Origin of the sequence: Leptolyngbya sp. ST-U4 (genome assembly GCF_039962215.1) — a bacterium.
Taxonomy (GTDB): Bacteria; Cyanobacteriota; Cyanobacteriia; order Elainellales; family Elainellaceae; genus Leptolyngbya_A.
The window spans coordinates 1-461,373 of the sequence record NZ_JAMPKZ010000001.1 but is presented as its reverse complement, the minus strand read 5'-3'; the positions used below and the strand labels follow the sequence as shown (position 1 = coordinate 461,373).

The 461,373-nt window shown below is 51.4% G+C and carries 384 protein-coding genes, 3 tRNA genes, 3 pseudogenes and 3 riboswitches; of the genes and pseudogenes, 194 read left to right on the top strand and 196 right to left on the bottom strand.

The features are described from left to right. Positions 1 to 102: 102 nt before the first annotated feature. The 3 genes from NDA02_RS01950 to NDA02_RS01940 form a co-directional block, all read right to left on the bottom strand. Positions 103 to 549: a response regulator gene (locus NDA02_RS01950; protein WP_190794361.1), complete on the bottom strand. Its 447-nt coding sequence runs from the start codon at positions 547 to 549 to the stop codon at positions 103 to 105. A gap of 77 nt (positions 550 to 626) precedes the next feature. Continuing rightward, positions 627 to 2,501, bottom strand: coding sequence for a response regulator (locus tag NDA02_RS01945; protein ID WP_190794362.1), 1,875 nt, complete (start codon positions 2,499 to 2,501; stop codon positions 627 to 629). Positions 2,502 to 3,613: 1,112 nt separating this feature from the next. Further along, positions 3,614 to 3,982, bottom strand: a complete 369-nt coding sequence (locus NDA02_RS01940) for a hypothetical protein (RefSeq protein WP_190793655.1) — start codon at positions 3,980 to 3,982, stop codon at positions 3,614 to 3,616. Between the two features lie 168 nt (positions 3,983 to 4,150). Here NDA02_RS01940 and NDA02_RS01935 point away from each other — a divergent pair, with 168 nt between their 5' ends. After that, positions 4,151 to 5,392, top strand: a complete 1,242-nt coding sequence (locus NDA02_RS01935; RefSeq protein ID WP_348245832.1) for a glycosyltransferase family 4 protein — start codon at positions 4,151 to 4,153, stop codon at positions 5,390 to 5,392. A 7-nt stretch (positions 5,393 to 5,399) separates the two neighbouring features. Here NDA02_RS01935 and NDA02_RS01930 read toward each other — a convergent pair whose 3' ends face one another. After that, positions 5,400 to 7,628 carry a SulP family inorganic anion transporter gene (locus NDA02_RS01930; RefSeq protein WP_348254321.1) on the bottom strand — a complete coding sequence of 743 codons (2,229 nt, stop codon included), beginning with the start codon at positions 7,626 to 7,628 and terminating at the stop codon, positions 5,400 to 5,402. 292 nt (positions 7,629 to 7,920) lie between these two features. Between NDA02_RS01930 and NDA02_RS01925 the strand changes: the two genes are divergently transcribed. From NDA02_RS01925 to NDA02_RS01900, 6 genes are all read left to right on the top strand, one after another. After that, positions 7,921 to 8,421 carry a chemotaxis protein CheW gene (locus NDA02_RS01925; protein WP_348245831.1) on the top strand — a complete coding sequence of 167 codons (501 nt, stop codon included), beginning with the start codon at positions 7,921 to 7,923 and terminating at the stop codon, positions 8,419 to 8,421. Beyond that, positions 8,402 to 9,856 carry a CheR family methyltransferase gene (locus tag NDA02_RS01920; RefSeq protein ID WP_348254320.1) on the top strand — a complete coding sequence of 485 codons (1,455 nt, stop codon included), beginning with the start codon at positions 8,402 to 8,404 and terminating at the stop codon, positions 9,854 to 9,856. Before NDA02_RS01925 ends, NDA02_RS01920 begins: the two co-directional genes overlap by 20 nt. 2 nt (positions 9,857 to 9,858) lie before the next feature. Next, complete coding sequence (locus NDA02_RS01915; RefSeq protein ID WP_190793650.1) at positions 9,859 to 11,469, top strand: methyl-accepting chemotaxis protein; 1,611 nt, start codon at positions 9,859 to 9,861, stop codon at positions 11,467 to 11,469. Positions 11,470 to 11,553: 84 nt separating this feature from the next. Continuing rightward, the gene (locus tag NDA02_RS01910; RefSeq protein ID WP_190793649.1) at positions 11,554 to 12,276 is read left to right on the top strand and encodes a chemotaxis protein CheW; all 723 of its coding nucleotides are present in this window, start codon (positions 11,554 to 11,556) and stop codon (positions 12,274 to 12,276) included. 60 nt (positions 12,277 to 12,336) lie between these two features. Further along, positions 12,337 to 15,336, top strand: coding sequence for a hybrid sensor histidine kinase/response regulator (locus tag NDA02_RS01905; RefSeq protein ID WP_348254317.1), 3,000 nt, complete (start codon positions 12,337 to 12,339; stop codon positions 15,334 to 15,336). 150 nt (positions 15,337 to 15,486) lie between these two features. Further along, positions 15,487 to 16,569: a chemotaxis response regulator protein-glutamate methylesterase gene (locus NDA02_RS01900; RefSeq protein ID WP_190793647.1), complete on the top strand. Its 1,083-nt coding sequence runs from the start codon at positions 15,487 to 15,489 to the stop codon at positions 16,567 to 16,569. Positions 16,570 to 16,604: 35 nt separating this feature from the next. On the opposite strand, the gene NDA02_RS01895 is transcribed toward NDA02_RS01900, so the two are convergent. Next, a complete protein-coding gene (locus NDA02_RS01895) occupies positions 16,605 to 17,006 on the bottom strand; it encodes a hypothetical protein (protein ID WP_348254316.1) in 402 nt (133 codons plus the stop codon). 475 nt (positions 17,007 to 17,481) lie between these two features. On the opposite strand from NDA02_RS01895, the gene NDA02_RS01890 reads away from it, so the two are divergent. Further along, entirely contained in the window at positions 17,482 to 18,741 is a 1,260-nt protein-coding gene (locus tag NDA02_RS01890) for a hybrid sensor histidine kinase/response regulator (RefSeq protein WP_190793646.1), read from the top strand. A gap of 207 nt (positions 18,742 to 18,948) precedes the next feature. On the opposite strand, the gene NDA02_RS01885 is transcribed toward NDA02_RS01890, so the two are convergent. Further along, on the bottom strand, positions 18,949 to 19,182 hold the full coding sequence (locus tag NDA02_RS01885) for an ammonium transporter (protein ID WP_199296741.1): 234 nt from the start codon (positions 19,180 to 19,182) through the stop codon (positions 18,949 to 18,951). Positions 19,183 to 19,859: 677 nt separating this feature from the next. Here NDA02_RS01885 and murD point away from each other — a divergent pair. Then, positions 19,860 to 21,203, top strand: coding sequence for a UDP-N-acetylmuramoyl-L-alanine--D-glutamate ligase (gene murD / locus NDA02_RS01880; protein ID WP_348254314.1), 1,344 nt, complete (start codon positions 19,860 to 19,862; stop codon positions 21,201 to 21,203). Positions 21,204 to 21,378: 175 nt separating this feature from the next. Continuing rightward, positions 21,379 to 21,681: an RNA-binding protein gene (locus NDA02_RS01875; RefSeq protein WP_190794184.1), complete on the top strand. Its 303-nt coding sequence runs from the start codon at positions 21,379 to 21,381 to the stop codon at positions 21,679 to 21,681. Positions 21,682 to 21,845: 164 nt separating this feature from the next. On the opposite strand, the gene infC is transcribed toward NDA02_RS01875, so the two are convergent. The 4 genes from infC to NDA02_RS01855 all read right to left on the bottom strand — a co-directional run bounded on the left by infC (position 21,846) and on the right by NDA02_RS01855 (position 25,232). Then, positions 21,846 to 22,313 (bottom strand): translation initiation factor IF-3, encoded by a 468-nt coding sequence (gene infC / locus NDA02_RS01870; protein WP_348245985.1) that lies wholly within the window; start codon positions 22,311 to 22,313, stop codon positions 21,846 to 21,848. A 381-nt stretch (positions 22,314 to 22,694) separates the two neighbouring features. Beyond that, positions 22,695 to 23,126: a hypothetical protein gene (locus NDA02_RS01865; RefSeq protein ID WP_190794185.1), complete on the bottom strand. Its 432-nt coding sequence runs from the start codon at positions 23,124 to 23,126 to the stop codon at positions 22,695 to 22,697. Positions 23,127 to 23,176: 50 nt separating this feature from the next. Continuing rightward, positions 23,177 to 24,070, bottom strand: coding sequence for a CoA-binding protein (locus NDA02_RS01860; RefSeq protein ID WP_190794186.1), 894 nt, complete (start codon positions 24,068 to 24,070; stop codon positions 23,177 to 23,179). A gap of 10 nt (positions 24,071 to 24,080) precedes the next feature. Continuing rightward, positions 24,081 to 25,232 carry a succinate--CoA ligase subunit beta gene (locus tag NDA02_RS01855; RefSeq protein WP_190794187.1) on the bottom strand — a complete coding sequence of 384 codons (1,152 nt, stop codon included), beginning with the start codon at positions 25,230 to 25,232 and terminating at the stop codon, positions 24,081 to 24,083. Between the two features lie 230 nt (positions 25,233 to 25,462). On the opposite strand from NDA02_RS01855, the gene ald reads away from it, so the two are divergent. Further along, a complete protein-coding gene (ald, locus tag NDA02_RS01850) occupies positions 25,463 to 26,551 on the top strand; it encodes an alanine dehydrogenase (protein WP_190794188.1) in 1,089 nt (362 codons plus the stop codon). Positions 26,552 to 26,565: 14 nt separating this feature from the next. Here the strand turns inward: ald and NDA02_RS01845 are convergent, their stop codons facing one another. After that, positions 26,566 to 27,243: a hypothetical protein gene (locus NDA02_RS01845; protein ID WP_190794189.1), complete on the bottom strand. Its 678-nt coding sequence runs from the start codon at positions 27,241 to 27,243 to the stop codon at positions 26,566 to 26,568. Positions 27,244 to 27,254: 11 nt separating this feature from the next. Further along, a complete protein-coding gene (leuS, locus tag NDA02_RS01840) occupies positions 27,255 to 29,825 on the bottom strand; it encodes a leucine--tRNA ligase (RefSeq protein ID WP_190791254.1) in 2,571 nt (856 codons plus the stop codon). 369 nt (positions 29,826 to 30,194) lie between these two features. Here leuS and NDA02_RS01835 point away from each other — a divergent pair, with 369 nt between their 5' ends. Then, positions 30,195 to 30,821: an L-threonylcarbamoyladenylate synthase gene (locus tag NDA02_RS01835; RefSeq protein ID WP_348245819.1), complete on the top strand. Its 627-nt coding sequence runs from the start codon at positions 30,195 to 30,197 to the stop codon at positions 30,819 to 30,821. A 170-nt stretch (positions 30,822 to 30,991) separates the two neighbouring features. After that, on the top strand, positions 30,992 to 31,762 hold the full coding sequence (locus NDA02_RS01830) for a hypothetical protein (RefSeq protein ID WP_347277883.1): 771 nt from the start codon (positions 30,992 to 30,994) through the stop codon (positions 31,760 to 31,762). Between the two features lie 166 nt (positions 31,763 to 31,928). Here NDA02_RS01830 and NDA02_RS01825 read toward each other — a convergent pair whose 3' ends face one another. The 6 genes from NDA02_RS01825 to NDA02_RS01800 all read right to left on the bottom strand — a co-directional run bounded on the left by NDA02_RS01825 (position 31,929) and on the right by NDA02_RS01800 (position 38,525). Next, the gene (locus NDA02_RS01825; protein WP_190792270.1) at positions 31,929 to 33,176 is read right to left on the bottom strand and encodes an S-layer homology domain-containing protein; all 1,248 of its coding nucleotides are present in this window, start codon (positions 33,174 to 33,176) and stop codon (positions 31,929 to 31,931) included. Between the two features lie 501 nt (positions 33,177 to 33,677). Next, positions 33,678 to 35,480, bottom strand: coding sequence for a M61 family metallopeptidase (locus tag NDA02_RS01820; protein WP_190792271.1), 1,803 nt, complete (start codon positions 35,478 to 35,480; stop codon positions 33,678 to 33,680). A gap of 87 nt (positions 35,481 to 35,567) precedes the next feature. After that, positions 35,568 to 36,254 (bottom strand): Crp/Fnr family transcriptional regulator, encoded by a 687-nt coding sequence (locus tag NDA02_RS01815; protein ID WP_190792272.1) that lies wholly within the window; start codon positions 36,252 to 36,254, stop codon positions 35,568 to 35,570. 164 nt (positions 36,255 to 36,418) lie between these two features. After that, positions 36,419 to 36,964, bottom strand: coding sequence for a DUF3122 domain-containing protein (locus tag NDA02_RS01810; RefSeq protein WP_190792273.1), 546 nt, complete (start codon positions 36,962 to 36,964; stop codon positions 36,419 to 36,421). A gap of 17 nt (positions 36,965 to 36,981) precedes the next feature. Beyond that, positions 36,982 to 37,530, bottom strand: a complete 549-nt coding sequence (locus NDA02_RS01805) for a peroxiredoxin (protein ID WP_190792274.1) — start codon at positions 37,528 to 37,530, stop codon at positions 36,982 to 36,984. A gap of 116 nt (positions 37,531 to 37,646) precedes the next feature. After that, positions 37,647 to 38,525 carry an NAD(P)-dependent oxidoreductase gene (locus tag NDA02_RS01800; protein ID WP_190792275.1) on the bottom strand — a complete coding sequence of 293 codons (879 nt, stop codon included), beginning with the start codon at positions 38,523 to 38,525 and terminating at the stop codon, positions 37,647 to 37,649. Positions 38,526 to 38,663: 138 nt separating this feature from the next. On the opposite strand from NDA02_RS01800, the gene NDA02_RS01795 reads away from it, so the two are divergent. Next, complete coding sequence (locus NDA02_RS01795; RefSeq protein ID WP_190792276.1) at positions 38,664 to 39,809, top strand: SH3 domain-containing protein; 1,146 nt, start codon at positions 38,664 to 38,666, stop codon at positions 39,807 to 39,809. A gap of 43 nt (positions 39,810 to 39,852) precedes the next feature. Here NDA02_RS01795 and NDA02_RS01790 read toward each other — a convergent pair whose 3' ends face one another. Beyond that, the gene (locus NDA02_RS01790) at positions 39,853 to 40,248 is read right to left on the bottom strand and encodes a hypothetical protein (RefSeq protein WP_190792277.1); all 396 of its coding nucleotides are present in this window, start codon (positions 40,246 to 40,248) and stop codon (positions 39,853 to 39,855) included. 18 nt (positions 40,249 to 40,266) lie between these two features. After that, positions 40,267 to 40,977 (bottom strand): hypothetical protein, encoded by a 711-nt coding sequence (locus NDA02_RS01785; protein WP_190792278.1) that lies wholly within the window; start codon positions 40,975 to 40,977, stop codon positions 40,267 to 40,269. 331 nt (positions 40,978 to 41,308) lie between these two features. Between NDA02_RS01785 and NDA02_RS01780 the strand changes: the two genes are divergently transcribed. Further along, on the top strand, positions 41,309 to 42,652 hold the full coding sequence (locus NDA02_RS01780; RefSeq protein ID WP_190790766.1) for an adenylosuccinate synthase: 1,344 nt from the start codon (positions 41,309 to 41,311) through the stop codon (positions 42,650 to 42,652). A 79-nt stretch (positions 42,653 to 42,731) separates the two neighbouring features. After that, positions 42,732 to 43,322, top strand: a complete 591-nt coding sequence (locus tag NDA02_RS01775) for a 50S ribosomal protein L25/general stress protein Ctc (protein ID WP_190790767.1) — start codon at positions 42,732 to 42,734, stop codon at positions 43,320 to 43,322. Positions 43,323 to 43,547: 225 nt separating this feature from the next. Here NDA02_RS01775 and NDA02_RS01770 read toward each other — a convergent pair whose 3' ends face one another. The 4 genes from NDA02_RS01770 to NDA02_RS01755 all read right to left on the bottom strand — a co-directional run bounded on the left by NDA02_RS01770 (position 43,548) and on the right by NDA02_RS01755 (position 46,900). Beyond that, on the bottom strand, positions 43,548 to 44,141 hold the full coding sequence (locus NDA02_RS01770) for a DUF192 domain-containing protein (protein WP_190790768.1): 594 nt from the start codon (positions 44,139 to 44,141) through the stop codon (positions 43,548 to 43,550). Positions 44,142 to 44,237: 96 nt separating this feature from the next. Further along, the gene (locus NDA02_RS01765) at positions 44,238 to 45,146 is read right to left on the bottom strand and encodes an amino acid ABC transporter substrate-binding protein (protein WP_348245812.1); all 909 of its coding nucleotides are present in this window, start codon (positions 45,144 to 45,146) and stop codon (positions 44,238 to 44,240) included. A gap of 82 nt (positions 45,147 to 45,228) precedes the next feature. Then, positions 45,229 to 45,924, bottom strand: a complete 696-nt coding sequence (gene nblR / locus NDA02_RS01760) for a response regulator transcription factor NblR (protein ID WP_190790770.1) — start codon at positions 45,922 to 45,924, stop codon at positions 45,229 to 45,231. 58 nt (positions 45,925 to 45,982) lie between these two features. Then, positions 45,983 to 46,900: an NAD(+) kinase gene (locus NDA02_RS01755; protein ID WP_190790771.1), complete on the bottom strand. Its 918-nt coding sequence runs from the start codon at positions 46,898 to 46,900 to the stop codon at positions 45,983 to 45,985. Positions 46,901 to 47,255: 355 nt separating this feature from the next. Here NDA02_RS01755 and NDA02_RS01750 point away from each other — a divergent pair, with 355 nt between their 5' ends. Beyond that, on the top strand, positions 47,256 to 48,059 hold the full coding sequence (locus tag NDA02_RS01750) for a DUF2993 domain-containing protein (protein ID WP_190790772.1): 804 nt from the start codon (positions 47,256 to 47,258) through the stop codon (positions 48,057 to 48,059). A 256-nt stretch (positions 48,060 to 48,315) separates the two neighbouring features. Here the strand turns inward: NDA02_RS01750 and NDA02_RS01745 are convergent, their stop codons facing one another. Beyond that, positions 48,316 to 49,215 carry a ferritin-like domain-containing protein gene (locus tag NDA02_RS01745; protein ID WP_190790773.1) on the bottom strand — a complete coding sequence of 300 codons (900 nt, stop codon included), beginning with the start codon at positions 49,213 to 49,215 and terminating at the stop codon, positions 48,316 to 48,318. 195 nt (positions 49,216 to 49,410) lie between these two features. After that, entirely contained in the window at positions 49,411 to 50,493 is a 1,083-nt protein-coding gene (locus NDA02_RS01740) for a class I SAM-dependent methyltransferase (protein ID WP_190790774.1), read from the bottom strand. Between the two features lie 738 nt (positions 50,494 to 51,231). On the opposite strand from NDA02_RS01740, the gene cax reads away from it, so the two are divergent. From cax to NDA02_RS01705, 7 genes are all read left to right on the top strand, one after another. Further along, positions 51,232 to 52,332, top strand: coding sequence for a calcium/proton exchanger (cax, locus tag NDA02_RS01735; RefSeq protein ID WP_190789714.1), 1,101 nt, complete (start codon positions 51,232 to 51,234; stop codon positions 52,330 to 52,332). A gap of 91 nt (positions 52,333 to 52,423) precedes the next feature. Continuing rightward, positions 52,424 to 53,104 carry a TrkA family potassium uptake protein gene (locus NDA02_RS01730; RefSeq protein ID WP_190789713.1) on the top strand — a complete coding sequence of 227 codons (681 nt, stop codon included), beginning with the start codon at positions 52,424 to 52,426 and terminating at the stop codon, positions 53,102 to 53,104. Between the two features lie 601 nt (positions 53,105 to 53,705). Beyond that, on the top strand, positions 53,706 to 54,935 hold the full coding sequence (locus NDA02_RS01725; RefSeq protein ID WP_348254311.1) for an ABC transporter substrate-binding protein: 1,230 nt from the start codon (positions 53,706 to 53,708) through the stop codon (positions 54,933 to 54,935). A gap of 396 nt (positions 54,936 to 55,331) precedes the next feature. Beyond that, positions 55,332 to 56,282: a branched-chain amino acid ABC transporter permease gene (locus NDA02_RS01720; RefSeq protein ID WP_190789711.1), complete on the top strand. Its 951-nt coding sequence runs from the start codon at positions 55,332 to 55,334 to the stop codon at positions 56,280 to 56,282. A 35-nt stretch (positions 56,283 to 56,317) separates the two neighbouring features. Further along, positions 56,318 to 57,274, top strand: coding sequence for a branched-chain amino acid ABC transporter permease (locus NDA02_RS01715; RefSeq protein ID WP_348245807.1), 957 nt, complete (start codon positions 56,318 to 56,320; stop codon positions 57,272 to 57,274). 309 nt (positions 57,275 to 57,583) lie between these two features. Beyond that, positions 57,584 to 58,357: an ABC transporter ATP-binding protein gene (locus NDA02_RS01710; RefSeq protein WP_190791005.1), complete on the top strand. Its 774-nt coding sequence runs from the start codon at positions 57,584 to 57,586 to the stop codon at positions 58,355 to 58,357. Between the two features lie 63 nt (positions 58,358 to 58,420). Continuing rightward, positions 58,421 to 59,122 (top strand): ATP-binding cassette domain-containing protein, encoded by a 702-nt coding sequence (locus tag NDA02_RS01705; RefSeq protein WP_190791007.1) that lies wholly within the window; start codon positions 58,421 to 58,423, stop codon positions 59,120 to 59,122. Positions 59,123 to 59,156: 34 nt separating this feature from the next. Here NDA02_RS01705 and NDA02_RS01700 read toward each other — a convergent pair whose 3' ends face one another. Together NDA02_RS01700 and NDA02_RS01695 are read right to left on the bottom strand one after the other, a co-directional pair. Next, positions 59,157 to 60,764, bottom strand: coding sequence for a sodium:proton antiporter (locus NDA02_RS01700; RefSeq protein WP_348254309.1), 1,608 nt, complete (start codon positions 60,762 to 60,764; stop codon positions 59,157 to 59,159). Between the two features lie 76 nt (positions 60,765 to 60,840). Further along, entirely contained in the window at positions 60,841 to 62,295 is a 1,455-nt protein-coding gene (locus NDA02_RS01695; RefSeq protein ID WP_190791233.1) for a cobyrinate a,c-diamide synthase, read from the bottom strand. Positions 62,296 to 62,459: 164 nt separating this feature from the next. On the opposite strand from NDA02_RS01695, the gene galE reads away from it, so the two are divergent. Continuing rightward, positions 62,460 to 63,464, top strand: a complete 1,005-nt coding sequence (gene galE / locus NDA02_RS01690) for a UDP-glucose 4-epimerase GalE (protein ID WP_190791234.1) — start codon at positions 62,460 to 62,462, stop codon at positions 63,462 to 63,464. Between the two features lie 114 nt (positions 63,465 to 63,578). Here galE and NDA02_RS01685 read toward each other — a convergent pair whose 3' ends face one another. The 3 genes from NDA02_RS01685 to NDA02_RS01675 form a co-directional block, all read right to left on the bottom strand. After that, positions 63,579 to 64,502, bottom strand: coding sequence for a DMT family transporter (locus NDA02_RS01685; protein ID WP_190791235.1), 924 nt, complete (start codon positions 64,500 to 64,502; stop codon positions 63,579 to 63,581). Next, positions 64,503 to 65,786, bottom strand: a complete 1,284-nt coding sequence (gene ftsZ / locus NDA02_RS01680; protein ID WP_190791236.1) for a cell division protein FtsZ — start codon at positions 65,784 to 65,786, stop codon at positions 64,503 to 64,505. Between the two features lie 447 nt (positions 65,787 to 66,233). After that, complete coding sequence (locus tag NDA02_RS01675) at positions 66,234 to 67,325, bottom strand: FtsQ-type POTRA domain-containing protein (RefSeq protein WP_348254307.1); 1,092 nt, start codon at positions 67,323 to 67,325, stop codon at positions 66,234 to 66,236. Between the two features lie 246 nt (positions 67,326 to 67,571). On the opposite strand from NDA02_RS01675, the gene NDA02_RS01670 reads away from it, so the two are divergent. Beyond that, positions 67,572 to 68,867, top strand: coding sequence for a glycosyl hydrolase family 8 (locus tag NDA02_RS01670; protein WP_190791183.1), 1,296 nt, complete (start codon positions 67,572 to 67,574; stop codon positions 68,865 to 68,867). A 47-nt stretch (positions 68,868 to 68,914) separates the two neighbouring features. On the opposite strand, the gene NDA02_RS01665 is transcribed toward NDA02_RS01670, so the two are convergent. Then, positions 68,915 to 69,463 (bottom strand): pre-peptidase C-terminal domain-containing protein, encoded by a 549-nt coding sequence (locus tag NDA02_RS01665; protein ID WP_190791182.1) that lies wholly within the window; start codon positions 69,461 to 69,463, stop codon positions 68,915 to 68,917. Between the two features lie 743 nt (positions 69,464 to 70,206). On the opposite strand from NDA02_RS01665, the gene NDA02_RS01660 reads away from it, so the two are divergent. Then, a complete protein-coding gene (locus NDA02_RS01660) occupies positions 70,207 to 71,523 on the top strand; it encodes a PAS domain-containing sensor histidine kinase (RefSeq protein WP_190791181.1) in 1,317 nt (438 codons plus the stop codon). 194 nt (positions 71,524 to 71,717) lie between these two features. Here NDA02_RS01660 and NDA02_RS01655 read toward each other — a convergent pair whose 3' ends face one another. Next, positions 71,718 to 72,035, bottom strand: a complete 318-nt coding sequence (locus NDA02_RS01655; protein ID WP_190791180.1) for a WGxxGxxG family protein — start codon at positions 72,033 to 72,035, stop codon at positions 71,718 to 71,720. A gap of 384 nt (positions 72,036 to 72,419) precedes the next feature. Between NDA02_RS01655 and NDA02_RS01650 the strand changes: the two genes are divergently transcribed. From NDA02_RS01650 to aspS, 10 genes are all read left to right on the top strand, one after another. Beyond that, positions 72,420 to 73,223, top strand: coding sequence for a YebC/PmpR family DNA-binding transcriptional regulator (locus NDA02_RS01650; RefSeq protein ID WP_348254305.1), 804 nt, complete (start codon positions 72,420 to 72,422; stop codon positions 73,221 to 73,223). Positions 73,224 to 73,471: 248 nt separating this feature from the next. Continuing rightward, positions 73,472 to 73,912 carry an ATP synthase subunit I gene (locus NDA02_RS01645; RefSeq protein WP_348245800.1) on the top strand — a complete coding sequence of 147 codons (441 nt, stop codon included), beginning with the start codon at positions 73,472 to 73,474 and terminating at the stop codon, positions 73,910 to 73,912. Between the two features lie 55 nt (positions 73,913 to 73,967). Then, positions 73,968 to 74,723 carry a F0F1 ATP synthase subunit A gene (gene atpB, locus NDA02_RS01640; protein WP_190794136.1) on the top strand — a complete coding sequence of 252 codons (756 nt, stop codon included), beginning with the start codon at positions 73,968 to 73,970 and terminating at the stop codon, positions 74,721 to 74,723. Positions 74,724 to 74,900: 177 nt separating this feature from the next. Continuing rightward, positions 74,901 to 75,146 (top strand): ATP synthase F0 subunit C, encoded by a 246-nt coding sequence (gene atpE, locus NDA02_RS01635; protein WP_088893994.1) that lies wholly within the window; start codon positions 74,901 to 74,903, stop codon positions 75,144 to 75,146. A gap of 127 nt (positions 75,147 to 75,273) precedes the next feature. Further along, positions 75,274 to 75,765 carry a F0F1 ATP synthase subunit B' gene (locus tag NDA02_RS01630; protein WP_190794132.1) on the top strand — a complete coding sequence of 164 codons (492 nt, stop codon included), beginning with the start codon at positions 75,274 to 75,276 and terminating at the stop codon, positions 75,763 to 75,765. Between the two features lie 28 nt (positions 75,766 to 75,793). Continuing rightward, complete coding sequence (locus tag NDA02_RS01625; RefSeq protein ID WP_190794131.1) at positions 75,794 to 76,324, top strand: F0F1 ATP synthase subunit B; 531 nt, start codon at positions 75,794 to 75,796, stop codon at positions 76,322 to 76,324. Further along, positions 76,321 to 76,878, top strand: coding sequence for an ATP synthase F1 subunit delta (gene atpH, locus NDA02_RS01620; RefSeq protein WP_190794130.1), 558 nt, complete (start codon positions 76,321 to 76,323; stop codon positions 76,876 to 76,878). Before NDA02_RS01625 ends, atpH begins: the two co-directional genes overlap by 4 nt. Before the next feature lie 99 nt (positions 76,879 to 76,977). Continuing rightward, positions 76,978 to 78,495: a F0F1 ATP synthase subunit alpha gene (gene atpA, locus NDA02_RS01615; RefSeq protein ID WP_190794129.1), complete on the top strand. Its 1,518-nt coding sequence runs from the start codon at positions 76,978 to 76,980 to the stop codon at positions 78,493 to 78,495. Positions 78,496 to 78,589: 94 nt separating this feature from the next. Further along, positions 78,590 to 79,540 (top strand): F0F1 ATP synthase subunit gamma, encoded by a 951-nt coding sequence (locus tag NDA02_RS01610; RefSeq protein ID WP_190794128.1) that lies wholly within the window; start codon positions 78,590 to 78,592, stop codon positions 79,538 to 79,540. 167 nt (positions 79,541 to 79,707) lie between these two features. Further along, entirely contained in the window at positions 79,708 to 81,495 is a 1,788-nt protein-coding gene (aspS, locus tag NDA02_RS01605; protein WP_190794127.1) for an aspartate--tRNA ligase, read from the top strand. A 225-nt stretch (positions 81,496 to 81,720) separates the two neighbouring features. Here aspS and NDA02_RS01600 read toward each other — a convergent pair whose 3' ends face one another. From NDA02_RS01600 to NDA02_RS01590, 3 genes are all read right to left on the bottom strand, one after another. After that, positions 81,721 to 83,088, bottom strand: coding sequence for a TIGR04283 family arsenosugar biosynthesis glycosyltransferase (locus tag NDA02_RS01600; protein WP_190794126.1), 1,368 nt, complete (start codon positions 83,086 to 83,088; stop codon positions 81,721 to 81,723). 224 nt (positions 83,089 to 83,312) lie between these two features. Further along, entirely contained in the window at positions 83,313 to 84,092 is a 780-nt protein-coding gene (locus tag NDA02_RS01595; RefSeq protein ID WP_347277917.1) for a 3'-5' exonuclease, read from the bottom strand. A 105-nt stretch (positions 84,093 to 84,197) separates the two neighbouring features. Beyond that, positions 84,198 to 85,073, bottom strand: coding sequence for a shikimate dehydrogenase (locus tag NDA02_RS01590; protein WP_242067552.1), 876 nt, complete (start codon positions 85,071 to 85,073; stop codon positions 84,198 to 84,200). A gap of 65 nt (positions 85,074 to 85,138) precedes the next feature. On the opposite strand from NDA02_RS01590, the gene NDA02_RS01585 reads away from it, so the two are divergent. Continuing rightward, positions 85,139 to 87,427, top strand: coding sequence for a CHASE2 domain-containing protein (locus NDA02_RS01585; RefSeq protein ID WP_190794124.1), 2,289 nt, complete (start codon positions 85,139 to 85,141; stop codon positions 87,425 to 87,427). A 181-nt stretch (positions 87,428 to 87,608) separates the two neighbouring features. On the opposite strand, the gene NDA02_RS01580 is transcribed toward NDA02_RS01585, so the two are convergent. Both NDA02_RS01580 and btpA read right to left on the bottom strand, forming a co-directional pair. Beyond that, on the bottom strand, positions 87,609 to 88,547 hold the full coding sequence (locus NDA02_RS01580) for a vitamin K epoxide reductase family protein (protein WP_190794123.1): 939 nt from the start codon (positions 88,545 to 88,547) through the stop codon (positions 87,609 to 87,611). Positions 88,548 to 88,652: 105 nt separating this feature from the next. Then, the gene (gene btpA / locus NDA02_RS01575) at positions 88,653 to 89,501 is read right to left on the bottom strand and encodes a photosystem I biogenesis protein BtpA (protein WP_190794122.1); all 849 of its coding nucleotides are present in this window, start codon (positions 89,499 to 89,501) and stop codon (positions 88,653 to 88,655) included. Between the two features lie 447 nt (positions 89,502 to 89,948). On the opposite strand from btpA, the gene rimO reads away from it, so the two are divergent. Then, positions 89,949 to 91,313 (top strand): 30S ribosomal protein S12 methylthiotransferase RimO, encoded by a 1,365-nt coding sequence (rimO, locus tag NDA02_RS01570; protein WP_190794121.1) that lies wholly within the window; start codon positions 89,949 to 89,951, stop codon positions 91,311 to 91,313. A 45-nt stretch (positions 91,314 to 91,358) separates the two neighbouring features. Continuing rightward, positions 91,359 to 92,807 (top strand): DEAD/DEAH box helicase, encoded by a 1,449-nt coding sequence (locus NDA02_RS01565; RefSeq protein ID WP_190794120.1) that lies wholly within the window; start codon positions 91,359 to 91,361, stop codon positions 92,805 to 92,807. 219 nt (positions 92,808 to 93,026) lie between these two features. On the opposite strand, the gene NDA02_RS01560 is transcribed toward NDA02_RS01565, so the two are convergent. Continuing rightward, positions 93,027 to 93,653 carry a hypothetical protein gene (locus tag NDA02_RS01560; protein ID WP_190794119.1) on the bottom strand — a complete coding sequence of 209 codons (627 nt, stop codon included), beginning with the start codon at positions 93,651 to 93,653 and terminating at the stop codon, positions 93,027 to 93,029. Positions 93,654 to 93,785: 132 nt separating this feature from the next. On the opposite strand from NDA02_RS01560, the gene NDA02_RS01555 reads away from it, so the two are divergent. The 3 genes from NDA02_RS01555 to NDA02_RS01545 all read left to right on the top strand — a co-directional run bounded on the left by NDA02_RS01555 (position 93,786) and on the right by NDA02_RS01545 (position 96,327). Beyond that, positions 93,786 to 94,262 (top strand): DUF4079 domain-containing protein, encoded by a 477-nt coding sequence (locus NDA02_RS01555; protein ID WP_190794118.1) that lies wholly within the window; start codon positions 93,786 to 93,788, stop codon positions 94,260 to 94,262. Positions 94,263 to 94,553: 291 nt separating this feature from the next. Then, on the top strand, positions 94,554 to 95,354 hold the full coding sequence (locus NDA02_RS01550; RefSeq protein WP_190794134.1) for a class I SAM-dependent methyltransferase: 801 nt from the start codon (positions 94,554 to 94,556) through the stop codon (positions 95,352 to 95,354). A 31-nt stretch (positions 95,355 to 95,385) separates the two neighbouring features. Beyond that, positions 95,386 to 96,327, top strand: coding sequence for a glycosyltransferase family 2 protein (locus NDA02_RS01545; RefSeq protein ID WP_190794117.1), 942 nt, complete (start codon positions 95,386 to 95,388; stop codon positions 96,325 to 96,327). A gap of 28 nt (positions 96,328 to 96,355) precedes the next feature. Here the strand turns inward: NDA02_RS01545 and ilvN are convergent, their stop codons facing one another. After that, positions 96,356 to 96,877 carry an acetolactate synthase small subunit gene (gene ilvN / locus NDA02_RS01540; RefSeq protein WP_190794116.1) on the bottom strand — a complete coding sequence of 174 codons (522 nt, stop codon included), beginning with the start codon at positions 96,875 to 96,877 and terminating at the stop codon, positions 96,356 to 96,358. Between the two features lie 238 nt (positions 96,878 to 97,115). On the opposite strand from ilvN, the gene NDA02_RS01535 reads away from it, so the two are divergent. Further along, positions 97,116 to 106,412, top strand: coding sequence for a cadherin domain-containing protein (locus tag NDA02_RS01535; protein ID WP_348254302.1), 9,297 nt, complete (start codon positions 97,116 to 97,118; stop codon positions 106,410 to 106,412). A 299-nt stretch (positions 106,413 to 106,711) separates the two neighbouring features. Here NDA02_RS01535 and NDA02_RS01530 read toward each other — a convergent pair whose 3' ends face one another. The 8 genes from NDA02_RS01530 to clpB form a co-directional block, all read right to left on the bottom strand. Beyond that, positions 106,712 to 107,512 carry an ABC-2 family transporter protein gene (locus NDA02_RS01530; protein ID WP_348245792.1) on the bottom strand — a complete coding sequence of 267 codons (801 nt, stop codon included), beginning with the start codon at positions 107,510 to 107,512 and terminating at the stop codon, positions 106,712 to 106,714. Then, complete coding sequence (locus NDA02_RS01525) at positions 107,509 to 108,600, bottom strand: ATP-binding cassette domain-containing protein (RefSeq protein WP_348254564.1); 1,092 nt, start codon at positions 108,598 to 108,600, stop codon at positions 107,509 to 107,511. The genes NDA02_RS01530 and NDA02_RS01525 overlap by 4 nt, the downstream gene beginning before the upstream one ends. Positions 108,601 to 109,015: 415 nt before the next feature. Beyond that, complete coding sequence (locus tag NDA02_RS01520) at positions 109,016 to 110,083, bottom strand: LOG family protein (protein WP_190789905.1); 1,068 nt, start codon at positions 110,081 to 110,083, stop codon at positions 109,016 to 109,018. Between the two features lie 355 nt (positions 110,084 to 110,438). Further along, complete coding sequence (gene trxA, locus NDA02_RS01515) at positions 110,439 to 110,759, bottom strand: thioredoxin (RefSeq protein WP_190789904.1); 321 nt, start codon at positions 110,757 to 110,759, stop codon at positions 110,439 to 110,441. 427 nt (positions 110,760 to 111,186) lie between these two features. After that, complete coding sequence (locus tag NDA02_RS01510) at positions 111,187 to 112,350, bottom strand: GuaB3 family IMP dehydrogenase-related protein (protein ID WP_190789903.1); 1,164 nt, start codon at positions 112,348 to 112,350, stop codon at positions 111,187 to 111,189. A 444-nt stretch (positions 112,351 to 112,794) separates the two neighbouring features. Then, on the bottom strand, positions 112,795 to 113,229 hold the full coding sequence (gene psbU, locus NDA02_RS01505; protein ID WP_190789786.1) for a photosystem II complex extrinsic protein PsbU: 435 nt from the start codon (positions 113,227 to 113,229) through the stop codon (positions 112,795 to 112,797). Positions 113,230 to 113,323: 94 nt separating this feature from the next. After that, positions 113,324 to 113,536, bottom strand: a complete 213-nt coding sequence (locus NDA02_RS01500) for an RNA-binding S4 domain-containing protein (RefSeq protein ID WP_190789787.1) — start codon at positions 113,534 to 113,536, stop codon at positions 113,324 to 113,326. A gap of 105 nt (positions 113,537 to 113,641) precedes the next feature. Further along, the gene (clpB, locus tag NDA02_RS01495; protein ID WP_190789788.1) at positions 113,642 to 116,338 is read right to left on the bottom strand and encodes an ATP-dependent chaperone ClpB; all 2,697 of its coding nucleotides are present in this window, start codon (positions 116,336 to 116,338) and stop codon (positions 113,642 to 113,644) included. 477 nt (positions 116,339 to 116,815) lie between these two features. Between clpB and clpS the strand changes: the two genes are divergently transcribed. Beyond that, entirely contained in the window at positions 116,816 to 117,142 is a 327-nt protein-coding gene (gene clpS / locus NDA02_RS01490; RefSeq protein ID WP_190789789.1) for an ATP-dependent Clp protease adapter ClpS, read from the top strand. 13 nt (positions 117,143 to 117,155) lie between these two features. Continuing rightward, a complete protein-coding gene (locus NDA02_RS01485; protein WP_348245790.1) occupies positions 117,156 to 117,449 on the top strand; it encodes a DUF2103 domain-containing protein in 294 nt (97 codons plus the stop codon). A 217-nt stretch (positions 117,450 to 117,666) separates the two neighbouring features. Here the strand turns inward: NDA02_RS01485 and NDA02_RS01480 are convergent, their stop codons facing one another. Next, positions 117,667 to 118,929 carry a methylglyoxal synthase gene (locus NDA02_RS01480; protein ID WP_190794325.1) on the bottom strand — a complete coding sequence of 421 codons (1,263 nt, stop codon included), beginning with the start codon at positions 118,927 to 118,929 and terminating at the stop codon, positions 117,667 to 117,669. A gap of 514 nt (positions 118,930 to 119,443) precedes the next feature. Here NDA02_RS01480 and NDA02_RS01475 point away from each other — a divergent pair. The 3 genes from NDA02_RS01475 (at position 119,444) to NDA02_RS01465 (ending at position 122,048) form a co-directional block, all read left to right on the top strand. Continuing rightward, the gene (locus NDA02_RS01475; RefSeq protein WP_347277927.1) at positions 119,444 to 120,721 is read left to right on the top strand and encodes an aspartate aminotransferase family protein; all 1,278 of its coding nucleotides are present in this window, start codon (positions 119,444 to 119,446) and stop codon (positions 120,719 to 120,721) included. A gap of 295 nt (positions 120,722 to 121,016) precedes the next feature. Continuing rightward, positions 121,017 to 121,667 (top strand): uracil phosphoribosyltransferase, encoded by a 651-nt coding sequence (gene upp / locus NDA02_RS01470; RefSeq protein WP_190794323.1) that lies wholly within the window; start codon positions 121,017 to 121,019, stop codon positions 121,665 to 121,667. Between the two features lie 39 nt (positions 121,668 to 121,706). Further along, entirely contained in the window at positions 121,707 to 122,048 is a 342-nt protein-coding gene (locus NDA02_RS01465; protein ID WP_190794322.1) for a hypothetical protein, read from the top strand. A gap of 91 nt (positions 122,049 to 122,139) precedes the next feature. Here the strand turns inward: NDA02_RS01465 and mscL are convergent, their stop codons facing one another. Beyond that, on the bottom strand, positions 122,140 to 122,574 hold the full coding sequence (mscL, locus tag NDA02_RS01460; protein WP_190794321.1) for a large conductance mechanosensitive channel protein MscL: 435 nt from the start codon (positions 122,572 to 122,574) through the stop codon (positions 122,140 to 122,142). 151 nt (positions 122,575 to 122,725) lie between these two features. Here mscL and NDA02_RS01455 point away from each other — a divergent pair, with 151 nt between their 5' ends. The 3 genes from NDA02_RS01455 to NDA02_RS01445 all read left to right on the top strand — a co-directional run bounded on the left by NDA02_RS01455 (position 122,726) and on the right by NDA02_RS01445 (position 125,532). Further along, the gene (locus tag NDA02_RS01455; protein WP_190794320.1) at positions 122,726 to 123,586 is read left to right on the top strand and encodes a M28 family peptidase; all 861 of its coding nucleotides are present in this window, start codon (positions 122,726 to 122,728) and stop codon (positions 123,584 to 123,586) included. Between the two features lie 92 nt (positions 123,587 to 123,678). Beyond that, positions 123,679 to 124,851, top strand: a complete 1,173-nt coding sequence (locus NDA02_RS01450) for an FtsW/RodA/SpoVE family cell cycle protein (protein WP_190794319.1) — start codon at positions 123,679 to 123,681, stop codon at positions 124,849 to 124,851. A gap of 189 nt (positions 124,852 to 125,040) precedes the next feature. Then, complete coding sequence (locus NDA02_RS01445; protein ID WP_348245789.1) at positions 125,041 to 125,532, top strand: universal stress protein; 492 nt, start codon at positions 125,041 to 125,043, stop codon at positions 125,530 to 125,532. 48 nt (positions 125,533 to 125,580) lie between these two features. Here the strand turns inward: NDA02_RS01445 and NDA02_RS01440 are convergent, their stop codons facing one another. The 3 genes from NDA02_RS01440 to NDA02_RS01430 all read right to left on the bottom strand — a co-directional run bounded on the left by NDA02_RS01440 (position 125,581) and on the right by NDA02_RS01430 (position 130,327). Further along, complete coding sequence (locus NDA02_RS01440) at positions 125,581 to 126,711, bottom strand: CO2 hydration protein (protein ID WP_190794317.1); 1,131 nt, start codon at positions 126,709 to 126,711, stop codon at positions 125,581 to 125,583. Between the two features lie 77 nt (positions 126,712 to 126,788). After that, positions 126,789 to 128,405, bottom strand: coding sequence for an NADH-quinone oxidoreductase subunit M (locus NDA02_RS01435; RefSeq protein WP_348254300.1), 1,617 nt, complete (start codon positions 128,403 to 128,405; stop codon positions 126,789 to 126,791). Between the two features lie 74 nt (positions 128,406 to 128,479). After that, the gene (locus tag NDA02_RS01430) at positions 128,480 to 130,327 is read right to left on the bottom strand and encodes an NAD(P)H-quinone oxidoreductase subunit F (protein WP_190794315.1); all 1,848 of its coding nucleotides are present in this window, start codon (positions 130,325 to 130,327) and stop codon (positions 128,480 to 128,482) included. 777 nt (positions 130,328 to 131,104) lie between these two features. Between NDA02_RS01430 and NDA02_RS01425 the strand changes: the two genes are divergently transcribed. The 7 genes from NDA02_RS01425 to NDA02_RS01395 all read left to right on the top strand — a co-directional run bounded on the left by NDA02_RS01425 (position 131,105) and on the right by NDA02_RS01395 (position 139,578). Then, positions 131,105 to 131,413 (top strand): BMC domain-containing protein, encoded by a 309-nt coding sequence (locus tag NDA02_RS01425; protein ID WP_190790180.1) that lies wholly within the window; start codon positions 131,105 to 131,107, stop codon positions 131,411 to 131,413. 119 nt (positions 131,414 to 131,532) lie between these two features. Next, positions 131,533 to 131,874, top strand: a complete 342-nt coding sequence (locus tag NDA02_RS01420) for a carbon dioxide-concentrating mechanism protein CcmK (RefSeq protein ID WP_106173690.1) — start codon at positions 131,533 to 131,535, stop codon at positions 131,872 to 131,874. 21 nt (positions 131,875 to 131,895) lie between these two features. Continuing rightward, positions 131,896 to 132,198 carry a EutN/CcmL family microcompartment protein gene (locus NDA02_RS01415; protein ID WP_190790179.1) on the top strand — a complete coding sequence of 101 codons (303 nt, stop codon included), beginning with the start codon at positions 131,896 to 131,898 and terminating at the stop codon, positions 132,196 to 132,198. 359 nt (positions 132,199 to 132,557) lie between these two features. Beyond that, positions 132,558 to 134,327 carry a ribulose bisphosphate carboxylase small subunit gene (locus NDA02_RS01410; protein ID WP_190790178.1) on the top strand — a complete coding sequence of 590 codons (1,770 nt, stop codon included), beginning with the start codon at positions 132,558 to 132,560 and terminating at the stop codon, positions 134,325 to 134,327. Between the two features lie 45 nt (positions 134,328 to 134,372). Then, complete coding sequence (locus NDA02_RS01405; protein WP_190790177.1) at positions 134,373 to 135,092, top strand: hypothetical protein; 720 nt, start codon at positions 134,373 to 134,375, stop codon at positions 135,090 to 135,092. Positions 135,093 to 135,174: 82 nt separating this feature from the next. Next, a complete protein-coding gene (locus tag NDA02_RS01400) occupies positions 135,175 to 135,930 on the top strand; it encodes a BMC domain-containing protein (RefSeq protein WP_199296341.1) in 756 nt (251 codons plus the stop codon). Positions 135,931 to 135,936: 6 nt separating this feature from the next. After that, positions 135,937 to 139,578, top strand: a complete 3,642-nt coding sequence (locus NDA02_RS01395; RefSeq protein WP_190790176.1) for a hydantoinase B/oxoprolinase family protein — start codon at positions 135,937 to 135,939, stop codon at positions 139,576 to 139,578. Between the two features lie 36 nt (positions 139,579 to 139,614). On the opposite strand, the gene NDA02_RS01390 is transcribed toward NDA02_RS01395, so the two are convergent. Continuing rightward, positions 139,615 to 140,952: a homoserine dehydrogenase gene (locus NDA02_RS01390; RefSeq protein ID WP_190790175.1), complete on the bottom strand. Its 1,338-nt coding sequence runs from the start codon at positions 140,950 to 140,952 to the stop codon at positions 139,615 to 139,617. Between the two features lie 462 nt (positions 140,953 to 141,414). Between NDA02_RS01390 and NDA02_RS01385 the strand changes: the two genes are divergently transcribed. Further along, positions 141,415 to 142,020 (top strand): hypothetical protein, encoded by a 606-nt coding sequence (locus NDA02_RS01385; protein WP_348254298.1) that lies wholly within the window; start codon positions 141,415 to 141,417, stop codon positions 142,018 to 142,020. Positions 142,021 to 142,103: 83 nt separating this feature from the next. Here NDA02_RS01385 and NDA02_RS01380 read toward each other — a convergent pair whose 3' ends face one another. After that, complete coding sequence (locus NDA02_RS01380) at positions 142,104 to 142,772, bottom strand: response regulator transcription factor (RefSeq protein WP_190790173.1); 669 nt, start codon at positions 142,770 to 142,772, stop codon at positions 142,104 to 142,106. Positions 142,773 to 143,013: 241 nt separating this feature from the next. Between NDA02_RS01380 and NDA02_RS01375 the strand changes: the two genes are divergently transcribed. From NDA02_RS01375 to NDA02_RS01330, 10 genes are all read left to right on the top strand, one after another. After that, positions 143,014 to 144,030, top strand: coding sequence for a glycosyltransferase family 2 protein (locus NDA02_RS01375; protein WP_190790172.1), 1,017 nt, complete (start codon positions 143,014 to 143,016; stop codon positions 144,028 to 144,030). Between the two features lie 165 nt (positions 144,031 to 144,195). Next, complete coding sequence (locus NDA02_RS01370; protein ID WP_199296339.1) at positions 144,196 to 144,750, top strand: DUF2808 domain-containing protein; 555 nt, start codon at positions 144,196 to 144,198, stop codon at positions 144,748 to 144,750. A gap of 82 nt (positions 144,751 to 144,832) precedes the next feature. Further along, positions 144,833 to 144,973 (top strand): 50S ribosomal protein L34, encoded by a 141-nt coding sequence (rpmH, locus tag NDA02_RS01365; protein ID WP_190790171.1) that lies wholly within the window; start codon positions 144,833 to 144,835, stop codon positions 144,971 to 144,973. A gap of 26 nt (positions 144,974 to 144,999) precedes the next feature. Beyond that, entirely contained in the window at positions 145,000 to 145,371 is a 372-nt protein-coding gene (rnpA, locus tag NDA02_RS01360; RefSeq protein ID WP_190790170.1) for a ribonuclease P protein component, read from the top strand. Beyond that, entirely contained in the window at positions 145,361 to 145,759 is a 399-nt protein-coding gene (locus NDA02_RS01355; RefSeq protein ID WP_190790169.1) for a PH domain-containing protein, read from the top strand. Before rnpA ends, NDA02_RS01355 begins: the two co-directional genes overlap by 11 nt. Positions 145,760 to 145,927: 168 nt before the next feature. Further along, positions 145,928 to 147,169: a membrane protein insertase YidC gene (gene yidC / locus NDA02_RS01350; RefSeq protein ID WP_190790168.1), complete on the top strand. Its 1,242-nt coding sequence runs from the start codon at positions 145,928 to 145,930 to the stop codon at positions 147,167 to 147,169. Positions 147,170 to 147,177: 8 nt separating this feature from the next. Next, positions 147,178 to 147,690: a R3H domain-containing nucleic acid-binding protein gene (locus NDA02_RS01345; protein ID WP_190790167.1), complete on the top strand. Its 513-nt coding sequence runs from the start codon at positions 147,178 to 147,180 to the stop codon at positions 147,688 to 147,690. A gap of 143 nt (positions 147,691 to 147,833) precedes the next feature. Further along, the gene (locus NDA02_RS01340) at positions 147,834 to 148,334 is read left to right on the top strand and encodes a YceD family protein (RefSeq protein ID WP_190790166.1); all 501 of its coding nucleotides are present in this window, start codon (positions 147,834 to 147,836) and stop codon (positions 148,332 to 148,334) included. Positions 148,335 to 148,493: 159 nt separating this feature from the next. Continuing rightward, entirely contained in the window at positions 148,494 to 150,011 is a 1,518-nt protein-coding gene (locus NDA02_RS01335) for an AAA family ATPase (RefSeq protein WP_190790165.1), read from the top strand. Positions 150,012 to 150,050: 39 nt separating this feature from the next. Then, the gene (locus tag NDA02_RS01330) at positions 150,051 to 150,497 is read left to right on the top strand and encodes an SH3 domain-containing protein (protein ID WP_190790164.1); all 447 of its coding nucleotides are present in this window, start codon (positions 150,051 to 150,053) and stop codon (positions 150,495 to 150,497) included. 260 nt (positions 150,498 to 150,757) lie between these two features. Here the strand turns inward: NDA02_RS01330 and NDA02_RS01325 are convergent, their stop codons facing one another. The 5 genes from NDA02_RS01325 to NDA02_RS01305 all read right to left on the bottom strand — a co-directional run bounded on the left by NDA02_RS01325 (position 150,758) and on the right by NDA02_RS01305 (position 156,297). Further along, positions 150,758 to 152,395 (bottom strand): hypothetical protein, encoded by a 1,638-nt coding sequence (locus NDA02_RS01325; protein WP_348254296.1) that lies wholly within the window; start codon positions 152,393 to 152,395, stop codon positions 150,758 to 150,760. A 150-nt stretch (positions 152,396 to 152,545) separates the two neighbouring features. Then, positions 152,546 to 153,907 carry a lysozyme gene (locus tag NDA02_RS01320; protein ID WP_348254294.1) on the bottom strand — a complete coding sequence of 454 codons (1,362 nt, stop codon included), beginning with the start codon at positions 153,905 to 153,907 and terminating at the stop codon, positions 152,546 to 152,548. Between the two features lie 136 nt (positions 153,908 to 154,043). Next, positions 154,044 to 155,348 carry a glycoside hydrolase family 10 protein gene (locus NDA02_RS01315; RefSeq protein ID WP_348254292.1) on the bottom strand — a complete coding sequence of 435 codons (1,305 nt, stop codon included), beginning with the start codon at positions 155,346 to 155,348 and terminating at the stop codon, positions 154,044 to 154,046. Between the two features lie 204 nt (positions 155,349 to 155,552). Then, entirely contained in the window at positions 155,553 to 155,807 is a 255-nt protein-coding gene (locus NDA02_RS01310; RefSeq protein WP_190790132.1) for a ChaB family protein, read from the bottom strand. 124 nt (positions 155,808 to 155,931) lie between these two features. Further along, positions 155,932 to 156,297 carry a hypothetical protein gene (locus tag NDA02_RS01305; protein ID WP_348245780.1) on the bottom strand — a complete coding sequence of 122 codons (366 nt, stop codon included), beginning with the start codon at positions 156,295 to 156,297 and terminating at the stop codon, positions 155,932 to 155,934. 521 nt (positions 156,298 to 156,818) lie between these two features. On the opposite strand from NDA02_RS01305, the gene NDA02_RS01300 reads away from it, so the two are divergent. The 3 genes from NDA02_RS01300 to NDA02_RS01290 all read left to right on the top strand — a co-directional run bounded on the left by NDA02_RS01300 (position 156,819) and on the right by NDA02_RS01290 (position 159,423). Further along, positions 156,819 to 157,211, top strand: a complete 393-nt coding sequence (locus tag NDA02_RS01300) for a tetratricopeptide repeat protein (protein ID WP_242067108.1) — start codon at positions 156,819 to 156,821, stop codon at positions 157,209 to 157,211. 165 nt (positions 157,212 to 157,376) lie between these two features. Next, positions 157,377 to 158,438, top strand: a complete 1,062-nt coding sequence (locus tag NDA02_RS01295; protein WP_190789876.1) for a D-alanine--D-alanine ligase — start codon at positions 157,377 to 157,379, stop codon at positions 158,436 to 158,438. Positions 158,439 to 158,730: 292 nt separating this feature from the next. Further along, a complete protein-coding gene (locus NDA02_RS01290; RefSeq protein WP_190789873.1) occupies positions 158,731 to 159,423 on the top strand; it encodes a hypothetical protein in 693 nt (230 codons plus the stop codon). 225 nt (positions 159,424 to 159,648) lie between these two features. On the opposite strand, the gene NDA02_RS01285 is transcribed toward NDA02_RS01290, so the two are convergent. Then, positions 159,649 to 159,945, bottom strand: a complete 297-nt coding sequence (locus tag NDA02_RS01285; RefSeq protein WP_190789872.1) for a DUF2973 domain-containing protein — start codon at positions 159,943 to 159,945, stop codon at positions 159,649 to 159,651. A 254-nt stretch (positions 159,946 to 160,199) separates the two neighbouring features. Continuing rightward, complete coding sequence (locus NDA02_RS01280) at positions 160,200 to 160,526, bottom strand: DUF2605 domain-containing protein (RefSeq protein WP_190789871.1); 327 nt, start codon at positions 160,524 to 160,526, stop codon at positions 160,200 to 160,202. A gap of 182 nt (positions 160,527 to 160,708) precedes the next feature. Here NDA02_RS01280 and thrS point away from each other — a divergent pair, with 182 nt between their 5' ends. Further along, positions 160,709 to 162,562, top strand: a complete 1,854-nt coding sequence (thrS, locus tag NDA02_RS01275; RefSeq protein WP_348254290.1) for a threonine--tRNA ligase — start codon at positions 160,709 to 160,711, stop codon at positions 162,560 to 162,562. Positions 162,563 to 163,202: 640 nt separating this feature from the next. Then, positions 163,203 to 165,104 (top strand): mechanosensitive ion channel family protein, encoded by a 1,902-nt coding sequence (locus NDA02_RS01270; RefSeq protein ID WP_190792206.1) that lies wholly within the window; start codon positions 163,203 to 163,205, stop codon positions 165,102 to 165,104. Here NDA02_RS01270 and NDA02_RS01265 read toward each other — a convergent pair. The 4 genes from NDA02_RS01265 to gntT form a co-directional block, all read right to left on the bottom strand. Next, entirely contained in the window at positions 165,064 to 165,369 is a 306-nt protein-coding gene (locus tag NDA02_RS01265; RefSeq protein ID WP_190792207.1) for a histidine kinase dimerization/phospho-acceptor domain-containing protein, read from the bottom strand. The two genes, NDA02_RS01270 and NDA02_RS01265, sit on opposite strands and share 41 nt — an antisense overlap. A 127-nt stretch (positions 165,370 to 165,496) precedes the next feature. Further along, positions 165,497 to 165,895 carry a glutamyl-tRNA amidotransferase gene (locus NDA02_RS01260; protein WP_190792208.1) on the bottom strand — a complete coding sequence of 133 codons (399 nt, stop codon included), beginning with the start codon at positions 165,893 to 165,895 and terminating at the stop codon, positions 165,497 to 165,499. 14 nt (positions 165,896 to 165,909) lie between these two features. After that, on the bottom strand, positions 165,910 to 167,079 hold the full coding sequence (locus tag NDA02_RS01255; protein ID WP_190792209.1) for an HlyD family efflux transporter periplasmic adaptor subunit: 1,170 nt from the start codon (positions 167,077 to 167,079) through the stop codon (positions 165,910 to 165,912). A gap of 309 nt (positions 167,080 to 167,388) precedes the next feature. After that, positions 167,389 to 168,705 (bottom strand): guanitoxin biosynthesis MATE family efflux transporter GntT, encoded by a 1,317-nt coding sequence (gntT, locus tag NDA02_RS01250; RefSeq protein ID WP_199296582.1) that lies wholly within the window; start codon positions 168,703 to 168,705, stop codon positions 167,389 to 167,391. A 382-nt stretch (positions 168,706 to 169,087) separates the two neighbouring features. On the opposite strand from gntT, the gene NDA02_RS01245 reads away from it, so the two are divergent. From NDA02_RS01245 to NDA02_RS01230, 4 genes are all read left to right on the top strand, one after another. Next, on the top strand, positions 169,088 to 170,200 hold the full coding sequence (locus NDA02_RS01245; protein ID WP_348254288.1) for an iron-containing redox enzyme family protein: 1,113 nt from the start codon (positions 169,088 to 169,090) through the stop codon (positions 170,198 to 170,200). 85 nt (positions 170,201 to 170,285) lie between these two features. Further along, the gene (locus NDA02_RS01240) at positions 170,286 to 171,161 is read left to right on the top strand and encodes an SAM-dependent methyltransferase (RefSeq protein WP_348245771.1); all 876 of its coding nucleotides are present in this window, start codon (positions 170,286 to 170,288) and stop codon (positions 171,159 to 171,161) included. A gap of 21 nt (positions 171,162 to 171,182) precedes the next feature. Beyond that, positions 171,183 to 171,923, top strand: coding sequence for a DUF2993 domain-containing protein (locus tag NDA02_RS01235; protein ID WP_190792211.1), 741 nt, complete (start codon positions 171,183 to 171,185; stop codon positions 171,921 to 171,923). A gap of 159 nt (positions 171,924 to 172,082) precedes the next feature. Next, entirely contained in the window at positions 172,083 to 172,580 is a 498-nt protein-coding gene (locus NDA02_RS01230) for a hypothetical protein (protein ID WP_190792212.1), read from the top strand. Positions 172,581 to 172,739: 159 nt separating this feature from the next. Here NDA02_RS01230 and NDA02_RS01225 read toward each other — a convergent pair whose 3' ends face one another. The 4 genes from NDA02_RS01225 to lgt all read right to left on the bottom strand — a co-directional run bounded on the left by NDA02_RS01225 (position 172,740) and on the right by lgt (position 175,424). Next, complete coding sequence (locus tag NDA02_RS01225; protein WP_190792213.1) at positions 172,740 to 173,153, bottom strand: hypothetical protein; 414 nt, start codon at positions 173,151 to 173,153, stop codon at positions 172,740 to 172,742. A 61-nt stretch (positions 173,154 to 173,214) separates the two neighbouring features. After that, positions 173,215 to 173,337: a hypothetical protein gene (locus tag NDA02_RS01220; protein ID WP_277879156.1), complete on the bottom strand. Its 123-nt coding sequence runs from the start codon at positions 173,335 to 173,337 to the stop codon at positions 173,215 to 173,217. 36 nt (positions 173,338 to 173,373) lie between these two features. After that, positions 173,374 to 174,231: a precorrin-4 C(11)-methyltransferase gene (gene cobM / locus NDA02_RS01215; protein WP_190792214.1), complete on the bottom strand. Its 858-nt coding sequence runs from the start codon at positions 174,229 to 174,231 to the stop codon at positions 173,374 to 173,376. A 296-nt stretch (positions 174,232 to 174,527) separates the two neighbouring features. Further along, a complete protein-coding gene (lgt, locus tag NDA02_RS01210; RefSeq protein WP_190792215.1) occupies positions 174,528 to 175,424 on the bottom strand; it encodes a prolipoprotein diacylglyceryl transferase in 897 nt (298 codons plus the stop codon). Between the two features lie 295 nt (positions 175,425 to 175,719). Continuing rightward, a riboswitch (cyclic di-AMP (ydaO/yuaA leader) is annotated at positions 175,720 to 175,907 on the top strand. A gap of 115 nt (positions 175,908 to 176,022) precedes the next feature. On the opposite strand from lgt, the gene NDA02_RS01205 reads away from it, so the two are divergent. Next, a complete protein-coding gene (locus NDA02_RS01205) occupies positions 176,023 to 177,360 on the top strand; it encodes an ArsB/NhaD family transporter (RefSeq protein ID WP_190792216.1) in 1,338 nt (445 codons plus the stop codon). Positions 177,361 to 177,467: 107 nt separating this feature from the next. On the opposite strand, the gene NDA02_RS01200 is transcribed toward NDA02_RS01205, so the two are convergent. Continuing rightward, positions 177,468 to 178,307, bottom strand: a complete 840-nt coding sequence (locus tag NDA02_RS01200) for a DUF2993 domain-containing protein (RefSeq protein ID WP_190792217.1) — start codon at positions 178,305 to 178,307, stop codon at positions 177,468 to 177,470. A gap of 591 nt (positions 178,308 to 178,898) precedes the next feature. Here NDA02_RS01200 and NDA02_RS01195 point away from each other — a divergent pair. Further along, on the top strand, positions 178,899 to 180,422 hold the full coding sequence (locus NDA02_RS01195; protein WP_190792218.1) for a DUF4912 domain-containing protein: 1,524 nt from the start codon (positions 178,899 to 178,901) through the stop codon (positions 180,420 to 180,422). Between the two features lie 131 nt (positions 180,423 to 180,553). Here the strand turns inward: NDA02_RS01195 and NDA02_RS01190 are convergent. The 4 genes and pseudogenes from NDA02_RS01190 to NDA02_RS01175 all read right to left on the bottom strand — a co-directional run bounded on the left by NDA02_RS01190 (position 180,554) and on the right by NDA02_RS01175 (position 184,550). Continuing rightward, positions 180,554 to 181,366, bottom strand: a pseudogene (locus NDA02_RS01190) (transposase). Between the two features lie 264 nt (positions 181,367 to 181,630). Next, positions 181,631 to 182,167: a GIY-YIG nuclease family protein gene (locus NDA02_RS01185; RefSeq protein ID WP_348245768.1), complete on the bottom strand. Its 537-nt coding sequence runs from the start codon at positions 182,165 to 182,167 to the stop codon at positions 181,631 to 181,633. Positions 182,168 to 182,212: 45 nt separating this feature from the next. Further along, positions 182,213 to 183,070, bottom strand: coding sequence for a 2-carboxy-1,4-naphthoquinone phytyltransferase (gene menA, locus NDA02_RS01180; protein WP_277879203.1), 858 nt, complete (start codon positions 183,068 to 183,070; stop codon positions 182,213 to 182,215). Between the two features lie 379 nt (positions 183,071 to 183,449). Further along, on the bottom strand, positions 183,450 to 184,550 hold the full coding sequence (locus NDA02_RS01175) for an alkene reductase (RefSeq protein ID WP_190792902.1): 1,101 nt from the start codon (positions 184,548 to 184,550) through the stop codon (positions 183,450 to 183,452). Positions 184,551 to 184,946: 396 nt separating this feature from the next. On the opposite strand from NDA02_RS01175, the gene NDA02_RS01170 reads away from it, so the two are divergent. The 4 genes from NDA02_RS01170 to NDA02_RS01155 all read left to right on the top strand — a co-directional run bounded on the left by NDA02_RS01170 (position 184,947) and on the right by NDA02_RS01155 (position 190,583). Beyond that, the gene (locus NDA02_RS01170; protein WP_190792901.1) at positions 184,947 to 185,264 is read left to right on the top strand and encodes a metalloregulator ArsR/SmtB family transcription factor; all 318 of its coding nucleotides are present in this window, start codon (positions 184,947 to 184,949) and stop codon (positions 185,262 to 185,264) included. A gap of 379 nt (positions 185,265 to 185,643) precedes the next feature. Continuing rightward, on the top strand, positions 185,644 to 186,690 hold the full coding sequence (gene hemF, locus NDA02_RS01165; RefSeq protein ID WP_190792900.1) for an oxygen-dependent coproporphyrinogen oxidase: 1,047 nt from the start codon (positions 185,644 to 185,646) through the stop codon (positions 186,688 to 186,690). 687 nt (positions 186,691 to 187,377) lie between these two features. Further along, a complete protein-coding gene (locus NDA02_RS01160) occupies positions 187,378 to 188,619 on the top strand; it encodes a circadian clock protein LdpA (protein WP_190792899.1) in 1,242 nt (413 codons plus the stop codon). Positions 188,620 to 188,684: 65 nt separating this feature from the next. Beyond that, positions 188,685 to 190,583, top strand: a complete 1,899-nt coding sequence (locus NDA02_RS01155; protein ID WP_190792898.1) for a R3H domain-containing nucleic acid-binding protein — start codon at positions 188,685 to 188,687, stop codon at positions 190,581 to 190,583. Positions 190,584 to 190,682: 99 nt separating this feature from the next. Here NDA02_RS01155 and glyA read toward each other — a convergent pair whose 3' ends face one another. The 6 genes from glyA to NDA02_RS01125 all read right to left on the bottom strand — a co-directional run bounded on the left by glyA (position 190,683) and on the right by NDA02_RS01125 (position 195,685). Next, positions 190,683 to 191,966: a serine hydroxymethyltransferase gene (gene glyA / locus NDA02_RS01150; RefSeq protein WP_190792897.1), complete on the bottom strand. Its 1,284-nt coding sequence runs from the start codon at positions 191,964 to 191,966 to the stop codon at positions 190,683 to 190,685. Positions 191,967 to 192,141: 175 nt separating this feature from the next. Beyond that, a complete protein-coding gene (gene larE / locus NDA02_RS01145) occupies positions 192,142 to 192,960 on the bottom strand; it encodes an ATP-dependent sacrificial sulfur transferase LarE (RefSeq protein WP_190792896.1) in 819 nt (272 codons plus the stop codon). 89 nt (positions 192,961 to 193,049) lie between these two features. Beyond that, entirely contained in the window at positions 193,050 to 193,523 is a 474-nt protein-coding gene (gene aroQ, locus NDA02_RS01140) for a type II 3-dehydroquinate dehydratase (protein ID WP_190792895.1), read from the bottom strand. Between the two features lie 437 nt (positions 193,524 to 193,960). Then, positions 193,961 to 194,101 (bottom strand): hypothetical protein, encoded by a 141-nt coding sequence (locus tag NDA02_RS01135; RefSeq protein ID WP_190792894.1) that lies wholly within the window; start codon positions 194,099 to 194,101, stop codon positions 193,961 to 193,963. 434 nt (positions 194,102 to 194,535) lie between these two features. Then, positions 194,536 to 194,751 (bottom strand): NAD(P)H-quinone oxidoreductase subunit O, encoded by a 216-nt coding sequence (locus NDA02_RS01130; protein ID WP_190792893.1) that lies wholly within the window; start codon positions 194,749 to 194,751, stop codon positions 194,536 to 194,538. Positions 194,752 to 194,884: 133 nt separating this feature from the next. Then, the gene (locus NDA02_RS01125; RefSeq protein WP_190792892.1) at positions 194,885 to 195,685 is read right to left on the bottom strand and encodes a hypothetical protein; all 801 of its coding nucleotides are present in this window, start codon (positions 195,683 to 195,685) and stop codon (positions 194,885 to 194,887) included. A 218-nt stretch (positions 195,686 to 195,903) separates the two neighbouring features. On the opposite strand from NDA02_RS01125, the gene NDA02_RS01120 reads away from it, so the two are divergent. After that, positions 195,904 to 197,436 carry a SagB/ThcOx family dehydrogenase gene (locus NDA02_RS01120; protein WP_190792891.1) on the top strand — a complete coding sequence of 511 codons (1,533 nt, stop codon included), beginning with the start codon at positions 195,904 to 195,906 and terminating at the stop codon, positions 197,434 to 197,436. 4 nt (positions 197,437 to 197,440) lie between these two features. Here the strand turns inward: NDA02_RS01120 and rlmD are convergent, their stop codons facing one another. Beyond that, complete coding sequence (gene rlmD / locus NDA02_RS01115) at positions 197,441 to 198,886, bottom strand: 23S rRNA (uracil(1939)-C(5))-methyltransferase RlmD (RefSeq protein ID WP_190792890.1); 1,446 nt, start codon at positions 198,884 to 198,886, stop codon at positions 197,441 to 197,443. 132 nt (positions 198,887 to 199,018) lie between these two features. On the opposite strand from rlmD, the gene NDA02_RS01110 reads away from it, so the two are divergent. After that, a complete protein-coding gene (locus tag NDA02_RS01110) occupies positions 199,019 to 199,972 on the top strand; it encodes a glycosyltransferase family 9 protein (RefSeq protein ID WP_190792889.1) in 954 nt (317 codons plus the stop codon). Here the strand turns inward: NDA02_RS01110 and NDA02_RS01105 are convergent. The 3 genes from NDA02_RS01105 to NDA02_RS01095 form a co-directional block, all read right to left on the bottom strand. Next, complete coding sequence (locus NDA02_RS01105; protein ID WP_348254285.1) at positions 199,969 to 200,586, bottom strand: hypothetical protein; 618 nt, start codon at positions 200,584 to 200,586, stop codon at positions 199,969 to 199,971. The genes NDA02_RS01110 and NDA02_RS01105 overlap by 4 nt on opposite strands. A gap of 127 nt (positions 200,587 to 200,713) precedes the next feature. After that, positions 200,714 to 202,258 carry a lysine--tRNA ligase gene (lysS, locus tag NDA02_RS01100; RefSeq protein ID WP_190792887.1) on the bottom strand — a complete coding sequence of 515 codons (1,545 nt, stop codon included), beginning with the start codon at positions 202,256 to 202,258 and terminating at the stop codon, positions 200,714 to 200,716. Positions 202,259 to 202,300: 42 nt separating this feature from the next. Beyond that, entirely contained in the window at positions 202,301 to 203,089 is a 789-nt protein-coding gene (locus tag NDA02_RS01095) for an ABC transporter permease (protein ID WP_190792907.1), read from the bottom strand. A gap of 88 nt (positions 203,090 to 203,177) precedes the next feature. On the opposite strand from NDA02_RS01095, the gene NDA02_RS01090 reads away from it, so the two are divergent. The 8 genes from NDA02_RS01090 to NDA02_RS01055 all read left to right on the top strand — a co-directional run bounded on the left by NDA02_RS01090 (position 203,178) and on the right by NDA02_RS01055 (position 210,724). After that, positions 203,178 to 203,303 carry a hypothetical protein gene (locus NDA02_RS01090; RefSeq protein ID WP_277879202.1) on the top strand — a complete coding sequence of 42 codons (126 nt, stop codon included), beginning with the start codon at positions 203,178 to 203,180 and terminating at the stop codon, positions 203,301 to 203,303. Between the two features lie 69 nt (positions 203,304 to 203,372). Beyond that, positions 203,373 to 203,987: a DUF3172 domain-containing protein gene (locus NDA02_RS01085; protein WP_199296657.1), complete on the top strand. Its 615-nt coding sequence runs from the start codon at positions 203,373 to 203,375 to the stop codon at positions 203,985 to 203,987. A gap of 486 nt (positions 203,988 to 204,473) precedes the next feature. Further along, positions 204,474 to 206,192 carry a signal recognition particle-docking protein FtsY gene (gene ftsY, locus NDA02_RS01080; RefSeq protein WP_190789841.1) on the top strand — a complete coding sequence of 573 codons (1,719 nt, stop codon included), beginning with the start codon at positions 204,474 to 204,476 and terminating at the stop codon, positions 206,190 to 206,192. A gap of 75 nt (positions 206,193 to 206,267) precedes the next feature. Beyond that, positions 206,268 to 206,642, top strand: a complete 375-nt coding sequence (locus NDA02_RS01075) for a hypothetical protein (protein WP_348254284.1) — start codon at positions 206,268 to 206,270, stop codon at positions 206,640 to 206,642. 81 nt (positions 206,643 to 206,723) lie between these two features. After that, complete coding sequence (locus NDA02_RS01070) at positions 206,724 to 207,335, top strand: chorismate lyase (protein WP_190789843.1); 612 nt, start codon at positions 206,724 to 206,726, stop codon at positions 207,333 to 207,335. A gap of 117 nt (positions 207,336 to 207,452) precedes the next feature. Further along, positions 207,453 to 208,298: a 5'/3'-nucleotidase SurE gene (gene surE / locus NDA02_RS01065; protein ID WP_190789844.1), complete on the top strand. Its 846-nt coding sequence runs from the start codon at positions 207,453 to 207,455 to the stop codon at positions 208,296 to 208,298. Between the two features lie 418 nt (positions 208,299 to 208,716). Further along, positions 208,717 to 209,631 carry an MBL fold metallo-hydrolase gene (locus tag NDA02_RS01060; protein WP_190789845.1) on the top strand — a complete coding sequence of 305 codons (915 nt, stop codon included), beginning with the start codon at positions 208,717 to 208,719 and terminating at the stop codon, positions 209,629 to 209,631. 100 nt (positions 209,632 to 209,731) lie between these two features. Then, the gene (locus tag NDA02_RS01055; RefSeq protein ID WP_190789846.1) at positions 209,732 to 210,724 is read left to right on the top strand and encodes a bifunctional riboflavin kinase/FAD synthetase; all 993 of its coding nucleotides are present in this window, start codon (positions 209,732 to 209,734) and stop codon (positions 210,722 to 210,724) included. Between the two features lie 34 nt (positions 210,725 to 210,758). Here the strand turns inward: NDA02_RS01055 and NDA02_RS01050 are convergent, their stop codons facing one another. From NDA02_RS01050 to NDA02_RS01035, 4 genes are all read right to left on the bottom strand, one after another. Further along, positions 210,759 to 211,151 (bottom strand): DUF4359 domain-containing protein, encoded by a 393-nt coding sequence (locus NDA02_RS01050; protein ID WP_348254282.1) that lies wholly within the window; start codon positions 211,149 to 211,151, stop codon positions 210,759 to 210,761. Between the two features lie 168 nt (positions 211,152 to 211,319). Continuing rightward, positions 211,320 to 212,561, bottom strand: a complete 1,242-nt coding sequence (gene argJ, locus NDA02_RS01045; RefSeq protein ID WP_190789848.1) for a bifunctional ornithine acetyltransferase/N-acetylglutamate synthase — start codon at positions 212,559 to 212,561, stop codon at positions 211,320 to 211,322. Positions 212,562 to 212,825: 264 nt separating this feature from the next. After that, positions 212,826 to 213,245, bottom strand: coding sequence for a peptidylprolyl isomerase (locus NDA02_RS01040; protein WP_348245754.1), 420 nt, complete (start codon positions 213,243 to 213,245; stop codon positions 212,826 to 212,828). A 275-nt stretch (positions 213,246 to 213,520) separates the two neighbouring features. Further along, positions 213,521 to 213,694: a hypothetical protein gene (locus NDA02_RS01035; protein ID WP_190794354.1), complete on the bottom strand. Its 174-nt coding sequence runs from the start codon at positions 213,692 to 213,694 to the stop codon at positions 213,521 to 213,523. 346 nt (positions 213,695 to 214,040) lie between these two features. Between NDA02_RS01035 and NDA02_RS01030 the strand changes: the two genes are divergently transcribed. The 4 genes from NDA02_RS01030 to NDA02_RS01015 all read left to right on the top strand — a co-directional run bounded on the left by NDA02_RS01030 (position 214,041) and on the right by NDA02_RS01015 (position 216,647). Further along, a complete protein-coding gene (locus NDA02_RS01030) occupies positions 214,041 to 214,895 on the top strand; it encodes an alpha/beta fold hydrolase (RefSeq protein WP_190794353.1) in 855 nt (284 codons plus the stop codon). 227 nt (positions 214,896 to 215,122) lie between these two features. Continuing rightward, positions 215,123 to 215,695: a pantetheine-phosphate adenylyltransferase gene (gene coaD / locus NDA02_RS01025; RefSeq protein WP_190794356.1), complete on the top strand. Its 573-nt coding sequence runs from the start codon at positions 215,123 to 215,125 to the stop codon at positions 215,693 to 215,695. Further along, positions 215,584 to 216,294: an ATP synthase F0 subunit B gene (locus NDA02_RS01020; RefSeq protein WP_199296832.1), complete on the top strand. Its 711-nt coding sequence runs from the start codon at positions 215,584 to 215,586 to the stop codon at positions 216,292 to 216,294. Before coaD ends, NDA02_RS01020 begins: the two co-directional genes overlap by 112 nt. 131 nt (positions 216,295 to 216,425) lie before the next feature. Then, positions 216,426 to 216,647 carry a hypothetical protein gene (locus NDA02_RS01015; protein WP_190794352.1) on the top strand — a complete coding sequence of 74 codons (222 nt, stop codon included), beginning with the start codon at positions 216,426 to 216,428 and terminating at the stop codon, positions 216,645 to 216,647. 11 nt (positions 216,648 to 216,658) lie between these two features. Here the strand turns inward: NDA02_RS01015 and NDA02_RS01010 are convergent, their stop codons facing one another. Further along, positions 216,659 to 217,165, bottom strand: a complete 507-nt coding sequence (locus tag NDA02_RS01010) for a response regulator (protein WP_190794351.1) — start codon at positions 217,163 to 217,165, stop codon at positions 216,659 to 216,661. A 334-nt stretch (positions 217,166 to 217,499) separates the two neighbouring features. Further along, positions 217,500 to 217,670, top strand: a riboswitch (cobalamin riboswitch). 17 nt (positions 217,671 to 217,687) lie between these two features. On the opposite strand from NDA02_RS01010, the gene NDA02_RS01005 reads away from it, so the two are divergent. From NDA02_RS01005 to cobW, 3 genes are all read left to right on the top strand, one after another. Beyond that, positions 217,688 to 217,876, top strand: a complete 189-nt coding sequence (locus tag NDA02_RS01005; RefSeq protein ID WP_190794350.1) for a CbtB-domain containing protein — start codon at positions 217,688 to 217,690, stop codon at positions 217,874 to 217,876. Positions 217,877 to 218,097: 221 nt separating this feature from the next. After that, the gene (locus NDA02_RS01000; protein ID WP_190794349.1) at positions 218,098 to 219,312 is read left to right on the top strand and encodes a hypothetical protein; all 1,215 of its coding nucleotides are present in this window, start codon (positions 218,098 to 218,100) and stop codon (positions 219,310 to 219,312) included. A gap of 210 nt (positions 219,313 to 219,522) precedes the next feature. Continuing rightward, entirely contained in the window at positions 219,523 to 220,605 is a 1,083-nt protein-coding gene (gene cobW / locus NDA02_RS00995) for a cobalamin biosynthesis protein CobW (RefSeq protein ID WP_190794348.1), read from the top strand. 13 nt (positions 220,606 to 220,618) lie between these two features. Here cobW and NDA02_RS00990 read toward each other — a convergent pair whose 3' ends face one another. Together NDA02_RS00990 and NDA02_RS00985 are read right to left on the bottom strand one after the other, a co-directional pair. Then, on the bottom strand, positions 220,619 to 222,907 hold the full coding sequence (locus NDA02_RS00990) for a tetratricopeptide repeat protein (RefSeq protein ID WP_190794347.1): 2,289 nt from the start codon (positions 222,905 to 222,907) through the stop codon (positions 220,619 to 220,621). A 283-nt stretch (positions 222,908 to 223,190) separates the two neighbouring features. Further along, positions 223,191 to 223,361, bottom strand: a complete 171-nt coding sequence (locus tag NDA02_RS00985) for a ssl1498 family light-harvesting-like protein (protein ID WP_190794346.1) — start codon at positions 223,359 to 223,361, stop codon at positions 223,191 to 223,193. Between the two features lie 220 nt (positions 223,362 to 223,581). Between NDA02_RS00985 and NDA02_RS00980 the strand changes: the two genes are divergently transcribed. Further along, on the top strand, positions 223,582 to 225,417 hold the full coding sequence (locus NDA02_RS00980; protein ID WP_190794345.1) for a M3 family metallopeptidase: 1,836 nt from the start codon (positions 223,582 to 223,584) through the stop codon (positions 225,415 to 225,417). A gap of 314 nt (positions 225,418 to 225,731) precedes the next feature. Here NDA02_RS00980 and ilvA read toward each other — a convergent pair whose 3' ends face one another. The 5 genes from ilvA to NDA02_RS00955 all read right to left on the bottom strand — a co-directional run bounded on the left by ilvA (position 225,732) and on the right by NDA02_RS00955 (position 230,591). After that, entirely contained in the window at positions 225,732 to 227,243 is a 1,512-nt protein-coding gene (ilvA, locus tag NDA02_RS00975; protein WP_190794344.1) for a threonine ammonia-lyase, biosynthetic, read from the bottom strand. 109 nt (positions 227,244 to 227,352) lie between these two features. Then, positions 227,353 to 228,243: a hypothetical protein gene (locus NDA02_RS00970; RefSeq protein WP_348254280.1), complete on the bottom strand. Its 891-nt coding sequence runs from the start codon at positions 228,241 to 228,243 to the stop codon at positions 227,353 to 227,355. Between the two features lie 52 nt (positions 228,244 to 228,295). After that, positions 228,296 to 229,045 (bottom strand): hypothetical protein, encoded by a 750-nt coding sequence (locus NDA02_RS00965; protein WP_190792092.1) that lies wholly within the window; start codon positions 229,043 to 229,045, stop codon positions 228,296 to 228,298. A gap of 36 nt (positions 229,046 to 229,081) precedes the next feature. Further along, positions 229,082 to 229,981: a hypothetical protein gene (locus NDA02_RS00960; protein ID WP_348254279.1), complete on the bottom strand. Its 900-nt coding sequence runs from the start codon at positions 229,979 to 229,981 to the stop codon at positions 229,082 to 229,084. A gap of 379 nt (positions 229,982 to 230,360) precedes the next feature. Continuing rightward, positions 230,361 to 230,591 carry a bromodomain-containing protein gene (locus NDA02_RS00955; RefSeq protein WP_190792090.1) on the bottom strand — a complete coding sequence of 77 codons (231 nt, stop codon included), beginning with the start codon at positions 230,589 to 230,591 and terminating at the stop codon, positions 230,361 to 230,363. A 606-nt stretch (positions 230,592 to 231,197) separates the two neighbouring features. Here NDA02_RS00955 and NDA02_RS00950 point away from each other — a divergent pair. The 4 genes from NDA02_RS00950 (at position 231,198) to NDA02_RS00935 (ending at position 236,013) form a co-directional block, all read left to right on the top strand. After that, a complete protein-coding gene (locus NDA02_RS00950; RefSeq protein ID WP_190792089.1) occupies positions 231,198 to 231,605 on the top strand; it encodes a DUF4174 domain-containing protein in 408 nt (135 codons plus the stop codon). 167 nt (positions 231,606 to 231,772) lie between these two features. After that, positions 231,773 to 233,137 carry an MATE family efflux transporter gene (locus NDA02_RS00945; RefSeq protein ID WP_190792088.1) on the top strand — a complete coding sequence of 455 codons (1,365 nt, stop codon included), beginning with the start codon at positions 231,773 to 231,775 and terminating at the stop codon, positions 233,135 to 233,137. A 360-nt stretch (positions 233,138 to 233,497) separates the two neighbouring features. After that, positions 233,498 to 234,610, top strand: a complete 1,113-nt coding sequence (locus NDA02_RS00940) for an aldo/keto reductase (protein ID WP_190792087.1) — start codon at positions 233,498 to 233,500, stop codon at positions 234,608 to 234,610. 356 nt (positions 234,611 to 234,966) lie between these two features. Further along, entirely contained in the window at positions 234,967 to 236,013 is a 1,047-nt protein-coding gene (locus NDA02_RS00935) for a hemerythrin domain-containing protein (RefSeq protein ID WP_190792086.1), read from the top strand. A gap of 249 nt (positions 236,014 to 236,262) precedes the next feature. Here NDA02_RS00935 and NDA02_RS00930 read toward each other — a convergent pair whose 3' ends face one another. Continuing rightward, complete coding sequence (locus NDA02_RS00930; RefSeq protein ID WP_190792085.1) at positions 236,263 to 238,158, bottom strand: S9 family peptidase; 1,896 nt, start codon at positions 238,156 to 238,158, stop codon at positions 236,263 to 236,265. A 109-nt stretch (positions 238,159 to 238,267) separates the two neighbouring features. Further along, positions 238,268 to 238,900: a TetR/AcrR family transcriptional regulator gene (locus NDA02_RS00925; protein ID WP_190792084.1), complete on the bottom strand. Its 633-nt coding sequence runs from the start codon at positions 238,898 to 238,900 to the stop codon at positions 238,268 to 238,270. Between the two features lie 99 nt (positions 238,901 to 238,999). Between NDA02_RS00925 and NDA02_RS00920 the strand changes: the two genes are divergently transcribed. Both NDA02_RS00920 and NDA02_RS00915 read left to right on the top strand, forming a co-directional pair. Then, the gene (locus NDA02_RS00920) at positions 239,000 to 239,704 is read left to right on the top strand and encodes a Coq4 family protein (protein WP_190792083.1); all 705 of its coding nucleotides are present in this window, start codon (positions 239,000 to 239,002) and stop codon (positions 239,702 to 239,704) included. Between the two features lie 2 nt (positions 239,705 to 239,706). After that, entirely contained in the window at positions 239,707 to 239,910 is a 204-nt protein-coding gene (locus tag NDA02_RS00915; RefSeq protein ID WP_190792082.1) for a hypothetical protein, read from the top strand. A gap of 8 nt (positions 239,911 to 239,918) precedes the next feature. On the opposite strand, the gene NDA02_RS00910 is transcribed toward NDA02_RS00915, so the two are convergent. Then, positions 239,919 to 241,142 (bottom strand): DUF4336 domain-containing protein, encoded by a 1,224-nt coding sequence (locus NDA02_RS00910; protein WP_190792081.1) that lies wholly within the window; start codon positions 241,140 to 241,142, stop codon positions 239,919 to 239,921. A gap of 403 nt (positions 241,143 to 241,545) precedes the next feature. Between NDA02_RS00910 and NDA02_RS00905 the strand changes: the two genes are divergently transcribed. After that, entirely contained in the window at positions 241,546 to 242,733 is a 1,188-nt protein-coding gene (locus NDA02_RS00905; RefSeq protein ID WP_190792080.1) for an EcsC family protein, read from the top strand. Here the strand turns inward: NDA02_RS00905 and NDA02_RS00900 are convergent. Together NDA02_RS00900 and NDA02_RS00895 are read right to left on the bottom strand one after the other, a co-directional pair. Beyond that, complete coding sequence (locus NDA02_RS00900) at positions 242,723 to 243,112, bottom strand: acyltransferase (RefSeq protein ID WP_277879143.1); 390 nt, start codon at positions 243,110 to 243,112, stop codon at positions 242,723 to 242,725. The genes NDA02_RS00905 and NDA02_RS00900 overlap by 11 nt on opposite strands. A 401-nt stretch (positions 243,113 to 243,513) precedes the next feature. Further along, the gene (locus NDA02_RS00895; protein WP_190792078.1) at positions 243,514 to 243,759 is read right to left on the bottom strand and encodes a hypothetical protein; all 246 of its coding nucleotides are present in this window, start codon (positions 243,757 to 243,759) and stop codon (positions 243,514 to 243,516) included. 679 nt (positions 243,760 to 244,438) lie between these two features. On the opposite strand from NDA02_RS00895, the gene NDA02_RS00890 reads away from it, so the two are divergent. Together NDA02_RS00890 and NDA02_RS00885 are read left to right on the top strand one after the other, a co-directional pair. Next, entirely contained in the window at positions 244,439 to 245,410 is a 972-nt protein-coding gene (locus NDA02_RS00890; RefSeq protein WP_348245738.1) for a GDSL-type esterase/lipase family protein, read from the top strand. A 332-nt stretch (positions 245,411 to 245,742) separates the two neighbouring features. After that, positions 245,743 to 246,375, top strand: a complete 633-nt coding sequence (locus tag NDA02_RS00885) for a DUF1361 domain-containing protein (RefSeq protein ID WP_190792095.1) — start codon at positions 245,743 to 245,745, stop codon at positions 246,373 to 246,375. 33 nt (positions 246,376 to 246,408) lie between these two features. On the opposite strand, the gene dusB is transcribed toward NDA02_RS00885, so the two are convergent. From dusB to NDA02_RS00870, 3 genes are all read right to left on the bottom strand, one after another. Next, complete coding sequence (dusB, locus tag NDA02_RS00880; RefSeq protein WP_190792076.1) at positions 246,409 to 247,479, bottom strand: tRNA dihydrouridine synthase DusB; 1,071 nt, start codon at positions 247,477 to 247,479, stop codon at positions 246,409 to 246,411. A 168-nt stretch (positions 247,480 to 247,647) separates the two neighbouring features. Beyond that, the gene (locus tag NDA02_RS00875) at positions 247,648 to 248,763 is read right to left on the bottom strand and encodes a hypothetical protein (RefSeq protein WP_242067341.1); all 1,116 of its coding nucleotides are present in this window, start codon (positions 248,761 to 248,763) and stop codon (positions 247,648 to 247,650) included. Between the two features lie 127 nt (positions 248,764 to 248,890). Next, entirely contained in the window at positions 248,891 to 249,379 is a 489-nt protein-coding gene (locus tag NDA02_RS00870; protein ID WP_190792075.1) for a DUF4112 domain-containing protein, read from the bottom strand. Between the two features lie 613 nt (positions 249,380 to 249,992). Here NDA02_RS00870 and pruA point away from each other — a divergent pair. Then, positions 249,993 to 252,977 (top strand): L-glutamate gamma-semialdehyde dehydrogenase, encoded by a 2,985-nt coding sequence (gene pruA, locus NDA02_RS00865; RefSeq protein WP_348254276.1) that lies wholly within the window; start codon positions 249,993 to 249,995, stop codon positions 252,975 to 252,977. Positions 252,978 to 253,117: 140 nt separating this feature from the next. On the opposite strand, the gene NDA02_RS00860 is transcribed toward pruA, so the two are convergent. The 3 genes from NDA02_RS00860 to NDA02_RS00850 form a co-directional block, all read right to left on the bottom strand. Then, the gene (locus tag NDA02_RS00860) at positions 253,118 to 254,110 is read right to left on the bottom strand and encodes a glycosyltransferase family 2 protein (RefSeq protein WP_348254275.1); all 993 of its coding nucleotides are present in this window, start codon (positions 254,108 to 254,110) and stop codon (positions 253,118 to 253,120) included. 72 nt (positions 254,111 to 254,182) lie between these two features. Then, positions 254,183 to 255,157: a PHB depolymerase family esterase gene (locus tag NDA02_RS00855; RefSeq protein ID WP_190790065.1), complete on the bottom strand. Its 975-nt coding sequence runs from the start codon at positions 255,155 to 255,157 to the stop codon at positions 254,183 to 254,185. 186 nt (positions 255,158 to 255,343) lie between these two features. Continuing rightward, on the bottom strand, positions 255,344 to 259,012 hold the full coding sequence (locus tag NDA02_RS00850; RefSeq protein WP_190790064.1) for an amino acid adenylation domain-containing protein: 3,669 nt from the start codon (positions 259,010 to 259,012) through the stop codon (positions 255,344 to 255,346). Positions 259,013 to 260,337: 1,325 nt separating this feature from the next. On the opposite strand from NDA02_RS00850, the gene NDA02_RS00845 reads away from it, so the two are divergent. The 3 genes from NDA02_RS00845 (at position 260,338) to NDA02_RS00835 (ending at position 262,297) form a co-directional block, all read left to right on the top strand. Next, positions 260,338 to 261,003, top strand: coding sequence for a hypothetical protein (locus NDA02_RS00845; protein WP_190791473.1), 666 nt, complete (start codon positions 260,338 to 260,340; stop codon positions 261,001 to 261,003). A 93-nt stretch (positions 261,004 to 261,096) separates the two neighbouring features. Continuing rightward, entirely contained in the window at positions 261,097 to 261,939 is an 843-nt protein-coding gene (locus NDA02_RS00840; RefSeq protein ID WP_190791472.1) for a prephenate dehydrogenase/arogenate dehydrogenase family protein, read from the top strand. A gap of 145 nt (positions 261,940 to 262,084) precedes the next feature. Then, complete coding sequence (locus NDA02_RS00835; RefSeq protein ID WP_190791471.1) at positions 262,085 to 262,297, top strand: hypothetical protein; 213 nt, start codon at positions 262,085 to 262,087, stop codon at positions 262,295 to 262,297. A 54-nt stretch (positions 262,298 to 262,351) separates the two neighbouring features. On the opposite strand, the gene NDA02_RS00830 is transcribed toward NDA02_RS00835, so the two are convergent. Continuing rightward, on the bottom strand, positions 262,352 to 262,747 hold the full coding sequence (locus NDA02_RS00830; protein ID WP_190791470.1) for a hypothetical protein: 396 nt from the start codon (positions 262,745 to 262,747) through the stop codon (positions 262,352 to 262,354). 246 nt (positions 262,748 to 262,993) lie between these two features. After that, positions 262,994 to 263,971, bottom strand: coding sequence for a hypothetical protein (locus tag NDA02_RS00825; RefSeq protein WP_190791469.1), 978 nt, complete (start codon positions 263,969 to 263,971; stop codon positions 262,994 to 262,996). Positions 263,972 to 264,721: 750 nt separating this feature from the next. Between NDA02_RS00825 and NDA02_RS00820 the strand changes: the two genes are divergently transcribed. The 4 genes from NDA02_RS00820 to NDA02_RS00805 all read left to right on the top strand — a co-directional run bounded on the left by NDA02_RS00820 (position 264,722) and on the right by NDA02_RS00805 (position 269,061). Next, entirely contained in the window at positions 264,722 to 265,654 is a 933-nt protein-coding gene (locus tag NDA02_RS00820; RefSeq protein WP_190791468.1) for an SDR family oxidoreductase, read from the top strand. 372 nt (positions 265,655 to 266,026) lie between these two features. After that, complete coding sequence (locus tag NDA02_RS00815) at positions 266,027 to 266,878, top strand: DUF1206 domain-containing protein (protein ID WP_190791467.1); 852 nt, start codon at positions 266,027 to 266,029, stop codon at positions 266,876 to 266,878. A 154-nt stretch (positions 266,879 to 267,032) separates the two neighbouring features. Beyond that, positions 267,033 to 268,472 (top strand): Rieske 2Fe-2S domain-containing protein, encoded by a 1,440-nt coding sequence (locus tag NDA02_RS00810; RefSeq protein WP_190791466.1) that lies wholly within the window; start codon positions 267,033 to 267,035, stop codon positions 268,470 to 268,472. Positions 268,473 to 268,500: 28 nt separating this feature from the next. After that, on the top strand, positions 268,501 to 269,061 hold the full coding sequence (locus tag NDA02_RS00805; RefSeq protein ID WP_190791465.1) for a hypothetical protein: 561 nt from the start codon (positions 268,501 to 268,503) through the stop codon (positions 269,059 to 269,061). Positions 269,062 to 269,203: 142 nt separating this feature from the next. Here the strand turns inward: NDA02_RS00805 and NDA02_RS00800 are convergent, their stop codons facing one another. Beyond that, entirely contained in the window at positions 269,204 to 270,277 is a 1,074-nt protein-coding gene (locus NDA02_RS00800) for a M48 family metalloprotease (RefSeq protein WP_348254272.1), read from the bottom strand. A 503-nt stretch (positions 270,278 to 270,780) separates the two neighbouring features. Here NDA02_RS00800 and NDA02_RS00795 point away from each other — a divergent pair. Beyond that, positions 270,781 to 271,575, top strand: a complete 795-nt coding sequence (locus NDA02_RS00795) for an SDR family NAD(P)-dependent oxidoreductase (protein WP_190791474.1) — start codon at positions 270,781 to 270,783, stop codon at positions 271,573 to 271,575. Between the two features lie 25 nt (positions 271,576 to 271,600). Here the strand turns inward: NDA02_RS00795 and NDA02_RS00790 are convergent, their stop codons facing one another. From NDA02_RS00790 to hppD, 6 genes are all read right to left on the bottom strand, one after another. Beyond that, a complete protein-coding gene (locus tag NDA02_RS00790) occupies positions 271,601 to 272,038 on the bottom strand; it encodes a hypothetical protein (protein ID WP_190791463.1) in 438 nt (145 codons plus the stop codon). A gap of 144 nt (positions 272,039 to 272,182) precedes the next feature. After that, positions 272,183 to 273,376 carry a thiolase family protein gene (locus tag NDA02_RS00785; RefSeq protein ID WP_190791462.1) on the bottom strand — a complete coding sequence of 398 codons (1,194 nt, stop codon included), beginning with the start codon at positions 273,374 to 273,376 and terminating at the stop codon, positions 272,183 to 272,185. Between the two features lie 31 nt (positions 273,377 to 273,407). Next, positions 273,408 to 275,498 (bottom strand): AMP-binding protein, encoded by a 2,091-nt coding sequence (locus NDA02_RS00780; RefSeq protein ID WP_190791461.1) that lies wholly within the window; start codon positions 275,496 to 275,498, stop codon positions 273,408 to 273,410. Further along, a complete protein-coding gene (locus NDA02_RS00775; RefSeq protein ID WP_190791460.1) occupies positions 275,495 to 276,445 on the bottom strand; it encodes a hypothetical protein in 951 nt (316 codons plus the stop codon). Before NDA02_RS00775 ends, NDA02_RS00780 begins: the two co-directional genes overlap by 4 nt. A 154-nt stretch (positions 276,446 to 276,599) precedes the next feature. Beyond that, positions 276,600 to 277,757 (bottom strand): homogentisate 1,2-dioxygenase, encoded by a 1,158-nt coding sequence (locus NDA02_RS00770; protein ID WP_190791459.1) that lies wholly within the window; start codon positions 277,755 to 277,757, stop codon positions 276,600 to 276,602. 63 nt (positions 277,758 to 277,820) lie between these two features. Continuing rightward, the gene (gene hppD, locus NDA02_RS00765; RefSeq protein WP_348254270.1) at positions 277,821 to 278,912 is read right to left on the bottom strand and encodes a 4-hydroxyphenylpyruvate dioxygenase; all 1,092 of its coding nucleotides are present in this window, start codon (positions 278,910 to 278,912) and stop codon (positions 277,821 to 277,823) included. Positions 278,913 to 279,636: 724 nt separating this feature from the next. On the opposite strand from hppD, the gene NDA02_RS00760 reads away from it, so the two are divergent. Then, entirely contained in the window at positions 279,637 to 280,560 is a 924-nt protein-coding gene (locus NDA02_RS00760) for a hypothetical protein (protein WP_190790147.1), read from the top strand. Positions 280,561 to 280,740: 180 nt separating this feature from the next. Beyond that, a complete protein-coding gene (gene fahA / locus NDA02_RS00755; RefSeq protein WP_190790146.1) occupies positions 280,741 to 282,075 on the top strand; it encodes a fumarylacetoacetase in 1,335 nt (444 codons plus the stop codon). On the opposite strand, the gene ada is transcribed toward fahA, so the two are convergent. Together ada and NDA02_RS00745 are read right to left on the bottom strand one after the other, a co-directional pair. Next, positions 282,060 to 283,187, bottom strand: coding sequence for a bifunctional DNA-binding transcriptional regulator/O6-methylguanine-DNA methyltransferase Ada (ada, locus tag NDA02_RS00750; protein WP_348254268.1), 1,128 nt, complete (start codon positions 283,185 to 283,187; stop codon positions 282,060 to 282,062). The two genes, fahA and ada, sit on opposite strands and share 16 nt — an antisense overlap. A 156-nt stretch (positions 283,188 to 283,343) precedes the next feature. Further along, entirely contained in the window at positions 283,344 to 284,249 is a 906-nt protein-coding gene (locus NDA02_RS00745) for a DMT family transporter (protein ID WP_348254266.1), read from the bottom strand. Positions 284,250 to 284,493: 244 nt separating this feature from the next. Here NDA02_RS00745 and NDA02_RS00740 point away from each other — a divergent pair, with 244 nt between their 5' ends. Then, positions 284,494 to 285,015, top strand: coding sequence for a peptidoglycan-binding protein (locus NDA02_RS00740; RefSeq protein WP_348254264.1), 522 nt, complete (start codon positions 284,494 to 284,496; stop codon positions 285,013 to 285,015). A gap of 258 nt (positions 285,016 to 285,273) precedes the next feature. Here NDA02_RS00740 and rarD read toward each other — a convergent pair whose 3' ends face one another. Both rarD and NDA02_RS00730 read right to left on the bottom strand, forming a co-directional pair. Continuing rightward, the gene (gene rarD, locus NDA02_RS00735) at positions 285,274 to 286,209 is read right to left on the bottom strand and encodes an EamA family transporter RarD (RefSeq protein WP_199296521.1); all 936 of its coding nucleotides are present in this window, start codon (positions 286,207 to 286,209) and stop codon (positions 285,274 to 285,276) included. A gap of 205 nt (positions 286,210 to 286,414) precedes the next feature. Continuing rightward, on the bottom strand, positions 286,415 to 287,539 hold the full coding sequence (locus NDA02_RS00730; protein ID WP_190791727.1) for a THUMP domain-containing protein: 1,125 nt from the start codon (positions 287,537 to 287,539) through the stop codon (positions 286,415 to 286,417). A gap of 328 nt (positions 287,540 to 287,867) precedes the next feature. On the opposite strand from NDA02_RS00730, the gene NDA02_RS00725 reads away from it, so the two are divergent. Continuing rightward, positions 287,868 to 288,185: a hypothetical protein gene (locus NDA02_RS00725; RefSeq protein WP_190791726.1), complete on the top strand. Its 318-nt coding sequence runs from the start codon at positions 287,868 to 287,870 to the stop codon at positions 288,183 to 288,185. A 103-nt stretch (positions 288,186 to 288,288) separates the two neighbouring features. Here the strand turns inward: NDA02_RS00725 and NDA02_RS00720 are convergent, their stop codons facing one another. Then, positions 288,289 to 288,801: a molybdenum cofactor biosynthesis protein MoaE gene (locus NDA02_RS00720; RefSeq protein ID WP_190791725.1), complete on the bottom strand. Its 513-nt coding sequence runs from the start codon at positions 288,799 to 288,801 to the stop codon at positions 288,289 to 288,291. A 1,503-nt stretch (positions 288,802 to 290,304) separates the two neighbouring features. Between NDA02_RS00720 and NDA02_RS00715 the strand changes: the two genes are divergently transcribed. Next, positions 290,305 to 292,581 (top strand): peptidoglycan DD-metalloendopeptidase family protein, encoded by a 2,277-nt coding sequence (locus tag NDA02_RS00715; protein WP_190791724.1) that lies wholly within the window; start codon positions 290,305 to 290,307, stop codon positions 292,579 to 292,581. Between the two features lie 632 nt (positions 292,582 to 293,213). On the opposite strand, the gene NDA02_RS00710 is transcribed toward NDA02_RS00715, so the two are convergent. From NDA02_RS00710 to NDA02_RS00695, 4 genes are all read right to left on the bottom strand, one after another. Continuing rightward, the gene (locus NDA02_RS00710) at positions 293,214 to 294,161 is read right to left on the bottom strand and encodes a DUF4432 family protein (RefSeq protein ID WP_190791723.1); all 948 of its coding nucleotides are present in this window, start codon (positions 294,159 to 294,161) and stop codon (positions 293,214 to 293,216) included. A 376-nt stretch (positions 294,162 to 294,537) separates the two neighbouring features. Further along, on the bottom strand, positions 294,538 to 296,733 hold the full coding sequence (locus NDA02_RS00705) for a choice-of-anchor Q domain-containing protein (protein ID WP_190791722.1): 2,196 nt from the start codon (positions 296,731 to 296,733) through the stop codon (positions 294,538 to 294,540). Positions 296,734 to 296,972: 239 nt separating this feature from the next. Then, positions 296,973 to 297,128 (bottom strand): hypothetical protein, encoded by a 156-nt coding sequence (locus tag NDA02_RS00700; RefSeq protein ID WP_190791721.1) that lies wholly within the window; start codon positions 297,126 to 297,128, stop codon positions 296,973 to 296,975. 89 nt (positions 297,129 to 297,217) lie between these two features. Continuing rightward, a complete protein-coding gene (locus NDA02_RS00695) occupies positions 297,218 to 298,651 on the bottom strand; it encodes an ATP-binding protein (protein WP_199296520.1) in 1,434 nt (477 codons plus the stop codon). A 114-nt stretch (positions 298,652 to 298,765) separates the two neighbouring features. On the opposite strand from NDA02_RS00695, the gene NDA02_RS00690 reads away from it, so the two are divergent. Continuing rightward, positions 298,766 to 299,452, top strand: a complete 687-nt coding sequence (locus NDA02_RS00690) for a response regulator transcription factor (protein ID WP_190791720.1) — start codon at positions 298,766 to 298,768, stop codon at positions 299,450 to 299,452. 168 nt (positions 299,453 to 299,620) lie between these two features. Here the strand turns inward: NDA02_RS00690 and fghA are convergent, their stop codons facing one another. The 3 genes from fghA to NDA02_RS00675 form a co-directional block, all read right to left on the bottom strand. Continuing rightward, positions 299,621 to 300,475, bottom strand: coding sequence for an S-formylglutathione hydrolase (gene fghA / locus NDA02_RS00685; protein ID WP_190791719.1), 855 nt, complete (start codon positions 300,473 to 300,475; stop codon positions 299,621 to 299,623). 253 nt (positions 300,476 to 300,728) lie between these two features. Beyond that, positions 300,729 to 301,739 (bottom strand): nucleoside hydrolase, encoded by a 1,011-nt coding sequence (locus NDA02_RS00680; protein ID WP_190791718.1) that lies wholly within the window; start codon positions 301,737 to 301,739, stop codon positions 300,729 to 300,731. A gap of 176 nt (positions 301,740 to 301,915) precedes the next feature. Further along, positions 301,916 to 302,317, bottom strand: a complete 402-nt coding sequence (locus NDA02_RS00675; protein ID WP_348254262.1) for a PAS domain S-box protein — start codon at positions 302,315 to 302,317, stop codon at positions 301,916 to 301,918. Positions 302,318 to 302,823: 506 nt separating this feature from the next. Between NDA02_RS00675 and NDA02_RS00670 the strand changes: the two genes are divergently transcribed. The 8 genes from NDA02_RS00670 (at position 302,824) to uvrB (ending at position 313,672) form a co-directional block, all read left to right on the top strand. Beyond that, complete coding sequence (locus tag NDA02_RS00670; protein WP_190792061.1) at positions 302,824 to 303,042, top strand: chlorophyll a/b-binding protein; 219 nt, start codon at positions 302,824 to 302,826, stop codon at positions 303,040 to 303,042. A 137-nt stretch (positions 303,043 to 303,179) separates the two neighbouring features. Continuing rightward, a complete protein-coding gene (locus NDA02_RS00665; protein WP_190792062.1) occupies positions 303,180 to 303,632 on the top strand; it encodes a DUF4383 domain-containing protein in 453 nt (150 codons plus the stop codon). Positions 303,633 to 303,960: 328 nt separating this feature from the next. After that, complete coding sequence (locus NDA02_RS00660) at positions 303,961 to 307,815, top strand: GAF domain-containing protein (protein WP_190792063.1); 3,855 nt, start codon at positions 303,961 to 303,963, stop codon at positions 307,813 to 307,815. 390 nt (positions 307,816 to 308,205) lie between these two features. Then, complete coding sequence (locus NDA02_RS00655; RefSeq protein WP_190792064.1) at positions 308,206 to 308,865, top strand: TIGR00266 family protein; 660 nt, start codon at positions 308,206 to 308,208, stop codon at positions 308,863 to 308,865. Between the two features lie 192 nt (positions 308,866 to 309,057). Further along, positions 309,058 to 309,735 (top strand): TIGR00266 family protein, encoded by a 678-nt coding sequence (locus NDA02_RS00650; RefSeq protein ID WP_190792065.1) that lies wholly within the window; start codon positions 309,058 to 309,060, stop codon positions 309,733 to 309,735. 50 nt (positions 309,736 to 309,785) lie between these two features. Then, the gene (locus NDA02_RS00645; protein WP_190792066.1) at positions 309,786 to 310,502 is read left to right on the top strand and encodes a TIGR00266 family protein; all 717 of its coding nucleotides are present in this window, start codon (positions 309,786 to 309,788) and stop codon (positions 310,500 to 310,502) included. 26 nt (positions 310,503 to 310,528) lie between these two features. Continuing rightward, positions 310,529 to 311,356: a M48 family metallopeptidase gene (locus tag NDA02_RS00640; protein WP_199296558.1), complete on the top strand. Its 828-nt coding sequence runs from the start codon at positions 310,529 to 310,531 to the stop codon at positions 311,354 to 311,356. A gap of 243 nt (positions 311,357 to 311,599) precedes the next feature. Further along, the gene (uvrB, locus tag NDA02_RS00635; RefSeq protein ID WP_348254259.1) at positions 311,600 to 313,672 is read left to right on the top strand and encodes an excinuclease ABC subunit UvrB; all 2,073 of its coding nucleotides are present in this window, start codon (positions 311,600 to 311,602) and stop codon (positions 313,670 to 313,672) included. A gap of 3 nt (positions 313,673 to 313,675) precedes the next feature. Here the strand turns inward: uvrB and NDA02_RS00630 are convergent, their stop codons facing one another. Continuing rightward, on the bottom strand, positions 313,676 to 314,281 hold the full coding sequence (locus NDA02_RS00630) for a hypothetical protein (RefSeq protein ID WP_190794312.1): 606 nt from the start codon (positions 314,279 to 314,281) through the stop codon (positions 313,676 to 313,678). Between the two features lie 379 nt (positions 314,282 to 314,660). Then, positions 314,661 to 314,804 carry a hypothetical protein gene (locus tag NDA02_RS00625; RefSeq protein ID WP_190794311.1) on the bottom strand — a complete coding sequence of 48 codons (144 nt, stop codon included), beginning with the start codon at positions 314,802 to 314,804 and terminating at the stop codon, positions 314,661 to 314,663. A 60-nt stretch (positions 314,805 to 314,864) separates the two neighbouring features. Between NDA02_RS00625 and NDA02_RS00620 the strand changes: the two genes are divergently transcribed. Further along, entirely contained in the window at positions 314,865 to 315,716 is an 852-nt protein-coding gene (locus NDA02_RS00620) for a hypothetical protein (protein WP_348254257.1), read from the top strand. 25 nt (positions 315,717 to 315,741) lie between these two features. Here NDA02_RS00620 and NDA02_RS00615 read toward each other — a convergent pair whose 3' ends face one another. Beyond that, positions 315,742 to 316,485 carry an ABC transporter ATP-binding protein gene (locus NDA02_RS00615; RefSeq protein WP_190794309.1) on the bottom strand — a complete coding sequence of 248 codons (744 nt, stop codon included), beginning with the start codon at positions 316,483 to 316,485 and terminating at the stop codon, positions 315,742 to 315,744. Between the two features lie 55 nt (positions 316,486 to 316,540). After that, a complete protein-coding gene (locus tag NDA02_RS00610) occupies positions 316,541 to 316,768 on the bottom strand; it encodes a ferredoxin family protein (protein WP_190794308.1) in 228 nt (75 codons plus the stop codon). A gap of 230 nt (positions 316,769 to 316,998) precedes the next feature. On the opposite strand from NDA02_RS00610, the gene NDA02_RS00605 reads away from it, so the two are divergent. Together NDA02_RS00605 and NDA02_RS00600 are read left to right on the top strand one after the other, a co-directional pair. Beyond that, positions 316,999 to 317,904 carry an alpha/beta fold hydrolase gene (locus tag NDA02_RS00605; RefSeq protein ID WP_348245700.1) on the top strand — a complete coding sequence of 302 codons (906 nt, stop codon included), beginning with the start codon at positions 316,999 to 317,001 and terminating at the stop codon, positions 317,902 to 317,904. Positions 317,905 to 317,920: 16 nt separating this feature from the next. Further along, positions 317,921 to 318,622, top strand: coding sequence for a lipase (locus tag NDA02_RS00600; RefSeq protein WP_190794307.1), 702 nt, complete (start codon positions 317,921 to 317,923; stop codon positions 318,620 to 318,622). A 56-nt stretch (positions 318,623 to 318,678) separates the two neighbouring features. Here NDA02_RS00600 and NDA02_RS00595 read toward each other — a convergent pair whose 3' ends face one another. The 4 genes from NDA02_RS00595 to sbcD form a co-directional block, all read right to left on the bottom strand. Then, entirely contained in the window at positions 318,679 to 319,659 is a 981-nt protein-coding gene (locus NDA02_RS00595) for a PhoH family protein (protein WP_190794306.1), read from the bottom strand. 72 nt (positions 319,660 to 319,731) lie between these two features. Continuing rightward, complete coding sequence (locus NDA02_RS00590) at positions 319,732 to 320,097, bottom strand: KH domain-containing protein (RefSeq protein WP_348254256.1); 366 nt, start codon at positions 320,095 to 320,097, stop codon at positions 319,732 to 319,734. A 352-nt stretch (positions 320,098 to 320,449) separates the two neighbouring features. Next, on the bottom strand, positions 320,450 to 320,701 hold the full coding sequence (gene rpsP, locus NDA02_RS00585) for a 30S ribosomal protein S16 (protein WP_190794304.1): 252 nt from the start codon (positions 320,699 to 320,701) through the stop codon (positions 320,450 to 320,452). A 169-nt stretch (positions 320,702 to 320,870) separates the two neighbouring features. After that, on the bottom strand, positions 320,871 to 322,205 hold the full coding sequence (sbcD, locus tag NDA02_RS00580) for an exonuclease subunit SbcD (RefSeq protein ID WP_190794303.1): 1,335 nt from the start codon (positions 322,203 to 322,205) through the stop codon (positions 320,871 to 320,873). Positions 322,206 to 322,407: 202 nt separating this feature from the next. Between sbcD and NDA02_RS00575 the strand changes: the two genes are divergently transcribed. Beyond that, a complete protein-coding gene (locus tag NDA02_RS00575) occupies positions 322,408 to 323,394 on the top strand; it encodes a DNA methyltransferase (protein WP_190794302.1) in 987 nt (328 codons plus the stop codon). Between the two features lie 58 nt (positions 323,395 to 323,452). Further along, positions 323,453 to 324,286: a 1,4-dihydroxy-2-naphthoyl-CoA synthase gene (menB, locus tag NDA02_RS00570; protein WP_190794301.1), complete on the top strand. Its 834-nt coding sequence runs from the start codon at positions 323,453 to 323,455 to the stop codon at positions 324,284 to 324,286. A gap of 7 nt (positions 324,287 to 324,293) precedes the next feature. Here the strand turns inward: menB and NDA02_RS00565 are convergent, their stop codons facing one another. Continuing rightward, a complete protein-coding gene (locus NDA02_RS00565) occupies positions 324,294 to 325,241 on the bottom strand; it encodes a methylenetetrahydrofolate reductase (RefSeq protein WP_190794300.1) in 948 nt (315 codons plus the stop codon). A gap of 526 nt (positions 325,242 to 325,767) precedes the next feature. Between NDA02_RS00565 and NDA02_RS00560 the strand changes: the two genes are divergently transcribed. From NDA02_RS00560 to NDA02_RS00550, 3 genes are all read left to right on the top strand, one after another. After that, on the top strand, positions 325,768 to 326,112 hold the full coding sequence (locus NDA02_RS00560) for a cupin domain-containing protein (RefSeq protein WP_190794299.1): 345 nt from the start codon (positions 325,768 to 325,770) through the stop codon (positions 326,110 to 326,112). Between the two features lie 197 nt (positions 326,113 to 326,309). Further along, entirely contained in the window at positions 326,310 to 327,839 is a 1,530-nt protein-coding gene (locus tag NDA02_RS00555) for an alpha-amylase family protein (protein ID WP_190794298.1), read from the top strand. A 369-nt stretch (positions 327,840 to 328,208) separates the two neighbouring features. After that, positions 328,209 to 330,161 (top strand): amino acid transporter, encoded by a 1,953-nt coding sequence (locus NDA02_RS00550; RefSeq protein ID WP_190794297.1) that lies wholly within the window; start codon positions 328,209 to 328,211, stop codon positions 330,159 to 330,161. A gap of 21 nt (positions 330,162 to 330,182) precedes the next feature. Here NDA02_RS00550 and NDA02_RS00545 read toward each other — a convergent pair whose 3' ends face one another. Continuing rightward, a complete protein-coding gene (locus NDA02_RS00545; protein ID WP_190794296.1) occupies positions 330,183 to 330,827 on the bottom strand; it encodes a VTT domain-containing protein in 645 nt (214 codons plus the stop codon). Positions 330,828 to 330,872: 45 nt separating this feature from the next. Beyond that, on the bottom strand, positions 330,873 to 332,702 hold the full coding sequence (locus NDA02_RS00540; protein WP_190794295.1) for an adenylate/guanylate cyclase domain-containing protein: 1,830 nt from the start codon (positions 332,700 to 332,702) through the stop codon (positions 330,873 to 330,875). 365 nt (positions 332,703 to 333,067) lie between these two features. Here NDA02_RS00540 and NDA02_RS00535 point away from each other — a divergent pair, with 365 nt between their 5' ends. Then, positions 333,068 to 336,754, top strand: a complete 3,687-nt coding sequence (locus NDA02_RS00535) for an NB-ARC domain-containing protein (RefSeq protein ID WP_190794105.1) — start codon at positions 333,068 to 333,070, stop codon at positions 336,752 to 336,754. A gap of 104 nt (positions 336,755 to 336,858) precedes the next feature. Here NDA02_RS00535 and NDA02_RS00530 read toward each other — a convergent pair whose 3' ends face one another. Beyond that, positions 336,859 to 338,664 (bottom strand): DUF4268 domain-containing protein, encoded by a 1,806-nt coding sequence (locus tag NDA02_RS00530; RefSeq protein WP_190794104.1) that lies wholly within the window; start codon positions 338,662 to 338,664, stop codon positions 336,859 to 336,861. Between the two features lie 939 nt (positions 338,665 to 339,603). On the opposite strand from NDA02_RS00530, the gene NDA02_RS00525 reads away from it, so the two are divergent. Further along, positions 339,604 to 340,848 (top strand): calcium-binding protein, encoded by a 1,245-nt coding sequence (locus tag NDA02_RS00525; protein WP_190794103.1) that lies wholly within the window; start codon positions 339,604 to 339,606, stop codon positions 340,846 to 340,848. 133 nt (positions 340,849 to 340,981) lie between these two features. On the opposite strand, the gene NDA02_RS00520 is transcribed toward NDA02_RS00525, so the two are convergent. Genes NDA02_RS00520 through NDA02_RS00510 form a run of 3 tightly spaced genes read right to left on the bottom strand, consistent with a single transcriptional unit; the run spans position 340,982 to position 343,469 of the window. Further along, on the bottom strand, positions 340,982 to 341,647 hold the full coding sequence (locus NDA02_RS00520) for a response regulator transcription factor (RefSeq protein WP_190794102.1): 666 nt from the start codon (positions 341,645 to 341,647) through the stop codon (positions 340,982 to 340,984). Beyond that, entirely contained in the window at positions 341,644 to 342,519 is an 876-nt protein-coding gene (locus NDA02_RS00515; protein WP_348254252.1) for a trypsin-like peptidase domain-containing protein, read from the bottom strand. Before NDA02_RS00515 ends, NDA02_RS00520 begins: the two co-directional genes overlap by 4 nt. Next, positions 342,519 to 343,469 (bottom strand): trypsin-like peptidase domain-containing protein, encoded by a 951-nt coding sequence (locus NDA02_RS00510; protein WP_190794100.1) that lies wholly within the window; start codon positions 343,467 to 343,469, stop codon positions 342,519 to 342,521. Before NDA02_RS00510 ends, NDA02_RS00515 begins: the two co-directional genes overlap by 1 nt. 245 nt (positions 343,470 to 343,714) lie before the next feature. On the opposite strand from NDA02_RS00510, the gene NDA02_RS00505 reads away from it, so the two are divergent. Next, positions 343,715 to 344,167 (top strand): hypothetical protein, encoded by a 453-nt coding sequence (locus NDA02_RS00505; protein ID WP_190794099.1) that lies wholly within the window; start codon positions 343,715 to 343,717, stop codon positions 344,165 to 344,167. 228 nt (positions 344,168 to 344,395) lie between these two features. On the opposite strand, the gene NDA02_RS00500 is transcribed toward NDA02_RS00505, so the two are convergent. The 10 genes and pseudogenes from NDA02_RS00500 to NDA02_RS00455 form a co-directional block, all read right to left on the bottom strand. Next, the gene (locus NDA02_RS00500) at positions 344,396 to 345,658 is read right to left on the bottom strand and encodes an alpha/beta hydrolase (RefSeq protein ID WP_190794098.1); all 1,263 of its coding nucleotides are present in this window, start codon (positions 345,656 to 345,658) and stop codon (positions 344,396 to 344,398) included. A 67-nt stretch (positions 345,659 to 345,725) separates the two neighbouring features. After that, positions 345,726 to 345,826, bottom strand: a pseudogene (locus NDA02_RS00495) (rubrerythrin); the annotation flags it as partial. A 182-nt stretch (positions 345,827 to 346,008) separates the two neighbouring features. Then, positions 346,009 to 347,256, bottom strand: a complete 1,248-nt coding sequence (locus NDA02_RS00490) for an inner-membrane translocator (protein WP_190794097.1) — start codon at positions 347,254 to 347,256, stop codon at positions 346,009 to 346,011. Between the two features lie 63 nt (positions 347,257 to 347,319). After that, entirely contained in the window at positions 347,320 to 348,147 is an 828-nt protein-coding gene (locus NDA02_RS00485) for an ATP-binding cassette domain-containing protein (RefSeq protein WP_190794096.1), read from the bottom strand. Positions 348,148 to 348,345: 198 nt separating this feature from the next. Then, on the bottom strand, positions 348,346 to 349,515 hold the full coding sequence (locus NDA02_RS00480; RefSeq protein WP_190794095.1) for a sugar ABC transporter substrate-binding protein: 1,170 nt from the start codon (positions 349,513 to 349,515) through the stop codon (positions 348,346 to 348,348). A gap of 954 nt (positions 349,516 to 350,469) precedes the next feature. Then, on the bottom strand, positions 350,470 to 350,901 hold the full coding sequence (locus NDA02_RS00475) for a DUF4112 domain-containing protein (protein ID WP_190794107.1): 432 nt from the start codon (positions 350,899 to 350,901) through the stop codon (positions 350,470 to 350,472). Between the two features lie 319 nt (positions 350,902 to 351,220). After that, a complete protein-coding gene (locus NDA02_RS00470) occupies positions 351,221 to 351,757 on the bottom strand; it encodes a vitamin K epoxide reductase family protein (RefSeq protein WP_190794094.1) in 537 nt (178 codons plus the stop codon). Positions 351,758 to 352,050: 293 nt separating this feature from the next. Further along, positions 352,051 to 352,572, bottom strand: a complete 522-nt coding sequence (locus tag NDA02_RS00465; RefSeq protein ID WP_190794093.1) for a DUF2231 domain-containing protein — start codon at positions 352,570 to 352,572, stop codon at positions 352,051 to 352,053. Positions 352,573 to 352,711: 139 nt separating this feature from the next. Beyond that, complete coding sequence (locus NDA02_RS00460) at positions 352,712 to 353,449, bottom strand: DUF2993 domain-containing protein (protein ID WP_190794092.1); 738 nt, start codon at positions 353,447 to 353,449, stop codon at positions 352,712 to 352,714. Between the two features lie 130 nt (positions 353,450 to 353,579). Next, complete coding sequence (locus tag NDA02_RS00455; protein ID WP_190794091.1) at positions 353,580 to 354,461, bottom strand: YihY/virulence factor BrkB family protein; 882 nt, start codon at positions 354,459 to 354,461, stop codon at positions 353,580 to 353,582. Between the two features lie 227 nt (positions 354,462 to 354,688). Between NDA02_RS00455 and NDA02_RS00450 the strand changes: the two genes are divergently transcribed. Further along, positions 354,689 to 355,162, top strand: a complete 474-nt coding sequence (locus NDA02_RS00450) for a hypothetical protein (protein ID WP_190794090.1) — start codon at positions 354,689 to 354,691, stop codon at positions 355,160 to 355,162. Positions 355,163 to 355,222: 60 nt separating this feature from the next. Next, on the top strand, positions 355,223 to 355,711 hold the full coding sequence (locus NDA02_RS00445; protein WP_190794089.1) for an MgtC/SapB family protein: 489 nt from the start codon (positions 355,223 to 355,225) through the stop codon (positions 355,709 to 355,711). A 135-nt stretch (positions 355,712 to 355,846) separates the two neighbouring features. Here NDA02_RS00445 and NDA02_RS00440 read toward each other — a convergent pair whose 3' ends face one another. From NDA02_RS00440 to NDA02_RS00395, 10 genes are all read right to left on the bottom strand, one after another. After that, positions 355,847 to 356,188, bottom strand: coding sequence for a cupin domain-containing protein (locus tag NDA02_RS00440; RefSeq protein ID WP_190794088.1), 342 nt, complete (start codon positions 356,186 to 356,188; stop codon positions 355,847 to 355,849). 135 nt (positions 356,189 to 356,323) lie between these two features. Then, positions 356,324 to 356,515 carry a hypothetical protein gene (locus NDA02_RS00435; protein ID WP_190794087.1) on the bottom strand — a complete coding sequence of 64 codons (192 nt, stop codon included), beginning with the start codon at positions 356,513 to 356,515 and terminating at the stop codon, positions 356,324 to 356,326. A 27-nt stretch (positions 356,516 to 356,542) separates the two neighbouring features. Then, on the bottom strand, positions 356,543 to 357,607 hold the full coding sequence (locus NDA02_RS00430; RefSeq protein ID WP_242067550.1) for a hypothetical protein: 1,065 nt from the start codon (positions 357,605 to 357,607) through the stop codon (positions 356,543 to 356,545). A 236-nt stretch (positions 357,608 to 357,843) separates the two neighbouring features. Then, positions 357,844 to 358,857: a TIGR03885 family FMN-dependent LLM class oxidoreductase gene (locus NDA02_RS00425; RefSeq protein WP_190794085.1), complete on the bottom strand. Its 1,014-nt coding sequence runs from the start codon at positions 358,855 to 358,857 to the stop codon at positions 357,844 to 357,846. A gap of 509 nt (positions 358,858 to 359,366) precedes the next feature. Then, positions 359,367 to 361,451: a magnesium chelatase ATPase subunit D gene (bchD, locus tag NDA02_RS00420; protein ID WP_190794084.1), complete on the bottom strand. Its 2,085-nt coding sequence runs from the start codon at positions 361,449 to 361,451 to the stop codon at positions 359,367 to 359,369. A 265-nt stretch (positions 361,452 to 361,716) separates the two neighbouring features. Beyond that, positions 361,717 to 362,670, bottom strand: coding sequence for an asparaginase (locus tag NDA02_RS00415; RefSeq protein ID WP_190794083.1), 954 nt, complete (start codon positions 362,668 to 362,670; stop codon positions 361,717 to 361,719). A 25-nt stretch (positions 362,671 to 362,695) separates the two neighbouring features. Beyond that, positions 362,696 to 363,190 (bottom strand): CGLD27 family protein, encoded by a 495-nt coding sequence (locus NDA02_RS00410; protein WP_190794082.1) that lies wholly within the window; start codon positions 363,188 to 363,190, stop codon positions 362,696 to 362,698. A gap of 57 nt (positions 363,191 to 363,247) precedes the next feature. Next, positions 363,248 to 363,703: a ribosome silencing factor gene (gene rsfS / locus NDA02_RS00405; RefSeq protein WP_190794081.1), complete on the bottom strand. Its 456-nt coding sequence runs from the start codon at positions 363,701 to 363,703 to the stop codon at positions 363,248 to 363,250. A 241-nt stretch (positions 363,704 to 363,944) separates the two neighbouring features. Beyond that, positions 363,945 to 364,559, bottom strand: a complete 615-nt coding sequence (gene yqeK / locus NDA02_RS00400) for a bis(5'-nucleosyl)-tetraphosphatase (symmetrical) YqeK (RefSeq protein ID WP_190794106.1) — start codon at positions 364,557 to 364,559, stop codon at positions 363,945 to 363,947. Positions 364,560 to 364,674: 115 nt separating this feature from the next. Continuing rightward, positions 364,675 to 366,012 carry a glycosyltransferase family 4 protein gene (locus tag NDA02_RS00395; protein ID WP_190794080.1) on the bottom strand — a complete coding sequence of 446 codons (1,338 nt, stop codon included), beginning with the start codon at positions 366,010 to 366,012 and terminating at the stop codon, positions 364,675 to 364,677. 840 nt (positions 366,013 to 366,852) lie between these two features. Between NDA02_RS00395 and NDA02_RS00390 the strand changes: the two genes are divergently transcribed. Beyond that, positions 366,853 to 367,302, top strand: a complete 450-nt coding sequence (locus NDA02_RS00390; protein WP_348254250.1) for a hypothetical protein — start codon at positions 366,853 to 366,855, stop codon at positions 367,300 to 367,302. Between the two features lie 218 nt (positions 367,303 to 367,520). Here NDA02_RS00390 and NDA02_RS00385 read toward each other — a convergent pair. After that, positions 367,521 to 367,601, bottom strand: a tRNA-Leu gene (locus tag NDA02_RS00385). 232 nt (positions 367,602 to 367,833) lie between these two features. Here NDA02_RS00385 and NDA02_RS00380 point away from each other — a divergent pair. From NDA02_RS00380 to opcA, 5 genes are all read left to right on the top strand, one after another. Continuing rightward, positions 367,834 to 368,448, top strand: a complete 615-nt coding sequence (locus tag NDA02_RS00380) for a type II secretion system protein (RefSeq protein ID WP_348249156.1) — start codon at positions 367,834 to 367,836, stop codon at positions 368,446 to 368,448. Positions 368,449 to 369,318: 870 nt separating this feature from the next. After that, positions 369,319 to 370,395: a class 1 fructose-bisphosphatase gene (gene fbp, locus NDA02_RS00375; protein WP_190794077.1), complete on the top strand. Its 1,077-nt coding sequence runs from the start codon at positions 369,319 to 369,321 to the stop codon at positions 370,393 to 370,395. A gap of 83 nt (positions 370,396 to 370,478) precedes the next feature. Continuing rightward, positions 370,479 to 371,627: a transaldolase gene (gene tal / locus NDA02_RS00370; protein ID WP_190794076.1), complete on the top strand. Its 1,149-nt coding sequence runs from the start codon at positions 370,479 to 370,481 to the stop codon at positions 371,625 to 371,627. A gap of 359 nt (positions 371,628 to 371,986) precedes the next feature. Beyond that, a complete protein-coding gene (gene zwf, locus NDA02_RS00365) occupies positions 371,987 to 373,516 on the top strand; it encodes a glucose-6-phosphate dehydrogenase (RefSeq protein ID WP_348254248.1) in 1,530 nt (509 codons plus the stop codon). A 67-nt stretch (positions 373,517 to 373,583) separates the two neighbouring features. Beyond that, entirely contained in the window at positions 373,584 to 374,936 is a 1,353-nt protein-coding gene (gene opcA, locus NDA02_RS00360) for a glucose-6-phosphate dehydrogenase assembly protein OpcA (RefSeq protein WP_190791505.1), read from the top strand. 103 nt (positions 374,937 to 375,039) lie between these two features. Here opcA and lpxD read toward each other — a convergent pair whose 3' ends face one another. The 4 genes from lpxD to murG all read right to left on the bottom strand — a co-directional run bounded on the left by lpxD (position 375,040) and on the right by murG (position 379,669). Further along, positions 375,040 to 376,086 carry a UDP-3-O-(3-hydroxymyristoyl)glucosamine N-acyltransferase gene (gene lpxD / locus NDA02_RS00355; protein ID WP_190791506.1) on the bottom strand — a complete coding sequence of 349 codons (1,047 nt, stop codon included), beginning with the start codon at positions 376,084 to 376,086 and terminating at the stop codon, positions 375,040 to 375,042. Between the two features lie 637 nt (positions 376,087 to 376,723). Beyond that, positions 376,724 to 377,953: a ferrochelatase gene (locus NDA02_RS00350; protein WP_190791507.1), complete on the bottom strand. Its 1,230-nt coding sequence runs from the start codon at positions 377,951 to 377,953 to the stop codon at positions 376,724 to 376,726. Between the two features lie 179 nt (positions 377,954 to 378,132). Next, a complete protein-coding gene (hpxZ, locus tag NDA02_RS00345) occupies positions 378,133 to 378,510 on the bottom strand; it encodes an oxalurate catabolism protein HpxZ (RefSeq protein ID WP_190791508.1) in 378 nt (125 codons plus the stop codon). Between the two features lie 52 nt (positions 378,511 to 378,562). Then, positions 378,563 to 379,669 carry an undecaprenyldiphospho-muramoylpentapeptide beta-N-acetylglucosaminyltransferase gene (gene murG, locus NDA02_RS00340; RefSeq protein ID WP_190791509.1) on the bottom strand — a complete coding sequence of 369 codons (1,107 nt, stop codon included), beginning with the start codon at positions 379,667 to 379,669 and terminating at the stop codon, positions 378,563 to 378,565. Between the two features lie 162 nt (positions 379,670 to 379,831). Here murG and NDA02_RS00335 point away from each other — a divergent pair, with 162 nt between their 5' ends. Next, a complete protein-coding gene (locus NDA02_RS00335) occupies positions 379,832 to 380,731 on the top strand; it encodes a nuclear transport factor 2 family protein (protein ID WP_348254247.1) in 900 nt (299 codons plus the stop codon). 27 nt (positions 380,732 to 380,758) lie between these two features. On the opposite strand, the gene lipA is transcribed toward NDA02_RS00335, so the two are convergent. Further along, the gene (lipA, locus tag NDA02_RS00330; protein WP_242067276.1) at positions 380,759 to 381,754 is read right to left on the bottom strand and encodes a lipoyl synthase; all 996 of its coding nucleotides are present in this window, start codon (positions 381,752 to 381,754) and stop codon (positions 380,759 to 380,761) included. 537 nt (positions 381,755 to 382,291) lie between these two features. Between lipA and NDA02_RS00325 the strand changes: the two genes are divergently transcribed. Continuing rightward, complete coding sequence (locus NDA02_RS00325; protein WP_190791511.1) at positions 382,292 to 382,855, top strand: response regulator; 564 nt, start codon at positions 382,292 to 382,294, stop codon at positions 382,853 to 382,855. 64 nt (positions 382,856 to 382,919) lie between these two features. On the opposite strand, the gene rsmH is transcribed toward NDA02_RS00325, so the two are convergent. Together rsmH and NDA02_RS00315 are read right to left on the bottom strand one after the other, a co-directional pair. After that, a complete protein-coding gene (rsmH, locus tag NDA02_RS00320) occupies positions 382,920 to 383,825 on the bottom strand; it encodes a 16S rRNA (cytosine(1402)-N(4))-methyltransferase RsmH (protein WP_190791527.1) in 906 nt (301 codons plus the stop codon). 63 nt (positions 383,826 to 383,888) lie between these two features. Further along, entirely contained in the window at positions 383,889 to 384,446 is a 558-nt protein-coding gene (locus NDA02_RS00315; protein ID WP_190791512.1) for a GNAT family N-acetyltransferase, read from the bottom strand. 422 nt (positions 384,447 to 384,868) lie between these two features. Between NDA02_RS00315 and NDA02_RS00310 the strand changes: the two genes are divergently transcribed. Then, on the top strand, positions 384,869 to 386,053 hold the full coding sequence (locus NDA02_RS00310; protein ID WP_190791528.1) for an NAD(P)H-quinone oxidoreductase subunit H: 1,185 nt from the start codon (positions 384,869 to 384,871) through the stop codon (positions 386,051 to 386,053). 288 nt (positions 386,054 to 386,341) lie between these two features. Here the strand turns inward: NDA02_RS00310 and NDA02_RS00305 are convergent, their stop codons facing one another. Beyond that, positions 386,342 to 388,936 carry a tetratricopeptide repeat protein gene (locus tag NDA02_RS00305; protein ID WP_190791513.1) on the bottom strand — a complete coding sequence of 865 codons (2,595 nt, stop codon included), beginning with the start codon at positions 388,934 to 388,936 and terminating at the stop codon, positions 386,342 to 386,344. A gap of 303 nt (positions 388,937 to 389,239) precedes the next feature. Between NDA02_RS00305 and hisG the strand changes: the two genes are divergently transcribed. Together hisG and NDA02_RS00295 are read left to right on the top strand one after the other, a co-directional pair. Further along, on the top strand, positions 389,240 to 389,884 hold the full coding sequence (gene hisG / locus NDA02_RS00300) for an ATP phosphoribosyltransferase (RefSeq protein WP_190791514.1): 645 nt from the start codon (positions 389,240 to 389,242) through the stop codon (positions 389,882 to 389,884). 357 nt (positions 389,885 to 390,241) lie between these two features. After that, the gene (locus tag NDA02_RS00295) at positions 390,242 to 390,388 is read left to right on the top strand and encodes a hypothetical protein (RefSeq protein WP_190791515.1); all 147 of its coding nucleotides are present in this window, start codon (positions 390,242 to 390,244) and stop codon (positions 390,386 to 390,388) included. 258 nt (positions 390,389 to 390,646) lie between these two features. Here the strand turns inward: NDA02_RS00295 and NDA02_RS00290 are convergent, their stop codons facing one another. After that, positions 390,647 to 391,651 (bottom strand): glycosyltransferase family 2 protein, encoded by a 1,005-nt coding sequence (locus tag NDA02_RS00290; RefSeq protein WP_190791516.1) that lies wholly within the window; start codon positions 391,649 to 391,651, stop codon positions 390,647 to 390,649. A gap of 607 nt (positions 391,652 to 392,258) precedes the next feature. On the opposite strand from NDA02_RS00290, the gene NDA02_RS00285 reads away from it, so the two are divergent. After that, positions 392,259 to 393,071, top strand: a complete 813-nt coding sequence (locus tag NDA02_RS00285) for a DUF4114 domain-containing protein (RefSeq protein WP_190791517.1) — start codon at positions 392,259 to 392,261, stop codon at positions 393,069 to 393,071. A 167-nt stretch (positions 393,072 to 393,238) separates the two neighbouring features. On the opposite strand, the gene NDA02_RS00280 is transcribed toward NDA02_RS00285, so the two are convergent. The 5 genes from NDA02_RS00280 to NDA02_RS00260 form a co-directional block, all read right to left on the bottom strand. Then, positions 393,239 to 394,519 (bottom strand): FGGY-family carbohydrate kinase, encoded by a 1,281-nt coding sequence (locus NDA02_RS00280; RefSeq protein ID WP_348254243.1) that lies wholly within the window; start codon positions 394,517 to 394,519, stop codon positions 393,239 to 393,241. Positions 394,520 to 394,567: 48 nt separating this feature from the next. Then, positions 394,568 to 395,977, bottom strand: a complete 1,410-nt coding sequence (locus tag NDA02_RS00275) for an amidase (protein ID WP_190791519.1) — start codon at positions 395,975 to 395,977, stop codon at positions 394,568 to 394,570. Positions 395,978 to 396,051: 74 nt separating this feature from the next. Beyond that, complete coding sequence (locus NDA02_RS00270; RefSeq protein WP_190791520.1) at positions 396,052 to 396,561, bottom strand: CU044_2847 family protein; 510 nt, start codon at positions 396,559 to 396,561, stop codon at positions 396,052 to 396,054. 129 nt (positions 396,562 to 396,690) lie between these two features. Further along, positions 396,691 to 399,918, bottom strand: coding sequence for a DUF4912 domain-containing protein (locus tag NDA02_RS00265; RefSeq protein WP_190791521.1), 3,228 nt, complete (start codon positions 399,916 to 399,918; stop codon positions 396,691 to 396,693). Positions 399,919 to 400,032: 114 nt separating this feature from the next. Further along, positions 400,033 to 400,677, bottom strand: a complete 645-nt coding sequence (locus NDA02_RS00260) for a hypothetical protein (protein ID WP_190791522.1) — start codon at positions 400,675 to 400,677, stop codon at positions 400,033 to 400,035. 588 nt (positions 400,678 to 401,265) lie between these two features. On the opposite strand from NDA02_RS00260, the gene NDA02_RS00255 reads away from it, so the two are divergent. The 4 genes from NDA02_RS00255 to NDA02_RS00240 all read left to right on the top strand — a co-directional run bounded on the left by NDA02_RS00255 (position 401,266) and on the right by NDA02_RS00240 (position 406,275). Further along, on the top strand, positions 401,266 to 401,682 hold the full coding sequence (locus NDA02_RS00255; protein ID WP_190791529.1) for a hypothetical protein: 417 nt from the start codon (positions 401,266 to 401,268) through the stop codon (positions 401,680 to 401,682). 169 nt (positions 401,683 to 401,851) lie between these two features. Next, a complete protein-coding gene (locus NDA02_RS00250; RefSeq protein ID WP_348248451.1) occupies positions 401,852 to 403,123 on the top strand; it encodes a glycoside hydrolase family 10 protein in 1,272 nt (423 codons plus the stop codon). Between the two features lie 44 nt (positions 403,124 to 403,167). Beyond that, a complete protein-coding gene (mutL, locus tag NDA02_RS00245) occupies positions 403,168 to 404,862 on the top strand; it encodes a DNA mismatch repair endonuclease MutL (protein WP_348254240.1) in 1,695 nt (564 codons plus the stop codon). A gap of 162 nt (positions 404,863 to 405,024) precedes the next feature. Continuing rightward, the gene (locus NDA02_RS00240) at positions 405,025 to 406,275 is read left to right on the top strand and encodes a DUF790 family protein (protein WP_348254239.1); all 1,251 of its coding nucleotides are present in this window, start codon (positions 405,025 to 405,027) and stop codon (positions 406,273 to 406,275) included. A 23-nt stretch (positions 406,276 to 406,298) separates the two neighbouring features. Here the strand turns inward: NDA02_RS00240 and NDA02_RS00235 are convergent, their stop codons facing one another. Continuing rightward, the gene (locus tag NDA02_RS00235; RefSeq protein WP_190791134.1) at positions 406,299 to 407,408 is read right to left on the bottom strand and encodes a zinc ABC transporter substrate-binding protein; all 1,110 of its coding nucleotides are present in this window, start codon (positions 407,406 to 407,408) and stop codon (positions 406,299 to 406,301) included. Positions 407,409 to 407,498: 90 nt separating this feature from the next. Between NDA02_RS00235 and NDA02_RS00230 the strand changes: the two genes are divergently transcribed. From NDA02_RS00230 to NDA02_RS00220, 3 genes are all read left to right on the top strand, one after another. Beyond that, positions 407,499 to 408,245, top strand: coding sequence for a metal ABC transporter ATP-binding protein (locus tag NDA02_RS00230; RefSeq protein WP_190791133.1), 747 nt, complete (start codon positions 407,499 to 407,501; stop codon positions 408,243 to 408,245). 147 nt (positions 408,246 to 408,392) lie between these two features. Further along, the gene (locus NDA02_RS00225; RefSeq protein ID WP_190791132.1) at positions 408,393 to 409,250 is read left to right on the top strand and encodes a metal ABC transporter permease; all 858 of its coding nucleotides are present in this window, start codon (positions 408,393 to 408,395) and stop codon (positions 409,248 to 409,250) included. Positions 409,251 to 409,330: 80 nt separating this feature from the next. Further along, positions 409,331 to 409,441: an NAD synthetase gene (locus NDA02_RS00220; protein WP_190791131.1), complete on the top strand. Its 111-nt coding sequence runs from the start codon at positions 409,331 to 409,333 to the stop codon at positions 409,439 to 409,441. A gap of 29 nt (positions 409,442 to 409,470) precedes the next feature. On the opposite strand, the gene NDA02_RS00215 is transcribed toward NDA02_RS00220, so the two are convergent. Then, entirely contained in the window at positions 409,471 to 411,801 is a 2,331-nt protein-coding gene (locus NDA02_RS00215; RefSeq protein WP_190791130.1) for an N-6 DNA methylase, read from the bottom strand. A 215-nt stretch (positions 411,802 to 412,016) separates the two neighbouring features. On the opposite strand from NDA02_RS00215, the gene NDA02_RS00210 reads away from it, so the two are divergent. Continuing rightward, entirely contained in the window at positions 412,017 to 412,721 is a 705-nt protein-coding gene (locus tag NDA02_RS00210) for an ROK family protein (protein ID WP_190791129.1), read from the top strand. Between the two features lie 185 nt (positions 412,722 to 412,906). Here the strand turns inward: NDA02_RS00210 and NDA02_RS00205 are convergent, their stop codons facing one another. Beyond that, positions 412,907 to 414,442, bottom strand: coding sequence for a trypsin-like peptidase domain-containing protein (locus NDA02_RS00205; RefSeq protein WP_190791128.1), 1,536 nt, complete (start codon positions 414,440 to 414,442; stop codon positions 412,907 to 412,909). A 372-nt stretch (positions 414,443 to 414,814) separates the two neighbouring features. On the opposite strand from NDA02_RS00205, the gene NDA02_RS00200 reads away from it, so the two are divergent. Beyond that, positions 414,815 to 415,819 carry a pentapeptide repeat-containing protein gene (locus tag NDA02_RS00200; RefSeq protein WP_190792449.1) on the top strand — a complete coding sequence of 335 codons (1,005 nt, stop codon included), beginning with the start codon at positions 414,815 to 414,817 and terminating at the stop codon, positions 415,817 to 415,819. A gap of 244 nt (positions 415,820 to 416,063) precedes the next feature. On the opposite strand, the gene NDA02_RS00195 is transcribed toward NDA02_RS00200, so the two are convergent. From NDA02_RS00195 to NDA02_RS00180, 4 genes are all read right to left on the bottom strand, one after another. Next, a complete protein-coding gene (locus tag NDA02_RS00195; RefSeq protein WP_190792450.1) occupies positions 416,064 to 416,453 on the bottom strand; it encodes a hypothetical protein in 390 nt (129 codons plus the stop codon). 137 nt (positions 416,454 to 416,590) lie between these two features. Further along, entirely contained in the window at positions 416,591 to 418,246 is a 1,656-nt protein-coding gene (locus NDA02_RS00190; RefSeq protein WP_242067391.1) for a DUF2079 domain-containing protein, read from the bottom strand. 120 nt (positions 418,247 to 418,366) lie between these two features. After that, the gene (locus tag NDA02_RS00185; protein ID WP_190792452.1) at positions 418,367 to 418,537 is read right to left on the bottom strand and encodes a hypothetical protein; all 171 of its coding nucleotides are present in this window, start codon (positions 418,535 to 418,537) and stop codon (positions 418,367 to 418,369) included. Between the two features lie 104 nt (positions 418,538 to 418,641). Next, positions 418,642 to 418,725: transfer RNA gene (locus tag NDA02_RS00180), tRNA-Leu, on the bottom strand. A 184-nt stretch (positions 418,726 to 418,909) separates the two neighbouring features. Between NDA02_RS00180 and NDA02_RS00175 the strand changes: the two genes are divergently transcribed. Further along, positions 418,910 to 419,680, top strand: coding sequence for an SDR family oxidoreductase (locus NDA02_RS00175; RefSeq protein WP_190792453.1), 771 nt, complete (start codon positions 418,910 to 418,912; stop codon positions 419,678 to 419,680). A 39-nt stretch (positions 419,681 to 419,719) separates the two neighbouring features. On the opposite strand, the gene NDA02_RS00170 is transcribed toward NDA02_RS00175, so the two are convergent. Further along, on the bottom strand, positions 419,720 to 420,253 hold the full coding sequence (locus NDA02_RS00170; RefSeq protein WP_190792460.1) for a hypothetical protein: 534 nt from the start codon (positions 420,251 to 420,253) through the stop codon (positions 419,720 to 419,722). A gap of 357 nt (positions 420,254 to 420,610) precedes the next feature. On the opposite strand from NDA02_RS00170, the gene NDA02_RS00165 reads away from it, so the two are divergent. The 3 genes from NDA02_RS00165 (at position 420,611) to NDA02_RS00155 (ending at position 423,173) form a co-directional block, all read left to right on the top strand. Then, complete coding sequence (locus tag NDA02_RS00165; RefSeq protein WP_348254237.1) at positions 420,611 to 421,237, top strand: hypothetical protein; 627 nt, start codon at positions 420,611 to 420,613, stop codon at positions 421,235 to 421,237. 234 nt (positions 421,238 to 421,471) lie between these two features. Further along, positions 421,472 to 422,287 (top strand): hypothetical protein, encoded by an 816-nt coding sequence (locus NDA02_RS00160; RefSeq protein WP_190792455.1) that lies wholly within the window; start codon positions 421,472 to 421,474, stop codon positions 422,285 to 422,287. A 217-nt stretch (positions 422,288 to 422,504) separates the two neighbouring features. Further along, a complete protein-coding gene (locus tag NDA02_RS00155; RefSeq protein ID WP_190792456.1) occupies positions 422,505 to 423,173 on the top strand; it encodes a DUF6391 domain-containing protein in 669 nt (222 codons plus the stop codon). A gap of 55 nt (positions 423,174 to 423,228) precedes the next feature. On the opposite strand, the gene NDA02_RS00150 is transcribed toward NDA02_RS00155, so the two are convergent. The 4 genes from NDA02_RS00150 to NDA02_RS00135 form a co-directional block, all read right to left on the bottom strand. After that, positions 423,229 to 423,966, bottom strand: coding sequence for a hypothetical protein (locus NDA02_RS00150; RefSeq protein WP_190792457.1), 738 nt, complete (start codon positions 423,964 to 423,966; stop codon positions 423,229 to 423,231). 186 nt (positions 423,967 to 424,152) lie between these two features. Beyond that, positions 424,153 to 425,430 carry a serine--tRNA ligase gene (serS, locus tag NDA02_RS00145; protein WP_190792458.1) on the bottom strand — a complete coding sequence of 426 codons (1,278 nt, stop codon included), beginning with the start codon at positions 425,428 to 425,430 and terminating at the stop codon, positions 424,153 to 424,155. Positions 425,431 to 425,497: 67 nt separating this feature from the next. Then, on the bottom strand, positions 425,498 to 426,589 hold the full coding sequence (ychF, locus tag NDA02_RS00140) for a redox-regulated ATPase YchF (RefSeq protein WP_348248463.1): 1,092 nt from the start codon (positions 426,587 to 426,589) through the stop codon (positions 425,498 to 425,500). Between the two features lie 86 nt (positions 426,590 to 426,675). After that, entirely contained in the window at positions 426,676 to 427,299 is a 624-nt protein-coding gene (locus NDA02_RS00135) for a MarC family protein (RefSeq protein ID WP_190791890.1), read from the bottom strand. Positions 427,300 to 427,560: 261 nt separating this feature from the next. Here NDA02_RS00135 and NDA02_RS00130 point away from each other — a divergent pair, with 261 nt between their 5' ends. The 4 genes from NDA02_RS00130 (at position 427,561) to NDA02_RS00115 (ending at position 430,363) form a co-directional block, all read left to right on the top strand. Continuing rightward, a complete protein-coding gene (locus tag NDA02_RS00130) occupies positions 427,561 to 427,830 on the top strand; it encodes a hypothetical protein (protein WP_190791887.1) in 270 nt (89 codons plus the stop codon). Between the two features lie 99 nt (positions 427,831 to 427,929). Next, positions 427,930 to 428,085, top strand: a riboswitch (cobalamin riboswitch). A gap of 38 nt (positions 428,086 to 428,123) precedes the next feature. After that, positions 428,124 to 429,182 (top strand): sirohydrochlorin chelatase, encoded by a 1,059-nt coding sequence (locus tag NDA02_RS00125; RefSeq protein WP_190791889.1) that lies wholly within the window; start codon positions 428,124 to 428,126, stop codon positions 429,180 to 429,182. A 42-nt stretch (positions 429,183 to 429,224) separates the two neighbouring features. Then, positions 429,225 to 429,467, top strand: coding sequence for a regulatory protein SipA (gene sipA, locus NDA02_RS00120; protein WP_190791886.1), 243 nt, complete (start codon positions 429,225 to 429,227; stop codon positions 429,465 to 429,467). Positions 429,468 to 429,814: 347 nt separating this feature from the next. Next, positions 429,815 to 430,363, top strand: a complete 549-nt coding sequence (locus NDA02_RS00115; protein WP_348254234.1) for a DoxX family protein — start codon at positions 429,815 to 429,817, stop codon at positions 430,361 to 430,363. Between the two features lie 49 nt (positions 430,364 to 430,412). Here NDA02_RS00115 and NDA02_RS00110 read toward each other — a convergent pair whose 3' ends face one another. Continuing rightward, on the bottom strand, positions 430,413 to 430,697 hold the full coding sequence (locus NDA02_RS00110) for a hypothetical protein (RefSeq protein WP_348248466.1): 285 nt from the start codon (positions 430,695 to 430,697) through the stop codon (positions 430,413 to 430,415). Positions 430,698 to 432,210: 1,513 nt separating this feature from the next. Between NDA02_RS00110 and NDA02_RS00105 the strand changes: the two genes are divergently transcribed. Next, positions 432,211 to 433,461 carry an NB-ARC domain-containing protein gene (locus tag NDA02_RS00105; protein WP_190791883.1) on the top strand — a complete coding sequence of 417 codons (1,251 nt, stop codon included), beginning with the start codon at positions 432,211 to 432,213 and terminating at the stop codon, positions 433,459 to 433,461. Between the two features lie 321 nt (positions 433,462 to 433,782). Beyond that, positions 433,783 to 434,553 carry a hypothetical protein gene (locus tag NDA02_RS00100; RefSeq protein ID WP_348254232.1) on the top strand — a complete coding sequence of 257 codons (771 nt, stop codon included), beginning with the start codon at positions 433,783 to 433,785 and terminating at the stop codon, positions 434,551 to 434,553. 54 nt (positions 434,554 to 434,607) lie between these two features. Here the strand turns inward: NDA02_RS00100 and NDA02_RS00095 are convergent, their stop codons facing one another. Further along, the gene (locus NDA02_RS00095; protein ID WP_190791999.1) at positions 434,608 to 437,091 is read right to left on the bottom strand and encodes a phosphoketolase family protein; all 2,484 of its coding nucleotides are present in this window, start codon (positions 437,089 to 437,091) and stop codon (positions 434,608 to 434,610) included. 842 nt (positions 437,092 to 437,933) lie between these two features. Here NDA02_RS00095 and NDA02_RS00090 point away from each other — a divergent pair. From NDA02_RS00090 to NDA02_RS00080, 3 genes are all read left to right on the top strand, one after another. After that, positions 437,934 to 439,094: a glycerol acyltransferase gene (locus NDA02_RS00090; RefSeq protein WP_242067338.1), complete on the top strand. Its 1,161-nt coding sequence runs from the start codon at positions 437,934 to 437,936 to the stop codon at positions 439,092 to 439,094. A gap of 65 nt (positions 439,095 to 439,159) precedes the next feature. After that, the gene (locus NDA02_RS00085; protein ID WP_190791998.1) at positions 439,160 to 441,088 is read left to right on the top strand and encodes a S9 family peptidase; all 1,929 of its coding nucleotides are present in this window, start codon (positions 439,160 to 439,162) and stop codon (positions 441,086 to 441,088) included. A 105-nt stretch (positions 441,089 to 441,193) separates the two neighbouring features. After that, the gene (locus NDA02_RS00080; protein WP_348254230.1) at positions 441,194 to 441,406 is read left to right on the top strand and encodes a hypothetical protein; all 213 of its coding nucleotides are present in this window, start codon (positions 441,194 to 441,196) and stop codon (positions 441,404 to 441,406) included. Positions 441,407 to 441,497: 91 nt separating this feature from the next. Here NDA02_RS00080 and NDA02_RS00075 read toward each other — a convergent pair. Further along, positions 441,498 to 441,579, bottom strand: a tRNA-Leu gene (locus NDA02_RS00075). A gap of 107 nt (positions 441,580 to 441,686) precedes the next feature. Here NDA02_RS00075 and ggt point away from each other — a divergent pair. Continuing rightward, the gene (gene ggt / locus NDA02_RS00070) at positions 441,687 to 443,378 is read left to right on the top strand and encodes a gamma-glutamyltransferase (RefSeq protein WP_190791996.1); all 1,692 of its coding nucleotides are present in this window, start codon (positions 441,687 to 441,689) and stop codon (positions 443,376 to 443,378) included. A 58-nt stretch (positions 443,379 to 443,436) separates the two neighbouring features. Beyond that, positions 443,437 to 446,610 (top strand): UPF0182 family protein, encoded by a 3,174-nt coding sequence (locus NDA02_RS00065; RefSeq protein WP_190791995.1) that lies wholly within the window; start codon positions 443,437 to 443,439, stop codon positions 446,608 to 446,610. A gap of 85 nt (positions 446,611 to 446,695) precedes the next feature. Here the strand turns inward: NDA02_RS00065 and NDA02_RS00060 are convergent, their stop codons facing one another. Beyond that, entirely contained in the window at positions 446,696 to 447,331 is a 636-nt protein-coding gene (locus NDA02_RS00060; RefSeq protein ID WP_348248474.1) for a late competence development ComFB family protein, read from the bottom strand. Between the two features lie 1,115 nt (positions 447,332 to 448,446). On the opposite strand from NDA02_RS00060, the gene NDA02_RS00055 reads away from it, so the two are divergent. From NDA02_RS00055 to NDA02_RS00010, 10 genes and pseudogenes are all read left to right on the top strand, one after another. After that, on the top strand, positions 448,447 to 449,745 hold the full coding sequence (locus tag NDA02_RS00055; RefSeq protein ID WP_190792408.1) for a glycosyltransferase family 1 protein: 1,299 nt from the start codon (positions 448,447 to 448,449) through the stop codon (positions 449,743 to 449,745). A 252-nt stretch (positions 449,746 to 449,997) separates the two neighbouring features. Continuing rightward, positions 449,998 to 451,116, top strand: a pseudogene (gene glf, locus NDA02_RS00050) (UDP-galactopyranose mutase); the annotation flags it as partial. 429 nt (positions 451,117 to 451,545) lie between these two features. Continuing rightward, positions 451,546 to 453,780, top strand: coding sequence for a family 1 glycosylhydrolase (locus NDA02_RS00045; RefSeq protein WP_190792406.1), 2,235 nt, complete (start codon positions 451,546 to 451,548; stop codon positions 453,778 to 453,780). Between the two features lie 252 nt (positions 453,781 to 454,032). Next, complete coding sequence (locus NDA02_RS00040; protein ID WP_190792405.1) at positions 454,033 to 455,061, top strand: TauD/TfdA family dioxygenase; 1,029 nt, start codon at positions 454,033 to 454,035, stop codon at positions 455,059 to 455,061. Positions 455,062 to 455,136: 75 nt separating this feature from the next. Beyond that, on the top strand, positions 455,137 to 455,376 hold the full coding sequence (locus NDA02_RS00035; RefSeq protein ID WP_190792404.1) for a hypothetical protein: 240 nt from the start codon (positions 455,137 to 455,139) through the stop codon (positions 455,374 to 455,376). 21 nt (positions 455,377 to 455,397) lie between these two features. Further along, positions 455,398 to 456,462, top strand: coding sequence for a phosphotransferase (locus NDA02_RS00030; RefSeq protein ID WP_348254227.1), 1,065 nt, complete (start codon positions 455,398 to 455,400; stop codon positions 456,460 to 456,462). Continuing rightward, entirely contained in the window at positions 456,452 to 457,345 is an 894-nt protein-coding gene (locus NDA02_RS00025; RefSeq protein WP_190792402.1) for an ABC transporter permease subunit, read from the top strand. Before NDA02_RS00030 ends, NDA02_RS00025 begins: the two co-directional genes overlap by 11 nt. Positions 457,346 to 457,490: 145 nt before the next feature. Next, the gene (locus NDA02_RS00020) at positions 457,491 to 458,303 is read left to right on the top strand and encodes an ABC transporter permease subunit (RefSeq protein WP_190792401.1); all 813 of its coding nucleotides are present in this window, start codon (positions 457,491 to 457,493) and stop codon (positions 458,301 to 458,303) included. Positions 458,304 to 458,356: 53 nt separating this feature from the next. Beyond that, positions 458,357 to 459,418, top strand: a complete 1,062-nt coding sequence (locus NDA02_RS00015; RefSeq protein WP_206755077.1) for an ABC transporter ATP-binding protein — start codon at positions 458,357 to 458,359, stop codon at positions 459,416 to 459,418. Positions 459,419 to 459,686: 268 nt separating this feature from the next. After that, positions 459,687 to 460,943 carry an ABC transporter substrate-binding protein gene (locus NDA02_RS00010; RefSeq protein WP_190792399.1) on the top strand — a complete coding sequence of 419 codons (1,257 nt, stop codon included), beginning with the start codon at positions 459,687 to 459,689 and terminating at the stop codon, positions 460,941 to 460,943. Between the two features lie 172 nt (positions 460,944 to 461,115). Here the strand turns inward: NDA02_RS00010 and NDA02_RS00005 are convergent, their stop codons facing one another. Continuing rightward, a complete protein-coding gene (locus NDA02_RS00005; RefSeq protein WP_277879169.1) occupies positions 461,116 to 461,241 on the bottom strand; it encodes a hypothetical protein in 126 nt (41 codons plus the stop codon). Between the last annotated feature and the right edge of the window lie 132 nt (positions 461,242 to 461,373).

Genomic DNA, 461,373 nt, shown 5'->3' with positions numbered 1-461,373 from the left:
GGGTGATGTAAAATCTCTGATGCTCCTCAGACAATTTCCTTAACCATCTCCCTTAAGCCATCTTCCTAAACTATTCTCCGAAACCATTTCCTCAAGCGATCGCTAAGTAGGTAGCTTGTTCGCACTAAACCAGTATTCGATCATAAGCTGCATATTTCTTTTGAATTTTGCCCCATCAACCTGCTTCACAATACATCCACTCACACCTTTTTGATAGAGCAAATTGACTTCCTTGGGGTTGAGATCACCCGATAACGCAACGATCGGGATCGCGCTCAGAGAGTCGATTTGTTTAACACGAGTGAGAATCTCTGTTCCGTCGGTTCCCGGCAAACTCAGATCCAGCAAAATCAGCGAAGGAAGCGCATGGTTGCCCTGATCTTGCACAATGCTTTGATGTTGCAGCAGGTATTCCATTGCTTCATCTCCAGTGGCGCAGCGATCGAGCTGACATAAATTCAACGCTTGCTCCACGATCCGTTCCAGAATCGCGAAATCCTCATCGCTATCTTCAATGACAAGCAGAACCGGGGGTCGGGATTCGTGCATAGGACGAAGTAGGGGTAGGCAGCAGGAAGAAATGACCAATAAACCAATGACCAATGACCAATGACTAATAACTAAACTCAAGGACGATTGCGTTTTCGCAGGCGAGTTCGCTCTAGCCATCGGGTAATGCGGGCGATCAGCTCAGGAGGAACGATCGGCTTTCCGATAAAGTCATCTGCCCCTGCTGCAAAGATCTGGTGAATCACGTCAGGATCGTCGTAAGCGGTCAAAATCAGAATCGGCAGGTCTGCCCACTGCGGGTCTTGCCGCACCACCTGACAGAGTTCGATGCCGCTAAAGGTTGGCATATAGCCGCTTAAAATCAGTAGATCGGGCGCAGTTGCCGTAAACACTTCCCAAAACTGCTGCGGGTCTGCCAGCGTTGTCACCTGCATTCCCCAAGGTGGTAGCAGATCGATCAGCGTTTCCAGCACGGTCGAGTCATCATCTACAACCAGCACTTGGGCATCGGGCAGGGGAGCCGGATTAATGATTTTGGTGACGACGCGCAGTACTTCTGTGATTGAAATGGGCTTGTGCAAAAACGCCTGACCACCCAGCCGCGCCACGGTCACGCGATCGGCAAGACTGTTTTTCATGGTCAACGCCACAACGGGAACTGCCGAATTTTGCTCAGCCAGCTCAGCCAGCAGCGCGAAGCCATTCTCAGTCGTTTCGGGGAAGATCAGATCCAGCAAAATCACATCGGGCGACATTTGGGCGATCGCAGTTCGACCTTCAGCTAACGTCGTTGCCACTTCCACCTGAAATCCGGCGGTGCTTGCGGCTTGCTTTAATAGCTTGGTAAGCACCACGTCGTCATCGATCACCAGTAGCCGTCCTGAAGCGACTTTGGGCACGGGCACAGGCACGGCGACCGCAGGCGTTGCATCCAGGGCTTGCTGGAGCGCCTGCACCAACTGAGAAAGCTGCTGTGCCTCGGTGGAACCCAGGGAAACGCCGTCTTGAAGCAACTGCTCGATCTGACGGGCAGACTGAGAGCCTTCGAGCAGACCTAGCGATCCCAGGGTTCCGGCAAGCTGGTGAGCCTGTCGTTCAGCTTGCTGGCGCAGAGTGAATTCCAGCGTTCCGGCAAACAGGCTGCTGATCACCTGCTCAAATACTGCCACTTCTTCCTGAAGGCTGGCTTTTAGCTCTGCCTGCACTTGCGCCAGCTCTGCCATGATGTCTTGATGCGCCCGCACGCGATCGCCTTCCATGGATTCAGGAGCAGGAAGCTGCTCTTGCTCAGCACTGTTGGAAATCGGGGCAGTTTCAGGGGGCGGATTTAGCCGATAGCCCAATCCATAAATAGTTTCGATCGGTTCGGCGGTGACTCCGGCTGCCTTGAGCTTTTGCCGCAGTCCTTTGACATGGGAGGCGACGGTTCCTTCACCTGGAGCTTCTGAAGCATTCCAGAGGCGATCGAGAATCACGTCTTTGCTAAAGATTCGCAGCGGATTCTCCAGAAAAAGCTGAAGCAGGCTAAATTCTTTCGCAGTAAGGTTGAGCGGCATGCCTTCCCACGTCACCTGACGCAGAGCGGGCAAGAGTTGCAGTGCGCCCCAGTGCAAAGTGGGGGTAAAGTTGACCTGCCGTCGCCGCAGCAATGCCTGTACCCGGGCGATAAACTCGGTTAGATCAAAGGGCTTATCCAGACAGTCATCTGCGCCCGCGTTGAGGCCCATCACCCGTCGGCGGCTCCCATCTCGCAATGTCAGCAGCAAAATTGGCATCTGGTAGTTCTGCGATCGAAGATTTCGACACAGACTAATGCCGTCCATATCTGGCAACTCGGCATCGAGCACGAGCAGGTCATAGTCGTAGGTTTGCACCATTTGCATTCCCGTCCGACTATCCGCAGTCAAATCAACCGAAAACTGACGGTTAGTTAATGCCAGCGTTATCGTTGCGCCTGTCTTCTCGTCACTCTCGACCAATAGAACTCTCACGCTCACCTCTTTTTTAACCAACGCGCTTCTTTAGCCCATAAGCAATCGGGCTGGAAAGCTTACAACCTGGAATTTTGTCAGATAAGCGCAGGTACACAGATAGCCAGATGTGTGTTACGTCTACGGTTACTGCCTCTCTGTCGTTTCAGTAAAACTGTTGATTAGAAGCCAGCTCAGAAAAGCGACCGCATTCTGAATGGGCTCGTGTTTGACTGGATGAAACGGCAGAGGAGACATTACGTTGTACGGCAAATGATCCGCTATCGAAATTGGGAACAGGCGTAAAAAGAGCTGTCTCGTTTTCTCAGTTTCATGCAGCAGAACAAGCGATTCATCACAGAAGTCCGCGATCGAAGTTCTGCATAACAGTATCGATTGCCGCCCCCAGAATGCACAATGCAGATTAGACAGCAAATTTGAAGCAACTTTGAAGAGGTTGTTAAGTTTTGTTAAAAGATTTTTGCGACAAAGCGACTGGCGCAGCATGGTGAAGCAGCGATTACAGCATCGCCAGCAAATGGTGAGGAAAAGGCTCACTCCTAGCCTGCAAAAGTCCCTGATTTCCCACTTTGCTCTCACTCATTTTATCTGAAACGCGAAGTGGAGCCGGGTCAGTTGGCTGTGCATCAGTGTGCGTTAATGTACATTATGCTGATCGCATTGATGCTAGTGGCACGATGTTCATAACCTTGTATCAATACGAATCATTGATACGATTGTGACTCATGATCCGCTCCGATGCATTAGTGCGGCAGTTTCTGTAGTGTATCTGGTTTGCTCGATGCTTCAATCAGAAGTGCATTCAGCAGCAGTCCGTCAAGAAATATACAGTCATGTTTGAAATAACGTTCAGAATTGCATTCGGCTCAGTATCCTGTTTCCATGCATCCTATTTCTATGCATTCGATCGTTGGAAGACGATTGGTTGAGCTTTCGCCTGAGAACCCGTCTGCAAGAACCTATTTGCAAGAACCTATCTGCGAGAAGCTATCTGTAGGAAACCATTCGGTGCGCTTTTGGCAGCGTGAATGAAGTGATTTAGATTTGTTGCGTCAACCTCTTCTCGATCAGAATGAATCAGACGAGCCTATTCAGGGCAAAACAAGGGCAAATCAATACTCCAAAAAAAATGTTTCAAAGCCATCCGTTTCAAAGCTGTCTGTTTCAAAGCTGTCCGTTTTAAAGCGATTATTTTGCGGCTGTGAAGGCTCTTTCAAGACCGTTTTCAGGGCTGTGTCGGTTGAGTCAGTTTGGCTACGAATCTGCTGGGCGTTTTTTTCCAGGTCTGCCACCTGAGCATCGAGCGTGGCTAGACGGCTAGCAATCTGCTGTCTGCGCTGTTCCATGTTTTCTAGCTCTTGTTGAAGCCGCTTCTTCTCGACTACCAGCTTGTAAATATCAAGAAACGCTGCTGCCTCCGATCGCTGTCGAGGTAGCGTGCTGATCTTGGGCTGGATGCGGTTTTGGGGAATTCGACGCATGGGGAAACCAGGATAGGGTGAGTTGCGGCTATTGTGCCCGATCGGTGATTCTAACTAACGAGCAGCAGCTTTGATCGCTCGCCTGGGAATCAGCCTACCGTTGTGGGCATACTGAACCGCAGACTTGATCGTCTCTGCGTCTTTCCAGTTTTCCCAACGTTTTCCCTCATGGCAAGCTCACACCCGCTCCGTATTCTGATGCTGTCTTCGACCTTCCCCTATCCGCCTAGTCGAGGTGGCACCGAGGTGAGAACGTTTCACCTGCTGAAATCACTGGCAAAGCAGCACTCCGTTACGGTTGCTACTCAGCGTCATGGCGATGTCTCCGATGCAGATGTAGATGCCCTGCGATCGCATCTTTCAGATCTGGTGGTCTTTCCGCTGCCGCAGGAGCCGAAGGGAGTTTCCTTGCCTGCCAAGCTTCTGGGGCGGGTCGCTCGCTTTGGGCAAGCCTGGATGCGCCAAACTCCGCCCAATGTGCTGCACCGCTACTCGCCTGAACTGCAAGCCTGGGTCGATCGAGCTGTGGCTTCAAAACAATTTGACGTTATTACCTGCGAACACAGCGTTAACGAAATCTATATCCGACCCGAATTTCGCCATCAGATTCGCACGATTGTAGATGTGCATAGCTCCGTTTATGCCTGGACGCGCCATCATCTGGAAACCCAGGCAGCCGTTCATCCGCTGCGCGATCGATTCTATCTGCCGCTGTTGCGTCGCTATGAGTATCGCTACTGCCGTAAATTCTCCCAAATCGTCGTGACCACCGATGACGATCGACAGGAGTTTCTCGATCTGGGAGCGACGGCTCCAATTCAGGTCATTCCCAACGGGGTCGATCTCGTGCAGTTTCCGCTTCGATCAAGCGATCCTGGCGGCAGGACGCTGATTTTTGTAGGCGCGATGGATGCTTCGCACAACATTGATGCGGTGCGTTTTTTTGCGATCGAGATACTGCCCCAACTTCAACAGCGATACCCGGATGCCGTGTTTCGGATTGTGGGTGCTCGCCCGGTGCCCGCCGTGCAGGAATTGGCAGCTCGCCCAGGCGTGATCGTCACCGGACCGGTTGAGTCAATGGTGAAAGAACTGCATCAGGCAACCGTCTGCGTGGTGTCGCTGCGTACCGGATTTGGCATCAAAAACAAAACCCTGGAAGCAATGGCGGCAGGCGTTCCAGTGATCGGAAGCGATCGCGGCTTAGAAGGGCTGGCAGTCGATGGAACCGTGCCTCTGCGGGCAATTCGCGCCAATCAGATCGATGAATATCTACACGCGATTGGGCGACTGTTTGAAGATGCTAGCTTGCGTCAGCAGCTTTCTCAGGCAGCGCGATCGATGGTCGAGCAGGAGTTTACCTGGGAGCAGGCAGGGACGCGGTATGAGCAGGCGTTGAAAGGCGTTTAAAGGGGGATTAAACCGACTCCAGCAAATGTTTTAATTCCTCTTCGCGGTGCTGAAGTCGCTCTGCCAACAAATCGACAATAAAGCGGTGGATATTGGATGCCAGAACGGGCTCAGAGTCTTCGATCTGCTCAAACGTTTCAGCAGATAGGAAGTAGAGCGCACTCGGCTTATCGGCAATTACCGATGCCATACGAACTGTGCGGCGATAAAGTCCCATTTCCCCGATCGTATTGCCCACGGTGTAGGTGCGGATGCGCTTGATTTGCCCATCGTTTAACTCCAGCACCACGCTAACCTGCCCCGACGCGACAAAATACAGCCCATCAAACGGATCGCCTTGATGGAACAAATACTCATTCTCTGCGACCTGCCGCAGTTCCAGACGGTTCATCAGGCGATCGACCTGGTGGGGATCGGAAAAGTCAGCTTTGAGATTGATCGCTAGGGCAGCAGCGGGACTGTGGAAGCTATTTTCGACCTGAGGCTGATACTGCTGCAAAACCTGCTGCTCATACCATTCCAGCCCGCGATCGAGGTCGGAAAACGTGTGGCAAAAGGGGTCATTTTCATCCAGGCAGTCTCCCTGCTTGAGCCGCTGCTTTGCCTCTGATGACAGGTTGGTGTAGAGCAAATGCACCTGTTTTTGGCTGGCAATTTGCTTGAGTTTAGCGAAACTGAGCACAGCAGAGGCATCCAGCCCACTCACCACGCGAAAATCAAGAACAACATAGCGAACAGGCGGCAGGTTGTCATGATTAATTCGATCGCGAACCTGATTAAGCAGCTTATTGGCGGTTCCAAAAAAGATCAGCCCTTGCAGCTCCACAATGTAAGCCTGGTCGCCTTCTGCCTCCAAAATTTCGAGTTCTTTAGAGGTTCGCAGCACATTGCTGTGGTGATAGTTGCCAGAACTAACTCGCCGTGTCACATTGAGCTGACTGTAGCTAATTACAAACAGCACGATCGCTGCCACCAGACCTGCCCCGATCGCCTGAAGAAAGCCTACGGTGACAGTGATCAGCACAATCAGCACAATAATCGCGTAATCCGATCTCGAAAACTTAAACCAGGCTTCATAAAGCCATTCATTAAAGAATTCAATTGTGATCAGCAGCGGCATTCCGATCAGAATAAATGTGGGAAACAAAGACAAGAGCGGCGCACCGCCCAGCATCATTGCCAAGCACATTCCCGCAATTACCCATCCGACCCAACGTTTCGTGACTCCCAAATCGTGAGCTAGAGCATTTTCTCCTGCACTGGCAAACCCGCCCACGCCGCCGCCTAACCCTGCAAGTAGCCACGCAACGCCCGCTCCACTCAGCTCCTGGTTTAGATCCAGATCGCGGGATGCCACCAGTTCAACGCCGTTGGTGTGCAGCAGCAGGGCGATCGCCGAGACCAGCCAGAGGGCTGCTAGCGTCGGAATTTGCTGAATGACAACGCCCCAGTCTGCCTGCTGAAATGCCTGAACTGTCGCAAACTGATACAGTCCGCCGGAAGGCACGTTACCCAACAGCCAGCCCCGCTCGGTTGCTTGGGCGATCGAGGTTCCGGTCAGCGACAGTCCTAAATAAAACAGCGCGACCGCCCCGGTCAGAATCCCTGGATAAACCGCAAGATGATTCACCCGCTGCGGCAGGATGAACATCACGACCGCAAAAATCAGAGCCGGAAGCCATTGCAGCAGCACATTGAACTGAAAAAAGGAGGCGATCGAGAAAGGCTGCAAACTCAAACCTGAAACTGACCCCAACGCTGCCATCAGCAGGAGTGCGCCGATCGCCGCCAGAAAGCCACCGACAACTGGATAAGGAATAAATCGCACAAAGCTTCCCAGCTTAAACTTGCCCAGCCCTAAAAAAATTGCCCCTGTTGCAAAGCTGTTAATCGCAAAGGTTGCTACCAGCGTCATGAGCTTTTGCTCGACCGGGGCATCAGGCATACCTGCCACAACCTGCTTCGCGATCAGGCTAAAAATGGGAACGGTGACTTCGGCGATCGTGACTATCAGGGCAGGATACGAGCTTAATGCTCCAGTTACTCCGCTCACGATAACAGAGCTAAAAAGCAGTAGCCCGATTCCAAACGGCAGCATAGGAGCCAAGTCACCGGCAAAAATTACCTTACCAAAGGAAACTGCACTCGTCACCGTCAGCAGTCCCATAATGGCAGCTGCAATCAGATTTGCGAGGACAGGGTTTGTAGCCGGTTGGGAATGTGCGATAGTAGTCACTTTCTTAGAAGCTGGAGGAAAATTAATAATTGCTGTTTATCCTACAGAATTCTGAACGACTCCATTCAAATCAGCAAGCAACTTCCTACTTCAGATATACCTTTGAGCCAGTTGAATCGAATGTTTTACGACCTATCGTAATCGATCGCGAAATGAATTTTTTACGACAAAAAACTTCCAACCCTACGGAAGATGTGAGGTACAGTTCGTTGCGCTATGCTCATAAGCCAATGTGTTATTTCAGTAAAGTTTATTTTGATCTCAATTCAAATTTGAACGCAAGGTTGGATCGATGCTGCTGCTGTTGTTTCACGTTGGAGAAAACCTATATGCGATCGATACTGAGAAGGTGATTGAGATTATCCCGATGGTGTTACTCAGAGGGATTCAGCCTGCTCCTGATTATCTGGCAGGCGTTTTCAACTATCGCGGCAGCATTGTACCTGTAATTGATTTGTGTCATTTGATTCGCGGCGAATCGTGTCAGGTTTGCTACAGCACTCGTGTCATTTTGGTGAACTACAGCGTTAACTCAGAGCAGACGGCAAACGAAAATGGTTCGCAACGCTCGTTAGGATTAATCGCAGAACGAGTGACTGAAACGCTAAAAGTATCGCATGATCAGCTAAAAACTACAGAACAAATCAGCAGTTCACCCTATTTGGGCGAATTATTTATTGATCAAAAAGGCATTATTCAAAAAATTAATTGGGAGCATCTTATTACTGATGCTCATCAAACCACGTTATTAATTGCAGGAAACGGTCAGGCAAATGGTGCAGAACACAATTGAGGCACTGCTGAGACAGAAGCTAGGGCTAGATGCCAACAGCGTTGGTTCACGAATCATTGAACGAGCTGTTGAACAGCGTCAAATTGCTTGCCAGCTCCCCGATCGAGTCGCCTATCTCGCGCTGGTGCAATCCTCTCCTCAGGAACTTAATCAGCTCATCGAAGCCGTGGTGGTTCCAGAAACGTGGTTTTTCCGCGATCGGGAACCGTTTCAGTATTTGCGTCAATTCGTGCAAGAAAAGTACGTGAAGGAAAAGTATGAAAACGTGCAGTTTGGGGTCAAATCGATCGATCCTGATGCGGTTTTGCGCGTTCTCAGCGTACCCTGCTCGACCGGAGAAGAACCCTACTCGATCGCCATGACCCTACTGGATAGCGGACTGACTCCGGCTCAGTTTCGAATTGATGCGGTTGATGTTAGTCAGCAAGCTCTGATTAAAGCGCGGGCAGGCATCTATCGCAAGAAGTCGTTTCGTGGCGGCGCAATTCAAAATCTAGAGCATTATTTTCAAGTCCGACCAGAAGGCTTTGCAGAAGGCTACGAAGTCCGACCAATTGTCCGCGAAAGCGTGAATTTTATCCAGGGCAATGTTCTGGAACCGCGTTTTCTGCTGGGCAAACAGTATCACGCTATTTTTTGCCGCAATTTGCTGATTTATCTTGATGAAGCAGCTCGCCATCAAGTGATTGAATCGCTCGATCGTGCCCTGTTGCCGCTGGGGCTTTTGTTTTTGGGATCTGCTGAAACGGGTCAAATGGCAAATCGAAACTATCAATCGATTGATCATCCGTTTGCCTTTGCCTACCAAAAGGTGTTTTTGCCAAACTTGCAAACGACTTCAGGAACGACTTTCAGAACTACTTCAAGAACTGCTTTAGACGCAGACGCTGCACCCCCGAATGCAACTGCGGCGGCATTGCTAAAGCGTAAAGAGTCTACCAAAGCAAACTACTCTAAACTCCGTCTTTCCAGCCCTTGGCTGAAGCAAACCGCAGTTCAAAGTCCTGCACAATCACGAGATTCAGGCAACTCGTCTTCTGCGCCAAAATCCACTTTAGCAAAACTTAATCCGGTAAACCCCCGTCCAGCTTTTGTTCAGCCTTTCCCGGCTCCGCTAGAAACTGCCAGGCAGCTTGCTGATCGCGGACAGTTGACTCAGGCAGCCCAACTCTGTGAATCTTATGTGCGGGCAAACTCAGCGCAGCCGATCGCTTACTTGCTGTTAGGCGAAATTTATCAGGGACTCAACCAGCCCAAACAGGCAGAACGATGCTTCCAGAAGGCGATTTATCTCAATCCCAACGCCTATGAAGCCTTAGTTCACCTGGCGTTACTCAAGGAGCAGCAGGGTAATTGGGTTGAGGCACAAAGACTGAAGCGGCGAGCGCAGCGGCTTGCTGAGCAAGGATATGAACAGTCTCAATCAGGCAGTTAACTATGGTTCGATCGACCTGGAATAGAATTACGAATCGCATTTTGCTGGGGTACTCGATTCCGCTTCTGGCTTTGTTGGGATTGAGCATTATTGTTTACGAATCCAGCACGCGCACCTTTCAACTTCAGCAGCAGAGCGATCGAATCGAGCGTCAAATCCGCAGCGTCAACGGGCTGGTAGATGGACTCAACCGGATGACCGGTGTGACCCGTGCCTATGTGCTGTTTCCTGGCGAAGCAGCGGCTGCGAACGATTCCTACGCCGATGCCCGCGAAGCATTTACCGAAAGCGCAAGAACGGCGATCGCCCTTTCTGATTCGCAGACCCGACCCTCGGTCGAAGCTTTAGCCCAGTTGGGTGAAGAGTACGATCGCGCCCTGCAAAACGCCTTTCGACTGGTCGGCGAAAATCGCATCCCTCAGGCAAGAGAAGAAGTGCGACAACAGCGAATTGTAAATGCCGTGGCACAGCGCGACCGGGTCGTGGGCGAACTAGAAGACGGGCTAAATCGCAATAATCAAGCGGTTCAAAATGCTCAGAATTCTTTGCTGCGGCTGATTGTAATTGGCACAGGCATCACCATTCTCGCGACGCTTGCCGCCGGCCTGGTTGTAACTCTGCCTCTGCGCCGCCAGTTGCCCCCGATCGTGGATGCGGCGACTGCGATTGCCAGAGGTGATCTGACGCAAACGATCAACCCAACCAAAGACCCTACCGAAGTTGGGCGGCTGCTGCGGGCGTTTCGGGAAATGATTAAAAGCCTCAATGGTTTGATTGCCCAGGCACAGCGATCGGGCATTCAAATCAGCACCTCGACAACACAAATTGCAGCCGCAGGCAGACAGCTCGAAGCCACGGTCAATGAACAAGTCGCCTCAATGCACGAAGTCAAAGCCACCTCGCGCCAGATTGCTGCAACTGCCGGGGAACTCGCCCAAGAAATGGATGATGTTGCCGACACTGCCCAATCCACTACAAATGCTGCGGTGAACAGCCAGGAGAATCTCGAAAAGATTCAGGCGGCAATGCAAAGCTTAGTGATTGCAACACAGTCTATCTCGTCCAAGTTAAAGGTAATGGATGAAAAAGCAAACAATATTAACAACGTCGTCACAACTATTACAAAAGTCGCAGATCAAACCAATTTGCTATCGCTGAATGCGGCGATCGAAGCTGAAAAAGCAGGCGAATACGGAGCTGGATTTGCAGTCGTGGCGCGAGAAATCCGCCGTCTTGCTGACCAGTCTGCCCTAGCAACTCTCGAAATTGAGCAAATGGTGAAGGGAATGCAGTCCTCAGTGTCCACTGGTGTTATCGAGATGGACAGGTTCAGCCGCGAAGTCACGCAATACGTGCAGGAAGTCGGTGAAATCAGCCTGCAAATTGCCAACTTTATTCAAGACGTGCAGGGATTACCGCCCCAATTTGAGACCATCAGTCAGCGCATGGGTGAGCAGTATCGTGGAGCCGAGCAAATCAGTACGGCGATCGCCCAGTTGAGCGATGCTTCTTTCCAGACCATGCAGTCGATTCAGGAAACTAATAATGCACTGACTCAGCTCGATGATGCGGCGCAGGGGCTTCAGCGGGAGATTTCGCAGTTTAAGGTGTAGTGAGTGAATAGATGGGTGAATGGGTAAATGAATGGGTAAATAAATGGATGAAGAGATGGGCAGAGCGGCAATGGAGAGGCGGAAATGATTTCTGAGAATGGCTGGAATTCGCTTGAGGATGGAGGCAATTTTTTCCGGGAAGAAGCGGAAACGGCTTTGGCTTCAACGAATGGAACTGGCGATCAATCGGGCAATGACCCGGAAACGGCAGGACGGAGGCTTTTAGATCGGGAAATTCCGCTCGATTATCTTCAGGAGTGGACGCAAATCCTGGCACAACAGGCTAACTCTCAAGCTGGAACTGCTACCGCCGCTCTCTCAGAGGATTCGCTCAAGATTGGGCAAGCAAAAGCAACGCAGTCCGCGATGATTTTTCGACTGGGCAGCGAACGATTTGCCCTGCCTGTGTGCGTCCTTCAGGAAGTCACCAGTCCTTCGCCCATTCATACACTGCCCCATCGCACCAACGATCTGTTTTTGGGACTGGTCAACATTCGCGGCGAAATTTTGCCCTGTTTTTCCCTCAGCCAGTTTCTTAACGTCGAAATGCCGATCGACCCCACCTACAGCCGCATTAACCTGCGCCGCATGATAGTGATTGGAGGCCAGGAAAACCGCTGGGTATTTCCGGCAGACGAAGTCCATCGGGTCTATCGCTTCCACCCCAACGAACTCCAGGAACCCCCCGTGGTCGTTGCTAAAACCCAAAAGGCTTATACCCAGGGGATCATTGACTGGCGCGGCGAAAAAGTCAATTATCTGGATGCTGACCGTTTACTCGACACCCTCGATCGTCGCCTCCTCTAACCCCCCTTCCCCATCCCCCCATCTCCCCACCCGTCCACTTTTCCACCCCTCCCGCCCCAAATGCCTGACTACTCCATGCTGGATCTGTTTCGTCAAGAAGTTGCAGCTCAGGTTGCAAGCCTGAAGCAGCACTTGATGATGCTTAAACAGCAGCCTCGATCGGCGCACGAGATTCAGGATGGGTTAGAAGCCCTGAAGACGATTCACGGGCTGGCTCAGGTTGTGGGTGTGGAAGCAGTACTGCTTGTGATTCGGGCAATTCAGACGCAGCTAACCGCCGCCCAACGAGGCATTGAACTGAGTCTCCAGGAGATCGATCGCCTTCTTCAGGCAGCCGATTGGCTGATCGAGGTCAGTCACCTGGATGAATCCGATCGAGCAACCTGGCTGGCGACTCACTTGGAAGACATTGCTATCCTGCAAGCTGCGAACCCCCCTATTAACCCGATCGAGATTATCACCGACCTCCAGGACGAAACGTTTCTCGATCGCCCTTATCTCGAAGCATTTCAGCCTGAAGAATTCCCTGCTGCTCACAGTCCCTCAGAATTGGGAGATTTAGGGGGCATTCAGAGTCTTAGCCCCCCACCCCAATTCCCTGCAAATCCCCTGATCGATGCCCAGATGCTGGATCTGTTTCGTCTGGAAGTCGAGGAACAGGCAAAAACTTTGAACAATGGGCTGCTGACCCTGGAAGCGCAGCCAATGGCAACCCAACCCCTTGAGGCACTCATGCGGGCTGCCCATTCAATCAAAGGCGCGGCACGGATTGTCGGACTGGATGCAGCGGTGGATTTAGCACACACAATGGAGGATTGCTTTGTTGCCGCCCAAAATCGGACACTGACCCTGAACACAGATTTAGTTGATGAACTGCTGCGCGGCGTGGATCTGTTGCAGAGCCTCAGCCAAGTCAGCGATCGAGATTTATCCGCATGGTTGACCCAGCACGACGCGGCGATCGATTCGGTGCGATCGATAATTCAAACCCTGCGCGAATCGCCAGAGCATTCTCCGCCAGAAAGAACGGCTGCATTCACTCCTTTTTCTGAAAACGGGGCATCTGAAAATGGGGCATCTGAAAACGGGGAAAAAGAGACTGCTGAACAGGCTCCCGCCGCAGGGAATGGAACGGGGAAAAATCAAAAAAACGCTGCCCATTCGCTGGTGACTGGCTCGAATGTTGGCTCGAATGTTGCCCTGAATGCTAGCTCGAACGGCAGTGCGATGCGAAGCAGTTCCCCTGGGGGAATCAAACCCTCTAGCCGGGATAGTGCCCCTTCTAGCACGGGGCCACAGCGCGTGGTACGAGTCAGCGCAGAAAATCTCAATCGGATTATGGGGCTTGCCGGAGAATCGCTGATCGAGGCGAACGCTTTGCCCGTTTTTGCCGATGCGCTAATGCAGGTTCGATCGCAGCAAATCCGGCTTGCCGCCAGTCTAGAGGCGCTAGAACAGCGTTTGTTAAACCAGGTTGGGCTAAGTCAGGTAGAACAGACGATGTTTGAAACGGTTCGTCAGCAAGAGCAGCGGTGCCGCAATCTGCTTAGCGATCGGCTCACGGAACTTGAGGAGTTTATCCGTCGTACCACTAGCCTGTCCGATCGGCTTTACCATGAAGTGATCACGTCTCACATGCGTCCGTTTGAAGAAGGGGTGCAAAACTTTTCTCGGATGGTACGCGATCTTGCCCGTAGTTTGAACAAGCAAGCGAGGCTGGAAATTATCGGCAAATCTACGTCGGTCGATCGCGATATTCTCGGTAGGTTGGAGGCTCCCATTACGCACATTCTCAGAAATGCGATCGATCACGGCATCGAATCTCCTCAAGACCGGATCGCGGCAGGCAAACCGCCCGAAGGCAGAATCCGGCTAGAGGCAGCCCACCGGGGTGGAATGCTGGCAATCACGATCGTCGATGATGGAGCGGGGATTGATGTGCAGCGATTGCGACGACGAGCAGTCGATCGGCATTTGGTTATGCCCGATGTTGCTGCAAGACTATCGAATGCCGAACTGATGGAGTTTCTCTTTCTGCCCGGATTTTCGCTCTCTACTGAGGTTACAGAAATTTCGGGACGGGGCGTGGGGCTGGATATTGTCAAGAGTATGGCGCAGGAAGTGGGCGGCACGGTGCGCGTTTCCTCAAAGCCCGGAAAAGGCACAAGCTTTCATTTTCAGCTTCCGCTGACGCTCTCTGTTGTACGAACGCTGCTGGTCGAAGTGGCAGGCGAGGTATATGCTTTTCCCCTGGCGCGGATCGATCAGATTGTGACGCTTAAACCAGAGGAAATTTCCACCGTTGAAAATCGGCAGTATTTCACGCTGGACGATCGCAATATTGGGCTAATTTCGCTGTATCAGGTTCTGGATTTGCCGCCGCCTAATGCCACACCCGATCCGCTCTGGGTTGTGATTCTGAGTGACCAGTCCGCTACCTACGGCTTAATGGTCGACCGCTGCGTGGGAGAACGAGAACTCGTTGTGCGTCCGCTTGATCCGCGCCTGGGAAAGGTGCAGGATGTGAGTGCGGCTGCGCTCATGGCAAATGGTTCGCTGGTACTGATTCTGGATGTGTCTGACTTGATTCGATCGCTCACCGGACTGCTCAATAATGGACGACTGGCAAAACTGGGCGAGACGCAATCTTCTTCAGGGGAGGCTGGGAAGCGATCGCGCCAAGGAGAGGATACAAAACGAGTGTTAGTGGTGGACGATTCGATCACCGTGCGGGAAATGGAGCGCAAACTGCTGCAAAATCGCGGCTATGTGGTTGATGTCGCAGTGGATGGAATGGAAGGCTGGAACGCCATCCGGTCGTATCCCTACGATCTGGTGATTAGCGATATTGATATGCCTCGGATGAATGGAATTGAGTTAATTAAAGAGATCAAAAAACACTCGCGGTTTCGGTCGATTCCCGTGATTGTTGTCTCTTACCGCGATCGAGACGACGATCGAATTCAGGGATTAGAAGCAGGAGCAGATTATTATTTAACAAAGAATAGCTTTCATGATGACACCCTGATTCGAGCAGTGACCGATTTGATTGGTGAATGAATTGAATCAATCCAATGAATCTACTGAATCCACTAAATTCAAGGAACCGCGACTGCTCAAACCTCCTCTAATTATCTTCTAATTAAATTAAAGAAATTGGCTAAAGACTGTTTGAGAATAGATTGAGATAGAAAACTTTATTAAAACAACATGAGAATTGCAATTGTAAACGACATGGTAATTGCCACTGAAGCAATGCGGCGGGTGCTGTTAACCGTTGCCGAACACCAAGTCGTTTGGGTTGCAACAAACGGAACCGAAGCGATCGCAAAATGCGCTCAGGACACGCCTGATCTAATTCTGATGGATCTGATCATGCCTGGAATAGACGGAGTAGAAGCCACAAGGCAAATTATGAAGCGATCGCCCTGTGCGATTCTCATCGTCACTGCAGACGTAAAACAAAACGCAGCAAAAGTGTATGAAGCCATGAGCTATGGCGCACTCGATGCCGTTAACACCCCCATTCTTGGAAGCTACGGCAATCCCGAAATTACCCAAACCCTGCTCCGCAAAATTGCCACGATCGAAAAACTCATTCGCAAATCCACCCCCAACTCTTCTGCTTTTCGCCCCGTTCGCCCCACTCTCTCCCAACTCTCCTCATCCCCTCGTCCTCTCACCTCTCCACCCCTCCACTCTTCTACTCCTCTACCCTTCTACTCTTCTACCCCTTCCTTAATTGCGATCGGCGCTTCCACAGGTGGACCCAAAGCCCTCGCCACTCTCCTCGCGCCCCTACCTGCTAATTTCGCGTCCGCAATTGTGATTGTGCAGCACGTTGATGCCCAGTTTGCCGCAGGCTTAATCGACTGGCTCGACCACCAGACTGCCCTCACGGTTAGAAAAGCAGCCATTGGCGATCGACCGACGAAAGGAACGGCGCTCGTTGCTACTACAGATGATCACCTGTCGCTGCAAATCGATCGAACTCTGACCTATGTAAAAGAGCCGACTCAATACCCTTACCGTCCTTCAGTCGATGTCTTTTTTAAAAGTCTGGCAAACTATTGGCGGGCCAGAGGAACCGCGATTTTGCTTACCGGCATGGGGCGCGACGGCGCAGAAGGACTAAGCTTGCTCCGCAGCCAGGGCTGGTACACGATCGCCCAGGACGAAGCAAGCTGTGTGGTATATGGAATGCCAAGAGCGGCAGTAGAGCTAAATGCAGCCGTCGCAGTCTGGAATCCTGAAGAAATTGCTCGGCATCTGCTGAACCCTGTGCTGCGGTAGCTCAGTTGGCTTCATTCAAATTGACTTCCGTAGAATTATTCACGCGATGCCAGAAATAGGGTCACATCGGCGTGTGCCAGCACCACATCGGGGTCAAGCTGAAGCGCAGCCTCATACTTTTGGGCAAACTCATCGCCATTCTCAGCCGGGGTGAGCAGGGCAGCCACTTCTGCTACCAGAATGTCGATTGCCTCAGACGTAACTGGCTCATCAGCATGAAGCAAGTCATCAAACCGCACAATCAGCCGTGATAGACGGTGGAGCCAGTCAAACTGAGCATCGGTCAGGACGAGCCGCAGCAGTTCTCTTTTTGAAACTTGTCCCTGTTTTTGCTCATACACTATCCGCTCCATTTCCAGAAGGGTTTTGTGCAGGCGGAGCAGCCGAATTCGCAGATCGCTAATAAATTGGTGTTGCTGAATTCTTTGTTGCAGCATTGTAGTCATCAATTCACGTTGGGATTCACCCATATTTGACTGATCACATATTAACATTGGAGCATATCGGTTCTGCTGAGTGAAACCCCTCTATTCAAAGTACGGAGATCTAAACTATTTAGTTCCGCTGAGTGAAGCTCCCTACTTAAAGTACGGAGAGCTAAACTACCGAGATCTAATAAAACTGCCCAACTCACGCTGTCAAAATTTGCGCTTGTGGAATAGTTTAGATTAATGCGAGATGAATGAAGTCAAAACTTGGGCTTTAGAAGGAAGTTTTCGGGGTTGCTTTCAAAGGTAATTTAAAGCGTTCAGAATCATGCCTGCATGAGGTCTTCACAAATTCGCGTGTGAGATGCAGTTTCCGCTTGATGATTGGGCAAACTGCGGTTAATCAATAGGGTGTTTCATGCATTAACTCGATCGGTGGATTTGCGCTCGAAGAAATTAGCCGCTGGCTGGAGTTTGGGCTGTTATGAGTGCTGTAACGTTCACTGCCGATATTCTGATTGTGGATGACGCAGCAGATGAATTGCAGATGTTGTCGAGTTTGCTGACGAGTCAAGGCTATCAGGTGCACGAAGCGGTGAGCGGTGATCAAGCGATCGCTTCTGCCCAAATCAGCTCACCCGACCTCATCTTGCTTGATCTCATGATGCCGGGAATGAATGGCTACGAAGTTTGTCGCTTGATTAAAGCAGACGATCGCCTTCAGCATATTCCCGTTATTTTTCTCAGTGCCCGCACCGACGCAGTCGATAGGATCGAGGCATTTGAGAGCGGGGGGATAGACTACATTACCAAGCCTTTCGAGATTGCTGAAGTCATTGTTCGAGTTGAAAATCAGCTTCGCATTAGTCGGCTCCAGCAGGAGCTTCAGCAGGAAGTTGCCGATCGCGTTACGGCTCAGACCCAGTTAGAATCCCTGAATCAGGTACTCGAAACCAGGATTGCCGATCGCACCGCAGAGCTAGAGACGCGGCATCAAGAGCTCATGAATCTGCAAACTCAGCTTGAAGCGGCATTGGAAAAAGAACAGTCCCTCAACCTTCTAATGGCTCAGTTGTTAGAAACAATTTCCCACGAGTTCAGCACCCCGCTTTCGATCATTAACACCGCAACCCAAATGCTGAAGCTCAACCGCAGCCGAAACAGCTTGCAGGATGACGATCGCTGCTTTTACATGATCAACTCCAACGTCAACCGCATCAGCCAAACCCTTAAAAATACGTTGACGCTCACGACTGCCGAGTCAAACGCGATTCAGTTTTGCCCAGAACCGGTTAATCTTGCGACTCTCTGTCAAACGATCGTTTCTGGCTGGAAATTGCCACCTCAAAGCACCCATCAGCTTGAGTTCGTTTACGATGACCAGGGCAATGCCTCTGCTTCCGTCGATGTGACGCTGTTTCAGCAGCTTTTCACCAATCTTTTGCAAAACGCAGTTCGCTTTTCTCCTCAGGGCGGCACTGTGCAGTTTGAGCTTCGCGCCGAGCCAGGCGAATTTGTGCTGACTGTGCGCGATCGCGGCATTGGAATTCCGGCTGCCGAGCAAAACGAGGTCTTCCAGCAGTTTTATCGCGCCAGTAATGCCAACTCAGTGCCAGGAACGCCCGGAGTCGGGTTGGGCTTAGCCGTAGTTCAGTGGATTGTGCGACTGCATCAGGGAACAGTGGCGATCGACAGTGAACTCGGTCAGGGAACGATCGTAACAGTCACGCTGCCGCGCCGCTAAGGTCTAGCACCCAAAAAAAGCGCACTCCCTGGAGAAGTACGCCTTTCCATGCTTATTAGAAGAGAATTAGAACCGAAACCTGCCTGAGTCGAGCGAGTCATCGAATTTCAGCTTCGCTCGCAAACTCACTGCACAGAAACAGCAGACCGAGGTGAGCGAACCACTCATCATGGTGTTCAGCACGTTGCGCGATCGCACCAGCCCACCCTAGAAAAACGCTAATCCCGGCGTCATAAACAGTACCAAAGCTGCCGAGAGCAGCACAAACTGCTTTATCACCCGAATTAATTGGGTTTTCTGCTGTGGTTTGAGCGGCGGCAGTTCCAACCCATGTACTGCTGGAGAACCGTAAACCAAGCAGCGTAACAAGCGGAATTTTTTCAGCACAGTTTTCAGCACAAAGAAATTCTTCAAAAACACAAAAGGAAGCGAAGCAAGCATAAAACCTGCTGCCACTCAATCTTCGATTTCAGAAACAGTCTGATCAAGCGAAGCGGTAAACGCAATTAATCAAGAGCAGCGAAACGGAAGTAAGAGTTTAGATCTTGTTGTAGATCTTGTCAAAAACTGTCTTTTCGCAACAGGTCTTTTCACAGCAGAAAGGATGAATAAAGTACAGCTCTAGCAGTTTTCGGAAAATCTATCTAAACAATCTACTTAACAATTGAGCGCTTTAAAGAGTTCTAACACCAGGTTTTTAACCAAATCTCTAGCAATTCACTCGCGGAACTATTTGCGAGATTAGGGTTAGCACTCAGTCACCATTGAGGTCAATTTTGATTGCATTAATTTCGAGGCGATAGATTTGTATTAGAGAATACATTTTTGTGCAAAGACCGGAGCTTTTTACAAAACTTCATGGCTTTACGGAGAAGAATTTTGTTGAGTTTATGTAACGCTGAGAAATGCTTAGACAAGCTGATCGTTATATTCTTGGCGCAGGGTTTCAAAACCATTAATTATTCTTTCTATAGATTTCGATCGAAACCTATAAATGCTGCACCAGATTGCCAGCCTTCTCGACCCAACAGTCGCCGCAAACGATCGCCTGATTAGAGAACTGCTCCCCAAGAGGGTAGGATCAGGATCATCGCAAGGTTATTCCTTTATCAGAGCTTATGTTGAGTGCGTATGTAGTGGGTCTTGGCAAATCGGGAATTGCGGCGGCGCGTCTGCTCAAACAGCAGGGCTGGCAAGTAACCCTCAGTGATCGCAACACCTCTGAGGGGCTAATGACGCTCCAGCAAACCCTTGTAGCAGAAGGGATTCGTGTTGAACTGGGCACTTCCCTTGAGCCAGATCCAGCGCAGATGCAGCAAATTGTGGTCAGTCCAGGTGTGCCGTGGGATAGTCCAGCACTGGTAAGGGCACGAAATTTAGGCATAGAAACGATCGGCGAAATCGAGCTGGCATGGAGAGCCTTACGCGATCGCCCCTGGGTTGCCATCACCGGAACCAACGGCAAAACGACTACCACAGCCCTGATTGCTGCCATTTTTCAAACTGCTGGAATCAACGCCCCTGCCTGCGGCAACATTGGCTATCCTGCCTGTGAACTTGCCCTTGTCGCTGAACCACCAGACTGGATCATCGCCGAACTCAGCAGCTACCAGATCGAATCTTCTGCCGGAGTCGCGCCTACAATCGGAGTCTGGACGACCCTTACCCCCGATCATCTCAGCCGCCACAAAACGCTGGAAAACTACTACAGCATTAAGGCGCACCTGCTGCACCAGTCTCGCTATCAAATTTTGAACGGCGACGATCCCTATCTGAGACAAGCCGCTTCCCAGTGGCAGGAGGCGTACTGGACCAGCGTATCTGGCAAAGCGAATCTCCCCGGCAATCCCAATCATGGTGCATACATTGAAGAAGGCTGGGCGATCGTGCAGGGAGAACCGATCATTCCCGTTTCTGCGCTTCGTATGGTGGGCGATCACAACCAGCAGAATTTGCTGATGGCAGTGCTGGCAGCGCGACTGGCAGGCATTGAAACCGCGATGATCGAAACCGCGATTCGCACTTTTCCGGGTGTTTCCCATCGGTTGGAGCAAATCTGCACCTGGCAGGGCATTGATTTTATCAACGACAGCAAAGCCACGAATTATGACGCAGCTGAGGTTGGGCTAGCCGCAGTCCAGGCTCCGGTCATTTTAATTGCAGGCGGCGAAGCAAAAGCCGGGGACGATCGGCAGTGGCTTAATTTAATCCAGCAAAAAGCGGCGGTTGTACTGCTGATTGGCACTGCGGCTCCTGCCTTTGCCGCTCGACTTCAGCAAATTGGCTATTCGTCCTGTGAAATCGTCGAAACAATGGAACGGGCAGTACAGCGATCGGCGGAGTTAGGGCAGCAGCAGCACGCGAAGGTTGTTTTGCTTTCTCCTGCCTGTGCCAGCTTCGATCAGTACGCTAACTTTGAGCAGCGCGGCGACCATTTTCGGCAGCTTTGTCTGGCACTGTAGCATCGCTTTCCTCAGCAGTCAGATGCTTAGATTAGTGCTATACTGTGTTTTAGAGAGCATTAGATATTCGGTTGAAGCATTTGTTTCTAGTATTAGCGAGTTTTCACGTTTTTTCACTGACAGATTTCTCTCCGAAATTTGACTCTCCACAGACATTCTATTTTGGAGAAAATCTATGTCAATTTATGTAGGTAACCTATCCTATGAGGTTACAGAAACTGATCTAACCTCTGTGTTCGCAGAGTACGGGTCAGTCAAGCGCGTTCAGCTCCCGATTGATCGTGAAACAGGTCGTATGCGCGGCTTTGGCTTTGTCGAAATGAGTGAAGACAATGAAGAAACTGCTGCGATCGAAGCCCTTGACGGCGCAGAGTGGATGGGTCGCGATCTGAAAGTCAACAAAGCGAAGCCCCGTGAAGATCGTGGTGGTTCGTCTGGTGGTGGACGCAGAGGCGGTGGCTATTCACGTAGCTACTAAATAGAAGCAAGTTTTTGTTGAAGCTTGGCTAGATTAGCTTGTAAGCGTTAAAGCAGAGTAATCCCTGAAGGATCAGGGATTACTCCTACAAAAACTAAATATAACTAAAGGGTTCGGACAGAAATGCCTGAACCCTTTTTTTGATTAGATTAACTTATACCACTTCAGCCCGGAATAAGATGCACAATCAGCGATCGTTTATCAAGCGATTGAACCTTACCTGCTTGAGCCAAGTCAGCAATGATCCGGTCTAGCAAGTCAGTTGCCCGGTCACGGTTTTGATGTTCGCGTCCTCGGAGACGCACCTGAAATTTAACGGAATCTCCTTTTTTAAGCCAATCAATCGCTCGATCGATTCTCAGGCTGTAATCGGATTCACCGATGTTGGGACGCAGTCTTACTTCTTTAACAGTCGTTTTAGCACTGGCATTCTGCCGTTTCTTCTGCTGATATTGATGCTTGCCGTAGTCCAGAATTTTTGCGACCGGAATCTCTTTATTGTCGGAAACAACGACTAAATCAAGATCCGCACTCTCGGCAAGCTTCAGAGCTTCGTAGGTATCGGTCAAACCACGATTGTTGTTCTCATGGTCAATTAGAAGCACTTGAGCAGTTTTAATCTGCCGATTGATAAGCTGTTTTGTAGCGATAATCCTTGTCCTCTAAAATGTGGATGTTTGCTTTTGCTGATAATACCAGGGTAACGAAAAAAGAATTGAAATGGTATTAAGTTTCAGCAGCCTGAATAACTGATTGTTGATTCCTGTATCGCTGCCGTTATGTTCAGAAGGAAGGTTGGAGAATGTGAGAAGCTGTTTGGAAAGCTAAAGCCGTCCCCCGAACACTTCCCTAGCCTCCCAATTCTAGCGAAAACCTCTTCTAATCCAGTGTTCAAACCATTCAGGGTTCAAAGGCCCCACCCGTGTGGAGGGATTTAGGGGGCGATGTAAAACCTTTGCGACTCTTCAAACAGCCTCCAGGGGCAGTGCAGCCAATCGAGAAGAATCAAAGCATCACTGCCTCTTAGAGCGCAATTTCTTGGTATCGACCCAGATCGCAATTCCCCGCGAGACCAAGGCTGAAAGCGCGACCAAAACCGTCCAGGCAACCAGGAGGTTAGCTTGTCCCTGACTGGCAACCTGTAGCGCGATCAAGGCTGCGTAGCAAAGAACAACCAGTCCGGCTTGGATATAGATTGTTTGCCCAATTAAGGCAGCATTGACCCGTTTTAGTCCAAACCAACTGCCACAAACTACCCCAACCCAACTGCACAAACCTACCAACAGCGCAGCAGGCAGGACAACCTCTAAGCCAAACGAGAGCCAAGATGCCAGCAAGCCCAGCCCAGCCCGGACGATGCCAAAGCCGATCGCAGAAAATAGAAACGTTCCCACTATGCTGCCGATCGCCGCTGCCCCATATTCCCGCGTTGCTTGCTTGGTCATGCTGTCCTCGAATCAAGATTAACCTTCTAAGTGATCTGATGGACGGCGCCTCACACTTGTTCCAGTACCTTCTTCACCAGATCGGGAATTTGAGACGGGCGATCGGCAACCGGAACTTGGGCACGTTTGAATGCCTCCAGCTTGCTTTGGGCTGAGCCAATGTCTGCTCCTAACCCGGCAATCCGAGACGCGACGATCGCCCCCGCATGACCCTGGAACTGTCCTTGGGGCGCACTGTAACCCGCCAGAAACGCCACCACGGGTTTATCAATCACTTCTGCAATGTAGCGAGCTGCACTTTCCTCACTGTCACCGCCAATTTCTCCGACCAGCACGATCGCCTCGGTCTGATCGTCTTCTTCCAGAATTTGCAGCCATTGCTGAAACGACGAACTCAGGATGCGATCGCCGCCAATACCAATTGCGATCGATTGTCCTAGTCCGGCGCGGGTAAGTTCTAGGGCGATTTCATAGGTGAGTGTACCGCTGCGGCTGATCAGTCCTACCTTGCCCGGCAGGTAAAACTCCGGCGGATGAATGCCCAATAAAAGCTGTCCCGGCACGATAATTCCGGGGCAATTAGAGCCGACGACCAGGGTTTCGGTCGCTTCTGCCTTTCGTAGCACCCGTACCATGTCCAGCGGCGGCACGCCTTCAGTGATGATAATGATCTGGCGAATCTGAGCGGCGATCGCTTCCAGGGCAGCATCCATTACCTCATAGGGCGGCACAAAAATGACGCTGGTATCAATTCGCCCCACTTTGGCGATCGCCTGCTCGACCAGATCAAAAACAGGAATATCGGCGATCGGCTTGCCCCCGCCTCCCGGACTGACTCCCGCCACGATTTGTGTTCCATAAGCCTGCATCAGCGGCGTATAAATCGCCCCTAGCGGCTCAGAAATGCCCTGAATTAAAATTTTGCTTTCAGCAGTAAAGTTCATTCGCGTTGTCTTAAATTTGTTTTACCGGAAGCAGGCTCAGCGTTTCGGTAATGGCAGCATCGAGATAGTCTGTGGCAAGAATCCCGATCGACTCTAGAGTCGTTTTGGCTTGCGCTAGCTCCTCTCCCACACATCGCACTACGATCGGCGGCAGCGATCGATACTTGCCTCGCTGTTGAACCTGTGCGGCAATGAGCGCTGCAATCTCAGCACAGGAAAGTCTGCTGCCCAGGAGATTCACCAAAATTACCTGGATGTCATGGGATTCAAACAGCAAATCGAGTCCTTGCTGAATCCGTGATTCCAGGGTTGAAGTCGGGCAGCTCTGCCGATATTCACCCCCTACATCTACAAATGCGCCCGGCCTGCCCTTGGCTTTATAGAGCAAATCGAGCGTTGCCATCGTTAGCCCCGCCCCGTTGCACAAAACGCCGATATTGCCTGCAAGATCAACCCTGGCGATCGGGGAAGTTTGCGATTGTGCCGCCTTTCCCTGGAGCAGCAGCGGATGGGTAAACTCGGACAGCAACGCCTGTCTGCCTAACGCCGTGTCGTTGACCGTTACTTTGCCGTCTAACGCCATCAGCTTGCCCGAAGGGCTCACCGCCAGCGGATTGATTTCTACTAAATCCAAATCGCAGGTGGCAAATAGCCGATACATCTTTTCCACGATCGCGCTTACTGCTTGAATCAAATCCCCTTTTAATCCCATGCGGATTGCCAATCGCCGCGCATAGTAGGGCGAAAACTCCTGATCGACAATGACTTGATGCAGCCGATCGAACTGCGACTCGATTTCGATGCCGCCCTGCTGCGACCCCAGCAACACCGGACGCCGCTCCGAGCCATCTAGCACGACTGCCAGGTAAAACTCGCGATCGGCATCATACTTTGCCTCTGCCAGCAGCACTTCGGGGTATTTTCCCATGATTGGCAGGTGAAAAATCATCTGAGCAGCGGCAATGGCATCGATCGTATTTTCAACAAACCGGATACCTCCCGCTTTTCCCCGTCCTCCGGTGTACACCTGGGATTTCAGCACCACCGGATAGGGAATCGTGAGCTGCTTGATGTCCTGAAGCTGACAAATGCGCTGAGACGGCAGCACCGGAATGCCCATTTGCCGAAATAGCTCTTTTGCCTGGTACTCTAACAACTCCATAGAAACCTACTGGCGGGAATTGGACAATGCACCCCACCACGATAAACGACAGCAGCACAAAAAGGCTTATCTATTGAGCTTACCCGCTAAGCTCCAGTCTGGATGCAGCTAAGACTGCAAAACAAAAGAATCTGTCCCCTGGGGGAATTCACCCTTCAGCAGCAAGCAAACAACCAGGGCAATACGTTATGACTAGGATAAAGAGTTTCAATCATTGGGGTAAGGTGGCAATGGAAATCGGTGTACCCAAGGAAGTCAAAGATCAGGAATTCCGGGTAGGGCTAAATCCGAACAGCATTCGCGGATTAACCGATCAGGGTCACAAGGTTCATGTCGAAACCCAGGCAGGCCTCGGCGCAGGATTTTCAGACGCAGACTACGAGCAGGCAGGGGCGTCGATCGTCTCCACGGCTGCTGATGCCTGGAACCGCGAAATGGTGGTGAAAGTCAAAGAGCCGCTTTCATCGGAATATGAGTTCCTGCAAAAAGGAAAGCTTTTGTTTACCTACCTGCATTTGGCAGCAAATCGGGCTTTAACCGAGCATTTAATCGATTCGGGGATTACGGCGATCGCCTATGAAACCGTTGAGCTGCCGAATCACAGTTTGCCCTTGCTCACGCCCATGAGCATTATTGCTGGGCGGCTTTCGGTACAGTTTGGCGCACGATATTTGGAGCGACAGCAGGGCGGACGGGGCGTTCTGCTGGGCGGGGTTCCGGGAGTGCGTCCGGGAAAGGTGGTTGTGCTTGGCGGCGGCGTGGTGGGCACCGAAGCAGCAAGAATGGCGATCGGCATGGGCGCACAGGTGCAGATTCTTGACATCAGCCTGGAGCGGCTGGCGTATCTGGAAACAATCTTTGGCTCCAGAGTCGAACTGCTCTACAGCAACGCGCCTCAAGTGGAAGCCGTCGTTCCCGATGCGGATTTGCTTGTGGGAGCCGTTCTCGTTCCCGGTCGGCGTGCCCCGATCTTAGTGAACCGTGCGCTGGTAGAAAAAATGTGTCCCGGTTCGGTGATTGTCGATGTGGCAGTCGATCAGGGCGGCTGTATTGAAACGCTGCACCCGACTTCGCATACCCATCCGATCTATGTGGAAGCAGGCGTGGTTCACTACGGGGTGCCCAATATGCCTGGAGCCGTTCCCTGGACAGCAACCCAGGCACTCAACAACAGCACCTTCCCCTATGTGATGAAGCTGGCACACGAAGGCATCAAGGCACTGGATAGCGATCGCAGCCTAGCACAGGGACTCAACGTGAACGCTCACAAGTTGGTGCATCCGGCAGTGCGACAAGTGTTTACCGACCTAGCAGCGTAGACCGCCAGCGCAAGCTAATCTTCGTCGCGAAACTGCAAATTTTCCAGGGCGATCGTCCCCAGCGACTCAAAGCGGCTGATTTCCCTTTCGGGGTAGTGTGTCATCAGATAGAATGCCTGCCCTTCAGTTTCACCAAGATACACTGCCCCTTCGATCGTGCCGTTTGGGGTTTGCTGACGGTAGATTAGCTTCTCTTTTACCCAGGGATAGCTAACGATGTTGGTGCGATCGACCAACTGCCACTGATTTTTTGCCAGCAAGCCCTGCGGGTCGAGCACATAATCGCGGAGCTGATCCAGCGTTGCTTTTTGCTGCGGCTGCACGATATCGACATAGGTATTCGATCGGGGTTTGCCCTGAGGACTATAGACTAGCCGAATTCCTGTCCCCGCCTGGGAAGCAATCGATTGGGGCTTAAAGTCTTTGGCGGGGAAGTAGGTTGTAAAGGGCAAGCTTGGCTGGTTTAGCAGGGTTAGCTCAACTTCTGCCATTCGTCCACCAACGTGAATCGCCATAATTCGGGTTGCAGGGCGGTCTTCGGCGCTAGGAGGCGGGCTGGCTTCGGGCGTACTGGCAGCGGCAATATTAAAAGCTTGACCGCCCTGGAGCGAATTTTCCAGGATAGAACAGCTACTCAGGCTGGCAAAACTCGCTCCGGCAAGCAGCAGGACAGCAGATTGTTTGTAATTCATACTGTGTCCTCCTAGCTCACAACAAAGTTAACCAGTTTTCCGGGCACGAGAATCTCTTTGCGGATTTGCTTTCCGGCAATGTATTTCTGTGCCAGTTCAGAATCACGAGCAAGCTGCTTTTGTTCGTCCTCAGTTGCCTGCGCCGGAATCTGAATTGTGCCCCGTGTTTTGCCCATGATTTGAATCACGAGCGGAATTTCATCCACCACCAGCGCAGACGGATCAACCGCACACCAGCTTTGTGTATGAATCGAATCATCGTAGCCCAGCGTGTACCACAGTTCCTCAGCAATGTGAGGCGCAAAGGGAGCCAGCAGCTTGAGTAAGGTTTCGATCGCCTCGGTATAAACCGGAGATCCTTTGCAGGGCGCGTCGGAAATCGCGTTGCTCAGCTTCATCAGCTCTGAAACCGCCGTGTTGAGCTGATAATCGCCCTCCAGGTCTTCGCTGATTTGCTGAATCGCGAAGTGGGTTGCATAGCGCAGATCTTTTTCTGGTTTGCTGAGCTGTTCCTGCGGTGTATGGGAAACCACAGACTCCGAATATTCTGTCACCAGTCGCCAGACCCGATTCAAAAAGCGGAATTGTCCTTCAACGTCTGCTTCGTCCCACTCTAGATCCTTTTCAGGCGGAGCTTTGAATAAAATAAACATTCGTGCTGTATCTGCGCCGTACTTGCCCAGCACCTCACCCGGGGCTACCCCGTTGTACTTCGACTTAGACATCTTCTCGTAAACGACCTCCAGCGCATCTCCCGTATCGGGATCTTTAGGGTCGTTCGGGTCAGCCACGTTTGCCGGAATCACGTACTTTCCGGTGCGCGGATTCTTGTAGGTTTTGCCCTGTACCATGCCCTGGGTCAGCAGTCGGGTAAACGGCTCATCGAAGTTCAACAAGCCGCGATCGCGCAGCACTTTTGTAAAGAATCGGGAATAGAGCAGATGCAAAATTGCGTGTTCAATGCCGCCCACGTACTGATCGACAGGCATCCAGTCGTTGGTTTGCGCCGAGTCAAACACCTGCTGGTCGTTGCGGGCATCCGGGTAGCGCAGAAAGTACCACGAGGAATCAATAAAGGTATCCATCGTGTCGGTTTCTCGGCGTGCTCCTGCTCCGCAACTTGGACAAGCAACATTCAGCCAGTTTTCAGCCGTCGTTAAAGGTGAAGCACCCCGTCCGGTAAACTCCACATCTTCCGGCAACTTCACGGGCAAATCACGCTCTGGAACAGGCACAATCCCGCAAGAGGGACAGTGAATAACCGGAATTGGGCAACCCCAGTACCGCTGACGCGAAATCAGCCAATCCCGCAAGCGATAGTTGACTGTGCGAGTCCCTTTGCCGTTTGCCTCCAGCCACTCGATCGCCTGCTCAACGCTCTGCCCTGCTGCCTTACCCGCCGTCACGCCATCCAACGGACCCGATCGCACCATCACGCCCGATTCGGGATATGCCTTCGTCATCGTTGCCGAATCAAGCTCCTGATCGGGAGATTGCACTACTACTTTGATCGACAAATCGAACTGCTTGGCAAACTCAAAATCGCGCTGGTCGTGCGCCGGAACTGCCATAATTGCGCCTGTGCCGTAGCCCATCAGCACATAGTCGGCCATCCAGATCGGAATCCGCTCGTCGTTGACCGGATTGATTGCGTAGCTGCCCGTCCATACGCCTGTTTTTTCTTTATCTTCGGCAGTGCGATCGATCTCGCTTTTGCCTGCGGCTGCGGTCTGGTATGCCTTGACAATTTCTGCCTGCTCTGGCGTGGCCAGCTTCTCCACCAGCGGATGCTCCGGCGACAGCACCATAAACGTTGCGCCCCAGAGGGTATCCGGGCGAGTTGTGAACACAGTCAGCGCGTCACCCGCTTCGGTTTTAAAGATGACTTCGGCTCCAGTAGATTTGCCGATCCAATTTTCCTGCATCAGCTTGACGCGATCGGGCCAGCCCTTGAGCTTGTCCAAATCATTGAGCAACTGCTCGGCGTAGTCAGTAATTTTGAGAAACCACTGCCGCAGCATTCTGCGTTCGACTTTTGCGCCCGATCGCCAGGAACGTCCTTCGCTATCAACCTGCTCGTTTGCCAGCACGGTTTGATCGATCGGGTCCCAGTTCACCGCCGCTTCCTTCTGGTACGCCAGACCCGCCTTGAAAAACTCCAAAAAAATCCACTGCGTCCAGCGGTAATACTCTGGTGAACAGGTGGCGACTTCCCGCTTCCAGTCATAGGACAAACCTAATCGCTGAAGCTCTGTTCGCATCTGGTCAATATTTTGATACGTCCAGTTGGCGGGGGGAACTTTGCGCTCGATCGCCGCATTCTCCGCAGGCAAACCAAACGCATCCCAGCCCATTGGGTGCAAGACGCGATAGCCCTGCATTTGCCGCACTCTGGCAATCACATCGGTAATCGTATAGTTGCGGACGTGCCCCATGTGCAGGCTGCCCGACGGATAGGGAAACATCGACAGCGCGTAAAATTTGGGCTTGCTGCGATCGTCAGAGGTGTCATCCATGCCCTCTGCTGCCCAGGTTTGCTGCCATTTTTCCTCAATTTCCGCCGGGTTATAACGGGACTCCACTCGCAAATGCTCCTACTCGATCGATTTGGCTCTTCATCATTCTATAAGATTTGGTTCTTTCCAAAAGGGTTTGGAAAGGGGTTGAGTTCGGGTACTAGGGCATGGGGCACCAAATTCAATAGTGAGAAACGATCGCGAAACGGATAATGATAATAAGGATAGTTAAATAGTCATTCATACTGACCCTAAAGCCCCCGGCCTCCCAATTTGGAGGGAAACCGAGCTAATCACGTTGACTTTCAAAGCCCCCTCGCTCTTTTGGAGCGGTAAGTCATCAATGGGAAATTTAGGGGGTGATGTAGAACTGCTCACACTGCTCCAACAACCTCTTAAAATCAACTGCTTGAAATCGCCTCGCAGCCAATTTCCATGCCCCAAGTCTCCTTTGATACTTTGATCGAAGCTGCCCGTTCCGGGACTCAACTCATCAGTTTTCCCACGGACACCGTTCCCGCCCTGGCAAGCAGACCCGATCGCGCCTCGTTAATCTACGACGCAAAACAGCGCAGCGAAACCAAACCCCTGATTCTCATGGGCAGCGACATCGAAGACTTGTGGGATTATGTCGTAGGTACGCCTGAGGAGCGATCGATCTGGCAAGAAACCGCCGCCCAATACTTGCCCGGAGCCTTAACCCTTGTCCTCCCCGCCAGCGAAAAACTGCCCCGTCAAATGAACCCCACTGATCCGACAACAATCGGCATTCGCGTACCCGATCACCCGGTCGCCCGTGATCTGCTGCGCCAAACTGGACCGTTAGCAACTACTAGCGTCAATCGATCGGGAGAGCCTGCGCTCAGGGCGATCGAAGACATTAATACTCAATTTTCCAACGTTCTCACCTTCTTCCCGGAACAATTTCGGGCGATCGAACAGCAGCTTGCTCAGACCCAAGACCCGGATGCGATGGTTGGCTCTGGCTTGCCTTCAACCGTCGTCAAGTGGACAGGCATCGGCTGGAAAATCCTGCGACAGGGAACGGTGAGACTTGCTTGAGATCCCCCACAAGAGCGAGGAAAAATTGGACTGCTTTGACTACTTTGACGACAAGACATAGAAACGCTGCAAACCAATTGCCTTTAAGAGGAAGCCCGATCGCTACATCGATTGCTTTGCTGAAGATTCGCTAACTGCTGCTCTAGGAACGCCAGGAGTTTTCTACTGTGATTATTCTGGCTTTAGACGCTGAAATTCCAAGTACAACTCTGATTCCGTTAGCTGGGCTACTGGCGATCGGACTGGCACTGGTTCACATTTTTGCTTATCGGCTTCGTTTTCTAGATATCACGCCACGAAGTCGTTGGCTCTCGTTCGGCAGCGGGGTGTCGGTCGCTTATGTGTTTGTCCACATTCTGCCGGACTTGAGCCACTTTCAAACCACTTTGCCGGACAGCGTTCCTGAAAAGCTTGCCTTTCTAGAACACCATGTCTATTTAATGGCGTTGCTTGGATTGGCGATGTTTTATGGATTAGAACGGGTGGCAAAAATCTCGCGTCAGCGTAGTCAAGAAGCGGGCAATGGAGATGTAACAGAGGCAAAAGTCTTTTGGCTACACATCGTTTCGTTTGGGCTGTATAACTTGCTCATTGGCTATCTGCTCCTGCATCGAGAAGAACCTGGATATGCCAGCCTGTTACTGTTTAGTTTTGCAATGGCACTTCATTTTGTGGTGAATGATTACGGCTTACACCAGCACCACAAAAAGGCTTACGTCAAAATTGGACGCTGGATTTTAGCCGCTACCGTGATTGCAGGTTGGGCGATCGGCAGTCATTCTGAAGTTCCCCACGCGGTGATCGCGCTGCTGTTTTCCTTTCTGGCAGGCGGAATCGTGCTGAACGTGCTGAAAGAAGAACTCCCCGAAGAGCGAGATAGCCGTTTCTGGACATTTGCTTTCGGGGCAACCGGATATGCTGCACTGCTGCTGTTTATCTAGCGTTGATATAGAATTCACGCTCAGCAATAAAACCTCCAGCATGAATTGATTCATACAGGAGGTTGGGTGGAACAGAAAGAGAGGCGATCACTTCGCAGCTTTCTGAAGGGGTAAGTGCTTCACATTCTCCCTGTCAGGAGATGAGCGATTACCCCCTCGTTTTGAGTTATTGCACCGCTAGCGGAGAAGTCAGCCGTAGATCGAGATCGGTGTTCGGGCTAATCGACAGCAGCGTTACTCGATTGCGTCCCAGGAACAGTCCGGCTAATGCGCCCGCCGCTCCACCGCCCAGCACTTCTTCAGTGGCGATTGCTTCATCTCCTGTTACAGCAGCAATTCCAGCAGCAGCTCCAGCTCCCAGGGCGGCTCCTGCCAGGAGTTCCAGCAAGTTTGCACCCCGTCTGACGGTTTCGGTGTTGGTGACGACCGACGAAGACGCACTGATCGGTAAACGGGTCCCATTCGTCAAAATCACTTCCCGGGAAAAGAACTGTGCCCCGCCCTGTACGGCTCGCAGTTCACCCGAAACGAGACTGCCTGCAGGAATCAAGACTCTGCCGTTTTGCGCCACGATGTCTCTGCCCACGGTGAGCGTCAGAGGCACGGGTTCCGGCTCTTCAGGTGAGATGTAGATCTTGTCTGCCTCACTGTAGCGAACAGGAATTGTGGTTCCGGTGGGAATTTGCACACCTCCCGTTACAGGCGGGGTAGTTGTCCCCGTTTGACCCACCACATAGGGCGACTGAATTGCAGAAACCTGACCCGAACTGACTAACGCCTGATAGATAAAGGCTGCCACTTCAGCACGAGTCGCCGATCGATTCGGATTCAGCGCGCGCACATCGGGATAGTTCACCACAATTTTCTTTTCAGTTGCAGCCGCAATGCTGTTTTTTGCCCAGTCGGGAATTGAGCCTGCATCGTTGTAGGTTCGCAGCGTGTTATCGACTGCATTCGCCGCATTGTAGCCTAAGCCATTGGACAGCGAAACGAGAACCTGGGCACGGGGAATAAACTCATCGGGACGGAAAATATTGCCTGGATAACCCGAAAGAAAGCCCGTGGTGTAGGCATCTCGAATTGCTGCGGATGCCCAGTAGTCTGACGGAACATCCATAAAGCTGGCGGCTTCCCGAACGGGCGATCGACGAAATGCCTGACGCACCATTGCCGCAAACTGAGCGCGAGTCACCGGATCGTTCGGGCGAAATGTGCCGTCTGGAAAACCGCTCAAAATCCCGCGATTGGCAAGTTCTCGAATAAAGGGACGTGCCCAATAATCCGACGAAACATCAGAAAAAGCAACTTGTGCCTGAGCCGGAGCCTGCATGACGATTGGTGCAGCAGCACCAGCAATTACAGCGAAAGCGGACAAAACGGCAGTACCCGACTGCCATGCGTGAAAGCGTGACATGATTGAATGTCCTTTTGGGATGCGAATCGTGAATTCTTGTGACAGAACGGCTGTGCTGGATGCGATCGAAGCTTACCTGTGAGATGGTATAAATCTGCTCTACACGGGGCTTTGAAGCATTAGCCATTTGTTCAGCTCATGCCTTCTTAGACCAGAGAAATTTGCAGAAGTTCCCGACACCCTCTTGACAAACTCGTAAAAAATTAGGCGAATCTTTGGCGTATCAAAAACTGTAACTGAAGGCGATCGTCTCTCTAAAGCGCGTAAGGTATCAAAAGTGCGCTCCTTATGCACCTAAGCCGCAGTCCTGAGTTTCGGGGCTGCTCTTTTTATAGACAAGTTCATAGACAAGATTTTTATAGACAGAATTTTATAGACAAGACGGGATGGACAGGATTCAGCTTCACTGCTCAGCACAACAGGCGTTGCTAAACGATGCGATGACTTCGCCGTCCCACTTTGAGAACTTGGGATTGAACCGGAGCAATCCTGAGTTTCTGCCTAAATTGTCTCAACGCCTAACCAACCGTGCAGCAGTTTCTTTTGTGTCTGAGAAAGAGAATCAATTGCCACGAGTCGATAGCTTGCCGGACGCGGAGCCGCCAATGTCACGGTACGAGTTCGCAGCTCATCCTGATGAAACACCGTCACCTGAATCAAGTCCCCTGCTCGGTAATCCTTTAGCCGATCGCCTAACTGATCTGCCTTAATTCGTAAGCCATCGATCGCCAATAGCTCATCATCGGGGTCAATGCCTGCCTGCTGCGCCGGAGAGTTGCTTTCCACAAATTTGATCATCTCGCGCCCGTGTTCAGATTTGGCGGTCAGTCCGAGGAACGGCGGATGTCCACTGGTGTCTTCGGGCTGGAGCCGCAGTCCAAAGGGTTCCAGATACTGATCAAAGGGCAGTTCCTCAACGGTGTGCAGGAAGCGATTGAAAAAGTCGGTTGAATCCTCTTCCGCAATCGTCTGAATCACAGACTCAAGCTGTTCTGGAGTGAAGCCAATTTCATCCTTGCCGAACTGCTGCCAGAGTTGCCGCATTACATCATCGAGCGATCGTTGGTTGTGGTGTTTAGCGCGAATTAGCAGATCCAGCAGCAGCGAAACCATTTCGCCCTTGAGATAATAAGAGATCTGTGAGTTGTCGCTGTTGTTATCGCGGCGGTAAAGCTTGATCCAGGCATCAAAGCTCGACTCGCTCAAGGGCTGCACATTGCGTCCGGGGATGGTGAGGTAACGGGTAATTTCCTTGCTCAGCTCACTCAGATAAGTTTTCGCGTCGTAGAGACCTGCCCGGAACGGAAACGCCAGATCGTAAAAGCTGGTCGTCCCTTCGCTAAACCAGAGCGATGGCGTATAGTTTTCCTGCTCGTAGTCGAACACTTCCAACGCTTTGGGGCGAATTCGCTTCACGTTCCACAGGTGGAAAAACTCGTGCGCCACCAACTGCATAAAGCGGTGATAGCGATCGTCTGAGCGGAAGCCGAATCGGGAATAAATCAGCGAACAGGAATTCTTGTGTTCCAATCCGCCAAAGCCTTGAGACGTGAGATGCAGCAGAAACAGATAGCGATCGTAGGGCAGACCGCCAAATAGATTCGCTTCGGTTTCAATAATTTTCTTCGTGTCAGCAATCACCCGATCGGGTTCAATATTGCCCTGTCCCCAAACGACAAAGTGATGCGGTTTGCCCAGCACTTCAAATTCGTATCGCTCCTGCTGTCCCACCTCAAACGGACTATCGACCAGCGTGTCAAAATCCTTCGCTTCAAAGGTGTTTTCCTGCCCGGTCATCAGTGGTAGGGGGGTGGCGATTTGCCAGTCGGCGTGAGGGGGAACGATCGTCACCTGCAAAGGCTGCTTCTCGTAGCCGGGGACGTAAAAGAAAAGGGCTGCCCCATTGAAATAGCCGTGCGTCGCATCTAAATGATTTGTGCGAACCGTGAGTTCGTTGGCAAAGATGCGGTAGCGCACCGTGAGTTCTGAAACGCCTGCGGTATCAATTTGCCAGTGATTTTTGCTCACCTTGCGCCAGCTTAGCGGGCGATCGCTTCCTGCTGCCATCGAAGACGGGTCAGCTTCTGCCGCAAAATCCTGCAAATGACGGGCATACTCGCGCACCAGATACGAGCCGGGAGTCCAGACGGGCATTTTCAGATCCAGTACGTCCGCCTGCCAGCCCTGCACCCGTAACGCTACTTCAAATAGATGATTAGTCGGCTGCGGCATCGCCACCTGATAGTGCAGCGTCAGATGAGTACGCGATCGAGCCACAGGGCGCGTTTCAGTCACTCCGGTCATCTTGAGAACTCACGATAGGGTGTGGTTTGAGTGTAGTACGTCTTCGCGGTGATGACCACTGACCTGCTGTATGACTTGCTGTATGACTTACTGAGTTCTGCCTGCCAGATGAGCCAGCTGCCTCATGTTCGTAAGAAACATCGCATTGCGAGAAGGCACAACCCTGATCCAGCCTTTAGCGTGCAGCTTTTCCATGATTTTGGCAGCTTCTTCAACCGTAATGTCGCTCACATCTGCCAGATCTTTAAAGGGAATATTAAGAACCTCGATGCCGTACTCAGTGGCAGTTCCGTAATGCTCACCTAGTGATACCAGTGTATTCACAAGCTTGATGGCAGGGGGCTGATGCCGAAGCTGAAAGCGGACATTCATTTGCCGCAGCCGTCGTACCATGAGCTGAAGCATTCGGTGATGAAGCTGGGAGTCGCGAAATAGCGTCTGGATAAATCGCTGAGCTGAGATGCTGAGCAGCTTGACCGAAGACAGGGCAATTACATCGGTCGATCGCGGCGACTCGTCCAGAATTGCCATCTCACCAAAGAAGTCTCCGCGTCCTAGGATCGCCAGCGTCACAAACCCTCCCCCGACGTGACGACGCACCTTGACCCATCCCGATTCAACAAAGTAAACGGCATTGCCCCAGGCATCTTCCATCAGCACTGCACGATCGGTCGGATACTCATGCTCGACCGTATTGGACATCAGCCACTCAATCGTCTCTGGACTGGCGGCATTAAACAGAGGAAATAGTTCACTAAACGCAGCAGTCTGCATGAGAAGTTGCGATCGAAGAGGATAATGAAATCAGCCACAATTCTGAGAAACGGCTCCGAAAGTGCGGCAACCGGGCAGGTGATGGGAGGGGTTAGCAATCTCCATGCCTAACTTATACTACCCAGAATTCCTCTAACTTAAATCAAGCTTCAAATCAGGAGTGTTTAAGGCTCTGCCCTAGCGACCTGCTGCCATTCCTGCACAACAAAACCTGGAACCCGTAAAACCTCAGAACGATCGTCCAGGGGCAGCCGCAGTTTGAGGGAACCTCCAATTGGCAACTGCTGCACGATCTTCGTCAGGTCGTACTCTCCCACGTTTGGCACGGCAGTTTGGGGGGTGGGTCGCTCTGCTGCCTGCCAGCTTCTGGCTTCGCTGGTGAGGGTTAGATCTTGAGGATGGCGAAATGTAACAATGCCCGGAAACCCAACAAGTCTCAGTGTCACAGGGGTTAATCCTTCGGGACTGCCGTAGCGAAACACCACGACCTGCCAGGAATTGCCCGATCGATCGCGCAAACTCTGCTTCGAGCGAAACAAAACGCTGCGAAACGGCTCATCGGGATGATTCGCAATGACATCATAGGCTGCAAGCGACGGCTGGGCAAAAAAGCAGGTTGTTAGCAGCAGGACGCTCAGCCATATCATCAGCTTTTGTCGAAAACGAGCCATGCGTTTATTTTGCAGTTCCCCAAAGGGATAATCGAGCATTGTGAAAATCATCCTGGTCAGGCAGATTGCAGCTCTCCCAGTCGCGCCAGCACTTCCTGACTATGGAGTGCGGGACTCACGCCCAGAAATCGATCGCGCAAAATCCCGTTTGGATCAATCAGATAAGTATGACGCAGCGACATTGGACTTAGCCAGGAGCCATAGGCTTTACTCACAGCTCCATCGGTATCCGCAAGCAGAGGGAACTTTAGCCCTTCAGAGTCGCAAAACTCTGTGTGAGAATCCACATCATCGGCACTAATGCCGAGAATTTCTGTGTTTCGCGCTTTGTACTTAGGCAGATCCCGCTGAAATCGCTGTGCCTCTAGCGTGCAGCCGGGGGTGAAATCCTTAGGATAAAAGTAGACTACGACCCATTTGCCGCGATAGTCCTTGAGGGAAATTGTGCCGTTTCCACTGTTGGTGGGCAAGGTAAAGTCGGGCGCAGGCTGATCGATCGACGGCTGAGGTCCGCCCAGGGCAAAGGCAGGGGCGATGGGGCTGAGGGCAACTAGCAGGGCAAAACAGCAGGCTTGTAGAAGCTGAAGCAAGGTACGGCGAGTCATCATGGGCTTTCAGTCGCGATAAAGATGAAGAGTAAGGATGAAGTATTTGTTTACAAAAGTTTACCTTGTTTCATTTGTTGTTTGATTCGCTTCTGAAGTGACGATCGCTCAACGCCTTATTCTTCAGCAGGATGCAGCAGCCGTGCTAATGCTTCCTTTACAGGAGTCGGATTGTATCCCAGGCTAAACGCCAATGAACTATCGAGGCTAACATCCGGGGCGCGAGGGGCAGACATCGGCACATCTGCTTGACGACAGGGGTTCAGCATCGTCTCCGGTAAATCGAGGGCTGCGACCAGGTGTTGCCCAAATTTGTAGCGTGACAGCCGCTCTTTCCCACCGAGATGCACCCTGCCCCGCACTTTGTCCATGATCTGCAAAATGCCTTTTGCAGCATCTTCTCCGCTAACAGGCGTGCGAAACTCATCCACAAACACATTCAGCCGCTCACCGGATCTCAACCTTTGGATAAACGGCTGGAGAAAGCTCTCAGCATGGGGCACATTGCCAAACATCAGCGGCATCCGGCAAACGAGCATTTGAGAACAGCGATCGAGCATTCCCAATTCGGCAGCAACTTTCTGTTCGCCATACAGATTAATTGGGCTGACCGGATCGCCTTCTCGATAGGGCGGATTTAGCCCATCAAACACCAGCTCCGAAGACGTAAACACGCAGGGAATTCCCGCCGCTTCACATCGCTCGGCAATATTACAGGAAGCAACCACATTCGTTTGGTACGATCGCACCGGATCATCCTGACAGTCCTTGGGGCGAGACACTGCCGCCGCATGAATTACCGCATCCGGTCGAACGGTGGCAAACAGCGATTTCAGGGCATCCAGATCGGTGAGGTCGATCGGCAGCGAGTGAACTTTTGCCAAATTGACCGCCTGCCGATGATGGGTTCCGTAGACTTCCCAATCGGTTTGGGCAGCTTGGCAGAGATACCATCCCAAAAAACCACTCGCGCCCGTGATCAAAAGCTTTTGCATTGCACTACAATAAACCGATTCATTTTAATAATACGGGTGATCTCCCTTCTGACTTGCGCCATTTTTGCAGAGGACTGCTAATCTATTGGTGCTTTGGTTTAGTTCTAACGCTTTCGTCTTTGCAGGTCACGGCATTCTATGGTTGTTCCTTCGATCGACTTGTTTCGCCTTCGCTGCTCGCGGCTAGCTCCTCAGTTAACCCCCCGTCAAACTGGCAAGCGATTTTTTGCGGTCACGATCGCCGGATTGTTAGCTTCTTGCGTTGCCAGCCCCAGCTACAACCTAGGAGCCGATGCTCCTGGCGTTCCCCTCGATAGCGCAGCCAGTCCTTCTGCCAGTGCCTCGCCTGCTGAGTTTAGCTTTCCTCAGGCATCGTGCAGCGATCGGGAAACGACTCCGACCTCAACCTGGTATCCCGTGGTGATCAAAGGCGGCAATCTAGACGAGATTCGTGCCAAATACTGTCAGGATGCGATCGGCACGATTCAGGCGATCACAGGCGAGCCGACCGTTCAAGTTGCCAGCTTTACGAGCTATGAAAAGGCACAGCAGTTTGCTCAGCTTGTTGGCGGCACGGTAGACGCTCAGCCAGTTGCCCAGGCATCCGAAAGCCCAACCCCCGGCATCAACCCTTCAACCAGTCCAACCGCCAGCCCAACCGCCAGCCCAGCCGCCTCTCCTTCGCCCCAGCCCAGCTCTGCAACTCAGGCAACCGGAAGCGGCACACTCAACACGGCCGACGGATCGCCGATCAACATTCGCACCAGTGCCAGTGTCGATGCCCCGGTTCAGGAAGTTGGCAGTAGCGGCGAATCGATTCAAATTTTAAGCAGCAGTTCGGGCAGTGATGGCTACACCTGGTATAACGTACAAACCGTAGCAGGCGTGACCGGATGGGTACGTGGGGACTTAGTTTCAAACAGTTCCCCAACCGGCGGAACAACTTCCGACAGCGCTGCCCAACCCAGCTCCATTGCCTCAGCCCCCAATAGCACCACCCAGCCCAGCGCAAATCGCCCAACTTCCGAAGCCAGTCCTGAAACGGCTCAATCCTCTCAATCGCCTAATTCTCAATCCAGTACCCTAACTGCCAGCGATCCCGACGCATCGATCAACGTCCGAGCCTCTGCTGATATTGATGCCCCGGTTCAAACCACGGCTTACGCAGGCGATCCGGTTCGCATTGTCGATCGCACTCAGGGAGCAGACGGCTACACCTGGTACAGTGTCCAGTTTGAGTCGGGTGCGACAGGCTGGGTCAGAGGAGATTTTGTGCAGAATTAGGAGCTGAAGCGCGATCGCAACCGTTCTACTCGGCGACTTCAGGCTAATTTAGCTGGGACTGCTCCGCCGCTTGCTTGGCTGCAATCACTTCTTGCTGGAGGCGATCGGCTTCTTCCTGGTACTCGTGCGAAAGTTCTTCAAGACTGTCAGCCATGACAGCAACTTCCTGCCCGATCTGCTTCACTTTTTCAAGCTTTTCACTGTAGTCTGCCGAGACAGTTTTAATCTGGGCAAATAGCTCTTGGTATTCATCCGGCGGATTTTCTACCCAGTTCTCAAAGCTGTTTTGCTGCTCCTGAACAATTGCCAATGCTTTTTCCCAGGAGGCTTTACGGCGCAAATCTAGCGTTTTAATTGACTCATACTTTGCTTTGAGCGGTTTAGGAGTTGTCACCCCTGCTAGCTCGTAGACCTTTGCTTTTAATTCCTGAAGTTTCATAACAATAAAATCCTCGCTCTAGAGAGCTGCCTGATTCTCCACCCTGTTCAAAGCAAGACGGAGCCGATCGTTTTCAGCACGGAGCTGCTGATTCTCATGGGTGAGCGATTGAAGCTGCGCTCGTAGCTCTTTCACCTGAATCATTGCTTCATCTCGCTGTCGTTTATAACGCTGCGTATGGGCAACTCTGCCGCCTAAACTCTTGTTGTTTTGAGCAAGTTCACGCCTACGCTTTTCAACGGCATCGTATTGTTTCTGAAGCTTTTCTAGCTCTGTTCGCAGTTGTACTTCAGCCTGGCTATTCTCGGCATCGGCTTGAAGGGCTGCATTCTCGGCTTCCAGGATCGCAATGCGAGCTTTATACTGCTCCAGTTCTTTATCTTTGCCAAACAGCTTTGCCTGCAATGCCTGAATCAAGCGAAGCAGCTTCGTTTTTTGGGTTTCTAGCTCACCGCAAGTTTCTGAAAGCTGATTAGCGCGATCGCGCAACCGACCTGCCCGGTACTGTAAAACTTTAGCTGTGCATTCATATTTAATGATGGCAATAACTTTGCTGCGCTCTGGCTCCTCTAAAAGCTGAACTTCACGGCTCAAGCGGAGCTCATCGTAGTTGGTACATTCGTGGCGCAGCTTATAGGTCTCAACATGTCCCGCAACCTGAACTAGCTCATGATTCTTCAGCCGAACCTGCTCATACCAGTAGTCAAACAAGGCTTTACTGTCGTTCATTGCCCGAATCGCCTCAGTAGTCAGATTTTACATCCGGTTATTCGTCCCCCTACCTTAACCAGGCAAAGCTTGTAAAAGCGAAATTTTCTTGCATCTTTACGGTGTATTGATACGGTATTTTGAACAGACTTTAACCTGCAAGTTCCCTTCAACCCTCCGATATGCCCCACCCTCGATGCCCTTGATTGCCCCTCTCCCACGCTATCAACACCGCCTCACCTCAGGCGATCGCTAAAATCCCCGCATGCACATGAATCGGAATTTGGTTGACATTGAGTCCGTATTTTGCCGATAATTAGAGTTTGTGTGAACTTTCACCGGAACTAGGATCTTGGCTAACGTAGTCGTCATTGGTGCCCAGTGGGGCGATGAGGGAAAAGGGAAAATCACCGATTTGTTGAGCAAATCAGCGGATGTGGTGGTGCGGTATCAAGGTGGTGTTAATGCTGGACATACCGTGGTCGTGCAGGGGAAAACCTTTAAGCTTCACCTGATTCCGTCAGGAATTCTGTATCCCGCAACAGAGTGTATTATCGGTTGCGGCACGGTGATCGACCCTAAAGTGCTGATTCAGGAACTCGATCAGCTCGAATCCCTCAACGTTTCTGCCAAGAATCTGCTGATCTCCGAAACGGCGCACGTCACGATGCCCTATCATCGACTGATCGATCAGGCGTCCGAAGATCGCAGAGGCAACCATAAGATCGGCACTACTAAGCGCGGCATTGGTCCAACCTACGCTGATAAGTCAGAGCGGATTGGCATTCGCGTCATCGACCTGATGGACACCGAAGGCTTGCGAAAGCAGCTGCGCTGGACGGTGGAATATAAAAACGTCATCCTCGAAAAGCTGTACAACCTGCCGCCGCTTGATCCCGATGCAGTGATCGAGGAATATCTGGGCTATGCCGATCGCTTGCGTCCCCATGTGGTCGATAGCTCGCTGCGAATTGCTCAAGCAGTGCGCCAAAAGCGCAATATTCTGTTTGAGGGAGCGCAAGGTACATTGCTTGACCTGGATCACGGCACCTATCCTTATGTCACGTCCTCGAATCCGGTGGCGGGGGGAGCCTGTATTGGTGCGGGCGTTGGTCCCACGATTATCGATCGCGTTATCGGCGTTGCCAAGGCATACACAACTCGTGTCGGCGAAGGTCCATTTCCGACTGAATTAGAGGACGAAATGGGCGAACTCTTGTGCAAGCGGGGCGCAGAATTTGGTACAACCACCGGGCGGAAGCGTCGCTGTGGCTGGTTTGATAGCGTGATTGGTCGCTATGCGGTGCGAATTAACGGTCTAGACTGTTTAGCAATTACCAAGCTCGATGTGCTGGATGCGCTGGAAGAAATCAAAGTCTGCGTTGCCTACGAAATTGATGGACAACGCTGCGATGATTTGCCCACGAATGCGCGTCAGTTTGCCCGCTGTCGTCCGGTTTACGAAACGCTGCCTGGCTGGAAGCGATCGACCTCCGACTGCCGCACGTTAGATGATCTGCCACCCCAGGCACTCGACTATCTCAAGTTTCTGGCAGAGTTAATGGAAGTGCCGATCGCCATTGTTTCGCTAGGGGCAAGCCGCGATCAAACTATCATTGTAGAAGACCCGATTCACGGACCGAAACGGGCACTGCTCTACGACAAGGGGAGCCAGCAAGCCGGGGTCAGAGGATAGATTCCTGCGGAAAAAGTCTCCCAGGAAGTTCTTCCAAAAAGTTTTGTCCACTATTGATCTTGTAATCGCGAAATTACTTATGGAACTTACGATCGAATGTCAAAAGCGCCCCGAAGGGAGCAAACCGAACGCTATGCGCCGTGAAGGACAGCTTCCGGCAGTGCTGTACGGTCACAACGGAGCAGAATCTGTCTCGCTAGTCATGGATCTGAAAGCGGCAGAACTGCTGGTCAAAAAAGCATCGCTCAACAATACGCTGATTACCCTCAACGTCACCGACCTACCCTGGAGCGGCAAAGCCCTCCTGCGCGAAGTGCAAGCACACCCCTGGCGCGGTAGCCTATATCATCTCAGCTTTTTCTCAGTGGGTCAGCAAGAGTTTCTGCAAGTTACTGTACCGCTTCACTTTGTTGGAACGGCGATTGGTGTGAAGCAAGAAGGCGGCGCACTCGATACAGTGCTGAACGGACTGGAAATCTCCTGTGCCCCGGGCGACATCCCTGAGACGATCGAAGTGGATATTTCTGATCTGCATGCAGGGGATACGATCCATGTAAATCAGCTTCAGCTCCCCGAAAGTATCACGGTGCTGGGCGATCCCGATCGTGTGGTGGTCAAGGTGCTGGGTCGCGGTGGTCAGGTCAGCGACGAAGTGGATCAGGAAGGCTAAACGGCTTTCCAGTCGAAAATTGAATTAATAAATCATAATGTTGAGCCAGGTTGATTCCTGGCTTTTTTGTTGCTTGGATGACTGCTGCTTGGATGCGTCAAGCAATCCGGCAGTATGGATCGGCTGCATTTAAGCAATCCGGGATACAGGAACGGTGAAAGCCCCCGACCCTGTTGATCGATTTGATCGATCGTCTGATTTCACAATTAGGATTACTGTATCGAATTACTGGATCGGCTGGTTAAAATAGCGGATTTCAACCCGATCGCCCACCTGTAGCCCCAGTTCCGCAGCGCGTCCGGCTCGGAGTTCGATGACTTGATTCACCGCTTCATTTGTGCCGTAGGTCGGGCAGGGGTCAGTTGTGCAGGGTGGAGAATTCGGTGCAATCGCCTTCACTTCGCCATTCAGCATAAACACCATGTCGAGCGGCTGCGGCGTATTTTTCATCCAGAACTGCAACGGACGCGGCGGATTAAACGGAAACAGCATTCCGCGATCGTCAGGTAAGGCAGGGCGATACATCAGCCCCATTGCCTGTTCGCGAATAGTACGGGCAACCTCAAGCTGAATCTTTTGTCCGCGCATCGTTGCCTCAGCAGTAATCGGCAGCATTTGTCCTGCAGGTGGGTTGGTGGCAGATTGGGGGGCAGCAGGTCGATTTAGAGCAGGTTGATTCGCGGGCTGACTGGCAGCAGGCGGCGTTTGGGTAACAGGTGCGGCACCGGGAGAAGACTGGGAAGACTGGGGCGGAGGGGTACAGCCTAACAGCAGGATACCTAAACTAACGCTAAGCAGGGACGGCAGAGGAAGGGACATGAAGGCAATCATCGGATCAGGGGAATCAGGGGAAAGGGAATTTAGGGGACGATGGAGAACCTTAAATCCTCACTAGACACTTCTCTAAAAGCCGCCTCAGAGATTTGAATTATCTCCAGCCTCAACGATACGGCGAAAGAAATCGAGGACGGGTTCTCGATCGATAGGCACAACTCCCGTTGCACCAAACCAGCGATCGAACAGAGCCAGGTCTTCTGGATTTTGATCGAGGACGCCCTGCATAAAGTCAGTCAGGGTTGCATTGACGGCAGCTTGAAAGCGATCGTTCCCTGGCGGCAGCAGACACGCATAGGTTTGCTCGTCGTAGGGCGTGCGCGGAATGACCGTGAGGCGATCGGGTTCAGAGCTGGTACGCCGCATTGCCTCTAGCAAAATACCGTCGCTGGCAAGGGCATCGATCCGATTTCGCTCTAGAGCCTGCATTCCCGTTGCGCGATCGGGTAAATCGACAAATTCTGCAAAGGCAAGGCGACGTTTGACGCTGTCGGCATTTGTGGTGCCTGAGATAACGCCAATCCGAAATTGATTGCCAAACGTGTTCCCTTCTTTGACCAGTAATTGAGTTCCAGTCTGGAAATAGCCGATCGAAAACTGAGCATTCATCGCCCGACTGCGGGAAAAGCTGGTAGAGTCACACAGCAGCTCCATTTTGCCCTGTTGCAATGTGTCATAGCGATTTGCAGGACTCACTTCGACAAACTGAAACCGCACCGATCGCCCCAGCTTGGACTCTAAACGCTGTTTCATCCGAGCCACCAGATCGATCGAAAATCCAGCGGGCTGTCCCTGCGCGTCAAAATAGCTAAAGGGAAAGGCATCGGTTCGTACGCCGATCGCAAGAACCCCTTCCTGCGTCACGCGATTGATCACGGGTTCTGCCCGACTGATGCCTGCACTAAGCAAAATCGTGAGAAACACGACCGCAACAATTACCCCAAAAGAGGAACTGCTTCGCACCGCCTGAAGCCGATAGATTCGATTCACGCCAACCTGCCCTCGGATAAAACGCGATTCCCCCAGAGGGGAACTGCTTCGCACCGGGAGTTTACCACAACCTCAGCCGGAATTACGATTCCCGCAGCACATAGCCCACGCCGCGTACGGTTTGAATCAGCCGCTTCTCGCCTTCGTCTTCAATTTTGAGCCGCAGATAGCGAATGTACACTTCAATCACGTTCGACTCGCCCATGAAGTCATAGCCCCAAACGTTTTCGAGAATCTGTTCGCGGGTCAGGACTTCACGGGGATGCTCCATTAGATATTTCAGCAGCTCAAATTCTTTCATGGTCAGATCAATTACCCGATTGCTGCGAAAGACTCGCCGCGTTGCCAGGTCTAATACCAGATCTGCAAAGCGCAACTGCTCATGATTGGGCACATCAGACTGCAGATAAAGCCGCACCAGTTTCAGAAATTCATCGCTGCGGTAAGGCTTCAGAAAATAGTCGTCTGCGCCCGCCTGCAAACAGGCAACTCGATCCTCCAGTGCGTCGCGCCCCATCAGTAGCAGAACAGGCATTCGTGCCCCGGTTGCCCGCAGGTGACTGCACAATGACAGCCCCGAATCTCCTGCCAGCAGCCGATCAACGACCACCAGGGCGGGCTGTATTTCCTTTGCCTGACGCAAACCTGTTGCCGCATCGTAGGCGATCGACGGGTCGTATCCCGATTCGCGCAAATCAGAGCTGACGTGCTGCGCCAGCATTTCATCGGTTTCAATCACGAGAACCTTTGGATTTTGCTCCTGAGCCAGACTGCTCATCAGGTCTCACACTCCTTTTTCGATAGCACTCAGCCGATAGCTTTAGGTAGCTTTTCGCCTACGGTAGCTCGACTGACGTGGGCTTTGCTACATGGGGTAGTCCCCATCCTAGCTTTTCTCTCAAAACATGGAAAAATTCATTGGGTCGCAGGCGAATAAACCGAGCCGCATAGGGCGATCGCAGCAGTCGCACCTGATCTTCGGGCAGCACCGAACAGCCGGCATTGCCATCCACGACCATGACCAGCGGGTCGCGGTTTGCCGCATAAATCACCACTGGCTCATGATCAGCAAATACCAGTGCCCGCGATGCCAGCGAGTGAGGACAAATGGGCACAAGCTGCAACACAGGCACACCCGGAGTAATCACCGGACCCCCTGCCGACAGAGAATAGGCGGTTGATCCGGTTGGTGTTGAAATAATAATGCCGTCTGCCGCAATATCGACCGGGGCATGTCGCCCAATTTCGATTTCAAAATGGCACATGCTTGTGAGCGGTTCCCGATGCAGCACCATTTCATTTAGGCAAAGAGCCTCCCACATCAGTCCACCATCGCGCCAGACTTGCACTGTCAGCATTGCCCGTGATTCGACTTCGTACTTGCCTTCGACGACTGCCTCGATCGCCTGCGGTAGGTAGTTCACGTAGGTTTCGGTCAGAAAGCCCATGTGCCCTGTATTCACCGTTAACAGCGGAATCTCATGGGGCGCAACCTGCCGGAATGCCGCCAGAACCGTGCCATCGCCGCCTAGGACGATCGCAAATGCCATGTCTTCATCAAAGCCAGGGGGGGTAAGCTGGGTGATCGGCGTATGGCAAACCGGACGGCCGGGCTTCGAGTATCCCAAGATGCCGCCTTGTCCGGTCGCCTGACAAACTTCCCATCCCAGGGCAGTCAGCTTATCTGCTAACTCCTGGGCAATGCGACAGGCGATCGGTTTGATATCGTTGTAAATAATGCCAGCTTTGGGCACGCTCAATGTCCAGTCAATTCAGAGATTAGCAAGGATGCGGAACAACCCAAGCAGAATCAACGCTCTGTTAGGGTCGCACTTCCTCTCTAGATTAGAGCGATCGGCGATGCTTTGAACAGCTTTTCGCCAGAAAGCCAGCTTGTAAACTGGTTATTGGCAGCAGAGGAACCGGTACACGGGAAGCCAAAACAAGGCAGGACAACGGTTAACCCGGGTAGACCGAGCAATCTGATTAGTTTTTGTGAATCCACTGTCAGGGAATTGGTATTTGCTTTAGTTGTCGCATTTGTAATATTTTGTTACAACGGGAGGGACAGACGGAACTTAAAAGCGCGTTTCTAACGAGTGCATCCTGATGTTTGGTAGTTTTACAAATCCTAAGAGCAGTTCCGGGACTTCAAGTATGGATTTTGGAGAACGGATGCTCAATGCCGCCGCAACCCAGTCGATTCGCCACCTTTTTTCGCAGTGTGAGTCGATCGAAGTTGCAGTGCGCTGCTATCCTTCTAGCAAATTGCTTCAAGGCAGCATTGATAATTTCAAGATGAGCGGTCGCGGATTGGTGATTCGCCGCCAGTTTGAAGTTGAGGAGATGTCGTTTGAAACCGACGCAGTCTCGATCGACTTCGGCTCGGTGCTAGGGGGTCAGCTTCGCTTGAAGAAGCCAACCCAGGCAGTGGCTCAAGTCGTTTTGAATGAAGACGGTATTAATCGGGCATTTCAAGCAGAGCTGGTTCAGAAGAAGCTCTATCAGGTCGATCTGGAACAGCTGACCAGTCTCTCAGGCGGAGAGCCAGTTTCCTTTCGGGATATTCAGCTTAGACTGTTGCCCGATAATCAAGTCAGCATTGCTGCCAAAACCGATCTGCCTAACCAGAGTGACGTGCCAATTCAGCTTACGGCAACCCTTGCTGTGGAAAAGCGGCGCAGAATCGCCTTTCAAAACCCGAAATTCAACCCGGAGGGCATCGCCGACTCGGCGCGCGGACTCGCGGAAGTGGTGACCGAAGCCTTCGCGCAAGTGCTAAATAATATGGTTGATCTCGATCGCTTTGATCTGGATGGGGTAATGTTACGAATTAATCGTCTCGAAACCCAGGGCAAATCGCTGATCTTTAGCGGCTATGCCCAGATCGACCACTTCCCAAATGCAAATTAGAGCATTGTTAAAGGGAGCTTGAGCCGGGTGAGAGGTTCTAGATGGCTCCCTATAATTCCCCATTAATTACTTGCCGCTCTAAAAGAGCGAGGGGGGACTTTGAAATCGCAAGGGAGCCAGGTTCCCTCAGTATTTATGGGGTAGAAATTTAGGGGGTAGGGGCGGATCAGGGGATGATTTGAACTGTTCAAACATCCTTGTTGACGATCGCCCCAACGATTCAGATCCAACCAGATTCAATGTGCTAATGCAGAATCTACTTTGAGGTCTGCTGAGTGTTGCGCGTTAGACTGCTGAGAAACATTGGGACAAATCGTTCCATCAGGGCTTTGGGGTCGCGCTCCATCACTCGCTGCACTGCCATGAGTCGGGTTTGCTGAAGATCGGGAGCCAGCAGGGTTTGGGGCAGACGTTCCATCAAATAGCCTGCCCGCTGCCACAGTGGAAGGGTATTGGCGATATCCACCAATTTGCCAACGCGCCGTAGCTCTGCGCCAAGGGTGATGTCCATACCACCTTCAAACGCTGCCTGCTCGATCGCCGCATATTTGCGTTTTGCCTGCTCGACCTTCTGCCGATGTTCAGGACTTTGATCTGCCAGTTTTCCCAACCAGCGGTTGCCCCAGCGAACGTGACCCGCTTCTTCGGGCAGGATACGCTCGATCGTCTCTCGAATTTTGATGTTTTCCTCGGTTTGGGGAGCTTGCTTCAGGGCATAGATATGAGCAGAGAAATACTCGCAGCCGCGCTTTTCCGTGACATTGATCGCTGCCAGTGCAGAGATAAGGCCGTCATCCAGATTTTCTTCAGCGTTGAGGTATTCGCGATCGAGCAACCGCTCGAACTCGTCAATGTAGGATGCACCGGGCGGGGTATTCACTTCTGCACCCAGATCAACTAGCAAATCCGTTAGCCACATGGCATGGCGAGACTCATCTGAAATATGGTGCGACAAATCGCGGATTAGCTCAGGACATTTGCCATTGAGCTGTTCGATTACGTCAGTTAAGTCCTTGCAGCTTCGCTGTTCGCTATAGCGGTAGCGGTTAAGGGTGAGTAGGTGCAGTTCCCGGTCTTGAACAACCATTTTCAGCACATCACGAGCACTGAAGGAGCCAAAGGAACTGGTGAGTTTGCGTGGGTACGTGACTGTCATCGGTTTAAGGTGGGGGAGTAGGGGGTGGATGGACAGATGGGGGGATGAGTCAGGGAATCGAGGGGTGGGGACGGGTGAGAAGTGATGCTTGGATAGGGAACCGAGCCCGGTCTATGGCTCAAGCTCCCCAACGTTAGGAAATTTAGGGGGCGATCGAAAGCTTTGCGACTTCTCAAACAGGCTCTCAGCCCTTTCCTACGAAGGCTTGCGGGCAACCCAATATTTGCTCATAAAGTGAACTTCCGGTTCAGCAACGATGAACCCAGCTTTTTCCAGCCGTGTCGTCATGTCGTCGGTGACATAGTGGCGGTAATACGGCTCGTGGAACATGATTGGAAAGTTTCGCATTGCGGGAGCCAGTTCGGGTGAATCGCTCATCTGAATCGAATCGCAAACCACCAAAGTACCGCTCGGTTGCAGTACCCGGAAACATTCCTGAATCACCTGCTGACGCGCCTCTGCGGGAAGTTCGTGGAACAGGAAAACGCAGGTCAGACCGTGGAAGAAGTTGTCCTGGTAGGGAAGTTCTTCGGCATTTGCCTGCATTAGCTGAGGCAGTTCGCCCGATTGCTTTGCGGTTCCCCCAAGGGGTAATCGTTGAGAGAGCAACTGATTTGCCTTGCGGAGATAAGCCGGAGAGAGATCCGTGCCAAACAGAGCCGCATCCGGCAGCATTCCGCGAATCATGCGAAGGGTGCGCCCTGTTCCGCAGGCAACATCCAGCACCCGAATCTGATGAGGTGGTACGTCAAACGCGCTGAGTCCCTGCTTCAGGGGAGCCAGTACCCGTCGCCGCATCGCATCCGCCGCCCCATTAAACAGCAGCTCGACCTGCAAATCGTAAAGGTTGGCGGAATGATCACTTAGGTAGCCGTCAGTCTGGTAATGGAAGTTTTGCAGATAGTAGCGGGGATAGGCGTCTTTTTGAATGTCGCGATCGAACTCTTGATAGCGTTTGCCGCCGATCCGCTCCCAGATGCCAATCATGTCCAGAATCACGGTGGGATAGTTCAGCACAAACTCATCCCATGGGTCATCAAACAGCAGGCTTTCGGGGTAAATGCCCTGCTCTGCATCCTGCCAGTCCTGCGCCAGAATTTTGTCCATGCGCTGCTGCACCGTCGCCAACAGCTCAGGCGTCCAAGGTTCGACCTCCTGTTTAGCGTTGGGAGCAAAGAGGTGCATCGCTTGCGTGCTGATTGCTTTATGAGCGACGCTAAAAATGCTTTTGCCTTGCTGCAAGGCTTGGTAGGTCAGTTTAGTGAGAGTCTCAGCCATGAGATCGATTAGATTAGCGGTTAGAACTTGAAAAGGGTGGGTAACAAGACTATGAACTAACAGACTATGAATAAGTGTAACGAAGAAATTATGAATGTTGGACTTCTGAAAACTTTATGAGAACTACTGAATGAGAACCTATGCCCCAGGGCAATCGGTCGTCTGTCTCAAAATCAGCTAACTCCTGTTTCAGAAGAGGTTTGAAAAGTGGAGATAGTGATTCGAACCGCCCCCACAGTTTCCCTTTCTGTTCCTTATCAAGGGAGATTTTAAATAGACTTGAATGGACTTTGAATGGAATACAGTGGGCAAAAGCCTGGGATTGAAGCCCAGGATTAGGGAACTTTGAACAAAAGTAAAGACTGCATCGGAAGCCCTTAGATTGGGGGTTGGGGGCAAAGGCAGCACCTTTGATACTTCTTAAACATCCTCTAATGAAGCAGGCTGAATAGAGCAATTGTATTACAGCCTAAGAAGTAGGATTGCTTAATGACATCCACCGAAAGCGGCATTCTAGCAAGGAAATCAAGGGCTATCGCGATTTTTGAGCACGAAGCGACAGTCCCTAGAGCGGTGGTTCGTGTGCTGCTCTGATCAAACAGCATCATTACAATGCAAAACAATTTCCCCTGCAGGGCGATCGCAGCCACTCACATTCTTGAGCGAAAAGTAAACTTGAGTCATGCTAGAGGGCAGCGTCTTGATTGCAGGATGCCCAGTTCTATTCGTCTGTCTGCTATGTCGATTAAAAATTTGACTTCGTTCGGTTTGCTTATCTTCATTCCGATTTCGATCGCTGCCGAGCGGCTAGGGTGGGGTGCTTTAGCCGTGTTTTTCACTGCCGCAATCGCGATCGTGCCTTTGGCGATCTGGCTCAGCACTGCCACCGAGGAAGTTGCGGTTGTTTCGGGTCCGTCGATCGGGGGCTTGCTGAATGCGGTATTTGGCAATGCCACAGAGCTAATCATCGCGCTGGTTGCACTCAAGGAAGGCTTGGTGGAAATCGTGAAAGCCAGCATTACCGGAACAATTATTAGCAATTTGCTGCTGGTGATGGGGTTGTCGATGCTGCTGGGCGGGCTGCGCTACAAAGAGCAGGAATTTAAGCCGATCGTGGCACGGGTGAACGGCTCAACGATGACGCTGGCAGTAACGGCGATCGTGCTTCCGGCAACGGTAGTTTCGACTTCGCAGGGGGTTGCGCCCCAGGCGATCAGCCAGCTTTCGGCAACGGTGGCGATCGTCCTGATTGCGGTTTATGCGCTGACGCTGCTGTTTTCGCTAAAGACGCACAGCTATCTTTATGAAGTTGGACTGGCTGACCTGGAAGAAGGCGAATCGGGAGAACCGCATGAGAAACCGAATCTAACCCTTTGGATTGGCGTGTTGCTGGCTGCGACGATCGGAGTTGCCTTTGAGTCTGAGATCTTTGTGGGTGCGGTTGAGGAAGCGACAGCCGGATTGGGACTCACCCCGCTCTTTACAGGCGTGATTTTGCTGCCGCTGGTAGGGGGTGCTGCCGAATATGTGACTGCCGTGCGGGTGGCGATGAAAGACAATATGGATCTGTCTGTCTCGGTAGCGATGGGATCAAGTCTGCTGGTTGCGCTGCTGGTGGCGCCGCTACTGGTGCTGGTTGGGCAGGCGATCGGACAGCCAATGGATTTGAATTTCAATTTGTTTGAAGTCGTTGCTGTGACGATCGCCGTGATTATTGCGAACCTGATTAGCTTAGATGGGCGATCGAACTGGCTGGAGGGCGTGCTGCTGCTGGCAACTTATACCGTTTTGGGAGCCGCGTTCTATTTCCATCCGGCGATCGTGTCTGCGGTGAACTAATTTCATTCATCAATCCTGCTTGAATCTCGTTACTTGAATCTTGATCTCGTTCAATGCCCGCTTGCCTCAATTTGCGAATATCGGAGGGTGAATGTACGTTTTGATTGGCGGAGCCGGACTAATGGGACTAAACCTGGCGCAAAGGCTGGTCGATCTGGGACACACGATCGCCCTGATTGACATCGATCCGGTTGCCTGTCGCTATGCCCGTGAGCAGCTCGGCGTGATGGCATTTGAAGGGAGTGCGGTGAGTACTGATCTGCTGATGGAAGCAGGCATTCGCAAAGCAGATGTGCTCGCTGCCGTCCTACGAGAAGATGCGCTGAATCTGGCAATGGTTGCCCTGGCGAAACACTACGGCGTGCCGCAAATTCTGGTGAGAATGCGCCATCGCGACTTCGCCGAACCCTATCGGATTGCCGGAGCAACATCGATTACCAATGCGGTGGATCTGGCAGTTTCCACAATGGTGAATGCGATCGAGTATCCCCAGGTGGAGTCAATGATGCACTTTGAGCAGGATCAGATCGAAGTCTTAAAGCTGCCAATTCCCTCAACTTCGGCGATCGTCGGTCATCGTTTGGTAGAGCTAGCGCAAGACCCCCAATTTCCCGAAGGACTGCTGATTATTGGCTATCAGGCACACCCGCATGAGGATCTGATCATTCCCAACGGCAATACGGTAATTGAGGGTGACTCGACGGTGCTGATGGTGACGAAGCCGGGGGTGTTGCATCAGGTGATTGATTATATGCAGGGGGTGGAGAGATAAGGGAATGGGGAGATAAGGAGATAAGGGGGAATTAGGTAGGGCAGTATTTAGGCTTGCAGGAATTCTGGGGCGATCGAGTGATTTTCGAGGGTTCTTAAATAATTTTTGAATAGTGTAGAAATTTATGCTTTTGCTATCGCATCACAGACTGGGCGAATACAGTCTGGGTGAATAAACTCACAATTTAAGCCTGCCCGATTAAGTCTTTGTAATAATCATTCAAGTCATATCAAAGCTGCGTATAAACTAAGAGATCGTCTAGATTCAGTTGAATCAATTTTGATTAGGTAAGATTTTTCCTAATCGAATTGGCTCGGCTGATTTGATTGAGTTGGGGCTATTCGTTTGAGATGAAATCCTACTGAGACAGGATGAGTGCGATCGATTAGGTTGCTGTCGCCAGGCTGCTGAGAATATCAGAATCGAGAGGGCTAGGAAGTCGTTCTCCGAATTAGGAGTTCTGCCCCTACATTGAGTTCTCATTGCAGCTGCAAAAGCGATCGACGGCTAAAGTTGATTTCAAAAATAAGGACGGCTAATTAACAACTGACCGCAAAGCACAAATCCTTAATAAATAAAATTCGATCGGAGATTCCTAAAAATGTTTTCAAGAAGAATCGTTACAAAATTACTGCTGTCTCTATTCACGTTTTCTCTGATTGTTGCCTGTGCCCAAACGAATACGCCTGACCAGGCAGCCTCGACTGGTTCATCGGGCGGTTCTGGAGCAACAGGGAATGCAATTCCCATTGGGGTCGCCGTAGCGCAAACCAGCAACGTTGCTCTGTTAGGTCAGGAACAGGTACTTGGCGCAAAAATTGCTGAAACCTACTTCAATGACCAGGGCGGCGTGAACAGAACTCCGATCAGGCTCGTACTCCAGGACACCGCAGGCGATGAGCAGGGCACGATTAACGCTTTTAACGCGCTGATTACTCAAGACAAAGTGGTCGGTATTGTCGGACCAACCCTTTCCCAGCAGGCGTTTGCTGCCGATCCAGTTGCCGATCGCGCTAAAGTTCCAGTACTGGCTCCATCGAATACGGCAAAGGGAATTCCCCAGATCGGCGAATATATCGCGCGGGTGTCGGCTCCGGTTGCGGTTGTGGCTCCAAACGCGCTAAAGACGGCTTTGACGATCAATCCCAACATCAAAAACGTTGCCGTTCTGTTTGCTCAAAATGATGCCTTCAGCAAATCAGAAACCGAAACGTTTCAAAATGCTGTGAAGGAAGCGAATCTGAATCTCACCACGGTGCAAAAGTTCCAGACGACGGACACCGATTTTCAAACTCAAGCAACAAATGCCATTAATACCAATCCTGAACTGGTGATTATTTCTGGATTGGCAGCAGACGGTGGCAACTTGGTGAAGCAGCTTCGCGATCTGGGTTATCAGGGCTCGATTATTGGCGGTAACGGTTTGAATACATCGAACATCTTTCCGGTTTGCAAGAAAGATTGCGACGGCATTTTGATTGCTCAAGCCTACAGCCCGGAACTTGATAATCCGATTAACAAAGCATTCCGCGAAGCCTACAAATCACAAAATCAGAAAGAGCCACCTCAGTTTAGTGCCCAGGCATTTACAGGCGTTCAGGTGTTTGTTGAAGCACTCAAATCACTTGATAACAAAACCAAGCTCAATACTCTATCGCTAGAGCAACTGCGATCGGAACTCAACAAAGAAATTCTGGCAGGCAAATACGAAACGCCGATCGGTTCAATTGCCTTTGATTCTGAAGGCGAAATTCAGCAGAGCCAGTTTTATGTCGCACAAATCAAGATGGACGCGGACGGCAATAACGGACGATTTGAATTCTTGAAGTAGTAGGATATTTGAGAAGTTGCGTAGGTTCTGCGTTGCTTCTTAAATTTCCCGTTAATGAGGGATTTTGAGACTGAAGAAGGATCTGTTTTTAGCAGAGTCGAAAACGGTTTTGAGGATGAGGCTTGCAAGATTGATAAGGTGAGTATTACCTTCTCTATCTTTGATTGGATCGATCGCCTCCAAAGCGTCAAATAAAGCATCAAAGTATCTCTGAAAAGCCGCAATTGTGCTTTAATTCGCTCTGCTAACTCTCTAACTTGGCAGGAAATACGCCTTCTCAAGTTCAAAGTTCCCCAATATTAGGGAATGTGGGGGGCAATGCAGGATCTCGAAGACTCCTGAAACAACTTGTTAAAACCCCGATCGATCCCCTGATTGACTTCGCTTCTTCTTCCTATGGATTTCACCGTCTTTCTGCAGCAGCTTCTCAATGGATTATCGATCGGCAGCGTCTATGCCATCTTTGCTCTGGGCTACACGCTGATCTTCTCAATTCTTGGCATTATTAACTTTGCTCATGGAGCCGTTTTCACGCTGGGAGCCTATTTTACCTACACGTTAACGGGCGGCAAATTTGGATTTAATGGACTATTGGCAAATGCAGCATTACCGATTCAATTCCCCTTCCTGCTTGCCCTGATTTTTGGCAGTTTAATTGCGGGATTCGCCTCGGTTTTGATTGAGCGATTTGCCTTTCGTCCGCTGCGAAAGCGTAAGGCAGATTCGCTATTAACGCTGGTTTCGAGTCTGGGTATGGCAGTGGTAATTGTCAATTTGATTCAGTATCTCGTTGGCGCAGAAATTTATACCTTTTCTGACAATATCTACGGCAATTTACCTGCTTCGGTGAACTTTGGCACAGCCGATCGTCCCGTGCCGATTAGAACTGTTCAAGTCGTGATCTTTGGCGTGTCTGCCGTTCTGGTTGCAATCCTGACCTATCTGATTAGCTTCACGCGCATTGGTAAGGCACTGCAAGCTGTTGCAGAAGACGCAACAACCGCCAGTCTTTTAGGCATTAACACCGAAAAATTTATCACGCTAACTTTTTTCCTCAGCGGCTTTCTCGGCGGCGTTGCAGGCACATTAGTTGGCTCCAGCGTCAGTATTGCCGGACCCTATTTTGGCATTTCGTTCGGCTTAAAAGGCTTAGGCGTGATTGTGCTGGGCGGATTAGGTAATATTCCCGGAGCGGTTTTGGGCGGGCTGGTAATCGGTTTGGCAGAAGCTTTCGTCCCCGCCGACTATTCAGGCTACAAAGAAGCGATCGCCTTCGCCCTCCTCTTTATCGTCCTCCTCGTTCGCCCCCAGGGTCTTCTGGGACGCACCTTCGCCCAAAAAGTCTAACCCCCATCTCCTTACCTCCTCATCTCCACCCCTCAATGCTCTCCTTCCTCAATACCTACGGTTTTCTAATTGTCTCCATGCTATTCGGGGCAATGCTGGGGCTTTCGGTTTATTTGCCGCTTATGGCAGGTCAACTGTCGCTGGCATCGCCCGGATTCTATGCGTTAGGAGGTTATATTGCGGCGATTCTTTCGACTCAGGTTTTTAAGTTTTCTGGCAGCACCTTTCCGCTAGTTTATGTGTTTGTTGAAATGGCAATTGCGGCGATCGTTTCAGCAATCCTTGCCGTAGTTTTAGGTATTCCGGTTCTGCGATTGAGAGGAATTTATCTGGCAATTGCAACGATCGCATTTGTCGAGATTCTAAGAGTGCTTTCGCTAAATTTAGAAATTACGGGTGGGGCAGTGGGAATTTTCGGCATTCCGCAGCCTTTCTCTACACAAATCGGCTATTTGTGGATTGCTTTACCTTTGCTGTTGCTAAGCATGGTATTTCTCCATCGGCTGGAGCGAATTGAAACTGGGCGAGTCATGCGGGCAATTCGCGAAGATGAGTTAGCTGCTGCCACAGTGGGCATTAATCCGACACGCTATAAAGTTCTTTCCTTTACCTTGGGAGCAGTTTTAGCAGGAGTTGTGGGAGCGGTTAGTGCCCATTTTTTGAATACCTGGAATGCGAGGCAGGGTACATTTGATGCCAGTATTGTTTACCTTGCGTTTGTATTAAGCGGCGGGTCAAGAACTTTTGTGGGTCCGGTTGTGGGCGGCATGGTGCTGACTGCTTTACCCGAAGTGCTGAGGGCGATCGGCGGCATTGCAGGCTTACCTGCTTGGCTAACAGATTTTTTGCAAGATGGTCGGCTGATTCTCTATGGATTACTCATTGTTCTCAGCAGCATTTTTTATCCACAGGGCATTATCACGCCAGAATTGTTGAAGCAAATTGGTGGCAGATTTAAGCGTGAAAAAAAGCCAATTAAAGCAGAATTTTGAAATGCCTGTAAGAAGATGTTTAAAGCGTGATAGCTCACTCAAACCGCTCCCATAATTTCTCTAATTTAACAATCTCTCTACTTTAAAGGGGACTCAGCCTTTTACGAACTTCAAAGTTCTCTAGCATTGGAGAATTGAGGGGCAATACAAGATCTTCTACTACTCCTCAAACAACCTTCAAAAATAAATTATTCCAAGACAAATCATTCCAAGACAAATCATTCCAAAACAGACTGAAAAGACACGAGCGCAAATCCTTTATCCTCACTCAGATACCCGATCGCCTCTCTCCCAATCCCCATTAAAACAATGGTTTCCGAAACGTCTTTCCTTCTTGAAATTCAGCAGATTACTCGACGATTCAGTGGTTTAGTTGCGGTGAATAATGTATCGTTTGGCATTCAGCAAGGCGAAATTTTTGGGTTGATTGGTCCGAATGGAGCCGGGAAAACGACTTTGTTTAACGTGATCACGGGCTTAATTCCGCCTTCGAGTGGACAGCTTTTTTATCAGGGACGATCGATCGTCCGTCAGCGTCCGCACCAAATTGCCCGCCGGGGAATTGCTCGCACGTTTCAAAATTTGCGGCTATTTGGCAATCTTTCAGTGCTGGAAAACGTCGCCATTGCCCGCTATCTGCATACCAATGCGAATCTGATGCAGTCGATCGTCGGAATGCCTAAAGCGATCGCTGAAGAGCAGGAAACTCAGCTCAAAGCGTTTTCTCTGCTGGAGTTGGTGGGGTTAGCAGACAAGGCACAGCAAACTGCCCGAAATCTAGCGTATGGCGACCAGCGACGACTAGAACTCGCCCGCGCCCTTGCCGTCGAACCTCAGCTTTTGCTGCTCGACGAGCCTGCTGCCGGAATGAACACGAACGAAAAGGGTGGACTGAGCGATCTGATTCGGGAGATTCGCGATCGATTCAATCTGACCGTGCTGCTGATCGAACATCATGTGCCCCTAGTGATGGGACTCTGCGATCGAATTGCGGTGCTCGACTTTGGACAGCTCATTGCTTTGGGCAACCCTGAAGCGGTGCGAAATGATCCGGCAGTGATCACGGCTTATCTGGGTGAATAGCGTTTGGCGTTGAGATGGGGCGATTGAAAAACGGGGCAATCAGAAATCAATATGGCAAAATCACTGCTGCAAATCCAAAATTTATCCGTGAACTATGGTGCAGTTCAGGCATTGCAAGATCTGACGCTGGATGTTGCCGAGGGCGAAATTGTCACCCTAATCGGCGCAAACGGAGCGGGCAAAAGTACAACACTGCGGGCGATCTCGCGATTGGTCGATCCGGTTCGTGGACAGATTTTCTATCGCGGACAGGCGATCACTCGTCTCGCACCCAGTCAGATGGTGAAGCTTGGCATTGCCCACAGCCCGGAAGGACGGCGAGTTCTGGCACGACAGACTGTACTCACAAATTTAGAACTGGGTGCATTCACACGAAACGATCGCCTCGGCATCAAATCGGATATCGAGAAACAGTTTCTCACCTTTCCGCGACTGGGCGAACGACGCAATCAGCTTGCCGGAACTCTGAGCGGCGGGGAACAGCAAATGCTAGCGATCGCCCGTGCCCTGATGAGCCGTCCCCGTCTGCTGCTGCTGGATGAGCCGAGCTTAGGACTCGCGCCGCAAATCGTCCGAGAAATTTTTTCGGTGATTCGTCAGCTTCGTGATGCTGGAGTCACGGTTTTGCTGGTCGAACAAAACGCAAACCTGGCACTGCAAACCGCCGATCGGGTCTATGTGCTGGAAGCAGGGCAGATGACGTTGACTAGCGACGCCTCGAAGTTATTGAGCGATGAGCGAATTCGCAAAGCTTATTTGGGATAGTGAGCAAAATTCTAGTGCTTTCCCAAACAAGCCATTAATCCTCTCCCAGTTTCAGCAGTTTCTCATCAATCTGGCGAAGCTGATCTTTTGCAGTGTCATCGGTCAAAATACCCCGACGAACGGCTTCCGCCAATGCGCCCTTTTCAACCAGCAATAAGCGACGGTGAATTCCGTTCAGGCGTGAAGATTGTCCTTTTCCGGTGGCAACGTCGATCGCCCACTGGTTATACAGATCGCGCAACGCTCTCTCGGCTTTCACAATTTGTACCTGATAGCTCGATCGCATTTCCTCATAAATCGCTTTGGGCAAAACGCCGGATTTTAGCAGGCTGTCGAGTTCATCCTGGGCGGCTTTGGCAATAATGAGCTGCGCCCTCAGTTCTTCGGTGTGCTGCTGAGTCGGGGAGACTGCGGAAAGCCGGAGCCGTTTCACAAACCAGGGAAGACTCAAGGCCTGACCGACAAGGGAAAGAAGAACTGCACCAAAGACAATCGTAATGACATCGCTGCGGCCAGGCAGCAGTTCGGGAAGGCTGAGGGCAAGCGCAAGCGACAGCGATCCTTTGATATTGCCCAGAAATAAAACGTGCTTCCAGCGAGGGGGAATGGGGCGATCGATCCAGCCTACCAGGGTCAGCAAGGGATAAACCGCGAGAATTCGCCCGATTTGATACGTCAAAATTGCCAGCAGCACGGCGGGAAGCGTCTGCCAGAGGGAAATCAGATTCACCTCCACCCCAATCAGCAAAAAGATAAACGTGTTTACGCCAAATCCGGCGTATTCCCAGAAGCTATAGAGCGTGACGCGGTTAGAAGCTGCCACCTGACGCGACTGCCCCACGTTGCCCACCATCAGCCCTGCCACCACAACCGCCACCACGCCCGACACTCCTAACGTGTGACCTACCTGAAACGTACCTAATGCCAGCGCCACAGTCAGCAGAATGCTACTGAGATTGTCATCCGATCGGGCAAACAGTCCTGCCCCCAGATAGCCCAACGCCAGCCCCACCAACGTACCGCCCACAATCACCACAATCAAGGCTTCAAAGCCATCGGCGATCGTCACAGAGCCGTTCAGGTTCGCCTGCAAGACCAGATTAAATAGCACCAGCGCAACGCCGTCGTTAAATAAGCTTTCGCCTTCCACGATCGTCGTCAGCCGCGACGGAACGGAAACTTCCTTAAACACCGCAATCACTGACACCGTATCCGTAATCGCCAAAATCACGCCCAGAATCAGAGCCGTAATCCAGGGCAGATTCAGGGCATATTTGATGCCGATCGCCGTCACCGCCGTTGCAATTGCCACACCCGGACCTGCCAACAGCGAAATCGGCTTGACCGTGCTGCGGAGCCGACTAACATCGGTATTGATCGCCGCCTCAAACAGCAGGATCGGCAGAAACAAATTCAAAATCAGCGACGAATCAAGACTGACGCGATCGGGAATCCAGGGCGCGATAACTAAACCTGCCAGCACTAATCCGGTCACATAGGGAATGCGAAACCAGCGCGACAGCAGCGCAACCCCCGTCGCCACCAGCAGCAGAATAATCCAACCAACGACAATTTCTTCAAAGCTCCCCTGAGACGGCAGGCTCACTTCTTGAATTTCAGCAAGCACGATCGATAAGGACATGATGGAAAGAACGGAGGAAAGAACCGAAAACGACGCATGGCTGACACATGGCTACAGGTCACAGGCTGCCATTGCCCTACTCAAACTGCCCGCAAGCTCTCAAAAAATTGAATGGAATGCGGCGATCGCCACCCCAATGCAGATGCACATAGGACGCATGAACCTGATGTAGCCGCCATCCTTCAGTCGAAACTGAACTGGTGGCATCATAACCCCGGATCTGATAAAGCGGTGGAACTGGAGGCTGAGTCAAAGTCGATCGATGAAACTCATGTCCCCAAACCATCGCCTGTTGCGGTAATAAAGGACTGTCCTGCAAGGCGATCGCCTGCCGATAGCCCAGGGTCAGCCGTTTGCCCATCTGGGCGATAGTGGGCAAAATTCCCACCATCTGCCAGGATTGCCCCTCAAAATCGACAATACCCTGGCTCAGATACATCAGCCCCCCACATTCTGCATAAGTTGGCATTCCGGCTAAAACTGCCGATCGCACCGATGCCTGTGCCTGAGAATTTGCCTCAAGTTCAGCCGCAAAAACCTCCGGGAATCCTCCGCCAAAATACAAACCGTTCACGCCTGCGGGCAGTTCAGAATCAATTAACGGGCTCCAGTCAACTAGCTCTGCCCCCAGCGTTTCGAGCAAATCCAGATTGTCCGCGTAGTAAAAGCTAAACGCTCGATCGCGAGCAACTGCAATGCGAGGACGATTCTCGCCCAGCGAAACCCGCAACCGATCAGTTTGTGCTTCAGTCGCCATAAAGGAAGGAATACCGCTCGATGGAATTTCCACACGCTGCATCTCAAAATCCCCCAGAATAGAGGGATTTAGGGGGCGGTTCGCCTGAGGGCCTATTCCCTTTCCCGCCTCGATCAACGGCAACAGCTTTTCCCAATCAAACCCCTCCCGCCCCAGAGTCCCCAACCGATCGAGCAAATCCTGCATCTGCGGCAATTCATCCGTCGGAACCAGCCCCAAATGGCGATCGGGAATCGTAATTTCTGCCTGACGACGCAGCACACCCAAAATCGGTAAATTCAGCGGTTCCAGGGAAGCTTGCAGCAGTTCCAGATGTCGATCGCTGCCGACCCGATTCAGAACAACCCCAGCAAACCGCAGAGTGGGATCAAACGATCGAAATCCGTGGACTAAAGCGGCGATCGATCGTGCCATGCGGCCGCAGTCCAGCACCAGCAGGATGGGCAAATCGAGCAAACGAGCAATATGTGCGGTACTTGCCCAATCGGATGCTCCTGCCCCGTCAAAGAGTCCCATGACGCCTTCCACCAGCGCATAGTCTACCGTTTGCGTCTGCTGGCTGAAACACTGCTGCACATACGCCTCAGAAGTCAGAACCGGATCAAGATTGCGACACGATCGCCCGGTCACATACGAGTGAAACATCGGGTCGATATAGTCGGGTCCAACCTTAAAAGATTGCACTGATCCCCACTGCCGCAGTGCTGCCAGCAACGCCAGCGTGACAGTTGTTTTTCCCACTCCACTTCGATCGCCTGCAATCACCACCGCCATTCTTCTTCCTAATCTGTCCTGATGAGGTGCGCCTTCATCTTGCCAAAAAGCAAACGCTCTTGCTTTAGAGTTCGATAAAGAATTAATCAAACCCCAAGCGGCAGAGGCGATCGATCGACGAAAATCGCTATGGTGATGTAAGCAATTATCAGGAGGGAAGGCACGTGTCTGAGGCAAAACCAACGATCTTAGTAACGGGTGGCGCAGGCTACATTGGCTCCCATGCAGTGCTAGCACTCCAGCAGGCAGGCTATAACGTGGTCGTGCTCGACAACCTGGTCTATGGGCATCGCGAACTGGTCGAAGACGTGCTGAAAGTTGAACTCATCGTGGGTGATACAAGCGATCGGGCATTGATGGATCAGCTTTTCGCTAGCCGTGACATTGCTGCCGTGATGCACTTTGCTGCCTATGCCTACGTGGGTGAGTCCGTGACCGATCCAGCGAAATATTACCAAAACAACGTGGTTGGAACGCTGACGCTGCTAGAAGCAATGGTCGCTGCCAATATCAAAAAGTTTGTGTTTTCCTCAACCTGCGCCACCTACGGCATTCCGACTGCGGTGCCGATTCCTGAAGATCATCCTCAAAACCCGATCAATCCCTATGGGGCAACGAAGCTGATGGTCGAGCGCATTCTGGCGGATTTTGATGTGGCTTATGGGCTGAAGTCGGTCTGTTTTCGCTATTTCAACGCCGCAGGTGCCGATCCCGAAGGACGGCTCGGTGAAGATCACCAGCCTGAAACTCACCTGATTCCCCTGGTGCTGCTGACAGCTCTGGGCAAGCGCGATTCGATTTCCGTCTTTGGCACAGACTACCCCACGCCCGACGGAACCTGCATTCGTGACTATATCCATGTCACAGACCTGGCATCAGCGCACGTTCTGGGGTTGGAATATCTGATGCAGGGCAAGGAGAGTGCGAAATTTAATCTGGGTAACGGCAGCGGTTTCTCGGTGAAGCAGGTGATCGACGCTGCCAGAGAAGTGACCGGACGAGAGATCAAAGTCGTGGAATGCGATCGTCGTCCCGGCGATCCCCCCGCTCTAATCGGCAGTAGCGGCAAGGCAAAAGAAATCCTTGGCTGGCATCCCCAACACGCTGATATTCACCAGATTCTCCGTGATGCCTGGAACTGGCATCAACGCCGCCATCCCGCCGATTGAATTGAATATTAATGGGGAATATTAGTGGGGTGGGTGTCCTCACTTGCCCAAAGCAGATGCCCATCCCACCGCTGATTTAATTTGGGCATGCAGGAAGCCCATGCCGTTAGCATCCTACTGGTCCTGAACCGATCGCGACCCCCAAGCAGCAATCGCAACTCCGCTCAGAATCACGATCGCTCCCAGGAGCACCCCAAAACCTGGATTCTCCTGAAAGACGATCGCCCCCAGCAAACTCGACCCTACAGGTTCTGCCAAAATGGTCAGCGTCACCAATGTTGGCGATACCCAGCACACTGCCCAATTCAGGCTGCTGTGTCCAATAAGCTGCGGAAATAAAGCAATTAGCAGAATATAACCATACACGGCGATCGGATACCCGGTGTAGCCTGTACCTAACAGCAACGGCAGAGGGAATAGGAGCAGAGCCGCTGTTGTGTAAGTGAGCACGAGATGATTGCCGATCGAGAGTCCCTGCTGCTGTGCTTCTCGTCCCAACAAAAAGTAAAGGCTGACCGCCCAGGAGCCAATCAATGCCAGTGCATTTCCCAAGAGCGGGTTGCTGCCTGCGCCCATTGCGGTATTTCCGCCCAGCGCAACCAGTCCGCCCCCTAGCAGCGTCACGGCAATTCCGCTGATCGTCAGCTTGTTTAGCTTTTCCCCCAGCCAGAGCCAGGACAGCAGCGCAACCCACACGGGATTGGTCGTCACCAGCGTTGCCGAAGCTGCGATCGAAGTATAGGACAGCGACGCGATCCAGGTGGCAAAATGAATTGCTAAAAATGCACCTGCGGCGATCGAGAAGCTATAGCTGCGCGGCGAGAGCTTGAAGCCAGCAAAGTTCCTCCAGGTGGGAGCCAGGATGAGAGAGGCGATCGTCAACCGACTTGCCGCTAGCACCAAACTAAACCCCACGCCTGACACGCCTGCTGCCTGCAATGCTAGCCGAATGAAAACTGCCGACGCAGAAACCGACAGCACGCCGATCGTCAAAATCAGCCCGATTGTCCAGGGTGAAGGACGCGTCGGGACAGCCATTTAATATTTGGGTGGACGGCGACGCTGAAGAAATTCAGGAATATCGAGTCCCGGTTTGGTGCGCGGCTCTGAAGTCGGGGGAAGCGGCTGCGGAGGCGGGGTCATCGTTGGCGGGGCAGGAGGCGTTCGTTTTAAGGGAGACACTCTAGAGGTTTGAGCAGGCTGGGGCTGAGGTTCAGTCGAAAATCCGGTCGCGATCACCGTAATTCGCACTTCGCCCTGAAGCCGATCGTCTAACACTGCCCCAAAGATAATATTGGCGTTGGGGTCTACTGCTTCGTAAATAATCTCAGCCGCCGCATTCACTTCGTGCAGGGTGAGATCGCTACCGCCTGTGATATTGAAGACTACGCCCTTTGCTCCGTCGATCGACGATTCCAGCAGTGGCGAAGAAATCGCGGTGGTGGCGGCTTCCCTAGCTCTGGACTTGCCCGAACCAACCCCGATGCCCATCAGCGCAGAACCTGCGTCTGCCATCACTGCCCGCACGTCGGCAAAGTCCACGTTCACCAGACCAGGAATGGTAATGATATCGGAGATACCCTGCACCCCTTGCCTCAGAATATCGTCTGCCACACGGAATGCTTCCTGAACAGGCGTCTGCTCTGAGATGACCGTCAGCAGCTTGTCGTTCGGAATAATAATCAGCGTATCAACGCGGGTTTGCAGTCCAGAAATGCCTTCGTCTGCCTGATTAGTGCGGCGTTTGCCCTCAAAAGTGAAAGGACGGGTTACAACTCCGACCGTCAGCGCACCGACTTCTTTGGCAACCTCTGCCACGATCGGCGCAGCTCCCGTTCCCGTGCCGCCACCCATGCCTGCGGTGATGAAGACGAGATCCGCATTTTCCAGCGCAGCCGCGATCTCATCACGAGACTCTTCTGCTGCCTTTTGCCCGATCGCCGGATTTCCTCCTGCACCCAAGCCTCGCGTCAGCTTCTGCCCAATTTGCAGACAGCTTGAAGAAGCCGTATAAGTCAACGCCTGGGCATCGGTATTCACCGTCCAAAATTCAACGCCCGCAACTCCGCTGGCAATCATCCGATTCACGGCATTGCAGCCGCCACCACCTACACCAATGACTTTAATTCTGGCTACACTACTCGGCACAATTTCTCCACTCCTGGCTTCTTCTCCCAGTGCGCCTTTGACGTCACGTTGTCCCAAGTTTACCCCAGAGTTTGAGCTAAAGGGGTTAGTTGAATTCATGGACAAAGCGGAATTACCCTGATTTGCATCAGGGGAGTCGTTATGGGTATTTTCTAATCTACTATTAAATGTCATCGGAATTTAGATAGTGTAGGATTCAAAGGCTTTATAAAGCAGGATGACTCTAGATAAATATAGGGTAAGTTGCAGGAAAAACCAAATCTAAATTCGGGGTTACACTGCACTGTCCTGGTCTATGCTGCCTGATTCGGGTTTGCTCTGCATTGTTAGCAGAATTGTAGGAGAAATCGCTGAATTCCTGGAAAGCAAGCGTCGAACCATTGAGTTAACTTTTGTGAAACTAATTTATGAAATCGAATCACCAAGATGCTCGATTCGTTTGGAATAGTTTCAGTCAGCAACCGTCTTCTTTCAGTTTCGATCGATCGTATTTTCGCCTGCTTAAAACGCTGGTTGAACTTACAAAACAGGTTGCTTTCATTTTCGATTCTCCAGTTTAATAAAGCGTCAATTCAGCAGTTTGGTGAAGCGTGAATTTTAGCTGCGGCTAAAAAAGCATTGCTAAAGATTTGTTTCTCCCGCTGGCTCGGTTGTGCCGATGTCTGATTGATTTTCTGATGGCATTGCTTCGCCTGACGCTGCATCACCTGAAACGGCATCGATTGATTCGGTCAATGGCTCGATCGTTTGCTGGAATTGATCGTCCTCTGCATTTTCGGCTGCGTTCTCGGGTACGTTTTCAGCTGCACTGAGGATTGGTGAAACCACTTGAGTTGTCTCAATTCGGGGCATATCTGGGTTTCTCAGATCAATAAAAGCAATATCGCTCACCTCAATCTTCTGAGTCAGATAGCGCATCCGATCAAGCGTTTGAAGCTGCTTGGCAAACTGTGCGCCGTATGCCCCTAAATGTACGGTTCCCATCTCCGTTCGGAGGACGAGGTTACCCGATTCTTGCCAGTCGATTTCCAAGATTTTGACCGGACTCTGACTCACCTGCTGATAGAGAGATGCCCAGTCGAGCCGCTGCTGATCTTGCTGAATGCCGATTACTTTCAGGGTTGGCAGAGGACGCGACCCGCGCAGAGCCATATATTTTTCGTAGGGAATCACCGTTCCGCGCTCGTCAAGAAATGCGGTTGGCTTCAGTTCTGAGTTGAGTGGATTCGTAGCCGAATCGGTCACTGCATTCGTGGCTGAGCCTGCGGCTGGGTTGATCGCTGAATCGGTGGCAGTGCCGTAGACCATCGCTACCGGATTGCGTTCTTGAATCCGGATCGTGAGGCCGGGAGGAAACAAGCGGCGCGATACAGTCGCTTCAGCAATCGGAGCCTGAGACTCTAGCTGGTGAACGATCGCCTGCGGCTTAAGCGTCAGGAGAAACTGCGGATACTGAAGCGGCAGCAGGGTTCGAATTGTATCAGCCGCAAGCGATTGGTTGCCTTCAATCTTGACCTGAGCCGCACTGCGGAGCATCCAGTCAGGCAGCGAGATGACCCAAACGAGTCCAGCTGTCAGACCTCCCACCATCAGCACTTGCCAGCTTGTCCGCATAACCTGCCAGCGTCGCTGCTTTCGCAGTTTGCGCCGACGGGCAGCGATCTGGGCTGAAGACACAGAATAGATTTGCCTTGTCCCTTGGCGCGTCGTCATTGCTTCAGACCCCCTTTTAAGCTCCACACCTTCAGCCTCACACGTCAGCTCCTTCTCAACACCCTGTTTACTGTTTCGTCAATCAATCTAGCCGCAATATTCTCGATCGAGACTAGAGTGGAGTCCGAAAATAACGGTTTATTGTAGCGAATCTTCACCGAACCTTTACTCATTTCTTCCTGCTTAATCAGAGAAATCTGGTCAGTTCTAGAAGTAGAGTCAAATCAGTCGTTCAGATATTGCCCGATGTGGAAATTCCTCTTCCTGATTTCGCTGGCTTTGCTGTCGCTCCTGTCGTCGATTGGTGTTGCCGCAGCCTACTCGCGTGTCAATGCTCAACCGATCGCTTCGCTGTTCCCCGAAAGGGTAATCGCCTCCCTGGGAGAACTGGAACTGAGCGCCGCAAATCCAGCACTTGTTCAATCGCGGACTGCCCCCACAACTTCTGAACTGTTGCGCCAGAGCTGGACGGCTTATAAGCAGCGATTCATTCAAGCAGATGGGCGCGTGATTGATCGCGAAGCAAACGATCGAACCGTTTCAGAAGGGCAGGCATACGCCATGCTGCGATCGGTGCTGGCCAATGATCCCGAAATGTTTGCGCTAACGCTGCGCTGGGCAGAGCAGAATCTTCAGCGACGAGACGGCAACGAGCTGCGCGATTCCCTCTGGGCATGGAAATGGGGACAAAACGACCAGGGCGAGTGGGGCATTCTGGATGGCAATTTTGCCAGCGATGCCGATATTGATGCAGCTACGGCTCTAATCTTGGCAGCGCGTCGATGGAACCGCCCAGAATATCTCACACTGGCGCAAGCCAAGCTCAAAGACATTTGGAACGATTCCACGATCGTTGTGATGCCCGGTGGGATACGTAGTGGCACAGCTCGCCATCTGCTGCCGGGACCGATCGCCTCTTTTCAACCCCAGCCTAATCAGGTGATCCTCAACCCGTCCTATGCTGCGCCCTATGCGTTTCGGATGTTTGCTCAGGTCGACTCGGAGCGAGATTGGATGAGCCTGGTCAACAGCAGCTATCAGCTTTTAGAAGATTCAGCCGCCCTCTCAGCGGCAAAGCTGCCCAGCGATTGGGTGGTGCTAAACCTGACTACTGGGGCTTTTGAACCTGTGGCGGAAGGGTCTAATCTACGATCAATCTACAGCTTTGATGCCTTTCGTGTTTGGTGGCGCATGGCACTCGATGCCGTCTGGTTTGAGGAACCCCGTGCCAGGGAATATCTGCGGCAGCACTTGAGCCAGCTTCAGCAGCAGTGGAAATCGAACCGCCGAATTCCGGCAAGAATCGATCTGGCAGGCAATCCGATCGTGTCGTACGAAGCAACCAGCCAGTACGCCATGCTTTATCCAGCAATGCGGCTGATTGATCCAGCAATGGCAGATGAAATTCGATCGCAAAAGCTGCTGCCAACTTACCAAAACGGCATCTGGGACAATGACTCTGCCTACTATGTGCAAAATCTTGCCTGGTTTGGGCTATTTCCCAATCGAGAAGTGGCAGCAAGCTGGCTGCACGATCGTTAGCCGACCTGAATTTATCAGCCCTACATTTATCAGCCCTACATGAATCATCAGGAGCCACAGCCGCAGTCAACAGGCGCAGCGGGATCAATTACATTGAGCTTTAGCTCGTACTGAGCGGCTGCCCGGCTGCGAGTCCTGACCTCAATAAAGTAGGTTCCGGGCTGAATATTGCTGTAGAAATTATTGATGCGGCTATTAATGCGGCGAGCGGGGGCGATTGTCAGGGTCTGAGGGCTGCCTTGATAAGACAGAACTTGTCCCTGGCTGTCTAGAACGCTGCCAACCATCGAAGCACTCGATTGATTTCTGAGATTGAGACGCACATTGCTGGTCGTCGTAAGCACAAGCTTAAACAAATCGACATCGTTGCGGCGCGTCGTGTCCACGATTCGTTTTTTCCCCGGAGTCGAAATCACAGTGGCAGTTGCAAGGGTATTTCCACCCTGGTCAGATGCGCGCTGTCGTCTTGCCATTAAGTTAGTTCGATCGATCGTAGCCGCAGTTAGGTTCGACGCCGGAATTCTAGCCGAAGCCGCATCAGGGTGACCAGACGTGAGGGGAGCAAAAGAGAGCCGTTTGTTTGAGAAAAATACCATTTGCCTTACTGAAGTTTAAGCAACAAAACCCATCGCTCTAAACAATAACTCTAAAGCAAGCTCTAAAACATGCTGGCGACTCAGTGAGCAACGGATCTTTGCAGGCTGCCTCAATAGAGATCAAGCCTTTTGCACTTTGTCAGCTCATCAGGAGGATAAACTTCGGCAAGATAGTTTCAAGCAATAAAAATTTGTTGTTCTATATTTTTCCCTGTCAAAACAGTAAAGATGCGATCGATTCAGATTGCTCAATTGTGATTCAACAAAAAATAATATCCGTTGAATAAAGCTTTTAGAGAAGGTTTAGAAATGGCTGAAAAGTTGTACAAAAGGCTACAGAGAATGCTGTTAGCCGTAGATTTATTTCGAGAATCTTAAAGGACACGATCGCCCTTCTATTGCCTGCTCCAGGCTCGGAGGTTCTTTTCTGAGCATTGTTTAAACAAGATGTTTTATAACTATCTTTTGTATTGCTTCCGGACTATTGCTTTTGTACTCGTTGCACAAGGTCAGAGATAAAGTTTGGTGGTAAGTTTCTGCCGCCTTTTTGCGGAATATCCCTTTCTGTAGATTTGCATCAAGCCTAGATAAGTGAGTTTAAGGGTGAGTAGAAACTCCCTGCTGGTTTTAACCTTCTTTAGGGTCATTTTTTATAATTCATTAAGATTTTGAAAGCTAAATGTATGACGGAATCACAGGCTGATAGAGCTGACAGATCTGTATTCGACCGGAAGCTTGACTTCATGCAGCAGCGAACCGAAGAGCTGAGCTACGCAATACAGAACGAGAGTCTGCAGCAGCGCACGCTAATTCTGGAATGCCTGGAAGTATTGCGATCGGCAATGGAAGAACTTCAGGTGGCTCAGGAAGAGCTGCGCCAGCAAAACGACTTCCTGCTGCAAGCGCAGGAAGTCGTCCAGGCAGAACGGCAGCGATATCAAACTCTTTTTGAGTTTACGCCTGCTGCCTATCTGGTGACAGATCTGTACGGCACAGTGCGAGAAGCCAATCAAATTGCGGCATTGCTGCTTCAGATTCCACAACATTTCCTGGTCGGGAAACCGCTCACTGTTTTTGTGCCGTCGCTTCAGCATCGATCGTTTCGTACCTTGCTGAATCAGCTCCCTAGCCTGTTGCAACCTCAGGCATTTGAGCTAGAGCTAGAGACCTGGAAGAAAAACTCCTTTCATGCAGATATTCAGGTTGATGTCGTTCGCAATTCCTGTCAGCAGGTGGTCGCGCTTCGCTGGCTGATTATTGATGCCACTGATCGAAAACAGTCCGAAAAACGGCTGCAAGAAGTGCAAATGCAAAACCTGGAACTCCGGGAAGTCGATCGCCTCAAAGACGAGTTTATGCGGACGGTTTCCCACGAGCTCCGCACGCCGATGACGGCTATCTTGGGGTTTTCTGAACTGCTGCGGCAACGATTTGTCCAGTCCCCCGATCCGCAAACAACGATGATGATCGAGTGCATCACGCGCAATAGCCGACATCTGCTGCAGCTGGTCGAAGAAATCCTCGATTTCTCTAAGCTGCAGGAACAACAGCTTCAGCTCTGCCTAGAAGAGTTTGACCTGACTGAACTGCTGCAAGCAACGACGTCAGAACTCCAATCTCTCGCAGCGCAAAAGAATCTGGCGTTTAACCTGATCCTGCCGTCAGAAAACGTGATGGTGGTAAACGATCGCCTGCGGCTGAGACAAGTAGTGATTAATCTAATTTCTAATGCCATTAAATTCACTCACGAAGGCGGCATTACGATCGAGCTACTGGAACTGCCCGAAGGACGAATTGCAGTTAGTGTGCGCGATACCGGAATTGGCATTGCCCCCGAACACCAGGCGCAAATTTTTCAGGAATTTTGGCAGGTTGATCAAAGTACGTCCCGTTGCTATCAGGGCACAGGGTTGGGGCTATCAATTTCTAAACAGCTGATCACGCTGATGCAGGGCAGCCTATCGGTTGAGAGCGAATCGGGTCAGGGCACCCTGTTTCGGGTTGAAATGCCGTGCTGCATGGCGATCGAGCAATCCCAAACTTCTAAATCTTTTTGCTAAGAGCAAGCTGCTCTCATCACCTGTCTAGACGGTACAGTGTTTTGTGGGAGCGGCACGAAGGGTTAATGCTGCGGTTCATCCTTAAAAACACACTCAAAAACATAAGATTCAAGGGCACAAAAAAGGGGCTTAATGCCCCTTCAAGTGGATGGAAGCGTCTATGGTTTCTGTAACCAAAGCAGGCTGGGAAATAATTATTCGCGGTAGCCAGTGCGGGTGGTTACATCGGGCTCACGGTAGTGAACTGCCTGATCATCACGCTTCTTACCAGCCAAGCCAGCCAGACCCAGCAGGCCCAGCAGACCCAACCAACCCCAGTCAAAGCCATCGTTGGACTCAACATCAGCAGTCGGGGTCGTATCGTTGGTCGTATCCGGAGCGGTGGTGGTGGTCGTCGTGTCCGTGGTGCCTGTCGTTCCTGTCGTACCCGTAGTCGCAGAAGCGATCGTTGCAGGCAGAACGCTGAGGCTCAGAGCCAGTGCGCTAGCACCAATCATTTTAGAAAGTTTCATGATTCGTCTCCTCTTTCAGATTTCTAGTCGTTTTTAGTCAATGATGAAAAGGATTTACCTTTTGGTCGTCCTAATGAATGACGATTATGTTTGGCAAGCCGTTACACCTTCTAACAGTACCGAGACAGCCAGGTTATCTGAATCAACCCTCGGCTAGAACCTCAACTACGACCTTTCTCTTACCAGAGAGATAGTAAAAGCGGGGATCGGTCAATATTTAGAACTAGAAAATTCGCTTAGAAAAATGAGAGTCCTGGTATAGTTTGGCTCAAAGTTGCTTCCAGCAGGAATTTCAGCGCTTTCTAGAGAATTTGATTCTCGGAAGCTTCCCCATTTGTTTATTCTGGTTCTGTTGGCTTCAATGATTAGATTTTCCTTTGAGTCATGGCTGGACATAGTAAATGGGCAAATATCAAACGCCAGAAAGCGCGAGTAGACGCAGTAAAAGGCAAAACGTTTGCCAAAATCTCGCGGGCGATTATCATTGCGGCTCGGACTGGGGGCGGTGATCCCGACGGTAACTTCCAGCTTCGCACGGCGATTGATAAAGCCAAAGCCGCAGGCATTCCCAACGAAAATATCGATCGCGCGATTGCGAAAGGAACCGGAAAACTCGGCGGCGATGCGGACGCGATCGAGGCAATTCGCTATGAAGGATACGGTCCAGGCGGCGTAGCAGTTTTAATCGAAGCATTAACCGATAATCGCAACCGTACAGCAGCGGATTTACGGGCAACTTTTAGCAAGCGGGGCGGCAACCTGGGAGAAACGGGCTGTGTCGGTTGGATGTTTGAGCAAAAAGGCGTCGTCACTCTAAAACCTGCACCCATGCTGCAAGGCAGAAAAGAAGTTTATGAACTAAAGGAAGATGAGCTGCTAGAAGCTTCTCTAGAAGGCGAGGCAACATCCTATGAGTTTACCGAGCTAGACAACGATATTCCTGGTGCTGAAGTATTCACCGACCCTGCCAATGTAGAAAACCTGGCGCAAGTACTGCAAGACAAAGGCTACATCATCATTCAGTCCGAGTTGCGCTGGTTCCCTAACAACAGCGTTGAAATCACCGATTCAGATCAAGCTGTTCAAATGCTGCGGCTTATGGATGGCCTGGAAGACCTGGACGATGTTCAAAGTGTCACAGCTAATTTTGATATGGCAGACGATTTGATGACGCTGAGTATGGTTTAGCACTTAGTTCAGGTCGCTTATACGAAGGCTGGAGGAAGGGGAAGATAGGGGCGTCGAGCCAATCTCTGGCTCCAGCTTTTCCTCCCTGATCTTGAAAAAAGCACGACTTAATATGGGAGAAGTCAAACCAGACTGAGCAACCGATCCCCAAAAAGAAATTTCTGATAAGTATTGTTACCTGTCGGTGATATGATTTTTAAGGGTCGAGTTGACCCATTCCAACAGTCTGGATCAGGTTCTTTTGTCTTGTGAGCTCGCCAGAATCTCCAGTTCAACCCCCAACCCCCGAAAATGCAGCCGAAGCTTCCGGCGGTCTTCCTCCGGAACCCGATTCATCCATGCAAGAGTATTACCAGCTCCAGCAGGATTTGTTGAAGGGAACTCTGATTCTAACAGGGATTATTTTTGGCTCTGTCTGGGTTTTTTATTCCCTTAACATCGCTCTTAATTACCTCATTGGAGCGTGCGTCGGTGTGGTTTACTTGAGAATGTTGGCGAGAAACGTCGCGCAGTTGGGCAGGGAAAAACAGAGTTTGGGCAGCACACGCCTTGCGCTCTTAGTTGGAGTAATTGTCGTTGCTTCACGACTGGAAGATTTGCAAATTATGCCGATCTTCCTGGGCTTCCTGACCTACAAGGCTGCTGTGATCTTCTACATGCTGAAAACCACCATCTTACCTGACTCTTAATAGACTCAGGACATCCTAGCACCCCTTAAGATACTGGGACATTTTTCGCATGGAAATGTTATACACGCTGAATGCCCTAAGCTCTTTTTCCCTGGCAGAGTTAGAGGTTGGCAAGCAGTTTTACTGGCACGTTGGCAATCTGGAGCTGCATGGTCAGGTTTTCCTGGTTTCCTGGTTCGTGATTGGCCTGCTGGTGAGTGCCTCCATCCTCGGAACTCGGAATATCCAGATGGTTCCAGGCGGTACTCAAAACCTGATGGAGTATGCGCTGGAGTTCATTCGTGACCTGGCGAAAGCCCAGATTGGGGAAAAGGAGTATCGTTCCTGGGTTCCGTTTATTGGAACGCTGTTTCTGTTTGTTTTCGTCTCAAACTGGTCTGGCGCACTGCTGCCCTGGAAGCTAATTCACATCCCTCAGGGCGAGTTAACTGCTCCAACCAGCGACATCAACACCACGATCGCGCTGGCGCTCCTGACGTCTCTGGCGTATTTCTACGCAGGATTTCGGAAGAAGGGATTGGGCTACTTTGGTAACTATGTCCAGCCCGTTCCGTTCATGCTTCCTTTCAAAATTATCGAAGATTTCACCAGGCCTCTCTCGCTCAGCTTCCGATTGTTCGGAAACATCCTGGCAGACGAGCTAGTGGTTGGGGTACTGGTTCTCCTGGTTCCGCTGTTTATTCCGCTGCCGGTCATGGCTCTGGGTCTGTTTACAAGCGCAATCCAGGCACTGATTTTCGCAACGCTGGCAGCCTCCTATATCGGCGAGGCAATGGAGGATCATCACGGTGAAGGGCATGAGGAACACTAGATTCCTCAGTTGAGGGATACCGCATATCCCGCTATCGAATGGTTTCGGCGATCGCTTTTAGAATTCATTTTGAGAATTCATCCGCGATGCTGAAGCTCGTATTGCAGCGTGAACAACGCTTACTTGGTTAGACCATATCTATCTAGTCGTTTTTGTACTGTAAGGCAAGGAAAAATCATGAATCCGACAATTGCTGCTGCTTCTGTTCTCGCTGCTGCTCTGGCTGTAGGTCTGGGCGCGATCGGTCCTGGCATTGGTCAAGGTAACGCCGCAGGTCAAGCTGTAGAAGGGATTGCTCGTCAGCCCGAAGCAGAAGGCAAAATTCGCGGTACGCTGCTGCTGAGCTTGGCGTTCATGGAAGCGTTGACGATTTACGGTCTGGTAGTTGCGCTGGTGCTGCTGTTCGCAAACCCCTTCGCGTAAGTCAACTAGGTCAATTTACTCTAGCGGAGGCACGACCCCCTTCGTGTCTCCCTTGATTCCCTTGACTTAAACCTCTCTATAATCTTTGTCGTTTGACCCCATTTGGGAACTGCGGGGCAATTTAACTATGATGCACTGGACTATCCTGCTGGCTGCTGAAGCGGCTGCCGAAGGAGGCAAGGGAGGACTGTTTGACATTGACGCGACGCTGCCACTCATGGCAGTTCAGTTTTTGATCCTGGTCGCGCTTCTCAATGCCCTCTTTTACAAGCCTCTGGGTAAGGCACTAGACGATCGAGAGAATTTTATTCGCACCAATCAGGCGGAAGCGCGTGAACGCCTGGCAAAAGCAGAGAATTTGGCAAAACAGTACGAGCAGGAGCTGGCAAGCACTCGCCGTCAGGCGCAGGCAGTAATTGCTGAAGCAGAAGCGGACGCTGAGCGAATTGCGGCTCAAAAAATGGCTGAAGCACAGCAGGAAGCTCAGGCGCAGCGCGAGCAGGCACAGGCTGAGCTAGACCACCAGAAGCAAGAGGCAATGCAATCACTTGAACAGCAGGTCGATTCGCTGAGCCATCAGATTCTGGAGAAGCTGTTAGGTACGCAGTCGGTGGGTTAATGGGGCGAGGTAGTTCTCTATGATAACCATGAGAAATTTATTTTTACTGACTGCTGAAGCGGAAGCGCACGGGTTTGGAATTAACTTCGACATTCTCGAAACCAACCTGATTAACTTAGCGATTATTATCGGCGTTCTCATCTACTTTGGACGGGGCTTCCTGGGTAAGACACTCTCCGAGCGTCGCGCCAACATCGAAAACTCGATCAAAGAGGCAGAGCAGCGCAAGCAGAAAGCTGCCTCAGCCCTGGCAGAACAGCAGCAAAAGCTGGCTCAGGCACAGCAGGAAGCCACTCGTATTCGCGCCGAGGCAGAGGAACGGGCAAAGGCAGCGCGGGAAGCCGTTCTGGTGCAGTCTGAGAAGGACATTCAGCGTATGAAAGCCGCCGCAGCCCAGGACTTGAACTCGCAGCAGGAACGAGTGATTGCTGAACTGAGACAGCGCATCGCAGATTTGGCGTTGCAGCAGGTTGAGTCCCGGCTTCGATCGGGTCTGAGCGATGAAACCCAGCAACACCTGATCGATCGCAGTATTGCTACGATAGGAGGCGCGTCATGAGGTCATCTTTAGTCTCTACAGAAATCGCAGAGCCTTATGCTCAGGCGTTAATGTCGATCGCACAGTCGCAGGATTTGGTCGATCGCTTTTCAGAGGATGCCAATTCTCTGCTAGCCGCCCTGAAAGAGTCTGACGATCTGAATCTGCTGCTGTCTAACCCCTTTTTCAAAGCGGATCAAAAGAAAGCAGTTCTGCGCCAGATCGCAGGCGATCAGCTTCATCCTTATCTGACCAATTTCTTGATGCTGCTAGTCGATCGCGGGCGCATTGTGTTTCTGCCGGAAGTCCTAAATCAGTTTAAGGAACTGGTGCGGAAGCTGAAGCAAACCGTACTGGCAGAAGTGACCTCTGCTGTTGAACTGAATGAAGGACAGCAGGAAGCAATCCGCGAGAAAGTGAAGGGCATGACTCAGGCGCAGCAGGTAGAGCTGGATATTCGCATCGACCCAGACTTGATGGGCGGCGTGATTATCAAAGTCGGCTCTCAAGTGGTGGATGCAAGTCTGCGCGGTCAATTGCGTCGGATTGGCGTGAAGCTGGGCAGCGTAGCTTAATCGCTCGTATTCCTTCAAGAACTGTTTAGGTTTGGCGGTTATTGCGTCTTTCGTTCTTAGTTAAAGCCGTTCTTAGTTGAACCATAGAGAGAAACACCAATGGCGATTAGTATTAGACCCGACGAGATTAGCAGCATTATTCGGCAGCAGATCGAGCAGTACGACCAGGATGTGAAAGTTTCCAATGTGGGAACCGTGCTTCAGGTTGGCGACGGTATTGCCCGCGTGTATGGTTTGCAGCAAGCAATGGCAGGCGAACTGCTCGAATTTGAAGATGGTGAAGTCGGTATTGCGCTCAACCTGGAAGAAGACAACGTGGGCGTGGTGTTGATGGGCGACGGTCTGGGCATTCAGGAAGGCAGCTCAGTTCGCTCCACGGGCAAAATTGCCTCGATTCCTGTAGGTGAAGCGATGATCGGTCGCGTCGTGAACGCACTGGCACGTCCGCTCGACGGTAAAGGCGAAATCCAAGCCTCTGAAAATCGCCTGATCGAATCCGGCGCACCGGGAATTGTCGATCGCCGCTCAGTTTATGAGCCGATGCAGACGGGGATTACCGCAATTGACGCGATGATTCCGATCGGTCGGGGGCAGCGTGAGCTGATCATTGGCGACCGTCAGACAGGCAAAACCACAATTGCCGTGGACACGATTCTGAACCAGAAGAGCGAGAACGTGATCTGCGTTTATGTGGCGATCGGTCAGAAGGCTTCGACCGTGGCTCAGGTGGTGGAAACCCTGCGCGAGCGAGGCGCACTCGACTACACGATCGTCGTCGCAGCAAACGCAAACGACCCGGCAGCTCTGCAATACCTGGCTCCCTACACGGGCGCGGCTTTGGCGGAGTATTTTATGTACAAGGGCAAAGCGACGCTGATTGTGTACGATGACCTTTCCAAGCAGGCGCAGGCATACCGCCAAATGTCGCTGCTGCTGCGTCGTCCGCCGGGCCGGGAAGCATACCCCGGAGACGTTTTCTATCTCCACTCCCGTTTGCTGGAGCGGGCTGCGAAGATGAGCGATGAACTGGGCGGCGGCAGTATGACAGCTCTACCGATCGTTGAAACCCAGGCAGGTGACGTATCGGCATACATTCCGACCAACGTGATTTCGATTACTGACGGCCAAATCTTCTTGACCTCGAACCTGTTTAACTCCGGTCAGCGTCCGGCGGTAAACCCCGGTATCTCGGTATCCCGTGTGGGTTCGGCGGCACAAACCAAAGCAATGAAGAAAGTTGCAGGTAAGGTAAAGCTGGAGCTGGCGCAGTTCGATGAACTTCAGGCGTTTGCTCAGTTCGCGTCTGACTTGGACAAGGCAACCCAGAACCAGCTCGCGCGCGGTCAGCGTCTCCGTGAGATTCTGAAGCAGCCGCAGTACTCGCCGCTTTCGGTAGCAGAGCAGGTTGCCATCATCTATGCTGGAATTAACGGCTATCTGGATGAAATCCCGACCAATAAAGTGACGAGCTTTGCGAAAGGTCTGCGCGACTATCTGAAGACGAGCAAGCCTCGCTACATGGAAATCGTCGGCAACGACAAGCAGCTTAACGACGAAGCTGAGTCCCTGCTGAAGGAATCGATCGCTGAATACAAGAAGACCTTCAGCGCCATGTAGGTCTGCCCAATAAAGGGCAATTCATACTTTGCAGTCAGTTGTTCCAGTCTGATAGTCCAGTCGGGATGGCTGACTGCTCTTTGAGGAACGAAAGATGCCAAACCTAAAAGAGATTCGCGATCGGATTCAGTCGGTCAAAAATACGCGCAAGATTACAGAAGCCATGCGTCTGGTGGCAGCTGCGAAAGTACGCCGCGCTCAGGAGCAGGTAATTGCTACCCGTCCCTTTGCCGATCGTCTGGCTCAGGTACTTTACGGACTGCAAACTCGTCTGCGGTTTGAGGATGTAACTCTGCCCCTGCTGCGTCAGCGAGAAGTGAGGACGGTAGGACTGCTGGTTGTTTCGGGCGATCGTGGCTTGTGCGGTGGCTATAATGCCAACGTGATCCGCCGAGCCGAAGCCCGTGCTAAAGAACTGAAGGCGGAAGGTCTGGACTATCGTTTTGTAATCATTGGTCGCAAAGCAAGCCAGTACTTTCAGCGTCGCGATCAAGTGATTGATGCAAGCTTCACTGGGCTGGAGCAGGTTCCCACAGCGGCTGAAGCGTCTAGCATTGCTGACGAACTGCTGAACCTATTTCTCTCAGAAACCGTCGATCGGGTAGAGCTAATCTACACGAAGTTTGTTTCGTTGGTGAGTTCTCGCCCGGTGGTTCAAACCCTGTTGCCTCTCGATCCTCAGGGCTTGGAAGCGCAGGATGACGAAATCTTCCGCCTGACCACTCGCAGTGGTGGTTTTGCAGTGGAACGGGAGAGAGTGGGAGCCAGTATGCTGCCTCCACTGCCTAGAGACATGATCTTTGAGCAAGACCCGGTGCAAATCCTGGATGCGCTGCTACCCCTCTACTTAAATAACCAGCTTCTCCGCGCCCTGCAAGAATCTGCGGCAAGTGAACTCGCTGCCCGGATGACGGCGATGAACAACGCCAGTGACAACGCGAAGGAACTGATTAAGACGCTGACGATCGGCTATAACAAAGCCCGTCAGGCTGCGATTACTCAGGAAATTCTGGAAGTGGTTGGCGGCGCAAACGCGCTGGGCTAAGCTGCAATTGATTGATGCTGAGCTAATTTGTAATACTGTCACCTCTGAGGCGGGATGTCCCGCCTTTTTTGTTTGCCTGTATCAAGTTACCCGACGCACAGAAGTGCCGGAATGCAGGATAATGGAAAAGTTTTATTGTATTTGTACCGAGCGATTTCAGACCAGCCATGCGGACTCATTATTGCGGAGAGCTTCGAGCCGGAAATGTCGGAGAGACAGTCACCCTATTTGGATGGGTCGATCGTCGCCGCGATCATGGGGGCGTGATTTTTGTGGATTTGCGCGATCGCACGGGAATCGCCCAGATTGTCAGCGACCCTGAGCGTACGCCCGAATCCTACAAAACTGCAGACGATCTGCGAAACGAGTACGTGGTAAAAGTTACCGGACGCATCAGCAAACGTCCGCCTGAGTCGCTAAATCCCCGCCTTCCGACCGGCGAAATCGAGATTTATGCCGACCAAATTGAACTGCTGAGTCCGGTTCGTAGGCAGCTTCCATTCCAGGTTTCGACTGCCGAGCAGGAATCGGTGCGGGAGGAACTGCGGCTGAAGTACCGCTATCTGGATTTGCGGCGGGAGCGGATGAGCCAGAATATTCAGTTGCGGCATCAAATTATCAAAGCCGTTCGCCGCTATCTGGAGGACGCAGAAGGCTTTATTGAGGTGGAAACGCCGATTCTGACGCGATCGACCCCCGAAGGTGCAAGAGATTATCTTGTCCCCAGCCGCGTGAATCCGGGTGAGTTTTTCGCGCTCCCCCAGTCGCCTCAGTTGTTCAAGCAGCTTTTGATGGTGTCGGGACTCGATCGCTACTATCAAATTGCGCGATGCTTTCGCGATGAGGACTTACGGGCAGATCGTCAGCCGGAGTTCACCCAGCTCGATATGGAAATGAGCTTTATGAACCAGGAGGAGATCCTGGAACTGAACGAGAAGCTGGTCTGCTCAATTTTTAAGCAGGTGAAAGGGATTGATCTCCCGCGTCCATTTCCTCGATTAACCTACCAGGAGGCAATGGATCGCTACGGCTGCGACAAGCCTGACACGCGCTATGGGCTGGAACTGGTCGATGTCTCTGACCTGATGAAAGACTCTGGCTTCAAAGTCTTTTCGGGTGCAGTGGCAAGCGGGGGCATTGTGAAAGTGCTGCCCATCCCGGGCGGGAATGATGCCTTTTCAAATGTGCGAATCAAGCCGGGCGGTGATTTGTTCAACGAAGCAACCAGCATGGGCGCAAAAGGACTGGCATACGTGCGAGTGCGGGACGGCGGCGAGATTGATACGATCGGCGCAATTAAAGACAACCTCACCGAGGATCAAAAAACCGAGTTGCTTCAGCGCACTAGCGCACAGCCTGGGCATCTGCTGCTGTTTGGAGCCGGAGATGCGCCCACGGTGAATAAGACACTCGATCGCCTGCGCCAGGTGACTGCCCGTGAACTGAATCTGGTGGATTCTACTAAACTCAACTTGCTCTGGATCACTCACTTCCCGATGTTTGAGTGGAACGCGGACGAAAATCGACTGGAGGCACTGCATCACCCGTTCACCGCCCCCTTTCCAGAAGATGCCCACGATCTGAAAACGGCTCGTGCTGAGGCATACGATCTGGTCTTCAATGGGTTTGAAATCGGTGGTGGCAGTCTGCGGATTTATCAGCTCGATATGCAGCAGCAGGTGTTTGAGACGATCGGTTTATCGACCGAAGAAGCGCACGAAAAATTTGGCTTTTTGCTGGAAGCGTTTGAGTACGGCACACCGCCTCACGGGGGAATTGCTTACGGAGTCGATCGCCTGGTAATGCTGCTTGCGGGAGAAGAGTCAATCCGCGACGTGATGGCATTCCCGAAAACGCAACAGGCAAAATGCCTCCTCACAAATGCGCCTTCCGAAGTGGATACCAAACAGCTTAAGGAACTGCATATTGCCACAACGGTAAAGCCTAAGGTCTGATAATTAGGAATTAGCCTTCAGCCGATCGAACGATAGGATGAGTTGGGCGTAACGTATTAAGAACAGGAAGCGATGGGTCAGGCGATGCGGAAAGGTTTTCTTATGCCGTCATTAACCTGTTGCCTAATTCCCTCGAATTGATGCGTTACGCTGTGCTGACCCATCCTGTGCAAGAGCGATGCGACAGACAGGGGAGGCAATATTATAGATTTGAGGTTCGGGAAGCTAGCCCTGACTTCGATACCCTTGTGCTAGTCGATCGGGCGAAACGCCTAGAAAATACCCGGCAATCATCGCTTGATTAATCAGGGTAGTTTTAGCCACACCCAGTTTCTGCCAGCGTCGCCCAGAAGTCACGACTGAAGCAGGGGCAATGCGGATTTTGCCCTGTTGACGCAATCGCAGCACTAACTCAAAATCTTCCATAATGGGCATTTGGGGAAAGCCGTCGATTTCGTAGAACGTTGAGGCTTTTAGAAAAATTCCCTGGTCGCCATAGGGCATTTGCAGCAGCTTCGATCGCCGATTAACGCCCCACTCTACCAGCCGCAGTCCTGTTCCCTGTCCTTTGATTTGCAGTTGGAACGCTCCGGCGATCGTCTCTGGCTGAGCTAAAGTTTGCCTCACCAGAGCAGGAAAGCCAGCCGGAAGTTGGGTATCGGCATGAAGAAACAGCAAGTTCTCGCCAGTTGCCAGCTGTGCTCCAAGATTCATTTGTATGGCGCGATTCCGGGGGGCAGAAATCACAGGAATCTCCAACGCTTGAACTTGAGCGATCGTATCGTCTTCACTTTTGCCGTCAATCACCAGGATTTCGATCGCTTCCTCGCCACAAGCTTGCCGCAGATTGTGTAGCGCGGATTGAATCGATCGCCCTTCGTTCACTGCCGGAATAATGACCGATAATGGCGCAGTTTTTGCCTTTGCCCGATGCCAAATCGGTAAATCTTCCGGGTAGTCGATATCGCTCAGTTCATCTAAATCGGCAATCTTCAGGTTCAGGTGTTCGGCGATCGTCACCGTTTGCCGCAGCACTGCAGCTGTACCCCAGTTAATATCCTTAAATAATTCTGGGATTAACCGCTTCATGCCGATCAGATAATAGCCGCCATCGGTTGCTTTGCCCAAAACGAGATCGTGCGATTGGAGTTGATTGTATGCCTCTGTGAGGCGATCGGCATCTAAGCCGGGGCAGTCTGTGCCGATCGCGAGAACTTTCTCACACCCTTGGGCAAAGGCATTTTGGAAGGCTGCGATCAGCTTCACTCCTAAATCACCCTCGACCTGCGGAGAATAGAACCAATCTGAGCCAAGCCAACTGCTAATTTGCTGAAGTTCGCCTGCTTCAGAGCTTGCCGCATAGCAAATCTCCGCCGCGCATTTTTCTGTTTGAACGACTACCCCTTCAGGAAACTGCGAAGCAATCGGCTTTACTTGCCTTAGCGTATGCTCGGTCATTTGACGCTGAAGTAAGGCGGCTCCTTCGGCTCCTAGCGCGGGAATAAGGCGGGTTTTCGCTTTGCCGGGAACAGGGTAACGAGTGAAGATCAGCAGGCGATTGGCAGTACGTTGCGCGTGGTCAGAAGAAATCAAGAGATTGACCGGAGAATTACTTTTTGACTTTAGACGATCGAACTCATTGAAAGCCAGGGCGATCGCTGAAACAAAAGCTTAGAGAATGTTTGAACCTTTAGGATTGTCTCTCCGAGCTACTCTCTAGCTTCCTTTGGGAAAAACCCAGCCTCCTTCAGGATTCAAAGTCCCAAAGTTAGAGGATTTAGAAGGCAATGCAGGACTTTACCTTGTTCAACTTTCCGCTAAACCTGCACTTCTGCCATCGCCGCTCGAACGCGCTCCACGTCACCCCGGCGATACATCCAGGTTCCGTCTTTTTTATTGCGACCGACAAAGCGGGCTTTCACTTGAGCCAGGTCTAGCTGTTGCTGTGCTTCGGTGGGGGAACAGTTGAGCACAACGGCAGCGTATTTGAGCGGCATCCACTGACGGTAAAATCGGGCAATCAGCACATCGTCCGACTCGTTCAAAATTTCCTGCATGAGTCGCTTCAGCAGGAGCCAACAAGCCAGTGTATCCGCTTCGGCGCGGTGCGATCGTCCCACGTCAAACTGAAAATGTTCGACCAGTTTCGGCAAGCTACGTGACGGCAAATCAGGCAGCATCAGGCGAGAGAGCTGCACCGTGCAAAGCTGCTCTTCTTTTGGCTTCTCAAACACAGTTTCCAATCGATCGAACTCCGATCGCAGAAACCCATAGTCGAAGCTGAGATTATGAGCGGTGAGAATGCCCTGGCTCAGCAGGGGGAGGAAATTGGGAAGCACCTCCGCGGCGACCGGGGCAGCATTCACCATCGACTGCGTAATTCCGGTGAAGCGCACAATGCGATCGGGAATTCGAGTCTGGGGATTAATCAGGCTGGTTCGCTGCTCTAGAATACCGTCTGCTAACGTCGCGTGAATTACAGAAACTTCGGTCACGCGATCGCCGCGAGAAAACCGTCCAGTGGTTTCAACATCCACCACCGTAAAAATCTGCTGACTCATTTGACGGTAGCTTTGAAGCAGTTCGATCGATCGCACCAGGATTCTCCTTTTGGCTTTGCAGCGAGGTTTACGGTAGAAAGGTTCTTATGCCAATTTCTAAAAGTCGTAGGGCAGATTCTGGCAGGCAGTTAACCTTAACTATCATCGCAAAAAGTCAAGCAAAGCCGATCGCATCACCTCTACGGGAACCGATTGCTTGAGCCAGAGCTGAAGGGCGACTGCTCCCTGCTGCACGAGCATTTCTAATCCGTCGATCGCTACACAGCCCTGAGCCGCTGCTTGTTGAAGAAATTTTGTCGGCCGGGGTGTGTAAATCAAGTCATAGGCGATTGCGCCAGCAGGTAATTTTTCCAGCAGGGCGGGATCGATCGGAGAGCGGTCAGCATCGGGAGCCATACCAATGGGCGTGGTATTGACAAGTAGGTTTGCCTGGGATAACCGATCGGGAAGTTCCTGCCATTCGGCAACGAAGAGATGAGCGGAGACGGGGTGATCCTGCCAGCTCTGCCAGAAAGTCTTAAGCTTTTGCCGATCGCGCCCAACGACATGGATTTGACGACAGCCAATTTGATAACAGCCCGCAACGACTGCACGAGCCGCCCCGCCATTGCCTAGAATGAGGGCGGTTGCTTCTGCCCAGTTTTGGGACTGGAGCGGCGCAAGGAATCCATCGAGGTCGGTGTTTGTACCATACCAGCCGGATGCAGTGCGGCAAACAGTGTTGACAGCCCCGATCGCCTTTGCCGTTTCCGATATCTCGTTGAGTAGCGGCATGATTGCCTGCTTATGCGGAATGGTCACGCTAAAACCTTGAAGCCCGATCACCTCGAAGCCATCCAGGGCACGCCGGAGATTGATTGGGTCGATCGGAAACGGCAGGTAAACATAATCCACTCCCAGAGCAGCGATCGCAGCATTATGCATGACGGGAGAGAGGGAGTGTTCGATTGGATGTCCAATCACACCAAGCAGTTTGGTTTTACCAGTAATCATGAAACGGTTAGGTGAGGTAATCATTCGGCAACTATACAGAAGGCAAGAAACAAAACAGGCAGATCGGAAATCTGTGCCAAAATCAAGGAGTGACGGGCGTTAGGTCGATGATGCTGGAGCAGTTGCTACAAGAGCGATACAAAATTATCGCAGTCTTAGAAGCGGGTGGCTTCGGGCAGACCTACCTGGCAGAAATGCTGATGGGCGAAAATCCATCATCGCAGAATCAAACTCTTTGCGTTATCAAGCAGTTTAAGCCTAGCAATACTGACAATCATTTTTTAGAAACCGCTCGTCGCCTGTTCAGAAACGAAGCAGAAATTCTGAGACGACTGGGAGAACATCCGCAGATTCCCACGTTTATCGATTTCTTTGAAAAAGAGGGCGAGTTTTTTCTGGTTCAGGAATTTATTGAGGGTAAGTCTCTCAGCCGAGAACTGCTCGATCGCCCTTGGACAGAAGCCGAAGCGATCGCCTTTTTGCACGATATCCTGGATGTGATTGAATTTGTCCACAACCATAACGTAATTCACCGGGATATTAAGCCTGCCAACCTGATTCGGCGAATGGAGGACGGCAAGTTTGTTCTGATTGATTTTGGCGCGGTCAAGGAAATTCAGTCCCAGCTCCGCAATGATCCAGAACGATCAGCTCTCACGGTTAGCATTGGTACACCGGGCTATACGCCTGCCGAGCAGCTTGCAGGTAAACCGCGCTATTGCAGCGACCTATACGCACTGGGCATGACAGTTATTCAGGCACTTACTGGCTGTCAGCCCACCCAAATGACAATGGATAGCGATAGCGGTGAGTTGGTTTGGTCGTCGCCCCTGATCAGCCCCGGTTTTAAGGCGGTTCTCACGCGTTTAGTGCGCTATTATTTCAGCCATCGCTATCAGTCTGTTGCAGAGCTGCGGCAAGCCTTGGCGCACATGGCAGATGCTTCTTTCAAGGAGGAGCTTTTCGAGTTTGATTCGTCTGAGCAGACCATGCTGCCCTCTGCCTTGCTCGCAGACTCTTATTTATCCGACTATTCCAGGGGTGGAACAGCTCTGCACGGCTCAAGTGGCTACTATCGCTATGTACCTCGCGATGCCCAGCAAACCTGGCGCAATCGACTGCGCTCTGGCTGGAAACTTTTCCTGGCAACAACGCTCACCGTTACGGGGCTGATTGCCGGAGCTGAGCATCTGGGCTGGCTACAAACCCCTGAACTCGCGGTTTACGATCACCTGATGCGCTTGCGTCCTGATCCCGGCACTGATCCCCGGCTGCTCACGGTTGAGATCACAGAAGCCGATTTGCAAAAGCTTCAGCGTGCTACGCCATCGGATCGTGATATGGCACAGGTCATTCAAAATATTGCCGCCGCAAATCCCCGCGTGATTGGCATGGATCTCTATCGCGAACTGCCGCAGGAACCTGGTCATGCCGAACTGATGCAGCAGCTTCAGCAAACGGGAACGATCGCAATTATGAAGTTTGGCGATCGGGGCACGATCGAAATTCCGCCGCCGCCCAGTTTACCCCCAGAGCAGGTTGGGTTTAACGATCTGCTGATCGATCCAGATAATGTGGTGCGTCGCAGCCTTTTGTTTGGCTCAGTGCCGCAGGGAACCTACCCCTCGTTCGCCCTGCAGGTCGCGCTGAAGTATTTGGCTGCTCAAAGCATCCAGCCGCAAGCTAGCCCTAATTTCCCGCCTGATGCCGCAGTAATGCAAATTGGCAAAACTGATTTTGTTCCACTTGAGCACAGTTTTGGCGGCTATCAGAGCAATGAAGTGGCTGAAGGCTATCAGATGTTGCTGAACTATCGATCGCCTCAACGTCCGACGCAAACTGTTTCCTTTACCGATGTACTTGAAGGCAGGCTTGACCCAACCCTGGTTAAGGACAAAATTATCCTGATTGGCACAACGGCTCCTAGCGGCAAAGATTTGTTTTATACGCCTTTCAGCGCCGGGACAGCAACCGAGCATCAAATGGCAGGCGTAACGGTTCATGCTCAAATTGTTAGCCAAATTTTGAGCAGTGTGCTGGATGAGGTTTCGCTATTTCGCACGCTACCCGATTGGGGCGAAATTCTTTGGATTGGAGGCTGGGCAGCGATCGGCAGTGTCTTGCTCTGGACAGTACGCCATCCGCTTAAACTAGGGGCAGGTATCCTGATTGGTTTGGGCACGATCGCTGGAGCCAGCAGTGTTGCGTTTATTTACTACCTGTGGATTCCTGGTGTTGCACCCACGCTCGCCTTTGTAGTAGCCGGAATTGGGACGATTGCTTATCGGACTGCCAGAAACCAGATTGCAGATGCTTCCTACTCGATCATTCATGATGCCAACGCTCCAACTCAGCCCCTAAGTCAAACGAAGCGTTAGCGGGCGAAAGTTTGCAGGGTGTAGGGCAATTTGCGAATTACCTTTGCAGGCTACCTTAAATCCTATTTCCATTCACCAATGCCGAAACAAGAAAGAATGCAAGAAATAAGAGACGATCGGCATTAAAAAAGGGGCACTCAGCCCCCTTAAATTTGACTCGAATTGAGTTTGTATCGTATTTTTAGCCACCGATCTGGAAGTTGGTAGGTCCTTGATAGCCCGACGCCTCAGCAAGCTGCTGGAGGGTTTGGGTTCCAGAAAGCTTTTTACCGTTAACTTCCCAGGTCGGATAGCCCTCAATCTGCTGGGCTGTGCAAAGATCAGGCTGAGCATTTTGCCCGTCAGGAGCGCACTCCACATAGGTCACTTCTCGCCATGCCTGCTGACCAAAAAGCTGTTTTTGGTCGTGGCAGTGCGGACACCAGTATGCGCCGTACATCTTCGCGTTGATGCTCTTCAAATGCCTTGCCAGCGCAATTTCTGCCTGACCAGATGTGGAAGTAATTGCCGGACCCGATTGACTGGATGCGTCAGCCGTCGCAGAACCGCCTACGTTGGCATACACGCCCAGCGTCCCCACAATCGTTACCATTGCCACAATAATTCCCGTAAACAATAGCTGCCCGACATCATCCCAGGCGCGACCCAGTAGCGTCAGCACAAATAGTGTCAGCGCGAACAGTGCCGAGGCAATGCAGTAGTAGCAAATCCCCCCTGCTCCATAAACAGCAACAAACTGGCTCGCCATGATGTACATCAGATAGCCGCTAAACACCAGCATCGCAGTTGAGCCGATGAACAACAGCAGCCAGGTCCAGTTCTCAAGTGTTGCTCGAAGCGGCTTATTCTGATCAGGATTCACAGTTAGCGGAGCTAGAGCAAACCCTGCAATTCCGATGTATGCCAGCAGCCCAAATAGCGAAAGCGGTACACCAAACACATAGGCATAGGGGCTGGATAAAACCTGCTCACAGCCACTCGTCGGACAGGCAGCTTCTCCGCCAAACAGTTTCGTTGCAGTAATGTATCCCGTGTTGAGTGCACCCAGGATCGCAACAGCGGCAATTAATAGACGCGAATTGCGGTGAATCCAGGGAGCTTGACGGCGACGACTACTCATAGAACCCCTTCTCGATCGTGTCACTTGCACCAAACCTACTCAACTTGACTCATCCATTTTGGCTCAATCTGTTAAGGATGAGTCTGAATTTGTCAAGGATTTTCTCTAAGAACGTACAGGCATTGAGGAAACGGTTTGAGCCGACCCCTTCGCTGTCAGGCTGCGCTGCATTGCCTCGACAAACTGACTGACGCGGATTGGGTCAATCGGCTGATCAATTTGTCCCCGCCGCTTGAGCGAACTGGAGACGATGACGCCATCAGCTGCCTGAATCAGGCGAGGAATATTTTCCCAATTCGCGCCGCTGCCAATAAACACAGGCGTACCGTTTGCTGCTGCACTTGCTAGCTCCAGATCTTCCAGACTAGGGGGGCTTCCCGTTGCCCATCCAGATAGAATCACGCCGTCGGCTAAGCCGCGATCGATTGTCTCCTGCACCGCAGTGGTCAAATTTGGAGAACCCAGGGGACGAGCGTGTTTCACCAGCACATCCGCTAGAATCTTGACATCGCTGCCCAATTCCCGCCGATAGCGCAAAAGCTGGTGTGCCTGTCCTTCAATCAAGCCCTGATCCGTTGCCATCACCCCAGTCAGCACATTGACGCGAATAAAGTGTGCCTGAACGCAGGTTGCGATCGCCATTGCGCTTAGAGCGTCGTTTCTCAGAACGTTGATGCCGATCGGCAGCGTCACCAGATTCATGAGTCGCTGCACGACCAGACTCATCGCGCTCACTGTCGCCGGATTAACCGTATCTTTAGGAAAGGGCGCATCAAAAAAGTTTTCAACGATAATGCCATCAACCCCGCCCGATGCCAGAGCAGTCGCTTCCTGTTCTGCACGATCGATAACGGCTTTGAGGCTGCCTCCCCATCGGGCAGAAGTGGGCAGCGGCAGTAAGTGAACCACACCGATGATGGGATTGGCTGTCTTAAAAGTCTGTAATAAGTCCACAGGTCTTTGCTAAATCCGGACTCGGCGGAATAGAAGGCATAGAAATGGCGCGAGTTACTGCGCCCCATAGACTTACTTTAACAGCCAATTGAGCCTCAAACGGGAACTCTCCTCAGAACGAGCAAAGTTTGAGATTCGCGTTAACAAATTGAAATCTATCTATGTTAAGATTATTATCAGATACAGATTCGCTACGCGATTGCAATTCACGGCGTACGCGCATTGCTCTAGTTGCAGGTTCAGCTTTACTCATCCGTTCTTTTCTCTGCGATTCAACTCATTTGTGCAGAGGACGCGCTAGGATAGTGAAGGCGATTTAGTTGCTTCTAGATCAAGTGTACAGGGAGGCAAACGTCCAGTCCGTTGATGACGCGATCGCCACACTCGCTGCTAAGACTGTTCTGTTTGTCTTAACTTACCACCTGTCTCACCTATACGGATAACTGCATGGGCGAAAAGCCAACCATTGCAATCACTCATTTGGGTTGCGAGAAAAATCGAATTGACTCAGAGCACATGCTCGGTCTGCTGGTTCAGGCAGGCTATCAGGTAGATTCCAACGAGGAGCTTGCCGATTACGTCATTGTTAACACCTGTAGCTTTATTCAGGCCGCCAGGGAGGAGTCTGTCCGTACACTGGTTGAACTGGCAGAAGCAAATAAAAAAGTTGTAATCACAGGCTGCATGGCGCAGCATTTTCAGCAGGAATTGCTCGATGCTCTCCCCGAAGCGGTGGCGATCGTGGGAACAGGTGACTATCACAAGATAGTGAATGTGATCGAGCGTACGGCATCCGGTGAACGGGTGAAGGAAATCTCGCAGGAGCCGACCTTTATCGCTGACGAAACGATGCCCCGCTATCGCACCACGACAGAAGGCGTTGCCTATCTTCGGGTTGCCGAAGGCTGTGACTATCGCTGTGCATTTTGTATTATTCCCCATCTCCGTGGTAATCAGCGATCGCGTTCGATCGAGTCGATCGTGGCAGAGGCTCAGCAACTTGCCTCAGAAGGTGTCCAGGAAATCATCCTGATTTCTCAAATCACCACGAACTACGGACTGGATCTCTATGGCGAGCCCAAACTTGCGGAACTACTGCGGGCACTGGGTAAGGTCGAAATTCCCTGGATTCGGATGCACTATGCCTATCCGACTGGACTAACTCCCAAGGTCATTCAGGCGATTCAGGAAACGCCAAACGTGTTGCCCTACCTTGACTTGCCGCTTCAGCATTCCCACCCGGAAGTGCTGCGGACAATGAATCGTCCCTGGCAGGGTCAGGTGAATGACGGCATTATCGATCGCATTAAAACTGCTTTGCCCGACGCAGTCCTTCGCACGACCTTTATTGTCGGCTTTCCTGGCGAAACGGACGAGCATTTTGAGCATCTGCGGCAGTTTGTGCAGCGGCATGAGTTCGATCACGTTGGCGTGTTCACTTTCTCCCCTGAAGAAGGAACCCCGGCTTACACTCTGTCAAACCAGCTTCCCCAAGAGGTGATGGACGATCGCCGAGATGCCATCATGACCCTTCAGCAACCGATTTCTCTCCGGAAGAATCGAGCTGAAATCGGCAAGGTTGTTGATGTTTTAATCGAACAGGAAAACCCTGACACTGGGGAACTCGTCGGGCGATCGGCTCGTTTTGCCCCCGAGGTTGATGGGTTGGTTTATGTCCAGGGTGAAGCGCGGCTGGGGACGATCGTTCCCGTTGTGATTGCAGATGCTGATGTGTATGACCTTTACGGTCGTGTCGCAGATCCGACAACCCAACTCCGAGGCGCGTTCGATCGTGTCTCTGTTCATCGTTAATTTCCTATTTCAAATTTCAAACTTCTAAAGTCTTAAGGAGTCTTAATGACGCTTTCTTTCAACGGCTTAGGTCTATCAGAGGCAGGAGTTCGCCATCTCGAAAAGGCAGGATTCACCGTTCCCACTACGATTCAGGCGCAGGCAATTCCCCATCTGCTCTCCGGGCGAGATGTGGTCGGTCAGGCGCAAACGGGAACAGGTAAAACCGCTGCTTTCTCGCTGCCTCTGCTAGAGCGCATTGATTTAAATAACGGAGCAGTGCAAGCTCTCATCCTTACCCCGACCCGTGAACTGGCACTTCAGGTTTACCAGTCAATTCGGTCATTGAACCACGATCGCCGTCTGCACGTTCTGCCTATTTATGGCGGACAGGCGATCGATCTGCAAATTCGTCGGCTTCAGCGCGGTTGTCAGATTGTGGTGGGTACGCCCGGTCGCGTGCTGGATTTGCTGAAGCGAGGCGACCTGAACCTGCGGCAGCTTAGCTTCCTGGTGCTGGATGAAGCCGACGAAATGCTGAACATGGGCTTTATCCAGGACGTTGAAAGAATTCTCAGCCAGGCTCCGGCGGAGCGGCAGACCGCTTTCTTTTCCGCCACGATGGAACCCTCGATTCGGGAACTGGCAACGAAGTTTTTGCGATCGCCCGTCACCGTCACGGTTGAGCAGCCTAAAGCGGCTCCCACCCGGATTAATCAGATTGCCTACATCGTTCCGCGAGGCTGGACCAAGGCGCGTGCCTTGCAGCCTATCCTGGAAATGGAAGACCCGGAATCGGCACTCATCTTTGTCCGTACCCGGAAGGCTGCGGCGGAGCTGACACGCCAACTCCAAGCAGCAGGTCACAGCGTTGATGAATATCACGGCGATTTGAGCCAGTCTCAGCGGGAGCGGCTTTTGCTGCGGTTCCGTCAGCGTCAGGTACGCTGGGTTGTAGCCACTGACATTGCGGCACGAGGTCTGCACGTTGAAGATCTTACTCATGTCATTAACTACGACCTACCTGACAGTGTCGAAAGCTATGTTCACCGAATCGGACGTACCGGACGCGCAGGCAAAGAAGGGACAGCAATTTCGCTGATTCACTCGCTTGACAAGCGCAAGCTGCGGGACATCGAGCATCACATTCGCCAACGCTTAGAAATAGGTACGATCCCCACTCGTGCTCAGATCGAAGCCCGCCACCTGGAAAAGCTGCAAGGTACTTTGCGCGAAGCCCTCGCTGGCGAGCGGATGGCATCCTTCCTGCCGATCATCGCTCAGCTGGCTGAAGAGTTTGAGCCAAACATGATCGCGGCGGCTGCGTTGCAAATGGCGTACGATCAGATTCGCCCAAGCTGGATGCGCGTCGATCAGGGTTATGTCGAGGAGCCGATCGTTGACGAACCCAGACCGCGCCGTGGTCCGAGAAATGATTCTCGCCATGATTCTCGTCCGGATGGTCATCGTTCAAAGCCGATCAAGCGCAAGTCTCCAGTACCGTCGAAGTCCTAGTATTAAAGGCTAAGCAGTGAGTTTGATCGCAAGACTCACTGCATTGGCAAATTCTTCAATTTTCACAGGGTGCGTTCCGGCGTACCCTTCTTTAATTTAGTTTTGAGCTTAGAAACTGCCCACCCACACCCACAAATTTCGGCAAAACCTGCCCTCATTCACCCCTTCATCCACCATCCATCCCCACCATTCACCCTTCCGCCTTATTCCCTCACCCCCTCACTTCTCCTGCTGCCATCGCCAGTTATACCGATTCCATTCATAAATGCCTTGAATCTCGTATTCCAAGCCGTTCTCGAAGCGAACAGTGCAGCTTGCGTGAGATAGGCTACCGTCCTGCCGTAAACCAATGACTGTGCAAGGAATCCATTCGCGGCTGCAAGGTCCGTTTTCCTGCACCCATTCCCACAGCCCATTAGAGACTTCGATTCGATCGCCCACCCTGAGCGCAATCGCTGCTTCGTCAGCATAGGCGGCAATATGAACTGGCTGAATCTGCTCTAGCCAGGCAAGCCCGTACTCGGTGCGAACAAACTGAATTTCTCCAGAGTTTTGCTGTTGTAGCCAGTCATTTAAGAGCTGAGCTTTCCACGCTCGGTTCTGTTGATTCTGCTCCTTGATATAGCGCAGAAGCGTGCGCCGCTGTTCTGGCGTGAGATTATCCAGGGGATTTGTAGAGGCAACTGACCGATCGGTTCGCTGGGACTCGGTTTGTTCACCCTGAGTCAATTTATCGAGCAGGGCCCGCAGCAAAATCTCCTGCTGAATTGGATCAAGAGGGCATCCGGCAGCAAGGCATTCGCCAAAGGCAAGCCGCAAGGCAGCTTCTATCTCTGTTGGGGACATCCCACACACCCTCCCGTCTGAAACGCTTAACTTTTACTTAATCCGGTTTTGGGGATTGATCTCAACCCAGTACAGGATAACGGTATGCTAATTTTTATAAAGATTTTGTTAATTCAATTAACCTCACACGTTATGAGCTTGGAGATCCCGGAGTCGATCAAGGTTTGGAGCCAGTTTGGACATCCTGTGCTGATGTGGGTGCTGTTTGCTGCCACTGTCTATGCCGCTTATCTTGGCTTTCAGTGGCGACGTGCCCGCACTGCAACAGGCGACGAGAAAAAAGAACTGTTGAAGGGTCGGTACAACATTCGACATCATCAGTACGGGGCAGTGCTGCTGTCGCTGATGGTGATTGGGACGATCGGCGGAATGGCAGTGACCTATATTAACAACGGTAAGCTATTTTTCGGTCCTCATTTGCTCGCAGGGCTGGGAATGACGGGGCTGATTGCAACTTCCGCTTCGCTCACGCCGTTTATGCAGAAAGGGCAGGACTGGGCACGAGTTACACACATTGCGCTGAACGTGGTGCTGGTAGCTCTGTTTGGCTGGCAGGCTGTGACGGGAATGCAGATTATGCAGCGAATTTTGGAGCGGATGGCAGGCTAATCATTAAATTTTCTGGATTTTCAGAATTCTGGGAATTTTGGGGATTTGAACAGTCCGAAATTTACGAGGGGTAGGTTTGACAGTGATATGCTGTCTGGAGAAACCTACCCTTTTTGCTGGTTTTTGTCCAACAAGAGGTGGATGGCAAGGTTTAGAGGTTCTACATTGCCCCAGCTTTCCTAAGAATCGGGAACTAGGGGGCAGTTCACAGCCATCGTTGTTCAAACCTTCTCCAATCTCCTGAATTGAGCTTAGGCGAATCTGTGAGACAAACCAATGCAGGACGAAATCTTGAAAGATGAAATTCTAAAAAAAGAGCAGGAATTTCACGATCGCTGGGCCTCCCTGATCGATGTCGAGGGCATTCGGGTTCGGGATTATTTTGAAGCTTGCACTGCTCCTGAAAATCGGTTTATTCTTCAGCAGATCGGGAACGTGCGGGGTAGATTGCTGCTCGATCTGGGCTGCGGAGCCGGGGAAAACAGCGTTTATTTCGCCAGTCGCGGAGCGCGTTGCGTGGCATCAGACTATTCGCCAGGAATGGTGGAGGTGGCGTTAAAGCTGGCGCAGTCGAATGGGGTGGCGATCGAGGGGCGAGTCATTAACGCGATGGCGATCGATTATCCCGATAATACATTTGACATTGTGTATGCCTCGAATCTGCTGCACCACATTCCGAATCCGAAGCTGACGATTCGAGAAATTCATCGAGTGCTTAAACCGGGTGGGGTAATGTGCTTTTGGGACCCGTTAAAGCATAATCCTGTAATTAATGTGTATCGGCGAATGGCAACCAAAGTGCGAACCGAGGACGAAACGCCATTGGATATCAATCTGGTTCGCTTTATTGATGATTTGTTTGGTCGAACGATCTACGATACGTTTTGGATTGCAACGCTGTGGATTTTTCTTCAGTTTTATCTGATTGAAAAAGTCCACCCGAACTCCGAACGCTACTGGAAGAAAATCATTATTGAGCATCAGCGACTTCAGAAGACGTACGATCGCCTGGAAAAAATCGATCGCCTTCTCAAGCAAATTCCCGGCATGAAGCGGTTTGCCTGGAACCTGGCAGTTGTCGCCATTAAGTAAGTGCTATTCAGTTTGCCGTCAAGTAAGTGCTATGGCTCCCAGATACTCCCTGGTTGTGCCGATTTACAACGAGGAAGAAAACATTGCTGAGCTGTATCGCCGCTTGAGCGGTATGGTGCAATCCCTGGACGGGGAAGCCGAGTTTATTTTAATTAATGACGGCAGCCGCGATGGATCGCTCTATTTGCTGCGAGAACTGCACCAGCAAGATTCGCGAGTGTGCTATCTCAGCCTTGCCCGCAATTTTGGGCATCAGATTGCTGTCACTGCCGGACTCAATTTTGCGCGAGGAGAGGCGATCGTGGTGATGGATGCCGATTTGCAAGACCCGCCTGAACTAATCCCGCAGATGGTCGATCGCTGGCAGCAGGGCTATCAGGTTGTATATGCACAGCGTACCCAAAGACGGCGTGAAAACTGGCTGAAGCGGCTGCTGGCATTTGGTTTCTACCGTGTGCTGCGCCACCTTGCCGATGTTGAAATTCCGACGGATACAGGCGATTTTTGCCTGATGGATCGTCAGGTCGTTGCTCTACTGAATGCTATGCCCGAACGCAATCGCTATATTCGCGGCTTACGCGCCTGGACAGGATTTCGCCAAACGGCAATTTTATTTGAGCGCGACCCACGCTACGCCGGAAAGGAAAAATACACCTTTGGCAAATCGCTGGCACTGGCAATCAACGGCTTGGTGTCTTTCTCCAGGGTGCCATTGCGGATTGCCACCTATTTGGGATTAGCGGCGGCGGCAGTGTCCCTGCTGATGGCAGTGCTAGTGCTGTACTGGCGACTATTTGCGCCAAACTCACCCCTGACAGGATTTGCTGCCATTACCGTGGTCATATTTTTCCTGGGAGCGGTTCAGCTTATTTGTATCGGTATTCTGGGCGAATATATCGGGCGAATCTATGAAGAAGTAAAAGGCAGACCGCTTTATACGCTGGCAGAAATTGGAGGATTTCAGCAGAAATAACAAGGCTTGATCGAGTAAGTCAAACGACCTAAACCTTTGCTTCGGTTAGCGACTTCAGATATTCGGTGTTAACGCCCGATTCGCGCACCAGAGCAATTTTTCCAGTCCGCGCAATTTCGCGAATGCCAAAACGACTCAGCGTTTGCTGAATTGCCACAATCTTGCCCGGATCGCCTACCACTTCCAGAGTCAGCGCGTCTTCACCCACATCCACAACCCGTGCCCGGAAGATCTGCGATAGCTCAATGATTTCCGATCGATTTGAGCTGGTTGCATTTACCTTTAGCAGCATGAGTTCTCGCTCTACGCAGGGATCTTCAGTAATATCCTGCACCTTGATCACATTAATTAAGCGATAAAGCTGCTTTGTCACCTGCTCAATAATATTGTCATCGCCCGGAACGACCATCGTGATCCGAGAAATTCCATCTTGCCCGGCAGGACCAACTGCCAGACTTTCGATATTGAAACCGCGACGGGCAAACAGTCCGGCAATTCGGGTTAACACGCCCGCTTCATCTTCAACCAGTACGGATAAGGTGTGCTTCATAACGTTGAAATTTTGTTGAAAGTTTGGCTTGCAGAGATCGTTTCTGGAGGGAAAACCGTTTGACAGTTGTAGGGCGGCATTCTAAAACAATCTCTGATCATAGCCTGATCCCACAACTTTTTCCCGACAAGATTGGGTATCCGTAAAACTGACGGAAAGTATGTTGTTTCTGCAACTGTAACAGCCTGCGTGGGTAGTCTCTGGGAAGGGGAAATCTAGTTGTGAGCGAGACACGATTATGCAGGTTAATGCAGGTGCAGAATTTCCAGTTAATAACACTACCGACGGGTATCAAAGCACCTATCCCAGTGAAGGGGTGTTTGACAACACCAGCACCGAGCTCGCTCGCTCAACGCGATCGATCGCCATGGCGGCAGACGGCACGTTTGTTGTGGTTTGGTCGAGTACAGGTCAGGATGATGCGACGAGTTTCCTCGAAACAGGGGTGTATGGTCGTCGCTACAACGCAGACGGTACCCCAATAGGAAATGAATTTCTAGTCAATACGATTACCAAAGGGGATCAGACTGCGCCTTCGGTTGCGATTGATGCGTTAGGCGGCTTTATTGTCACTTGGTCTAGCAACGCAGGCAGCTTTCAGGATGACAATTCGGGCTTTGGTGTGTATGCTCAACGCTATACCAGCAACGGTGAAAAGAGCGGTTCTCAGTTTCGCGTCAACTCAGAACCCTTTAATCAGCAGCTCAGCTCGGTTGTTGCCAGCGATCGGGATGACGATGCTAGCGATGCCAACGACGGCGGATTCGTCATCACCTGGACAAGTGTCGGACAGGACGGCGACGGCTTGGGAGTCTTTGCCCGACGTTATAACAGAGATGGGGTGGCGCAGGGTAGTGACATTGCGGTTACATCCGTTAACCCAGCCAATTTACAAACTACAGGCAGTCAGCTCAACTCTACGGTCGCCATGGCAGACGACGGCAGCTTTGTCGTGGTTTGGGAGAGCAGTCAGAGAAATAACAGCGACACGAGCAACACGACAGGCTACAACATTTTTGCTCAGCGGTTTAACGCACAGGGCATCGCGCAGGGCGATCGGATTCAAGTTAACTCCTTGGCTGCGGGAGACCAGCGCAAACCGTCAGTTGCAATGGCAGCAGACGGCTCATTTGTGGTGGGATGGTCGAGCCTGGATCCCCAATCGTTTAGCGGTTTGGATGTGTATTACCGTCGGTTTGACCGAAATGGAACAGCGTTAACCGCTACAGAGCAGCAGGCAAATACAAACCTGTTGGGCAGCCAGCAGGACGTTATGGTGGCGATGGCGGCAGACGGGAAGTTTATCCTTTCCTGGTCATCCGCTTCAGGGGATCAGGGAGCGGGTATCTATGCCCGTCGCTTTGATGCTAACGGTAACCCGCTCATCAGTAGCCCGGTCAATTCTACAAGCAGTGAGTTTCGCCTTGATGCAGGCGCACCGGCTGGAAGCTATAGCTCGATCGCTGCGTCAAACAACAATTTTGCAGCCGTTTGGACACGCAATGATGGCAGTGAGGACGGCGTATTTGGACGTGCTTATTCGATCATAACCCCCACAGACAACACCCCCCCGACCAATATCACCCTGACTCCTGCTCCGCCTCAGGTTGCAGAAAATAGCATTGGCGCCGTCATCGGCACACTCTCAGCAACCGACCCAGAAGGAAACAGCATTTCCTACACCGTCAGTGGGGACGATCGCTTTGAAGTCTTTGGCACTCAACTCAGGCTCAAAGCAGGGCAATCGCTGAATTTTGAGAATGATAACGATAAAGAGATCGTCCTGACCGTCACGGCGAGAGATGACGGCAACCCCAACCTGGAGGCGACACAAGAATTCACGATCCGAACGACTGATGTTAACGAAGCCCCGACGAACATCACGCTTAGCAACGACAAGCTAAACGAAAATACTCCGGGCGGAACGGTCGTGGGGACGCTCAGCGCGACTGATCCAGACACAAATCAGAATCAGACGATTCGTTTTTCGATCGCCGAGAACGAATTCTATGCACTCAGCGGCAACCAAATTGTTGTCAAAAACGGAGCAAACCTCAACTTTGAAAACCCGCTGAGCCGATCATTCAAAATTAGCGTTACCGCTACCGATAACGGCACACCAGAGCAGTCTACAACGCAGGAACTCACAATCACGCTCAATGATGTCAACGAAGTTCCAGTTGACCTTCAGCTTGAGGGGAGCCGGACGGTTGCAGAGAATGCCCCAGGAGCGGTTATTGGCACAGTAAAAGTAACTGATCCCGATGGCACGACGCCAGTTTTAACCGTCTCGGACGATCGGTTTGAGATTGACCCTTCCACCAAAAACCTGAAGCTCAAAGCCGGTCGCAGTCTGGACTATGAGGCACTGGGAACCCAAAAGGAAATTACCTTCGACATTATTGCCACCGATAGCCAGGATCCAAGCCTGGAGTCGCGGCAAGCAGTGACGATTACGGTTACAAACGTTAACGAAGCTCCAATCAACCTCAGCCTCAGTAATAACAAAGTTGTAGAGAATAAGCCGGGGGAGATCGTCGGTCAATTGTCTGCGAATGATCCAGAAGGTGATCCGCAGAATTTCTCGCTCGTGGGTGACAGCCCGTTTGAAATCGACCCTCTGACAAATAACCTGAAGCTTAAACCGGGGGTTAAACTCGATCGCGAAGCGACTCCAACAATCAGTGTCATAGTTCGTGCCAGCGATCAAAACAATGGCAGTTTGTATTCTGATCAAACGCTGACGATCGACGTTCTGAATGAAAACGAGCCGCCAACCGACATTCAGCTAGAGAACGCACAGCCGATTGACGAAGAGGTGAAGGGCGCAGTCGTCGGCACGGTGAAGGCAACCGATCCCGATAATCCAACTCTGACGCTTAGCGTGAACGATCCCCGGTTTCAAATCGTCCAAGTTGGTGCCGATTGGCAGTTAAAGCTGAGTGACAATGCAAGCCTTAACTATGAGGAATTGGTCGGCGGTAAACTCAGCCTGACGATTACGGCAACAGACAGCGATGGTAAAACCCTCAATCGCGTCTTTGAAATCAACGTTAATAACGTCAACGAAGCTCCATCGCTGAGTATTACCGAACAACGCAGCGTCGGAAACAAGAAAGCAGGTGAAACCGTTGGTACTGTTATATCGATCGATCCAGAAGGCACAATCCCAAGTTTTGAGGTTAGTGACGCTCGGTTTGAAGTAGTCCAGATCGACGGCGTGTGGAAGTTAAAGCTCAAGAACACTGAAAGCCTCGACTATCAAATTGAGCAACAAGTCACGGTAGAGGTAATTGCCACTGATCAAAGTCCCGAAAAGCTAGAAACTCGCAGGTTGGTAACGGTTCGGGTCGCGGAACCCGGTGCACCAACGAACATTACCCTGACCCCTACAAACCCCCATCAGGTCAACGAGGCAACGCCTAATGCGGTTGTGGGAACGGTCACGGTTGACGATGAAGATAGCCAAACTCACACGTTTACCCTGGACGACGATCGATTTGTCATCGTTGAGGTTGAGGGGAAATATCAGCTTCAGCTTGCAGAAGGAAAACTGCTCGATTTTGAAACTGCAACAGGACCAATCCCACTCAAAATTACAGCAACAGATTCTACGAATCGTTCGGTTACGAGCGAGTTCAGCATTTTCATTCAGAATATTAACGAAGCTCCAACTGACATCACGATCACGCCCGGCAGTCTATCGGTTGACGAGCAGCAGTTTGGTGCAGAGATTGGCACGATCGCCGTTATTGATCCTGATGAGGGGGATACCTTTTCTTACAAATTCAGCAGCGACGACTTCAGCAGCGACGATCGCTTTGAGGTCAGAAACGGCAAGCTGAAGCTGAAAGACACTGCCCAGCTCGATATCAACGACAGACAGACGATTAATCTCACAATCACTGCGACCGACCCCGGTCAGCTGGAAATTACCAAGACGTTTCAAATTACCGTCGATCCGGTTAACTTTGCGCCTACTGATATCACGCTTGCAACAAACACAATCAATGAAGATGAAGACGGGGCGATCGTTGGCAAAATCTCGGTCGTTGATCCCGATCGTGGTGATCTTCATACGTTTGAATTCCCTAACGATGCCCGCTTTATGGTGGATGGCGAGGGTAATCTTCGCCTCAAGCCCAATGTAAAGGTTGACTTTGAAACCCAGCAGACCATCACCCTCGATATCACTGCAAAGGACAATGCCAATCCACAGGGATCATTCACCAAGCAAATCACGATTAATGTTAACAATCTCAATGATGCGCCCGTTCTAAAAGACTTTACTCCGGCTGCGTCGATCGCTGAAAACAATGAGGGAATCGCGATCGGCACACTAACGGTAAGAGACCCAGAAAACAACCCCTTCACCCTGGAGCTGAGCGACAATCGCTTTCAGATTGACCCTGTCGCCGGAGACGTTTGGCAGATCAGGCTAAAACCGGGTGAAAAATTCGATTTTGAAACTCTGACGAATGGTGCGGTTTCCCTCGTAGTTACGGCAAGAGACAACGGAACGCCAGAGCGCACCACAACGCTGGATATCGCTTTTCAAGTCACTGATGTTAACGAAGCCCCCACTAATCTGGGATTGTCGAATCTTACGATTAGCGAGCAGGTCGCTGGCGCGGAAGTGGGTCTGGTGCAAGTCACTGATCCCGATAAGAATGAGCAGTTCCGCTATGAAGTAAGCGACGATCGCTTTTTCGTCGAGAATAGCGGCAAACTCAAGCTGAAGGATGGGGTCAGCCTTGATGCCGATACAACTGAAGAGATTACGCTAACGGTTACTGCTATCGATCGCGGTGATGAACGCATTTCCCGTCAGTTCATCATTCAGGTCGAGCGGCTCAACCTGGCCCCTACTGAGATCGAGCTTGACAACACAACGATCAATGAAGAAACTCAGGGTGCAATCGTTGGCAAACTGAAGGTCACCGATCCCGATCGCTTTGATACGCACACGTTTACCATCAATGACGCTCGCTTTGTGGTAGACGCAGAGGGCAACCTGAAGCTAAAGCCGGATGCGTCGATCGATTATGAAACCGAGAAAAAGCTAACGCTGCAAATCACGGCAACCGACAACGGCAACCCGGCACAGTCGTTTACCAAGTCGTTTGAGATCGAGGTCAACAACCTCAACGACGCGCCAGTTTTAAGCTTTACCCCGGCTCAGGCGATCGCCGAAAACGTTTCAGGAGTCACGATCGGTACGATTAATCTTTCAGATGCCGATCTACAAGATACGGTCACGCTCACGGTTACGGTTAACGGTGTTTTAGACGATCGCTTTGTGGTCGAGGGCGATCAGCTCAAGCTCAAACCTGGAATCAGTTTTGACTATGAAACCCTAACAGACGGCAAACTGACGATCGCACTCATTGCAACCGACAATGGTAATCCATCCAAAAAAACCGAGCTGCCGATCACAATCAACGTTGCGAATGTCAACGAAGCTCCCACTGCCGTTACCCTCAGCTCAGTCGAGATTGACGAAGGCATTCCTGACAATAGCCTTGTTGGCTCACTGGGCGCGATCGATCCCGATCTCAACGAAGCGTTCACCTACCAACTCGTAGACGGCTTTGGCGATCATGCTGCCTTCGTGATCGAAAATAATCAGCTTCGCATCCGGAAATCGCCCGACTTTGAAACCAAGTCCAGCTACCAGATTCAAATCATCAGCACCGATCGCGACGGCTTAAGCAGCGCGCCCCAAACCTTCACGATCACGGTGCGAGACCTGAACGAGCCACCAACTGATATCACGCTACAAGGCAATATCGTTGCAGAAAACGCAGCAGGCGCGACGATTGGTGATGTCGTAGTCACCGACCCTGATAGTGATCAGTTCACCTATAAAGTGAGCGACGATCGCTTTGAGGTAAAGGATGGCAAACTCAAACTGAAGCAGGGACAAAGCCTCAACTATGAGGAACTCACAGACGGCAAACTAGACCTGAGCATTACGGCGATCGATAACGGTCAACCTGTCGGCAAACTCACCAAACCTTTCACGATTACCGTTACCAACGTCAACGAAGCTCCCAGCGCAATCAATCTAGAGAACAAAAGCGTTGCCGAAAACAGTGCAGGGGCGATCGTTGGTAAGTTGACCGCGACTGATCCTGATAAAGACGATACGATAACCCTCAAACTCAGCGGCGACGATCGATTTGAGATTGACAACCAGGGCAATCTGAAGCTGAAAAACGGGCTCAGCCTCAATTCTGAAGATTCCGCTCCCATTCAGGTCACGGTCACAGCAACCGACAGCAAAGGACTGACCCGATCGGAAACCTTCACGCTCGAGGTAGTCAACGTCAATGAAGCCCCGACTGGAATTCAGCTATCTCCCAGTACGATCGAAGAAAACCGTGCGGGTGCAACGATCGGTAGATTGACCGCAACTGACGCAGATAGCACAGCATTTACCTTTACGGTTAGCGATTCCGTCCGGTTTGAGGTGGATAGCCAGGGCAATCTCAAGCTGAAGGCAGGACAAAGCCTCAACTATGAAGAACTAACAGACGGCAAACTTAGCCTGAATATTACGGCAACCGACAACGGGAATCCGGCGGAAAGCTTCACGCAGCAGATTACGCTGAACGTTACCAATATCAACGAAGCCCCCACCGAAATTCGCCTGCTGAACGATCGAGTTGAAGAAAACAGGGCAGGAGCGATCGTCGGGCAGTTTCAGGTCGTTGATCCAGACAAAAACGATCAGTTCAGCTATCAGGTCAACGACGATCGATTTGAGATCGATAACCAGGGTAGCCTGAAGTTAAAAAACGGTATCAGCCTCGACCGCGAAGCCACCCCTACGATCGCGCTCAATATCACAGCAACCGATCTCGGTGGACTGAAGAAGACGCAGCAGCTCATTATTACCGTCACTGATCAGAACGAGGTGCCCACCAGTCTGACCCTTGAAGGAACGACCGTCGATGAAAACGCCTCGCCCAATACACCGATCGGCACTTTTAAAGCAGTCGATGCGGAAGGCGGCAGTTTTCGTTACAGTCTGGTTCCGAATGTGGCAGACAACAATGCCTTTGCCATTGCGGGCGATCGGCTGCTGGTCAAAAATCCGCTAGACTACGAGACTCAGAAAACCTACTCGATTCAGGTTGCCGTTACTGATAGCGAAGGGCTGAGCCTGACCCGCACGTTCCAGATTGAAGTTAACAACGTCAACGAAGCTCCGATCATTACACCCGATACGGGTACGCTTGCTTATCAGGAAGATGCGGGCGCAGTGGTAATCGATTCAACCCTGAGCCTGACCGATGTCGATAGCCAAACCCTGTCCAGTGCGTCGGTAAAAATCGTTAACTACGTGCCGCAGCAGGATCAGCTAAGTTTCACCAATCAAAACGGCATTAGCGGACAGTTCGACGCGGCAACCGGAACGCTCATGCTGCAAGGAACCGCTGCGGTCAGTACATATCAAAATGCTCTGCGATCGATTGCTTACACTAACACGAGCAACGCCCCCAACACCACCAATCGCATCGTTCAGTTCACTGCCAGAGATGGTGCGCTCACCAGCCAGATTGCTACCCGCACCATCCAGATTGCGCCGCGTAACGATGCGCCAATCGTCACCCCTTCGGTTTCATCCGTCGTTTTTTCGGTTGACGACCGGGCGATCAATCTCGATGCCGCAATTGGGATTGCCGATATTGATAGCTCCACGCTCAATGGAGCCACAATCGCGCTGGAAGGCTATATGCCGGGCGAAGACAACCTGCTGTTTAACGACCAAAATGGCATTATTGGCAGCTTCAATGCGGCGATCGGCGTTCTGACTCTAGCGGGCACGGCTGCACTGGATACCTATCAGCAGGCGTTGCGATCGATTATTTATCTCAACAGCAGCCAACAGCCCACGGCTCAGGGTCGATCGGCGCTGATTACGGTGAGCGATGGCACAAGCAGCAATCCGGCTAGGATTAACTTGCAGTTTCAGCAAAGCGTTGCACCTCCAGTGGTTGATTTGAACGGCGGAGGAGCCGGAAACGACTTTAGCAACACGTTTGTCATTTTGGGTCAGCCTGTTGCCGTTGCTTCTAATGAAACGCAACTCACGGATTCTGATAGTACCGTGTTGACTAGAGCCGAAATCAGAATCTCGAATTTGTTTGATCCCAACAGCGAGATGTTGTCTGTGGATGTTGCCGGAACTGGGCTGAGTGCCAGCTACGATCGCCCTAGGGGAACGCTTAACCTGAGCGGTTCTGCGCCTTTAAGCAGCTATGTTAAAGCGATTCAGCGCATTCGCTATCACAACTCCAGCCCTGCCCCGGATATGACCACGCGGGTGATTCTGTTTCGGGTCAGCGATGGCACTCGCCTGAGTAACGCCGCTCAAACCACAATCCAGATGACGAGCATCCGGCTCAACAACGGTACGGTCATCGGCGATCCGGCACTGGTCACCACTCCTGCGACCGATCGCATCAACGCCCAGGACGGTAACGACACGGTAATTTCCACGCTGGCAAACCTTCAGCAAAACGACCTGATCGACGGCGGCACAGGCATCGACACGCTGACCCTGACCGATGGCACAGGCAACGCCCGCATTGAGATTGCCAATTCCACCAATCAGGTGAGCGGCGTTCTTGTCAACAACACAATAATCACCAACTTCGAGCAGTTTAACTGGAGCGGCTTCAATGGCAGTGTTACCCTGATCGGCAGCAACGCAAACGACGGCGTCATTACTGGATCGGATGCAGATAGCTTGTCTGGAGGTAACGGCAACGATCGCCTGATTGCTAACGGAGGCAACGATCGCCTAGACGGCGGCGCCGGGGAGGACTACCTGGAAGGCGGCACAGGTGATGATGTTTACGTGATCGATAGTTCGGGCGATCAAGCGATCGAACTGGAGAACGGCGGCTTTGATACCGTCTCTGCCGCAATTAGCTACACGCTTCCCAAGGACATTGAAGATCTGATTTTGACCGGAGGCGCGCTAACGGGAACAGGCAACGCTCTCGATAACGGTCTGGTTGGCAACAGGCTGAACAACTTCCTGAGTGCCGGGCTGGGAGACGATCTCCTGCTGGGCAACGACGGCAACGATATGCTGGTTGGCGAAAGCGGCGAAGATGAACTTACAGGTGGACTGGGGAACGATCGACTCCTTGGCGGCGACAATAACGATCGCTTAGACGGAGGCGCAGGACGCGATCGGCTAACGGGCGGCAAAGGAAAAGATAGGTTCATCCTTACCAGCTCTCAGAAGTCAAACCGCGATGTGATCACGGACTTCAACAGCAAAGACGACACTATTTTGATCAGTCGCCGCAGTTTTGGACGACAGGTGCGTCGAGGTCGAGTGCGTATTAGCCAGTTCGTTTTGGGTAGCCAGGCACAGGATGGGAACGATCGCTTTATCTACAACAAAGGTTCCCTGTTCTTCGATGTTGACGGCAGCGGCGAGGCAAATCAAGTGCTGATTGCAAAACTAGGCGGTCGTCCCGTTATTCAGCGATCGAATTTGCGGGTGATTTAGTAGGTTACTTACTTTGCTTTTGTCTTGAGATGAATAGGGGGCGATGCAGGGTCTCAAGTTGTGTCTTCATATTTCGATTCAGCAACGCCCTACGAATTCTTTGTAAAATCTCCGCCATCGGCTCTGTCTATCCCTCCTGAACAGGTTCCTGAACGCTTCTCTGTTTACTGGGCTGGACTGCCTGCTGCAATAGATAAATCACAACTTCATTCAAAGTCAGGACTATTCTCAGCCGCAAGACTTTGAATACGGTCATACAGTTCTTCCGGCAAGTTTTCAGTCTGAATTGAAGCTATTCACTATGCTCCCATGCCCGAATAGCGGCGCAAACCTTTCTGCCACAGCCAGCGATTTAACGCCCAGAAGAGCGCGATCCAGCCCAGCATGATCAGTAACCCCTGCACTACATTTTCCGGCAGACCGATCAATAGACTGGCAGGAAAATTAATCATGTAGGGAAACGGTGTCCACAGCACAATTTGGCGGACGATCGGCGGAAACACTTCCAGCGGCGCGATAATGCCTGACAGAAACAGGTAGAACAGAAAAAAGAAAGACTCCAACGAATTTGCTCGCTCAATCCAGAAAGCCAGCATTGCGAAGGCGTATTGGGTAACAAACCGTAGGATGAACGCCAGAGTAACGGCGAGCAGGAACAGCAGAACTTGCGACAGGCTGGGAATCCAAACGGCTTGCGGATACAGCACAAAAAAGAGAATTACCAGCAGAATTGCAAACGGCAACCGGGCAAATCGCTCGGCAAAGTGAGACATAAAATGATGCCAGCCTGGATCGAGCGGTTGCAGCAGTCGAAATGAGAGCTTTCCTTCCACGACTTCGCGTTCAAACTCCCAAATTACCCAAACGACGGTAAATTGCCGCACCAGAAAAACGGCGAGAAAGTAACGAATAAAGTCGATCGATGAAAGTCCAAACTGCCCACTCTGCGATGCCTGAATCCACACGCCCATCAGGATGAGCGGTAGGCTGCCCGACAGCATCCACAGAATCAGCTCTGCTCGGTACTCCACCATATAAGCGTAGTAAACGGTGAGCAGGGTTTGGGCAATGCGACCTGTCCGCTTGAGCCTCTGATTCATCTTGTGCCTCCAGGCTGACGGTCTTCGATAAATTCACCGTCGGAGACTTTGCCCTGCGGGAGTTGATTGGGCGACACTGCCTGGTCATTCCCGTTTGAGGTTGCATCCACCCGGGTTCCTAACTGAAACACCTGACCGATCACTTCCTCGATCGGCGGGTCTGTCACCTTCAAATCTACGACTTCAAAGTCTGCTAAGAGCTGGGCGATCGTATGCGTCAGCTTTTCCTGCGGCACAATAAACTGCGCGAGTTGTCCATCTACCTGCTTCAGTTCTCCGTAGGGACGTAGTTCGGCAGGCGATCGAGGATAACTGAGTTCGATCGACACTTCCCGACAGGGCGCAAACCGTTCGAGCAAGCCTTCTAAACTGCCGTCGTAAATCAGGTTTCCGGCATGAATCATCAGCACCCGCTGACACAAAGCCGTAATGTCTGCCATGTAATGGCTTGTTAGCAACACTGTCGCCTGATAGCGTTCGTTGTATTCACGCAAAAACTCGCGCACATTGACCTGAGCATTGACGTCGAGTCCAAGCGTCGGCTCATCAAGAAACAGCACTTTCGGATGGTGCAGCAGCGCAGCCAGCAGTTCCGCCTTCATTCGTTCGCCGAGAGAAAGCTTTCGCACAGGCTGATTCAGCTTGCCTTCCAGGGACAGCATCTCGGTCAATTCGCCAACGCGCTGCCGATAATCGCGATCGTCTATTCCATACACTGCCGCATTAATTCGGAGGGAGTCCAGCGCAGGCAAATCCCAGATCAACTGCTGCTTTTGCCCCATCACCAGCGTAATTTGCTGAAGAAACGCCCGCTGCCGCCGAAAGGGAATATGCCCTGCCACCGTGACTTGTCCTGAGGACGGGTGAATCAGTCCGGTGAGCATTTTAAGCGTGGTTGTTTTGCCTGCCCCGTTTGGTCCCAGAAACCCTACGACCTCACCGGGTTCGATCGCAAAGGAAACCGATTGAACCGCTGTAACCGAGCGATAGGTGCGCTGAAAGAAATGCTTGATGGTTCCCGCAAAACCGGGATCTTTAATCGCAACGGGATAAACCTTCGTCAGGTTTTCAACCGAGATCATGGGCATGGGACTGCTGGGGTGTGGTGTCATGTCTTATCGTTTCCCGTCAATTCCCAGATGTCTTCCTCCTTCCAGGCTATTTCGGAACCGAGCGATCGGTAGCTCTCATCTCCTTTAAGAATTTAGGCTTCACTCCTAACCTCCTCATTTTTGGGGTAGGGAAGGCACGCCTACTACAGTTCTCAAAGTCCCTAGAATTAGGAGATTTAGGGGGCTGCAAAACCCAGAACTTGGACAAAACTTGTGGATACACACCAGCCCTACATCAAAGAGGGATTGAGGGGGAAGGCATCTGGAATACCGTACATCAGACGATGGCATTGCTGATCCGACAGATGAATTTTGCAAGGGTAGTTTTCAAATCATCCCTAGCGCAGAACTCCCTATCTGATAATCCGATTTCCATTCAGTAATGCCCAGACTATTTCTGTTCGGGGTGGGTGGCTTCAGGAGCATCCATACCTAGTTGATTGATGACGCGAATCATTTGGTAGAGCCGTCCAAAATCGCGCTGGTTGTAGTGCATTACTAAACGGGGCAACTGTGCCGCATCGCCGCCCAACTCCTCCGGCAGTGGCTTGGCTTGCTCGATTTTTCCCGATATCAAAATATCGCTGAAGTTCTGGTTCAGATACTCCATATCGTTGGCAGATAGCTCGGAGTTGAGGCGCAGCACCAGTTTGTCGCCCACATAGCGGCTAGAGTGAAACACGCGATAAAAGCTCGAAATCATCTCGCAGGCAAGATCGACGCGATCGGTAATCGTGTACAAATCCAGATCGTCCGGGCTAATCAGGCCATCCTTCAGCAAATGGTCACGCACATAAGCTTCCCAGCCGCGCCAGTAATTGCTTCCCGGCGGCTCTACCAGCACGAGCGGCAGCAGGTCAGACTTTCCAGTTTGCATCAAAGTCAGGCATTCATACGCCTCGTCCTGCGTACCAAACCCGCCCGGAAACAAAGCGAGCGCATCGGTCTCCCGCAGAAAAAACAGCTTGCGTGTAAAGAAATACTTGAAATTGACCAGCTTGTCGCTGCCTTCGAGAAACGGATTTGACCCCTGCTCAAACGGCAGTCGAATGTTCAGCCCAAAGGAGTTCTCTGATCCGGCTCCCTCATTGCCCGCCTGCATAATACCGGGACCGCCGCCCGTCATCACCATAAAGCCTTGCAGCGTAACGCATCTTGCAAAGTCAACCGCCATTTGATACGCCGGAGTTCCAGGCTTGATGCGAGCAGAACCAAAAATCGTAATTTTGCGGATGTGGCGATGGGGATAGAATACGCGAAACGCCTGTTCCATATCCTGCAATGAAGCGTTCAGGATTTTCCAATCGAGGCGATCGGCATCGACTTCTGCCATCCGCGCCAGGGTCATGAGTGCCTGTTGAATCAGTGCGCCATGCTTCATCTTGGGCAACTGATCGAGCAATTCGCGAATTTCTGCCTGAAAGGATTCTAAGCTGGACGATGAAGGAGATAGGGTCATGTATTCCTGTGACAGCAGTACCCTATTCTACCGGATCAAAAAACGCGCTGTCTAAATCGCCTTTACGGCAATTCTTTGTAGGACTGAAGCGGGATACCAGGGCAAAACCGGGCTAATCCAGATGAAGTTTGCTTCCTTGTGTTAAGCCGTTGGGATGCTACAGCAGCGCAGTCCCAAAATCCACGTAAAATGCCCCAGCCAGAAAGACCAGGGCACTTAAGACAAAAGAGATGGCGTACTAGAAATCTCGTACTCTCAATCTCACAAACAAATCTCACAAACCGCAAAGTAGCCAGAACCGAATAGACATAAAACGAGGGGTAGAATGCCTGTGACGGCTGATCGATCGAGCAACTTAGAGATATTTTTCGAGCGTGGTCGCCAGCGTGGTTTTAGGAACGGCCCCAACCACCATATCCACCCGCTGTCCGCCCTTGAAGATCATCAGGGTAGGGATGCTGCGAATCCCATACTTGCTGGCAACGCTGGGATTTTCATCGGTATTGACTTTGACAACTTTAATCTGACCAGCGTACTGTTCGGAGATCTCATCAACCACGGGTGCGACCATCCGACAAGGACCACACCAGGGTGCCCAAAAATCAACCAGAACAGGAACGTTGCTCTCAATTACTTCTTGTTCAAAAGTTGCGTCTGTAACTGCGGCTGCTGACATGCCTGAAATCCTTAGCCTATATTATCGTTCAAAATCTTACCATAGCGAAAACAAGCAGCTTGCGCTATCGGTCTATACAAACAGATATAAATTTGGGATTCAGCTCTCTCGTCCGATCGAATGATTTGAACCTCATCGAGCTATGTTTTTAGACGGCATTTTCGACCCTTTTTTGAGACCGTCCTGAGCAGCAGAGGTTTGAGCAGAGAACTTCTTCTCCTGTGACAGTTTCTTAAAAACATGCCAATTGAATGCCTGTTTAAACGAGGAACCGCCTGAACAGTGTCCAGGCGGAGTGTGGTGTGAGGAGTGAACGGAAACATACGTCTCCGCTTCCTTCTATTGTAAGCGACTGTTATGGATTTTCACTATGGTTTCCCGTGAAGCCGCAGATAAACTTATATAAATCCGGTTGACAAGGTGAAGTTTATTTACCCATGCCGAGCTGCTGTGCCTTCTGGTAAACCTTGCCTTCAGTCAACAGCGAGGGAGCAATCACGACTTCAACTTGCTGCATCTCCCGAATATCCTTTGCGCCCAGCGTGCCCATACTGGTTTGCAGTGCCCCCAGGAAGTTGTGAGTTCCATCATCGAGCTGAGCCGGACCGCGCAGAATTTGCTCTAGTGTTCCGGTCGTGCCCACACGAATGCGAGTACCACGCGGCAAAACCGGACTGGGTGTTGCCATGCCCCAGTGATAGCCCCTGCCTGGAGCTTCTGCGGCTCTAGCGAACGGAGAGCCAATCATCACGCCATCCGCACCGCAGGCAATACATTTGCAGATGTCTCCTCCGGTAATTAAGCCACCGTCTGCAATCACCGGAACGTATTTGCCCGTTTCCCGATAAAAGTCTTCACGCGCTGCTGCACAGTCTGCTACAGCAGTCGCCTGGGGCACGCCCACGCCTAACACTCCGCGAGAGGTACAGGCAGCACCGGGACCAATGCCGACTAACACCGCCGCCGCGCCTGCTTTCATCAGGTTGAGTGCTACGTCATAGGTTACGCAGTTGCCTAGCACGACGGGAATCGGCATTTCCTGACAGAACTTTGCCAGATCCAGCGGGGTGATCGACTCTGGAGAGAGGTGAGCCGTTGAAACCACGGTTGCCTGAATAAAGAATAAATCTGCGCCTGCTTTTGCAACTGTTGCGCCAAACTTGGCAGCTCCCGCAGGGGTAGCACTTACCGCTGCAATCCCGCCCTGGGATTTAATTTCCTGGATGCGCTGCTCGATCAGTTCTGGCTTGATTGGCTCGGCGTATAGCTCCTGCATCAGGGGCACAAATTCGTGCTTATCGACAGAGGCAATGCGATCGAGAATTGGCTCAGGATCGGCATAGCGCGTTTGAATGCCTTCCAGGTTTAGCACTCCTAATGCACCGAGTTGGCTCAGCCGCACTGCCATTTTGATATCGACAACTCCATCCATTGCACTGGCAATGATCGGAATCTGTCGCTGAATGCCGCCGATCGTCCAGCTTGTATCGGCAAGCGAGGGATCGAGGGTTCTGTTTCCGGGAGATAGTGCAATTTCATCGATCCCGTATGCTCGACGGGCAGCTTTGCCTCTACCAATTTGAATGTCCACGCTTCTATTCCTTAAGACTTATTCAAACTAGACTATCAAATCTAGAGAGATTCAGGGGACAACCCGATCGGGATCCGGACAAAACATCTGTATGCTTTGTTACAGCATTTTGATGAATCTCCGATAACTTTGAAAAATGAGAATTGAGCTTGAAGCAATAGCAATAAAGCAATAGCAACAAAGCAATGGCAAAAGTATCGAAGATCGATCGACTTGCAAAAGCTTTCATCCTGGTTGCTCAAGCTTGAATTTTGTAGGCTGGAACGGCAAAAGAATAAGGAATATTACTGTCTTCAGTCGGGCTAGAACCTGTAAAAAAGGAATCCAAAAAAAGGAATCGCTCTCTGGATTCACAGATCGAGTCGCGTTTGCAGCGGGATCTGCTCATTCAGAAAGCGATTGCCTGATCAGCTAATTTGCTTAGTCAATCTGCTGTGGATGCACCTAGCGGTAAATTCCGTTGTTAAATCGATCGCCACCTTCTACAAAGGTATCTTCTGGCGGAGAAACAGTGAAGTTGTTCATGTTAGAACGCAGGATGTCTTTTTGCTGCTCGGTTAGCCCCGGCAGATCCAGCACGTCTTCAACCTGCTCAAACGGAGCATTGCCCACAATCAAACGCGCCAAAGTTGGATACATTCCGCGATATTGCAGAAATGCCCGCACGTTTGTGTTGTTCAAATCGATCTTTTTGCCAAACTCAGTTGCCAGCTTATCATCAGCTCGATTTCGGAAGGATGCTTCGGCAACAACAGGAGCCATCGCCATTCCATTCCAGAACAAGCCATTTTCGCCCAATGCGGTTGCTTGACCTGCAAAGCCCAACAGGCTCCCCAACATCAGCCCAACCGCCAACACTACTCCCACAAATCGTTTCATTAGGACGCTCCCTCCCAATCTCAACCAATTAAACGTCATATCAAGATGCTTAGGACACAGCTTTTCTTAGAGCCTATCATTAATCAGAAACCTTTTATGCCCCATCCTGATGTGCGAGTTTCACAAGGAACGTTCTGCCTTGTAGCGTGACCCGATCGCCTGCAGCGAGTTTGCGTCCTCGGCGGGTTTCTACCTCATCATTGACCTGCACCTCACCATTCTGGATGAGCAACTTTGCTTCACCCCCGGTTTCAACCATGCCAATCAACTTAAGAAACTGATCGAGTTTGATCACTTCGTCGGTCATTGCGCGTTATCCAGCACCAGAACAGAGCCATTCTAGCGAAGGCAGGCGCTCGTGAAGATGCACTGGAACAGAGAGGCGAGGGGAGCGAATTGGGACTCTGACCGCTTAGCCTTCTGCTGGAACGATCTGCGGAGCGGCAATCTCAGCAGGCTCAGCTTTGGTAAGGGGCTCAACCACTTCGCTGGACTGCTTGATAAAGCTCAGCTTGTGGTCAACCACATCGACCACGATCGTATCCCCTTCCATAAAAGCGGTTTCCAAAAGCTTGGTGGCGATCGGGTTTTCTAGCTCTTTCTGGATGGCTCGCTTGAGCGGACGGGCGCCATACGCGGGGTCATAGCCGACATCAGCAATGTAGTTTTGGGCGGCAACGGTGACTTCGAGATCGATTTTTTGCTCTGCCAGCAAACGACGCATGCGCTGAAGCTGAATCCCGACGATTTTTCGCAGTTCCTTCAGGCTAAGGGCGTGGAACAGGATGATATCGTCTACACGGTTCAGGAACTCTGGGCGGAAGTGCGATCGTAGTGCCCCAACTGCCCGTTTCCGCATTTCCTCGTACTTTGAGTCATCGCCTGCCACATCGAGGATGTATTCACTGCCGATATTGCTGGTCATGACAACAATCGTGTTGCGACAGTCTGCGAGTCTGCCTTGGGAGTCAGTAATGCGCCCATCGTCGAGCAATTGCAGCAGGATGTTAAATACATCTGGGTGTGCCTTTTCCACCTCGTCCAACAGCAGCACCGAATAGGGATGACGGCGAATTGCTTCCGATAACTGACCGCCTTCCTCGTAGCCTACATAGCCTGGGGGCGCACCGATCAGCCGTGCAACCGAGTTTTTCTCCATATACTCGGACATATCCAGCCGCACTAGGGAATCACCGCTGTCAAACAGGGCTTCAGCAAGGGCGCGGGCAAGCTCGGTTTTACCTACTCCGGTTGGTCCCAAAAACAGGAAAGAGCCGATCGGACGACCGGGATCTTTCATGCCTGCACGGGCACGACGGATTGCGGCGGCAACGGCTTCGACCGCTTCGTTTTGTCCAATTACCCGCTTGTGCAGATAGCTCTCAAGCTGCAAGAGTTTTTGCCGCTCGGATTCCATGAGGCGATTGATCGGAATCCCCGTCCACTTGGCAACAATTTCGGCAATGTCTGCTTCGGTTACTTGTTCACGGAGCAGAGTTTCGCCGTCTGCCTGGATGTCAATCAACTGGGTTTCTTTGGCTTCGAGTTCGCGATGCACTGCCTCCAGTCTGCCGTACTTGAGCTGGGCAGCGGTGTTGAGGTCATAGCTGCGCTCGGCTTTCTCAATTTGTCGCCGCAGAGATTCCTCTTCTTCCTTTAGCCCATTGATCGCGGCTAAGAGCTGCTTTTCCGATTCCCACTGCGAGCTAAGCTGGTTTTGCTGCGTTTTCAGATCGTTAATTTCCTGGTTGATTCGCTCCAACCGATCTTTCGCGCTGCGATACACGCCGATCGCCACAGCACTTTGCCCTTCACCCTCTAGCGACAGCTTTTCCATCTCTAGCTGAATTAATCGCCGATCGATCGTCTCCAGCTCAACAGGCTTTGAGGTAATTTCCATTTTGAGCTGGGCAGCCGCTTCATCCACCAAATCGATCGCCTTGTCTGGTAAACAGCGATCGGAAATATAGCGATCGGACAGGGTCGCGGCGGCAACCAGGGCAGAGTCGGCAATCTTCACCCCGTGATGCACTTCATAGCGTTCCTTAAGCCCGCGCAAAATCGAGATTGTGTCCTCGACGGTGGGCTGCCCGACATAAACCTGCTGAAATCGCCGTTCCAGAGCCGCATCTTTTTCGATGTGCTTGCGGTATTCGTCCAGCGTGGTCGCACCAATGCAGCGGAGTTCGCCCCGTGCCAGCATCGGCTTCAGCAAATTACTGGCATCCATCGTGCCTTGCGGTGAGCCTGCCCCAACCACGGTATGCAGTTCATCGATAAACAGAACAACTTGCCCCTCGGAACTGGTCACTTCCCGCAGCACTGCCCGCAAACGGTCCTCAAACTCGCCCCGGTACTTGGCTCCAGCAATCAGGGAACCCATATCAAGGCTGATCAGGCGGCGGTTTTTCAGCGATTCCGGTACGTCTCCGTTCACGATTCGCTGAGCTAGGGCTTCGGCGATCGCCGTCTTACCCACCCCGGGTTCACCAATTAGCACCGGATTATTCTTCGTCCGGCGAGAGAGAACCTGCACCACGCGCCGAATTTCATCGTCCCGTCCAATTACCGGATCGAGCTTGCCCGCTTTGGCAGATTCAGTCAAATCCTGCCCAAATTTCTCCAGGGCAGCATAGGTTGATTCGGGGTTCTGATCTTTGACTTTTTGATTGCCCCGCACGGTTTTGATTGCGGCTTCAAGCTGCCGAGTTTCGATGCTTAGAGCACGAAAGGCTCGTTTCCCAACGCGATCGTCTTCTGCAAGTGCCAGCAGCAGGTGTTCGACCGAAACAAAGTCGTCCTGCATTGCTTTGCGATTTGTTTCTGCTTTGTCCAGCAGCAGATCAAGTCCTTGACCAAGATAAAGCTGACCGTCTGAAACAACTTTGGGTTGGCGCTGCGTAAAGGCTTCGATCTGCTGCTTAAGCCGCGCTACATCGACATTTGCCTTTGCCAACATCGTATCGCCTGCTCCTTCGAGCTCCAGCATCGATAGGGCAACGTGTTCAACTTCAAGCTGCTGATGGCGGAATCGACGGGCAACATCCTGAGACTTGACGATCGCTTCCCAGGCTTTCTCGGTGAATTTGCTGGGGTCAGTGGGCTGCATAGGAAACTAAAAATTATTGATAAAGCTTAAAGTATATCGCGACTCAACTCTAACAAATTTCACAGGCTCCCTTTGAACTTCCCCCAGACGGGAAGCAGGCGTTGCTAGGTTGCCTGATCTCACACAGGGGAGATTTCGGGGGAGATTTTAAGGAGCGACCAAGCCTCAAACCCAAACCAAAAAACCGGGGTAGATATGCTAGCCAGAATTAACAGACCCGGAAGCAGTTTGAGAGGTTACGCGATCGTTCAAGCCTGCTTCAGGCGATTGAAGATTCAGAAAGAGGATTTTTTCGAAAGAGCTAATTTTTTCGAAAGATTTAGATTTAACAGATCTGATCTTCTGAATCTATCGGACAGAAATATGATTGGGGTGAAATGTCGAGTTCTGAGGACAATTTACCCATCGTGAATCCAAAAATTGAGATAAGGTGTTAATGAAGTGTACTTTTATGAAGTTTCTCTGAGAAATTAAGTCATGGCTACGGCAATTTCAGCAGCACCCCAGCAAATGGCAACGTCGCCAACGGTGACTCCTGAGCGGACGAGTCAGACCGTTCGTAAGCCTTACCCCAACTTTAACGTGATTGTGCTGAATGACGACTTTAATACGTTTCAGCACGTTGCTGACTGTTTGATGAAATACATTCCCGGCATGACGGGCGATCGAGCCTGGGATCTGACCAATCAGATTCACTTCGAGGGTCAAGCGATCGTCTGGACGGGTCCGCTAGAGCAGGCAGAGCTGCATCATCAGCAGTTGAGCCGTGCGGGATTAACAATGGCTCCCCTAGAGGCTGCCTAAGGGCTAAATTAATATGGCAGAAGCAAGCGGTCGGCTCGTGTGGAACCACTCAACTCATTTGCCCGGACTCATCCCAGTTTTAGAACGGCTAACGCAGCAAGACGGCATCGGGACCGTTACTCCTGCCCGAATTGGGACAACGCGATCGAACATTCCCACCCTGACGCTGAAAGTATCCGTTCCCATTCGGGGCGGCTTTAAGCTGATCGCCCGTAAAGGCAAAACGTTTCAGGAAGTTTTTGTATTAACCCAGTTGAGTCAGGCAGCACTGGAAGAGGCAGTAGGCAGAATATTGCGGAAGGGGTAAGTGAGCGGGTGTGGGATTGGGCGACGAGGCGATGGGGCGATCGGGGGCAGGTCAATCGGTGGCTGGCTTGTTAGGCAATCGGGTTAGGCAATCGCGTTTTTGACAGAGTATAGCCAGAGCAGTTCTGTAAATCATAGAACACTACAACTCGCGCACCTCAATACCCCACCCCCTTATCTTCCCACTCACCCATCCAGCCATCCACTTCTCCACTCCTTCAGGGAGCCATCACCGTCAACCCACCCGGCACACAATTAATCTCAACCGGAGTTGTGCCAATGATTTCGCCGTCCAGCACTACTTTCTGCGGCGGATTGGTGGTGACTCGTAGTTTCTTTGCGCCCATATGAACAATATCAGGACTCTCAGAGGGCTTCAGCAGAGCTGATCCAATCAAACGAGCGATCGTACGAATGGCTTCAAGCTTGGTTTTTGCACTGGCGATCGTCACGTCTAGCAAGCCATCGTCGAATACCACCTGTCCGATGCCCTGCGCTAGAACAGAAGTAATCGGGGCAGCGTTAGCGATCGTGATCGCGCCTGCCTGAAAACACTCAACATGACCATCAACTTCGATCTCGGTGTCAAACAATTGCTGCTCGTCGAGCTGTTGCCAACCTGCCATCAAATATGCCAGCGCACCCCAGCGGTCTTTCGCAGCGCGATCGGCACGGTCGACGGTTTCTGCTTCCAGCCCGATGCCTGCCAGCAGGATCATGGGCAACCCATTACAAAAGGCAGCATCGACAACTCGGCGGTGTCCGGTAAGAATCGTTTGGCAAGCTCCACGAATCGGATTGAGGGCAGTGGGAATTCCCAGTGCGGAGGCAAAGGCATTGGCAGTACCTCTGGGAATGATGCCGAGCGGAATATTAGTGCCAATTAGTTTACCTGCAACGGCTGAAACAGTCCCGTCGCCACCAGATGCCAGTACGAGATCGGCTTTGGCATCGATCGCTTCTTGCGCCAGTTTTTCTGCGCTAAGTTCCACGGTAGTTTCATGTACGACAAGCTGCATGGCGGGTTCCAGCAGATCGCGAATAAGCTGCAACTCCTGTTCTGAATTGCCCTGTCCCGATACGGGGTTAAAGACTAGATGGGCAACCTGTGTTCTTGCCAGAGCTTGGATAATTGCTTGAGCCGTGGCAACGTTAGTTGCAAACGGAATGTTGTGGATATTGCAAATTCTGGTAATCAGATCGATGCCTGGCTCGTGCCGCTGCGCGTAGAGCGTGTCTTCTAAAAAAATAACCGCGCTAACATGACCTGCGGTAATTTCTGCGGCAACCTGTGCGTCTCCTCCGATCGCCCCAGGCCTCAGAATCTCGATCGGCAATCCCAGCGTATCTTGAATCCGATGACCTGTGCCTCCGGTTGCGATCAGGTGGTAGCGGGAGAACACCGGCAATCGATCGCGCAGCAGGGCTAGTAGATCGTCTTTACGGCTATCGTGAGCGATCAGAGCAATGGTGGCAGGCATAGAAAAACCAGATTTGTAAAGTTTTCTTCAGAAGGAAGAAGGGGTCATTAAATTGTAGAAATGCTCCAGTGCAGTCGTGTCATACCTGCGGCAGGATTTTGCTAGCAATTCGTGACGATCGGTGAAGGCGTTGAGGAAACAGCGTTTTGTAGAATGTTCTTATGAAAACATTTTAGGATTCCAAAAAACACAACGATCGAAATAATCAGGAATCTTCTGGGCTAAAGGGTGTTTGAATTCAGGTTGAGGGTCAGTGGAAAGGTTTGAGCTTCTCTTGGATTTTTTATAAAAACCCTAAGCCATGAGAGTCTGAGCCGGCTGAGTGGATTTCGTTTTCCCCTTTAAGATCACTGCTTGAGACCACTGCTGCAATTGATTCTGAACGATACTTAAGCAAAATCAAAATCAGTAAAAACTGAGCTGAATTAATATGCAAGAACTGACTCGTCCGACCTTACCTGAGACAGCTTCCCACACCGCCGCTCCTTCACGGGCTGAGCTTGAAGCTTTCTGGATGCCCTTCACTTCCAATCGGCAATTTAAAGACAGTCCACGCCTGTTTACTGCCGCGAAGGATATGCATTACACCACCGTCGACGGGCGACAGGTACTAGACGGCACGGCGGGACTCTGGTGTGTGAATGCGGGTCACTGTCGATCGCAGATTGTTGAAGCAGTCTCGAAGCAGGTGGCAACGCTCGATTTTGGTCCAACGTTTCAAATGGGGCATCCGGGACCGTTTCAGCTTGCCGATCGCCTGATAAAAATGACTCCCGGCTTTGATCACGTCTTTTTTGCCAACTCCGGTTCAGAAGCAGTCGATACTGCGCTGAAGATTGCGATCGCCTATCACCGGGCACGAGGTGAAGGCACGCGGCAGCGATTAATTGGACGAGAGCGTGGCTACCACGGCGTCGGGTTTGGTGGCATCTCGGTGGGCGGCATTGGTCCGAACCGCAAGTTTTTTGGCGGTTTGCTGACGGGCGTGGATCATCTGCCTCATACACACAATCTCGAACACAATGCCTTTAGCCACGGTCAGCCAGAATGGGGTGCACACCTGGCAGATGAGCTCGAGAAAATTGTCGCGCTGCACGATGCCTCGAATATTGCGGCGGTGATTGTGGAACCCGTGGCAGGTTCGACCGGAGTACTGATTCCGCCAAAAGGCTACCTGGAGCGGCTGCGGGCAATTTGCGATAAGCACGGCATTCTGCTGATTTTTGATGAGGTCATCACCGGATTTGGACGACTGGGAGCTAGCTTTGCTACAGAGTATTTTGGCGTTAAACCCGATATGATGACGGTTGCTAAAGGCATTACCAACGGTACTGTGCCAATGGGAGCCGTCTTTGTGCGTGAAGGAATCTATGATGCCTTTATGAATGCGCCAGACAACGCGATCGAGCTATTCCACGGCTACACCTACTCCGGGCATCCGGTGGCTTGTGCGGCAGGACTGGCAACGCTAGAGATTTACGAGCAGGAAGGCTTGTTCGATCGCGCCCGTGAAATGTCTGCTTACTGGGAGTCGGCAGTGCATTCGCTGAAAGGACAGCCCCATGTGATCGATGTGCGTAACCTGGGACTGGTTGCCGGAATCGAGCTGGAGCCGATCGCCGGAAAACCCTCGGCTCGTGCTTTTGAGTGCTTTTTGCGCTGCTACGAGAAGGGCCTGCTAATTCGCACCACAGGCGATATCATTGCCCTGTCGCCGCCTCTCATCATCGAGAAGCACCACATCGATCAGTTGGTTGAGATGCTAAGCGAGGTTTTGCGCGATTTGCCGTAGCCTCTAAGAATGGGTGAAAGAATCGTCGTTATCACCCGGCCGGCCTGCTAGCGGGTCAATTCTGAGAGAAACTTAGCCTCTTCTCCGTTTCTAAGTTCCCCAAAGTTGGGAACTAAAGGGAAAATCAAGGGGGCGATCGGCAGATTTACAACTCCTCACGTTCTCTCTGCACAGCAATTACGAATCAGGACGCATAATTCAGAGCGTTCAAAGTCCAAAGTCTTGTGAAACAATGAACAGGGGGAGAATATCCCCCATTTTCTTTATCTCTTTCCTATTCCTCCCAATCGATTGCATGGCTCTTCAACTGCGTGTCTACGTTCCCCCCCACCCGCTAATCAAACACTGGCTGGCAGTGTCTCGTGATGAAGCAACGCCCTCGGTGCTGTTTCGTAGTGCGATGACTGAGCTAGGCAGATGGCTGACTTATGAAGCAATCCGCGACTGGTTACCCACGATCGAAACCGAAGTGAGCACGCCTCTGGCAACTTGTCCGGCGACGTTTATCAACCCAGAAGTTCCGGTAGCAGTGGTTCCCATTCTGCGGGCAGGGCTGGCGTTGCTAGATGGCGCACAGGCACTCTTGCCGCTTGCCTCGGTTTATCACATTGGCGTGGTGCGAAACGAAGAAACACTCGAACCCAGTGTCTACCTGAACAAGTTTCCTGAGAAATTCGACCCGCAGACGCGAATTCTAATTACCGATCCCATGCTGGCGACAGGTGGCTCGATGATGACAGTCATGCAAGAATTAACGCGACGAGGCGCTGATCCAAGCCTGGTAAGAATTATTGCCGTTGTTACGGCTCCGCCTGCCCTACAGCAGCTTAGCAATGCCTTTCCGGGTCTGGTCGTGTATGCGGCGACGATCGATGAAGGTTTAAACGAAAAAGGCTACATTGTTCCTGGATTGGGCGATGCAGGCGATCGAACGTTTGGCACTTAAGATTGGCACGAAACCTTAGCGTCATAAAAGGAGAATTGCATGAGCCAGCAGGGAAATTTTATTGGTGGCTTTTTGTTGGGAACGGTGGTCGGTGGTGTGGTTGGTGGCGTGATCGGTGCGCTGGCAGCGTCCCGGCTCAATCAGGAATCTGCGGGATCTGAAAAATCGTTCTCCAAGCTGGATAAAGCCGAAAGCAAGCCCACAAAGCGACGACAGCTTAAAGCCCCGACCGAGCAAAATATGGAAATTGCGCGGCGAGGCTTAGAAGACAAAATCGCTCAGCTGAATGATGCGATCGACGATGTGCGACAGCAGCTTGGAACGGTGAACGGCACATCAGTTCAGGGAAACGGCGAACAGGTCGTCTCTCAAGATCCGTAGATGCTCTCTGGCTGCTGGACGATTTGCTGACGATTAATGATCAAGATGCTCAGTTCATACCCAGTTCATGAGCAGTTCAGCATGATCAGCACTATCGGCTGCGAAGAGTTTGGGTGAGCGTGTCGATCGAGGCTTTCAGGTCTTGCTGTGAGGCGATGATTGGATCAACGAGGTCTTCTGCAACTTCCTCTTCGCGCAAAAATCGTCTTTTGGCAGCTTCAAACGATTGGATAACCAAAAAGAGAACGAACGAGATAATCAGAAAATTAAGCACCGCAGCGAGAAATACTCCATATTTAATTCCATTGATTTGAAGCTGGTTAATGTCTTGTAAGTTGGCAGCTTGCAGTGCCGGATTGAGGAGCAACGGAGTAATGATATCTTTCACAAACGAATCGACAATCTGGCTGAAAGCAGCTCCAACCACGACTGCAACGGCAAGATCAAGGACATTGCCCCGCATGACAAATTCACGAAAATCTGCCAAAAACCCTGTTGCAGCGCGTCGTCCTCTTCTGACTGCCATTGTTTCTATCCTTTGTTTTTATACACGAATGTTTTTACACACGAATGCTTCTACACGCGAATTTAGTTCTGGGTGAACAACTGCCGCTAATCTCCTGTTTCTAAAGAAAAAAGTCAACCCGTTTTTCACAAATTTCTTACCTTTGAGGGAGATGTCTGCTGACGCGATCGAACCCAACGTGCTGCAATCCGCTCTGCTTGCTCATTTGAATCACCTCATTCGCGATCGCGATCCCTATTTTGCCAGCCAGGGACATTTTTACGTGCGGGAGTATGTGCGGGAGCAGTTGATTCAGTGGGGCACGATCGAAACCCATGAATTCACAGTGCGGGGCGGCCTGCATCAAAATTTGATTCTCGATTTGCCCGGTAAAGCGACTCGTCCGCCGATTTTGATTGGCGCACATTATGATGCTGTTCCGGGTACGCCAGGGGCAGATGATAATGCTTCAGGCGTTGCAGTGCTGCTGGAACTGGCGCAAATTTTTGCAGCGGAGCCTGCCCGTTATCCCCTGCGGCTGGTTGCCTTTGATATGGAAGAGTACGGCTTACTAGGCAGTGCAGCCTATGCGCGCGAGCTGAGACAGCAGAACCAACTCCTGCGGCTCATGATTTCGCTAGAAATGCTGGGCTACTGCGATCGCGCTCCTCAATCCCAGAAATATCCGGCTTTTCTCAAGTATTTCTATCCCGACCGCGGCGATTTCATTGCCCTGGTGGGAAACGTGCAGACCACGCTGGATCTGATCCGACTTCAGCGACAAATTCGTACTGTGGGCAGGGTCGGCTGTGAATGGCTGCCTGCCGGAAAGCGAGGCATGATTGTTCCCGTAACACGCAGCAGCGACCATGCTCCTTTTTGGGACGAAGGCTATCCGGCAATGATGATCACCGATACCGCGTTTCTGCGGAATCCGCACTATCACAAAAGCAGCGATCGGCTAGACACCCTCGATCTGGAGTTTTTAGCACGGGTTTGTTCAGGGCTGGTTGCGGGAATTCGATCGCTTTAAGCGACGAGGAAAATTTGCGCTGCTCCGGTCGATTTGCGCTAATCTAATACGCACTTTCCACTTGTTTCTGCACGTTAAAGGCTCCGATCGCTGTGAAGCTCCGACATTTCATTCCTTTTTTTGATTCCTCAGCTCAGGACTGGGGACAGGAAAGCCGTCTGCTGCGCTGGCTTACCTTTTTGTGGCTATTGGTCGGTTTAGTGGTGATGTATTCTGCGTCCTTTGCGGTGGCAGATGCGAAGACGGGCGACGGGCTGTATTACTTCAAAATTCAGTTGTTGTGGATTTGTTTGGGCATGATGGGGTTTAATGTCCTGGTGCATTCGCCCCTGCGCTTTATTCTCGGATTGGCAAACTGGGTTTTGCTGCTGCTGCTGGGGCTAGTGCTGATGACGCTGCTGCCAGGCGTCGGAACCGAGGTCAATGGAGCAACGCGCTGGCTGGTCATTGGTCCCGTCGGCATTCAGCCGTCTGAGCTAATCAAACCGTTTCTGGTATTGCAGAGTGCGCGGATTTTTGGGCAGTGGGAGCGGCTAGACTGGGGAACTCGTCTGCTCTGGGTGGGAATCTTTGGAATGACGATCGCCGCAATTCTCTTGCAGCCCAACCTGAGTACAGCAGCCCTTTGCGGCATGATGATTTGGTTAATTGCCTTGGCGGCAGGCTTGCCTTACTTATACCTGGGCAGTGCGGCAGGGTTAGGCGTTCTGGCGGCTATCGTCAGCGTTAGCCTCAAATCCTATCAGCGACGGCGATTGATTTCGTTTCTCAATCCCTGGGCAGATCCCAAGGGGGACGGCTATCAGTTGATTCAGAGCTTGCTGGCGATCGGCTCAGGCGGCATGTTTGGCAGTGGCTTCGGGCTGTCGCAGCAAAAGCTGTTTTTCCTGCCAATTCAGGATACTGATTTTATTTTTGCGGTCTTTGCCGAAGAGTTTGGTTTGGTCGGCTGCTTTTTACTGTTTCTGATGTTGGCAGGCTATGCAACGCTAGCAATCCGGGTTGCGCTCAAGGCAAAAAATCAGGTGCATCAGTTGGTTGCAGTTGGCGTCATGATTTTGATGGTGGGGCAATCGCTGCTCAATATCGGCGTTGCAAGCGGGGCACTGCCCACCACAGGGCTACCCTTCCCGCTGTTCAGCTATGGTGGCAGCTCGATGATTGCCAGTTTGCTAGCGGCAGGATTGCTGATTCGGGTTGCTAGGGAAAGCACCAGCGCAGAAGTCATTGCGATCGATCCTCGCTGGGCAAAATCTGATTCATGATGGAATTAACCCAGCCGATCGCTCAACTCATTAACCTGTCGTTATTGACCTGGCGTTAAAGAACTTGAGCTAGCGTGAGAACTGTGACTTACTGTTTTTTGAGTGACTTATGGTTGAGTCGATCGATTTAAGTCAACTTTTTTTGAGCCTATTGTTTTTTGAGCCTATTGTTTTATAGCGAACTCCGCCATGCCGCAAAAAATTCTTGTTGCTGTTGATGAATCTCCCTTTGCCGAAATCGTTTTCGATCAAGCCTTAAAAATGGCAAATGCCTTTCAGTCTTCTCTGATGGTGCTGCACGTTTTATCGCTGGATGAGGAAAGTAGCCCCCAAATGCCTCTTGCCGCATCGGGTCCAGGATCTTACGTAGTGCTGGAAACGGCAGTGATGGATGCTTATCAGGAGCGGTGGCAGGAGTACGAGGAAAAAGGCGTCACTCAGCTTCAGAGCTTTACCGATCGCGCTACTCAAGCGGGAATTGCCACTGAATTCAGCCAGTTATCCGGTCGTCCAGGCAAAGTGATTTGCAACCTGGCGAAAAATTGGCAGGCAGATTTGATCGTAGTAGGACGCAGAGGGCGATCGGGCTTTGGCGAGTTCTTTTTGGGTAGCGTTAGCACTTATGTGGTGCATCATGCGCCCTGCCCAGTGATGGTCGTACCTGCCAAGACCTCGACTTGAGCCATTCGGTCTGCTGCCCCTTGCCTTTCCTCGGCTTCCCTTGTCTACCTAAGACTGCATCTTTAAAACCTGCGAGTCCTGCAATTTGTCCATCCAGCCTTCCAGATACGTGAGATTCTCCTGCTGGTGCTGTGGGTTTGTAGTATCGATCGGGTGAGGCATCAAACCTCTTATGGCTGCTGTCGTGACGCAAAACATTGCTTTCTGGAAGCTCAGACAAATCTTCACCCGCAGGTCGTCTTCGCCCCGTAGCTCCTGGAGATACACCTGCCGCAGGGCATCGGGCAAAAAATGGGTCATGTCCTGCATCAGCAGCGTTGGCGGAATCCCGCCTCCTCCAACAGGCAGCGGATCGGCAAACAGTGCCCCGTAGTTAAAATCTGCCTGATTGGAAGAAATTTGACCCGCCTGCGCATTGTAGGAAATCGTGCCAAAGAAGGGAAACGATCGAAAGAAGACCGCTTCTACATAAGGCACGGCCGTATCCTTCAAAAACGTCAGCCCTGCCGATTTGGGAATAATTTCGTAGCGTTGATCGCCAATTTCAACGGCATAAGTGATCGGGTCAGCAGCAGCTGCTACCAGTCCATCCTGAACATGTTGCACCACTTGAGGAATCGTTTCGATTTCGCCTCGATCGTAGCGATCGGATAGCTCCAAAAACATTCGGCTCATCACATCCCAGAACTGCCCCAGCGCACTGTAGTAGCACAGCAACCGCACCTGCTCCGGCAAAAATTCGGGAAACAGGCGATCGAGTCCCTGCATCATGGCGTTGCCCCGCAGTTTGGCTCGAATCGCTGCCCCTGCCCCCTGGCTAAACTCTTCGCTGTCTAGATAAGCATCCAGCCCTTCTGCCCCATGCCAGAACATCGCTTTCATGCAATATTCGGCAAACTCATAGTTAATGCGATCGTGCCACCAGTGCTTCAGCAGTTTGGCGAAGGTCACTTCACCATTGAAATACTTAAAGAAAGGAAACAGCATCAAAAACTGATGCTCTGCAATAAAGGTGAGGTTGCGATGATAAGCATCCAGCACGACGCCGTAGCTCTTGAGAATGCCAACCACTTCCAGCACATTCCCAGGAGAGTCGGGCAGCAGTGCACCGCCTGCCTGAATTCTTTCGATCAAATCAGCAAGGGGATGAGAGCGATGGGGCGGAACGAGAGTTACCATGTGCGAATTGTTTCAGGAGTGAAGGAAACGAGGAAATTGAAAACGTAACCTTGAGGAATAAAGGGACTATGGGCGAATTAGCTCATGGAGGGCATCCTGCCAGAGACAGAGGCAGCGTCAATTGCAGGCACAGCAGGAGCCGGAGTAAAATCTTCGATCGCTTCTGCGGAAAACTGGGAAGCAACCGGGGGATCTGCGGTAGGTGCGCTCGGTATTGACCAGCTCATTGCCGTGCGGCTCAGACTGTCAATTCCTAGAGTCTTGGAAATCGACACGCTCCAGCGAGTTATCCAGCCAGGCTGAAGCCCCAGCAAAATCACCAGAACCGCGACAATTACTGAAGGAATGCGATCGTGCCAGCGGACACGCGGTAGGTTCGCTAGCGTCTCTGGCAATCGACCAAAGAAGACTTTGTTGATCAAAATTAGAAAGTAAACCGCAGTCAGTGCGGTTCCCACCATGCAGAGCAGCGTTTGCACCGGAAACACAGGCAGACTGCCGCGATACACAATAAATTCGGCAATAAAGCCCACCATACCGGGAATTCCTGCGCTTGCCATTGCGCCGACCACCATCAAGCTCCCAACCAGCGGCAGCCCTCGCTCGGGGTTGAGCAATCCACGCAGCACGTTAATATCGCGGGTTCCAGTTTTGGTATACACCACACCCACTAGCAAAAACAGCAGCGCAGAGATTAAACCGTGGCTCACCATCTGGGCGATCGCTCCAATCAAACTCAGCGGGGTCGCCGCCGCTGCCGCCAGAATTACATAGCCCATGTGCCCTACCGAGCTATAGGCCACGATTTTCTTCATGTCGGTTTGAGCGATCGCCGCAAATGAACCGTACAGAACGCTCACCACTGCAACACCTGCAATCCATGGCGACAGGACTTCCCAGGCATCGGGAAATAGCCCCAGTCCAAACCGCAGCATTCCGTAAGTACCCAGCTTCAGCAAAACCCCAGCCAGCAGCACCGATGCCGGAGTCGGAGCTTCAACGTGCGCGTCGGGCAGCCAGGTATGCAGGGGAACAATCGGAATTTTGATGCCAAAGCCAATCAGCAGCGTGACCAGCAAAGCAATCTGAGGTGTTGTAGACAAATCGTGATCGCGTACAATTCCATAGTCAAAGCTGCCCGAGCCGCTCAGGAGCGACAAGCCAAAGAAGGCTGCCAAAATCACCACGCCCGAAATTGCCGTGTAAATCAGAAACTTGGTTGCCGCATAGCCGCGCTTTGCCCCACCCCAAATCGCAATAATCAAATAGAGCGGAATCAGCTCAAATTCATAGAACAGGAAAAACAGCAGCAGATTTTGCGAGAGAAAAGCCCCAGCAACAGCTCCGTTCAGCAGCAGGATTAGGCTGTAAAACAGCTTCGGACGGTGGATTTGAGCATCACCGCTATAGAGCGCAACCCAGGTTAGCACCCCATTCATCACCAGCAGCGGCAGCGACAGTCCATCCACCCCAAGCTGATAGCTCAAGCCCAAATTCTTAATCCAGGGCAACGATTCCTGAAATTGCAGTGCCGCGTCGCCGAGGCTAAATTGGCTAGCGACAACAAGCGACCAGACTACAACCAAACTACAAAGCGCAAGGGCAATCTGCCGCGATCGGTTCACTTGAGACGGCGGCAGCACACTAATCAGCAGAACCCCAAGAAACGGAACCCAAATAAAAAGACTCAGCATCGCAAGGAATTGCAGGATGAACAGCAGACGATCGAAAAATAAGGCGAGAACCGCTCAATTAGCGAAAACAGTCACTAAAACAGCGGACTCCAGATCAGCCATCCGGTTAGGCTTAGAGCCAGCAGTAGCCCCACAAACAAATTCAGCAGATAGCTGCGCGACTGCCCGGAAATCGTATATTTCAGGCTTTCTCCGCTAAAGATTGAAGCCACTCCAACAAAGTTCACCAGCCCATCCACCACATAGCGATCGAACCAAGCAGTCAAGCGCGAACCCTGCACCACTCCAAACACCACACTGAGCTTGTAGAGGCGATCAATAAAAAAGTCATACGCCAGTACATCGCGTAGCACAGACCCCACAAGCGGAGTTGGCTTTCGTACTGCTGGGTTAAGGTAAATGATGCCTGCAAGGGCTGCTCCACCTATGCCCGAAGCGAGCAAACTGGCGAGTAGACTCAGATTGACTTCGCTTAGCGCGGGCAAAAGCTGCCACTGTTTCAGTAGCAAAGGCAGCAGCAGCGCAAAAATCGAGAGCGTCACCATCGGCACCGCCATTAGCCAGGGTACTTCCGGCGCGCGGCGCGTTTTTGGCTGCGGGTGACCCCAAAAGACCAAGCCAAAGACTCGTACCAAGTTAAATGCCGTGAGTCCATTGACCAGCAGCAGCACTGCAACCAGCCAGGGAGAAACCGCCCAAACGCCCTCCATCCACTGCACCATTGCCCAGAAGCCGCCAAGCGGCAGCAGTGCCACCGAAGCCAGCCCACCCACGACATAGGCAAACGTTGTAGCAGGCATTCGCTTTGCAAGTCCGCCCATCTCGGTAAGGTCCTGGGTGCTAGTCGTCAAAATAATTGACCCGACACTCATAAACAGCAGTGCCTTAGCAACACCATGGGCAAACAAAAACATCAGTGCCAGATCATCTTGCTGAGTTCCCACCGCCAAAAATACTAGCCCCAGATAGGCACTGGTCGAGTGAGACAAGGTTCGCTTGATATCAATTTGAGCGATCGACACTAGCGAAGCTCCGATCGCCGTTAGCGACCCCAGCACCATAATTGTTGTCAGCGTCACGGGCGAGAGTGCCAGCACAGGCTGAAGCTTGATCAGCACATAGGCTCCGCAGGCAACAACCACAGAATTTCGCAGAATCGAAGCCGGATTTGGACCCTCCATCGCTTCATCTAGCCATAGGTTCAGCGGAAACTGGGCACACTTCCCTGTTGGACCTGCTAAGAGCGACAGTCCCAGCAGCGTTGCAACCACCGAGGGAAGCTGAACGTTTTCTGCCCACAGCGCAAGATGGGTGAAGTCCATGCTGCCAGCCAGCGTGGATAAGGTGACCACACCCATCAACAAGAGCAAGTCTCCAACTCGTTTAGTCAAGAAAGCATCACGGGCAGCCGTTACCACCAGGGGCTGAGCATACCAAAAGCCCACTAACAAGTAGGTAGAAAGGGTCAACATTTCCAGCAGGGCATAGCTTAGAAACAGGGAATCGCTTAGGGCGATGCCGCTCATTGCCGCCTCAAAGAAACCCATCAGCGCATAGAATCTTGCCAGTGCCCAGTCTTTTTCCAGATAGCCCAGCGCGAAAATCTGTGCCAACAAACTTAAGCCAGTGATAAACAGCGCAGCCGCAACGCTTGTGCGAGAGGTCTCCAGGGTTAGCCAGATATCTAAGTCAGGAACACTCAGCCAGGGAATCAGCGATCGAACGGGTTCTTGATCCCAAACTGCCTTTAGCATCAGGGCACTGTGAACCAGAGCCAGAACAGTCATCAGGATATTAAAGTAGGCGGCTGGTCTTGGTCCAGTGCGGCGAACTAGCCCGATCGACCAGGGCAGCGTCAGAATTGCGCCAATCAAACCGTACAGGGGAACCCACCAGCTCGTCTGAACGAGAAGCTGATTCATTACTGATCTTTCCTTATTGAGATGAAATAAATGCTGCAACCAAACTCCCTGCCAAACCAAAATCAAGACAATAATTTTTGAATAGCAGAATAATTTAGCAAAAATTAAGGGTTATCTAATCTAGCATAGAGCTTTCACCGTTGTTCTCAGTCAGGCATTGCTGAAGCTTTCTACTCTAAAGTCATCTCAATCGTGCAAAAAATGCTTCGCAACTAACAGAGATGAGCGATTCTAATCAATTCATTATTTATTAGGGGAATACTAGCATCTTATAGCGTGATCCCCAGGCGCAGCACATCTTAATAAATTGATATACCCTGCCTTCCACCGCATCAGTCCTAGGAGCCAGAGGAATCGAATAAGTTCATAAGTTTTTTCTTATCAATGGTATAATTTTTTCTACAGGTTAGGGCTAAAAAACATCAATCAACCGTCTTCAAATCGATCGCTTTATCAGCCTGCTTCAATACAATTTTCCGGTTCCATCAATTTCTTAAGCGAAATCAGGTGGGTTTGCGTTATTCACTGGAGAACGATTACTGAAAGGGTGAGCCCGCGATCGAAGCCAAGATACGCTATAAAAACAAGTTATGTTTAGTATAAAAATAATCATCTCAGTTTATATTGCGTAAGGTTGTCCATCACCTGTATTCTTAATTCTGGGAATTCTAAGGTGTTTCCTGAAAATTTAACAATCGGTCATCCCGTGAAAATTTTCAGAGGCAGTTTTTAGAAATAGTTAGTGCCATTCTCGTTTTGCTGTACGGGAGACCAAGAATGCCGATTGCGGTTGGAATGATTGAGACGAAGGGCTTTCCTGCGGTCGTAGAAGCGGCAGACGCTATGGTGAAAGCGGCGCGGGTAACCCTAGTAGGCTATGAAAAGATTGGCAGTGGTCTTGTCACAGTGATTGTGCGAGGCGATGTCTCAGAAGTTCAAGCATCGCTTGCAGCTGGGATTGAGAGTGTCAACCGGGTGAACGGCGGACAAGTTGTTTCCACCCACATCATTGCTCGTCCTCACGAAAATCTGGAATATGTTTTGCCCATTCGCTATACCGAGGCGGTAGAGCAGTTCCGCTCCTAGCAGTTCGTTCAGCCTGATTTGCTGAGTTTGATTTGCTAGGTTCGATCGACGGCTGATCTCGGTCACGATCGTGTTTAACAAGGTTACGAAGACTCATTAACTGGAAGGGAGAAAGACTCATGGCTATTGCAGTAGGAATGGTAGAAACCCTCGGTTTTCCGGCGGTTGTCGAAGCAGCAGACGCAATGGTGAAAGCAGCTCGCGTCACGCTGGTGGGTTATGAAAAAATTGGCAGCGGTCGCGTCACAGTAATCGTTCGGGGTGATGTCTCCGAGGTTCAAGCTTCGGTCTCTGCCGGAATTGAGAACGTGAAGCGGGTGAACGGCGGGCAGGTTCTCTCTACTCACATCATTGCTCGTCCCCACGAAAACCTGGAGTACGTACTGCCGATTCGCTATACCGAAGCAGTCGAAGCATTCCGCGAAAGCGTGAGCGGTATCCGTCCTATCAGCCGTTCCTAAGCGATTCGTTCCTGATACCGAATGCAAATTGCTAAAGTCTGCGGTACGGTGGTTAGCACCCAAAAAGAGCAAAGCCTGACTGGTGTGAAATTTCTGCTCGTGCAGTTTATCGACAAGGAAGGGCAGCTTTTGCCAGAGTATGAAGTGGCTGCTGACAGCGTTGGGGCAGGAAATGATGAGTGGGTGCTTGTGAGTCGCGGTAGTGCAGCCCGACAAACCGAGCGGGGCGAATCGCGTCCCCTAGATGCGCTGGTTATCGGCATTATTGACACGGTGAGCGTCGATAATTTGCGCCTCTACAGCAAGCGAGACCAAGATCGATAAGTTGCCTTAAATCAGAGCCGTCTGTAAAAATGTGTCTCTGGTTTAAGGTGGCTTTCCGATCGATAGCTCAAGCCTTTGTCTTAAGTGATTCTTGGAAGTGTGGATTCAATTGGTAGTAAGCAAAGCATCCTACCTGTCTGGTTTGTGAAATAGATCTTTTGTTGAGCCGGACAGGCAAGGGTAACTGCTTTACAGAAGCTACAGCACGTTGAATCCTAAGTCTCCTCGATTCTCTGAACCAATAGTTTAAAGCAGCTATTCAGGCTTGTTTTGCTGACTGAATCTTGTCTTACACAACGCTGTTTTTAATTCTCTGGCAACGGCTTTCGCTGTTGTTTCAGATGGGAGAAATTTAATTTATGGTAGTCCGTGGCTCTGCCCCTCTCCCTACCCCTTGGTCGGAGAGTTTGGCACAACCCAGGATTGACGAGACTGCCTCTGTCCATTCCTTTTCCAATGTCATTGGAAATGTGGCGATCGGTGCAGACGCGCTGATTGCTCCTGGGACTTCTATTCGCGCTGACGAAGGGAGTCCTTTTTCCATCGGCGCGGGAAGCCATGTTCAGGATGGCGTGATTATTCATGGACTGAAGCAGGGGCGAGTTATCGGAGACGATGGGCAGGAGTATTCAGTCTGGATTGGCAGGAATACTTCGATCGCTCACATGGCTCTTGTTCATGGTCCGGTATATGTGGGTGACAACTGCTTCATCGGCTTTCGGTCAACACTTTTCAATGCGCGAATTGGGGCAGGCTGTGTCGTCATGATGCACGCACTGATTCAGGATGTTGAAATTCCTCCCGGCAAGTTTGTGCCTTCAGGGTCAATTATTACTCAGCAGCAGCAAGCCGATCGGTTGCCCAATGTCCAAACGGCTGACCTAGCGTTTGCCGCTCATTTGATGGGCATGAACCGTGCCCAACGATCGGGGCATCACGGTGCAAACACATGGACTCACTTTGCTCCGATGCGGCAGCAGTTAGAGCGGGTCTATCACAGTGATACCCACAGTGACCCCGGCGATCGTTCACGCGAATTCAGTTCTTCTAGCGATTCACAGGATCAAATGCAACATACTCGTTTAGCTCCGGCAGTGGTGGAGCAGGTTCGTCGGCTTCTCTCTCAAGGTCTTCGGATTGGCATGGAACATGCCGATGCGCGTCGATTTCAAACTAGCTCGTGGAGTAGCTGTACCCCAATTCAGTCTAATCACGAACAGGATGTGCTATCTGCGCTAGAAAGCTGCATTGCTGAGCATGGCGGCGAGTATGTGCGGGTCTTTGGCATTGATACTAAAACGAAGCAGCGAGTCTCTGAAATGACCGTGCAGCGTCCGGGCGATAAGCCTGCTCCGGTTAGTTCGCCTTCTAGCAGCTACAGCTCTAGTTCTTCCAGCTACGGCTCTGCTCCTTCTAGCAGCTACGGCTCTAGTTCTTCCAGCTACGGCTCTGCTCCTTCTAGCAGCTACGGCAGCTACGGATCGTCGGGAAGTAGTCATCTGAGTGCTGAAGTGGTGGAGAAAGTGCGTCAGCTCGTGGCACAGGGCTTCAAGATTGGCACAGAGCACGCCGATGCACGCCGATTCCGAACAAGCTCCTGGTATAGCTGCGTGCCTATTCAGGCATCACGGGAGTCTGAGGCGATCGCTGCCCTCGAAAGCTGCCTGGCTGAGCATAGCGGCGAGTATGTGCGGGTCTTTGGCATTGATACCCGGTCAAAGCAGCGCATTTCTGAAATGATCGTGCAGCGTCCGGGCGACACCGGGAACGGCAAAACCAGTGCGCCTGCACCCAGCAACTACCAGGCTCCCGTCAGCAACAACGGATACAGTACGCCTGCACCCAGTCAGCCTGCATCGGGAAGCGGCAAATTGAGCCGTGAAGTGGTGGATCAGGTCAGACAACTGCTAGCGCAGGGATATCGGGTTGCAGCAGAACACGCGGATACCCGTCGATTCCAGACCAGTTCCTGGAAAACCTGTGCGCCGATTCAGTCAAACCGTGAACAGGATGTGCTGTCGGCAATCGAAGGCTGTATGACAGAAAACGCAGGCGAGTATGTGCGGTTATTTGGCGTAGATATGAAGTCGAAGCGTCGCGTTGCGGAGGTCATCGTTCAGCGTCCATAGTGCCTTGATAAGGACACGATAGAACCTGGATGACGGTAACTAACTATGCCTCGCCCTCGCCCTGTCATTGACGACACCCATTTGTTCGTCAGTGGTGACGTTGTGATTCATCCGACTGCGACGATCGCGCCTGATGTGCTGCTGCAAGCCGATCCAGGTTGTGCGCTTGTAGTGGCTGCTGGAGCTTGTATTGGCACGGGTTCAGTTCTTCATGCTTATCAGGGACAACTGACGATCGAATCAGGCGCAACGCTGGGCAGCGGGGTGCTAGTGGTGGGGCAGGGAACGATCGGGGCAGAAGCCTGTATCGGCTCGATGAGTACGATCATTGATAGCTCGATCGAAGCGAATCAATCAGTCCCTCCGGGTTCTCTGATTGGGGACGGGAGCCGTCAGGTTGACCTGGCAGCGGTTCCTTCATCTAGCCCTCAGGCAAATTCCCCCATTCGCCCCCCAGCCAGCCCCCCAACCCCGCAAGTTGCCCCTAATTTTTCGCAGTCTACGCTTTTTGGAACGAATGGTGCAGTGCCGCCTGTGCCTTCTCCAAAAGCGAACGGGGCTGTCTCACCTGCGCCTCCGAACGCTTCATCCGATCCGCCTATCGCTTCTACAATCCAGCCTGTGCCTCCATCTAAGAAGGCAATGACGCAGATTTACGGTCAGGCGTATTTGGAGCGTATCATGGTCACCATGTTTCCTCATCGGCAACTGTTTGAGCCGCCCCCCAATCCACCCGAAAACTCGCCGGACTCCCCAGCAGGATAGGTGCGCTCTCTGAAAGACAAGCTATGCTTGGGGTGGAGATAGATTGCATTTCAGGTTTCACCATCCGCCTCCCAAGACTGCTATGACTTATTCAACCGGATCGTCCATGTACAGCGAGAGTGCCTTGGGGCTGGTTTCAACCCGCAGTTTTCCGGCGATCGTTGGCACTGCTGATATGATGCTTAAGTCCGCAGGTGTGCGGCTAGTAGGCTACGAAAAGATTGGGAGCGGCTACTGCACGGCGATTGTGCGGGGACGCATCTCTGATGTGCGGCTGGCGGTTGAGCAGGGAGCCGATATCGCAGAGCAGTTTGGTGAGCTCGTAGCAAAAGCAATTATTCCCCGTCCAATGCCGAATCTGGAAATGATTCTGCCGATTAGCGGTCAGCTTTCCCGCTTTGCTTCGGAGCAGGGAACCAGTCGGCTCAGCAATCTGGCGATCGGCTTATTGGAAACACGCGGTTTTCCGGCAATGGTGGGCGCGGCGGACGCGATGCTGAAATCGGCAGACGTGCTGCTGTCTTCCTACGAGGTAATTGGCGACGGGCTCTGCACCGTGATTGTTCGCGGACGGACGGCAGATGTGGCAGTCGCAGTCGAAGCCGGAATGCACGAAGCGGAGCGAATTGGTGAACTTCATGCGGTAATGGTCATTCCGCGTCCGCTGGAAGACCTGGAGGATACGCTGCCTGTCGCCAGCTGCTGGGTCGAGAAGAAGCAGCCGATCGCCCTTCCGATCAATCTCCGCCAAACTCAAAAAGAATTGGTAGAACAGCAGGTAGAACTGCCCGATCTTCAGCAAATGGTGGTGCCGGAGGAAGTCGAACGCGACGGATAAAAAATTATGACTTCTCAGCAAGGACGCTGGCAGTTTTGGATCGATCGAGGCGGCACGTTTACCGATGTTGTAGCGCAGCGTCCAGACGGTTCTCTGACGATTCACAAGCTGCTGTCTGAGAATCCCGATCGCTACAGCGACGCGCCTCTTCAAGGCATCCGCGAGGTAATGGGTCTTCCTGTAAACGTGCCGCTCCCTACGGCCCAAATTGCGGCAATTAAGATGGGAACCACCGTTGCGACCAACGCGCTGCTGGAACGCAAAGGCGATCGAACCGTGCTGCTGATCACGCAGGGATTTCGCGACGCGCTACGGATTGGCTATCAGAATCGCCCCAACATTTTTGCGCGGCAAATTATTTTACCGGAAATGCTTTATGAGCGCGTGATCGAAGTCGAGGAACGCTGTACAGCTCAAGGCGAAATTCTCGCGCCGCTTCATCCTACTCGTTTGACTGCCGATCTCCAAATTGCATACAACGCAGGAATTCGCGCCTGTGCAATCGTCTTAATGCATGGCTATCGCTATCCCGCCCATGAACAGCAGGTTGCTGACCTTGCAAAGGCGATCGGATTCACTCAAATTTCCGTTTCTCACCGAGTCAGTCCGCTGATGAAGCTAGTGAGCCGGGGAGATACCACGGTTGTTGATGCCTATTTGTCGCCGATTCTGAGGCGATATGTCGATCGCATTGCTGCTGAACTTCAGCAATCGGGCACTGGCTACAAGCCCGCGCTGATGTTTATGCAGTCAAATGGCGGGCTTACCGATGCTAGCCTGTTTCAGGGCAAAGACAGCATTCTCTCTGGTCCGGCAGGCGGCATTGTGGGAGCGGTGCAAACCAGTGCGAGAGCAGGATTTGACAAAATTATCGGCTTTGACATGGGTGGCACTTCAACCGATGTATCCCACTTCAACGGCGAGTATGAGCGGGTGTTTGAAACCGAGGTCGCAGGAGTCAGACTGCGTGCGCCGATGATGTCAATTCATACGGTTGCGGCAGGAGGCGGTTCGATTTTGCAGTTTGACGGTGCGCGCTATCGAGTCGGACCCCAATCGGCGGGAGCACATCCTGGACCTGCCTGCTATCGCAAAGGCGGACCCCTGACAGTGACAGACTGTAATGTAATGCTGGGTAGAATCCAGCCGCAGTTTTTCCCACAGGTTTTTGGGCAGGAGGGCAATCAGCCGATCGACTTCCAGATTGTGCAGCAACAATTCACTCATTTAGCGGCAGAAATTGCGGCAAAGACAGGGAGTGCTCAAACTCCTCAGCAAGTTGCCGAAGGATTTCTAACGATCGCGATTGACAAAATGGCAACCGCGATCAAAAAAATCTCGATCCAGCGCGGCTACGATGTGGCTCAATACACCCTTTGCTGTTTTGGGGGCGCAGGCGGACAGCACGCTTGTCGCATTGCAGACGCACTGGGCATACGTCAGGTGTTTCTCCATCCCTATGCTGGTGTACTCTCGGCTTACGGTATGGGCTTGGCAGATATCAGCACGATTCGCGAACAGGCGATCGAAGCCCGTCTTACCGATGAAGTACTATCGACCCTGACCGAAATTCTGAATAACCTCACCGCAGAAGCTCACACCGCCGTTCAGCAGCAGGGCATTTTGCCGGAGAATATTCGATCGCTTTCCAGAGTTCATCTGCGCTATGAAGGCACGGATTCTGCATTGGTTATTGACTTTGGCGATCGTCCAGCCATGCTGCGCCAGTACGAGTCGGCATATCAGCAACGATACGGGTTTGTGATGAAGAACAAACCCCTAATTGTAGAAGCAGTTTCAGTTGAAGCGATCGGTAAAACGACTACCCCGACCGAGCGGGTAACCGCTCCCCCACGGACTCAACCCCTTTACCCCACCTCAACGGTGCAGATGTACACTGGGGGCCAGGAACACAATACGCCCGTCTACCTGCGTGAGCAGCTTTGTGCCCACGATCGTCTCCTGGGACCAGCTCTGCTGATCGAAGCAACCAGTACGAACGTAATTGAACCCGGCTGGCTGGCAGTTCTAACCGAGAACAATCATTTGCTGCTGCAAAAGCAAACGGGTGTCAATGCTCAGCGCGAATCCCAAATCGACCTACCGCTCGCCAAGCCCGACCCGGTACTGCTGGAAATTTTTAATAATTTGGTGCGATCGATCGCTGAAGAAATGGGTGTGACGCTGCAAAACACCAGCTACTCTGTGAACATCAAGGAACGGCTGGATTTTTCCTGTGCCATATTCGATCGCAGTGGACAGTTAGTTGCTAACGCACCCCATATCCCAGTGCATTTGGGTTCGATGAGCGAAAGTGTCCAGAGCTTGATGACCGCAAAGGGCAACCGCTTGAAACCGGGCGATGTCTATGTACAAAATAATCCCTACAACGGCGGTACTCACTTGCCTGACATCACGGTGATCACACCCGTTTTTTTAGAAACTAATACACCGCAGTTTTACGTTGCCTCACGCGGACATCATGCTGATATCGGGGGAATCACACCTGGCTCAATGCCGCCGCATAGTCAAACGATCGAGCAGGAAGGCATTTTGATCGATAATTTTCTGTTGGTCGAACAGGGACAGTTTCGTGAAGCGGAGATGCGGCAATTGTTAAATACCGAAGCTTATCCGGCACGTAATCCCGACCAAAATATTGCCGACCTTCAGGCACAGGTGGCAGCGAACGAACGCGGTGTGCAAGAACTCCGGCGCATGGTGAGTCACTACGGGCTAGAAACGGTGCAAACCTATATGCAGTTCGTTCAGGATAATGCAGCCGAAGCAGTGCGGCGAGTCCTCAGTGTCCTTCAAGACGGCAGTTTTACTTACCCGATGGATGATGGCACTCAAATTCAGGTCAAAGTTACGATCGATCGCCCTCACCGTACAGCAACCGTTGACTTTACAGGGACTTCTCCGCAGCAGCCCAACAACCTCAATGCACCCCTCGCAATCTGCAAAGCGGTCGTTCTTTATGTGTTTAGAACGCTTGTTGAGGATGATATTCCCTTGAACGCAGGCTGTCTTCAGCCGCTCACGATCGTTGTCCCGGAAGGCAGCTTGCTGAATCCGCACTACCCCGCTGCCGTGGTTGCAGGCAATGTAGAAACTTCCCAGGCAATCGCCAATGCCCTTTATGGTGCGCTCGGAGTCATGGCAGCCGCACAGGGCACGATGAACAATTTCACGTTTGGCAACGATCGCTATCAGTATTACGAAACGATTTGCGGCGGGTCAGGAGCAGGCAAAACGTTCGATGGCACAGACGCAGTGCAAACCCACATGACCAATTCGCGCCTCACCGACCCAGAAGTGCTGGAATGGCGGTTTCCGGTGCTGCTCGAAAATTTTGCGATTCGTACCGGAAGCGGCGGAACGGGAACTCATCAGGGTGGCAATGGAGTAATTCGCTGTCTCCAGTTCCGGGAATCGATGACGGCAGCAATTCTGTCCAGCCATCGTGTGGTTTCTCCCTTTGGGTTAGCAGGCGGTCAGCCAGGGGCGATCGGACGCAATTCAGTCGTGCGATCGACCGGTGAAACGGAACTTTTAAGCGGTAGAGCCGAAGTCACGATGAATCCAGGCGATCAGTTTAGGATTGAAACGCCCGGTGGCGGAGGATATGGCAATCCCTCAAATTAAACTCTGGCTTACCCAGATTGAACCCTGGCTCAGCAGTTAAAGAACGCGCAGTACACTTGCGATCGTCTGCACTGACTCCATCGATCGAATTTCCGCCAGTGCCTCCCGGAAGTTGGCTTCTCGAACATAGTGCGTGATTACCACGATTTCTGCGGAATCATCGCGCATTCCGGTTTGCACCACCGATTCCAGGCTCACCTCGTGGTTGCCAAAACAGGTTCCGAGCTTCCCAATCACGCCCGGACTATCCTGGGTTAAAACCCGTGCATAAAATCGTGTTACCAGTTCATCGATCGGCGTGATTTTGCTGTAATGCTGATGGGAGCAGGCAAGCAACGGATCAAGCAAAGGTTTGCCATTGGGCTGCACAACCGTTTCGCGTCCTACTTTCAGAATGGCAGCAATATTAAGAATATCGGCGACGACTGCGCTGGCGGTTGGTCCTGACCCTGCCCCAGGACCGAAAAACATCACCTGCCCCACAGGTTCACCTTCGATCAAAATCGCGTTATAGACGCCATTTACGCTGGCAAGCGGGTGGCTCTTGGGAACCAGTGTCGGGTGAACCCGCACCTGCAACTGCTCTAGTTCATCTGTTTTAACAGCATCTTTAACAGCATCCCGCTTCGCCGTTGCCAGTAGCTTGATCACAAAGCCAAGCTTTTCTGCGTAGGCAATATCCGCTGCACTGACCGATCGAATTCCTTCGCAGTAGACTTCGGGTAGCTTGATTCGCCCCCCAAACGCCAGCGATGCCAGAATTGCCACTTTATCGGCTGCGTCGAGTCCATCAACGTCTGCTGTTGGATCAGCTTCGGCATACCCTAATCGCTGAGCGTCTGCCAGTACATCATGAAAATCACTGCCTTCCGCTTGCATCCGGCTCAAAATATAGTTTGTGGTGCCGTTCACAATCCCAATGACTGTCTGAATTCGGTTGGCACAAAGCGATTGTTTTAACGGCTCAATCACCGGAATGCCGCCCGCAACCGCCGCCTCAATCAACACATAAACCCCAGCCGCATTTGCTGCCGTAAAAATCTCATCCCCATAACGAGCGATCGCCGCCTTATTGGCAGTGACAACGTGCTTGCCGTGGGCAATTGCCTTCAACATTAAGGAACGCGCAGGCTCTAAGCCCCCCATCACCTCAACGACAATATCAATTTCTGGATCGGTGACGATCGATTCTAAATCAGTCGTGAGTTGCTCTGCGGGCAGATCGACCGACCTGGCTCTATCGAGCGATCGAACACCTACACGATGGATTTGCAGCTCTTGCAGCAAGGGATGTCGCTGCGCCGGATCAAGCAGAATCGCGGCTGTGCCTGAACCGACTGTTCCTAATCCCAATAAGCCAACCTTAAATGCCACGGGCAATCACTCACTCAAACAGGTCTACCTGACAATTGTAGGCGGGTGCGGCATCAGAAGCAGCACCTTAATCTCATCCTCAGTCGTCAAGATGCTGCTTTAGAGAAGCGATTGCAGATCTCCTGCAAAATCTCCGTAACCTCCACCCCTCTCACAAGTAAAAACCTCTTGTTGTCAGGCAATCTTCATATCTCCTTAAAAATCTCTTGATGATCACCCATGCCCAGCCGAAGTTGAATGCAATAAGATGGAGGTATCATCGAATCGATAAGGCAGCGATTTTGCCGCAGATGCTGTCTAGGGCAGCAGTTGTTTTAGGCAATCGGTAACTTCAGGCGATCGGTAAGGTGTTCCTGCAAAATCTGTCCGGTAAACGTCCGGTAAAAGGGTGTTCCAAGAGGGTGTTGCAAAAGTGTATTGCATGAATTGCCTGCCTCAGGCAAGCCACGGGAGCTGATTGAGATGGACAGCGAAACTCGGCAGTATTATCAGGTTCCCTCACGAGAGAGTCCTTTCTATGCTGTCTCAACCAACCGAACAATGAACAGCTGCAATCCGCCTCACGGCAGCGCGATCGATTTCATGCCAGAACTCGACTACCCGCCCCAGCTTGAAGATGAGGTAGCAGAGCAAATTTTAGAGCGGTTGCGTCAGGGTCAACTCTGGATTGTAAACAGTCGGCGACGCAATGGACTCATTTTATGTAAAGAGTTTCATGCCGAGTTTGCAGGACCAGGGGCAGCGATCGGCAGCATTTTCGATCAAGACTGTCAGCGCGTTATTCCCGTTGGAAACCTCTCTTTGCTGCGTCCTGAACATCACAAGGATCGCCAGAATGCCTACTTGATCCGGCGACAGTGGATCAAGCTTACCCAGCAGTCTACTGACCAGTCGGAGCCGGATAAGCGCGCCCAGATGGTCTTAACCCAATTTGAAACCTACTTTGATCAAGAAACGATCGCCCGCATCCCGGATGAGATTTTTGCTCTGCTAGTTGGGGTACTGCCTTACTCGATTCGTAAGACTCGTCGTACTCCGGGCAAGCTTAACGTAAAGGTCAAAACCTGAGCAGCATTCGGTTTGCGGTAGATTTGGTCAACTTCCGTTGGAATTGAGCAAGCGAAAAATAGCTTTTGCTCAGTCAACTTTGCTTAGTCAACTAAGTGATGCTCCATTGCATAGCGCACCAGTTCTGCTCGATTGTTCGCTTCAGTTTTTCTCAGTAGGCTGCTCACATATTTCTCGATCGTACGCGGGCTCAGGTGGAGCTGCTCTCCGATCTGGTTATTCGACAATCCCTCGGATAGCAGGGAAAGAACTTCGATTTCGCGGCCTGTAAAATCTAATAGCTGCTGACGCGAAGCAGGCGGTTGAATTACAGGCTGCACAGCCGTATCTGTTTCTGATCTTCCCACCGTTGCCTGAGATCGCCACTCGGTTGCAATGAGCTGCGATCGTTCCAGCAAATTGCGAACAACGGCTCCCAGTTCTTCTAGCTCAAATGGTTTAGCAAGATAGGCATCACCCCCTAGCTGATAGCCACGAATTCGCTCCTGGGTATCGCTTCTGGCGGTCAGGAAAATCACAGGCAGCAGCCGGAATTCTGGCTTGAGACGCACCTGACGAACGAGTTCGTAGCCGTCCATTTGCGGCATTGTTACGTCTGTGACGAGCAAGTGCGGTCTGTAGTGACCGACCAAATCTAGTGCCTTTGCCCCATTGTCTGCTGCAATTACCGAATAGCCCTTGAGCTCAAGATAATCACTGACCGCAAGACAAGTTCCTGGATCGTCGTCGGCAACAAGAATTGTCAGGGGCATGAAGAATAACCTCTTGACATGACTTCTGACCTGGATAGAGTCAGAGATGAACTATATTTCATTGTGACTGCTGGAACTGTATCGTTTCTTCAGTTCTATGATGTATTTTGCCACGCCCTTTTGACTAGAAATGGCACTCAATCATCGGCTGCTGCGTCCTACAAGCAGATTGAGATCTTTCCATCTATGCAGTTTCATGCTGAGAATGGAATACTACCTGGGAGAGGAGTTTAAAAAAGCTATGAGTTCATCCTTGTTGTCGGGCAATGCGAAGGAACGGGTTGTGTTACCCAGTCAGCCGCTGGACGTCTCTGCGGTCGTGCCGCTCTACAACGAGGTGGAAAGCCTACCTGTGCTGATGGAGACGATCGCCCGAACGCTGCAAGACAATCAGCTCTCCTATGAAATTATTTGTGTTGATGATGGCTCAAAGGATGGCTCGACCGAGCTGCTAAAGCAAATGGCTCAGGAGCGGACGGACCTAAAAGCAGTGCTGCTGCGTCGCAACTACGGTCAAACTGCAGCAATGGCAGCCGGGTTCAACCAGGCGCGGGGTCGAGTAATTATTACGTTAGATGCTGATTTGCAAAACGATCCGGCTGATATCCCCAATCTTCTAGCAAAGCTGGCAGAAGGATATGACTTGGTGAGCGGTTGGCGCAAGCAGCGGCAGGATGCCATGATGACTCGCCTGATTCCTTCTCGCATTGCGAACTGGCTGATTGGTCGAGTGACAGGCGTGCAGATTCACGACTATGGCTGTTCACTGAAGGCTTATCGATCGGAACTCGTGATCGATATGAATCTGTATGGTGAGTTGCACCGCTTTCTACCCGCTCTAGCATTTATTGAGGGAGCCAGAATCGCTGAGATTCCGGTTCGGCATCATGCCCGCCGCTTTGGACAGAGTAAATACGGCTTGGGGCGCACATTTCGCGTTTTGATGGATTTGCTCACCATCTTTTTTATGAAGCGATTTCTCACCCGGCCCATGCACGTTTTTGGCTGGTTTGGCTTGATCTCAATGCTGCTAGGCATAGCAACCGGACTCTACCTGACCTTTGTCAAGTTTGCACTGGGGCAAAGTATTGGCGATCGCCCTTTGCTGTTTCTGGCAGTCGTGTTGTTCTTAACGGGAGTACAGCTTTTTAGCTTTGGGCTTTTGGCAGAGCTGCTGATGCGAACCTATCATGAGTCTCAAAAGCGTCCGATCTACCGAATTCGAGAAATCGTCGGGACATCGGGGTCTCTGCCATAGCGATGTCGCTTGGGTGGAATACTCTAAACGCCTTGCAGAGGCTTGTGCCAGTCCTTGGATACGTCCGATCGCGCACGCGGAACTTCACGAATTTTGATAGAGTCTTTAGGTGAATTAAGACTTGCTAACATTCCTGGCAATGTAGCTGTAAATCATTCCTAACCTATGAAACGCCAAACTTCTCCAATGCTTCGTCTTTTTGCCGCTCTAGCAGCAAGTAGCTGTCTCCTGACCGGGCTAGCTGCAACCGCTCTGGCTCAGGGAGGTCCGGGGTTAACGATTTTTAGTGGCGTAAGCCGGGAAAATCAGCTCAGCTATCGGCAGGACTACTATGGTAGACCGGGAACTCGCGATCGGTACTATCTCAATATTCCAGCCACCAAAATGACGTTTGCGGTATCTGAATTTGCCGTCACTTACCCCGAAACTTATGGGGGCAGATTTGACCCAGAGCGGGTCGAAGTCACGTCAAACGGCGAGAAAATTGCGATCGAGGATGTGGTATGGGATCAGGATAACCGGGTGCTGGAAATTTACCCTCAGGAACCTGTTCCGGCAGATACCCGGGTGCAAATCATTTTGTCTAACGTACGGAACCCCAACCGTCCGGGAACTCACTATTTCAATGCAATGGTGCGCTCTCCGGGCGATCTGCCGATGATGCGCTATGTGGGAACCTGGATTCTTAGCATCAACAACCAGGGCAGTGCATCTCGCTAGCCTTCTTGCTTCCCGGCAACGGGGTGGTATGATTAGAAATCGTGGCTTTTTAGATCTTTAGAATTGCTGGGAGCAAAGCGGTATGACTAAGCGCACCCTGGAAGGAACTCGCCGGAAGCGCAGACGGGTTTCTGGTTTTCGGACAAGAATGCGAACCAAGAATGGACAGCGTGTGATTAAGGCGCGGCGGCAGAAAGGTCGGGAAAAACTTTCTGTTAGTTAGACGCGATCGTCAATGGATGGGCTGACGTGGCTCTGCCTGGATGCCATCGGCTTAAACATCGTGATGACTTTAGCAGAGTCTATCAGTCGGGTCTACGGCGATCGACTGCTAATTTGACGTTGAGAGCTTTGCGTTTGCCGGCTGCGCTAAATTCAGAGGCAGTTCGCTGTGCCCGGATTGGGATTTCGATCAGCCAAAAAGTGAGTAAGCGGGCAGTAGTGCGAAACCGGATTAAGCGGCAAATTCATGCTGTATTCCGGCAGTTTCTTCCCGCTTTGGTTCCAGGCTGGATGCTGGTTATTGTGGTAAAACCCAGCGCAACTCAGTGCGGTTATGAACAATTTCTGCAAGAATTAAAGCAGCTATTGACAAGTGCTGAGGTATGGCATGGCGATTAAGGAAGAAGTCTATTACGAGGGCGGTCCTCATATCGGCGAGCTAATTACGAATATTCTGCTAGGCTTCACAGTGATATGCCTGCCGCTTACGGTTGGCGCGATCGTTCGTGCCCTCTGGCTTCGCTATCGCATTACCGATCGCCGAATCTCGGTAACAGGCGGCTGGATGGGTCGCGATCGAGCTGATTTTATCTACTCGGAAGTCGCCAAAATTGTGACTGTACCGCGAGGATTGGGAGCCTGGGGCGATATGGTGATTACGCTCAAGGACGGCAGCCGGATTGAGCTGCGAGCAGTGCCCAAGTTCCGAGAAGTGTATGGCTACATTAGTGAAAAAATTCCAGCAAGAGCGCGGAACATCAGCGGCGGGCTAGGTACGTCGAAGTAATTGCTCCGAGGGCAGGAGATGCTTTGAGTCTGAGACTCTGCGGGAAAATCCCGACCCTGTTGCTCAGATAATAGCTCCTTGCCTCTTCGGTTTTCTCTACTCATAATCGCTCACAATTTCGGTACGCTAGACTTGGACTCACTCGAAGGACGCAGGTAGACAAAGCGCATGGACTTTGGTGTCGGATTTTTATCAAACAATGTAATGCTGCCGATCCTGGATTTCTTTTACGGGATTGTGCCTAGCTATGGTCTGGCGATCGTCGCCCTGACCCTGGTAATTCGTTTTGCGCTCTATCCTTTGAGTGCAGGTTCAATTCGCAGTATGCGTCGGATGCGAGTTGCTCAACCTGCCATGCAAAAGCGGGTCAAAGAAATCCAGGAACGCTACAAGGACGACCCTGCAAAGCAGCAGGAGGAAATGAGCAAAACCTATAAGGAATTTGGCAATCCGCTGGCGGGATGTTTTCCCGTTCTGGTGCAGATGCCTGTCCTGTTTGCGCTGTTTGCCACCTTGCGTGGGTCGCCATTCTCTGACGTGAACTACAACGTTAACGTGCAGATTTTGCCGCGTGAGCAGATCGAGCAGATTCAGCCCCAAGCTTTTACCACGAATCCTCAAAATATTTATATTGCGGACGGAGTTCACGTTCCGGTCGCGGCACTGCTTGCAGGTGGAAATAAGCTTGCAATCGGTGAGAAAACGCCAATTCTGTTTCAAACTTCTGAGGGTAAATCGCTGAAAGAAGTGCTGGCGGAGTATCCTGAAACCGAGCTGAAGCCAAGCTGGAAGATTACCAAAGGCGAAGATCTGGTTCGCATTGATGAAAATGGTAGCCTGGAAGCACTCCAGCCCGGTGAAGCTACACTGCAAGGAATAATGCCCGGACTGGCAGCCAACAAAGGCTTCTTGTTTATCAAAGCTCTGGGACGAGTTGGCGCAACCGATCCAGATGGCAGCATTAATTGGGATATTGTCGGCATGGTGGTGTTCTTCGGACTCAGCCTGTACGTCAACCAGCTCATCTCAGGACAGGGACCGAACTCGAATCCGCAGCAGCAGACGGTCAACCGGATTACACCTGTGATATTCTCCGGGATGTTTCTGTTCTTCCCGCTGCCTGCCGGGGTACTGATGTATATGGTGATTGCCAACATTTTCCAAACCCTGCAAACTTGGATTCTTTCCAGAGAACCCCTGCCGGAAAATTTGCAAAAGCTGGTGGAGGCTGAAGAAAAAGCGCAGGGCAACGGTCGAGAAGCTTTACCGTTTGAGCCAGTTCGTTCTAAAAAAGAACTGGAGGAACCTAAGAAAGAAACGGCTAAGAAGGATGCGCCTAAATCCGAAAACAAGTCTGTGAATAAGACTGCAAAGAAAGACACTGGGCGCACCGACAAGAAAAAAGGTTAGGGGCTGCTATGGATGACACCTCAGTTCAGCACGGCAAACAATGGCTGGAAGAATTGCTGACCATGGCGGGACTGCCCGCCTCTGTTGAAGTGAATGCAGATAAGCTCAGCACGGAGGGGAGTTGCTGGCTGACGATCGACGATCGCACCCTGTCTCCTGTCCAGGTTGAGTCGCTGCTAGGAACGGATGGGGCTGTTCTAGACGCAATTCAGTATCTTGCGAATACTACGCTGAACTTAGGGCATCCAGAAGAGCAGCAAACCGCGTTTACAGTGGAGCTGGGAGGATATCGGGTACGACGGCAAACTGAGCTTCAGGCTCTTGCCGATCGTGCGATAGAGCAGGTGCGCGAAAGCGGTGAGGAATACGAGTTGACTGCCCTTTCATCCGCAGAACGCCGACAGGTACATACCTATCTGAAAGAATTCACTGACCTGGAAACCTTTAGCCGGGGGCGAGAACCCGATCGCCGCTTAGTGATTCGTCTGCACCAGATTGAAGCGGAGCCTGCTGAAGAGTAACCCTCATTCTGGGTAAACCCGAATCGCCCCGGTCGGAAAATACTCAACGTTTTTGATAAACAGTGCTTGTTAAACTGATGAAAAGAGCTGAGGCAGGATTGCTGTTTCTGTCGTGGCTCTAATTCGTGTTAAAGGGACTGATTATGGAACGGATCTACATCCCGCAGCTTCTAAAGGCAGTTGAACAAACCGAAACGATTTCTGTACGCGAGCACCTGCGCGAGCTGGAAACGCTGACTCCGGTGCAGGGCTTTGTTAAAGTGAGCCATCGGTCAGGCTATCTGGAAGTGCGTGCCCAGGCAGAAGCGATCGTAACGCTGACCTGCGATCGCTGTCTTCAGCAGTACAATCATCGGCTTGTGGTAGATGCTTCTGAGGTGATCTGGCTTCAAGAGCGAATTGAGCCTGAAGAAGAGGGCGCAGAGGTCGAAGTTGCCTTTGACGATCTGGTCGAAACGCTGCCGCCCAACGGATTTTTTGCGCCTGAAACCTGGCTGTATGAGCAGTTTTGTCTGGCTCTGCCACAGCGTCAGCTTTGTGATCAGCAGTGTCAGGGTATTCAAATTCAGGAGAACAGTGAGACGTCGGGGACAGTCGATCGGCGTTGGGCATCGCTGGAAGCCTTACGCAACCATCTACCCTAGTAGCAGCCGTCCTGTGCGGCAGGAAAATCAGCAGTTAGAACCGGAAGCGGATTGATTTCTAAGAGTGAATTGGTAGAGTGAAGTGGAGACTTTTCGTATAGCGATTTGCCTCAACTGTGAATCACTTCATCTGAACCGCTCACTAGGCTCTGACTGCTGATGGCTTTTAATGACGAGTTTGAACTGCTGCTGCGTGCCCGCTATTCCATCATTTACATTCCGACACGCGAAGAAGAACGGGTTGAAGCTGCCATTGTCGAATCTGCAAAACGGCAGGGCAACCGGGGTGTTTATTTCTGGGATTTTGTAGACGGCTATCAAGGTAATCCCAACGATACGGGCTTTGGAAAACGCAATCCTGTTCAGGCACTAGAATTTGTAGAAAAGCTGCCTGCGACGGTTCCTGCCGTTTTTGTGCTAAGAGATTTTCATCGGTTTCTCGAAGATGTTTCAGTGGCGCGGAAGCTGCGAAACTTGTCGCGTTTGCTGAAGTCTCAGCCGAAGAACATTGTGCTGCTGTCGCCCCAGCTCTCAATTCCTGAAGACTTAGGCGAAGTGCTGACCGTCCAGGAATTTCCCCTGCCCGAAACCGAGGAGATTCGAACAGAACTCAATCGCCTTTTACCTGCAACTGGGCAAACGCTGGACGCAAAAATGCTGGATGAACTGGTGCGTTCCTGTCAGGGACTTTCAATGGAGCGAATTCGCCGCGTTTTGGCAAAAGCGATCGCCAGTCGAGGAACCCTTCAGGAGGAAGATGTCGAGCTGGTGCTGGAAGAAAAGCGGCAAACCATTCGCCAGACCCAGATCCTTGACTTTTATCCAGCAACCGAGCGAATTTCTGACATTGGTGGACTGGATAACCTGAAGGACTGGCTATTACGGCGGGGCGGAGCCTTTACCGAGCGGGCGCGTCAGTATGGCTTACCCCATCCCAGAGGGCTGCTGCTGGTCGGCATCCAGGGAACTGGGAAGTCCCTGACGGCAAAGGCGATCGCCCATCACTGGCATTTGCCTCTGCTGCGACTGGATGTGGGTCGTTTGTTTGGAGGTTTGGTGGGAGAGTCGGAACTGCGAACCCGACAGATGATTCAGCTTTCGGAGGCTCTGGCTCCCTGCATTCTCTGGATTGACGAAATCGATAAAGCGTTTGCCGGTGTTGATGGTAGAGGCGATTCGGGAACCACGAGCCGTGTTTTTGGTACGTTTATTACCTGGTTAGCCGAAAAGAAATCTCCAGTGTTTGTTGTCGCGACGGCGAATAATATTCAGGCTTTGCCGCCCGAAATGCTGCGGCGCGGACGGTTTGACGAAATTTTCTTTGTGGGGCTTCCCAGCCAGGAAGAGCGAAAATCCATCTTTGCCGTGCATCTTTCGCGCCTGCGTCCCCACAACTTGAAGAGTTATGACCTCGATCGCCTTGCCTATGAAACCCCTGACTTTTCTGGGGCAGAAATTGAGCAAATTTTAATCGAAGCTATGCACCTGGGCTTTAGCCAGAACCGAGACTTCACGACAGAAGATATTTTAGAAGCTGCTAGTCAGCTCATTCCCCTGGCGCGTACTGCTCAAGACCAGATTCGGATTTTGCAAGACTGGGCAGAAAACGGCAGAGTGCGGCTTGCCTCTCGCCTTAATAGTTTAGGTAGCAGAATTCAGCAACAGTCCATACAATAGGGTGTCGTTGAGTTCACCTTTGAGATTGGGGATTGCACGATGAGTTTGACCAATATCAGTCAGTTTGTGTTGGGAGTTACGCTGGCGATCGGGCTACTGTTTGCTTCGGGCATGGCGGCTACTCGATATCTGCTCACTCGCGTCGCGACTCCGCCGCCCAGACCGACGTTTCCTAATGATCCGTCTCCGTCTCCGATTGCTCCGCCTGCTGTTCCGTCTGCGGCTGCCAGTCCTGCTGCCCCTGCTGCTTCTCCTGCCGCGAGTCCCAGTCCGGCAACGGAGGGATTTGCTGCCCGGGTTAATCAGCCGATCGGTTTAATTTTGCGGCAGGAAGCCAGTGCAGATGCAGCTCAAATTGGCGGAGTTGACTTTAATCAACAGGTCACGGTTTTGCAGGACAGCCCGGATGGCGGATGGCAAAAAATTCGGCTGACGGATGGCAGTGAAGGCTGGGTCAAAGGCGGCAATACAGAGCGCATCAACTAATTTGATCCCCCTTCCTAGCCTTGAGGGTGTCTTACTATTTAATCATTCGTCCAGACAGCAGCAGTTCCATTTGAATTGGGCTTTCTAGGGCGATGGCTTCCTCCTGTTTTCAGAGCTTTTGGTAGCGCGTGAGCAGGGGCACTGCCTGAGTTACATCTTGGAGAATCCGATCGCGAATCGTTCTAACTAAAATATTCCTAACTAAAATATTCGAGTTTGCCGTTGAATTCCTAGTTGCTTTACTCTCTACGCCCCGCCCCCTAAGCCGTACTCGATCGCACCATCCGACTCAGCACATTAAAATTACTGTCCAGCCAGCTAATCAAACTCAAATCACTCGAAATTGATTTGGGCGGATTAGAAATTAGCGTATCCAGCTCGATCAGGCGATCGAAATCAATCTCAACTTTACCCTGTCGGGGCGTGCCGTTGGGCTGATTAAACTGCACTCCGGCAAGCTGCATGATCTGAATAATTTCCTGCGCCATGATGCCATAGCCGATCGTTGTGGGATGGATGCCATCCAACGAAAATAACCCGCCCTGCTTGCGACCCAGGCGATCGGACACGAAAAAGCGCGAGTCAGGAACCGGATCAAGGGCTTGCAGCGGCGCAGGCAGCTTGTAGGCTCCACCTACGTCTTCCCACCAGGAGGGACGCGCAGTGGGGTCGAGGACATAACGGCGTATGGCAGCCCGATCGAGCAAGCTCACCAGCTCAAACAAATACCAGTCTCGCCCTTCCTGTCGTGCCTGCCTGACCGAGTTGGCCATGACATCGTTATATTGATCGATCGCGCTATCGATCGCCCTGGCCTGCTGCTCGGTGATGTGGGGATGTTTTTGAGGATTAAACTGGTCATCGTTGATCCAGGGCAGCGTGTAATACGGGTAATAGCGGGAACCGGGCGCAACTTTGCGGTCTACGCCTCGAGCAAAGGGGGCGATCGTCACATGGGGAACCGTGCCGATAATGACATGACGGGCGCGAATTTGCTTAAGCTGCGCGACGACCTGGTTCCATTCGGCTTCAAAGTGAATCGGTCGCCAAACGGTGTAGCGATCGTTTCGGTTAACGTCGTCGTAACCCTCGCCGCTCCAGACCACGTTGAACTGAAGGATGCTGCCCAACGCGTTGTTTGATCCGATCAGGACAATCAGCGTTTCGATACCATCGCCTTCTCCGGTTTCCAGCGTGCCTTCTGCGCCGAGTGCCTGGGCTGCGTCGAGCGGGGAAAGTGCCCGTCCCTCACCATCTCTGGCGGAATTCAGAACTCGAACGGCAGCAATTTCATTGGCATTCTGCACAATTTGACGCACCAGGTTATCCCTGGACGGGTGTTGCCGAATTTTATCCAGACACCAATCGGCGGTTTTAGAAATAATGTTTCGCAAATCCCAGCCGTAAACTGCCAGGTTGTGATTGATCCTGCCATAAGGGTCAGGCGGAATCGAACCCGCTTCCCGCTCCCAGTAGTCTTCGCTGCGATCGAGTAAATCCCGCACTGTAAGCAGAGCCGGAGCAAATTCCCACCAGTTGATTTCTTCGCCGTATCGCCGCTCTAGCCGTCGGGCCAGCCACTCTAGATTAATCGGCAAACCATCGCCCGGTCCAGCAAAGATGGGATAGCGGAACTCTGCCCAGCCCAGCTCAGCCGCAATCAAACGCGGATAAGAAAGACTTGTATTAAAAATTGCGCCGCTCTGAAAGCCCTGCGTCAGCGAGTCACCGATCGCCACCAGTCGATGTCGGGGGGTGCCCTGCTGTGCGACCTGCCGAGGCGTATTCACCGAAATCCCCAAGGTTGGATCGGTTTCCGGGCGGCGTGCCTCTGGTTGAATAATCACATCGGGCGGGGTATTGGGATCGCGCATTGCAGGGGTGACTTCTCGCAGCATTGAGACTCCTCCGGGGGTCAAGGGAGATTAGGGGTCAGGGGAGAAAATGGATCGCTTGTTGTCATTATGGGCGATCGGGTATCCATCCTTACCCCTCGTGAGGAATTTAATGCAATGCGCCCCATGGGCCAACTGCTCTTATGCTAAGAACTAGAGAAACACAGTGAAGTCTTCGCTCAAAAAGAGTGCCCGTTCTGCCCGGCGGCGGCGTGTCAGTCCCGGTAACTCAACGCCATCGCCCAGATTCCACCGCTGAAATTGCTCAGCAGCCCCACGATAGTCGCGCTGATTCAGCAGGCGCAGCAGGGTTGACCCCCCAAAGGCGCCTTCACCCACGTTGTAGGTAAACGACACCAGTGCAGAAAACTGATCGTCGTTCAGCGGAACTGTCACTAAATCCGTCACCGCTGCTTCAAAACGCCGCAGATCACGCCGCAGGAATTCTTCTGCCTGTGCCTCGGTGATCCGCTGTCCCGGAAACACGCCCGAAGTCGTGCCGTAGCCGATCGTCCAGACGCCGACGGCATCCAGATACGCTTCAAGCCGCAGCCCCTCAAACGACTTTAGTAGCCGTAGCCCCTTGCTGTTAATCTGCCGCGCTCCGCTTGGAGTGGGAGAATTGCCGATCGGCTGTCCATCTCGAAGCAACTGCACCGCAGGCTGATAAATGAGCCAGGTATTTTTACCCTTAAACTGCACCTGGTTTCCCTGAGCATCAATGCCCAAAGTGATTCGTAAATGATTATCGGGCGCAACTTCGTAGGCGACGATCGGCAAAACAGTGCTGCCGTTTACAAACTGTCGCTGGCTGTCTGGCAGGCTCGTTCCCTGAGCGGTAGTTTGCTTGAGCCAAGTATCAATCAGCGGCCGAATACTAAACTTAGACGGCTGCGGACGAGGCGCGGGAGTGGGAGCCGGGCTGCGAGACTGCGGCTTGCCATTTTGCAGGATCTGCACCGCAGGACGATAAACAAACCAGGTATTTCGACCTTTGAACTGAAGCTGCTGACCCTGGGCATTCCGACCAAGCGTAATCTTCAGGTGATCATTGTTGGCAGTTGCAAAGCTATTCAGTGGCAAAACAGTTCCATTGTTCACAAACTGTCGCTGGTCATCTGGAAGGGTCGAACCCTGCCCGGTGGTTTGCTTCAGCCAGGTATCCAATACGGTGCGGAGACTATACATAGATGTAGATGCAGAAGGAGAAGTAGGGGACGAGGGAGTGACTGCCCCTGATGGGGAAGTGCTTGATATCGCCTGTCCGTCTTGCAAAATTTGCGCCGCAGGACGGTATACAAACCAGGTATTCCTGCCCTGGAACTGGATCTGCTGACCCTGTGCATTTCGACCGAGCGTGATTTGCCAATGATTCTCAGCAGCCGATTCAAACGCGACGATCGGCAACACGGTTCCTGCCCGAACAAACTCTTTTTGGTTTTCCGGGAGCTTTGAGCCTTGAGCCGTACTATGCTTCAGCCACGTATCCAAGACCATTCGCACTGAGTACACCATCGATCGAACATCCTGTGACAACAGAGCAATCACGGAGCAAAACGTGAGTCCCCGAATGGATGAACCCTGACAGGTAACTCATCGGTTCTGTTATAACAGGCGATTTCAGTGGATAGAGTACCCATGTGGAGGATTTTTAATCATTTCCCCCTTTATCCAACACGCTCGGACGCCTCACTTGCCCTGCCATGATCGATCGCAGCACTGCCTGCCGATCCTGCGGTCTTTCGCGGCTGAGGTTCCACAGGCTTTCGTAGAAGAATAGGGAAATACCTGCAAAGCGTCGATCGCGCGTCCAGATTGCCTGCTGCTGCACTTGCCGAATGGGAACCGGAGTGTCTTTAAGGCCGGTCAGGAGACCAATCGCAGTGGGAATATGCTGTCGGGCTGCCTGCACTTCGGGACGGGAAAGCTCTGCAAGGAATCGCTGCGAATTGCCTTGATAAATTTGTACAATCAGTTCTTCAATCAAGCCCGATCGCTCCCAGTTGCGCCAGTCCTGCAAAAAGTGGCGATAGGCAAAGGGATAGCTGTTGGGCGACAGAGAAACGAGAACATTGGGCTTGCGGGCTTTGACGGCTTGAAACACCGTTCTCATAAACGCGGTAATTTTGTCTGCCCGCCATTTGACCCACTCTGGATCCTGCGGACTCGCAGGGGGCAGTTTGCCCTGATGCTCACGGCGATAAAGCTGCACCGTGTAAGCATCGTAGCCAAAGTCGTCAGGCAGTCCCAGATGGTCGTCAAATTGGATGCCATCTACGTTGTAGTGAGTGACAATCTCCAGAATCAAACCGAGAATAAACTGCTGCACTTCTGGCTTAAAGGGGTTGAGCCAGCGACGCTGATAAATACCGTCTTGCCAAATCTGGCTACCGTTTCGTCGGTTGGTGATCCAGTCAAGATGCCGCAGCGCAATTTCTGATTCAGCCGTGATCATAAAGCCAAACTCAAACCAGGGAATCACAGTTAATCCTTGCTGATGCCCTTTCTGAATCAAGTCAGACAGCATTTGCCAATCCTGCAAAGCTGGCACTCGCGGATCGATCGCCACACCGCTTGCCTGTTGTGCAATCGGGCTGGGATAGAGCGTATAGCCCCAGTTCCACACCGTTGGGTAGACCGTGTTGAAGTTCATTTGCCGCAGGGTTTGCAGTGCATTGTCCAGCCGATCGGGGCTAAACATCACCTCGCTGTCTACGTTGGTGAGCCAGACACCCCGAATTTCGCTCACAGGCGGACTCTCAGCACGAGCAGAGGCGATGCCAAGCAGTTCTCCCTTCAGCAGAAGCGACCCCACTAAGCCGATTAGAATTAGAGACAGCGCGACAAATCCGCGTCGGAAAGACTGTTTCAAAAATTGATTTTGCGGAGAATCGGTTCGGCGGCTAAAGCGAGACACAAAACGAGACGAAAACAGCAAATCCACACGAAACTTCATTGGCAGTTTGGCAATCTAGAAGGGGTTTTATCTTGCTTACAGAGATTCAGGATACCCGTCCGCTCAAATTCTGTAAGCGACATTGCTTCTCTGCCGATAAACCTGCAACAAAAAAGGCAAGCCCTAGCTTGCCTAACCTTAGGAAGATCACTTCTTTGATTGCACTAGAATTGCACAGAACAAATTGCCTGAAGCCAATCTTGCTTACGAGCTGGGCATATTGGCAAGGGGGCGATCGTGACCACCATCGTATTCATCCACGGTCACGTATTTGCCATCTTCGCCGCGAGCAAAGCGGGAATTATTATTAATCGTTTGCCATGCAACTTCACGAGCAGCAGCTTCATCCTGGCTATTATCCAGGAAGCTGTTATAGGCTGCAACAAAGATTCCTTGAGCTTCTTCCGGCAGAACATCTTTGATATCTTGAGGCAGGCTTTCTCTGCTTAACTGATTCATAATTCCTCCTAAAAAAAGAGCGTTTTAATGAAATTTGCGCTGAAAAATCAACCGATCGGAGAACAAAATTCTCTGACTTTATTTGAAACAAATTTACTGTTTCGCGCAAGCCAAAGTAATTCTTCTACCACCAGGTTCTCTCACCGTTTTCATCCATACGAGCTTGCCGAATCACATCTGAGATTTCTTCTGCATCTTTAACGTGGTGCAGTGCTTTTTGCGATCCGTCTGGCTCATCTACTACAAAGTAAGCCGGAACCACAATGTGATCGCCTGTGATGTCCGGTGCATCGACTGCTACCTGCTGAGCCTTTTCCTGCAAGCTCTTGGAGTCGTCGATTCGATCGCCAGGGTTAGCGGTCAGATTGTTGCCTTCCCGTCTCAGTTCTTCCCGCTGCTCTTTCAACTGCTGCGGATCGACTTCTTCAGGAACGGCGGGCTGTCTTGTTACTCGCTCCTGATTCTGATCGTTCAAAGCATTTTCGCTCATGCTTAAATTCCTCTGGACTGCGTGATTCACAAGGTAATATTAGTGAACGCGCTCGATCCTCGTCCTCCCTCAAACGATGGAAGCCCTGCCTGCGTTGAAAGATAGATCTTCATTGCTTAATTAACCGAAACCCGATGAAAAACCTGATTTTTGATTAGCAAATTGCCGCTTATTCTTTTATCAATTCTTCCATCAGTTTCTGTTGCATTTTTAGCGATCGAATTCTGAGTTCAATTCCAGTTCAATTCAACTGCAACAACCGCCCCGTCGATCGAGTTCGTAGAGCGAAGCGATACCCACCCAGACCTTGCACAGACGAAATACCAACGCCCTGCCCGCGTCGATGTCCCACCTGCCCATTTGCCTGCTCGCTAGGCGAGTCTAAAGGCTTCCTGCTAACGCTGAGGCGAAGCCCTTGACCCCTGTTTTAATTCCAGTGATCTAAGTTTGATATTAAGACTGCGGCACTTCCCGGTCTGCCATTTATCCTCACTAGCAATCTACATTTGATGTCTCATTTGATGTCTTCTTTCTCTGAATCTCATTCTGCACAATCCTGGCAGAAGCAAGGCTGTGTCCTCTGTGTTGAGGAGCAGTATGACGCTGCTTTAACGGCATTCGATCGCGCTTTAAAGCTCGAACCACGCAATTGCCACACCTGGAACTACCGCGGTAATGCGTTATCTGCAATCGATCGCAAAGCGGAAGCCCTGGTTTGCTACGACCGGGCAACGGCGATCGACCCTGACTATCATCAAGCCTGGTTTAATCGCGGGCTGCTGCTGGCAGAAATGCAGGCTTATGGGTCTGCCCTGGAGTCATACAATCGGGCCATTGCAATCTATTCCGACCCGCGTTACCTGCTTGCGAAAGAGGATATCTGGCTGAAGCAAAAGCTAACTGCGTTTTCTTGAGCTTGATCTCCCGATTCGCAGGCTGCTTCTGATGCTGCTGCCTAGGGCGACAAGGCTCTTCCAAATTAGGTTTATTGTTTATCCGCATAGCGCAGCAAAATTGTGGGGTTGTGATAGGCTATCTGCGATGAGGTGAGCGGGAGAAAGAAATCCATGACCACGCCTATAAACACGCTTAGCGTCGGTTTGCTCTTTGGCGGACGATCGGGGGAACACGAAGTCTCGATTCGGTCTGCTCAATCGATCGCCCGGGCACTGGCAACCGCTCCCAATCCAGAAAAATATACGCTGCTGCCTTTCTACATTCAGAAGGACGGCTGCTGGCAAGGCGGAGACATCGCTCAGCAGGTTCTCGATTCGGGTGTGCCGCTTGCCCTGAATGACGAGAATTTCGATCGCGCCAAACTGTGGAATTTGCCGTCTGATGCTGCAACAGTGAATGTTTGGTTTCCGGTTCTGCATGGTCCGAACGGCGAGGATGGAACGGTTCAGGGCTTGCTGAAGCTGATGCAGGTTCCCTTTGTGGGTTCTGGGGTGCTGGCTTCATCGGTGGGGATGGATAAGATCGCGATGAAAAGCGTTTTTGCTCAGGTCGGGCTGCCGCAGGTGAGATATGAGACGGTGACGCGAGCAGAGGTCTGGTCGAATCCCTGTGTGTTTCCTAAACTGTGCGATCGGTTAGAAGCAAATCTAGGCTATCCCTGCTTTGTTAAGCCTGCTAATCTTGGTTCGTCTGTTGGAATTGCCAAAGTCCGCACCCGTGCCGAGCTAGAAGCCGCGCTAGACAGTGCTGCCAGTTACGATCGCCGCATCATTGTCGAGGCAGGCGTAACAGCGCGAGAAGTAGAATGCGCGGTTTTGGGTAATGATCAGCCGAAGGCTTCTGTGCTAGGGGAAATCATCTTTAGCAGCGACTTTTACGACTACGAAACCAAGTACACACCAGGGCAGTCGAGCCACCAAATTCCGGCAAAACTGCCGCCGGACGTAACGGCACGGATTCAGGAAATGGCAATTCAGGCGTTTCAGGCGATCGACGGAGCAGGCATTGCGCGGGTCGATTTCTTTTACGTAGAGCAGACCGGAGAAATCCTGATTAACGAGATTAATACCCTGCCCGGGTTCACGGCAACCAGCATGTATCCGATGATGTGGGAGGCGAGTGGAATTGCCTATCCGCAACTTGTCGATCGACTGATCCAGTTTGCCCTCAAAGGCGATTCATAGTCTGCTGCATCTACCGCACCCCTCTGTCCCCTACCCACAAATTGGTGAAACGAATAGAATAAACGTAGCAGGATCAAACGCCTGTAACGAAGTGGGTGATCGATGTAGTTGATTTGGGATGCAGTGAGTAGGGCTGAGAGCGATGGGCAGGCAAACCGTCCGGCAGCAAACCAGAGCAAATGTTCGTCATCGGTCAGGCACATCAAATCCACGTCAGACCCGAGCAGGTCGTTCAAATTCTCCACTGTCACAGCCCCACCCTCGGCGTTCTCGCCCACCGGGGTTAACCTCTTTGCTAAAGCAATCGCACCATCCTGGCTTTCTCCTTGTTTTTGGGCTATGGGCGATTCTGCTCGTTGCGGCAACGCTGGCAGCCCGATCGCTGCTTGACCCGACAGTTGTTTCTCCTGCAACGGTTTCTTCTGCTCCTGCTGTGCCGTCTACGGCTGAAGCTCCACCCGAATCGGGAATTTCACCGTCTCCGCCTGCAGAACCAATACCAGGGAGGTCGACGAATGGAGCCATTGATTTTGAGCAGACGGGTCTACCCGGTGCAGCTTTAGACGATCGCGACTTTTATCAGCCTTCTCAAGCACCCAGTTTGCTGATCGTGCTATTGGGGGCGACCGCCCTGAGCATGGCGATAAGTGGGGTTCTAGTATCCCATGCGCTGCGTCCGCATCGACCCATTCCTAGATTAGAAAGCAAGTCAGGAAGACCGCCTGTGGTGAAGTCTGCTGCATTAAAGCAACTTGCTGCCGCCACGTCTCCTGAGGTTCAGCCAGCTCCGATCGCTCAGCCAGCCCTGGTCCAGACAATGGCTCAGACAACGGTTCAAACAACGAGTAATCCCAAAACCGCAGAAGCCACAACGCCTGCAATCGTCACCGTTTTGCCTTCAGACCAGAGTTCACCGCTGGATTGGGACGAGCCAAGTCTGGCAGATAGTCTTGACCTGCGGCAGCAGCAATCTTTACCGTCCTAAGTTGCTCTTGCCCTGCTTAGCGCAGCAGCGTATTGTCTTAGCCCCATAGCTCCAGCTGCCAATTAATTATCTATCAATAAAATTAATTATCCCCAGCGAGCTGCCTTTAAGCTGCAACAATCGCCAGGGAATTTTGCGGGATAGAAACGAACTTAGCTTGATATCAACGACCGTAAATGCCGCATTGGATAAGTTTTTCTGAGAATTCCATTCGAGCGCGATCGCTTAGCGGGTTTCTTCAGAAGGATCGTCCTGTCCGCCAGGGGAAGCATTGAAGAGGGCATCCAGCCGTTCGCGGGCATCCTCAACACTAATCGATCGCATCACCAAGTACGGCTCCTTACTGAGATTGCCTGCATCATCAAGCAGTTCAGGATGGGGTGTAACGTAGCGGCGATTTTGTCTGCCGTTGCCGTAGGATCGCTGAGAATCGATGCCCAGCATCATCATGCTGCGAATGAGATTGCCAACCGCCAGGAATGCCAGGATGGTAAAGGCAAAAATGTAAAGCAAATGAAACATAAAAGCTTGCCTCCAGACCAAATCTCTCAGAAATCAGATGCGCCTTAATCTCGAAACCGATTGTTGGGACTGACTGCCGAGCTTGACTGTCAGCACTTGCTATCGGTATGAGCAGAAAATGTCAGCCCTCTTTGCCAGGCGTTTCACTATTCTCTGCTCAATTCCACTCGTTCACACTATACACAATAGTTTTTTAAAAGTTATCTTCCTTTAGTTTCTCAGATTTTAGGAGGATTCGTCATCCATCCTGCCCTCTATCGCCGGTCTGCCTTCTGAGTCCGGTAGCGCATTCCGACCTGCCAGCACTCCGTCACCAAATGGTGCCAAGGCATCAGAATGGCAGTGTCTAAGCCCACCTGTCCCTCGGTGAGGTTAACCAGCATCTGAGCCGTTGCAACTTCTCGCTGCGCCTGCTGCACCCGGACCAGGAGGCCTGCTTGTTGTTCGGTAGTGAGAAATTCGATCGTCTCAGACTCTAATAAAGTGCGCGATCGATTGAACCAGTATTGAAAGTCTTCTAAAAGGGGCTGAAGCAGGTTTTTGAGAAACTCCGGGTCAGGAGATGATTGGGAATCGAGCATTTTCACCAGTAAATTCGTACTTTTTAGCTTAACGCATATTACGAAATGTAACAAATGTGAGGTTGATTCACCGCTTCTCTCAGAAAGTTTTGCGAGGAAGATGAAAAATGAAGGACTGCGGCTCAGCCCATCGGTCGATAAGATAGAGGCTAGAGCATCAAAAGTTCAATTCTATTCATCCCATGTCCTATTCAGAAGCCCACGCTGCTGTCGAACAACCTCAGAATCAAGCCCAGGCGCAACCCGAAAAAATTTACCTACCGCGCACCAGCGAATCCGAAGCACTCCAGAAGATTCGCCACACGACTTCGCACGTCATGGCAATGGCAGTCCAGAAGCTATTTCCCAAAGCGCAGGTGACGATCGGACCCTGGATTGAAAACGGCTTCTACTATGACTTTGATAGCCCCGATCCGTTTACCGAGAAGGATCTGAAGGCGATTAAAAAAGAGATGATCAAAATCATCAACCGTAAGCTGCCCGTCAGTCGAGAAGAAGTGAGCCGGGAAGAGGCAGAGCAGCGGATTAAAGCGATTAACGAGCCATATAAGCTAGAAATCCTGAACGACATCAAGACCGAGCCAATCACTATTTATCACCTGGGCGACCAGTGGTGGGATCTGTGCAGTGGTCCTCACCTGGAAAACACGAGTGAGCTTGACCCAAGTGCGATCGAGCTAGAGGCGGTGGCGGGGGCATACTGGCGCGGCGACGAAACCAAGGCACAGCTTCAGCGAATTTATGGCACTGCCTGGGAAACTCCCGAACAGCTTGCCGAATATAAACGCCGCAAAGAAGAGGCACAGCGACGCGATCACCGACGGCTAGGCAAGGAACTGGGACTGTTTATTTTTGCCGATCCGGTTGGTCCTGGTTTACCGCTGTGGACACCGAAAGGAACCGTGCTGCGATCGACCCTGGAAGACTTTCTGAAACAGGAGCAGATCAAGCGCGGCTATTTGCCCGTGGTCACGCCCCACATTGCCAGAGTCGATCTGTTCAAGATTTCGGGACACTGGCAGAAGTACAAAGAAGATATGTTCCCGATGATGTCCGACGATGACGAGGAGCGGGAACAGGAGCAAGGCTTTGTGATGAAGCCAATGAACTGCCCGTTTCACATTCAGATCTATAAGAGTGAACTGCGATCGTACCGCGATCTGCCGATGCGCCTGGCGGAATTTGGCACGGTCTATCGCTATGAGCAGTCGGGCGAACTGGGCGGCTTGACTCGCGTTCGTGGCTTTACGGTGGATGACGCTCACCTGTTTGTCACCCCAGAGCAGCTCGATCAGGAATTCCTCAATGTGGTGGATCTGATTTTGTCGGTGTTCAAGAGTCTTCAGCTCAAGAACTTCCGGGCACGGCTCAGCTTCCGCGATCCAGAATCCGATAAATACATTGGTTCTGATGAAGCTTGGGAGAAGTCGCAGGGCGCAATCCGCCGGGCAGTGGAAACACTGGGGATGGATCACTTTGAAGGCATTGGTGAAGCGGCTTTCTACGGTCCCAAACTGGACTTTATCTTCCAGGATGTGATCGGCCGTGAATGGCAGCTTGGCACCGTCCAGGTTGATTACAACCTGCCGGAGCGATTTGACCTGGAGTATGTTGCCGAAGACGGAACTCGTAAGCGTCCGGTGATGATCCACCGTGCTCCATTTGGCTCTCTGGAACGGCTGATTGGGATTCTCATCGAAGAGTATGCCGGAGACTTCCCGCTGTGGCTGGCTCCCGAACAAATTCGGCTGCTGGCAGTCACCGAAGACTATTTGCCTTTTGCGAAACAGGTGGCAGACCAAATGCGATCGATCGGGATTCGCGTTGTCATCGACCAGAGCGGCGAACGCTTGGGCAAAATGATTCGCAACGCCGAGAAGGAGAAAATTCCGGTGATGGCCGTGATTGGCGCAAAAGAGGTGGAATCTAATTCGCTCAGCATCCGCACCCGTGCATCGGGTGAACTGGGCGCAATCCCAGTAGAGCAGGCAATCGACCGAATAAAGCAGGCGATCGACTCCTATGGGAATTTCTGACCCGGTTCTAGTCTATTCAGCCCCTTAAATCTCCTGTAAAAGAGAGACTTTAAAAGGGAGACTTTGAACAGGTTTGGTTTTTGCAGAATTCCTGGTTAAGTAACCCTTGGTTCGGCATATTTTGCTATGCAGATTTTGTCAGGTAGATTTTGTCAGGCAGATTTTGTCAGGCACACTAAGCAAGGGCTATCGATTGTGTCTGTACAGTAGCCAATTCTGTAAGAAACTTCACTTCCTCCTCGTTTCAAAGTCTCCCTTTGCTCTTTTGGAGCGACAAATAACCGCAAATCACTTTTGGAGGATTTAGGAGGCAATGCAGGATTTTTGCCACTCCTCAAATTTCCTCATTAAGCCCTGAGTCTCAAATTTCTCTTCGCCCAGGTAATGTCTTGCCCAAGGATGTTTTCAGGGGTGTTTTCAGGGGTGTTTTCAGGATTTGCTATCCTAATCACTCTTCTTTTTCGCTCGATCGCCGTTTGGCAGTTCACGCCGGAATAGACTATCATCTTGCCTGGACTTTTATGCCCGATCGTCTCTGTTAAGGAGGAATAGCTAGAGACCACCCGAATAGAACAAACTGGCGGGTTAGTGGTTTGAGAACTGGCTGCCCGGAGTTCGATGTCGTTAGGGAATTTAGCTTATGAACAATTTGCACAATCAACCACCGCGCGAGCGAGCTGCGTCACGAATTCTGGCTGGCTGGCTCCGGCAACTTCACCTGCGGAAGCTGGGCTATGGACTGATCGGACTGGCAACAGCGGCAATCGTCCTGACGCAATCGGGAATTTTGGCGGTGGGTCAGGCAAGCAGTCTACCCAGGGAAGCTCTACCGCCCCAACTCCGTCAGTTTGAGCAAAGTTTTCCCCAGATTCGCCCTGTGCCCAGTCGCGTCGGATCAGGCATCGATCGCGGCGTGGTGCGGCTCGACGGACGCAGGCTGTTTACGATCGCTGTTCCTGAAGTGGAGCAAGCCGATAAACCGGGAGAAAACCGAATTTCTAGCCGAATTAGCCTGATCCAGAAGCGGCTTCAACAAATTATCGATCGCCAGTTTGATCCAGAAACGCTGCAGGTCACGGCTAGGGTTGACCCAACCAGTCGTCAGCCCATTATTTCCGCTCGATATGAAGCAGACAGCAGAACCTACGAGGATGAACTGCTCACCGTAACTGCCCTAGATGCCGAAGTGAACGGCAGTAGTCTAGAAGATTGGGCGGATCAGCTCACCGTTGAAATTGCCGATGCGCTGGTGCGAGCACAGCAAGAACGGCAGCCCCAATCCATTAAAGGTCAAACGCTTCGCGCTCTGATTACCCTGTTGGCGATCGGCATTAGCAGCTTGAGTCTGCTTCGGTTTCAGCGACAGCTTCAGAGTGAGCGGCGGACGCTCTCGGTTCAGTCCAAGAGCAATGCTCAGCAACTCAGTGACTCAACCCAAACGCCCGTCCCTTCTACCACGAGCGAACTGCTGCAACGTCGCGCCGCAAATCAGCAGCAGCAAGGCGTAAACGATATTAAACGGCGACTATCACAGACTTTGCAGATTATCCTGTGGGGCGGCGGGCTATTTTTTATCGTGGGTTTGTTTCCCTATAGCCGATGGCTTCAGCCTTTACTGGTGCAGTGGATTCAGATTCCGCTGCGTTTGCTGGCAGTGGGAATTGTCACTTATCTGGGAGTGCGGGTGAGTGCAGTCCTGATCGATCGCTTTTTCCTGGCACTGCAAGATTCTTCGAGCTTTGATCCGTCTGCTCCGCAGCGTCTTGTTCTGCGATTTACCACTTTCTCCAGAGTGGCAAAAAGTATTGCGGCGTTGCTCTGCGTCATTACAGGAATTTTGATTGCAGTAACCTGGCTGGGTTTGCAGGTGAATCCAGTGCTCCTGACGCTGACCGGGGTAGCAGGCGTCGGTATCTCTCTGGCGTCGCAAAACGTGATTAAAGATGTGATTAATGGATTTCTGATTCTGCTGGAAGATCAGTATGGCGTGGGCGATGTGGTGGCGATCGGCGAAGTTACTGGACTGGTTGAAAATATGAACCTTCGCATTACCCAGCTTCGCAACGAAGAAGGACGACTAATCACCATTCCAAATAGCGCAATTACGATCGTGCAAAACCTGTCAAAGGAATGGTCTCGCGTAGACATCAACATCAGCGTTGCCCATACCACTGATCTCAATCAGGCTTTAATCGTGGTTGAGCAGGTAGCAATGGACATGACGCGCGATCCGTACTGGCAGGATTTAATTATCGACCAGCCTGCACTATTGGGTGTGGATAAGCTCGATTCAACCGGGTCAACTATCCGCCTCTGGATCAAAACGCAACCGCTCAAACAGTGGGAGGTGGCGCGGGAATATCGGAAGCGGCTGAAGCTCGCCTTTGATAGTGCCGGAATTGCGATCGGTATTCCGCAGCAGGCAGTTTCTCTACAGCCTTTACCGGATGAAGATGACCGTCTTGAGGAATTGCGGACGCATCGTGCCGCCGCAAAAGACGCTAAGCGAGATCAGCATCGATCATCGGCAGAGTCTCGTTAAACAGGGTATTGATTTCTTTGGCGGCGTGGTAAATCTGGCTAAGGTAGGCTTGTTGCATTGCCTCGGTGCAGTCCTCCCCATGCAGTTTTAGCAGTTCGACAGAGAGAAAAATAACACTAAGCGGTGTGCGAACTTGGTGAGAGATCGTCGTGATGAATTCAGTTTTGAGGCTTTCGAGATGACTGCAATCAAGATGACTATCTTCGAGATGACTACCTTGGCAGAAGACATCTGAACAGGAAACAGAAGAGTGGAAGTCACTCATACAAGTCTCACAAAGGAGGTACAAAGAACAAAGGAACACATCCTCCAGCCTATCGAACTGCGATCGCGACCACATCCGGGAAACTGCCCATGCGGTTTTTTAAGGTGTTTAAAAAGTGCTTGAAGATTCAGCTTGAAGAGTTAGCAATATAGGCACGCCAGCCACCCCATTGGGTAATTTCGCGCTGATCTTCACAGAGAAACGGTTCTCCCAGCACGCCGAGCACCGTTTCGCCATTGTTAAGCAGCACTTTCCCGATCGCCAGTCCGGCTGGCTCCTGCATCAGTACATTCGCTAGGCCTGCCGGAGGCACAGCCCAAATTTCAAGCGCGATCGCTCTGCCCCCTTCTGCCACGCGCATCATTGCCGGGTGCCGATCGTCGATCGACCACAGCCGATAAATTGGAGCCGTCTCGGTTTCTTGAACAAAGGTGGCTCCAATGTTCAGTAGATTCGGGTTTAGCTCTAAACCCCGCATCAGTGTACCGTTGACTGCCAGGTAAATATTGCCGCGATCGTCTTTCATTCCATTCCGAAAGATTACTTCACGTCGATTCTCACATCCACCTGCAAATTTGTCAGTGCCTCAACAGGTTTGCTGTCGTTCAGGCGGACTCGTACTTCAACCACACGGGCATCGGCATTCGCCGCCGGATCATCGTCTAGCACATCGTTTTTGAAGATTTGCCAGCCAATTTCAGAGACTTTTCCGGTAATGGGCGTTTCAAAAGCTCCGTTGCGGCTCGTTATCGTCACAGGCTGACCGACTTTCACCAGCCCAATATCGGATTCATAAACCTCTGCGATCACATCCATCTGGTTTGTGTTGCCCAGATCGAGGATGCCTTGTTCCCCGATCGTCTCCCCGCTGTGGGTGATCACGCGCAGAACTCTGCCGTCGCGAGGGGCGCGAATGGTGGTGCGATCGAGTTTTGCCTGTACCAGGTTGAGGTTTTGACGAGCAGACTCGACTGCTGCCTCTACCTGACTGAGAGAGGCGCTTGCCCGCTGCGATTGAACCTGTGCCTGGGCGTTTTGCAGGTCGGTCTGACGCTGGGTTTGCAGCCGAACTAGATTGGCTCTGGCACTATTGAGCTGTTCTTGTACCTGTCGGGTTTGGGTGATTTGCTGGTCGAGCGACTGCTGGGAAATGGCTCCCTGACTCTGTAACTCCTGCGATCGGCGAAGGTTAGCTTGTGCCAAGGCAAACTGTGCCTCTAGATCGCGGATCGTGGCTTCCTGCGACTGGATCTGAAAATTAGTAGGGCGATCGACCTGCTGCACGCGGGTTTGCGCTTCTTGAATCTGGGCATTGCCAACAGAGGTTTCTGCCTGAAGCCGTTGCTCTGCCTCTCGAAGCTGACTCGCTGCCAGATCCCGTTCTGCCAACCGTTCGCCATAGCTCTCCAGGTAGGCCAGCACTGCCCCAGCCTGAACCCGATCGCCTTGTTGCACCTGAAGCCGACCCAGCCTTTCACCAGTAGGCCCGCCCACGCGAATCACTTCCCCCTGCGGTTCCAGCCGTCCCAGAGCAACCACTTCGACCCGTTCTGGTGGGGGAGCCTGAGCCTCAATCGCGGCTTGCTGTGCCCTTTGCTGATTCGCGATGAGCTGGCTGACGCCAAAACCAACCAATCCCAGAGCCAGTGTCGCACCCGCAGCAATCACGATCCAGCCGCGCTGACCTTTGTTTTTTCTGAGCGTGTCCATAGATGCGTCGCCGAAATGACCGGTCTGTATATCCGGCAATCTGTTGAATGAATTGAACGAATTCAAGGAATTCAGTCAGGCAACTGGGCAGCCCAAAGAACTCCTTTGTTTATGTTACAAATATTTGCATTGTTCAGGAATCACCCATCTGGGGAGTTGAGGTCGTAATGTGGAATTCAGTGATGCAAAGAGTGGATTAAAGGGTGAATTAAATTCATCAGGGAATTCATCAGGGAATTCATCAGAGAAGTGGTCGGTTGCCTGGGTGGGCGAGTGAGAATGCTCCCCTAGAATCTCAGCTAGATTAATTCAATCTTCATCCTTGAGTGTCTGAGGAACTTTGATGGCTAACGTGATCGATCGCGCCAGCATAAACAGCGTCAGCGCCAGCCAGAGCAAATGGGAACTGCGAAGCCACCAGGCAACGAGCGCCATTGGCACGAACCCGACCAGCGTTGAAATGACTGCTGCCCGCCGCAGCATTGGTCCTTCGGTTAAACCCAGAAAATAGCCATCGAGCATATAGGCGATCGATCCAAAGCCAAGCACAGGCAGCAGCCAGACAACATATTGGGGTATGCGATCGAGAATTGCACGGTGGTCGGTTATCAAGCCAAACAAAGGAAGCGGCAGCAGGATAAAGGCGATCGCAAACAGCAGTCCAACGGCTAAGCTCATATATCCGGCGATTCTTAGCAGCCGCGTTAAGCCTTTTACTGTACCCTGACCGCGAAACAGCCCGGCATAGCTTTCGGTGGCAAAGGCAAACCCATCGATAAAATAAGCCGTTAGCGTCACGACCTGAAGCAAAACCGTATTCGTCGCCAAAACCTCTGTGCCGAAAGCCGAACTCAGATTTGTGAACAAGGCAAAGGTAGACACCAGCACAAACGTGCGAACCAAAATATCACGATTCAGGCTGAACACTGTGCCGAGAGCCGATCGCTCCCAGAGTGGCTTGGTGACTTTCTGCAAATCGCGCCCGCGAAACTCGCGGCTGATTAGCCCTAAACCGATCAACAGCATCAGATATTGGCTCAACGCGGTAGACCATCCCGCACCCGCACTCGCCCAGCCCCACTGCCCCACAAAGAAATAGTCCAGCACAATATTGCTGCCGTTGCTGACCGCCGAAAGCAGCAGAACTTTACCGCTCTGTCCGCGTCCCAGATACCAGCCCATCAGCACAAAGTTAATTAGCGTTGCAGGTGCACCCCAAATCAGTGCGTGGAAGTAGTCCTGCCCTGCTGCCTTCACTTCCGGCGTAGCACTCAGCAGCGCAAATCCGATCGTCCGCAGTGGAGCCTGCAACAGCAAAATTAGCACCCCAATTACCAGCGCAATCAAAGCGTGTCGTAACCCGATCGCCAATGCTTCGGTTTCATCCTTGCGCCCGATCGCCTGCGCCGTCATGCCCGTGGTGCCCATTCGCAGAAAGCCAAACGTCCAGTAAATGTAGTTAAACAACACCGTCGCCAGCGAAACTCCTGCCAGATGTCGAATCTCTGATAAATGTCCCAAAAATGCAACATCCACAATTCCTGCCAGGGGAACCATCAAATTCGACAGCACATTGACGATCGACAATCGCAAAAACGATCGAACAAACCCTGAATCCTGGTTCATTAAATCTCTCAAATTCGCTCTCTTCTATCTTCCCTTTATCTCTCCATCCCGCCTTCCCTCACCTTCTCCTCCTCCTGTCTCCTCTTCCCGTCTCCGCCCCCACCCTTCTACCTCTAGCTGGATGCCTTCCTTATAAAAAACCGCCGCAAATCAAAGGAAAAACTATTTTTTTACAGTATCGCAAGTCACTTATTTAGAAATATTCATTTTTCTCTCATTTGTCCTCCCAAAGATGGACGGTGAGAAAATCCTCTGTTCGATAAGGTATTAATAACCATTACACAGCAGCAGTTCTAGAACAAAGATAAGGTTTTGCACTCTCTTTTTTGATGAATTGCGCCAGTGGTTGAAATATAGGCAAGAACGATTTCAATAACGAACTATGATAGAAACGTTGAGTCCCGATCGCTGGATTCAGGAAAAGACGAGATATTCTTCAACAGCGATCGCGTCACCAGATTATAAAGCAGCAGAACAAACCTTTGTAAATTTGCTGGAGAATGATTCGTTAGACCAACAGATCAAGCAAAATCCTGAGATCGTGGATGATTTCGAGGCAGCTTTAGCCACTGCGCTGGACACTGCTTATGGAAATACGGTTGATGCGGCTGCAAGCCTGTTTTTACAGCGAATTCTTTATCGAATTAATCGTCTAAACCTGTTCTGGTTTGATGATCTGCAAAACTATCGCAATGAGCGCTCGTTCTACATTCATTGGGTGCGCGATCGCATTGAGGACGTTTGGCAAGCCTGGGAAAATTCGCAGATAGATATAGAAGCCCTGCGTCAGATTTCTGATATTAACCAGGCATTGATCGATCGGGCAGAAGCAGATTTAGAGCCGCCAATCACCGAAAGTAAGCGATATATTCGCGAGGAAATGTCGCTGGAAGGCTATCGTTGGCTGCTGGCAATTGCCTCGCTAGATGGACTGGTCGAAGCTAGCCGAATGTCTCGGATCTTGGGCGGAGCCAGCAACGAAGTTCACGCCATGCTGATTCGGGTGCTGATGGAAGAGTACGGCAACGGTCGATACAACAAAAAGCACTCGACTTTCTACGCCAACATGATGGCAGAGCTAGGCTTAAACACCAAACCCGAGGGCTATTTCGACTTGGCTCCGTGGGAACTGCTTGCCTGTGTGAACCACAACTTTTTACTGACCGAGCGCAAGCGGCACTTCCTGCGCTACAACGGTGGACTCACCTATTTTGAAATCGTGGGACCGTCAATCTATCGCGATTACATGACTGCTGCCCAGCGTCTCAACCTCTCTGATACGGCAATGGGCTACTGGGAACTGCACATTCGCGAAGATGAGCGGCATGGTCAGTGGATGGTGCAGCAGGTTGCTCTCCCGCTTGCCGAAATGTATCCCGAAAACGCCTGGGAAATTGTGCTGGGCTACGACCAAGAAAAAGCATTGGGCGATCGAGCAGGAGCCGCGATCGTTAACATCATTCGGGCAGCCGAACAAGCAGGCACAGTGCTGTAAAGGCTGGATGTCCCTGGAGTCTTGTGGGTAGTGCTGATTGCCTACCCGGTTGTTTTGTTCGTCCATTCGCATCTGAGGATTTTTCATGCAAGAAGCACTGCTAAACGTCACCGGGTTAAACGCTACTGAGTTAAAAGAAGGGATGGACTCGATCGCTTCGTCCAAATCCTCTATCTCATCTACCTCATTTAGTGAGTCAGCCACTAATTCATCTACAAAGCTGTTATCTAAAGAATTAAAGTCTGATTTACAAACCTATTCACCCAACAAGGTTTTTTTCTGTCCTGAAGAGTCGCATTTTTATGCTCAGTGCTTAGAGAAAATGCTGCTAAATCAGGGAACAGAATCAATTACCGCCGTAGAATTTGGCGCAGGAGATGGCAGTCCTGTGATTCACTCTTTGCTGAAGGCTCCCTTTGCAGGTGAGATCCATGGCTTTGAGCTAAATTCGGCTGCCTGCGAGCTGGCACAAGCCCGAATTAAACAGTATCAGCTTCACGACAAATACTTTGTTCACAATCACTGCTTTTTTGAAGGATTAAAGTCCAAAAATCCTCAGTACCTGATTGCAAATCCGCCCTACATTCCTGCCCCTGACGACGACATCTGTATGCCCGCGCTGCATGGTGGGGTAGACGGCGCAACGATTACTAAAAAGCTGCTGTCGGTGGACTGCGAGAACGTAATACTGATGATCTCGGCTTACTCTAATCCGATCGACACGATCGAACACGCGATCGATCAGGGCTATCAGGTGTCTGACTTTATGGTGACACCGCTCCAGTTTGGCTACTACAGCTCAGAACCCAAAGTTCGCAACTGGATCAGCGAAATGCAAAGGCAGCGCAAAGCCTTTTATTCTGCCAATATCTACTTTCTGGCGGGTGTCCTGTTTCAGAAAAAGCGTCATGCTGGAATTGATCTTTCGGCGGAACTGCTGCAAGTCATGACTGCTCTCTAAACCCCGGTAGGAGAACCCGCCATGCCCGAAGAGCCGCGCCTTGATGAACATTTTGTTTCCCAGGCAATTCAGCTTGGCCTTTCAAGCCAGCTTGACAATGCGGAGGAGATTAAAGTTGATGTCCGCACGGATTTGCTGAAAGTCATTCAAGGGCAGGCTGACTCTGTATCAGTACGGGGTCAGGGCATGGTGGTTCAGGATTTGCGCGTTGAGGAAATGGAGCTGCATACCCAAGAGCTTGACCTCAACACAATCAGTCTGCTGCTGGGTAAACTCGAACTTGATAAGCCTCTCAATGCCACTAGTCGAGTCGTGCTAACTGAGGCAGACCTGAACCAGGCAATGAGTAATCAGGCGATCGTCAACCGCATTCCGCCATTTAAGTTTCAAATTAACGGTCAAAGGGTCGCGATCGCGCTGCAACCTCCTCTCAGAATTAGCTTTCCGGGAAATGGCAAAATTGCGATCGATGCTACGGTTCAGTCCGCAGAGCAGGGAAAAATTCATCACATCCGCTTTTCAGCAACTGCCTATCATAAAATTGGCGATCGACCCGTGCTGTTAGAGTCGTTTCAGTGTCATGGGGGCGGGGCAGTTTCACTAGAGTTGATGCTGGCAATGATGCAGCGCGTCAAAGAGCTCATGGAGCTTCCTTACTTTCAGTACGAGGGCATGGAGATTCGCATTCGTGAAATGAAAGCAGAGGTCGGCAAGCTTGTTTTGCAGGTAGAAACCCGCATGGCCCAAACGCCTTTTGGCTGATGCGATCGCTCGATGCGTCAATCTGGAGTAGGAACAGAACGGCTTTGCTGTTACCCTCGCGTCACTCCTGCGACAGTGGCGAAACAATGCGCTTCATTCAAGAATAGGTACAAAGCATTGGCTTAACGTTCTGTCTGCAATCCTCCAATCCCAAAAACAATGGTGAGATCCTCTCAAGAACTGGCTGAAGAAGAAGTTCGTAAGCGAACGCATCCAATCGCCTACGCGCTTAACCGTGTTGTTGTTTCCCTGTCTAATGCTGTTCTAGGCGGAACGCTGCTAAGTCTTTTAATTCAGGCATTTAGCCTTAATGTCGAGTTTGGTGTTCGCAGTCTGGCAACCGCTGCCCTGCCGCCCATTCTTATTGCCTATCTCGCATTTTTTACCAGAGCGTTTCGATCGCCTCAACCTGCTTCCGACTTTAAGTATTATTTTCTGTTTGCCGGATGGGTTGTTCTGCTTCTCACTTTTGTCAATTTTGTGGGTCCAGACAGTCGCTACGGCATGCTGTTTGGGATGTTTTGTTTATCCACAACACTGAGCCTGTGGGTGCTGCTGGCGCGTAACCTTCCGTTTCGATCGCTTCTATCCTGCGCTTACGGCATTTTGTCAGGATTTTTGTTCTATATTCTGCTGTTTGGCATTCGTTCTTATTAGAACCTAACTCGTCTTGAATTCCAGCAAGTTCCAATTAATTTGAGTGGATTGATTTGAGTTTCAAGAGTCTCAAAGCCCCCCGAAGTGGAGGTTAGAAAGGGAAATTGCAGGGGCGATGTCGGAGACTTGCCACTCCTCAAGCCCCCTTTTACTTCCCTTCTACTGGGAAGCAAACTGCTGTGTGAAATCAGCGTGCATCAGGGCAATATTCGGATCGCGCTGAATCGCGTGTAGATAGCGTTTGTTAAGGCTGGTTCCTTCCGCATCGGGCTGCATAAGCTGTTGGGCTTGCTGCAAGAGTTGATCGATCGTTTCAGGGGCAATCGGTTCTTTCGCATGAATCACGTCGTCCATTTGGACAATAAACTGCGAAATGGGACGCAGCCAGCTAAACCAATCGTGGCTGGTGACTAAGCGAAAATATTCGCCTGTGGTTTGAATTCTGCCGTAAAACTGCTCGTAGATTCCTTTTTCCGAGTCCAGCAATGCTTTGTGAAGTGCCAGCAGCTTTTTCCTAACCGTACGGAGCTGCTGCATTTTTGCATTTGCATCTGAAGATGAGTCTGAAGGCATTGTGCCTGCTCCTAAGCAAACGATCGTGTCCGCTCAGCCTGGAACCATCCCTGGAAAGTGTTCAACGTCCTGCGTTGCCTCCTAAATCCTCCAGTGCGAGGGGGGCAGTTCGGGACATCGCCGTGACTTTCCCAGTCGTGACTTCCCAAAGTTCTCTGGGCTGTTCTTGTTCTATTCGTTCCATTGTACCGGGACAAAACTGCACGGGATAGTTAACCCATTAGCGGGGACGAAACAAATGAGTATGCTCTGGGTTGTAGAGGCGCGATCGATAGGAATTCTGCTCGTTTGGGTCTGGGGCATCGTGAAGCAGCTTCCCCTCTGGGGTAATCGATCGCAGTGCCGGACTGATGACGTACATCGTGGTACGAATCAGGTCTTTTTGCTCGGTTAGGTCTGCCATTTCTGCCAGGGGGGCAATCCAGATCTGCTCGTCTGACCAGCCCAGGCGAAAGCAAACCGCAACGGGTGTATCGGGCGGATAGTGCTGCATCAGTTTTTCCTGCGCCTCGCGCACATGGCGGGCACTGAGGTAAAGGCACAAGCTCGCCTGATGCGCGGCAAGCGAGGAGAGTTCTTCGGCGGCGGGAACCTGGGTGCGTCCGCTAATTCGCGTCAGGATGATGGTCTGCACCAGCCCGGGCACGGTGAGTTCGACCTTGAGTTTGGCGGCGGCAAGCTGAAACGCACTGATTCCTGGAATCACCTCAAACGGAATCTCGGCAGCGACAAGTGCCTGCATCTGCTCATGCACCGCTCCGTACAAGCTCGGATCACCCGAGTGTAAGCGCACAACGGATTTACCCGATCGCACCCGATCCACCATAACGGGCAAAATCTCTTCCAGAGTTTTGTTTGCTGTCCGAATCACTTCCGCGTCAGAATGCACCATTTGCAGCATCGCAGTCGGCACAAGCGAATCGGCAAACAGAATGACCTCTGCCTGACGCAGCAGCCGATATGCCTTCAGGGTCAAAAGCTCTGGGTCGCCGGGTCCCGCCCCCACAATGTACACTGCCGGGGCAATAGTAGACTGATCTTCAGCGGGTATTGATCGATGTTCAAATTCAGTCGTCATGGTTGATTCGGCTCTATGAAATCACACAAAAGTTAAATTTGTCGCACAGCACTGCGTCGTTCCTGTAAAAACTTTGAGAAAGCAAGAACTTCTGTAAAAACTAGATAAATCTCATCCGTAAATTCCCCCATTTGACCGTTCATCGGTAAAAGTAGGGTATAGATGCACCCTGATTCAAGCCCTGGAAATTGCTCTAGGGCTTTTCTGTTTTACGAAAGTGCTTTGGTAGATCCTCAGGCAGGTGCTGTGGATAAGCGGTTTGGGTGAGGTTTACTACGAAAGAAATCAAAATCAATTTATACCTGGCTTTTGTCCGAATCCTGAGCGTTTGCTCGCGCTGCTTCGTTTACTTCTGCGATCGACACGACATCCGGCAAAGATCGGTTGAGCGGATAGAGCCATAGTAAGCCGATCGCCCCGATCGCAATTCCAACTAGACTCACAACCTGAGCGATTCGCAGTGGACCGAGCATCAGGCTATCCATCCGCAGTCCTTCAATCCAGAAACGTCCCAGGCTGTAGCATACCAGATAGGTGAGAAAGAGGGTTCCCAGCTTCAGCGAAGACTTACCGCGCAGCCCCCGGAAAAACAGCACCATCAAAATTGCGAACACCCCCAAATTCCACAGCGATTCGTAGAGAAATGTGGGATGGAAATACTCAAACTGCGTATAGCCGGGAGGACGCTGCGCCGGAGGAATAAACAATTTCCAGGGCACATTCGTGGGTCTGCCAAATGCCTCAGAGTTAAAGAAATTGCCCCATCGCCCGATCGCCTGTCCCAAAATCAGAGACGGAGCCACCAGATCGGCAAGCTGCCAGAAGGGAACTTTGTTCAGTTTCGCAAAAATTAGCGTGGCGATCATGCCACCCAAAATCGCGCCGTGAATCGCAATGCCCCCATGCCAGATTGCAATCAGCTCTGAGGGATTGCTGGCGTATTTGTCCCATTCAAACGCCACATAGTAGATCCGTGCCGCCGGAATCGCTGCCACCACCAGCCAAATCGCCAGATCGCTCATTAAATCTGGATTGACACCGCGTTTTTTTGCCAAATAGGTCGATAACGTCACCCCGATCAGCACGGCTGAGGCAATCAGCAATCCATACCAGCGGATCGGCAGGGGTCCGATCATGGGTCCGGGAGACGTAAACACAGCGAGCCACAAATTTAATTGCCAGTTCAATTGCATAGTGCCTCAAGCGAAAAAAGCAATTCCCTTGATTGTATCGACTTCAGGAAAGGGGATTTGGGCAGGCATCAAGTCTGCAAATCGCAAAACGGTACGATCGCTGCCAAATCTGCATTCAAACCAAGAATGGTATGATGCCCGGAAAACCAGTGCTACGATTGAGCCAATCCTGGTGATTTCGTATCAAATCCGCTTGAATTGCTGAATTCAGTAAGGAATAAAGGAGCTTTTTCCCGACCCGAAGGCGAAACCTCCGATCGGCAATTTATCGGATTTCCCTAATTTCAAATCGCTGGAATCAAGTCAGCCTAATTCGACCGCCTTCATTCGATCGGCGCAATCGAAACGGAGGAATCAATTTTTGGGACGTATTTGCGGTCAGGATAATGCCTGGGTTTTAGCTTAGCGTTGAGTCTCGATTGCAAAAGGGCATTTCCCAGCCTTAGCCCGTCAACTAACTCCGTCGGCAAAGGGAGAAGACTGAGCAGAGACAGCATTTTTGTGACATTTCCGGGATGAATTTCTGGAATGAGTGATTGCAAAGATCTGGCTCCTCAGCTTCCCAAGTCTGTATCGTCTTATCGGAGAAGCGGGGAAGATGGAAAACTGGCAGGCATGGGTCGCAGGAGCAGCGTTTCTGGGCGTGATCCTGTTTGTAATGACCGAATGGATTCACCTTACAGTTGCAGCTTTTTTGGGCGCGCTGTTGCTGGTGTTTACCAACGTTATGACGCTGACTGAGGCGATCGACTACGTGGGCGGCAGCTATCCGACGCTGGCACTGTTTTTTGGCGTAATGGTGCTGGTGCGTGCCTTTGAACCCACCAAGATTTTCGACTACCTGGCGACCCAGATAGTCATCCTGGCAAAGGGGCAGGGAAAGCGGCTGCTGATTGGCATTATTGCGATTACCACGCCGATTTGTGCCGTGCTGCCGAATGCAACCACCGTTATGCTTCTGGCTCCGCTGATTCCGCCGATGGCACAGGAAGTAGGCGTTGACTTTGTGCCGCTGCTGATTTTGATGGTGTTTGTGGCAAATAGTGCCGGGCTGCTGACGCTGGTGGGCGATCCGGCAACGTTTATTGTAGGGGATGCAGTCAATATCAGCTTTCTGGATTACCTTACACAGCTCAGTCTGGGCGGCGCGGCGGCGATCGTCACCCTGCTGATCATGACCCCGTTCCTGTTTTCCCCTATCTGGCATAAGCAGCTAACCGACCTGGAACACTTGCCCCACCCCAAAATCAATCATCCCCGTGTTTTGGCGCTCGGCGGAATCATTGTGGTTGCGGTACTCGTGTTTTTTGTGGCAGGCGAATTGCTGCCAATTCCCGTTTCTCCGGCTGCGTCTGCTCTGCTCGGTGCTGCCCTGGCTCTCCTGCTGGCACACCAAAGCAAAATCGACACCGTTCACAATATTCTGCGCGATGTTGACTGGAGTACGCTGCTGTTTTTTATGAGCATCTTTGTCCTGATTGGCGGACTCGAAAAAACAGGCATTATTGGAAATTTATCAGGACTTCTTGCCGTCATCCTCGGTCAAAATATCTTGCTGGGTTCCCTGGCATTGCTCCTGTTTGTGGGTCTTATTTCCAGCGTCGTGCCCAATATTCCCCTGGTCGTGGCAATGGTTCCTCTGCTGAAGCAGTATGTCGTTAACGTGGGGCTGGTGAGCGCAGAAGTGCTAACTCCCGACTTTAACGGGCAGTTTCCCACTGAAGTCCTGCCCCTGTTTTACGCAATGATGTACGGTGCAACGCTGGGCGGTAACGGAACGCTCGTTGGTGCATCGTCTAACATTGTGGCGGCAGGAATTGCAGAACAGCACGGCAAGCGTATTCCGTTCCAAACTTTTCTGCGATACGGGATTCCGGTCATGCTGATGCAGTTGTTGACGGCGGCGATCTATATGGTGGGGAGGTTTTTTCTTTAGTTAGTGAACCGGAGTTGATAAGCGGGAGTTGGTAAGCGGGGGAGCCGAGGGGATGAGGAAATGAGGGGTGAGCTGGCAGGTTTACTGCACCCGATCGCGATAACTTCTTACGCTGGTACTACATTAACCCTCCCCCGGCACACCAGCCTTTCCGCTTCCAAAAGGAGTTCCTGAATCTCGACTTCCTGACCGAGATCAATCGCAAACCGATGGAGATGGGGCAGTGGAGTTCCCTGGGTTGCGGTGAGCGTGGGCAACAGTTCGGGACGATCAAGGCAAAGCTGGCTGCCGTTGAATTGCGTAATTCCGGTTCGCAGCAAAAAGGGGAGGCGAGGCAAAGCAGTTCCTTGTTGGAGCGAATCGATCGCAGGTTCTCGGACGGGGGAATTATTCATTGCACTTGCCAAAATGCCGCCAAGGATAAGCTGCTGATTGCCGAGTTCAATTTGGGGCTGAGTGATGTGAATCGTACCTGTTCCAATCGCAGCAGTGAGTTCCGGGGGCAAGAGGTGGCGCGTTTCGGGCTGAAATAGAGCGGTCATTAAGTCGGATAGCGCAGTTGCCAGCAGGGGAGCCTGAAGCGAAGCGGTGAGATCGCGCTGGTGCAGCGTCAGATTACCAAAGACCGGGACGACTTCGAGCAATTGGAGGGGTTTGCCGCGAAGAACCTGCCCAAAATTGACGCGAATATTTTCGCCTGTCAGCGCAACCTGACTCAGATGGAGCCCTTGATAAACTGCCTGCCGTGCAGCGATCGACACTTTTGGCACATAGCCTGAGAGGAGTTGTCGATCGCCTCCTTCAAGCTGAAATTGCAGATCTGCGACAGACTCAACCTGTGATCGCAGCCACAGCCGAACTGCCGGAGCCAGAACGCTGCTAATCAGCCGACTTTGCCGAGAATCGGGTTGGGGTGCAGGTTCCTGAGTGGGGCGATCGGTAGACATGATGGTGTGTAAAAAATGAACAGGTCTTAGAGTCAGCCTTAGCATGGCCAATATGCCTTAGCCATTGTGACAGTCTAGACGGCTTGTGCAAATAGAGAGTTGCCGACAAGCAAAAGCACTGCGTACCCTACAACACCTATTCAGGCGATCGACTGCTAAGCAACGGCAGACGATTGGGGTGAGCATCTCCTCTAAGCAGATAGGGATTCCCAGCACTCTGGAAGGACAACTTTCTTACATTCCGTTTTTCAGGGCTTCTAGCGTAACTGACAGTTGGCTCGCAATGTCATGAAACTTTGATATTGTCGATCCCACAACCCGATCCCAAACGGGCATTTGTCAGAAAATCATGACATTATTGCTGTTCCGATCGCTGAGTTTCCGTTGATCTCACTAGAATCAGGCTTTGAACTACTTGATTCTTAGGCTGATTTTCTGCAAGATAGGGACACATTGATCCCCTGCGATCCCAAAGACTGATGGGTTTGATATTGGATTGAACTCCCAGCTTTATTCAGTCGTTTCTGTTCTCTTTCTCAGCTTTGAATCAAGGCACTCATGCTCAAACGATAGACATCTGGAGGTCTGACCATGTCAACAGAACGTCCGCCGATCGAAGAAATGACCCTCCGGCAGCTCCGCCGAATTGCGAGCGAGTTGGGCATCTCGCGTTATAGCCGCATGAGAAAAGACCAGTTGCTTAGCTCAATCCAGGAAATTCAGCGGGCGCGGTTTGTTTCCAGTTCAACTCGTTCTTTAGAAGCACAGGCAGAAGTGGAAGCAGCGAAATTTGATGTTGGGCTTGATGTAGAGCAAACTGAACAAATTGAGGCAGCCTTAGCTCTTGCCGTTGTAGATGAGGGATTGCCTGAGTTGCCAGATGGCTATAGCGAAACCCGCATCATGCTGCTGCCCCGTGACCCGCAATGGGCTTATGCCTACTGGGATATTCCTAAGGCTCGAAAAGAAGAACTGCGCCAGCAGGGGGGCGTGCGTTTGGCACTGCGGTTTTATGACGTGACTGATATCAATGTTGAAATTCAGCGTCCGCACAGCTTACAGCAATATGAATGCGACGAACTGGCGCGGGAGTGGTACTTGCCAATTCCGGTAAGCGATCGAGATTACGTGGTGGAAATTGGCTACGTGGCGTTTGACGGTCGCTGGCTGATGCTGGCGCGATCGGCTCCGGTGCGAATTCCGCCTGTTTATCCCTCAGACTGGATCGATGACCAGTTCATCACTGTTGTTTGGGAAGATGACCTGCGCGGCAAGACGGTGAAGGAGCTTCCTCATCCGACCCGACAGTTGGCAAGTGTGGCAAGCGTTGCTAGTCCTGTTTACGATCGCGTGTTTGAAATGGCGCAGTCTGCCGAGACGCAGCGCGTTGCAGGGTCTGTATTTGGTTCGATGCAGCAGGTTCCCGAAGAGGCAATCAGCTCCTATGTTTTCCCATCGGGGGTAGGCAAGTGGGCAGTGCCAACGGCTTCCGGGATGGGAATGTCGGGCGCAGGCATGATGGGCAGCACAGCTTACACCACCTCTGGCATGGGAATGTCCGGCGTGGGCATGGGTGCGGCTAGAATGTCGGGCGCGGGAATGTCTGGGGTAGGCATGATGGGCAGCACAGCTTACACCACCTCCGGCATGGGTATGATGTCTGGCGTGGGCATGAGTGCGGCTGGAATGTCGGGCGCGGGAATGTACACAACTTCGGGGATGGGCATGTCCGGGGTAGGAATGTACACAACTTCGGGGATGGGCATGTCCGGGGCAGGAATGTATACCATGTCGGGCATGGGCATGTCGGGAGCAGGGCTTTCACCGTCGATGCGTCCGCGTCAGTTCTGGCTGATTGCCGATGCTGAACTGATTGTGTATGGCGCAACTGAACCCGATGCTACCGTAACGATCGGCGGTCGTCCAATTCAGCTCAATCCAGACGGCACATTCCGTTTCCAGATGTCTTTCCAGGACGGCATGATTCACTTCCCGATCATGGCAGTTGCCGCCGACGGTGAGCAAACGCGATCGGTTCACCTGGAATTTACGCGCACCACGCCCGAACGCAATACAAATACTAAGGAAGAAGCGATCGTCGAGTGGTTGCCATAGTTAAAAATCTCGGTTTGATTTCCCCGAACTTCCTCTAACGCTGTCAAAATGGCAGTGCTTCAAACAAAGCTTGATCCTTCATCTTAGATGGAGGATTTTTTATTGCATTGCAGAACGTGCCTTTTTGTTATTTATCCCTCTTTGGTAATTTGGAAGTAGCGCGTTTTGCGCCGCGCACCGAAGATGATTTCGCGGATGTGACGGCGCTCGGTGGGATGTCCAACCTGCGCCTGATCGTATGCTCGCCAACGGTTGTAGCGCACTCGCTGTCCCGGTCCGACAAGCACACCATGATTCGAGCGAAGGGCAACAATGTAAGACCATCCGAACTGCTCGATGGTATTGATCACATCCCCACTTTCGCCATACAAACTGTCCGCTAAAACTAGCTCTACCTCGAAGCCCAATGCTTTGACTTCTTGTAGAATTTCAATGGCAAGTTGCGGTTTGGTTTTGTACGAGTCATCGGGTTCGAGCCGGGATTTGGGCTTGAAGCTCTTGAGCAACAATGGGTAGGTGAGTTTGTCCACCACTGCCTAAGCATTAACTGAAACAATGCCATTGGACAAACGTCCAATGTTGCCAATGTATTGCTTGGCAACGTAGTCAGTTGCTTGCCCCTTTTTGACATCACCCGTCTCATCGAGGCACAACCCGATGCGGCGTTCTCCAACGGTGTGTGCAATCAGGCTCAGGCGAACTGCCCTCAGTTGCTCAACGCTCCAGACACCACCGCGCAGGAAATGATGGAGACTTTGAGCGTTTTGAAGACCAACGAGTTGAGCAATCGCAGGTAGGGTTTTACGCGCTAGTCCACTCAACAGGCCCACGTGCAAAAACTTGAACTGCTCAAAACTCCTGACATCCTCAAACAGGTGGCGGTAGGCTTGACAGTATTCATTGATGAAGCCCACAGTGGCAACTGGTTCTCGTTGCTCAATCATGCTCAGCAACCTAACGTTCAGCCCCTTTAACCTAATTTACCTATGCGCAGAGTGACAGAAGAGGGATAAGCATAAGTTTTCCGACTCGGTTTTCAGGTTGTGGGTTTTCGGGTTGTGTAAGTGTCTCGATTTCAAGTGTCTCGATTTCACTTTTTCGGCTCAAAGTCCCTTATTTATGATTTATGAGGGATTAGGGGGGGCGGTTTGGGCAGCATTCAGCATTTCTCAAACCCCCTTTTAACTGAAACAGGTTAAACAAAATTTCTAATTTTTCAAACTCAAAAGCCCTTCTTCTTTCAGTTTCGGATCAAAGCGAACCGCCATCTTCACGCCGCGCTGTTCTAGCTGGGTCAGCACTTCAGCTTCGACGCGACGGGCAATCTGCTTCAGGAGTTTTGTTTTTCCGAGGTCATCGATCGCGGCAAAGGCAGCCTGTTCCTCAGCAGTCATTTGTTCTTTTGCATCGATCGCCTGGCTCCAGAGCGGTTCTTCCGCAGCATTTCCCGGTGGGACAGTGCCGTTTTCGCTGATCCAGGCGGTGCGAATGTCTTCCAGCAACGTGCGGCTAGGTCGTTCGATCGTCTGCACCTTCAGCCAGTAACATTTTTGCGGCTGACGAACGAGATGCTGCCGGAGGCTCAGTGTCACATCTCGCGAGTAGCCAATATACTGCAGGGTTTTCGCCTGATCGAAAATCGCGTAGACACCAATCCCAAAGGGGCGATCGATGAGCTGTCCTTCGTCGTCCAGGTAAGGAAGGTATTCAAGGTCGGTGAGAAAAGGAAGCGTGGGGTGGGGCATGAGGAGATGGGGAGATGAGAGGTGAGGAGATGGGGGAATGAGGGATTAGCCGATCGCAAAGCCCAGGCAGAGCAGAATGCCGCTCCAGAAGTGCAGCGAGACGGCGATGAATTTGCAGTTGTTGACCCGATCGGGCTGATTGTGGTTTTTTCCGACGTGGCTACAGAGGCGATACGCGGTCGGTAGACTGGCAAAAATGGCGATCGTCCATACAGGAAAGATGCTTAGCCCCACACCCAGCAGCGTTAGTGCATAAAGGCTCCCGCAGACCCAGGGCAGCAGTTCAGCCGATTGCTGTGTGCCTAGGCGGACAATAGGCGATCGTTTTCCGGCTGCCAGATCGTCGGCAACCTGATGAAAGTGAGAGCAAAACAGAATCAAGCTGGTGCTGATACCGAGAATGACAGAGGCTGCGAGGCTTGTGACAGACCACGTTTGAGTTTGGCTGTAGTAGGCAGCAGCAACGGCAAGCGGACCAAAGCTGAAGAAGCAAAGAATTTCGCCCAGTCCCTGATAGCCCAACCGGAAAGGCGGACCCTGATAGGTATACCCCAGCCCGCAGCACAGCAGAATAATTCCCAAAATTGTAAAGTCGCGCTGGGTCCAGGCGATCGACACGATGCCCAGAATCCCAAGCGTCAGCAGCAGGTTGCCGATCCAGAAAATCAGCGTTTTATTTCCTGTCAAATTCACCAGCGAGTGATGCTTGTTGCGATCAATTCCGGTTTCAGCATCAAAGACATCATTGCTGACGTTTTCCCAGGCAAGGATCAAGATCGCGGAAACCACAAAGGTGAGAAAAATGGGGAGGTTAAAGGTTTGGCTTTCCGCATAGGCAACGGCACTTCCCAGAGCGATCGGCATGATTGCCACGCTATACATCGGCGGTTTAATCGCAGCCATCCACAGCTTTTTTTGACCCGCATTCGCTTGGGTACTCGCTTGGGAAGAATTAATCGGGGAAGAAAAGGATTTAACGAGCTTAATTGTCATGGAGGTTTCTAAACTGCGTGACCCAGACCAGAAGGAAACGTCTACAGGAGCTTTTTACAAGGACTGTTTATAAGTTGCCTGATTAAGTTGCCATTTACTAAGTTGCCATGAACCCTGTCCCCATGCGCCTTCAGGCGTTTGCAGTGGTAATGATTCTTTACGTCGTGTGATAGTTCTCAATATGAAAAAATCTTCCGGATGTATTGTGAAATACCGGAAGACTGTAGTGGTAGATGCACCCTGATTAATATCCCTGGCTTTGGCTGGGGATTTTTTGTTTCTACGTAAGCTAGGCGATTTGCCGCTCCAGTGCAGGGTAGTCAGTGTAGCCTTTGCCGTCACCGCCGTAGAACGTGTTGCGATCGTAGGGGTTCAATTCGGCATTCAGCTCAAACCGTTTGGGCAAGTCGGGATTCGAGATAAACCATCTGCCGTAGGCGATCAGATCTGCGTCGTCTGCCTCCAGCACCGCATTTCCCGTTTCGCGGTTGTAGCCTCCGGCACTGATAATCTTGCCCTGATAAATCGGACGGAAGAAATGTGCGCCTAGGTCTTTCGTTTTGTCGCGCACTTCGGGGTTATCCCAGCGCGGCTCGACCAGATGCAAATACGCCAGATTGAAGCGATTCAGTTCCTTCACCACGTAGCCAAAGAGGGCTGCCGGATTGGAGTCGTGCATATCGTTAAAGGTTCCGGTGGGCGACAGGCGCAGACCCACGCGATTGCTGCCCCATACGCTAACGATCGCTTCCAAAACTTCCATTAAAAAACGGGCACGATTTTCGATCGATCCACCATATTCATCGGTGCGATGATTGCTGCCGTCCTGAAGAAACTGATCGATTAGATATCCGTTTGCCCCGTGGACTTCAACGCCATCAAAGCCTGCTTCAAGGGCATTTTTAGCCGCTTGTCGATAATCCTCCACAATGCCAGGAATCTCAGATAGCTCCAGGGCGCGAGGCATAACAAAGGGCTGCTCCCCGGTGTAGGTGGATGCCATGCCTTGAGGGGCGATCGCGCTGGGGGCAACGGGCAGTTCACCGTTGGGCTGAAGTGACGGGTGAGAAATCCGCCCGACATGCCAAAGCTGAAGAAAAATGTGTCCGCCCTTCTCATGCACTGCCTGAGTCACTTGCTTCCAGCCTTCGATCTGTTTGGCGGAGTAAATTCCGGGTGTTGCCGGATAGCCCATTCCCTGCGGCGAGATTTGCGACGCTTCAGTTACAATCAACCCGGCAGAGGCACGCTGGGCGTAGTAGGTGGCGTTAAGTTCAACCGGCACGTCGCCTGCACTAGCTCGATTGCGTGTCAGGGGAGCCATGACCAGACGGTTTGGCAGTTCGTAGGGTCCGAGTTGAATGGGAGTGAGGAGTTTGAGAGTAGACATAGGAGTAGGTAGGTAGGTGGATGAGTAGGTAAGCAGAAGTAGTTAAATAACCATTTGAGTTTTACTGTAACGCGATCGATTTGTTAGGTCAAGTGGTTACTTGAGTATTTAATTAGTAGGGTAGAACCATCTAGAATGGAATCACATCCTAAGAAGATACTTTAAAGCTGCAAACGGCGACCCGCCCCGCCCCGCCCCCTAAATCCCCCAGCTTGAGGAACTTTGAACCGGAATAGAGTTTGAAGTCCCGATCGTTCGGGAGACTTTGACCTGAAACCCGGATCAAAAGTCTCTTCTTTGTAGGGGGTTGGGGGTGAATGCAGCCCATTGCATACTTCTAAAACAGCCTCTTAGAAATTCTTGTAGCGATTCCTGTGGAGTAAGGGTAAGACCTCAATGGACACTGAACAACGGGCGAAGATATTTGCAGCGTTAGGCGATCCGACCCGACTGCGAATTGTGGAGCGGCTCACTATGACCGAAGGGGAACTGAGCGGCTCAGAAATTGCGGCTCAGCTTGAGATTAGCCTTGCACTGTTTTGCCACCATTCCAAAACGTTGAGCGAGGCGGGACTCCTGCAAACTCGCAAAGAAGGGCAAACCAAGTTTCACGCCATTAATCGATCGCTGCTGAAAGAGTGCTTTATTAGCCTGTTTAACTGCCCGGTACTCAGCGAGAGCATCCATGCAAAAGCTTCGTTAACAGCAAAGTAAGCAACGCGAGTAATATCAAAGGCGAAATGCAAGAAAACTCCCTTTCCTGCTAGCTTTCACACCCGTTCTGTCCTGGTTGAATGCTTCTTTCGCTTCATAACCAAATAGATATAAAGATTTGTCACTCCTCCTAGATCCGGTTGTCCTCCTTCCCCTAAAGTACAGAAGCGAACAGGATGGAAACGATCGGAAAGCGAAGCATGGAATTTCTCAGTAAACCAGGCTAAAAAACGGGCTAGGCTAAACAGAGAGCCTTAAGAAGAGAGCCTCAAGATAAGACAATTGAAACAATAATACAATTGACAAAGCTTGTCTGCCGCTCTGTTTCCGTATCGTTCCAATGAATTTGACCAAGAGAGATTGAAGCGTTTAAAGAGCTATGGTGAAATCTTCTGTACCCCCCACTTCAGCAGCAAACTCTGGAACTACGCCACCGGCTGACTCTAAAGCGCGAGTCAGTGCCTTTATGAAGCAGATTCAAGACCAGATTTGCCAGCGTCTTCAAGAACTCGACGGCCAGGCTCAATTTCAGCAAGATAGCTGGGAGCGCGAAGAAGGCGGCGGCGGTCGATCGCGAGTGATCAAAAACGGGGGAATCTTTGAGCAGGGCGGCGTCAACTTCTCTGAGGTTTGGGGTAAGGATCTACCGCCGTCGATTCTGGTTCAGCGTCCCGAAGCCGCCGGACACGGTTTCTATGCCACGGGCACTTCGATGGTGCTGCATCCCCGGAATCCCTATATCCCGACGGTTCACCTCAACTATCGCTACTTCGAGGCGGGTCCGGTATGGTGGTTTGGCGGCGGCATCGACCTCACGCCCTACTATCCGTTTGTGGAAGATGTGAAGCATTTTCACCAGACTCTGAAAGCAGCGTGCGATCGTCACCACAGCGAATACTATCCAACCTTTAAGCAGTGGTGCGATGAATACTTTTATCTGAAGCACCGTGGGGAAACACGCGGGGTCGGCGGCATTTTCTTTGACTATCAGGATGCTCGCGACACGCTGTATCACGGTCCTGATAAGAAGGGTCTAGCCGCTCAATACAGTGACTCGATCGGCAACATTCATCAGCGCAACTGGGAAGAAATTTTTGCCTTTGTGCAGGACTGCGGCAATGCCTTTCTGCCTGCCTACGAGCCGATCGTCGAACGTCGCAAAGATACGGAATATGGCGATCGAGAGCGCGATTTCCAGCTTTATCGGCGCGGTCGCTATGTAGAATTTAATCTGGTTTACGATCGGGGCACAATCTTCGGTCTGCAAACCAACGGACGTACCGAGTCAATCTTGATGTCGCTGCCGCCCCTGGTACGCTGGGAATATGGCTATCAGCCTGAATCCGGCACAAGAGAAGCACAGCTCTACGAAATTTTTCTTAAGCCGCAAGACTGGCTTAACTGGGAAGGAGATGTAATTCAGTAGTCGCGTCAACCTCGCATTTTGTAGCGCGTTGATTCCAAAACAAAACGTGCTCTGGCTGTTGCTGAACTCAGACGATCGTTCTGAATGACGGCAACAGCTTTTTTTCATGTCCTTTGATCGAACCTCCTAAGCCGTTGCTGCTGAATTTGAAATCAGGAATAATCGGCTCTCTTAGTTCCAGGCAAATAAAACCTCAAAGTCCCTAGCCTTAGGGGATCTAGGCAACAATACAGATGGGAAATTTCATAACACTCCTCCTATCCTCAATGCTTGCGAAAATCACCCTGACAGGTACTACAGAGCCGATCGCCCATCAACTAACCTGAATGTAGTATGCAAGCTGCAAATGTAGTATAATAATGGCTGTGCTGGCATACATTCACCTCAATCAGGAAAAGCCATCATGCTGAAATTTATTGCTGCAATTGAACTGAGGCAGCTTCAGTCTGAAGCAACCCAAAGAATGCTCGATCGCGTTTGTGAACCTTGTTAACGAGCGATTCCATAGATTGTTTTTGAGGGGCTTAAATGATTCGAGTCCCCCTTGGCGGAAATCTTTCTAAAGATGAACGGATGCGTAAAAAATATTGCTTTCGCAGTTCACACTACACATCAAAGCAAAAGAGTTGTAGTAGACTGCTGACAAATGATCCTGTCATTTTGTCTATAACCTTTTAGTATGTAAGGGTGACCGATTTGCACCGTCCCCTACGTTCACTGAGGCAAGGCAACTGGTTCAAATTAATTTGCGGAGCCAGTTATCAGCACCTTCCTGCTGTTCGGACATTAGCCCTCGCCTACGCGCTTGCTGGAGCCGACTGTATTGATGTCGCCGCCGACCCAGCCGTGATTCATGCCGCTCAATCTGCCCTGGAATCGGCGATGAGCCTGCAAAAATCCGCTCAGCAGCGTGGTTTTTTAATCGAGGGTTTACCCTGGCTGATGGTCAGCCTCAACGACGGCGAAGACCCGCACTTTCGTAAAGCTGAGTTTGACCCTGCCTGCTGTCCGCCTGATTGCACCCGCCCCTGTGAAACGGTTTGTCCGGCACAGGCGATCGTGTTTAGTCGAGGAACCGATCGAGGGCTGGATGGCGAATCGGCGGGCGTGATTGACGACCAGTGCTACGGCTGCGGTCGCTGTGTACCGATTTGTCCCTTTGACCGAATTTCGACTCGTTCCTATGTGTTTTCTCCAGCGGCAGTTGCCCCTCTGGTGTTATCTGGTGTAGATGCGGTTGAGATTCATACGCAAGTTGGGCGATTGGCAGACTTCAAGCGGCTCTGGCAAGCGATCGAGCCATTTCTCCCCACGCTAAAGCTGATTGCGATTAGCTGCCCCGATGGGGAAGGCTTTGTGGATTATCTGTGGGCACTGCACGAAGTCATGGCTCCACTCCCCTGTGCCTTAGTTTGGCAAACCGACGGTAGACCTATGAGTGGTGATATTGGCAATGGCGCAACACTGGCAGCAGTCAAACTGGGTCAAAAAGCGCTGGCGGCAAAACTACCTGGATATATTCAGTTAGCTGGAGGCACAAATTACTACACCGTGAGTAAACTCAAATCACTGGGCTTGCTCTCGCTAGATAAAACCCCTAATGCTGTAGCAAGGAATGGGGCGTCCTCGCAGGCGCGGCAGGAAGAACCGTTTCGCATTGCCGGAATTGCCTACGGCAGCTATGCTCGAACCCTCCTCGCTCCAATTCTTGAGCAGCTTGAACAATCCTCCCAGCAATTTCCCCTAAGTACTTCTGCTGAACACGACTTTGTGCCGTTTCATTCTTCCCGTTCCGAACAAAGCTTCGATCGACAGCAGTTCCAGATCCAGCTAGAGGACTCTGATCTTCTCTGGCAAGCCGTCCAAACCGCTCACACTCTCGTTTCCCAAATTAAGCAGCCTATGACCGCCTTCGCTCCATCCGGTTAACGTCCATCGCTCTTATCTCTAGCCCAATTTTGGTGAATATCAATCAGGTGAATATCAATCAGTCCATGATATCCAACGATAATCATTTTTCTGATCCAGTCCAGCATTCTGCGATCGAAGTTGAAGCACATCAATCACAGCCCGCCTTTCAAATCACCGACGACCTGAATCAACTGCTCGAAATTCTGCCAACCGATATCCAAGTCAAATTGGTCTCCCATCCACGACGCAATCAGCTTGTTGAGGTCGTGCTGGATCTGGGACGCAGACCCGAAGCTCGCTTTCCAGGGACTTCTGAATATCTGTCAGACACTCCGGTTTCCAGAGCTGATCTGGACTATTGCGTTGAGCGCGTCGGAATGTTTAGTGGCGACAACCGGGCAGGCATCGAGCAAACCCTGCACCGAATTAGCGCCATTCGTAACCGGGCAGGAGCCGTGATTGGTTTGACCTGTCGGGTGGGTCGAGCCGTTTTTGGCACGATCGGCATGATACGCGATCTGGTCGAAACGGGCAAGTCGATCCTGATGCTGGGTCGTCCTGGCGTGGGCAAAACAACAGCTCTACGGGAAATTGCGCGGGTGCTGGCAGACGATCTCAACAAGCGCGTTGTGATTATTGACACTTCCAACGAAATCGCAGGCGATGGTGATATCCCCCATCCAGCGATCGGGCGGGCAAGAAGAATGCAGGTGTCTCGTCCTGAGCTTCAGCATCATGTGATGATTGAGGCGGTCGAAAACCACATGCCGGAAGTGATTGTGATCGACGAAATTGGAACCGAGCTTGAGGCGTTGGCAGCTCGGACGATTGCAGAGCGCGGTGTTCAGCTTGTGGGCACGGCACACGGCAACGAAATCGAAAACCTGATCAAAAACCCGACGCTTTCCGATCTTGTGGGCGGCATTCAGTCTGTTACCTTAAGCGATGAAGAAGCACGGCGTCGGGGCAGCCAGAAGAGTGTGCTGGAACGCAAGGCTCCACCCACGTTTGATATTGCGCTCGAGATTCTGGAGCGACACAAGTGGGTTGTGCATGAAAACGTCTCGGAGACGGTAGATTTGCTGCTGCGCGGCAGACAGCCTTCGCCTCAGCTTCGCACAACAGACGAATCCGGCAAAGTCCACATCGCCCGAGAAACCCCTCCACCCGCCGCCGGACAAACCACCTTTCGATCGGCTCCCTTGGGCGGCAACGGTACGCTGCGATCGGTGAGTTCGAGCAACTGGCGCACCTCGGGGCAAATGGTTCCAATCGGGCTGAAGCGTCAAGAAGTGAGCGATCTGGGCATTGCGTTCGATGAAGCCACTTCGAGTCCTTTATCAGAGCGGCAGCAGTTCGATCGATTACTGAATGAGTCGTTAGAAAGCCTGCCTCTCGCGTCGCTGGAACCTGTGCGTGATTACGCTACAAGCGGAGCTGCTTCGTATAGACAAACGCCGGGTCCAAACGGAGAAGATCTGCCGCTGCACGTCTATCCCTACGCCATTAGTCGCCATCAGCTAGAGCAGGTGATTCGCACCCTGCATCTGCCGATCGTCCTGACCAAGGACATCGATGATGCAGACGCCGTTCTCGCCCTGCGATCGCACCTGAAAAACCACTCGAAGCTGCGAAGCATCGCCAAGCATCGTCATGTGCCCATTCACGCCGTGAAGGCAAACAGCGTCCCGCAAATGATTCGCGCCCTCCAGCGAATGCTGCAGATGGAGGAAGACGGCGTCGAGGAACCAATCGATCTACACCTGTTCTCTAATGAGGGCGGCGAAGACGAACTGGAAGCACTGGAGGAAGCTCGGCTGGCAGTCGAACAAATTGTGATTCCCAAAGGACAGCCCGTGGAACTGCTGCCGCGATCGGCAAAGGTTCGCAAAATGCAGCATGAACTTGTAGAGCATTATCGGCTCAAGTCTTCTAGCTTTGGGGATGAGCCAAATCGTCGCTTGCGGATCTATCCTGCTTAGCACGACCGTTTATACGACATTCAAAAAATGAGGGCGAATTTCGGTTCGCCCTTTTTGTTACCTGTTTTGTTTTTGTTGCCTGTAAAGCCTGGATTCGTCCTACACCAGAGCCGGGGTTAGGCTGCTAAGGTGCGGGTAGAGCGGAAAGCGGCGACAGAGGTTTGCCACACGCTGACGGCACTCTTCAGCCACCGATTCATTCTCAGCGTTCAGCAGGCGATCGGCGATAATGTTGCCAATTTCGGTGAATTCCGCCGTGCCCATGCCGCGTGTGGTCATTGCAGGAGAACCAAGCCGCAGACCGCTTGTGACAAAAGGCGATTCGGGGTCAAAAGGAACGGTGTTTTTGTTAGCGGTGATGTGAACATCGCTCACAAGCTGGTCGGCGATTTTGCCCGTCATACCGATCGATCGCAGATCCACCAGCATCAGGTGATTGTCAGTGCCATTCGAGACGAGCTTGAAGCCGCGATTTTGAAGCTGGGCTGCCATTGCTCGCGCATTTTCAATGACCTGACCCGAATAAGTCTTGAATTCGGGCTGAAGTGCCTCTCCGAAGGCAACTGCTTTCGCAGCCACCACATGTTCCAGGGGACCGCCCTGTGTACCGGGGAAAACGGACTTATCAAACTTCTTGCCCAGGTCGGCATCACGCGTGAGAATCAGTCCACCGCGAGGACCGCGCAGGGTTTTGTGCGTTGTGGTCGTGACGACATCGCAGTAGGGAAGCGGATTCGGGTGATGTCCGGTCGCAACCAATCCGGCAATGTGGGCAATGTCTGCCATCAGATACGCCCCGATCTCATCGGCAATCTCGCGGAACTTGGCAAAGTCAATAATACGGGGATAGGCTGAGTAACCGCAGATCAGCAGTTTAGGACGGTGCTGAAGCGCAAGCTCTCGAATTTCATCAAAGTCGAGCTGTTCCGTCTCACGATTCACGCCATAGTGACATGCCTTAAACCATTTGCCGGAAACGTTTACCGGAGAACCGTGGGTCAGGTGCCCACCGTGGGACAAATCCATCCCCATAAAGGTATCGCCCGGTTCGAGCAGCGTCAGGAATACGGCAAAGTTTGCCTGTGCACCGGAGTGAGGCTGAACGTTAGCATGGGCTGCACCAAAAAGCTGCTTTGCCCGATCGATCGCAATTTCTTCGATGCGGTCTACAAATTCACAGCCGCCGTAGTACCGCTTGCTGGGTAGACCTTCCGCGTATTTGTTAGTAAGCACAGAACCTTGAGCCGCCATTACCGCCGCCGAAGCAAAGTTCTCGCTGGCTATCAGCTCCAGGTGTTCTTGCTGGCGATTTAGCTCCTGGTTAATGAGTCCGGCAACGATCGGGTCAGACTTGTTGAGGAAATCGAGGTTGGTATCAGTCACAAGCAACTCCAGAAAGGTTAGGGGAGGGAAAAGAGGCACCGTAAAGCATTGAGTTATTTAGCTTCAGCGATAAATTGCCCAAGCCATTTATCATATAGCGTTCACTGGGCTGTGAACAGAGCGTATCCGGGGTATCCCCCGCTTCAATCCTTAGTAGGATTCGCTGTACTTCCGGTTAGGTGATCGACGAAAGCGGTAGAACCTGATTCAGCTTGCCGCTCTGGAAGCCTTCCAGGTCAAGCGTGACATAGACAAAGCCAAACGACTTAAAGGCAGTCACCAGATTCTCGAGATCCGTAGTCTGTACAAACTCCTGAATCTGCTCAACGGGTAGCTCAATTCGAGCCGTATCTCCTGCCGATCGCACCCGCAGCGTTTTTAAGCCCAGATGGCGCAGATAGCGTTCTGCCTGTCCAACCCGCTGGAGCTTGGCGATCGTAATCTCCTCACCATAAGGGAATCGGGAGCTAAGGCAGGGCTGCGCGGGCTTATCCCACCAGGGCAATTCCAGATACTTCGACAGCTCACGCACTTCTAGCTTCGACACCCCCACTTCTGCCAGAGGCGATCGTGCCCCCCGCTCTTTTGCTGCCTGAATTCCGGGACGATAATCGGACAGATCATCGGCATTTACCCCGTCCACCACATAGGGATAGCCGCGCTCCAGCGCAAGCGGTTTCAGCGTGTCGTGCAGTTCGCTTTTGCAGAAATAGCAGCGATTCACCGGATTCGATCGATAGTTAGGGTTGTCCATTTCGTGGGTTTGCACCAGCTGATGAGCAATCCCAATTTCTGCCGCCTGAATTCGTGCATCTTCCAGATCTTCGGGCAGCAAAGAAGGCGAAACGGCAGTCACTGTCAACGCCCGATCGCCCAATACATCAAAGGCAATTTTGGCAACCAATGTGCTATCAATGCCACCGGAGTAGGCAATCAGTGCCCGATCCATTTCGGCAAATAATCCTCTCAACTGCTCTAACTTCTGCAACAGCATGACTCGGTCGCGTTTTCTCCAACGCTGCAAGCGAATGGTTCTAGCCTAACAATTTTTGATTTTAATGATGGGTTTTCATGATGGACGAGTCAGGGGTGAGTGTTTAAAGACTGCTGCTGCAAATAAGCAACGATCGCTCTCAACCCCAGCCGATAGCTTTCTGCCCCAAAGCCGCTAATTTGCCCGATCGCTACGGGTGCAATGTAGGAATGCTGGCGAAACGCCTCCCGACGGTGAATATTGCTGAGGTGAACTTCAACCGTAGGAATGGCAACGCCTGCGATTGCATCTCGAATCGCGACGCTGGTGTGGGTATAGGCACCGGGATTGATTACAATGCCCTGATGCTGCCCGATCGCCCCATGAATCGCATCAATTAATACCCCTTCATGGTTTGACTGAAACGCTGTCACCTTGAGCGTAAGCCCTTCTTCCTGAAGCTTTTCTGCCTCAGCGATCAGCATTTGATTAATATCCTTGAGTGTGGTCAAACCATAAACGCCAGGTTCGCGCTGACCCAGCAAATTTAGATTTGGTCCGTGCAATACCAGAATGCTATACACCGTCAGAGTGTGGTCAATGAAAAATGACCAGGCTGTTTAGTCGATACAGTTAATACAATTTAATCAATACAATAAAAGCAGGACTCTAAATCGCTGAAGTTTTCGCGGGGCAACTTACTTAACCAGATACCTTGACCAAACACCTTAGTCAAATAGGTTCTCGATCAAGTACGTTCTTGACTAAGTATGTCACTCAAAAAGCTGGGTCAAATTCTTTTCATCTTGGAACGCAGCCTTTGCTCAGGCCTCCACAGCTTCGAGCCAGCCCAAAAAGTTTTAGCTAGATTCCAGCGAATTATTCTAAGAGTCAATCAAACCTTTAGTCAGGCATTAACTCTCTTGCGATCGTCGGTCACTCGTAGGCACTGCAAACAAGCCGCTGATAGCTTTTTTGTCAACTGCTTTCGGAGTACTGCGCAAGTACCGCTTTGGAAACCCTAGCGATAGCGGCGATCGTTATCTCTTACGGGTACTGGAATGGGTTCCGGTTCAGGTTGCGCTTCGGGACCCAGGAGTGCTTCAATTAGCTTGCCTGCCCATTCCTTCAGCTTTTCCAGAACCTTTTCAATGTAGTCCATGAATCGGAAAGCTCCTTAACGTAAGCCCAAATTCCTACTGTGCCTGGAAAATCGGACAAAGCAGGTCTTGTATTTGACTTTACTCTTTAATCATATCTAATCAACAGAAATGATCAAGGGTGTCAGGGTAGATTCATTGCTCTTCCTATAACTCACTGCAATTCTGCTAAGCGACAGAGGTTTTGATGAACTTCCTCGGTTATCCACCTGGCTTTCCTGATTTTTGTACTGCTTTTTCTGCACTATACATTTTCACGCTGCTCCCATTGGTATAGAAGTCAGCAGATCGGTGCTTCGGCGATTCATTCTGTGAAATTCATGAAGTAAACGGGGCGAATGATAAGGCATGATGCCTTTATCCAGCCCCGCTTGATTGCTATCGCCGGAAACATCAGCAAGCAGAATTGGCACGCAGAATCGATTAACCCGCTTTTCTAGCTCACCTTTTCTAATTGATCATTTCGCAGCCAGATATTGGGAGTTGGCACAAAGCCAAACTTGACGAGGGCATAGTCGCCCCGCAGTTCCAGGACTTCACCTTTTGTTTCAAACAGGTAGGGCGGAAAGCGCGGATCGCTTGCTTTTGCCTCCAGGCTATTTTCGAGCTTTTCGCGAACGGCACGAACGAGATCGCCTTTCTTGACTGCCATTGGTACATCCCAATTCTTTAACAGGTCTGAGTTAAGAATAGCCTGGGATGGGGATGAAGCAAAAGCCTCAGGCAAAGCGAAGCAGCTCTCTGACTGAAATCTGGAGAGCCTGGGGCGATCGATTTGTGGCTAGCTAGTCCTGACGCGGAGCAAAGATGCGAAACGATCCATCTGCTTCTTGAGTGACCCGACCGCCCAAAGCTTGAATGCGATCGATCACTGTTTTGCGGGTGCGATCGTCTGGCACCGTGTTTAACACCATTGCCCAGGCAGAAATCTGTGCTGACTTGCTATCGGGATTACGGGCAAGAAAGGCGGCGGTTTGCTCTGAAAACTGGGCAACCTGCTCACTCTCTGGCAATGAGGATTGTCTTGCCCAGGCGGCAGCGGTTTTAAACGATCGACGAGCAGCTTCACTGTCGCCCACAAACAAAAGCTGATCAACACCGAGCTGTCGCCACCCATAAAACCCATTAGGAGGCACGTCTGGCTTCAGTCGGGAGAGGGCACGCTGCATGATTTTCGTCGATCGCTCCGGTAAGGCAGCATAAAGTGAGCCGCTGGTCGAGAGAAAGGTATAAGCCTGAATAAAGCGCGGGTCGCGATCGAGGATAACTTCAAAGTAGTCCGGGCTGAGGCGGTAGTCAGACTTTTCACGGGCGACGGTGTCGCCAAAATACTGCGTGAAATTGAGAAATGTCCAATCTGCAAGCAAGTTGTCAAACCCGAAGGACGGCATTTTCTTCAGGAGCGACAGTCGGGCTGCTTCCGCTTCCGTTCCTTGACGGATTTCGGTCACACTAGTTGTTTGACTGCTGCTTCGAATCTGTTCGAGGCGAGGAATTTGCATCCAGCCGATCGCTGTAATACAGACACCAACCAGCAAAAGCGGCAGGATGAATTCAGATCCGATTCGACGAAGCAGCGTTTTCATAGCAAGAATTCACGATAAGAGCGAAGCATTCGGTGAGTCGGTTTGGGTGCATTGCGGGCAATATGAGACCAAATGTTTCATTCCTCCTGAATATTCCCTCATTTGCCCGAAACTATCCAAACTCAGTGTAAGTATCAAAGGATACTCGTGAAGTGAGGTTGGTCATTCCTGAAAAGGAGTGCCAAGATCAAAAAGACCGGAACCGCCAGAATCTTTATATGTCAGAATCGCTGGATTCGCTTGCTCAGCACTATCATCAGCGCACGAAATATCATCCCAAAACCCTGTCCGATCGCGCCCTGGACTGGGACAATCAGCCTTCTCCCTTCAAAGAGTACAAGATTGGCGTTGAGTTTGACCTCAAATCCCACCTGCAACCGATCGACCAAGAAGGGACAGAAAAGGATTTTTGGAGCCGGCTCTCGCGCCTGCTGTTTTGCACCTATGGCTTAACGGTGAGTATGCTGACGCTGCGAGGCGATCCGGTGTATCTGCGGGCCACCCCTTCTGCAGGCGGGCTGTATCCGGCAGAGGTTTATCTGATTTCTCGCGGCACTCCCCTGCTGCCTGCTGGGCTTTATCACTATCAGCCCCAGTCCCACTCACTGCTGCATTTCTGGGATAGTGAAGTCTGGACAGTTTTGCAAAATGCCTGCCTCTGGCATCCGACCCTGGACGGAACGCAAATGGCGATCGTGGTGACAAGCATCTTTTATCGATCGGCTTGGCGATATCTCGATCGAGCATATCGGCGGGTGCTGCTGGATACGGGGCATCTGCTGGGCAATCTGGAACTTGCCAGCGCGATCAATGATTTTCGTCCTCATTTGATTGGCGGATTTATGGATGAAGCAGTCAATCGACTGATGTATCTGGACAGCGAAGGAGAAGGGACGATCGCTGTTTTAGCCCTGGCAGATTTGCAGGATTTACAGCAACACCTGCCGCTTGCGCCAACGGTTCTTTCCTCCTCCACTCACCGCAACTACCCCAAACTGGCAGAAGGAGAATTGCTCAGTTCACTGCACCGAGCGAGCAGCATTCCCGAAACTGACAATCCTCCAACACTGAAGCAGCTTGCCGTAAAGCGGGATGACGACCTTCCTCGCCGCGACAAATACAACTTTCCTTTTTGTCTAAAAGTCTCGACGGTGACGAACCCGATCGACTGGGGCAAGCAGCTCACCGACCTGGAAACCACAATTCTGAAGCGGCGATCGACTCGTGCCTACAGTGGAGCTAATCTGACCCTGACTGAACTGAAAGCCCTGCTTGATTTCACCTACCAGCCGCAAAGCTCGATCGATCAGCACCTCGACCCGACCCCCGACTACTGCGACCTCAGCTTGATTGAAACCTTTCTAGCGGTTTCAGGCGTTGATGGCTTGGAAGAAGGCTGCTATTACTATGCGCCCAAAGCACAGGAACTGCGTCAGATTCGGTTTAAGAACTTTCGCCAAGAGCTGCACTTTCTCTGCCTGGGACAAAACCTGGGACGAGATGCAGCCGTTGTTCTATTCCATACTGCCGACCTAGAGAAAGCCGTGATGCAGTATGGCGATCGAGCCTATCGTTACCTTCACCTTGATGCTGGGCATCTGGGACAGCGATTGAATTTGGCAGCCGTTCGGCTGGGGCTGGGCGTGAGTGGGATTGGCGGTTATTTTGACGATCAGGTCAATGAAGTGCTGGGCATTCCGACCGATGAGGCAGTGCTGTATATTACGACGTTGGGGCGGGTGAAGGGGTAATCACTCACGCCTTGCTCAGAAACGCCGCTGCTTCCACATGAGCGGTTTGAGGAAAGAAATCGGCAGGCTGTACTTGAATGAGTTCGTACTGGCTGCTGAGCAGCTTAAGGTCGCGGGCAAGGGTGGAGGAGTTACAGCTTACATAGACAATGCGATCGGGCTGCATCTGGAGCAGGGTTTCGATGACGGAACCTTCACAGCCTTTGCGGGGCGGGTCGAGCAGGACTACATCAGGCTGCACGTCGAGCTGGGGCAGAATTTCCTCGGTTTTGCCAATTTGGAAGGTGGCGTTGGTAATTTGATTCAGTGTTGCGTTGGCGTTGGCTTGCTCAATCGCTTCTGCCTGCATCTCAATGCCGATCGCCTGCTGCACCTGTTTTGACAAAGGCAGGGTCATGGTGCCGATCCCGCAGTAGGCATCCACTAAAATTTCTTCGCCCTGAAGCTGAAGCTGCTGTTGAATCGCCTGGAGCAATGCCTCTGCTTGCTCGGTGTTGACCTGAAAGAAAGTGGTCGGCTGGATGCGAAACCGGAGTCCGGAAAAGACCTCGGTAATAAAATCCTGTCCAATAATGCAGCGCGTTTCCTTACCGAAGATGGCGTTCGTGCGATCGGGATTCAGGTTGAGACACACGCCTTTGAGGGCAGGATAGCGATCGAGCCAGGTTTGTGCCTGTTCTGCCAGGTTGGGCAAATTTCCGGTTCTTGCCACGATCGTCAGCAAAATTTCTCCAGTGCGTCGTCCGATCCGCAGCCCCAGGTGCCGTACTTCTCCCCGATGGGTGGTTTCGTCGTAGATCGACCAGCCGCTCGCCTGAATGTCGTGCTTAATGTTTGCCAGAAACGGATTGAGCCGCTGATCTTGAATCGGGCACTGGTTCAAATTAATTAAATGATGACTGCCTTTCTGAAAATAGCCTGCATGGACGCTGCGCCGCTGAACTTGGGGCGATTTACCGGGAGCAATCGTGACCTGAACCGGATAGGTTGCTTTATTGCGGTAATCGAGGGCAGAACTCACTGCCAAGACAGGCTCTACCGGGGGCTGCACAAATCCGCCGATGCGCTCTAGGTCTTGAATTACCAGATTCCGCTTTGCCTCAAGCTGATAGGCATAGTCAATTTGCTGCCACTGACAGCCGCCACACTTATCTGCCACGATGCAGCCTGGACGCACCCGGTGTTCTGACGGTTCGATCAGCTCGTGTAGTTTTCCGTGGGCATAGTGGGGCTTGACCCGCACCAGGCGTACCCAGAGACGATCGCCCGGAACTGTATCAGGCACAAACACCACTCGCCCCTGCCAACGTCCGACTCCAGAGCCGTCATGGTTGAGATCCGAAATCGTTAATTCTAAAAGCTGTCCCTGCTGCCACTGTTCATTCGGTTCGTTCGGCTCTTCTTTCGGTTCCTGTACGTTTGGGTCTTGCCTATCTTCTAACTTGCTCATTGCATCCCGCCCTGTTTGTCCTTTCCCAGTCTGACAAATCAGAGAACAATCTGAAGGCACTTCTGAAAGGAGATTTATTCTTCAACAATTCCCCTACAATAATGAGCGAGATTGCGTAACGAAATATTTACCATGCGAGTAGTAGCTCTTGTCCCTGGCGGGGTTAGCGATCAAATTCTGTTTTTTCCGACCCTGGACGATCTAAAGCGCAATTATCCCGATGCCGAAATTGACGTGGTGGTTGAACCGCGATCGAAATCTGCCTACCGGGTGTCTAAATCGGTCAGCGATGTGATTTCCTTTGACTTCAAAGATCGAAACAGTCCCGCAGACTGGGCAAACCTGCTGGGGGTGATGCGCGATCGAGACTACGAAGCGGTTCTGTCGCTGGGAAGAAGCTGGGGCGTAGGCTTGCTGCTGTGGCTGAGCGGTATCTCAACTCGCGTGGGCTTTGCGGGAAATGGCGGCAGTGGCTTTTTGACGAATGCTGTACCGCAGAAATCCGATCAGTATGCGGCAGCAATGTATCACGACCTGCTTCAGGCATTTAAGATCAATACGCCCCGCCCTGACCTCAGCATTACGATTCCCAGCAGCGATCTCGACTGGGCAGAAATGGAGCAAAAGCGGCTGGGGGTGAGCGGTTATGTCATGATTTATCCCGGTTCTAGCGAATCGCTTCAGAAGGGAATTTATACCGAGTATCCGGTCGAGCATTGGCAGCGCATCATCGAAGATTTTCAGCAGCGTCAGCCCGATTTACCGATCGTCATTGGTCAAGACGAAGAAAACGCTGAAACAGTGACGCAACTCCTCCAGGCTTGCCCCAGTTTGAAAGTGACGAAGCCAGGAGACGTTGCCAGACTCGCCGCGATGATTGCCGGAGCAAATTTAATGATTTGTACTGAAAGTGCCCCAATGCACCTCGCGGTTGCGCTCCAGGTTTATACACTGGCGTTGTTTGGTCCAAACGAGCCGAGTCAGCTCCTGCCTCAAAGCGATAAGTTTGTAGCCATTCAGTCGCCAACCGGCAAAATGGCAAATATCTCGCCAGAACAGGTATTAGAAAAGGTCTGGGGCGGCTAGGGCTTTACTCGGTAGCTTTTGACGATCGCCTCAGCCTGCTGCTGGTAGCTCTGATAGGGCTTATTGACGCCGTACAAATTCAGAATAAAAATGGTGTCGCTGCGCTGTTCAACAAAGCTGACGGCATCCAGAGCATTATCCTGCTCGTCTTTTCCGGTCCAGTCAATGCGAATGCTGCCATCTGACTGAAGCGTTGATTTTGCCCAGGAAACGGTTTTCAGCCGATTCTGGTACTCAGTTTTGAGCGCGGCTTCGAGCTGAGGCGGAGTCAGCTTTTGTCCCTGCGCTGAGCCAAAATCTACGGCTCCGGCAAATCCCTGGTCATCCGACGCAAATGCAACGCCGCTTCCAGTGTCCTGATAAACAAAGCTTTTGGGAAACGCAATCTCAAATCGTCCTGTCTTTTCCCGATACAGCTGGGTTTCTGCCGTAACGCTGGGCGACGGAAACAGCGAAGGGACAGGAGAAGCAGACGGAGCAGGGGAGGTAGACGGAGAAACGGCGATCGCTTGCGGTGAACTCGTAGCCGTTACCGGAGACTGGCTTCGAGTCAAATTGCAGCCAGTCAGAGCGCAGAGGGGCAGTACAAACAGGGAAAAGACGCGCAGCTTCATCGAACCTAAATAAACCAATGCAAATGCGGTGTAGCTAGCATTGTAGTGATCCCAAAAGCCGTTGCGCCGATCCCCTAATGAACTCTACAGTCTTCTTAAAGAGGAGTCGATCAGCTTCATTCAGGATTTATCCTTCGTCCGATTTTGTTTCGCCCGATTTGGCTTCATCGGGTTTCGCTTCTGGCTTAAGCAGCGGGAAGGCTATCACATCGCGGATGCTGGCGCAGTCGCATAGCAGCATCACTAGACGATCGATTCCCATCCCCATTCCCCCAGTAGGCGGCATTCCGTATTCCAGAGCAGTCAGAAAATCTTCATCGACATTGTTTGCCTCTAAATCTCCGGCGGCTTTGCGGGCGGCTTGTGCTTCCAGACGTTTGCGCTGATCGATCGGGTCAGTTAACTCCGAAAAGCTGTTTGCTGTTTCCCGTCCGACGATGAATAGCTCAAATCGCTCGACCAGTTCCGGTTTGCTGCGATGCGGCTTTGCCAAGGGAGAAATTTCAACCGGATAGTCGAGAATAAACGTGGGCTGAACGAGCCTCGTTTCAACTTTCTGTTCAAAGGCTTCGTTCAGCAGTTTGCCGAGCGACTCACATGTTTTGACATCCTTAATTCCAGCTGATTGCGCCGCCGATCGCGCCTCTTCCAAAGTAGAAAACTGGGTAAAATCTAATCCGGTTTGCTCCTGCACAATCTCGTGCATTGTGATCCGTCGCCAGGGAGGAGTCAGGTCAATGTCCTGTCCCTGATAAGCAATCTTTAGCGTTCCCAGCACTGACTCTGCCGCATAAACGATGATGTTTTCGGTCAGGGTCATCATGTCGTGGTAATCGGCGTATGCCTGATAAACCTCGATCGACGTAAACTCTGGGTTGTGGCGAGTCGAGATCCCTTCGTTGCGGAAAATGCGCCCCATCTCAAACACACGCTCAAATCCGCCGACGATCAGCCGCTTCAGGTGCAGCTCAGTCGCAATTCGCAGATAGAGATCCATCTCCATTGTGTTGTGATAGGTGACAAACGGACGCGCATCTGCACCCCCCGCTTCCGGCTGGAGCACCGGAGTTTCGATTTCGATAAAGCCCTGCTGATCGAGATAGCGACGAATTGCAGCCGTAATTAACGCCCGGCGGCGAAAGGTTTTCTGCACTTCGGGATTCACGATCAAATCCACATATCGCTGGCGATAGCGTTTTTCAACGTCCGTTAAGCCATGCCACTTGTCGGGCAGGGGCAGCAGGGATTTCGTGAGAATTTCGTAGTGAGTAACGCTGACCGACAGTTCGCCCTTTTCCGTGCGGCGGATCGTCCCCTTCACGCCGAGAATATCGCCCACGTCGGTTAACTGCTTCAGGTGTTCAAACGCCTCTGCGTCGATCGCCCCCATGGATTCCTGGATTTTCTTTTTGTCCAGGTAAAGCTGGATCGTGCCCGTTTCGTCTTGTAGCGTGAAGAATGCCAATTTGCCAAATACGCGCCTTGCTACGATTCGTCCGGCGATCGACACTTCCACGTCGAGATCTTCACCCGCCGCCAGATCTGCGTATTTCTGTTGAAGCTCAGCTGCATGAGCCGTGATTTCCCAGCGATAGGCGTAGGGATTCATCCCCAGGTCTTTAATTTGGGCAACTTTTTCGAGGCGTGCCGCACGGAGATCATCAGAAGCCATAGGAACTCAAAAGAAAGAATAGTAAACCAAGAAAAACCTGCTTTAATCCTGCTGATGCGCGAACTGATAAGCCCCGATCGCTGCCAGAACAATTCCCACGGCTAGCAAAATTGGGATGCTATACCAGGGAAAGTCGGAGAGGGAATCCAAGACAATCGATCGCAAGCTGATGCTCGTGTAGGTCAGGGGCAGTAAATAGATAATGCTCTTAAACAGCAGGGGCAACCGCGTCGGGTCAAAAAATGTCGCGCCCAGAAAGGACATCGGCACAATCAAAAAGTTATTGATCAGCCCAACCCCTTCCAGAGACTTAACATTCAATCCCGCAATCACACCAAGCCCTGAGAAAATCGCGCAGTTCAGCACTAGCACCAGCAAGAACAGGGGATTCAAAAACGCCCAGTTGCCTGTGAACAGAATCGCGACTACCATCACCGCCGCCGAAGTCATCAGCCCCCGCACCACGCCCGCCAGCATCTTACCCAGAAACAACGCCATCGGGTGAACAGGGAGCAGCAGGATTTCCTCGAAGGTTTTGGAATAGAGCCGTTCGCCGCAGATCGAGAAGGTCGTACCGCCAAAGCTGATCGTCATCGAAGACAGAGCAACCATTCCCGGCAAAATGAATTCCAGATAGGAGCCGCCGCTCGGTGGACGGACGGATAAGGCACTGCCTAACCCCAAACCAAACGCCAGAATGTAGATTAAGGGCGAAATCAAACCCGATGCGATCACCTGCGGCAGACGCACCCGCAAATCGAGCCAGTCTCCCCAGAAAACCGTTAAACTATCGGCAAAAATGCTGCGAATCGAAGAAGCTTTAATCACGATGACCTGCTGACCAGTAGAACGGCAATTTCAGCCCTGCTTCTGCAAATTGGTATTGCAGAATGACAAAGAATATTATTTTTTCTTTATTTTGACACTTCCTGCAAGCTTCTATTGGCTCGATCGCATTCCTGACTCGATCGCCCCCATCATTCCCCTCCAAGTGCAGTCGATTTGTGAGGCTTCTCTTACACTGGAAATAGGAATGCTAGGGTAGAGAGTGATCAGAAGCCCGTTTGCAATTTCTGGTATATCCGCTAGTCAGCCCACTCGGTGACGCATCCCTATGATCAAACGCAGACCTCCCAAAGCACCGCCTCGATCGCCCCGCTACTCCGACGATCGTGATCGGGATTACTATGACCGAGATCCGTATATGGAAAAACCAGAGAAGCCGCAACAAAAAGGACTGCTTGGCGGAGCCTTAACCTATACGACTGCCGCAATTCTAGCAACGGTGTTTATTGTGGGCATTGGCTTGGGGATGTTTTTTGGTTCCTACACGCCGTCCTCGAACTTGAGCAGCGTTGCGACTCGTGTAGACATCGAGCAGGCATCGCCTAACCCAGAAATTTGCTTGCAGTACGGTGCAAGTGCCGTTACGGTCGACCTCAGAGCGTTCATGACGCTGAACCCGTTTAGCGTATTTGTGACTCAGCCGCGCATGGTTCCGGGCTGCGTGATGCGAAGCAGTAACTGGAATATTTTGCAGAGCCGAAACTTGATCAACGGCGAGCAGATGGCAGAGTGCCGCAGACGGATGAATACGTTTGCCTACACCGGAGACATCGACAAAGCTGATGGCAGTGCCCGAATTGACTGCGTTTACCAGAACGACGCGGCAGGCAACCTGTTCCGTCAGGCAGGCAGCAGCACATCGCCCGAAAACGATCGCCTCTAATCTCTAAGCTGTCTAATACCGTCTAATTCAAATATTTTGATACTGCAAACGTTGTTCTCTTCTACATCACCCTTCTCCTGGCGAGAGGGGTTTTTTTTGAAACGTTTGGCTAAAAGAAGTTGTGCAATTTGTTCGCTCGCAGCAGATTTAGCGGCGAGTCTGGCATTGTTGCTAAAGAAGCCTAGCGGCAATCTCTGAGATAATTTCTAGGAGATTGTTTGATTCAGTATTAGAAGTGGTATGTTGCCCCCTCTGTTTCCCTTTCTGGCTCCCAACTTTAGGGACTTTGAGCACTAGTAAGGAGAACTCGGTTCCCCGCAAAATTGGGAAGCGAGGGGGCGGTTTGGGTTACACAATCACTTTTCAAGTATCCTTCAGGCAAAGACGGGATCAGTCAAGCCGCAAACATGAGCAGCGTGACTTCGAGCAATAATTAAAGAACTGTCTTTGTCCCTTTCAATCCTTTGGGTAGCAGGTTCACCGAATATGGCTCCTTTTAATTGGTTTAACCGCCAGCACAGCGAAGAATCAACCACCGAAACGGAAACAGCGCAGGTCGCGCAGCCCTCGGCTGAACCTTCTGTTTCTGCTGAACCAGCGGCAGAAAGTGCAACCCAGCCAGAAGTGGCTCAAGACTATTTGACCTGGGCAAAGTCAGCCTACGAGAATATTCGCAAGCGGCAACAGGAGGAAACACCAGACCAGGCCTCTGACGCGCAAACGTCTGATCATCAAACTCCGACTACACAGACTCTGGAATCAACAGAAGCTGCTCCTGCCGAGGCCTCTCCTGTAGCAGCAGGAACTGTAGCAGAAGGGATAGACGCAACACCAAAAATCGAGTCTGCTCAGGTTTTGGCTTCGGAAACTTCTACAGACGAGGCTTTAACAGCAGAGGCTCCTGGTGAGCCGATTGCTTCGCAGTTCCCCGAAGGGGTAATCGCTTTGCAGTTCTCCGAAGAGGGAATCACCGAAACTACTCCAACGATTGGCTCTGAAACTTCATCCCCCTTGACTCCTGAAGCGGTCGCCCCGTCCCCTGCCACCGCTTTTTGGGCACAGGCAGAAGCCGATCGCCTTGCCCGATTAGAAAGATTGCGCCAGGAGGCGATCGAGCAGGAAGAGGCAGAGGCTCAGCTTGAGGCAGTTCCCAGTGCAGTACCCGCGTCTACTGAACCTGTAATTGATCCGGGGTTTGTGCTGGATGAAGGATTCCTCTGGTCGGCGGAAGTGCTGGCAGCTCAAGGGCGACGGGCAGAAGATGTTTCCCTGGAAGAGATTACCTGGCTGAAGCGATTGCGGCAGGGACTCGACAAAACTAGACGTAGCTTGGTCAATCAGCTTCGCTCGATCGTCGGTCAGGGTCCGCTGAATCAGGATGCTGTTACTGAAATCGAATCGCTGCTGCTGCAAGCAGATGTGGGCATTGAGGCAACCGACTATATTGTTGAAGCCCTGCAAGCCAAACTGCGGGAAGAGGCATTGCCCCCTAATGAGGCGATCGCCTATCTAAAGCAAATCCTGCGGGAAATGCTCGATCGCCCTCTTCAGCAGTCCCATAACGTCAATTTCTCACCCGAAAAAGACAAGCTGAATATCTGGCTCATGACGGGCGTGAACGGCGCAGGTAAAACGACAACGATTGGAAAACTAGCGCACCTGGGCACAAAGTCTGGCTATCGCTGCCTCATTGCCGCTGCTGATACCTTCCGAGCCGCCGCCGTGCAGCAAGTTAAAGCCTGGGGCGATCGAAGCAAGGTGGAAGTGGTGGCAAATCCGGGCAAAAACACTGACCCCGCTGCCGTTGTTTTTGATGCGATTACCGCCGCGCAGTCGCGTAACACAGAATTGCTGCTAGTCGATACCGCAGGCAGACTGCAAAACAAAAAGAACCTGATGGATGAACTAAGCAAAATTCGCCGCATTATCGACAAAAAAGCTCCTGATGCTCACATCGAATCGCTGCTCGTTCTGGATGCCACGCTAGGACAAAATGGGCTGCGTCAGGCAGAAGTCTTTTCAGAAGCCGCAAAGCTCAGCGGTGTAGTGCTCACAAAGCTCGACGGCACAGCACGAGGCGGCATTGCACTGGCGATCGTGCAGCAGCTTGGTTTACCCATTCGCTTTATCGGTGCAGGTGAAGGCATCGAAGATTTGCGTCCTTTCTCCAGCTATGAGTTTGTTGAGGCATTGCTGAGTGGCTAGGTTGAGCAGTTAGGACGATGACGCAGTGGTTGGCTCAAAACAGACCTCCTCAATTTCATCAATTAATAGCAATCAATGCTGAATCTGCTCAAGAAACTGCGAGGTGGCGCAATAGTAGGGATTGGCTATATGCTTTCCCCGCTCTCCTGGTGGAACGATGTATTCTTTAATCTGCCAATTGCGCTTGCATTTGGCTACGTGATCGCCTGGATCCACTCAGGCTGGTTCTTAGCGGGAACGATCGTTGGTTATTGGCTTTCCAACGTCCTCGGCATTCTCATGATGCAGTTTGGCGCGATGGAGGTGTTCCTGACAGAAGAGAAAAGAAATATCAAACGGGACTTACTCATTGGGGTTGGCGGTTCTACGCTTTACACCGTTGTTATTGCGCTCCTCGTTTACTTTCGTATTTTGCAGGTGCCCGATTTCATCGCGAACTTGCAGCTATAAGCGGTTGGAGGCAGTTCCACCTGTGCGGGTTTCCCAGATTCGTACTATGATCGAGGGAGAAATTGAAGTTTTGTAAAGCAATTGACTCCAGCCATCCGACCCACCCAGGGCATTGCCGCCCCTACTGAATGGTATTCCCTCAACCCGCTTTGGCAGGGAAATGAGGCGATCGTACAGCGAGGACTGCCCCACCCTCAGCTTGCCCCCGCCTGGCAGGTGATTCTGCTGGGAGACGGTTCGCCTACCCGCTATCTTCAGCTTCTGACAGGTGAACCTACTGAAGTCGATGTGATCGATATGTCGCTTGTCAACAGTGATTTGGACGGCGCACCCGATGTGATTCAGGCAGTTCCCGCGCCCTGGCTGCGACGACAGGTTTGGCTGCGAACTGCTTCCGGGCAGCGGCTTGCCTATGCTGCATCTTGGTGGGAAGCCAGCCACGTAGACGAATATCTGCAAAATCGATCGCTCCCGGTCTGGGCAAACCTGGCAAAGCTGCGAACTGAGCTTTATCGCGATATTCAGGGAATTGAATACGGCTCTTCTGCTCCCTTAGAACAGGCATTTGGTCAGGCGGGTCCGTTTTGGGGGCGGTACTACCTGTTCTGGCATCACGGGCGACCCATAACTTTAATCTACGAAGTCTTCTCGCCCTACCTGGAGAAATATTTGGGACCGACTCGCGGCAGCTAGCGGTAGGAACAGAGTTCCGGTCAGAAATAATTCCAGCTCTGTTCACTCGATCGCTCAACTCTCTAAACTAGATCTGGAGTTAACCGCAGCACTGAATGCTGTCTGACTGAGACTGGCATGAAGCTTTTAATTAGCAACGACGACGGTGTTTTCTCGCTGGGAATTCGCACGCTGGCAAACACCCTGGCAGCGGCCGGACATGAAATAACCGTTGTTTCGCCCGATCGAGAGCGATCGGCAACCGGACACGGGCTTACCCTCCACCAACCCATTCGAGCAGAACGAGTCGAAAGTGGGTTTCATCCTTCGATCGCTGCCTGGGCTTGCTCTGGCACGCCTTCGGACTGCGTAAAGCTGGCACTAGGAGCACTGCTGGATAATCCACCTGAAATGGTACTGTCTGGCATTAATCACGGGTCTAATCTAGGCACAGACGTGCTGTATTCTGGAACCGTTTCTGCCGCGATGGAAGGTGTAATCGAGGGAATTCCCAGCGTTGCGTTTAGCCTCACGAGCTTTACCGTAAAAGACTTTCAGCCCGCCGCCGACTTTGCTCAAACCCTGGTCAGTCTGCTGGAAAAACAGCCGTTGCCCCACCTGATGTTGCTGAATGTCAACGTACCTGCGGTTCCGGCTGAGAAAATTGCGGGCGTTGCCGTGACTCGTCAGGGAGTGCGTCGCTATGTGGATCAGTTTGAGAAGCGGGTAGACCCACGCGGCAAAACCTATTACTGGCTTGCGGGTGAGCTGCTGGAAGATGTTGATGAAACGGAGCTAGCGGCGATCGAGCTGGCAAAGCTAGAGGCATTCGGCTCTAACTTAGATTGGTATCATCAAACCTTAACGGACGTGGAGGCAATTCGGCACAACTGCATCACCGTGACGCCCCTGCAATACAACTTGACCTGTGCTTCAGGATTAGTCAACCTGCGCGATTGGCATCTCAACTTCCCTCCGTCATAACGCTTAACCCTCACATTTTTCGTTGCCCTGAAGGCGATTTACCGAACCGGAGCAGTCTAAAAAATCTATAAAAGATTGCAAAATGAAAGGGATCACAGACTAGACTAGAGCAAAGTGCAGATTTTGCCCAAGAATTTCTCAGTAGTCAAGTGTTTTGATCGGCGTTTTACGACCTCGTTCTGGGCAGACTAACGCTGATGGACAGACTGAAGTGATGGGCAGACTAAAGTAAGGGTGCTGTACCAGCAAAAACGAATCCTGTTGATGACACTGAACAGCACGATATACCGGGTTCGCCTAATTGACGGCTAGGATGAAGTAGTTGGGATGAGAAGTGGCGGTCGACCCTCACCGTGATTGTCAATCGATTCGGCAGGGATGAACTTACTGAGGCTCGTGAAATCTGGCACAAAAACGCATGACTAACAGTTCACATCGATTTACAGTCCGCTTCTGGGGTGTGAGAGGAAGCATTGCTTGTCCAGGGTCTGGAACCGTTCGCTATGGTGGCAATACTTCCTGCGTCGAGATGCGAGTGGGCGATAATTTGCTAATCTTCGATGGCGGAACGGGTCTTCGGGTATTAGGACAAGCCCTGTTGCCAGAAATGCCGATCGCTGCCCATCTGTTTTTCACTCATTCCCATTGGGATCACATTCAGGGCTTTCCCTTTTTTGTGCCTGCTTTTGTCAAGGGCAACCGCTTTCACATCTATGGAGCGATCGCGCCTAACGGCTCCACCATCGAACAGCGACTCACCGATCAAATGCTCCATCCCAACTTTCCTGTACCGCTTCAGGTGATGGGGGCTGATCTCAAGTTTCACGATCTGGAAGTGGGCGATTCAGTTGCGTTAGAGAATATTATGGTTGAAACTGCCCTGCTCAACCATCCCGGAGAAGCGATTGGCTATCGAGTGAACTGGCAAAACTACGCCGTTGCTTACATTACTGACACTGAGCATTTTCCCGATCGAATGGATGAACACGTGCTGCACCTGGCACGCGAAGCAGATTTGCTGATTTATGATGCAACTTACACCGATGAGGAATACCACCATCCGCGGTCGGGCAAAGTAGGTTGGGGACACTCCACCTGGCAAGAAGCGGTCAAAATCGCTAAAGCAGCCTCCGTCAAAAAACTAGTGATTTTCCATCACGATCCGCTGCACGATGATAATTTTATGGATCAAGTGCGCGAAGACACCGCCCGACAGTTCCCCAACAGCATTGTTGCCTGGGAAGGGTTGACGATCGATCTGGTAAATCAGCTCACTGCCCCTGCCTATCACTCCTTTGCTGATCAATATTCAGAAGCAGAAGTATCCGCTTGAGCCGATCGACGTTTGGTTTTCTGATTCATTTGTTGTCGTAACGCTAACGCGATCGACGTTTAGTTTTCTGTGATTGCCAGATTGTGTCAAAATGTAAAGCGTGTGGATTACTTCTTCTTTAACAACCGCTAAAACTCCAACTCGTGTTGCTTTAGGAAACTTTGACGGCATTCACCGGGGGCATCAGAAGGTGATTGAGCCAGTTCTAGGGCACACAATTTCTGATGGCGTTGATCGAGGTAGTGATTCGTCAGATTCCTATCGGTTCCTCTTGGAAGAACAGTCCGCATCCGTAGAGCAACCCAAACCGCTCCCTACGGTTGTCACGTTTCACCCGCATCCGCGCCAGTTTTTTACCGGTACATCTCGCCCTCTCCTCACTCCCCTAGAAGAAAAAACTCAGGCTTTGCGGTCGCTTGGGGTGAAGCAGCTTGTTTTACTGCCGTTTAATGAGGCGTTATCCAGTTTAACCCCAGACGCTTTTGTCAGAATAATTCTGGTTGAGTCGCTGCAAGCACAGCAGGTTAGTGTCGGACAGAATTTCTGTTTTGGTTCTAAACGTGCCGGAACGGCGATCGATCTTCAGAGCATTGCCGCCCAGTTTGGGATTCCGGTTGAGATCGTGCCGCTTTATTGCAACGATGACGAACGGATTAGCAGTTCTGCGATTCGGGAAGCCCTCACGGCAGGAGATCCACAAAAAGCGAATCGATTGCTTGGCAGACCCTATAAGTTGATGGGGCAGGTCGTGCAGGGACAGCAGCTTGGACGGACGATCGGCTTTCCGACTGCAAACTTGCAGGTTCCAGATGACAAATTTATTCCCTGTCGGGGCGTTTACAGCGTCTGGGTTTCTGGAGTGACTGTTCAGCCAATTCGCGGCGTGATGAATATTGGTCATCGTCCTACCGTGTCGGGGCAGCAGCAGACGATCGAGGTGCATATACTCAGCTGGTCAGGGGATTTATACGGCAAGACGTTGACCGTTGCCCTCGATCGATTCCTCCGTCCTGAGCAAAAATTCGCCTCGCTTGAAGACTTGAAGGCGCAAATTCAGCAGGACTGTTTGGCGGCGCAGGTTGCAGTGGCCTAGTGAGCCGATGAGTGGTGAAAGTTTGATTGAATTCCTATTGAAGCGGGAAGAAGTTGCCTAGAACGCCGACCGTTTTAACCGTTCGTCCCGGAAACTTTGTGGTGTAGGTGCTAAATAGAAGGAAATTTTGGTGTTCGGTAATGCCGTTAATAAAGTTCTGGAGCGGTTCCTTGCCGAAATTAGTCCCCGTTTCTACTGTCCCTCGACAAACTTCTTGCATGGAGCTTGTGATTGATCGTGCCCAGCCAGGAAGTTGAGGCGATCGGCAGATGGCTTCGGTGGCTGTCTCAGCAAATCGGACAGAGGCATAGTCTACATAGGTGGGCTTCTCAGGATTGGTGACGAAGAATCCCCCTGCAATCACAAGCAGCGCAATTAAACCGTTTTTCACACGATAACCTCCGTCGATTCGATCCTGGTCCATCATGAACGATCGAGAATTTGCCGGACAAGAGGGTTGAACCGGGCGGAGAACTTACTTCACATCAGGCAATCGCTCAATTCATCTCACCTTAACAAAGCAGCAACGCCTGAAGCGAAGTTATCCAGGTTTGGAAACTCGATCGCTTCAAGACGCCCCTACTTTCCTACTCCCCTAAGTCGTGTACTCCGCATTAATCTTCACATAGTCATAGCTCAAGTCACAGCCCCAAGCAACGCCCGACCCCTGACCCTCTCCGACACTGACCGAGACTAACACGGTATCGCCTTTCAAATATTCTCCCTGAGCCGCCTGCTTCATATAAGCACTGGCAGCAGGACGATCGAACGGCAAAGGCTGACCCTGATCCATCAGCAAAAAGTTGCCTAACTGCACCCGCAAATCACCCTGCTCAAAAGGAACACCTGCCCGTCCTGCTGCCGCCGCAATTCTCCCCCAGTTCGGATCGCGCCCAAAGACTGCTGACTTGAACAGGGAAGACCCGGCGATCGTTCGTGCAATCAGGCGAGCAGACTCATCATCAGTCGCTCCGGAGACGCGCACTTCAAGCAGGCAGGTCGCGCCCTCACCATCGCGAGCGATCGACTTTGCCAGGCGAATGCAAACTTCAGTCAAAGCAGCTTCTAGTTTGTCTGCATCGGCTCCCGGCTCGGTAATGGCAGGTGTGCGGGATGCACCATTTGCCAGGGCAATGAGGCAATCATTCGTACTGGTGTCGCCGTCTACCGTGATCTGGTTAAAGCTTTTGTCAGCAGCACGGCTGACCATCTGCTGCCAGAGATGGGGGGAGATTGCTGCATCGCAGGTGACAAACGCCAGCAGTGTTGCCATATTGGGGTGAATCATGCCCGACCCTTTACAGATGCCGCCAATTCTGACCGGACGGTGCTCCAAAGTGGTTTCTAAGGCGATCGATTTTGTCACCAGATCCGTTGTGACGATCGCCCGTGCTGCGGCATCAGACCCCGTTTCGCTAGCCGCCTCGACTAGTTTGGGAATGCCTGCCCGCAGTGCATCCATCTTAATTCGCTGACCGATCACGCCCGTTGAAGCCACCAGCACCAGATCGGACGCAATATTCAGCGACTGAGCTAGCAGCATTGCACTTTCCTGAGCATCAAGCCAGCCCTGAGTTCCCGTTGCCGCGTTTGCCTGACCGGCATTACACAGAATCGCCCGCGCCACAGGTTTCGTCTGAAGCTGTTGACGGCAGAAATCAACCGGAGCAGCACGGACTTGACTGGTGGTGAACACACCCGCGGCGATCGCGTCCACCTCAGACAAAATCAATGCCAAATCCGGTGCGCCTGAAGGCTTTAGCCCAGCGACAATTCCTGCTGCCCGGAAGCCCTTTGGTGCAGTCACGCCACCCTCAATCTCATGCCAATCTGCCATGCTCAACTTCCCTTTGCTCTGCCTTTGCTCGACCTGGCCTCAGGAAAAAAGCGCAATCCGACGCGTAGCCCTAAAACGCACTTCGATTTCGCTCTGTTCCCAAAGCTACCTGTCCCTGATGGTTGACCTGCTAGCCAGGATGCATCAATCCCATAGATGCAGTGGGGCGATCGTCTTCTATCGGCCTTGATTGATCGAGGCTTGTTTTCCTGATAGAAGGCGATCGTCCCCGTTTAGTCCCAGCTTTATTCAACGCTTCGATCGTTACGGCTCGATCTTGACCGAACGAATCTTGTCGCCCTGCCGAATGGCATTGACCACATCCATATTCTCCGTTTTGCCAAAAACCGTATGCACTCCGTCCAGGTGCGGCTGCGGCGAATGGCAGATAAAGAACTGGCTGCCCCCGGTGTCACGTCCGGCATGAGCCATCGATAGGCTGCCTGCAAGATGCTTATTGGGGTTGATTTCACACTTGATTTGATAGCCAGGACCACCACGACCATCCCCTTTCGGACAGCCCCCCTGAATCATAAAGTCGGAGATGACTCGGTGAAAGGTCAGCCCGTCATAAAAGCCCTTTTCAGATAAATCGACAAAATTCTTGACGGTATTGGGAGCATCCTGGTCAAACAGTTCCAGATTGATAGTTCCCTTGTCCGTTTCCATGATGGCGCGAGTCATGATTATTCCTCGGTAATGGGGCGAAGGCTACATCGCGACACTTGCGGTACGCTCCTGATTTCCTTCGTCCACGATAGTCATTCACGATAAAGCCGTGAGGTTCCTAGTTTACGCCAATCTTTAGCACGTCGAGCAGAGAAGAAATGTAAAGAAAAGGACGTTCTCTGCTAGAAAACGCCCTCAGGTCAGTTGTGATATTCGAGTGTGAAATTTCAGTACCAATCGACTTGCAATGTTCAATCGGACAAAAACCCGTAGAACGGAAAAAAGCTAAATTATTCGTTTCTCAGCGAACCGAGGGGCTTTCCCTGGATGTGGCTATGATTTTGGATCGCTTCAGCATCCATCCCAATTTCTTCGGCAGAGCGGCTCAGCATCGATTGCTGTCGATTCTTCACTTGATGATGATGGCGCATCATTAGGGCACGAGCTTGATCACGAGTAGACATTGCAGGGCACTCCGTTTCTACTAGGTTTACGCTTAGGTTCTTTAGGAATTATTTTTTCAGGATTCATTTCCTGGAGACAGAGCAGTGATGCCCTGCCTCTTAACTTAATATAGCAGACATTCTGTATTTAAAGTTACAGAATTGCATTCAGATACAAAACTTAATAATTCCCAAATCCTCTGACTTGTTACTAGGATCGCCTCCACAAACCCAAAGCCCCCCAAAGCCTCAAAGTACTACCACTGCATCTCCTTGCCCATCCACTCCTCACTTGTCCTCAGCCCCATTCCGCGATACGCTCAGGCAACAATAAGACACACTTAAAAACCGCTTTAACCATATGGTCATGGCAAAGAACGCTCAGGAAAATCAGATCGAAGTCGGCAAGCTGAAATGGTTTTATCGATCGTCTGACCCTCTCAATCCCAGAGACAAACCGCCTGTCGTTTTACTGCATGGCATTCCCGCTCAAAGCTATAGCTGGCGCAATGTTATGCCTGCCCTGGCAGAACAAGGGTTTCGCTCGATTGCCCCCGATTGGATTGGCTCTGGTTTTTCCGCTCAGCCCGATCGCCGCGACTTTGCCTACACGCCGGATGCCTATGTCACTGCCCTGGGAGATTTTTTGGATGCACTAGCGATCGACCGCTGTTCGCTGGTGGTGCAAGGTTTTGTGGGGTCGGTGGGGTTACAGTACGCGCTGCGTCATCCCAATCGGATCGAACGGCTAGCAATTTTGAATACGCCAATCGGTACGGCGGCAAAACTTCCCTGGAAAATACGCCAGCTTGGAATTCCCCTGGTGGGCGAAATGATGACCCAAGACCCGCTTCTGGTCGATCGCACTTTGGAGGGCGGTGGCGGTTATCGGGTTGAGGATAAAGATCTGGATGTGTATCGTCGTCCGTTTCTAAAAAGTTCAGCGGCGGGTCGATCGCTATTTGTCACGGTGCAAAATCTACACTTGGCGGAGGCCATGGCAGAAATCGAAAAGGGCTTTGCAGACTGGAAACAGCCCACCCTAATCGCCTGGGGAATGCGCGACCCGTGGTTACCGTTTAGTTTGGCTGAAACGCTGAGGCAGCAAGTAGCGGATGCTGAGCTTGTCAAGCTGGAAGAAGTCGGGCATTACCCGCAGGAGGACTGGCACGAGAGAGTAAACGAGGTGCTGCTGCCGTTTTTGCGCCGCCAAATTCTGTAGGTTGCTTCGATCGCTCCGGTCCGATCGTTCCCTGAAGCGTTGAGCCGCCGTGAAACCTATGCCTGAGTCCCAAAATTGCCCGTGATGATTCCGAAGCTGTTCGATATAATCGCCTTGAGGAAAGCTAGACGATCCTGGCGGTAAACGCCTTGATTTCTTTGGATTCTCCCTCATTGGTTCTTGCTTCGTATCTTTCGCTGCTGTCCTTTACTTTGCACGTGTGGCTTGTGATCGCAATTTATCCCGGCAGTTTTGATCCGATTACACGCGGTCATCTGAATATCATCGAGCGGGGCTGTCGGCTCTTTGAACAGGTGATTGTGGTCGTGTTTCGCAACCCGAATAAAGCCCCTTTATTTCCGGTAGAGCAGCGCACTGACCAAATTCGGCGATCGACCCAGCACTTACCCAACCTGGAGATTGATCACTTCGAGGGTTTAGCCGTCACCTATGCCAGAATGCGCCAGGCACAAGTCCTCCTGCGAGGGCTGCGGGCCGTGTCCGACTTTGAGATGGAACTGCAAATGGCACACACCAACAAAACCCTCTCCGCCGAGATTGAAACCGTTTTCCTCACCACTGACCCGGAATATAGCTTTCTCAGCAGCAGTGTTGTCAAAGAAATCGCCCGCTTCGGCGGACCCATAGACCATCTTGTTCCCCCTCCTGTCGCCCTGGATCTGTACCAATGCTTCGCCAAAACTCCGATCGCCCCAGCCCCGACCGCAGAGCCTCGAACGGTAGCCACTCTGGGAACCAGCAGCCCAGCCACCGGGAAGGGGTACGACTCAATGGAGTAGACATTCAGCGCGAGCTAAACAGGCTAGAAGAAATCATTCTCGACAGTCCCCGAATTCCGCTCAGCCGGCGGACGCTGGTGGACGAAGAGCAGTTGCTCGATCAGCTTGATCTGGTGCGGCTCAGTTTGCCCGGAGCTTTTCAGGAAGCCACCGAGCTATTGCTGCACAAAGAGGAAGTGCTGCTGGATGCAGAGCAGTATGCCGAGGAAATTATTGAAGCCGCTCAGCAGCGAGCCGCCCAGATTCTGGATGAAATGGGCATTATCCGGCAGGCAGAGCTTGAGGCACAGCGAATCCGACAGCAGGTGCAGCAGGAATGTGACTCCATGCAGCAGCAGACGATCGCCGATATAGAACAGATCCGACGACGTGCCCAGCAAGAGCTAGAAGACCTTCAGCGCATGGCTCTGGCAGAGTGCGAAGAAATTCAGCGCGGGGCAGACGACTATGCCGACCGCGTCTTGCGCGATATGGAACAGCAGCTCAACGAAATGATGCGGGTGGTGCGGAACGGACGGCAGCAGATTTCGGGCGGAACCTCAAATCCAGCGAGTGACAGCTATTCTGCCAACCGCTTTCCCCCAGCTTCACGTTACTAGGTCACTCTTTCTGCTTTAATCCATCAAAACTTCATTCGCGATTGCGGGTTTTCCTCAATTCTGCTGGATTAATGCAGAGGCTAGACTGTAAATACAGAGTTCCCTGAGATTGTCAAGCTTAGAACCCAAATATGACATCAGAAGAGTTTGTTACTCAAGCAAGGGCAGTGCTAGAACAGGCACTGACAAACCTGCAAACCACAACGCTGCTGAATTCACAGCTTGAGCAGCAAATTTTAGAAACTGGGCGTTCCCTGCAAACCCTGAGCTATCTGCTAGATGCCTTGTCCTCATCCGAGCGTTCTGCTGAGAGCGGGCAAGATAATCCACCCAACCACGGTCAGCCTAATTAGTTCAAATTCGTTCAAAACCGATTTTCCTCATCAAATGCAGGTCGGTGAGAAAGTGTTGCTCCTGGGTTTGTGCCTACTAAGAATGCGGCATCGTACAGACGAAGGTTCTGAAAGCTGCAAGATGTGGGCTGCTTTAAGACCGATTCGATCGCCAGACATAGCTCTCTTAAACAGGTCGGCTTCACAAAATAGCGGTCGGCTCCGAGACTCATTGCCCGCTCTCTATCTTCTGGACGCGCACAGGCTGTAACCACAAAAACTGGAATCTGAAGCGATCGATTTGCCATTTCTTGCAGCACCGCGAACCCATCGATATCGGGCAGCTTCAGGTCAAGCAAAATGAGGTCAGGGTGATACACAGAGAGGGTTGCTAGTGCCTGTCTCCCTTCTGTAACGGCTGCAACTCCCACTCCAAAGCAAGTTTGCAGATAGTCCTGCATCAATTCGCGATTGTAAAGATTATCCTCAACTAACAAAATACGATCGCGCTTTTCCTGACTAGCTTGGGGTACAGTCATTGAGGGAAGCAAGAGGAGAGCAAGAGGGGCAGCATTTTTTAGCAATTTAGACTTGCAACAAACAAGGGGTGACTTTGCGATTCATGAATTACGAGTGGATCAGCCCTGAAAGATAAGAATAGTTTTAATTAGTTCGTTTTTTAATTTAATTTTAGTTATTGTACAGTCGATTCGCATCTTTGCAGAGACTACTATTTTTCACTTGCATTGTAGCCTTTAAAGTAAATTGGCTCAGTGATCGCAAGCAGATAGCTACAGCGATAGGGAACATCATCTGTGGTAGGGTGATGAGACGATTAAATTCGTTGGTTCTGGCGGAGAGCAGCCGTCAGAGGTAGATAGACCCTGCAATGGATAAGGAGTCTAGAAAACCGGGGAAAGTTTGGTGTAAGTCCAACGCTGTCCCGCAACTGTAATGAGCAGGCTCGATCGTTCGGCGAAAAAGCTCGATCGTTCGCAGTTCCATCTCTAAGTCAGGATGCCCACCAACGCTCAAAAGTTCACTCAATCTGCGAGGTACAGATGACAACTGCAATGCAAAGCTCCCGGCAGCGCACGATTCAATTTGCGCTTTCGATTCCCGTCCAGTCTGCTCTGTTTTTGTCACTCACTTCAATCACGCTCTGGACGATCTACTTCAGCCCCCATTTGCCCGCACACAATACCCTGCACGAAACCCGCCACTCGATGCTGGGGGTAGGCTGTCATTAGGCAATTCGTAGGATGTTTGAAACGTCAGGATGAGTTTCCAAACCGCTTCCTAGCCTCCTTATTCCAGGGGGAACCTCGCCCACTTCAGGGTTCAACGCCCTAGAGTTGGGGACAGAAAGGGGAATCGTGGGGGCAAGGTGGAGGATTGGATACTGCTTAAACATCTTTAGTGAAGCAGGGGTAGCTTCCTGCAAAATCTAAGGCAACAAAAGAGGCAGCACATGACAACTTCATCGCGCCGTTGGCTCCTGGGCTGGCTTTGCCTGGTGAGCGTTTTGGTGCTAAGTCTTTCAGCTCAGGCACATCCGGAACAGGTTCATCAAGGCATAGCGATCGATGCTCCGGCGGAAGCAGTGCAGTCTAAAACTCCTGTTCTTGCTGGCAAAGTTCAAATTCAGCTTGTCGCGCAGCCGCCCCTGAGCGAAATTGTTCCGGCACACCAGCCCGTCCGGCTCAGGCTTGAGGCAGCGAACCGCCAACACCAACCCGTGCAGAATGCTCAGTGGCAGATCACGCTCAATACGCCTGCAAAAACTCCCTGGCTTTCTAGCGATTTTCCAATGGTTGAAGGAACCACATTGCTTAATGCAAATCTGACTTCCGCAACAAGTCTGCTGGAGCTAGAAACCATCCTGCCGATTCGGGGAAGCTATACGCTGCAAGCCACGATCGCGGCTCCCGGAATCAACGCGCCCGTTGCCCAAACCTTTGTGCTGAATGTGCCAGAAAACCCGGTGAAATATCGCAATGCAGCAACGCTGGCGGTGATTTTGCTGCTGGTGGGGTTGCTTGGCGGTTGGCTCATCGCAAAACAGCCTCGCGGAGGCTCTGAGGAACTGTCTCAATCAGTACGACTGCTGTTGTCGGGGGCGGCAATGGCAGCCATTGTAGCTTTGCTGGTTGTGAACATCAGCGCGGAAAATGCTGAACATTCCCAGCTAGAACCGTTATCTTTAAGCCGGACGACGGCTGAGGTCGGGTCGCTCAAGCTGGAATACCTGGGCGATACGATCGCCACTGTGGGCAAACTGGCAGATCTATCGGCTCGATTGATTGATACCCGCACAAATCAGCCTGTTCAGGATACGACTTTTCGGCTGCAAGCAAAGGATCTAGAGCATGGCATGACGGTGCTGTCGGTCGCGGGCAAGCCCGATGCAAATGGCGTGTTCACTTGGCAGCAGCAGTTTTTTGACGGTGCGCCTCACCAGATTCAAATTGAGGCAGTTTCTCCAGCGAATTCTGCTCCGCTGACGCTGGCTCAGGCGATCGACATCGAAAGCATTGCGCCTCCGTTATCAGTGCGGCTGATGACGCTGGGCTATATGACCGCGATTGTGGGAATTGGGATGGTGATCGGGTTTGGAGCAGGGAGAATGCGATCGGGTTCACGTTATCGTAAAAGTTCTGTCAAGCCAGACACAGGCAGGATTTAAGAGGATGTTTAATTGGGTGTCTAGGCTTTTACACTGCCCCCTAAATTCCCCTCTTGTGGGAACTTTGAAACCTTTCTTAGCGGTTCAGTTCTCTCTAGGTTTAGAGGGTCAGGGGAGCGGTTCGCAGCACAGGTAGCCCGTTTCAAGCATCCTCTAAGAATTTGATCTTCAGGATTTTAAGCCAATATCAAAACTTCAGGAGATTTCACGATGCACAAAATTCCTGTCACGATCGTTACCGGATTTCTGGGCGCAGGCAAAACAACGCTCATTCGGCATTTGCTGCAAAACAACGAAGGGCGACGCATTGCAGTTTTGGTGAACGAATTCGGCGAAGTGGGCATTGACGGTGATTTGCTGCGTTCCTGTCAGGTTTGCCCGGAAGATTCCTCCGAAGCCGCGCTGGACGCTTCTCAGGTTGCAAACACGAATCTTGCAGACAATATTGTGGAATTGACGAACGGCTGTCTCTGCTGCACGGTGCAGGAGGAATTTTTGCCGACGATGCAGGAATTGCTGAAACGGCGCGATCAGCTCGACTGCATTTTGATCGAGACTTCAGGTTTAGCTCTGCCCAAACCGCTTGTGCAGGCGTTTCGCTGGCCTGAGATCCGCACTGGGGCAACGGTAGACGGGGTTATTACAGTGGTGGACTGTGAAGCTCTAGCTCAGGGGCAAATAGTCGGCGATCGGGACGCACTCACGGCACAGCGAGAAGCAGACCCCACGCTAGAACACGAAACGCCGATCGAAGAACTGTTTGAAGATCAGCTTGCCTGTGCCGATCTGGTGCTGTTGACCAAAGCCGATCGCGTAGACCCAGCAAATCAGGCGAAAGTGCAGCAGTGGCTTCAACAAGAGCTTTCTTCGGGAGTGAAGATTGTGCCCTGCCATCAGGGACAGATCAGTCCGAATGTTTTGTTGGGGTTTAATGCGGCAGTCGAATCTGATTTGGAGAATCGCCCCAGCCATCACGATCACGAGGAAGACCACGACCACGACGACGATATTAATTCTGTCCAGGTGATACTCGATTGCGCCTTTGACCCCGCTCAACTGATCGATCGCCTTAGAACCCTGGTGCAGCAGCAGGAAATCTACCGGATTAAAGGATTTGTTGCCGTGCCAAATAAATCGATGCGGCTCGTGCTTCAAGGGGTGGGCGATCGGTTTAACTCTTTCTACGATCGTCCCTGGCAGGGCGAGGAACTGCGCCAAACTCGGCTAGTATTCATTGGGCGGGCGATCGATCGACAGCAGATCGAACAGGCAATGATTCCGGTGACAGCGTAGCCTTGAGACCGGATTACAGTCGGGGCAAAATTTCGGGCAGTAGTGAGGCGGGAATTTTAGAAAGTGCCTGGTTTTGTCCTTCCAGTCCAAGCTGGCTGTAGCAGGCGCGCAGGGTTTGCAGGATGCAGGTGACAGCCGTTTGGCGCAGATCGGACTGCTGCTTCCAGCGTTGCAATGCTTGCAGGTGATGGTGCAGGGCTTGCTCCAGGTGGGAAAGCTGGTCTGCGGTGGCTAAACCAAGCTGAAGATCGGTAGCAAGCTGATAGTGGGCAAGTCCCTGGTTATTGTGGGTGGCAGCTACGTCAAACGAAATGACTCCCGGCTGCTGACCGAATTTCTGCGAGAGCTGCTCGATCGCTTCCAGAGCAGTCTGGTATGCCCCAATTGCTGCCTGCAAATATTCCATCCGATCGGCAGGCGGATCAGTATGGTTTGCCAGATGCCAGAATGCCGTGCCCAGATTGTTTTGCGTCGCAGCAAATGCAGCCGGAGCCGTGGAGGGAGTGCGATACTTTAGGGCAATTCGATACGCCGAAACTGCCAGCAAGAGCCAGTCACGCGGATGCTCATACTGTGCTAGATTCCAGAACGCCGTACCCAAATTATTTTGAATCATGGCAAAGTTGAGCGGGTCTTGCGCTGGATCGTAGTAGTGCAGGGCTTCGGTGTAGGCGGCGATCGATCGCTTCAGGTTGTCGAGCGGCTGCTGATGCTGTGCCAGATTCCAGTAGGTGGTTCCCAGATTGTTTTGTGTTGAGGCATAGCGCAGCGGGTCAGATTCCGCCGGACGGTAGCGCAGGGCTTCTTCGTAGGCTTTGATCGACTGTTGCAGCAGGGAAGCCGTGTTGCCATAGCGGGCAAGATCGCCATAAGCCGTGCCCAAATTGCTCTGCACCATTGCATAATTCGCTTCCTGCTCAGGCAGCCGAACCCGATCGAGGGCAAGGTGATAGGTTTGCACGCTCTGTTCTAGATACTGCTGCACCGTTGCCGGCCCTTGCCGCTGCATCAGGCGTCCCAGCATCCAGTACAAATTGCCCAGATCATTCAGCACGTCTACCCAGAGCAGCGACGCTTCTGGCAACCAGATCAAACACTGTTGATAGGCATCGATCGCCTGCTGATACAGTTCGACTGATTCTAAGCCCTGATCAATCTGATCGCAGTACAAATTACCCAAAAGCCGATAGGCAGTTGCCATCACCGCAGGCGAAACAGACTGACGCTGATAGGTTTCGATCTGCTGAAGCAGTTCCTCTGACTGCCAGGGGCGCTCGAGCAGATTAGCGATCAGGGTTTGCTCAACAGAGGCAGGGGCAGTAGTGTCTGAGACGGTGATAACGGGGGCGGCTGTCTCTTCGGAAAACTGCGAAGCGATCGAATTAGAGGGCGTTGACTCAGAAGCGATCGAATCGGCAGTTACGTCCTCGGTGGGTAAGACAACGGCAGGCAAGACAGCAGTTTTTGCTCCTGGCTCCCCAGATGACAAAGCAGGGGTTTCTTCAGCTTCATAAAGCTGGCTTAAATCTTGCGCTAGGCTCAACCAGGGATTAATGAACTCTGCAAGTTCGGGAACTGCCGTTTTGCTGTCCTGCTCCTTGCTGTTTCCGGTTTGATTTTTGGAAGACTCACGCTCTGCTTCAGATCGGGCTTCGTCCTGTAGGGGTTTGGTTAAAGGCAGCCCGGAGGATTGGGCGATCGAAATTCGCTCCGGTAAAATTGCGGCGAGCGGAGTGGGATCACCCGTAAACTCAAACACCCCTGTCCGACATTCCCAGAACTCTGGCATAGACTCTGGCAGCGTTTGAAACCATGGCTGCGTTAGCCACAAAATTACCCCTGACTCAACCCAGCGCAGATTTCGCTCTACGCCCTGAAGATGGGTCAGAAAAATCCGCTGGACGCTAGCAGGCTGTCGCGTGAGTTTCTCCGTTCCCAAAATCTGGAAGACGGGCAATGGGGCACGCCAACTTCCCTGCCGGGGCGGGGGAAACTGCTGAAGCCACTGGGCAATTTGACCGATCGGACTAGGATCGTTGAGATCCAGATGCAGGCTGACAATGCGTGGATAAGTGCGCTCTGGACTGGCGGATTGAGCGAGATTTTGAGCGGCACTAATCGTTTTGCTGCTTGTTTTACTCAAGTCTGCCTGAAGCTGAGCCGCTAATCGATCGCGCAGCGGTAAATCATCGCACACAGCGATAAACACCTGACGACGTAGTTTGAGGCTCAAAGCGACTTTCAGGCGTTGGTAAGTTTGCTGATTCAGTCCAAGAATCGTTCGGTAGGGAATTTCTGTCATGGTAGGGAATTCCAATTGCACCCGCCGTCGGCGTATATTCCCTATACCTGGTTTTGCAGTGCCGCTCAGGATAGGCGTAAAAAATTACTGTAACTCGATCGACTTCAGTTCAACAGCAAAAAACCAGGCATTCCCCCAAAGAGCACCTGGCTTTTATTTAGAAAAGATTCTTTTGCTTTTAACTAATGTTCTTGATAAACGCCTTTAACAAAACACTTTGAAAAAAACGCTTTACAGAAACTTCCCAGACGCAAGGGCAGCGTTCTTGCAACAGGTCAGCCCCTTAGGAAACCGCAACCGCAATCGCCAGCAGCCCGCCAAGCAGCGCAACCGCGACGACAGCCAAGACGACGTATTGAACCTTTTGCTTCTGCGTCGGAGCCTCTGCCTGATAAACCTTCGGCTCAACCGCAAAGTTATTCAGACGACCGCCTTCTTCGGTGGTGTATGGCATATTTATTGTTCCTTCGGAAATTTAACTAATTGTAACAAACAATGACAATCTTGTCGTCATTTTGCCAGTCGACGGTTACCCTTCCCTCTGCCGAAAGAAGTACTGCTGCCAGTGGAGAGGGGCGGTTTGCGATCGAGACGAAAAGGCTGCATTACAGTAGAAAATAGCCCGCATCAGGGCTAGCTGTGATTGTGATAAATCAAAAATCAAGCAAATATCTATGAGTCCTGATTCTTCTATTTCTGCATCCGCCCCGAAAACTGACGTTGCTCAACTTCATGAGCCGCAAGAGTGGGATCTGCGGGATTTGTATCAAGGTTTTGACGATCCCAAGCTTACGCAGGACTTAGAATCGCTGCGCCAAACCGCTCAGACCTTTCGATCGGGCTATCGGGAACAGGTGGCTCAGCTTTCCCCCGCTGAAGTTGCCGATGCCCTCAAACAGCTTGAATCGATCGCTGCCCAATCGGGCTATCTGTACTCCTTTCCGTCGCTAGTTTTCTCTGCTGACACGCGCAACACAGAGGCAAAACAGTTTCTCGATAAGGCGATGGAAGCTCTGACGGAGATTGAGAATCAGCTTTTGTTCTTCGATCTAGAGCTTCAAGGCATTGACGAGGCAAAGTTTAGCGAGCTTCGCGCTGCCCCCGAACTGCAAAACTACCAGCACTATCTCGATCGCATCGCCCAATTCCGACCGCATACCCTTCCAGAAGCCGTCGAACAAACCCGCAACCAGGACAGCCTCACCGGACGGCAGGCATTTATTCAGCTTCGATCGATTCACTTGGGCGAACAGGAATACGAGCTTGTCACCACCCCAGACGGTAAAACCGCCAGCACCGAAGCCGAACTGGGATCGCTGCTGTTTCATCCTGATTGCAATGTGCGCGATGAGGCATATCGATCGGTGCGAAAGGTGATGCAGCAGCACAACTCGCTATACGGCTATATCCTCAACACCGTGGCGCAGGATCACCGGATGGAAAGCCAGATGCGCGGCTACTCCTCCACATTGCACAAACAACTTTTAGCCGATGAAGTGTCTGAACCTGTCTTCCGCGCCATTATGGAGGGAACGCACGATCGCTTTGAGCTGTTCCAGCGATATTACAAACTAAAAGCACAGTCTCTCGGACAGCCGATTCGCATCTGCGATATTTACGCTCCCTGGACAAGTGATCCGGGTTCAGTTGCCCCAATTCCCTATCAGAACGGCGTTGAAACCCTGCTTGCAGCACTAGAGCAGTTTGATGTGAATTATGCCCGTCGCGCCGAAGAGTTCTTTGTGAAAAACTGGGTCGATGCCAAAGTGCGTCCTGGTAAGCGGGGCGGAGCTTTTTGCGCCTACAGCTACGGTAAACACAGCTATTTGCTGCTGTCCTACACCGAAGACTATAGCTCGCTGTTTACCCTGGCGCACGAAATGGGTCACGGGCTGCACTTCGCCTGGATTGACGATCGCCAATCCTATTTCAACAGCAATCCACCGATGGTGCTGGCAGAAATCGCCTCCACGTTTAATGAGCTATTGCTGCTGGACTATTTGCTGAAGCAAGCGGCAGACGACAAAACGCTAACCAAAACCCTGATTACTCGTCAGCTCGAAGATCAGCTCAATCTGCTGTTCCGCCAAAGCACGATCAGTCGATTGGAACTAGCGATTCACGATCGTGCCGCGCAGGGCAGTTTTGATCACAAGTTTGTGAACGAGCAGTGGATGAATCTGTATCAAGAGCTTTGCGGCGATGCGGTAGAACTCCTGCCGGAGCATCAGTATGACTGGGCACGAATCGGGCATATCTACTTCAAGCCGTTCTACTGCTACCAGTACACCGCCTCCAACATCGTCAGCCTTGCCTGCTACCAGAAATACCGCGAAGTTGGCAAAGACTTCATCCCCGGCTATCTGGAACTCCTGGCATCGGGCAGCAGCCTCGATCAGGTAACGGCTCTGCGTCAGTATGTGGATGTGGATATTGAAGACCCAACCACGATTAAGAACGCGCTGAACTACGTGGAAGGTTTGCTCGATCAGCTTCAGGCTGCGCTGTAGTTATTGATTTGTAATTGTTGATTTGATTATTGAGGGGGTGGGTTTAGGGCGATCGTCTTTCAAGGCTTTCGGAGAACCTGCCCCTTCGTTGAATCCAGCTTTCCTGTAATGTGGGATATTCGACAAGCCCTTCTGGAGTATTGAGCAGAAGGCAAACTTTCTCTATTGAACGCTCTGATGGTCTTTATCCACACCTGAATCTACAACTGATAGAAATTAGCTGATAGAAATTGAGTTTAGAGTCAAACAGTCTTTGTTTGACCTAATCCTGGCTGACAACTTAGCTTGTCTAATGAGGGCCTTCATGACCAACACTATGCAAGGAATAGTTTATACGCCGGATTCTGATTTTCATCCCAGTAGCGATAGCCGAGCGTTTCTAGAAAAGCTTGCCACTCGTTCATTTCCTGAGGGGGAACCTGCATGCCGACGACAATTCTGCCGCAGTCGGAGCCGTGGTTGCGGTAGTGGAACAGGCTGATATTCCAGTTTGGACTCATTGAGGTGACAAATTTCATCAGTGCCCCCGGACGTTCGGGAAACTCGAAGCGGTAGAGCAGTTCGTTTTCTGCCAGCGGTGATCGTCCACCGACCATGTGCCGCAGGTGCAGTTTTGCCAGTTCGTTATCCGTGAGGTCGAGGGTTTTGAAGCCGCATCCTTCAAAGGTTTGCACCATTCGAGCGGCATCGGCACGGTTCTCGATCTGCACCCCCACAAAGATATGCGCTTCGCGATCGTCTGCAATTCGGTAGTTGAACTCGGTTAAGTTGCGTCTGCCGATACATTCGCAGAACTTTCGCAAGCTGCCCCGCTCCTCTGGAATCGTGACGGCAAAGATGGCTTCTCGCCGTTCGCCCAGTTCTGCCCGTTCTGCCACAAATCGCAGGCGATCGAAGTTCATGTTGGCTCCGCAGGCAACCGCAATCAGCGTTTGGGACTCGATGCCTTCACGCTCCACATACGTTTTAGCGGCTGCGATCGCTAGTGCCCCGGCAGGCTCGAGGATCGATCGCGTGTCTTCAAACACATCTTTGATTGCGGCGCAGGTATCGTCGGTATCAACCAGGATAATTTCGTCTACATACTGCTGACAGAGCCGAAAGGTTTCTTCGCCCACCTGCCGCACTGCAACTCCATCGGCAAATAAACCCACCTGCGGCAGTTTGATGCGCTCCCCTGCCTTAAGCGACTGATACATTGCATCGGCATCAACAGGTTCAACGCCAATAATTTTGATTTCAGGATGAAGTCGTTTGACATAGGCAGCAATACCCGAAATGAGTCCACCGCCACCGATTGCCACAAAGATCGCATGAATCGGCTGCTGACACTGGCGCAAAATTTCCATGCCGATCGTCCCTTGTCCGGCAATGACATCCGGGTCGTCAAAGGGATGGATAAACGTCATTCCCTTCTCGGCTTCAAGCTGACGGGCGTGGGCATAGGCATCATCATAAGTATCGCCGTGTAGCACCACTTCTCCGCCCCGCGACTTCACCGCCTCAATCTTTACCTGGGGCGTGGTGATTGGCATGACGATAATCGCACGAGTTCCGAGCTGCTTCGCCCCCAGTGCCACACCCTGAGCATGGTTGCCTGCCGACGCCGCAATTACCCCCTGTGCCAGCAGATCGGGCGGCAACTTTACCATTTTGTTGTATGCGCCGCGCAGCTTAAATGAAAAAACCGACTGCATATCTTCTCGCTTCAGCAGCAGACGATTATTCAGACGGCGAGATAGGTTTGGCGCATAATCCAGGGGCGTTTCCTGGGCAACATCGTAGACGCGAGCCGTTAAAATCCGTTCCAGGTAGTCAGAGCGCATGAAGGTTAAAGAATTGCAGATCCCGCTGGATGACAATTTTACGCTACTTGCGCTGCCACCTGTGATCTGCCGTCTTGTTTCTTTATTCCTTCATCGCATTAAGATGCCATTACCTGGCTTTAGCGATCGGCACCACGTTTGCCGTTTCTCCATTCCCATTTCTTTGGCCAATGCTGCTTAATTCAGACGAATGCTGCAAGTGCTGCTGCAACCTGACGATCGCCCGATAGTTTCCTTCCACCAGTTTAGGGATCAGGCGAAACTGAGCTAGAAGTTTTTCTAAGTGATCGATCCGGCTCTCCAGGGTTTCGGTGTCTTGTTGGGCTTGAGCAAGACTATTGATAATCGCCTTGCCGTGTTCCGCAAAATTTTCGATTGGAACCAGACGATTTTCTAGCACAGCCAAGGCTGGCTTGAGTGCTTGCACCTCTTGACTGAGAACCTGATTCGCCTGCTGCAACTGATGATTCATCTGTTGATTGATCTGAAGCGACACGTCGATCGCCTGGGGATCGATTGGATTAATTCGCGCTTCAAGCTGGTTAATTCGGTTCTCCAGGCGGGAAAATGCTTGAACTAACGCTTGAATAGGCGGTTGGGATTGATTCTGAAGCTGGTTTTGCTTTAAGGAAGCCTCGATCGCATTCAAGCGTTCCTCCAAAGAGGCTGCTAGGGCAGCAGTTGCCTGATTGCGATCGTAAGCTTGCTCCAGTAAGGTTCCAAGTCTGGCAACCAGAATTTCAACGGTATCAGGAGGAGATTCAACAGGAACCTGATCTGCTTTTTCGCCAGAGGGCGATTCTGGCGGCGCGACGGGTGCAGTAGCTTTGGCTTCCAGACTGCGGTTGACAAAATGAACCAGCCAGTTTGCGGCTGTCATAATTGTTTGTTCAACCACAAGCTGCGTCATCGTCGTGGGCGTTGGGTTCGGGCTGAAATCTGCCGACGGTTGAACCTGCTGAGCGGTATTCTTGCTGAAGAATTTTGGTAGCCAACCCATAATGAACACTTACTGGATAACGGTTGATATGGTTAATAGACGAGACAGGCAATTAGCGATCGGATGAACCGGAATCGACCGGAACAAGCCGATACAGCGTTTCAGACTTGGGTGAACTGACATCGCTTCCAGCAGACGAACTCGTTTCCGCATCCGTGTCGCTGGTCACCTGGCTCACTGTGTCGATCGTGTTTTCCACAGCATTCTTCACCGTGTCTCCGACATTTTCACCCACGGTCTGATTCATGGTTGCAGCGGTGTCCTTAACCACGTTCACCGTGTTTTGGACTGTGCCGTTTACATCAGAAGCAGTGGTCTTCACCGCATTAACGGTTTCTTGCACTGTCCCGCTGACTCCATCCGCTGCATTCTTGATGCTGTCTCCGACGTCCTTAACCGTGCCATTGACTCCGGTTGCCACGCTAGAAATAGCATCTCCGACCCCGCGGAGGGTTTCATCAACGCTTGTTGCCGCCTTCTTGACGGCATTTCCGGCTCCTTGCACGGTCTGATTAATGCGATCGACCACGTTCCGGTTTGATAACGCTCCGGCAATTCCGCCCAGCGTTGCCCCAACCAAAACACCGAGTGCAACTTTGCCCAATCCAGACCTTGCTGCTTCAGAAGCCTGATTCAGTTCAGTCTGATTGATGCTTTGGCTTGTTTCCTGATCTATCGCCTGATCCATTGCCTGATCAATCATCTGATCAATGGCCGGATCGATCGCCGGACTAATTCCGTAATCAGTACTGCGCTCTGTGTTTTCCACAGAGTTTTCCACAGCTTCATTAATGCTGACCATTGTATTGTCCTCTGCGTCGCTGATTAACTCACCCGACTATTCGCTGAAATATTCACTGGATTTTGCTGATTCAACATCAGAAAACGGGTTGTCCTGCATCAGAATCTGCGGATTCTCTTCTTGCAAGATAATCAAGTCGGGCAACGAGGATTCTCCCTGAGCAAGAGCCTCTTCCTCGATCGCCTCTAAAATGACTGCCGCAATCATGTCTGCTTCGCCCTGGTCTGCCGACAGCAAATCCGACTGTTGCTCCATGCTGCTGCCTGCAAACTGGGAAGCATTTTCCATCGAGGACTGAGCGGACTGACCGACCGATGCAACCTGATCGGACACTTTTTGGCCTATTGCTCCGGCCGACTGGCTGACCGATGCAACCTGATCGGATACTTTTTGTCCTGCTGCCCCGATCGCTTCAGTAGTCGATTGCACTGCGCTAGAGGCTACGTTCCCAATCTGCTGTGCTCCTTCTACGAGGCCTTGAGTCGTATCCTGGGCATTGCCAACGACCGCATAGCTAATTCCGCCACCGATGCTCTTGGCTGCGTCTCCAACGCCTTTTGCTGCCTGACTCAATCCCGTGCCGATCGTTCCAAACGCGCTCTTGGTTCCTTCAGCAGCACGATTGAACCCTTCAGAAGTTTTCCGGCTAGCTAAAGCGGCTGCAAGCGACCCCAGCGTACCGCCAATCAAGCCGCCCAGCAGAACTCTGCCTAGTGCAGGGTTCATTCCTTTCAAGGGGGACTGAGTTTTAGACGGCTGCTCAGTACTGGTCGGCTGGACGGGAGTCTGAACAGGAGTTTGAATGGGAGTCTGAATGGGAGCAGAAGCAGAAGGCAGATGAATATCGGTGGGCTGTTGAATTGGTTGAGTTGATTGAACCGTGCTTGTTGCTTGAGGAGTTTGCTCAAACTGGCTAGAAGACTGTGGGTTACTCATCGGATTTCTCTCCTTAACTTTGCATTAAACTTCGACAATTCGATCGCTAGATAATCTGTTACTGTCGTTACTATCAAACAAATGTCGTTGCTATTAAACGAATGGATGGCACGCGGTAAGTCATTCTCAAAGACATCCTCAAGCTAGAAGCTTGTTTCTCATTACGAGTTTCTAATTGCAATGAGAGTGCAGGCGATGAAAATGCACTTAGAAAATTCCTCTTGAGTTAATTAGGCTAACTAATCGTGAGACTTTGTACGCTTGCCAGGTGCGATTACTTATAACCTAACCATTCAATCCAGAAACTATCCTCTCCAAACGGTATAGATCGCAGAAATTTGAGTTATTCAAAGGTAAGAGTTTTATTTCTCACCGCTTTTTATTGCTGAATTTCTTCGCCTTCTACCGGGTTTGGTGCAGCATGAGGCAGAGCAGGACGATCTTCATCAGGAATTCGGGTCGGGACATCTAATTGTTTTCGCGCCGTTTCTTCCGCCATTTGCCGATCTTTTTCGTCTGTAAACTGACTTTCATCAAGCAAACTATCACTGGTTGCTGCCTGATCTCGCGTTGGCGGCGCACCATTCTTCCATCGATATTTAAAGTCCATCTTGTAGTCCCTTAATCATCAGATAAATGAAATGATGAGCTCACGCTAAGTCACGATCGTTTGACCAGCCTCTATCAAAGGGTGACTCTGGTTAAATTGCTTTGTTCAAAACATGTCTTAACACTTCAAACAAAACTTTAAGCAATGGGCTTCAGAGTCCTGCATCGCTCCCTGAATCTTCCAGAACTGCGGAGCTTGAGTGGATTGGCAGTCTTGCACCATCAGCGATTGAGAGGCTTTGAGGCTTTGAAAGCACACCCTGGAGGGATGAGTTCAATTCGTTTTTGGATCAGGAGCGTTCTTGGTAGCTACTAACAAATGTGTTAACAAACACTGACAAATAACAAATACTGACCAATAAGGAATAATAAGGAATTCGCTAACCCACTTTCGCTAACTCACTAAAGGAGAACATTAAGAAGAAAAAGCAGATTCTTTTATTAATCTTTTATTAACCTTTAATGGTAGTGAAAATCAGTCGTTAAAGGAGCGTTTCAAGCTGATTCCCTAGGAGGACGATCGATGTATCTGCTGGTAGAGCCATTGCTTAAATAAAAACATTAAATTAGAAACATAAAACAAATCATAAAAAACAGGATAAGTTCAATGGGTATGCAAATTGGTACAGAGACAAAAAACAGTTTTCATCTTGATAACTATCAGTGGCACTATCGCGCTCTACTGATCTTTTCTCCGACCGAGCAGGATTCTGATTTTCAAGAGCAAATTATGTTGCTTAGAAGAGAACAAGGCGGATTGCAGGAGCGGGAGTTAAAACTGGTTTATCTTTTTCAGGATGGAGAGAGCCACGCCGACCAAACAGCAATCTCTGAGCCGATCGCCGAGCAGATTCGAATGCAATTTGCCGTGGAGCCAGATGAGTTTGCGGTGATTTTAGTAGGCAAAGATGGAACTCAAAAGCATCGCTATGCAAAGCCAATTTCAGCTAGAGAGCTGTTTGGAGCGGTCGATGCGATGGCAATGCGCCAATACGAGATGCAGCATAAACGGTAATTAATCTGACGTTAAAAAGTCAAAACGTGAACGGCTAGAAGGATCTAGGGCTGAATTGGGCATCCTCAGCGGAGTTCGGTTGGGCAATTCCCTGCATTAATCTGCAATAGAAGAATCTATCGACCTCTTAAGCTAGAGCAGTACGTTTTGATGCTTCAGGTTTTATTTTGTCTGCAACTTATTCAGCTCATCCCAATCTCAATCGGGCGGTTCTTCAGCTTGCGCTGCCAACGATCGCCCAATCTTTTTTTCATACCCTGTTCTATTTAGTCGATCGCGCCATGCTGGGGCACTACAGCACCGATGCGCTGGCGGCTTTTCGATTAACGAGTCCATTGCTCTGGTGCATCAGCGGTTTGCTGTCTGCGTTTTCGATCGGCTCAGTGGCACTAGTTGGGCGAGCGGTGGGGGCAGGCGATCGGACTCTGGCGACGGCAACGGTACGGGCGAGTTTGGTGTTTGCCCTGGGAGTGGGAATTGCAGCAAGTGGGGTGAGCTGGCTGGGGCTAGACAGGATGCTTGCCCTGTTTCCGGGTGTCACGCTAGAGGTTTATGACGCTGCCAATCACTTTCTGAAGATCATTCTCTTTGCTCTGCCATTTGATCTGCTGGCAACTACGGCTGCCGCAATGCTGCAAGCTGCCGGAAATAGCCGTACGCCGTTTGTTGTGGCGGGCATTGCCAATTTGGTGAATTTGAGCATTGATTATTTGCTGATTTACGGTCGCGGCGGATTTCCTGAGCTGGGCGTGGCTGGAGCGGCGATCGGCAGTGCAATTGCGATGATTTTCAACGCCGGATGGCTGCTGTGGGTGCTGAGTCGGCAGCAGGGGGTACTGAGCTTTGTTGATCAGGGTAAAGCGTTGGTCTGGAGTGCGGCGGAGCGATTGGCTTTGAGTCGGGTGATGCGGGTGGCGTTTCCGACGTTGGGGGAGCGAGTGTGCCGCAGCATTGGTTATCTGGGATTCACAGCGATTATCAGCAGCCTGGGCAGTACCGCAATGGCAACCCATGAGGCACTGCTAGGACTGGAGGCAATTTGCTTTTTGTCGGCGGACGGGTTTGGCATTGCAGTAGCAGCGATCGTGGCTCAGCGATTGGGAGCCGGAAAACCAGAGGAAGCGATGCGCGGCGTTTTTGCCGGAATGACGATGGCGATCGCGCTATTGGGCTGCTTTGCGCTGCTGTTTCTCGCAGTTCCCGGCGGTTTGCTGAGGATTTTCACCCAGGATGATCAAATTCTTGCGATCGGAATCCCTTGCCTGGCGATTGCTGCGCTAGCACAGCCGTTTATGGCAACTAGTTTGGTGCTAGAGCAAGCCTTGAGAGGCGCAGGAGCCACCCGCAGCGCATTTGTAATTGCAACGCTGGGCTGGTTTGTGATTCGGCTGATTGCCACTTCCAGCTTTGTCTGGGTTTTAGGCTGGGGTCTGGCGGGAGTCTGGCTAGGCTCAACCTGTGATTGGCTAATTCGGGCGTTTTTGCTGCTGGTGGTGCTGCGGCGCGGAACGTGGCAAAAGGCGATCGTCTAGTATCGTCAGCTCTGCAAGAATTTGATAAATCCACGCCAGAATTAAACATTTTTGCCCTGGCTAAATTTTCTATACTAAATGCATCATGAATTGCATCGAAATTCATTCCGAGACAATTCAGCATGATTCGTTCTTCTCGATGGGATCAGCACACAGCCGATGCTTTCTTCTGGCGCGTATATTCTCTCAAACCCATTCCCGACCGCTTAGCGTAATTATCGTTCGATCATTGAGGGTTTGGCTCTAAGCCTGAACTCGAAAAAGTTTGTCTGCTGAGTCTGCTGATCGAGTGAGTCAATGCAGTAGGTCAATCCGGTGCTCAATGTACATTAAGGAGAAAACGAAGGAGAGGACGGGAATATGGCGCTGAATCAGTATTACACCATGGGACGATCAGGGTTGCGGGTGAGCCGCCTGGCACTGGGAACAATGACCTTTGGAACGGAATGGGGCTGGGGAGCAGATCAGGCAACCGCGCAGCAGCTATTTAATACGTTTGTGGATGTAGGCGGAAACTTAATTGACACGGCGGATTTATACACGGGCGGAACGAGTGAGACGTGGCTGGGTCAATTTGTTGCAGAACGAAACTTACGCGATCGAGTAATCATCGCCACCAAGTTTTCCTATAATGCGGAACCCGGAAATCCGAATGCGGGGGGAAATGGACGCAAGAATATTTTGAGAGCGGTTGAAGGATCGCTGAAGCGATTAGGCACAGACTATATTGATCTCTACATTCTGCACACCTGGGATTGTGTGACTCCTGCCGAAGAAGTCATGCGAACCCTGGATGATCTGGTGCGATCGGGCAAGGTGCGTCATGTAGGTTTAAGCGATGTTCCTGCCTGGTACGCAGCGCGGGCACAAACCCTGGCAGAGTGGCGCGGCTATGAGCCAATTTCGACGCTTCAGCTTGAGTATTCGCTGGTCGAGCGCAACATCGAGCGGGAGTTTATTTCCCTGGGGGCAGAACTAGGCATGGGCGTGATGGTGTGGAGTCCTCTGGCAAGCGGTTTGCTCAGCGGCAAATATAAGCCGAGTGACGGCGGATCGATCGGCGAAGGGCGTTTAGAAACGGTGAAAGGCGTTCAGAATCCGGCGTTTCAAAAGTTGAACGATCGCAACTGGAAAATTGTGGCAGAACTGGAGCAGGTTGCAAAGGAATTGGGGCGCAGCATGGCGCAGGTAGCGGTTAATTGGGCTGCTTCTCGTCCAGGGGTTAGCTCGGTGATTGTCGGCGCAACGAAGCTATCTCAGCTTGAAGACAATCTGCGATCGTTAGAGTTTGAAATTCCGACGGAGCAATTGCAGCGATTAGAAGCCGTCAGCTGTCCTGAGCTTCAGTTTCCCTACAGTTTCTTTGGCTCCGAGATCCAGGGCATGATTCATGGCGGCGCAACGGTAGGACAAAAACCGACAGGCTATTATCCGAATGTTTTATTTGAATCGGGCGGTGCAGGGGTGTCCTGAGAACGAGTCGTTGACTGAAATCAATGATCGATCGCCTCACGTCATCCTTTCGCAATTTTGACATTCTGCGCGATTTTGACATTTTGATAGGGGCAGTTGGTTCACAATTTCGATCCGTTTCAATTGGCTCCTGCTTCAGGAAGAGAAATACGATCGCCTGGGTAGAACTTCAACAAAATATCTAACTGCAACATCTAACTGGAGTTGGGTGAACAAAACCAAAATTATCTAGAAAATCAGATTGTTTGCAGAATTAAAAACTCAAATCTCTTGTCGCTGAAAGACAGGACAAAGTGCTGTGTCTTTTGAAGTGGCTTGAATGGTAAATCAAATTATTTCTTCGTGGAGAAATTAGCATGGTATCCAAACTGGATGATACAAAGCGGCAGTTAATTGGTGAACGCTTAGCCGATTTGCTTACTTTTCAAAAACTCATTCTTTCAAATGACCAAAAGTTAATCGACATTTGCCCCTACGAAGATATTCGCGATCGTTTGCAAAATATGCTCGAAGACGATCAAAAGAATCTGGGCATTATCGAAACGGTAATTGTTCAGTACGGCATTCAAGCAGAGCCGAGTCCTGCCACCCACATCTTTGTCAAGAATTTTGAGCAAATGATGGAGGGCGATGATTTCACCTTCTACCAAAAGCTAATTCACCACGAGTTGATGAAGCATGGTCAAGCTATGAGCGGCATTAATATTCACAAAGCGGCTCAGAAAGTAGGAGCAGACATTGAGGTGGCGATCGGTCCCCTGAATACCGTTAACTTTGAAGGTCGGGCACACCAGGAGCAGCTCAAAGGAATGCTCGAACAGGCAGGCGTGCGCGAAATGACCGGCATGGATGCCGATCAGGGAATTTGGGCACGAGTTCAGGATGCGGTTGCGGCATTGTCGGGCGTTGCGGGTAGCGTCATTACCCAAAACACCGATAAGCAGGACATGAATATCCAAACCCTGATTCGGCTAGACCACAACAAAGTGAATACCATCTTCACTGAAATTGGCGCAACCAAAGATCCTCAGAAGCTGCAAGAATACTTCGGTCAGCTTTATAAAGACATCCTGGTACATGCGCAAGCCGAAGAGGAAGTGGTCTATCCTGCCATTCGATCGTTTTATGGCGATGAGAATACTCAGGAACTCTACGACGAACAGGCTGAATGGCGACCGATGCTGGAGGAAATCAAGGCGATGGATCCTGCTGCAAATGCCGACCTGTTCCGCTCGAAGATCAAAGACCTGATGACTCATCTGGGCGACCACATTCGTCAGGAAGAAAGCACCATGTTTGCGGCGATCGACAAAAATTGCAGCGACGCGCAAAAAGAGCAAATGGCAAGCCAATTCAAAGAAGTGAAGCGCAAACTTCAGCAGGACATGATGGCTTCGGTGTAATCTTGCTGTTTAGTTTAATTACTTAATCGACAGGCTTCACTGTTGATTACTTCTGCTTTGCAGGTTGGGTGCGTTATTTGCGTTGTTGCGGTAGCGCACCTCAATTATTGAACAGCGGCAAACTCACCAGCAGCAGAATGAACTGACCCGCCAAAGCGAAAATCAGGGCTAAGGTTACTGATTTCTCAAGGACGGTTTATCGAGCCGCCCTTAAAATTGAACTGCTAGCCCAAATCTTTGCCGTCGCCCCTAATCTTGATCTAGCAGGAAATTCTGGATAAACAAAATCGTCGAATAAAACTGAAAATCGATGTTTTGTTTTTTCGAGAAACCGTGTCCTTCGTCTTTTGCCACCAGATACCAGACTGGAACGTGACGCTGTTTTAGCGTGGTAACAATCTGTTCGGCTTCATTGAGCGGCACACGCGGGTCGTTTGCCCCATGAATTACAAACATAGGTTTCTGGATTTTGTCTGCGTTGTTCACTGGAGAGATTTGCAGCAGAAACTTTCGCATTTCTGGATCGCGTTCATCGCCATATTCTACGCGGCGTAAATCGCGACGATAGCCTTCTGTTTTTTCGAGGAAGGTAACAAAGTTAGAAATGCCGACAATATCGATCGACGCTCGAATTCGATCGCCATAGTGCGTTGCGACTGCCAGGGACATATAGCCGCCGTAGCTGCCCCCGGTAACGAGAATGCGATCGGCATCCAGATCGGGTTGGGTTCTAATCCAGTCAAGCAGTGCGCCAATATCTTGGACAGAATCCTCGCGCAGATAGCCGTTATCCAGTTTCAGAAAAGTTTTGCCATAGCCAGAGGAGCCGCGCACGTTGGGATAAAGTAACGCCACGCCCAATTCATTGAGATAGTAATTGCTCCGTCCCAGGAAAATGGGGCGAAACTGTCCTTCGGGTCCACCATGGATGTTGATCATCACCGGGCGTTTGCCGGGAAAGTGAGCGGGAGGACGATAAAGAAACCCAGAGATGGGGCGATCGTCAAAGCTTTGCCACTGCACTAACTCAGGCTCAGAAAAGCTGCTGGTGTTCAGCCCGCCCGTTTCGCTTTCGGTCCAGCGATCGATCTGTCCAGTCGTGACATCCAGCGAATACACATCCGCGTTCGATTGAGCAGAGATAAGCGTAAAGCCCAGATCGCGGTTGTTTTTGTGCCACTGTAAGCCAAATACTTGACCGATCGGCAGAGCAGGTAATGGGATTTCCCGTTGGGTTGTTGTATCAAATAAATGGAGGACGCTAATTCCATTTTCGTTCGCCGTGAATGCGAGCAAGCGTCCATCATGGGATAAGCGAATTTGTTCAATATCCCATTCAATTGAGTTTGTTAAAAACGTATAGTCCTGCGTCTCCAGATCGAGATACGCTAATCGCAGAAACTCTGAATCTCGATCGCATACCACATATAAACCGTTGCGCTGTTTATCAAACACAACCGCCTGATAAGCCACGGGTTCGCCGCCTTTAGGCGTGAGCAGCCTTTTCTCCCCGGTCTGGGCATCCACTAGCCACAGATAGGTTTCGGTGATCGAAATATATTCAATAACGGCAATGTGGCGATCGTCTTCTGACCAAGCAGCCGGAAACCAGCCTCCCCCTTCTACCGTCATCAGCAATCGCTCCTGTTCTGGCTGAAGCGGATCGATCACGTATAGATCGGTATCTTGCTGGGTGCGACGAGTCGAGGTGTACACCATTTGCGTTCCCGACTTTGACCAGATACCGCGACTGTTTTTTGAGGTTCCGTCGGTTAATAGCGTCACCTGCCCAGTTGCCAAATCGTAGCGATAGTTTTGGCTGAATTCGTTCCCGCCAATGTCTTTGCTAAAAACAAAATATTCGCCCTGCGTTGGCTGATAAGTCGCTCCGCTGACCGGTTCCGGGAAAAAGGTCAACTGCTTGCGGCTGCCCAAAGGAAACTGAACCTGATGCACCTGTGCCGTTTGCCCAAACCGAGTGGAAATTAGCATCGATCGCTCAACCGGATGCCAGCTTGAAAGACTTGCTGATCGAAACTCGGTGTAGCGATTAACGCTTTCGACGATCGATTGAGGAATAGCAGGAATGCCATCGAGAATCAGATTATCGTTAGGTTTAAGTTCAGTTTGGGAAAGAACAGGCATAGAAAACGGTGAATTGTTTGATGTAGATTATTTTAACTTCAGAAAAAATGTCTGGAGAAATGCTTAAGGAAATGAAAACGAAATTAGGCTTTTATTGAGTCTAAACCGCTTAAATCTGGTAGGTTTTCAGATATGCGGTAATCAGAGCCTTGGTTTCAGCCACCATAGCTGATCGCTGCTGAGAATCGCAGGTCATTGCCAGCCAGAGCAGTTCATTCGCTGCTTTAAAGACGATCGTGGCAATCATTTCGCACTGAGTACTCTCTAATTGAGGATTGCGTTGAGACAAAAAATTAGTTAGTCCCATCAACACAAGTTGGTCATATTCATTCATTGCGCTGGCAGCGGTTACGGTCATTTGATTGAGTAACGCTCTCAGTACAGCGCGATAGCCAGGACGCTCATCCGCAAACTGCTCAAACGCATCAATGATGCGATCGACATAGGTACTAATTTCCACTTCTGCCAGTTCGGTATGAAGCTGCAAAAACATTCGATATTCCTGCTCAAAATACCGATCAGCCAGTGCTCGCACGATCGCCGCTTTATCTGGAAAGAACTGGTACAGTGATCCGATCGGCACTTCGGCACGGCTGGCGATCGCCCGTGTGGTGGTTTGTTCATACCCTAATTCGATAAACACTTCCTCTGCGGCATCTAGAATCTGATGCACCCGTTCCTGGCTGCGGCTTTGCTTAGGCTGTCGTCGCATTGTGGAGGCTTTTAGGCGATCGTTTGCCATTTTGTGGACTCCTTTTCTTGACAAAACATGAGCAACGTTCGTATTTTAAAAACATGAACTTTGTTCGTATTTTATCCTGTTTTTCCTGGAGATTGCGCAATGCACCCGATTCATCGACTTGCTCATCATTTGCCTGCCCTCCCTTCTGGAACTAGCTTTCAGCCTGTCGTTCAAACAATGCGAGGAATCAAAGCATTCGTCACCCTTTTGTTTGATGAAAGCGGCAACCTGGAACCCGTGTGGGAACTGAGCAACAGCCTGCTGAATAGCCCAGCGTTTCAACTGTCGATCGCCGCCCTAAAAACAACGCCCGAAGCTGCTGCGATTCTGTCAGAACGATATGTGGCTCCACCGCACGATCTGGACGAACTCTTGCAGTACCCCCAAAACTCCCTCGGCTACGTTTATGCCTGCCACATGAAACAGTTAGGATTTCAACCCTTTGAGCCTGTTATACCGATCGATTCGGACACCCACTACGTCGAATATCGCTGGCAAAAAACGCACGACATCTGGCACATTATTACCGGGTTTGATACGAGCGAAATGGGCGAAATCGGTTTGCAGGCTTTTTATTTGGCGCAGTTTCAGCTTCCACTCTCTAGTCTGCTCGTTGCGAATGCGCTAATTGCCACAACGATACTCCAGCCAGAGTGCCTGAATCCGCTGCTGGGAGCGATTGCTCAGGGATATCAAATGGGAAAAGTGGCGAAACCTTTGATTGCCCAAAAATGGGAAACCGCCTGGGATAAGCCTGTGGATCAGTGGCGCGAAGAACTGAATGTGCAGCCCGTTCGCCCTTAACCATGTCCTGTAAGCTTTTCTGGCAGATTGTTCGCCGCACTTATCCCTGGCTGCCACTCCTGATCACCCTCTGCCGTGCAGCTTGCTCAAGGGGGAACGATCGCCTGCGTGCCGAGATTCGATTCTGGAAACTCTACAGCCAGATTAATTTTGCAAACCTTTTAGCGATCGCGATCGACCTGACTCAACCCGAATTTTGGGTGTAAATTCAAAATTAAAGGGATGGAGGATTTGTCACACCCAATTTATCCAGGGTTTCTTCGAGTTTGATAATAAACTGCACATCCGCAGCCGGGAGCGCGTGACTTTCACTGCCAAACTGGACGGGTTGAGCAGAGGGCTTGAGAATTGAAAACGCCTGCCGAAACTGCTGCGGGGTTGCCGGAAAGGGCGCGTCAAAATGACAAGAGATAATGCGTTCAAACTGCCAGCGAGACACCCGCTCTGCCCAATCGAGCACGGTTTGCGGCGACTGATCCAGAATCAGCGTTTGCAGAATGGGTGCAACAAAAGGACGACCGTTTCCCCGGAGCGCATCAAACGATCGCTTCCAGTCTTCTTTCCAATCAAACGGAAACAGTCCTAGGTAGCCTTTGAGAGATCGATCGGAGGCTTTAAAGGCATCGCGGATCGCCTGACCCAGACCCAGCGTTTTTAGCGTATCGGGCTGAAAGTAGACGGCAAACAGAGCAATTCTCTGCCAGCCTTTGCGGCGGTTTGCTTCAGTGTCGATAAACGGGTCGGTGGCTCGATTGCGGGCATGAAACAGGAGCGGATAAGGGTCATCTTGAACGATCGCCGGAGGTTCTTCGGGCACAGACAGCACGGTATCGGTAACGAGCAGTGTCCTAGATGCTTTGTGAAAGCAAGCCACTTCTTCAAAGCAGCCGCGCCCTAGGTCAATATGCAGCAACTCATAGTCAAACTCATCGCCAAAGGGAGCCAGATGACTTTCGGCAGGCAAAACGTGAGTTCGAGCCCGTGGAAACCCTAGCCAGCTTAAGGGCAAATTAAACGGAAAGCTCCACTGATGCGGCGGCACAAACACCTGCGCCTGGGGAAAGTGACGGGCAAAGGGCGGCACAAACACCTTATGCTCTAGCCCTGACGAAGTGGTGAGGAGAATATAGCGCACGGCTCCGTGTTCTGCTTCTAGTTCGCGCACCAGGCGAATGCACTCGCGGGTGGGGGCGATCGGTGAATACACGAGCAGTCCACCGGATTCCAAGCGCACGATTGTCATGCGAACCGGAACGATTGTATAAAGAATGCCCTGCAACTGGTCAAAAGTCCAGATCGTATTTGTGACGACCTCTCGCCGCAAGGTACGCCGCTTGTGATAGGGGTAAACTGGAACTAGAAACCAGTACAGCCAGGAATGCTCCCGGTTCTCGCCAGATTGCAGGGTAAGAGAAGAATTGTCTGAAGGATATGCCATGAGATTGCTCCTTCGCTACCGTCTTAGCCGTCTTAATTGCCGTCTTAATTTAGTATATCGAGCTGCGAAAAAGCAGATGCCTTCTTGCTCATCAGCATCTCTCTTTTGTAGAACTTACAGCCTCAAAACTTACGACCTTTGAGGGGGAACTTCTCTTTCCCAATGTTGAGGAACGTTGCAGAAACAGTCTATAAACTATTACAAATCCAGTAGGTGAATCGATCGGCCTGAAAAAGCAAATGATTAAACCCGATTAATCAGATATAGGATTAATCAGATACAAATAGAGATATAGATCGAAGTATTCTGCGAATGCAGACAAAAGCATTCTGCATAACGATTTACTCGTTAGTTTGATCCTCATTCTTTGACATTTTCACAAATATTTACCAGTCATTCAGCCATGACCGAGCAGCCTGACTCAATACTGACCGAGGAACAAGCGACTCTTCGGGAAACAGTAAAGCAACCGCCCTCATTGACTAAATCTCCCAATTCTGAAGCGTTGCACAAATCTGGACGCTTTGACTGGGTGCGGGGCATTGCCGGAGGAGTAGTCGATCGTGGTAAAGGCGTAGCTCGCTCGGCGGTGGCTGTGGGTGGAGCGGCAACTCAGCGGGCAGTTGGCTGGATGGGAGGGGTCACCGAGGGAGCTGGACAGGTTCTCAACCTTTTGGGTCGTTTGCCTTTGCTGCGAAATCCGTTTGTGCGGCGATTGGCAGGGGTGCTCAAGCTGGACTGGCTCATGGGCATGAGCGATCGGGTTGACACCAGCAAAGCGACTGCAACGGTGAAAGAGATGCAGCAGAAGCATCCCAACGAATCGCCCGGTCAGATTGCTCATCGATTAATGGTGAGAAAAGCAATGCAGGCAGGGAGTTCTGGCTTTGTCACCAGCCTTTTGCCTGGATTTGCCACCGCACTGCTCGCACTCGATCTGGCGGCAACCACTGCCCTTCAGACGGAACTAGTGTACGAAATTGCAGCTGCTTACGGTTTAGACTTAAACGACCCGGAGCGCAAAGGCGAAGTGCTGGGCATTTTTGGGCTGGCATTGGGCGGCGGTAACGCCCTGAAGGCAGGACTAGGCTTTTTGCGAAATGTGCCGTTTGCGGGTGCAATGATTGGAGCAAGTACAAACGCGACGGTTCTATATTCGGTAGGATATGCAGCAAGCCGATTTTATGGAGCAAAACTGCAAGCCACAGCCGATGAACCTAGCACTGAAACGCTACAGCAAATTCAGCAGCAGAGCGAGGAGTATCTCAATCGGGCGATCGTCCAGCAAGCGATCATGGATCAAATTACCGTTCACATGATTCTGGCAAGCTATCCCGACAAAACTTGGGAAGATATCTTTCCGGAACTCCAGCGATTGCAGATTGAATCGAATTCGCTGAAAACGATCGCCGCCAATATTCAATCTCCACAGCCGCTCGATCAGCTTCTAGAGCAGCTTGATTGCGATTTTGCCGTTTCTGTTCTGGCACAGTGTCGGCGACTAGCGGAAAACAACGGTACGGTTTCTCAGCAAGAGGCAGCAATTTTGCAGCAAATTGAGCAGAAGTGCTCTTCTAATATCAGTCTCTAGCAGCATTGCTAGCAATCAGCTCCCCAGGCTGGACGGCAAACTCGGTTGATTCGGCTCCGCGACGACCAATCACTTTGGCAGGGACACCTACAGCGATCGAATAAGGGGGAATGCTCTTCGTGACAACTGCCCCGGCACCGATCACGCTGCCTTTGCCAATGGTGACGCCATCCAGCACCCGCACCCCTGTACCAAGCCAGCAATCATCCTCGATCACAATGCCTTTGCATGTTGCACCTTGAGAACAAATTAAAGCATTGGGATCTGAAAAAATGTGGTTATTTGCATAAGCACTAGCGTGCGAAGCAATCATGCAATACTTCCCAATCTTGATGTCCCCAGGACCTGCCGCACAAAAGTAGGGACCGATGTACGTCATCTCCCCAATTTCAATACACCCGCCCAACGCTTGAAGATGGGCACCTTGATCAAGTCTCGATCGCGAGCGTAAAATAATGCGGCTCTTGGAATTTCCCCAACAGTTTAAATGGCTGTTGCTCTCGACTGCTGATTTCTTCTCGAAAAAAATTCCTTTTGCACCTGCTAGTTGCACCCCAGTTCCAATATTTACTCCCTCTTCAATTTGTCCTAAAAGGGAACGATAAACTAATCGACGAATCTTGTTTCCCAAGGTTAGCGGAACAGCACCAAAAATAGCAGTTAACAGCGCAGTTTTCCGCTGATTCCACACCACATCCCTGGGAAACTGAGCATCAAAAATCATATGATTTATCCTGAATCATTGCAGCAGCGTAGTAAATTAGACAGTGAATTAGATAGTTAAGAGCAAATGCAAAGGGACTTGAAACGGTAGTCGTTCAATTCAATACGCGACTGCTCTTGTTGCTGTAGGGGTCGAATAAAAAACTTGAAGTCTGGAGCGAATTTGCCGTAATACTCTGCTGCTGCTTCAGCCTTTGATAAATCTTGGTAAATTAATGCTCCTGCGGGAGAACTGCAAGTCGTTAGCCATCCTCGCCAAATTCCCTGAACCCAAGCCTGTCGATCGGTTTGAATCACGTACATCTTTTCCTCCACAATTCTCTTTATACGGTTGGAATAGGCTCTAATCTTAGAGTGACAAAAGACAATGAAATCGAAATGAAATCGAGCAATAAAATAGGATTTCAATCAACGAAATATTTCTTTACTGAAACCACTACGACTTCCTTCGTTAACACGATGTTGATACGATCGCAACTGAAATCTATCGGATGATTCCCGCTCACGCTCACCTGGTGACTAAGCCACTAATGGAATGAAGTAAAAGCTCGATCGAACAAAGTAAAAGTTCAGCAATAAACCTGCTTCTATTCAATCAAGTTGCCCTCTCTAAAGCTGCTGCTTAGGGACATCTCAACTCTACTTGCTGCCCTTTTTGGAATCATCAAACTTAGGTTGAATAAAAGCTGAACGAGTTAAACGCTCCCTGCTCGATTCTTCACCACGCAATTAGACTCTAGAGGGGAAAGCGCACCCGCCCATCTCCACCGAGAATTGCTTCTATCCTGCGGTAGAAATTTTTGAACTCGATCGCACGAATTATCATCGCTACAGCAAATACCTGAATCAGGCAAAAAAGCAACCGCGAATTTTCTCTCGAATTTTCCTGAAGCAGCCAAATTTCTTTGTGAAAGAAGAACTATGAGAATCGGTTTTCCCTGTTTGTGACTGCACCGTGAAGGAGTTTAAGGAGTTTGGCGAGATGAGTCAGTTGTGTCTACTTGCAGCCAGTTTGGTTGCTCAAGGTCAATCTCCCGGCTGGCAGTTAGCCCTGCCTCCCACTTCTTTAGATTCTCCCCAATCGGATGCTTCCAGTTATGCTGACTTCTGCCGAACCCAGGGGAAGATTACGCTTCAAACTACAATGACGCAGGTCGAGCGCGCACCTTCTGGGGTCAGGCTGGTTTCGCAGCGACCTGAGTTTAGCCCGGCTTCACCTGTCGTTGGCATCGCGTCAAGTGTTAGCACCAGCATCCGCCCCAGTTCTGGAAGCCAGCTTTTCCACCAGCGAATTGCGGCTCTGCAGGTGGGTCGTCTGTATCCTCGCTTTCCGGTGAACAGCTTTCAGAGGGCTTGGCAAAACGCGGTGCGACAGCCAACCTATGAAGAATGGATCAGGCTGCTGCGGCAAGAGGCTCAGGTAATGGCACGCAGTCAGGGTTCCAATCGGCTGACGATTTTGTTTGGCGATTCCCTGTTTCTTTGGTTTCCAACCGATCGTCTGCCTAGCGATCGCTTCTGGCTCAACCAGGGCATTTCGGGAGACACCACAGCGGGAATGCTGCGCCGGATCTCCAGCTTTAATCAAACCCGTCCTGACCGAATTTATGTAATGGCAGGTATTAACGATCTGCGACGCGGGGCAAGCGATCAAACTGTGTTGAGTAATTTAAGACTTATGATCGAACGCCTACGGCAAGCTCATCCTAATGCGGGAATCGTAGTTTATTCGATTCTGCCGACCCGTCTGCCTGCCCTGCCCAGCGATCGAATTCGGCGGATTAATGCCAGCCTTGCCGCAATCAGCCGTCAGGAAGGCGCGAGCTTCTATGATCTGCAAACCCACTTTGCCGGAACAGATGGTATCCTGCGCCGCGAACTCACCACCGATGGGCTACATCTTAGCCGCCGAGGATATGAGGTCTGGCAGTTGGCAATGAGTATGCTGCGCTGAACATTTTGTTCATTTTGTTCTCAAAGCCGCCCCTAGTTCTCCAGTCCCTCAGTTTTCCAGTTCTCCAATTCCAAGATAAATTTGCCGTCTGGGTTTAAGCGTCTTTACGCGAATCGGTAATCTTAACGTATCCTATCAAAACTAGGAAAATTGAACGGCTCAGCGTGTAACGCATTAATCAAGGCAGCTTGATAGCGTAAAGTTGAAGTTTTAGAAAAGGATACCTGTTAGAGCATAAGCTTCAATGAAGAGTGCCATTGATGGCGGAGAATTGGGCTATCTTGCTTGGAAATAAAGTCAGCTACATTGCGATGTCCGATCGATTATTGTTTATGCTGTTTGAAATTAATAGAGCTGTTTCTGATGTCTATAGTGGTTGGATTGTCTGGAATTCATTCCTGGCGTTTATTCCGCTTGTTCTGAGCTTTGTTTTATTCAAGCGGCAAAGCCGGGTGCGTCCGGTGTGGTGGTGGGTGCTGCTTGCGGTGTTTATTGCGTTCCTGCCAAACGCCCCTTATATGCTGACTGATATCATTCATCTGATTCGGGGCACTCGTGCAGGGCTTTCCGGCTGGGTAATTGCGCTGGTACTCATTCCGCTTCACGTTGGCGCAATGCTGGCAGGGTTTGAGGCATACGTGATTTCGCTGCTCAATCTGGGACGCTATCTTAAACGCCAGGGAGCAAGGCAGTGGGTACTAAGGACAGAACTGCTGGTACATCTCCTCTCAGCAGTCGGCGTTTATATGGGTCGATTTCGTCGGTTTAATAGCTGGGATCTGGCAGTCAGCCCAACCGATGTGGTGAGATCGACGCTGAATGATTTGACCTCCAAACAACCGATCGCCGTCATCCTGGTCACGTTTGTTGTGCTGACCATCTTCTACTGGGTGATGAAGCAGATCACCCTGGGCCTCTATCTACGGATTCGCTATGCCCGTGATGGCAAAGATGTCTTGATTTAAAGTTGTTTTGTGGTAACTGCGCTCAAGCAGGGTCTAGCCGTTGCCGATCGCAATCAGTTCGGTTTCCGATTCGGGTTCCACCTCCCAACTGGATAAGCTTGCTAGCCGATCGATCGCTTGATCGATAAGCGTCAATCCCTGCTCCAGCGTTTCCATCACTGCTAGCTTGCCGCGCAAATCTGCCGCATCGGGAAAGCCTTTGGCGTACCAGGTCATGTGTTTCCGTGCCTGACGAATACCGCGATCGCCCTTGTATTCCCACAGCATTTGCAGATGATCTCTGGCGCACTGAAGCCGCTCGATCGGAGTCGGAGGCTGACGCAGTTCCCCAGTTTTAAGGAAATAATCCACTTCGCCCACTAGAAAAGGATAGCCCAGCGTTCCACGCGAACACATTACTCCATCTGCACCCGTCATTTCCAGACAGCGAATTGCCGCTTCCACGGAAAAAATGTCTCCGTTGGCAATCACCGGAATAGACAGCGCCCCTTTCACTTTCGCGATCCATTCCCAGCGCGCCGAACCGTTGTAGCCCTGAGCGCGAGTCCGACCATGCAGCGTCAGCATTTGTGCGCCTGCGTCCTGCATTCGCTGAGCAAACTCCACAGCATTAATTTCGCTTTCGCTCCAGCCGATCCGCGTTTTGACGGTTACAGGGACGTTGACTGCTTTGACGACCGATCGCACAATCTCCCCTGCCAACTCTGGCTGCCGCAGTAGCGAAGACCCGCCCCCGTTTTTGGTGATTTTGTTCACCGGACAGCCCATGTTGATATCGACAGTATCCGCTCCCTCATCGACCGCTTTTTGCGCTGCTTCTGCCAGAAAATCCGGGCGACAGTCAAAAAGCTGAATGCTGATCGGTCGCTCCTCTGGATCAATTTCCATAATCTTTGGCAACTGCTTGACGTAGTGCAGTCCCGTCGCGTTTACCATTTCGGTGTACATCATCGAATCCGGCGCATAGCGACGCACCAGCCGCCGAAATACTAGATCGGTCACACCCGAAAGGGGCGATTGCAGTACCCGACTCTTCACCTCGAAGCTGCCAATCTTGAGCGGAGTGGAAAGCCTTGCTTGAAGACTGGGAGAGAGCGTGAGCATGGTTCTAGGAGAATTGGGTCTTTCTGATTGTATCGCTGGGAGGGTGGATGGGTGGGCTACTTGGGTTCCCAGCAATCGTTAGGGTCTCGATTTCAGAAAGTGCAATTGGCTTGTGCCGCCCGATCTAGGCCTGATCTAGGACTGTGAGCGGCATCACTTCCCACACCCCTAATTCAAATCAAAGGAATTAATCTCCATGGCATCCCCCGATTCTTCGGGTAAAATCCGCAAGCGAATCGTTCGTGAAAAGGTACTCTCCGGGTCACCCAGGCTGATTTCTAGGACTTCACTCGTGAGGGAACTCAGGTGATTGAGGAGCGATCGAAGCTGGGGCGTGCTGGAGCCGCTATCGAGGTAGACTCGTTCAGCCAGGGTGTTCAGTCGTTTCCAGGTGGTATAGAGTTTGGCGATCGTTTGTTCGAGCTGGGCAGCGTGGTTGACTAAATCGGCAGTGCTGTTGAGGCATCCGATTCGCAGAGCTTCTTCCAGCGCGGTTTCCAGATCAAGGGAGTTCTGGTTGAGTGCCTGCACCTGAACAGCTGCACTGAGATATTTTGCCAGATAGCGGGCTTCGGAGGTGACTTGCTTCACCGTGTCCACGTCTGGATTTTCGGCAATTTCGCTTTTAAGAACGGTTTGATGCGCTTCGGGCAGCTTTTCCATTTCCTTCACAAGTGGAGCCAGATAGCGGGTAGGCAGGGAATGATCTGCCGCTTTTTCCTTCACCGTTTCGGGCAGCAGATCGGAGGTGATTGCCGTCCATTCGTCAGAGAGCTGGCGCACTTCTCGGCGGGTAATTCGATCGCCTTTACGAGCGGCATCGCTGACCATTTGCTGCACTTCGGGAGCCGCCTGAGCAGTTTCTAAAAACGCCCGTTTGCTGAACTGGTTCACGTCTTCTGGTTCCAGCATTCCTTCTTCTAGCAGCGTGTCAGCACTGTTTGCTAGCTCGATCAGGGAATACGCCTGAGTCTTGCTAATATCGCGCTCCTTCAGCCAGTAAAGGAAACCTGCGCCCCGACCATCGCCGCTGCGTTTTTCCCGATTGCGTACCGCTCGCAAAATTCGCCCCCGCCAGATCTCCGTTTGCAGGTCAAACCGATCGCACACTAACCAGGCGGCATCAATCTGCTTCTGAAACTCAGCTTCCGAAACGCGATCGTCCTCTGGATCGGGAAGCTGAAAGTTGAGATCGAGTCCATCAATTGCTTCGGGCAAACGCGAATGGACTGGAGAAAAGGTCGGCTCGTCGGTCGAGTCAAACGAAGGAAGTACTTGAACCATAAATTAAGTCGATCGCAGCCGAAGTATTATGACACACCTCGGCGGACGGTCAAGTAGTTAGATCTCTATATCTAGCGTTAGAAAATTTAATTTTGCTCGATGGACGGTAAGGATAGTTAACCTCCTTTTAGCCAATCCCCAGCCAGATGAAAACCTGACGCAGCACCAGCACCGAAACGGTCAGGCAGGCGATAAAAATCAGCAGGAGCCCCAGCAACAGCAGCAGGGCAAACCCCCGATTTTGTGATCGACGACCGGGCGGCACGATCTGAAGGTGGTCTTCGAGCAGGCGGATATTGCGAACGTTCGATTTCCAGGTCGCGTCAAAGAAATCGCCCACCAGGGGAACCGTGCCTACTAACGTTTCCAACACAATATTTGAAACCATCTGGGTCAGAACTGCCTTAGAAGCCCCCAGACGTGCCGCTTCCATCACAATATAGGCAGACAGCAGCAGCCCCGCCGTATCGCCTCCACCCGGAACTAGCCCAATAATCGGATCAAGCCCAATGCGATATTTCGTGCCGGGAATGCCGATCGCACTATCGAGCAGATGGCTCAATTGTCGGAGACGCTGTAAACGATTGGCAAAGGAGGCAGACGCAAGAGGAGGCATGGCAGGCAGCTAGCATAAGACCAGAAAAAGAATACTGAATTCTTTAGCATTTGCGCGACTGCTATAGGGCAGATTTTAGCGTAGGAAGATGGTATTGCTAATAATTTTGAGAAATGGTTTGAGCAGGGTTTAACCCCATCATTCGCTTGAGCAATCTTTTTCGTCTCTAGTTTAATGAAGCGTGTGAGCAGTGGTGCAATATCCCCTGCTAAGTCCAATTCGGGTGCTCAATCGGCAATGTCAAACAAACTAAATTCATCTTGATTGCATCTTGATTGCATAAATTCTCCACCAGGGTTTCTGGGACTCCTTTTGAGTCAATTTGTTCTGACCCAACCTGAATTTAATAGTGTTCACAGCCTAATTGCTTCACACGAACGCAGTGCAGTAGCGATCCAGCAAACCGAGTCATAAATAGATTTGGAAAAATGTTGTGCAAAGGCTAAACCTCGTACAAGATATTAAGATTTACGACAAACTTTGGAGATTCCCTGACTCCCAGCCGCTCTACCATGCCAATTAACCCTTAAGCCCTGAGAATAGGAGATACAGGGTTTGGATGCCCCCGTTCTGGCTCTGCTGAATCCTGTGTACTGTGAAGGGGGTTCATATTGTGGTTTTACAAGCTTCTCAGGGAACCGATAATCGCTACGAGTCTCTAACTCAGACGATCGCTCAGCAACTACTTTCGGCAACCCGTGAAAATCGATCGATCTTTGCCCAGCTCCGCGATCAAATGCGCTGGGACGACAAGCTGCTGGGCTGGGCGATGGAGAATCCTGGCTTGCGGGTACAGCTCTTTCGCTTTATTGACTGCTTGCCTGCATTGCGGAGTAAGGCAGAAATTGCGCGTCACATGCAGGAATATCTCGGCCAGGAAAACGTCGAACTGCCTGCTGCGCTGAAGGGAATGCTGGGCTTTGCTGCCCCCGATTCGCTTCCCGGACAAATGGCGGCAACGACGGTATCCACTGCGGTAGAAACGCTGGCGCACAAATATATTGCTGGCGAAACGATCAAGCAGGTGATTAAGACGATCGAACAGTTGCGGAAAGAAAAGATGACCTTTACGGTCGATCTTCTAGGCGAAGCGGTAATCACCGAAGCCGAGGCACAGTCTTATCTCGATCGCTATCTGGACTTGATGGAGCAGCTCACCGAAGCCTCAAAACGCTGGTCTACTGTGGAGCAGATCGATCGCGCTGATGGGGAAGAATTGCCCAAAGTGCAGGTGTCTGTGAAGCTGACCGCATTTTATTCTCAGTTTGATCCGCTGGACGAAAAAGGCAGTCAGGCAAAAGTGACGGAACGGGTGAGAACCCTGCTGCGCCGCGCCGGAGAACTGGGGGCGTCGGTTCACTTCGATATGGAGCAGTATCAGTATAAAGACATCACGATCGCCATTTTGAAGCAGCTTTTGATGGAGCCAGAATTCCGCGATCGCTCTAATATCGGCGTGACGCTTCAGGCCTATTTGCGCGATACCGAGGCAGATTTGCGCGGTTGGGTCGAATGGGCAAAACAGCGCGGTAACCCGATCTCGATTCGTCTGGTGAAAGGCGCGTACTGGGATCAGGAAACGATCAAGGCAAACCAGCACGAATGGGACGTTCCTGTGTTCTCGCACAAGATTTCGACCGACGCTAATTTTGAAAAGCTAACGCGCATTCTGCTGGAGAGTCACGAATATCTGAATGCGGCGATCGGCTCTCATAACGTGCGGTCCCAGGCTTATGCAATGGCGATTGCCCGCGAGCTGAACATTCCTCGCAAGCGGGTCGAACTACAAGTGCTGTACGGCATGGCAGACAAGCTAGGGAAAGCTTTAGTAGATCAGGGTTTTCGGGTGCGGGTTTACTGTCCCTACGGCGAACTGATTCCCGGCATGGCGTATCTTATCCGTCGTCTGCTAGAAAATACTGCAAATACGTCATTTCTGCGGCAAAACCTGGAAGAACGTCCGGTTGAAGAACTGCTGGCGCCCCCAATATTGGTTGAGGAAAATGGAGCAGCGATTCAAAACGGCAAGTTTCACAATGCCCCCGATACGGACTATGCAATCGTCGCAAAACGTGATCAGGCACTCGATGCGGTTCAATCAGTACGGCAGCAGTTAGGCAAGAGTTATTTACCGTTGGTGAATGGCGATCGCGTCAACACCCTGGAAAGCTTTAACTCGCTCAATCCCTCGAACCCCGACGAAATCGTTGGACAGGTGGGACTCGCCAGCACTGAGCAGGCAGAGCAAGCAATCCAGGCAGCCAAAGCCGCATTCCCGGCATGGAAGAAAACCCCGGCAAGGCAACGCGCCAACATCCTGCGGAAAGCAGCCGATCTGATGGAGCAGCGACGGGCAGAACTCGCAGGCTGGATGGTGCTAGAAACCGGAAAGCCCCTAGGTCAGGCAGATCCAGAGATTTCGGAGGCGATCGACTTCTGCCGCTTCTACTCAGATGAAATGGAACGACTCGATCGGGGCGTCAATTATGACGTGGTGGGCGAAACGAACCGCTATCACTACCAGCCGCGTGGCATTTCGCTGATCATTTCCCCCTGGAACTTCCCCCTCGCGATTCCGACCGGAATGACTGTGGCTTCCCTGGTAGCGGGTAACTGCACGATCCTGAAGCCTGCGGAAGTGTCGTCGGTGATTGCGGCAAAACTAGCGGATATTCTCGTCGAGGCGGGAATGCCCAAAGGTGTGTTTCAATACCTGCCCTGCAAGGGTTCGACCGTGGGTTCCTACATGGTGAAGCATCCTGACGTTCACATGATCACCTTCACCGGATCGCAGGAAGTCGGCTGTCGCATTTACCGGGAAGCGGCAGAGCTTCAGCCGGGACAAAAACATCTGAAGCGCGTCATTGCCGAGATGGGCGGCAAAAATGCCGTCATCGTAGACGAAAGTGCCGATCTGGATCAGGCAGTGGCAGGCGTGGTTTATTCTGCCTTTGGCTACAGCGGTCAGAAATGCTCTGCCTGTTCGCGAGTAATTGTGCTAGAGCCAATCTACGAAACCTTTGTGAATCGTCTGATCGAAGCTACGCGATCGCTCAATGTGGGCGTAGCCGAATCTCCCAGCACGCAAGTCGGACCCGTGATTGATGCCTCGGCACAAAAACGCATCCGCGAATACATCGAGCAAGGCAAACAGGAAGCCACTCTCGCGCTTGAGCTGCCCTCCCCTGAATCGGGCTACTTTGTCGGACCCGTTATCTTTACAGACGTTTCGCCCACCGGGACGATCGCTCAGGAAGAAATCTTCGGTCCCGTTCTGGCCGTGATGAAGGCGCAAAATTTCGATCAGGCGATCGAGATTGCAAATGGCACAAACTTTGCGCTCACGGGCGGCTTATACTCCCGCACCCCGTCCCACATCGCCAAAGCCGAAGCCGATTTCGAGGTAGGCAACCTCTATATCAACCGCCACATCACAGGCGCGATTGTTGCCCGTCAACCCTTCGGCGGCTTCAAACTCTCTGGCGTTGGCTCCAAGGCAGGCGGACCCGATTACCTGCTGCAATTCCTCGAACCCCGCCACATCAGCGAAAACATCCAGCGTCAGGGATTTGCCCCGATCGAAGGTGCAGAACAATAGATTCGTTGATGGTTGAGTGAATGGTTAAGTGAGGCGGTCGCTCTTTTTCTGTGGAGAAGGGGCGATCGTTTTTTGCGATGGATCAAAGATGTTTTTATCGATTTCTCCCTCTTCTCTGGAACGGCTTGAAAAATCCTGAATCAATTGCTCCTAAACTTGAGAAATACGCTGTTCCGTAGGGAGTCTAGAAATAAGTAGGGCGGATCGGTATTGGGTTTGCGTTGAATGACTCGACGAACGCTCCACAGGCTGTAGCCGATTGACCAGGCTAAGTCCGCGATCGCCGCATAGAGCCAGCCATGATTTTTCACAAAGTATCGTCGGCGCGAATTAAAGACGTATTGGGGTAATCGCTTGGGAATTGTATCCTGAACAGTAACTCCGGTGCTTTGACCTGCGATGTGCATGACCCTGCTTTGGGGGACGTACCAGCACGGCCAGCCTGCCCGTTTTGCCTGGAGACAGAAATCTGTTTCTTCGTAGTAGAGGAAATAGTCCTCATCCATCAAGCCGATCGACTCAAACACCTGCCGCCGAATCATCATGCTCGCACCGGGAAGCCAATCTACTTCTTCAGCCTCTTCGGTCATGGATCGGGCGATGACCCACTTTGAGAGCAGCTTGGAGACAATGCCGAGGCGCAGTCCGCTATCCAGTTCACTCCAGATCGAGGGAAATCGAAACGTCGTCGCCCAGGGTTTTCCTTCCCGATCTTCAAAGCTGCTCCCCGTAATTCCCACGGTGGGATGCTGTTCCATAAAATCAACCAGTGCCTTCAAAGCACCCGGACGCACTTGAGTATCAGGGTTGAGCAGCAGGTAATAAAGGGGCGGATTGGGAGATTGCAGCGCGGGACGGATTGCCAGATTGTTGCCGTAGGAAAAGCCACCGTTGTGCTTAGAGGCAAGAACAGTTGCCCACGCTTGCCAGCCATACTGATCAATCGCAGACTGAATCGCTTCGACCGAATAATCTCTGGAGTCATTGTCCACGACCACGACTTGAGTACCCGGCAACGATCGCACTTCGCTCTCGAGCGACTGCAAACAGTCAACCGTTAATCGGGCGGTGCGATAATTCACAATGACGACGAGTAAGGAGCAGGAAGCAGTGGAATGAACAAGGGTTTCCATAGTAATTTGGGGTTCAGGAGACACAATTAAAATCAATTAAAATCAATCGGTAGATACATCTCGGGATTTACATCAGTTGTTGGTTGTTGATTGCTGTGGTTGAGATGAGGTTTGCACTTCGCTCGATTGCTGGCTGAGAAAACTCCAGATAAAAGCACTCTCATTCATCTCCTGACCCGGCTTAACCAGATTGTCTCCACCCGAGATCGGATCATCGCCCCATCCGTGGGTGCCTCCCTCGATCGTGGAAAGCATGACGCGGGTTTGATTGGCACACTGATCATAGGTCTCAAGCTCTAGATGAGGATTTTGGGGCAGTGATTTCCGCACTGCTTCGGCAGAACAGCGATTATGTGCCTTCCAAAACTTCACTGTATCCGGCAAGGAGAGCAGTGCCTTTCCCGGCTCAACCGGGGGAATCAGATCGTCCTGAGTGCCGTTAATAAGCAGTACCGAAATGGGTTTTGTGGGGTTGCAGGTGGTTGATAGATTGGTTGGCATCGCGGATGCTACGGCGGCGATCGCCGTCACTCGATCGCTCAACTCACAGGCTAATCGCTGGGCAAACATTCCCCCATTAGAAAGACCCACGATATAAATCCGGCTGCGATCGACGGTATATCGCTGGCTCAGCTCATCAATCAGGGCTGCAATAAAACCCACATCATTCGAGGTATCGGGACCACTTCCGCGCCGGGCGTCCCAGTGTTTTCGAGGTGGCAGAGCATCAGGATACGCCACAATGAACCCTTCTTGATCGGCAATCTGATTTAGTCCTGTGACTTGTTCCATTGCCTGACCATCCCCTGCAGCCCCGTGAAAGGCAAGCACAAGTGGGGTTGGCTTTTCCCCTGTGTAGGCAGATGAAACGTGCAAGTCATAAAGCCGTTTCGAGTCGCCCACCTGGAGAGCAGCGTCAGCATCTTTTCGGGGCTGAGAGGCCTGATAGTGCCACAGTGCTTTACGAGCAGCTCTAGCCGAAAGCAATAAACAGGCTCCAAGCACGACGGCAACGCTTAAATGCACCAATTTTCTTTTTTCTTTCATGGGATCAAGAGACGAATGTTTGTAAGTCAGCTTGAAAGTCAATCTATAAACGGGAATTGAGCTGCATTAGAGGAGGTTTGAACAGTGCGAATGGGGCAAGTGCGAATGGGGGGAGTGTGAATGAGACGAGTGTGAATGGGGTGACCTGAACTGCCTGCTCAGATTTGCTGCTTTGCCCCAGATTCTCTAAGATGCAAGGGAATATTCTATTTCTCCTTCTCCGATCGCATTCTCTGAAGCGTCTTCAGATTGCTCTTTTACAAGTTGATGAGACGGATGGGTGATCGCTGCATTAATGGCTGCATCAATATATGCCTGCATTGTTTCTGCCATAACCTGCACATTAGGCTGTTGCAGCATGCTGGAATGTCCGCCGGGAATATCATACGCCTTTACTCCATTTGTCACGCGCTGTTCCCAACCCAAGAGCGGATCGCTAAACAACTCGGAATAGGGCGTGTCATCGATCAACGTGCCTGCAAACGCATCGCTTTTTTGGGTCGCCCGGAAGAGCAAGACTTCGCCCTGATATTGCTTCTGGGGAATGTAATCTTTTCCAGCAAATTGAAACACGGTTCGTGGCGAAAGCGGCTGCAAACATTCGGGTAATTTCATGCCGCGATCGAGACAATGTCTGAGCAGTTTGACCTTCAGGGTATTGCTGGTTTGATTAATTCTAGATTCGACTTCGTAGGCAAGCACATTGCGGCTCTTCTTTGCCAGCGCAAGCATTCCCCGAAGCAGACGTTGCTTTCGATCCAGGTGTTGATGTTTGCCAAATGATTGAGACAAACTGTTGAGCCGCCGACTGGCAATAACCCCCGATCGCTTTGCTGCGGCGACATCGGCTGCATCGATTAGTCCCACCATGCCGATCGTTTGTCCCTGCTGCTGCAACTGCAACGCCATTTCAAACGCTAAAATTCCGCCAACGCATAAGCCACTGAGAAAATACGGACCCTCTGGCTGAATTGCTCGAATCTGCTTCACGTAGTAGGCTGCCATATCCGTAAAGCGGGTATGCAGAACCGAATGCCCTTTGCTGCTATAGGGCTGAATGCCATACACCGGATGCCCTGGTTTGAGGCAATGAGCCAGGTTGCGATAGAGCAGAATTTCTCCATCTCCATCATGAATAAAGAAGATGGGCGGCTCAGATCCACCTTCCCGCAGCAGCACCAGGGAGTTTTGAATTTCCAGCTCTTGGGTAGAACTCAACGAGGCTGCCAGTTGAGCGATCGTCGGAGCCGTCACAAAGGCACTTACGGGAAGCTTTTTACCCAGTTTGGCTTCAATTTGAGTCACCAAGGCAACCGCCAGCAGCGAATCTCCACCGAGTTCAAAGAAATTGTCTTGAACGCTGATGCGTTGAATTCCCAGCATTGCCTGCCACAAATCTGCAAGCTGTTGTTCTACCGCATTGCGCGGGGCAAGAAAGGGACGAGAACCTGCTAGATTTTCTGGTGAGGGCAAAGGTAACGCGCGGCGATCGACTTTCTGATTCGCATTCAGGGGCATCGCCTCAAGCACAATGTAGGCGGCAGGCAGCATATAGTCGGGCAGTTGGGTCGCCAGGAATTCCCGGATTTCGCCAATCACGGCAGTCTGAGGCTGCTCCCCGACTAAACCTGCATCTAGCACGATGTAGGCAACCAGGCTCTTTTCCCCACTGCCCAAATCATGAGCAGCAACCACGCCATCCTTGACACCGGGTAATCGACGCAGCATCGACTCAATATCGCCCAGTTCAATCCGAATTCCGCGCAGTTTGATTTGAAAATCTGCTCGACCCAGAAATTCCAGATTGCCATCGGCTCCAAAGCGTCCTAGATCGCCCGTTCGATAAAACTTGTGTCCATCGATCGCGACAAACTTCTCCTGAGTTAATTCTGCGCGATTTAAATAACCCTGCGTGACGCCTGCACCCCCGACATAAATTTCACCGGGAACGCCGATCGGCACTAAGTTCTGCTGAGCATCATAAAGACGAATCACAACATTGTTAAACGGTTTACCCACCCGACTTTTCGCGATCGTTTGGTCACGGGGTACAGGAAATGTGGCGCAGAGAGAACTCACTTCACTACAGCCATACAAAACGCCGACGCTGGCATTGGCAAAAACTTTTTTTAAGTCTTCTAGCAAATCAGCAGGAACAATATCGCCGCCTGTAAATACATGTTTTACTTTGTGAAATTTCTGGATGTCTAGTCCTTGTTCCTGGATGTAATTCACCAGTCTCCGCATTAAGCTCGGAACCGTATGCAGCATTGTTAATTGTTCCAGCGTTTCAGCGAGCCGGGGAAAATCTAAAATATGTTCCCGTTCTAAAACAACCAGCGTTCCGCCTGTAACGAGCGGCGAGAGCAGTTCAAACAAAGAAATACTAAACGTAAAACGGGCGATCGCAGGGATAACATCCTGCTGATTAAATCCAAGTTTTTCTTGAGTTGCCAGAATGTAGTTGATTAAATTCCGGTGACTTGCCATGACACCTTTGGGTTTTCCAGTCGTGCCAGAGGTGTAAATAATATACGCGGTCTGATCCAGGTCAACCCCGTTCTGAAGAGGGTGTGCCGGAAAAGCGCGAATTGTTTCCTCACTTTGGTCAAAACAAATCACATGAGCTGTCGATTCTGGCAGATGAGGCAACAGGCTGGATTGAGTCAGAATTACTTTCGCCTGCGTATCTTCGAGAATGACTGCAAGCCGTTCTGCCGGATGGGTCGGGTCGAGGGGAACATAAACTCCGCCCGCTTTGAAAATTCCCAGTAAAGCAGTGCCAATCTCTAAACAGGGCTGAATGAAAACCGCAACGCGATCGCCCGCCGCTACGCCTAAATGATTGAGATAATGGGCAAGCTGATTTGCACGTTCGTTCAGAGCGGCATAAGTAAGCGATTGATCCTGAAAACGCAGCGCGATCGCCTCAGGTGTCTCCTGTGCAAAAGACTCGATCGTCCGATACACGGGAACCTGCGGATAATCAGCCGTTGCACCACGCCATTCTACTAAGAGCTGATGCTGTTCGGCAGCGGTCAGCAAGGGAAGCTGTGAGATGGGGCAGGCGGGCGATTGTTGAATTCCAGTCAGGACGGTCTGAAAGTGACCGCACAGACGCTGCACGGTTTCCGGCAAAAACAAGTTTGCGTTATAGAGCCAAATGCCTGCTACACCCTGCTCTGATGGCACAACGACCAAGTGCAGATCTGCATTGTCATTGAATTCGTGACTGTGGTTCTGGAGCCAGGTTATGCCGTGGTCAGGCGTCTCAAACGGACAATCGCCGCTTAAAAAGGTAAGGGCAACCGGGCACTGCGATCGTGCTAAACCTGTCTGCCCTGCCGCAGCATTTTGTTCAAGGATTGCAGAACTCTGCTGCATCAGCGTCTGAGCCGATTGCTCGATCACGATTTGGCTGCAAGTTTGAGAGCTGGCGTTGATGTGAATCGCATCCGCATGGATATCAACCAAATTGACGCCCACCGCGATCGTTTCTTGCTGAGTGTAGCGAGCAAGCAGTACTTTGAACGCAGTCAGGATAAGCGGTTTTTCATCGATTGGCTCTGTTTGATTCTCGGTGACTAGCAATCGATTCCAATCCTCAGAGAAGACAAAGGAATGGTATCCCGGTTGATAACAAGTAGCCGGAGTTTTTGCAAAATCGCTGGGCAGTTGCAAAATTGATACTTCCTCATTGCTCAGTCCGTGGTCATGCGGGTGAGTGGATGAAGAGGCGATCGATGTGCCTTGAGCAGTTGCCGTCGGAGAGCAATTTTGTGCTTCCAAGCCCATTACAGTTTCTGAATCCGGTGCAGGCGTTGCCAATGTCTCGTCGAGGCGATTACTGCTCATAAATCCTTATTTGTAGCTTAAATCACAGGGAATAAATGAAACTGACGTAGATGTAATCTCAATACGGGAATTTCCGTATCTTTTGTAAGATTATTAGCACGCTGTACTGATGAGCGTCTAGCTACCAACCGCAAGTTTACGGAAAGGATACATAGGGTTTTTGGGGGCTATGCCTGAAGCAATTAGCAGAACTCCTTGAAATGAGGCACTTGGTGGAGCCTTCCAGGTTCTACAAATGGCTGTCATTTATTTAGATAAGTATGAATTACCGATGATGCAGTACTACTTAACACGCTCTTTAAGCTCTAGAGGACTGTGGCTCAGTGAGTTCGCGGCCGTATCACGGCTTTTGCAAAATTTCTCCTCACCCTGAACATTTCTCTGCCGTTTGCTCAGTGAATGTATCGATTTTTACATTCTAAAATCTCTGTTTCTTAAAGCGAGCTTGAAGAGTCTTGGGAGGATGCACAAAAGAATGTGGATTCCGCTGATATCTTTGACAAAGTAAAATCCGGATGGAGACTCCGTTTCAAGGAAGATTAAAAAGGAAATGGGCAACTGAACCCAATCGCGCTAATCCCCTCAGAGCTTCCGAACCCTGTGTCAGAAAGTAATAGAATTTAAATCACATTAGTGAGTGACTAAAGTTCCAGCCAACCTGTTTTGAGTAGCCCTCTCCGGGAAAACCACACCTCGCAGTTTAACCTCAACTTCACAGGTTGAGCCTCGGCTATAAAGTTTCCGTGTAACCACTGGTGCTTTAGAGAACCTCTTTCTAAGATTTACACATAGCAAATCAGCCTACGGATAGACGCGAATACGCATTCCCGAATTTTTTGAGATTTCCTGAGATTAAATTGCTTATGGTCTACAAGGAATTCATAAGGACAGAGGGAATCCTTTGAAGTAAAGCTAATTTGGTTTGTCTTTGTCATTAGTTGTCTTTCCCAAACTCTTTACTTCGATTCGTCAATCCCTGTATTTGCAATTGATATCGCTGAATTAGGTTCTTGGCTTCAGGGCAGTAGGGGTCACTGTAGCCAATCCGCTGAGAACAGAGTATAGGGGTAGAAGCCCTGTGTAAGGCAAAGTCTCATTGCTGCCCCGAATGCACCCACGCAGGAAGCAATCGCCCTACTTAGAACCGGAAATTGCCAAATTTTTCAAGGTGTATCTTTACAGAGTTCATTGCCTGAATAAGGCTCGATCGAATCAAGCAGGTTTAGATTGTGCAGATTCAAACCATTGCTGAATAGCCCAAACTCTCTGACAGCCCAAACGAATCATGTAAGTTCACCATTAATCAACAAAATAGAGCAGAAAAAATGAGCCATTTAGTGAAAGTTGATCATGTAACCTATGCCTGCGCGAGCGGAATGATTGAAAAGTGGGCATGGTTTCACATTGAAGTTGAAGGTGGAAAACTGATTACTCGAATTGACGATGTTGATCCCAGTAATCCTAGAAGCAGCATGAAGCTGTGGTGTATTGATTACGGGACGTTTGGGATCGCACTGGTGGAAGGCATCGATCGCGAAGAAAAGTCTCAAGTGACATTATTTGCTGAAAAGCATGGGGATCACAGTATTCAGCACGTTGCCTACGACACCAATAACCTGGACAGCTTCGCCGAGCGGTTACAGCAGTATGGCTGCGAGATCTTAGGCGAACCGATTTCTAAGCGTGATTCCTACGGGTTACTCAAGCAGCTTTTTTGTAAGGGATATTCCCAACTCAGCCCGGTCGAAAATTCTTTTGCAGAATATGTCCAGCGTCCCAAAAGTATGAAAGAAGAGCTTGAAGTCACCTTCTCGCAAAAGGCAGGGAAGGGATTTTATCGCCAAATCGAGGAAGCGATGGCACAGGGACAGCCTGCCATTTTCACAGCCTTCTCGAAAATGCCTGCGGATTGGCAGCCCCCTGCGATCGAGCTACCGAGCGCTGCTCAGAACGTTGAAGCAAATCAAGTAGCAATCCCGGCAACTCGATAAGGTCGATCGCATTTGATCCTGGGAGCGAGGCGAATCAGCGCTCCTTGTCCCAGGATTCCGTTGACGGCAGCGTTATTCTCAAACGGTATTTCTATGAATACACCTCAAAAACGTCGGCGGCTTGAACTAGTGCGAACGATCACCGTTGTAGGGGGACGGGGCACGATGGGACGTTTCTTTGTGGAGCGGCTCACGGCTGCGGGGCACCGGGTTCAGATTTTGGAACAAAATGACTGGCATCGCGCAGAGGCTCTGTTAGACGGAGCAGATTTGGTGTTGCTTTGCGTTCCCTTACAAGCGACGATCGCGGTGATTCAAAAAGTCGTTCCTTATCTGGCTCCAACCACCGTGTTGGCAGATATTACCAGTGTCAAGGCTCCGTTTCTGCAGGCGATGCTAGAGCATCATGCGGGACCAGTAGTGGGGCTGCATCCGATGTTTGGGTTTGGCACTGCCTCGTTTCAGTCTCAAACAATGGTGGTGTGTCCCGGACGGCAACCAGAAGCCCTTCAGTGGTTTTTTGACCTGGTTGAAGCAGAAGCGGGTCGCATTGTAACTTGTACGCCCGAAGAACACGATCGCATGATGATAGTGGTGCAGGCAATTCGACATTTTTCCACGTTCAGTCTGGGCGTGTTTCTGGCAGAGGAAGGCATCGACATTGAAGATAGTCTCGATTTTGCCACTCCCTTATATCGGTCAGTGATTGACAGCATTCGCCGCCTGTTTGCTCAAGACGATTTTTTATCGCTAGAGCTGATGCTGGCTTCTCAGGATTGTGGCGATGCGATTCAGCGATTGGTGAACACTTCCGATCGCCTGTCTAAGCTCGTGGCACAAGGCGATCGCAAGGCACTGAGAACTGAATTTGAAATTGCTCGCCAGTCGTTTCAGCAACCAGAGCTTTACAATTCAGAGGAAGTTCTCAGCCGTTAGCAGTTAAGCACTTGCGTTAAATGAATCCGGCTGACGAACATTTCTGCGGGATACTTCTGCGGGATGTTGTCTCTCAATAAAAAACGAGAATTAACGAATCCGGCAAACTCCGCTATGTTAGAAGATTGCTGAGTCCCGTTTCTGCATGAACACCATTCTGTTCGTTGGCGCGATCGTCATTTTGTTTCTGCTGATTGGCTTCCTGCTGAAGGTGGTGCGGGCTGCCATCACAACGGCGATCGGGATTGTTCTAATTGTGCTGGTGTTGCAGTTTGGTTTTGGAGTGGAGGTTCAAGATGTTTGGGGAGAGGTAAACAACATTTGGGAGAACATCCTGCGACTATTAAGACGCAATTGAGTCAAAGCCGTCGTCTGTCCTCCCAGTTAGGCTGCTTCTCCTGGCTCAGATACGCTAAGCTTCGGTGGCTTCGGCAGTCTCAGCGGCTTCTTCGGTCGTTTCCGCTGCTTCAGCCAATTCCTCGATCGCAGGTTCTTCTTCCTTCACAACAGGCTTCACGGGTTTGGGACCACGCACAAATGCCATGTTGACTGGAGCCGGAGCTTCCCGATCGCCCCGACCACCCTTACCGCGACCTTTGCCGCGCTGCTCACGACCACCGGAGCGATTGTCCCGCCCGCCATTTTCTTGGTCTCCATCTCGATTCGATCGCTCTCCTTTAGGTTTGGGCTGCGGGCGAACCGTTCGGGTCTCAACCGTTTGGGTCTCAACCATTTGGGTCTCAGTTGATTCTCCGCCTTCGGCTGCGGCTGCCTGCCGTTCCGATTTTTTGATTGGACGCTCCACCATCTCTGCCTGCCTCGCCTGTTACAAATTCTTAATCTTTATCATACCCCGTACGGAGAACGGATTGCTCCACAGTTCTTCAAAGGAGGAATCGCACCCGCTCTGACCCGATTTTGAGCCTGGATAGTTTTGAGCCTGATAGCAATTTTTAAGGAGCCAAGATTGCCGAGGAGCTAGGAATGATTAGAACGCAAAAGAACGGCTGAGGCGGCTCAGTGTTAGTGAAGAAAAACCCAGACACTAGACTTCCTATTTGCCAGGACTCAGCACACCGCGAACAGACGATACGGTGTAAGGAGAGTTAAGAGCTGGACAAAGCTGAGAGTATTTCGTGTCGTAGTGTTCAACCTCAAGGTAGTACATATTTTGAGGATGGGGTTTGTAAATAATAAAGTATTCCAGCAAAGAGAAGGTGGCTGCACACTCCAGGGGACCAACCATAAAGTCTTTATGTTGCCAATCTCGGCTCGATTGTGCCCACTGATTTAACTGTTCCGCACTGAGGCAGTAAAGGGCAGCATGAGGATTTTCGCACTCAGCGTATTTAAGGCCATCAATTTCAAAAGTGGATAGCCGATCCCATGCGATCGTCTCTCCAATGGTTAGGTCGATATACCGCTTGGTTCCTTCGTACATCTCATAGCGATTCGGATATAAAATTCCCCGTGGATCAGGGCAATGTTGATTGAAGCGAATGATTTTTTCCAGGAAAGAACTGTCGTGAATGACAATATCATCCTCGATGTATAAGAACCAATCAAAAGACTCAGATCTTCGAGCAATGAGCTTGTCCTGGACACTGTAGGGAACATAATAAGAGTCACAGGTTTGTTGGTCTTCGACGTGGATACGCTGCTGCTGGTATTGCGGCAGAAAATGAATAATGCTTCGTCCTGGTAAAGTTTGCACCAGGATCTCTAGATCGCAATGGGAGAAGCTGTCAAATAGCCCATCTAACGCTTTTCTAAAACGTTCAATTTTTGCAGCTCCCCTTTGACGATCGCATGCTTCTTCAGGAGAAACAATATGAGCGATCCCCACCAGCACTTTAGGACGATAGGCGATAGGCTGCGTATTCTCTTTGAATAAATGTATTATCTTGCCGCGCTGATAAAAGAACATTAGTTTGAGTTTTTGACGCACAGCTCGCCATAGTCGTGCAATTACGGCAACCCCAAACATTAGCCCATGAAATAAGCGACTTTTCAGTGAAGAAGTTTGACGCATCTGCATAGTTAAGAAGGTAGATTTTACTTTGAGGACGTTTGAGAAGGGTATTAATTCGAGAAGGGTATTAAGCTACGCAAAAACTTAGCAAAAACGTAAATTCCAGTAGCTCAATTCATACCATTTCAAGGAGAGTTAAAAAAATGAAAACAGCGTAGATGCTCCTGTGTTTTTTTTGCTCTATTCTTTTTTGCTTTATTCCAATGAATGACAAGTGAACTGAATTATGAGTTAGTATGTGTTGCAGAACACCAAGTAGTGCAAGGCTTTAACTGACACGACAGCAGTGGCAAAGTCTACAGAACCAATGTATTGCAAATGCATTGCGAACAATGTTTTGCAGGCAACAGGTTATTCGAGAAGCGATAAGGCTATTGAAAAATGCCCAAATGAAATCCGGATGAAATTATGAACAACTCTACATTTTCTAGGAACTGATTTAGAGAGGAACTGATTTAGAGAGGAGTAGATGCCCTGGATTGATCCCTCAATTCCCCAATTCTGCAGGGTTTTGAAGCCAGGAAAAAGCTTTGTTCTCCCTGGGTATTGAGGTTTAGGCTATCAACATAACTTCTCAAGCAGGTTCTAAGAGTCTTCCTTGAGACAGAAGCAGAAGCAAGATTGCTGGACAACGATTAGTATTAGTCTTGTCAGATAAAAACAGCGATCGAGCAAGATTGTTGACTGAATCAGCTGCGGCATGATTGAACCAGGCAACGCGAATTGATGAATGGGAGTTAGCAAGAAGCAATGCGATCGATTCGAGAATCAGTCATTGTCATTACCGGGGCATCGAGCGGCATTGGACGTGCGACGGCATTGATGTTTGCCCAGCAGCAAGCCAGGCTCGTTTTAGCCGCTAGACGGGAAGCCGCGCTGCAAGAAGTCGCAGAAACCTGTCAGGCAGCGGGAGCAACGGCGATCGTAGTGCCAACCGACGTGACGCAGGAAGACCAAGTACAAGCTTTAGCGCAAAGAGCGATCGACACCTTTGGGCAAATCGATGTCTGGGTGAACAATGCTGCCGTTTCCCTATTCGCCAAATTCGAAGATGCTCCCGAAGATGCGTTTCGGCGCGTAATCGAAACCAACTTGTTTGGCTATATTTACGGAGCACGGGCGGCAATGAAACAGTTTCGGCAGCAGGGCAGCGGCAATTTGATCAACGTTGCCTCGATCGTGGGATTAGGCGCACAGCCCTACACCAGTGCCTATGTAATCTCGAAGCACGGCATCCGGGCGATGGCAGAATGTCTGCGAATGGAGCTTCACCTTGACAACGCCTCCAATATCCATGTCTGTACGGTTCTGCCTGCGACAATCGACACGCCCATCTTTCAGCAGGCTGCGAACTACACCGGGCGCAAAGTCAAGGCAATGGATCCGGTTTATGCCGCAGATGATGTGGCGGACGCGATCATGGGTCTGGTGAAAAATCCGCAGCGAGAAGTAATCGTCGGCACAGTCGGCTATTTGATGGCACTGCAAAGCACCCTCACCCCTGACCTTTATGAGCGGATGATGGCAGAGCAAGTCGATAAAAACCACCTGACCGATCAGCCCATGATTCCCTCGGAAGGCAATTTGTTTGAGCCAATGCCCGAACACGCGAAGCTCAGCGGCGGCTGGAAACATACTGGAGAACTAAGCGAAATCCTCAGCAATCTGATCCCCAAAACCTGATGCTCAATTTCATGCAGTACGTTGATGTGATTGAGTAAATCAAGGGATATGAATTCTGTAAGGGTCGTTTGCAAACCACCCCTGGCGCAGAACTCCCTATCTGAGAATCCGATTTCCATTCAGCAATGCCGGATGATTAAGGATGATCGCCCCGAAATTTCCATTGGGAAAACATTTGGAAAAAAATCGTCCAACTTCCCCTTGCTCAAATCCTTGCTCAAAAAGTTCTACCCTTTCGCAGACGCAAACTTCTTACGAGATTTGTAGGCTAAGCATTAATTGCGTAACCCGTTAAAACTTGATTTCAGCAGGTTGAAATCAGCCAATACGCTGTCGTGCCGCAATCCACCAGCATTATCTTGAGAAACTAAAATGGCTCGCCACAACAGTCCCCTCTCCAACCTTGAGCAGCCTGCAAGACGGGCAGCATCCCATCCGTGGATTGAAAAACTGGCTCGATTGGGGTTTGCGGCAAAAGGCATTGTGTACTTTGTGGTGGGTTTGCTGGCAGCTCAGGCAGCTTTTGGCACCGGGGGCAAAACGACCGACTCCAGCGGCGCACTGTCTACGATCGTGACCCAACCATTTGGCAAATTTCTGCTGGCACTGGTGACGATCGGGCTAATCGGATATGCGCTCTGGCGACTCGTCCAAACCATTTTTGATCCTGAACACGCAGGCGAACCAACCAAAGCAAAACAAATCGCGCAGCGCATTGGCTACGGATTGAGCGCGCTCACCTACAGTGGTTTGGCATTGACTGCGATCAAGCTGATTATGGGAAATCCCACCAGTGGCGGTGACTCAACCCAGGACTGGACAGCCCGCTTTATGGCGCAACCCTTTGGGCGGTGGTTGGTTGGACTGGCAGGACTGGTCGTAATTGGCGTCGGGCTTGCTTACTTGTATGAGGCATTCATAGCCAAATTTCAGCGTCATTTCAACCTGAACCTGATGAGCGAAAGCGAGCGGCAGTGGACTAAGCGGCTTGGTCAGTTTGGTATCGCAGCGCGGGGGATTGTATTCGGCATCATTGGCTTATTCCTGACGCTGGCGGCTCTACGTCAAAATGCAAACGAAGCGAGAGGATTAGGCGGAGCATTGGCAGCTTTGGCAGCGCAACCCTTCGGACCCTGGCTTTTGGGCATTGTGGCGCTGGGGTTCATTGCCTACAGCATTTACTCGCTGATCGAGGCGCGGTATCGGCAGATTCGTCACCCTTGACTTTGCCGTGAATCTACCGTGAATTTGCGGAGGGCAACCGCACTCCTTAACATTCCTTCATATTTGCTAGATTAGAATCAATCGTCTGATTTGAGAATAGCGACTTGATCGTCTGATTCGAGAACAGTGATTCGAAAAGAGTAAGGGGAAACGTATGGAAACGTCGATCGCATTTCAAGCGCTTGATTCCCGCAATCAAATCGCTCAGTCAAGTCTACCTGCGGGTGGAACCGACCCCAATTGCTTCGACTGGTTTGAGGCATGGCATCCGATTTTCTATATCGAAGATCTGGATAAAACCCAGCCCACGCCGTTTACCCTGCTCGACCTGGATCTGGTGATCTGGTGGGATAGTAAAACCGAATCCTGGTGCGTCTTAGAAGACAAATGCCCCCACCGTCTCGCGCCCCTTTCCGAAGGCAGAATTGCGGACGATGGCTTGCTGGAGTGCCCTTACCACGGTTGGGCATTTACGGCAGAAGGCGCATGCGATCGTATTCCGCAGCAGCCCGCAGGTGGATCGGCAGAAACATCGAAGCGTGCCTGTGTGCGATCGTTTCCAGCAACGGTGCAGCAGGGGTTGCTGTTTGTATATCCGGGCAAAGCGGAAAATGCTGATCGAGTAAAAGTCCCTCTAATTGACGCGATGGCAGAATCGCCCGATGAATGGGTTTGCCTCAACACCTTTCGCGATCTGCCCTATGATGCCCTGACGCTGCTGGAAAACGTACTGGATTCAAGCCATGTGCCGTTTACCCATCATCGATCGGTCGGCAACCGCAGCAATGCTAGTTCGGTTGAACTGGAAGTGGTCGAATCAGGCAAGCAAGGGTTTTCTGGAGTCTGGGAAGAAGGTCCGCGTCGGGGCACGCTGGGACGACAGACGAGCCGTTTTGTTGCTCCCAATTTTATGTGGCATGACCTGACCTCGAAACAGTTTGGGCGCACCATGACGGTGGTTTACGCGACGCCGATTCGCAAAGGGGAATGTCGCGTGTTTGCGCGTTTTCCGTTCAAGTTCTCGTCTAAAATTCCGGCTCTGGCAATTCGACTCACGCCGCGTTGGTATTCTCACATTGGGCAAAACAGCGTACTGGAAGACGACCAGATTTTTCTGCATCATCAGGAACGCTATCTGGAACAAATGGGGGGCGGGGCGAATGTGAGTAAGGCATTCTACTTGCCCACGAAAGCCGATGCCTTTGTATCTGCGCTACGGCAGTGGGTGAATCAGTTTCAGGCTGATCCCTTTCCGGGCGATCGTCTCACGCCACCCCTTTCAAAAGAAATTCTGCTCGATCGCTATCATTCTCATACCCAGCACTGCCAGAGCTGCCGAACTGCCCTCAGCAGGATTGAGCAAATCCAGACGGTAATCCTGTTTCTAGGAGCGATTGTTTGGCTGGGAACGCCTTTGCTTGCAGTTCTGCTGAATCAATCGGCAGCAATTCCGGTAGCAGTTTCTGTTGGCGTGGGCGGATTGGTGGGTCTGGGTTGGCTGGGCTTAAACCGACTGAAGCGGCAATTTTACGAAGGACGTGCGATTCCGCTCCGTAATTTGCCGGAGAAGCGGTCTGCTAAGGTGAAGGGATGATCCCTCCAGAAAAATACGCCTGAAACCCATGACTTCTGACCTTTCTGCCATTGCGGTTCTACTGCCTCAACCTTTGCTCGATCGCCTGGAAACTCTGCGGCAGTCGCGTAACCTGGCATCGATCCAAGAGGCAGTGCTGATCGCGCTTTCAGACTACTTTGCGAGTCAATCTAATGCCTCAAAACCATCACTAAAAGAAAATTCCAGCCCGATCGAAGCGCGGCTTGCCCGCACAGAGGCACTACTGACCCTATTGAGCGATCGCCTGAACCGTCTGGAAGGTCATTCGCTGCCCCGCCCCCCGATCGCCGACATCTCAGACGACATCGAAGATGAACCGGACGAAGTGCTGCAAAGCTTTCTGGAGCCAGAACGCCAATTCTCTTTTCCAGAAACTGCGAAGCAACCGCCAGAGGGTCGATCGACTTCTCATTATCCGGTTGGGGGAACGGCTCAGGATGCCGAAGTGGTTTCGTTTGGGCAAAATTTGGGCTGGGTGATTCAGCCAAACGGCAAAGTGCAGCCGCTCGCCTACGAAGAGATCGAAGAGGAACCCGACGAGATTCTGTACGATTTTCTCGATCAGTAAGGCAGGTACGATCAGAAAACAGGCACGACCAGCTTCGTCAGAACGAAAATCAGAATGAAAACCGGTTAGCCCAAGAAAGTTGAACGGATTGACACCTCTGAGCGATCGCTTCAATTCACCCAGTTAATTCACCCAGTGACCACTATCTACCCAAAATGCGATCGATATCGCTAGACCCACCGGATCGGGGAGCCACGCGTAGGGAGTTCCCATCTCTCGACAAACCCTCGTAGGCGAGTGGCTGGGTCAAGGTGAGTTTAGCGTCACCCGTGGAGACTAGACTGTCTGCGGGACGCTCGGTCATTAACTGCTGCATCGCGATCCTGCGATCGGGCATCGACGGCTGGTCGGGGTTAGGCTCTGCACCGGGGATACGCTCTAACACTGTCATTGCCCTGAGGCACCCTTCTGGCTCAAAGCCTGCCTGCGTCGCGTAGAGATAGCCGGCTTCATCGGCTTCAAATTCCTGCTGCCGAGCTGCGGCATCTAGCTTTTCATCCAGTTGAGCGATTTGGTTGTTATAGTCTTCCATCATCTCCTCGGTAGTGTCTTCAGGGCCGTCGATCGCTGCTCCTGCAACAGTACCCAACACGCTACCGCCGATCGCCCCTACCGGACCAAGGATGCCCAAAAAGCCGCCTAAGGTTCCTAAAACACTTCCTGCTGTCGCCGCATTTCTGGCTTGGTCTGCCATTTCCTGGCTTTGGGCTACGGCCTGCTGGCTAAGCTGTTCTGCCAGTTGCGCTTGCTGTTCTGCTCGTTGCTCCTCACCCAGGGCAAGGTGGCGTTTGACGTTATGCCCCATCTCTCGCCCCACAATGCAAGCGATCGCCGAAGAATCTCCTGCGAGTTGGTCTAACAAACCCCGATGCACTGCAACCAGATTGGGTTGAGCGGCAAAGGCATAGTTGTCGTAGGTAGGCACGATCTCGACTCTCCAGGGACTGGCATCTAATCCATTTGCCCGCGCAATGCGTTCTACCACTCGATAAAGCACATACATATCGCTAGGTAGCTCCTGCTGAGCGCGATCGTACAGAGTGCTTCCCGCTTGGGGCACGGGTGACAATTGCGCTGGGGGGCTAGACGAGGGCTGCACTTGCGGCGTGGGTGTTGATAACTGTGCCTGAGCGATCGGAGCGGTCACTGTCAAGCCAAGCCCACACAGGGATGAAAGCACTACCCATTTCCGGGTGAGACGTGCGAGTGTAATCATGTCAATCCTTCCAATTGAGCTGATGTTCTATTCGATAATGTTCTATTAGATAACAGTGCTAGCCGTAAGCACCCATATTTTTGAAGCTAAATAATGCCCTGAGAAATGATGCCCTTAGCAAGTCTAGCCCAGTCTACTGATGCCAGTCATCGTGTGCCAGTCATCGTTCGAAAAGACTTCACAGATTGAGATTTGGCAGGTTGAGATTTGCAGGTTGAGATTCGCAGATTGAGATTTACAGATTGATAGAGGAGGGCCTGCGGGAAGACCGAGGGGAGATAGCCATTACTCTAATTAGCGATCGGGGAAAATCGGGGAAGTTTTTAACTCTGCTTGACCGCTTTTGCATTCCCCTTGAGGATTGATTAAAGGTTAGACAAAAAATAGCAAATGTCTGGCATTGCCTCCGTTATATCCCCTTCTGGCACCCGGTTGTGGGGGACTTTAAAACGCAGCCCCATTTCTTATCAGCGATAATAGTCTCAGTGGATAAAAAGGTGAACATGGCAGGATTGGCAGACGTGCGATCGATCAATGCGCTGATTGTGGGCGCAAATCGCGGCATCGGGTTGGGATTCGTGCAAAAGCTGCTTCAGGATGAACGGGTCGATTACCCCGCCGGGGGAACTGCTTCGCATCGCATTTTTGCCGCCCATCGCGAACCTGCTACGCCGGAACTCAGTCAGCTCGCTCAGCAATTTCCGGGTCGTCTGACGCTTGTTGCAATGGATATTACCGACGAAGAACAGATTGCCGCAGCCGTTCAGCAAATCCGATCGCAGGTGAATCAACTACATTTCGTCATTTATTGCGTCGGACTTTTACACGATGACGAGATTCAGCCTGAAAAAGGACTTCAGCAAATTAAAGCAGAACCGATGCTGCGCTATTTTCAGGTCAATAGTATCGGGGCAATTTTGCTGGCAAAACATCTGTTGCCGCTTTTGAAGCATAGCGAAACCAGCATCTTCGCCAGTATCTCTGCTAAGGTTGGCAGCATCGGCGACAATCAACTCGGTGGCTGGTATGGCTATCGAGCTTCTAAGGCGGCACTGAATATGCTGATGAAAACGGCAGCGATCGAATATAGCCGCAAAAGTCCGAAGACGATCGTGGTCATGCTGCATCCGGGCACAACCGACACACAGCTCTCGAAACCCTTTCAGCGCAATGTGCCGCCTGAGAAACTGTTTAGCGTCGATCGCACAGTGAGCCAGCTTCTCAGCGTGATCAGCACCTTGCAGCCCGAACATAGCGGTCAGTTTTTTTCCTGGGACGGCAGCCCGTTGCCCTGGTAATCGATTTTGGCTCTCACTTGCCTGTTTAGCTCGCCTGGCTCAGTTCGCCCGTATTGAGCTGTTCCTGAAGCTTTTGCACCTGGGAAACCCGTCCGGCGATCGTGACCTGCTGGGGCTGAACGCGCACATACACCTTGCTCGATAGCCATTGACGCACCACTTTTTGAAACACAAACACTTCGTCGTCAATCTGCTCAACCTGCTGATAGCCCAACCCGGTCAGCCCTCTGTTCACCTGATTCAGAAGCGTCTGTTCATCATCAGCGGCGATCGGGCGAATCACGGTTCGGTTAAAGTAAGAGCCGATCGCCCCCACAATCACGCCGCCCACGATCGCAATCTGCTGCGGAATGCCGCTTTCCCGGCTGAGCTGAAACACAACCGAGCTGCCGATCGACAAAATCACGGCTGTATAAATGAAATAAACCAAGAAAGTTCCTGCCCCACCAAGACCAACACGCATAGATCGAATTCCTATCGCTGCTAAAATTCAGGCTTTTTCAAACTTGCTTCGATCGTCCCGCTTTCCCTTTCCGCTGCCATCCGTCCTTCTGCTCATCCTCATATCAATTCGGGCGGTGTCCATTTGAAATTCTAAATGACTTCCCTACACCCGCTCCACCCCGACCGCCGTTCCGCCTCCTGTTCCATGACAAATTGATGCAATGCCGAATTGTTGATTGCGTTCCTGTAGCGCGTTTAATAGCGTCACCACGATTCTGGCTCCTGATGCACCGATCGGATGTCCTAAAGCGATCGCTCCGCCGTTCACGTTGAGCTGTTCAGGAGAAATTTTTAATAGATGGTGAAACAGTAAACTGCTGACTGCAAAGGCTTCATTATTTTCAAATAAATCAATGTCCGCGATCGTCATATTGATTTGATCCAGCAGCTTCTTTACTGCCCAGACTGAAACTTCGGGAAATCGCCAGGACTCGCCTCCGGCCATTGTGCCACCCAGCACTCTAGCGATCGGTTTTAGCCCGTAGCGATCGATCGCAGATGGGCTAGCAAGCAGCAACACCGCCGCACCGTCTGTAAGCTGACTGCTATTTCCGGCAGTGAGTACCCCTGCTGGCTGAAAGGCAGGACGCAGCCGTGCCAAACTTTCCAGCGTTGTATCAGGACGAATGCCCTCATCTTGATCGATCGTCTGGAGGATCTGCTTGCTCTGTACTGTAACCGGGGCAATTTCTCGCTGAAAAGTGCCTCGCGCCTGAGCCGCTACCGCTCGCTGATGAGAGTGAAACGCAACCTCGTCGAGTGCCGCACGGCTAAATCCATAGAATGCGGTCAATCGTTCTGCCTGTTCGCCCATGCCTTCTCCTCGCGTGGCATCAGTCAGTCCGTCGAGCAGCAAAATATCAGACAGCGATTCTGGCGCACCCAGCAAGGTTTTATAGCCCCAGCGAGCGCGATGCGACAGGAAAAAACCTGCTTGAGACATCGACTCAATGCCTCCTGCCAGCACCAGATCTGCCTGACCCGTTTGAATCATCATCGTGGCGTTGAGCAAACTCATCATGCCAGAGGAACACACCATGTCGATCGCATACCCATTGACTTCCGGGGGAATGCCCGCTTTGAGAGCCGCCTGCCGGGGAATATGCTGTCCGTGTCCTGCCCGCAGCACGTTGCCCAAGATGTAGCAATCGATCGCCTCCACTGGAACATTAGCTTGGGTCAGCACTGCCTGAATTGCCTGCGCTCCCAGTTCTGCCGGAGAAAGGCTAGAAAGACTGCCGCCAAAGCGTCCGAGGGGGGTGCGGGTAGCGGCGATGAGGTAGGTATTGGAAGGCATGGTGGGGAGGAGATTTAGGGGGCAATAATGTTTAAGGGCGAGGGGTCAGGGTTTCAGAAGGGGAAACGGTTTGGGGTGAGGAAGGGTCGAGCACAGGATGGGATAATCGGTATCGATCGCGCATGACTCGCCGCATAATTTTTTGAGAAGCGGTGCGGGGGAGAGCATCGACGATGACAACATCATGAATTTTGAATAGCGGATTGAGCTGTTGGCGCAGGGTGGCTTGCAGCAGGGATTTTAGGTCAATCGCACTCAGGGTAACTCCGGGCGCGACTACGGCGTAAATCACAAGCTGGCAGGGCCCGCCATCGGCAGGGGCTACGGCGATCGCGGCAACTTCAGCAACGGCTTCGGGTTGAGTCAAAACCCGCTCGATTTCGGCAGAGCTAACTTTGATACCGCCTAAGTTCATGGTATCGTCGCTGCGACCGTGGGCGCGATAATAGCCGTTTGAAAGCCGCTCAATGCGATCGCCGTGCCGTCTTAAAGGAACATCCATTCCGGGAACGGTGGGGATATCGGCAAAGTAAACTTGATGATGATCTTTATTTAATAGCTCGGTGGATAATCCGATCGACGGTGGAATAATAAATGCTTCACCCTGTGAAGATGGACTATCGCATTCATCCAGAATAACAAAATCTAAGCCAAGTGCAGGTGTGGTGAAGGTTGCGGGAATACAGGGCTGAATGACAGTTCCAGTGATGTAGCCGCCGCCAATCTCCGTGCCGCCGCAGTATTCGACGATCGGTTTATAGCCAGCCAGCGACATCAGATACAGCATATCGTCGGGATTGGAGCATTCTCCGGTTGAACTAAAGGTTTTGATTGCGCTCCAGTCTAAGCCTGCCATGCAGTTTGTGGTTTTCCAGGCGTTCACCAAACTGGGAACGGTTCCCAGCATCGTCACGCCTGCCGCCTGAATAAACTGTCCGTAAGCTCGTGTAGTAGGTGCGCCATCGTAAAGGGCGATCGTCGCTCGGTTAATCAGGGTGGCATAAATGAGCCACGGTCCCATCATCCAGCCCAAATTGGTAGACCAGGCAACCCCATCGCCGGGATGAATATCGTGATGCAAATGTCCGTCTACCGCGCACTTGATCGGAGTTGTGTGCGTCCAGGCAATGGCTTTCGGTTCTCCGGTCGTTCCCGAAGAGAAAAGAATATTCGTGGGGGCAGAGGGCGAAACGGCGATCGCCTCAAATTTTCCATCGCGGCTGATAAATTGCGCCCAGTTCAAATCGTCTGGACGCATTGTTAAAAAACATTCGCGACGACACAAAACGATCGCCCTGGGTGCATCCGCCTCCATGACCTTGGCGTAGAGGGGCAGCCGTTTGCCGCCGCGCAGCACTTCATCCTGAGTAAAAATCGCTTTTGCTTTGGCGATTCGTAGCCGGGCTGCAATTTCAGCCGGGGCAAAGCTATCGGCGATCGAGACCACAACGCATCCGGCTTTAATAATTCCCAGATAAATTGCGACCGACTCTGCGGTCATGGGCAAAGCGACGGCGATCGGATCTCCGGGCTTAAATCCAGCATTCACCAGACCATTCGCCACTTGATTACTGGTCGTATTCAGTTTGCCGTAAGTCCAAATGTGTCGCCATTCCTCCTCTTCAGATTGAAAAACGATCGCAATTTGATTCTCAGATGCTTGAAAACAGCTTTCAGCAATATTCAGCCGCGCATCAGCGAACCATTCAGGATGTTCTATCTGCGCTAGATTTGCAATTTGCTCATAGGGCTTCTGAAACCGGATGTTGAGCCGTTGAATCATTCGTTCCCAGAACTGCGATCGATTCTGGCTACTCCACTGATGTAAATCAGCATAGGAATTAATTCCCAGTTCATGCATCAGAGCCGTAAGGTTTGCAGACTCAATTTCAGTCTGAGAGGGTATCCAGGCAGGTGCAAAATCACGGTCGGCAAAAATTGTTTGATACAGCAGTCGATGCAGCGCAAAGGGCAGATTTGACGTGAGGACATCCTGGGTAAGCCGCTGCCAGCAGTCTACCGGGGAAAGGTCTGCAAACTCGTTTCGCAGCCGAGCCAGGATTTGTGCCGCCGCCGTTTTGTCAATGCCGCAGTCAATCAGCTGCTCAAGCGACAGATTCATTGCCGATCTGCTCCTGTCGTTTGCAGCAAACAATCCAGTTGATCTGGCTGATGCCGATCGCGATCGAGTCCTTCCCAGAAGACAGCAATTGCTTCTAGAATTTCTGCGCCACCCTGCAAAAATTTAGCGCGATCGAAATTGGGCTGGAAATAAACTTCTTCCAGTTCTTCGAGCGTGTGTCCGGCATGTTGTCCTTCGACGCGATTGTGCCAGGTAAAGAAAGCAAGCCGAAGCTGCGAATGGCGACTTTGTTTGATGCGAGAAAGCCCGTCTTCGAGTTCCTGCCAGAATCCGGCAGCTGCCCAGTTTTCTACCGCAAAGCTGGCTCCTTCGGCAAGGTTGGGGTCATCGCTGCCATAGAGCCGAATCAGCTCATCGCAAAAATGCAGCGTCGAAGGGCTACCGTGCTTGCGTTTGCCGATGTCTTCAAAGGTAAGTCCAACGCCCGCAGCTACATCAGTGAGCCACTCGAAATGAGCAGCCTTAAAGCGACAAATTCCCCCGTCTACGGTTCCCTCAATGCTGACCAATTCTGGATCGCCCTGCCGATCTTTTTCTTCGTCGCTTAAGTCAGAAGCGGTCACTTTTGCATCGAGTTTGCGATAAATCACGCCCAATTCATTCAAGAGAATTTCTCGGCTCGATCGCGACTGTTGCAGGGTTTGAGCATTGATAATTTTTTGCAGCGCAGCAATTAAAAACTGATTTGAAAAAACAGAGAACTGCTGAATAAAATTCTTTAATTCTGCATCGGTCGCTTCACCTCGTTGAAACCAGCGCGTATAGGGATTGTTCAGGATAATCCGATGATGCAGCATTCGATCGACTTTCACGAGAAACTGCTGAAAATCCTCAACTTGTGCGGCAGACAGTTCTCCTTGCTGAAGACGGGTTTGAATGCGATCGGAGATCGTCAGCGAATTGGGTTTAGATATGGTGGAGGTCATATTAACGTCCTTTCCAAGCTGATGTTGAATGATTCTTTATCTGTAAAATTTTGAGAGAAGAATTGAATTTTGTAGGATCGATTAGGCGAAGCCGTAACAGATTCAATTTTGTGAGTTTCAGTCAGAATGATGCGCTACGCTGCGCAAATGCATCCTACGCATTCACCCAGCTATAGAAATAGTTTTGATCTTCTAATTGGGCAGCAACCTCGGTTAGCCGCAGCGGACGAAACGTATCAATCATCACGGCATATTCATTCGTTTCTTGTTTACCGATCGATCCTTCATACGTGCCCGGATGGGGACCGTGGGGAATGCCGCCCGGATGCAGCGTCAGCGAGCCGCGATCGATACCTTTGCGCGAAATAAAATTGCCCTCGACATAGTACAGCACTTCGTCAGAATCAACGTTGGAGTGATTGTAGGGGGCAGGAATGGCAAGCGGGTGATAGTCTACCAGACGCGGCACAAACGAGCAGATGACAAATCCAGGCGCGGCAAAGGTTTGATGCACAGGCGGCGGCTGATGGATGCGTCCGGTAATCGGTTCAAAGTCGGCGATGTTGAGCGCGTAGGGATACAAATGACCGTCCCAGCCCACCACGTCGATCGGGTGACGGTGATACAAATAGCGGGTGAGGTGTCCTCTGGCTTTGACCCGCACTTCAAATTCGCCTTCGTTATCGTGGACGATCAGCGTCTCCGGCGGACGAATATCGCGTTCGCTATAGGGAGCGTGTTCAAGAAACTGGCCGTAGCGGTTGAGGTAGCGATGCGGTGGCTCCAGGTGTCCATAGGTTTCAATCACCAGCATCCGCTGTTCCACGTCCCTATCCGGCAAAATCCGCCACAGTACGCCGCTCGGAATCACCAGATAATCGCCCGATCGATACGGCAAAGAGCCAAACTGACTTTCTAAAACACCTGTGCCGTCATGGATAAAAATTACCTCATCCCCATGAGCAAACCGATACCAGTAAGCCATCGGCGCGGTTGGACGGGCGATCGAAATTGCGATGTCCTGATTGCCCATTAAAGGCAGGCGTGACTCGATCGCATCTCCCCCGGCAGATAAGTCGATCGTTCGCAAATGATGGTGATGCAGGGCTTCCGACTGATAGGAAACCTCAATAGACCGCTGCTCCAGAACTTTGTAAACCTGCGTGGGTGGATAGCGGTGATACAGCAAAGACTGAATGCCAGAGAAACCCTGTGTGCTGATCAGCTCCTCATGGTACAGCGACCCATCCGGCTGGTGAAACTGGGTGTGGCGTTTGTGCGGAATTTGTCCGAGCTTGTAGTAATAGGTCATGGTGTAGACTGCCTCCGCCGCTTGCTGATTTGCCGCTGTAAAGCCCTAGGTAAAGCCCTAGCTCTATAAATTTCCTCTCAATGCCTGCTCTCGCTCGATCGCCTCAAACAGAGATTTGAAATTGCCTTCGCCAAATCCCCGTGCTTTGCGCCGCTGGATAATTTCAAAAAACAGCGTCGGACGGTCTTGCAGCGTTTGGGTGAAAATTTGCAGCAAATAGCCTTCTCGATCGCGATCGACTAATATCCCTAACTGTGCCAGTTCATCGATCGGTTCATTAATTTTGCCCACGCGCTGTTCCAGGTTGTCGTAATAAGTTGCGGGAACCTGCAAAAACTCTACGCCTGACTTTTGAAGCTGGCTCACCGTCTCGATAATGTCGTCCGTAGCGAGGGCAATATGCTGAATTCCTGCCCCCTGATTGAACTCCAGAAATTCTTCGATCTGCGACTTGCGTTTGCCGTTGGCAGGCTCATTGATTGGAAACTTAATCGTGCCTGTGCTGTCCTGCATCACGCTCGATGTTAATGCCGAATACTCGGTCGAGATTGCCTGATCATCGAAGTGAACCAGCATCTCAAAGCCCATTGTTTTCGCAAAGAACTGCACCCACTGCTCAAGCTGCCCCAGTTCCACGTTGCCTACAATATGATCGATCGCCTTTAAGCCTGCCCCCGATCGGTTGAACTGCATGGACTCACAGGGTGCAAATCCAGGTGCAAATCCGCCTGCATAGTCGCTGCGATCAACAAACTTGATCAGGATATCCCCGTAGGCATGAATTGCAGCATAGCGAAAGACTCCGTAACTATCTTCTGCTTCTGTTGGCTCGATCGCCCCGATCGCTCCCCGTGAGGTTGTGATGTCATATGCCGCTGCCGCATCTAAAACTTCCAGCCCAATCACAGCAGCATGATCGCCGTGCCGCATTACGCCCTGAGAAACCACATGACCAGCCTTTAAGCCACTGCTCAAAATAAACCGAATGGTGCCCTGCTCCATGACATAGGAAGCAACTTCCCGGCTGCCAGTCTCCAGCCCGCGATAGGCAGTATTTACAAACCCAAACCTGCTGGAATAAAAACGTGCCGCTTGCTTAGCGTTCCCCACGTAAAATTCCAGATGATCAAATCGCTGAATGGAAGGGCTGCTCATGGGAATACTCCTGTTACTTCTACGACTACCCTGAATTGAAAACTATCTTGAATTGCAAACTAATCTTTAGAGCAACAAAATCCGATTTCAGAATTTGTAAGTTCGTCTATACTCCTGCCTGAACTATATGTATCTAAACTATATGTACCTAATGTACCTAAACTAGGTGTACCTGAGCTGTATGGGCCTAAACCGAAAATTTAGCAGAATGAATCAAAGTAATTAAAGTAGAAGCTCTAGATTAATAGGATGAAAACCAATAACCTAGATGAGAAATTAAAATTTGAGAACTGAGGCAGCTCTAGAACAATTCAAATCATAAATTCGCCTCGTGGTTTAGCAACAGCGAATTGATAAAACTAGCTGAAAGTCTATTGTATTATTTCTAATATTAGAAATAAAATTTTTCTAGAAATATTCTCAAGCAGTCTCTTTTTGTGAACGATTTTAGTAATCAATCTCAGCCAGCAATTTCAGCTATCCGTAGATGCTCGATCGGTAATCAAAAACTAGTCGTTCATAACACTCCTGTCTCTATTTTGGCAACAAGGGGGGCTGGCTTAACCTCCTTCCCCAGGGGGATCACAGATGCACCCAAAGAGCGATTAACTATAGATGAACAATATCATCAGATGAATCTCGTAATCGATTCTAGTGATCGTCTGATTGATTCGATCGCTTTATGAAAATTGCAATTCATCCCTGAACATAAGCAAAATCAATAATGCTGGCATCGCTGAAAACATTGGTGAGCGCGATCGTTGATTATGCTGGGCTTTTTCCGCCAGCGAAACTTGATCTGCGATCGTCAATGCAACGCTACGCTCAAAGTGCTGCTACCCCCGATCGCTGGATGCTGTCTCGTTTTGTGCTGCCTGCTGCCCGCCTGGAAGAACTTTATGCGATCGTTCCCGAATTGCCCCTATCCCAGTGGTCGCTCAGCCTGGTGGTCAAGAATCTCGAAGAAGTGGAGCAGGCTTTTGCGCTGCAAACCGATCGGCTCACCCTAAAAAACGCTTCCCCTTCCGTCAAAATTGCCGCCCTCGAATTCACTCCGCGATCGCCCAGCGAAATTTCTGCCCTGATCAATCAACTGCCGCCAGACCTCGACGCATTTTTTGAGATTCCGCTTGATTCGTCTTTCACAGACTCGATCGCTGTTCTGCAAGGAACTGCTGCATCCGCTAAAGTTCGCACTGGAGGCCTGACAGAAGCCGCTTTTCCGATCAGTAAACAGCTTGCCGGGTGGATTTGTGCCTGTGCCCAAGCCAACGTTCCTTTCAAAGCGACGGCGGGACTGCATCATCCTTTTCCTGGCACGTACCGTCTAACCTACGAACCCGATAGCCCGACTGCCCGAATGCACGGATTTGTGAATGTCGCAGTTGCCGCTGCCTTTGCCTACAGCCAGGCGATCGATCAAGAGGAGGTCATTCAACTATTAGAAATCAATTCCTTTTCAGATGCTCTTTCAGACACTCTTCAATTTGAAAATGATAAATTGATTTGGAACAATGATCGAGAGAAACGTCAGCTTGATTTAAGCGAAATTCAAAAGTCAAGACAACGCTTCTTCCGTTCCTTTGGTTCCTGCTCATTCCAAGAACCGATCAACGACTTGAAAAAGCTAAATTTAATCATCTCCTAACTTCTCTTTTGTTACCTAACTTTCTACCCATCTTCCTCACAAATTCTCCCCAAGCAATCACAGCAAAGAAGCTCTTAATCGATTTCAGCTCTCAATTCATTCCGGCTCTCAATTCCCTCTAAAATAAACAGTCGAATTTACTTCTTATTCCCCATCTCTCCATTTCTACCTTCGATCGCTATGACCTTCTCATTGAAACAAACTCACTTAAACGAAACTCACGATCCGTCCTTAAAAAGCTGGGTTGAATCTGCCAATTCCTCAGACAGCGACTTTCCGATTCAAAACTTACCGTTTGGCGTGTTTCATAAAGGTGGAAATGGAGAATCTGCCCGAATTGGAATTGCGATCGGCGATCGAATTTTAGACCTCACAAATTGTATTAAGCTGGGGCTGTTTGATCATTTACCGGAACCGCTTAAAGATGCCTGTACTGCAACTCGATTGAATTCGCTCATGGCATTAGGTTCCGAGCCTGTTTCGCTGCTGCGATCGGCTGTCAGTCAACTGCTGCGCCTTGATGCTGAGCAATTTCCGCCAGAAGCCGATGTTTTGGTAGCAATGACCGATGCCGAACTGCGGCTGCCTGCGGAAATTGGCGACTATACCGACTTTTACGCCTCGATTTTCCATGCGACCAACGTGGGCAAGCTGTTTCGTCCCGATAATCCGCTGCTGCCCAACTATAAATATGTGCCGATCGCCTATCATGGTCGAGCGTCTTCGATCGTGCCGAGTGGAATGTCAATTCGTCGTCCTCAGGGTCAGCGAAAACCGCCGGATGCGTCTATCCCAGAATTTGCCCCTGCGCGAATGCTGGACTATGAACTAGAAGTCGGCTGTTTTGTGGGAACCGGAAATGCGATCGGGCAGCCGATTGCGATCGATCAGGCAGAACAACACATTTTTGGACTCTGCTTAGTGAACGACTGGTCAGCGCGAGACCTGCAAGCTTGGGAATATCAGCCGCTTGGCCCCTTTCTTGCCAAAAACTTTGCCACCACAATTTCCCCCTGGATTGTGACGCTCGAAGCCCTTGCCCCGTTTCGTTGTCCTGCGTTTCAGCGATCGAACGACGACCCCCAGCCCTTGCCCTATTTGCACTCAGAAACCGACCAGCGATCGGGCGGCTTTGAAATCACGCTCGAAGTCTGGCTCCGCACCGAGCAAATGCAATCAGACGGTGTTGCTCCGGTTCGCCTCAGCCAGGGATCGTTTAGCCAGATGTACTGGACGATCGCCCAAATGCTGACCCATCACGCTAGCAACGGCTGCAATTTGCGATCGGGAGATTTGCTGGCAAGCGGAACCGTTTCCAATGCCAATCCGGGTTCTCAGGGCTGTTTACTGGAGCTAACCCAGCGCGGCACCCAGTTAATTACACTCCCTGCCGGAGAAACCCGCGCTTTTCTGGCAGACGGAGACGAAATTATCCTGCGCGGATTTTGTCAGCGGGAAGGTTACACCAGAATTGGCTTTGGTGAATGTCGGGCGATCGTTCAGCCCTCTGCTTGATCTGAATCCGTCTTTTCTGGGGCAGCCAGTTGTTTTTCTAAGCTAAGCAGTTCTTGCTTGCGATCAATTCCCCAGCGATAGCCGCTCAAACCGCCGCCTTTCTGGATCACCCGATGACAGGGAATCACCAGCGCGATCGGATTGCTGGCACAAGCTCGCGCCACTGCCCGGACGGATTTAGGCTGTCCGATTTGCTGGGCAATATCGCTGTAGCTGGCGGTCGTTCCGAGGGGAATGGCTCTCAGTGCCTCCCATACTCGGATTTGAAAGGCAGTCGCCTGAACATCGATCGGCAAGGCAGGCAAAGCTTGAACCCCGCCCAGATAATCCAGCAAATGCTGCACCCACTGCTGAAGCTCAGGATCGTCGGGCTGGAGCTGAGCCGCTTTAAATTCCTGCTGGAGTTCCTGTTCCAGTTCCAGCGCAGTTTCACCCAGCCGCACACTGCAAAGTCCCTGCTGCGTTGCCGCCACTAGCAGCCAGCCAAAGGACGGTTGCTTCGTAGTTCCCCAAGGGGGTAATTGCATGATGGCATAGCGAATCTGTTTCCCCTCGCCAGCGCGTTGATAAGTTGCAGGAGTCATGCCGAGCTGTTTGGGGGCTTTTTCGTACAGGCGGCTACTTGCGCCATATCCGGTTTCATAAAGGGCATCGGCGATCGTTTCTCCCTGGCGAAGGTGCTGTTTTAATCGTTCTATCCGCAGCGCATCCGCATATTGAAACGGAGTGACGCCAACGATTTGCTTGAAAGTGCGTTGTAAGTGAGTTGGACTCATGGCGGTCGTGTGACCTAATTCTGCAAGGGTGGGAATGGAGTCAACCTGAGTTTCGAGATAGCGGCAGACGGCTAAAACTTTTGCCACATTCGCATCGGGAGCAATCGCTTCCTGAGGAACACAGCGTTTACAGGGTCGATAACCTGCTGCTTCTGCCGCTGCTGCCGAGTCAAAAAAGCAGACCCGATCGCGCTGAGGCTTCCGGCTGGAACAGGTCGGACGACAGTAAATTCCGGTGGAGCTGACTCCATAAAAAACAAGCCCTTCAAACGCCGGATCTCGCTGCAAAACTGCCTGCCAAAGGATTTCTTCTGAGAGAATCGATCGCTGCATCATTGCTCAATGTTTAACTACAGCCTTGTTCAGGCGATTGAAGTACAAGAAATGGGGTTCAGGGGCTGTGCCCCTGCGTGGGGGCGAAGCCCCCACACCCCCCGTACCTTACAGGAGTGAAAAACGTTGTAATGTTTAACTGAAGATGAACAGTCTGACTCAAGCCGAGCGCTGTCGCCTGAGCTGAAATCGACCGTCGATGGCAATCAGTCCCAGGAAAATTAGCCCCATTCCGATCACCTCTGTCCATTGCACCTGTTCTTTTAAGACTAAAACACCTAAAACTAACGCACTAATCGGAATCAAAAACGTCACCAGCAATAAATTTGTTGCTCCAGCGGTTGCAAGCAGTTGAAAGTAAATCAAGTAAGCCAGTGCCGTACTCAATAGCGACAATCCCAGAATCGAGAATACGGCGATCGAATCCGGAGCGAGTGTCCAGGGGCGATCGATGATCAGAACCAGAGGCAGCATCATCACGCTTGTGCCAATTAGCATTCCAGCGGCAGCAACCGGAGGGGAAAGCGATCGAAACCGCTTGCCGTAAATACCTGCCAATCCGTAGGAGCAAGCCGCCCCCAAAATGGCCAACTGAGCAAGATTGGTCAAATTAAACTGAGACAATGCCTGAGGACTCATCAAGACAACCACACCCCCCAAGCCTAGAACCGTTCCAGCAAAGCGATCGGGGGTTAATCGTTCGTCTTGAGTCAGCCAATGAGCCAGAATCACGGCAAAAATCGGAGTGGTAGCGTTCAAAATGGCGGCCAAGCTGCTGTTAATCTGCGTTTGTCCCCAAGCGATCAGGCTAAAAGGAATCAAATTATTCAACGCGCCCATCACCAAAAATTCCTGCCACTGTTGCAGGGAGTGGAGCAGGGGTTGACCTGATATCCAGACCCAAAAAGTGAGTACGATCGCAGCCAAGCTGACCCGACTAAAGACGATCGTGAAAGGAGGCAATTCCGTGAGCGCAAGTTTGATGAACAGAAATGAGCCACCCCACAAAACGGAAAGCGTGATGAGCAAGCCCCATTCTCGAACTCCCATTTGTTTTTGCAGCATCCGATCGCTCCCTTTTCGACTGTATTTTCAGGCTAAAGTGTGTTTTCAGGCTAAAGCAGAGGCGGAGCAGCGTTCTACCCGATTCTTGCGATCGAATTCAAATCACTCTTTTAAAACTCGATTTTGTTGATCAGCAGGAAGCCTCTTTGAAGGGCGACAGTCCAATCGCTGTTCCGTTAGAAATTGGTCGTTATAGACTGGTGGTGTAGAGAATTTTGCGCCAGCCGTTTCACCCGCTCCCAAAATGTCTCCTGAATACTCTGCTTCTCCTCGATCGTCTCAATTTTCACAAAACCCTGTTCTCTATCCCTGGGATGTTGGTCCGGCTGTGGCTGAAATGCAGGATTTGCTGCGGGCGCACGGCTATTCACTGCGGGTCGATGGAGACTTTGGCTGGAAAACCGAGATGCTGGTGAAGGCATTTCAGCGAAAACAAGGCATTCGGACCGATGGCATTGTTGGTCGAGAAACCTGGAACGTGCTGAGGTCAACGGTGCAGCCTGGAACGCGTGTGTTGAAACAGGGGCTGGTAGGCGAAGATGTGGCAGAGCTTCAGGGACTTTTACAGATCAACGGCTATGCGGTCGATCGCTCTGGTCACTTTGACGCCGCCACGCAAGAAGCCGTAATTCAGTTTCAGCAGCGGCATAATCTCAGGAACGATGGCATCGTAACGGGGGTAATGTGGACACTGCTGCAAGGACGCAAAGAACCTACCAAAATGAGTAATCCTTTTTTGCTCAATCGATTCCGCAAGCCAACTTAGTTTCGCATTAGCAGCGTTCAATCCTACCCAACCAAATCCGATAGAATCACTCGATCGACCTACTTCAATCGGTGGCGAATTCAAAAAATTAGCAATTCTAGCTCGCTAATCAGGAAGATACGATCGAGAATGGCTTTTTCACTTCTGAGAGAGGCGATCGAGAACGATGAGGATTTAGCTTAAAAGCACGATGAATCACACAAACCATCATGCTGCAAGCCAATCACAGTTCCATTGTTGACTACCTCATTTTTTCCGTTATGGTTTTTTCGCTGCTGGGTCTGGCGTTAAGCGAGTGCCTGCTTTTCCTGTAACGCCTTTTTCTGTAGAGCTGTAGAGATAGAGCGCGATCGCCGTCCAGATACAGCTAAAGGTAATGGCATGAGTCTGGGTAAAGGGTTCTCGATACAGAAAAACACCTAAAAGCAGCTGAAGCGAGGGCGCGAGATATTGAAAAAATCCTAGTGTGGAAAGCCGCAATCGTTTAGCAGCATTGTTAAACCACAGCAGCGGCATTGAAGTCATAACCCCAGAGCCGATAAACAGCAGCGTAATCAGCCGATCGTTGCCCAGATGACTCACTCCGGTAAACGACTCCCAGCCAATGATCAGCAGCGCAACGGGCGTGACCAAAAGCGTTTCGACCGCTAACCCGACCATCGGCGCAACCGGAACAATCTTTCGCAGCAGCCCATAAAATGCAAAAGACAACGCCAGCAGCAGGGCAATCCAGGGAACCTGACCAAACTGCCACATAAAATATGCTACGCCGATCGCTGCTAGCAGCACCGCCAATTTCTGTCCCCGGTGCAGCCGCTCTTTTAGAAAGAGAAATCCCAGCGACACGCTTACCAGGGGATTAATAAAATAGCCAAGGCTGGTTTCGACGACCCGATCGGTGTTTACCCCGTAAATATAAAGCCCCCAGTTAAACGACAGCAGCATTGCCGTTGTCAGCAAAAGCACGATCGACTTTGGCGTTTGCCAGAGCTGTCGCAGTTCCGATCGCCGCTGTTGCAGCAGCAAAACCCCTGTTAAAAACAGCATCGACCAAACAATGCGATGGCTTAACACCTCAACAGGCGGCGTAGAGCCAAACAGTTTCCAGTAGATCGGCAGCAGTCCCCAGGACGCATACGCCAAAATTGCGTAAACGGAACCAGACGAGAGAGCAGCAGGATTCGATCGAGCCAAAACAGCGATGTCCAGAAATGACCTTACCTATGATAGCGATCCGGGCAAAAGTAAGTGGTGTGTCAGAAGAGAGACTCCGATCGCGAAGACAGGCTCTAAAGACTCTGAGAAGCATAGCTAGAACCCGGTTCGCTCCCCCTGCATTCCCTCATCTCCTTCCTGATTAAAAGGGGGCTAGCGGGATCTAAAGCAGCTAAAACCCACCCTAGTACAGCTCATACTTCATCAACTGACAGGGCAAAGTCCCGTTATAAACTGCAAATCGCTGGCTTGACTTTAGCCCGATCGACTGCGCCAGCTCCTTATTGCCACTTAAAACAAACGCTGTCCAGCCTTTAAACCGCTGTTTCAAAACGTCGCCAAGCTGACGATAAAAGGCTCCCAGGTCGCTGTCTCTGCCCAATCGCTCCCCGTAGGGCGGATTGCAAAACAATACCCCGCTATCGGTCGGAGGCTCCACCTCAGACAAATCCATCCGCGAAAACCAGACCTGATCTGAGACACCACAGTTTCGGGCATTGACCATCGCCTGTTCGATCACCGTTTCATCCCGATCGCTTCCCCAAATCGGCGCGGCCACTTTCTCACGTTGACTCGACTCCGCATCCTCAACCAGGCTTTCTAATAAATCCAAGTCAAAGTCGAGCCAGGTTTCAAACCCAAACCGCTCCCGAAAGAGCCCAGGCGCAATGTTGAGCGATTTAAGACAGGCTTCTAGCGGCAACGTACCAGACCCACAAAGCGGATCATAAAACATCTGCTCCGGCTGCCAGCCCGAAAGCTGAATCAACGCCGCTGCCAACGATTCCTTTAAAGGAGCCACCCCCACCGCAGGACGATAGCCCCGACGATGCAAACTGTTGCCCGAACTGTCCAGGCTGACCGTGCAGGAATCGCGATCGAGATGCACATTAATCCGCACATCAGGGTCTTGCAGCTCCACATTCGATCGATCGCCGAACTGCTCTTGCTGCTGATCGACGATCGCGTTTTTTACCTGAAGCGCAGTGAAGTGGGTGTGGTTGAGCTGAGTTGTTTTACCCGTTGCGGTGACGGCTAGCGTTAAATCAGGCGTGAGATAAACAGACCAGTCAATTTTCTGAATTCCTTGATAAAGATCTTCGGCATTTTGACAGGGAAACTCCCGCAGCTTCATCAGAATCCGAAACGGCAGCCTCGCCCAAAGATTAACCCGATACAGCAAGGCACGATCGCCCTCAAACGCAGCCCCACAAAACTTAGGCTCCACCGAATGTGCCCCTAGCTGCTCTAATTCCTGGGTAGCAAGCGATTCCAAACCCCGCGCCACCGTTGCAAAATACTGATTCATACAGGCTGATCACCAACGTCTATCGCACGCCCCTCGTAGGAAATGCCCTGCTCCTATAATGACGCACCCGGATTAAACTTACACTAGCGTTCCATCGCTGCAATTCTTCAGAAACCAAAAAGGTTGCTGCTTAACATCGCACTTAAGGTTGAAGTACCACCACCGACGGTTTGACTATACTCTCGGTTACTCACTGCTCGATCGAGCAGCGGGTAATGATCAACTGTATCGTTCAGATCTCGTAAATGCTACAGCGCGTTTTTGGACGATCGCAGTTCATAGGGTTTTGGTTTGAAGCGACAATCAAGCCTTCATTGGGAGAAAATCAATGTTTAACTTCGACAAAATTAATGATGCGCTAAGGAATGCTGTACCGGGAGCAAGACAAGAGGAAGACGAGGATAGGAAAAGAGGTCGTCGTAGTGATGATGAATATTCCGAGGAAGATTACGACGAAAACAGAAGAAATCGACGCGACGACAACGAAGACAGCGATGACGAGGACAATCAAAGCAGAAGAAGTCAACGCGATAATGACGAAGACTACGATGGGGATAGAAGAAGTCGTAGAGACAATGACGAAGACGAGGAGGACAGAAGAAGCCGTCACCGGAATGACGAAGATGACGAAGATGACGACGATTAGTTTGTAATTGCTCTATTCAGATTGCAAGACTCGTAAATCTTTCGCACTGTCATTTTCACGCTGCCATTTTCGCGCTGTCATTCTTGCAGAACTGATCAACGGGTCAGCACCCCTCTCCAGACGGCTCACAAGCTCCAATGCTGACCCAACTCGTGGAGCCGTCTTCCCAGTGTTCCTTCTTCCAAATGGGTGCATTGTGCTTTAATGTATCGATCGCATATTTACACGCCTCAAATGCTTCGGTGCGGTGCGGGCAGCCCACAGCCACTAAGACGCTAATTTCGCCGATCGTCAAGCGTCCGACCCGGTGATGAATCACCACATGGGTTACGTCTGTCCAGCTCTGGCGGATTTGGTGGGCGATTTGCTTGAAGATCTCGATCGCCATCGGCTCGTATGCCTGATACTCCAGCGCGACTACTGCCCGACCTTCGGTATTGTCTCGTACCATGCCGCTCATAAGTACTACTGCCCCATTTGCCGGGTCATCGGCAAGCCGATAAACCTCTTCTAAAGACAACGAAGCATAGGTAATCGCGAAACTATCCCCCAAGTAGGTGGGTGGACGTAGAGGGGAAACGGCTCCGAAGGGGGAACTGCTTTGCACCAGGGTCATGACAGCAGATAAGGGGTTTCTCTACCACTGTATCAGGCTGGCACGCCATCTGGAGCATCCCCTTAGGTTAGGTAGGAAGGGTAAAAGAGCTTTGGTGATGCAACGACAGCACAGGGAGCAACCCAGAGGACAGCACAAAGATAATAAGGAGCAGGAGGAAAGATTAGGGGCAAAATGCGGTTCGGCTACGAAATCAGGCTTAGTTCATTTGCCTAATGAGTTTTTCTAAAGCGTTTAGAGCTGATTTTGCATTTGCACAATGCGCCTGCATGAATTAAACTCCCCCATTTCCCAGCCTTTTCTCCCAGGGTTTTCCTTGAGGAGCAAAGGAGAGCCACGCTCAAAGTTCCTCTACTGTTTCGCAATGGAGAAGAATTGAGGGTGGGAGCAGGCATTCGCGCAGCAGATTTCATTGCAATCGATTTTTTTGTATTGAAAGCTACCTTCTATTATTTGAAATTTCTATCTAAGCGTCACTTTTGATTGAAAGAATTAGGAGTTGCAGGGGAATTCTGATTTATTCCAGAATAGAGGGGCTGTTGGAGAGGTGGATAAGTGTTTGTTTATCGTGTCCTGTTCGTCAGCAACCTCTATTTCATCTGTCTAATTTGTTCCTGGAAATCGCAGGGGAAATTTAGGCAAAAATACAAAAAAACGCTGTTTATTCCCAGTTTCGCTGTAATGCATTAGCTAGAGATTCTCTTCATCACTGCTACCATAAGCAACACTGCTGCGCCAAAAACCTTATAGCCTTATTACCCGGAAGAGTAACACCTCTTTTATAAGAAATTTATATAACTCACGGAATAATTTGGCAAAGCGAGAAAAGCTGTTAAACTCGCTACAACTTCTGCCAATCCCTGCCAAAATTTTCGTTTCGTATTATCCCCGGATCGGGTCTGTAGCCTACGAATTCAGAGGCTTTGGGGCACTTTTTGCCAGCAGCAATAATTTTTTTCTAAGTGAGGGTTGAGCAATATCAAATAATTGCCCAACTCACTTCTAATCGATCGCCTGAGCCTGAAAAAGCTCGCCTATAGGGTATTCTAGGACTGACCATCAACTGTAGAAAAACATCTTGGCAATGGCAACCCCTGTTTCAGACAAAATCAAGATCTCTATGAGAGCAGATTCTTTGATGCCATTCGCGCAGATGTAGGATAGACTATGCCGGTAAGATTTCTATCACCCCCTGCAAAGACTGAAATAACTCGGTTACAGCAAGCAATCGTGATAGGGCTAAGCGTTGATGAGGCAAGAGTTTTTTATAAACATTTCATTTTTGATCGATGAACACTTGAAATTTTTTTCATCTGATGTAAGCTTGTCTAAGTCAAAAAAGCAGGGTAATCTTACCTAGTCATCTGTCCCTCGTCGGTGATCCAAGTCTCAATCTTGTTTGATATCGATCATCTACTTCAGGGCATTTGATTTGGGTATATCGAAGCAAGACCACAAGGTCTGAAGGATAGTTTAAACGCTGCTCAACAGGAGGTCGTTCTTTTGAAGCGAGCATATCTGCGGAAGGTCAAGCCTAATGTTAGCTCCTCTGGTTCAGTTGATAATGCAATAGGTCAGACGGAACAAGGTTCCAGGGGAGTTCGTCGTCGGGCACGCACTTCTGCTGCCATGGTCGGATTAGCCCTCTCGATGGGTGCAACGGGTCTTGTGATACCCCGCCAAAGTGATGGTGCGGCAGCAGCAGAATCAGCCGGGACAGAAGCCAGTGTTTCTCCGGTTTCTCAAGCGGCGCCGACTGGTCCATCTGCGACCGAAGCGTCTAATTTAGACACCGCTGCTGTTTCTTCCGCTGCTGCCGAAGTTCAGCACAAAGTGGCTGCAGGCGAGACGCTGATCGGTATTGCCAGGGAGTATCAAGTGACCGTTGCGGCGATCGCGAAGGCAAATAAGCTTTCGACTCGTGCTGGTCTCCAGGTTGGACAGCTACTCAAGATTCCGGTACAGTCAGATGTCCAACTGACGCCAGCAAGCTCCTCGCCAAGCGTGGATAGTGCGGCAAGTGAGAAGGCAGCCATTGATTCGCTTCAATTGGATCGGGAGCAGGCACTCAGCCGCCTTCGTGTTCAGCGTGAACAGCTCCAAAGTAAGTTGTTAGAGCTACGCCCGGAGCAGAATGCCGAGCAGAGCGTCGGGCCTTCTCAGGAAGCACCTGCTAAACTTCAGCAAGCCCCGATCGCCGAACTGCCTCCTAACCTGGCTCCAGCAGCTCAAAGCAGTTCTTCCCAACGCCAAATCGAGCAGGAATCAGCAAGCGTTCCATCGGTTCCTCAGGCACATTCTCAAACCGATTCTCAACCCCAGGTCTCACAAGCGGCAGCCCCGATCGCTCCTCAGCAAAACGTTCCTGAGTGGTTGCCCGAACCTGACTGGATTCGCTCCAGCCAAAACGGGGTAACTCCAACTAGCCAGGTCACGGCTGCCCCTGCTATACCCGAAAATCTGCTGGCTCTTCGTCGGACACCAGTGATTCCGGTAACGCAGCCGACGATTCCGCAAACGGTAATTCCACAGCTTTCTTCTGAATCGGGGGCAATTGCCTACCGGGTAGGTCCTGGGGATACGGTTGCCGAAATTGCTGAGGCGTACAACGTTCCGCAATCCTTATTAATCTCCGCTAATCGCATCAGCAATCCAAATTTTATCTTTGTGGGGCAGGTCTTGCAGGTTCCAGGCAATCAAGTTGCCAGCCCTCAGGTTCCTACTAGAGAATCTAGCTTTGAAGCAAAGGCTCCGTCGGTAGCAGAGGCTCCGCTCCCAACTCGGTTAGAAACCCCGGCTGCGCCCGTTCAGATTTCCTCAGTTCAGGGGATAGAGGCTAGTCAGACTGCTGAATCCGTCACTGTTCCAACAATTCCGACTGCTGTGGCTTCTGAGCCGTCTGCTACAACCCTGATGCTGCCTCAGCAGGTCGCGGCTGCACCCATTAGCACGACGCCTGCGACTCCCGCAGCCGGAAGCGAATTGATGCTGCCTGCCACTCCTGCTCAGCAAAGCAACGCAGCAGATAACGTGACAAATCCGTTTGTGCAAAATTTGCTGGCTGAGATTCGCACTTTGAGACAGCAACATCAGCATCCGTCAGGCGCTCCCCAGGTGCAGGCAGCTCAGACTGTCACTGCACCGGCTGAGCCTGCAACGATCGCAGCCGCTACGGTCTCAGGTTCAATGGCGGTCAATCCTCAGTTTCAGCGGCGCAATGAAAGTGCGGTAGGGGGTAGTGCTCCTGCACCCGAAACGAATCAGTCGCAAGTAGTCGCGGTCGCTCCGCTAGGCTCAGAAAATTATGAACCACTGCTGCGACCCGTAACTGGACGGATGGTTTCACCCGATCTGCCGCCGCTGCCTGGAGCAGACAACTTCCTGCCCAATCAGCGCGAAGTCTTTGACGGCTTTATCTGGCCTGCTCGTGGGCTTCTGACTTCTGGTTATGGCTGGCGTTGGGGTAGAATGCATCGCGGAATTGATATTGCTGCTGATGTCGGAACCCCGATTTACGCAGCTGCCGATGGCGTGATCGAATTCGCTGGCTGGAATGCGGGCGGCTACGGCAACATGATCGAGATTCGCCATGCAGACGGCAGTATGACTCGCTATGCTCACCTGAATCGGATTTCGGTTCGGTCGGGACAAAGGATTGGGCAGAGTCAGCAAATTGGTGAGATGGGCAGCACGGGTTACAGCACGGGTCCGCACCTTCATTTTGAAGTCCATCTTGCACAAGGTACGGTTAACCCAGTTTCTTATCTGCCCAGTCGTTAGTAATGGTATATCCCGTTCATCTCAAATCCGGTTCATTGGCTATTCTCCGACCCGTCACCTGGTTTTTTCTTCAGGGTCTTTAAGCGGATTTGATATCAGCCAATAAGGGGAGCAATATTGCTCCTCTTTTTTATGTTTAAAGTTCGGAATCTCGGTTTGAAGTTCGACATCGGGCTTGCTTTAGGATTTCAAAGCTCCCCATTCCTTAGGAATTCAGGGGGTAATGTAGCCTTTCTGATTCTCCTCAAACTCCCTTCGGAAAAACCAATGCGATCGCTGTTCTGATTGAAACGATACCCAGCATTCGCGCAAGTTTATTAAACCAGGGACGATGAGAGGGTTATTTGTCCCTTATCATTTGTCTCTGTCATTGCTATTCATCATTCGCAATTCGCAGAGAGCCATTCACTGATGACAACCGTATCTCGCGCTGATCTTTGTCTCTTTGTTTATCCCTAATTGCTTTACTAAATCGATCGCTCAACTTAGTCGCCTAATAATTCCAAAACCTTGATCAGCAGCGTATTTAATACCAGCCGATCGAGTCGCGTTAAAATCATGTTATGCTTTGTGACGGTTTTCGATTAGGGATCGTCAAAACCGCCTTTAGCTTTGTTTTTAGCTCTGAAAGTCTAACTGCGCTGGAGCGTGATCATAAGCGATCGCGTTTGGGTTTCCTGGGGTTGCAGGTAGGCGATCGTTCCGTTTTCGCAGGCAACATTCAGGTCATAAGGCATGGTAGTGCAAGGTTCAACCACAACGACATAGTGATCGTGCCAGCCACCGAAGCTCTGAAACATCCAGACATAGGGAAATTCTGCCGTGTCAAAGCGCATGACCAAAGCAGACTTCGACTTCATGCTGCGAATGCCGCAGTGACCCGCTGCCAATTGAGAACTGTAGAAAAATTCCTGGAGTTGGGAAGAGCGGGGTGGCACCTGCTTGATATTGATTTCGGTTCCTTCGGCGGTGAGTGCTTTGGGAAAGCGGGTCTGCTGTTGCTGACCGATAATGCGGCTAAAGTCGAGCGTCACAGGTTCGATCAGGCAATCGGGCAAAATGATTTCGTCACCCGGTTCGATCGCAATTGCGGCATGATGCTTTAGCAAAAACGGAATCGTTTCATCGACCTGATTTTGCAGCGTGTAGACGATCGCTGCTTTCGGTTTAGAAGCACTGATGCGAATATTTTTGGTGACGGTCACAGGGACAGTTTGGCAAACGTATCGCATCGTCACGCCCAGTTTTGTGGATTCGATCACTTCCCAGGACTGCGACCACAGTTCACCGTGATCCACCAAATTGCGCCCCTGAAATTCCCCTGCTGCGTCATTGGGAAACACTTCATCCCAGCCGCCAGTCCAGTTCTGATCAAAGGAAGCTCCAACTTCCAGCGATCGAGACTTATTGGCATTGTATTCTTCAGGATGCCAAAGCCATTTCTTACCCGTTTGTAAATCCTGAAGTTGATCAATTCGTCCACCCAAATCGGGTCTGATCACGAGCTTGATTTCTGCATTTTCTAAAATCAAAGCTTGAGTAGAAAGGGGCTGTAGCTGGGACGAGTCGATCGCGACCACCTGATTTTCTCCTTTGCACGACTAATCCACAAATACCGCTGTTTCAAGGTTCCTGTCACTCCCACTAGAGATAGATAAGCCCGTGACTGAGCCGAGTTTAGATGCTTCGCTCAGTCACGGGCAGAGTGTAGATAAAAGTGATAAACCCTGTGGTCGGGAGAAATTGAGCAATGAGTTTGTGAATGGTTTAAGGATGAGTGTGATCTGCTAAACAATCCTCAAACCGATCGATTTGTACCTAAAGTTTAGAGGACGAACCTGTTAATTTTAGGTTCCAAACGATTCACAAACGGGAGATTAAGGGAGCGGATTTCAGAGAATGTTTGAATCATGAGATACTGCTCAAGCCACCCCTCAAACCCATTCAAGGCAAGAATCAAGCGAAATAATTGCCAGTTGTTAACCTGCCGCCTGTCGCATCTTGCCCTGCCATCTGAATTCCCGTTAGGTTGACTACAAGATCGTTGTTGCTAAAACTTGCCACACCGTCATTAGCGGCAACATAAGTGCGTGTGCCCCATTGGAAAAAGACGGCTTCATTGGGTTGCAATGCCTGGTCTCCGCCAACAAGCTGGTTTTTGTCGCGGAATGCTGCTTGAGCGGCGGCTGTCAGGTCGCTACCCGTTTTGCGTCCGGCATTGAACACGCCGCGTGGAAGTTGGGCGGTTTGCAGGTTGTTGTCGTAGTCAAGCTGAAGTCGATCGCCTTGAGCGAAGGTGAAATCCGTAATGCGATCGAGGCTGCCAACACGGGACTGGCTGAAAGCTGTCTGCTGCGATGCCCCTGCATAAACAAAGCGATCGGCTCCGGTTCCCCCGGTGAGGGTATCTGCGCCCAGGTTGCCAATCAGCACATTATTGCTGGCATTGCCCACTAGCGTATCGTTGCCGCTCGTTCCGTTGAAGGTATTGCTTCCTGATGTGCTTTCCCCTGATATACCGCCTCCTGATGTACCGCCTCCTGGCATGCTTTCCCCTGATGTACCGCCTCCTGATGTACTGACTGCTGATGTACTGCTTCCTGGAGCCATTGCGCCTGCTTCAAATGCACCGATGTCAATCCGTCCATCCGATCGCGTAAAGCCGCGTCCATCCGTCGTGGGTGCGCCTGCGGCAATGCCGCTATTGATTGCGGGACTTCCTGCCAGTAGGGCGTGGGTGAGCATCCCGCCGCCGTTATTCTGGAGCGATCCCAGCATTGGATCGACCAGTCGAACGCTTGGAGTTGCGTTGTAGTCGTTCCAGTTGTTGGTGCGCTTGGGCGGAAACTGAATATTGCCGCCATTGTCAATCAGGACGCGGTTTGTGTGCTGCTGAATGCCCCAATTGTTCGTGCCGTTGTCGGCAGTGTTATTGGAAAAGATGGTGTTTTTCACCGTTACACGGGCATTATCCGGTGCAGAAATGCCACCCCCGACCCAACCTGCTTTGTTGTTGGCGATCGTTGTGTTGATAATATCCGTGTTGCTATACAGCGTCATCGCGCCGCCCACGCGGTTGTAGTCGGTTCCGGTGGTTTTGTTGCCGGAGAAGGTGCTGTTCGTAATCGTGCCGGGTGCGCCCATCATCCACAAGCCGCCGCCCTGACTGGAAGCTGTGTTGTTGACAAACGAGCTATTGCTGATGGCAAGTCCCCGGTTGTTACCGTTGCTCATCACCACCACGCCGCCGCCGTTGCCGCCATTGCCCTGTGGAAGGGACTGCACTGCGTTGTCTTTGAACGTACTGCGATCGATGATGACGTTATCCTGCGTTCCGGTGTACAGATAGGCTGCGCCGCCTTCTGCCTTGCCTTGGTTGCCTTCAAACACGCTGCCCACAATCCGAATCGTGCCCGATGCCTCGCTGGTGCTGCTGGCGCGATCGGTGTAGATGGCTCCGCCGTAGCCGCGCAAAGTCGGATTTTGCTGTCCGGCTGCAAAGTTGGCTGCCAGCGTACTGTTGTTGATAAAGCGCGAATTTTCGATCGTCAGTTTGCCATTGAGGCTGTTGATTGCACCGCCGTTAATACCCTGGTTATTGGTGAAACTGCTGTTTCGGACGATGAAATTCCTCGGGCTGAGAAAGGCGATCGCCCCTGCACCACGTTCGTCATTTCCGGCAGTTGCCTGGTTGCGATCGAACTGGGAATTGGTGACGGTCAAATTGTTTTCCCAGGCTGAGTAGATGGCTCCGCCGCCTTTGTTGGCAACGTTGTTTTGAAAGCTAACTTTGTCGATGCTGATGTTTGCCCTGTGTTCACCCTTGATCGCACCGCCCTGATCGTTCGTTTTACCGTTGATCAGGCTGAGATTTTTGAAGGAAACGGTGGTGGGAAAGTCTTGGTTCGAGTTCACCCAGAATATGCGGGAGGCATTATTGCCACTGATTTTTAACCCTGGCGCAGTGCTGCCATCGATCGTGATGTTTTTGCCAGGGGAGACGTCAATTTGTCCGCTTGTGAGCGTAATCGTTTGTCCCGCTAGATTGGATGCAAATTGAATCGTGCTTCCAGCAGGTGCCGCAGCGATCGCTGCCCGCAGTGAACCTGCACCACTATTCGCAGTGCTGGTAACGGTGATGATATTCGACATGAAAGCTCCTCTAATGGTGGGAGTCACCGCGCAGATTGCGATCGTCACGCTTCTCGACGGAAGCAGAGACTAGAAATCTGGGTGCAGCAGCACCGGGTGATCTCGCAATGAATAACAGACACAACAGGGATGCTTCGTCGTTTCAACCTGTTTGCTATTTCACACGCACAGAACACACTGAGGTTCACTCAAAGTGAACGAATTGAGCTGGTAGAAGTTGGTAGTCTGACCCTTTTTCCCTAATTTTGGATTGCCCGGAAAGGCAACGCCTGCGGCGTGGTAGATTCACACTCATTTAACAGGAGAGCCGCAGTTGCTTCACACCGACCCACTGTAGAGGGTAATGGGAGCCGGAGGATGTGATAAGCCACAGTGGAGGGGGTGATATGTGTCACGAGGGGATGGGCAGAGATGAGGTTGTTTGGGGCGGAGGGTGTTTAAGCTGGCTGTAGGAAAGATGAGGATGGATGAAGAAGGGAGATGGTTAGGCGTTTGGGGGGTGGGCCGATCGCGCACTAATGTGGGGGAGGGTGACGGTGAAGGTAGTTCCTTTGTCTTCGATACTGTCGATCGTAATGTTGCCTTGATGCCGATCAACGCACTGCTTAACCACGGCTAATCCCAGCCCGCTACCGCTCACGCTGATGCTGTTTTGTCCTCGATAAAATGCCTCAAAGATTTGCGATCGATCGGCTGGGGCAATGCCCAATCCATTGTCTTTGATTTGGAGAATAGTTTGTCCGGGTTGACAGTCAAGCAGCAGTTCAATGAGCGAAGTAGAACTGGAATATTTGATAGCATTGCAAAGCAAATTGCTCAGAATTGAATACAGCAGTTTCTCATCTAAAAGCACGTGTCGCTGGCTGCCCTGGCTAATGATTTGAACAGGATGAGACGATCGCATTGAGAGCTGAATTTCTTCAACTAAATTGAGGCAAAATGCTTCTAGATCGATCGGCTGCGGGTTAAATTCCAGTTTGCCTGCTTCGGCTCTGGTCAGGGTAAGAATGTCGGACAACATTTGCTTCATCAGCTTGGCAGAAGATTGGATTCGCTCCAGATTTTTTTGCTGGCGTTCTTTTGTCCACGAGGCTTCGTTATCACGCATAAGCTGGGCGGAGCCTAAAATTACGCTGAGCGGAGTGCGAAACTCATGCGACACCATCGAAAAGAATTTCACCTTTAACTCGCTGAGTTCCTTTTCCTGAAGCAGAGTCGATCGCAGCTTTTCTGCTTGCTGCCGCTGGGCATACTGGTAATAGAGCAACAGGGCAAACCCAAGAAAGATAGCCAAGCTAGAAAGGCTAATCAAAAACTCAATTAAATATCGGCTGCGAATGCTAGTTTGGGATTGGTTGAGCCACTGCTGCAAACGCTGTTCTTCCTCAGCTTGCATCTGATTCATCACCAATGCAATTTGCTCCCGAAGCTGAATGCTTTGTTCTGTAATTTCTGCTTGAGTGGTGCGATCGTTCGGCTGTTTCTGATGAAGCTGAATCGATTGTTCCAGAAGAATGATGCGGCGATCGAGCAGTTGTTTAAGCTGGTTAAATTGGGCAATTTGCTCACTGTTCGTGTCAATTTGCTGCTGAAGAAGCTGCATTTTTGGAACGATTGCTTTAACTGCTTCTTGATACCGCAAATATTCAGCGTGATCGCTGAGAAAAACGTAACCGCGTCGCCCGGATTCAGCAACTGTCATCGTGGAAAAAATATTGGCAAGGCTTTTAATCACTTCATAGGTTTGTTTGGATTGATTGGTGCTTTCAATGAGCTGCTTGGCGTTTTGATAGGAAGTCCAGTTCGTGAATCCCATTAATACAATCACAGAAGCGAAACCTGCTCCCAGTGCTCGTTTTCTCTGCAAGAGTTTCACGTTAACTTTTGTTCCGTCTCGATCGTCGATCTGCTCTGCCACGCTTCCCTTCCTCGCCTACCTTCTCTTCAGCATATCGCTCCAGAATTGCCTAAGATTGAGATAAGTTGAGAGATTGAGATAGATTGAGGCGAACCGGATTAAGCGAAGGCGGCGATGCGAATTTTAGTGGTCGAAGATGATGTTCAGCTAGCAGAAGTCGTAGCGGAGGCTTTGACTGATGCTCAGTATGTGGTGGATGTGGCGCGGGATGGAGAGTCTGCCTGGGATTGGCTGGAGTCGCTGACCTATGATTTACTTGTGCTGGATGTGACGCTGCCGAGGCTAGATGGTATTCGCCTGTGCCGGCGGCTGCGCGATCGTCATTTAACCCTGCCAGTGCTGATGCTGACTGCGCGAGATACGATCGCCGATCGCATTACCGGATTGGATGCAGGGGCAGATGATTATGTGGTCAAGCCGTTTGACTTACAGGAACTTCTGGCGCGAGTGCGGGCACTGCTGCGGCGGGGCAATGCGACGGCGGCAACGGAGTTAATCTGGGGCAGTCTTCAGCTCAACCCCAGCACCTATGAGGTGTTTTACGATCGCCAGCTTATTGCCCTGACGCCCAAGGAATTCGCACTACTGGAACTGCTGATATCAAGCGGTCGCCGGGTGCTCAGCCGAACTGGAATTATCGATCGCATCTGGTCGCTGGAAAATCCTCCCGCTGAGGAAACAGTAAAATCGCACGTTAAATGTTTGCGAAATAAGCTGAAATCGGCAGGTGCGCCAGAAAATTTGATCGAAACAGTGCATGGGTTGGGGTATCGCTTGAGGCAGCTCGATGGGGGAACATGAGCTATCTACCCGATTTCTACCCGTTTTCTGCCCGAATTTCTGCTGACCCTGGGGTTATCGTAAGAGCAAATATGGATTCACCTTCGGGGGCGGCGACGAGAAGCAGACAGCCAGCCCCGATTTTTTTAACTGTAGCTTGGTGGTTGCTGCGGCGTGCAGTCGACTTTCTCAAGACGATGCTTGCAGTGCGGTGGCGTGATGGTGAATGTGGTCTTCGATAAAGCTGGCAATGAAGTAATAGCTGTGATCGTAGCCGTCCTGCATCCGCAGCGTCAAAGGTTGCCCAACCTGGGCGCAAGCCTGCTCCAAACGATCGGGCATGAGCTGTTTTTCGAGAAAACTATCGGCAGTTCCCTGGTCGATCAGGATGGGTCGTCGCCAGGGGGCAGTTAGAATTAGCTCACTCGCATCGTAAGCTTTCCAGCTTTCCGTTTCTTCGCCCAGATAGTGACGAAACGCTTTTTGCCCCCAGGGGCACTGCACCGGAGCAGCGATCGGCGCAAACGCAGATACCGAGCGGTAGCGATCGGGATTTTTGAACGCGCAGAGTAACGCTCCGTGTCCTCCCATTGAATGTCCAAAAATTCCCTGGCGATCGGGCTGAATCGGAAAATGGGCAGCGAGTAAGGCAGGTAGCTCTTGAGTGACATAGCTGTACATTCGATAATGCGGTTTCCAGGGTTCCTGCGTTGCATCGACGTAAAACCCTGCTCCCGTGCCAAAATCCCAGTCGTCCTCTTCTCCCAGAATTCCACAATTGCGCGGACTGGTATCCGGCGCGACCAGCATCAAACCATGCTTTGCCGCAAACTGCTGTGCCCCGGCCTTCACCATAAAATTTTCTTCGGTGCAGGTTAGCCCAGACAAAAAATACAGCACCGGAACAGGATTTGCAGCTGCCTGAGGCGGGCGGTAAATCGAAAAGCGCATTTCGCTATTGCAAGACTGCGATCGATGCTGATAGAACTCGATGGTTCCACCAAAGCAGCGAGCTTGATTCAGCAATTGGGGAGCTTCACTCATAGAGAAGAAAAGATAAAGCAGAAAATGGGCATGCAACGGGGATAGACCGATCGAAATGAGAGGTTGTTGAAAGCATAGTTGAAAGCATAACTGTGACCCAGATCGTGCCTCTCGTTCCCCAGATTTGACTCTATCAATCTTGCATGATTCAGAAATAAAAAATCTACTCCTCTAAGCAGGATTGATAAAGAATCAGTTGATTATCCCAGAGAAAAAATTATCTGGTGTCGATCGTATTTTATGTTGCTGTGTTTTAGGCTGTGATCGTGAGCATCAGGTAAATCAAATCCTGCAGAAAACTAGTGAAAAACATTTCTGCATTTACCTGCATCGCAACCCAGGCATTAGCTCCCGGTTTGGCAGTGTGACGGCGATCGATCAGCGTTTGCCCGATCGTCCATTCTCCCTGGATTTCGATTTTTACCGTCGCTCTTTGCAGCAAAAACGATTCTGGGTAGAACAAATAGCCGATCGTGGCTGCATCGTGAACCAGAAATCCGGGAATGCCTCTGGTTTCACAATAGCCTGTTGCCGTACCGATCATAAATTCACAAAGCGGGCTGATGAGCTGAGCGATCGGGCTGCGATGGGAAGAATTGGTCACGACCGCCTGTGCCATCTGACGAGTAAAGATTAGGTGTTGCGTCACATCGAGCGGCATCACAACTAGATCATCGCGACTGTTGAAAACCGTTTGGGCAGCGACGGCATTGAACCAGATGTTAAATTCGGCGTGGGGCGTTACGTTGCCCGGTGCGAGAAAAGCTCCCCCCATGACGATGATCTCTTTCGCCTGCTTCAGGATGCCGGGCTGTTTGGCTTCAGCGGCAGCAAGATTGGTCAAAGGACCGATCGCTACGATCGTCACTTCCCCAGGCATGGCGTTGAGGCGATCGATAATCACATCATCGGAGCGGCGGGCGGTTTCAAACGCATGGGTGGCTGCGGGTAGCGTCTCCGATAGGTTGCCCATCCCGTCAGGTCCATGAATAGAGGACGCATCCTCAATCGCCCCTTGCACAGGCACTCCTCGACCGACTTCGATCTGAGAAAATCCTGCTAAGCTCAGGATCTGGCTGCTGTTGCTAAAGGTCTTCTGGGCAGCGACGTTACCATCGGCTGTGGTGACTGCAATCAAATCTGCAAAACCCCGTTTGACTAGACTGAGTAGCCATAAAAAGGCAAAGGTATCATCGCCACCCGGATCAGTGTCGAGAATGATTTGAGGAATACCTTTTTGAGGAATACTTTGAGAATGAGTCATTACAAGTCACGTATAAAAACAGATATGAAAACAAGGATAGAAGCAGGGATAAAAATTAGTTCAATCTTTTATTGAGCCTTTTATTAAGCAAACGAGCGATCGCGTTTACTAGAACTTTGGGTTCTACCGGTTTTGCAATGTGTTGCTAAAATCCTGCTGCCATTGTCTGCTGATAGTCACTTTCCCCCATGCAGCAAATTAATAAAACTTTCCCGATCGCGATCGCGGTCATCTGAGTGATTCACATCGTCAACAGTGAGGGCAAGGAGCCCTACCTCGGTATATCCGCTAATTTCACAAAAAGCAGCATTCACGCGCAGAAGCTGCCCCGCAAGTGCTTGCTGCATATAGGGAAGCACAGATCGGGAAGCACTCTCACTTAATACATCCCGAACGTGCTGATGCGTAAACACTGAGACAGGCTTCTTAAACCAGGTTTCGATCGAGCCAAGCGGGGTTTGGGTTTGTATTTTTAGCTCATTAGCATTGCTTTCAGCAGGGGCAAAGCGCGATCGCATGAGCATCGCCATTTCGCTGTCACTGCCAAAAATAGTCTCAGAGAGATTAAAATTTGCCATGATTTCCAGTGACAGATCCTAGCTTCAGGAGGGTGATAACTATCAGTGAATCCAGCAGTGAATCCAGGAACGAATTCAGCGCAGTGAATCTAGAACAGCATCCCTTCTAACTGCTGACCAGGCTTAGCAAGATGCAGCGTATCGCCCTAGGTCAATCTTCTACCACTAGGTAGAACAGCGGATCTACCTTCCGGAGGAATGCCTACTTGCACGATCAGGATTCAGGCGGGTAGCCTCCTGGAGAGCATCCTAATTCGCAGAGGTGATATATGAGGAGATATAGGCTCACTGTCACTTCTCCCGCATTCTCTTAAATGCTGCCTGTAAATCATAAGAGTAATCAGTAATAACAGTTCGATTGTTACTTTCATTACCCTGATTGCTTACAGCAAGCAACGTTGGATTCCAATCTTTTGACAGAGCGGATACTCGACCCTATTACAGACCATTGCAGTGATCTGAATGAATACCATAATCAAAAAATACATGAATAACTGGCTGTCATTATGAAGACTGCAAGCACCGCACCAAAAATTGATACTGCTCAAGTTCCGACGATCGCCCCTGCTTATAACGGAGCTGATCGCAATGCCTGGATTTTTGGCTGGAATCCTCAGCAAGAGCTGTGGAACGGGCGTCTGGCAATGATTGGTTTTGTCGCCTATTTCCTCTGGGATATCGCAGGTTACAGTGTCCTTCGGGATGTGCTGCACCTGATTCGTTAGACCGATCCGTTAGATGCATCGATTCGCTACAGACGTGATGTTAGCGAAGCAAGATTCAATCATTTGTGAAGAAATGGTTCGTGAAAATCGCTGATTGATTTCAGCAAACAAGATTATTGGAAACCCGAAATACTGCCATGCAAACCACTGCAAACTCCTCAATTCGCTACGCTGCCCTCAGCCTGGGAACCCTTTTCCTGTTTTTGGGTTTGGCTGGCTTTTTGCCTGCTTTTGTTATTCCTCCTGACAGCTTTATTCCTGCAATGGGATTTGGCTATCTGTTTGGTCTGTTTCCGACAAACTACTTCCACAATGCGATCGGCATTCTCGTTGGGCTGTGGGGCATTGCAGCGTTCACCAGTCTGACTGGCTCGATCGTCTTTAATCGCATCTTCGCGATCGTTTACGCGCTGGGTGCAATTTTAGGGCTAATTCCTTTTACCAATACTCTGTTTGGCATTACGCCGCTTTTGGGCAATAATATCTGGCTCAATGCTATTGTTGCAGCGGTCGCCTTCTATTTTGGATTCATTAAGCCCGCAGAAGTTCAGCTTCCTGGAGCATCGAATCCTCAGGCGAGCGTGCAATAAAAACTCGCTCAAATCGTGCCCAGTCGCCCATGAAAATGGAGCTTCCTCAAGCTTCTTAAAAGCAATTCTTGTTAAAAGACGAAACAGTACATTCTTCAGAGTTCGCTGATTAATGAGTAGCCCAACCAGGGCTGCTTTTTTTATCGGCTAATTCGATCGAATAAATTGCTGCATTAAGCTGTGAACCGCCAAATTAAGATGCAAACCCTGTATTAAACTCTCATTAAAATATGAACAACTGCACGTCTAGACTGCCAGCCTGTCGCTGTTAGGAACCTTTTCTTGCTGGGCATGCTAATCGAGCACCGCTGGTCAAACATATTGCACTATGACCTCCTTGCCTTCTCCGTCTAGCTTGCAGTTTCAAACCTTGCAGGAAAGCCTGCTGCACCGAATTACAAATCGAATTCGCCAATCTCTTCAGCTCCAGGAGATTCTGCAAACCACTGTGACGGAGATTCGCGCTTTTTTAGAAACCGATCGCGTCGTGGTGTATCGATTCTACTCAGATGAACACGGAGAGGTGATTGCAGAAGCAATTCATCAGGATCGGCTACCTTCCTTGCTGGGGCTACACTTTCCTGCTGACGATATTCCCGCTGAGGCGCGAGAGCGGTTTTTGCAGGCGCGGCAACGCTCGATTGTTGATTTATCCACCGCACAAATTGGCTGGAGTCAGCCCCGATCGATTGAGTCAGCCGATCGCACATCTGACGACATTCACTACCGCCCCATTGACCCCTGCCACGCTGAATATCTAAAAGCAATGGGCGTGCAATCGTCGGTTGTCGTTCCCATTGTGCAAACAGATCAGCTTTGGGGATTGCTGGTTGCCCATCATGCCGAGCCTCGCCCCATTTCCGAAGCCGAGCTGCATTTTCTGCAATTGGTGGTCGATCAGGTCACGATCGCGATCGCTCAGTCTGCGCTGTTGGTTCAGGTGCAGACCCAGGCATTCCAGGAGCGTACTGCAAATCAAATCGCGACCCTGCTCCATGGTGAAGCGGCAAATCCGTTTGAGGCAGCTCTGAAAGCAACCGTTGAAGTGATCGGCGGGGTGGGGGGGCGACTGTTGCTGCTGCCGAGTGCTGTGGGGCAGGCGAGTGAACTATATTGCTGCGGAACCCAACCCGTCCAGGTGTCTTTTGCCCCTGACTCGTGCTTGGAACAGGAGCCTCTCTGGCAAGCTGCTCTGTTGTCACCAAAACTGATGATCGCAGACTTAGTCGACGATCCCCGATGCCAATCTCTGCACCAGCGTTTTCAGGACACTCCTATCCGAAGTTTACTAATCATGCCCCTGCATGGGGGAGCGGAGACGATCGGCTGTCTAACGCTCTTTCGAGATGAAATTGAGACGGAAACCCTATGGGCAGGCAGGATTGAGCCTGATGGACGGCAGACGATGCCGCGTCAGTCTTTCAAACAGTGGCGACAGCACAAACCGAAGCAGGCTCAAGCGTGGACGGAAACCGATCTCAACGTGGTGAAAGCGATTAGAATTCACTTCGCGCTGGCGGTCGCACGATATCAGCTTCAGACGCAGGTTCACGCACTCAATACAAGCCTGAAGAAACAGGTTCAGCATCAGAGCCGCGATCTGGCAAATATTCAATCTGCGCTGGATCAATCGTCGATCGTGGCAATGACTGATCCTCAAGGCATGATTTGCTATGTCAATGATCGGTTTTGCGAAATTTCTAAATACGATCGAAATGAACTGATTGGGCAGTCCTATCATCTGCTTCGCTCAGAGCACCATCCTAAAGAGTTCTTTAGCCAGATGTGGCAAACAATTGGCAGCGGTGCGATTTGGCGGGGAGAAGTCAAAAATTGCGCTAGAGACGGTACAGAATATTGGGTGGATAAAACGATCGTTCCATTATTAAATGAGCAGGGAAAACCCTATCAATATGTGGCGATTGAAAGTGATATTACTGTCCGTAAACAAGTCGAAGCAGCGCTACGCTATCAGTCTAGCTTGCTGCAAAATGTGATTGATTCCAGCACAGACTGGATCTTTGTTAAAGATCTCGATTTCCGCTACCTGCTTGCTAATCAAACCTACCTTAGCGCGATCGATCGCAAGCCTGAAGACGTCATTGGTAAAGATGACTTGGAACTTGGATTTCCCCCTGATCAGGTGTTTGGTAATCCAGAGCAAGAAACGATTGGTTTCCGAGTGGACGATCAAAAAGCGATCGCGGGTGAGATTGTCTTAAATCTGGGTGAACCCGTCACCGTCGCCGATGGCACTGTGGTGTGGATGGAAACGAAGAAGCTGCCCTTGCGCGATCAAGAAGGGCGGATTTTTGGCGTGTTGGGAGTTTGCACTGATATCACTCAGCGCAGACAAGCAGAAACTACCCTAAAACGCACAACAGAGCGGCTTCAAGAAGCTCAGCGCGTTGCCCAAATGGGAAGCTGGGAATATGATGTGGCAACGGGAACTGTAAATTGGTCGGACGAACTCTTTCGCGTTTTTGGAATGGAGCCACGCGCAACCGCGCCATCACTGGAGGAACACGCTCAAATCTTTCATCCTGACGATTGGAAATGGTTTCAGCAAACGTTTGACCGAGCCATTCATGAAGGCATCCCCTATGATGTTGAAATCAGATTTTTTCATCCGAATGGATCAACGCACCTAATTAACGCCAAAGCAGAAATCGTCAACAATGAGGCAGGTCAAATTACTGCTTTGTTTGGCACGGTGATGGATATTACCGATCGCAAACAAGCAGAAGCCACGCTTCAGGAACAGCTTAATTTGGCTGCATTTCGGGCTGATGTTGATGCTTCGTTAACCCGAGGTAAGACACTTCAGGATATGCTGCGATACTGCACTGAAGCAATGGTTTCTCATCTCGGTGCTGCATTTGCGCGAGTCTGGCTGTTGAATGCTCAGGAGAATATGCTGGAACTGAAAGCAAGTTCTGGTTTATACACTCATCTGGATGGCGATCATGCCCGTGTTCCAGTCGGAAAATTTAAAATTGGTTTAATTGCCGAAGAATGTCAACCCCATCTGACAAATTCAGTTCTGGATGATCCCCGTGTAAGCAATAAAGAATGGGCAAAGCAAGAAAAGATGGTTGCTTTTGCCGGATATCCTTTGATGGTTGAGAACCAGCTATTGGGAGTGATGGCAATATTTGCACGACAGCCTTTGTCGTTCTCAACGCTCGACGCTTTAGCATTGGTGTCACAGGAAATTGCTCTTGGCATCAAGCGACAGTACGCTGAAATGGCATTACGACAATCTGAAGTCGAGTTACGCGAAAAAGCTCAACAGCTAGAGCAAGCTCTGCACGAACTTCAGCACACCCAGGCACAGCTCGTTCAAACCGAAAAAATGTCGAGTTTAGGACAACTGGTGGCAGGGGTTGCCCATGAAATTAATAATCCCGTCAACTTTATTTATGGCAACCTGGCGCATGTTGGTGGGTATGCCTATGATTTGCTGAATTTACTAGATCTGTATCATCAGTATTATCCGGTTCCCGTTCCCGCGATCGCAGCCGAAGCCGAGAAAATCGACCTTGCGTTCCTCAAGGTAGATCTGCCGAAGCTCCTGACTTCGATGAAAGTGGGAGCCGATCGCATCCAAAAGATTGTTCTGGCACTGCGAACCTTCTCCCGGATGGATGAAGCGGAAGTCAAAGCGGTGAATATTCACGAGGGCATTGATAGCACGCTGATGATCTTGCAGAGCCGCCTGAAGGAAACCGCAGGTCACTGGGGAATCCAGGTGGTCAAAGCCTACGGAAATTTACCCCTGATTGAATGCTATGCCGGACAGCTCAATCAGGTTTTTATGAACATTCTCAGTAATGCGATCGATGCCCTCGATGAGTTTAATAGCACTCGTTCCCCTCAGGAAATTCAGAATCATCCCGCCGCGATTACGATCAAAACCCAGCAGATTCACAGCCACCGCATTCAGATTCGGATTGCAGACAATGGCATTGGCATGAGCGAACAGGTGCAGCAACGGCTATTTGAACCCTTCTTCACCACTAAGCCGATCGGCAAAGGCACTGGACTGGGGCTATCGATTAGCTACCAGGTGGTTGTTGACAAGCACGGCGGCCTGTTAACCTGCCATTCGGCTCTGGATCAGGGAACTGAGTTTGTGATTGAGCTACCCCTAGCGCTCGAAAGCGAGCTATTTAAAAGCTAACCCTAGGGTTAACCCAATGACGCACCTGGGACTGATTCTTGTGCTGCTGCGCTATGCCGATCCCTCACTGTTTTAGGCAGGCACACTCTACGGAGCTTCGACCGTCTCTGGGCTGGAAAACAACTTGCCCACCGCAGACAACCTGGAAGTAGCACGATTTCAGGGTAAGCAGGTAACTCAAGTGGCGCGTGCGCTCAAAATGGCAGGTGAGACGGACTTGATCTAATTTGATCGGTTTGTGTCAATCGGTTTGTTTCCGAAGTTCTCTCACCGGGAATACTCACATCGATCGCATTCTTAACCAGACTCCAGGCGGATTTTTAGAAATGCTTCTGAAGAGTTCTAAAGAGTGATTGCATCTGTCGAGTCAGCTCGCTGTGAGGTATCGCTGTGAAATACGAGATTCGCTACAAACCTGCATTCGCAACAGTTTTTTTGACGCTGCAACCCGGCGATCGAATTACTGCCGAGGCAGGCGCGATGGTTAGTATGGCAAGCCGTGTGTCGATGACGACCCAGTTTTCGGGTGGCTTAATTTCAGCATTGCTCAAGACGTTTTTGGGCGGCGAATCGCTGTTTGTCAACGAGTTTAAGAACACGACCGGAGAACCACTGGAACTGGTACTCAGCCAGGGAACGATCGGCGATGTTGCCGTGGTGGAACTCAATAACAACGAAATTTGTTTTCAGCCAGGGGCATATCTCGCCCATACCCCGGGAATTCGGATGGGCGTAAGCTGGGCAGGCTTTTCGAGCTGGCTATCGGGCGAAGGGCTATTTAAGCTGAAGCTGAGCGGCAAAGGGTTAGTCTTCTTCGGCGGCTATGGTGGTGTCACGCAAAGACGAGTCAACGGCGATTTGGTAGTAGACACCGGACATCTGGTCGCCTATGACCCCCAAATCAAAATGAATATCCAAATGGCAGGCGGATTAGTTGGCTCCGTCACTTCCGGCGAAGGACTGGTGAACCGCCTCTCCGGTCAGGGACGAATTTACCTGCAATCGCGCAGCGTAGACGGTTTAGTGCGATTTGTTCGATCGAAGATCTAAAAGGGTGGATGGGTAAGAGAAAGAAATTGGGCGATGAATACAACGCTTGAGCTGTAGTTGCTTTGCAGTGCTTCTCTCCAACGGTTCTTCCCCCCAATGATCGCAACAGTTGCCCCTCACTCCCTCATCCCCCATCCCCCATCCGCTCATCTACCCCTGTACCCCTTCACCCCTTCACGGAACTTTTCAACCATGAAACTCGATATCCTCCACCGACCCGATAGTGCGATCGCCAAAATCAACATGGCTCCCAGAGAAGAAATCATTGCCGAAGCCGGTGCGATGGTTGCCATGAGTGCCAGCCTTGATGTGAATACCACGCTGCGAAAGGGCAAGGGCGGCGGCGTATTGGGAGGACTCAAGCGCATCGTCACAGGCGAATCGCTGTTTTTAAGTGTGTTTCGCTCTGGTAACACTCCTGGCGAAATTTATCTCGCCCCAAAAATGATGGGCGATATTGTGGCATACACGCTGAGCGGAACGGATCTCGTGATTCAATCCACCAGCTATTTGGCGTCCACGGGCAATGTCAGCGTTGATTTGGGATTTCAAGGATTTAAGTCTATTTTTTCTGGTGAAGCGATCTTCTGGCTCACCGCGAGCGGCACGGGTTTAGTGTTGCTGAACTCCTTTGGCAGCATCTACGAAGTAGACGTAGACGGTGAATACATTGTAGATACCGGAAACATTGTTGCCTTTGAGAAAACCCTCAGCTTTTCGATTACGAAACCGGGTTCTAGTTGGCTGGGCGCACTTATGGGCGGGGAGGGGTTTGTTTGTCGATTTAAGGGCAAAGGCAAACTGTACTGCCAGACCCACAATCCCCGCACGTTTGGTCAATTGATTGGCAGCCAGCTTCCGCCTCGCTAAGACATGAAATTAACAACGATCGCCCCTCCCCTCTCTTCAGGAAACTCAAAATGACAAACACTAAAAACACCACAAACTCTGAATTTGCCTATCAGATCGAACACGCGCCTGCCTACGCCTCGCTCTCGATCAAGCTAAGAGCCAATCAAACCGTTCTGGTAGAATCGGGCGCAATGGCAGCAATGGACAGCAGCATCCAGATGAAATCCAAAGCCAAGGGCGGCTTGATGAAGGGCATCGGGCGGGTGTTGAGCGGCGAGTCTTTGTTTGTCAGCGAGTTTACAGCGGCAAACAACCCTGGCGAGCTGATGATTTCCCCACGAGTTCCCGGCGATATCCAGTATTACCGACTAGACGGAAGCAAAAGCCTGATGGTGCAGTCTTCCGGGTTTGTTGCTGCCAGCCCCAGCATCCAGATCGACACCAAATTTCAGGGAGCTAAAGGCTTTTTTAGCGGCGAGTCGCTGTTTTTGCTGCGGGCATCGGGTACGGGGGATTTCTGGTTTAGCTCATACGGAGGAATCCTGGAAATTCCGGTTTCGGAGGAATATGTGGTCGATACGGGCTATATCGTGGCGTTTGAAGAGACGTTGCAATACCAAGTCGAACTGCTGAGCGGCTTATCGTTTAAGGGTTTGCGGACGGGCTTTTTAGGCGGCGAGGGCTTGGTTTGTCGGTTTAAAGGCACAGGCAAACTGTGGATTCAGTCGCGGCAGCTTTATCCGCTGATTAACTTTTTCCAGGCATTTCGACCCACCCGTAACTAGCCCGCAAGAACTGCGAGAACTACCGTATGTCGATCGAACTTCCTCCCGGCATGGCGGACTATAGCGAAGCTTCGCCTCCGCCCAAAAATCGGCAGATCGTGCTGTTGCTCAGTTTTTTTGTGGGGCTGACGATCGCCCTATTTCTGTCTGTTGATCTGATGGTCGGCGTTCTGATTGGCTGGATTCCTCCGGGGGTTGAACGCCAGCTTGGAGCACTGATCGTCCCCGCATTTGAACAACAGGCAGCCCCTTCCTCAGCTCAAGACACCCTGAATCAATTGCTCGATCGCCTGAAACCGCATTTGTCTGCCGAGCAACAACAGCGAGATTACAAAGTGCTGTATGTTCCAGATGAAACGGTGAACGCACTGGCGATACCGGGCGATCGAATTATTTTATATCGAGGATTAATCGAGCAGGCAGAATCAGAGAATGAGCTGATGATGGTTTTGGGGCATGAACTGGGACACTTTGCCCATCGCGATCACCTCCGCCAGCTCGGACGCGGATTATTGATGCAGATTACCATCTCTAGTCTGTTTGGGGATATCAGCGGCATTCAGTCGATCGCCCTTTCTGCTGCTCAGACGATCGGCAATTCTCGGTTTTCCCAAAACCAGGAATACAAGGCTGATGAAATGGGTGTTACGCTTCTGCAAAAAATCTACGGACAGGTTGCCGGAGCAACTGATTTTTTTGCCCGTTTAAGCGAGAAGAAAGATCTACCGATCGATTTTCTCACCACCCACCCTAATCCCGGCAAGCGAGTGCAGCGATTAGAAAAACTGATTCAGCAGAATGGTTGGACGGTTGGAGATCGATCGCCCGTGGCTGAAAGTCTCAAAATGCCTTGAGGTTTACTACCTTGGGATTCATATCCTGAGATTTATACCCTGAGGTTCAATGCCCCGAGGTTCAATGCCCCGAGGTTCAATGCCTTGAAGTTAATGAGACAGCAAGTTCCCGCAAACTGATTCCCCCAGGGGAATTCGCTTATCCGATCGCCTGCGTTCGGGCAACCTGTCTTTTAGAATGCCAACAAAATCCGCAGATTTCGTCATCATAGAGGATAAGGCATTCGCAGGACGCGCACCCCCATGGCACATCCGTCAGACTTTCACATTCAAGCCCCGTTTGAGCCGAAAGGCGACCAGCCAAAGGCAATTCAGAAGCTGACTAAATCGGTGGAGCAGGGCGATCGGTTTCAGACGTTGCTGGGCGCAACCGGAACCGGAAAAACTCATACGATCGCACGAGTGATTCAAAACGTGGGCAAGCCGACGCTGGTTCTGGCGCATAACAAAACCCTGGCGGCGCAATTGTGCAATGAGCTGCGGGAGTTTTTCCCGGATAATGCGGTCGAGTATTTCATCAGCTATTACGACTACTATCAGCCGGAAGCCTATATTCCGGTGACCGATACCTACATTGCCAAAACCGCTTCGATCAACGACGAGATCGATATGCTGCGGCACTCGGCAACGCGATCGCTATTTGAGCGCAAAGATGTGATTGTGGTCGCGTCGATTAGCTGCATTTACGGTCTGGGCATTCCGAACGAGTATTTAAACGCGGCGATTCCGTTTCGGGTAGGTGCGGAGGTAGACCAGCGGGCAATTCTGCGCGATCTGGCTTCGGTGCAGTACGAGCGCAATGACCTGGAAGTGGGGCGCGGCAAGTTTCGCGTGAAGGGCGACGTGCTGGAGATTGGTCCGGCGTACGAAGATCGGATTATTCGGGTGGAATTCTTTGGCGATGAGATCGACGCGATTCGCTACATCGATCCGCTCACGGGCGAAACGCTGCAAAGCATGGACGGGATTAACGTTTACCCGGCGCGTCACTTCGTCACTCCTGAAGATCGGCTTCATGAAGCCTGTGATGCGATCGAGCAAGAGCTAAAAGAACGTCTGATGGAACTGGAAGGCGAAAATAAATTACTGGAAGCACAGCGACTTGAACAGCGCACTCGCTATGATCTGGAACTTCTGCGAGAAGTAGGCTACTGCAACGGGGTCGAAAACTATTCGCGCCATCTGGCAGGACGCAATCCAGGCGATTCGCCCGAATGCCTGATCGATTATTTCCCGAAAGACTGGCTGCTGGTGATCGACGAGTCTCACGTTACGATTCCCCAAATTCGCGGGATGTATAACGGCGATCGATCGCGCAAAATGACGCTAATTGACCACGGCTTCCGGTTGCCCAGCGCGGCAGATAACCGACCGCTCAAGTCCGACGAATTCTGGGAGAAGGTGAATCAGTGCATTTTTGTCTCGGCAACGCCGGGCGACTGGGAGCTAGAGCAATCGGGCGGCAAGTTTGAAGTCGAGGGCGAAGGCAAGAACGAGTCGAGGTCTTATATCCCAGGTACAGGTCACGTCGTAGAGCAGGTGATTCGTCCCACGGGTGTGCTTGATCCAGAAGTGTTTGTGCGTCCCACCGACGGACAAATCGACGATCTGCTGGGCGAAATTCAGGTGCGGGTGCTAAAAAACGAACGTACTCTCGTTACGACGCTCACGAAGCGCATGGCAGAAGACCTGACGGAGTATCTGCAAGAAAGAGCGATTCGCGTCCGCTATCTCCACTCCGAGATTAACTCGATCGAGCGAATTGAGATCCTGCAAGATCTGCGGGCAGGCGAGTTTGACGTGCTGATCGGCGTGAACTTGCTGCGGGAAGGTCTGGACTTACCGGAAGTTTCCCTCGTCGCGATCCTCGATGCGGACAAAGAAGGCTTCCTACGGGCAGCACGATCGCTGATTCAAACAATCGGACGGGCAGCGCGTCACGTTCGGGGACAGGCAATTCTCTACGCCGACAACCTGACCGACAGCATGGCACGAGCCATCAGTGAAACCGAGCGTCGTCGCGTCATCCAGCAAGAGTACAACGAAAAGCACGGCATCACCCCCAAGCCGATCATCAAGCGGCAGAACAACGCAATTCTACAATTCCTGGAAGTCTCGCGGCGCGTCAATGCTCAGGAGCTAGAGCAGATCTTTGAAAAGGCAGACGATCTGCCCCTGGAAAACATTCCTGACTTGATCGTTAAGCTCGAAACCGAGATGAAAGCAGCCGCTAAAAATCTGGAGTTTGAGGAAGCCGCCAAACTGCGCGATCGCATTAAACACCTGCGCGATCGATTGTTGGGGAAGCGATCGTAACTTCTAGCGCATCGCTGCCATCGTATTTTTCCAGGAAAGCTCCTTGCATAGAATCTCTAGTGCCCGTCTTTCCGCGCCTTCAAACAGCCCACAGTCTGCGAGTTCCTTTAAGACCTGCTGAGTGAGCTGAGCAGCAAACGTGCCGCCACAGCGCAGCAGATGACTGTAGTAACAAAACTGAGAATTGCCATTTTCGTTGCAGTGGAAGTGGTAAATCTCCTGCTCGGTCATCACAAACGCAGGCGTGTTGATCGGCACAATCACCTTGGGAATGCCGTGACAGCCATAGCGCGATCGATCGCTTTCAGTCAGCGTCCCCACCAGCACTACTCCCAGCAGCGTCCGAGTATCTGCGACTAAATCGGGCGTAAACATCGGGTCAGGTTCGCTCGACAAGCGCGGACCATTGCTAAGAAACATCGGGTTAAAGAGCTGGGAGTTATACACCAAGCCCACTGCCCAGTGTCGCTCGTCTGGCTCTTCCAGTTTGACAAAACAGCCAAAGCCGTAGTCGTCGGGCAGCGGAGGATAGCTGACCTCGTGGCGATCGTCTAGCTGCACGACATAGTCGCAGTGAGAGTTTGACTTGACCACTTTTCCAAGGCGCATTGTTTTCTCCAATCGCATCACCCGTTCCTCTCACTGATAAGAGACTGCTGTTTCTCTAACTCGTTTCTTGAACCATTCGCGATTTCGCTGACCGCATTTTATCGGACTTTCGTACAACTGAACTATCAGAATCGGGGGAATTAAGCCGATCTCTTAAATTTCTTTAGAAAAAACCTTCTGGGCTTGCTGTTAAGTCCGCTTGAGAAAGAGTTTAAAGAGAACATCATAAAGAGCGATGTCGCCCCTTCTGCTTTCCTTTCTAACCGCCAAAGGTAGGCGTTCAGCGTTCTACTATCGTCGTTCTAATGGTCTCTAGTATCCGATCGGCGAATTAATCACGCATTAAGATAGAACAGGTATCGCTTGGGGCAAACTGAAGTTATTCCCGTGAAAACGGCACGACTCGCACCAGGATCAGACAATTAAACGATTGATTGCACGATCGCCCTACGAGAACCTGCTTCGTATGGTCTGACTTAATCTGGTTTACCTCGATCTGGTTTGCCTCGATTAGGGGCTGCATTTCGACTAGCGATGATGCTGGTCGTCTATAACAATATTTCATCCCCGCTGCGCTGAATTTATGACTGACTCATCGGATGTACGCCCACCCAGTGCTCAAGCCAGCTCTAAAAATCCATCTGGTTTGAATTCGCTGACTGGCAATTCGGCAGGAAGTTCAGCTGAAGCTCTCTCCGATGTGCAGATAACGCTCACTTTACCAGCAGAGATCGCCTCAGCAATTCAGCAGTCTTCGCAGCAGCCGATCGGTCAGCAAATCCTGGCACTGCTGCAACAGGCAGTCAGCGTCCGGCAGCCATTAGAACAGCCGCCAGAGGCAAAGGTCAGCCAGAGTTCACCTGTGGATGCCTCGCTGCGGCAAGAAGTAGAACAGCTTAAACATCGCCTCAGTCTGCTCGAAGCCCTGCTGCCACGAGTTGAGGCGATCGAGAAAAACGTCAATGACTTTACCGGAAAAACGGCTTCGCCTTGTCCTGGGAACGATCGAGCGACTCCCGCTCCGCAGGCATCTGCTCCCCCAACCGCTCCGGCAATTCAAAACCCTGCATCTGTGCCAGAGCCGCGACCGGCTGGAGTTCCTTTGGATGCTGACAAACCGCAGGAGCAAGACAAAGACGGCAATCCCGGATCAGCGATCGCTTCGCTCTGGATGCAGGTTCAGCAAAACAATCATCCGCCTGCCTCGATTCCCTCTACGCTGCAACCCGTTGATTCCTGCTCAGTGGGGGAGCATCGGTTAATGCCGTTTAAATCTTCTGGGCGGAGCGTATGTATCAAATGCGGCTGGACGGATAACCCTCGCAGTGATAGTTCGATTGCGCCTCCGGTCAATGCTTCAGATCTTCATCAGCTCCTGGAGCAAGCTGCGATCGAGTCTTTGGAAAACATGAAGCCCCGCAAGCGATCGACTTAGCGATCCGCTGATGATCAGGAGTGCATTAGTGTTTTCCCGCACCCAGATAAAGCTCACCCACTTTTGGATCGTTGAGCAAATCCTGTCCTCGTCCTTCAAATCGATCGCGTCCCGTTTCCAGGACATAGCCGCGATCTGCCATTGCTAAAGCTTTACGAGCGTTTTGCTCCACCAGCATAATGGACGTGCCTGAGCGGTTGATTTGCTGAATAATTTCAAACACGCTGTTAACAAGCTGGGGTGACAGAGCGGCGGAGGGTTCGTCGAGGATCAGCAAACTGGGTTGCAGCATCAGTGCCCGTCCCATGGCTAACTGCTGCCGTTCGCCGCCCGATAGGGTTCCGGCACGCTGTTTTCTGCGCTCCACCAGTCGCGGGAACAGGGCAAAAATCTGATCTTTGAGTTCCTTCAAGGAGCCGCGCCGCACGAACGCGCCCATTTCCAGGTTTTCTTCCACTGTGAGCGACGGAAACACATTCGCAATTTGCGGTACATAGCACATTCCCCGCTGCACAATCTGATTCGACTTCAGGCCGACAATATTCTGCCCTTGAAACAGAATCTTGCCTTTGTGCGGGGTCAGCAAGCCGAAGATTGTTTTCGCCAGGGTTGATTTTCCGGCTCCATTCGGACCAATTACAACCACCAATTCTCCCGGATCAACGCGAAAATTTACCCCTTGCAGGATGTCCAGGTCTTTGATGTATCCGGCGTGAACGTCTTCAACTTGTAACAGGGGGACGGGCAGCAGGGGAGCAGTCTGAGGCATAGCAGGAAAGCCAGACAAAAGGGCTATTGCATAGTCTTTAGCGAATCATAGCGAATCATTTTGGGGTGGACTGAAGATCAGGACGTTCTTCTGGGACGATCGCCCCTTCCACAGGACAGACTTGCAGACAAATTCCGCAGTCAATACAGGTCGAAAAGTCAATCCAGTACCAGTCGGTTCCTTTCGTGTTTTTACCGGGACCGTCGTGGATACAAGCGACCGGGCAGGCATCCACACAGTCAGCGACCCCTTCACAGATGTTGGTTACGATCGTATGCGGCATAGCGTTCTCTTAAGATCGGCGGGATAGGCTGGGTCAGGATAGTTTGGGTCAGGATAGTTTGACAGGGCAATCCCCTGGCGGAGAACTGCATCCTTTCTCCTGTTCACCGTTTCTCAGTGTACCGATTTCCGGTTAGCTCGTGTCGATAATGGTCATTCAGAATTGCAGACGAACTCTGAAGTCCGAATTGGTATCATGAAAAGAAGTTAAGAAATATCAATAAAAGTACTGTGACGACTCAAATTCCTGTTTCTGCCTCTGCCCCCCTGCCGATCGAATTCTCCACCTGGAGTTGGCAGGGACACAATATCTGCTACACCGTTCAGGGTGAGGGAGTGCCGCTGGTGCTAGTGCATGGCTTCGGCGCATCGATCGGGCACTGGCGCAAAAATATTCCTGTTCTGGCTGCGGGCGGCTATAAAGTGTTCGCGCTGGATCTGCTGGGCTTTGGACGATCGGATAAGCCGATCGAGCTAACCTACGAGCTGGAACTGTGGCAGCGGCTTTTAAAGGAATTCTGGGAAACGCATATTCAAGAACCCGCCGTGTTTGTGGGAAATTCGATCGGCGCGCTGCTGTGCCTAATGGTGCTGGCGGATTATCCGGAGATTACCAGAGGTGGGGTATTGCTGAATGCCGCAGGCGGGCTGAATCACCGTCCTGAAGAACTGCCGCTGCCCCTGCGATTGATGATGACAGGCTTTAATAAGCTCGTGACCTCTCAGCTTGTCGGTACATTTTTGTTTAACATCATTCGGCAAAAGCCCCGTCTGCGTCGTACGTTGAGACAGGTTTATCGCGATCGCACTGCCATCACCGACGATCTGATCGATCTGCTCCACGAGCCGTCCTGTCATCCCAACGCCCAAAAAGTCTTTGCCGCGATCCTTTCTGCCCCACCCGGCCCCAAACCCGAATCGCTCTTACCCAAAATCACCCAACCCCTGCTGATCCTTTGGGGCGAGAAAGATCCCTGGACGCCGATCAGCAGCGCAAAATTTTATCAAGACCTGGCAGAAGAGAAAGAGCACGTTCAGTTTATTCCCATTCCTGACACTGGACACTGCCCCCACGACGAACGCCCCGATCTGGTCAATGCCCATATTTTGAACTGGCTGAATACTGCGATTCGCTAAGCGATTTTTAATCTTCATGTCTCTTCCTACGGTGATTCTTCCTGGCTATTTGGCAGGCGCGGTTCCCTATCGCGAAATGGAGCAAGCCCTGCAACAGCTTGATATTCCAGTTAAGACGGTTCCCCTGAAGCGTGGCGATTGGTTTCCAACCCTGGGCGGGCGATCGATGCTGCCGATTCTGACTCAGCTCGATCAGACCGTGAAATCCCTGATGCAGGAAACGGGAAGCGATCGCGTTAATCTGGTCGGGCATTCAGCAGGCGGCTGGATTTGCCGGATTTATCTGGGGGAAATTCCCTATGATGTACATCCGGGCGATCAGGGAAAGCCCTGTCTCTGGCAGGCACATCCACAGGTGACAACGCTGGTCACGCTCGGCACGCCCCATGTGAGTCAGGAACGCTGGACAAAGCGTAATCTGGATTTCGTCAAGCAACACTATCCGGGCGCGTTCTACCCCAGCGTGAAGTATGTTTGCGTCGCAGGTAAGGCAATCTACGGCAAACGAGATTGGGCAAACTGGTTTGTCTACAGCAGCTATGAACTCACCTGCGGCAAAGGCGACTGCTGGGGCGATGGCATTACTCCGATCGAATCAGCTCACCTGGCGGGCGCAGATAATCTCACACTGGAAAACGTGCTGCATTCCCCCCGTTCGGGTAGGCTGTGGTACGGTTCCCCGGAGGTGGTAAAAGCTTGGGCAACTCACCTGACGTAAGAGGAACTTTTGATCGGGGCGATCGATGCTTCCCTGGCAGCATTTTGCAGAACGCTCTACCCCTTATCCTCTTTCCCCTTTGGCGGCTGCTCGAATGCCTCATAAGCTGCCACAATGCGCTGCACCAACGCATGCCTGACCACATCTGCCTTTGAAAGCTCACAAAAGGCGATTCCCTCTACGTTCTTCAAAATACGCTGAGCGACGGCTAAACCGGACTCCTGGTAGGACGGCAAATCAGTTTGGGTAATGTCGCCTGTCACCACCATCCGCGATCGAAATCCGATACGGGTCAGCACCATTTTCATTTGTGCCGGAGTCGTATTTTGCGCCTCGTCGAGAATCACAAAGGCATTGTTGAGGGTGCGTCCTCGCATATAGGCGATCGGAGCCACTTCAATCACGCCCCGCTCCATCAGGTTGGCAATTTTCTCTGGGTCGATCATCTCGTACAGCGCATCGTAGAGCGGACGCAAATAGGGATTCACCTTTTGCTGAAGATCCCCCGGTAGAAATCCAAGCTTTTCCCCTGCTTCCACAGCGGGACGAGTTAAAATCAGCCGCTCGTACTGGTTTGCCAGAAGTGCCTGAACTGCCACCATCGCTGCCAGGTAGGTCTTTCCCGTGCCTGCGGGACCGATGCAGAAGGTGAGGTCGTGTTTGCGGATTGATTCAATATATTGCCGCTGTCGAAAGGTTTTCGCCCGGATTTCTTCGCCTTTACGGGTGCGGACGATAACGTCCCGTTGCAGCATTTCCAGATCGTCTTCGCGGTGCGTGTTAATCGCGTGGCGAACGGTCTGGATATCTACTTCAGTGATCGGCTTGTCCTGACTCCAGTAGGGTTCGAGCGATCGAATGAGTTTCTGGCACAGTTCGACCTGATTTTCAGTTCCCGTAATCAGCACTGATTGCCCCCGTAAAACCAGGGAGGCTCCAGTTTGCTGACTCAGGTACTTCAGGTTGGCTTCCTGTGTACCCGCTAGAGCGATCGCACTTGTGGGGGTCGGTAAATCGATTGTAAGCGTAGTTCCCATTCCATATGAGCCAGGGGAACGTTGAAACCGCTAGCTCTATTACGACATTAGCAAATTTATCTGTTTCCGAATTTAGCGACGCGGACGGCGGGAAGGCTGCGATCGAGGTGGTCTATTGTCATTTCCTCCATTTCTGGAGCCTTCTCTGCGATCATCATGTCCCGCAGGTTGTCCACTCATGCCGCCAAACACTTCGAGATGAACTACCTGCCCTGCTGCCTGAGCCAACGCCTGCACCACAGTGCGAATTGCCTGAATGTTACGTCCGCCACGCCCAAACACTCGCCCTTTATCTTCGCCTTCGATCGCTAAACGAATTAGCACCCGCGAGGTGCGCGGAGAAACTTCGCAGTCGAGCCGCAGAGATTCTGGGGAATCGAGAAACGGCTGCACCAGAAAGCGAACGAGTTCGGAGTAGTTAGAGCTAGTTTGGGACACAGGTTTAATCAGGATACCAGCGGAAATTCTGACCGAAATTTTTATCGTAGGATGCGCTTTTGGCGACATCGCCCTTGGTGGGTCAAGGCTTTGGAATGATGATGTGAATCGACGAGCTGAATCGATGCAATGCGGGGGCTGCCTGAGCGGCTGTGGAAGAAGTCGCAAAGGTTTTATATTGTCCCCTAAATTATTGCCGCCTAAATCCCCCAAAGTTGGGGGACTTTGAATTTCTAAAGCAATCTAGGTTGCCCACAAAATTAGGGGTTAAGGGGACGTACGGATAAAACCAACGACTCTTCATCCTTGAACGCATCTTACAAAATTGCCGAAATGCGATCGGATTTAAGCCCTATCCTTGATAGCGCGCCGGAACGAGGTTGGCTTTTTCCAGAATGCGACGCACGGTATCGGTAGGCTGTGCGCCCTGTTCCAGGCGGCGACGAATTGCCTCTTCCTTTAGCTTTACTTCGTCGGTTCTGGGGTTGTAGTAGCCCAATTCTTCGAGGGCGCGGCCGTCTCGGCGAGAAGTCCCAGTCATTGCCACAATTCGGTAGCTCGCCTCAAACTTTTTACCGAACCGCTTTAATCGCAGCTTGATCATGCCTAAAAATGTTGCTCCTGTTCAAAAAATAACGCTCACTGCTTCGGTTCAGAATGCAGCCAGCAAAATCGAGTCTAATTGGTTGCCCAACTAGCAATTATAGTATGTAGAAGTCAGATCATACCATTAAAGCAAGCGTAACAATTCAGCGTCAGCGTCAGCGTCACCGTCACAGTAGGCGCAACTGTTCGTTTGCAGGTTCTTCCAGAAGCAAATCATCCGACAAGTCCGGCAGTCTCAGCTCGCCAACCCCCGCCCATTCCTCCTCGGTAGACAGTAGCAGATGAGCTGTTTCCAGCATTTCGGCAGCAAATTCTGCCAGATGAGGCTGGTTCTCTAAATAGGTTTTGAGGGCATCGATCGGCGTCAGACAGGTTCCCGTACCCAACTCCGGCAGCCGGGGACGCGCAAGCTGACTAACCAGATCTGCTTGAATTGTGTAGGTGTGTGCTGCGCTGAGGGCCTGATGCACTGCCGCCTGATCGATCGCGTCGAGCTGTTCCGAGCGCACTTCATAAATTAGCCGCACCACTGCATCATGAATTTCGGTCGATTCGATCGCTTTCAGCAGAACTGAGTGGGGGTCGTTCGACTGGGACAAATTCACTCGAATTGTGCGAAATGGACGCACCGGCAAAGGGCAGAAATCCATTTCGACTGAACCGCGCTGCGAAGCCGTTCCTCCTGGGGGGGAATCGACCTTGACCAGCACATAACCCTTATCCTCAGTTTCTTCGCTAAAGTCCACTCGCTCAATGCTGCCCGGATAGACAACCAGCGGCTGCTCTGCCAGAACCTGATGCCGATGCACATGACCCAGTGCTACATAGTCAAAGCAGGAACGGGTCAGGACAGCAAGAGGGACGGTAAAGCCCTTTCCCACGGCTAAAAATCGCTCTGCGCCAAATCGCGCCGTATCGGTCATTAAATGTGCTAGCAGCACTGTGGGCAGATTGGGATCAAGCTGACGAATTTCGCCTTCCAGCGCAACCCGGAGGCGATCGGTCAAAAGCTGATTCACCTCTGCTAGAGACAGACCCTCGGTTTCGGGGCGGGTGAGCAGGGTCGATCGCGTCAGCCAGGGTAGGGTAATGATCTGAATTGCTCCGTTCCGAGTCTGAATCCGGTGGGTTGCCAATCGATCGCCCACCACAAAGCCGGGTACGCCCAGCGTCCGATAAATGCATAGGCTTGCTCCGCCCTGCCCCTGCGAGTGCTGATCGTGGTTGCCGACCAGCAACACAGTGGGAATTTGAGCATCGACCAAGCGGCGAAACTGCTCGGCAAAAAGCTCCTGCACGATCGGCGGCGGCGTCGCATCGGGGAAAGCATCTCCGCCAAACAGCACCAGATCCACAGGTTCGGCAATGGCGCGATCGATACAGTAACTCAGCGATCGCACAAAGTCTTCTAGGCGGGTATTCAGTCCGGTTTCAGAATTGATGCGTCCGTGGGAAAAGCCGCTTCCCAAGTGGATGTCGGAGAGGTGAAGAATTTTGATCATGGGTTGATCGTTTTGATCAGGGATTTGATCAGGAACTTGATCAGGGACGATCGAGCAAGGCGTTTGCGTTCTTTGGAGGTTGTTTGAGCTGATTTCGCCAGAATCAAGCGGTTAAGGGACGGTTCGGGTAATTATCATCGCTTTGCAAACATCCTCCCAAGTCGATGGCAAGATGAGAGGAATGTTCTGAATTTTACCGCAAATGACCGGACAAGATGAACAAGCGTACTCTTTTCCACCGACTCGAAATCGCGCCCCCCGTAATCGCACGATCGAATTAACCGAAGCCGATCGCCAGCATCTACAAAATCAAATCATCCAAATCTCACCGGGCAATTTTCTAACAGAATTACCTATCGGAATTATCCGGGGTGATTCGCTTCAAATCGCACCTTTGTTGCCGCCCAATTCTGTAGATTTGCTCATTCTTGATCCGCCCTATAACTTGAGCAAAGCCTTTGATGGCTATCGGTTTACAAGACAGACGATCGACCAATATTCAACCTGGCTCGATCGGGCAATTACTGCTTTTAAGCCGCTTCTCAAAAACACTGCAACGATTTATATTTGCGGCGATTGGCTAACTTCGATTTCAATTTTTACAGTCGCTTCGGCTCACTTTATCGTCCGTAATCGCATTACCTGGGAGCGGGAAAAGGGTAGAGGCGCAAAGTCTAACTGGAAAAACGCCAGCGAAGATATCTGGTTTTGTACAAGCTCCGATCGCTATACCTTTAACGTAGATGCGGTGAAATTGCGGCGAAAAGTAGTCGCGCCCTACCGGGATGCCAGCGGAACGCCTAAAGATTGGACAACAACTGAAAGCGGCAATTTTCGGGATACGCATCCGTCAAATTTGTGGACAGATATTACCATTCCTTTCTGGTCGATGCCCGAAAACACAGACCATCCCACGCAGAAAAGCGAAAAACTGATTGCCAAACTCATTCTTGCTAGCAGCAATCCGGGCGATCGCGTCTTCGATCCTTTCCTGGGCAGCGGCACGACAACGGCGGTATGTGAAAAGCTCAATCGCAAAGGTTCAGGCATTGAACTCAGCGAGGAATATTGCTTGATCGCTGCAAAACGCCTGGAGCTTGCCCACCAAGACAAGACAATTCAGGGCTGGAGAGACGGAGTGTTCTGGGAGCGCAATACGTTTGCCTCGCAAAAGCTGACTTCTGAATAATGTTGCTGTCCTAAGCCGCTAAACTAAGGGATTGCACCCCTCGCCCCCGTTTGCCGCTATGAAAATCGAATGGCAGGTCGCCAAAACCTACGAAGACATTCTCTATCACAAAGCCGACGGCATCGCCAAAATCACAATTAACCGTCCCCATAAGCGCAATGCGTTTCGCCCCAAAACGGTGTTTGAGCTTTACGATGCCTTTGTCGATGCGCGAGAAGATACCTCGATCGGCGTCGTTCTCTTCACCGGGGCAGGACCGCATACCGACGGCAAATACGCTTTCTGCTCTGGCGGCGATCAGAGCGTGCGCGGCGAAGCGGGCTATGTAGATGAGGCAGGCATTCCCCGGTTGAACGTGCTGGATTTGCAGCGGCTAATTCGATCGATGCCCAAAGTCGTGATCGCGCTGGTGGCGGGCTATGCGATCGGCGGCGGTCATGTGCTGCACCTGATTTGCGATTTGTCGATCGCCGCAGACAACGCTATCTTTGGGCAAACGGGTCCGAAAGTGGGCAGCTTTGACGGTGGCTTTGGCGCAAGCTATCTGGCACGAGTAGTCGGTCAGAAAAAGGCGCGAGAAATTTGGTTTCTCTGTCGGCAGTACGACGCACAGCAAGCCTTAGACATGGGCTTGGTCAATTGCGTTGTCCCGGTCGAACAGCTTGAAGCCGAGGGCATTCAGTGGGCGCAGGAAATTCTGGAGAAAAGCCCGATCGCCATTCGCTGCCTCAAATCTGCCTTTAATGCCGACTGCGACGGACAGGCAGGCTTACAGGAACTCGCCGGAAACGCGACGCTGCTTTACTACATGACCGAAGAAGGCTCAGAAGGAAAGCAGGCGTTTTTAGAGAAGCGATCGCCTAACTTCCGGCAGTATCCGTGGTTGCCGTAGGGGGCAGTTAGCGAACTGCCTCGACTCCTGCCATCTCCAGAATCTCAGGAATCAAATCTTCGCGCCGCACTGCCATCAGGTGAACCCCTTGGCAAATCTGCCGCGCCATATGCACCTGCTCTGCCGCGATCGTCATTCCTTCCCGTAGAGGGTCAGAGGCTTTTTCCAGGCGATCGATAATCTCCTGAGGAATGGTCACGCCCGGCACATTGCGGTTAATAAACTGAGCGTTTTTGGCAGACTTTAGCAGAAAAATTCCGGCAAGCACGGGCTTATTGCAGCCGATCGCTACGTGATCCATGAATTTGCTGAGGCGATCGAAGTCTGAAATGAGCTGACTCTGAAAGAACTGTGCTCCGGCGGCAAGTTTGCGCTCAAATCGACGCTGTAGCCCTGACCAGCTTCCGCACTGGGGATCAACGGCTGCCCCGGCTAACAGAGTCATTGCACCGTCGGGCAAGGCTTTGTCGTTAAAATCAAATCCCTGGTTTAACTTGTCAATCAACTTGAGGAGCCGCACCGATTCCAGCTCAAATACGCCTCTTGCCTCTGGGTGATCCCCCGCTTTGATCGGGTCGCCTGTGAGTGCCAGCACATTCCGAATGCCGAGTGCCTGTGCCCCCATCAGATCCGCCTGGAGCGCGATGCAGTTTCGATCGCGGCAAGCCATCTGACAAATTGGCTCAATGCCCTGCTGTTTTAGGAGAACCGACGCAGCCAGAGACGACATCCGCATCACCGCTCGACTGCCATCAGTAATATTCACTGCATGAACCCGCCCCTTCAGCAGATTTGCCATCTGAATCATGTGAGACGGATCGCCCCCCTTAGGCGGCATGACTTCTGCTGTTACCAGAAAATCGCCCCGCTCGATCGCCGCATGAAACTGGCTGACCGGAGCCTGAGCCGCAGGAGCAGATGATGAAGGCATACTAAGCAGTTGGGAATCAGTCATGGATGAATTGTTGTTCCGGTGAGATCAAGGGTTGAGCAGGAGCAATGGCGAATTGATCATTTCAGCCGTAACCCGCTCAGCCGTAACACCTGCTCAGCCGTAACAATTGATAGGGCTACCTCAGCCAGTATGCCTTAGAAGGGGTTCAGAAAGAATCTGTACTAAAGCAGGGTGCAAAAAGTTCACTGCCTTGTCCCGCAGGAAAAACGGGTTCACGCAGTCAGCGGCTTTGCGTTGCCAGAGTCGCTTTTGGATTCTCTTAATTGAATCCCTAGTCTTAAGGATGAATATGCAGGAATTGCAGCCCGGCATTTTGTCCTGGATCGGCAATCTGTCCTGGATCAAGGTCGCGATCGCTTCCCTGCAATCCAGTTGATCAATTTCATCGTGTTGCTCAATTTTAGAGCGGCTTAATTTATAGAGTCTTAATACAGGCTTGATACAAACTCCTTTTACAAGCCTTAAGGTCTAGGGAAAGCTGAGCGTAGAAGCGGCAAGCAACAAGCAAGGAATTAAAGCAACGGCAATGAAACATATCCACCTCGATCGCACACCGAAAGAACCCGTCTCCCACAATCCGGCGATTCAAAAGCAGGTCATGCTGCGACTGGGCGATTTGCCCCACTTGACCAATTTTTCCCAGGCTCGGTTTGCCCCCGGACAATTCGCGCCCGCCCATGCTCATGCCAATATGTGTGAGGTATTTTTTGTCGAATCGGGCAGCGGGGAGATCGAGGTGAACCAGCAAATTTATTCGCTGACTGCCGGAGCCTGTATTGCCGTGGAGCAGGGCGAGGTTCACGAAGTTCGCAATACGGGCAGCGAGGAACTGGTTCTTACGTATTTCGGGTTACGGGTTGAATCAGCGTAATTTTTGTTGAATGTAGAGAAATCTTGGGTACGCTAAGCAGCAGCGATTAGCAGCACAATGCGAAGCAGTTCCCCTTTCAGGGTAATCGCCTTCCACGTTAGGCTTTGGCAAGATGGGCAGGCCCGCTTGAGCGAGGGTTCATGCCTGCCAGAGCGTCTACGATCGATCCTTATTGCTATTTTAAAACTCATTCCATCATGATTTTCCGGTTCAAATCTCGGATCATTTGGGCAACTGTTTTTAGTTTGAGCCTGATTCTTGTTGCGTTTTCTCACCGCTCTCCGACCAATCTGGCCGGGTCAAAGCTGGCAGTTGCGCCCTATCCCCACACTGTGTTTGTGCATCTGTTTGAGTGGCGATGGGATGATATTGCTCAGGAGTGCGAGAGTTACCTTGCCCCCCACGGTTACGGAGCCGTTCAGATTTCTCCTGCCGCAGAGCACGTTGTTTTACCTCAGCAAGGGTTCCCCTGGTGGCAACGGTACCAGCCTGTTAGCTATCAGCTCGTTAGCCGCAGCGGGAGTCGATCGCAGCTTGCCCAAATGATCGATCGCTGTCACAAAGTCGGAGTCAAAATCTATGCCGATGCCGTAATTAATCACATGGCAGCCGATGCGAGTGGAATTGGCAGTGCAGGCACAAAGTTCGATCGCTACCAATATCCCGGACTTTATGAGCCAAAAGACTTTAACACCTGCCGCAAAGGGATTCAAAACTACAACGATCGCCAGCAAGTGACCCAGTGCGAACTGGTTGGACTGCCCGACCTGGATACCAGCAATCCCTCAGTGCAGCAGCGGATCGTGGAGCATCTGATCGATTTGGTGAGCCTGGGCGTTGATGGCTTTCGGATTGATGCTGCCAAGCACATAGACGCAGCCGATATTGACAGGATTCTCAAGCGAGTCTACCAGGCGGTTGACCCCGACCCCTTTATTTATCAGGAAGTGCTTGATCCGGGCAATGAAGCGACCAAAAAGCAGGACTATTACGCCAACGGACGAGTCATTGAGGCAGAGTACGGGAGAGCGGTTAGTGAGCGGTTTATGGGTATGAGTGGCGCAATCGCCCAGCTCGAAACCCTCGGCGAAACTTGGGGATTGATGCCCAGCGAGAAAGCGATCGTGTTTATTGACAACCACGATAAGCAGCGCGGTCATGCAGGCGGCGGCAACTACCTGACTTACAAGAACGGCAAACTCTACGAGCTAGCAAATGTGTTTATGCTGGCGCATCCCTATGGTATTCCTCAGGTGATGTCGAGCTATGCTTTCTCCCATCCTGATCAGGGTCCGCCTGCGGATGCTCAGGGCAATACTCAGCCTGTTTACCAGAATGGTCAAGCCCACTGTCTGGAGTCTTGGATGTGTGAGCATCGTCGCCCGATCGTTGCTGCAATGGTCAACTTCCGCAATCAGGTCGGTGCCGATAGCCCGATCGCCCATTGGTGGAGCAATGGCAACAATCAAATTGCCTTCGGGCGGGGTTCATCCGGCTTTGTGGTGATTAACCGCGAATCGGAGCCACTCACCCAAACCCTGCAAACCAGTCTACCGCCTGGGGCTTACTGTAATGTGCTGGCGGCTGAAGCTAATTTCGCTCCGCAGTCCAACTCACAGCAATGTCAGGATGGGGCGATCGTCATAGTCGATGCTCAGCAGCAGATTACCGTCACCCTGGAAGGCATGGCTGCCCTGGCAATTCATATCGGCGCGAAAGCGGGATAGCTTAATCAGCTTCAAGGCTTCTCAAATCACTTCTGAGCTAGCGGTCTTTATCTATCAATCTTTAATCTATTAGTCTTTGATCTATCGGTCTTGATCAATGAGTATTCTGATGCTCTACAGAAGGGCAGATAATAAGACAAGATTCGGATTAATAGAGAATCTTAATGCAAACGCTTCAGGAACTCATCACTTTCCTCCGTTGTTACTCTCCTCCCTTGATAGATAGATTTCATTACTCTTCAGGGTATTTCATGATGAAGGCTAGAAATGCTCTGCCGTACTGCGGCTCAGCCTCACTCGATCGATTGAGTTTTGCAGATCGGGTTGCCCCCACTACCCGAAGCTGGCAATCAGCAGGAGCCCTATTGAATGGTTAAGCGAAGCAGATCAGCCACAGTGCACCGCAGCAGGCTCGCCCACTGGCTGCTTGAAGAAGCACATACCAGTAAAGAAGGTCCATACACCAAGGAACAGGCTCATCCCAAGCATCCGTGGTGGCAGGTGATGTGTCTGACCGGAGTAGACTATTTTTCGACGTTGGGCTATCAGCCCGGAATTGCCGCCCTTGCTGCGGGATCGCTCTCCCCAATCGCCACCCTGATCCTGGTTTTGCTGACCCTTTTTGGCGCACTGCCAATTTATCGCCGCGTGGCGCAGATGAGCCCGCACGGGGAAGGCTCGATCGCCATGCTGGAGCATTTGCTGTCTTGGTGGCAGGGCAAGCTGTTTGTGCTTTGTTTACTGGGCTTTGTCGCCACGGACTTTATTATTACAATCACGCTGTCGGCGGCAGACGCAACCGCTCACATTGTCGAAAACCCGATCGTCTCTCATGTTTTTCACGGGCACGAAGTGCCAATTACGCTGATTTTGGTGGCTTTGCTGGCTGCAGTCTTTTTGCGCGGATTTCGGGAAGCGATCGGGCTAGCGGTGGTTCTGGTAGGAGTTTATTTGCTGCTCAATCTCATTGTGGTGGGCATGGGCGTGACCCAGGTGATTCAGCAGCCGATCGTAATTGATAACTGGCGCACTGCCCTGTTGACCGAACGCGGTAATCCCCTGACAATGTTGGCGATCAGTGCCCTACTGTTTCCCAAGCTTGCCCTCGGACTGTCTGGCTTTGAAACGGGTGCGGCTGTCATGCCTCTGGTGAAGGGTAAACCTGGCGACACCGAGGAGCATCCGAAAGGGCGAATTCAGAACACCCATAAGCTGCTGACCAGTGCCGCGCTGATCATGAGCTTTTTTCTGATTACGAGCAGCTTTGTTACTATTTTGCTAATCCCCGCTGCTGAGTTTCAGCCTGGCGGCAGAGCCAGCGGACGTGCCCTCGCTTATCTAGCGCATCAATATCTGGGCAACGGATTTGGCACGCTGTACGACCTCAGCACTATTTCGATTCTCTGGTTTGCCGGAGCCTCGGCAATGGCAGGCTTGCTCAATATTGTGCCGCGCTATCTGCCCCGCTATGGCATGGCTCCCGACTGGGCAAGGGCAACCCGACCGCTCGTGCTGGTGTTTACGCTGATCGCCTTTGTCGTAACGCTGCTCTTTAAGGCAAATGTAGAGGCACAGGGCGGAGCTTATGCCACTGGGGTGCTGGTGCTGATGACTTCAGCTGCTTTTGCAGTAACGCTGGCTGCCCATCGCCACGGCGCAAAACGAGGCAGGATTGTGTTTGGGACGATTACGCTCGTGTTTATCTATACGACGATCACCAACATCATTGAGCGTCCTGAAGGCATTCGGATTGCCGCATCTTTTATTGGCGCAATTATCTTGGTGTCGCTGGTGTCTCGCGTCTGGCGATCGACTGAACTGCGCGTCGAACAAATTGATATGGATGAAACTGCCCGCCGTTTTATTGCCGAGGAGGAAGCCAATCAAGGAATGATTCGCCTGATTGCCAATCGGCTTACTGTAGGCGACGAAGCCGAATATCGTGCTAAAGAAGAGGAAGTGCGGGAGGACAACCACATTCCGCCGACGGATTCGGTGCTGTTTCTAGAAATCCAGGTCGCGGATGCTTCTGAATTTGCCGAGAAGATTCGGCTTAGGGGCGTTGAGGTTGGCAACTATCGAATTTTGCGCGCTCAGGGGGCTGCGGTTCCAAATGCGATTGCCGCCATCCTACTCTACATCCGTGATCAGACGGGTGAACTGCCCCATGTCTATTTTGGCTGGATCGAAGGCAACCCGATTCAATACCTGCTGCGATTCATCCTTTTTGGCGAAGGGGATATTGCGGTGGTAACGCGAGAGGTGCTGCGGAAAGCCGAGCGGAAGCCTCAGCATCGTCCGGTGATTCATGTGGGCGGGTGAGTAAAAGATACCCTTCGATCGTCACTCAATCTGCTGACTCGATCGCCGCACCACAGCCGTGATGATTCCGATTCCAAAGGCTGCCAGCAGTGCAAACCCTAGCAAAAGGCGGCTGCCTTCGAAAATTCCGGCTCCGGCAGCGACCCAGAGCGGTTTGGCGATCGCAATACTCACCAGCAGAGCGACCAGATAGCTTTGCCAGCGAATCTGGGTGAGTCCGATCGCATAGGCAACAAAATCAAACAGTCCGGTCATGAGAAATCCCATCATCAGAAAGAAATTGCGCTCTAGATGCTGCTGACCGAGGCGATCGATCTTTTCCATAAATTGCTGTCCGACAAACCGCTCGACCCAGCCACGTCCGTATCGCCGCGCAATGTAGAAATTAAACGTGCAAGATGCCAGATCTGCCAGTGCGACCACGGCTAACCCCCACGAGAAGCCAAATAACCCGCCTGCCAGCACTGCATAAGCGGTTCCCGGCAACACGGGCAGAATAACGCTGGTAAAGCGCAAGCCAAAGACGATCGCTGGTGCCCAGATGCCAAAGCGATCGACCTGTTCGCGAACCTGCTGAAGACCGATCGTTTGCAGGAGCCAGAGAATGCCAACGAGGAGCAGTCCGATCAGGATGCCGCGAAGGAGAGGAAGGGGTTTCAGGGACATGGGGAAATGGGGAAGTGGGAAGGTGGGGGCGAGGGAGTCAGGGGATTAGGGGTTGTTAGAGAGATGGTCGAAATATTGCTGGAGGAGCGGTGGCAGGGTGGCGAAGGCGATCGCAAAAGTTCTTTCGCTGGTGCGCTGTCTGACGACCTTGGCATACAGTTCTTCGGACGTTGTTTGGGCGGGTTGGGTTGGGCTGGGGAGGAATAGATTGATTTTGAGATTGGTCATTTCGCTGGGGAGACTGTTTCGATCTGCTGCAACGATCGCCGCTTTCTTGGACGAGAGCTTGACTAAATGACCTTCAAAATAAACATTGCTCACCCGCTTGTCTTCCACGATCGCATAGCGTAGCCGAAGGGGGCGGGGCAGATTGAAAAGGGCTTCTTCTTCTTTAGGCAAATAGAGATTGTAATAGCCGCTGACGCCGTAAACTTCATAAACCACAATCGGCTGCTGAATGCCTTTGGGCTGCACCTGCTTTTGGCGGGTGATTTTGACGCTTGATCCGGCTTCTTGCAGGGTGTCTTCGGAAATGAGAATTTGTCCGCCCTGGGTGTAGGACTCGATCCGATAAGTCAGGTTAACCGGGCTGCCGACAATGCCGTATTTGGTGCGCTGTTCTGAGCCAATGTTGCCCACTACCACATCTCCGGTGTGAATGCCGATGCCCATTGCCAGGGGAGACAAGCCCCGTGACTGAAGCTGAGCATTTACCGCGCCCATTGCAAGCTGCATCGCACAGGCACAGGCAACGGCTCGCAGGGCATCGTCAGAGCGGGCAGTCGGCGCACCAAACAGCACCAAAATGCCATCGCCCATGAATTCGTCGATCGTTCCCTGGTACTGATTGATCACCTCCGACATTTGCCCCAGGTAGAGATTGAGGATATGAATCACGTCTTCGGGCTGCAATCGCTCTGCTAAAGCGGTAAAGCCACGCAGGTCAGAAGTCAGAATCGTGATTTTGCGGCGATCGCCCCCCAGCTTCAAACCTTCCGGGTTTTCCAGCAGGTTCATCACAATCTCGTTGCTGAGATAACGACCAAACACCTGACGAATCAGCTGGTTGCGGTTTTCTAAATCTTGATTGACGTTTGCCAGATCTGCCGTTCGTGCCTGCACCCGTCCTTCCAGTTCGCGGGCAGTTTCGCGCAGCTTGCCCACCACCAGCCCCAGCCCGGAAAGCCCAATAAACGAAAGGCTACCGAGCATGAAAAAGGTATCTCTCAGCTCGTGGCTCACTTTCTGATTCAGGCTGTCGATCGTTTGACTCACTTCCCAAACACCGCCGACATCGCCCACTTCCCAATCTTTTTTGGGGCTATTGGGGTGGGTATTGTGGCAGGCAACACAGGTCGCTCTCATAATGCTAGCTTCGCCGTAGCGAAAGGTGGTCAGTCCGTTGACTTTTTCGATGCGCGAGAATTTTTGCTGAGGATTTTTCCGTAAATACGCCAAAGCATCGCGCTCAAAGCCATCTCGCATTCCGCCCTCTTTGCGCCAGGGAAACGGAAAGTCGCTATAAAACCGCATTGACATATCGCGATTTTCTTCGGTGATTCGATCGCTCAGTTCGATCGCAAAGGTAGAAGGCAGGGGAATCGCTCCGCTTTGAGTGAGATAGGCATGGGTGACGGAAATGCCATCGACCGTTTTGGCGCGTTCAACAGCCGCCTGGCTATAGAGATCAATTGCTTGATTAAAGGATTGCGTATAAAGTTCAGCATTTTGAGTTGCCTGGGATTCAATCAAACTGGCAGACAGACGTGACATATTAGAGAACACGACCCCTGCCGCAATACAAAACAGGAGGACAAGGATCAGCACAATCCGCCTCATTAAAAGCCGAAAAACCCAGTTCCAAATCTTGCCCATGAATCCTTCGTTAAAAAATAGTTAGAAAAAGGGGCATTGCTGAATCGGGATATGAAGGGTGCAAATTTAGCTTCTGTATCGCCCCCTAAATCCCCCAATGCTGGGGGACTTTGAATTCTGGTTCCTCCCACCTTTGGAGGGCTAGGGGGGCGTATCATACTTCGATTCAGCAACGCCGAAAAAGGATCGTTTGAAAAAATAGATAGATAGATGCCTGCATGATTAAAACCATTAAACCGAAGAAATGACTTGCCTGAAGCCAATGTATCTCAACTTGGTAATTCAACTCGATCAGGAGTGCTGGGATAATGAGTATAAAGCGATCGAAAATTTGTAGAAAATTATACCTCTTCTAATATTGCCGCATGGAGATCGATCAGGCGTTATTGTTTACAGACGCTTTAGTGTTTGCCAAAACCGGACTTCACTTAACTGACTTGCAGCAAGCCATGTTGCGGGCATCTTGGTCGTGGACTCGGCAAAGCTATGACCAGATCGCCGATGCCTATGGCTATTCGCCCACTTATCTCAAGCACGATATTGGACCCAAGCTCTGGAAACTGTTATCCGAAGTTTTAGGCGAAAAAGTTACAAAAACCAGTTTTCGATCGGCGATCGAGCGTCAAATGGCGCAGCAAAGTAGCCAGCCCGAAGCAGTCAGCGAAACAGCGATTGTCCCCGTTGCTGCCCCGGTTGCTTCAACACCGCCTGAACAGGATTGGGGCGAAGCTACCGATGTCAGCTTTTTTTATGGGCGACAGACTGAACTGGCAAAGTTAGAGCAGTGGATTTTGGGCGCTCCGACAGAGATCAGCGGAACTGCACGCTGCCGTTTGGTCACGCTACTGGGCATGGGCGGCATGGGTAAAACCACGCTGTCAGTGAAGCTGGCGCAGCAGATTCAGTCCCATTTTAAGCGGGTGATTTGGCGATCGCTTCGCAATGCCCCTGCTTTTTCAGATCTGCTGGCTGAAATCCTGCAATTTTTGGGAAATGATGCGGCTCAGTTCCCAGAAACCGAGAGTGGACGACGATCGCAGCTTTTGAAGGAACTGCGGAACCATCGCTGCTTGATCATTCTAGATAACGTCGAATCGATTTTGCAAAGCGGCTCCTACCGCGAAGGCTATGAGGAGTATGGCGAACTGTTCCAGCAGGTCGGTGAAACGGTTCATCAGAGCTGTGTGCTGCTGACCAGCCGCGAAAAGCCGCCGGAGGTTGCCCTGCTGGAAGGAGTTAATTTACCCGTGCGGGGATTGCAGCTCGCCGGATTGCCTCCAGAGGAAGGACAGGCACTTTTGCAGCTCAAGGGAACCTTTCAAGGTACAGCGGCAGAATGGCATCAGCTCATCGCGGGCTATGCAGGTAATCCCCTTGCTCTGAAAATTATTGCAGCAACAATCCAGAATTTATTTGACGGCAGTATTTCTGAATTTCTCAAGCAAGAGACATTTGTTTCAGGAAATATTCGCACATTGATCGAACAACAGTTTGAGCGTTTATCAGAAGCCGAAAAAAATATTATTTATTGGCTTGCACTCTATCGTGAACCTGCTTCAATCAATGATTTAAAGACGGATATCTTTCCCAGCATTTCAGCGCAAAACTTGATTGCGATTTTGGAAGCTTTGGAACAACGATCGCTGATCGAAAAAACGCAGTCTGTAGGAATGGGAAAGCGAAGTTCCCTGTTCTCGCTTCAGCCCGCAGTTATGGAATATGTCAGCGATCGTCTGGTGAATGGCGTGTGTCAGGAAATTCGCTCGCAAACCGGAGTTGCTCAAGCCCGATTTCTCAAAGGCTTTGCCCTGCTCAACACCCGGCACAAAGATTACATTCAAGAAGCACAGATTCGATTGATTCTTCAGCCGATCGTGCAGCAGTTACAGACTGATTGGGACGGTTCTATCTCCTTAGCCGATCAGTTGCTACAGTGTCTAAAGCAGCTTCGGGAAAAGCCTTCCTCGGTTACGGGCTATATGGGCGGCAACCTGTGGAATTTGCTGGCTCAACAGCAGACGTATTTCAGGAATACCGACCTTTCCCAATTAACCCTATGGCACGCCAATTTTCAGCAGTCCACGCTGCACCGAGTTAACTTTGCCCAGTCTGATTTATCGAACGCTGTTTTTGCCGAACCGCTCAGCATTGTTTTTGCTGTAGCATTCCACCCAGACGGCGATCGCTTAGCGACCGGAGATGCAGAAGGACGGCTGCGGCTATGGCAAACCAGTAATGCAAAACCCCTGCTTGACTTTGCAGGACATCAGGGCTGGATCTGGGCGATCGCCTTTAGTGCCGATGGTCAAACGGTAGGCAGTTGCAGCAATGATAAGACCATTCGCCTCTGGCAAACTGATACGGGAGAATGCACGCAAATCTTTACTGGACATCGATTGGCAGCCTGGACGATCGCCTTTAATCTAAACGATCGTTGGTTAGCGAGCGGCAGCGACGAATTCACCGTCAGAATTTGGGATCTTGCCACGGGCATTGAGTTCAGCCAATTATCCGGGCATCAGGGCAGCGTTCTTGCGGTTGCCTGGAGTCCGATTGCAGAGTCCTGGCTTGCCAGCGGCAGTTCCGACGGCACAATTCGCCTTTGGGATGTGGCAACCGGAAGTCAGCAGGTGTTTCAGGGGCACAGTGATCGGGTTTGGTCAGTGGCATGGCGAACTGATGGACAAATCATTGCCAGCGGGAGCGCAGACGGCACAATTCGCCTTTGGGATGTGGCAACCGGAAAATGGATTCAGACTTTGCAGGACGGTGGAGCCCCTGCGCGAGTACGATCGATCGCCTGGAGCGAAGATGGCTTGACCCTGATCAGCGGTGGCGACGACAAAACCGTGAGAATCTGGGATTTACAAACGGGCGAATGCCGTACCGTGCTGCGCGGACATACCCATCCGATCTTTTCTGTCGCGCTCAATGCTCAGGATGCAACCCTCGCCAGCGGCAGCGCAGATCAAACGGTTCGGCTCTGGGATATCGCCACAGGTCGTTGTTTGAGAACCTTAAAGGGCTATACGAACTCTGTGTTTTCGGTGGCGTTTCGGGCAGATGGGCAACTGCTCGCGAGCAGCAGCACCGACCAAACCGTGCGGCTCTGGGATCTGCAAACCTGCAATTATCAAACGCTTCAGGGACATGAAGGCTGGGTGACATCGGTTGCGTTTCATCCTCAAGGACATCTCCTCGCCAGCAGCAGTGCTGACCAAACCGTACGCCTGTGGTCTGTATCAAGTGGAAAATGCCTCAAAATTCTGCAAGGACATCGCAACTGGGTGCAGTCGATCGCCTTTAGCCCCAACGGCGAATTCTTAGCCAGTAGTGGGGATGATTGCACGCTGCGAATCTGGTCAGTCAGCACCGGGAAATGCCTTAACCTTTTGCAGGGACATGAGGGCTGGGTCTGGTCGGTTAGCTTTAGTCCTGATGGTGAGATCCTGGCCAGCAGCAGCGAAGATCAAACGGCTCGCCTCTGGTCGGTAAGTACCGGAGAGTGCCTGACGATTTTAGCAGGACACCAGAGCCGAGTGCAGTCGATCGCCTTCAGTCCCGATGGACAACGGCTAGCAAGTGCTAGCAGCGACGAAACCGTGCGCCTCTGGTCGATACAGACCGGGCAATGCCTTCACGCCCTAATCGGACATACCAACAATGTTTGGTCAGTGGCATTTAGCTCGGATGGACAATGGCTTGCCAGCAGTAGCCTCGATCAAACGATTCGCCTATGGGACGTTGCGATCGGAACCTGCGTCAAAATCCTGCCTGTCGCGACCCAGGCAATGCGAACAGGAATTGCTTTTCGTCCTTGTTCTTCGACCCAACCTTCTCCGACACTGCCCGAATCGCTGACCCTTGCCTGTGGCAGTCAGAACGGGACGATCAATATTTGGGACATGGACACTTGCGAATGCCTCAACACGCTCATGCCTGACCAGCCCTACAGCGGCACGAATATTGCTGAGGTCATCGGCGTTACAGAAGCACAACGAACCGCACTGCAAGTATTAGGGGCGATCGAGGTAGACTCTCTCATGCCTTAGCGTTAAAAGATGTTTGAGGGGTGTGAAAGGTTTTACATTGCCCCTCTAAAGTTCCCCCAGATCGGGAGATCCAGGGGGCTACAAAGCCTCAAACCCAAGCAGGTCTATGATTGCTCTACTTTTTGTAGATAGGGGATGACTGCCTTATAGAATCGAACCGTCATTCTGACTGTCCAATCTTGTAGTTTCGCTAGTTGCTCTGGAGGATCAGCAATTGATGCCTCGTCACGATACAGGGCAACACGACAAGCGCGTCTACTGTCAAGCCTTTCCCAACTTAAACGTTCACCCAACTTCGTCTCGATCTCTTCCTTGTAGTTATAGAGAGCGTCAAAAATCTGCTTGTTTCGGTATTGCTCACCAGTATCAATGTAATGTTCAATGCGGAATCGAGACCTACGAGCAAATGAAAAGTTTATATAAGAAGGTTTAGGAAGTTCAGCTGATGTAACTTCAATGCTTGACCAGGAGCGACCTTGAAGATTCATAGCTGGTTGGATCGTCAAGCTATCTATACTATTTAGTTTGAGTTGTAAGTCATTGAAGAAGCTGACGTATGCATTCTGTCGATCCCCCATTCGTGCAAACACAACTCTCTCTTCGGACATGTTGACATCAGCGACGCGCCAGCCTACCTCCAACCATTGCTGCGACTGAACATGACTGACAGAATCATTAGCCCACCAGTTACGATGTTGGCGTGCTGAAGGAGGGAGATCGCCTTTGATAATATCCTCGATTTGTCGAAATGTAAGTTGAACCCTATTTGAATCAAGATCTGCTTGGCTTTGAAGCCAGACAGCTAAAAGAGCATAACGACTATCATTTGGGCTAATCTCCTCATCGAAGGGCAGTAGATCCCGTTGATCTTTTTCCACTTCTCTTGAATTTTGTACAATGGTGTTTAATTCCAATGTAGCTGTCGGAATTGGAAGATAAAGATTGGCGATAACAGTGACGGCTTCTGTAACAGGTGCCTCAGAGTATCTAATAGACGGACGATGATAATTAAGAAGATTAGCGCAGTATCTCAGTTGCTGTCTTTGATTTGTCGTTACTTCGCGAAAGTGAGCAATACTATTGCGAATCTGACGGATCTCATTCAGCAGTCGGTCAAGTGCTTCCCATTCAATACTATTAAAAGAAGATTCATATTTTGCCCAAGCATTCTTAAGAAGTTGAATGTACTCACTCAAGGCTAGCTGTTCAAAAGGCTTTGGTTGAATCGGTTTAGAAAGATGCTGGTTGAAAGCCTCGTTGACAAGTTTTTGATTGAACTGAATCGAGTGATTGCTAGGCTGCATTTGACTGCCTTGCTCTGTAAACTGCTTGCTGCTGGTATACTTTTGAACGTAATACTTTACAGCTTTGCTAAAGCGTCCTAAGAATTCCTGCTCAGAAGGGGTTATTGCTTTTATAGCCTCATTAAGCTTACTTGCGTCTATTTCTCCCTTACCATCCTTATAAGCACCCTCAATCAAATCTCTTAGGGTAATTTCAATATCTTCAGCAAGCATGATATCTTCAGCACGCTGGCGAAAATATTCTGTTGTGTCGTAGCTAGTGATAATTCCGGTAAGGCAATTATTGTTGTCAACGATCGGGATGGCACTATTGTCCCTCAATCCATTTAGTAACTCAGAGAGTTCATCTTCATGTGAGCATGGTTTCACCTTGAATAATGCATGAGAAACTTTGAGCTTGTCAGGAGTAACACCGAAGTAGCTGATTGCTTGAAGAATTGATTCGTGCGTAATCATTCCTCGAAGTTTGCCACCCTGATCCACTACAGGTAGTTGGCTAAACTTGTTTTCTAGCATACGTCCTAGTGCTGCCTGTACTGACATATCCTCAGTAGCTGTGACTACACTCTGACTTTCAGGAATGAGGTGCTGAACGATGAAAGGCATAACTCAACGAAGCGACTGGATATACGAAACCAAGATTTTCGACTAGATGTAGGTTTGAGCCCGGGGTTTGAACCCTCCTCTAAACCACTGTCATTGGGCTACTTCAATATCTGACTGGATTATTTATGCAATAACGTTATAGCTATCGTGGTAAACCTAATCGTCATAAGACTAGTTTCCTTAAAGCATAACTCAAGAAGCAAACGAAACTGAACATAGGCGACGGACGCCTTTGGCTAGAGTTAGTACTAATCGTTTCTACCATTCTGATAGCAATCGACAAATAATGTCAGCGTTTATCTACAAGAAATAGTAAACTTTTTACCTCCGGTAAGACTGGCGTCCCTCATACTTGCTGTTTCCTCGCTCGAAAGAAGAAGTAGCAATCGATGTAAGCCTTGCAGCTTTCCTGCCCCTTCGACAAGCTGCTGGACCTGTAATCGTTCCTGGCTCTAAATCATGCCTTAGTCTTCACGTGAAATGTAGAATGTCCAAACTTGATCGCCCACACTTTATAGCAAGCTGTCCAATCAACTGGTGTACACCCTAGCCTGGAGCTAGAAACGGTTCGGGTGAAAGCTTTTCAACATCTTCTTAACTCATCCTAAAGCGACACCTTAAAAAGCTCCATAACTTTCCCTAACTTTCTGTTATCGCGTCATTCGGGCAGCGCGAATACAGTAAAGGAGTGATGAGAAACGAACGAGAGCGAACGGCTCAAACTCCTCTCAATCCAGGCTTCAAACCCCGTTAAAGCGTTTTTGCTCAGCGCAGTTTTGAATCTGCAACAGGCAATTTCCCGCTAGAATCCACTGCAACTTGCAGGATATCTCTAGCCAGGGTCATTTGTTCTGCTGGCTCATCACAGAATCGTTCGCATTCCATGTACAACGTCATTCACCAAATCATTCACGCTAGCATTCATTAAGGAGAAACATCATGGTTTACATCAATATCGACGGCAACGATCAAAACAATGTAATTCCTGTTTCGCTAAACGATACCAGAAACTATCAACTCAGCGGTTACGCAGGCAACGACAAACTGGTAGGTGGCGCGGGTCATGACAAACTACTGGGCGGCAAAGGCAATGACACGATGTTTGGCAGTGGCGGCAATGACATTATGATTGGCTTCGGCGGGACAGGCGATCGGGTGCCAGACGCGGAGTTTGACCAGATGACAGGCGGACAAGGCGGCGACCTGTTTGACCTGAGAGATGCGATTGGTGCTCCAGGATATGTCGGCGGTGGTGATACGTTGAATCCATCCCAATCGAGCGGATTTGCAGTAATTACGGATTTCAAACCAAGCGAAGGCGATCGGATTCAGCTTGCAGAATTTCCCGCTCACTATGCCCTGCGCTCGGTCGAATGGGGACAGGAATTTGGCAACGCCGATAATGCAACCACTGAGGACGTGGCACTGGTGTATATCGGTCGCGAGCAAGACCAAAACGATGTGGTAGCGGTGTTGCAGGATGTTTCTACCCAGTTTGCCAAAAACCCCGCTGGCTTCCTCAATAATCCTGATGTGTTTGTCTTTGATCCCAAATACGTCCATCCCCAGCCCGGTGTGATCCCTCTACCTCCCCATTCCGGACATCCGGGTCTACAGCCGAATCCGGGACTTCCAAATGTGGGACAGCCCGGTCCACAGCCGAATCCGGGACTTCCCAATCCGGGACTTCCGCCGATCGAGCCGCCCAATCTTATTACCGGAACCCGACGCGCCGATCGTCTGCAAGGCACAGAGCGAAACGACATCATTCTGGGCTTGGCTCAAAAAGACAGACTGACGGGAAATGGTGGAAATGATTCTCTGATTGGTGGAGCCAGCAAGGATCTGCTCAGCGGTGGTCTGGGTGCTGACCGATTTCTTTACGCCAACGCGAAAGACGGCGGTGATCGCATTCAAGACTTCTCCCGCCAGGACGGCGATCGATTGGCATTCACCTCTGGTAACTTTGGTCGGTTGAACGTGGGTGATTTAAGTGCAGATGCGTTCGTGGTCGGCAAAGCAGCAAAAGATAGCGGCGATCGGTTCATCTACAATCAGCGATCGGGCAAGCTGTTCTACGACGCAGACGGTACAGGCAGCCGAGGACAGGTCGAGATTGCCACGCTGGGTAACAAACCGACTCTGGCAGCCAGTGACATTCTGATTGTGGCTTCGCCCTTCTAGATTGGTTCTTCTCTATCCCATCCGCCAATAACCAGGACAGAGGTTTCAAAAGAGCCTCTGTTTTCGTCTGTTTTCGTCCTATATCTGTTATCTGTTCTGTAGCCATCACTATCAGCAACAGCAAAGCCGATCGTCACAGTAAAATTAGCCCCAGGCGCGTTCCTGCGATCACTGCTTCGGTGCGGCTGGAGACCTGAAGTTTAGAAAAGATCGAGCTGATGTGAAATTTGATTGTATGTTCGGATAAATGCAGACGACGCGCGATCGTTTTATTGCTCATGCCTTCTGCGATCATTTGCAGCACTTCCATTTCGCGAGGCGTTAGGGGGGCAGTGGCAGGTTGGGCAGGCAGGGGGGCGGGAAGGTCGGTCAGGGCAGGCTGAAGCTCGTCGCTGAAGTCAGGATGCAGCACGATCAAGCCTACCGCAACCGCTTCGATCGCCGCTGTGATTTCTCCTGAGCCGATCGCCTGCGGTAGAATTCCGCGTACATCCAGCCGCAGCAGTTCTCGCACGGTTTCGGGTTCTGCTTCGTCGAGCAGCACAATGATCTGGGGCGAAAGGGTTGCCTCAAATCCGGGTTCAAGTTTTAACTCGAACAAAGGCAGCAGTATTGCCATATCCTCATCTGACCCTTCGATCTCCAGCACAATCACCTCCGCCTGCCAGCGATCGATCTCCTGAAGCAGGGTATCTGGCTCCGCTGCCCCCACCACCGTAAAGCCTGATTGGGCAGAGAGCAAAGCGGTGAGTCCTGCTCGCACGATCGCTGAACGCGCCACCACCCCAACTCGAATCATGCTGCCTCCCGCCCCTCGGTCTTGCGATCGAGAATCAAGTTGCGCTGAAGCTGCCGATCACCCCGCAGAACCGTGACTTGCCACTGATCGCCCGGTTTCGCCAGTTTGAGCCAGTCCGCCAGATCGCGATGCTGAAGAAAGGGACGATCGTTAATTCCCAGAACGACATCGCCGATCAAAAGCTGCCCAGCCGCCGGACTGTTTGGCGTTAAATCCGTAATCACCCAGCCCCGAATCGGTTTCCTGCCCTGTGCTAGCACCACAGGCTGAAGCATTGCCCCCAGTCGCGGCTGCTCCGATTGGCTCGCCAGAAAGCGATCGATCGCCTCGGTCGAGATGGCAAAGGCGCGTCCGTCTACGATCATGCTGTTGATGCCAAGCACCTGTCCTGCCAGAGTTGCCAGAGGGCCGCCCGAATAGCCCGGAGCCAAGCGCACATCGGCTTGAATCCAGGGAGACGCGGACTGAGGCGGTGCAACAGTGTGAATTATGCCCAGGTTAACTGCATTGTGAAGTCCTGCCGGATTGCCCACGGCGATGACCATTTCACCAACCCGCAGATTAAGCGAGGGAGCGATCGTTGCTTCGGGTAAATTTCGGGCATTCACCACCAGAGCTGCTAAATCGAGCGACTCATCTTTGCGAATCACTCTGGCTTCGAGCTGACGATTTCCGATCAGGGCGATGATTGCCCGACCACGCACCACATGAGCATTGGTGAGAATCAGTCCATCCGCATTCCAGATCACGCCCGACCCCATGCTGCCGCGACCCGACTGAAGTTGAACTGTGCTTTGCTGAAGCCGCTGAATTACATCTGTAAGCTGAGTATCAAATTCTGCAGCCCGTTCCAAATTAAAAAAACTGTTCATCAGCCTGCCCTCCGGGGACGCTCACCCACCAGAATCGTCAAAGAAATCAACTGTCCGCCCCGCACCATTTGCACGGTTAAAGGCTGTCCTACGCGCTCTGGGTCGAGCATTCGCTGAATGTCATCGATCGCCTCGATGCGCCGATGCGAAGCACTTTCCCCTTGGGGGTCATCATTCATTGCAACGATAATGTCGCCAATCAAAACGCCTGCCCGATCTGCCGGGCTGCCCGACTCCACACTGAGAATCAGGACGCCGCCGTTGCCCGCAAGCTGAAGCGACTGACAAAACGCCTCTGGAAGCTGAACAGGCTGCATCCCCACGCCCAAATAGCCGCGCACAATCCGCCCCTGGTTCACAAGCTGATTCACCACGCGATCGATCGTCGTCACCGGAATCGTCAATACCGAATGGCGCGGAGCCATCGTATTCATGCCCAGTATTTGCCCCTGAGTATTAATGAGCCCACTGCCCGAACCGCCCGGATACAGCATCACATCAGGACGAATCAACTGATCCACTTTGCCACCGTGCCACGTGCGCCATGCGCCGCCGATCGCGCTCACAATTCCCATGCTGGCAGTAATGCCTGTTTCCAGCGATCGTCCCACCGCGACGGTAAGATGTCCCACCCGAAGCTGCGCCGGATCGCCCAGGTTTGCCGCAGGTAAAGTCACGCTGTCGGGCAATCGCAGCACTGCCAGATCGATCGCCGAGTCGCGTCCAATCAACGTTGCAGTTACCGTTCCGTCTGCGAGCGTCAGCGTTACCGCATCATCCTGCTTGAGCGCATGATCCGTGGTAACAACAATGCCCGATCGCCAGTGAATACCGCTCGCACTGCCCCGCCGTCCTGCCTTTAAGCCAACGATCGAAGCGCCTGCTCGGGCGATCGAGTCTGCCAGAGTTTGAGAAAGTGCAGTCAGAGGACTAAAATCTTCGGTTGTCATCGCTGCCCTCCAGGAGCCTATTGCTTTACGGTCTTGCTTTACTCTCTACAATGCAGCAAAGACAAGCGACCCCGGATCAGCGAAATGGGGAGGAAGCGACCTGGAAAAATGGCTAGGGACTAATCAGAATGTTGACTCAGAACGTTGACTCGCAACCTGGATTTCCTGAATCAGCGATCGAGCTGCTGTTTCTTTAATCAATCGCTTGATCAAGCAATATTCAGTCAGAATGAGAACAATGTTGTATGACCCCTGCATCCTTGCCGGAAGAGCCAGAAGACAAATCGATCGCCTCAGCAGGGGAATGGCTTCGCATCGCCTCATTGACCTCGCCGCCCTGTAAGGACGAATTCCCCATCGCTCCCGTTCTTCCTGAAGCAATCCCTTCAGTCAATCTAGAATCTAACCCAGCCCTCGAACAAATCCTGCCGATCGAGATGCAGCCCCCCAGCCCGTATCGCGGTCAACCCCTGCAAGCTCCTTCGATCGCGCCACAACCAGAAGAGCAGGCGCATCAGTCATTTCGACCCAGCAGGTCAGCCCCTACAGCAAATTCCGCTTCTGCAACAAAACGCTTTTGGCTGCTGATGTTAGGAGCTGCAGTCGTTGCATTAGTCGTGGCGAGCGGGTTAAGGTCACAAAATTCCCCGTCGCGTCGTCCAATTCCCCCAACTCGAATTCCTCAAACCCTCTGGTGAGTAGGAAGAAAATAATCAATTCAGCCAATGATTCCCTAGGGTTAAGGAGAACAACACAGTGAGAGGACGCTTGAAAAGTCATTATGTGAAAAGTCATCATGATGACCGGAGCCGCCCCCCTAGCCTCCCAATTCTGGAGAATCTATTTGGCTTTAAGGAATTCAAAGTCCCTCAAAGTTGAGGAATTTAGGGGGCAATGTAGGCATGGGACACTTTTCAAACCGCCTCTTACGGCAGTTCCCTGAATGCCCAGGCAAGAAATCGCTCGGTGTAATACAAAGCAAGCTGATTACTCACGCCCTGAAAGACGGCATCAAAAGCGTGTTCTGCCCAGGGGATTTCTAGCCAAACCGCACGATTTCCCGATGCTTGCAGTTTTTCGTAGAGCTGCCGTCCAAACCGGGGCTGAACGAGGTGATCGCGCCCGCTATAAACCAGCAGTGACGGCGGCAAATTGGGCTGAATTTGATTTACTGGGGAAGCGGCTTGATACAGCTCCTGCAGTTGGTCTGGACTGCCTCCCAGAAACGATCGCAGCACCGCACGAGTGTCGATCGGGTCAGGAACCGGGGGTTTGTTGTAGCCTTCAAGCAGGTTTGTAGGACCGTAGTAGTCCACCACGGCTCGAATCGGTAACGGACTTTGCCCATAGGCTGCCATCAATGCCAGATGTGCCCCTGCCGATCGCCCTAGCAAGGCTACCCGCTGCCGATCAACTTCTAACGCTTCTGCCTGAGCCTGAATAAAAGACAGGGCAGTTTGAACATCTTCAAGCTGTGCCGGAAAGCGAAACTGGGGCGCATGACGGTAATCGATCGCCACCACGGTATAGCCCTGAGCTGCCATATAGCGGCTAAAGGTTTCGTCATTTGCAGGTGTGCCATTTTGCCATGCCCCGCCGTAGATAACGACGATCGTGGGATGCAGCCCCGCAGCAGCAGGACGATAAAGATTTAAGGTCAGCGTCACCTCCTCAACCTGAGCAAACGGAATGCCGCGATCGATTCGTACCGATGGCACAGCAATTCCCCGAAAGGCATCTGTCCAAACAAAAGGATGGGAGCGCAACCGTTGAGCGATCGGGGGCGTTGCAGTGAGAGCCGCTTTCCCTAATTGAGCCTCCATCTCCGCCGCAATCCGCGCATTGGCAGCCGGAAACTGAATCAGGGGCAGTAGACTGAGTGCCAGACCCAGCAGGCTACAGCCCAGCGCAACCCCAAAAATCCAGCTTGACTGAAGCCGCAGCACCACCAGCAGCAGAGCGATCGCATTGATCACAATCAGCCAAGGACTCACCTCTGGTGCACCAATTCCTAGCGGCAGCAGCGAAAAGGTGGGAGCCGGAACAACAATCCACAAACTGAGAAAACAGCCCACAATGCTCAAAATCCAGGGAAACCCTAGAGCGACCAGAAATGACCCCAACAGGGCTACCTTGCGTTTGAGCCCCTTGGCAGGCTGCGATCGATTGGTTGCGTTACGGTGAGCCATTGGCGAAGGTTTAAGAGCGAAGCGGCACAGGTCGAATACGAACAGTTCTCAGTCAGTGATAGTTTTCGATAGGTTTGGGGTGCAGCAGTCGGAAATGGGCAAAGGCGTGTTCGGTTTCCTGATAGCCGTCTCGCGAAACAGCCTGGTTAAATCCGTCATGCCCAGCTTTGGAGTTGAATCAGTCCATGAATTCTCTGAAAAAGATAAATCGGCTTATTCTATAGGATAATGCCCACCCGCTCCAATCATATTCTCAGTCCGCCCATTTCACAGAAATCCGCCCATTTGACAGAAAAGGGACACAGCAAGCCATGTCCCCGTGATCATTCACCTTTGATTGGTTAAGCCGGTCATTTCCCTCGGGCAAATCCAGCTCGACGCACGATCGCATCTGCCGTTACCGCCAGCACCAGCACTGCGCCCTGCACAATGTTTTTCACGCCCTGTTCCTGGTTCAGCAAGTCCAGACCGTTATCCAGACTGCCAATCACCAGCGCGCCCAAAATCACTGCCCAAACCGAACCTCGTCCACCAAAAAGGCTGACACCACCGATCACGGCTGCGGCGATCGCATTCAGCAGGAGAGTCGAGCTAATTTGCGTGGCAACAGCGGTACTGCGCGAAGTCATCATTACTCCGGCAAAGGCTGCTAGCGTCGAAGCCAGCACAAACACCGTCATTTTCATCCGCACTACGTTAATGCCTGCGCGACGAGCCGCTTCTGCGTTACCGCCGACTGCGTACAAATGGCGACCAAAGGGAGTCTTCTTCAGAATTAGCCAGGCAATGACTACCAGAGCGAGGGCAATCATCACCGCCTGAGGCACACCCTGATAAGCCTGGAACAGGAACACCACAATCAGAACAACTGCGGTTGCCGCCACAAGCTGAAGCACTGTTTGAGTTAAATGCTGCACCGGAAGTCCGGCAGATTTGCGTTGCTTCTGGTTGTACCACAGGCCTGCTGCATAAAGTGCCAAACCGAGCAGTGGCAATCCCCAGCTAAGAGCAGGCGGCAGATAGGTAGGAGCCAGAGAACGAATCACTGGATCACGCACCACCAGCGTTGTTTGTGGTCCCATCACTACCAGTAGCAGTCCGGCGTAGCCGATCGATCCAGCCAGGGTGACGATAAACGACGGAACACGCAATACCGCGACAAAAAATCCGTTAATGAGTCCAATGATCGCGCCTGCTAACAACGCCACCAGAATCGCCGCCCAGGGATTCCAGTTTTGATACACTGAAACCGTTGCCATAATTGCAGCACAGGCTTGGGCAACTGAGGCTAAACTCAAGTCAATTTCGCCCAGCAGCAGCACCAGCACGGCAGCAACGCTGAGAATGCTAATGGCAACAATTTGCTGCGTTAAATTTGACAGGTTTCTTGCCTGAAAGAAAACCCCGCTTGTAGCAACCTGGAAGTAAATAGTGATGAGTGCCAGGGTGATAATGACAGGAATGAAACCCAGATCGCCCTGCATCAACGATCGCAAATTGAACCGGGCACGCTGCGAAGAGGCTGGCGCTGCACCCGGTTGACGAACCAGAGACTGATTCTGACCACCCTTTTGAGGATTGGGATCTAAGCTTGTCATAATTAATTTATGAATGTTTGTGGAGAGTCATAATGCCTGTGAATTCCGTGAGTGAAGCTGAGTCTAGACTCCAGTAACATCGGTTTCGGTGACGGCTGCCGCATCTGCTCCGGTAATTGCCGCAACGACCGCTTCCCGATTCACATTTTGGGTTTCAAACGTTCGCACCCGCTGTCCTAACCGCATCACGACAATGCGATCGGTGACTTCAAACACATCGTGCAGGTTGTGGGAAATCACGACAACCGCCTGACCTTGCTGCTTCAGCCGATGGATCATGTTCAACACCTGTCGAGTTTGCGCTACACCGAGCGCAGCCGTTGGTTCGTCCAGCAACACAACTTTGGGCTGACGCAAAATGGTTTTTGCAACTGCCACACATTGCCGCTGTCCACCCGATAGCCCTGCTACAGTCGATCGCACCGAAGGAATTTTCACATCTAGCGTTCGCAAGACATCGATCGTCCTGCGCTCCATTTCTGCCTCGTCCAGCACTTTCAGCACACCCGGAATCAGCGTTCGATGTGCCTCGCGACCCAGCCACAGGTTTGCCACCACATCCAGGTTGTCGCAGAGTGCTAGGTCTTGATAAACCGTTTCAATGCCCAGTCGCGTTGCATCCTGCGGACCCTGAATCGTTACAGGCTGGTTATCAATCAGAACTTCGCCCTCGTCAGGAATGTATGCCCCTGACATGGTTTTAATCAGCGTTGATTTTCCGGCTCCGTTGTCGCCCACCAGTCCGACGACTTCTCCATCAAAAACTTCAAAATCGACGTGCTTGAGAGCCTGCACCCCGCCGAAGGATTTGCTGATATTTCTAAGCTGGAGCCGAGGAATGCCGTTGGTCGGCTGAACGTTAGGTCGCACCGAAAAAGAAGTGTCTGTCATGAGTTTTTCTTAAAGAGATGAGTGAGAGAGAGAATTGAGCGGTCGGGTGAGGGTGATAAGGCTCTAGAAGATCCCCCTAGCCCCCTTCAAAGAGAGAATTCGATCGTTCACCATTCCTCTTCAAAAGGGGGATTCCGGGAAATCTCAGGCACTCTGTCACACACCCAAAACCATCTGGAACTCCTTCTTAGTACAGGCTTAGTTACAGAAGCCCGTGTTGTCCTCAGACAGACCGCTACAAATTTGCTCCTTAGTCAAGTAGCCATCTTTAACCACCGTAGACTCGACGTTGTTCTTGTCTACAGCGATCGGCGTTTCCAGCACCGAAGGAATTTGTCCGCCGCCCTTTATTTCAGTTTGGCCGTTGACCTGCGAACTCACATCTTCGCCATTACTCAAAGCTGCAACCAGTCTTGCGGTCGCTTTTGCCTCTTGAGCAATTGGCTTATAAATTGTCATCGTCTGGTCGCCCGTGAGAATGTTTTGAATTCCCGTTGCGGTGGCATCCTGCCCGGTAACTAGCACTTTGCCGTTTAACTTTTGGGTACGCAGCGCAGCAATTACGGTGTTCGCCATGCCGTCATTAGCAACGTAAGCGATATCCACGTCATTGCCTTCCTTGGTCAGCACACCTTCCATGAGCGATTGCGCTCTGGCGTTGTCCCAGTTAGGCGTGTATTGGTCAAACACCAGGTTCAGGTCGCCGCTATCGATCAGAGGTTGCAATGCCTTGAGTGCGCCTTTGCGGAACAGCAGCGCGTTGTTGTCGGTTTGGGAACCGTTGATCATCACCAGCGTGGCTCCCTTTTGCAGATTCAAATTGCCTGCTTTGTACTGATCGACAATGTACTGTCCTTGAAGTTCGCCAACACGCTCGTTATCAAACGAAACGTAGAAGGCAGTATCCGGGTCTTGAATCAGACGATCGTAGGCAATTACCGGAACACCGCTTGCTTTTGCCTGCTGCACGATCACCGATGCCTGGTCGCTGTCGTTGGGGTCAACTACAAGAATACAGGCTCCTTTCGTCAGAGCTGCTTCTGCCTGGTTTTGCTGCGTGGTTGCGTTGTTGTTCGCGTTGGCATACTGAATCGTTACGTCCGGAATGGCTGCCTTAATTTCTCGCTCTAGCAGGGGACGATCGTATGCTTCGTAACGGGCGGAAGAATCAGATTCTGGCAGCAAAACTCCGACGTTCTTACAGCCCTTTGCAGCAGCAAACTCCGTATTCGCTGTATTGGCTCCACCCGCCGCTTCGGTATTTGATGCTGAGTTGCCTGCGTTGGGATTGTTACCGCTACAGGCTGCTAGCACGAGTATCCCCGCGATCGGCAACCAGCGGCGCATTGCTTTCGTCAACTGAAACATGGTCTAAAATCCCTCAGTGTCGATAGTAATAAATGAAAGATTGACAGGATTAACAGTGCAGATGTCTCAAAAGCGACAAGCTAGCCTAATGATTAAGGCTTAGTCACGGCAAACATCGACTCGATCGCAAATTCACTGCGTTGTATAAGCGCTTTCCGCACTGTTTTTCCACAAATTGCCAGCTCAGGCTTTTGGATTTAAACAAGATGAAGTGATGCTAAAAGCTGAAGGTGCTCAGTCGAAGCAACGCTTCTTAAACGTAGAATTACACTGCGCGTTTTAATCAGTATCTAAGATGGCTTTGTGGATAGCCATCCCTTGTAGGTCAGCCAAAAGCCTTTTGTAATGGCTTAGTTCTAATCTTGTTAAATTCTGCGCTTTCGATCGCTTCATAACCTGTTTAGGCATCAGCGAGACTCAGGCTTTCTCCCAAAGTTCAGCAGCGATTGAATTTAGGAGAACTGATCCTTCAACGGCTCTTATTTTGTGAAAGAATTATTTCGTTTTTCTCCTTTTACTTCTCCTCCTTTATTAGATAAATCATTAGACTCACCAGTCGTTTTAATCAGATTAACGCTGGGTTATCCTATTTATTTTTACAAGTTCAAAAATGAACTGTTCATAAATGCAATAAAATGTAATGCAAGTTTCAAGAAAAAGTAAAACGGATAGCAGAATGAAAGTTGTTTTTCTGTTTTGTAGTTTAAGCAACAAAATAACATCCACCGGATGGCGGATTTCGAGTAATTTTTTAATAATGTCTTAAAGCTTTGAAGCGCCTGTTTGAGAAGTGATAGTAATTACCCAAACTGCCCTGCCTTGCACTCCAATCCTAAAGAGAACCTCGCTCGCTTCAAGGTTCTCAATCTTGCTATTGTCGCTTTGACCCTAGCGGAAATTGCATTGAAGATCAGGATAAAATCATCCACCTGTAGGGGCCATCGATCGGGTGAATTACAACGCTATAGAATCTGCTGTAACTTTGTCCGGTGCAGTAACACTGGCAAGGTTAAGCGTGTCCTGTTCACTCAATTCGGGCTCAGCCGTTTGCAGATGCAGTTCTAGCAGTGTCAGGTTACGAATGTTGGATTTATAAAAAGCATCAAACAAATCGCCAATCAGAGGAACTGAACCTAAAATTGCTTCTAACCCTACGTTAAAAATCATCCAGCCTAAGACCGATCGCGGTAAACCGAAGCGAGCCGCCATCAAAATAATATAGGCAGAAATTCCGGTATCGACCGCATCTCCTAATCCCGGAATTAAGCCAATGATCGGGTCCCAGCCGACTCGAAATGGAGTACCCGGAATCCGAAACGCAGTGTCCATTAAGCGGCTAAATTTACGAATGCGATTGAGCGTAGCAAGACGTTCAGCCGTGTTCATTTCTATCTTGTTCATTCTTTTAATTGATCAATTAAATTGTTCAATGAATTATTTAATCATGAAGCTCTGCACCAGAAATGTCGTCTGCCTGAAGATAAAAGCTATTGATTCAAAAATCAGCTTCTTGTAGGAGTAGTGCTTGAACTGCCCCCCTAGCCCCCAATTCTGGAGAAACTGAGCGAATCACAGTCACATTCCAAGTCCCTCATAATTGGGGGACATGGTTGGGGACATAATTGGGGAATTTAGGGGGCGATGCAGAATTTCTAAAACTGCTGAAATCTCTTCTCAGTCAACTTGATTGACCTGCCTATGAAGACTATGAAGAAGTTTTCGATTGATTGCGATCGAGTAACACCTGCACTGCGGTCATTGCTTCAGGAAGCGACAGCACTACCGAAGCCGCAGAGCAAAGTGTTGCTACCTGGCAATAGGCGCAGAATGCTTTGTTTTCGCTCCATTCTTCGCGGGCGAGTTCCAGGGAAGCCACTGTGTCAATCATCGTTTTAGCAGACATAGCGATCGGTAAAAGGGGATTTTGCTGTGCCCGATTCGCGCCGCCTGCACCCGCCAGCCAGCCTGTAATGGCGTAGTTTGCCAGCATCATAAAGCCATCAGCGGTTTGGAGCCGACTGTAGGCATACTCAGACGCATCAACGCGATCGGAATCAAATCCTGGCAGAGGTGGATCGGGCAGTCCTTTCAAAATTCCGGTCTGATACATCGAGACGATTTGCGCCATCGTTGATCCGATCATCGACAAACCGATAATCCAACGTCGTCGCACCATATCAGGATGGTCACTCGTCCGCATTTCTTCGCTCAGTTGAGTCGGGCTAAGTTCAGTAATATTCATGTCGTTCGCTAGGTCTGCAAAGGGTAAAAAGATGAAGTTTTTTGAAATCCATGCTTCCTTCTAAGCTAAAAAGTTGCAGTCCTGATGCCCTCTCTCAATTGAATGAGAATGTTAAGCGAGAGGAATGAACGAAAGGAATGAACGAGAACCGTGAACGAGAATGCTGAATAAGAATGAAACGCAAACGAGAATCACAATTCATTCACAATTCATATAAAAAACCCCCGCTCATAAAACTTTGAACGAGGGTCGTTGATGCACAGCGAAAAAGAAAGCTGAAGAAAGCAAATCCCTTATTCGTTGCGACTGTTGTATCCGATAACAGCAACTTTATGACGATAAATTAGCTCTGCGCCATACCAACCAGTTATTGCTATCGCGCCTGCCACAATCGTCGAAATCAAAAGTCCGATCGGCACAATCACATTTGCATAGTTGCCGCCCAGCCGGATCAGCCAGTTCACCAGTGTTAATGACAGCAAGACAATATTGCCAATCATGTGAATCCAGCCTGCCCGACGTTTACGAACTCGGTTGATTCGCAAAAAGTCAGACATTCCGGTTACAGCAGCCACAATGCCGCTAATAAAGCCTGCTCCAATTAACCAGATTGAAGCCCTTGCCCAGAATTCATCTCCGGTAAGCAAAAAGCCCACATCGGTTGCAAATGCGGCAGACAGAAGTCCGATCGGAAAAGTCACCAGAAGCGGGTGAAGCGGATGCCCTGCAATTGCAACAGTGCTGACAATGCCACTATCGCGATATTCGCTTTCATGACTTTCGATTACAGGGGGAATATCAGGAGTTTGGGTCATAGATGTTTCCTTGCAGGTAGCGTCCAGATGCCAGCAAGCGGCAGGATGATGTTTTGCTATTAATCTAGGCGGCTAGAGAAATATAAACGTCTTTCCGAGGATATAGTTTGCCGCAGGACAGCCCGGCGCGAGTTTGCCATCAGGCAGAAGGAAACTCCTCGATCGTTGTCGTGGTGTTGAGGGTAAGCCGATCGGAATCCATATCAAGTCGTTGCAGCGTCAGCGACATTCCCTGGAGATTGAAGTTTCGCAGATCGAGAAACTCCATCATGGTATTACAGAGAGCATCCATGATTTCTGGGCTAAGTCCTTCTGCTTCAGTCGATAGAATATCCAGGCCAATGCGCTGTCCCTGCTCCTGCACTCTGGGAGTTGCGTTTGCTTTGAAGTGATGAGTTTCGTTGGTTTCCTTCAGCAAAACATCTGCTTCCAGCTCTAGCTTTTGGGCATCCAGCAAGTCAATTTTCGCGTTCGTGATATCAACTAAAACGGGCTGACCATTAACCTGAACGGTCACATTCTGTAGCTTTTCTCGCAGAAAATCTGAACTAAATGCCCGATTCAGATCATCCTCGTGCAGCACAAATCTTGCATTGGCATCAGCGGGCTGAGTCAGCTCAATCTTGCCAAACAAAGCACTGCCGGGATTGATGGCGATCGATCCAGTTCTGACCTCAAACGATTCCATCCTCAAGTCTTGATTCATCACTGCCCCTTCTCCGGCAACCGTGACAGAATCTACCTTGCCCTGCATCAGCTGAAACGGATTCGTCCGAATCTGCACATCCAGGTTTTCAACTTCATCAAGCTGACTCGTAATTCCCATTTCTGCGACTTTACTAAGAGCCTGTTCGCCCAAATCCGGTTCACCAATCATATTATTTTCCTTTCGTTCGAATGCAATTTTTTGCTTGACTTGCTGTAGCTAATTTATTGGGAATCAAAGCATGAGTAAATCTACATAGCAGTAGAACCCCGCTCGATTTGATCCCTGCCCTGAGAAAGACTTACCGTTCAACTAAAACTGCATTCTTTGTCGGACGAACCCGCATTCCGCGAGCATTACTATAGGCCTTGATAAACTCTGCACCAATTAATAAAATTTGCACAGAATAAAAGATCCAAATGAGAACGATCGCCAACGAAGCAGCTGCTCCATAGGAAGATGTAATGCTGCTGCTGCCTAAATAGGAACCTAGCAGAAACTTACCTAGGTTAAATAAAAGCGCAGTCACAATCGAACCAACCCATAGCGCCCGCGACGGAACTTTGACATCCGGAAGAACTTTGTAAATTAAAGCAAAAAGAACCGTAATGACGCCAAATGAGAGCAGGAAGTTAACCACGCGCCCCAGGAACGATAAAGTTGGGAAAAAGTGACTGATGTAGGCGCTAATTCCCGCCAAAACTGCGCTTAGCACCAGCGACACTAGCAGCAGGAATCCAATCACCAGAATCATCGCAAACGAGAGAAACCGATCGTGAATAAAATCCTTAATTCCAGCTCCTGGACGTGGCTCGACATGCCAGATCGTATTCAAGGCTTCCTGAAGCTGACCGAATACGCCAGATGCTCCCAGCAGCAGCGTGACAAGGCTGGCGATCGTCGCAAATACTCCGCCCGATCCGGCTCGATAGGCGTTTTGCAGCATTGCTTGAATCGCTTCTGCACCCTGCTGCCCAACTAACCCCTGAATCTGTCCAACAATTTCTCCGCGTACTGCTTCCTGCCCAAACACGGCTCCTGCGATCGCAATTACCAGCACCAGCAAAGGCGCAAGTGAAAACGTTGTATAGTACGCCAGTGCCGCTGCTAGAACTGCAACTTTATCTTTCTGCCATCCCAGTGCTGTCTCTTTGAGTATTCTCCCAACTGTCTTTAGCTTCATAAGCAGCAGCGTTTATGCTTGTATCGTTAAATGTTAATCCTTATTAAGCAATACCTTTGCTAATTTCGCCTCCTTCATCGGAGAGCTTAAGCATCATTCCGAATAAGTAACTTGTTTAAGAGTCACTGCTAATTCTGAAGCGAAGCCTACTCCCTCGGACGGACGATCGCAACTTTTAATCCTGTTAGGGTACGAATATTCGCCTTAAGTCATATAAAAATGAATTTATGTTTTCTGGTGAAAGCAATTCTTATTTCAACTTTGATCTAGATCAGGCATCCACAGATTCTACCCAGGTTCACTTCGTCGCGCTTCGTTCGGATGAGCCTGCATCAAAGACAAAGATTCAGCAAATTACAGAGCAGAAAGAATCGGTAAGCCATCCTGCGGTCAAGCCAATCGATTCCTTTGGTTCAAATCTAGTCTGGCTATTGCCGCTCTGGGGAGCAATTGTCTGGCTGCTGCTGCTTTGCACGGCTTCTGAAACCTGGAAATTGCTTCGCTCCAACGCCAACACTGCAAAACAGGATCAGCGGGTTCCTTGTAAAAACTGTCGCTTTTTCTCCAGCAATTTCTACCTGAAATGTGCAGTGCGCCCAGGCGATGCCCTCACCGATCGAGCGGTTGATTGCACCGATTTCTGCCAGAAATCCCTTACAGAAGAACCAAAGCCTCAAAGCAAGCACCGTATTGGACAGTAGCAATACCGTAGCAATCCAGTTCCTGCTAATGTGTTTCCCTGTAGGAATTTGAGGTTTGCAATGCAAGAAATTGCTGCAACAAGTTCATTGTTGCCCTATCCACCATTAAGCTTCCTTGAACTGCTGTTTCGCTTGGCGATTGCGCTGATTTTAGGGGCGATCGTCGGGATAGAGCGACAAATTCGTCACAAATCTGCTGGACTTCGCACTTATATGCTGGTGTCTCTGGGCACAGCGTTCCTGGTGCTGGTTCCGATTCAGGCGGGGGTGGCTCAAGAAAGCATCGAAGCTGTTAGCCGCTTGCTTCAGGGCATTATCACCGGGGTTGGCTTTATTGGCGGCGGCACAATTCTGCATCACGGTGGCAGAAACGGTTCAAAAGATGAGGTTCGCGCTCAGGGTCTCACTAGTGCCGCTGCCATCTGGGTCTGTTCGGGGCTAGGACTCGCCGCAGCTTTTGGACTCTGGCAGATGGGGCTAGTCGGGGCAGTTCTGACCTGGTTTATCCTGGATATTGTCAAGCGCATTGAGCCGCATATTGATCCCTGAGGAATGCCTGAGCAAGTTCTCCCACCATGGGGGGCAAGGGGCAATTCAGATGAAGTAGCCTGGCTTCTCCAGCATTCGAACTGCCCCTACGAGATTAATGGATCTAATCCAGGAAACGAAAATTTCCTTTTGTCCTTACTCGTCTCGCCCGTGAACCTGCGCTGGAGGACAGGTTGCTTCTACCGCCGTAAAAGGCTCCAGAATCTTGTAGCAGTGCATTGCTCCCTGAGGCACAACCCAAGAATTGCCCGCTTCCAGAATCACCATTTGCCCTTCGAGGTGCAGTTCTGCCCGACCTGCGATGACATAGCCCACAGTCTCATACTCACGGCTATATTCGCGGGTATCGCCTTCTCCGGGTTGCTCATTCTCCCAGAGACGCATCGATATTTTTTTGCCAGAAGCCAGATACTTCTGTCCCATTTCACCTTTTGGTGAAAATTCTGCATCGACTTTTTTCACTGTAGTATCAACCATTGATTTACTCCTGAATGTTTTTTGTTGGATCTCTGGTGTAACGATTGCCCGTGCCAAAGAATTGGGCTGTAAATGAACTTCTTCAATCGAGACAGTTCGCAAACTGCTCTGACCAAAAAGTTTCCAAAATGAAGATTAAGCTTCTTCTAACGCTTCCTCAGACTTTTCATTCACTCGATTGTTTAGGGGCGAACTCGATCGCAGTGCAGCATCTCCCAGCACGTCTTCAGGCGACCCTTGTTCGGGCTGATAGTCTGCGTCGGCGCTTTGCTGTCCCTGTAAACTCGGTTGCGTTTCTGATTGCGATTTACCTTGCTCCTTTGTCATATTGACCTCCTCAGCCAGATTAAATGGTTAATATCGAAAGATCGCCGCAACTGGGGCAGCATCGGGCACATCGTTAGGAGGCAGCGCGTAAACCATACCGCCATTTAAAATCGTTTGCACGGCTGCGGCATTGAGCAAATCTTCGTCTCCGGGCTGCCGCTCAGGGTGAATTTGCATCTCGTCGTTTTGCGGGTCAAATTTGCCCCAGGTCTGCACACCCACGGCTACAAAAAGCTGATCAACCCGTCCGTAATAGGCGGCTGAAACGGCTTCTTCAAGCTGAGTCGAGGTTTTTCCGGTGCTGGTAAGTTCGTGGTAGTGATCGATCGCCGCCTGTTTCTGCTGCATGTAGAAGGGTTCTACCATTGCCCAGGCTTTCTGGTGCAGGTCTTCAGGATTCACAACTCCGTCTTTGATCGGAATAATCTCAGTCTCTACTAAGTTTGCGTAGGTATTGGCTTCCCGATAGCTGGGCCGCAGGCGCTCGACTCCAGCCAGCACGAGCGGCGCACGCTGTCCGACCAAATACTTGTGCAGCCCAGCATCAACGGCATGGAAGAACTGTCCAAGTTCCATTTGCGGCTCGTCCTGGTCGGGGCTGCCCTGCCCGTGAAAGCTGCCTGCTTGGGGCATTGGGCTTGACGTGCCACCCTTTGAGGTGCTGATGCGGAACTGCCCTGTTTTGGCGGTGGGGTCGTATTGTAGGGCTTCGTCCAGGCTCGTGGGCAGATCTTCAAGCTGAATTTCACGAATGCTGTAGCGCGTTCCTTCAAAGAAATGAATCTCCTTCTCACTCAGCGTCAGCAGGAAAAACTTTCCGTCTCCGGTCAGCAGGGGCATGATCGGCTTCAGGTGAAAGCGCTCGCTCACGACGACTAATTCATTCAGCGCGATCGGCACTTTGTAGTAGCGCAAAAACCCGGGAGCAAGGAAAATGGCTAAGCCTTCGTTCTGGTTTTGCCAGAATTCTTCAATGTCGAGATCCCGCATCGGCTGCAAGAATTCCTCGATCTCGGTAGAGCGCATCTCGTAGTTTTCAAGCTGGGCTTCCGCCTGTCTCACCAGGTTTTTGAAGCGAATTCCGTTCTGCATGGTTTCAGAGCCCGCTCTTACCGTTGGTATGTACAGTGATACGCAAGGCTGCTCTGCTTGTTCAACCAGATTTTTTAATTCATCGATTGAAAGTAAACTCATAGTCTAATTCCTGTTCCTTTCCTGACTCAATTCATCCAGGTCAAATGAAAACTTGCTGAGAAATGATTGAGAACTTGCTGAAAACTCGCTGGGAACTTGCTAAAAATCAATTCCTGCTGCAATTCACGCTGCGGTTAGCGAATGAATGTAAAAGGACGATCGCTGATTTCACCAGGAGATATCACCTGGGTTAAAGCCGGAATCACTACCCTGCCAAAATCCTCGATAAATTCCTCCTGCTGAAGATTCACGTTATGCAACAAGAGTTCGTCAAATCCTAGCTCGACATCCTGTTGTAGCCAGTCAATCTGCTGCTGAAGGTCGGCTGAAATTCGCACAAACGGATCGAGCTCATCAGGCTGCACGAGTTCGCCCATTGCATCAAATTGATCGGGCGTTTTTAGCTCGGTCAGCACTTTGCTGTCAAAGATATTATTGCGCCACTGGTCATGCGCCTGATTGCGTGCTGTTTGCTCGTCTCTGGCATAAGACAATTGCACTTTCAGCAGCATCGGTTTTCCTTCCCCGCCATTGCTGCGAAACGCTTCGATCACCTGCTGCAATTTTTCCTTTGGCTGGGAAATTGTGATTAATCCGTCTGCCCAGCCTGCAAGCCATGCCGCAGTTTTGGGTGTGATAGCTGCCCCGATGACTTTTGGCGCAATTTCGGGACGAGAATAGAGCTTCGCTTCCTCCACGGTAACAAAGCCGCGATGAGTCACCCTTTCGCCGCGCCAGAGTGCCCGCATAATATCCACGCATTCCTTCAAACGCGTATTGCGATCGTCCTTTGGAATCCACTTATCCCCGGTAATGTACTCATTCATAAGCTGACCGCTGCCCACGGTAATCCAGAACCGCTCTGGAAACATTTCCGCCAGCGTCGCGGCAGCCTGAGCAATGATCGCCGGATGATATCGCTGTCCGGGCGCATTTACAACCCGATAAGCAAGCTTGGGCGTTGCCTGCATTGCCGCCCCTAGCCACGACCAAGCAAACCCGCTCTGTGCCTGACGTTCGCTCCAGGGTGTGAAATGATCCGACGACAAAGCCAGCTGAAAGCCCGCCTGCTCTGCCATCTGCACAAAGCGCAAGAGATCGCTGGGCTTAAACTGCTCGTGAGACGCGTGATAGCCAATTTTGACCATAGCTGGTGTAGATTGCAGGTGACTTCTTGCAAAGCTTTGGGCACTCATTCGCCCAACTGCCTATCCACACTGTCCCAAGTCGATCGCTTTTCTTCCTCTCTCCAGGTAGGTAAAAGTAAAAAAAGAAGCCTGCACTCCTGATCAGAAATTTCGATTTCCTCTGATTGCCGAGAGAAAGAGGCAGGCTAAAGAGGCTTTACAAGCGTACCCTGGCGGGAACTACACTCGCAATTGGCTGTTGTGTCGCTTACATTTATTGTTTCAGTTTTGCTGTTCCCGATTGGGCGTTGCTGAATCGGGATATGGACGGTGCAAATTTAGCTTCTGCATCGCTCTCTAAATCCCCCAATGCTGGGGGACTTTGAATTCTGGTTCCCCACAAAGTTAAGGGGCTAGGGGGGCGTATCATACGCTTATTCAGCAACGCCCCCGATTGCTCCTTTCACTTCACTTTCACTTTAATTGGAGTGTAAGCCATCTTGGAGTGTAAGCCACAATGGCTGTTTCTTTTAGCGCGTTAACTCTTTCAGCGCACCCTGCGTCATGGCCGCGATCGCCTGATCAGTCGCTTTGGGCAAATGATAATACTTGCCGCCTGCCTGCTTCGCCAACTCTTTCGCAAATCCAGTGGAGACAAATTTATTCTCGGTATCAATCACCAAAAGCTGAATGCCTAGAGCGCGAATCTTACCCGCAATCCCCAGCAGTTCGGCTTTAATGTCTGGCTTTTCACCCTCTTCGATCGGTTCACCCAGCGATCGAGCTAAGGGAATATTGCCGCGACCGTCGGTAATTGCCACTAGCACCACCTGACCAATATCGCCAGACTGCCTCGCGTTTACGCCGACCCGCACTGCCTGAGTCAGCCCGTGAGCCAGAGGAGATCCGCCGCCACAGGGCATTTTCTCTAATCGCCGCTTTGCAGAGGTGATCGATCGCGTCGGAGGCAGCAGCACTTCTGCCTGTTCGCCCCGGAAGGGAATCAGCGCGACCTGATCGCGGTTTTGGTATGCCTCGGTCAGCAGGCGCATCACGGCTCCTTTTGCAGAGTTCATCCGGTTCAGTGCCATCGAGCCGGAGGCATCCACCACGAACACAATGAGCGCACCCGCTTTCCGCGCCAGTCGTTTTGCCCGCACGTCGCCCTGTTCCACGAAAACTCGCTTGCGGCTGGAATGAGCTGCTCCACTGCCAGAATTACGGCTTTGCTCAAATCGCTGTCGTCTTGCCTTTTGGTAAGGAGCCGCCGATCGCAGCGTGGCATCCACCGCAATCCGGCGTACCTGTCCTCTGGGCAGAATTGGCTTAATATAGCGTCCGCGATCGTCCGAGAAAATAATGCTGCGCGATCCAGATTTACCGCGTCGCTGCGCCATTTGGGCGAAGTACAGCACCGAGTCATCCAGAATCACGCCTTCCGGGTCAAACACAAACTCCTCCGGGACGCTGGGCGGCTCTTGCTCCGGCTCGTTGTCTTCTTCGGTTTCCTCTTCTTCGTCTTCATCCTGCTCCTGGTCTGACTGGTCTTCAGGCGGTGCAGGCGGTGGCGGGGGTGGCGGAGCTTGCTGCTGTTCTTCGGGGGGTGTTTGAACGATCGTGGCGCGGGGCACAATGACCAGTTCGACCGCTTTTCGCAGATCTTCGGCGTTTACATCGGTGCGTCCGTCAAGGGCAGCATGAGCTTTCGCAACGCGCAGGGCAAATAGTTCTGCCCGATGCCCCTGTACCCCACCGCGCACCGCCTCCGCTACCAAATAGGCAATTTGCTCTCTGGTAATTCGCACATCTTTCAGCCATTCTCGCGCCAGGATAATCTGCGTTTTTAAGTTATCGACTTCCTCGGCATACTGCTCCAGAAAAGCCTGCGGCGAATCGGCAAATTCCGTTGCCTGATCTACTGCCATCACCCGCTCGTCTAAGCCCAAGACAGCATCCGCAGACAGGGAAATCGCAATGCGATCGAGCAAATGTTCCCGCAGTTCACCTTCTTCCGGGTTGTAAGTGGCAATTAACAGCGGCTGACAGGGATGCTGAAAGCTAATGCCTTCCCGCTCAATCTGGTTGCGTCCTTCACTCAGATTCGTCAGCAGCAGATTGACAATCTGGTCGTCCAGCAAATTAATCTCGTCTACATACATCACACCCCGATGCCCTTCTGCCAGCAGTCCGGGTTGAAACACGGTTTCACCGCGCTTGATCGACTGAGCCACATCCACCGACCCAATCAGCCGATCCTCCGTCACACCGAGCGGAATCTGCACAAACGGAGCGGGAATAATTTTTGTGGATAGCTTCGCCGCGCTGCCGTTGCTGCCTTCCCCGGTAAATCTCGATCGTGTATCGTCATCCCACTCTTCCGGGCGTTCTGGGTCACAGTTGCAGCAGGAACCTTCAATTACTTCGATCGGCGGCAGTAAAGCATGAACCGCTCGCGCCATGACCGATTTTGCGGTTCCCCGGCGTCCGGCAATCACAACACCGCCTAAATGAGGGTCGATCGCCGCCAGCAGCAAAGCAAGCTTAATGGCTTCCTGACCAACAACCGCCGTCAGGGGAAAAGTGGTGAGGCTAAGCGAATTGGCAACTGCAGGCATGGCTTCCTTGTTCACAAGTCCAGTTTCTCAGCATAGCAAGGAAGTCTGCCATTCTGGAGTGAATCTGAGAGGATGTTTGCAAAGCGATTATCTCTTCGGGAACTGTGAGGCGATCGCCATAATCTAAACCATCCCCAAGCAACAACCCCTAGGAAATCCAGTTCTTCTCCCAGTTTCAAAGTCCCTCGTTTCAAAGTCCCTCAAATTTGGGGGGATTTAGAGGGCAATGTAGACCCTAGAACCTCTGCCACTTCTCAAACCTTCTTTAAATCAGCGCAAGCTCTCCCACCACTTCCAGCCGCTTAAAATTGCCTAACGCCATGAAACTCTCGGTTAGCGTTTCGGCGATCGATGGGCTCAGCCAGCCCATTTGCCGCAGCAAATGAATTGCCACTGCATATTTCGCCCGCTTCGCGCCATCCATTACTTTGATTGCCAGCCCTAAACCTTCGCCGACTCGCGCCACACATTGAATGCCCTCTGCCCCTGCTTTGCTGACAAGCTCTCCCTCGGTCAGGCGCATGAGTTCGGTGTCAAACTGCCCCTCGCCTGCCACCATCAGCGGATGATGGGTCATCGCCCGAATAATTCGCTCCATGTCCAGGTTATCGCCAGAAGCAAGCTGAGCATAAAGCGTCGCCATTTGGCTGAGCTGCATAAAGTAGGTTGGTGCACCACAGTCGTCATGGGCTCCAATAAACTCATCCGGCGGCATTTTCAGTAAATCTGCAATTTTGCTTAGCATTAGCTGCTGTACTGGATGATTGCGCTGAGTATAGCCACCAAGCGGATAGCCCATCTGACGGCAAACTGCCAGCATTCCGGCGTGTTTCCCGGAGCAGTTGTGTTGAAGGGCACTGCGTTTCCCCGAAGGAATCGGGCACTGAAGCGCAGATGGCTCAATATCGGCTCGCCACAGAATGTTAAATGCCTGCCTTGCCTGCTCCACCGTGCCCTGATGAGAGCTGCAAATAATTGCCAGATCGCGATCGTCCAGCCCAAATCGATCGAGCGTTCCCGTTGTTGTCACTGCCAATGCCTGAAATGGCTTCAGAGCCGATCGCACAAAGGATGCCGTTTCTGCGTTTCCCGCTGCTGACAGCACCCGTCCGCGATGGTCTGCCACGACTGCCTGAACACGATGCACCGATTCCACAATGCCTTCGCGCAGTAGCCGCACTTCAATCTGAGCCGTCTGGGTGCGTTTTCCTCTTGTCATGCTATTCAGTCCGCTCGTAAAAACCCTATGGAATGTTCCAAAGAACAATTCCCCCTAAAAACAGTAGCGCAATTACGCTAAAGGTGCGCTTCAGTCGGGTCAGGATGGACTGGATCTGATACGTCACAATCAGTTGATCGCGCTGCTGAACCTCCTCCGGCTTCATCCAGACCTGCCCATCGTACCAGCCAGACTCCTCATAGAAAACCGTTGCCTGCGACAAGCGACTGCAGACGTAAATCCAGCCCAAATAAAGCCGCACCAGTGCCAAACTTGGCAGCACCATTGCCCCCAGTGCCCCACTCAAGCCAAAGTGGAACCAGTCTTTGCTGATCGGAAAGCTAGCCGCCGCCACCGGAGCCGATACTAGCCAGCTCAGCATCCAGAGGATAATCAGGGGCTTTATATAAGCCCATAAATCAAGCGTTGCCCAACCAAAAAACCAGGACTCTTTCAAATCCTGGTATTCATTAATGGGCTGCTGCTCCGCAGGCACAGGACAAACCGGAGAAGATCGCATGGCAGAGGATGACACAAGATAAGAAGCGGCTGTGTCTTTACTTTAACGAATCTCTAGTCAAGTAGATAAGGAAACGCGATCGGCGTGTCCCCAAAATGCTTCCAGGCTGTAAAACTCGCGCTCTTTCGGCAGGAAGATATGGGCAATCACATCGCCATAGTCCATCAGCACCCAGCTTCCCTCGCCAAAGCCTTCAACGCGCAGCGGCAGCTGCTGCCATTGAGTTTCAACTTTGTCCTCGATTGCACGAGCTATCGCACGCACCTGCACGTTAGAAAAGCCCGTCGCGATCACAAAATAATCTGCCACGTATGAAACGTCAGACACCTGGAGAACGGTAATATCGCCACCTTTACGATCGTCCATTGCTTCTGCAATCGTCATGGCAAGCTGACGGCTTTCGTTATCGCTGCGAGATTGGGGCGTACCGAGGCGAAAGTCTTCAGCCGGATCAGTGTGATTCGAGTCAGAGGATTGGTTTGCGTTGGTCTGAATTGGTGAAAAATTTGTCATTCAGAATTGAATACTCCTGATAAATTGGCAACGAAGTTAAGAGGGCTAACTCGATTGGACTGAGAATGATTGGGAAAGGTTGACCTGCGGTTTCTAGATGCCGAGAGTAACCTACCCCGAAGTGAGCAAAACGGAAGTGAACAGTGCGTAACAAAGGCTTTGTCAGCAGATTAGCGAAATTTACCGAAGCTGAAAATAGACCTACAGCAGAAGTTCATCCCGGAGCCGCAGCACAAACAAATCAAGAACCGACAGGCAGCGGCTTTGAGGCCTCCGTAAATTTTTGCTGCGATTTTGTTTGCTGGAGAAACCAGTTCCGCGTCAACAGGGCACGGGGATGAATTAAGCGCTGCGTTTGGATCAGGAATTGCACTGAGGCATCGCAATTAAGCCAAACCGCCTGAGCCAGATTTTGCTGAGCAACCTGACGCAGATGATTGAGCTCTAGTGTATCCCCCCGCCCCGGCTCCAGACTGTCTGCCAAATAGACAATGCAGCTCAGACTGTTCATGCCCGGGCTGCCCAGCGTATGGTTTGCAATTGCACCGAGAATTTCCGCATCCTGAACGCCAAATTCCTCTCTTGCCACGATCGCACCAATCTCTGCATGCAGCAGGTGAGGGTTGGCTTCATCAACCGGATCAAGTGGTAAACTTGCCCGTCGAGCTATTTCCAGCAGCCGAGCAGGTTTGAAATACTTTGCCAGGTCGTGCATCAATCCTGATAGAGCTGCTTTTTCGACATCAACCCGATGAACCCTTGCCAGGTCGATCGCCATCTGCTCCACGCGCAGAATATGCTCAATTCGGGATTTAGGCACGTTTTCTTTCAGCCAAGCCAGCACTTGCTGACGCAGAGATAGGGATTGTTTCATGCAGGGGCAGCGTTTCGTGAAACTGCTTTCGTCGCTTGATTTGAGTTATCCTTTGATACTCTTTAATGTTAACGCAGCGATCGAAAGTCCGCCCGCATTATTCTAGGGTCATAGGCTGTACAGATTGAGGTGTAACAGGGGAAATTGCTTGCGTTCTGGGAGTTGGGAACAGCAGGGCAGGAAAACGGACTTTCCATCCTGGCTTAGAAGAAGTCGTTACATCGTGGAACAGCGATTCATAGCGGCTGAGTGCTTTCTCGAAGGAGTAGTGCTGCATAGCGTAGTGTCTGCCCTGTTGCCCTAATGCAGTCGCTCTCTCACGATCGTCGTACAGCGTGAGAAGGGCATCTGCCATCAAGTTAGGTTCTTCAGGGGCAACGACAAGCCCGCCACCACTTTGCAAAATTGCTTTTGCTGCTGTTCCGGTCAGGGGTACAGAAGCGATGATCGGACGACCGCTTGCTAGCAGTACTTGAATCTTAGACGGCATATTGAACGAAACGACCTGCTGTTTTTGCACGACAAGTCCTACATCTGCTGCTGCCAGCATTTCTGGCAATTGCTCCCTTGGCTGAAACGGCAGCAGCAGCACATTTTTTGCACCATACTCATCGCAAACCTGACGCAGGTTCTGCAAAGCGCCAGGTTCTCCCACAATCACAAAAGTAATATCGGGTAAGTAAGACAACTGAGCGGCTGCCCGAATGACTGTTTCTAGTCCTTGGGTCAAGGCAATATTGCCGGAGTACATCACCACAAATTTGTCTTCTAATCCGTGAGTACGGCGAAACTCGTTTTGTTCCTTTGACAAAGGACGAATAAAGTTAACATCCACCCAGTTTGGAATGCAGCGAATTTTACTGGGATGAATGCCTTTATCCATTAAGTTCTCGGTAAATCCTTCCGTAATCACGCTGATCGTATGAGCAGTTCGGTAGGCAAATTTTTCAAGCTGCTCAAATACGCGAATTGCCAGTTTGTTTTTGATCAGTCCTACATGAACGGCAGCTTCAGGCAAAATGTCCTGCAAGTTGAGGACGATTGGACAGCCGTAAATAGCCCCTAACAACGCCGCCGACACCGACACTGGAAGCGGTGGAACCGTCAGCAGAATTACATCAGGTCGCCAACCGCGCAATGCCTGAAATAGACTGGTCACCACAAAGCTTCCATCCAGCAGCATTCGGGTCAATAAACCGGGCTTAGGACGAATCCAGACGGTGCTGCGCTGAATTTTAACTCCGTTGCGCTCCTCCGTAGTAAACCATTTGCCGCGATATTCTGGGTAGATTTGACGCTGCGGATAGTTCGGCATTCCAGTGACAACCCGTACTTCATGCCCCCGCTTGACCAGCCCTTCTGCCAACTCGGTCATCAGTGGTGCAATACCAATCGGCTCAGGATGATAGTTGTAGGAGTAAATCAAAATTCGCATTATTTGCCAAACTCCAGAATGAAGCACAAAAACCAAGCAAGCTGGATGAACTCTTTTTCAAACTGCCAGCAATGACGCAACAAATTTGCCTAAGCAAAAACTGCCTAGATCTGCAAAATCTTTGAGTGCAATAAATTGGGGCTGATAAGCTCGACGAAATGAGAATCAGAAGGGGCTATGCTGACATCTCATCGTTGAAACTGAGTTGAATCGATTGATTTCTTTTCTAGATGTATTCGGTTGAGAAGTAATTTGGCTACCGTGTTCTCACGGCATTGGTTTTACTGCATAAAAGCAGGCTGGCAATTTGATAAATGTGTAAGCTCAACCAGACAGCCTCAGTTAATTTACGGAGGGTTAGCTAAAGCTTTAACTTCTAGAACAACCGCTTTTATGGAATTCTCCAATGAATTCTCACAGGTTTCGCATTGCTGATTCCTGCTTACAGGGAAAGACTTTAAAGCAACCCGAAAAATCCTAACTATCATTCCACCCTTCAAGCAAGAAATACAGCAACGAATAGCCGATCGTTACTGGAAAAAGGAAAAAACTATCGGTTAGCTGAGGGCTTTTTACTCGATCGAAATAGATTTTGAATGATTGTCATTGCCCACAGACGTTGATTGTTTAGCGATACGTTGTGCTTTTGTAAGTTATTGCTTTAGCAGAGCTATGGTAATGTACTGCTCTGAATAGGAACGGTTTCTGCATTCGTACTGTCGATTAGTTTGAATATGAGAACTTAAAATAGAGCAGCTTTTTAAATTCAGTACTTTTTCTCGAACGGCTTCAACAGTACAGCCTTTTTCGATCTAGTTTAAAAACAACAGTAACAGCAGTGTGCGTACCGGTAAGTGGGCACCCGCTAAACTACAGGGAGAAGCGAACACCTCCAATTACCTAGTGGCATTTCAAGGCGACAAGGTGACGATCGATGTTGAAAAGACCCTGAACTATTCCGGGAGCAATTGGGATGCAATTAGCAGCGGAAACATCTTCTCGTTTTACATGAATGACAGGCTGATTCAGTCTTTTTCAACCGCAGATGTTAATCCTGTTGCCCTCGTTTCAGCAGCGCAACACGAGGGAGAGGGCAAGGGCTTCGTTCACTTTTATTCCACGAGCAATGCTGATAACTTTAACAGGATTGTGATTGAGCAAAACGATGGTAGCGGCTTTGAGAGCGATAACCATAGCTTCCATGCAGGAACCGGTAAATTCGCTCCTACGCTTGTTCCTGAACCAAGCATTGTGCTTGGACTGGCAACAATAGGCAGCACACTACGCTAAAGCGCAGAAATTCAAAGCACAATCCAGCATAAACCTGGAAAAACTTCAGCTATCTTAGCGATGTCTTTAAGACATTCAAACGCCGCCTCACGAGATGAAGCGGCGTCTTTAGGTAGTTATAGAGGCTAGCCATTTGCCTAGCTTTTTCCGCCAGGAACCTTGCCTGCGTCATTGGCAACCGGCATCCAAAGACTATTCAGAACTAGCATCTTCCAAAATGCGGATGGCGAGACTCGAACTCGCAAGGCAAAGCCACACGCCCCTCAAACGTGCGCGTATACCAATTCCGCCACATCCGCATGAGCTAATAGGGTGGATCGAGGTTGAGCTGTTTCCACTCCAAGAAATAAGCATACTCGATTTTGTGACTAATCTGCACTTTTTTTGAACGAAATTTGCTTTGCAGATTTTCAGATGCCTCCTGATTCTGTTAAAAGCTAAATTTGTCAAGATTTCCTCAATTCGGGAGAAATATCCTGCGTATGGGCATATTGAAGCTGGTTGTAAATTGGGTTAACCAGGGGCAATCGGATGCAGGACAAACAGCAGGGCAAGGCATGGACTTTCCGTTTTGCCAATAGAGCCAGACGGCACTACGGTGATGGCAATCGTTTTGCAGGTAGTCTGGCTAAACCAGATAAACGAGGCTTTACCCTGGTCGAGATGCTCATTGCGATTAGCATTGCTGGGATACTGGTTGCGATCGCTGCTCCAAGCTGGATTCAATGGCGCGATACACAGCGAATTACAGCAGCTCAAGATCAGGCACTGCAGGTGATGAGACAGGCTCAGCGAAAGGCAATGTCCTCGAAACTGGCGTGGCGGGTTAGCTTTCGAGAAGTGGATCGGGCGGCAGAGTGGGCAATTCATCCTGCAACGGCTACACCAACCGCCTCTCATTGGCAACCCTTCCCGGCTGGTGTTCAGATTGACACGATGGAAACCACATTAGCGCGACGGGGTGGAGTCTATCGGGTCGAGTTCACCTATCGGGGGCATATTAATCCCCCTTTGGGTCGTATTACGTTTATGGCAGCAGGGGGCAGCCGGGCGAAGCGGTGTGTGGTGGTCTCGACCATTTTAGGGACGATGCGAAAGGCGAGGGACAATCGGACCGCGGATCAGGGGGGACGGTATTGTTACTAGGAGAAGCAAAACTCAGCACGTCAGGTTAAGCAGTTGACGGAATGTTCAGTGGAAACTACTGAGGCTTGATCCCTGCATGACTTCTACTTTCAATCGCATCTTTAGATCATGATTTTTGTTTTGACTCTGATTTTGATGAATTAGGCGATCGCCCTTTTGTTTAGAGGAGCGATCGTTTTGCTAGAAGGGCCAGATTTATGCACAACGAATAGGCTGAGAGGATATTTGAGAAGTCATCATGATGGCTCGAACTACCTCCTGTCAGTCGATACCGAGGGAAACCTCGCTCACTTTAAGAGATTCAAAGTCTCCGAATGTTGACCGATTTAGGGGGCGATGTATGAAATTGAGCACTTTTTAAGCATTCTCTTAGATTTGTTTGATATTTATTTGATATTTAACTGATAATCTTCAAAGGTTAAGTAGCATTCTAAAAAGCAGTGAAGCATTTTGAGCTTACTGCCGTTTGTCAAGATAATTACATTTCGTTGTGGCCTACTATTGTTTCCTGATTAACCATTTTAGATTCAGCTTACTGTTCGGCTATCCCTACTTCATTGATCAGTTTTGGGCAAGCAAGGGGTCTTGGTTGTGTATCTGGCTTTGTTTATCCGATTCTTCTCTATCTTTAGAATGAGAGCCGAATCACTTCTGCGTACTTCTTAAGAATTTGCAGTAGTTCGTTTACATTTGCTCATGGTTTTCTGTTCAGGTTTTTGATCCGCATTTCTGTATTTCACCTAAAGTTAAGCCACGTTCTGGAAATGCCTTCTTAAGATAGAAGATAAAGGGCTGCCCGATCTGTTCATAGTGAAGGAGAAGTATTTCTCCCAATTTCGTTTTCCTTAATCTTCGTTAAAAGGAAAGAATATGGTTGATTTTGAGCAACCCTTAAATCTGGAACATGAATACTTGCTCGATCGGGACTGCACGACCCTTTCGCGTCATGTTCTTCAGCAGCTTCACAGTTTTTCAGCCGACGCGCAGGATTTGAGTGCGCTCATGAGCCGGATTGCCCTGGCAGGTAAGCTGATTGCTCGTCGCCTGACGCGGGCGGGACTGGTGGAGGATGCACTAGGGTTTACGGGACGCACGAATGTGCAGGGCGAATCCGTTAAAAAAATGGATGTATTCGCCAATCAGGTATTTATCTCGGTGTTTGAGCAAAGCGGACTGGTATGCCGTCTGGCTTCTGAAGAAATGGAGAAGCCGTATTACATTCCCGAAAACTGTCCGTTGGGACGCTACACGCTGCTCTATGACCCGATCGACGGTTCCTCAAATGTAGATATTAACTTGAACGTGGGATCGATCTTTTCGATTCGGCGACAGCAAGGCGAAGACCAGGACGGCACGGCGGCAGATTTGCTTCGGCATGGACACGACCAAATTGCCGCAGGCTATATCCTTTATGGTCCCAGTACAATGCTGGTTTACTCGATCGGTAAAGGAGTTCATGCCTTTACGCTTGATCCCAGCCTGGGCGAGTTCATTTTGTCGAGTGAGAATATCCAGATTCCTACCCATGGTCCGGTCTACAGCGTGAACGAAGGCAACTTCTGGCAGTGGAGCGAGCCGATTCGGGACTATATTCGCTATGTGCATCGGCATGAGGGTTACACTGCACGCTATAGCGGCGCGCTGGTGGGTGATATTCACCGAATTCTGTTTCAGGGCGGCGTGTTCCTATATCCGGGAACGGTGAAAAAGCCGGAAGGAAAACTGCGATTGCTTTATGAATCGGCTCCCTTGGCTTATCTGGTTGAACAGGCAGGAGGGAAAGCCAGTACCGGAACGCAGGACATTATGGACGTGATCCCCGATCACCTTCATACCCGAACGCCTTTGATTCTGGGTAGCCGAGAAGATGTGGAGCTGGTTGAGTCGTTTATCGCCGATCGTCGGAGGCAAACCGAGGAACAGACGGTCTTGACCTCGAAGGGTTGACTACAAAAGGCTGAGTCCAAAGGCTGATTCTGTTCATTTAAATTCACTTTTATCGTGTAGAGAGCAAGTAAGGAGCAAGACGAATGACAGGTGAGAATCATTTATTAGAGATCAAGCAGTACGGTCAGAGCATCTGGATGGATAACCTGACCCGGGACTTGGTTCGGTCTGGCGAACTGAAGCGGATGGTCGAAGAGCAGGGCATCTGTGGTATTACGTCTAACCCGGCAATTTTTGAGAAAGCGATCGTCGGGAATGCTATCTATGATGCAGACATCGAAGCGGGAGTGCGGGCAGGCAAATCGCTGCAAGAGATCTATGAATCTCTGATTTTTGACGATATTCGCAATGCCTGCGATATTCTCCATCCGGTTTACGAGCAGTCGGGTGGGCTAGATGGATATGTCAGTATTGAAGTACCGCCGATTATTGCTCACGATACCGAAGCGACGATTCAAGAAGCAAAGCGTTACTACGCTCAGATTGATCGTCCCAACGTGATGATCAAGATCCCCGGTACGGATGCGGGTCTGCCTGCGGTGAAAGCGGTCATTGCAGAAGGGATCAATGTCAATGTGACGCTGCTGTTCTCGGTGCAGAGCTATATTGCGACGGCGGAAGCATACGTTGCAGGCCTGGAAGCACGGGTTGCAAAGAATCAGCCGATCGACAAACTCTCGTCGGTGGCAAGCTTCTTCCTGAGCCGGATCGACAGCAACATCGATGCCCAGATCGACAAAAAGCTGCAGGGCATGGATCAGCTTCAAGTCCAGGCACGCCTGCTGGAAATCAAGGGCAAAGTGGCAATCGCCAATGCCAAAATTGCCTACCAGGAGTACAAGAAGATCGTGAACAGCGATCGCTGGAAGGCATTGGCTGAAAAGGGCGCCAACGTGCAGCGCCTTCTCTGGGCAAGCACGGGCACGAAGAACCCACAATACAGTGACGTGATGTATGTCGATGAGCTGGTTGGAAATGAAACGGTGAACACGCTGCCGCCTGCGACGATCGAAGCCTGCGCGGATCACTGCAACGTTGCCGATCGGATTGAAACAGGGGTCGAAGAAGCACACAACATTATCAACAGCCTCAAAGATCCTGACATCGACATCGATCTGGATGAAGCGATGGCAGATTTGCTGACCGACGGCATCGATAAGTTTGTGCAGCCGTTCCATTCGTTGATGGACTCCTTGCAGGAGAAAATCGATCGTTTGGCTCCGGTTGGCTAACGGTTCTAGGTCGCCGATCTGATCGCGTAATCCCTCTCCGAGCGTTTCTCCCCGGAGGGGGAAGAAAATTCGAAATTTTTATTAATCATTAACAAAAAGCGATCGATTAAAAATTTGTTGGAGATTGTTTGAAAAGGGATTCTTTGACTCGAATTGCCCACCCGATCCCCGATTCTGGGGAAACCTGGTTTTCTTATACCGTTCTCAAAGCTACGGTTCTCAAAGTCTCTCACCCTCAAAGTTTCTCACGATTAAGAATTAAGGAGGCAATACAGTACCTCTAAAACTCCTCAATCCTCTTTATTATTTATTAACCCACCCGTTGACCCCCATCCACTCACCCCTTCCCGAATTGTTCTATGGTCAATCTTCTTGAAAACCCCCTCCGCGTTGGGCTACAGCAAGACCGTATTCCTGAGCCACAAATTCTCGTAATCTTTGGGGCGTCGGGCGATTTAACTCAGCGCAAACTAATCCCGGCGCTTTATCAAATGAAGCTAGAGCGACGGCTTCCCCCAGAACTGACGATCGTAGGGGTGGCGCGTCGTGAGTGGAGCGACGACTATTTCCGCGAACAGATGCGCGAAGGTGTCGCGGAGTTTGGTGGCGGACTAGGACGCGAAGAAATCTGGAATGACTTTGCCAGAGGGTTATTTTACTGCTCTGGCGATATTGACAACCCCGACAGTTACCAAAAACTCAAGACGCTGCTGGCGGAACTAGACGAGAAGCGCGGCACCCGCGGTAATCGCGTTTTCTATCTGGCAGTAGCTCCCCGCTTTTTTGCTGAAGCGATCGAGCAGTTAGGTAAGGCAGAGATGATGCCCGATCCGCGCAAGCAGCGTTTGGTGATTGAGAAACCCTTTGGCAAAGATTTGACCTCAGCACAAACGCTGAATCAGGTGGTGCGTCGGACTTGCAACGAATCTCAGGTTTACCGGATTGACCACTACCTGGGAAAAGAAACGGTGCAAAACCTGATGGTGTTTCGCTTTGCCAACGCGATCTGGGAGCCGCTGTGGAATCGGCAGTTTGTTGATAACGTGCAGATCACCGTGGCAGAAACTGTGGGGCTGGAAGGACGGGCAGGCTACTACGAGACGGCAGGGGCACTGCGCGACATGGTGCAAAACCACCTGATGCAGTTGTTCTGTCTGACGGCAATGGAACCGCCGAGCTCGCTTGATGCAGACAGCATTCGTAACGAGAAGGTGAAAGTGCTGCAAGCCACTCACCTGGCAGATTTAGAAGACCTGAGCCGGTCTGCAATTCGCGGACAATATGCAAACGGCTGGATGGACAATCACGAAGTTCCCCCCTATCGCCAGGAAGAAGGTGCTGATCCCAACTCCACGACGCCTACTTATGCAGCAATCAAGTTCTATATCGATAACTGGCGCTGGAAAGGCGTTCCCTTCTACATGCGGACGGGCAAGCGGCTGGCGAAAAAAGTAACGGAAATCGCGATCGAATTCAAAGAAGTGCCGTTCTTGATGTTCCAGTCTGCTGCAAAGCAAGCGAGTCCAAACGTTCTGGTGATGCGGATCCAGCCGAACGAAGGCATTTCGCTGCGGTTTGAAGTCAAGACTCCCGGTACGTCACTGCGGACGCGATCGGTCGATATGGATTTTAGCTATGACACCGCCTTTGGTCGTGCCAATACCGATGCCTATAGCCGTCTGCTCGTGGACTGTATGCTGGGCGATCAAACCCTGTTTACGCGCGGCGATGAGGTAGAGGCTTCCTGGAGAATTTTGACGCCGCTGCTCTCGGTTTGGGATGCTCCGGCTCCGCCCGAAACAATTCCTCTTTATGAAGCAGGAACCTGGGGTCCGATTGAAGCCGAGCTGCTGCTGAATAAAGATGGACGACGCTGGCGCAGAATCTAAGCTCCGTCAGTCCATTTGTAGCACCTTCGCCCTGCCGCTCTTATCAATCCTTTACCCATCACAACCCATGACCAAAACACCCCTGGTTGCTCTTCAAAAACCCAGAGACATCTCGCTTAACGAAATCGAGGTGGAACTCGGTCAAATTTGGCATAGCCAAAACGGTAGTTCCGGTTCGCCAAGGGCAATGAGAGCCTCGACCTTTAGCATGGTGGTTTACGAGCCGGACGAGTTTCAGCAGCTACTCGCTATCCTGGGCTTTTATCCGGGGGCGATCGATGGCGTTCACGAAGCGCAAACCAAACAGGCTGTCCGGGATGCCCAGGCAGCATACGGGCTGCGAATTACCGGACGAGTCGATACCGAAACGCTCAATCGTCTGCGCGAAGAAGTCGCTAAGCTGCCGCCCGAAAAGCTGAACTTCAGCAACGAGGATGGGCGCGGTTACCATATGAGTGAGGCGATCGCCATTCAAAATCCCTGCCGTATTATTACTCTGTCTCCTTCGCTGGGCGCAGACGAAGGCGTCACGGCTCAGGTGTCTGCCTACTGCCCGATTCAGAAAAGCAGCGGCGGTAGCTTGATCTGCTGCGAATACATCACGATTCGCGGCGCGAAAAATGCCCTTGGTCGGGTCGCAAACACAGTGTCGTCGCTGATGATTCCCGGATTGCCCCGCTTTGTCTGGTGGAAGGCAACGCCCAACCCGGAACAGGAGCTATTCAAGAAGCTGGTCGAAAACTGCAGCTGTCTAATTCTCGACTCGTCGTATTTCAGCGATCCCGAATCGGAACTGCTGAAAATTAAAGAACTGCTCGATGCCGAAACGCCTGTGGCTGATTTGAACTGGCACAGACTCTCCACTTGGCAGGAACTTACCGCCGCCGCCTTTGATCCTCCAGAACGGCGCGCTGCGCTAAAAGAAGTCGATCGCATTAGTATTGACTACGAAAGAGGCAATCCGGCACAAGCGTTGATGTTTCTTGGCTGGATCGCGAGTCGTCTGGGGTGGGAGCCGATCGAATATCACCAGGTGGGCGGCGACTATGACCTGAAACAAATCCACTTCCAGAGCGGCGACGGACGCAAAATCGAAGCCGAACTCGCTGCCATTCCGACCGCAGATTCCGGCGAGGTGATTGGTGACTTAACTGGGGTACGGCTGGCTTCGACCAACCTGAATGCCAACTGCTGCACCATCCTCTGCTCGGAAACCACAGGCTGTATGCGAATGGAAGCAGGCGGTGCGGCTCAGTCCTGCCGAATAGAGCAGGTAAGGGCAACGAGCGATCAAAAAGCCGAATTTCTGCTCACCCAACAGCTCCAGCGATGGGGACGCGACAACCTCTATGAGGAAAGCCTTGCTGTGGTCGCTAACATTATGCAACTGGAGAAGCGATTGTCGATGGCAGCCGCCTAGTCGCTTCGGGCTGTAAAATTTCAGTTTTCCAAACAAATCCTCTTCGGCGATCGGGGGGGATTTTTTGTGGGTAATCGAATTGCGAGCTGATCAAGCAGTGGAACTACTTCTTATATTGCTCCATCTGCTTCTGAAGCTGCTTCAATGTCTGATTCATTTCCGGCAAGCGATTCCAGAGAGCTGCAACTTTGAGAAACAGCTTGTAGGGAATGGCAGGAGTTCCTAGCACAACGGTTCCCGGTTCCACGCTGCTGTGAATTCCAGCCTTTGCCCCTGCCTGCACGCCGTCGCCCACTTTCGCCTGATTTGCCACGCCCACCTGTCCACCTAAAATGACGCGATTCCCTAACTGGGCTGCACCCGACAAGCCGACCTGTGCCGCCATTGCACAGTTTTCGCCCACCTGCGAACCATGCCCGATATGCACCAGATTATCCAGCTTCGTGTTACGTCCAAGTCGCGTTTCGCCCACCGCCGGACGATCGATCGTCGAATTACACCCTACTTCAACGCCATCTTCCAGCACCACAGAGCCAGACTGCTCCATCTTGACCCAGCCCTGCGGCACAGGCACAAAGCCAAACCCCTCAGAGCCGATCGCCGCCCCACTATGAATCACGCAATCTGAGCCGATTTGTGCCCGTTCGTGAATCACACAGTTCGCATGGAGTAGGGTTCGATCGCCGATTGCCACGTCAGGATAAATCACCACATTTGGAAAAATTACCGTCCCATTGCCGATCGTCACGTTGGGATAGATTACTACATTTGCACCGATCGAAACTTCCTCGCCGAGCTGCACCGACTCATCAATAACTGCACTCGGATGAATACCTGCTGCCGGACGAAACGGTTGATAAAACAGGGCGATCGTTCGGGCAAACATCAAGCGCGGTTCGCGGGTTGCAATCCAGGCAATGCCGCGGTCGGTTGCTTTGGCTTGCAGAGCTTCATTTAAGGGCAAAATGAGAGCACTGGCTGCGGTCGTGTCAATCAGAGCAGCAAACTTGTCACCCTCAACGTAGCTGATAGTCTGAGGCTGGGCAGCCTCGATCGCCGTCACGTCGCTAATGTCTGGATCGCGATCGGAATGGGTCAGAAGGCTAGTTTGCTCTGCACCTAGTTTTTGGTTGAGTTCGCTGAGTTTCATAGGAAGAATCGATCGAAGTTGACAGTCTAAAAAGTTGCAAGCTGTTGATGATTTGGCTTCAAGTCAACCTGATAATCGGTAATAATTAACTCTTTGCCTTCTGCTGCCTTTTTTTTGCATAGTGTTTGCATATCGAGAAGAAAGAAATAGATAATTATTCATCCCGTACTGCGTTTTTCATGCCTGGACGTAGGCAAAAGTAAAATTTTTTCGAATCTCAGAAGAAGCATTGTAGTTGATTAGCCAGCGATGGTAGCAGTGCTTTAAATGGAAATGGACGGCAAACTTCTTGTGATTAAACCTTGTGATTAGAAAAAGTGTGAAGTGCCCTCCGCTGACACTGTAACTGAGGAGGCTTCTTGTGAAGATTGAAACCATTTTCATTAATTTTCTGCTGTCGGGTAGCCATCCTTATATTCTGTTAAAGCTGCATATCTGTTAAAGCTGCATAGTGGCTAGATTATACCTTTAGTTCTACTGAAGAGATATTTGTGTACTGCAAGATTAGTTATTAACTCTCTCATAGAAAACTTTTCCTATAAAAAAAGACCCTTCCCGTAGAATCGATAGCAGCAAAATCAGGAGCTATTCGATCGCGTTTAGGAAGGGCGGCTTATTCAGAGATTCTGAAATCTAACTAGTGGTGATGCCCGTGATCAGGGTGATGATGCCCGTGGTCATGGTGGTCGTGATGCCCATGATCATGCCCGTGATCATGCCCATGATGATGTCCATAGGTAAAGTTGGGACGCAGTAGCTCCTTAGCCCGATCGACTGCCAAAGTTGGATTCACAGCAAGAGCCTGCTCAGACAGGAGGGCTTCAATCTGTGGATTTGCCCACTCTGCCACCATTTGCAAAAATGCCGGATGGTCGTTGACACAAGGCATTTGCACGTAGGTAATGTCGGAATGCTTACGCCGCAAACTGAGAATGATATGCTCCACATCCAGCAGGGTTTCGTGGTTTTCGGTGGCAAAGCCGATCGGCATAAACATTAGCGCAGATGCACCTTGAGCGATCAGATTGCGAGCCGCGAGATCAACGTTGGGCTGAGTCCATTCGATTAGGGGTGTTTGGTGATTGAGCCAGCCGATCGAAACCAGCGGATAGCGATCGATCAGCTTTGCTCGCACCAGCTCATAAAGTGTCTGACTTTCATCAATACCAGATGTAAAGCCTTTTGCTTTGTGGGGGCAGCCGTGGTTCATCAGCACAATCCCGATCTGCGAGGGCAAATAAGCCTCAATCAGGTGCTTGCGAATTTGCTCTTCGACCATGTTTGCCAGTAGGTCAACATATTCCGGCTCGCTGTAGAACGAGGGAATATATCGCTGTCCTTTCACCCAATGTTCGGTTCCTTCTGCCATGTTTGCCAGGGCTTTGTTTACCTGCTCGATCGCAATTCCGCTGGTAAAGATCGAATCGACGACCAGCAAGGGATAAATCAGAATTTTGTCGAAGCCCTGTGATCGAATTTCGGCTAACACCTGCTCTGGCAGAAACGGCGCACAAAAGTTAAATGCCTTGAAAACCTGCACCCGATTGCCCCACTTTTGCTGAAGTGCCTGCTCGATTCCGACACGCTGCTGCTCGAAGATGGCGTTGTGAGGCGAAATAAAGTGATCGTGCTGGTGGCTCCACTCGTGCAGGTCAAACACAGCTAGCAGTTTCGCCAACGGCGGATAAATCCAGGTTGGGACGGGCGCGAATTTGGCAGTGAGGAGGTTTAGAGCCTGTTCATTATAATTGGCAAAGTCTTCGTAGCTTTCGACTTCGCCGTAGCCCATCAGCAGAACCGCCACGCGATCGTCCTGGGCAGGCGCATCAAAGGTTGGCTGTTGAATTTTTTCTGGAGTTGCAACCACGCTGCACACCTCTTGTAATGAAATTTGTAATGAAACCGGGCTGAGAAAACGAGTTTGATGCGATTTTGCACCTCAATACTGGATGCCTGCTCTAAGGCTGACACCTTCTTCAGGGTAGCATCCCCTCTAGGGGGATAGGATCGATCGATTTGTAAATCTACCTGGAGAAAGAATGAAGATCAGCTCGACAGCAGCGATACATGGGCACTTGCTACCCGCCAGCCATCCGCTGTTCTGATCCAGGTTTGACTTTGCCGCCCCGTTTTGCCCGATGATTGGCGATGAAATTCGGTATTAACCGTCGCGAAGTCTCTGCCGTAGGTTGTAATCACGGTATTGCTCAGATCGCGCTGTAAATCCACTGTCGGGCGACTGCTGCGAAATTGGGCGATCGACTCATAGCCGTAAAGATTCTCGGTTACGCCATAGCGAATGGTGTGGGGACTGTTCCAAAACAGCTCATCCAGCACGACAACATTGTTATTGACCAGAGCTTGCTCGTAGCGATCGAATGCTGCTTTCACTTCAGCAACGACATCAGGGAGGTTAATTTGCATCACAATTAGTCTGTATCACAATTAATCTGTATCCCAGTTAATCGCATTCCAATCAATCGGTTAACTGCTGAATTACCTTCGCCATGCGATCGGCACTATCGAGAATTGCCAGCTTTCCGGCGGCGTCTGCCATTGTCTGTAGAGAATCCGATCGAAGCAGGTGCAACACTTTGCTGGTCAGCAGTTCGGGGGTGAGGTCTGACTGAGCATAAAGCTGAGCAGCTCCGGCGTTGGCAAAGATTCTGGCGTTGTAAGTCTGGTGATCTTCTGCGGCAAACGGATAAGGAATTAGGATCGATGGCGTATGGGTGACTGCCAGTTCGGTCAGGGTTCCGGCTCCCGATCGGCTAATGGCAAGGGTCGATCGTTGAAAGAGCGTCGCCATTTCCTTATAAAAGGGCAGTGCAAAATAATGGGGATGGCTCAGGCTTTGTGCGTCCGGGTCATTTTCGCCTGTAAGATGCACGATCCACACACCTGTCTCCAGCCATGCCGGGGCACACTGCCGCACGAGCCGATTCACTGCCACCGCTCCCTGGCTACCGCCTACCACCACAATCAGCGGCACGTCCGGCGGAATCGCTAAACCGGGTAGGGCATCAGCCTTTTCTGCAGCAAGAAACTGAGGGCGAACGGGCGTACCCACCTGCATCGTGCGGACTCTGGGCAAATAGGCGGTAGCTTCTGCAAACCCTAACCCGACTACGTCACACCAGCGACTTAAGAAACGCGTCACTTTTCCGGGAAGCGCGTTCGACTCGTGCAAAACGACGGGCATACCCAGCGATCGAGCTGCGACAACCGCCGGTGCCGCAATATAGCCCCCCGTAGTAAACACCGCATTAAACCGCCCCTGACGCAGCAGCTTTCTCACCTTAAGAATCGACAGCCCCAGTCCCAACGCGATCTTGATCGTTTTAAGACTTAACTTTTGCTGAAATCCTTCGACAGCGATCGTGTGCATCGGATACTGCTCTGGCACAAGCTGACGTTCGAGGCGATCGGGCACGCCCAGCCATTCGATCTGATAGTCGGGTAGGGCGGCTGCCGTGGCAATTGCCGGAAACAGGTGTCCGCCTGTACCGCTTGCTGCAATTAAAAGTTTCTTTGTCGCTTTTTGTGTCGATCGCTGAGAAGCGGTTTGACCTGCCTTAACCACGATGGATCTCCCTGATTTGCTAAGGATTCACCGGAGGGTATGCGCTCGGTGGCTCAATCAGGTTAGCCTATAATCACCTGTTAATCACCGTCGATCGCCGGATTTTTCGATCGAGAGTACGATAAATTGATTTAGCTCTTCTGTTCCTTACCCAGACTCGCTATGCGCCGCTTGTTCACTGCCCGCCCCGCTGCGGTTTCTCCAATCTTTGATCTTGCTTGTCGATTCCCCCAGAGGGGCAACCACAGGGGCAACTGCTTTGCATCGCTGGTTTTGGCACTGCTGCTAAGTGTGGCGATCGGCTGGTCAAATCGCGCACTCGCTCAGCCAAATCCCTCTCCCTCGACCCCTCCAGCCCCTTCAACTCCCGCTCCAGCAGATCTTCCGCCAGCAGTCGCACAGACAATTGCCCAAATCGACGCAGCCGCAAATCAGCGCGACTTTGAGGCAGTGATAAGCTTTTATAGCCCACAGTTCACTCACTCCGACGGATTCACCTATCAAACGCTGCAATCGACCTTGCAGGCACTCTGGGAACGCTATCCCACGCTCACCTACCAAACGACGATCGACTCCTACAAGCGCGAAGGCAATGCCGATATCGTTGAAACCACCACCACGATCACGGGCAGCCAAACCGAGGCAAACCGCCCCACTAATCTGACTTCCACAATCCGATCGCGCCAGCGCATTGAGGGCAACCAGATCGTGCAGCAGGAAATTTTATCGGAAACCAGCCAGACTGCCAGCGGCAAAACCCCCGCCACCGTTGAAGTCATGCTGCCAGAGCAAGTCACGATCGGACAGGCGTTTGATTTTGATGCGATCGTTGAAGAACCGCTCGAAAATCGCATTTTACTGGGGGCAGTCCAGGATGAGCCAACTGAGGCCAGCGGCTATTTGCAAACCTTACCTGTTGAATATGAAGTGCTGTCCGCAGGCGGTTTGTTTAAACAGGGACGTGCTGCTGCCGTTCCGGGCGATCGATGGATTTCCGGCATTATCGTGCGGGATGATGGTATTACCACGGTTTCCCGACGAATGCGCGTCGTTCGTCCCTAGGATTCTGGGATGTAAGGCTTCTGGGATTTAGCCTTCTTCCCCCGCATGGTAGGAGCTTCGCACCAGCGGACCCGATCGCACATGAGCAAACCCCAGCTCGCGGGCAATGGCACCCAGGCGATCAAACTCTTCGGGTGTCCAATATTTCTGCACTGGCAGATGATCCAGCGACGGACGCATATACTGCCCCAGCGTCAGCCGATCGCACTGAACCGATCGCAAATCGCGCAATGTTTCCAGAATCTCGGCTTCGGTTTCGCCTAGCCCCAGCATCAAGCCCGACTTTGTGGAAATCGCAGGGTTAAATTCCTTCACCAAGCTCAGAACCCGCAGAGAGCGATCGTATTTCGCGCCGCGTCGTACCGGACCCTGAAGCCGTTTCACCGTTTCGAGGTTGTGGTTATAGCAGGCTGGCCGGGCTAAGGCAATCGTGCCCACGCGCTGTTTCTGGAGTTCCTGGCTGCCCTGTCCGCCCCAAAAGTCGGGGGTAAGAACCTCAATCTGAGTTTCGGAATTGTGCTGGCGAATGGCGGTCATCGTCTGCACAAACCAGTTCGCGCCTCCATCAGGCAAATCGTCCCGTGCTACCGAAGTCAGCACCACATAGCGCAATCTCAGCAGGCTCACCGCTTCTGCAACTTTTTGCGGCTCCTGGGGGTCGAGGGGCATGGGCGCATGACCTTTATCCACCTGGCAAAAGGCACAGGCACGAGTGCAAGTCGGACCCATCAGCAGAAAAGTTGCCGTCTTCTGGGCATAGCATTCGCCCCGGTTCGGGCAGCGTCCTTCTTCGCAGATAGTGTGAATCTGCCGCTGTTTGATAATTTGCTGCACCGTCGAAATGTCGCTAGCTCTACCGATCGGACGACGCAGCCATTCGGGGAGGTTTACCCAAGGCGACTCCCGCTTGCCAGACGAATTACCAGATAGATTGGCGGACTGTGACGCTTCCGGGACTACGCTCTGCACGAGCCGCCCTGCTTCAGCCTCGGTTTCTTGCATCTGCATCGACTCTGGAGACATACCCTCTACTATGAACTGACCGTGGAGTGATTGTGGACTGACTGTAAGCTTACTGTAGGCTGTGGGCTTACTGTAGATTGACCATCTAAGACTGACATTACCTTCCTCTACGCACTCTAGCAGGAAATTCTCAGAACGCCTGCAATTCATTCTGTCTCCCTTGCCTCAGAATTTTCCCTGGATTTTGCGGTTGTCCGAAGTTCTCGACTGTTATGGTTTGCGCTAATTTTGGGAATGCTGACAGAGAGGTGTTAAAGATCGAACTTCGGTAAGGGGTCGCTTATCCTGGTGCGATCGTTATATCCTAGCCAACAGTCGCTCAGTCGCTTTTCAGGTTAATTCTGCTTAAGCTCTCTGTCTCATGCAGCTTCTTTTCCAGTTTGTGCATCTCCAGCAGCGATCGTCGGGTTCAAGTTCCTGATCTCCGCAAGCGTTTCGAGGATCTGTTCCCAGTTACCGGTCTTCAGCCGTCATTCTGGCAACTCGCTGTTTCCTTTCTACCCTTCCTGTTCATCGTTCATTGCAAAGGAGTCTGTTGTGGCAAGTCATAAAATTCTGGTGATTGATGACAGCCGAGTCATCCGCAACATGGTTAGAGATATGTTGCCTAAAGGCAATTTTCAGGTTCTCGAAGCAAAGGACGGCGTAGAAGGACTCGACTGCATCCGGCAAGAACGCCCCAACCTGATCATGTTGGATTTTCTGCTGCCCCGGATGAGTGGCTGGGAGGTGTTTCAGCAGGTGCAGGCGAGTGCCGAACTGCAATCGATTCCGCTGGTGCTGATGTCGGGTCGGCGGGAAGAAGTCACCGAAAAGATTTCGGAGCCGTTTGAGTTTTTTGAATTTATCGAGAAACCGTTTGAGCAAAAGGAGCTAATCGAGGCAATCAAGGCTGCAATGGCAAAAGCCAGACTGCCCCGCCCCCGAACGGTTGCCCCGACGATCGCTCCCACTAACGCCACACCCGCCGCCGCTTCTACTGCTGACGCTGCCGAAATTGCTGCCCTGAATCAGAAGATCGAGAAAATGCAGTCAGAAATCGATACGCTCAAGAAGCAAATGACTCAGCTCCTGACCTTTATCAGGCAAAAGCTGAAATAGACATCAGAAAGCAAAAAAGGCTTGGGAGCAAAGGCAACATACTTTCATACTGCTAAAACATCCTCTAGGCTTCAACGATTCGTTCTGCGACCCTGAGTTTGGCAGAGCGCGATCGCGGATTTTGCTCAGTTTCAGCTTCACTAGCGAGGATCGGCTTTTTAGTAATGGGTCGCAGCAGCTCAGAGTCCTTAAAAGCGTGTTTCACCATCCGGTCTTCCAGGCTGTGAAAGCTGATAATCGCAAGTCGTCCACCCGGTTTCAGCCAGCAGGGAGCCTTTTGCAGCAGGGTTTCTAAAACCTCCAGCTCGCGGTTCACTACAATTCGGAGTGCCTGAAACACCCGCGTTGCCGGATGGATTCTGCCATAGCGGTAGGACGGCGGCACGGAATAGAAAATCGCTTCCGCCAGCTCAGTGGTTGTTTCAAACGGGCGTTTCTCTACAATGCGGCGGGCAATTTTGCGAGACAGCCGCTCTTCGCCATAGGTGTAAAAAATTCGCGCCAGTTCTGCCTCATCCCAGGTGTTGATGACTGTGGCTGCGGTTTCGTCCTGCGTTTGATCCATTCGCATATCGAGTGGGGCAGCATGACGAAAGCTAAAGCCGCGATCGGGCGTATCAAACTGGGGAGAACTCACGCCCAAATCCGCCAGAATGCCGTCAAATTGGGATTCCCCTGGAGCAAACTCAGCAAAATTCATGTGGCGAAATGTCACCTGTTCCTCAAACTCAGCAAGTTTGGTTTTGGCAGCCTGAATCGCATTTTTGTCTTGATCGATCGCGATAAGCTGTACATTTGCCGCCGCCCGCAGAATCAGCAAGCTATGTCCACCGCCGCCCACCGTCGCATCAAGATACTGTTTGCCCGATCGCACGGCTAACCCATCGATGACTTCCTTTGCCAGAACGGGAATGTGCAGAAAGCCAGACTGTGTTGCAGAGCGTTCTAAATTGTTGGGTTGAGCTTTAATTGGTTCAGGCTCAATCTGTTCAGGTTCAATCAATGTTTTCGTTCCTGCTGTATCTCATTCATTTTAGAGGACAGCCTTTTCAGAAATCGGATGGTTGCCCGCTTGCAGCTCAAATAGGACGAGTTCTGCGCCATAGTATTTCTGCGTGCGTCCCTTTGGGCTCATGCCCAGCCGCTCCATTACTCGAATCGATGCGGAATTTTCTGGCTTGACAACAGCATAAATCACAGGCAGCTTTAGCTCTGTCAATCCATAATTCAGTAAAGCTCGTCCTGCTTCAGTGGCATACCCTCTGCCCCAGACCAAGCGCTTCAAATGCCAGCCCACTTCCCAATCCTTGGTTAACTGCCCTGCTCCATCGGGAATTCGTTGAAAAATGGCGGTTCCGACAGGGGTTGCAGTTGCTTTTTCAACGATCGCCCAATAGCCGCTGCCGTCATTGACCTCCAGGTACTTCTGGTTACGCTGCCGAATTTTCTCGCATCGAGCTTCAACGCTAACATCAGGGGAACCGATAAAGCGCACGACTTCTGGATCGCTGTAGATCTCAAACGCTTGCTCTGCTTCTGTTTCTGGATTCCAGGGACGTAACCGCAGACGGTCGGTCTCAAAAGTTCTCATGGGGATTCTCCAGTTGACCGTTTACCTGCTTTTATTCTCATGATTATCCATTCTGATAACTTCCAGTAACTTCCTATAAGTTCAAGCCTTACTTACAGATAGAAAATTCCTGCGGTGCGATCGATCGCGTCGCCTATAGAACGTCCGATTCCTCCGTATAATGAGGGAGGGAAGGCGCAACAAAACGAAATCTTGTCCGGCTGAATTCAGTCCGATTGATCTCCAGCCCATTCAAATCTTCTGAGGTTGAGGCGATCGGTCAGCGTTTAGCGTCGGGCGTGTCGGATTTGGGTGTTTTGTATTCGAGCGTTTTGGATTCGAGCGTATTATATTCGGGCGTACTGCATCAGGCGTTTTGTATTCGGGCGTGTCTGTATCAGGCGTTTTGTATCGGGACTTGTAATCGGGAGACGGCATTATTTATGTCAATGATCGAAACAAAAACCGAACCGATGGTGTTGAACATGGGTCCCCATCACCCGTCAATGCACGGCGTGCTGCGGCTCATTGTCACCCTCGACGGTGAAGATGTGATCGACTGCGAGCCTGTAATTGGCTATCTGCATCGCGGCATGGAGAAGATTGCCGAAAACCGCACCAACATCATGTATGTGCCCTACGTCAGCCGTTGGGACTATGCAGAAGGAATGTTTAACGAAGCGGTCACGGTAAACGCGCCAGAAATTTTGGCAGGAATTCCGGTTCCCAAACGCGCCAGCTACATTCGCGTCATCATGCTGGAGCTAAACCGGATTGCAAATCACCTGCTCTGGCTTGGTCCCTTTATGGCGGATATTGGCGCACAAACGCCTTTCTTCTATATCTTCCGGGAAAGGGAGATGATCTACGATCTGTGGGAAGCGGCAACAGGCTACCGCATGGTCAACAATAACTACTTCCGCATTGGCGGTGTGGCAGTTGATTTGCCCTATGGCTGGGTTGATAAGTGCCGCGATTTTTGCGATTACTTCGTTGATAAGGTAGACGAGTACGAAAAGCTCATTACCAACAACCCCATCTTCCGGCGGCGGGTTGAAGGCGTAGGCACGGTTACCCGCGAAGAGGCAATCAACTGGGGTTTATCCGGTCCAATGCTGCGGGCTTCAGGAGTGAACTGGGATCTGCGAAGAGTAGATCACTACGAATGCTACGACGACTTTGATTGGAACGTGGCGGTTGCAACCGAGGGCGACTGTTTGGCGCGCTATCGGGTTCGCATTGACGAAATGCGCGAGTCGGTCAAAATTATTCGTCAGGCAATCGATGGGCTGCCCGGTGGTCCCTACGAAAACCTGGAAGCCAAGCGGATGCAGGAAGGTCCGAAGTCGCAGTGGAACGAGTTTGACTACCAGTTCCTTGGCAAGAAGATTGCGCCGACGTTCAAGATTCCCAAGGGCGAACACTACTTCCGTGTTGAGAGCGGTAAGGGTGAACTGGGCATTTACCTGATTGGTGATGACACCGTATTCCCCTGGCGATGGAAGATTCGCGCCGCAGACTTCGTGAATTTGCAAATCCTGCCGCACCTGCTGAAGGGTGTGAAGGTCGCAGATATCATGCCGATTTTAGGCAGTATCGACATCATTATGGGTTCAGTCGATCGCTAGTCTGCGAATCTCAGATTAAATCTGGTTTTGAATACTCACTGTCTGGGGTAGGTTGAATGCCTGCCCTTTTTTGTGATTTTTGCCTGGTGAGTATCTCGGTGGTGCAGCCCTCACCCTCAGTCCGCTCCCCTACAGCGCTACTGGAGGTTCGCCAGTCTTTTCTGTCAGTGTTGCAGGCTTTGTAGCCCCCTAAAGTTCGTAATTCTGGGGGACTTTGACTGGGGGATTTTAAACTGTGGAGGAGAGTGAGTTTTCCCCAAATGATTCGCTTTCGCTACCTTCTGTCTCCTATTCCCTCTCTAGCCGATCGTCTCCTGCCACCACGACCGCGACCCGATACCCGTTCTGAGATTTGTTGCCTCGATAGTGATGATGCCCGAGATCCCCTTCTCTAGCGGGTTGGAAGAGTTCGATCGCTCCAGTGGTTCCGTCTGTTAGTTCGGACTCCTCAATCAGAGGAATTTGTGCCTGCTGTTCGATTTCCTGCTGAAGTTTTGCCAGATGTTTCAGAGCTTTTTCGGCGTTGGTTTTGCTGCCTCTTGCGCTGAAATGTTCTGCGGCTTTTTGCAGGTCGGCGATCGCTTCCTGGAGCTGTCCTAGCTTTTGCCACACCAGCCCCCGATAGTAACAGGCAACGGCTGAATTGGGAGCCAGTCGAATCGCGCTGCTGAAGTCGGCGATTGCTTCCCGGTGTTCTTCTTGCTTTTGCCACGCCATGCCGCGATAGAAGTATGCCAGCGCGTGGTCTGGATTCACCTGAATTGCTAACGTATAGTCGTTGATCGCGCCCCATAAATCGCCCTGCTCTGATCGAATAAAGCCTCGATTCAGATAGGCAGCACTCTGGCGCGGATTCACTGCGATCGCCTGGGTAAAGTCGAGCAGCGCAGCTTCCCAATCTCCCACGTCATACAGGGCAATGCCTCGCGAGTTTAGCGTCACCGCATCATCGGGCTGGCGGGAAAGAATGTGATAAAAGTCTTCGATCGCCCCGGCTTTGTCGCTCAGGTCGTAGCGAGTAACGGCGCGATTCCAGTAAGCGGTGAGGTCATCGGGGTCAAGGGTTGGGCTATCGAAGCGATCGATCAGCCGCTGGATCACTTCTGGATCAGTGGTGCGGAGTTTGAGGTGCAGATCAGTAGAGGCAGCCGTGGTTTTAAGTGGGTCGGCAATGCCCAGCACGGCAAAGGCGCGATCGGACACCAAAAAATTCTCGCTGGTTCCCAGGATCTTGAACTGAAAATATTCTGGATAAGCCCGTTTCAATTGCAGCAGCTTTTGCAGGGTTTGCTGAAGAGCGGTTTGCTCTGGTTGATTGCTCCAGCCCCGCCGAATTTTGCTCAGCAAGCGTTCCTGCTGGCGGTATGAAACCGTTTCGCCTGGAGAGTAGTCGGCGAGATGACACCAGCCCAAATCTAACTGTCGCTTCTGGCTGAGAAAGGATTCTAGCTTTTGCAGCAGTTCATCGTCGAGTTCGCACTCGTCTGACCAGAGCCAAATCAAAATCAGCCGCTCCTGAGTTTGCTCCAGGGCTGCTTCGAGCAGTGCCCGATGTCCGGCAGTACCCGATACGGCAGTTTCGGCCTTGAAGTCAAACACCAACTCGTGCTGAGGCGTTGCAGGGAGTGCCTGAAGCTGTTCGTTGATCGCCTGTAGCTCTTGTTGCAGCACCTCTTGGATTCTGGCTTGAAAGGCATCAAACGTACTCTCTGCGATGGGAATTCGACGTGCCAGGTCCTTGAGCTGCCGCTGGAGTGCGACGATATCGAGCGACTTGGGCAGCCGATAAATCTGTTCCTGGAGCTGTTGCTGCTGCTGGTCAAGCTGTTCGGTAAACTCCTGGATTGTGACAAGCTGCGATCGCAAATTCTTTAAATACCCCCCTGCCAAAGCTTGTAGTTCGGGGTAGATGCTTGCCGGAACCAGAGATGTTTCGCTCAGCGATGCCGCAGTCTCACCAAACTGTTGCGCCAAGAAAGCAGCAAACTCAGATTCGATTTTGGCTTTCTCTCCCTTGCTGAAGGACAAGCCAAAACTGCGCTTCAGGTTAATTGCCGCTGCTTCGATCGCCTGCACCGATCGCTTGAGGTCATCTTGATCTTGATGCAGGGCTTGCACTTCTCCGACGATCGTCGCTAAGTCACGCTTTGAAACCAGATCCCCAATGATCCTTACCATTTCTGCCAGTTCTTGCCGCATCACGCCCACATCTACCGGGGGCGGCAGCTTGCTTAACTGACGATCGATTCGGTTGAGCCGCTCTTGTAAATCTGTTGAATTCGCTTTGGTATGATGTGCCAGGCTGTCGAGCTCCCCCCGCAAATCAATCATTTCCGCCTGTAGTGAGGAAACGGTGTATTCCAGTTGCCTGGTTTGGCGATCGTCTTTGTCCTGAAGCTGTCCAATATCGGTATTTAGCAGCGAGAGTCCTTCTAAAAGCTGTTGATAGCGATCGCCCAGGCTTTGCAGCTCTTGTCGAATCAGGGGCAGATTTTGATGTTCCAGAGGAGTGAGCCGCTGGTCTAGCGTTTCCTGAAGAGAGAGGATTTGGGTGGAAAAATGCTGTGCCAGCTCACGATTCTTGAGCAAAACGCCTTTTTTAATCTGCTGAATGGTTTCTGGAGTCGGCATCTGCTCAACTCGCTGCGTTAATCCGTCGATTTGCTGGGTCAGACGGCGATCGGCCTGATTCAGCGTATTTTTAGTCTCCTGCTCCGTTTGTTGTTCAAACTGCCTTCGGTTCAGTAAGCCCAAAACCACGAGCAGCGAGAGCGGAGCGGTGGCATAAAACGCCTGCTGGGACACCAGAGATGCAACCGAGCCGACCCCTAAGCCTACCAGTGAAGCATTCTCTAAAACATCTAAAAAAGGACGCTTTTTCATTGCAGCTAGCCGCTAGAGTTGAGTTTGACACCAGGCAAGGAGATATAAATGGATCTTGTGAAGTCTAAGGGGGTGCTTATTCGACTTTTTTCTAGTTAGCTCACCAAAATCAGGACATTTCCTCATGAAGAATTCGTGAAACTGAGCCGATCGATAGAGATCAAGCCTGGAACAGGCATAGGTAAAACAGCCATAGGTGGAACAGGCATGGGTGGAACAGGCATTGATCGAACGCATAACCTGTGCCTAATAACCCATAACTTGCGGGATAATGGTTCGTTGCGGCTTTCGGGAGATGAATTCATGATTACGGTTGCACTGCCCAAGGGCGGATTGCTCAAAGACAGTATTCGGCTGCTTCAGTTGATCGGCTTAGATTTCAGCGCGTTTCTCGATCCGGGTAATCGTCAGCTTGAGATTTGGGACAGCAATCAGATTGCGAAGGCCCTGCTGGTGCGAAATTACGATGTGCCTGTGTATGTGGAATACGGACAGGCGCAGCTTGGCATCGTCGGGTATGATGTGCTGCGCGAAAAGCGTCCTCAGGTGGCTCATCTGGTTGATCTAGGGTTTGGTCGCTGCCGGATGTCGGTGGCCGTGAAAGCGTCTAGCTCCTATCGTTCTGCCTTAGAGCTGCCGCCGCACTGTCGGGTTGCCTCCAAGTTTGTTCAGTGTGCCAGCGAATATTTCAACAGTTTGGATCTTCCGGTCGATGTCGTGCCGCTTTATGGGTCGGTGGAACTGGGACCGATCACGGGAATGTCGGAGGCGATCGTCGATCTGGTTGCTACCGGGCGCACGCTGCAAGAAAACAACCTGATTGAAATTGATCAGCTCTTTGAAAGCACTGCTCGTTTGATTGCCCATCCGCTCAGCTATCGCTTGAATCAAGATGATCTGGGGCAATGGATTGATCGCATCCGGTCTGCTGCCGTTCCGTCTTCCTGAGTTCGATCGCACGAGCTGTTTGCGGAATGAGTGAACTCGCTTTCAAGGAACGCTGGAGATTGACGATCGTCCATTAAACTGGGCGCCCTTTCTACTGCCGTTGGGCTTGTGTTGCGAGATACGACAAAATGTTAAGCTTTTTACCCTTCAGGCAGAAATCTCCGTAGTTTCTCTGGTTTGTCCGAAAATTGACAGTTTCAAGCTGAAGAAATCCTTTATCTATTAATAGTATCTACCGCTAGTCAGCCAAGGACGGAATGCAGGAGTCTTACCCTAAATTGGGTTCCTGCTCCCCAGCCTTTGTCCTCACTGCGATAGAGACAGCGATATTAGGATTGAAGTTAGTAGGTAACAATTATGCAAACTTCGAGGGGTGAGAGGCTATTCGCGGCAGTGCTGACGTTTTTAACCGTGGGTTCGGTCGTCACGCTGACCTATTTTCTGCTAACCTCCAGCGCAACCTACTCAACGATCGAAATCAACTCGCAGCAGTTAGAGAACTGATTAGAGAGCTGATTAGAGAATTGAGCAGTCAGACAGGCGATCGCAGCAGAAATGCCTGATGAGGAAATGGCAACACTAGAGCATAACCCGGAACTGCTGTGCAATCCGTTCTTTGAGGACTCGAAGGAGCAGGGCATCAGCTTCAATGAAGCCGGGAAGGAATATCTAAAAGAATATCTAAACGTTGTTTGTGATGCCGTTGTAAACGGAATTGACGAAAGCGACTTCAGCGACGCAGAATTTGACCCAGCGATTGACCTAACTTTCGTCCTGGTTGAATCGTTGCGATCGTCTCTCTTCGGGGGAAAAATCGCCATTCTGCTCCAGGTCGAGCCGCCGCATGCGGAGTCGGGTTTCTTCCATCAGACGACGATTTGCCGCTAGCAGATCTGCGACTAAGCCAAACATCCAAAGCTGAAACCCAATCAAAATTAGCATTGCTGCCAAAATCAGGCTGGGGGCACGCGATCGAGTGGGATCCACCAGCCAAAACAGCAGCAGCCAGCGCAAGCCCAGCAGCAAGCCCAAGCTAAACGGTACACTTCCTAGCAGCAGGAAGAAGCGCAGCGGCTTGTACAGCATAAAAATCCGCAGGATCGTAAAAGACGATCGCATGACATAGGACGGAATGCTTCTGACCAGCCGCGATCGCCGCAGATTTGGATTCGTGCGAATGGGAACAGACACGATCGCCATTCCTTTTTGTCCTGCCTGAATAATCGTCTCCAGGGTATAGGTATAGCTATTGAAGACGTTGAGCTGCATTGCCGCTTCTCGACTAAAGGCGCGAAATCCGCTCGGCGCATCGGGAACCCTAGTATTGCTGGCAAGGCGCACCATATAGCTACCTAGATTTTGCAGCAGCTTTTTAATGAAGGAGAAATGCTGAGTTTTCCAGATCGGTCTGGCTCCGACCACCATATCTGCCTGCCCCAGCAGAATCGGCTGAATCAGCTTGGGAATATCTGCCGCGCAGTACTGATTGTCTGCGTCAGTGTTGACAATAATATCGGCTCCTGCCCGGAGGCTGGCTTCCAGGCCTGCCATAAACCCCTTTGCCAAGCCCTGATTGATAGGAAAGCTGACGATGTGATCCACACCGCAGGCTTTTGCCACTTCTACAGTGCGATCGGTGCTGCCATCGTTAATTACTAGCCATTCAATTTGGTCAATTCCCGGGAGCTGGCGCGGCAACTCAGACAGGGTCATACCCAGTGTGCGCTCCTCGTTGTAGCAGGGAATTTGAATGATCAGCTTGGTCATGGGCATTACTCCCGTCAGGCACTTTCCCACACTAGAGATCCCTGTCCCTGCGGTCAAGTTCCCCAGAATTCCTTAAGACAGTCGTTATCCAGAAATTGGCAAACCAGAGCCTCAGATCAAAGGGCTGTTTGGCAGTAGGGCTAGCATTGATAATGTCATATTGCGTCATCAAATCAGCGGTTTGCTGCCATTGCTCAGGCAGAATTATGTGAAGCTGCACTTTGCTTTCGGTCTTGTCCTGAATTTCGTCAAATCGCCACCTGCAGGAATTCTCGCAGCAGCTCGTCTTTGAAAAAATAGATTTATTGAGAAACAGATAATACGTTTGGATCAGCAATCCTACTAGTATTGACTTCAGGATAAAACCTGCCTTAATAAAAGACTAATTCCGTAAAAATGCTGGCCTAAACCGTTCTGATTGAAGAGTTGACAAAGGGGAAACAAATTCTCCTAAGACTAAGGCAAAGTGGTGATAGTAACGGATGTTACGCGGAGACAATTATCACCTGATGAGTTATGCCTGATGGGTCATGTTTGAGCAGACGCTTTTTTGCGTGCTGTTTTCTGAAGTTAGTCGTCTCATCTATTCACTCCACTCACTTTAGATATGAAAACAACGCTTCTTTCTAGTCTTTTTGCGGCTGCTACTACCCTTGCGGGCGTGGTGAGTACCACTGCTCCGGCAACTGCTTTTGCCTGGAATAATTCTTGGACTCAGCCCTCTATTCAGGGAAAGAGTCAGACCGGGTTCAACGACGCGCCTTTTCAGCAGTTCGTGCAGCAGGAACGAATTGCAATCCCGAATAGCGGTCAATTTTTGCTTGACCCTACCAAGCTGAAGCTGAAGTATGACCACGATGTTTCGGTGTACTTTATTAACGAGGGTGCAAGCTTTCGCAACCAGCTCGCCTATGAAGCAACGGGTGCCACTAACCAATCAGGCTTAGTGTTCAGAGATATTGCCTCGCCAGAGGCTATCATGCGGGAAAATAGCGGTCCCCTGAAGCTCGGCGACGGGGTGCAGATCGGCAAGATCTTGGGGGGCACTCAGCTTGATTTCTGGCTGCGGGCAGATGGACGAGATCTGCGCGAAAACGGCAACATTTTTGGAACGCAAACCCGATCTAACCCAGACGGACTTCAGCACGTTGTTGCCTATGCGTTTGGCAAATATCTGATGCTGGGTTTTGAAGACCTGTACGGTGACCTATGGGCAAAGGGTGGCAAAAACCAAAACTCGGATCGTGACTTCAACGATGTGGTCTTTGTTGTAGACATCGGCGAAGCGAATGTGAAGGATCTCACCAGCGTTCCTGAACCCTCGATGCTGCTCGGTCTACTGGGCTTGAGTGCTGCGGGAGCACTGGGACTCCGCCGCCAGAAGGGTGACTCTGTTACTCAATCAGCTCCGCAGGAGTAACATCTCCCTGATTCCTGAGCCTTCTGTTTAGAGCACTGTTTCTCTTAAATTAGAGCGCTGTTTCTCTTTCTCTTAAAAAAGTGGAGAGGCAGTGCTTTTTTCATCTCATTCGCATCCCGATCGTGCGTTCTATGTTTTTGTAGCCCTTCAGCATTTCCTACAGCCTGTTAATTCACGATGCCCTGCATTGCTAACCGGGCTGTGCCATAAGCGGCTTCAGTTCGAGCGGCTGCAAACACCGGAACCTGCAATTGGCGCGATCGAATTTGGAGCCAGACTTGATTTGCTGCGCCGCCGCCTGCGCTGTGAACATACCGAAGTGGGGTGGCTCCCAGCTCCTGAAGTAAGCGATAGCCTTTTGCTTCAATCCGGGCAATGCTCTCCAACAGCCCGTGCAAAAATTCACTGGGGCGATCGGGCCTGGGTTCCAGGCGGGGAGCTAGCTGAGGGTCGTTCATGGGAAATCGTTCGCCCGGTTTTAGCAGCGGATAGTAGTCCAGTGGGCTTTCCTGGGAAGGGTCGATCTCCTGGCTCAGTTGCACCAGCTCCTCTGAGCTAAAAAATTGCTTTAGCACTGCTCCGCCCGTATTTGATGCACCTCCCACCAGCCATCGTTCGCCCAATCGATGACTGTAGATTCCGTATCGGGCATCTTCAATTCGGGTATTGCTGAGCAGTTTCAGAACCAGCGTTGAACCGAGGGAAGTGACAGCTTCTCCTGTTGCCTGGACACCGCTTGCCAGAACTGCTGCGATGCTGTCGGTAGTTCCGGCGCAAACCTGGCAATGGGGCGGAAACTGAAATCGATCGCATAGTGCAGCTGTGACTGGGGCGATCGGCGTGCCGGGAGGCAAAACTTTGGGCAGCTCAAACGGCATAGCTGGAGTTTGCAGCCAGTCTGGATAACGCAGATTTTCCACGTCATAGCCGAGCTTGAGCGCGTTGTGATAGTCGCTGATGCCGATCTGTCCATGTAGCCAAAAGGCAAGCCAATCTGCCTGATGTAAAAAGTAACGTCCTGAAGTATTCCGAAGCTGGCGATGCGAAGCAGTTTCCCCTTCGGCGTAATTGAACCAGAACAGCTTTGCCAGGCTCGATGTAGCACTGATCACCGTATGGTTGGGCGGCGCGATCGACTTCACTTGCTCCAGCACGACTGACCCGCGATCGTCGTTATAGAGCAGAGGCGCACTAAGTGGATTTCCGGTAGCATCGCTAATTAAAACGGTGGAAGACGTGCCGTTAATGGCGATCGAGGCGATCGTTTGCCTGAGTTCCAGGGGGATCTGTTGAAGTAAATCAAAGAGCGTCTGTTGCCATAGCCCAGCCCAGTTCGAGCAGATTGCCGGGAAGGGCAAGCTCACCGACGATCGAATTTCCAGTGCAGGATTAAGGACGATCGCTCTTGCGCCGGAGGTTCCGAAGTCGATTCCTAGGGAGTGAGGCATGGGGGTGAGGGGATGGAGAGGTGGAGAGTGAGGTTGTTCTGGGGTTCGTTATAGGGCGATCGGGGGCTTGGGGCTATGCCAGGGGTGGGTGGCTTCGAGTTGGGCTGCGAGGGAAATGATAGTTTCTTCGGCGGCGGGGCGACCGATGAGCTGAATGCCGACCGGTAAGCCGGATTCGGTGAACAGGGCGGGGAGGGCGATCGCGGGCTGCCCAGTGGCATTGATGGGAGGGCAGGGGGCGATCCAGTTCATAATTTGCTGGAGGGTTTTGGCAGGGCTGAGCGATTTCCATTCACCGACGCGGATGGTGGGATGCAGATACACGGGAGCAATGACCGCATCATAGGGACTGAAAGTTGCCACAATTCGACGTGCTGCGGTTTGCATCTTAGAAACTGCCTGAAGATATTGCCCACTCGATCGCCGTTTTGCCTGCCACAGCAGCCAGCGATTGAATCGATTCAGCACCAGCCAGGGCACGCCTACATCGACGCCTGCCTGCCAGACGGTGACTAAGGGTTCGATGATGTCGGTAAAGTTGAGGGTCACAGGTTCGATCGCGTGTCCCCACTGTTCTAATCGTTGAGCGGTGTCTAAAACTGCCTGTTTGCAAAGGGGATGGGCTTCGCCAACCGGCGGAAAATCTGTGATGTATGCAATTTTGCAGGATTGGAGCGATCGATTTGCTGCCGCTAAAAAGGAAGGATTGGGATCAGGTAGCCAGTAAGGATCGCCCACTGTGTAGCCTGCCATCACGTCCAGCATTGCCGCCGCATCTGCCACGGTTCGCGCCAGAGGTCCATCGACGGCTAAGCCGCTAAGCCGATCGCCCACAGGAGCCAGCGATACGCGACCGCGAGATGGTTTGATACCGACAATGCCGCAGCAGGCAGCCGGGCCCCGAATTGATCCGCCGCCATCTGATCCGTGAGCTACTGCACAAAGACCTGCCGCGATCGCCGCAGCTGCCCCGCCACTGGAACCGCCAGTCGTGTAGTCCAAATTCCAGGGATTGCGGGCTGGGGGAAATCCAGGTGGCTCGGTGTAGGGAGTTGAGCCAAGCTGGGAGGTTGCCGTTTTACCCAGGAGAATGAATCCGGCGTTTTTAATGCGAGTCACAACCCCAGCGTCTTCCTTTTCGATCCGATCGCGAATCACGCGCAGCCCATAGCTGCAAGGCACGTCTGCAACTGCCGTTAAATCTTTGATCGCCGTTGGCACTCCAAAAAAAGGCGGCAGCTCCTCGACGCCATCGGTTTGCATGAGCTGATCAGTTTTGGCTTTGGCGTCGCTGAGGGCGCGATCGACTGTGACAGTAAAGAAACTGCCTAACTGGGGATTGAGCCGCTCGAGCCGCTCTAGATAAAGCTCGGTGAGTTCGAGCGGAGAAATTTCCTTGGCGCGAATTAGCCTTGCTTGATCGATCGCGGACGTAAAAGCCAAATCAACGGAGTTCATACAACCAGCCTGAAACGGGGTTAACGCTGACTTTAGCAGTGAACCCAATCTTCACCCACAAATCATCTGCCAGATTAAGGATTGGTTGGCGATCGAGGTGTGCCAGGAGGAGGCGGGGGCAGCGGCGGCTGATTGGGATTGGGCTGAGCCGGGCGAGGGGCAGTTGTTCCGCTAACGCGATCGGGGAAGGTACATTCCACCGTAATTTTCAGATTGCACCCCATGGTTCCTGAGGCAATGTAGGGAATTCCACCTACGCCGCTGACATTAACGCCAAACTCTAGCGATACTTTTTGCACCTCTGCAACTGCCAGATTGCGAAAGGCATTCAGCGTATAGGCAGTGTAGGTGCGAATCGTGGTTTGCAGCTGCTGAAATCGCTGATCGGGCGTGAGTGACGGAGTGCCAAAGATGCGAGTCGATCGCCGAATGTCATCTCCCAAGCCTTTGCCGCCCGATCGCGTTTGTTCTTCGGGTTCCTCGTCGGCGAATGTACCAGGGTCACTGGAGACGGTCGTATCTTCGATCGCCTCAATGTAAATCATCGTGCCGTCGCTGAGCTGAATCGGGACCAGTTGCGCCATGAGATTTCTTCCTGCTGTTCTCTTATAGCGATACCCATTTAGATCAAGGCAGTGTACAGGGGTAAAACCCCTGCGGGGTGGCGCATCCTCTATGCTTCTCCTGCTCGAACTAAGCCGGAAATCACCGATCTAGCCTGGAAACCACTCATCTCTCGCCTCTTCCTTAGTGTTGGTATTGCGGGAAGGCGTTTTGCGCTCGAAGTTAAGGTGAACCGATCGCGTTTGTTCGCCATCAACGGCAACGGCCAAAATCGGAAAATCAATCACACCGTCCTGGAAAGACATCTGGAAACGGAATGTGCCGTCTGGATTGAGCTGCACTGGGCGACCTGCGATCGTGACGGTAGCATCGGGTTCGGTTGCGCCATACACAATCAGTTCGGCATCGGCAATCAGCCAAAACTGACGCGGACGCATCGGCGGCATAGAGGCAGAAAAGCCTACGCCTGACATTCCCATGCCCGACATCGTGTACATTCCTGCGCCCGACATTCCCATGCCGGAAGGGGTGTATATTCCCATTCCCGACATTCCCACTCCTGACATTCCCACACCGGATGAGGTATAAAGCCCGACGCCCGACATTCCCACGCCCGACATCCCCATTACTCCCATGCCCGACATCGTGTACATTCCCGCGCCGGACATTCCAATTCCTGACAGTCCCACACCTGACATTCCCGCGCCCGACATCCCCACGCCGGACATTCCTACACCGGACATCATGCCAATGCCAGATTCGCTACGGGCTGACAGTCCGGCTCCCGATGCAAACGAGCTGATTGTCTGCTCAGGAACCTGCTGCATTGAGCCGTAGAGCGATCCGGCGACGCGCTGTGCCTCTGCAGATTCGGTCAAGCCAAAGATGCGATCGTAGATAGGGTTGTTAAAAGTTTTGCGTTCACCCGGCGGCACAAGCTCCAGGAACGCTTTGTCGCGCAGGTCTGCCTGCCAATCGATCGTGAGAAACTGCTCGGAGTACCAGTCCGATGGATAAACAGGTGGGATGCGAATAGGCTGCGATCGCGCCAGCATCATCCAGCGTTCGTCTTCGGCGACATAGCCAATTTCAGCGATATAGTCTCGATCGCTTAGCGGAACCGGAATGTGCCAATTTCGCGCCATTTCATCGCATTCGTACTGCTGAAGGCTATGCGGATTATGGCGATTGGAATCAATATTGGTGACATCGTAGAACCGAAGGGCAAATCGACTGCCGCCCTGTTGTCGAGCTAACTGCTTTTGCTCTGCCGGAATGTCCCAATAGGCGTAAGCCCACTGCGGGTCGCGGGGCAGCAGCACAATCCGACTTTCGCCATAGCCTCCGGGCAGATCAGGCAAATTTGCGTCCACGGTTGCCAGTTCTTCGCTCGACAAGTCAGGCTGCCCCATGTAGAACTTGGCTGCCTCGATCGTCGACTGCAATTCTTCTTCCTGGGTTTCTTCGATCGCTAGGCGCGACTGAGCCACAAACATTCCGGCGGTAGCGGCTGCTACGGGAATTGTTGCATCAGGTGGGGCAGCGGGGTTGGGCGACACCGGGGAGGTGATCGTTGTTTCAGCCCCTTCTGTGGCGTCTCGTTCTGCAAGCAGTTCGGCTGCCATTTCCTCTTCGGCAACGATAGCTTCTGGAAATTGCGCTACTGCTTCAGGTGATGGAAGTGCTACGAGTTCGGCTGCCATTTCCTGGGCCGGCAAGGCCGTTTCTGTGGATTCAGGCAAAGCAGGCTCAGTTTCCAGGGGATTGAGTTCGATCACATCCGAGGCATTTTCTGACTGATCGCGAAGCTCGGACAAGCCAAACAGCGCACCCGTTCCTGTTACCAGAGCTGCCCCGCCTAACAAAGCCGGATCGATCGCCGCACTCGGAATCGCCGGATCGATCGCTGCTGAAGGAATTTCTTCCACCATTTCAGGATCGATCGCTGTGATTTCTGTCTTAGCAGCAGCCTCCCCCGATCGAGGGGCAACCGCTCCACCAGGGGCATCGTTCATGAGCTCCAGGCGATCGGCAGAGACGACGGAACCCGTGCGCTGTGCCAGCGTTGTGCCTGTGCTCGATGTGCTTGTCCCTGATGGTACAGGCGAAATCACCGGATTGGCAGGACGATCGGCAGCTTCCGAGGGTCTGCGGCGCGATCGCCACAACAGCAGCCCAGCCAGGAGCGCGAGCGGAAGCAGCAGCCAACCTAAACCCCCGGTACGATTCGCGATTGCGATTGCCGGATCGGCTGCGGCTGGTCCTGTGGTTCCTGCGGCTGGGTCTGGGTTAGTTGCGGTTGGCGAGGCAGCTTCCGTGGTTCCTGCGGCGGTGTTTGGATCTGTGCCTGTTGCCCCTGAAGAAGCAGTAACAGGAACGACTGCGGCCGGCGAAGCGGTGGCGATTGCCGTTGCAGAAGTGGCTAGGCTGGATGCAGGATTTACCGTTGTTGCCGTTTCCCCGGCTGTTGCTGCAACTGCCTTTGCTTCTGCGGTTTTTGCCTGACCGGTGGTTTTTGCCTGATCGATCGTCGTCTGACCGATCGGAGCTGTGGCAAACCCCAGAAAGCTTTGAACTGCCGCGCTGGGCGTTCCTTTATAGACGTAGCTTTGCGGTTGAGAGAAGGGATAGCGGGGGTCGTTGGGCAGTGTGCGATGCATTCGTAAAATTCGCACGCTTGGCTCATCTGCCACCTGATTAGCGATCGCATAGCTAATGCCGTCACGTCCTAACCTGGCGATGACTGCAGTGGTGCTATCCTGGCTGACCTGAGTGGTAGTGCTGCCTGTCCTAAACGGTGCGCCCTGAAACGCTTTGTAGTTGCGAAATGCCTGTCGAGTGTCGCTGCTGTCGGGTCGGTCTACGAAGCGGATTCTACCGGGTGCCCCGCCGAGCTGTGACCAATTGGTGATTTCTCCGCGAAAGATGCGGGCGAACTGCTCAAAGGTAATACTGCCCTGGAACGGATTATTAGATCCGACAATAATGGCAATTTTTTCGCGGGTGATGGGTACTTCGACAAGTCCCTGCGCTTTTTCTGCTTGAGTCAAGGGTCGCCCGATCGCTGCCAGGTCGCTCGTTCCGTCTAAAACCGACTTGAGGGCTGCTGCTGTTCCCTCGGTTGCAAGGTTCACCGCTGTGCCGCCATACTGCGCCTCGAATTTCTGCTTGAGTGCCTGGTTGATCCCTGCCATGCTGTCCGAGCCGTCTACTCGAATCGTCGTACCGCGCGGTACTGAATCCAGTAAAGGGAACGAGGTGGGGGCAGACTGCGCCAGGATAGGATCCGTGAAGAGGACTGCCGGAAGCCAGGTGGGGGCAGCGATCGTCAACAGCAGCGACAGCGTGAAAACCGAGGAAGTTTTACCTTGCAGCATGGATAAAGATAAGGTGAGCCAACCCGATGATTACGTTAACTTTTGCAAAAGATGTGCTGATTATATAGCCCCTTGTCAAGGATTGCGATCGGTTAACGCGCTGCAAAAAAATGCTCATGCTTTAGGTGGCTTTAGCTGATGGCGAGGCCGCGAGCGCGATGCGGGTTGGGCAGTGCTGATATTTGACATTGGCAGAGAAGCAGGCAGCGGTTCCTTTGGAGTTGCGCGAAGCACAAGTCGAGCAGAGCTAGTTTCTCGTTCTTGCAGAAGTGAGCGGCTGCGTCCCGGTTTAAATTCGGGTTTGGGTTCAGGCTCTCGTTTGTCTTCCAAAAAATTCAGCTCCATCAGGCTTAACCATCCCAGAACAATACCGAGCAACAGCAGGGCAGCACCGGACGTAAACAGCAGCAGCGAAAGGGGAATTAGCCGATTTAGCAAAACCAGGGTGCGGAGAGCCAGCAAGAGCGTACTGCCTGCACACAGCACCAGCGCACTATTTGCGCTCCAGCAGGCAAAGCGAATTAGCCGATAGTGACGGCGCAGCAGGCGAAGCTGGGCTTTGAGCTGCAAAAACCGCTCTGGGGGAAATAGCCGCAGCCCAGTAGCTGCATCTTCGTACAGAGGCTTGAGTAGCCGCAGTTGAGAGACGATCGCCCTTTGCCGAATTATGAGACCGATCGCAAGGCTGCCGCAAAGTGCCATCATCAGCACGGAGTTCAGCATAAGTTGAATGAGCTGCGAGGTTTGGTCAACGCTCATAGGGAGTTTCCCAAATTACAAAATGAGCTTGAATTACAAAACGAACCTGCTGGTAAGAGGCTGTTTGAGTCGTGTGAAAAGGTTCTACATTGCCCCCTGAATCCCTAACTTGGGAAACTTTGACCCCTTAGTAGGAGCCAGGTTTTCTGTGAAATTAACTCGAACCGTTCCTGGTGGGTCAATACTGGAGGGAACTGAGCTTTTTTCTGGCTTTAAAGGCCCCCAGCATTGGAAAATTTAGGGGCAATGCAGGGCATCTACTCCTTTTCAAACCAGTTCTAAGAAGTACGAGGCAGGATGTTCAACGATATGAAAATAATTTTAGTACAAATGTATCAAATTGATTTCATTTGTGCAGTATGGAGCGAATTCTGGGTTTTGAAAGGATTCTGGGTTTGAAAAGATTCTGGGTTGTGATTCAGGAAACTCAAATGAATTTTTCTTGCTAGTACCCGCAGTCTTATCAGCCCTGGGCTGAAATAGAAACAGTGATTACTCCTTAAATTACTCCTTCGGGAAACAGCGAAACAACCGTCGAAAACCCGGAATTAAAGCACGCAAATTAGTATGGCGAGAAACGAAGACTTGATGCCAACATCCGGCGATTCCGGGTCAGAACCGAAAGACTTCAATAAGCATGATCCGCAGTTTGAGCAGCAGGTTCAGCGGCTTCATCGGCTCACCGTTTACGCAAGATGGCTGCTCGTTGGGCTACTTTGGCTGACGATCGCCCCTCTGTGTCTCTGGAGTCTGCGATCGGAGTTTGCGCTGTGGCGGGATTATTTCACCTGGACTGCGGTTCGGTATGGGCTGGCTTACAATCGACTTGCCACCTTTGGGCTGGTGATTTGTCTTGGAATGACGGTTTCAACATTAGTCTGGCAAAGCCGCAATGTGCTTTGGAAGTTGCCCATTGCTGAGCGCAAACGGCTCGAAAAACAAGTGCTGCGAATCCGGCGCAAGGGGAAGAGTCACCCGCTCTGGAAGTGGGTTTGCAGTCGCTAGAGAAACCCCCAAATAAACTCCCAAATAAACCTCTAGATAAAACCACCATGTAATCTCAGGCACCTCGGTTCGATCGCTCCCCTGTTGACGAGTGCCTCCCCTCATGTCCTATCCTCTTGAGGCGGTTGCTTTTCTTTGATTGCTTTTTTAAGGTGGGTGAGTGGGTGATATGGGAAATCAAGTCAGTCTCGCAGAAGTCGCTTATTGGCTGAAGCGGCAGTTTCAACAGGGTCAGTTTCTAAACCGCCCGTTTCAGCTAGCAAGCAGGCTACATCGTTTGCGATGGGTGACATTTCTGGGAATCGGCTTTTCGATCGCCCTGATTCTCAAGTTTCCGATCGCGGCGGCGGCTCAGTCGGTTCAGGCTGCCCGAATCACCAATTCTCCCCCCACCGAAATCCGGGGCGTCTGGCTTACCAATGTAGATAGCGATGTGCTGTTTTCGCGAGACAACCTGCGGCGGGCAATGCAGCGACTCGAACGGCTCAACTTCAACACCGTTTATCCGACTGTCTGGCAGAGTGGGCACACGCTTTACCCCAGCAAAGTCGTAGAAGCCGCAACGAGCATCAAAGTTGACCCCGATCCGGCATTCAAAGATCGGGATATGCTGGCAGAGGCGATCGAGCTTGGGCATAATCGTGGCTTGTCGGTGATTCCCTGGTTTGAGTTTGGCTTGATGGCTCCGGCAGATTCTGAGCTGGTAGAGCGTCATCCGCAGTGGGTCTTGAGCCGGCGAGACGGCAGCCAAACTTTCAATATGCACGGCGAAGATCAATCAGTCTGGCTGAATCCCGCCCATCCTGAAGTGCAAAAGCTGCTAGTGGATCTGGTCACAGAAGTGGTTGAGAAATACGACATCGACGGCATTCAGTTTGACGATCACTTTGGCACACCCACCGAGCTGGGCTACGACAACTACACCAAGCAGCTTTATCAGCAGGAAACAGGCAAAATGCCGCCCACCAACCCCCGCGACACTGAGTGGATGCGCTGGCGGGCAGGCAAAGTTTCTGATCTGATGGTCAAAATCTATTCGGCCGTCAAAACCCGCAAGCCCGACTGTCTGGTGTCTCTGTCGCCCAATCCCAGAGACTTCGCCTATCAGAACTATTTGCAAGACTGGTATAGCTGGCAGCGACTCGGCTTCATCGATGAACTGATCGTGCAGGTCTACCGCACCGACCTCAATCGCTTCCTGAGCGAACTCGATCGCCCCGAACTCCGCCGCGTCCGTGAGCGAATTCCAGTCGGCATCGGCATTCTCACAGGCTTAAGAATTCGCCCCGTCCAGACCCAGAGCATTATCGATCAGGTGCGCGTCACCCGCGATCGACGGTTTGCCGGAGTCTCTTTCTTCTTTTATGAAACGTTGGGCGATCGAGATGGCTCGCTTCAGAGTCTTTTCCCGAATCCGGCCATAAGACCAGGAAGAGGGTAGGAGTTGCCCCACACTGCCCCTGTCAATGTCCTACACTGGGGGGCATGACTTCCAAGATTCAACTGCTTCCCGATGACGTTGTGCATCTGATTGCGGCGGGTGAAGTAATCGACTCGCTGGCGGCAGTGGTGCGCGAACTGGCAGAAAATGCATTGGATGCAGGCGCAACCCGAATCACCATCTCTATCTGGGCGGAGCGCTGGCGGGTGCGGGTGGCAGATAACGGGGGCGGAATGTCTCTGGCGGATCTGGAGCAGGCAGCTCAGCCCCATAGCACCAGCAAAATTCAGACTAGCCTTGACCTGTGGCAAATCAGCAGTTTGGGGTTTCGGGGCGAGGCGTTGCACAGTCTGGCTCAGCTTGCCGACCTGGAAATTTGCAGCCGTTCTCCTGAAGAAGATGCTGGATGGCGAATCAGCTACAGTCCGCAGGGAGAACCACTCCAGGCAGAAGCGATCGCCCTTGCGCCCGGTACGATCGTCACCGTTAGTAATTTATTCGGCAGATGGCTCCCACGCCGTCAGGGATTGCCGTCTCTGGCTCAGCAGCTGCGACTGATTCAGCTCACCATCCAGCAGCTTGCCCTGTGTCATCCCCATGTCACCTGGCATGTTGAACAAAACGATCGCCCCTGGTTTGCCATTAGCGGCGGAGCTTCGACTCGTCAGATATTGCCGCAGTTTTTGCGCGATGTGCAGTTAGGTGATTTGCAGGATCTCAAGCTGCATCTGCCCGAAAAGTATGGATCGGAAGATGCTTTTCTAAACGGTTCGCTCTATTTGCTTGTGGGCTTGCCCGATCGCTGTCATCGTCATCGCCCCGACTGGATCAAAGTTGCGGTGAATGGGCGGACGGTGCGCGTCCCAGAACTGGAGCAGAGTGTTCTTGCCAGCTTTCGGCGGACATTGCCCCGCGATCGGTTTCCGGTGTGCTTTGTGCATCTGCGGCTAACCCCAGAGCAGATCGACTGGAATCGCCACCCCGCCAAAGCAGAAATTTATTTGCATCATCTCGATCGCTGGCAAAAACAAATTATGCAGGCGATCGAGCGGGCACTGCGCCTGAGTGAAGCGACCCTCCCCGATACAGCCTACTCGGCGGCACTGGGACAAATCATCAAAGCAGCAGAAGTAGGCGGTTCCTATGGGAATCTCCAACCCGAACCGGCTCCTGGCTCCCACGAACCCGAACTTCCCCTGATTCCCTTAAAGGCGATCGCCCAAATTCACAAAATGTATGTCCTGGTGGAACATCCGACTGGGGTTTGGCTGGTGGAGCAACACATCGCCCACGAGCGAATTCTCTATGAGCAGTTGTGCAACCACTGGCAGATGGTAACGCTCGATCCGCCCCTGGTGCTCGAAGGACTTTCGCCCGCACAGCTTGAGCAGCTTCAGCGCATTGGCATTGAGACTGAACCCTTTGGCGATCGACTTTGGGCAGTGCGAACCGTTCCCGAAATTTTGGCAGCGCGATCGGACTGTGCGGAGGCGATCGTCGAACTGAGTTTGGGCGGCAATTTGGAAGCGGCACTGGTGGCAACTGCCTGTCGAGCCGCCCTTCGCAACGGCACACCCCTGAGCGAACCCGAAATGCAGCAGCTGATTGACCAGTGGCAGCAAACCCGCCAGCCGCGCACCTGTCCCCACGGTCGCCCGATTTTCCTGCCGCTTGAGGAATCCAGCCTGTCTCGCTTTTTCCGCCGTCACTGGGTAGTTGGCAAGAGTCATGGGATTTGAGGTTGCTTGAGAAGGCTCTGTGCAACCTAACCTCAAAATCTGAATATGATACGGTAATAAAACCGATCGTTTGTACTGCATGGTTATTCATCCAGTTAGCAATGCGGCTGAACTGCTATGGCTCAGAATCGGACTCAGAAATTATTCGATTAAACCCCAATCATGCTCCCTTCCGATCTCCTGCTCCACCGTCACAGCGGCGAAGAACTCCAGCCCAAGCGATTGCCGATCGACAAAAAGCATCTGGCAATGGCGACGGATTTAATTACGGTCTTTCGAGAAGCTAAGGGCAAGCCCCAGAGCGAACTCGATCGCCAGCTTCAGGAACTCGAAGGCGAGAATACTGATTATCGAATCAAGCGCGGTTTGGCTCATTTGCTGCGGGCAGAGGCGTTTAGCACGTTTGAAATTGTCAGTCCGCTCGATCCCCAGGCATTGCGGCAAAAAGTGTTTGCCCTCTCAGCGGGCTCGGCTTCTTTGCCTCAGGCTGCTGACCAGACGCTAGCCACGATCGCCACCCAGCTTAGCCTCGAATTGGGCTATGAAGTGCTAACTGATCAAGTGCGATCGGGCTTGTATGCCGACCTGAACGAAAATCGGATTTTGACCCAGTTTGAGCCACCCGAACCCGAAGCCCTGCTGCATCGCTATAACCTATCTCAGGTGCAGGGCGTGTTTTACAAAGCCAGCCAGATTCGGATCAACGCGCACCGCAATGATCCGGGCGAGTACAAGCTGCTGTTTCGCTATCTAAAGTTGTTTGGGCTGATGACTTATATCGAAGGCGATGCCGATCATGGGTTTACGATCGCGATCGACGGTCCCACGAGCTTGTTTAAACCCAGTAACCGCTATGGGCTCGACATTGCCAAGCTGATCCCTGCGCTGCTGCACGTCACCAAATGGAATCTGGCGGCAGATCTGCTGCTAAAAGACCCCTACTCCAAACAGGAAAAGCTGCGGCGGTTTACCCTTGCTGATACCTGCGGGCTGGTGAGCCACTACCCTGCCGGAAAACCCTACGACAGTATGCTGGAATTTTCCTTTGCCGATCGCTGGGATTCGCTCAAGACTGAATGGAAGCTGGAACGCGAAGTTGATCTAATTCCGATTCCCGGCAGCGTCATGATCCCCGACTTTCGCCTGGTTCACCCCGACGGGCGATCGTTCCTATTGGAAATTGTCGGATACTGGCGACCGGAATATCTGCGGAAGAAGTTTTACCAAGTGCGGCAATCAGGACGGGATGATTTGATTCTGGCGATTTCCGAGCGGCTGAATCTAGAGAAAGCAGGCGTAAAATTTACCGATACTCCCGCGCAGCTCATCTGGTTTAAGGACAAGCTGTTGCCCAAGTCGGTTCTGTCGCTTCTGGAGCGCAATGAAGCGGCGGAGGACCTGAATCGCGGATGACCGGCTAGAGCAAATGCAAGGCTTTAGCGATCGGGTAAAGCGGATTTATCGCATTGTCCCCCCAGCGCATTGACGACGGTACAGGTATTTTCAACCAGCATGGCTTGGTATGTAGGCGCAGCAGTTCCTTCACCACCAGAACCCTCAATAAAAAGCGGCTGTTCGGCAACCTGCACTTCGGCACTGCGGGCGACAGACTGAATTAAATTAGGATTGGTCGTCGTGTCAGAGAAAATGGTTTTCACGCCGCTTTCCTTTACTGTATCGACCAGCTCTGCCAATCTTGCAGGCGAAGGTTTTTCCTCGCTACTCAGGCCATCCAGCGCGCCCCTGATTGTCATTCCATACGCTTTTGCGAAGTATTGAAACCCATTGTGAGGAGTCACAATCTGACGAGCAGAATCGGGAACTGTTGTGACCTGAGCCTTGATCCAGTCGTTGATTTGCAAGAGTTCTGCGGTGAGCGTAGCAGTATTCTGCTCAAACTCATTGGCGCGATCGGGCATGAGTTGAGTGAGCTGGTCTTGCACAACTTCAGTAATCTTTACGCCATTGGTTGCATCGTGCCAGACGTGGGGGTCAGGAGCCTGGGCTTCTCCGGCTTGCGCTTGGACTTCGCCTTGCTCGTGGTCATGATCTGCTTCGGCGTGTGCTTCACCTTCTTCGTGATCGTGCGGCTCTGCCATCAGCGGATTGGGAACGGCTGCTTCGTAAACGGCAACTTTGGAGGCGGGTGTCTGCGTTGCCTGCACAAGGCGAATTAGCTCTGGCTCATAGCTGTAGCCGCCGTACAGCACCAGATCGGCAGTTTCGATCGCCTGTCGATCAGAAGGTGTGGCTTTGTAGGCGTGTGGGTCTTGATCGGGCCGCATCAGGCAGGTAAGGTCGATCGTCTCTTGGGCAATTTGACGAGTCAGATCACAGAGCAGGCTGCTTGTGGCAACCACAGCAGGACGCTCTGCCGAGGAAGAGTTTGCGGTAGCCGCAGGATTTGTTTCAGCTTGCTGAGCCGCAGGAGTGCATCCACTAAAGCCGACCGCGAAGCACATCGCAATTAGCCCACGAGCGGCTCGCGCCTTTTGCCTGCATGGAATCTTCGATCGCGATTGAGTCAGTGGGGCATCAGCAGACATCTCTGAACCTCCAGTTTACCTTAAACGACAGTTGATCTTCTGGTTGACAGGTGTGAAAATGAAAATGATTCTCATAATCTTTTACTTGTCATGCTAGAGGTGCAGCGAGTTTCTGTCAATTACCGGGGAGCGGGAGCACTGGAAGATGTGTCGATGAGGCTCGCTCCCGGTGAATTAGTGGGGTTGATTGGTCCGAATGGAGCGGGCAAAAGTACCCTGATCAAAGCGATTCTGGGACTGGTTCCTCTGCAAACGGGACGGGTGCTGCTGGGTGGAATGCCGCTTCGTCGCCAGCGAAACCAGGTTGCTTACGTGCCGCAACGATCGCAAATTGACTGGGACTATCCCATTACTGCCTGGAATGTGGTGATGATGGCACATACGGCAACGACAGGCTGGTTTCGTCGTCCGGCTCCTCAGGCAGCGCGGCAGACCGAGGTAGCACTGGCCCAGGTGGATATGCTGCATCTCAAGCATCGGCAGATCGGCGAACTTTCCGGCGGACAGCAGCAGCGCGTATTTCTGGCGCGTGCCCTGGCTCAGCAAGCCGAAATTTTCCTGCTAGACGAACCCTTCGCCGGGATTGACAAAAAAACAGAGGCAATTATGCTGCGTGTGTTTACCGAGCTAAAGCGGCAGGGCAAAATGCTGCTCATTTGCAGCCACGAATGGGGAGATGCACTGCACCGCTACGATCGCCTCCTGCTGCTCAACCAGCGACTTCTGGCAGACGACCAGCCCCAGGCAGTCATGACCCTCGAAAATATCCAGCGCGCCTACGGGGAAAATTTGCAGGGCGATCGGTCACGGCGATCGGAGGTTCCCTTTTTCTGTTGAACTGCTGAATCACGACTAAATCACGGCTGAACCGTTGCTAAACCTAAACCGTGTCAGAAGTGGTAGAGCTTTTGCGATCGCGGATTAATCTAAAAGGAGACCCTCACACTAAAAGCATCATAAAACGCTACCCCCCATTCACTCTCCATGCTTTCCCTGCTGCTCGAACCGCTAAACTACGACTTCATGCGCTGCGCGATCGTCATCAGCGTTCTCGTCGGCATTCTCTGTCCGATCGTCGGTTCCTATCTGATTGTGCAGCGAATGGCACTGCTAGGAGACGTAATTGCCCATGCGGTTTTGCCGGGGTTAGCGATCGCTCAATTTATTGGCATTGAGATGCTGATCGGTGCGTTTATTTTTGGAATTTTGAGTGCTTTTGTGATTGCCTGGATTCGATCGCAGTCGCGGGTGTCGGTTGACGCGGCGATGGCAATTACGTTCGCCAGTTTCTTTGGCTTGGGAATTACGCTGCTGACGCTATTTCAGAGTCGGTTAGATTTGCTTGATCTGCTATTCGGCGATATTTTAAGTGTCACTTGGAGCGATGTAGGGCGAACTGCGATCATTAGCCTTGTAATTCTCGTTTGTATCAAACTTTTTTATAAAGAACTATTGTTTTTTACGTTTGATCGAGTGGGTGCAGAAGCGTCTGGGTTGCCTGTGCAGTGGATTAATCTAGGCATGATGGCAGGTATCACGCTGGCTCTGATTGCAGGAATGAGAATTGTTGGTGTGATTCTGGTGGTGTCGCTGATGGTCGGTCCGGCAACGACCGCTTATTTGTTGGTGAAAGAGCTGCACTGGATGATGATTCTTGGAGCGGCGATCGGCGTGTTTGCCAGCGTCTCGGGAATGTACACCAGCTATTTTCTGGATTTGCCTTCGGGTCCGACGATCGCGCTGATTGTGTTCGCGCTATTTTTGCTGGCACTGCTGTTTAGCCCCACGCAGGGTATCGTGATCCGCAAGCTGCGATCGACCTCAGCGAAACGCTCTATCTAGCACCAGGGTTCGCCCAAAAGATAAGCGAAAACAGGCTAAGATCAAAGCGCGATTTGTGAGCAAAAGGCAGCAGAATGGGTATGGAAAATACGGCTTGGCTGGACTGGACAATCGGCGGTCTGGCGATCGTAATTTTGATAGGAGGATTGGCAATGCTGTTCGGTGGCGTAGGTGCAATGAACCGCAAGTAAGAGCGCGGAAAAAAATTGCTCTGGTTGAATCAATCTCCCCTGGTGGGGCTAGCGTTTACTGTCCTTGCTGAACTGTCCTTGCTGACATGAGTTTGCGTGATTGTCAACGCTTCCTCATCTGTCAATCGATAGAGATGTGCAATCCGCTGATCTATCTGGAGATCGATTTCTGTATTAGATTTTGTGAATCGATCGACTGTATTTTGCAATCGTTCACTGATGCTTGTCTGAGCTAAATCGATGATTTCTGCGTAGATCTCACGGTCGATCGATTGGGTAGGGTCGGGGAGATAAATGGGCAGAGATTTAAGCTGTGCAGTGCCGATTCGCAAATAACCACTCTGAAGCTGATTTCCGCTCGCGCGATCGCGCAAATAGGCAGTGAGTAAATGGCTGTTCAGCAATGCCAGCAAATATCGCCAGTCGATCGATTGGGGAATTCCCAGAATAATACAGGTTGATTTGCCTGCTAGCAGGGTTCCTGTCGCATCCAGCAAGCATTCTAGCTGCTGTGAGAGCCCAGCAACGATAATTTTGGGCTGGCGTGCCTGCTGCTGCCGCCTTGCCGTGAGATAGTGCAGTCGATCGCTGCTTAGAATCGGGTGCTGATAAATTTGTCCCAGATAGCGAGTTGGCTTTTTGCCCCACTGCAGGCAGTAGCGATCGATCGTGCCGCTATTTACGAAGCGAAAATGCTCTAGGGCAGGCGTTGCGCAATCTTGTATCCAGGGTTGCAGCGCATAAGCTTCCGCGACTGTGGCGGCTCCATATACTTGGGCGATCGATCCCAGAGTGGGCAATTGCTGCAATCGCTGCATTAAACGAGCGTGAACCGCAGACTCAGCGAACTGCCAGCAAGCTTCAGGACTTTCTGCATTTTGGTTGAGCCAGCCCGATCGCTGCACCTGCGTCAGATTTGCCATGACCTCGTAGCGCACTGGGGTTTGATTCGGCGGCGATTCCTTCTGCACCATATACACCAGGGGGTAAACTGATGCTGCAAAGACCGGAACCTGAGCATAGTCGCGAATCAGCAGCAATCGGTGTTGCATCAAGAGCGATCGCGTCTGTGCCGCGTAGGGAGCCGATGCCAACTTATTGGGCACAATCAAACTCGCAATACCCCTCGATCGACAGAGCATTAACGCCTTCTCGATAAAGACGCAAAATAAATCCCAGTTGCCGATCGCTGTTTGATAGTGGGTCGCGCAATAGGTGCGCCAAGTCGGACAGGAGAGCATCATCTGCTCTGAATCTAGATAGGGCGGATTGCCAATCACTCCACCAAATCCTCCCGATCGCATTACTGCTGGAAAGGCAGTTTCCCAGTTCAGCGGATGGGTTGCACGATCGAGTTTTGCTGTTTCACGAGTTCTCTTTTGGAGAGAAATTGCATCTTCATCGAGTAAGGCATTACCAATTTTTAGATTGGCGTTTAGGTTAGGCAGTGGATCGGGTGGCGTATTGTCTAGCCCGATCGCGCCCTCGAGCAGTTTCAGCCACAGCGAAATCTGGGTGACTGTGACGGCTTCCGGGTCGAGATCTACGCCATAGATGCAGTGCTGCAAAATCTGCTGACGGGCTGCCCAGGACAGTTGCCATTCGCCTGATTTGTTTTGCCTGAGCAGGTCATGCCCGGTTGGATAGTGGCTGACCACCTGTTGAAGCTGCCAATTCAGCAAAACTTGATAGGCCTCCAGCAGAAAAGCGCCACCGCCACAGGCAGGGTCAAGTAAACGCGGCAGGGAACCAACGGTTTGCACATCAGCCAATGCTTTAGAGGGTTCGAGCAATCGATCGATCGTCTGCTGCACGATAAACTGTACGATTGCCGCGGGGGTGTAGTAAATGCCTTGAGATTTACGCTGAGAAGAACGAACAGGAGAATCCTTCAATAAGGTTTCATAAATCTGTCCTAACAAATGAGTGGAACAAAGGGCACACAAATTCTCCGATTGATAAAGACGACCAATGATCGATCGCAGCAGTCGATCGGTTAACGGTAGATCGGGTTCAAGCTCCAGCGCAACGGGTAAGCTAGCAAAACGGGGCTGTACCGATCGCCACAGTTCTACCAAACGGGAATAGAGCCGATCGCCCTGCTGCAACTGCGCGAGGGATTCGGGTTGCGATTTGAGCGGGGATAGCTTGCCTGGATGAAACCGTTGGTCTGAAGCGAAGCCTGATAAACCCTGATTTTGCTGCTCTAGCAGCCGTAGCACAAACAGAATCAGGATGAGATGTCGCGGCGCTTTAGCGTGAGCGGAACTTTCTGATTGAAGGCTAAGTTCGGTGGAAATGGCTTTTTGCCATGCCCGAATTTGCTTAAGTAGAGCAGTGATTTGAGGATTTTGGCGCATTTTTAAAGGCGGCGAGGCTTCTTAAAATCATGGCAAAGATTCGTTGAGCGCGGCGCATTAGCCTCCATAATCAAGTTGATAGAATTTAAGGGAAATCGCTTCGCCCCCGTGAAGCCAGGCAACGACTCAGGCAAAAATTAGATCCCGATTTAGATCCCAATTCAGGCAACCATTCAAAAGGACGATCGTAAATGCTGGAGGAATTCCAATCCGACATGGCTTCTACTTCTGCACAGCCGCTCACTCTGGCGGTAGACATTGGCGGCAGTGGGGTGAAAGTGATGACCTTAGATCCAGCAGGCAACCCGCTTTCGGAGCGCGATCGGCTAGACACGCCTGCACCCGCAACGCCTGACTCGGTTTTGCGGGCAATTCGGCAGCTTGCACAAGACAAATCATTCGATCGCGTGTCGGTGGGCTTTCCGGGGGTCGTGCGGCAGGGGACGTGCTACACGGCGGCAAATCTGGATAGCGGCTGGCTTGGCTTCAATTTGGGCAAAGCGTTGTCTGAAGCGTTGGGCAAACCTGTGCGCGTGATTAATGATGCTGATATGCAGGGATATGGGGCGATCGAAGGGCAGGGCGTTGAACTGATGATGACGCTGGGAACTGGAACCGGCTTTGCTTTGTTTATCAACGGTATCCTTGTGCCCAATTTGGAACTCGGACATCATCCCTTTCGCAAAGGCGAGACTTACGAGCAGCAGCTTGGACGAGCCGCCCTTGACGACATTGGTAAAAAACGCTGGAACGAACGGCTCCAAAAGGCGATCGCCACTCTGAGCCATGCGTTTAACTACGATCGGCTATATCTGGGCGGCGGCAATGCCAAAAAAATCGAGATTACACTGCCTGAGAATGTGACGATCGTGCCAAATGTGAACGGACTGCTGGGGGGAATTGCTTTGTGGAAGGACTAGGGCAGGAGCACGATGCTGGGAAGAACTGAGTTAACTCCGCTCATGCTCAAAATCTCTCAATTCTGGGGGATTTAGGGGGCTGAAGAGTTTTGAAAACCAATCAGAAAACTTGTGTCTACACGATCGCCCCAGTTAAAACATTAGAGCTTCTAGAGTTTAGAGCTTCTGGAGCTTCTCAAACCCCTTTATAACTGCTGCTGCGATCGAGCTAGAAACTGCTGTACGATTTCGATTGGAATACTCACGCCCTGTCCGGTGCTTTCCTGAATGGCACGGTTCACGCCGATCACTTCGCCTTTGTTGTTAAGCAGTGGACCGCCACTATTGCCCGGATACAAAAAGCCGCTTGGGGTACGGATGCACTGACGATCGAGGGCACGACTGCCGCAGAGACTGTCCGTTCGCATCACCTGTGCCTGGCTCATTTTCCAGTGGGTTCCCATCGGTGAGCCGATCGCATAAACGGTATCCCCTGTCTGAACGTCTTTGGTGCTATCTGCCAGGTTTGCGGTGGGCAGCCCGTTTGCGCCCTCAATTTGCACCAGAGCCAGATCGATCGCCGGATCGCTGATGATTACCCGTCCGGCAAATTTGCGTCCGTCTGCCAGATGTATGGTTGGCGTAGGGTTATTGGCAGTCACATGATGGTTGGTTAGCACTAAGCCATCCGATCGCAAAATAATTCCTGCTGCGGGGGCGTAGCCGCTGTCTACGTGAATCCAGAGTTCGACGGTGAAGGGCTTGGCGTTGGCGTAAAGGGTGCTTGAGTCCAGCACAACAAGCGGATCAGCATCTTTGCCGCGTAGCCAACTGGGCAGCAATCCCTTAATTTGTGACCAGTTTGGAAACGGTGAGCCTGCATCGGAATCGCCATGGGGGGACGGTGGGCGATTAGGACTTCGGACAGAACGATTTGGATTAGGCTGGAAAGTTGCTTGGGGAGTGTCTGAGAAATTGGATTCAGCCAGCGACCTTCCGGGCGGCTGCGTGGCAAGCCGATTGCCTCCTGCCCGATCGCGGATTAAAAACGCTTGCAGTGCCTGATCGCGGACGAGTCCAGCCATCAGCGATTGTGGATCCGCACTTGCGCTGTCCATACCAGACGGAGTGATGCCACTAAGACTGGAAGTTTGCTGACGTTGGCGATAAGCAATTCGCCGTCGAGTGACTTCGATCGCTGCTTGCTGGGGATTGGGCGATAAGGCTGCCAGGAAAGATCTGCCGTCTTCTGTGCCAAAGGCAAGCATCGTGTCCAGACAGGCAATGTCGAGCGGCGCGATATAGCTGCCACAGTTTCCCTGCTGCCAATAGGTTTGATAAATTGCTTCCACTTCCGACGGCTGAAGATTGGCGATCGGCTGCGGCAGCTGTCCCTGCGACTGTCTCCAGCGATCGTACTGTGCCTGAGTAATGCCTTCCCGGGTTTGACTGCTGGGATCAATCTGCTGCGATAACCCGGTAACAGCTTGAAAGGCATTCTCAAAACCCGCCAGACGAGGCGAAGCAGTCCCCCCCCTGGGATAATCAGCAGCAGCAGGCGCGTCAGCGGTTGGACGATTTAATTCATTCTGCGAAGCAGAAAAATTGCCTTGCAGCAGCCGGGGCAACACCAAAGCAACGGGCAGCCATACGACTGCCATCAGCAGCCAGGAATTTGACTGAGGTTTGCGTCTGCGAGGACGGCGAGGACGGCGCGGCTTTGCTTGCATAATCACCAGCATACGCGAGACTCAGGTAATTCAGGCACCCTTTAAAGCCTAGATAATTACCATCAGACTAAATTAAGTGCCTTCAGTTGATGCATCGAACGGAACGACTGCCTGCCGGATGACTCGGAAGCAGGGCAATTTGCGGGTAATGATTGAGGCTTAGCGGGCTGCAACGGTTTACCCCCACCCCAAACCCACCCCCAGACCTACTTTCCGATCGCCCTCCTCTTTCCCAAAACTTTCCAGAATCAAAATCAATTCAATCTCCGTCCAATTTCCTGGAGCAAATTCAAATTTCATCCTGAGCGAGCGTGGCGATCGACGGATATCGTTTGAAACGCCTTCCTCACGCTGCATCCATTATTTCTTGCTTCGGTATAAAAAATGGTTACATCCAGATATCGTCATTCGGGTTGGGCTGGGCTAAAGCTGGCGATTGGGCTGCTGGCGGTCGGACAGACGACGATCGGGCTGCTGTTAGTAAACAATCTGGCACGAGCCGATGAGTCAGAGCATGAACCGTTTCGACGGGCGACGATGAATCGATCGATCGGATCAGATCGTGAGAGCCAGCTCGAAAATTATCAGAACCAAATACACGACATGGTCGTCGATCAAAAGCTGAAAGAATCCCCTCCTGACAGCCAACTTCGCGACCTGGCAACTCAAAATACGCTGGAACTGCTCAACCGACTGGACGGACAGCGCAAAGGACAGCTCATTCGGTTTCTGCTGGAGTCGAATCTGATTACCAGCGATGAGGCAATTATTCTGCTGGCGGGCGCAGATCTGAGCAATGCAGATTTAACGGGTTCCAGCCTGCCCAACGTAGACTTAAGCGGCGCGAATCTGAGTGAGGCAAAGCTGAGCCGCACCAATTTCAGTGGGGCAAAGCTATTTCGGGCAAATTTGGGGCGATCGGATTTGACCTTTGCCAATCTAAGCAATGCGGCTCTGTTTCGCAGCAACCTGAGCAACGCCCGCCTGTTTTTCTCGAACTTGAGCAGTGCCGATCTCAGCGGGGCAGATCTGACTTCTGCAGATGTCTCGCTTAGCAATTTAAGCAACGCTAAACTCGGCAACGCAACCCTGATTCAGGCAAATCTCTCCTATGCCAACCTCAATCGGGCAAATCTTGGAGCGGCCAAGCTGAGCGAAGCCAATCTCGCGTTTGCCACCCTGCCGCAAGCCACCCTCACCGGCGCGAATCTCAGCAGCGCAAACCTGCAAAACGCCGACCTCAGCCAGGCAAACCTGAGCGGAGCCAGCCTTCAGGGAGCGAATCTGACTGGGGCAAATCTGCGAGGTGCAAACTTAACGGGCACGAACCTGAACGGTGCAACCTTTAGAAATACAACGATGCCCGACGGCTCGATTCGCAATCAGTAGACCTGCTGGGAAAATTGCGTTTTATTCGTAACGATGGGGGCGATCGCGATCATAAGGTCTGTTACAGGAATCGAAAATTCCCTGCATCCCCCAGTCCCTCCTCCCAGCAGGGACGAAGAAAAGCAAAACGATCGAGCATGAGTCAGGTGAAGTTTAAGGTTTCTCTCTCAGGGTGGGCAAGACATTTAGGGAGAGGGCAAGCATTGATGCAGAAGGTCGAATCATTAACCTCGCAAAAATCAGCTTAGCGAGAAGACATATCCTCCGATCGCTGTTCCCAATCACTGCACGTCTCGGTTTCGACTCCGTAAGGGTGCATCCCGCAAACCAGATAATTGCCGTTGTAGGTACGTCCGTGAAAATGAAGACAGCCGCGACAGGCTTTGGGCATCGGCGGATGTCGGCGCAGGCGTTCCTGATTCATCCGTCTCAGCATCAAAACATAAGCCCTTGCCTCCGCAGCCCTGGCTTTGCGCTCTCGCTCTTCGTCAAGCAGCAGCCGCGTAGTTGTAAAGCCAAACGCACTTGAACTAACGATCGCCCCGCCAAGCTGCAAGGTGGGATTGTCAGTCTGCGCCATGAAATAAATTGTCATTCCTGCTGCAATTCCGCTCAGGATGACTTTGCCAATCATGATCCTTACTGCTTAGATACGAAGTTGATACCCGGATGAGGCGAGTAATTTTTGGAAGGTATGAATCAAATCTAATCCATCCCTTTTCTGCCGCCATATACATTTGGGGTAATTTAGAGTAGATTTTTTCTTGCTCCCTACCCCTTCTGAAAAATTGGCTCAAGAGTCTGCCGATAAGCCGTCCATGCTGCGAGTGCATCGCGATTGGACTGGGCACGAAGCTGCATCAGTGCCACACCATCCTCAAAATCAATCATGCCGTAGCGGCGATCCAGCAAGGTCGAAACCCAGTCTGCGGTGGTTTTAAGGGTTTGGCGATAGTCAGCAAAGGCAGGCTCATACTGCTGCAGATACCACAAATCCGCCACAGCATATTGGACGCGAATCACCTCGCGATCGTCATTCCGCAGCCGAGTTCCGGGAAACCGCTGTGCCTCTCGACGGTTCGACAAATGCGCCACGATATGGTCAGTTGCCGTTACGCTGGCATCGGGCGGAATCTGCGTTAGAAGCGATCGAATTGCCTGACTGTGTTCTGCCTGCCGCACTGGAGAAACATAGACCCATGGCTGAAACGAATCAGGAATTAGAAACGACAGAACCCGATTCGGGTTTGAAGTGACGGTAAACAGCAGCGACAGCGCAATGCAAAACGCCCAGAAGCGGCGAAACCTCAGCTTTCTAAATAAATCCGGGTGCTGCGTCCACCACAAAATTGCGCCATAAAACAGTCCCGGAACCAGAGTCATGGCATAGCGTAAATGCAGCGACAAAGCCGTGATGTCTTCCCGTTGCAGCAGCGTTTTGGTCATCGGCAGCCCCGCTAGCAGCCACGCACTCGGCGACAGAATCGGAATAAACGCGAGCGGCAACCACTGCCCCAGCAAATAGCGCAGCGTTCGATCGATCGGCGTTACCAGTTCCACCAGTAGCCGCCAGGGATTGCTAATAATCGCCCACAGCACTTGCAGCGTCGAGGCTTCCCGATCGCCCACAAACTGCCCAAACTGCTCGATCATAAAGCGATCGGAAATGTCCCGCGAGATCATCGGCATGATCACGTTGGTGAGCGTCACTACATAAATCACGCTCATCACACAAAGCACAATCCCGATTCGGGGAAATCGCCGATTGGCAATCCCAAAAGCCCCAATGCCAAACAGCAAAATGCCGCTATCTTCCCGCACCAGCAAAATCAGCACTGACAGCAAAGCGATCAGCCACCAGCGACGCTTTTCTAACGCCCAAAACAAGCCAAAACTGTAGAGCGGAATCTGGCAAATATCGTGAAAGTTTGCAGCCGTAGGGCTAATGACCGCGATCGCCGCATAGTAACTTCCCGCAATCCAGGCAGAAAGCTGCGGCGGGTGATAGTGCCGTGCCAGCGCATACAGCACCAGTCCGGCGAGCGTCACCAGCGTTACCTGAAGCACCGACAGGCCTGCCGGAGACGGAAACAGCGCGTACCAGGGCAACCACAGCAGCAACGCGGGCGTAAAGTGCTGCCCCAATCGTCGATAGGTTACGTCGGGCACGTCGCCCTGCATCACGGCAACCGACTCGGTAGACGACAGCGAACTTTCAAACCAGCGCCCGTGTAAGTTATTCCAGAACACCTGATTAAAGATGCCTTGGTCGAATGAAACGTAGGTTGGATAAAAATTAAAATATCGCTGTAATGCCAACCCACAGCAAACGATCCAGAAAGCGATCGCGATCATCAAAACCAGCCGCAACTGGGGTTCTTTTTGCCACAGATTTGTCTGCGGCTTTTGTTGCGACTTTTTCTGCAACTTTCTCTGCGACAGTCTTTTTCGCCACCAATTCTGCATGAACCCAATCTACATGAGAGGTTGCCAATGCTCTAGTCATTACCCTCTCATGTCTGACGCATCGAGTCCAGGGCAGAATGTCTAGAACCGGATGATTCCGTAATATGCGCCGGCTGCGATCGCCAGAAGCGTTAATACCCCGATCGAGGTGCTGACCAAAAACAGAAAAGAGGGCTTCTTCCCAAGCGGCTGCTCGCTGTCATGCAATACGCCTGCGGGTTGCTTCTGTACCGGATCTTGCTGAACTGCCATCGCTTTTTGTCCTGACGAAACATCTCCCTGATTTTCCCGCCCTGCCTAGTGAATCACATCTGGCAGCAGGACTACCTGCAAAGATAGATCTCGCTAGAAACTGATGGGGGTGGAGGGACTTGAACCCTCACGACTTTATCGGTCAACGGATTTTAAGTCCGCAGCGTCTACCATTCCGCCACACCCCCGTGGCTTACTGCGTTAAAAGTAGATTCAACAGCAGCAAATTACAGACCTTTGATTGTATCCGATCTCTTGCGATTCCAGCAGATTTTCTCACCTTCTGCAACAGACCTTCTCTGGAATCCTTGATTGGCAAGCGTGGTACTGTAAACATTTGAAACGAACTTTGAAACGATCGGAATCCAGGTCATGTCCCTTCCCCATCAAATCGTTCTGATTACCGGAGCCAGTAGCGGCATTGGTGCTGCCTGTGCAGAAGTCTTCGCGGCTGCGAACGCCCGACTGATTCTGACAGCGCGACGAGTCGATCGCCTGGAAACCCTCGCGGCAACCCTAAAGGCACAGTACGGTACTGAGGCTCACCTAATCTCGCTGGATGTGCGCGATCGTCCTCAAGTAGAAGCTGTGATTCAAGCTCTGCCGGATCCATGGAAGGCGATCGATATCCTGGTGAACAACGCAGGCTTAAGTCGGGGCTTGAGTAAACTCCAGGAGGGTGAGATTCAAGACTGGGAAGAAATGATCGATACCAACGTTAAAGGCTTGCTATACATCACTCGTGCTGTGCTTCCGGGAATGGTGCAGCGTCAGCGCGGGCACGTTATCAATATCGGCTCGGTTGCCGGACATCAGGTGTATCCCGGAGGAAATGTCTACTGCGCGACCAAAGCCGCTGTGCGATCGCTCACCGAATCTTTAAAGATTGATTTATTGGGAACACCTGTGCGAATTAGCTCAGTCGATCCGGGGATGGTCGAAACTGAGTTTAGCGAAGTGCGGTTTCGAGGCGATGCAGAAAGGGCAAAGCGCGTTTACCAGGACACAATTCCACTTACTGCCAAAGATATCGCAGACGTTGTTTTGTTTTGTGCAACCCGCCCGCCCCATGTAAATATCAGCGAAGTGCTTGTCATGCCCACTGACCAGGCAACTCCGACAATGGTGCATCGTCGATCGTGAGGATGGCTTGAAATTCAAGCGTTTTTCGCCTAAATTCTTCTAAAACCTTACACCCAAGCCTCCCTGAATCGAAGTGGCAGATTGGTTGCTGTCTCGATAGGCATCAAAGGCAATAATCGCGTTGCCAAACAGCACTAGGTTCGTATCGGGGAAGCTGTAGTCTATCCCTGGCTGAATCACAAACGAGGTCTGGTCTCCCAGCGGCGAACTGCTCTCTGCATCACCGCTCTGAAGCGCAACGCCCGCCCCAATATAAGCATCAGTATCCCAGTTGATTGGAATATCGTAAGATACGGTCGGCACAAACGCAGTGCGATCAGAAATGAGAGCCTGAGCACGAAGCGAGATCGGTGCTTCGAGCAATCGGTAACGCACTGCAATGACTGCTCCTGCCGAGCTACTTTCGCCGTTAGGTCCGCTAGAAAGTCCACCCGATGCGCCAATCCCGATATAGCTCCCGTAGGCAGCTTGGGCAGAAGCAGGCTGAGAAGTCATACAAATGCCAGCACCGATCGCCAGTCCCGCTAGGGCCGCAGTTCCAAGGCTCAGCGCAGCGCGTCCAAGATTTTGCATACTCATCAAAAATCTCCTCATTCGACCATGAATTGGCTAATTGTCCAAAATTCACATATCGCTATCCCACCAACATTAGCGCAACCCTAGATAAAAAACCACCAATTGTAGCGGAGTGAATCAGGTTAACAACGCTAAAAGCATTTCTGAACCCACGATAAAAACCTGCTGGGAGTTGAACCTTCAATCATGAGCCTTCAATCAGCAGTCATTCTGATAAGAGGGCACCGATTCGGACGTGAAAATGGATTAACTCTATCGATCCACAGTGAGTGCGATTGATTCATTCCTTGTCAAACAGGGAATAGTAAAGGCAATCTCCTTTCGATCTCATTCTCCTGTTGCACCCTTTTTCTTATGAAGCTTCTGTCGCGATCGCCCCGAAAAGGAAACTGCCTTGCATCGATTTTGCTGCTGTCTCCGCTCCTGCTGCCGCTTGTCCCAACTTCGATCGCTGCTCAAGAAAGGCAGGGGTGCTACATGATTAACGCAGGCGGACGCTTGATTGACCTGGGCGAACTTTGTCCGGTTGCCACGCCCTTTCAAACGACGGGAACGCCCCAGCTCGGAACGGGCGATATTCAGGTGACGCTTCGCTGGGCATCGTCTGACGACTTAGATTTAGCGGTGACTGACCCTAGCGGCAATACGGTCACGTATTCCAATCCTCGCGTTGCTTCAGGTGGGCAGCTTGACGTTGACGCCAATGCAGGCTGCGGCGAAATTACCCCAACTCCGATTGAAAATATTTTTTGGTTACCTGGTCAGGCAGCTCAAGGCGAATACTCGATCGCGGTTAACCTTTATCAGCGCTGTGGCTCTGGCTCAGAAGCAATTCCGTTTAACTTGACGCTGCTAGTGCAGGGCAACACGCGCACCCTGAATGGAACCGTGAATGATCAAAATCCAGTCGCAAACTTCCCCTTTGCCGTCGGAGCTGGGGCGACTCAAGCTGCAAGAGCCGCTGCCCCATCGTCACCGTAAACTCAATCAAAAAGCTCTTGTCTCGAAAATAACCTGTAAAACAATTGTGCTACTTTAGGTCAACAAATTAGAATGAGATTGAGATAACGCGGAATTGGCTTTGCTCTGCTTTAGAAGAAATCAAGGTAGAAGCAATTGAGGCAAGAAACATGATCGGTTAAACGACCAATTCAACGATCGATCAAACTACGAATCAAATCAGTGATCAAGAGAGATCAAATCAAGGGAGTGGGTATGCATCGAGCTTTTTTAATCCTGGCTTCATCGGCTCTGGCTTTCTCGATTACAGCCTGTGATTCTGGCACTCCAGAAGCCTCAACCACCGAAACAACTGTAACCCAGTCTCCTTCGCCCGTGGTTAGACCGAATCCCAGTCCCTCTCCAGCCGCCCAAAATCCGCCCGCTCCGATCGTTTTACCCGATCTGATTAGCTCTACTGACCCTAATCAGCGAGTGCAGCGTGTCGAGGGCAACCGCAACGATCCCTTCGCTCTGCTGCCAACGACCCCGACCATCCAAAGACCCACTCCTGTACCCGGTCAACCTGTCCCGGTGGGCAGAACGACTCCACCTGCCCCGCGTGTAACTCAGCCCAATCGTCCTACGGCTCAGACTCCGCGATCGCGTCAAGCTCCGCGAACCGCACAAACTCCCCAACGGCAAGGCAGCCCTAATCGCCCCGGAACGCTGGCTCCCATTCCCAACCTAACCGGACGCGCTCCCACGACTCCGATCGCCCCACCTCCACCCCAGCCCGAACTGGCAAGAGCCGTACAGGTAACAGGCGTCGTGCAAATTGGTGGTACTCCCTATGCGATCGTCACTGCCCCGAACGAGCCAACTAGCCGCTATGTGCGGGCAGGGCAACGCCTCTCAAACGGTCAAGTTCTGGTCAGACGCATCGAGATGAATACGGGCATTGAGCCAGTGGTCGTGCTGGAGCAGTTTGGTGTCGAAGTGGTGCGATCGATCGGTGAGGGCGGTGCGCCTGGTGCCGGTACAACTCCAGCGGCAGCCGTGCCAAATTCATCAGGACAGTCGGCAGGCTAGCGACCAGCCATTGATTGCCTTGCTGAACTCAATCCTGAATCCAATCCTGAATTGACTTCAGGATTTAATCCTGAATTAAATATTGTGACAGGCGATACAGTCTTCTAACCTGGCGATCGAGGAATTCCGCTAGAGTAGAAAGACTCAAGCATCTTGGTTCTGCGGTCTCTTCATCGGCTTAACCTTTGACCTTTCACAGTGATTCAGGAGTTTTGTGATGGCTGCTTCTGCACCGCCTTTTGACAGTCATTCTGATCAACAATCTAATCATCAATTTCCCTTTGAGTTTGCGCCTCATCTCACTCAAGATTCAGAATTGCTGCAGCAGCTCGATTTTTTGCCAGGGCTGAAGGAACTGTTGATGGTGCGGCAGGTTCATGCGCTAGAACACGCTACCGCCTGGGTTTTAACAGAATCCATGCCGCCCCGCCCCGCGTCTGCCCCCTTTAGCTTCTTCCCCAGCCCATCCGAAGCCGAGCAGGTCGGCGGAATGTCAACCAGCGAAGGGTTTTATCTCTACGGCAAATTTGATATTACACAATTACGTCGCGCGACCCAACGAGCACTTGAGCGGATTGTGAGCGGCGAATGGAATTTGGCAGTGCATCCTCGCTGTGGCACGAATATGTCGGTAGGAATGCTGCTCACCGCAGGGCTGGCGATCGGCACTCATTTGGTGCTGCCGCGTGAGCCGATCGGTCAACTGTTGGGACTAGGGGCAGCCACAATGACGGCAATGCAGCTTGCCCCAGAACTGGGCGGCTGGGCACAAAAGTATGTAACGACCGCAATTCCGTTTAATCTGACGATCGAAGGAATTCATTTTCTCGGTGAGCGTCAGGGCTATCCGACGCATTTTGTCCGGGTAAAGTGGATCGATCGCTAAGCCCTGATGATTGGTTGGTATTGACTAGTAAGTTGTTGGCTAGATAAGCTGCTGACTAGTAAGTTGCCGATACGGGCTGAATGTACTGAGAATTCGCACGAACATAGCAGCCGTTGCGCGTCAGCATCCAGGGATTGCCGTTGGCGACTGTGAAGGCGTTGCCTCCGCGTGTCTCTGCCAAGATCTGGTCATTCGCTCGATAAACCTGCTTAATTGCACCGTTAGGCGTCTCGCGACAGTTGAGCTGACCGTCTGAAGAAACCACACGCCAGGGAAGCCAGGTCACGGTTCCGTTAGTCTGGCTCATCCAGGTATTGGCATTTTGTGCGGTGAAGTTACCGCTGCGATCGGGACGGGGCAGGGATTCCTGAAGGCTCAGTGTGAAGGTTTGACCAATTGAGGGACAGCCCGATCCGCCTGTGACCTGCCAGGTTGCTTGTGCCCCAACGCGATTGGCGACTCCAGGCTGCTGCCGGGAAATGCGAATATTTCCAGTACAGGTAAGGTTCGTTCCGGGTCCGCTGGTGCGATCCGTAAACGTGCCGCTATAAACCGTTTGTCCGGCTCCAGCACTGGTACTGGTGATGTTCATGTCGCCCATCCACTGCCGACCTGCGCTTTCTGTGAAATAAAAGCCGCGCCGGGTCGTGTTACCGGTCTGTGTGGCTTCTTCTAAAACGATCGTGGTTTTTTTGTTACTGCTTTGATAGGTAGAGGCAGCGGCAGCAGGAATTAAATTTAGCGATGTTGTCAGACTCAGTCCGAATACAGCAATCCAGCGAGAAAGTTTCATAACTGTAGCGATCAATTTTCAGGTTTGCAAAACAAGAATCAGCCACCCGATGCAAGGAGTGAACTGAATGCTCTGAATAGAACTACAGCGATCGAGCCTGGTTTTCCAGAGCTGAAGTGATATTGGAGCTGGTTGAATGACCCGTCGATCGAGAATGCAGCTTTCAAACTTGCTTCTCACTGACCTTTAAAGCACATCGCGCTGCAAGTAAGACTGCAAGACCTCTGGAACTTTTACCGTACCGTCCGGCTGCTGATAGTTTTCCAAAATTGCCGCCATTGTGCGACCTACCGCCAGACCAGAGCCGTTTAGCGTGTGAACAAACTGCGTCCCCTTTTTGCCTGCTTCCTTAAAGCGAATATTGCCACGTCGTGCCTGAAAATCTTTGCAATTCGAGCAGCTTGAAATTTCGCGATACTTGCCAGACGAGGGCATCCACACTTCCAGGTCGTAGGTCTTTGTGGCTGAAAATCCTAAATCTCCCGTGCAGAGCTGAATGACTCGATAGGGCAGCTTCAACGCCTGCAAAATCGCCTCTGCATTTTTCAACAGCGTTTGATGTTCTTCCTCCGACGTTTCCGGCAGCACAAACTTGTACATTTCTACTTTGTCAAATTGGTGCAGCCGAATCAGTCCGCGTGTATCTCGCCCATAGCTGCCCGCTTCACGGCGAAAACAGGGCGTGTAGGCGCAAAAATGTTTGGGTAGCTCTGTCGAATCCAGAATCTCGTCACGATACAGGCTGGTAATCGGCACTTCTGCGGTAGGAATGAGCCACAGATCATCGTTCTTGCACTGGAAGCTTTCCTCGGCAAACTTAGGGAGCTGCCCCGATGCCGTCAGCGTTTCAGAATTCACCAGAAACGGCGGCAGCACTTCGGTATAGCCTGCGGCAATGTGGGTGTTGAGCATCAACTGAATCAGGGCGCGTTCCAGAGCGGCTCCTGCTCCGATCAGCGACACAAAGCGGCTCTGGGCAATGCGGGTCGATTGCTCAAAGTTGAGAATCCCCAGCTTTTCGCCAATTTCCCAATGGGGCAGAATCTCTGAATTTGTTGGCAGGTACTCATCACCCCAGCGGTACAGCTCAACGTTCTCCTCTTCGTCTTTGCCGATCGGCGTACTTGGATCGGGCAGGTTAGGAATAGTGAGAACAGTTTTCTCAAGTTCTGCCTTGATCTCGCGCTCCTGTGCTTCTAGCTCGCCGATTTGCGCCTTAAGCTGATTGCCCTCTTCTTTCAGGGCTTGGATTTCGGCATCATCCAGTTTGGCTCCAGACTTCATTTTCTGCCCGACAAGCTTGCCGATTTCATTGCTGCGTGCCTGAAGCTGCGATCGTTTCACCTCAATTTCGCGCTGCTGGCGATCAAGCGAAAGTAGGGGAGACAAATCAAACTTGCCCCGCAAACTAAGCTGTGCCTGAAACGCTTCTGGATTTTCCCGTAGCTGCTTGAGGTCGATCACAACGGCTCCTCGACAATTTCAACCGAATTACTGCCAATAAATCAGGATAGCCTGTCTTGGGCAGAACCTAAACGTTAAAGCGGAACAGCATTACATCGCCTTCTTGCACCGTGTAGTCTTTACCTTCGCTCCGTACCAAGCCTTTTTCCTTGGCAGCCCCCATCGACCCGGTCGTAACCAAATCGTTGTAAGCCACGGTTTCAGCGCGAATAAAGCCTCGCTCGAAGTCGGTGTGAATGACGCCTGCCGCTTGAGGAGCCACCATTCCGGCTTTGATTGTCCAGGCACGAGTTTCTTTAGGTCCAGTCGTGAAGTAGGTGCGAAGTCCAAGCAGATCGTAGGTGGCGCGAATCAGAGACTTTAAGCCGCCTTCCTGCACACCCAGCGATTCGAGAAATTCAGCGCGATCGGCTTCTGGCAGTTCCACCAATTCCGCTTCGACCTGAGCCGATACAACGACGACCTGAGCGTTTTCTTGCTTTGCCAGCTCCCGGACGCGATCGACCCACTCGTTACCGCTTGCCAGATCATCCTCGGAAACGTTGGCGGCATAAATCACGGGTTTGCGGGTTAGCAGTCCCAGCACTTTGATCAGCAATTCTTCTTCTTCGTTTAGTTCAACCTGACGGGCGGGTTTGCCTTCGTTCAAGACAGGAACCAGCTTTTCGAGGACGGCTAATTCTGCCTGAGCTTCTTTACTGGTGCGGGCTTGCTTGCGGACGCGATCGATCCGGCGATCGATTTGCGCCAGGTCAGACAAGGCCAGTTCCAGGTTAATAATCTCAATATCACGCACCGGGTCAACCGAGCCTGCAACGTGAATAATGTCATCGTTGTCGAAGCAGCGCACCACATGCACGATCGCATCAACTTCGCGAATGTTGGCAAGAAACTGGTTGCCCAAGCCTTCGCCTTTGCTTGCGCCCTCGACCAGTCCAGCGATATCGACAAACTCCACCCGTGCCGGAATCACTTCTACTGAATCAGAGATCTTTGACAGCACTTGTAGCCGCTCATCGGGCACAGCCACCACTCCGACATTCGGTTCGATCGTACAAAAGGGAAAGTTTGCTGCTTCCGCCTTTGCATTTGCCACCAGCGCGTTAAACAGCGTGGATTTGCCTACGTTGGGCAGTCCGACAATTCCGGCTCTCAGCATGGTCTAATCCCAGGTCTATCCCTTTCAGGTTCATCTAATGTTCATTGTCCAGTGTGCCAGGTTTTGGGCGGAATCGACTATTTCACCTAGCCCCATCCCGAATGGGTTGCCTGCGTCATCAGCAGTTCCCGGATGCCAGAGCTGCCAATCTCGATCGCCAGAGCCGCCAGTAGAAAACCGAGAAGCTGAGTTGCAATGACTGCGCCTTCGGCTCCAATGAACTTATCAATCCAGGTTGCCTGACGAAAGATAAACCACGTCACTGCCATCGCCGCCCCAATTCCAGCCGCCACGCTGAGGTGTCCTACCGCAGAAGGCGCATTCGACATAAGAAGCATGACGGTGGTAAGGGTTCCGGGTCCGGCAAGCAGGGGCAGAGCCAGGGGAGTAATGGCAACGTCGCGTCCCTGTTCGACGATCGGTTGATCGAGTTCACCTCTGAGCATATCGAGGGCGATCATCAGCAGCAGCAAACCACCCGCCACCTGAAGCGACGCCATGCTGATATGCAGATAATTGAGAATGTATTTTCCGGCAAAGGCAAAGGTCAGGATGATCAACGTGGCGATCAAACTGGCGCGATCGACCACCCGGTTTCGTTCCGGCAGCTCCATCCCTTTGGTTAATATCAAAAAAATGGGTGCATTTCCCAGCGCATCCGCCAGCACAAACACGGCGATAAACGTTCGGACAAAAATCGAGATTTCGATGGAGAGTTCCATCAGCCGCTCACTGCTCCTAAAATTTCTCTTTTAGCGTAGCTTGATGGATCGATCGCTTCATCCTGCCCTTGGTTGAGTCGGGGAGGGCTTTGAAACTTCAGTCCTTGGAAATCTAACTAAAAATTCAACCTGTCTGCTGACAGTTCCCATTTGACAGTCCCTATTAGGATCCCAATCATGATGATTTACACAAACCGCAGCAGCAGCGATAGACTGATGAAGATGTCAAGGTAACGAACTGTTAAGCCTATGCGTTCTCGATCGCTGGTAGACCGTTTGCTGGCAGTTAGCCTTTTTTCAGCCTCATCCCTGGGAACTTTGGCTTTGTTTGGCTCCGTGCCGATGCTGCCTCACCTCACAGCACGACTGGCGGCAATGTTGCCTGACCTCTCTGAGTTCGCCCGTGATGATTTGCCTGCTCAGCCGCTGAGTCAGCAACCAGGAGCGTGGGTCGCCCAGTTGCCGAATGAAGTGCAGCCTCGATCGGTCGATTTGCTGCGAGACCGCGTGCCTCGTTAAAGTATGGTTTCTTAAAGTGTGGCTTTCTAAGGTTAGGGATGAACGCAATCCCCCACCCCACCATAGAGGCTGCTGGCGGAATGGGATAAGATAGCTTGGCAAACGTGAATCGCCGCAAGGGTGGGAAAGTTCGGTGTGAGTCCGACGCTGTGCCGCAACTGTAAATCTCAGCCGTGAATCTTAACGATGAATCTCGATCGTGCGTTTCAACGCTGAGTCTAAGCCAGGATGCCGCCTTGCTGGTTTTTCACTCTATTTCCTGCGCTGCACGGGAAAAGGGTTCTTGAGATATGATGCTTTCCTCTGATATTTCTGGTTCTTTTGCGGAAATTACCCCGCAGGATTCGCTTAATCTTGCCGATCGCGAGTCTGTCAGCGCTGTTCAGCTTGCGCCGCTGCCGTTGCACCGTCCGGTGCTGCTGGTAGGACATGGAAGCCGCGATGCTGATGGGCGGCAGGGCTTGCTGGACTTTGCCGAAGCATATCAGGCTCTCGATTCGTCGCGTCCGGTGGTTCCCTGTTTTCTGGAGTTAACGGAACCGACGATTCAGCAGGGAGTCGATCGCTGTGTCGAGCAGGGCTATACCGAGCTTTCAGTGCTGCCGATTTTGCTATTCGCCGCGCGGCATAACAAATTTGACGTAACCAATGAACTCGATCGCGCCCGTCAGCGGCATCCGCAGGTCAAGTTTCACTACGGCAGGCACTTTGGTATCACGCCAGGTATTCTCGATCTATGGCAAACCCGATTGGTAGAGCTGGATCAGCCCCAGTGGAACCCTCAAGGAATCGATCGCAGCGAGACAGTGCTGCTGTTTGTAGGACGAGGCTCAAGCGACCCCGATGCCAACGGTGACGTTTATAAAATGGCGCGGATGATGTGGGAAGGTAGCGGCTATCACACGGTCGAAACTTGCTTTATTGGCATTACCCATCCCCGTCTCGAAGAAGGCTTCCGCCGTGCCCGTTTGTACGAACCGAAGCGGATCGTAGTGCTGCCCTATTTCCTGTTTACGGGTGCGCTCGTTAAAAAGATTTTCAACATTGTGGACGAGCAGCAGCAGCTTCACCCTGACATTGAGCTGACCTGTCTCCCCGAAATGGGACTGCACCCCCAGCTTTTCCATGTGCTGCGCGATCGAGAAATCGAAACCCAGCTTGGTCAGGTAAACATGAACTGTGAAATGTGCAAATTTCGGCTGGCGGCGGTCGGTCAGGGAGACGCGCACGGACATTCGCACGATCATGGACATTCTCATGATCACGGACATTCGCACGGTCATGCTCATGAGGCGATCGACCCCTATGCGGAGCCGGAACAATACCATCAGCGGATCTGGAATGTGCCCTAGCTGAGAGCGATACACTAAAAACAGCAGAGTGAGGAATGGGCAATGTCAGAGGCAAAACCAGAGACTAAAGAATTTACGGTGGGCGATCGAGTGCAGGTCGTGGTGATGCCGCCTTATCTCAAAACGGCTGACCCGATGCCAATGCTGCGTCCTCCCAGTTTGATCCAGCTTGGTGAAGAAGGCGTTGTGATGGATCGCCGTCCCGGCAATTACTGGGGCGTGAAATTTGCCAGGGGAATTTTTTTGATGGAAAGCCAATACATCGATCGCTTGTTGTCTAAATAAGCGAATCTGACTCTAACCGTCCCTTAACATTTCACTCTTCATTCTTCGCGCTCAATTGGGTATAACCTTGCTCCGTCTGCATCTTGTGGACGGGGTTTTGTTTTATTGCGGTTGCCTTTATCGCTGTTCCTGATTGCAGGAGCAAAATTTAGCTCTCATTTTCTTGATTATTCATTAAATTTTGTTATATTTCTTAATATAATAGTGAGTGTAGGCTCACGATAATCCCCAACGAATGATTTCCAGGGGAAAACTGCTTCACATCGCTAGCCTCGCTCCCAGGTTCCCTGGCACTGCATGGTTCGCTTCGCTCTTTTTGCACTCATCCTTCCTCATTTAGATAAGCTATGAATCTCGCACAACGTCTTACTGCGACGACGATCGCGGTTCTTCAGCCCAATTTCACGCCGAACTACCTGTCTCAAACTGCCTGGACAATTTTGCGGGTCGTGGCAGGTGTCGTGATGGTTCACAACGGAATCGACAAACTCTCTAATATCGAAAGTTTCGCTCAGGCATACGTTCAAGTCATTGGGCTACCCTTCCCGATCTTTTTCAGCTATGTGGCAGCCCTCACAGAACTGGTTGGCGCACCGCTGCTAGCACTGGGATTTCTCACCCGTCCAGCGGCACTGGGTCTGTTTTCCACCATGCTGGTCGCGATGTATCACCATGTTCTGGTTGCAGGCTTCAGTATTCCTTACCTGGAACTGTCGATGCTGTATGCTGCCTGCTTCCTGTTCTTTGTAGTGAATGGGGCAGGTTTATTCTCGGTGGACACGCTGTTGGCGGGTTGGTTGAGCGCAGCTTCAGCGTCTCCGGTTCCGGCACTGGGGGTCACCACCTCGGCTGCATCTGTTTCTCAATCTGCTTCTCAGGAAGCAGCCATTAAGTAAATAGAAGTCGCTTTGGCGCAGCAGTAAACCGATCGTCCTAAAACCTTGCTCAAGCTGTGAGTCTGGAGGATGGCACTGTGAAGTGCTGCACTACTGCTCGATTCACACTGATTTCGATCTGTTGAGCAAGACGCAGTTGGGCGATCGGTTCTTTTAAGGTGTTAATGCCCAAGACCAGGGCTTCTGCAACTTCAAAGGTTGGGCAAATAATTTTTAGAACACCCCAGCGTCTTGACAGTTTGCAGCTTTGCAGACAGCGAATCTCTTCAAGCTGATAGGGATTTTCGCGGTAGAAGCTGAAGATGAGTTGGGTCAATTGAGCGTATAGGTTCATCGTCCTCAAATCCTTATATCAGACGCACGGCAAGCTAGGAAAAAATCCGTGGCAAAGGAGAAATCTAGTGATGAGAACCTGCACAACTTGAGCTTCTCGATCGATCTCCTCGCTATATTTCCTATTGAAGTGCAGCTCTTGTTTTCCGTGGGATGGTCGCAAGAAGATTTAACGTCTAGATTGTGGAAAAGGATAATTTGAGAAACGGCTGAAATTCACGTCCAGACGGAGTTTGACGAATTAAGCTTCTAATTTTTAACTTCACTTTTTGCAATGTTCGATCGTTTCTTCGAAACATAAATTGATAAAGATAAGTTTCGATCGTATTCATAATTGTTTTAATATTTTGCTATTGAAGAGTATAAATTAGAGGAGATTTGAGGAGTTGCGAAGACGGCTGCCAGCAATCCCGTGACATACAGCAATCCCGTGACATAAAAGAAGGATGCATAGCTAGCGAATACATCGTGAATCTGACCCACGGTGAGCGTTTCCAGCAGTGCGCTAGCGCCGAATGAAGACGATGCCGTAGTTTTTCGTGTAGCCCGTAGAGCGGAACAAAATCAGCGTTGAGGTAGGAGCGATCGCCTGCTAGCTGCCCAAGGAAAAGGTGATCAGACAAAAGGCAGTCAGGTACGTTGCAATGCTGCCTTCACCCGCAGCAGGAAGACCGAATAATTTAACGTTGCTCGTCGATGGATTCACGCGACGAGGATAACCCTCCACTGAGACAGCGCTCGTGCCGCTACAAGGCAGGCGATTGCTTTGCTGCTGCTTTGAAAGCGATCGGCTTCAGGTCACTGCGCTCTGTTTAAGGGGGATGATTTCTGTATCTCATGATTCTACGTTTATTGCTAAAAAACAATAGAAAAATTTATCAGCATAGATATATCGATGATTTAACAGGCTGATTCTCAGTGTTTGGGGCTATCCTCACGCTTTCTCAGCAATTTCCCAGCAATTTCCTAGCAACAATGTTATTTCGAGTCGATCGTGACCTCACCCGGAATAAATCGGATTCACTTACAGAGCTGGAATAGATGCGAGGAACAAGAGCAAGAATAGCCAATTGAGGATTGAAATGATTCCAAAAAGAATAGTGTCAGCAAAAAGAAAGAATGGAAACAAGAATAGAGAAACCAGGAAACAGCTAAAAAATTGATAAAGCTAAATCCCCACTGAGTGAACGGTACTGTAAATTCATCGATCGATTATCGCAAGGGGAGTGTAGCCAAAGGTTCCCACGATCTGCCACCGTTCCTTTTCCGCTCAAACCGTGGGTCATGGCAGAGCCGAAGTCAACCCGATAGATTTTTCTGATCGAGTGCGACGATCGATTGCCTAACAAAATATTGCTGGGTTTGATGTTGCAGTGAAGGATAGAAACGATGCGATCGAGCTGCATCATCAAAAGCAAAAGCTATTTCTGGGGCAGTTTGCAGGTCAGTTACCAGTTTGCAGGTCAGTTACAATGAGGGCGAGAGGGTGAAGTGGGAGAGGACGAAAGACAGCCATGTGCAGGGCATCGGCGATCGGGCAGGAAAAGATTTATCAGGCGTTGTCTCAAAAAGGCTTCAGCCCGAACTCGACTGAAATCTTGAGCGTTGTCCTTAAGATCGCCTCTTACCGCACCTGGAAGCGATTTTATAACGTAGAAAAACCGATTCGATGTGCCACCTTTCGACAGTTTTGCGAGTTTCTGGGTTTGGACTGGCAGGAAGTCGTAGACCCGACCACGCTGAGAAAGCAGCCGATCGTGCAAGATTTTGATTCTGCGCCGCTCGCCGCTCCTTGTTTTGGTCGGCAGGAAGAACTGCAAAAGCTGAAACAGTGGCTTCTGCAAGACGAGTATTATTTGGTGATTTTGTACGGTTTGGGCGGAGTGGGTAAATCCACCCTGGCGCGAAAGCTAGCAGCAGACCTGCAATCTCAGTTTACTCAGGTGGTTTGGCAAACGTTTTCCTATAGCGATTCAACCGAGCGAATTTTGCAAGAGCTGCTCGATCGCCTGTCTCCGGGAAGCCTGAGTTTTGCTGATTTTCAGGTGGGTTTGTCGGTTCGATCGCTGACCGAAAAGCTGATCGCAGCCCTGCGCCAGCAAAAGGCACTGGTGATTCTCGACGAAATCGGATCGAGCGAAACAAACCCCCAGAAGCGACGCGAGGCACATCAGCGATTTTCGAGAGTGTGGCAGGATCTCAGCACGAATCAGCGCAGCCGCATTGTTGTCACCACCTGTGAGAAACCGCCGGATTTTACCGTTCTGGCTGGGGCAGCAGGGGGCAAAGGGCGATCGTATGCGCTGGGCGGTTTAGATGAAGAAGCGTGCTATAAACTGCTCGAAACCCATCAACTTGCATTCGATGAACAAAGTGCCGGACAGTTAATTGAGCTGTATGACGGCAATCCAATGGCGTTAACGCTAGCGGCGGCAACCATTCAGCAAAGCTTTCACGGCGACATCACCCAGTTTTTGCGCTACTCGTATCTGCCGGATGCGGTCGAGGCAATTTTGGAGCAGCACTGGAACGGCTTAAACCCTCAAGAGCGTGCAATTTTGTGCTGTCTGGCAAACAGTGAACCGCTGCATCTAGATGAACTGCGCGAGAGCTTAACGCAGCAGGTGGGAAACAATCGCGGCTTACTGCCGGCAAAGTCGGCACTCGAACGACGATCGCTGCTGGTGAGCGTTGCGGAAGACACTCAAGTGCTATATACGCTTCAGCCAATGGTGCGTCGATTTTGTCAGCGACGGTGCGGTTAAGAACGGGCGGTTCAGAGAATAAATTGCAGGCAATGATTGTGGTTGCGTGCGCTTCCTGATTTTGGGCTTGTATGCGAATTCGAGGGAATTTCAGCTCTTTTTCCGCTTTCTCCTCCACCCATGAGCTACTGCATCAACCCCTTATGTCCCGGTGATCGTAAGAATCCTAACTCGGCGCAGTTTTGTCAATATTGCAGGACGGCTTTGACGATCGAGGGGAGGCGTAGGCATTACTATCAGCTCATTAAGGCCCTCAGCTTTGGGCATCCTTACACCGAAATTTTTTAGGCGATCGAGCAGTCAAGTCAGCCGTTATATTCAATGAGCGTTCCTTCTGCTGTTGTCCCGACTATTTCCCCTACTCCTCCTCCGGCTGTTTCCGCCAGTTCTCCTGCTGCTTCTAATGCTTCTCCTAAAATTTCTTCTCTTTTATTCTCTAAAGTTTTTGCGGCTCTTTCTTCAGGTCAATCCTTCAGGTTGAAGCCCTGGATGTTTTTGCTGCTGGGCGCGATCGCCTTAACAGGAGGAATTGGGCGCGTGGCTTATTGTCGATCGAATCCGGTTGCCTGTGGGTTTCCTGTTGGCAATTCTCCTGCTGACAATTCTCCTCCTCTAGTGCTTCCAGCCGATCGTCTGATGAGTACCGGAGAACGGTCGATCGAGAATGGTGATTCAGCCCTTCAGCTTGAAGCTCCTTATCGTGCCCTGATGCAGGCGGGGATGACTGAGTTTGCAAAAGGTAACTTTGGGCAAGCTGCTAAGCAGTTTAGGTTGATTCGTGAAACTGCTACCAAGGATCGTGCGACTGCCGCCAACGATCGGGAAAAAAACGACGCAAACCAGGCACTCCGAAATCCCCTACCGCTAATTTATGAGAGAAACGCGATCGTTCGTGAACGCAACAAAGCTACTGGACAACCAATCTATTCATTCGGTGTTGCTGTGCCCTTAAACACTGACCTGGGGTGGATATGCTACGGGGAGTTGCGCCAATGCAGCAAAACGCGATCGAGAGGAATATACGTCTCGAATTCTGGTGACGCTGTTACGGCAAAAGGGAGGGCAGAGCGATGCGGAGCAGTTCCCCGATAGGGTTAATCGACTTCAGGTGGTTCCCTTAAACAATCGGTGTGAGCCGCTTTAAGCTCAAGACGTGGGAGCATCCTCATGAGAAGGAGCCGTTCCTTTCGGTGCGCCGGGCCATTTCCAGTTGAGGATTTCGTCCTGGTCTACGCCGTGTTCATAGGCATAATTGCGGCAGGCGATCTGCATATTCTTAAACCGTTCTTTGGCGTGTGCTCCGGCAACTCTCAGCCTCGGGACGCGATCGATCACATCCATTGCCAGACTGAAGCGATCGATATTATTACTGATTGCCAGTTCTAGTGGCGTGTTGATATTGCCTTTTTCCTTGTAGCCGCGAACGTGCAGATTCGCATGATTCTGGCGGCGATAGGCAAGGCGATGCACCAGCCAGGGATAGCCGTGGAAATTGAAAATGATCGGTTTGTCGATCGTAAAGATGCTGTTAAAGTCTTTATCGCTCATGCCGTGAGGATGTTCGCTGTCGGGCTGGAGCTTGAACAAATCAACCACATTGACAAAGCGAATTTTCAGATCAGGAAATTCTTCCCGCAGCAGAACGGTGGCTGCCAGCGCTTCCAGGGTGGGAATGTCACCTGCCGATGCCATGACGACATCCGGTTCACAGCCGCGATCGGTGCTTGCCCATTCCCAAATGCCGATCCCCTTCGTGCAATGAATTATGGCATCCTCCATGGTCATATACTGCAAGTGCAACTGCTTGTCAGCGACAATCACATTCACATAGTTTTTGCTGCGTAAACAGTGGTCGGATACCGAGAGCAGCGTGTTCACATCCGGCGGTAGATAAATGCGCGTCACGCCCGGACTCTTATTTGCCACCACGTCGATAAAGCCGGGATCTTGATGGGTAAAGCCGTTGTGATCCTGTCGCCAGACTGTTGAGGTAATGAGCAAATTCAGCGACGAAATATCTTCGCGCCAGGAAATGTGATTGCAGATTTCTAGCCATTTGCAGTGCTGGTTGACCATCGAATCGATCACATGAACAAAGCTTTCATAAGTCGAGAAAAAGCCGTGCCGTCCCGTGAGCAAATAGCCCTCAAACCAGCCCTCGAGCGTATGTTCGCTCAGCATTTCCATCACGCGCCCGTCGGTCGAGAGTTCGCTGCCGTCAGCGTCTTCGGGCAGGTATTCGCTGATCCAAAATTTCTTGCTGGTTTCGTAGATGGCGGTGAGTTTGTTCGAGGTGTTTTCATCGGGGCCAAAGACGCGGAAGTTGGTCGGATTCAGCTTCATCACGTCTCGCAAAAACACGCCCAACGGACGGGTATTTTCTGCCTGCTCATAGCCGGGATGACTCACTTCGATCGCATAGTCGCGAAAATCCGGCATTCTCAAGTCTTTGCGAAGTTTGCCGCCGTTGGCATGGGGATTCGAGCCGATACGTCGATCGCCATGCGGCACGAGATCCTTCAGTTCAGGGATCAGCCTGCCGTTTTCGTCGAATCGCTCTTCCGGCTTGTAGCTCCGCATCCACTGTTCCAAAATTTGCAGATGGGCGGGGTTCTTTTTCACGTCGGTCATGGGAACCTGATGCGCCCGCCAGAAGCCTTCGACCTTGTGCCCGTCTACTTCGCTGGGGCAAGTCCAGCCTTTGGGACTGCGAAACACAATCATCGGATAGCGCGGACGTTCTGCAACTCCTTTGCTGCGGGCTTCTTCCTGGATTGCTTTGATTTCAGCAATGCAGTGGTCGATCGTTGCTGCCATTGCCTGGTGCATCGATTCTGGATCGGAGCCTTCCACAAAGTAGGGCGTATAGCCATAGCCCCGGAAAAGCTGGTCGAGTTCTTCGTGGCTGATACGAGCCGGAATTGTGGGGTTATTGATCTTGTAGCCGTTGAGGTGCAAAATCGGCAGCACTGCCCCATCCCGGATCGGATTGATGAACTTGTTAGAATGCCATGCGGTCGCCAGCGGTCCCGTTTCAGACTCGCCATCCCCTACCAGGGCAACCACAATTAGATCGGGGTTATCATAGGCAGCTCCGTAGGCATGAGAGAGGCTGTAGCCCAGTTCGCCGCCTTCGTGAATCGAGCCGGGTGTTTCGGGGGTGCAGTGGCTACCGATGCCGCCCGGAAAAGAAAACTGCTTAAAGAATTTTTTGATGCCTTCGTCGTCTTCGCTTTTGTCGGGATAAACCTCTGAGTAACTGCCTTCCAGGAAACAGGGGGCAAGAAATCCAGGTGCCCCGTGTCCTGGACCCACCACGTACATCATGTCCAGATTTTGCTTTTTGATCACCCGGCTTAGATGGGTATAGATAAAGCTAATTCCAGGACTGGAACCCCAATGACCCAGCAGACGATTTTTGATATGTTCGGGCTTGAGCGGTTCGCGCAGCAGGGGATTCTCCTGCAAATAAATCATGCTCACCGCGACATAGTTGCAGGCTGACCAGAAGGCATTGATTTTTCGCAGCTCTTCGGCACTCAGCGGTGTGCCCTGAACAGTCGATCGCGCCTGGCCGAAGGCACTAATTGAAGCAAGATCTGAAGCAGGCTTAGGTGGAGTTGCAACCATAAATTTCTGTGTTTGTGATTGAAGGCAATAGTGATCAATAATTTGAGCCGTTAAATTCGGCCGTTAAATTCGAGCCGTTAAATCCGAACCATTAAATCTGAACCATAGAACAATAATTGGAGTGATAACTTGAGCGATCGAACTCGTTCTGGGTAGAAGAAAGGATTGGTGTTTGAGGTTCTGTTTGAGGTTCTGACAAATCTCCCCTAGTCCTCCTTTAAAAGAAACCAAACCTCTAAAGCGGGTCTATTGAAAGAAGAAAGTTTAGTGGCTCAAAATCCCTTTTCTGAAGGAGGATTTAGGGGACTCTCGATTTCGATGTCACTCAATCAAAGCCATGATAGGCAAGGAAAAATCACGCTAAATCATCATGCTCAATGTATTAATCAATGTATTAATCGAGGAATCGGTTAAAGAACAAACAGGCAAATACATATAGGTAACTATAAAGAGTAGACAACTACAAAGAGTAGGTAACTACAAAGCCAAAGCGCAATTTTCGATCAGCAAATTTCAAGTCGGTTCCGTACAGTCGATCGCTTCAATTGTGCCAGGATTATAAAATGAGAATCAGGCTTCCATCGTAATCAAGCAAACACGATCAACTTCAGAACGCAGATAGAATTGGCTCAAAGATGCAATCCGTCAGCGATCGTCACTCTAATAAAGAAAACCTTTAGATTTAAGCATTGAACTTACGTTTAACCCGGCATAAGCCGCTACAGCCTGAAATGGCTAAGCGTAGGCTAGCAGCATCGTCGATAAAGAAGTTCAATCTGGCGGAAGATGCTGTATTCGCGATCGAAGTGCAGAATAGAGAGTCGCTGTTTTAGGGGTCTGGAATGGATTCATCGTATCCACCGCAAGCTGTCTTCCAGAATTCGCTCGACTTAGAACAGGCAGACAGAGAACAGGGAGGAAGTGATGAAACACCGTTTCTGCGGGAACAGCCTGATACTGCGTCCTCCTATCACTTTCGTTGGTTTGACCGGTTTTGCCTGTGGTATCCCCCCGGTTGGCTTGTGCTATTCAACCGTCATTGGCAGCACTACCACGCCGATCCCGAAGGGTGGAACGGACTGGAATATCTGCTGTTTTTGCTTCCGGGCGGGTTTTATCTAGCATTGTTAATGCGATGGTTGCGGCTTGGCTGTCGTGCTCCGCGTGAAGTCGATCGCGAAATTGACCCCGCTTATCAGGAGGCATTTCGACGAGAAATCCTTATGCCCATTTTGAAGCACCACTTTCGGGCGGAACTACAACAGGTCGAAAACCTGCCCACCGAAGGAAATTTAATGGTGCTAATTAATCATGCAGGAATGTGTTTTCCGTGGGACATTATTGGGCTGGGTGTGCTGCTGAGCGGGGCAAGAGGCTGGATTGCGGAACCCGTGGGACATCCAATCTTTTTTGATCACCCGTGGCTGCGCTGGTGGCTTCCCGCCGGCTGGACGCAGCTTTTAGGGGGAATTCGAGCCGAAGAAGCAGCCGTCGAAACCGCAGTTGCCCAGCTTTGCAATTGTTCAGATCACCCCCTGCAAAGGGTCATTCTCTACGCTCCCGAAGGCTGGCGAGGATTAGTAAAGGGCTGGCGATATCGCTATCAGCTTCAGAAGTTCGACCCCAGCTTTATTCGCATGAGCGATCGCTATCAGGTGCCTTTATTGCCTGTGGTTTGTATGGGGAATGAGTATCTGCATCCCTGGACGGTGAATTTGAAGCAGGCAGCTCGCTGGCTCGGAATGCCCATTTTTCCCTTGTCGCCCCTTTTGCTGGTCTTCCTACTGTTTCCCTCAATGGGTGTATGGGCAAACCGTACTCGCCTGAAATACGTCATCCAACCCCTCCAGCAGCCCTGGCAAAATCCCCTGCCCCTCGATCAATCCCTTCAGCAGCGATCGATCGCCTACGAAAAAGCCCAGCAGCTCCGACTAGACCTACAAAAGCAAATCGATCGACTACGAAGCGAGAAACGATCGAACAAATCGCCTATGAACAAATAGCTTAAAAAAGTACTCTTTCACCCTCTTAATTTCATCACCCCCTTATTTTCCACCCATCCACTCTTATGACCCAAACCGCCTCTTCTGCTCCTTCAATCCAGCAGGATATCCCCCTGATTCCGCGTGAAGTGCTATTCGGCAACCCAGAACGAACACGCCCTCAGCTCTCACCCGATGGCAAATATCTCGCCTATATTGCGCCGGATGAAAAGAACGTACTGCAAGTGTGGCTGCGAACCGTAGGACAGGACGATGAGCGACAGCTTACTGCAGATCAAAAGCGCGGTATTCGGATGTATTTCTGGACGTATAACGGAACGCATTTGATTTATATGCAGGATGCCGATGGAGATGAAAACTTTCACTGCTATTCAGTCGATATTCATACAAACCTGGTACGCGATTTAACACCATTTCAGGGGGTCAAAGCACAGCCGATCGAGCTTGATCCAAACTTTCCCGATGATTTGTTAGTGGGACTCAATCTGACCGATCCCCAAAAGTTTGATGTTTATCGAGTGAATCTCAAAACGGGTGCGGTCGAGTTCGACACTGAAAATCCCGGCAATATTGTGAGCTGGACGGCAAACGCTCAGTTTCAAATTTTGGCGGCACTGGCAGCAACACCCGATGGCGGCACAGAGTTGATTTATCGTGAAGGGGTCGATCGCGAGTGGGAAACGCTGCGCCACTGGACAGCCGAGGACGAAGGATATGCCGCAGAATTTTCGCTGGACGGCAAAACGCTTTACGTCGTTGGTAGCCATAATGCAAACGCTCAGCGTCTCATTGCGCTGGATCTGGCAACAAAGCAAGAAACGGTGATAGCCGAAGACCCGCAGTATGATGTCGGCGGCATTGTTACCCATCCCACAAGCCGCAAACTTCAGGCAGTTGCGTTCTACAAAGACAAGCTGGAGTGGCAAATTTTAGACGATGCAATTCAAGCAGATTTCGAGACGCTATCGCAAATTCGATTACCCCATGGGGAAACTGCGGAGCAATCGAGTGAATATGGCATCAGCAGCCGCACGCTGGCAGACGATCGCTGGCTCGTTTCCTACACGACCGATGATGGTCCAGTGTATTACTACGTGTACGATCGCGAGACAAAGCAAGCAACGCTTTTATTCAGCAATAAACCAATTCTGGAGACGCTGCCGTTAACTTCGATGCAGCCCGTTTCCTACACTGCAAGAGATGGTCTCACCATTCACGGCTATCTCACCTTACCCAAAAATGCACCGCAAAATCTTCCGGCAGTACTGCTGGTTCACGGTGGACCCTGGGCGCGGGATACCTGGGGTTATGATCCAGAGGCACAGTGGCTTGCCAATCGCGGCTATGCCGTCCTGCAAGTCAACTTCCGAGGATCGACGGGCTACGGCAAGGCGTTTCTCAATGCGGGCAACCGGGAATGGGCAGGCAAAATGCACGACGACCTGCTAGATGGGGTAAAGTGGCTAAGCGATCAAGGCATTGCTGATCCGCAAAAGATCGCGATTATGGGTGGCTCGTATGGCGGCTATGCAACGCTGGTCGGTTTGACCTTTACGCCAGAGGTTTTTGCGGCAGGTGTGGACATTGTGGGTCCGAGCAGCCTGATTACCTTAATGCAGAGCATTCCCCCCTACTGGGAACCTTTGAAGGCACAGTTTTATCACCGGGTCGGCAATCTAGACCAGGAACCGGATTTCCTCAAATCCCGATCGCCCCTCTTCTTTATCGATCGCATTCAAAAACCACTGCTGATCGGTCAAGGAGCCAACGACCCGCGCGTTAAGCAAGCAGAAAGCGATCAGATTGCCGAGGCAATGCGATCGGCTGGAAAGCCCGTCGAGTATGTGCTCTACCCTGATGAAGGACACGGCTTTGCTCGCCCCGAAAACCGCCTGCATTTTTTCGCAGTTGCAGAAGAGTTTCTGGCAAAATATTTGGGCGGACGCTGTGAGCCGATCGGTGAGATTCCTGGAACAACAGGCGTCATGAAATAAACTGCATTCTGCGGCAGTGAAGCGGCTGTGAATCAATCGGGCCATTAGTTTGAATCTTCGGGTTTGAACCTTCGGGTTTGAATCTTGGGTGTTCGCAAAGAACAAGTGACCCAGAGCGAATTATCCGTGATTGATCACAGCCAGTCATTCCATCCATTTCATTTTGTCTCCGGATCGATATCGATCGCCAAAGCAATGGGGCTATCTGTCCTGGGTCTTTTGCCTTACCTGGAAGCAGTATGGGGTAAGCAAGTTTTTGCCAGCGTTGTCCCGCTTGTGCAGCAAAAGATTGATCGGCTTGCGCGCAATCGACTTTAATGCAGTGAGTAAGGGTCTTATTCGCCCATGCTCTGAACATGCTCTAGATATGAGCAGAATATAAATTGATATAGATATTAATCGATCGCGATGCGGATGAAAGGACTTGAACCTTCACTTCTTGCGAAACTAGAACCTAAATCTAGCGCGTCTACCAATTCCGCCACATCCGCAAATTTTTTGCTTAATCATCATAGCACATAGTGTTTTTTAGAAGAAGTGAAGAACGCGAAATCGCATGAAACGGTAAACTTTTGAAAATCACCATCCCGATCGCCTTATGCCTCACCCTTCTCATCCCGCGACTCGTGGCTCGATCGCCGCAGGACATCCGCTCACCGTTGAAGCTGGAATGGAGATGTTTCGCTTGGGCGGCAATGCGTTTGATGCAGTGGTGGCAGCGGTGTGTGCCTCGTTTATCGCAGAGCCAATGCTGACTTCTCCGGCAGGCGGTGGTTTTTTGCTGGCGCACGCTCAGAGTGGTCAGGATATTTTGTTTGATTTTTTTACCCAAACGCCTGGCCAGAAGCGCAATCCTGCCGAGGTTGATTTTTATCCGGTGCTGGTCGATTTTGGCGGCGTGTTGCAGGAGTTTCACATTGGGCTGGGGTCGATCGCCACACCGGGAATGATGGCAGGACTATTTCGGGTGCAGCAGCAGTTGGGGCGATTGCCCTGGTCGGTGGTACTGGAGCCAGCAATTCATCTGGCGCGACAGGGGGTTGAAGTTACGACCTTTCAGGCGTATAACCTGAAGATTCTCAGTCCGATCATTTTTGCCTCAGCCGCCGCGCGTCATCTTTATATGCCTGGGGGAACGCTAGTGCGAGCGGGCGATCGATTGGTCTTGTCCGATCTGGCAAACACACTGGAAGAACTAGCGATCGGAGGCGCGGACTCGTTTTATCGGGGAGACATTGCCCATCAAATCGTGAAAGACTGTCAGGCGCAGGGCGGATATCTGACCCAGACCGACCTCGAACAGTATCGCGTGATCGAGCGAAAACCGCTGAAAACGAATTATCGAGGTCATACGGTTATCACAAATCCGCCACCCAGTGCAGGAGGCACGCTGATCGCCTTTGCCTTCAGGTTGCTAGAGCAGGCGGATCTATCCCGATTCAAGTTTGGGTCGATCGCCCATCTCCAAATTCTGGCAGACACGATGCGGCTGACTAATATGGCGCGTTTGGCAGGCTATGACCAGCAGCTTGATCAGCCTGATTTTGCCGATCGCTTTCTGGCAGCTGAGCATCTGGCGCAGTATGAGCAGCTGCGAACCTGTCTTGCGGGACTGAATCTGGGCGATGCCGTTCAGTTGGAAAACAGTCCGTGGGAAAACAAGTGGGGCAGCACAACTCATGTGAGCGCGATCGATCAGGACGGCAACGCAGCCAGCATGACCTCCTCAAACGGCGAAGGCTCTTCCTATGTCATTCCGGGGACGGGCATCATGATGAACAATATGCTGGGCGAATCCGACCTGCACCCGATCGGGTTTCATCAGTGGCGCGAAAATGTGCGAATTGCTTCGATGATGGCTCCAACAATGATTTTGCAGAACGGACAGCCTGAGATCGTGCTGGGGTCGGGCGGCTCTAACCGAATCCGAACCGCAATCCTACAGGTGATCTCCAATCTGCTCGATTTTAAGATGCCCGTGGCTGAAGCGGTGGCTGCGCCAAGAGTTCACTGGGAAAATGGCATTTTTAACCTGGAGCCAGGACTGCTCCCCGACGAAATTCATTTCTCGGTTCAGGGAGCGGAACCGTTTCGGGCGGGTTCTTTGCCAAACCGTTCTCCCTTTAATCAATTTCCCTTTGATCAGACGGTTGAGTGCTGGCAGTCACAGAATATGTTTTTTGGCGGGGTTCATGCAGTCACCTCTAGCCAGGGCAGTATGACAGGCGCAGGCGATGCCCGACGAGGTGGAGCGGTGGGAGTTGTCGAGAGCCGTCTTGAACCGTCCTGAACCACAATAAAAGAAAGGCATTTTGTGCCCCTGTTTTGTGCCCCTGTTTTGTGCCCTTATGTTTCGCTCTCCGATCGCATCTCGTTTAGCCCCGTCCTCCGCCAGAGAAAACGCTTCCCGCTTCTGGCAGAAAGGAATACTGGCGATCGTCGGCATCCTGTTTTTTGTCGATCTGCTGATTTTTCTGTTTGCAGAACGCCTCTGGTTCCAAGAAGTTGACTATTTGTCCGTTTTCACAACTCGCCTGCAAGCACAGCTCATGCTAGCAGTTGTCACGGTAGGGATCAGTCTGGCAGTGTGGGGCACTCAGTGGCGACAGGCACAGCATTATGCCAAAGCACTGCCTGATCCCGGTGTTTCTCATCGCAAGGGGATGGTGCGGCTATTTCCGCTGATTCTGCTGCTGAGTTTGACGATCGCGCTGCTGGGGGTTGAGTATGGGCAGGCCATGGTGCAGCACTGGCATCCTCGCTTTGCCGCTTCTGCGATCGGGGAAGTCGTTGCCTATCGATCGCCATCAGTTCCAGAGCCGTTTCGTCCGCAGGCGGTGGCAGATTGGATTGGAAAAATCGTGGGGCAGCAAGGTGGGGGACTGTGGGGAGGGGCAGGGGTGGCGGCACTCACGACCGGGCTGCTGCTGCTACCTCGGTTTGTTTTGGGGACGATCGCCCTGCTGCTAAGTCTCGGTTTTGGACTGGTGATGTCTGAACAGTGGACGACGATTCTGGCAGGCTTGCATCCCACTTCTTTCAACCAGATCGATCCCGTTTTCGGCAGAGACCTGAGCTTTTTTATTTTTACCCTGCCCTGCTGGCAGCTTTTGCAGTTCTGGCTGGTCGGGCTATCTGTGCTGACGTTCGGTTCGGTGCTGCTGCTTTATTTGCGATCGAACGACAGCCTTAGTCGCGGCGAATTCGGGGGCTTTCCACAGGCGCAGCGGCATCATTTGTATCGGCTGGGCGGCTTTTGGCTGCTGACGGTTGCCCTGAGCCAATGGCTCGATCGCTATCGCCTGCTGTTCTCGCCGCTGGGGATTTCCTACGGGGCAAGCTTCACCAACCTCAGCATCGAATTACCTGTTGATACGGGGCTAAGTTTACTTGCACTCCTGCTGTCGATCGGCTCCTTCATACTGGGTTTCGGCTGGCACCCTAGAAAACGCGGTACAGGCAGGCAAATCTCTACAAAATCGGCTCCTTCAGTCCGACGCGATCGTGAACTGCTTCCTCGACGGGGAAAGCAAACTTCGGCAGACCCCGAATTTCAGTTTTCTAATATTGCTTATCCGATCGCCAATTCCCGTGGTTCTTCTGGCGTTGCTTCTCGCTCCCGTTCCTTCCGCTCTAGCTTGCCTCAGCCCGAAGCACAACCTCAGCGATTACGCCTGACTCCCCTGACTGCCCTGATCACCTTTGGTATCGCAGCCGCGATCGGCGGAGAAATTTTACCTTTTGCCGTTCAGCGACTAGTCGTGCAGCCCAACGAGCTTCAGGTCGAGCAGCCCTATCTAGAGCGAACGATTGCCCTTACCCGCGAAGCCTTTGACCTGAACAAAATCGATGTTGAGACGTTTAACCCAGAACCAACGCTTGCCGCCGCCGATATTCAGCAAAATGACCTGACGATCGATAACATCCGCCTGTGGGACACGCGCCCCCTACTGGAAACCAACCGCCAGCTTCAGCGCATTCGCCCCTATTATGAGTTTCCGGGGGCAGATATCGATCGCTACAGGCTGCTCAACGAAGACGGGACAATTACCCAGCAGCAGGTTTTGATTGCTGCCCGCGAACTGGATTTTGATACGGTTCCAGAAGTGGCAAAAACCTGGGTGAATCAGCATTTGGTTTACACCCACGGATACGGCTTTACGGTCAGTCCGGTGAATCAGGTTGCTGAAGGCGGGCTGCCCGAATACTACATTCAGGGCATTCCTGGCAGCCCCAGCAGCGATCGCATTGCCAGCAGCATTCCGGTGGGCAAACCGCGTATTTATTTCGGTGAGCTGACGAAATCCTACGTGATGACCCCGACTCGCACTCCCGAACTGGATTATCCCAGCGGCAGCGAAAATGTGTATAACCTGTACGACGGGCGCGGTGGTGTGGCGATCGGTCAACAGTGGCAGCGATTGCTCTTTGCGGAATATCTGCGCGATTGGCGGATGCTGTTTAACAATGATTTGACAACCGAAACTCGCCTGCTGTTTCGCCGCCGCATTCAGGAGCGGGTTCAGACGATCGCCCCATTTCTACGATTTGACAGCAACCCTTATCTGGTGGTCGCCGATGTCGGCAATAAGCAATGGCAGCGCGGAGCAGCCCGTCAGGTTTCGCCGCTGCCAGATGAGGGCTATTTGTACTGGATGATCGATGCCTACACAACGAGCGAGCGATTTCCTTATTCTGACCCGCTGGGAAATGAGTTTAACTATGTGCGAAATTCGGTAAAAATCCTGATTGATGCTTATCACGGCTCGGTCAATTTCTACGTCGCCGACCCCACCGATCCGATCATTCAGACCTGGCAGCAAATCTTTCCCGATCTGTTTCAGCCTTTGAGCGCAATGCCCGAAGCCTTGCAGCAGCACATTCGCTATCCAGTGGATCTGTTTCAGGTGCAGTCTAATCATTTGATGACATATCACATGATCGATCCGGTGGTGTTTTATAACCGGGAAGATTTGTGGCGTGCGCCTAACGAAATTTACGGAAATCAGCCCCAGCGCGTTGAGCCGTATTACCTGATTACCAAGCTGCCGATCGCCTCCAGTGAAGAATTTGTGCTGCTCTATCCCTTTACCCCGGCTCAGCGCAATAACTTGATTGCGTGGATGGCAGCGCGATCGGACGGCGAACAGTACGGCAGAATGCTGCTCTACGTGTTTCCCAAGCAGGAGTTAGTGTTTGGTCCAGAGCAGATCGAAGCCCGGATTAATCAGGACCCGGTTATTTCGCAGCAAATCACCCTCTGGAACCGGCAACGCTCTCGTGCGACACAAGGCAATCTGCTAGTCATTCCGATCGAGCAATCGCTGCTGTACGTGGAGCCGCTTTATCTTGAAGCGGAGCAAAACCAGCTCCCGACCCTGGTGCGTGTTATTGTTGCCTTTGCCAACCGGATTGCCATGGCCGAAACGCTTGAACAGTCACTCAAGGCAATTTTTCAGCCGCCTGAAGCCGCCGCCCCGATCGTGCGATCGGTTGAAGATGGAGCGTTGCCCGTGGATTAGGTAGAAGCAAGTTGAGCGTTACCTAACCCAAAGGGAATGACTAGCGCGAGGAGAATGAGCGCAAAGGCAGTTAGGGCAAAGAGAATTAGCGTGAAAAATAGAGTGGATCATCCCAGCCATATTCGGGATCATTGCCATTGGTCATCGATGCAATTGGGGCGATTGGGGCAGGAGCAGAAGCAGGCGGGGCAGGCATCGACGGGGCAGGAGCAGTCGGACGAACCGCCGCAGAAGCTCTAGCCGTTTGAGCAGATCGGCTACCCATGCCTCGATCCGCTGAAGTGCGCTCGTGCCACGAAGAGCCGCCCTGAGCTGCCCGAAAAGCTGCCCGCTTGATTGCCCGCTCCACCGCAGAAGGCAGTGTTTCCCACTGAATATCATCATCTTTGAGCAAGTGGCGCACCTGTTTCAGCACGTCGCTCAGGGGGGCGGCCTGATTCTGCTTCAGGGGGGTGTATCGCCGCAAAGGGTCACGTCGAACTGCCGCGATCGCCCTCTGGACTGCCTGCGTAATCTGGGGCGAAAACTTGATTTTGCCTTTTTGAATCTGGTATTCCAAACCCTGCTCGCTGGTCGCATACAGTGGCGGCAGTTGATTCAGAGCATAGGCAATCAGTTCCTCTGAGTTGATATAGGCAGAGGCACGGGCAGAAAGCGTTTTGCACTGACGAATGACTTCCTCCTCGACCAATAGCTCCATGATGTTCTTGTAAGTACCCATGCGCCGCTTTCCTCAGAAAATATACTTATATTTTTTACTTTACCCATAGCTTCAAGCATAAGAGCACTGCTTAAAAAGTAATATTGTGCAATGGGGGATTTTCTAAAAATTTACATCAAGTTAGGAAAAGATTTCTGTGAATTTGTAGACATTACGGGGTCTAGCTGCAGCTAAAAGAACTTTTGTGACCGTTGCAGGCTTGAGCTGAAGTCGAGCGCCGCCCAAGGGCTTATCCCTTAGTCAAACTGCAGCGGTTCGTCTTGATATGTCCTTCAGCTTTATTTTTCCTTCACATTTATTCATTTTTCGGTGGTATTACCGTCTTTCAGTGACACTACTGTCATTGTCCGGCGAGGGCAACTGCTCATCCTGCCCCGCCTGGGCCGATGCTGCAAACCCGATCGCATCCTGATAAGCCGAATTGCTTCGCTAATTTTCCAACTCTGGTTTTCTAGTTCTGGTTTTCCAATTTTGGCTTTTCAATTCTCGGAAAAGCTTCGTTCGCTTCCGAGTTCTCAAAGTTTTTTATTTATAGCGAATCTAGGAAAAAAACAGGACAATTGATTCGTTTTAAACATCTCAAAAGTCCTCAAACATTCTCAAATACTCTCCTAAAGCAACCCTAACTTTTGATTAGAGTTGGGGAAATTATTCAACACCTAAATTTTTGATAGATTGCTTTTTAAACAGCCAATCACGCTAATAAAGAACTCAAGGATGTAGGCAAAATAAATGCTCGCATTGAATTGCTACATAATTGCTAATCTCCAATGCACTTTGAGAAAATCTATTGCCAGAATAGAGATTCTACCCCAAGAAGTACTTCTTGTTTAGTAGCTTTGTAACTCTACTGTGCGAGGTAGCTACAGTCTACAGGGCTGAGCATATCCCCCTTTAGGCGTACATCATCTATCCTTTAGTTGGATGTTTAGAAGCAATTAGAACTGATAAGTTTTTAATCGAGGAATTGCCTTCCTGTTCCCTTCCTCAGTTCAGGGAAGATATCAATTTCCTATGTGAACGAACCGTTGATCTGAGAATTATCTTCCTAATTTCTGAAGCAATTTGAGGTTTATCTTTAACTGTTTCACTTCGTTTCAACTTTTGAGGTCAGAATGTCGAATCACCCTTTAAATGAACAGATTAACGGCAAATATTCATCTGATATGCCTGATCTGATCTGTTTGTCCCACTTGCGATGGGATTTTGTTTACCAGCGTCCTCAGCACTTGTTGAGTCGCTGTGCATCAGAACGCAGAGTCTTTTTCATTGAAGAACCCATGTTCACCGATGAAAATCACTGGCGGCTTGAGGTGAGCAGGCGCGAGTGTGGAGTGTGGGTTGCTGTCCCTCATTTGCCAAAGGGATTGACCGAGGATGTGACGATCGCCATTCTGCAAGGGTTGATTGATGACTTGATGGCAGAGCAAGAGATTCACGACTACATCTGCTGGTATTACACGCCCATGATGCTGCCGCTTGCCGAGCATCTCACCCCGTCGCTAGTCGTGTATGACTGTATGGATGAACTGTCTGCGTTCAAAGGTGCGCCGCCTGCTCTGCGTGAGCGCGAAGAGCGGTTGTTCGATATGGCAGACCTGGTTTTTACAGGGGGGCAAAGCCTTTACGAAGCGAAGCGCGATCGCCATCCGCAGGCGTATGCGTTTCCCAGCAGCATTGAGGCCGCCCATTTCAATCAGGCGCGTCAGGCTCCGGCAGACCCAGCCGACCAGGCAGGAATTCCCCATCCTCGCATGGGCTTCTATGGTGTGCTGGACGAACGCTTTGACATTGCGCTGCTCGATCAAATTGCTCAGGCGAAACCAGAATGGCAGTTTGTCATGATTGGTCCGGTGGTGAAGATTGATCCCGCCAGCCTGCCGCGCTATGCCAATATTCACTATCTTGGCGGCAAATCTTATTCGGAGCTGCCGCACTATCTGGCAGGCTGGGATGTTGCACTGCTGCCGTTTGCCCGGAATGAATCGACTCGCTTTATCAGCCCCACGAAAACGCCCGAATATCTAGCAGGCGGAAAGCCCGTTGTTTCGACCCCGATTCGGGATGTCGTACGCCCCTATGGCGAGCAGAATTTGGTGCAAATTGCTGAAACGGCTGAGGAGTTTGTGGCAGCGATCGAAACGGCGATGCAGCAGGGACAAGATCCTGAATGGCTCGATCGCGTGGATGCTTTTCTGTCGCAGACCTCGTGGGATCGCACCTGGTCAACCATGAGCGACCTGATGCAAAAGACGATCGCTCGCAAGCAGCAGCAGTTTAGCGAAGCGATGACGCAACCCGTTGCAGGAGCATCGAAGCCCGGAAAATCTGCTCAAGCGGGAGTAAAGCGATCAGCGCAGAGCGCAGCGAAAGAACCGATGTCTGCCGTAACTGACAAAGAAGTGGCAATCTAAGCTGCAGAAACGACGGGGGAGGCTGCTGAGTCTCCTCTCGATCGAATCCCAAATTTTGAAGCGTTCAATGTTCACTATTTACAGTCGATGCGTTAGTGGTTTCCTAACGTATCTATTTCTGAGACTTCATTGGTTGTGCTCACGCTACAGGCTTCTTCTCGATTTTTTAGAGCGCATTTGATCTTGTTCCCTTCATTCGACTAAACGATTTACATCATTATTCGCTAACACTTCACTGAGAGGATGTCTTAAATGTTTGATTATTTAATAGTTGGTGCAGGTTTCGCAGGCAGCGTTTTAGCAGAGCGGCTTGCAAGCCAGCTTGAGAAAAAAGTTTTGATTGTCGATCGCCGCAATCACATTGCTGGAAACGCTTACGATCACTACGATGACAATGGAATTTTAGTGCATCGGTATGGTCCGCATATTTTCCATACGAATGCGCGGGATGTGTTTGAGTATTTGTCGCAGTTTACTGAGTGGCGACGCTATGAACACCGTGTACTTGCCAGCGTAGACGGTCAGCTTGTCCCGATTCCGATCAATCTGGATACGATTAATAAACTGTACGGGCTAAAGTTAACTTCATTCCAGGTCGAAGAGTTTTTTGCATCCGTTGCAGAACCGCGTGACCAGATTTTGACCTCGGAAGATGTGGTGGTGAGTAAGGTTGGGCGAGAACTGTACGAAAAGTTCTTCCGCAACTACACGCGCAAACAGTGGGATATGGATCCGTCTGAACTCGATCGCTCCGTAACTGCCCGCGTTCCCACCCGCATAAACCGGGATGATCGCTATTTCACCGATACTTATCAGGCAATGCCGCTGCACGGCTTTACACGGATGTTTGAGCGGATGTTGACTAATCCCAACATCAGAATCATGCTCAACACCGACTATCGGGAAATTATGAACGTCATTCCTTTCAAGGAAATGATCTACACGGGTCCGGTGGATGAATTTTTTGATTATCGCTATGGGAAGCTGCCTTATCGATCGCTCCAGTTCAAGCACGAAACCCATGATAAGCCCGTCTTCCAGGATGCGCCCGTGGTGAACTATCCCAACGAACACCTCTATACACGCATCACCGAGTTTAAGTATCTCACTGGGCAGGAACACAACAAAACCAGCATCGTGTACGAATATCCCAGAGCCGAGGGCGACCCCTACTATCCGGTTCCCCGTCCGGAAAACGCCGAGCTGTACAAAAAGTACAAAGCCTTAGCCGACGCAACGCCCGACGTGCATTTTGTGGGACGACTGGCGACCTACAAGTATTACAACATGGATCAGGTTGTGGCGCAGGCGTTGACAATCTTCAAGCAGCTCAGCAGCAAGGAATCGCTGGAAGTGGTGATCAATCGCTAGTTCGTGAATTGAAAACTGTTGATTTTCTCAGCTACTTGAGACGTGTTTGAGGTTCTACATTGCCTCCTAAATTCCTCTACGGTGGGGGACTTTGAAATCCGCAGGCCAATGAAGTTTTTTTCAGAATAGGCTTCTGTGTACATCCATTTCGATCGCTGATTCCAAGAGCCTGTTCGTCTGCAAGATTCCTTTGTCCCCCAATTGAGGTGGACTGTCGAACCGTTTCTGCCGCTCGATCGCTCAAAGTCGCCCAGAATTGGAATCTAGGGGGCTGAAACGCTCTGAACACCCATCAGGAAACTTGGGAGCACCCAGTAGCCAGAATACATAGGCAAAATCCGGTAGCCAGAATTGGGAAGTTCGGCAAGCTGAGCAAGTTAAACGGAAAGTTAAACGCTAATCTAGCAGTCAGTTGGAGCGCAACACCGCATGACACAGGCAGGGCAAACGCCGATCGTGGAACTTTGGGCTGGCATTGAATGCACCGTAAATCGGGTGGGCGATCGATTTTTTGACCAGCTTGAGCGCAACGGACACTACAGCCGTACTGAAGATCTGGAGCAGTTTGCCGCGTTGGGTGTGAAGGCAATTCGCTATCCGGTAGTGTGGGAGCGCATTGCCCCTGGGGGAATTGATTGCGCCGACTGGAGCTGGACAGACGATCGCCTAAATCGTTTGCGGGAGCTGGACATTCGCCCGATCGCAGGCTTGGTGCATCACGGCAGTGGACCTGCCTCTACCAGTTTGATCGATCCGCAGTTTGGCGAAAAGCTAGCTCAGTTTGCCCGTGCAGTCGCAACGCGCTATCCCTGGATTGATGCCTACACGCCGATCAATGAACCGCTGACCACTGCCCGATTTAGCGGCTTATACGGTCTCTGGTATCCCCACGGTCGGGACGATACTACGTTTTTACGGTGTCTGCTGAACGAATGTCGCGCGGTGGTGCTGTCGATGCAGGCGATTCGCGAAATTAATCCTGCCGCTCAGCTGATTCAAACCGAGGATCTGGGCAAGATGTTCAGCACGCCGCTGCTCGCGTATCAGGCAGAATTTGAAAACGAGCGTCGCTGGCTATCATTTGATTTGGTTTGTGGTCGGGTCGATCGCACCCATGCCATGTGGAAGTATTTGCTGAAGGCAGGCATCACCGAGGCAGAACTAGATTGGTTTGGGGCGCATCCCTGTCCGCCGGATGTGTTTGGCATTAACCACTACATGACCAGCGATCGGTTTCTGGATGAACGGCTCGATCGCTATCCTGCCCATACACATGGTGGCAACGGCAAGCACTCATACGCTGATGTGGAAGCGGTTCGCGTTTGTGCCGCAGGCATTCCCACGCCGAAGGACTTGCTGCGCGAAGTCTGGGATCGCTACCAAGGAACGATCACCCCGCAGGGAGAATCGCCTCGCGTCGCCGTTACAGAAGTGCATTTGGGCTGCACTCGCGAAGAGCAATTGCGCTGGCTCCAGGAAGTCTGGCAAGATGCTCAGGCGTTGCAACAGGAAGGCATTCTAATTCAGGCGGTTACGGTTTGGTCACTGCTGGGGGCTTATGACTGGAATACGCTGCTCACCCGCAATGAGGGCTTTTACGAACCTGGCGTGTTTGACCTCCGCGCTCCTGCCCCGCGTCCGACTGCGTTAGCCCTGATGATGCGCTATTTCGGCGAAGGACGAGATTATCAGCATCCATTGCTCGAAATTCCGGGCTGGTGGAAACGGGACGATCGCCTTCTTTATCCGCCCGTAAACTGTCAGGAGCAGGGAGGTATCGCCGTGCAGCCATCGGTTTCGGCCCGACTCGATACCGTTGCCCCGGTGCTGATTACAGGCGCGACTGGAACGCTGGGACGGGCATTTGCTCGCATTTGTGAAGTTCGGGGAATTCCCTATCGGCTACTGTCTCGCCGGGAAATGGATATTACTCAGCGGGAATCGGTCGATCGCGTTTTGGCAGAGCTAAAGCCCTGGGCAGTGATTAACACGGCGGGCTATGTGCGGGTCGATGACGCAGAACATGAACCCCAGGCATGTCGGCAAATCAACGCGGAAGGGGCGGCAATTCTGGCGCAGTCTTGTGTGCAGCACAATGTTGGCTATGTCACTTTCTCCTCAGACTTGGTGTTTGACGGCAACCAAACCCAGCCCTATCTCGAAAGCCACGATGTCGCGCCACTTAACGTTTACGGACACAGCAAGGCAACTGCTGAACAGTGGGTGCTATCTGCCCATCCCTGCGCTTTGGTGATTCGCACCAGTGCCTTCTTCGGACCCTGGGATCAGCACAATTTCGTGACAATCGCCCTCAGAACCCTGGCGGCTGGGAAACCGTTTGTGGCGGCAGAAGATGCGATCGTTTCCCCCACCTACGTCCCTGATCTGGTAAATACCACGCTGGATCTGCTGATCGACGGCGAATGCGGTTTGTGGCATCTGGCAAATCCGGGCGAAATCACCTGGGCAAACCTGGCGCGGCAAGCAGCAGAAATGGCAGGAATGCGATCACCTCAAATTGAAGCCCGTCCTACTGAAGATCTCGGCTTCACTGCTCCGCGTCCAATGTACAGTGCACTTTCCAGTGAACGGGGCATTTTGCTACCGACTCTCGAGCGGGCGATCGGGCGGTATTTGGAGGAGTGTGAGGGAGTGAGGGGTTAGCGTTTGAGCCAAGGAGTGAGAGTCCAGGTGAAAGCGGTTCTGATCAGAGTGATTAGCATTTTGAGAATGCGATCGTAGGTTTGGTGAAGCCTACTGCCGACTTCTGGATCAAGCCGGCTTCTGGATCAATTGGAGCAATCCCTCCGCATTGTCTCCCTGGCAGCAATTTTGAGAAGAAAGATAAGCTAGGATCGCCCTTCGCACATTCCTGTGCATGAATCTTTCGGATCATTAAGGATCAAGGAGGCTGTGATGCAAACCGTTAAGGTCGCTTCTCACGCGCTGCATCTGGTGGACCGCTACGAGTTGGACGAGCAGACTTTAGCGTTGTTTCTCACGCCTGGAGCCGATCCCTACGAGGAAACCGAGGAATTTTTGTTTGAGTGTGAAATGCGGGCGGACGAGATGCCTCGCTTCCTGCGCCGGGCACTGCTGGAGTTTCAAGTGCATTCCAACCCGGAAGGGATTTTGCTGCTGCGAGGGTTGCCGATCGAGCCAGACCTTCCGCAAATTCATACACCGTCTGACGCGAAGCGATTACCCCTCCGGGGAACTGCGAAGCAAACGGCGGAAAAGAAAACCCACGTCAGCGAACGCTGTTTAGCGATGATCGGCAGCCGTCTGGGGCATCTGGTGTCCTACATTCAAGAGAAAAACGGCGATCTGTTTCAAAATCTTGCTCCAGTAAAAGGAACCGAGAAAATTCAGGCTTCGAGCGGTTCTCAGGTGCAGCTTCAGTTTCATCGCGAAACGGTGTTTCATCCCTATGCGCCGGAATATTTGCTGCTTTATTGTCTGCGCCCGGATCACGATCGCGCTGCCGAAACGACTTATGCCAGTATTAGCCATGCTCTGCCGCTGTTGTCAGACGCCCATCGAGAACTTCTGTTTCAGCCGCTTTATCGAACGGGCATCGACTATTCCTTTGGCAATTTGCAAACCGTGAAGGGCAACGGTCCGGTGCTGCCTGTGCTGTACGGCAACCGTCACGACCCGTTCCTCAACTACGACGAGGATTTGATGACGGCAATCACGCCTGAAGCAGAAGCAGCGCTAGAAGCTCTTAAAGATGCCGTTGTGTCCGTTTATCGGGGAGTCAAGCTGAACTCTGGCGATCTGCTCTGCATCGACAATCGGCGCACCGTTCACGGACGGTCTTCGTTTGTGCCTCGTTATGATGGTTTCGATCGCTGGCTACAACGATCGTTTGTGGTGCGCGATTTGGGCGAATCGGCAGTCGATCGGCAACTGGGAGAACGGGTGATTCGCACGAAGTTCTAGAAGTTCCAACTGAGTTAAACATCCATGTAACTGCATTTTCTGAAGGGAATCGAGCAGTTTCAATCCGTTCCATTGTTGAGCGATCGGGTTCAGTCCTACCTGCTTCATGCTGAAGCTGAGCATAATTTGCTGCTGGCGTTGTTGCTACGATGGATTCATTTTCCCGATCGCTTTTCTAAGCCGCCGCGAATTGCGATTGTAGAGGAAAACGAAGAAATTCTGGCGATCGGCTATCAACCACTTTATGATTGGCATGAGTATAAGTTGAGTAAGCCATTTCGACTTCCAGGAAATTGGTATTCTAGGGCAAGATAGCGTCTATTGGCGATTGCCCTTATGCCCACCCAATCGATCGATTTATCCCAACTTCAGCAGCGGCTCACCGCTCATCTGCAACAAACCCGATCGCTTACTGATCCAGTTCAGCTATTCGCCCACGGAGAGGCAAACGTTATTTTTCGATTGGGCGATCGGCAAATTGTGCGAGTTGCAGTCAACACACCGAATCAGCGATTTGAAGGGGATATTCGACGCGTTACGCGGTTTGAAAAATCAATTCTTGAATATCTAAATGGTACGGAAATTGGGCATCAGCTTATTGCAGCCCAGTTAGAACGATCGAATGATTTTTCCTATACTTATTTGATTACTGGCTATCTTCCAGGAGATTCACTGAATTATAGTCGAGTGCATCTGCAAAAATGTGCTGAGACTTTAGCGCGGCTGCATTCTTTGCCGTCTCAGAAAGGCTATGAAATCGATCGTCTCAAAAATGCTGTACCGATGATTCAGGAACCATTAACGCTGTTTTACCAGGAAGCAAAACAATATGCTCAGCCCTATCTAGATTCTGCCGATGCCGATCCAGAGATTGTGGCGATGATAGAAGCGGTACTGAAAAAAGCAGAGCAAAATTTATGGCGCGAGGAATGGCTGCGAGAATCTCCCCATCTTTGTTTGGTGCATAGCGATCACACCTATGAGAATTGGGTGGTGAACGATCGCCAGGCCCGTCTGATCGATTGGGAATGGGCAGAGTTAGGCTCTCCAGCAGGGGATTTAGGGCATTTTCTATCGCCTGTAACGATCGTTCGCTGTCAGAATTACCGCTTACCCACAGCCGATCGCGCCTTCTTTTTGCAGTGCTATTATGATGCGCTGGAGAATCAGGATTTAGCGAATCGGATTGCTCGGCATTTTGCGGCGTTTGGAGTGTATCCTGCAGTTCGATCGCTGTGCTGGACAGCAGGCTATTGGATTACGGCAAATCGCTGGTATGCTGGCTCAGAGGAAAGTTTCAGCGCAAAGGAACGCATGAGACGACTGGAGCAAAGCCGTCAGCAGTTTCCAGAACTGTGGCAGGAAGTAATGCAATGGCTGGAGGAATCGGGTGCAGATTAGCAAACCTGGGAGACAAAGGGGGTTCAACCTGCGTGAACTGGGGCAGACGGGACGGGCGTATTTGCTGCTGCTGCCTGCGCTGAGCGTGGTTGGTCTTTTGTTCGGCGGTGGACTGATTCTGGCACTGCTGCAAAGTTTGGGGCTACTGACGATTCTTGGTTCAGGACAGCCTAACCTGGCAGCCTATCGATCAGTTTTTGCCAGCTCAGAAGTTTGGCGATCGCTGTGGCTTAGCTTTTATATTGCGGTTGTCTCAACCGGGCTTTCAACCATTCTCAGCGTGGGATTAGCCTTGCTGCTGCGATCGGCGGGACGATGGGCGAGTTTTGCCTGTCAGATTACGTTGCCCATTCCCCACCTGGTTGGCGTAACAGGAATGCTGCTGTTGCTGTCGCCGAGCGGTCTGCTGTCGCGGATTGCGTTTACGCTGGGCTGGATTCAGTCGGATCAGAATTTTCCACTGCTGGTTAACGATGTAGCAAATATCGGTGTCATTCTGCATTTCCTCTGGAAAGAGATTCCGTTTATCACGCTGATTCTTTTAGCCGTTCTGCGCGGTATCAATCCTGGATATGAAACTCAGGCGCGTGCGTTGGGCGCGAATCGCTGGCAGTGCTTCTGGAATGTTACTTTTCCGATGATGAAACCGGGAATTTTGTCGTCCAGTTTGATTGTCTTTGGATACATCTTTTCGTCCTTTGAAGTGCCTTTTTTGCTTGGTTCAACTCGTCCTCGTACCCTGCCTGTTCTCGTTTACCGATCGTTTACCGATAGCGATCTGGCAAGTCGTCCTGAAGCGATCGCCCTGGGGTTGATTCTGGCGGTGATTGCGATCGGGCTGATTGTGGTTTACTTGCAAATTACTTCCCGCCGTCAAACTTGAAGGCACTGCCGTTTGCCTGAAAACCTGGTACTGGGCTTGGCAGGAGAGACTTTAGGAAAAATGCCCATTCCTGAAAAGCCTGGCTCTTCGCTCGCTCTCAAAGTCCCCTAAAGTTAGAAAACTCAGGGGGCAATGTAGGACATTTATGACCTCTCAACCATTCTTGAGAATGCGAAATAGTTTACTTTTTCTGATCATCGTCGTTCTATTCCTACCGTTCCTGCCGCTGTTGATTTGGTCGTTCGCGCAGGGCTGGTTTTTTCCGCAGCTTATCCCTGTTCAGTGGACGCTGGAGCATTGGACAGAAGTTCTGTTTGGCACGGCGAGAGTGGCAGAGGGACTGCTGCAAAGTTTGACGATCGCCCTGATTACAACTGTTCTATCCTTGCTGGTAGGGCTTCCGGCGGGGCGGGCTTTGGGGATGATGGCGTTTCCGGGGAAGGCAGTTCTGAAGCTGTTTTTGCTGACGCCGATTATTGTGTCTCCGCTGGCAACGCTAATGGGAATTCAGTTTGTGCTGATTCGGCTGGGGCTGAACGGGACGTTGGCAGGTGTGGCGCTGGTGCATTTAATGCCGACAATTCCCTACATGACGCTGGTGCTGGCGAGTGTGTTTGCTAATTTTGAGACGGGCTACGAGATTCAGGCACGATCGCTAGGAGCTTCCCCAATCCAGACTTTTTTGCAGGTGACGCTACCGCTGATTGCGCCCGGTGTGGTTGTGGGCGCGCTGTTTGCGTTTCTCATTTCCTGGAATGAGTTCCTGCTGACGTTTATTGTGGGAGGCGGACGAGTATTTACCCTGCCGATGGTGCTGTTTACGCTGCTGCAAGGCGGCAATCAAGGCTTAACCGCAGCCGTTGCCATCACTTCGGTCGTTCCCGGTTTAGTATTCTTAGTGTTGGCAAGTCGATCGCTGCAAAATGATGTGGCGTTAGGTGGGCTGGGGAATGTCTAAGGAAACATCTGGGGAAGCATCTGGGGAAACGTCTAGGAGAACGTCCAGGAAACATGATGGAACATTTGCTGCTGCAAAATTTGACGAAACGTTTTCAGGACGTAACGGCAGTTCAAGATTTATGGCTCAGCGTGAATGCAGGCGAAATTTTGGCGTTGCTGGGTCCATCGGGCTGCGGCAAATCGACGACGCTGCAAATGATTGCGGGAATGCGGCGACCGGATACGGGATCGATCGTCCTGGATGGCAAAACCCTCAACGCTGTGCCGCCGGAAAAGCGAGATATCGCCTTGGTGCTTCAGCGCGGCTTGCTGTTTCCCCATTTGACGGTGGGCGAGAATGTGGCGTTTGGGCTAAAAATGCGTGGCGTGAATCGGGTCGATCGCGAGTCAAAAGCAAAATTAATCCTCAGTCAGGTGCAGTTGGAAGGCTTTGCCAACCGAAAACCTGCTGAACTCTCTGGCGGTCAGGCGCAGCGGGTCGCTCTGGCACGATCGCTGATTATTCAGCCCAAGCTGCTGCTGCTCGATGAACCCCTCTCTGCCCTCGATGCGAATCTGCGCGAAGAAATGCAGGAGCTAATTTTGCGCTTGCAGGCAGACACTGGAATCACCATGCTGGTTGTCACGCATGATCAGTCAGAAGCGGTGGTGATGGCGCAGCGAATCGCGCTCATGTTTGACGGACGTTTACGGCAGGTCGCACCTCCAGAGCAGCTTTATGGTCAGCCTGTTGATGAAAGAACGGCTCGCTTTATGGGTGGCGTGAATTTCTTTTTGGCGGAGGCAAGGGGAACGCAATGGACTTTAGAGAATCGTCAAATTCTCACCAGTCAACAGCCTGCTGAAGGAAGGGTCTGGGTCACAATTCGCCCCGAACAAATTCAAATTTTCCCTGCGCCGATCGAGACCGTGAACTGCATTCAAGCAATCGTAACCGTAAATCGATTTATGGGCACACAGCGACGACTCACCCTCACTGCTGGCGATTTAACGCTGCAAGTTTGGACGACACCCGGTCAGGATTGGCACATCGACCAGACCGTTTGGGCTGTGCTGCCACTCGATGCGCTGTGGTGTTTTCCAGTGACAGAAACATCTACCGCAGGACAGTAAATTGCTTTATAAGGTGGTATTTCGGGGAATGCAATCTGTAATTAAACCAAACTCTAAGCAGCAGGAATTCAGCGACCTGTAGAATTCCTTTGTTCTTCTCGTTTCTTCCCTGAGCGATCGCTGACTGAATCTCTTCATAAATCATTCGTTTGTCCTCAGGGTTTGCACAATTCGCTATATTTGTTTGTGGACTTATTCCCATACGCTATTCATCGCCCTGTGCCCATTCGCATAACCTCTGAGTTGTTTTCAGATTAATCAGATTAATATGATCGATTCCCTTTCGCGTCGTCGGTTTCTGCTGCTGTCGGGCAGTGCCTATCTTGCCACGCTGGTGAGCAACTGCGCTCAAAATCAACAATCTACCGCGCCCTCTGGCTTTGATCCCAAAACGGCTTCCTGGAATGGTGTCCTCACCGCTGTAAAAGGAACCACGGTGAACTGGGCAATGTGGGGGGGCAGTGACAATATCAACGCCTTTGCCGATCGCTGGGTTGCGGATCAGCTCAAGAACCAATATAGCCTGACGCTCAATCGCGTTCCCCTTAACGACACAGTGGAAGCGGTGAATAAAGTTGCGGGCGAAGTGCAGGCAGGACAAACCAAAGGCGGCGGCATCGACCTGATCTGGATCAACGGTGAAAACTTTCGCACGATGAAGCAGGGAAATTTGCTGCTCGGACCCTTCACCGAGAAATTGCCCGCAATGCAGCACTACGACCTGAACAATCCAGCGGTTACGTCTGATTTTGGCTTGCCGATCGATGGCTTTGAAGCTCCCTACACGGGTTCCTATTATGTGATGGCAATGGATAGCGCAAAAGTCGATCGTGCTCCCACCAACTATCAGGAATTGCTCGACTGGGCAAAAGCCAATCCGGGACGGTTTGCCTACGCTGCGCCGCCTGTTTTTGACGGAAGCCGCTTTTTGCTCACGGCACTTTATGGCGTCACGGGGGGCTATCAGCAGTATGCGGGCGAAAAGTTTAACGAGGATCTGTGGAACCAGAATTCGCCCAAAGTGACGAGCTATCTGAAAGAACTGGAGCCTCACCTCTGGCGACGGGGCGAAACCTATCCGCCAACCCAGACTCGCTTGCAGGAGCTTTTCGCCAACGGGGAAATCTGGATGATGCCTGTCTTTGTCTCCAGCGTGGCAGAAGGCTTAGCAACCGGACAACTTCCCAAAACGACCAAAGCGTTTACCATTCCGGGAGTGTCGCTTAATGATCCATCGTTTACTGCGATTCCGGTGAATGCCAGCAATCCGGCAGGCGCAATGATCCTCGCAAATCTCCTCTCCAGTCCAGAGGGGCAACTGCAAAAATTCAAGCCGGAAGTCTGGGGTGATCCGCCATTGCTGGATGTGACCAAAGTGCCGTCGAACCTTCAGCAGGAATTCGCGAAGGTAGAGGCAGCCTACGGGATTCCGCTCAAGGAGTTGACCGGGAATACGGTTCCGGTAGTGAATGCAGAGTATACAACTCGGCTGGAAGAACTATGGGAGCAGGAAATTGCCGGATAGGGAATAAATCAGCGCGAAGGGCAGGAATTCTTTTCAGATGAGTCAGATTAGAAGGTGTTTGAGGAGCCTCAGAGATCCTGTGTTGCCTCCTCAACTTCCTCAATTTCCTAATCCCGGAGGACTTTGAAGCCTTTAGGAGAGCTGGACGCGGTTTTGCTGCCAGGGGTTCTTTCTATCTCGCAGTGTCAACGCTGCCTCCTCGCTGGCTCTTGAAATCGCCTTTATTCGATCGCCACTCATTCCCGTCTAATCGATCGCCGACCTTGCTATCCTTCTCCTTAGCATGAGTTTGGCTCATAAGTTTGGTTGTTCGTCTTATACCAATTCAATAAATACCTGCTACAGATAAAGCATTGAGAATGTAATCCCAACCGGTTAAAGACGCAATCGTCTGGCGTTGCAACTGCTGCAATTGCTGAGTCAACTCTTC

Coding starts and splice junctions, on each gene's coding strand:
- NDA02_RS01535 (WP_348254302.1), top strand. CDS start 97,116: ATGCAGGTTAATGCAGGTGCAGAATTTCCAGTTAATAACACTACCGAC.
- NDA02_RS01035 (WP_190794354.1), bottom strand. CDS start 213,694: ATGTCTACTCGTGATCAAGCTCGTGCCCTAATGATGCGCCATCATCAT.
- NDA02_RS01785 (WP_190792278.1), bottom strand. CDS start 40,977: ATGAACGACAGTAAAGCCTTGTTTGACTACTGGTATGAGCAGGTTCGG.
- nblR (WP_190790770.1), bottom strand. CDS start 45,924: ATGAGCAGTCTGGCTCAGGAGCAAAATCCAAAGGTTCTCGTGATTGAA.
- thrS (WP_348254290.1), top strand. CDS start 160,709: ATGTCCTATTCAGAAGCCCACGCTGCTGTCGAACAACCTCAGAATCAA.
- NDA02_RS00555 (WP_190794298.1), top strand. CDS start 326,310: ATGATTTTCCGGTTCAAATCTCGGATCATTTGGGCAACTGTTTTTAGT.
- NDA02_RS01590 (WP_242067552.1), bottom strand. CDS start 85,073: ATGATTACCTCACCTAACCGTTTCATGATTACTGGTAAAACCAAACTG.
- NDA02_RS00805 (WP_190791465.1), top strand. CDS start 268,501: ATGACTTCTGACCTTTCTGCCATTGCGGTTCTACTGCCTCAACCTTTG.
- NDA02_RS00415 (WP_190794083.1), bottom strand. CDS start 362,670: ATGACAAGAGGAAAACGCACCCAGACGGCTCAGATTGAAGTGCGGCTA.
- NDA02_RS00935 (WP_190792086.1), top strand. CDS start 234,967: ATGGTATCCAAACTGGATGATACAAAGCGGCAGTTAATTGGTGAACGC.
- NDA02_RS01810 (WP_190792273.1), bottom strand. CDS start 36,964: ATGCTCGATTATCCCTTTGGGGAACTGCAAAATAAACGCATGGCTCGT.
- NDA02_RS00780 (WP_190791461.1), bottom strand. CDS start 275,498: ATGAATCTGTCGCTTGAGCAGCTGATTGACTGCGGCATTGACAAAACG.
- NDA02_RS01285 (WP_190789872.1), bottom strand. CDS start 159,945: ATGTTTCATTTGCTTTACATTTTTGCCTTTACCATCCTGGCATTCCTG.
- NDA02_RS00085 (WP_190791998.1), top strand. CDS start 439,160: ATGACCCAAACCGCCTCTTCTGCTCCTTCAATCCAGCAGGATATCCCC.
- NDA02_RS00230 (WP_190791133.1), top strand. CDS start 407,499: ATGCTAGAGGTGCAGCGAGTTTCTGTCAATTACCGGGGAGCGGGAGCA.
- NDA02_RS00505 (WP_190794099.1), top strand. CDS start 343,715: ATGACCCCTGCATCCTTGCCGGAAGAGCCAGAAGACAAATCGATCGCC.
- NDA02_RS01695 (WP_190791233.1), bottom strand. CDS start 62,295: ATGGCGGTGGTGATTGCAGGCGATCGAAGTGGAGTGGGAAAAACAACT.
- fghA (WP_190791719.1), bottom strand. CDS start 300,475: ATGAGTGAAGCTCCCCAATTGCTGAATCAAGCTCGCTGCTTTGGTGGA.
- NDA02_RS00125 (WP_190791889.1), top strand. CDS start 428,124: ATGCTTTCCTCTGATATTTCTGGTTCTTTTGCGGAAATTACCCCGCAG.
- NDA02_RS01820 (WP_190792271.1), bottom strand. CDS start 35,480: ATGACCGGAGTGACTGAAACGCGCCCTGTGGCTCGATCGCGTACTCAT.
- NDA02_RS01000 (WP_190794349.1), top strand. CDS start 218,098: ATGACAACTTCATCGCGCCGTTGGCTCCTGGGCTGGCTTTGCCTGGTG.
- NDA02_RS00875 (WP_242067341.1), bottom strand. CDS start 248,763: ATGGTTCAAGTACTTCCTTCGTTTGACTCGACCGACGAGCCGACCTTT.
- NDA02_RS01675 (WP_348254307.1), bottom strand. CDS start 67,325: ATGACGACGCGCCAAGGGACAAGGCAAATCTATTCTGTGTCTTCAGCC.
- NDA02_RS00170 (WP_190792460.1), bottom strand. CDS start 420,253: ATGCAAAATCTTGGACGCGCTGCGCTGAGCCTTGGAACTGCGGCCCTA.
- NDA02_RS00825 (WP_190791469.1), bottom strand. CDS start 263,971: ATGCGTCAAACTTCTTCACTGAAAAGTCGCTTATTTCATGGGCTAATG.
- NDA02_RS01240 (WP_348245771.1), top strand. CDS start 170,286: ATGCAAGAAGCACTGCTAAACGTCACCGGGTTAAACGCTACTGAGTTA.
- NDA02_RS00660 (WP_190792063.1), top strand. CDS start 303,961: ATGACCTCCTTGCCTTCTCCGTCTAGCTTGCAGTTTCAAACCTTGCAG.
- NDA02_RS01420 (WP_106173690.1), top strand. CDS start 131,533: ATGGCTATTGCAGTAGGAATGGTAGAAACCCTCGGTTTTCCGGCGGTT.
- NDA02_RS00115 (WP_348254234.1), top strand. CDS start 429,815: ATGAATCTCGCACAACGTCTTACTGCGACGACGATCGCGGTTCTTCAG.
- NDA02_RS00730 (WP_190791727.1), bottom strand. CDS start 287,539: ATGAATCAGTATTTTGCAACGGTGGCGCGGGGTTTGGAATCGCTTGCT.
- NDA02_RS01385 (WP_348254298.1), top strand. CDS start 141,415: ATGGACAGCGAAACTCGGCAGTATTATCAGGTTCCCTCACGAGAGAGT.
- NDA02_RS00810 (WP_190791466.1), top strand. CDS start 267,033: ATGGAAACGTCGATCGCATTTCAAGCGCTTGATTCCCGCAATCAAATC.
- NDA02_RS01400 (WP_199296341.1), top strand. CDS start 135,175: ATGACTTATTCAACCGGATCGTCCATGTACAGCGAGAGTGCCTTGGGG.
- NDA02_RS00210 (WP_190791129.1), top strand. CDS start 412,017: ATGGCTTCTACTTCTGCACAGCCGCTCACTCTGGCGGTAGACATTGGC.
- fbp (WP_190794077.1), top strand. CDS start 369,319: ATGGTTGATTTTGAGCAACCCTTAAATCTGGAACATGAATACTTGCTC.
- NDA02_RS00065 (WP_190791995.1), top strand. CDS start 443,437: ATGTTTCGCTCTCCGATCGCATCTCGTTTAGCCCCGTCCTCCGCCAGA.
- NDA02_RS00595 (WP_190794306.1), bottom strand. CDS start 319,659: ATGGGAACTACGCTTACAATCGATTTACCGACCCCCACAAGTGCGATC.
- cobM (WP_190792214.1), bottom strand. CDS start 174,231: ATGACGACTGAATTTGAACATCGATCAATACCCGCTGAAGATCAGTCT.
- NDA02_RS00625 (WP_190794311.1), bottom strand. CDS start 314,804: ATGCAGCCCCTAATCGAGGCAAACCAGATCGAGGTAAACCAGATTAAG.
- NDA02_RS00480 (WP_190794095.1), bottom strand. CDS start 349,515: ATGTTTCAGTTGACGAAAGCAATGCGCCGCTGGTTGCCGATCGCGGGG.
- NDA02_RS00175 (WP_190792453.1), top strand. CDS start 418,910: ATGTCCCTTCCCCATCAAATCGTTCTGATTACCGGAGCCAGTAGCGGC.
- NDA02_RS01020 (WP_199296832.1), top strand. CDS start 215,584: ATGCTTCGCCAAAACTCCGATCGCCCCAGCCCCGACCGCAGAGCCTCG.
- NDA02_RS01075 (WP_348254284.1), top strand. CDS start 206,268: ATGCTGAATCTGCTCAAGAAACTGCGAGGTGGCGCAATAGTAGGGATT.
- NDA02_RS00940 (WP_190792087.1), top strand. CDS start 233,498: ATGGCGCTGAATCAGTATTACACCATGGGACGATCAGGGTTGCGGGTG.
- NDA02_RS00890 (WP_348245738.1), top strand. CDS start 244,439: ATGAGTCAGTTGTGTCTACTTGCAGCCAGTTTGGTTGCTCAAGGTCAA.
- NDA02_RS01610 (WP_190794128.1), top strand. CDS start 78,590: ATGCCAAACCTAAAAGAGATTCGCGATCGGATTCAGTCGGTCAAAAAT.
- NDA02_RS01915 (WP_190793650.1), top strand. CDS start 9,859: ATGGTTCGATCGACCTGGAATAGAATTACGAATCGCATTTTGCTGGGG.
- NDA02_RS00195 (WP_190792450.1), bottom strand. CDS start 416,453: ATGATTGGCAAAGTCATCCTGAGCGGAATTGCAGCAGGAATGACAATT.
- rlmD (WP_190792890.1), bottom strand. CDS start 198,886: ATGAGCAAGTTAGAAGATAGGCAAGACCCAAACGTACAGGAACCGAAA.
- NDA02_RS00250 (WP_348248451.1), top strand. CDS start 401,852: ATGGGAAATCAAGTCAGTCTCGCAGAAGTCGCTTATTGGCTGAAGCGG.
- NDA02_RS00500 (WP_190794098.1), bottom strand. CDS start 345,658: ATGGCTCACCGTAACGCAACCAATCGATCGCAGCCTGCCAAGGGGCTC.
- NDA02_RS01425 (WP_190790180.1), top strand. CDS start 131,105: ATGCCGATTGCGGTTGGAATGATTGAGACGAAGGGCTTTCCTGCGGTC.
- NDA02_RS00475 (WP_190794107.1), bottom strand. CDS start 350,901: ATGAACACGGCTGAACGTCTTGCTACGCTCAATCGCATTCGTAAATTT.
- NDA02_RS01230 (WP_190792212.1), top strand. CDS start 172,083: ATGGTGAGATCCTCTCAAGAACTGGCTGAAGAAGAAGTTCGTAAGCGA.
- NDA02_RS00045 (WP_190792406.1), top strand. CDS start 451,546: ATGACACAGGCAGGGCAAACGCCGATCGTGGAACTTTGGGCTGGCATT.
- NDA02_RS00165 (WP_348254237.1), top strand. CDS start 420,611: ATGAAGCTTCTGTCGCGATCGCCCCGAAAAGGAAACTGCCTTGCATCG.
- NDA02_RS01245 (WP_348254288.1), top strand. CDS start 169,088: ATGATAGAAACGTTGAGTCCCGATCGCTGGATTCAGGAAAAGACGAGA.
- NDA02_RS01480 (WP_190794325.1), bottom strand. CDS start 118,929: ATGCCTGCCACCATTGCTCTGATCGCTCACGATAGCCGTAAAGACGAT.
- ftsY (WP_190789841.1), top strand. CDS start 204,474: ATGGCTCCTTTTAATTGGTTTAACCGCCAGCACAGCGAAGAATCAACC.
- NDA02_RS00670 (WP_190792061.1), top strand. CDS start 302,824: ATGAAGACTGCAAGCACCGCACCAAAAATTGATACTGCTCAAGTTCCG.
- NDA02_RS01825 (WP_190792270.1), bottom strand. CDS start 33,176: ATGTCACGCTTTCACGCATGGCAGTCGGGTACTGCCGTTTTGTCCGCT.
- NDA02_RS00040 (WP_190792405.1), top strand. CDS start 454,033: ATGCAAACCGTTAAGGTCGCTTCTCACGCGCTGCATCTGGTGGACCGC.
- NDA02_RS01485 (WP_348245790.1), top strand. CDS start 117,156: ATGGCAGAAGCAAGCGGTCGGCTCGTGTGGAACCACTCAACTCATTTG.
- NDA02_RS00955 (WP_190792090.1), bottom strand. CDS start 230,591: ATGGACTTTAAATATCGATGGAAGAATGGTGCGCCGCCAACGCGAGAT.
- NDA02_RS01815 (WP_190792272.1), bottom strand. CDS start 36,254: ATGCAGACTGCTGCGTTTAGTGAACTATTTCCTCTGTTTAATGCCGCC.
- NDA02_RS00205 (WP_190791128.1), bottom strand. CDS start 414,442: ATGCTGGTGATTATGCAAGCAAAGCCGCGCCGTCCTCGCCGTCCTCGC.
- NDA02_RS00155 (WP_190792456.1), top strand. CDS start 422,505: ATGGCTGCTTCTGCACCGCCTTTTGACAGTCATTCTGATCAACAATCT.
- NDA02_RS01700 (WP_348254309.1), bottom strand. CDS start 60,764: ATGTCCTTATCGATCGTGCTTGCTGAAATTCAAGAAGTGAGCCTGCCG.
- NDA02_RS01130 (WP_190792893.1), bottom strand. CDS start 194,751: ATGGCAGTCAAGAAAGGCGATCTCGTTCGTGCCGTTCGCGAAAAGCTC.
- NDA02_RS01855 (WP_190794187.1), bottom strand. CDS start 25,232: ATGGAGTTGTTAGAGTACCAGGCAAAAGAGCTATTTCGGCAAATGGGC.
- NDA02_RS01660 (WP_190791181.1), top strand. CDS start 70,207: ATGCAGCAGCGAACCGAAGAGCTGAGCTACGCAATACAGAACGAGAGT.
- NDA02_RS01910 (WP_190793649.1), top strand. CDS start 11,554: ATGATTTCTGAGAATGGCTGGAATTCGCTTGAGGATGGAGGCAATTTT.
- atpA (WP_190794129.1), top strand. CDS start 76,978: ATGGCGATTAGTATTAGACCCGACGAGATTAGCAGCATTATTCGGCAG.
- ilvN (WP_190794116.1), bottom strand. CDS start 96,877: ATGAAGCACACCTTATCCGTACTGGTTGAAGATGAAGCGGGCGTGTTA.
- hppD (WP_348254270.1), bottom strand. CDS start 278,912: ATGAGCAGCCCTTCCATTCAGCGATTTGATCATCTGGAATTTTACGTG.
- NDA02_RS00650 (WP_190792065.1), top strand. CDS start 309,058: ATGAAACTCGATATCCTCCACCGACCCGATAGTGCGATCGCCAAAATC.
- NDA02_RS00220 (WP_190791131.1), top strand. CDS start 409,331: ATGGAAAATACGGCTTGGCTGGACTGGACAATCGGCGGTCTGGCGATC.
- NDA02_RS01475 (WP_347277927.1), top strand. CDS start 119,444: ATGCCCTTCACTTCCAATCGGCAATTTAAAGACAGTCCACGCCTGTTT.
- NDA02_RS00970 (WP_348254280.1), bottom strand. CDS start 228,243: ATGGGTTGGCTACCAAAATTCTTCAGCAAGAATACCGCTCAGCAGGTT.
- NDA02_RS00485 (WP_190794096.1), bottom strand. CDS start 348,147: ATGACAGACACTTCTTTTTCGGTGCGACCTAACGTTCAGCCGACCAAC.
- NDA02_RS01040 (WP_348245754.1), bottom strand. CDS start 213,245: ATGACTCGCGCCATCATGGAAACGGACAAGGGAACTATCAATCTGGAA.
- NDA02_RS00850 (WP_190790064.1), bottom strand. CDS start 259,012: ATGAGCAGTAATCGCCTCGACGAGACATTGGCAACGCCTGCACCGGAT.
- NDA02_RS00965 (WP_190792092.1), bottom strand. CDS start 229,045: ATGGTCAGCATTAATGAAGCTGTGGAAAACTCTGTGGAAAACACAGAG.
- NDA02_RS00740 (WP_348254264.1), top strand. CDS start 284,494: ATGTCTCCTGAATACTCTGCTTCTCCTCGATCGTCTCAATTTTCACAA.
- NDA02_RS01325 (WP_348254296.1), bottom strand. CDS start 152,395: ATGCTGCGAGAAGTCACCCCTGCAATGCGCGATCCCAATACCCCGCCC.
- NDA02_RS01415 (WP_190790179.1), top strand. CDS start 131,896: ATGCAAATTGCTAAAGTCTGCGGTACGGTGGTTAGCACCCAAAAAGAG.
- NDA02_RS01175 (WP_190792902.1), bottom strand. CDS start 184,550: ATGTCTACTCTCAAACTCCTCACTCCCATTCAACTCGGACCCTACGAA.
- NDA02_RS00530 (WP_190794104.1), bottom strand. CDS start 338,664: ATGCCTTTCATCGTTCAGCACCTCATTCCTGAAAGTCAGAGTGTAGTC.
- NDA02_RS00275 (WP_190791519.1), bottom strand. CDS start 395,977: ATGAACTCCGTTGATTTGGCTTTTACGTCCGCGATCGATCAAGCAAGG.
- NDA02_RS01280 (WP_190789871.1), bottom strand. CDS start 160,526: ATGCTCGATTCCCAATCATCTCCTGACCCGGAGTTTCTCAAAAACCTG.
- NDA02_RS01745 (WP_190790773.1), bottom strand. CDS start 49,215: ATGACAGTCACGTACCCACGCAAACTCACCAGTTCCTTTGGCTCCTTC.
- NDA02_RS01370 (WP_199296339.1), top strand. CDS start 144,196: ATGAAACGCCAAACTTCTCCAATGCTTCGTCTTTTTGCCGCTCTAGCA.
- NDA02_RS00790 (WP_190791463.1), bottom strand. CDS start 272,038: ATGCGTGTTGGTCTTGGTGGGGCAGGAACTTTCTTGGTTTATTTCATT.
- NDA02_RS01545 (WP_190794117.1), top strand. CDS start 95,386: ATGGCTCCCAGATACTCCCTGGTTGTGCCGATTTACAACGAGGAAGAA.
- NDA02_RS01015 (WP_190794352.1), top strand. CDS start 216,426: ATGACATCAGAAGAGTTTGTTACTCAAGCAAGGGCAGTGCTAGAACAG.
- NDA02_RS01715 (WP_348245807.1), top strand. CDS start 56,318: ATGCTCTCCTTCCTCAATACCTACGGTTTTCTAATTGTCTCCATGCTA.
- clpS (WP_190789789.1), top strand. CDS start 116,816: ATGGCTACGGCAATTTCAGCAGCACCCCAGCAAATGGCAACGTCGCCA.
- NDA02_RS01920 (WP_348254320.1), top strand. CDS start 8,402: ATGGTGCAGAACACAATTGAGGCACTGCTGAGACAGAAGCTAGGGCTA.
- NDA02_RS00860 (WP_348254275.1), bottom strand. CDS start 254,110: ATGGAAACCCTTGTTCATTCCACTGCTTCCTGCTCCTTACTCGTCGTC.
- NDA02_RS00565 (WP_190794300.1), bottom strand. CDS start 325,241: ATGACTGATTCCCAACTGCTTAGTATGCCTTCATCATCTGCTCCTGCG.
- NDA02_RS01355 (WP_190790169.1), top strand. CDS start 145,361: ATGGCGATTAAGGAAGAAGTCTATTACGAGGGCGGTCCTCATATCGGC.
- NDA02_RS00185 (WP_190792452.1), bottom strand. CDS start 418,537: ATGGCAGTTCAGCAAGATCCGGTACAGAAGCAACCCGCAGGCGTATTG.
- NDA02_RS01255 (WP_190792209.1), bottom strand. CDS start 167,079: ATGGACACGCTCAGAAAAAACAAAGGTCAGCGCGGCTGGATCGTGATT.
- NDA02_RS00160 (WP_190792455.1), top strand. CDS start 421,472: ATGCATCGAGCTTTTTTAATCCTGGCTTCATCGGCTCTGGCTTTCTCG.
- NDA02_RS01085 (WP_199296657.1), top strand. CDS start 203,373: ATGATCAAACGCAGACCTCCCAAAGCACCGCCTCGATCGCCCCGCTAC.
- NDA02_RS00315 (WP_190791512.1), bottom strand. CDS start 384,446: ATGAGAACTTTTGAGACCGACCGTCTGCGGTTACGTCCCTGGAATCCA.
- mscL (WP_190794321.1), bottom strand. CDS start 122,574: ATGGCAGTCAGAAGAGGACGACGCGCTGCAACAGGGTTTTTGGCAGAT.
- NDA02_RS00200 (WP_190792449.1), top strand. CDS start 414,815: ATGGTTACATCCAGATATCGTCATTCGGGTTGGGCTGGGCTAAAGCTG.
- NDA02_RS00665 (WP_190792062.1), top strand. CDS start 303,180: ATGCAAACCACTGCAAACTCCTCAATTCGCTACGCTGCCCTCAGCCTG.
- NDA02_RS00680 (WP_190791718.1), bottom strand. CDS start 301,739: ATGACTCATTCTCAAAGTATTCCTCAAAAAGGTATTCCTCAAATCATT.
- NDA02_RS00610 (WP_190794308.1), bottom strand. CDS start 316,768: ATGCCGCATACGATCGTAACCAACATCTGTGAAGGGGTCGCTGACTGT.
- NDA02_RS01905 (WP_348254317.1), top strand. CDS start 12,337: ATGCCTGACTACTCCATGCTGGATCTGTTTCGTCAAGAAGTTGCAGCT.
- NDA02_RS01220 (WP_277879156.1), bottom strand. CDS start 173,337: ATGGAACGAATAGAACAAGAACAGCCCAGAGAACTTTGGGAAGTCACG.
- NDA02_RS00785 (WP_190791462.1), bottom strand. CDS start 273,376: ATGCCTTCCAATACCTACCTCATCGCCGCTACCCGCACCCCCCTCGGA.
- NDA02_RS01565 (WP_190794120.1), top strand. CDS start 91,359: ATGACGCTTTCTTTCAACGGCTTAGGTCTATCAGAGGCAGGAGTTCGC.
- NDA02_RS01900 (WP_190793647.1), top strand. CDS start 15,487: ATGAGAATTGCAATTGTAAACGACATGGTAATTGCCACTGAAGCAATG.
- NDA02_RS00920 (WP_190792083.1), top strand. CDS start 239,000: ATGCACCCGATTCATCGACTTGCTCATCATTTGCCTGCCCTCCCTTCT.
- NDA02_RS01305 (WP_348245780.1), bottom strand. CDS start 156,297: ATGAGCGAAAATGCTTTGAACGATCAGAATCAGGAGCGAGTAACAAGA.
- NDA02_RS00055 (WP_190792408.1), top strand. CDS start 448,447: ATGTCGAATCACCCTTTAAATGAACAGATTAACGGCAAATATTCATCT.
- atpH (WP_190794130.1), top strand. CDS start 76,321: ATGAGGTCATCTTTAGTCTCTACAGAAATCGCAGAGCCTTATGCTCAG.
- NDA02_RS00260 (WP_190791522.1), bottom strand. CDS start 400,677: ATGAGCGTTGACCAAACCTCGCAGCTCATTCAACTTATGCTGAACTCC.
- sbcD (WP_190794303.1), bottom strand. CDS start 322,205: ATGATCAAAATTCTTCACCTCTCCGACATCCACTTGGGAAGCGGCTTT.
- NDA02_RS01105 (WP_348254285.1), bottom strand. CDS start 200,586: ATGAAGCTGCGCGTCTTTTCCCTGTTTGTACTGCCCCTCTGCGCTCTG.
- NDA02_RS01205 (WP_190792216.1), top strand. CDS start 176,023: ATGGAAAACTGGCAGGCATGGGTCGCAGGAGCAGCGTTTCTGGGCGTG.
- NDA02_RS00905 (WP_190792080.1), top strand. CDS start 241,546: ATGACCGAGCAGCCTGACTCAATACTGACCGAGGAACAAGCGACTCTT.
- NDA02_RS00380 (WP_348249156.1), top strand. CDS start 367,834: ATGCAGGACAAACAGCAGGGCAAGGCATGGACTTTCCGTTTTGCCAAT.
- psbU (WP_190789786.1), bottom strand. CDS start 113,229: ATGAAACGATTTGTGGGAGTAGTGTTGGCGGTTGGGCTGATGTTGGGG.
- rsfS (WP_190794081.1), bottom strand. CDS start 363,703: ATGACAAATTTTTCACCAATTCAGACCAACGCAAACCAATCCTCTGAC.
- hpxZ (WP_190791508.1), bottom strand. CDS start 378,510: ATGCAAATTAACCTCCCTGATGTCGTTGCTGAAGTGAAAGCAGCATTC.
- NDA02_RS01500 (WP_190789787.1), bottom strand. CDS start 113,536: ATGACCGACGAAGTGATCAAACTCGATCAGTTTCTTAAGTTGATTGGC.
- NDA02_RS01135 (WP_190792894.1), bottom strand. CDS start 194,101: ATGGACTACATTGAAAAGGTTCTGGAAAAGCTGAAGGAATGGGCAGGC.
- NDA02_RS00130 (WP_190791887.1), top strand. CDS start 427,561: ATGCGTTCTCGATCGCTGGTAGACCGTTTGCTGGCAGTTAGCCTTTTT.
- NDA02_RS01790 (WP_190792277.1), bottom strand. CDS start 40,248: ATGAAACTTCAGGAATTAAAAGCAAAGGTCTACGAGCTAGCAGGGGTG.
- tal (WP_190794076.1), top strand. CDS start 370,479: ATGACAGGTGAGAATCATTTATTAGAGATCAAGCAGTACGGTCAGAGC.
- NDA02_RS01525 (WP_348254564.1), bottom strand. CDS start 108,600: ATGCCCATGATCTCGGTTGAAAACCTGACGAAGGTTTATCCCGTTGCG.
- NDA02_RS00950 (WP_190792089.1), top strand. CDS start 231,198: ATGGGTATGCAAATTGGTACAGAGACAAAAAACAGTTTTCATCTTGAT.
- bchD (WP_190794084.1), bottom strand. CDS start 361,451: ATGCCTGCAGTTGCCAATTCGCTTAGCCTCACCACTTTTCCCCTGACG.
- NDA02_RS01225 (WP_190792213.1), bottom strand. CDS start 173,153: ATGCCTTCAGACTCATCTTCAGATGCAAATGCAAAAATGCAGCAGCTC.
- NDA02_RS01185 (WP_348245768.1), bottom strand. CDS start 182,167: ATGCCCCACCCCACGCTTCCTTTTCTCACCGACCTTGAATACCTTCCT.
- NDA02_RS01805 (WP_190792274.1), bottom strand. CDS start 37,530: ATGACTCGCCGTACCTTGCTTCAGCTTCTACAAGCCTGCTGTTTTGCC.
- NDA02_RS00835 (WP_190791471.1), top strand. CDS start 262,085: ATGAACACCATTCTGTTCGTTGGCGCGATCGTCATTTTGTTTCTGCTG.
- NDA02_RS00465 (WP_190794093.1), bottom strand. CDS start 352,572: ATGACCCAAACTCCTGATATTCCCCCTGTAATCGAAAGTCATGAAAGC.
- NDA02_RS01110 (WP_190792889.1), top strand. CDS start 199,019: ATGCGAGTAGTAGCTCTTGTCCCTGGCGGGGTTAGCGATCAAATTCTG.
- NDA02_RS01410 (WP_190790178.1), top strand. CDS start 132,558: ATGGTAGTCCGTGGCTCTGCCCCTCTCCCTACCCCTTGGTCGGAGAGT.
- NDA02_RS00090 (WP_242067338.1), top strand. CDS start 437,934: ATGGATTCATCGTATCCACCGCAAGCTGTCTTCCAGAATTCGCTCGAC.
- NDA02_RS00430 (WP_242067550.1), bottom strand. CDS start 357,607: ATGCAGAACGGAATTCGCTTCAAAAACCTGGTGAGACAGGCGGAAGCC.
- NDA02_RS00215 (WP_190791130.1), bottom strand. CDS start 411,801: ATGCGCCAAAATCCTCAAATCACTGCTCTACTTAAGCAAATTCGGGCA.
- NDA02_RS01865 (WP_190794185.1), bottom strand. CDS start 23,126: ATGACCAAGCAAGCAACGCGGGAATATGGGGCAGCGGCGATCGGCAGC.
- rimO (WP_190794121.1), top strand. CDS start 89,949: ATGGGCGAAAAGCCAACCATTGCAATCACTCATTTGGGTTGCGAGAAA.
- NDA02_RS00105 (WP_190791883.1), top strand. CDS start 432,211: ATGTGCAGGGCATCGGCGATCGGGCAGGAAAAGATTTATCAGGCGTTG.
- NDA02_RS01925 (WP_348245831.1), top strand. CDS start 7,921: ATGCTGCTGCTGTTGTTTCACGTTGGAGAAAACCTATATGCGATCGAT.
- NDA02_RS00915 (WP_190792082.1), top strand. CDS start 239,707: ATGTCCTGTAAGCTTTTCTGGCAGATTGTTCGCCGCACTTATCCCTGG.
- NDA02_RS00535 (WP_190794105.1), top strand. CDS start 333,068: ATGGAGATCGATCAGGCGTTATTGTTTACAGACGCTTTAGTGTTTGCC.
- NDA02_RS00455 (WP_190794091.1), bottom strand. CDS start 354,461: ATGAAGCTAAAGACAGTTGGGAGAATACTCAAAGAGACAGCACTGGGA.
- NDA02_RS00985 (WP_190794346.1), bottom strand. CDS start 223,361: ATGCCATACACCACCGAAGAAGGCGGTCGTCTGAATAACTTTGCGGTT.
- zwf (WP_348254248.1), top strand. CDS start 371,987: ATGGTCAATCTTCTTGAAAACCCCCTCCGCGTTGGGCTACAGCAAGAC.
- NDA02_RS00005 (WP_277879169.1), bottom strand. CDS start 461,241: ATGAGCCAAACTCATGCTAAGGAGAAGGATAGCAAGGTCGGCGATCGA.
- dusB (WP_190792076.1), bottom strand. CDS start 247,479: ATGCTCACGCTCTCTCCCAGTCTTCAAGCAAGGCTTTCCACTCCGCTC.
- NDA02_RS00295 (WP_190791515.1), top strand. CDS start 390,242: ATGCAAACTTCGAGGGGTGAGAGGCTATTCGCGGCAGTGCTGACGTTT.
- NDA02_RS00960 (WP_348254279.1), bottom strand. CDS start 229,981: ATGAGTAACCCACAGTCTTCTAGCCAGTTTGAGCAAACTCCTCAAGCA.
- NDA02_RS00725 (WP_190791726.1), top strand. CDS start 287,868: ATGTTTAACTTCGACAAAATTAATGATGCGCTAAGGAATGCTGTACCG.
- ggt (WP_190791996.1), top strand. CDS start 441,687: ATGCCTCACCCTTCTCATCCCGCGACTCGTGGCTCGATCGCCGCAGGA.
- NDA02_RS00540 (WP_190794295.1), bottom strand. CDS start 332,702: ATGGGCAAGATTTGGAACTGGGTTTTTCGGCTTTTAATGAGGCGGATT.
- NDA02_RS01155 (WP_190792898.1), top strand. CDS start 188,685: ATGATATCCAACGATAATCATTTTTCTGATCCAGTCCAGCATTCTGCG.
- NDA02_RS01005 (WP_190794350.1), top strand. CDS start 217,688: ATGACAACTGCAATGCAAAGCTCCCGGCAGCGCACGATTCAATTTGCG.
- NDA02_RS00290 (WP_190791516.1), bottom strand. CDS start 391,651: ATGACCAAGCTGATCATTCAAATTCCCTGCTACAACGAGGAGCGCACA.
- sipA (WP_190791886.1), top strand. CDS start 429,225: ATGTCAGAGGCAAAACCAGAGACTAAAGAATTTACGGTGGGCGATCGA.
- NDA02_RS01440 (WP_190794317.1), bottom strand. CDS start 126,711: ATGGTAACTCTCGTTCCGCCCCATCGCTCTCATCCCCTTGCTGATTTG.
- lgt (WP_190792215.1), bottom strand. CDS start 175,424: ATGCAATTGAACTGGCAATTAAATTTGTGGCTCGCTGTGTTTACGTCT.
- NDA02_RS01520 (WP_190789905.1), bottom strand. CDS start 110,083: ATGACCCTATCTCCTTCATCGTCCAGCTTAGAATCCTTTCAGGCAGAA.
- NDA02_RS01315 (WP_348254292.1), bottom strand. CDS start 155,348: ATGAAGTTTCGTGTGGATTTGCTGTTTTCGTCTCGTTTTGTGTCTCGC.
- NDA02_RS01835 (WP_348245819.1), top strand. CDS start 30,195: ATGCCCCAAGTCTCCTTTGATACTTTGATCGAAGCTGCCCGTTCCGGG.
- surE (WP_190789844.1), top strand. CDS start 207,453: ATGAAGCTTTTAATTAGCAACGACGACGGTGTTTTCTCGCTGGGAATT.
- NDA02_RS01300 (WP_242067108.1), top strand. CDS start 156,819: ATGTCTTCTTTCTCTGAATCTCATTCTGCACAATCCTGGCAGAAGCAA.
- NDA02_RS00015 (WP_206755077.1), top strand. CDS start 458,357: ATGATGGAACATTTGCTGCTGCAAAATTTGACGAAACGTTTTCAGGAC.
- NDA02_RS00705 (WP_190791722.1), bottom strand. CDS start 296,733: ATGTCGAATATCATCACCGTTACCAGCACTGCGAATAGTGGTGCAGGT.
- NDA02_RS00525 (WP_190794103.1), top strand. CDS start 339,604: ATGGTTTACATCAATATCGACGGCAACGATCAAAACAATGTAATTCCT.
- NDA02_RS00630 (WP_190794312.1), bottom strand. CDS start 314,281: ATGCGCCTTGGAAAAGTGGTCAAGTCAAACTCTCACTGCGACTATGTC.
- NDA02_RS01685 (WP_190791235.1), bottom strand. CDS start 64,502: ATGGCTGTCCCGACGCGTCCTTCACCCTGGACAATCGGGCTGATTTTG.
- NDA02_RS00435 (WP_190794087.1), bottom strand. CDS start 356,515: ATGACAAAGGAGCAAGGTAAATCGCAATCAGAAACGCAACCGAGTTTA.
- NDA02_RS01935 (WP_348245832.1), top strand. CDS start 4,151: ATGGCAAGCTCACACCCGCTCCGTATTCTGATGCTGTCTTCGACCTTC.
- NDA02_RS00235 (WP_190791134.1), bottom strand. CDS start 407,408: ATGTCTGCTGATGCCCCACTGACTCAATCGCGATCGAAGATTCCATGC.
- NDA02_RS00445 (WP_190794089.1), top strand. CDS start 355,223: ATGCAAGAAATTGCTGCAACAAGTTCATTGTTGCCCTATCCACCATTA.
- NDA02_RS01795 (WP_190792276.1), top strand. CDS start 38,664: ATGGTTGTTCCTTCGATCGACTTGTTTCGCCTTCGCTGCTCGCGGCTA.
- NDA02_RS01320 (WP_348254294.1), bottom strand. CDS start 153,907: ATGGTGTACTCAGTGCGAATGGTCTTGGATACGTGGCTGAAGCATAGT.
- NDA02_RS01435 (WP_348254300.1), bottom strand. CDS start 128,405: ATGCTGAGTCTTTTTATTTGGGTTCCGTTTCTTGGGGTTCTGCTGATT.
- NDA02_RS01670 (WP_190791183.1), top strand. CDS start 67,572: ATGTGGAAATTCCTCTTCCTGATTTCGCTGGCTTTGCTGTCGCTCCTG.
- murD (WP_348254314.1), top strand. CDS start 19,860: ATGTTGAGTGCGTATGTAGTGGGTCTTGGCAAATCGGGAATTGCGGCG.
- NDA02_RS00760 (WP_190790147.1), top strand. CDS start 279,637: ATGCTGGCATCGCTGAAAACATTGGTGAGCGCGATCGTTGATTATGCT.
- NDA02_RS00150 (WP_190792457.1), bottom strand. CDS start 423,966: ATGAAACTTTCTCGCTGGATTGCTGTATTCGGACTGAGTCTGACAACA.
- NDA02_RS00030 (WP_348254227.1), top strand. CDS start 455,398: ATGCCCACCCAATCGATCGATTTATCCCAACTTCAGCAGCGGCTCACC.
- NDA02_RS01465 (WP_190794322.1), top strand. CDS start 121,707: ATGAGCCAGCAGGGAAATTTTATTGGTGGCTTTTTGTTGGGAACGGTG.
- NDA02_RS00720 (WP_190791725.1), bottom strand. CDS start 288,801: ATGACCCTGGTGCAAAGCAGTTCCCCCTTCGGAGCCGTTTCCCCTCTA.
- NDA02_RS00110 (WP_348248466.1), bottom strand. CDS start 430,697: ATGAACCTATACGCTCAATTGACCCAACTCATCTTCAGCTTCTACCGC.
- NDA02_RS00285 (WP_190791517.1), top strand. CDS start 392,259: ATGAAAACAACGCTTCTTTCTAGTCTTTTTGCGGCTGCTACTACCCTT.
- lipA (WP_242067276.1), bottom strand. CDS start 381,754: ATGTCTCCAGAGTCGATGCAGATGCAAGAAACCGAGGCTGAAGCAGGG.
- ilvA (WP_190794344.1), bottom strand. CDS start 227,243: ATGCGCTCTGACTACCTGGAACGGATTTTAACGGCTCGCGTCTACGAT.
- NDA02_RS00225 (WP_190791132.1), top strand. CDS start 408,393: ATGCTTTCCCTGCTGCTCGAACCGCTAAACTACGACTTCATGCGCTGC.
- NDA02_RS00240 (WP_348254239.1), top strand. CDS start 405,025: ATGCTCCCTTCCGATCTCCTGCTCCACCGTCACAGCGGCGAAGAACTC.
- NDA02_RS00675 (WP_348254262.1), bottom strand. CDS start 302,317: ATGGCAAATTTTAATCTCTCTGAGACTATTTTTGGCAGTGACAGCGAA.
- NDA02_RS01890 (WP_190793646.1), top strand. CDS start 17,482: ATGAGTGCTGTAACGTTCACTGCCGATATTCTGATTGTGGATGACGCA.
- atpB (WP_190794136.1), top strand. CDS start 73,968: ATGTTATACACGCTGAATGCCCTAAGCTCTTTTTCCCTGGCAGAGTTA.
- NDA02_RS00830 (WP_190791470.1), bottom strand. CDS start 262,747: ATGGTGGAGCGTCCAATCAAAAAATCGGAACGGCAGGCAGCCGCAGCC.
- NDA02_RS01940 (WP_190793655.1), bottom strand. CDS start 3,982: ATGCGTCGAATTCCCCAAAACCGCATCCAGCCCAAGATCAGCACGCTA.
- NDA02_RS00470 (WP_190794094.1), bottom strand. CDS start 351,757: ATGAATATTACTGAACTTAGCCCGACTCAACTGAGCGAAGAAATGCGG.
- NDA02_RS00910 (WP_190792081.1), bottom strand. CDS start 241,142: ATGGCATATCCTTCAGACAATTCTTCTCTTACCCTGCAATCTGGCGAG.
- NDA02_RS01340 (WP_190790166.1), top strand. CDS start 147,834: ATGGAACGGATCTACATCCCGCAGCTTCTAAAGGCAGTTGAACAAACC.
- NDA02_RS00410 (WP_190794082.1), bottom strand. CDS start 363,190: ATGCGATCTTCTCCGGTTTGTCCTGTGCCTGCGGAGCAGCAGCCCATT.
- NDA02_RS01330 (WP_190790164.1), top strand. CDS start 150,051: ATGAGTTTGACCAATATCAGTCAGTTTGTGTTGGGAGTTACGCTGGCG.
- NDA02_RS01120 (WP_190792891.1), top strand. CDS start 195,904: ATGTCAGAATCGCTGGATTCGCTTGCTCAGCACTATCATCAGCGCACG.
- rpmH (WP_190790171.1), top strand. CDS start 144,833: ATGACTAAGCGCACCCTGGAAGGAACTCGCCGGAAGCGCAGACGGGTT.
- NDA02_RS00990 (WP_190794347.1), bottom strand. CDS start 222,907: ATGACAGAAATTCCCTACCGAACGATTCTTGGACTGAATCAGCAAACT.
- NDA02_RS01380 (WP_190790173.1), bottom strand. CDS start 142,772: ATGCCCCTGACAATTCTTGTTGCCGACGACGATCCAGGAACTTGTCTT.
- NDA02_RS00800 (WP_348254272.1), bottom strand. CDS start 270,277: ATGATTACACTCGCACGTCTCACCCGGAAATGGGTAGTGCTTTCATCC.
- NDA02_RS01720 (WP_190789711.1), top strand. CDS start 55,332: ATGGATTTCACCGTCTTTCTGCAGCAGCTTCTCAATGGATTATCGATC.
- NDA02_RS01655 (WP_190791180.1), bottom strand. CDS start 72,035: ATGAAACTTTCTAAAATGATTGGTGCTAGCGCACTGGCTCTGAGCCTC.
- trxA (WP_190789904.1), bottom strand. CDS start 110,759: ATGTCAGCAGCCGCAGTTACAGACGCAACTTTTGAACAAGAAGTAATT.
- menB (WP_190794301.1), top strand. CDS start 323,453: ATGAAAATCGAATGGCAGGTCGCCAAAACCTACGAAGACATTCTCTAT.
- NDA02_RS01060 (WP_190789845.1), top strand. CDS start 208,717: ATGACTAACAGTTCACATCGATTTACAGTCCGCTTCTGGGGTGTGAGA.
- NDA02_RS00560 (WP_190794299.1), top strand. CDS start 325,768: ATGAAACATATCCACCTCGATCGCACACCGAAAGAACCCGTCTCCCAC.
- ald (WP_190794188.1), top strand. CDS start 25,463: ATGGAAATCGGTGTACCCAAGGAAGTCAAAGATCAGGAATTCCGGGTA.
- NDA02_RS01665 (WP_190791182.1), bottom strand. CDS start 69,463: ATGGTATTTTTCTCAAACAAACGGCTCTCTTTTGCTCCCCTCACGTCT.
- NDA02_RS00520 (WP_190794102.1), bottom strand. CDS start 341,647: ATGATTCGAGTTGGGGTGGTGGCGCGTTCAGCGATCGTGCGAGCAGGA.
- NDA02_RS00095 (WP_190791999.1), bottom strand. CDS start 437,091: ATGGTTGCAACTCCACCTAAGCCTGCTTCAGATCTTGCTTCAATTAGT.
- menA (WP_277879203.1), bottom strand. CDS start 183,070: ATGGCTGCGATTAAACCGCCGATGTATAGCGTGGCAATCATGCCGATC.
- NDA02_RS01125 (WP_190792892.1), bottom strand. CDS start 195,685: ATGAAAACGCTGCTTCGTCGAATCGGATCTGAATTCATCCTGCCGCTT.
- NDA02_RS01725 (WP_348254311.1), top strand. CDS start 53,706: ATGTTTTCAAGAAGAATCGTTACAAAATTACTGCTGTCTCTATTCACG.
- NDA02_RS01710 (WP_190791005.1), top strand. CDS start 57,584: ATGGTTTCCGAAACGTCTTTCCTTCTTGAAATTCAGCAGATTACTCGA.
- NDA02_RS00550 (WP_190794297.1), top strand. CDS start 328,209: ATGGTTAAGCGAAGCAGATCAGCCACAGTGCACCGCAGCAGGCTCGCC.
- NDA02_RS00060 (WP_348248474.1), bottom strand. CDS start 447,331: ATGGGTACTTACAAGAACATCATGGAGCTATTGGTCGAGGAGGAAGTC.
- NDA02_RS01750 (WP_190790772.1), top strand. CDS start 47,256: ATGTTTGGTAGTTTTACAAATCCTAAGAGCAGTTCCGGGACTTCAAGT.
- NDA02_RS01265 (WP_190792207.1), bottom strand. CDS start 165,369: ATGAGTGACTTCCACTCTTCTGTTTCCTGTTCAGATGTCTTCTGCCAA.
- NDA02_RS00515 (WP_348254252.1), bottom strand. CDS start 342,519: ATGAACAGTTTTTTTAATTTGGAACGGGCTGCAGAATTTGATACTCAG.
- NDA02_RS01260 (WP_190792208.1), bottom strand. CDS start 165,895: ATGAAAGACGATCGCGGCAATATTTACCTGGCAGTCAACGGTACACTG.
- NDA02_RS00820 (WP_190791468.1), top strand. CDS start 264,722: ATGCGATCGATTCGAGAATCAGTCATTGTCATTACCGGGGCATCGAGC.
- NDA02_RS00510 (WP_190794100.1), bottom strand. CDS start 343,469: ATGACAACCGAAGATTTTAGTCCTCTGACTGCACTTTCTCAAACTCTG.
- NDA02_RS00690 (WP_190791720.1), top strand. CDS start 298,766: ATGCGAATTTTAGTGGTCGAAGATGATGTTCAGCTAGCAGAAGTCGTA.
- NDA02_RS01030 (WP_190794353.1), top strand. CDS start 214,041: ATGGCAAAGAACGCTCAGGAAAATCAGATCGAAGTCGGCAAGCTGAAA.
- hisG (WP_190791514.1), top strand. CDS start 389,240: ATGATTACGGTTGCACTGCCCAAGGGCGGATTGCTCAAAGACAGTATT.
- NDA02_RS00840 (WP_190791472.1), top strand. CDS start 261,097: ATGAATACACCTCAAAAACGTCGGCGGCTTGAACTAGTGCGAACGATC.
- NDA02_RS00870 (WP_190792075.1), bottom strand. CDS start 249,379: ATGCCTCCTCTTGCGTCTGCCTCCTTTGCCAATCGTTTACAGCGTCTC.
- NDA02_RS00640 (WP_199296558.1), top strand. CDS start 310,529: ATGTCGATCGAACTTCCTCCCGGCATGGCGGACTATAGCGAAGCTTCG.
- NDA02_RS00490 (WP_190794097.1), bottom strand. CDS start 347,256: ATGACAAGCTTAGATCCCAATCCTCAAAAGGGTGGTCAGAATCAGTCT.
- ychF (WP_348248463.1), bottom strand. CDS start 426,589: ATGCTGAGAGCCGGAATTGTCGGACTGCCCAACGTAGGCAAATCCACG.
- NDA02_RS01530 (WP_348245792.1), bottom strand. CDS start 107,512: ATGAATCAGAGGCTCAAGCGGACAGGTCGCATTGCCCAAACCCTGCTC.
- NDA02_RS00395 (WP_190794080.1), bottom strand. CDS start 366,012: ATGCGAATTTTGATTTACTCCTACAACTATCATCCTGAGCCGATTGGT.
- NDA02_RS00440 (WP_190794088.1), bottom strand. CDS start 356,188: ATGGTTGATACTACAGTGAAAAAAGTCGATGCAGAATTTTCACCAAAA.
- NDA02_RS00620 (WP_348254257.1), top strand. CDS start 314,865: ATGACTGACTCATCGGATGTACGCCCACCCAGTGCTCAAGCCAGCTCT.
- NDA02_RS00450 (WP_190794090.1), top strand. CDS start 354,689: ATGTTTTCTGGTGAAAGCAATTCTTATTTCAACTTTGATCTAGATCAG.
- NDA02_RS01775 (WP_190790767.1), top strand. CDS start 42,732: ATGGAACTTACGATCGAATGTCAAAAGCGCCCCGAAGGGAGCAAACCG.
- yidC (WP_190790168.1), top strand. CDS start 145,928: ATGGACTTTGGTGTCGGATTTTTATCAAACAATGTAATGCTGCCGATC.
- NDA02_RS00775 (WP_190791460.1), bottom strand. CDS start 276,445: ATGACCTCCACCATATCTAAACCCAATTCGCTGACGATCTCCGATCGC.
- NDA02_RS01455 (WP_190794320.1), top strand. CDS start 122,726: ATGTCTGCTGACGCGATCGAACCCAACGTGCTGCAATCCGCTCTGCTT.
- mutL (WP_348254240.1), top strand. CDS start 403,168: ATGACTTCCAAGATTCAACTGCTTCCCGATGACGTTGTGCATCTGATT.
- atpE (WP_088893994.1), top strand. CDS start 74,901: ATGAATCCGACAATTGCTGCTGCTTCTGTTCTCGCTGCTGCTCTGGCT.
- NDA02_RS00895 (WP_190792078.1), bottom strand. CDS start 243,759: ATGTACGTGATTCAAACCGATCGACAGGCTTGGGTTCAGGGAATTTGG.
- NDA02_RS01375 (WP_190790172.1), top strand. CDS start 143,014: ATGAGTTCATCCTTGTTGTCGGGCAATGCGAAGGAACGGGTTGTGTTA.
- NDA02_RS00460 (WP_190794092.1), bottom strand. CDS start 353,449: ATGATTGGTGAACCGGATTTGGGCGAACAGGCTCTTAGTAAAGTCGCA.
- NDA02_RS00305 (WP_190791513.1), bottom strand. CDS start 388,936: ATGAAAAAGCGTCCTTTTTTAGATGTTTTAGAGAATGCTTCACTGGTA.
- NDA02_RS01010 (WP_190794351.1), bottom strand. CDS start 217,165: ATGACTGTACCCCAAGCTAGTCAGGAAAAGCGCGATCGTATTTTGTTA.
- NDA02_RS01630 (WP_190794132.1), top strand. CDS start 75,274: ATGATGCACTGGACTATCCTGCTGGCTGCTGAAGCGGCTGCCGAAGGA.
- NDA02_RS00255 (WP_190791529.1), top strand. CDS start 401,266: ATGCCAACATCCGGCGATTCCGGGTCAGAACCGAAAGACTTCAATAAG.
- NDA02_RS01235 (WP_190792211.1), top strand. CDS start 171,183: ATGCCCGAAGAGCCGCGCCTTGATGAACATTTTGTTTCCCAGGCAATT.
- NDA02_RS00925 (WP_190792084.1), bottom strand. CDS start 238,900: ATGGCAAACGATCGCCTAAAAGCCTCCACAATGCGACGACAGCCTAAG.
- NDA02_RS01560 (WP_190794119.1), bottom strand. CDS start 93,653: ATGTCCCCAACAGAGATAGAAGCTGCCTTGCGGCTTGCCTTTGGCGAA.
- NDA02_RS01845 (WP_190794189.1), bottom strand. CDS start 27,243: ATGAATTACAAACAATCTGCTGTCCTGCTGCTTGCCGGAGCGAGTTTT.
- NDA02_RS01740 (WP_190790774.1), bottom strand. CDS start 50,493: ATGGCTGAGACTCTCACTAAACTGACCTACCAAGCCTTGCAGCAAGGC.
- NDA02_RS00100 (WP_348254232.1), top strand. CDS start 433,783: ATGAGCGTTCCTTCTGCTGTTGTCCCGACTATTTCCCCTACTCCTCCT.
- NDA02_RS01885 (WP_199296741.1), bottom strand. CDS start 19,182: ATGCTTGCTTCGCTTCCTTTTGTGTTTTTGAAGAATTTCTTTGTGCTG.
- NDA02_RS01395 (WP_190790176.1), top strand. CDS start 135,937: ATGACTTCTCAGCAAGGACGCTGGCAGTTTTGGATCGATCGAGGCGGC.
- aspS (WP_190794127.1), top strand. CDS start 79,708: ATGCGGACTCATTATTGCGGAGAGCTTCGAGCCGGAAATGTCGGAGAG.
- NDA02_RS01580 (WP_190794123.1), bottom strand. CDS start 88,547: ATGAGTAGTCGTCGCCGTCAAGCTCCCTGGATTCACCGCAATTCGCGT.
- NDA02_RS01345 (WP_190790167.1), top strand. CDS start 147,178: ATGGATGACACCTCAGTTCAGCACGGCAAACAATGGCTGGAAGAATTG.
- NDA02_RS01445 (WP_348245789.1), top strand. CDS start 125,041: ATGCCGCAAAAAATTCTTGTTGCTGTTGATGAATCTCCCTTTGCCGAA.
- NDA02_RS00600 (WP_190794307.1), top strand. CDS start 317,921: ATGTCTCTTCCTACGGTGATTCTTCCTGGCTATTTGGCAGGCGCGGTT.
- cax (WP_190789714.1), top strand. CDS start 51,232: ATGTCGATTAAAAATTTGACTTCGTTCGGTTTGCTTATCTTCATTCCG.
- clpB (WP_190789788.1), bottom strand. CDS start 116,338: ATGCAGCCCACTGACCCCAGCAAATTCACCGAGAAAGCCTGGGAAGCG.
- fahA (WP_190790146.1), top strand. CDS start 280,741: ATGACCTTCTCATTGAAACAAACTCACTTAAACGAAACTCACGATCCG.
- NDA02_RS01730 (WP_190789713.1), top strand. CDS start 52,424: ATGTACGTTTTGATTGGCGGAGCCGGACTAATGGGACTAAACCTGGCG.
- NDA02_RS01050 (WP_348254282.1), bottom strand. CDS start 211,151: ATGATGGACCAGGATCGAATCGACGGAGGTTATCGTGTGAAAAACGGT.
- NDA02_RS01270 (WP_190792206.1), top strand. CDS start 163,203: ATGAACAATTTGCACAATCAACCACCGCGCGAGCGAGCTGCGTCACGA.
- NDA02_RS00855 (WP_190790065.1), bottom strand. CDS start 255,157: ATGAAAGAAAAAAGAAAATTGGTGCATTTAAGCGTTGCCGTCGTGCTT.
- NDA02_RS00425 (WP_190794085.1), bottom strand. CDS start 358,857: ATGGTCAAAATTGGCTATCACGCGTCTCACGAGCAGTTTAAGCCCAGC.
- NDA02_RS01170 (WP_190792901.1), top strand. CDS start 184,947: ATGGACACTGAACAACGGGCGAAGATATTTGCAGCGTTAGGCGATCCG.
- uvrB (WP_348254259.1), top strand. CDS start 311,600: ATGGCACATCCGTCAGACTTTCACATTCAAGCCCCGTTTGAGCCGAAA.
- NDA02_RS00815 (WP_190791467.1), top strand. CDS start 266,027: ATGGCTCGCCACAACAGTCCCCTCTCCAACCTTGAGCAGCCTGCAAGA.
- NDA02_RS00020 (WP_190792401.1), top strand. CDS start 457,491: ATGACCTCTCAACCATTCTTGAGAATGCGAAATAGTTTACTTTTTCTG.
- NDA02_RS01200 (WP_190792217.1), bottom strand. CDS start 178,307: ATGTCTACCGATCGCCCCACTCAGGAACCTGCACCCCAACCCGATTCT.
- lysS (WP_190792887.1), bottom strand. CDS start 202,258: ATGGCTTCTGATGATCTCCGTGCGGCACGCCTCGAAAAAGTTGCCCAA.
- NDA02_RS00645 (WP_190792066.1), top strand. CDS start 309,786: ATGACAAACACTAAAAACACCACAAACTCTGAATTTGCCTATCAGATC.
- NDA02_RS01195 (WP_190792218.1), top strand. CDS start 178,899: ATGTCAACAGAACGTCCGCCGATCGAAGAAATGACCCTCCGGCAGCTC.
- upp (WP_190794323.1), top strand. CDS start 121,017: ATGGCTCTTCAACTGCGTGTCTACGTTCCCCCCCACCCGCTAATCAAA.
- NDA02_RS00795 (WP_190791474.1), top strand. CDS start 270,781: ATGGCAGGATTGGCAGACGTGCGATCGATCAATGCGCTGATTGTGGGC.
- ftsZ (WP_190791236.1), bottom strand. CDS start 65,786: ATGACATTTAATAGTAGATTAGAAAATACCCATAACGACTCCCCTGAT.
- NDA02_RS00545 (WP_190794296.1), bottom strand. CDS start 330,827: ATGTCCCTGAAACCCCTTCCTCTCCTTCGCGGCATCCTGATCGGACTG.
- NDA02_RS01800 (WP_190792275.1), bottom strand. CDS start 38,525: ATGCAAAAGCTTTTGATCACGGGCGCGAGTGGTTTTTTGGGATGGTAT.
- lpxD (WP_190791506.1), bottom strand. CDS start 376,086: ATGAAACTCAGCGAACTCAACCAAAAACTAGGTGCAGAGCAAACTAGC.
- NDA02_RS00845 (WP_190791473.1), top strand. CDS start 260,338: ATGAGCCATTTAGTGAAAGTTGATCATGTAACCTATGCCTGCGCGAGC.
- rpsP (WP_190794304.1), bottom strand. CDS start 320,701: ATGATCAAGCTGCGATTAAAGCGGTTCGGTAAAAAGTTTGAGGCGAGC.
- NDA02_RS00980 (WP_190794345.1), top strand. CDS start 223,582: ATGAGTCCTGATTCTTCTATTTCTGCATCCGCCCCGAAAACTGACGTT.
- hemF (WP_190792900.1), top strand. CDS start 185,644: ATGGTGAAATCTTCTGTACCCCCCACTTCAGCAGCAAACTCTGGAACT.
- argJ (WP_190789848.1), bottom strand. CDS start 212,561: ATGGCAGATTGGCATGAGATTGAGGGTGGCGTGACTGCACCAAAGGGC.
- NDA02_RS01430 (WP_190794315.1), bottom strand. CDS start 130,327: ATGAATCAGCTTCTCGTTCAGACGAGCTGGTGGGTTCCCCTGTACGGT.
- NDA02_RS01895 (WP_348254316.1), bottom strand. CDS start 17,006: ATGCTGCAACAAAGAATTCAGCAACACCAATTTATTAGCGATCTGCGA.
- NDA02_RS00900 (WP_277879143.1), bottom strand. CDS start 243,112: ATGACGTACATCGGTCCCTACTTTTGTGCGGCAGGTCCTGGGGACATC.
- NDA02_RS01650 (WP_348254305.1), top strand. CDS start 72,420: ATGGCTGGACATAGTAAATGGGCAAATATCAAACGCCAGAAAGCGCGA.
- opcA (WP_190791505.1), top strand. CDS start 373,584: ATGACCAAAACACCCCTGGTTGCTCTTCAAAAACCCAGAGACATCTCG.
- NDA02_RS01770 (WP_190790768.1), bottom strand. CDS start 44,141: ATGTCCCTTCCTCTGCCGTCCCTGCTTAGCGTTAGTTTAGGTATCCTG.
- cobW (WP_190794348.1), top strand. CDS start 219,523: ATGCACAAAATTCCTGTCACGATCGTTACCGGATTTCTGGGCGCAGGC.
- NDA02_RS00745 (WP_348254266.1), bottom strand. CDS start 284,249: ATGCTGCAAAAACAAATGGGAGTTCGAGAATGGGGCTTGCTCATCACG.
- NDA02_RS00010 (WP_190792399.1), top strand. CDS start 459,687: ATGATCGATTCCCTTTCGCGTCGTCGGTTTCTGCTGCTGTCGGGCAGT.
- NDA02_RS00770 (WP_190791459.1), bottom strand. CDS start 277,757: ATGACCTATTACTACAAGCTCGGACAAATTCCGCACAAACGCCACACC.
- NDA02_RS01875 (WP_190794184.1), top strand. CDS start 21,379: ATGTCAATTTATGTAGGTAACCTATCCTATGAGGTTACAGAAACTGAT.
- NDA02_RS00265 (WP_190791521.1), bottom strand. CDS start 399,918: ATGCTGCAAGGTAAAACTTCCTCGGTTTTCACGCTGTCGCTGCTGTTG.
- NDA02_RS00615 (WP_190794309.1), bottom strand. CDS start 316,485: ATGCCTCAGACTGCTCCCCTGCTGCCCGTCCCCCTGTTACAAGTTGAA.
- NDA02_RS01625 (WP_190794131.1), top strand. CDS start 75,794: ATGAGAAATTTATTTTTACTGACTGCTGAAGCGGAAGCGCACGGGTTT.
- NDA02_RS00270 (WP_190791520.1), bottom strand. CDS start 396,561: ATGGCGCAACTGGTCCCGATTCAGCTCAGCGACGGCACGATGATTTAC.
- NDA02_RS00930 (WP_190792085.1), bottom strand. CDS start 238,158: ATGCCTGTTCTTTCCCAAACTGAACTTAAACCTAACGATAATCTGATT.
- NDA02_RS01405 (WP_190790177.1), top strand. CDS start 134,373: ATGCCTCGCCCTCGCCCTGTCATTGACGACACCCATTTGTTCGTCAGT.
- NDA02_RS00575 (WP_190794302.1), top strand. CDS start 322,408: ATGACCGGACAAGATGAACAAGCGTACTCTTTTCCACCGACTCGAAAT.
- NDA02_RS00280 (WP_348254243.1), bottom strand. CDS start 394,519: ATGCCTCACTCCCTAGGAATCGACTTCGGAACCTCCGGCGCAAGAGCG.
- NDA02_RS00310 (WP_190791528.1), top strand. CDS start 384,869: ATGTCAATGATCGAAACAAAAACCGAACCGATGGTGTTGAACATGGGT.
- NDA02_RS01950 (WP_190794361.1), bottom strand. CDS start 549: ATGCACGAATCCCGACCCCCGGTTCTGCTTGTCATTGAAGATAGCGAT.
- larE (WP_190792896.1), bottom strand. CDS start 192,960: ATGCTGTTGCAGAAGTTAGAGCAGTTGAGAGGATTATTTGCCGAAATG.
- ada (WP_348254268.1), bottom strand. CDS start 283,187: ATGATGCAGCGATCGATTCTCTCAGAAGAAATCCTTTGGCAGGCAGTT.
- gntT (WP_199296582.1), bottom strand. CDS start 168,705: ATGAACCAGGATTCAGGGTTTGTTCGATCGTTTTTGCGATTGTCGATC.
- NDA02_RS00885 (WP_190792095.1), top strand. CDS start 245,743: ATGCTGTTTGAAATTAATAGAGCTGTTTCTGATGTCTATAGTGGTTGG.
- NDA02_RS01555 (WP_190794118.1), top strand. CDS start 93,786: ATGAGCTTGGAGATCCCGGAGTCGATCAAGGTTTGGAGCCAGTTTGGA.
- NDA02_RS01310 (WP_190790132.1), bottom strand. CDS start 155,807: ATGAATCAGTTAAGCAGAGAAAGCCTGCCTCAAGATATCAAAGATGTT.
- NDA02_RS00335 (WP_348254247.1), top strand. CDS start 379,832: ATGCGCCGCTTGTTCACTGCCCGCCCCGCTGCGGTTTCTCCAATCTTT.
- NDA02_RS01860 (WP_190794186.1), bottom strand. CDS start 24,070: ATGAACTTTACTGCTGAAAGCAAAATTTTAATTCAGGGCATTTCTGAG.
- NDA02_RS01335 (WP_190790165.1), top strand. CDS start 148,494: ATGGCTTTTAATGACGAGTTTGAACTGCTGCTGCGTGCCCGCTATTCC.